Here is a 456,697-nt window from a genome sequence, read left to right on the forward strand (position 1 = left end):
TGCTGCGGCCGGACTCTCGAACAAGATTCTCGATGTACCCGACCAACGATGCGCCGACGCCACCCCTCCGGCCGATCGGATCCACGAAGACACGCGTCAATTCAGCGATGTCGTCGGAGATGAAACGTGCTCCACCGCAGCCGAAGACCGACTGCTCCGCATACGCCACTACGAACGTGCCCGAAAGGCCGGCAAGGTCGTCGCTTGGCTCGTCGACCATGACTCGGAGGACTTCCTCATCGGACGCCTCCCGGCCGTAGAAGCGCCCGATGATATCGACGTTGTAGCGACGCAGAATGTCGATCGCCGGTTCCGAGGCTGGGTGAACGACGGCGAATGTGGCGGCGAGAGCCACTACTTCGCGGCGGATCGCTTCGCGAGGACCTTCGAGATGCCCAGCTGCGCAGCGACGATGATACCGCCCACGATCGCACCGATGACCGCCGACGCGAGGGTGTTGACGATCCACGCCAGCACTCCGCCGACACCGGCGACCCCGCGGACAGCTTCTTCGCCGTGGTGCACGAGTTCGTAGATGGGATGGAAGCCGAGCTCGTCGATGCCGACGAGCAGGATGTGTCCACCGACCCACAGCATCGCTGCGGTGCCGACGACCGACAGCACCGACATCACGTGGGGCATGCCCCTGACCAGGCTGCGGCCGAACTTCTCGACGAATCCGGTGGAGCCGTCGGCCAGTTTCAGACCGATGTCGTCCATCTTCACGATCAGCGCGACGACTCCGTACACGACGATCGTGATGACCACGGCGACAACCGCCAGGATGATCAGCCGGCTCCAGAAGCCCTCTGCAGCAATGGTGTCCAGCGCGATGACCATGATTTCAGCGGACAGAATCAGATCGGTGCGCACTGCTCCGGAGACAACGGTGTCCTCGTCGCGTGGCTCGTCTTCGGCGGCGGCGTGATGGTCGCCGTGGCCGAACAGTGCGCCCCAGATCTTGTGCGCGGCCTCGTAGCTCAAGTAGCAGCCGCCGAGCATCAGAATGGGCGTCAACAGCCACGGCACGAACTGACTGAGCAGCAAGGCGATCGGCAGAATGATCAGCAACTTGTTACGCAGCGAGCCCACGGCAATGCGCTTGATGATGGGGAGTTCACGTTCGGCTGCGAGACCGCGAACGTACTGCGGCGTCACCGCTGCGTCGTCGATCACGACACCGGCCGCCTTCGCCGTCGCCTTACCGGTCGCCGCACCGACATCGTCGATGGATGCCGCGGCCAAGCGGGCCAATGCGGCCACGTCGTCGAGCAGGGCTACGAGTCCGCCGGCCATCACAGACCTCCGAGTGAAGACGTATGCACGGGCTGGCTCCTTGGGCTGGGTACGACGCCGAATCCCGACGATCTACGTGTCGGAACCTTACCGCCAGAGCCGCATCGGCGAACACATACGGCGCAGATGTATGGTTTCCTATACGTATAGTGGACTATACCCAGAAGAGGAGTTGCTCATGACACTCAGATGGCTGTCGGTCTGCGCTGTCGGCCTGGCCACCGCGTCGGCGACGGCGTTGCTCGCCTGGCTCGTCTCGCCGGTTGCGCCGGGCATTTCCGCGGTGGTCTTCGGATTCACCGCACTGCCCTTCGGAGCGACGCTGGGGTGGATCCTCTTCGTCGCCCCGAAGACGGTCGAGTCCTCGTACGCGTCGGGCGAGAGCATCGAATCGCACTGGACGTCGACCGCATCGAGCGGAATGGCCACCGACCTGGTGTGCATTCTGGGCCTGACCCTCGCCGTGATCTCGATCGCGCGTGCCGAGCCACCGGCCACGCTGCTCCTGATCGGCCTGCTTCTCGCAGCGTTCGCGTCGTTCACCGCGCGGTACGCCTTCGCACGGCGTCGCGCCCTGTCCGAGTGAAGAACAGTGTTCGACGGCGTCGCGCCGAGAAGGGCTGGTCGCAGAACGAACTGGCCGAACGCATCGACGTCACCCGCCTGACGATCATCTCCATCGAGAAGGAACGATTCGACCCGAGCCTGCCCGTCGCCTTCCGCCTCGCCGCGGCCTTCGACTGCTCGATCGAGGAACTGTTCGAGCCGGAACCCAGTTGATCGCTACTGCGTGTACGAGCTCATGAAGTTACCGAGCCGCTCCAGCGCCGTTGCCAGATCGTCCACGTTGGGCAGGGTGACGAGCCGGAAGTGATCGGGCACATCCCAATTGAAGGCACGGCCGTGACTGACGAGAATCTTCTCCGACTCGAGGAGGTCGAGTACGAATTTCTCGTCGTCGACGATGCCGAAACGTTCGGTGTCGAGTTTCGGGAACATGTACAGCGCACCCGCGGCCTGGACACAGCTGATTCCGTCGATCGAGTTGAGCATGCGATGCGCCAGGTCACGCTGCGCGGTCAGCCTGCCCGCCGGGAGCAGCAGATCCTCGATCGACTGCCTGCCGCCGAGCGCGGTCTGTATCGCGTGTTGCGCCGGCACATTCGCGCACATGCGCATGTTGGACAGCAGGGTGATGCCCTCGATGAAACTCGTCGCACGTCGACGCGGGCCCGTGATCGCCAGCCATCCGGCACGAAATCCGCACACCCGGTATGCCTTCGACAGACCCGAGTACGTCAGGCACAGAACATCTTTCCCGGTCAGAGTGGCAAGATTCGTCATCACTGCCCCGTCATAGACGATCTTCTCGTAGATCTCGTCGGCGAGCAGAATCAGATCGTGCTTGCGGGCCAGATCGACGAATCGCTCGAGCGCCTCGCGTGGGTACACCGCTCCAGTAGGGTTGTTGGGGTTGATCACCACGATCGCGCGGGTGCGGGGTGTGATCTTGGCATCGAGGTCCGCGAAGTCCGGGGCCCAGTCCTGGCTTTCGTCGGCCAGATAATGGACGGGTACGCCACCGGCCAGGGCCACCGAGCCGGTCCACAGCGGATAGTCGGGCGACGGGATCAGTATTTCGTCTTCCGGATTGCACAACGCCTGCATCGTCATGGTGATCAGTTCCGATACCCCGTTGCCGAGGTAGACGTCGCCGACGTCGAGATCGGTCAGGCCCCTGGTCTGGTAGTACTGGACCACAGCTGTGCGCGCGGAGAACAAGCCCCGGGAGTCCGAATAGCCCTGTGCGGTGGGAAGGTTGCGGATCATCGCCATCATGATCTCGTCCGGTGCCTCGAAACCGAACGGCGCAGGATTACCGACGTTGAGTCGCAGGATCGCGTGCCCCTGCTCCTCGAGTTCTTCGGTCTTGTCCAGGATGCGTCCACGAATGTCGTAGCGAACGTTCTCGAGCTTGCGCGCCTGATCGATCGATTTCATCATTTCGAACACTCCTCCTGCCGAACGGTCGGCGACATCCGGGTCCGGACCGCCACTGTTGCACACACGATGACGGCCGCTCCACCCACGAGCACCGGCCACGTCAAGCCCTCGCGCAGGATGATCGCGGCCCAGCAGATGGTCAGCACAGGTTGGATCAACTGGACCTGGCTGACGCTGGACATCGGACCGATCGCCAGTCCCCGGTACCAGGCGAAGAACCCGAGGTACATGCTCACCACCGCCAGGTAGCCGAAGGCGGCCCACTCGGATGCCCCTGCCGTCGACGGTTGCTGCCACCACGCGAGCGCGGCCAACGCTCCGGTGACCGGTACGGACACGACCAGCGCCCACGACACCGTCTGCCACGCACCGAGTTCTCGCGACAACAGGCCGCCCTCGGCGTATCCCACCGCTGCGGCGACCACTGCTCCGAGCAGCAACAGATCCGACCACTGCAACCCGGTCGACTGTCCGCCTTGCACGGCAGCGAACCCGACCGCGACGGCGGCGCCCACACCTGCGACCACCCAGAACATCGGCCGGACCGGTTGCCGTTCGCGAACGATCGCAGTGGCGGCGGTGGCGGCCGGAAGCAATGCGATGACGACTGCACTGTGACCCGCCGATGCTGTGGTGAGGGCGTACGAGGTGAGCACCGGGAAGCCGATGACAACACCGGCCGCGATCACCGCGAGCCGAATCCACTGCCGCCCCTGCGGGAGTCGTTGCCCGGTGGCGGCGAGCGCTAACCCGGCCAACGCGGCGGCGACCACAGCGCGACCGCAGCCGACGAAAAGCGGGGACAGGCCTCCGGTGACGGCGACGCGGGTCAGCGGCACCGTGAACGAGAACGCCGTGACGCCCGCCAGGCCCCAGAGCAGTCCGGCGCGGGATAGCAGACCTGCCCCAGACCGAGTAGCGCTACTATGCTGTGTCATGTCCGACGATAGCAGCTCCAGGATCGTGTTCGCACTGAGAACCTGGATTGCGACTGCGCCACCGGAAGCCCGGCTGCCGTCCACTCGCGCCCTGGTTGCCGAGCATTCGGCCAGTCCGGTCACGGTGCAGAAGGCTCTCCGCACACTCATCGCGCAGGGCGTCATCGAAAGTCGGCCTGGCGTCGGCACATTCGTCAGGACGGTGCGCACGGCCCGCCCCAACGATTACGGATGGCAGACTGCGGCGCTGGGGGCACCGGACAATCGACTGCAACTCCCGGCGGCCCTGCAGTCGACATCGAGCGATGTGATCGCCTTGCATTCGGGCTATCCGGCCCGAGAGTTGTTGCCGGAAAGGCTTGTTCATGCCGCCTTCACGCGCGCCTCCCGCACCGACTCTGTGATCGCCCGACCACCCACCGCGGGTCTGCCGGAACTGCGGGCCTGGTTCGCTGCCGAGTTGGGGGCGTCGACACCGTCGGGCATCACGCCACCGTCGGCCAGTGACGTCGTCATCATCCCCGGCAGCCAGACCGGACTCAGCACTGCATTTCGGGCGCTCGTCGGTGCCGGGCGGCCGTTGCTCATGGAGTCCCCGACGTACTGGGGCGCGATCCTTGCTGCCACGCAGGCAGGTGTCCGCGTCGTACCGATACCCAGCGGCGTCGACGGCCCGGACCCCGACGCGCTCGCACGGGCATTCGCGCACACCGGCGCTCGGGCGTTCTATGCCCAACCGACATTCGCCAGCCCCACTGGGGCACAGTGGTCGACCGCATTGTCCGAGCAGGTCCTCGCCACTGTTCGACGCCACGGCGCGTTTCTGATCGAGGACGACTCGGCCCACGATTTCGGCATCACGTCCGATCCGAATCCGCTGGCCGCACGAGACGATGCAGGGCATGTCGTTTACCTTCGCTCACTCACCAAGACGGTGTCACCCTCGGTTCGCCTGGCAGGCCTGATCGCTCGCGGGCCCGCGCACGAGCGCATCCTCGCCGATACGGGAGCCGAATCGATGTACGTCAGCGGGATTCTGCAATCCGTCGCCTTGGACGTCGTCACTCAACCTGCCTGGCGAACCCACCTGCGGCGGTTGCGCACTCAGCTGGCGTCACGTCGAGACTTGTTGGCGAACAGCCTCATCGAGTTCGCACCGCGTGGCCATCTCGACGCGGTGCCTCGCGGTGGACTCAATCTCTGGATGCGTCTGCGCGACGATGCTGATCTGGAACGCATTGTGCAGGAATGTAAGTCGGCGGGTGTGATCGTCGGGGCCGGAGACGACTACTTTCCCGCCGAACCCGCCGGAAAGTACCTTCGACTCAACTACGCGGGCCCCAACCCCGGCGAGTTCGCCGACGCGGCGCGCACCATCGGATCGATCATCTGAGACCGTGGGAGGCATCGGCCTGCACCGAGTTCACTGGACCGCATCGGATGTCCCACTCAGGTGGCGGAGCATATCGGCACGCGTGATGGCGAGCATCGCGTCGAGCATCGGTTGGTCGACGATGCGTCGTTGCCGCAGTGAGACAGCACCGTTCATCGCCGCCCACGCGTTCAAGACCAGAGTGCGAGGATCGACGTCGGACCCGGCGTCCGTCACTGCGTGCGTCACCGAATCGATGAGCCCACCGAGCGCCCTGTCGATCTTGGCCTTGGCCGCGCCGACCGTTTCGGACTCGGACTTGTCCACGTCGGTCAACCCCAGCAGTCGCAGCGCCAGCGGACTACCGCGATGGAATGCGATGTACCGATCGAGGAACTCGGCAACCACACGGACGGGGTCGACCGCGTCGACGGGTGCAGACATTTGCTCGACGTGAGTGAGCGCTGTTCGCCACGCCAGTGCCGCATAGACGTCGACCTTGCCTGCGCCGAAGTTGGCGTAGATCGAACTCACTGCCACATCTGCTGTTGCAGCGAGCATCTCGATTGTCGTGCCGCGATAGCCGTGCCTCAGGAAAAGCGTCCGACCGGCGTCGAGCACAGCATTGTGGGTTCGACGCTTCCGCTTGTCGGTGGGGGTTTCCAAGACCATGAACTTATCGTACTCTGATTCCGATATCGGAATCCAATTACGATAGAGGGGTAGCGATGACAGCCGACGAAGCACAGGCACCGGCCAGCGGAAGCGCGGCCATGGCCATGTTTCTCCCGCAATCACCGTTCGTGCAGCAACTGGGAATCGAGCTCATCGACATCGACGAGGGGGCAGCTCGACTGCGACTGCCGTACCGCGACGAGCTGTCCACCGTCGGCCAGATGCTGCACGGTGGCGTGATCGCCGGCTGCATCGATATCGGGATCATGACCGCCGCATGGGCCGGATCCGCAGTTCCCGAGAAACTTCGGGGCGTCACGGTCTCCATGTCTGTGCAGTTCATGGAGCCGGTGTACGCCGAGGGGATCGATATCGTCGGCACTCGAATGCACGCGGGCCGGAGCCTGAAGACGTGCCGAGTCGACATCGTCGGGACCGAATCCGGCCGCCTCGTCGCGACCGGAACCGGTACGTACAAAGTCGGCTGAACACTGCGACAGATGCTGCCGACCGTGTGACGATCGGTGCATGACACTCGACGACATCGTGAATCTGGTCGGCAGCTTCGAGGGCACGGTGACGCAGCGGCCCCGAGAGGGTGACGGAACTCCCGAACTCGCGTGGGGCGATGCGTTCTTCTACTACTCACCCGACGGGACGATCCCGACCACTCAGCCGTTCGCAACGATCGTGACCAAGAACTACCCGGGTGACGAGCTGTCCCAACTGAACAGGGCGGACGCGTTCCGCGTCAATATCGTTGCAGGAAAGCAGGAATTCGAGAAGTTCATGGGGGTGCCGCCCCGCGAGGCGGCCCACGCACCCCAGGCCGACAGCGACGACGTCATCGCCGCCCACCCCCAGTACGGCACCGCCGGTTGGCTCTCGGTGGTCAACCCGTCGTCGCAGACCGAGACACATGTTCGGGAACTACTGGACTCCGCCTACAAGGTTGCCAAGAGCAGATACGAGCGACGCCAAGGCTGATCAGTCGAAGAACTCGTCCATCGATCGGGACAGCCCATCGACATCCAGGCCGTTGGCCCGATCGTGTTCGGCCACTGTGCCGTACTTTCGACGCTCTCCCGCCTCGACCCCGATTCCCGACACTCGGTGACGCACATCGGCTAAGGCCCGATCGATCTGCGGCACTGACGTTCCCGCGAGATACGGCTCGACGATCATGACGTCGGGCTCGGTCAACGTCGCCCGCAGCGTTCGGCTGTCGAACGGCCTGATCGTCGACACATGCAGCACCGTCACGTCACGCCCCGAGGCTGCGGCCAGAACCCGGTCGGTCATCGGACCGACGGAGATCACCGTTCCCGAATTACCCTGCTGCAGAACGGTGAACGTACCATCGGGCCGACCGTGCGGACGTTCGTTGCACACCCCGTCGAGCCTGATGTACACGCGATCGTCGGTTGCCGCCGCGCTGTGCAGCATCCACTCGACCTCGTCTACGTGCCCGGGAACGTGGACTGTCCACCCGCTCAGGGTGTCGAGGAGTGCGACATCTCGTTGACCGAAGTGGGTCTCGCCGCCCTGCGGCCAACCGTAGGACCCGCCCGAGCTCACCAGGATTGCGCCGACGCCCTGATGCCCCAAATCGAGCTTGACCTGCTCGAAGGGCCGCTCGATCAGGAACGGCGGGAAGGTGTGCACGATCGGACGCATCCCGGCCAGGGCCAGACCACCGGCGACACCGATCATCGCCTGCTCTCGAATCCCGACGTTGATCACCCTCGACCGAATATCGGGGGTGAGGTGCGGTTCGAGATATCCGACTCCGATCTCCGCTAGCACCAACGCTGTTCGCTCGTTCTGCGCCAACAGTGGGGGCACCAGACGGTAGAAGCACTCACGTTGGTCCAGCGTTGCGCTCATCAGCTCTCCTTCTTTTCGACATGAGCGACCACCACGTGCGGCCGATCGGCATGATCGAGGCGAAACGCGCGCCTGAGAGCACTGTGATCTCGGCCGTCGACGTCGGATGTGGACCACCCCTCGACCGCGAACCGCAACGCGATACCGCCGGGCCACCCCAGACCGGCAGAGTCGTTGTCGATCACCACGGCAGTCAGATTGCTCAGATTCGACCGCGCAGCGAATTGAATGGCTTCCATATTGCTGCCCTCGTCGAGTTCCGCGTCGCCGATGAGCACGAAGACTCGGGCGATGCTCTTCTGAATCTGCAGCGCGACAGCAGTTCCGGCGGCCAGCGCCAGACCGTGTCCGAGCGATCCCGATCCGATGTCGGCCCCGGGAACCAACGTGCGATCCGGATGATTGCCCAGCGGAGAGTCGTAGCTGCCGAACGACGCGAGCTCGTTCGGCGTCAAGAATCCCCGTGCCGCAAGCACTGCGTAGTACGCCATGGGCCCGTGGCCCTTGGACAGGTAGAACCGATCACGCTCGGGGTCATCGGGATTCGCTGGGTCGAGCCTCAGGATGTCGGAGTACAACACCCACAGCACATCGAGTGTGGATGTGGAACTGGTGCTGTGCTTTTCGTCGCCCGTCATCAGTGTCATGAGTTGCGGCAACTCATCGAAAGTCATCTGCATGACCCCACCCTGCAACCTCGAGTGCACTCGAGGTCAAGCTGTCGGCTACACCCAACCCTCCGAGGAGCGGCCCGAGAAGTTCGCAAGACGCTCCAAAGGCGCTGCTTCCGGGCGCGACTCCACGATAGGTCCGAACGGCACTCCCGGAACCCGAGCCTCCGCCGGCAGCATCGTTCTGAATTCTTCGGCCACCGGATGGACGAGGGCGGGATCGACTTCGGCCGACTGGCCTGTTGCCACCGCGAGATCCCATCCGTGCAGCAACAGCTCTCGGGCGTACCCCCATACCGCAGATCGGCCCGGCACCGCGCCCCAGGGAACCACGACGGGGGCGTCGAGCCTTGCGTCGTCGGCCCACGCCGCGCGCGCCTCGACCAGAAGCCGATCGAACGCTGCCACATCGTGATCGGCGAAGTACGGCGACACCGAGTCCGGGCTACCCAGTTCGGCGATCGCGATCAGCCTGGCCACCGTCGCGACGAGGTGACCGGCCAGCGTTCGGACATCGAACTCGTCGCACGGAGTGGGAAGGTCCAGTTGGTCGGCGCGCACCGCACCGATCAGACCGCTCACCCATGCGGCGGACGTGAAGTACACCTCGCGCGGATCTGTCTGTTGCGTGGTCTCGATGGTGTTCATTGTTGAGCCTTCCGTTTCACGGCCGCCAGTTGTGGCCTCATGGATAGAAGTACATCGGATGAACATGACATCTTCTGTCATGTTTTGGTGAGAGACTTTTCGAGTGCGCGCAGACCGGTTGTTGTCCATCGTGATGCTGCTCCAACATCGGGGCAGACTGAATGCTGCCGACATCGCCGCAGAGCTCGAAGTGTCCATGCGCACCGTATTGCGCGACATCGAAGCGTTGTCCTCTGCGGGCGTCCCGGTCTACACCGATCGTGGTCGCGGTGGTGGCATCAGTCTGCTGCCCGGCTACCGGACCGAGCTGACCGGACTGACCGCAGAGGAGGCAACGGCATTGCTGGCCTCCGGCTCCGGACGAGTAGCGACCCCTGCGTTCGCACGCGCGATGCGCAAGGTCGCCGCCGCGATACCCGAGGCGCACCGAGCAGCGGCAAGCACTGCATCACAACGGATTCTGGTCCGACCCGACGGCTTCGCTTTTCCCCACGAACCCGAGGTCCATCTACCGGAATTGCAGCGTGTCGTCGTCGACGGTAAGCGGATACGAGTGTCGTATCGCAATCGCGTCGGTGCGGTAGCCGAGAGAATCCTGGACCCCATCGGGCTCGTGTACGCCGGTGATCATTGGTACCTGCTCGCCGCGCGCGACGGCACCGAACGTGTCTATCGAGTATCGCGTATCGACAGTCTGGACATGCTCGACGAGTCCGCTGACCGCAGTGATGTCGTGGATCTGGAAGCGGCGTTCACGGCACATTGGAAGTCCTTTCGCGCAAGTTTGGCCCACATCGAAATCACCTGCCTCGCGGAAGATTCGGTGTGGATCTCGTTGACGAAGAACGTAGTTCGAGTGATCAGCGACCACATGCAGGACGACGGACGGCACCTCGCAGTCATCGAGTTTTCCGGACACAATCACGCCACGGGAGCGCTATGGCACTGCGGGCCCGGCGTCACGGTGTTGCAGCCGACTTCACTTCGAGACGAATTGGCCCAACGCGCGAGGGCAACAGCGCAGTTGTACTGCTGACATTTCGCGGCCGACTTCTTCTCGGAAGGTGCGCGCAGTGTCCATGACCAAATCATTACCATTGCGAACCGCTTGGGGGTTTCGTAGGGTGAACGCGATTCCGAACAGTCAGGACGGCGCGATGGCACTCAATCCACCTCGAACATGGTTCGGCCCGAAGCGAATCGGCTGGGGAATCAGCCCGCGCACCTGGGAGGGGTGGATGATACTCGCCGTATCTGTGATCGTCATCGTCACACTCGGCGCGACAGTATTCTCATGACATGCCGCGAACACATCTCGCTGTAGCCGGGACGTCCATCGACTGCGACGATCCGGTGCAACTCGCGCACTTCTATCTCGCGCTTCTCGGCGGTGAGTTGTTGTGGGAGAACTCCGAGAGCGTGGGGATCAGGACGCAGTCGGGCCTGAACATCGTTGCGCAGAAGGTAGCGAACTACGTTCCGCCCGTGTGGCCATCGACTTCCATTGTGCACTTCGACATGGATGCGGGAGGGGACCTCGCCGGATCCGTCGCCTACGCAGTGGAATGCGGTGCCAGGGAGATAGCAGAGCAGCCGGATCCCCGATGGCGAGTTCTCCTCGACCCCGCCGGCCACCCCTTCTGCATCACCACGGAGGTGTACGACGGTTGACGGGGGCAATAGCCTGAAGCAGTGCGCAATCTCGTCATCGTTCTGCTGTTGTTCGGATTCATCGTCGGATTGGCCCCGCTGGGCTGGTACGCGATCGGTGAGATGACTACCAATACGAGTGGCGTCGTGTATTCGGGTAGTTATCAGCCCCTGAACGGTCTCACGATGAACGACGAATTCGTGGACTCCATGAACGATTCGTTCGACCGACGCACCCAAGGCCTGTCGAAGCTGTGGCTCTACCTGGTCCCCATTGCAAGCGCAACACTTGGCGCGCTGACCGGGGTGGTCATGTACAAGTGCGGATTCGTTCTCACACGCAGACGAACTCGAGAGACATGAAGTGCCCGGGCCTGCAGAAATCGAACTGAGCGTCGACGATATTCGACACGTGGCGGCCTTCGCAGCTACCTGCGCCCGACGGGCATTACCGACCTACGAGATGACCCACCCCGACGATGCGCGTCCACGCGCGGCGATCGACGGTGCCGAGGCGTTTGCCGAGACCGGCCACCGCACGGCAGCACTTCGCCAACTCGCCTGGGCAGCACACAAAGCTGCCCGCGAGGTGCCCGGATCTGCGGCCACGGACGCCGCACTGTCCGCAATGCACGCCGCCGGTGCAGCCTTTCTCCATCCGCTGTACAGCCCACATCAGGTCAAACACATTCTCGGTTCTGCCGTGCATCTGGTCCTCGCCGACCCGAAAGCGGCTGCGGAGCAGATCGAATGGATCGACGCGCAGTCCGATGCGACAATACGATCGGTCCTTCGCCGGTTTCCACCACCTACCGCCGGGCGTACAAGGTTCGCGGCAGCTTGTGTACATCTCGATACCGAATTGCGACGCTGAGCCGTTGCCCATATCGGGGTGCGGTGACAGCATGAAAGGCATGAAGGCCAAAGAACGCCCCTGGAAGCGTTACGGGCTTGCCGCGTTGCTGGCCGCGCTCGCGTTCCTGACAGTCAGCGACATCGTGTCCGATCCTTCTGCCTGGAACTGGTCGAAGCTGCTAGTGGTGGCTGTAGCCGGTCTGTTCATCTGGTACGGAGAGAGTCGGACCCGGACGTCTCCTGAAAAGATCGGGCCCGAGGCCGTACCCGACGAGGATGTCGAAGCGGTCGTCGCAGAATCCGGCAGAACCGTTTACGCCATCAAAGCGCTGCGAGAGATGCATCCCGGTCTCGGCCTACTCGATGCGAAAAGACTTGTTCAACCTGATAATTGACATTCCGAGGAGTCGGCTATGACCCTGGAAATCGGTACACATGACGTCAGAGATTCCGACGCCCTCCTCGCGGCCGCAACTCTGTTGATCGATTTCAATCGCGAGTACGACTACCCGGTGCCCGAGACTGATTGGCTTGCAGCACATCTCGATACCCTGGTGGAGTCCGGCGACACCAGCGTGCTGACATTCGGGACTCCCGCCATCGGTGTGGCGGTGCTGCGATTTCGGATCGGTACGCTGAGCGCTGACCTCGAGGCCTACCTCGCCGAGTTCTACGTCCAACCGGGGCTACGCGGAAAGGGCTACGGCACAACCTTTCTCGACGACGTCATCGAGCATGCACGCGGCAAGGGTGCCACCTACATGGACCTCAACACCTCCGAGGACGACGAGGCGGCGCGTCACGTGTACGAAAAGCGCGGCTTCGACTGCCACGAAGGCCACGGCGACGGGCCGAAGGCTCTGTACTACGAACTCGAGTTGGCCTGACTCCGACGATGTAGCCTGGATTTATGGTTAGCCGGGATAACAGCTCGACGTCGTTCGGGGCGGTCGCCGACGTGTACGAATCTGCTCGCCCCGAATACCCGTCGGCCGCAGTCGAATGGTTGCTGGAACCCGCACTCGGGGCCGGCAGGCGTCCTCTTGTCGCCGATGTCGGAGCCGGGACCGGCAAGCTCACCCGCATCATCACCGCCGCCGGGTGCGATGCCGTCGCCGTCGACCCTGATCCCGCGATGCTCGACGCCCTACGCGTCGCAGTGCCCGGCGTCCCCGCCCACGTCGGCACTGCCGAGTCTCTGCCGCTGGACGACGGGAGCGTCGATGCTGTTCTGCTCGGACAGGCCTGGCACTGGGTCGAGCCAGTGGCCGCGTCCCGGGAGATCGGCAGGGTTCTCCGCCCCGGTGGCACCCTTGGTCTGATCTGGAACATTCGCGACGAATCGGAGCCGTGGGTTCGGCGACTGAACTCGGTGGTCTCGCGCGGTGGAGCCCTGGCCATGTTCGACGACGGTCCGCCGCCGATCGCAGAACCGTTCCGTCAGCTCGACGAGGAGCGGTGGACGTGGACTCGCGTGGTGAACCGGTCCCAGCTGACCGACCTGGTTCGGTCGCGCAGCTTCTACATCACCGCGACAGCCGATGAGCGCAACTGCATCGATCGGGATCTCGCCACCTTGTTCGACGAGTTGGGGCTGCATAGGTCTACAACGATCGACCTGCCTTATGTGACCAGAGCTTTCCGCTCTACGACGACGACCCCATGATGTCCAAAATCGACTCGCTCGCAGTGCAACCAGGCGATTCGGTCGAGGGGATCGGCGCGCTGTTCATCCATGACGGATCGATTCGCTTCGCGCCCAACGCCCCCGACGAGCAGGCAGCGACCGAGAGCGCAGTGACCATCCCCGTGACGGGACGCGGCCCGGTCATCTCATCGGGTGGGTGGGTGTCGTTGAGCGGCACATTGTGCGACGGGGCCATCGAAGCCGACGTCATCGACGCTGTCGACCGGCCCGAATTTCCCGGTGAACCCACACTGCTCATCCGCGAACCTGCTGGAAGCGCCTGGACGAACGATGCCGTCCTGGAAGCTGTCGAGCGGAGCGGCTCCGATCTCCTCGATGCGTCCGGCGCGTACCGCGACAACACGGGAACACTGGTGCTCACGCTGCGCTATCTGTACCTCGACCGGAGGGCATGCGAGTGGTTGAGTAGGCCGCACCCCGGTCCCATAGACGTGTGGGTGGCGCACAGCCCGTGACTCGGAATCGAATCTGATCAGTAACGCGCGAATGCAAGGGCAATGTTGTGCCCGTCGAGGTCTATGAGGCCGCGGCTGACTGACACCGCGGACCCGAACGCCGAAGTCCGCTATTTTGCGTCGCGGAAGTACGGTTCGACCGTGCCCTTGAGCTTGACCAGCATGGGATTTCCGAAGCGATCCTTCGCGGTAGGGACTTCGACTCGCACCCAACCCTCGGCCACGTTGTACTCGCGAATACTGGTCTTCTCGACGCCATTGAAGCGAATACCCACGTCCCGGCGAAGAACGTCTTCGCTGTAGAAGGGGCTCCGCGGATCGATCGAGAGGTGATTCGGGGGAACGTCTGTGTTCTGGTCCTCGGGCATGATTACTTTCGTCGATTGCTGCGATAGGTGCTTGGTTGATTCAGGGAGAGAATACGCGACCCAGGGTTGTCGGCCCTAGCCCCGCGCCATATCCACGAATCTGGACAGGTGAAGCTGATGTGCCACAGTGATTGTCGCGGTCGGACCGTTACGGTGCTTGCCGAGAATCAAGTCGGCCTCACCGCCGCGCGGGTCGTCGCGCTCGATCGCGTCGGGGCGGTGCAGCAGAATCACCATGTCGGCGTCCTGCTCCAGTGAGCCGGACTCACGAAGGTCCGAGACCATCGGCTTCTTGTCGGTTCGCTGCTCAGGACCACGGTTGAGCTGGCAGACCGCGACCACCGGGCATTCGAGTTCCTTGGCGAGAAGCTTGAGCTGACGGGAGAAGTCCGAGACCTCCTGCTGACGGGATTCGACCTTCTTGCCCGACGACATCAGCTGAAGGTAGTCCACCACAATGAGTTTGAGTCCGTTGCGCTGCTTGAGGCGACGGGCCTTGGCGCGGATCTCCATCATCGTCAGGTTAGGAGAATCGTCGACGAACAGCGGTGCTTCGCTGATCTCACTCATGCGCCGGGCCAGCTTGGTCCAGTCGTCGTCGGTCATCTTTCCCGAACGCATGTCACCGAGCTTGATCTTCGCCTCGGCGGACAACAGTCGCATGACGATCTCGGTGCGACTCATCTCCAGAGAGAAGATGACACTGGGCATGCCGTGCTTGATCGAGCACGAACGCATGAAATCCATTGACAGCGTTGAATTGTGGGTCGGAATCATCGACTCGCTGGCGAGATACAGATGATCTGCGTTGTCGACCTCCACACAGCGAACCGGAACGGAGTCGACTCGGCGAACGTCTACGATGAACCGCGAACCCGATCGCACAACGGATCCCGCAGCGCGACGTTCCTTGTGCAGTATCTGCTTCCGGTGCAGACCGAACACGACATCGTCGGTCGCGAACGTCAACGTGAACGCCGTCGACGACGCCTCGCTTCGACCCCGCACACTCCTGGTCGACATCTGCACGCGATAGCCCAAACTGACGATCAGTTCGCGCACCCCGAGAACGAGCCGCTCGCTGGTCACCGCGAACTGAACCGAGCCGCCTCCGGTGACAGTGCCGTCTGTGTCGAGCAGACCCGCCAACAACGCACGTCGTTGACTCTCGGATCCGCGGAGGTAGTCGGTGGGTACGTGCTTGTCGCCCAGTACGCCGATCGTCCGTAAACGCGCCTGCACTGTCCCGATCGAGCTGCGGCATGCCTGGCAGCGGTGCAGACCAGTCGTCACCTTGCCGCAGTCGATGCACGTCGGTTCCGCGACCGGAGCGGACATGAAACGTGCCTTGCCGCCGCACGATTGGCCGCAGGTACGGACATTGAGTGGAAACGGAACAAACTGCGCGCCACAGACGACACACGCCTTCGCCTCGACCGTGTCGGAGGGCAGTTGGATCGAGTATCGAAGTGCGGCTTTCTCCGACGCCACCACGCGCAGTCCTTCGCCCTCTATTCGGGCGATGATTTCGGGGTCAGCACTGGTGATCTGCGCGCAGGCCGACGTTCCATCTCCCAGCCATGCGCCCATGGTGTACGGCGGCACCAGAAGCTCACGCTCGGGCAGCTGAACGGCCTCGGTGTTGGTGACGGAGTGATTGATGCGCGCATCCTTCGTCGCGCAGCGCACCGAGTTCGCGATTTCTTCGGTGGTGCGCACAGCAGCGAAGGTCTTCTGATTACGAGTCCGGTTGTAGTTGACAGCCGCAGCCTGCGCCGACTTTCGTGACGCCCTGGTCTCGGTCAACCATTGATGCTGTGCATCGGCGACAATGACTGTTCCGTCGGAGAATTCGACTTCGTAGCACGGTCGCTCGAGCATGACGTCCGTGGCCGCGACGACCCTGGTCGGCATGCCATGGGCGTCGATGAGGTGATCGCCCACGGCCACCTCGCCCATCGTGGTCCAGCCGTCGGGCGTCGGAAGTGGCGTGTCGAGGGCGAGCGCCTTACCAACGCCAGGCCTCGCCGCGACGATGATCATCTGTCCCGGGTGCAGTCCGTTGGTGATTTCGTCGAGTTCGGCGAATCCTGTCGGTACGCCGAGGGATATGCCGCCACGGCTGGCGATGGAGTCGATTTCGTCCATCGTGGGCTGCAGCAGTTCCTCGAGGGGGAGGAAGTCCTCGGAGGTGCGGCGTTCGGTGACCTCGTACACCTCGGCCTGCGCGCGGTCCACGACCTCGGCTACGTCCTGACCGTCGGCTCCGGCGTAACCGAACTGCACGATGCGGGTCCCGGCCTGTACGAGCCGGCGCAGAATCGATTTCTCCGCAACGATCTCGGCGTAGTACCCGGCATTGGCTGCCGTCGGCGTCGTCTGGGTGAGGGTGATCAAGTACGGAGGGCCGCCGATGCGCTTGAGCTCCCCGCGACGATCCAGCTCGGCCGATACGGTCACCGGGTCGGCAGGCTCACCGCGGCTGTAGAGGTCGAGGATCGCGTCGTACACGTTCTGGTGGGCCGGCCGATAGAAATCACCGGGACGAAGCACCTCGAGCACGTCGGCGATGGCGTCCTTGCTCAGCAGCATGCCGCCCAGTACGGACTGCTCAGCGGCCATGTCCTGTGGGGGCTGGCGACCGAAATCCTCGCCTGGTCCCTCGCTGGACGAGGGGCCGGAGTAGTCGGACTGTCCTCGATCGTCCACAACTGCCACGCGAACCGGCCGTCCTCTCCCCATTGTCGTCGGCATCGTCGGGTATCACCCGGCGGTGCTGTGTAGCAAGTTCTACCCCCGGGCACCGACAAGCTTTTTCGGCACCGGATTCGCACTGTCCCGGCGCCGCTGCACGGCATCGAGAGAGACGCTGCACGGACGTTAAGCGCTATCGACAGGAGTCACAACATGGCCTGGGGATGGATCTGTGCATGAAATGTGGATGGTGTTGAACAACCGTGTTGACCGTCTGGGGATAACCTGGGTATAACTTTCCGAGTTTTGGTCTTTTCGCCAGGTCAGAGCGTGTACATAAAGTTTTCTTCCTGTGCATCGATTCTGGATCGGCGTGTCGGCCGAATTGACAGCTCGGGCGTGTTGAGTAAATACCAGGTGAACCCAGGGGTGAACTAGGTCACAGTGACTGGGATGACTCACAGAAACAGACCAGGCTCCCGTTTCGACGCGAGGGGCCCGATTCCGCGCTTGGAATCGGGCCCCTCGACACTGCCGACAAAAGCTCAGCCGACGGTCTCCTGCGGGCACTTCGCCGGGTCCAACACGGTGACCTCCTTGGTACCGATCTGAAGCACTCGTGCCGTGGGAATGTCGAAGAACAGTCCGGTGATTCGCAACCGTCCCTCGGCGTTGGCTCGGCCTACGACGCGGTGACGAGTGAGCGTCTGCAACTGCACCGCCACGTTCACCATCGCGAGTTGATCCGCCTCACCGAAGCCGAGCTCCGCCGCCTGACGACCCACCACATGCCCGCTGCGGTACGCGTCGAGGCTTGCCATCCCGTAACCCAACCACTCCGCGACGGACGCGTCCGCGGCGTTCTCCGGCCCACTCAGCACCGCCTTCATGGCACCGCAACCCGAGTGTCCGCACACCACCACCGACGAGGTGCCCAGCTGATCGACGCCGAACGCCAGCGCCGCCTCCACCGAACAATCCTGCCCCTGGGCCGGCACGAGGTTGCCCATGTTTCGGACGGTGAACAGATCTCCCGGCCCGCTGCTGGTGATCGTGTTCGGCATGACTCGCGAATCCACACAGCAGAGAAAGAGGGTGTCCGGATCCTGGTTGTCGGTCAGACCCTCCAGGTGCGGACGTATGTTGGGCGCATGCGTGCGGTGGTACTCCGCCACCCCGCTCAACACCGGCCGCAGAGCAGCAGGCGAATCGTCCTGCGCCACATCGCTCTTGAGCTGCCAGGCGCGCCACGGTGCCAACGAGCTGCGTACCGTCGCAGATCCGCGCTTGGGCGGACCCTCGGCAGCGGCCGCCATCGAGGCGGTGCCCACTTCTTCGACCTTCACTGTGCCACCACCGAGTTCGTGCTGACGCATCCACTCGTTCAGGGCGTCGTGCACGGCGTGATCGAGAAAATCCACGCCCAGATGCACAGTGACGGCGGTGCCTGCGGGGACGGTGGACAGCACGTGCGTCAATCGAGGGAGCGCAAGGAAGCTCAACGAACCCTCGGTGGTGACGCGCCAGGTGCCGTCGACCGTTTCCTCGGCCCTGACCTTGGCCCACACCACACGACGCAACACGAGGATGATCGACAGCGCCAAACCGATCAACACACCCTCGAGCAGGTTGAGCGCCACCACTCCGACGACCGTGACCGCGTAGACCGCGATGTCTCCGGTCTTGTTGGCAATCTTGATGTCCGCCAGCTTGATCAGCTGCACGCCGATCATCACCAGCAGCCCGGCCAGAGCGGCGAACGGAACCAGTTCGACGATCGAGATGAACAGTACCGAGAAGATCAGAATCCACACGCCGTGCAGAATCGCCGATGCACGAGACTTGGCCCCGACCTTGACGTTGGTGGCACTGCGCACGATCACACCGGTGATCGGCAGACCGCCGATGGCACCGGAGGCCATATTGGCTGCGCCCTGCCCCATCAGTTCCCGGTCGAAATTGGTGCGCTCACCGCTGTGCATCTTGTCGACGGCCACCGCGGAGAGCAGACTCTCGACACTGGCGATCAGCGCGATGGTGATGACGCCGGTCGCGAAGGCACTCCACTGCCCGTCGGGCATGACGGGCAGGCTCAAGGACTCGATCAGGTTGCCGGGCAACTCGATTCGTTCGACATCGAGGGAGAAGAAGATCGAGACCGCGGTCGCGGTGACCACTGCGACCAGGGCGGCCGGCACCTTGGTGACCTTGGCCAGCACGCCGGACAACTGGCCCAACCGTGGCCAGGTGAACATCAGCACGACCACGATTACGCCGACGACGATCGACGGCCACTGGCCGTTCGCGACGGACGTGGGGATGGCCAGGACGTTCTGGACCGCGGAACTTTCGGATTCGCCTCCGAGGAGTACGTGAATCTGTTGCAGCGCAATGGTTATACCGATTCCGGCAAGCATCGCATGCACCACGACGGGCGAGATGGCCAGCGCACTGCGCGCAATCCGGCTCATTCCCAGCAGTACCTGCACGGCACCGGCCAGGACCGTGATGGCGCACGTGACGCCCCAACCGAATTGGTTGACCAACTCGGCAACCACGACGGTCAGGCCTGCTGCCGGGCCGCTGACCTGCAGCGGTGATCCGCCGAGTATCCCGGCGAGGATTCCGCCGACCACCGCGGCAATGAGACCGGCCATGATCGGCGCACCCGATGCGACGGCGATACCGATCGAAAGTGGCACTGCAACAAGGAAAACGACCAACGAGGCCGGTACGTCGTATTTCAGGATCGACCCGACGCGAGACTGCGGCTCGGGTCGGGTCTCGGGACTGGGGTCGGAATCGGGTTCCACGGTCGTGGTCACGGCAGCGTTCCTCCGGGCGTCTAGGCGTCAGGTCGGGTGGATCCAGTTGGTGTCGATGTTCGATGTCGCCCCGCCTAAAGAGTACGCAAAGCTTTGCTCACGAACGTCTCGAGAGAGATGCTTCACAAATCGGAACCCATTGCGACAGTTGATCTTTGTGAGAAGACACGAAAAAGCCCCACGAACCCTTGGTTCGTGGGGCTTTGTTCGACCGAAACGGGCCGAAAGCTGAAATCAGCTTCCGACGACCTCCAGCTTGAACTTGGCGGTCACGTCGGGGTGCAGGTTCACGACGATGTCGTGCTTGCCCGTGCTCTTGACGTGAGCCTTCGGCAGATCGATGCTGCGCTTGTCGACGACCGGGCCACCGGCAGCCTTCAGAGCAGAAGCGACGTCCGACGCGGTGACCGAGCCGAACAGCTTGCCCGTGTCGCCCGCGGTCTTCACGGACAGCGTGACGGCCTCGAGGCCTTCGATGGCCTGCTTGAGCTCGTTGGCGTGCTCGAGGCCGCGGACGGCACGAGCTTCCTGAGCGCGGCGGATGCCGTCGACCTGCTTCTGAGCTCCACGGGTGGCCTGGATGGCCAGTCCGCGGGGCAGCAGGAAGTTACGGCCGTAGCCGTCCTTGACCTCTACGGTGTCGCCAGGCGCACCGAGGTTGTCCACATCAGCGGTGAGGATCAGTTTCATACCAATCGCCCCTTTCTATCGAGCCGTCGCGGCGTAAGGCAGCAGTGCTACCTCACGCGAGTTCTTCACGGCAACGGCCACGTCACGCTGATGCTGGACGCAGTTGCCGGTGACACGGCGAGCACGGATCTTTCCGCGATCGCTGACGTACTTACGCAGCAACGTCGTGTCCTTGTAATCGATCGACGTGTTCTTTTCCTTGCAGAAGGAACACGCTTTCTTCTTGAGCACCTTGTCGCGCAATGGCGGTTTGGGCATGGGTCTTTCTCCGTTACATCTGGTTGTTCTCGATCGAAGGATCTAGAACGGTGGCTCTTCGTCTCCGCCACGTCCGCCGAAGGAGCCCGACGCCGCCGGGGCACTGCCCCAGGGATCGTCTCCACCGGAACCGGAGTTGGACGAGGAGTTCGAGCGGCCGCCGCTCGATCCGCCGGAGGAACCGGAGCCGGAGCCGGAGTTGAAGCCGCCTCCGCCGCCACCTCCACCGCGATTGGCCTTGTTGACCTTTGCGGTGGCGTAGCGGAGTGAAGGTCCGATCTCGTCGACTTCGAGCTCGACGACTGTCCGCTTCTCACCTTCACGCGTCTCGTACGAGCGCTGCCGCAGCCGTCCGCTCACGATCACTCGCGAGCCTCGGGTCAAGCTCTCGGCAACGTTTTCCGCTGCCTCGCGCCAGATGTTGCAGCGCATGAAGAGCGCGTCGCCGTCTTTCCACTCGTTCGTCTGACGATCGAATGTGCGCGGGGTTGATGCAACTGTGAAGTTGGCAACCGCCGCACCGGCGGGGGTGAATCGAAGTTCTGGATCAGCCGTCAAGTTTCCGATGACGGTGATGACGGTCTCGCCTGCCATGGTTCCTCTTTCAGTAGTAAGCGTTGTAGATGCCAGCCTAGAGGCGGGCAACGACAATTACTTGCCCTGTCGCAGGACCTTCGTACGCAGAACGGACTCGTTGAGTCCGAGCTGACGATCCAGCTCGCTGACGGTGGCAGGCTCGGCGTTGAGGTTCACAACGGCGTAGATGCCCTCGGCATGCTTGAGGATTTCGTAGGCCAGACGACGCTTGCCCCACACATCGACCTTGTCGACGGTGCCGCCATCCTTGCGAACGACGTTGAGGAACGTATCGAGCGACGGAGCGACAGTGCGCTCGTCCAGATTGGGGTCGAGAATGACCATCAATTCGTAATGACGCATAAGACCTCATCACCTCCTGTGGACTAGTGAAAACGGCCACGGACTATCCGTGGCAGGAGGGTCGTTGCGTCAGCAACCCCTCGAAGATACACGACAGGGCCCTGACCTGCTAATTCGCGTCGGGCGCACGGTCCGGCGTTCGCGCGTCATAGTCTTGCACCATGCGATCCGGGGTCCGCGCCAATCCGATGACGGTCGTCGTGGTCGTCGCGATGGCTGCGGTGGGATTGATTCTGGGATATCTGAACAAGGCCCGATGCGCGGTCGCGCCGTTCGACGCCTCCGGTCGCAGCACGGTGTTCGACGCCATCAAGGATTCCTCGGTCTGCTACTCCGACATTCAATTCCTGTGGCTCGGCCGAGACATCGACAATCACATCTTTCCGTACATCCACGGGGCCATCACCAGCGACGGAATCCTCACCGGCGGGACGGTGGAGTACCCGGTGCTGAGCGGATTGTTGATGTGGCTCGGTGCGATCCCGGCACACACCGACGCGCAGTTCCTGTTGACCTCGGCGTTGATTCTGGCGCCGTTCGGTCTGCTCACCGCCTGGATGCTCGGCCGGATGGCGGGCTGGTCCGCCTTGCTGTGGTCTGTCGGCCCGCCTCTGGTGATGTACGCCTTCCACAACTGGGAGCTTCCCGTCGTGGCCGCGGCCGTCGGCGCGATCTTCGTCATGACGCTGCCGATGCCGCTGCGGCGCAAAGCGATTCTCGCGTCGGTGCTGCTGGCCGTCGGCTTCTGCCTCAAGCTCTATCCGGGAGCATTCGTGTTGCCTCTGATCGCGTACGTGGTCACCGGCGGCATCGACGGGCGCGAGTCCGCCGACACCATGAAGGGTCGCTGGGACATCCGCGGCGGCCTGATGGTTGCAGGCGCTGCGATCGGCACGGTCGTCGCAGTGAATCTGCCGTTCGCAGTGCTCGGTTACGAGGGATGGCGTGCATCCTTCACGTTCCAGTCGCTGCGGCAGGCAGACCTGACGACCAACTCCATCTGGTACTGGGGACTGCGCCACGTCTACATCAGCGACCAGATGACTCCCGATGCCTACGCGGAGGCCGAGGCCTCCTTCCAGGATGTGGTCGACGTCGCGTCGCCGCTGCTGGTGTTCGCCGCGTTCGCTCTTGCGCTGTGGCTCGGCTTTCGTCGCGCAAAGATTCTCGGGACGTACCCGTGGGTCGCGGTGAGCGGATCGATGCTGTGCGGGTTCATGCTGCTGCACAAGGTGCACTCTCCGCAGTACACGCTGTGGCTGCTGCCCTTCCTGGTGCTGCTTCGAATCCCGTGGGGACTCGTCGCCGCGTACCTGCTCGTCGATCTGTCGATGGGAATCGGCGTCTTCAAGTACTTCGCCGCGTTGGCCTCGGGTGCCGATGCCAACGATGAGGAGTTCTTCGTTCTCGTCGGGGTGTGGGGACGGGCGCTGCTGCTGATCGTGCTGTTCGTGTTGTTCATCAGGTCCGAGTTGCGAGTGCCGGCCGGACGCGCATCTGCGTTGAACCCCGCGAAGCCGAGAACCCTGGTACAAAACAGGTAACACGGTACGCAACGGGTGGGGGCGGGGAGATGGCAGAGACGTCGCAGGCGCACGAAGAATCTGCTGCGGGGGCGCGGCGCATAGGCCTCGTCGAGGACCACGAATCGGTAGCGCTCGGACTCAAGGCCATGCTCGCAGACGAACCCGACCTGGAACTGGTGTCCACCGCCGCCACCGTCGCAGAGTTGCTCGCCCAACAGCAGACACTCGATCTGGTGGTACTCGATCTTCGTTTGGGTGACGGGTCGTCGCCCCGCTCGAACGTGGAGCAGTTGCACGCCGCCGGTGCGCGCGTCCTCGTCTACACCGGTGCCGAAAATGCCTTTCTGGTTCGCTCGGCCGCCCGTGCGGGCGTGCTGGGCGTGGTCCGAAAATCCGCACCTGCGGCGGCGATCGTCTCCGCGATCCGACGCGCAGCGAGCGGCGGGCAGGTCGTCACGACGGACTGGGCTGCCGCGATCGACGGCGATCCGCAGCTTCCCGATGTCGGACTCAGCCCACGCCAGCGCGAGGTACTCGCCCTCTACGCGTCGGGCGAGAAAGCCGGACGCGTCGCCCGCCTGGCCGGACTGTCCGAACAGACCGTCAACGACTACCTGGTGCGGATCCGCAACAAATACGCCGAGGCGGGGCGTCCGGCACCGACGAAAACCGACCTGTACAAGCGAGCGGTCGAGGACGGTTGGCTCCCGATGCCCGAGCTACCTCCGCAGGATTGATGCAGAGCGCTGGAATGCGCGTCGTTCTGCTCGACGACGGCGGGCTTGCTGTGGTTCATCCCACAGTCTCGACGCGAGTGAGTACCGCGGTTTCCGATGCGCTGAGGGGTTCCACAGACGGAGTGGTGACCGCTCGAATACTGCCGCCCGGCCGCGCGAAGATCGCATCCATCCTGGTCAGCGACTCGAGCGCCGACGTGAGGATCGAACTCGATGCCGACGGTCGGCAGTGTGTCGTAGCTCCGTGACACGCTGGCGGGACGGTTGACGGTTCAATGCCCCTAATAGTCAGGGCAGAAAACCTGCGAATTACCTGTGAGAATCGACCACATTGGTTTAGTCGGTCTCAACCCACTTCGGCGTCCGGGAGATTTGATGTCTGCACTGCTCGAACCCTTGCCCTCCGCGGACGACTCGGGAGTCCCGACGACGCGCCGTTCACGTGGGCCGATCAGCTTGGTTCCGCCTGCGATGCAGATACACCCCGTTCCCGCCGCCGCGAGCCCGTTCCCGCCGCGACCGGATCTGACCGGCCGCGAGATCGAGGTGCTGCTCTGCTGGATTCGACACGACTCGAAGACCGAAGTGGCGAAGGCACTGTTTCTCTCGCTCGGCACCGTCAACACACATCTCACCCGCATCCGGGCCAAGTACACCTCGGTCGGACGCCCGGCACCGACCAAGGCGGCCCTCGTCGCACGGGCCCTGCAGGACGGGCTCGTCGACATCTCGGAGCTGTGAATCTCGGAGCTGTGAGCCCGACGGTCAGACGCTGACTGCGGTCTCCACGCCTTCGTTCTCCAGACGCTTGTTGCGTCGGATGCTGCTCACCAGGGCGGCTCCGATGAACAGGATTCCCACGAAGCCGGTGATCAGCTCGTTGATGTGCACACCGATCGAGACCAGCAGGATGATCGCCAGAGCACCGATGGCCCAGTGCGCACCATGCTCGAGGTACACGTAATCGGACAACGTTCCCTTGCGAACGAGGAAGACCGTGATCGAGCGAACGAACATCGCACCGATGAAGCCGAGGCCGAGCGCGATGATGATCGGGTCCGCAGTGATGGCGAAGGCACCGATGACACCGTCGAACGAGAAGGACGCGTCGAGCACTTCGAGGTAGAGGAACAGGAAGAAGCCGGCCTTACCTGTCGCCTTCGCCAGTTCGCTGGGTCCACCCGAGGACTCTTCGCCTTCTTCTTCGACGTGGAACAACTCGCCGAGACCGTTCACCGCGATGTACGTGATCATGCCGAGCACGCCGGAGACCATGACCGTCGAGATCTTGTCGTCGTCGGCGAGGAATTCAGCGCTCAGGACCAGCAGCAAGCCTGCAACGACGACTGACAGCTGATCGAGGCGACCGATTCGGGCCAGAGGCTTCTCCAACCAGCTCAACCACGTGATCTCGCGATCCTCGAAGATGAAGCCGAGGAAGAGCATCAGCAGGAACATGCCGCCGAACGCTGCGATCTGCGGATGCGCGTCGGTGAGGAGCGTCTCGTAGCTGGGCGAACCGTCCGGGAAGGTCGCGGCACCGTCGGCGGGCGGGTTGAGCGCCAGGTCGATGGCGGCGACCGGACCGAGGCCCGACGCAGCCCAGACGATGACCAGCGGAAACAGCAGGCGCATGCCGAACACGGCGATGACGATGCCGATGGTGAGGAAGATCTTCTGCCAGAACTCGCTCATGCGTCGCAGCACGGTGGCGTTGATGACGGCGTTGTCGAACGAGAGTGACACCTCGAGCACGCCGAGGATGAGGACGAGGATCATCGCCTCGATCCCGCCGTACAGGAAGGCCACGATGACGGAGACGATGGTGACCGCGATCGACCATCCGAAGATCTTCACAACCACAGGCGTGGCCTTTCTCGAGACAGATACGGAAAAACCCCCGCCCATCATGAATGACGGAGCGGGGGTATCCCCAATCTTGGGAAGGCCTTGACTAGACGTTTACTCCGAAATCGCGGGCGATTCCCGCGAGTCCGGACGCGTAGCCCTGACCCACAGCACGGAACTTCCACTCCGCGCCGTTGCGGTACAGCTCACCGAATACCATCGCGGTCTCGGTCGAGGCATCCTCGCTGAGGTCGTAGCGAGCGAGCTCGGAGTTGTCGGCCTGGTTGATGACGCGGATGAACGCGTTGCGCACCTGACCGAACGACTGCGAGCGTGCGTCCGCATCGTAGATCGACACGGGGAAGGTGATCGTCTCGATCTCCGGCGGTACCGCGGCGAGATCGACTTTGATCTGCTCGTCGTCTCCGTCGCCCTCACCCGTGGTGTTGTCCCCGGTGTGCTCGATGGAGCCGTCGGGAGACTTCAGGTTGTTGAAGAACACGAAGTGCCCGTCGCTCAGGGCCTTCTTCGTCGAGTTGAGCGCGATGGCGCTGGCATCGAGGTCGAAGTCGGTACCGGTGGTCGTGCGGATGTCCCACCCGAGTCCGACGATGACCGCAGTCAGGTTCGGAGCTGCCTTGGTGAGCGAGACATTGCCACCCTTGCTGAGGCTGACGCCCATGGAGAGGTCCTTTCGCAAATGGTTTCCCGTTACGGGTACACCGTAGTGGGAATGTCCGGTTCTTGGACGTACTCCGCCAACGAGTACGACATCGCCAGGGTTCCCGTCGGTACTATCGAGCAGGTGACAAGTCGCTGGCCTGGGGTGTTCCGCCGAGGTGCCGAATCCGACGCCGCCGCGCGTCGTTCCCAGGACAACGCTGTCGCCGCATTTCTCGACATGGACAAGCGTCAGTCCGTCGCCTCGACAGGAGTCGAGGCCTCCACCGCACTTCGCCCCCAGGATCGACTCGCCGGCCGATGGGCCGACACCGAGAAGCAATGCTTCGACGCCGGTGCCGCCTATCTCGCCGCCGTCGATCAGTTCGACGGAATCACCACTGCCGCCGCACGATCTGCCTTCGACCGAGCAACCGGGCTGCTGCACGACGCAAGCGTGGCCGTCGATCGCTTCTACGACGCTCATCGAGGCACCCTCGAGCAGGCCTCCGCTCAGTTCGCAGCTACCCCGCGCCTGGTCCAGGACGCCTTGGCCGAGGCCGACGCGGCCCGATCCACCGTCGACGAGCAGTTTGCCGGCTACCCCTCACTCCGGCAGGCGTGGCGCGAACTCGATTCGGCAACAACGCAATTGCAGGCAGATCAGCGCGACCCTCTGCGCGCCCGAGAAAACGCCGCCCTGGTCCGCGACCGGGCCGCCGCACTGCGGGCCGCGGTGGACTCGGCCCCGGGACGCCTTCAGGAGGCCCGGACGGCACTGGCCTCCGTGCGCACCCGAATCGAAGCCGTGCGAACGAGATCCGAGGGTATTGCGCCTGCCTTCTCGGCCCTGCTTCGAGAGTTCAACGCCAAGAGCTCGGCAGATCTGTCTCGCAACGAACGATCGAGTGCGCGCCACATCGAGCAGGCGGACGAGGACCTGCGGGCGGCACGTTCGGCGCTCGACGCGGGCAATCCCGAGCAGGCACTGGATCTGGTGACCCAGGCCCGCAGCCACCTCAGCGATGCGGAGCATTTGGTGGACGCGGTCACCGACCGAGTTCGTCTGCTGCGCGCAGTGAAGGCAGATCCGAAAGAGACCGAGAACAAAGTGCGGTTCAAACTTCGTGATGCTCAACAACTCGCGATCAATCGTGGTCTGGTTGCCGAATGGGGCTCGGTGTTGGATGCTCAGCTCGCCCGGATCGACAGGGCGAGTACAGCGCTGACGGGTACCCACCCCGACTACTGGTCATATCTGCAGGATCTGGATACCATTTCGGACTTCATCGCAGGCGTGATCGAACGCATGCGCACCTCGCACTGATCACATTCACACGAAGGACAGTGGTGCAACACTTTCGCCATCTCGACGCAGAGACCCGTGAACGAGTGTTCTTCCTGCAACCGGAAGACATCGAGACGAGCGTCGGAAACGACGTCGTGGCAACAGCTCTCGGGGCAACGCTGTACATCCCGGCCACGCGTCCCGACCTGACTGCGACGGTGAACAAACGGACCGACGAGGGCGTCCGATCGATTGTCATCGATCTCGAAGACGCTGTTGCAGATCATGATCTGGACGAAGCTTTGGACAACACCGTCCGAACTCTGAACGAACTCTCGGGTTCGGAATCACTCGTGTTCGTCCGGGCTCGTACCCCCGCGCACATCCGCAGCATCTGTGCCGGCCTCGTCCACGGGGCCGCCGGTCTCGCCGGATTCGTCGTGCCGAAGTTCACGGCAGCGCGCGGAGCCGAGTTCCTCGACGAGATCGTCGCGGCATCGCAGGCACACGGCACCCGCCTGTTCGCGATGCCCGTTCTCGAATCGCCGGAGGTGGTGCACCGCGAGACCCGCGACGCAGAACTGGTTGCCATCCGCGAACTTCTGGGCAACTACCGCGACATCGTGCTGGCAGTGCGTGTCGGAGCGACCGACATGTGCGGCACCTTCGGCATCCGGCGCGACCGCGACCTGACCATCTACGACGTCCGCGTCGTCGCCGACGTCATCAGCGCCATCGTCAATCACCTCGGCCGCTACGACGGTTCCGGATTCGTCATCACCGGCCCCGTGTGGGAGTACTTCGCAGACCACGAACGCATGTTCCGCCCCTTGCTACGGCAGACGCCGTTCGTCGACCAGGACGCCGTGCGCTTCCGCCAGCAGTTGGTCAGCAGCGACCTCGACGCCCTCTTGCGCGAGGTGGCCCTCGACCGAGCCAACGGCATCCAGGGCAAGACAGTCATCCATCCCTCGCACGTGCCTGCCGTGCACGCGCTGTCCGCGGTGACGCACGAGGAATACCACGACGCACTCGACATTCTCTCCTCCGACCAGGGCGGCGTCCAGGCGTCCGGCTACCGCAACAAGATGAACGAACTGGGCCCGCACCGTAATTGGGCGAAGCAGACGGTGGTGCGCGCCAGGGCGTTCGGCGTCACCAACGAGGGGATCACGTTCGTGGATCTACTGACCGCACTGGCACAGCGATGAACGCCAATCCGGCCGACGGAATCGTGCTCACCGACACCGGTTCGTCGTCGTCCTGGACGGCCACGCAGTTGGTGCGGCCCGGTCTGCGTCGCAACCCCCGCCGCGCCCACCTGTTGGTCTCGACGGTGCTCGGCAAACACATACCCGTCGATCCGGACGTCGTCATCGCCGCCGGCAACGAACTGGCCGCCCTGGTGCACACCGCGGTGGGCGGTTCCGATGTCGACGTTCTCGGATTCGCAGAAACGGCAACGGGATTGGGCCATACGGTCGCAACGGCTCTGGGCGCGCACTGCTACCTGCACTCGACGCGTCGCCCCGTTCCCGGCATGACGGTGCACGGCGAGTTCGAGGAGGGTCACTCGCACGCCACCGACCACCTGCTGATGCCCACATCGGCCGATCTTCTCGCCGGCGACCTGCCGTTGATACTCGTCGACGACGAGATCTCGACCGGAGCGACCGCGTTGGATGCGTTGCGTCAGATCCACTCCTCGGCCGGGCGCGCGCATTACGTCATCGCGTCCCTGGTGGACATGCGCACCGCCGAGCATCTCGCTGCTGCTGCTGCGGTGGCAGCAGAACTCGGCGTTCGGATCGACAACGTGAGCCTGGCGCAGGGATCGGTGGAGCTGGAGCCGGGACTGGTGGAGACGGTGCTGGACCTACCCGATCCGGTATTCAATCCCACTGCTGCACAGCCCGGTTCCGTTCACCGAGTCGACGCACACTGGCCGGCGACCCTGCCCGACGGCGGCCGCCATGGATTCCTCGGGTCCGACGCGGCAGGTTTCGACTCCGCGATCGATGCTCTCGCAGCCACCGTCGATGCGTCACTCACCGAATCGGCACCGGTGGTCGTCATCGGCCACGAGGAGCTCATGTATCTGCCGCTCCGACTGGCGGCGGCGCTGCAGAAGCGGGGGCACCGGGCCCTGTTCCAGACCACAACCCGGTCACCGGCATACGTTCTCGACGTGCCCGACTACCCCTTGCGCCGCGGCTTCGAATTCGCTGCGCCCGAGGACGAATCGGGACTGCGCTACCTCTACAACGCGTCCGCCCCCCACGACGCCACACTGGTATTGGTCGCCGACGCCCCCGCCGACACCGATGCCCTTGCGGCCGCCGCCGAGACACTCGCCGCCTCGGGCACAGACGTACTCCTGTTGGTCGTGACCGGAGCCGACCCGGCGGCACTCGAATTCGCCCGGCGGGCACGCCCACTCCGCGGACCCGAATTCGGCTCCTACGCAGCGGACGAAGTCACCTGGCTGCTCAAAGACCTCTCGTCGGTCTCACTCGAAGCAGGAATCGAGGAGCGGGAGAAACGCATTCAGGCCGGCGAGGCCCACTACGCCGAATCGCTTCCGGTCGAGTACCAACCGGATCTCGCCTACCGCGAACTGTTCGAGAAAGTTCTGCAGGAGAGCGCATCACGGCTGGCGGTCGCGGTCGGAACCGTCACCGAGATCGTGCTGGCCGAGCGCGGACATAGCATCGCACTCGCATCCCTGGCTCGCGCGGGCACACCCGTCGGGATTCTGATGCGCCGCTGGGCATTCGCAGCCCACGGCATCGAGATTCCGCACTACGCAGTCTCGATCGTGCGCGATCGAGGCATCGACGCCGTGGCACTGCGCTACCTCGCCGAGCACCACGACTCGCGCTCGGTGGTGTTCGTCGACGGCTGGACCGGCAAGGGTGCGATCGCCCGCGAACTCACCGCCGCACTCCGCGACTTTCCCGGAGCCGAGTTCGACGACGACCTCGCTGTGCTCGCCGATCCGGGCAACTGCGCGCGCACGTACGGCACCCGCGACGACTTCCTCATCGCGTCGGCCTGCCTCAATTCGACTGTTTCGGGATTGGTTTCACGAACCGTACTCAACGACAGCCTGATTCGTCCCGGAGACTTCCACGGTGCGAAGTACTACGCCGATCTCGCCCCCGACGACGTCTCGCGCCACCTGCTCGACACCGTCGCTGCGCGTTTCGACGACGTGCGGGACGAGGTCGCCGCCTCGGTGACCGCCGTGCTGACCTCCGACCGAACCCCCACCTGGACGGGATGGGCATCGGTGGAGAAGGTCCGCGCGGGGTACGGCATCTCGCACGTCAATTTCGTCAAGCCCGGTGTCGGCGAGACCACGCGGGTACTGCTGCGTCGTGTCCCATGGCGGGTACTGGTGCGGGACGCCGATGCGCCCGAGCACGAACATATTCGGATGCTCGCCGCGGCCAGGGGAGTACCGGTGGACGTGGTTCCCGACCTCGCCTATTCATGCATGGGGCTGATCAAGAACGTCTCGAGCGGGGACGCGTCGTGAGCGCTCTCGTCGCGGTGGATCTCGACCGTACGATGATCTTCTCCGAGGGCGCACTGGGTGTGCCCCTGGACGATACGTTCGAGTGTGTGGAGATGTACGAGGGAAAACCACTGTCCTACATGAGCTCTCGCTCGGTGTCAGCCCTTCGTGAGTTGAGCGAGACCACCGTCGTGGTGCCGACCACCACGCGGACCATCGAACAGTTTCAGCGGATCTCGCTGCCCGGGGCGCCCTGGCGGTATGCGATCACCAGCAACGGCGGCAACATCCTCGTCGACGGTGAGCCGGATATGCACTGGCGCAACGGGTTCGAGTTGGATCTGGCAGGGATCGGTGCCGAGTTGAGATCGCGGGTCTCAGAGGACTGGGTCCTCAAGTACCGCGAGGCCGACGGCCTGTTCTGCTACCTGGTGGTGAACACGGCCGCCGTGCCCGAGGACTTCGTCGCGGAGTGGTCGCAGTGGTGCGCCGTTCGGGACTGGAACGTCTCGCAACAGGGTCGGAAGATCTACACGATGCCCAACGCGGTGTGCAAGAGATCTGCGGTGGCCGAGGTGCGGTCCAGGCTGATCCAGGACGGCACACTCAGCTCCGAAGCTCGACTCTTCGCCGCCGGTGACGGCGCACTCGACGCCGAGATGCTCATCGCCGCCGATGCTGCGATCCGACCCCGGCACGGCGAACTCGAACTGCTCGGATTCACCCGGCCGGGCTTGACGGTCACCGACTCCTCCGGCGTCCGGGCCAGCGAGGAAATTCTCGAGTGGCTGCGGAACCGAACTGCCGTGCGCCGCGTCTAACTGTTCGTCGGGGAGACAGACGTAGGGCAAGGGGTGGGCATGACGGATCCGTACGAGGAACTCGCAGCGACGATCGACAACTTGGTCACCAGTACATTCGTGACGCCTATGGGTCCCGAATTTCTCGACTCCGTTCTCGAAGCGGCATTCGAGAAGGCGAACGTGGCAATCGACTATCGCGGCGAGTTCGAGCCGACCGAAGTGGTCATCACCGAGGCGTTCGAGGTGATGCCGCACGAGCAGATCGCGGCCATGGTCGGATCGCTGGGAACCGCCACCATCGTGAACTCGTCCAAGAACTGGAACGACTTGTCCGCTGCCGCAACCACCGGATCCGACGGCTTCCGTTCCGGCATAGAGGCGGCCATGACGTCGGGCTGGTCGGGACCGACAGCCGACGCCGTCCGCGGCGGTGTGGGCAACTACGTCTCGTCTGCGACCGCGCTGTCCACCTCGATGAGCTTGATCAGCAACAAATTGCTCGAGGCGCACTCCGGTTTCACGCAGACGCAGTCGAGGATGCCACCGGTGGTTGCGGCCGGAAGCAGCATGATCGATGCCCTTCTGCCCATTCCCTTCGCCGCGAAGGATGCAGTGTCGGCCCGAGAGGAGCAGCAGGAAGAAGCACGCCGAATCATGCGCTCGGTCTACGTACCAGGGGTATTGCAGTCCGATTCTCAGGTACCGGTGCTACCGGCGGCGCACAACCCGATCGCTGATGGTGACGGTTCCAGCGGAGGCTGGGGACTCGGAAACTCCGCCGGGGGCGGAGGTGGCGGTGTCTGGTCGACCTCCGGCAACAGTGGAGCGGACGGGGCGGATTCGGCGGCCCGAACGGCTGCAACACAGGCGCAACCCGGCGGCCCCGAGGCTGCCGAAGCGGGTCGGACCGGTACTCCGGCGGAGCAGTCCGGGTCCGGCGGTCCGGGTTCCCTGCCTCCGGCCGACAACTCCGGTGAAACTCGTGCCGCATCGGCCACTGGGCCCGGCGCTTCCGGCGGTGGTGCGGGTCCCGGGGTCGGCGCAGGTCCCGGCGGCGGCTACGGCGGAACAGGACCGGGCAGCAGCGGCTTCACAGGATCCACTGGTTCGGGCTACGGCGGCGGTGCTGGATACGCAGGCGGTTCCGGTGCAGGATCGGGTTACGGCGGCTCGGTTCTCGGCCCTCCGATCGGCGGCGGGGCGGGCGGCGGCGGGGCGGGCGGTACCGGCGGTCCGGGCAGCGCAGCTGCGGCGTCGGCCGGCCGCGCGGGAGCGCACGGAATGCCGGGAATGGGTGCCATGGGCGGAGCAGGCGCACGGGGAGCCGGAGACAACGACCGCGAACACGCGACTCCCGGTTACCTGGTCGACGTGAGCAACGGCAGCGAACTGATCGGCGATCTGCCTCTGGTTGCACCTCCGGTACTCGGCGGCTGACGATGACGACCTGGACTATGCCCGGCCTCGATTTCATGATGCTGTGCAGTCGATTCGGACGCGATCGACTGCCGTACCCCCTGGCGGTCACCATCGACGTCGATACCGTGGACGAACTCCGACAACTGCGGCGGGAGGCGTCGGCGAGGATCGACGCGATGATGGACGAGAAGCTCGGCGCAGCTGTTCGGACCGTCGTCGACCCGATCGTTCGCATCGAATGCCGTGGCGAGACAACCGATTCCCGCTACGGAATCAAGCGCAGCCACGCAGCGATTCGCCACGACATCGCCGCGGTGCTCACCCAGCAACCGGGGCCCGACGCCTCCGCCGGCGGTGCCGTCACCATCGAACTGACCGGCCCGGCCCATGCCCCCGCCGTAGTTCTCGGATCCGTGCCGAATATCGCTGCAGGCCACCGACCGGCCGAGAGACTCGAACGCGCTGATGCTGCAGCGACATCGGGTGGCACGCATCTGTCCACCGCAACCCGAGGGGCTACGGCGGACGAGCAGTTTCGGTCGTACTTCGACCGCCCACGGTCTGCAGTCGGCGAGATCATCGTCGCGCGCGGGATGACCTACGACAACCGTCGCGACACCGATGCCGTCTCGTTCTTCTGGATGGACTTCGAACGGGACGGCCGGTACATCGTGCACTCCGCAGAGTCGATCCACATCGCGCCCGCCGATACTGCCGGCCTGGCGTCGGAGATCGGACGGCACGTGGCGGTCGCGCTGAGGCGGTGATGCCGGCCTGCCCTTGACACCGTATCGATTTTCGATAGGTTATCGATATTCGTTGTTATCGACTATCGATATGGAGGCGTCGACATGGCATACGGACTGGGCTCGGCACGGGCCAACAAATGGGCGATGGCGTTCTACGCGGCACTGGCCGTGGGATGGTCCGGATGGAAAATGTGGAAATACCACTCGTCGGACTACGTCCTCGCGCCTCTGGAACCGAGGCGTGGCACTCCACCCGCCGAACTGTTCGGCGGCCAGTTGCAGCCGGGCAACTCGATCGAGCTCAGCGTTCCCAAAGCCGACCTGAGCAGGCTATTGGGCCTCATCGACGTCCTGCGGTATAGCTCCATCGTTGTCGGGATGGTCATCATTCTGGTGGGGCTGCTGTTCGTCTACCGATTCTGCGACCGCGTCATCGTCGGCAACCCGTTCACCAACGCCGCCCGCACCGACGTGGTGATGATCAGCGTCTGCATCGCCGTCTACCCCGCCATCACCGGTTTCCTGAACTTGCTCGGGACCAACAGTGTCGTGGGAGCCCTCGACCTCAGCGAGATCGTAGATACCAGCCGATCCGCCAACGGCCTCTACGCAGCAGTGGTCATCGCAGTGTTCCTCCAGTTCGTCTACGCCACCATCACTCAAGGGACCAAGCTCGCTCGCGATTCCGAGGGCCTGGTCTGATGGCGGAAGAATCCGTCGACCACCTCGTCGTCTGCCATCTGGGCGAGATTCTCGACGCCCGCGGCATGACGCTCGCCGAGCTCTCGCGTCTCGCCGGGGTCAGTGTCGTCAATCTGTCGGTGCTCAAGAACGACCGCGCCAAGGCCATCCGATTCTCGACACTCACCGCCGTGTGCCGCGTCCTCGGCTGCACACCCGGCGACCTGTTCACCCTGCGCCAGATCTGACGGGTGCCGAATCGCAGACACACCAGTCGGACAAATCGAACAAGTACATTGGATGACGGTAACCAGCACTACGAGAGAGAGTCCATCACATTGTCTGCTCCGGCCGGTCAACCGTTGTCCAAGGGTCAGAACGGCCCCCTCACCGTCGGTGACGTCGTCGTCTCCATCGCATTGGCCGTACCCGCGGACCTGTCCGCGCTACTGGTCACCGACGCCGGAAAAGTCCGCACCGACGCCGATTTCGTGTTCTTCAACCAGCCCACCGGCCCCGGCGTACGCCTCGAGCCAGGCCAGGGCGGACCGGCGCGGCTCGCCGTGTCGCTCGCTGCAATTCCCGCCGATATCGAGCAGATCCGCGCTGTCATCACCCTCGACGACGCGTCGAGCAACTTCGGTCGATCCGCCGCTCCCGTCGCGCGAGTGAGCGACGCGACCGGAAATGTGTTGTACGAGTACACAATCGATGGCTTGAGCTCGGAGTCGATCGTGATCGCGCTGGAGATCTACCGCCGTCAGGGAAGTTGGAAGGTCCGAGCCGTCGGGCAGGGTTACGCGGGTGGGTTCGCCGCGCTGGTGACCGACCACGGTGTGTCCGTGGACGACGCCCCTGCTCCCGCACCGACACCTCCTCCCGCTCCCGCCACTTCGCCGCCGCCCGCTGCGCCGCCGGCACCACCCGCCGCCCCGGTCTCCACCGAGGCTCCGGAAGTCAGCCTCACCAAGGCCAAGCCCGTCAGCCTCACGAAGGGCCAGAAGGTCACCCTCCGCAAGGACGGCGGCGTGGCTCTGACGGTTATCCGCATGGGCCTCGGCTGGGACCCGGTGACCACTCCGAAGAAGGGCGGACTGTTCGGCGGCGGAGGCCGAGCCGCGAACATCGACCTGGACGCGTCGGCGATCATGCTCGCCGACCGCAACGTCAACGATGTCGTCTACTACGGGCAGCTCAAGGCCAAGGACGGCTCGATCGTGCACCAGGGCGACAACCTCACCGGCGAGGGCGAGGGCGACGACGAGGTGATCGTGGTCGACCTGACGCGCGTACCCAAGCACGTGACCGGCATCGTCTTCACCGTCACCTCGTACCGCGGTCAGACGTTCGAGCAGGTCGCGAATGCATTCTGCCGTCTGGTCGACAACACCACCAACACCGAACTGGCCCGCTTCACTCTCCAGGGCGGCATGCCGTTCACCGGTCTGGTGATGGCGAAGGTGTATCGCCAGGGCAGTGAATGGAAGCTCCAGGCCATCGGCGACGGTATCCAGGCCAAGCACGCCGGTGAAGCCGTCAAACAGCTCGGCCGCTATATGTGACCGGTCGCCGGGCGGTCCGATCCGACGCGGTCCGATCTGCAGCGCCGTCGAGCACGCCACCGAGCGGGTCGACGGCGCTGCCGTTTCGAATCAGGTCCTCTGCCGGGCGGTAGATCTGCCGAACGATCAACGCGCACAATCCGATCACGGCGACATCGCGCACCACGACGGTCGCGGTGAACCACTGCTCGGGTAGTCCCTTGTTTTCCACACCCAGGTAGTAGTACATCCGCGGGAACCAGACGAACGCGTCGATCGTCATCCACGCCAACAGAATTCGACGATGCGGCAGCGCCAGTACGGCCAACGGAACCAGCCACAGCGAATACTGCGGGCTCCACACCTTGTTGGTGAGCAGGAACCCGGCCACCACCAGGAAGACCAGTTGCGCGAGCCGCGGCCGCGTCGGTGCCGTCGTGCCGATATAGGCGATCAGCGCACACACGATGGCGAACAACACGAGCGTCACGGCATTGAGAACCAACGGTTTGTCGCCCGGGTAGAGGGGGCCGTCGAAGCCGGTCCAGCCGGTGAACGAGGTGACGACGTTGTACAGCGAATCCGGGTCGGCACCGCGCTCGGAATTGAGCCGGAAGAATTCGTACCACCCCGACGGATACAGCAGCGCGAGAGGAAGATTGACCGCCAGCCAGGCACCGATCGCCGCGCAGGCGGTGATGCCCCACTCACGCATCTTTCCGGTGCGCCAGCACAGCACCAGCAGTGGCCCGAGGAACAGCAGGGGATAGAGCTTGGTGGCACCGCCGAGACCGATCAGAACTCCGGCCAGAACCGGCCGCTTCTTGGCCCACGCCAGCAACCCGGTGAGCGCGAAAGCCGTTGCGAGAGCATCGAAATTGGTGAATCCATGCACGATCACCAGCGGCGAGGCCGCCACGAGGGCGGCATCCCAGATACGGCGTCCGGCAGCGATGGCGGTGGCCCACACGGTGACCAACCAGGCGACGGCCAATCCCAGGGCAACCACGTTGAAGTAGACGACGACCGGCAGCGCCTGCGGCAGGAAACTCAGCGAGTTCCAGGCCTTTCCGACGACCATCGAGCCGTACTGGTACAGCCCCGCGAGCACCGGGTACTCCATGTACCGAATCTGACTCGACCCGTCGGCCTTGGTTTCTTCCCAGGACTTCTTGTACGGGAACGCACCTTGGTCGAGTCGCTCCGCCCCGTAGAGCGGCACGGTGTCGGAATAGCACATCGCCACGTACTGGCGACTGCCACTCCAATCGAGTCCGAGCTCACCGCCCGGCCCCACCGGTGCCTGCTGGATACAGGCGGCCTTGGCGAACCAACCGAAGCTCAGGAAGATCACCGCCAGCAGCAGAACGACCCGTAGCGCGGTGAACCAGCGCTGCCGACCGATCAGCGCGTGCTTCCCGACCGGACCGCCGATGACCGAGGACAGTTCCTCGGTCATCGGATCGGTACGACTGGGTAAATCGCGGCCCGCTGCGCTCCTGGGTAAATCGCGGCCCGCAGCGCTCGCCGGGTCGAGGCGACCGGGGCTCGCCACTGCTCGACCCTTGCGGTCGGGTTCGGTCGTCACCGCTGGCGTCGTTACTGCCCGGGCGTTGCCGGTTCGGGCGCTGCCGGTTCGGGTGCCGCCGGTTCAGGTGCCGCGGGCTGCGCCGGTGCCAGTCCGGGCAGCGGGATGGTCACACCGGGCAGAATCTCGACCTGCCGCGGAGTGATGACGACCGGCGGCGAGATCTCCGTCGGAATCGGCAGGGTCACCTGCGGCGGGGCTGTCGACGGTGCGACCGTGGCTGTCGGCGCGGGTGCCGAGTACTGCGGCACCCCGGCCTGACCCGCAATGGCCTCGGGCGTCGGGAAGGTCTCGTTCGAGGTGCCGTCCAACGTGCCGTCCATCGTGTCTTTCCAGATGTCCGACGGTAAGCCCGATCCGTAGATCATTCCGCCGTAACTGTTCTCGAGCGGCAGACCCTGCTCGGTACCGACCCACACGGCCGTGGACAGTGACGGCGTGTAACCGACCATCCAGGCGTCCTTGTTCTGCCCGGTGTCTCCGAGCTGAGCGGTACCGGTCTTGGCCGCCGACTGGCGACCGCCGGCGAGGTTGTGACCGTTGGAGTAGCCGGCGATCGGACGCATCGCCGACGTCACGTTGTCCGCGACCGCGGCGGAGACGACCTGCTGGCCGGCCTCTGGTGCACGGTCCAGGAGCACGGTGCCGTCGGCAGTGACGACCTTCTGCACGAAGTGCGGAGTGTGATAAACCCCGGACGCCGCCAGTGTCGCGTTGGCCGAGGCCATGTCGATGACGCGAGATTGGTACTGGCCGAGCACGACGCCGTAGTTGGGGCCTGCGTTGTCGGGCTCGGTCAGGGTGGGCCCCACTCCCTCGATCTCCTGCGGGATGCCGAGCGTGTGTGCCATGTCGGCGATGGCCTGAGGGCCATTGTCCATGCTGAGCATCATCCGATAGAAGCTGGTGTTCAGTGAACGCTTCAGTGCCTCGGCGATGGTGCACGTTCCACAGGACGCGCCCTCGACGTTGCTGATCTCGATGCCGTTGACGTCGAGTTCGGAGCTGTCGTACATCTTCGAGAGCGGAATGCCCTGATCGAGCGCCGCGGCCAGACCGAACACCTTGAACGACGATCCGGTCTGCAACCCGGACTGGGCGAAGTCGAATCCTCGCCCGTCCGCACCGCCGTAATACGAGCGGACTGCGCCGGTGCGTGGATCGATCGACACCGAGGCCGTCCGCAGCTCGGACGGTTCACCCTCGAGGTTGCTGTTCGCGGCATCTACCGCAGCGGCCTGAGCCTTCGGATCGATGGTCGTCGTGATCTGCAGGCCCTCGGTGTTGAGGTCCTGATCACTGATACCCACAGCTGACAGCTCGCGCAGCACCTGGGCCTTGATCAAGCCGTCCGGCCCGGCATCCTGGGCGTCACCGGTATCGACCTGTGCGCTCGGGACCACTGCCGGGAGCATCATCGCCGCCCGCTGGGTCGCGTCGAGCTGCCCCTGGGAGACCATTCCGTCGAGCACGTAATCCCAACGAGCTTGCGCGCCGGTGGGGTTGAACTCAGGATCGAGGTTGGATGGCTGCTGGATGACCGCCGCCAGGACCGCACCCTCTTCGACGGAGAGCTGATCCACGGACTTGCCGAAATACGCCGTCGACGCGGCAGCGATGCCGTACGCACCGCGTCCGAAGTAGATGGTGTTGAGATACGCAGCGAGAATGTCGTCCTTGGACCACTGACGCGCCATCTTCGAGGAGATGACCAGCTCACGCATCTTGCGGGTCAGCGTCCGATCGTTACCGACCAACGCGTTCTTCACGTACTGCTGGGTGATGGTCGAACCGCCGCCGGCGCTGTCGCGTCCGAGCACGTTGTCACGGAGAGCTCGACCGAAGCCCGTCACCGAGAATCCGGGATTGGAGTAGAAATCGCGGTCCTCGGCCGAGAGCACAGCATTACGCACATGCTCCGGGATCTGGTCGACCGTCACGTCGGTGCGGTTGCCCTCGGGTGGCACCACCTTGCCGAGCACACTCGAGCCGTCGGCGGCGAAGATCGTGGCGACCTGGTTGGTTCTGATGTCGCCGGGACGCGGCACGTCCTCGACGGTGTACGCCACCATGAACGCCAGGATCGGCACGATCAGACCCAGGGCGATCAACGCATACATCGTGCGTCGAACGACCCGCCACTTGGACTTGGTCGTTCCGCCGGCTGCACTCCTGGACTTCTTCTTCGTTTTCGCGGCGGGACCTCTTTCGGGCGGCTCGGGCGGTTCGCTGCCCGAGGAGAGAACTGATGGATCGTTCGGTTCGTGGGGTGGTGGCACAGCGCCGGACCGAGTGACGCCCGTCGGGGCAGCGGAACGAACAGGAGGCGCGATGGGCGGCTCTCCGTACCGACGTTCGCCGTAGGGACGTTCGCCTGCGGGACGTCCACTCACCGGATCCACCGGCGACCTGCCCTGAACGGGTCGGCTCTGCGGCGGCATAGGAGGACGACCCTGCGGCGGCATCGGACGCTGACCGGGAGGAGGTCCCGGTCGCTGCCCCGGAGGAGGTCCGGGACGCTGGCCGGAAGGAGGCATCGGAGGACGACCCTGCGGAGGCATCTGACGCTGCCCTGGAGGCGGCCCGGGACGCTGACCGGGGGGAGGTCCGGGACGCTGACCGGGAGGAGGCATCGGGGGACGACCCTGCGGAGGCATCGGGCGCTGGCCTGGAGGGGGCACCGGGCGACGTCCGGGTGGATCGGAGTGTCGACTGCCGCGTGGCGGCCCGGGCACGTCGGGACGCCGTCCGGAGTCGCTACGGCCCGGTTCGTTGCTACCCGGGTTGTTGTCGTAGGGGGAACTCACGTACGAATCTCCAGTAATTTCGGCGGCCGCGTCGAATTCTCGGTTGATGGGATCAGCGGAGCGATTGTGTCACTCACTCGCTGTTCGACGGTTCGGTTGACGGGAACCCGATCGCGGACGACGGGGTTGTTTGGGCGCGGGGACGGCCCCGAGGACATAGGACTGGACGAGGTGGTTCCAACTGCACGACCTACACACCTCGACCACATGGACCGAGAACTCCTCCTCGGACGCCGCGAGGCGGACGAGTTCGTCCGCCGTTCTCGCCGACCCGGACAGTGCCCCGAGCTTCTCGCCGAACACCCAGGACACCAGCGTGAGCTGCTCCTTGCGGCAGATGGGGCACACCACATCGCTGCCACGTCCGTGGAACTTGGCAGCGCGAAGCAGGTACGGATCTGCATCACAGACCGCTGCGACACCCGTCCTTCCGGAGTAGACCTCGGCCAGCAGCGACCGACGCTGAAGGGCGTAGTCCACCACCTGTCGCTGAAGTCGCACGAGGACCAGAGTACGTGCGGCCCCTCCGATGCGGACCTGCGAACCCCGCCTGAGTCAGTACAAGACCCCATTTCGACGCCGAGAAACTATGCTCCACCTGTGCCGACACGGTCTGCCCCCTCCACGCGGGCGAGAGACGGAGATCGCACCGACGCGTGCGCCACTCTCGATCGGGCCCGCGACGACGGGCAGCTGACCGACGCCGAACACGCGGCGCGAGTGGCAGCAGCCATGAAAGCTGCCACTCTGGGAGATCTCCACCGACTGATCGAGGACCTGCAGGGCGAGACCGATCTCACGGAGATGGCGCCGTGGAAGAGCGTCACCGTGCCCGGCCGACGTGGACGCCAGCTGGGGCTGCTGACCGTGGTCGTACCGTTGATCGGTGCCGTCGTCGCCCTCGCTTTCGGCATCCGCTCCTGTGCCGTCCCCGACGATGCGCGGCACCAGTTCGGATCCGCGGGATACCTCGAACTCGACGGTCTCGAACGCGTCGTGTCGATTGCACGGGATCAGTTCGGTACGACGGTGCTCGACGACCTCAGTGTCTATCCGGACTACGCCATATACACGCGCGTCGACCCCGGGCGTCCGTTTCTCGGTGTCGACTCCATCTACCGTGACGGATCGGTGGAGGATTTCGGCAGTGCGACCGCCCGACCGGCGTCGACGCCCACAGTGGACATAGGTGCCTTGAATCTGCCTGTCGTTGCCGGTGTGATCGCCGGTGCGGGCGCGAGCCTGAACCTCACCCAGGTCGATACCATCTACCTCCTCGTGCGCGACTACGGCAGCGGCCCCGAGGTGTCGGTCTTCGCCAACAACGAGTTCGGTGAGAGCGGGCACCTCACACTCGATCTCGACGGCAACTTCACCTCCGTCAGACCATGGGATCCGGAAGGATAAGGGCCGATCATGTCGGGAAATGCGAGCAAGCGCGCGCGGGAAATCGATCGCGCCACGACGGCCACCGCGCTGGACAGGGCGTACTCCGACGGGCAGATGACGTACGAGGAACATCGACTTCGCATCGAAAGAGCGGGCGCTGCAGTCACACTCAGTGATCTTCGCGCTCTGACCGACGATCTGCAGACCGACGTCGACCTGCCCGAACCGCCGCCGCGGCACTACGAACCCAAACGTCGGTTGCTCTATGCACTTCTCGCCGTCATCGTCGTCGCCGTCGGATTGACCGTGTTTCTGCTCGACTCCCCGGCCGACGACGAGCCGATCCTGGCTGCTGTTCCCACATCGAGCCCCACATCGAGCCCGACATCTGTGGTCGAGGTTGCCGACGGTGTGACGCCGATTGTCGCGCGGCCCTTCGACTTCGATACCGCGGCCGGTCTCGACGACTTCCGACAGCAATACGTCGACCGGTACGAAACCTCGGAGGTCATCTCGGTCAGCATCCGCCTGGTCGATCAGCGGGCCGACATCTACCGCTTCGACGCCAACCGTGCCGTCGAAGACGTGAGTGTCGACGGCGGTTTCGACCCGCGGTTGTATTCGTCATCCAGCTTGGACGAGGCCGGAACATTCGAATGGATGTCCATCGACCACGCACTGGTGGCGAATCTGCTTGCCGGAGTGCCTGAGTCACTCGGTAACCCGGCGGCAGTGGTGGAGACCATCTCCATCGACAACCAGGAACGACCGGAAATCGAATTCCGCACCGCCGAAAGCGGACGCATCGTCTTCGACTTCGCCGGCAACGCGATTGCCGTCTACAAGTAACCGCCGCCGGCGTCACGATCGATCAGAGCGATGCTTCGTCGAGTTCCATGATTCGGGTTTCGGTGGATTCGATCAGGCGACGAGTTGTGTGCAGTGTCGGCAAGATCGTGGTGGCGAAGAAGTGTGCAGTGGCAACCTTGCCCTCGTAGAACGCTCGGTCGGAGTCGGACTTCGGTGTCTCGAGCGCATGCGCGGCCAAGTCTGCTTGTCGGAGCAGTTGCCAACCGATCAGGAGGTCGCCGACCGCCATCAGGAACGGGACCGAAGCGAGACCGATCTTGTACAGCGCCTCGGGGGAATCCTGAGCTGTCATCAGATATCCGGTGAGGGCACCCACCATGGCCTGCACATCCTCGAGCGCAGCTTTGAGTCGGGCGCGACCGACGTTGAGGTCCGGTCGTCCGTTCTCGTTCTCGATGAACGCGTCGATCCGGCCGGAGAGATGGGTGAGTGCGATGCCCTTGTCCCGAATGATCTTGCGGAAGAAGAAGTCCTGAGCCTGGATCGCAGTAGTGCCTTCGTACAGCGTGTCGATCTTCGCATCGCGGATGTACTGCTCGATGGGGTAGTCCCGCAGGTATCCGGAACCGCCGAAGGTCTGCAGGCTGTCGGTCAGGTATTGGTAGGCGCGTTCGGAGCCGACGCCTTTGACGATGGGCAGCAGTAGATCGTTGACGCGTGTGGCGGTGTCGGCGTCGGCACCGGATACCTGTGCGGCCAGGGTGTCGTCTTGATGAGCTGCGGTGTAGAGGTAGAGAGCACGCAAACCTTCGGTGTACGCCTTCTGTAGCATCAGTGACCGGCGGACGTCCGGGTGACGCGTGATCGGGACCCGTGGCGCGGTCTTGTCGCCGAGCGTGGCCATGTCCGAGCCCTGGACGCGCTGCTTGGCGTAGTCCAGCGCGTTGAGGTAGCCGGTCGAGAGTGTCGCAATTGCTTTGGTGCCGACGAACATTCGAGCGTACTCGATCATGTCGAACATCTGCGCAATCCCGTTGTGCACCTCGCCGACCAACCATCCTTTCGCCGGGGTTCCGTGCTGGCCGAAGGTGAGTTCGCATGTCGCCGAGGCCTTCAGCCCCATTTTGTCCTCGAGGTTGGTGACGAAGGCACCGTTGCGGTCGCCGAGTCGTTCGGTGTCGAAGTCGAAGTGGAATTTCGGCACGATGAACAACGACAGTCCCTTCGTTCCGGGTCCGCCGCCCTCCGGTCGAGCCAGAACGAGATGAACGATGTTCTCGAACAGGTCGTCGGAGTCGGCGGAGGTGATGAACCGCTTGACCCCGTCGATGTGCCAGCTGCCGTCGGGCTGCGGGTACGCGGTCGTGCGGGCCGAGCCGACGTCGGACCCTGCGTCCGGCTCGGTGAGAACCATGGTCGCGCCCCAGCCGCGCGACGCCATCGTTGTCGCCCACTTGCGTTGCTCCTCGGTAGCCAACTGGTAGAGGATGTGCGCCGAGGTGGGTCCGGCGGCGTACATGAATGCCGCCGGTTGCGCGGACAAAACCATCTCGGCCAGCGCCCACGACACGGCCCGGGGTGCGGGTGTTCCTCCGACCGCCGGATCGAGGGCGACGTAGGCCCACCCCGCATCCCAATATGCTCGGAACGACTTCTTGAATTCCTCGGGGATGGTCACCGAATGGGTGGCGGCATCGAACGTCGGCGGATTCCGGTCGGCGAAGGCGAAGGAGTCGGAAACCGGGCCGGCCGCGAGACGATGCACCTCGTCGATCATCGAACGCACCGTGTCCGTGTCCAGGTCGGACCAGACGCCCGAGTCGAACAGATCCTGCACCCTGAGGACCTCGAACAGGTTGAACTCGATGTCGCGGGGGTTGCTCTTGTAGTGGGTCATGGTCACCTTCGGTTCATGCGGACAGGCTCATGCGGATGGCTGATGGTTCGGGCTTGCCACCGGGGCAGCTCCTCGTTATTGTTTATCATACAAACAAGAAAGGGGCCACGGTGATGGATCCCAAGCCTGTGCCGGCTGCTCGCGCCACGCGCCGAGCCGGTAAGCACACTCGTCAGGTGCTGTTCGACGCCGCCACCGAGCTTTTCCTGGAGCACGGGGAGGCCGTGTCGATCGCCAGAATCTGCTCGGCCGCCGATGCCCATCCCAATCAGGTGACGTACTACTACGGCTCGAAAGAGAAGCTGTTCGTCGAGGTCGCGTGCGCTGCGATTCTGCGGGCCGGTAAGCAGGCCGAATTGGACGCGGCCGACGCCGCCACCATCGGCGACTACACGCACAAGCTGGTGGGGTCTCTTCTCGGCACGGCGTCGCCCAGCGTCGAGATCTTCGTCGAAGCCATGGTGATGACAGGCCGACGCGGCGAGCTGCGAGACCTCATCTCCACCACACTCCGAACACTCCACGCCTCAGGTGAGGCGGCCCTGCTCGGAACGTTGACGCGTACGGGCTGGCAACTTCGCGCAAGTATCGATGTCGAGGCGAAGGCGTTCTGGTCCGCGATCTTCGGGCTCGTCGTGCAGAAAACGGCCACCGGTGAGAGCTTCGGATACTCGCTCGAAGAGGCAGTGGCAGTCATTTTCGCCACGCTTCGGATTCCCGACGCGGTCCTCAACCAGTCGATGAACTGACGCTGCGCACCGCAACACCCACGGCTCTTCGGAGCGCCTCTTCTGCACCCGAAGGGAACTGACATGAGCAGAACCATCGAGGAGCCGGTCACCCACCCGGCTCCGCACCACACACATACCGTCAGCAATCAGCCGGCGCCGCGGACCGACATCAACGAATTTCTCGCGGACACCGCACTCGTCGAGGGAGTCCGACGCCATGACGCGGCCTGGGCCACCGACGAACTCACCGACGTCGGAGAGCTGGTCGGTAGCAACGATTTTCAGCACGACGCCGAACTTGCCAATACCATCGTCCCCGAGTTCCGCCCCTTCGATCGCTGGGGCAATCGCGTCGACGAGGTCGAATACCATCCCGCCTATCACCGCATCATCTCGGCGGCGGTAGCGCACGGAGCTCACACCTCGGCGTGGGCGGACCCGAAACCAGGGGCCAATGTGGCACGGGCCGCTGCGTTCATGCTGTTCTCACAAGTCGAACCCGGTCACGCCTGCCCGATCTCCATGACTCACGCCGTCATCCCGTCTCTGGAACTACAGCCGGACGTTGCGGCCCACTGGGTTCCCAGGGCACTGTCGCGCAGTTACAGCGGCACATTGGACCTACCCGGGAAAGGCTCCGCTCTGTTCGGTATGTCGATGACCGAAAAGCAAGGGGGGTCGGACGTTCGAGCCAACACCACCGTTGCCGCGCCCGCCGGACGCGGAGGTCCGGGTGCCGATTACCTGCTCACCGGCCACAAGTGGTTCTGTTCGGCACCGATGTCCGATGCGTTCCTCGTTCTGGCTCAGGCGGAAGGTGCTGCGGGAACCGGTCTTTCGTGCTTCTTGCTCCCTCGGATCCTGCCCGACGGTGAACGCAACACCTTCCGAATTCAACGGTTGAAGAACAAGCTCGGCAACAAGTCCAACGCGTCGTCGGAGATCGAGCTCGACGGCTCGGTCGCCGTGATGATCGGTGAACCCGGGCGCGGTGTGCGCACCATCATCGAGATGGTCTCGCAGACTCGCCTCGACTGCATCTTGGGCAGTGCAGCCGGGATGCGTCAGTCCGTGGCCGAAGCGCTCTGGCATGCCCGGCACCGAAGCGCATTCGGCACAGTCCTCGCCGACCAGCCGGCCATGAAGTCGGTGCTGACAGACCTGGCCCTCGAATCCGAGGCCGCGACGATCACCGCGCTGCGTCTCGCGCGCGCTCAGGACATCGATGCCGACGACCACGAGAAGTCGTTCCGACGGCTCGCCACCGCGGTCGCGAAGTACTGGATCTGCAAACGCGGGCCGCACCACGCCTACGAGGCTCTGGAATGCCTCGGGGCCAACGGATACACAGAGGATTTCCCGATGGCTCGTCGGTACCGCGAACAGCCGGTCATGGCCATCTGGGAAGGATCGGGCAATGTCATTGCGCTGGACGTGTTGCGAGCGATGACCCGTGAACCCGATTCCGTCGTCGCCTTCGACCACGAGGTGAATCTCGCACGCGGCGGCAACGCGCTTCTCGACCGGCACCTCGACGCGGTTCGGCAGCAGGTGAGCGAGATGGCCGCGTTGGATCCGGTGGATGTGCAGCTTCGTGCCCGCACCGTCGTCGAAGCCATGGCGCTCGCTCTGCAAGCGTCGCTGATGGTTCGTCACGCGCCCAGTGCGTCGTCGGATGCATTCATCGCCGGACGGCTCGGACGAGATCGCGGACACGAGTACGGAACTCTGCCCATCGGTACCGGATTCGACAAGATTCTCACCCGAGCGTGACGACTCCCTCGCCGAACGGGAAGTCCATGTCGTCACCACTGCTCACACGCGTCGCAGTAGCGTTCAGGGCGGTTTCGACGTTCCCGTCAGTACGGTGAACCGCGAGGACGATGCAGTGCCTTTCGTCTGGGCCTCACTCGACAACGCGATGGTGGCCGGTGTGCTGGCTGGAGTGCCGGAGACGATGGGCGTACCCGATGCCACGGGCGAGTACGTGGATTTCCGTGTATCCGGTGTACCGCAGATCGGCGTGTGGCAGGGAACGGTGAGAGTCACTGCGACGGTGTGGGTCAGAAGCGCTGGACGAACTGCCGCACGGTAGGACCCATCATCCGACCGCCCTACACTCGATCGCATGTTCGCCACATCGGGAATCCACGTGCGGCCCCGACGGGACGGCGACCTGAGCACCCTCCTACTCATCCTGCAACGTTCGCACGAAACACAGCGCTACCCCGTGCGCGCAGCGGCGGTGCGAGCCGACTGGCTTGCCGCACCGAACGAACTCGCAGCCTGGGTCGCCGAGCACGACGACGCCGTCGTCGGACATATCGCGCTGCATCCGACGGCATCAGCGGAACAGGACCCCGGTGCGGACGATGCGAGCGCGCAGTGGCAGCGAGCAACGGGGGTCGCTGCCGATCGACTCGCTGTCGTGTCGCGCTTGGTAACCGACGGCTCCGTACCGGGCAGCGGAACGACGTTGCTCGCACGCGCAGTGAATGCTGCACGGGACGCGGGCCGGGCACCGGTGCTGCTCGTCGATCCGAGTAGCGCCGCCCTCGGCTTCTACCGCAGGCGAGGCTGGCACCGAATCGGGACGGCTGCGCAGCAGTGGGGCGAGTACCGAGTGGACGCGGTGCTCATGGTGGCACCGGTTCGCTGAACCGATCATCCGTCTGCGTCGCGGTGCAGGCCCATCCACGTTTGCCCGCGCTCGATCACGCGAACAGAGCGAAGACGGCACACAACACTGCACCACAGAGACGTACGCGGTCTGCTGATCGCAGCCGACTCATCAAGTGTCCGTTTCGTCCCGTACGCCCTAGTTTGCCATGGACGGGAGCAGCCACGAATGCAGTCGCGAGCGCGGAGATCACTGCGCCGGCAACGCTGATCAGGACAACAAGGTGGGTTGAACCGGACGCCAATACCCACAGACACGCAGCAGCGAGCAGTCCATAGACCGGCCCGACGATGAGGGTGATCCGCCGCGAGTGGGCGTCGTGAGCACGCGGCCAGTCGTCGTCTGGCACCTCCGCCAGCGCCGGGTAGACGACGGCGGTCACCACCAGCTGAAAGCCCAGGTGGAGGGCGGCAGCGGCGGCGAGAGCGTCGACCGGGGTCATGCGTCGGAGGATACGTTCATGGATTTGTTTGCCGTCGATCGATGTCGTCACGCGGTCGTGGCGTCGACCGCCTGTGCTTACAGAACAACAACTCGTTCAGACGGATCCCGCCAACCGGTCTGCTCGGGATCGGTGACCGATACACGGCACCGAGTTGTCAGAATATGTATCGGCGCGATACATTCTTCGATAGTGCAGTGGATCGCATCGCCGTGTCGTGATTACTTGAATGGAGAAGGGAGACTTGCATGCTCGAGCTCGCAATTCTCGGTTTGCTTCTCCAATCGCCCATGCACGGCTACGAGCTCCGCAAGCGGCTGACCGGCCTACTCGGAGCTTTCAGAGCGTTTTCGTACGGATCGCTGTACCCGGCACTTCGGCGACTTCAAGCCGACGGCCTCATCGCTGAGGACGCCGGGCCCGAACTGCTCGTGAAGAGACGAGCAAAACGGGTGTACGAGCTCACCCCACTCGGCAGGGAGCGATTTGCCGAACTGGTGGCCGACACCGGACCGCAGAACTACACCGACGACGGATTCGGCGTACATCTTGCCTTCTTCAGTCGGACCCCCGCGGAAGCTCGAGTCCGCATTCTCGAAGGCAGACGTCGCCAGGTCGAGGAGCGCCGAGAAGGCCTCCGCGACGCTGTGGCCAAGGCGAACGGGACACTCGACCGCTACACCAGGCAGCTACACCAGCTCGGTCTCGAATCGAGCGAACGCGAGGTGCGCTGGCTCAACGAGGTCATCGCAGCCGAGCAGGCCGACCCCAACCCAGCACCGTCCAACACAGCATCAAACAGGACAGTCAAGACAGAAGGAGAACCCGACCATGGGTGAGAACAACAACGCAATCCGCGTGGCCATCGTGGGTGTGGGCAACTGCGCCTCATCCCTGGTCCAGGGTGTCGAGTACTACAAGGACGCGGACGAGAACGCCACCGTCCCCGGCCTCATGCACGTCATGTTCGGCAAGTACCACGTCCGCGACGTCGAGTTCGTCGCCGCGTTCGACGTGGACGCCAAGAAGGTCGGCTTCGATCTCTCCGAGGCCATCTTCTCCAGCGAGAACAACACCATCAAGATCGCCGACGTACCCCCGAAGGACGTCCACGTCCTGCGCGGACCGACCCTCGACGGCCTCGGCAAGTACTACCGCGAGACCATCACCGAAGCCGACGGCGAAGCAGTCGATGTGGCGCAGGCCCTGCGCGACGCCAAGGTGGACGTGCTCGTGTCCTACCTGCCCGTCGGATCCGAAGAAGCCGACAAGTTCTACGCACAGGCATCCATCGACGCAGGCGTCGCCTTCGTCAACGCGCTGCCCGTCTTCATCGCATCCGATCCCGTCTGGGCCAAGAAGTTCGAGGACGCAGGCGTCCCCATCGTCGGCGACGACATCAAGAGCCAGGTCGGTGCCACCATCACCCACCGCGTCATGGCGAAGCTCTTCGAAGACCGCGGCGTGCAGCTCGACCGCACCATGCAGCTCAACGTCGGCGGCAACATGGACTTCCTCAACATGCTCGAGCGCACCCGCCTCGAGTCGAAGAAGATCTCCAAGACCCAGGCCGTGACGTCGAACCTGCAGAAGGAATTCAACGCCAAGGACGTCCACATCGGACCGTCCGACCACGTCGGCTGGCTCGACGACCGCAAGTGGGCCTACGTCCGCCTCGAAGGCCGCGCCTTCGGTGACGTTCCCCTCAACCTCGAGTACAAGCTCGAAGTATGGGACTCGCCCAACTCCGCAGGCGTCATCATCGACGCAGTCCGCGCCGCCAAGATCGCGGCCGACCGCGGCATCGGTGGACCGGTCATCCCGGCTTCCGCCTACCTGATGAAGAGCCCGCCGAAGCAACTCGCAGACGACGTCGCTCGCGAACAACTCGAAGCGTTCATCATCGACGCATAGTGCCTGCGGCGGTGGTGCGAATGAATGCCCTCTGGGACTCGTCCGCACCACTGCACACGCCGCCCGCCGGTCCACTCGATGTGACATTGACCCCCCAAAAGGCCACTGAATGTCACATTGAGTACCGGCGGGCGTTCGTCTATCCCGCCGCGGTGATTTCTCGTGGATCGAATGTCACCCGTATTTCTCTGATCGATCCGTCCTCGATTCGCTGCCAGTTGGCGGTGCTCGCCGGGGATGCGATGGACGTGTGCAGATCGAACCACGTCAGTACGTTCGGGCCGTCCACGAAGACGTGGGCTATGTCGATGTCGGTGACGATCTCCCACATTCCTTTCAATCCCGCCACGCATTCCGCGCCGTTGGCCGCTGTGCCGAGTGGTCCGCGGAACGTCGCATCCTCGTGCAGGATCGACGCCAGAGTGTCGAAATCCTTGCTTTTCCAGGCCTCGAAGTAGGTCGCTGCAACTTCTTTCGGTGTCTGTGTCATGACATCGAGTCTCGAACGCACCGGGCCAGAAGTCCAACAGTTGATTGCGATGATCATCAGAAGTTTTCCTCATAGCCGCAGCTAGAGTTCACGCGCTATCGTGTGCTCGTGGCCATCGACCCCACTTCCCAGCATCCGGTCCTCGAACGCATCCGCGCACTGGCGTTCGCCTATCCCGAGGTGTCCGAGAAGATCTCCCACGGACGGCCGACCTTCCGCACCGCCTCGGTGTTCGTCTACTTCGGCGGTGGCGTCAAAGGCGGCGACCCATACGACCTGTCGATCCTGGTCAAATGCGAGAGCGCCGAGGAGCAGCGCGCCTGCGAACTCGAACCTCGCTACTTCCACCCCGCCTACCTCGGCCCGGCCGGCTGGGTGGGATTCGACCTCAGCGACGCCGACGACGACGTCTGGGCCGAGGCAGCCGAACTGATCGACTGCAGCTACCGCGTCACTGCCCCGAAGCGCAACATCGCCAGACTCGACGCCGGCGAGGGCCCGAATCTGGGAGTTCAGCAATGGAATTGAGACAGCTGGAGTACTTCGTCGCGGTGGCCGAGGAAGCGAACTTCACTCGCGCCGCAGCCCGAGTGCATATCAGCCAATCCGGCGTCAGCGCCCAGATCCGAGCGCTCGAACGCGAACTCGGTGCCGAACTGATCGACAGGTCAGGTGGCACAGCAACATTGACGACCGCAGGCGAGGCCGCGCTGACGCAAGCCCGTGCGACGCTGGCTGCCGCCGGCTCGGTCAGGCAATCCGTCGACGACGTTGCCGGACTTCTGCGCGGCTCGCTTCGCGTCGGGATGGTCACCGCCTGCACCGTCCCACAACTGTTCGACGCATTGGCCCGCTTCCATTCGGCGCACCCAGGCGTCGAACTTGCTCTCCACGAGGACACCTCGGACCGACTGGTGGACGATGTTCGCGCCGGAGAACTCGACTTCGCACTCGTCGGCGTCGCAGCTCGAGCCCCGGACGGATTGGCATCGATGGTGGTGATCGACGAGCGGATCGTTGCGGCCGTTCCACCGCAACATCCTCTGGCAGCACGGGACACGGCGACGTTGGCGCAGGTGTGCGAACACCCGATCATCGCCCTTCCGCCCGGCACCGGGATCCGTGCAGTGTTCGACCGCGACTGCTACGGAGTAGGCCTGGCACCGCAGATCACGTTGCAGGCCAGTGCCCCCGACGCCGTGGCCGACCTCGCTACCCGTGGCATGGGGGTGGCCATCCTCAGCGCATCTATGGCGGGGTTCTACGACGACACGCTCGTCGCCGTCGAGCTCACGGACTCGCACACCGCCGCGCTGCTGGCCCTGGTGTGGCGGCCAAAAATGGGCCCGGCGCTGACCGAATTGGTTGCGGTGGCGACGCGCAGCTTCAGCGAATCCTCTTGACGGTGAACCACAGTGCGATCAACAGACCCAGCAGCGCCACCGACGGCAGCACGCCAGGATCACCCCCGATGATCCCGGCGACTGCGACGATCAGAGCCACCAGCGCGAAGAACCCGAGGATCCCCGCGAGCAGCTGAAGGTGGTCTTGCGCCGTCACGACTTGACGCCGCCCGCCGTCAATCCGGAGATGATGCGGCGCTGGAACAGCAGCACCATGATCACCAGTGGAATCGCAACGATGGTGCCCGCGGCCATGATCGCGGCATACGGCACCACGAGCGGATCGTTGCCGGTGAACCGCGCGATGGCCACGGTCACCGGTTCGGTCTTGTCACTCGAGAGCTGACTGGCCAGCAGGTACTCGTTCACTGCTGCGATGAACGCGAGGATCGCGGTGGTGAACAAGGCAGGTGCGGCAAGTGGGAGCATCACCAGGCGGAATGCCTGGAAACGTCCGGCACCGTCGATCCGCGCGGCTTCTTCGAGTTCCCAGGGCAATTCGGCGAAGAACGCCGCCAGCGTATAGATCGTCAACGGCAGGACGAACGAGATATTCGGGATGATCATGGCCTGGTAGCTGCCGATCCAGCCGATGTTGGTGAAGAACTGGAACAGCGGTGTCACCAGCGCGACGACCGGGAACATCGAGGCGCCGAGGATGATGCCCGTCACCACATACTTGAAACGAAAGTCTATGCGGGAGAGCGCATAGGCGGTGAAGATGCCGATCACCAGCGCGATCAGCGTCGTTGCTCCGCCCACGATGAGGCTGTTGCCCACCGCCCGCAGGAAGTTGTTGCCGTTCGCGGTCGACAACGCGTTGTCGAAGTTCTCCCACGTGACGTGCGTCGGCCATGGCGTCGTGTCGAAGGTGTAGCGCGGGTCGCGGAATGCGGTAACGACCATCCAATAGAAGGGTGCCAGTCCCCAGACGAGAATGACGACGACACCGAGATAGATGCGAGCCTGCTTCATCGGCCGGGCCCCTTACGCTGATTGTCCTGAGTGGCAACGGCATTGGCACCGAGAAACTTCACCAGGATGAACGCCACAACGAAGATCATGATGAACGAGATGGTCGACAACGACGCAGCACTGTTGAATCCCTGCCGGATCTGATCCACCACCAGGATCGAGATGGTTCGCGTGGCGGGGTTGCCCTCCGTGAGGATGGCGGGCAAGTCGTACATGCGCAGCGCGTCCATGGTGCGGAACAGAATCGCGACCATCAGCGCTGGCTTGACCAAGGGCAGCGTGATCTTGGTGAAACGCTGCCACGCCGACGCCCCGTCGACGCGAGCAGCCTCGTAGACGTCGGCGGGAATCATCTGCAACCCGGCCAAGATCAGCAGCGCCATGAACGGCGTCGTCTTCCACACGTCGGCGATGATGACCGCAAAACGAGCGGGCCACGCGTCGCCGGTCCACAGAATGTTCGTTCCCAGAATGCGATTGGCGATGCCGTCGTACGCGAAGATGAAGTACCAGAGCTTGGCCGTGACCGCCGTAGGGATCGCCCAGGGGATCAAAATTGCGGCCCGCAGCAGGGCGCGTCCGGCGAAGGTCTTGCCCATGATGACGGCCATCGCGAAGCCGATGACCACTTCGATGGACACCGTCACGACCGTGAAGAACGCCGTGTTTCCGACCGCACCCCAGAACTGAGAACCGAGCGTTCCCGGCGGGCAGGGCACCGACGTGCCCGACGCCGAGGTGCACTGCTGCAGAATCCAATGCGTGTAGTTGTCGAAGCCGGCAGAACCGCCGGAGACGAACATGCCGGTAGCGGGATCGAGACCGGGATCCTTGGAGAAGGACATCACCAGAGCTCGGATCACCGGGTAGACGATGACGATCGCGAGGATCACCATCGTCGGTGCGATCAACAGCCAAGCCCGACCCGGCGTCAGGCCGAAGCGCTTGTTCTTGGACCGCACATGCCGACCGCGGCCGGGGGACGAGCCCCCGGCCGCGGTGGTAGCGGCGGCCCCACTGGTCACACCAGCAGGTACAGCCATTGGTTCTCCCGAAATCAGTTGGCGCCGGCGGTTTCGATACCGGCCTGCATGTCCGTGATCGCCTGGTCCACGCTCTTCTCACCCTTGATGGCGGCAGACACGTTGTCTTGCACAGCCTTCGAGACGGCCGGGTAGAACGGGGTGACGGGACGCGGAACTGCGTTCTCGATGGATGCCTTCAATGCAGGCAGGTACGGCATCGCGGCGATCAGTGCGGGATCGTCGTACAGCGACGAGAGCACGGGCGGCAAAGCGCCCTCGGCGATGATGCGCTGAGCCTTCTCGCCCTGCATGAATCGCAGGAAGTCGGCCGCAGTGGCCTTGTTCTCGGAGTACGCGCTGATTGCGGCGTTGTATCCGCCGAGCGTCGAGGTGCCCACTCCGGTGACTCCGGGAAGCGGTGCGACCGCGTACTTGCCGACCACAGCCGAACCTTCTTCTGCGGCGGTGCCATAGACGTACGGCCAGTTGCGCAGGAACAACGTCTGTCCGTCCTGGAACGCCTGCTGGCTCTCGGACTCCTTGAACGTGGTGTCCTGGGCCGGGATGACGCCGGTCTCGAACGCGGTGACGAGGGTCTGCAGTCCGGCCTTGGCCTCCGGGCTGTCGACGGTGGGGGTCTTGCCGTCTTCGGCGACGATCGATCCGCCGTGGGCGTTGATGATCTCCGACGCGTTGGCCGTCAGACCTTCGTACGGGGCGAATTGCCCTGCGTAGCAATCGATGTTGTTGTCCCGGGCGACCTGGCAATCCTCGGTGAGCTCGGCCCAGGTGGTGGGCGCCTCGGGGAGCAGGTCACTGCGGTAGTAGAGCAATCCGCCGTTGGTGTTCTTCGGTGCGGCGTACTGCGTGCCGTTGTATGTTGCGCTCGCGACGGTCGCGGGCAGAACCCCTGCGTTGTCGAGAGCGAATTCGCCCTCGAGCGGCACCAGCCAGCCCTTGGCCGCGAACTCGGCGGTCCAGACGACGTCGAGCGCCATCACGTCGTAGTCGCTCTGCTGTGCCTGCAGCTGCTGAACGAAGTCGTCGTGAGCCTGATCGGCGTCGGCGGACTGTTCCTTGAAGGTGACCTGCTCTTCGGGGTTGCTGGCGTTCCACTCCGAGATGATCTGCTGGACGACACCGGTCTCGGTGGTGTCCTGGCCCTCTACATAGGTGATAGGTCCACGGCCGTCGGCGTTTTCGGATGCAGCACCCGAATCGCCACTCGAACCGCTGTCGCTCGAACATCCGGTGAGCGTCAGCAGCGTGGCTGCCGTAGCAACCACCGCCACCTTCGTGATCAAAGACGCCATTGTTTTCTCCACTAACTTCTACATGGTGGTATGCGCCCGGAGATAGACCCGCAGAATCGTGCTGTGATGCTCCCCCGACACATATGTCGATGGGAACTGTGGCACACAATGCACCGAATGGTGGTCGTTATCGCATTCCTGAATCGGTCAACCCGGATGTGTCGGAGGAGGCCGGTAGCCTCTCGCTCATGAGTTCGGACAAGATGCTGACGCGTATCGGCGGGCTGCTGCGCCAGGCCGAGTCCACCGACAACCCACACGAGGCCGAGGCCTTCATGGAAGCCGCTCAGCGTTTGGCCACGTCGGCGTCGGTCGATCTGGCGGTGGCCCGCTCGCACAGCGCGTCCCGGGAGCGGCAGGCGACGCCGAGCCAGAAGGTCATCCCCATCGGTGAGCCGGGCAAGCGTGGACTCAAGACCTACGTGCAACTGTTCGTGGCCATCGCGCACGCCAACGACGTCCAATGCGATGTGTCCCGATCGTCGACGCAGGTGTTCGCCTACGGTTTCGACTCCGACATCGAGACCACCGAAGCCCTCTATTCCTCGCTGCTGATTCAGATGGTGCGAGCCTCGGACGCGTACATCAAGTCCGGTGCCTACAGGTCCGAGACATCCATCCGTACCGTCACCGAAATCAAGAATCGTCGACGCTACACCCGACGCGAGGAAGTGCCCGTCGCTGCCTTGACGGCGCGGCTGAACTTTCAGACCGCATTCGCGTCGCGCATCGGTCAACGGCTCGGCGAAGTGAAGAAGGACACGGAGGCCAAGGCCATCGAACAGGAGCAACAGGGCGCTGGGACGGCATTGGTCTTGCGCAACAAGGAGATCGAGCTCCGCGACTACTACCGACAGACATCGACCGCGCGCGGACACTGGCGAGGCCAGACCGCGAACGCCGGCTACTCCGAGGGCGCACGAAAGGCCGGGGACCGAGCGGGGCGAAACGCGAAGATCGGTGCGCACGCAGAAATCGACGGAGCAAGCAGGCAGTTGGGACGCTGACTACTGCGTTCGCGGCGATGCCGCGAACACCGGCCATCCGATGTGTGTGCGCCACATCGTCGAGTCATCGGTATCGCGCGGCCCGACGGGGTAGACCTCGCGAACGGGCCCCGCAATGGCCAGGCCGTTGGCCTCCACGTACACCCCCAGAGCGCCGTAGGTGACGTCGATATCGTCATGAGGGCCGTGATGGACCGTCACCGCGAGTTCGGTGGGGTGCAACGTCATCGGTCGAATCCTGTTGGCGGACGGCGCAGTTGCGGTAGGCACGTACACCGTCATGACACCACGGCCCTCGGTGAACAGCTCGTTGTCGTACAACCCACCCGCAGGACCCGTCGGCTCCACTCCGGCCGCATCGATCTCGGCCATTGCCGTGCTGTACCAGCCGAGCACCTCGGACGCGTCGACCACCTCGGAAACTGCTGCGACCGAACACTGTTCGGTGAGTATGCGTTGGACCTCGATGGTGGGCGGAGTCGGATCCAACAACCGGCGCAATGCCGTCACCGCTGATCGGGTGTCGTCCAACTGCCGCTCGAGCCGACTGAGGTGCTCGGTGATCAACCGGGCTCGGGCATCGGGATCCGGTGTGGTGACGATCGCCCGCACCTCTCGCTCCGGCATCTGCATGCTGCGGAACCGACTGATGATCTGCGCCGTGGCGACCTGATCCGTGGCGTAGTACCGGTAGCCCGAATAGTCGTCGACTGTATCGGGTTCGAGCAACCCGGACTCGTGGTAGCGCCGCAGAGTCTTGACCGACAAGTGCGTGATGCGAGAGAACTCGCCGATCGTCAGCAATCCGTTCATGTCGACATTCTGATCCCTCCCGGTGGGGGAGAGTGGACTCTCCCCATGGGGTAGGGCTCAGGTTGGGTTCATGACCGAATCACAGACCATCGACCGCTACTTCGAGCTCGCCACTCGAGCCGACTCGGAGCCCTACTTCGCCCTGTTCGCCCCCGACGCCGTGGTGGAAGACGAAGGCCAGGAGTACCACGGCATCGACGAGATCCGCCGTTGGCGAACCGAAGTGCCGCAGGTGCACTACGACATACTCTCCGTTGTCGAATCCGGCGCAGGCAGCACCACCACCGCACAGATTTCGGGTGACTTCCCGGGCAGCCCGGTGAACCTGTCGTACTGGTTCGAGCTTGCCCAGGACGGGAGAATCGCTGTGCTGCGGATTCGGGTGTAGCCCAGATCAGCCGCAAATGGAGGCGGTCAGTCGAGGCGCGCGAGCACCACGCGGAGTCCGATGACACTGGTGATGGGGAACAGGGCCGCAACCAGCCAGGGAATCGCTGCGCCCCAGCCGGTGTCGGGGGAGGCGTCGATCACCACGCCGAGTGCGGTCGATCCGATGAGCACCCCGATGCCCCCGAGCGAGGCCATGAAGCCGTAGTACGAACCCAGTCGACGTTCGGCGGCCATGCGCGGCACCAGATCCCTGGCCTGTGGCATGGCGATCATCTGACCCAGCGCCAGCAGCAGAACGAACAGGGCGGCCGGGACGAGACCGATCAGTCCCTGCAACTCGAGCGGGGAGGTGGCGGCAACGAGCGCGAACGATGCTGCCATGACGGCGAATCCGATCGGCAGCGTGATCCGCGGTGATACCCTGGCGACGCGTCGGGTGATGGGCAGTTGCGCCGTCACCACGAGTACTGCCGAGATCGCGAAGAACCAGCCCAGCACCGTCTGCGAACCCCAGGCGCGTTCGACCTCGAGTGGCAACAGCAGGTACAGCTGGTTGTAGGCCACCAACTGTGCGCTCATCGCCACCGCGAACAGCACGAAGGTCCGGTTGCGCACCACGTCGGTCCAACCCGAGAGCCATGGGTCGTCGCGATGTTCGCCGCGCTCACGCGGCAGCCACCGCACGTGAGCGGCAATGACCAGAACGAAGATCGCCGCAGCTACGAGGCACGCGATCCTGAAATTGACGACCAGCAGTACCGATCCGACGAGTGGGCCGGTGAACGAGCCGATCTGACTGCACACCGACAGCAGCGCGAAGCTCTCGACACGAGTGGGTCCGCCGTCGCGTTCGCTCTTGCCCGCCTCGATCGCCACTGCGGATTCGACTGCGGGAGAGAACAATGCGGCTGCGAATCCCACCAGCACCGTGGCGATCAACACGGCCTGCAGCGAATCGGCGAAGGCAAGACCCACGAATCCCACCACCCGCAACACACAGCCGACGAGAACGACCGGCTTGATGCCCCACCGATCGGCGAGGGTGCCCCCGACGAAGAACAGTCCTTGCTGCGAGAAGGTCCTGATCCCGAGCACCACGCCGACGAGTGCGGCACCGAGCCCGAGGTCGCCCGTCAGATGTACCGACAAGTACGGCAACACCATGAAAAAGCCGATGTTGAAAGTCATTTGGGTGAGGACGAGCAAGCGGACGGTGGCGGTGGCCCGCCGCAGATCGACCAGAAATGACCACCGCCACCGCGTCGGCGATCCGTCGGTCCTCGTGCTCACGTACTGCGCCCTTCTGCGTCGACTCTCTCGATGACGTTACCGGTCTTCCGCACGCGCCCCGAGGTGGCACCGGCGAGCGAGACTGCGAGAACGGCGAGTGCGATCAAGGACGCGAGCGGAGCGGCGGTGACCCACGGTGCTCGCTCGACGGCCGCAACCCCGTCGGACAGTATCAATCCCCAATCCGCAGTGGGGGGTTGCGGTCCGAGGCCGAGGAATCCGAGGGCCGCAAGCGCGAGAGCGACGCCGGGGAGCCGAATCATGGCGTGCCGCAGCACTACCGGAACGACGCTCGGCACGACGGAGCCGAACAGGATTCGCGCAGTGCCTGCCCCGAGTGTCGGCAGGATGGAGATGTACGGCCGAGCGCGGGTTTCCTCGACGAGGGCGGCAGTGTGCGCGGCGAGCGGAGCCCACGTGACGATCAGGACCGCGACGGCCGCGCCGCCTGCGCTCGGCCCCCAGATCGCCGCGATCAGAATTCCGGTGACCACCGGCGGTGCCGCGTTGGTGACTTCGACCAGGCCCCTGGACGCGTGCGGAACCAGACCCAACAGAACCCCGACCACCAGGGCCGCGAGCGTCACGGCAAGCGAGAGACCGATGGAGCGCAGTGCGCCGTCGGCGACGCGGGCCAACAGATCTCGACCCGACGCGTCCGTTCCGAACGGGTAGGCCGGTGACGGGGCTGCGAACTTCTCCCGCGTCGTCGCCTGGCCGTCGCGCGGGAGTCCGGCAAGGACCATGACCAGAAGGAACGACGCCGCAGCGATCGGCACCACCGCGCGCCGCGGTGACGGGTGGAAGACCCCGGACGGGATGGGCATCGCCTTCTCGTGCAGTGCGCTGCCGAGCAGCAGCCGCCGGGCCAGTTCGGCCGCGATACCGAGAGCCGCGCTGACGGCCAGGAGAAGGATGATGTCGATCTGCAGGGCGGGAAGATCCTGCGACTGCGCGTCGCCGAGGGTGGTGCGGCCCAATCCTGGTATGGCGAAAACCTTTTCGACGGCCACTGCGCCGCCGGTCATCGCGACCATGATCAGACCGATCTGCGACGCGAGGCCGGGTAGGGCGCGTCGCAAGACCGCACCGGCGATCTGGGGCCGCGAGAAGCCTGCGACCGTCCACGTGATGACCCACCCTTCGGTGAAGGTGACGGCGATCGCGTCGGCGAGCAGTCGCCCGATCAGCCCGCCCGCAGGCACCCCGAGAGCGAGCGCAGGCAGCACCGCGTACTCGGGGCCACTCCATCCGTAGGCCGGAAACGACAACCACACGGCACCGAGAACAACGAGTACAGACGCGAGCAGAAACTCCGGCATCGACGTGAGCGCTGCGGCGATGCCGCCCCCGGTACGTCTCGGTGTGCCCCGGAGCCCGGCCCGGACGCTGGGGATGACCACTAGGACGGCGATGGCTATCGCGACGACCATCGCGAAGCCCATCAGCGTCAGCGACACCAGCAGCGCATCGAGTGCCCTCGGCAGCACCGGTTCACCTGTGTTCCAGGATGTTCCGGGATTGCCCGACGCGATGCCGGTGAGCCAGTCCCAGAACATCCGCAGCGGCCCGGCATCGAGGCCGAGGTCACGGCGAATGGCCGCGAGGGCCTCGGGGGTTGCTTCCTGCTCGGCCGAGCGGGCCCGCAGAATGCTCAGTGCCGGATCGCGATTCGACAGCCACGGCAGCATTCCGACGAGAAGGACGACACCGGCGACGGCAACCAGACGCGAGGCGGTTGTTCTCACTACTTACTCGAAGGCGGTCTGATTGGTGATGAGCGTGCGTTCCCTTGGATCGCGGGCGACGCCGGTCAGGTCTTCGGATTCGCCCTGGATGACGCGTTCGTGCAGCATCGGCACGGCCGCGTCCTTCTCCAGAATCAGTTTCTCGGCGGCCAAGATCGCGGCGCGGCGGTCGTCTCCGGGTTCGGTGGCCGAGGCGTCTGCCAACGCCTCGTCGACCTGCGGGTCGCAGAACTGCGAGATGTTGAACGATCCCTCGCAGGCGAAGTCGGAGTACATGTAGGCCGCCGGATCTCCGGAATCGAGCACGGTGGCGCGGGAGAGGATGAAGGCATCGAATGCACCACTGAGCGCATCGGTTTCGATGAACTGGTATTCGCGCACCACCTGCTCGACGACGAAGCCCTTCGCCTCGAGTTCCTGTTGCAGCAGCACGGCGACCTCGGGAAGTTCGGCGCGGTCGGTGAAGGTGGCGAGGGTGATCTTCTTGCCGGTGGCATCGCCCGCCGGTGTCTCGGTGCGCGCGGGACGGTCCGCCGCCCACGGCAGCGCGGGGCCGAGCAATCCGTTCGCGGCGTCTGCGCGGCCTTCGTAGACCTGCTCGACGAGACGATCCTTGTCCACCGACTCCCGCGCGGCGGCGCGCATGGCCGGATCCACGAACACGCCGGACGACGTGTTCAGGTACAGGGTGTTGGTGCGCGGCATCGGAACCTCGTGCACCAGCGACGGGTCGATATTGGCGGCCTGCGACACCGGAATCGCCTCCACCACGTCGGCGGTGCCGTTGCGGAGCGCCGCTGCGCGGGCCGTACCGTCGGGCACGAAGTCGACGTCGATGCCGGCGAGCTTCGCGGGCTCACCCCAGTAGTTCTCGTTACGGTCCAGCGTGGCACTGGACGTGCCGTTCACTCCGGTCAGCACGAACGGTCCGGTACCGGTTCCGACGGGGTCGCTGCCGCCTGCGGAGTAGGCCGCGGGTGCCAGGACGGCGAGCTGCGGGCTCGAGAGTCGTTGCGGCACCAGTGGATCGCCGCCCTCGGTGGCCACCTCCACAGTGTCGTCGTCGGTGGCGGTCACCGTCAGCTCGACACCGTCGAGGATGCGCGGCTTCGGCGCGGCGGTAGTGGCAGCAGTCAGTGCGGTGACGACGGCGGCGGAGTCCAGAGGCGCACCGTTGTGGAACCTCACGTCGGGGCGGATGTCGACACTCCACGTGCGCTCGTCGACGCGGTTCCAGGCGGTGGCCAAACCGGGCTGCGCATCACCGAGATCGTCGAGGGTGATGAGGGTTTCGGCGGTGGACCAGCGCGAGAGCTTGAAGGCATCGTCGCTGAACTGCGACAGCCCCGAGCGTGGCGGTTGCAGCATCGCAACGCGGGCCCGATCTGCGGTGTCGTCGGCAGCACCTGAAGAAAAGCAGCCGGTGAGCGTGAGGGCACCTACCGCTGCCAGGGTGCCGATGCGGAACATACTGGTGGTCAATGGATCTCCTGTGATGGTCATGCAAGCCGGGGTACGGCGTCGATCAGGTCTCGGGTGCAGGCGTGCTGTGGGTCGGTGAGAATTTTTCGTACGCTGCCGGTTTCGACAATCCGGCCGTCGTGCATCACCGTTACGTCGCTGCAGAGTCGAGCGACCGCAGCCAGGTCGTGGCTCACGATCAGCAACGCGCTCGGCAGACCGGCCAGGACCGCGAGGACCTGCTCGCGCAGATCAGGGTCCAGTCCGCTGACCGGCTCGTCCGCCAGCAGGTACTGCGGTTCGCATGCCACCGCACGCGCAATGGCGACTCGTTGATTCTGACCACCGGACAGTTCCGTCGGTCGACGCTGCAGATAGCGCTCGTCCAGCCCGACGGCAGCGAGAGCGGCACCTGCTTTGGCTCGATGATCGCCGTCGACGCCGAGAAGTCGCAGCGGCGTCGCCACCAGATCCAGGACACTGCGGCGTGGGTCGAGGCTGGTCGCGGGATCCTGGGGTACGTACTGCACGAGTCTGCGAAACCACCGCAGCGAGCGCGCGGAGCCGGGACGTACTGTGCGGCCATCGAGTTGGACGGTTCCACTACTGGACGCGTCCAACGCCAGCAGCATGCGGAGCAGAGTCGTCTTGCCCGAACCCGATTCGCCGACCACGGCGACGCGGCCGGCCGGCGGCAGCGTGATCGAGACACCGTCCAGTGCGGTACGAGACGAGCCGTGCCGAACGTAGGTGCGCGTGATGTCCGTGGCCACCAAGCCCGCAGTCATCGCGCCACCAGCTGACGGAATGGATCAGCGGAGCGAGCTCGATCGAGCATGCGCACCACGAGATCGGACTCAGGACTGTCGATAATTGTTGCTATGGAACCGGATTCGACTATTCGCCCCGAGTCGAGAACCATCAGGTGATCGCACAACTGCGCGGCGACGGCGATGTCGTGCGTGATCATCAGCAGCGATGGCACCTCCCGCAGAGCGTCGAGAACCCGCGCCTGGCTCATCACGTCGAGCGCCGTCGTCGGTTCGTCCGCGATTACGAGCGGGCTCTCACGCGCCAATGCGACCGCGATACAGACGCGTTGACGCTGACCACCGGACAGCTCGAGCGGGTGCGAGGCCAGGATGCGTTCGGTGTCGCGCAGACCCACACGCTCGAGCAGCGCGGAGGCGTCGGGCGTGCGGAGTTGCCTGCCGACGATGACCATCGGGTTCAGTGCGGTGGCCGAATCCTGGAAGACCATCGCCGGGCGGGCCGTGCGCGGCCGGCGTGGCGTCGGAACTCCGGCGACGTCGTGGCCGTCGACGACGATGCGGCCGGTGCAGGTGATGCCAGGCGGCAGCGCTCCGACGAGGGCTGCGGCGATCAGCGACTTTCCCGATCCCGACGCGCCCAACAGGCCGAGGCGTCGACCCGCGGGGATCTCGAAGGACACGTGATCGACGATGCGGGTGCGTCCGGCGTCGATACAGAGGTCGTCGACGACGAGCACGGGTTCTCCTGAAGAGTAGACATGGGAATGACTTCGACAATCGTTGTCGATAGGACAGTAGGCGAGTCGGAAGGTCGACACAAATTAGGCTGGCCGGATGAGCAGGGCGAGGGACGCGCAACGAGCAGCCGTCTACGACGCAGAACAACTGGTCCGCACCATGTTCGATCGCGCCGAGGAGCGGGGCCTTCGCATGGTGCAGGTGATGGGTTCGCAGATCACGCTGCCGATCGAGCGCAAGTTCGCCTCCATCGACTCGGTGCAGGCATACGTCGATGCGGTGCTGGCGCTGGATTGGGTCGCGGCAACGTGGCCCGACGCGGGTCGCGTGATCACCGTCCGGGCTCGGTCGGGTTCGGGTGCGGCGCACTACGAATCGGACACCGCCACCATTGCCGTGCCCCTGCATCGGGGCAACAGGGCCTGGGCGTTGCGGGAACTGGTGGTGTTGCACGAGCTCGCGCACCACTTCGCCGACGAGAACGAGCAGCAGCACGGCGGCGCATTCGTCGACCGCTACATCACCCTCGTCGGCGAGATCGTCGGCTCCGAGGCCGGGTTCGTACTGCGCGCGATGATGGCCGAGAGCGGCGTCCGCATCGGCTGACGCCGTTCGGGTGCATCATGGGAGACGCAGCCCACACGACGAGGAGACGTACATGACCGTCAAGATCGGTGTTCAGCTTCAGCCCCAGCACGCTCCCGACTATCAGCTGATCCGCGACGCGGTGTTGCGCTCGGAGGATGCGGGCGTCGACATCGTCTTCAACTGGGACCACTTCTATCCGCTGTACGGCGACCTCGACGGCGCGCATTTCGAGTGCTGGACGATGCTCGGTGCCTGGGCCGAGCAGACGTCGAACGTCGAGATCGGCGCACTCGTCACCGGCGGCGGTTACCGCAATCCTGACCTGTTGGCCGACATGGCGCGCACCGTCGACCACATCAGCGGCGGACGGCTGATCCTCGGCATCGGCGCTGGGTGGAACGAGAAGGACTACGACAACTTCGGATACGAGTTCGGCACGGCCGGTTCGCGTCTGGCCTTGCTGAAAGAGAGCCTCGCCAGAATCCGCCACCGCCTCGATGTCGGCAATCCGGCCCCCACCCGCGACATCCCGATCCTCATCGGCGGCGGCGGGGAGAAGAAGACCCTGAAGATGGTGGCCGAATACGCGCACATCTGGCACAGTTTCGCCGACCTCGAGGCGCTGAAGCGCAAGTCCGAGATCCTCGCCGAGCACGGCACCACCGTCGGACGCGACGTCTCGGGAATCACCCGGTCGGTCTCGTGGCCGGGAGCGGAGACGGCTCAGGACTTCGTCGACGCCGGAGCCACCCTGTTCACCGTCGGCGTCAACGGACCCGAATACGACCTGGCCGAGCTGGGTCAGGCCATCGCGTGGCGGGACTCGCACAAGTAAGCCAGCCCACTTCAGTTCCTCGAGCGAAACCCTTGCGCGTGGCGCGTTTGGGTGAGTGGGCCCTGGTCCGCTTAGGGTTTTCATCATGGTTGCCGTACGCGCCTCACGCGCGCTCGTGGTTCTCGTTCTCGGACTGTTGATGGCCCTCACGCTCGCCGCGTGTGGAACGTCGAACTCCGATGATCAGGCGGCTGCAGGTCCGACCGACCTGTGCGCCCCTCCCGGAGTCGACAGTGCGTCGTCCACCCCGACGAACTTCGACGCTGCCGCAGCGGCCGCGACGGAGGACAGATACACGACGGCGAACGTCACTCCGCTGGACCGAGTGGACACGAACGCTCTGGGATTGGCGACGCCGGGAGTGCTGACCGTCGGCACCCTGTCCGACGCCCCGCCGAGCATCTGCCTGGACTCGGCCGGCCAGTACACCGGGTACGACAACGAGCTGTTGAAGGCCGTCGCCGCGAAACTAGGCCTGCAGATCAATTTCTCGGGCACCGAGTTCTCGGGCCTGCTCGCACAGGTTTCAGGTCGACGCTTCGACGTCGGATCGTCCTCCATCACGACGACGGACGAGCGACGCAACACCGTCGGGTTCACCAACGGCTACGACTTCGGCTACTTCTCCCTCGTTGCTCAGACCGGCGGCCCGATCAGCCGGTTCGAGGACCTGAACGCGGGCAGCAGGATCGGCGTCGTGCAGGGCACCGTGCAGGACGACTACGTGGTGAACACGCTCGGCCTCGATCCAGTGAAGTTCCCCGACTACAACACCGCCTACGCCAACCTCCGCACCGGGCAGATCGACGCCTGGGTGGCCCCGTCCCAGCAGGCGGAGGGCTTGGTCAAGCCCGAGGACGGCACGGCGATCACGCAGAACACGTTCTCGCTGAACAACTTCGTGGGCTGGGCTGTCGCTCGCGACAATCAACCGCTGATCGATGCCCTCAACTCCGGGCTCGACGCGGTGATCGCCGACGGCACCTGGGCCTCGCTCTACTCGAATTGGGTTCCTCGCGAGCTTCCCGACGGCTTCAAGCCCGGCAGCAAAGCCGCCCCCGAGCCGGAGCTACCCGACTTCGCCGCCATCGCGGCACAGAACGACGCGAATGCTCCCGAAGCCGTTGCCGTTCAACCCAAATCCACGCTGGCGCAACTGGGCGACACGTTCTTCGACTGGTCGCTGTACAAGTCCGCCATCCCCGACCTGTTCAAGGTGGGCCTGCCCAACACGCTGATTCTGGCGTTGGCGTCGGGCATCATCGGTACGGTGCTGGGCATGCTGCTGGCCCTGGCCGGGCTCTCGCGTACCCGCTGGCTGCGGTGGCCGGCGCGCGTCTACACCGACATCTTCCGCGGACTGCCCGCCGTGGTCATCATCTTGATCATCGGCCTCGGCATCGGCCCGGTGGTGCAGGGTGTGACCGGCGGCAATCCGTACTGGCTCGGCGCAGCGGCACTGTCGCTGCTCGCCGCGGCATACATCGGCGAGATCTTCCGGTCCGGCATCCAGAGCGTCGAGGCCGGTCAGATGGAAGCCGCACGGGCACTGGGCTTCAGCCGTCGTCGCTCGATGAACCTGGTGGTCGTCCCGCAGGGTGTCCGACGCGTCCTGCCTGCACTGATGAACCAGTTCATCTCACTGATCAAGGACTCGTCGCTGATCTACTTCCTCGGACTGCTCGCCACCCAACGCGAGCTGTTCGCAGTCGGCCGAGATCTCAACGCACAGACCGGAAATCTGTCCCCGCTCGTCGCCGCCGGATTGTTCTACCTGGTGCTGACAGTGCCGCTCACCCATCTCGTGAACTACATCGACAAGCGACTGCGCACCGGCAAGGCCGAGCAGACGCTGGACCCGGTCGAGCAGGCCGTCGTCGTGGAAAGAGGCTGACATGACTTCTGTTTCGCTCGTAGGCAGAGATATTCACCTGTCCTTCGGTACCAACAAGGTGCTGCGCGGGGTGAGTATCGACGTCCCGGCCGGCACGACCACCACGGTCATCGGCCCGTCGGGCTCGGGCAAGTCGACGCTGCTGCGTGCTCTCAATCGACTGCACGAACCCGAACAGGGCGACATCCTGCTCGACGGCAAATCGGTGCTGAAGGACAACCCCGACGAGCTGCGTCAGCGCATCGGCATGGTGTTCCAGCAGTTCAACCTGTTTCCGCACAAGACCGTTGCGGACAACATCGCTCTGGGCCCGCGCAAGCTGCTCGGCCTGTCCAAGGAGGCGGCTCGCGCGGCCGCGATGGATCAGCTCGAACTGGTGGGGCTGACCGACAAGGCGGATTCGCGTCCGGGCAATCTCTCCGGTGGCCAGCAGCAGCGCGTCGCCATCGCGCGAGCACTGGCCATGAAGCCCGAGGTGATGTTCTTCGACGAGGCCACCTCCGCTCTCGACCCCGAGTTGGTGAAAGGCGTGCTGGCGCTGATGGCCGACCTCGCGAAGGGCGGCATGACCATGGTGGTGGTGACCCACGAAATGGGCTTCGCGCGATCGGTGTCCAACAGGGTGCTGTTCATGGACCACGGCAGCGCCGTCGAAACCGGAACACCGGAGCAGTTGTTCGACGATCCGCACACCGATCGACTCAAGACGTTCCTCTCGCAGGTGCTGTGAGCGCAGGTACTAAGGGCATCCTCGTTGTCCGCGTCTTCACCTGAACGTTCCTTTACTTTCGCTTTTGGGTGACAGCGTGCCGTGTCATGAAGCCACTACCCTTGTTCGCGGTTCACGACGGAAGCTCCAAGCGATCAACATTGACGTGCAAGTACAAGTGCGCGGATGCGTGTTTCCACGAGGTTCCCAACACTTCGAAGGGTGAATACTTCGGCGACATCGTCAAGACCGCGATGTCGCGGCGCGGTGTGATCAAGGGCGGTGCCATGGCGGTGCTCGCCGTGGGCGCCGGTAGCGCTCTCGCGGCGTGCTCGACCGACGAGCCCGCCACCACCGGAAGCGGAACCTCGAGCACGTCGGGTGCCGATACCCCGCCCGTCGACGGCGTGGATTTCGTTGCGGTGGAACCGAACACCGAGGACGCCGTCGTGGTACCCGAGGGCCACGAGCAGGCCGTCGTGATCCGCTGGGGCGATCCGGTGGTCGAAGGCGCTCCGGCGTTCGACTTCGACAACCAGACCGCTGCCGCGCAGGCGATGCAGTTCGGCTTCAACAACGACTTCGCCGGCCTGCTTCCGGTGGAAGGCACGCCCAACGCCTTCCTGCTGGCGGTCAATCACGAGTACACCACCGAGCCGGCGATGTTCAAGGGCTACGACGCGGAGAAGCCGACGCGCGAGCAGTTCGACATTGCGCTCGCGGCACACGGCCTGACGGTGGTTCAGGTTCAGGGCGAGGGTAATTCGGGCAAGCTCACCCCAGCGATGGGCCGATACAACCGTCGCATCACCGGTACCACGGAGTTCGTCGTCACCGGCCCCGCCGCGGGCAGCGACTTCCTCAAGACCAGCGTCGACCCGACGGGCACCCGCGTGCTCGGCACCTTCAACAACTGCTCGGGCGGTCTGACGCCGTGGGGCACGGTGCTCTCCGGCGAAGAGAACTTCAACCAGTACTTCGGCAACGCGGAGACGGTCACCGAAACCGTCGCCGCCGAGCGGCTCGCCCGCTACGGCATAGAGGGTGCCGCCAGCGATCGCAAGTGGGAGACCTTCGACAAGCGCTTCGACCTCGCTCAGGAGCCCAACGAGGCCAACCGATTCGGGTACATCGTCGAGGTGAACCCGTGGGATCCGCAGTCGGCTCCGATCAAGCACACCGCGCTGGGACGCTTCAAGCACGAAGCCGCCACCATCTACGTCACCGACGACGGCACCGTCGTCGCCTACAGCGGTGACGACGAGCGCTTCGACTACATGTACAAGTTCGTCTCGAGCCGCAAGATGATGCCCGGCACCGGTGCGGCAGCGATGCGCAACAACCTGACGCTGCTGGACGCGGGCACGCTGTACGTCGCGACACTCACCGGCGACACTCCCGACGAGATCGACGGCTCGGGCACCCTGCCCGCCAACGGCGAGTTCCGCGGCACCGGAACGTGGATCCCGCTGCTCGAGACCGGCGAGGACGGCCGCGGCACGTCGCTGGTCGACGGCATGTCGGCCGAGGAGGTCGCGGTGTTCACCCGCCAGGCAGGCGACAAGGTGGGCGCGACCAAGATGGACCGCCCGGAGGACTTCGAGCCCAACCCGGTGACCGGCAAGGTCTACGTCGCGCTGACGAACAACACCAACCGAGGCACCGAAGGCAAGGCCGCGGCCGACGAGGCCAACCCCCGCAACACCAACAAGAACGGCCAGGTGCTCGAGATCGACGACGACCACGCGGGCACGTCGTTCACCTGGAACCTGCTGCTGGTGTGCGGTGACCCGAACGAGGCCGACACGTACTTCGGCGGCTTCGACAAGAGTCAGGTCAGCCCCATCTCGTGCCCCGACAACCTGGCGTTCGACTCGAAGGGCAACCTGTGGGTCTCCACCGACGGCAACGCCCTCGACTCCAACGACGGCCTGTTCGCCGTGGTGCTCGACGGCCCGCGCCGAGGTGAGACCCGCCAGTTCCTGACGGTTCCCGCGGGCGGTGAGACCTGCGGCCCCATCGTCTCCGACGAGCGGGTCGTGGTGTGCGTGCAGCACCCGGGCGAAAGCGACGACGCCACCGCCGACGCACCGATCTCGCATTGGCCCGACGGCGGCGACACCCAGCCGCGGCCCTCCGTCGTCGCAGTGTGGAAGTCGGCGTAGCAACTCAGGATCGGCAATGAACCGAAGGCGCCCGTAGTCGAAAGCAGTCGACTGCGGGCGCTTTTCCGTTCTCGGCTACCGGTGTGGTTGCGAGACTTACAGGTGGACAGGCGTCACCAACGAGCGAGGCCCCGCAGCGACTCCGGTGTGCCCGCATAGTGATTGATGTCGGTGCGCCCGTCGATTCCGGGAATCGTGCCGCGGTCGGTGAACTGCCAGAACAGCCAGTTGGTCCATCCTCCGGGCAGCGGCCCCAGCTCGTCGTCGTAGTCGGCAATCCACAGCGGATAGTTGTTGAACTCGTGGGTGTCGGCCATCGCCGTACGCCAGAAGTTCGGATAGGTGTAGATGGTCGGCTGACGGCCGGTCAGCGTCTGGACGGTATCTAGGTACCGGTGCGTCCAGTCGATCACCTCGGCAGGCGACCTCCCCTTCGCATCTTCGAGGTCGAGCACCGGCGGCAGATCACCCGGACCGTTGATCCCCAGCACCAGCGCCGAGTAGTACGCGCCCTGCAACTCGGGTGAGAGCGTCACATCGGCGTAGTGGTACGCCCCGCGCGCCACGTTCGCCGTGCGCATGACGATGGAATCCTCGACGAAATACGGGTTGACGTAATCCAGACCCTCGGTGGCCTTGACCATCGCGAATCCGTGGCCTGCAGCCTTGACGGCATGCCAATCGATCGCGGTACCGTCGATGTGTTGCCACGACGAGACGTCCGGGCCCTGCGGAACGGCGGACGCAATCCCTGGCGCAGCACAGGCGATGACACCGACCGAGAACAATCCGAACAGGGCACGCAACGTGCGGGAGAAGACCACCCGGGTGAGATTAAAGGCCCGGACCTGGGCACTCAATGGTGAACAGTCACTAGTGCGTTCTGTCCACAGACGTGGTTGAGTCGTCGGTAATGAGACGTGGGTAACACTCACGCTGCCGACAGCGACATACCCAGAGTCGGCACGAACAAACCAATGGAAACACGAACTACATCTCTTGGCTCGGAGGCGCACCCATGACTGTCGTGAACGATCTATCGCATCTGGCTCTCACGGAACTCGACCCGTCCGACTACGCGGTGCCGACCATCGCGCCGATCCGAACCACCGGACACCTCGACCCCGTGTTCTGCATCCACCCCCTGGTGGGTCTGGTCGATTGCTACGCGGGCCTGGCAGCTCACGTCGACGACGACCGCCCCATCTACGGCGTTCAGGTTCCCGCGTCCGGTGAGCGCGCCGAATCCTTCGCGGCACTGGCGGCGCAGTACGCCGACGACATCGCTCGCATCCAGACCGACGGCACCGTCCACCTTCTGGGCATGTCGTTCGGCGGAGTTCTCGCTCACGCCATCGCCGTCGAACTGCAGCACCGGGGCGTCACCGTCGGCGCACTGACACTGCTGGACAGCGACCCGGTCCGGGCCCGCGCCGAGGGCGCAGATCTCCTCGCAGCCATGGGCGACGAGATCGATCGCAGCCATGTCGAGGAACTGCTCGCCGTCGCGTCGCACAACGACGAACTCGTTCAGCGCCACCTGCCCGGCATCTACTTCGGTGACATCCTGGCCGTCTCGTCCCTGGGTACCGACTCCGGTTCCGCGTGGCATCCCTTCGTCTGCGGCACCGTCGCCAAATACCTCGTGCCCGACGCCACCTCGTTCGACGTCGTCGGTCCTCTCGTCGACAGCTACCTCGGCTGACGCTTCTCGCTACCCCAGCCAGTCCAGCACGGCCGCGGCCGTCCAGGATTGCTGCATGCTGCCGAGCGGCTTGCCGGTGAACGGCTCGTAGTACTCGGCGAAGCTGCCGTCGCTGGCTTGGCGCAAGCCTTCGTCGCGCAACGACAGTGACCGCTCCGACCAACCACGACGGGCGAACGCCCACGAGAACAACCACGTCATCACCGGCCATACCGGCCCGCGCCAGTACTCACGGGCACGGAAATCCTTCGACACCGGGGACGTGGACGGCGGAACCGCATATCGCAGATCCGGGTGCCCGCAGAACCGAGTGCCCTCGAAAATTCGAAGTAGGTTGCGCTCCTGCTCGCGGGGCAGTCCGCCGCACAGCAACGGCGCGAACATCGCGATGGTCTCGGTGCCGATCCACTGGCCCGTCCGCAGATCGAAGTCACGGGCCCCACCGGAGCGCGCGTCCGTCGTCGCGATGACTCCCTTGCGGAACTTCTCCGCCCACGACCGCAGCTCCCGAACATCGGAGTGGGGACGCGAATGGTCCTCGCCGATGGTCGCGAGCACATCGCATGCCACCGCGAAGATGGCGCTGACGAACACATCCTCGACAGCGAAGCTCATCTTCGTCTTCAACGCATCGTCGTCGTACCCGACCTGCTTCATCTCCTCCACCAGCCAGATGTAGCGGTCGTACTCGAGATTGCTGGGCCGCTGAGAGGCATCGGAGATCACCGCCTTGTCCTCCCGGAAGTACGGATCCATCTCTCCCGGAACCACATTCGCGTAGGCCGAATCCCACCGTGGCGAATTGTCCATCCCCGACTCCCAGCCGTGGAAGACCGCGATCCGCCCGTTGTCGTCGACATCGCGGGCCTGGGCGAGCCAGCGATGCCACCGCACCAGATCACCCCAGCGGCGATCGAGAAACTCCTCGGCGACGGCACGCGTCGTACGTCCGTGGCGTTTGGAGTGATCGAGGATGCGCTGCACCGCGATCGCGTGGACCGGCGGCTGGGTGATCCCCGAGGTCTGCGGGCTCATCGGTGCATGCGACGCGAGCGTGCCGGTTGCCCACCGCGCCGGCCCGGGGAAGTAGCCGTCGACACCGTTGGCGAAGACGATGTGCGGGATCATCCCGTTCTTCCACTGCGCGGAGAGCAAGGTGTCCATTTCCACCACGGCACGCTCCACGCTCAGCGGAGCCAGTCCGACGGAGACGAACGCCGCATCCCAACTCCACATGTGCGGGTAGAGCCGCGGGGCAGCGCTGGTCATGGTGCCCAGGTCGTTGCCCCTGAGCAGATATGCCGCGCGCGCCGCCAGCTGCGTGGAAGTGAAACCTCGATCGCCCATGCAGACAGTTTGCGTCCATACGCGGGATTCCGCTCGTTTCGATTGCGGACCGAACGTGTCCTCGATTGTTCCTAGTGTGGGTTTCACCAGCCCACCCAGGAGGAAACGATGACCACCGAGAACACCGACATCACCACGATGCTCGACGAACAGCGCGCGAACTTTCTCATCACCGTCCGCGGACTCACCGACGAGCAGGCGCGCACCCGCACCACCGCCAGCGAACTGACTCTCGGCGGGTTGCTGCATCACGTGATCAGCAACGAACGGCACTGGATGGCGGTGATCGCCGATCTCGACGAGACAGCCGAGTTCGACATGGCGTCCGCCGGAGGTGAATACCTCATGGCGGACGACGAGACTGTCGCAGGACTGATCACCGAATGGGAAGAGGTGGCGCGCTCGACTACCGACGCCCTCTCGACGTTGGATCTCGATGTGTCGGTCCCGGTCCCGACGGCACCCTGGGCACCCGAACGCATCTGGCAAAGCGCACGATTCACGGTGCTGCACATCCTGCGCGAGATCTCCCAGCACGCGGGTCATGCAGACATCATTCGCGAAGAACTCGACGGTGCGAGCACCACACAGACCTGGGCAGCCGCGGCGGGGATGAGCTTCTAGTTAATCTGGGGGTATGCCTACTGCACTGGTGACCGGAGCAAGCCGCGGCCTCGGGGCCCACATCGCCCGACTGCTCGCCCCGGATCACCACGTGTTGTTGGGGGGACGATCGGCCGAGTCTCTCGAGCCGATCGCGTCGGAACTGGCCGGATCCACCCCGTGGCCGGTGGAGCTGACCGATCCCGACGCGGTTGCGGCGGCCGCGTCGGGCATCGATTCCCTGGACGTGTTGGTGCACAACGCCGGAGTCGCGGCGCTGGGGACCGTCGAGGAGTCGACTGCGGAGGACTGGCGGCGACAGTACGAGGTGAACGTCATCGCCGTCGTCGAGCTGACCCGGCTGCTCCTACCGGCGCTGCGGAAAGCGAACGGTCATGTGGTGCTGATCAATTCGGGTGCCGGCATTCGCGCGAACCCCGGTTGGGGCGGCTACGCGGCGAGCAAGTTCGCGCTACGGGCCTTCGGGGATGCACTGCGACTGGAGGAGCCAAAGCTTCGCGTCACCTCGATTCATCCCGGACGTATCGACACCGAGATGCAGCAGGAGATTGTCGCGCACGAGGGTGGGGAGTACGACGGCTCGAAGTTCTTGCAGCCCAGCACCGTTGCCCGTGCAGTACGCAATGCCATCGACACGCCTGCCGATGCTCACCCCACCGAAGTGGTGCTTCGCACCAGGTGAGCGGAAGTTCGTAGCAGGGGTCGAGTTTCCGCTCACGACAGAGGGTTTGGCGTAAGTCTGGTAGTTCGTCGATTCGACGAACGTGCGAGGGTATCGGCTATGTAAATTGCGCCGGGCCGACTGACCTGTACCCCGGCAACGAAAAGACCGACGCCAAAGACGCCTTCATCATCGCTGATGCCGCCCGCACACCGCTCCGGAACGTCCGTCAAAGGCGAGCACCGACAACACAGTGGCAGCTCCAAACTCAAATGCGCCATCCACCTCTCGGCGTTTGCCGCACTGAAAGACCCCATCTCCCGGACCTACTACGACCGAAAGCGAGCCGAAGGCAAGAACCACCGCGCCGCCCTCATCTGCCTCGCTCGACGCCGCAGCAACGTCCTGCACGCCATGCTGACGAGCGGAACCGAGTACCGACCGGCGCAGCAACGTCACTGGGAAACGATCGCCGCTTACGGCAGACCCAGGGCGTGTTGGTAAATGCTGTCGAGGGCCGACGCGGGGGCGCTGTCAGACTGCTGACATGTCGATCGCACTTGTCCCGATAACCCCCCAACGGTTTCCCTCGTGGCTGGAACGGAGCCAGACCGAGTACAAGACGGACCTGGTCGCTACAGGTGAGACGCCACGCGCCGCTGAGGAGCACGCCAGGGATGCGTACAAGCGTGCTTTCCCAGCGGGTACTCCCACCCCGGGAAACACTGTGTTCGACCTCGTCAACGACACTGACCACATCGTCGGGTACCTCTGGATTGGCCGTGACAACTCGGACGACGACACCTCGTGGTGGGTTTGGGATGTCGTGGTCGAGCCAGAGCACCGAGGCAAAGGTTATGGGCGAACAGCGATGCAGCTCGCCGAAGGCCATGCGCGGGCAAAGGGTGCGCAGACGCTGGGACTCAGCGTGTTCGGTTTCAATGCGGTCGCGCGCGGGATGTACGAGTCAGCCGGATATGAAACCACAAGTGTGAAGATGCGCAAGAAGCTCTGACCCCCTCAATCCTTGTCTCTTGGGACGTCTTCCTTCGCGAAGTGCCGATGCTTCCCGAAGTCATTGGCGTCGTGCATTTTTCGTCGTGTTCAATATCATTGGGTACCCGGCGCGGCAGCGAATGCGGTTGGGTCGAGATGTTCTCGAGTTTTTTCGGTTGTTCTGTGACTGCGGTTCACTACCTGCTGAATTGGACCTTGATACCATGCGGCCGTCTGGTGCGACGGACCTCGAAGAGGCAATCGGCACGCTCGATAGTTCGAGCTATGGTCGCCGTAAAAGTCGCAACCAATTGATAGTTTGGCGACGATTCAAAACGGTGCAGTGACGGGCCAATGTGCTCCTACGACCACCCCATCCGTCGCTCAGAGATCGTCGAGTTTCACTATGCCGTCTTGCAGAGCCCTGGCGACGAGTGCCGCCTTCGTCGGCGCAGCCCGACCGACGCGGGAATATTTGTCCCGAATTCGTGTCAGGTGGGTATTGACGGTTCCCAGCGCGATGTGGAGGCGAGCACCGACTTCGACTTTGGAGTCGCAGTTCAACCAGACCTTCAGGACTACAACTTCACGCTCGGTCAGTCCGGGTGACGCGTACGTCGGCACTGGTCGTTGGCCATGGACTCGCCCCGGCGCAAGAGTGGAGCGGGTGACAGGCGGCCTCGGGCCGAGGGGGTTGCGCACTGTCCCGGGTGCCGAGACGCGCGTCTGGACTTGGGGTCGATGATCGATCAACACCATCTGATCCTCCTCGAGATACCGGCCTTGAGGCCGATGTGTATCGGACCACGGCCGGTGAACACCCTGCAACACAAACCAATTCGAGAAAATTGTCGATTTGAGTGTTTCGTCTACACAGGGATTTAGTCGAAACTAAACCAAGCAGGCTCGGTCACTGAATTGCTATAGTTCGTGATCCATTCAGGTGCTGTGAAGTCCAGTGAAGGCGGTTGACGTTGAACCCTAGGTCTGTCCCGCGTGAACAATTTCTGCACGCCGGATACCGACTCCTGAACGAAGTGGACATGACCGATCTGGCCCGGTCGCTGTCCATCTCGGCGGTAGTCGACGGTGCTGGGCTGTCGCATCAAACGTTCCACAACACCTACCCCGGCAACTCCCGCAGCGGAGGTTCCGGCGGCAAAGAGGCGTTTGTGGCGGATCTGCTCGACAACCTCACCGTGAGTTACAGCGGCACTGCACACACCGACCCGCCTGCCGGGCTTCGAGACGCGGCCGCACCGGTGTCCGCGCTATTCGAGGACCTGACCTCCGGCCTGATGCGGAGGCGCCTGGTCGCCACCCTGCTCGCTACCAACCACGACGGGGCGCGCAAAGCCGTCACCCCCGAATTCGAGCGACTGGATGCCGACCTGCGCACCAAGGTGGGTCAGGCTATCCAAGCTCAGGGCGGGTCCGTCCGCCAACCGATGTCACTGACCTCCCTCTCCACTGTCATCGGAGCTCTGCTCGACGGACTCGCACTACGAGAGATGCTGACTCCCGGTTCCTTCTCCGGGGACGACATCGCCGCAGCGACTACCTCGATCCTGCGGTGGGCGATCGATCCACTGCATTCCGATCGACAAGCATCCGACCCCGAACCGGCATATCCTTCCGACGACTCCGACGCTCTACGGCCAGACCTCGAGGCCGACGTGATCACCGCAACGGAAGCTCTGTTCGTCGACAACGGATACTTTCTCGTCACACTCGCTGACATCGCGGCAGCCGCACGCCTCCGAGTCGACGACCTTCGACGGCTGTTCCCGAGCAAAGTCGACATCATCGTCGCCGCGCTGAAACCGAAATTCGATCGAGTCCTGCGATTACGTCGAGCCGACGAGCGTCTCGGCATCGAACCCGCTGTCGCATTGCGCCGCACTCTGATCGAGGTAGGCGAATTCGTGATCGACAACCGAGCCATGAGTTCCGGGATGCTGCTCGCCTTGAGCTTCGAGCAGTTCCAGCAGCCCAACACCGTCACCACAGTTCTGGAAAACCTCTTCCTTCCCTCTGCTGTGGTCCCGATCCTCGAACGGGGACGCGAAACGGGCGTGTTCAGCGATGAAGCACCGACGATCGAGGCGGCAGTCATGCTGACCAACAACGTGCTGTTTCGATGCTTGACGCGGCCGAACGAAACGGCAATCGACGTTGCCGACGGCGTTCTCCGACTGCTCATGCCCGGCATCGCAACAAGGACCCCATAAGGGTGCCGCACCACCGCGCCCGTGCCTGCGGCGTGGCGAGGTGAGTGTGACCGAAGTGGATCCCACGCACTGGGGTCGATTGGCACGACTGTCGCAGCACCTGCTCAACGACATCGAAGTCGGATCCGGAGACGACGGCACCTGGTATGTGAGTCGCGATATCGAGGCCGCGTTGCTTCGACGCACGGTACTGGGATCCGAGCCGCAGATCGTCGTCGGTGAAGCCGGGCACGGAAAATCGACACTGCTGTGGTCGCTGCACCGAGCGCTACAGGGGCAGGGGCTCCATCCGGTACTGGTCTCGGCTACCTGGCTCCATCCTGGAGACGACGGCATCCGCACAGCCTCGACCGATGAGATTATCTCGGCCATCACCGGTCGAACGGGCGCAATACTGCTGCTCGACACCGCGGACCTGATGCTGCACAGCCGCTCTGCTCGTCACGACATCATCGACCTTGTCACAGTGCTCGCGCGGATGGCAGTCCCTGTAGTTCTGACGACCAGGCCGCTCGAAGGACAAAGCCTTCCCGCGAACCTGGGGCACAGGATCACCCTCGGGCCGTTCTCCTCGAACTCCGAACTTCCGACCGCGATCGAGGCATTGACCGTCGAATTCATCGCCGACGACTCGGTGATGCCTGCGAATCCGGTCTCGGCGGTCCAGTCCGCCCTGGACCGTGGTGCTCTCGTCGACGACGTGTGCACCAGCCCCTTGCTGCTCAGACTTCTGTTCTCGTTGTCGGCACCACATTTTCCTCAGCTCGAACTCGACGTCTCCGGCCTCTACAACCTGTTCTGGTCGCGCCGTATCGTCAGCGATCACCGCTCCGGACCGGAGGTACCGGCTGAGGACTCCGACGACCTCTCTGCCAGTGCCGGGTTTCTGGCGATCGCCATGCTCGCGTTGGGAACACCCGAACCACCCGTCGACGTCGTCGTTCGACGCGCGGCGCAGGTCGCCGCATCGGCGGACCATGCATACGACGACGTGGTCCTGCGCAGACATGTGCGGGCACTGACTCGGCGCGGCGTACTGATCACAACCGACAATCGTGCCCGGTTTCTCCATCAAACGTTCTTCGAGTTTGCCGCCGCCAATGGGCTCGCCAACAGGGGTGCCGAAGACGAACTGCCGAGATTGATCGCTCGTGTTGCACAGACGCCCGACGATCTGTTGGTCGGTGCCGTGGTCGAACAAACCTTGATCATCCTGGGAGCAGATCTGCTTGCCAGACCCGCCGTCCGTGCGAGTTGTCAGACGCTCATCCGCACCGGGCGTCCATATCCGATCTCGATTGCCATGACCGCGTGGGCGCATCATCCGGCAATACTCGAGCTCACCACCGACATGTTCGCTGCGATCGCCGACAACCAGCTGCGTCGATACCTTACGACCCTGCCGTTGCTGGACTCGCGGCAATTCGCCGAGCGCGCAAGAGATTTCGGCCACCGGCTGAACATCATTCCCCGGGGCATAGGAACAGGTACATTTCACGAAATACTGTCACCTCACGACCGCTCGATTCATCCGCCGAATGCGAGGGGACCTGAGGAACTCACCGCGTACCAAGAGCGCCTCGTTCGCGCTCTGCACCGCGTGGAGGCACGGCGGGGTGATCTCGAACGCGCCACAGACGAGGCCTACCGTGCGATTCGACGCGCCGCCGGCAGCAAAGACGACGATCATCTCGGCCGTATCTTGTTCAGCATTTCCCGATCTGCGTTCTATCGGTTGAAAGCCGGCTCGAGTTGGAGCGCACCTGGAAGAACGCTCTGCGCCGACATCGATGCCCACGGAGAAACCATCGGTGAGCGCTTCGACCTCACACGGTTGCACGACGCCTATGTTGCCGCGGCTCAGGAGGCCGACGATGCCCGCCATGCCAGGGATGGGCATGGCGGATCCGCAGGTCAGTGATGTTCGTCGCCAGTTCCGAGTTTCTCGAGACGTCGAACAGACACGCCACACGATCGAATCACACCGTTCCCCAACGTGATTCCCGTCCACCGCCTGGCCGGCGGTGGACATGATCGAAAGGTCAGGCCATGAACCCGGCAGATCGGCACGACCCAACACACACGGCTCTCCGGCTCGTCCAGTCCATCGCACTCGCTGTGCCCGCGTATCGCCGTCTCCTGGCCGAGCACGGAATCGAGATCGACGCGATCGCCACGATGACCGACCTCGCTCAATTGCCGACCACCTCGAAGGACACCTACCGACGAACCAACATCCTTGCCGATCTGCAGGCCGGCGGGCCCGAAGAAGTCGAGACCATCGCGAGCAGCGCCGGATCGTCGGGAACCCCGACCTTCTGGTCACGCGGACAGCGGAGCACCGATCACGGAGCAGCGATGTTCGGGCACGTGCTGCGGGAATGTGCACACACCGAACAGCGAACGACTCTCGCGCTCGTGACGTTCCCACTCGGTCCGTACATCGGAGGTGCCTTCATGTACGCCATGTTGCTCGAACTCCGAAAGCGTGGTCACCGGCTCTCGATAGCGACCCCCGGCATGGATCCCGACGTCATTGCGGAGGTGGTGTCGGAGGCCGCAGATGGATATCAGCAGATCGTCATCTTCGCGTATCCCCCGATCGCCCGAGACCTCCTCGACACTCACGGCGAACTGCTTCGACGGCACGACGTCGTGATCATCGTCGGCGGTGAACCCGTCAGCGAAGCATGGCGCTCCCTCGTCCACGGCATGCTAGGCGACCCCGACGGAGACCGGGTACGCGTGGTCTACGGAGCAACCGACGTTGGATTCGTCGGCTACGAAACGGCAGCCACGATTGCCATACGCTCAGCGGCAGCTGAGGATTCGGCATTGAACCGCGCGATGTTCGGTACCGAGTACACCGAAGGAGATGTCGTCCAGCAACCCGCATTCGTGCAGTATCGACCCGAGTTCACCTACATCGAAGTCGACCCCGACGGGTACCTACTCTTCACAGTCGGCGGCGTACTACCGCTGGTGCGCTATCGAGTGAACGACCGAGGAGAAGTCTTCGTCGGCAGCGCCGTCCGCGACCGACTCGTCGGCTCCGGATATCCCGCTCTCGCGCAGGACGTCGACCCGAATGCTCACTACCTGTCGGTGTTCGGACGAACCGACGTCGCCGCCATCTACAGTGCCGTCAACATCTATCCCGACTACTTCCGACCGGCCGTCGAACACATCTCTCTGGCAACACGATTGACGGGACGGTTCATCGCTCGCTGCGAGACCGACAGCGAACAGCGCCAGACATTGACGCTCGACGCTGAGCTTCGGCCCACACTGGAATCCGATCCCGATACTGCCGAACAACTCCGGCAGCTGTCCATCGCCAGCCTTCGACAATTGAGCGCGGAGTACCGCATCGTGCACGACCAGAAGGGTCACGACGCGGAACCCGTCGTGCGCCTACGGCCGTTCCGCTCCGCCGGCTTCGTCACCGGAGGAAAGCAGAAGTCGATCGACCAGCAACCGTAGTCGCCGTTTCAGCCACCTCGGTGATCGTCCACCCATTCCGGATGCTCGCGCTGGGCCCACTCTCGCGTGACGACACCCTCCGTCATGCCGCGCATGGCCTCGGTATCTCGCCATGCATACGTGATGTGACCGACCACCAGAAGGCCGAATCCCAGTGCGAACCAATCGTGCACGAATGTCGCGCCGATCCGCCAGTTCAGCGGGCTCCAGTTCTGGAAATACATCACCGCACCGGTCAACAGCAGCACTAGAATCGATCCACCGCTGAGCGCGCCGTTCAGCTTCTGGCCGGCGTTGAACTTACCGACCCCCACCGCGCCGAGGCGACGGGCCTTGGAACGCAACCACTTCCAGTCGTCGTCGACGAATCTGTTGAGGCGCTCCATGTCCCGTCGGTAGCCCTTCGATATCGCACCGGCGATCAACGGAACCGGAAGGAGGAAGCCCGACCACACGTGGACGAACTCCACGATCGGGCGGTGCCCGACGAGCACTGCGAGCGACCCGATGTACAGGATCGCGGCGGTGACGATGCAGACGATCACCAAGATCCCGACAGCCCAGTGCACGTATCGTTCGACCCGTCCGAATCGCGCGAGCTCAGCCCGTTGGGTCATCGCGACGCCCGTTCGATTCGCCGACGTATGCGTCGATGTCGTATCCACGATTCTCCCAATAGCCCGGCACCACGTTGTCGGTGAGCTCGATCCCGCCGAGCCACTTGATGCTCTTGTAGCCGTACATCGAGGCGACGAACAGCCGAACGGGCCCGCCGTGGTCGTGGGTCACCGGACCGTCCAACATCGTCAGCGCAATCAGGACGTCGTCCCGACGTGCCTGCTCGAGCGTCAGACTCTCCGTATAGGTCCCGTCGAACGAGGTGAAGCGAAGGGAGTTCGCCGACGCGGTGGGTCCGACGGCATCGATAATATCGGCCAAACGCACTCCGCTCCAGCCAACTTCGGGTACTCGCCATCCCGTGACGCACTGAAAGTCACGCACCAACGACGTCTGCGGCATCGAACGTAGGTCCTGCAGAGTGAACGTGCGCGGTGTGTCGACGGAACCGCCCACCGTCAGGGCGTAGGAGTTCTCGTCTTTACGCGGCGCGCCCTGCGTCACCGAGTAGAACCGAAAGTTGTTCCCGACGGGAATCAGTCCGATCAATCCCGTCGGATCGTGATTGCCGAGTGGGCCGAGAACGGACGCCAACCCCTTCTGCACTGCCCCGCCGCCCACGATGCCCGCGGCACCGGCTGCCAGCAGGCCGAGCACGACTCGACGACCCACGGGCCTGCCCGGAATCCCTCGCTCGTCGATCGACATCCCTCCACTGTCCACGCTCGACGCCGATCCGTCACCTGGCGATGCTCGAAGTCTGGAAGTTCGACGCCTGAAGTCATACCGTGGAGACATGGCACTGTCGAAGGCAGAACGCGAAGAATTTCTGGCCGAGTCTCACGTCGCCGCCCTGTCCGTCGCCGCGGGCCCGGATCGTGGTCCGTTGACCGTCCCCATCTGGTACGACTACACACCTGGTGGCCAGGCCTGGGTTCTCACCGGGAAGACGTCGAGGAAGGCCGAATTGATCAGGGCTGCAGGTCGATTCACTCTCATGATCGAGCAGTCGAATCCGACCATCAGATACGTCTCCGTCGAGGGTCCGGTCACTCGCGAGGAGCCGTGCACTCCGGACCTCCTGCGCGCCATGGCTGCGCGCTACCTGCCGCCGGAGAAGGTCGACGGCTATCTCGAGATGGCGAACAGCGAGCACGAGGAAAGCGTGGTGTTCTACCTGCAGCCGGAGCGTTGGCTGTCGGCCGATCTGGGCGCGATCTGACGCGTCGAACTCGAAACTGGGGACGAATTGTGGGCGATATCCGTCCATGACTTCGAGTTCGGCGGAGGATGTGCCCATGTTCGGACGACTGATGACCGCGATGCTCGTGCTGGTGGGTAGTGCCGCATTTGCGGTGGCCGCGCCTGGAACTGCGTCTGCATGTGACTGCGCCGTACCGATGAGCTACGAGAAGACCCCACAGGTCTTCGCCGAGCTGGCCGGAAAGGGAGCGGTGTTTCTCGGGACCCCGACCTCAATGACGACAGGCAGTGATGCCCAGGGTTACAGCGTCGACATCGTGGAATTCGACGTCTCCGGGATTCTCGACGGGCAAGTCCAACCCATCACCACTGTGTCCACCGCCACCGAAACGACTGCGTGTGGCGCGGGATTTACCGTCGGAACCGAGTACCTCGTAGTCGCACGAGCGGAAAACACGGACGGAGCTGCGTGGTCTGCAGGTTCCTGTGGCGGAACCAGTCTCGCCAGCGACCGCGTCTCGGTCGAGTCGGCGATATCGGTGTTCGGGCAACCTCGCCCGATCACCGAGCCCACGCCACCAGAAGTTGTTGCAGCCGAACAGAGTCCAGATCACACAAACTACGCACCCTGGGTAGTCGGCCTCATCGCTGCCGCTGCGGCGTCGGCTCTCGGGGTGTGGTCGGTACGACGGCGCACGCGCTGACCGCCATCCGCGAACTCGAAGCTATGGACGGAAATCGCGAGATTTTCATCCATGACTTCGAGTTCGGCGGGAGCTACTTCAGAACGATGTTCACCATTCGACCCGGGATCACGATGATCTTGGTCGGGGCCTTGCCGTCGAGCAGGGCGACGATTTTCTCGTCGGCCAGTGCCGTCTTCTCGACGTCGTCCTTCGTCGCATCGGCAGGCACCGTGATGCGGCTGCGGACCTTGCCGTTGACCTGGATGGGGTAGTCGACGGTATCGGCGACCAACCACTTCTTCTCCACGCGCGGGAATGGCCCGTGCGCCAACGACTTCTCGTGACCCAGCTTGCCCCAGAGTTCCTCGGACAGGTGCGGCGCCAGCGGAGCGAGCATCAGAATCAGTGGCTCGACGACCCCGCGCGGGGCACCGTCGGGGTAGGCCTTGGTGATGTGGTTGGTCAGCTCGATGAGCTTGGCACCGGCCGTATTGTCGCGCAGCGCAGCGTAATCCGCGTGCACGCCGTCGATCACCCGGTTCAGCACACGCAGGGTGTCCTCGGTCGGCTTGGCATCGGTGACCCGGACCTCGCCGGTCACCTCGTCGAGCACCAGTCGCCAGACACGCTGCAGGAACCGCTGCGCGCCGACGACGTCCTTCGTCGCCCACGGCCGTGAGGTGTCCAGCGGCCCCATCGACATCTCGTAGAAGCGCAGGGTGTCGGCACCGTACTCGGCGAAGATCTCGTCGGGGGAGACCGAGTTCTTCAGGGACTTACCCATTTTGCCGTATTCACGGTTCACGGGCTGGTCCTGATAGAAGTAGCCGCCGTCGCGCTCGATCACCTCGGCCGCGGGCACGTAGACGCCGCGAGCATCGGTGAACGCGAAAGCCTGGATGTAGCCCTGGTTGTACAGACGACGGTACGGCTCACTCGAGCTGACGTGACCCAGGTCGAACAGCACCTTGTGCCAGAAGCGCGAGTACAGCAGGTGCAGCACCGCATGCTCGACGCCACCGACGTAGAGATCGACCCCGCCCGGATCGTTGGGTCCGTGGATCTCCGGACGCGGTCCGACCCAGTACTTTTCGTTCTCCGGGTCCGCGAAAGCCTCGGAGTTGGTGGGGTCGATGTAGCGCAGCTGGTACCAGGAACTACCGGCCCACTGCGGCATGACGTTGGTGTCGCGGGTGTAGGTCTGCAACCCGTCGCCCAGATCCAGGTCGACCTTCACCCATTCGCTGGCCTTGGCCAGCGGCGGGGACGGCTCGGAGCCGGCGTCGTCGGGATCGAACGAGACCGGTGCGTAGTTCTCGACCTCCGGAAGTTCCACCGGCAGAGCAGAATCCGGCAGGCCGTGTGGGTTGCCCTCGGCGTCCCAGACGATCGGGAACGGCTCACCCCAGTAGCGCTGGCGAGCGAACAGCCAGTCGCGCAGCTTGTACTGAATGGTGCCGCGGCCGGTGCCGTCTGCTTCCAACCGCGCGATGACGGCGGCCTTGGCCTCGTCCACCGGCAGACCGTCCAGGAAGTCGGAGTTCACCAAGCCGCCGTCGCCGACGTATGCCGCCTCGGTGACGTCTCCGCCCGAAATAACCTCGTGCACAGGCAGACCGAACGCGGTGGCGAACTCCCAGTCGCGTGCATCGTGTCCGGGAACGGCCATGATCGCGCCGGTGCCGTAGCCCGTCAGAACGTAGTCGGCGATGAACACCGGCACCTGCTCACCGTTGACCGGGTTGCTCACGTACGCGCCGATGAAGACGCCGGTCTTCTCCTTGTTCTCCTGCCGCTCCAGATCCGACTTGGCGGCGATCGACGCGCGGTATGCAGCAACGGCTTCCGCGGGGGTGGCGGCTCCGCCGGTCCACTTGTCGGAAACGTCCGAAGGCCACTCGGGAGCAACCAACCCGTCGACCAGTTCGTGCTCGGGGGCGAGCACCACGTACGTCGCGCCGAACAGGGTGTCCGGGCGGGTGGTGAACACCTCGATGTTCGAGAACGAGACCTGCGCACCGCGGGATCGCCCGATCCAGTTGCGCTGCATGGTCTTGACCTTCTCGGGCCAATCCAGGTACTCGAGGTCGTCGACCAGGCGGTCGGAGTACGCGGTGATCCGCATCATCCACTGCCGCAGGTTCTTTCGGAACACCGGGAAGTTTCCGCGGTCGCTGCGTCCGTCGGCGGTGACCTCCTCGTTGGCGAGCACCGTCCCCAGGCCGGGGCACCAGTTGACCATCGAGTTGGACTCGTACACCAGACGGAAGCCGTCGATCACCTCGCGGCGTTCACCGACGGTCAGCGTCTCCCACGAGCGCCCGTCGTCCAGGGTCCGCTCACCGGAAGCAAAGGCCGCCTCCAGTTCCGCGATGGGCCGCGCTTTATTGAGGTCCGCGTCGAACCACGAGTTGAAGATCTGCAGGAAGATCCACTGCGTCCAGTGATAGAAGTCGACGTCCGTCGTCGCCAGGGACCGTCGGCGATCGTGCCCCAGACCCAGCCGACGCAATTGGCGTCGCATGTTGGTGATGTTGTCCTCGGTGGTGCTGCGCGGGTGCGTGCCCGTCTGCACGGCGTACTGCTCGGCCGGCAGACCGAACGCGTCGTAGCCCAGGGCGTGCAGCACGTTGCGACCCTGCATGCGGTGATACCGCGCGAAAACGTCGGTGGCGATGTAGCCGAGGGGGTGACCGACATGCAGCCCACTGCCCGAGGGGTACGGGAACATGTCCTGCACGAACAGCTTGTCCTTCGGGACGTCTCCGGCGAGGGTTCCGACCGGGTTGGGCGCGTCGAAAGTGCCCTGCGTCTCCCACAGGTCCTGCCACTGCTCCTCGAGGCGCCCGGCGAGTTCGGCTGTGTAGCGGTACTCGGGGGCGGACTCGGTGGGTGCTTCAACGGAATCGGTCACACCTACCAGCCTAAAGTGTGACGCGGCCCGCCTGGTACCAGGACCTCACTGCGCCGTATCCTGGCCAGGTGGTCATCGTCTCGGTTGTGTTGTTCGTGCTCGCCCTCGTCGTCGGCGCTGTCGCAGTCGCGTCGCTGCTGGGTCGGCTCCCACGCAACCGTTTCGCCGGTGTCCGCACCGCCGAGGCCATGCGTGACGACGAGACGTTCACCCTCGCCAATCGCGTCGCCGGTCCCACCACCGCCGCATCGGCGCTGGTGCTGGCCATCGGCGCAGTGGCCGCTCTCGCACTGAGCGGCATCGCCGCCGTCGTCGCAGTCGTCGTCGCCCTCGTGGCCGCGCTGTTCATCGCCGCAGCCGGCGGATCCATCGGAGCCCGCGCAGCAGCGGCCGTTCCGCCACCCGCCGAGGCGGACGGATGCGGAAGCTCGTGCATCTCGTGCAGCCTCAAGGACGCCTGCCAGCCGAGCTGAGCAGATGAAGGCGAAGGCACTACGCACGTTCGACCCGGCCGGGGTCGTCTTCGGCGTTGTCGTCCCCCTTGCGGTAGCCGCGCTCGGACTCGTCCTGGCGTACCTGTGGCAAGGCCGTCTGCCCGAGGAGGTCGCCACTCACTTCAGCGGCACCGAACCGGACGACTTCTCCAACCCGCTCTCCAACGCCTGGACTCTCGCGATCGTGATCGTGCTGGTGGGCGGCGGGTGCAGTGCCGTCGCGTCGTTGGCTCGGGTGCTGCTGATCATGCGTCGCACGATGCTGATCATCGGGCTGACAGTCGTCGGGACGATCGGTGTTCTGCAGATCGCGACACTTGTTCGCGAACTGGACATGGCGACCGCGCAGAGCGTCACCATCCCCGGTTGGGCCATGGCGGTGGGGACCGTCGTCGGCTTCGCGGTCGGGCTGTTCGGCGCATCGAGGCTGCGCGACCACCGCGAACGCGTCGTGGCCACGTCGCCGCCGCACTCCGATCTCCCACGGTGCAGTCCCGAATTGCCCCTGGTGGTCCACGTCGGTGCCAGTCGCATCGCCGGCATCACCGTCGTGGCAGTGTCCCTGGCCGGGGCCGCTCTGACGTGCTACCTGTCCAGTTCACTGTGGCCGATCTTCCTGTTCGCCCCACTGACGATTCTGATTCTGTCGCTGCTGCGCTTCACCGTGCACATCGACAGCGACGGCCTCTTCGTCTCGAGCCTGGGCATGGCGGCCTTCGACTACGACATCGACGAGATCACCGGCGCATCGGTTCGGGCGGTCGATCCCTCGAAGGAGTTCGGCGGTTGGGGTCTGCGGGCCAAGGGACGCGGCAACTACGCCGTCGCCACCGACGCCGGCCCAGCAGCCTTTGTCACGTTCGCCAACGGAGACCGGCTCACCATCGGTTCTGCCGACGCGAAGAAGATCGCAGGCACGCTCAACACCTTGACCGCCCGCACTCGCAGCGCCACGGTGGATTAAGTTAGCCGAGTGAAGTTGTTGCGGGACACCGTGCTGGATCCTTTCCTGTTGGGCATCTTCGCGGTCGCAGCGCTGGCGAGCCTCTTCCCGGCCACCGGCACAGCGGAGGACGTACTGGGCTGGGTCACGCGCATCGCCATCGCACTGCTGTTCCTCATCTACGGCGCGCGGCTCTCGCCCCGCGACGCCTGGAACGGCGTCAAACACTGGCGGCTGCACTCGGTGATTCTGGCGTGCACGTACCTGCTGTTCCCAGCGCTCGGGCTCGCCCTGCGGATCCTCGTGCCCGGCGTGATCAGTGACGACCTCTACACCGGAATGCTGTTTCTCTGCCTGGTCCCCTCGACCGTGCAGTCCTCGATCGCCTTCACGTCCATCGCCCGCGGCAACGTCGCCGGTGCGGTGGTGAGCGCCTCGTTCTCCAACATCATCGGCGTGTTCGTCACCCCGCTGCTGGTGATCGCGCTGATGACCACGACCGGTTCCGTGACCATCGATCCCGGCTCGATCCTCGACATCGTGGTCCAACTGTTGCTCCCGTTCGCCGTCGGTCAGCTGATCCGGCCCTGGGTGACGGGGTGGCTCACCCGGCACAGCGCGCCGACGAAACTCGTCGACCGGGGTTCGATCCTGCTGGTCGTCTTCGCCGCATTCAGCGAATCGATGAACCAGAACGTGTGGTCCTCGGTGGCGGTGTGGCGCATCGGCGTCGTCGTGGCGGTGTCCGCTGCGTTGCTCGCGCTGGTGCTGACGCTCACCTGGTACGGAGGCAAGTGGTTGGGCTTCACCTTCGAAGATCGGGTGGTGCTGCTGTTCTGCGGATCCAAGAAGAGCCTGGCCAGCGGGCTACCGATGGCAGCGGTGCTGTTCGTCGGCCAACCCGTCGGACTGATCGTGCTGCCGCTGTTGATCTTCCACCAGATTCAGCTGATGGTGTGCACCGTGATCGCCCAGCATTTCGCGCGCCGACCGGAATCGGAACAGACCCCGGTGGGCAGCGCCGCGGACTAGATTGGGTGTCACTCGAGCCGATCACGGGAGTAGACGATGACCAGGAAAATCCATGCCGACGGTATCGTCTCTGCGGCCTACACCGGCCGGCTCGCCACCAATCCTGTACCCGCACTGAGACTTCCCGAGGATCAGCTCGATCCCGAAGCCGCCTACCGCTACATCCACGACGAACTGATGCTCGACGGCAGCTCGCGCCTGAACCTGGCGACGTTCGTCACCACGTGGATGGATCCACAGGCCGAAAGACTCATGGCGGAGACATTCGACAAGAACATGATCGACAAGGACGAGTATCCGTCCACCGCCGCCATCGAGGAACGTTGCGTCAACATCGTCGCCGATCTGTTCCACGCGCCCGGACTCGACCGGGAGGACCCGTCGTCGGCCACGGGCGTGTCGACCATCGGATCCAGTGAAGCCGTCATGCTGGCCGGATTGGCACTCAAGTGGCGCTGGCGGGCCGGGGGAGCGGGTACCGGCACCCCGAACCTGGTGCTGGGCAGCAATGTTCAGGTGGTGTGGGAGAAGTTCTGCCGCTACTTCGACGTGGAGCCCAAATACCTACCCGTCGAACGCGGACGCTACGTCATCACCCCGGAACAGGTTCGGGATGCATTGGACGAGAACACCATCGGCGTCGTCGCCATCCTCGGCACCACGTTCACCGGAGAACTCGAACCGGTACAGGAGATCTGCGCAGAACTCGACCGGATCGCATCGAGCGGCGGGCCCGACGTACCGGTACACGTCGACGCGGCCAGTGGCGGATTCGTCGTACCGTTCCTGTACCCGGAACTCGAATGGGATTTCCGACTACCTCGCGTCAAGTCCATCAACGCCAGCGGGCACAAGTACGGACTGACCTATCCGGGAATAGGATTCGCCGTCTGGCGAAGCAAGGAAGACCTCCCCGAGGACCTCGTCTTCCGAGTCAACTACCTCGGCGGAGACATGCCCACCTTCACGTTGAACTTCTCCCGGCCGGGCAACCAGGTGATCGGGCAGTACTACAACTTCCTGCGCCTCGGTCGATCCGGCTACACCGAGATCATGAAAGCATTGCGCGACACGGCCGTACGCGTGAGCCGACACCTCGACAAGCATCCCGACATCGAGGTGATCACCGACGGATCGGCCATCCCGGTGCTGTCGTTCATGCTGAAAGCAGACTGCGGTTTCACCGTCTTCGACGTCTCCCACGAACTACGTGCGCGCGGATGGCAGGTGCCGGCATACACGATGCCCGACAACGCAACCGACGTCGCCGTACTCAGAATCGTCGTCCGAGAAGGCTTCAGCGCGGACCTGGGCCGCATGCTGTGCATCGCCATCGACGACGTGATCGCCGGACTCAAAGCGGGCGGGCATTCCCAGGCTCGACCCTTCGCGCATTAGTGCCTGCGGCAGTGGTGCGGTTGAGTGCCCTGGGCGGCACTTGACCACACCACTGCGGCGCAGCCGCACTCAGTTTCGGTCGACGTCGATCGGATGAGATGCCAGCAACGCCAACGGCATCGGCTGGCGACGAAGTACATGCGCCCACAGGTCGATCCGCGGCGGGCCGATCACGTCGGATGCCAAGGCCGACACCACCATCCAGTCGTCGCGGTCGAGTTCGCCTTCGAGTTGGCCGAACGTCCAGCCCGAATATCCGGCGAAGATACGCACACCCTCGACGAATGGACTGATATCGGCAGGATCGGAATCGAGATCGACCAACACCACTCGGCCGTCGACGCGTCGCAGACCGGGAACGCCGTCGATCGACACGCCGGTCCGCAGCGTCGCCAGGCACAGGGCCGAATCGCGCTTGACCGGGCCACCGACGTACAGCGCCTGCGGCTTGGCTGCCAGCTCGGACCAGTTGGGCAGTACGTTCTGCACCGCGGTCTCACTGGGACGGTTGATCACGACACCGAGGCTGCCCGCGTCGTTGTGTTCGATGATGTAGATGACGGTGCGCCGAAACGTGGGCTCCACGAGTTCGATGGACGACACCAACAGACTGCCGGGACGGACATCGCGCAAGGCCGACGCCGTCTGGTCCTCGGGTTCCTCCGCATGCGCTGCCACGCTAGTCATTGTGGCACCGCGCACCCGCGGATGTGGCGCAAGCGATGCGGCCAGTCCTCGTGGGTCGTTCCGCAGGCTCCACTCCCGCCTCATGGGTCGTTCCGCCGGCTCCACTCCCGCCCTGCCCCTAATCGAGCCCCGCGATCTTCGTCAACAATCCCAACTGGTACTCGAACAAGTCGTCCCTGCTGGCGAAGGTCGTAGCACCGTACTGATCGAACACATCGAAGCTGATGGCCCCGAACAGCGACGCCCACACCATGACTCCCAGTGCTATCAGTCCGTCGGGCAGATCCATCTCCATCTCCGCACGGATGTCCTCGAAGCTTCCGTGCAGTGACGACAGCTCGGACGGATCGGCCTCGACGTCCGGCCGACGGATCTGCCACGCCGAGTGGAGGACGGCCACCAACGTGGTGATCACCCGGGTGCCCGGCCCGGTGGTCTGCTCCGCGGGCGCGTGATAGCCGGGCACCGGGCTGCCGAACAGCAACGCGTAGCGCGCCGGCTCCCGCAATCCCCATTTCCGAACCGTCCGGCCGAGAGTCAGAAACTTCTCCTTGGGTCCGTCTGCCGCGGCCACCGCTGCGTCGACGGTGTCGCCGAGCTCGGTGTATCCGTCGACGACCAGCAGGGTCAACAGTTCGTCGCGGCTGGCGACGTAGCGGTAGACGGCGGAGGACACGACCCCGAGGTCCCGCGCGACAGCGCGCAACGACAGGGCCGCCGCGCCGTCGGCGGCCAGGTGCTCGCGTCCGATGCGCGTGATGTCGGCCAGGGTCTGCGCGCGGGCTCGGGTGCGGGGAGTGCTCGCCATGGCACTCACAGTAACTGCCGCTCTTGTGAGAGAGCACTGCTCTTGCATTCTTCGAGATAGGGGTGCACACTCGACATACCAGAGAGCACCGCTCTCGTTTCCATCGAATGGAGCGATCATGACCGAACTTCACGTCGTCACCGGAGCCGGCCCCGTCGGCTGGACAGTCGCCGAACAGCTTGCTGCGCATGGTCATTCGGTGCGGGTCCTCACTCGATCCGGCAGCGGGCCCGAGCACCCGATGATCGAACGCCGCGCCGTCGACATCGAATCCGACGATCTTCGACCCCACCTGAGCGGTGCCACGGCCGTCTACCACTGCACCCACGTCGCATACGAGAACTCGGTGTGGCGGAACAAGCTCGTCGCCATGGAGAACCGCGTGCTCGACGCGGCCGCGGGCACCGTCGTCGCGTTCCCCGAAAGTCTGTACGCCTACGGCTGGGTCGAGGGCCCGATCAGCGAGGACTCGCCCCGAGACGCAACCTTCCGGAAATTGGGAGTACGTACCGAACTCCTCGCTGCGCGTGATGCGCACGCAACCCCCACCGTCAGCGTCGCCGCCTCGGATTTCTACGGACCACGCGTGATGACCTCCCACATGGGTGAGCGGGTGGTCGCGCCCATTCTGGCCGGCAAGCCGATCCGCGTCATCGCCTCCGCCGATCTGCCCCACTCGTTCACCTACGTCCCGGATCTGGCAGCCGCGATGATCGCGGCCGCGGCGTCGCCCGCGCTGTGGAACACCGTCCTGCATGCACCCACCGCTCCTGCGGTGTCGCAGCGGGCGATGATCGAGATGTTCTCGGCTGCAGCAGGACTCCCCACACCGAAGGTCGGCGTCATACCGGCCTGGGCACTGCGAGTGCTGAGTGCGGTGCCCGGCCCGATGAAGGAACTCGGCGACACGCTGTACCAGTTTCGCTACCCCTACGTCCTCGACTCGAGCCGCAGCGCGGCGATCCTCGGGCAGCAGCCCACTTCACTCGTCGACGGCGCGGCCGCAACGATGGCGTGGTGGGCCGCGACGCCCGCCGTCTCCGTGTGACGGTCGGGGGCTAAAGTCCCGTCGGTGAGCGACGCTTCCTTCCGTACCCGACTGCGCGAATCTCCGGGGGTCGGCAAGCTGACCACCGTTCGGTTCGCCGGTCAGTTCGGCGACGGGTTGTTCCAAGCCGCGCTCAGCGGTGCCATTCTGTTCAACCCGGAGCGCGCGACGAATCCGGCCGAGATCGCGGCCGGCTTCGCGGTGCTGCTCGTCCCGTATTCGCTGGTGGGGCCGTTCGCCGGAGCGCTGCTCGACCGCTGGGATCGCCGGTCGGTCCTGCTGTGGGCCAACATCGTTCGCATCGTCCTGATCGTCACCACCGCGGTGCTGCTGTGCGCCGGGGTGGACGCCACACCGTTGTTGCTGTTGGCCTTGGCCACCGTGGGGCTCAGTAGGTTCGTGCTCGCCGGGGCGTCGGCGTCGCTGCCCCACGTGGTTCGACAATCGTGGCTGGTGCCGATGAACTCGGTGCTGGCGACCGTCGGATCCGGTGTCGCCGCCGCAGGTGCGGGCCTCGCCGTCGCGGTGATCGGTGTCGTCGGCGCAGGGGATCTCGGCTCGGGGGTCGCCGTGGGTCTCGCCGCCACCGGATCGGTCGTCGGGGCGCTCGCCGCCGCGCGGTTCCGCCCGCGATCTCTCGGACCGGGCGTCGAGAGACGCACCGACAGTCCCCTGAAAGATGTTGCTGCAGGCTTGAAATCGGGCGCGCAGGCCGTCTGGCGCTCCGCCGGTGTCACCACCGCGATGCTCGGCATCGGCGCACACCGCATCGTGTTCGGCATCAACACCCTGATCATGGTGTTGATTTTTCGCGGGAGCGGACCCGGCAGCAGCGACCCAGGGATACAGCCTACGTCCAGCACGCTGCCCGGCGGCCTCGCCGGCTTCGGCATCGCGGTCGGTGCCACCGCGATCGGCATGTTCCTCGCCGCCCTGATCACTCCCTTCGCCGTTCCTCGGGTCGGGCGCACCCGGACGATCGCCGCCGCTCTTGTGCTCGCCATCGTGGCGCAGCTCGGTGCCGTCTCGGGCCTGACGCAGACCAGCGTGCTGATCGGAGCCTTCCTCCTCGGCATCGCCGGGCAGACCGTCAAACTCAGCGGTGACGCTGCCATGCAGATCGAGATCGACGACGCCCATCGTGGACGTGTCTTCGCGTTGCAGGACACCGTGTTCAACGTGGCGTTCGTCGCTGCCCTCGCTGCTGCGGCCTTCGCTGTCGGCCCCGACACCACCGATCTCAGCCAGGACCCCACCGCGCACATCCTGGTGTTCGTCGGGGCAGGTATCTACGCCCTCGGCTTGGCCGCAGCGGTACTCAACACCAGGCGCACACGCCGCTGACGGGACAACGTCTTCGGCTTCTCCAAGTTCCAGGTCTCGACGATGGTCCCGGCGGGGGAGTACGTCTACATGTTCGGCACCGTCAACGGACGCGTCGGACAGGTCGGGCTCGCGCGCGTCCCAAAGCGGACGTGCTGCACAAAACTGCCTACCAGTACTGGGTGGACTGCACCTGGGCTCCCGTCGGATCGAACGAGACCGCCCCCATCGCCGACGGTATGGCCGGGGAACTGTCGGTCCATCACGACGAGGCCCGTGGCCTCTGGCGGATGACGTATCTCGATCCGCTGCGCGGCGATATCGTTCTGCGCGAGTCGAATTCGCCGCAGGGTCAGTGGACTGCACCGACCACTCTGATCGACACCGCCGAATACCCCAAGACCTCCGGCGGCTGCATCCACCCCTGGTCGACGTCGAACGAGCTGTACTCCACCGTCTCGGAGTGGGACAGCTACAACGTTTACCTGGTCAAGGCCGAGCTTCGCTCGCCGTGAGTGGAAGTTCGTAGTGGGCTACGAAGTTCCGCGCACGTGCGCGGGACGCGCCTAGTGCGTGGGCCACCACTCGAGCAGCGCGGCCTCGGCGTCCTCGCGGGAAAGCGGTCCCCGATCGAGGCGCAGTTCTTTCAGGAACTTCCATGCCTTGCCCACGTCGGGTCCGGCCGGGATGCTCAGCAACTCCATGATCGCGTTGCCGTCGAGGTCGGGCCGCACCCGCGCCAGGTCCTCCTGCTCGGCGATACGGGCGATGCGTTCTTCCAGGTCGTCGTAGGTGGCCTGGAGCGCCGCAGCACGGCGCTTGTTCCTCGTGGTCGAGTCGGCTCGAACCAGCTTGTGCAGCTTGGGAAGTAGCTCGCCGGCATCGGTGGCGTAGCGGCGGACGGCAGAGTCGGTCCACTGGCCCTTGCCGTAACCGTGGAAACGCAGATGCAGAAACACCAGATGCGAGACGTCCTCGATCATCTTCTTGGAATACTTCAAGGCGCGCATGCGCTTTCGCACCAACTTGGCACCGACGACCTCGTGGTGATGGAAACTCACTCCACCGCCCGGCTCGTTTCGCTTGGTATCGGGCTTGCCGATGTCGTGCAGCAGTGCAGCCCAACGCAATACGAGGTCGGGATCGCCGTCCTCGAGATCGATCGCCTGCTTCAGCACCGTCAACGAGTGCGAGTACACGTCCTTGTGCTGGTGATGCTCGTCGATCTCGAGCTTCATGTCGGGAACCTCGGGAATGATGCGCTGCGCCAGACCCGTCTCGCACATCACGTCGATGCCGTCGATCGGGTGCGCGCCGAGTATCAGCTTGTCCAGCTCCACCTGGATTCGCTCGGCGGTGATGCGGTCGATCTGCTCCGCCATGTCCTCGATGGCTCGGTGCACCCGAGGCATCAGCGTGAATCCCAACTGGGAGACGAACCGCGCGGCCCGCAGCATCCGCAGTGGATCGTCTCCGAACGACACCTCCGGTGCCGAGGGGGTATCGAGAACGCCCTCGAGCAATGCGTCCATGCCGCCGAGCGGATCGACGAACTCCTGGGCGCCGTCGGCTCCGAGACGTACCGCCATGGCGTTGACGGTGAAATCGCGTCGAACGAGATCTTCTTCGAGGCTGTTGCCGTACTGCACCTCGGGATTGCGGGAGACCTGATCGTAGGAGTCGGTGCGATAGGTGGTGATCTCGATCGTCTGGCCGTCCTTGGCCGCACTGATGGTCCCGAACGCTATGCCGGTGTCCCACTGATGGTCCGCCCAGCCCGACAGCAATGCCTGAACGTCCTCGGGCCTGGCGTCGGTGGTGAAATCCAGATCGGTTCCGAGTCGACCGAGAACTGCGTCGCGCACCGTGCCACCGACAAGAAAGAGCTCGTGCCCCGCCGCCGCGAACAGTGCGCCCAGCGGAGTCAACACCGGAGCGAGTTCGCGCAGCGTCACAGCAGCTCCCGCCAGCAACCTCTCCCGGCGGGCATCGGTGTGCTCGGCGGAAACGGAGGACAGGGACTGATCGGCCACGGTGGAAGAGCCTACTTGCGCCGAGCCGATCGATTGTCCCGGCCTTCACCCCGCGGTGCGGCACGGCAGAAGAGTGCGCACAGGCAACTAGTATGGATCGGGTGTCTGCTGCCGAACGTGCGAACAGGAGCCGCCGCAACCCGCGGCGGCGTCAGGCACGCGCCGACACCGAAGCACCCAAGCTGCGGACCGTCCGCGAAACCTCGGCAGGCGGACTGGTGGTCGACGGCCTCGACGGGCCGCCCGCCAAGCGCTGCGCCGCCCTGATCGGCCGCACCGACCGCCGCGGACGCCTCCTCTGGTCCCTGCCCAAGGGCCACATCGAGCAGGGCGAAACGGCCGAGCAGACGGCCATGCGCGAGGTCGCCGAGGAAACCGGCATCCGCGGTACCGTCCTGGCCTCGCTGGGCAGCATCGACTACTGGTTCGTCACCGAGGGCCGACGCGTCCACAAGACCGTCCACCACTACCTGCTCCGATTCCTGGGCGGCGAACTCTCGGACGAGGACCTCGAAGTGACCGAGGTCGCGTGGGTTCCGCTGACCGAACTACCGTCTCGACTCGCCTACGCCGACGAACGCAAACTCGCCGCCATCGCCACCCGCCTGATCGACGACATGAGCAGCGGCAACTCGGGCGCACCCATCCCCGGCGGGAAGTGATCGTGCGGGCCCGGAAGGTCGCTGCCGCCGCATTGACCACGTTCGTTCTTGCGGTGGCACCGTCGGTCGGCACCGCGCTGGTCCCCGCGCATCTTCCTGACGCCGAAGCCCAACCCGACTCCTCCGTCGGCGACGCGAACGGGACCACCAGCGCCGTTCCGGACACTCCGATGACGCAGGCCGGCAACCCCTTTCTGACGCTGAGCATCGAGACCGTCGCCCCGTCGACCGTCACCACCAGCAGTGACCCGTTCGTGACAGTGCGGGCCACGGTGACCAACACCGGAGACCGCCGCGTCGACGACGTCAGCGTCCGGATGCAGGCCGCTGCCGCCGTCGACACCACGGCCGGACTGCGGACCTCACTGACTCTCGACCAGGACCGATTCGAGCGGGTCGGCGATTTCGTCACGGTCGCCGAATCGCTGGAGAAGGACGAGAGCCGCCAGTTCGACATGTCGATGCAGCTGCGCAGCACCACCGAACCCTCGCTGGGAATCGAGGCCCCTGGCGTCTACCCGCTCCTGCTCAATGTCAACGGCACCCCCGAATACGGCGGAACCGCACGACTCGACGACGCCCGTTTCCTGCTCCCGGTCGTCGGACTGCCCCGCAACCCCGGTGAGATGGACCCCACCGCTCCCGGCGCGATGCCGCTGCCCCCCAACACCCGTAACCCCGTCGCGATGACGGTCCTGTGGCCGCTGGCCGACATTCCTCGCCTCGCTGCCGGAATCCCCGGTTCCGTCGACGAGCGCGTTCGGCTGATCGACGACGAGCTCGCCGGCGAACTGGCCGGTGGTGGGCGACTCGACACGCTGCTCAAAGCCGTCGAATTCGCGACGCAACCCGGCCTGGATCCCGACGGCAGACTGGCGTCGAGCCTGTGTATCGGCCTGGACCCCGACCTGCTCGTCACCGTTTCGAACATGACCCGCGGCTACCTCGTCGTCGACAACCCGGCCGATCCCGCAGGCGCCACCCGCGAGGGCACCGGAAGCGCAGCCGCAACCCAATGGCTGTCCCGACTCGAAACGATCGCGTCGAGCACCTGCGTGACGGCGATGCCGTTCGCCCAGACCGATCTGGGGGCAGTGGCCGACATCGGCGATCCCACGTTGCTCAGCAGTGCAGTCAGCGCCCCGGCAGACATCGTCGACGGCATCCTCGGCACCACCTCGACGCGCGGCTTCACCTGGAGCACCACCGGTGGGGTCGACGCGAACACCGCCGACGCCCTGCGGGCGGCAGGCACCGGCACCGTGCTGGTCGCCGACAACAGCATCAGCCCGCCGACCTCTGCCGCCACCTCCCTGCTGGTGACGACCGACAGTGCACCGACCGGAACCGAGCAGACCCAACCGCTGGCCGCCACCCACTACGACGCCGCCACCGCTGCGGCACTGGCCGGCGTCGGAGAGATCCCGTCCACGCCTGCACTGACCCCATCCGAGCAGCGCTTCGACCTCGCCACCGACTCACGTACCGCGCGCCTGCAGGACGCGCTGGGGGCCGTGAACTTCCATGCGCTCGTCGGCACCGATCGGCCCGGGCGCACCGTCACCGTCGCGCCCCCGCAGTACTGGACCGCGGGCGGAGACGAGCCGTCGGCGATTCTGTCGACGGTGTCCTCGCTGCTGCGTTCCGGGCTGGCGACGCCGCGGCCACTGGCCGAGTTGCTTGCCGAGCCCACGTCCGGAACCCAGGTGAGCAGCATCGACGCAGCCACCGAACTCGATACCGGCACCATCGGCCTGGTGCGATCGCAGAGCGCGCGGGTCGACACCCTGATGCAATCGCTCGTCGAGGATCCTCAGTCCGAGCTGACCCCCCGCCTCTACACCGCCCCGCTGCGCGAGGACATGCTCCGCGCGTTGTCGACGGCGGGTCGTGCCAGCGCTGCCAGTGAAGAAACTGGCACCATGGCGCGCGACCGACTCACAGCCATCCGCATCGGACTGGACACCATCTACGGATCGGTGACCGTGCTGGCCCCGGGCGGCGTCTACACCCTCGCCTCGGAACAGAGCCCGCTGCTGCTCGTCGCCCGCAACGACCTTCCGGTCCCGGTGAACGTGCTGCTTCGAGTCGACGCGCCGCCGGAGATGACGATCAGTGACGTCGGCGTCACCCAACTTCCGGCCCGTGGATCACGGACCATCACCGTCCCGGCCGAGGTGGACGACACCCGCAATCTGTCCGTCGACTTCTCCGTCACGACGCTCGACGGCTCCCGGCTCGGTGAAGTGTCGACGGTGTCCGTGCGATCGAACGCATACGGCCAGGCACTCGCGATAATTACCGCCTGCGCCGGTGCTCTCCTACTGTTACTTGCAGGTCGACGCCTCTGGCACCGATTCAGAGGTCAACCCGACCCGGCCGACGAAGGGTACGAGAGACCATGACAGGCAACGTCCCGTACGACGGCGACCTGCCGCGGTCCCGCCTGCCCGCATCGCAGGTGTTCCGACGCACGACGCCACCGCGGGCCGCGCCCTGGGAACGGCAGTCGCCGCCGGAGCTGCGCTCGTACCCGGCACCGCCGTCGCTCGACGGTCAGCCGGCTGCCGACGACGCAGTCACCCAGCTCATCCCACGGTTCCGGGAAGAGGACTATCCGCAACAACCGTCGAACAGGGTTCCGCCGACGAACATCCCGCCGGGCGGAAAAGACCCGGCACCGCAGCCCGAGCCGAGGCCGCAGAAGTCACTGCTGGCCGCATCGGGTTCGATCGCGGTAGCGACCCTGGTCAGCCGCATCACCGGATTCGCCAAGCAGGTCGCCATGACGGCTACCCTCGGTGCGGGGCTGGCCAGTGCGTTCACCGTCTCGACGATTCTGCCGAACATGATCTCCGAGCTCGTCCTCGGCGCAGTGCTGGGAGCCATCGTCGTTCCGGTGTTGGTTCGAGCCGAGCAGGAGGACGCCGACGGCGGACGTGCATTCGTTCGACGCCTCTTCACCATCGCAGTGGCGCTGCTCGGAACCGTAGCCCTCGCGGCGACGGTCGCAGCCCCGCTGCTGGCGCGGCTGATGCTCGACGGCGATCCCAAGGTCAACGAGGACCTGACCATCGCGTTCACCTATCTGGTGCTGCCCGCGCTGATGTTCTACGGACTGTCCGGCCTGCTCACGGCGGTGCTCAACACCCGGCAGAACTTCAAGCCCGGGGCCTGGGCCCCGGTATTCAACAACCTGATCGTGCTCGGCGTCTTCGCGCTGTACCCGTTCGTCCCGGGCGAGATCACCGTGAACACGATCGAGATGAGCAACCCCAAAATCCTCGTTCTCGGCCTCGGCGTCACCGTCGGTGTCATCACCCAGGTCGTTGCTCTGATCCCGGCCCTGCGCCGCGAACGCATCGATCTGCGCCCGCTCTGGGGATTCGACGAGCGACTCAAGAAGTTCGGCACGATGGCCGCGGCCATCGTGCTTTACGTCGTCGTCAGCCAGGTCGGCCTGGTCGTCGCCACCAGGATCGCGTCGGGCACCGACGATGCGAGCAACGTGATCTACTCGCAGGCCTGGATCGTGCTGCAGCTGCCCTACGGCATCCTCGGCGTGACGGTACTGACGGCCATCATGCCCAGACTCAGCCGCAACGCCGCCAACGGTGACACCCCGTCCGTCGTCGACGATCTCTCGGTCGCCACGCGGCTGACGATGGTCGCGCTGGTGCCGATCGTCGTGTTCCTGACATTCGCGGGACCGTGGGTGGGCGAGGCGCTGTACGGCTTCGGCCGGTTCGCCGATGTCGCACCCCGACTCGGCGAGGCCGTGAGCTGGTCGGCCTTCTCCCTCATCCCGTACGCCCTCGTCCTGATCCACCTGCGGGTCTTCTACGCCCGCGAGAAGGCGTGGACGCCGACGTGGATCATCCTCGGCATCACCGCCGTCAAGATCGGGCTGTCTCTGCTCGCCCCGGTCATCGCGTCCGAGCCGGATCAGGTGGTGCTGCTCCTCGGGACGGCCACCGGTCTCGGGTACACCGTCGGCGCGATCATCGGCGGATACCTGCTGCACAAGAGCCTGGGCAACCTGCGGATGGCGAACGTCGGCAAGACGATCTGGCTGGTCCTCATCGCCTCGCTGGCCGGTGGCGCTGCCATGCTCGCGATCGATCGGATCCTGGGTCTCGACGCCATGATGAACGGCTGGGTCGGCAACTTCGCCCGCGTCGCGATCGACGCCGTCATCATGCTCGGCATCACCTTCTCGATCCTCTGGTTCGGCAAGATTCCCGAAGTCCTGGCAGTCACCGTGGCCCTGAGCCGGGTGGTTCGGAAATTCCGCGGTACAGCCGATCGGACGGACGCCGATCCGGCCGCCGCAGAAACCAGCGTGATTCCGGTTATTCGATCCGAGCCCACATGGGACACTGCGCGGGATCGGCTCCCGTACCCTGGTCATCGGCACCCGGGGGCAGAAGCCAACGCAGGTCGACCTTTTGCAGAACAACACGGGGCATATTCGCCTGAAGGAGTGACAGTGACCGACGACGATGTTGCTGGGGGGCCGGCACAATCTCCAGCAAGCGAAGCCGACCGAACGAGCGGCGGCGTCGAGGTCGACACCCAGGACCGCACCGAGCCCGTGAAGGCCGAGGCTGCGTCTTCCTCCAAGACCCCGAAACCCGCCGAGTCACCGGCGAAGACTGCCGCTGAATCGAAGGCACCGGCCGAATCGAAGGCACCGAGCGCGGCCGCGACTCCCGAGCAGGACGTCGAGGAGCCCGCCGACGAGGCGACTCCCGTCGAGCCCGCTGTCGACGAGTCTGCCGTCAGCAAGCCTGCCGCCGACAAGCCTGCTCCGAAGCCGGTCGACAAGACCGTCTCCATCTCCAAGGCCGCTCTCGCAGCGCGTCCGACCGACAAGACCATCTCGATCTCCAAGGCCGATCTCCCGATCGAGACCCCGAGCGAGAAGAAGTCGACGCAGGAGTCGACGCCCGCGCCGGATGCGGATTCCGAGAAGGCCGCAGCGGCACCGGTTACACCCGGTACTGCCGCTTCGACCACCACGGACGAGGTCGTCACTGCATCGGCCCCGGCGAGCGCTCCCGAGCGCACGCTCCGTGGCCCGACGCTCATTCCCGGTGCCTCCGTTGCCGGTGGACGGTACCGACTGCTGGCACCGCACGGCGGCGCGCGTGGACTCAAGTTCTGGCAGGCCCACGACGTCAAGCTCGATCGCGAGGTCGCATTGACGTTCGTCGACGCCGATCAGCAATCCACCGCCTCGACCGACGACCGCACGCAGGGACCGCAGGCGATTCTCTCGCGCACGCTGCGCCTGGGTCGGATCAATTCGCCCGGCCTCGCCCGCGTGCTCGACGTGGTGCGTGGCAGCTCCGGCGGCATCGTCGTCGCGGAATGGACTCCGGGCCGGTCACTGCGCGAAATGGCCGACACCGTGCCTGCGCCCACCGGCGCCGCGCGCGCGATCAAGGTCCTGGCCGCAGCGGCCGAGGCAGCACACCGCAGCGGAGGTGCCCTGTCGATCGATCACCCCGATCGCGTGCGCATCAGCTCCAGCGGCAATGCCGTCCTCGCCTTCCCCGCGACACTGGCCGACGCCGATCCGAGTTCGGATGTCCGCGGACTCGGCGCGATGCTCTACGCCCTGATCACCGCCAGGTGGCCGCTGTCCGACACCACCGGCGGTGCCGTCGTATCCGGTGACGGCGCTCCCGCACGCAGCGTCGGTGGCATGCGCCCGGCCGATCGTGACGACAAGGGTGCCCCGCTCGAGCCGAGGCAGGTCCGTCCGGACGTTCCGTTCGAGATCTCCGCCGTCGCAGTGCGGGCACTGGAACAGAACAGCGGAATCCGCACCGCTGCCACCGTGCAGCACGTCCTCGATCAAGCAGCAGTGGTCAACGACAAGACGGATCTGATGCCGGCGCTGCGACTGGGCCAGCGAGCGCCCGGTGCCAGTGGGCACTCGCTCGCCGATCCCGAGGAGATCGCCGCCGAGAAGGCCAAGTCGATGCGCACCAACATCGCCATCGCGGTACTCGGTGCATTGACGGTCGTCGTGCTCGCATTCGCAGGCTTCTGGCTGTTCACCTCGATTGCAGGCGACAACACCGAGACTCCGCTCGACACCCAGGACTTCGGTCTCACCACTCCGGCTACGCCACCACCGGCGGGCGATGCGCCTGCTGCGCCCCCGGCCGAGACCGGTGGACAGGTAGCGATGAACGACGTCAGCGTGTTCTCACCCCAGGGTTCCGCCGACAACCCGAGTACCGCCTCCAACGTGATCGACAACGATCCCAGCACCGAGTGGACGACCGACTCGTACTTCCAGCAGTTCCCGGCCCTCAAGAACGGCGTCGGGCTGCTCGTGTCCATTCCGTCCTCGACACTGCAGAACGCATGGATCGAATCGACGTCTCCGGGAACCGTCGTCGAGATCCGGTCGGCCCCGAACGACTCACCCAGCCTGAGCGACACCACTCTGCTCGGTGAAGCCACGCTGCAGAACGGCCGAACCGACATCGCCCTCAGCGACACAGAGCCGACCGGGAACGTGCTCGTCTGGATCACCACGCTCGGTGAACAGGGCGGCCGCATTGCCACCTCGATCTCCGGGATCGGTTTCGACTCCTGAATCAGGCATTCGGTAACCAATAAGGGCTCGTTTCGTACTTCGTGGTCTCGATGGCCTAGGCTCCCCCCAATGCGTTAACACGGGGGGAGCCGTTTTCGTATGACCGAACGTTTCGATTCGGCGCCAGGGGAGCGCACGGATGCGGAGCTTCTGGCTGCCCATGCGGCCGGGGAGCCGAACGCCTTCGCCACGCTGATCTACCGACACCACGAACATCTGTGGCTGACGGCTCGACGCACCAGCTACACGCCCGAGGACGCCTCCGACGCTCTGCAGGAGGCGCTGCTCTCCGCCCATCGCACGGCCGGGTCGTTTCGCGCCGACGCCGCAGTCCGAAGCTGGTTGCACAAAATAGTCGTCAATGCCTGCCTCGACCGCATCCGCAGAAACAAAGCACGTCCCTCGGTTCCGTTGAGCGAGAACGAAAGTCACGAGCCCGTTTCGCCCAGGGACCGGATTTCCGAGACGGAGACGAGCATTCTCGTTCGGCAGGCTCTGATGACGTTGCCACCCGACCAACGCGCAGCCGTCGTCATCGTGGACATGGAGGGCTACTCGGTGGCCGACGCTGCCGCCTTGCTCGGCGTTCCCACCGGTACCGTCAAGAGTCGATGCGCCCGCGGTCGACTCAAGCTCTCGACTCAGCTCGCGTACCTGAAAGATGCAGGGAACCGAATCTGACCCCCTCGCGTCTATACCGTGTGAGAGGGAAAGCAGACTCGGCGAAGGGAGGCAGGAACGTGCCGTCGAGCACCGACGCTCTACAAGCCCCGTTCTCGCCGGAACTGCTCGCCGATCTGCATGCGGATGCACTTCCCGAGGACGTCAGTAGACGACTGTGGCCACTGGTTCGTCTCGACGAGGATTCGATGCGGATACTCGCCGGTCTCGACGCAGTCTCGGCTCGACTGCACGAGATGGGCGAGGATCCCACCGGGACGTTGTCCATTCCGCCCGACGTCGCCCGGCAGATCGATCGCACGATCCACACGGTCGAGCAATCGGCGTCCCCGGTGGGCGTCGTCGTTCCACTCCGTCCGCGAAGACGGCATATCGTTCTCGGAACTGCTGCTGCCGCAGTATTTCTGGTGACCGGATCGGTTGCTGTCGCCGCAGTCCTGTACACCCCGGACGAACCCGAGTCGATCGCTGCCGACCCGTCGCAGGCTCCGGATACGTCTCTGGTGCTCGATTCCGTCGACCTCGACTCCGGTTTCGCGTTCAGCATCATCGGCAAGCGCGATCCCGGAGCATTGGCCGATCCGGCCGACCTCGCTGCCTGTCTGCAGTCCAACGATGTGGATCCGGCCACCACCGTTCTCGGATCCAGTCGAGTGCGCGTCGACGGTCGAGACGGAACCCTGCTCGTCCTCGCCGGAGCACAGCCCTCACAGTTCATTGCCCTCGCGGTGGGCAACGACTGCGGCACCGCCAACCCCGACGTGCTGACGCGTCGCGATATCGGCTGACAGATCTCTCACCGGGGAACAACTGCCTCTAGGGTGGTGTTGACCAGATGTACGTCGACCGGCGTGTGCTGTGCGCACTCGGATCTCGACGGTAAGTTCACGCCGCACAAGATCGGAAGGTCTGCATTGAGTACCCCCAAGGTTCACGATCTCATCATCGTCGGCTCGGGACCGGCCGGTTACACCGCCGGCGTCTACGCCGCACGGGCGGAACTGGAACCCATCCTGTTCGAGGGAACGCAGTTCGGTGGTGCGCTGATGACCACGACCGAGGTCGAGAATTTTCCCGGGTTCCGCGAGGGCATCATGGGCCCCGATCTGATGGAACAGATGCGTGAACAAGCGAAGCGATTCGGTGCCGACATCCGAACCGAGGACGTCGAGGAGCTCGACCTGACGGGCCCGATCAAGACGGTCTCTGCCGGCGGCGAGACCTACCGGGCTCGCGCGATCATCCTCGCCATGGGCGCAGCAGCTCGCTACCTGTCCATCCCGGGTGAGGAGAAGCTGCTCGGCCGCGGCGTCAGCGCCTGTGCCACCTGTGACGGCTTCTTCTTCCGCGATCAGGACATCGCCGTCATCGGTGGTGGCGACTCGGCCATGGAGGAAGCGACCTTCCTCACTCGCTTCGCACGCAGTGTCACGATCGTGCACCGCCGCAGCGAGTTCCGGGCGTCGCGCATCATGCTCGAACGCGCCAAGAACAACGACAAGATTCGCTTCCTCACCGATACCAAGGTGCTCGAGGTCCTCGGCGACAGCAGCGTCACCGGACTGTCGCTCGAGCACGCCGAAACGGGCGAGAAGACCACCCTGGACGTGACCGGCATGTTCGTGGCGATCGGCCACGATCCCCGCAACGAGCTGGTCAAGGGTCAGGTCGAGCTCGACGACGCCGGCTACGTCACGGTCGCGTCGCCGTCCTCGGCCACCTCCGTCGAAGGCGTGTTCGCTGCCGGAGACCTCGTCGACCACGTTTACCAGCAGGCCATCACCGCTGCGGGTACGGGCTGTACCGCGTCGATCGACGCCGAGCGTTGGTTGGCAGAGCAAGGCGATATCACCACCAACACGCTCGAACACGCCGACCAACCGGTCGACGCCGTCAACGCCTGACAGGCACCGAGCTTCCAACATCGAGGAGATAGAAAATGTCCGACGACAAGAGCACTGTCACCATCACCGACGCGTCGTTCGTCGACGATGTGCTGACCAGTGAGAAGCCCGTTCTGGTCGACTTCTGGGCCACCTGGTGCGGCCCGTGCAAGATGGTCGCCCCGGTTCTCGAGGAGATCGCGGCCGAGCACAAGGACAAGCTCACCATCGCCAAGCTCGACATCGACGCCAACCCGCAGGCTGCTCGCGACTTCAAGGTCATGTCGATTCCGACCCTGATCCTCTTCCAGGGCGGCAAGCCGGTCAAGCAAATTGTGGGCGCAAAGGGCAAGGCCGCGCTGCTCAAGGACCTCGAAGGCGTTATCTGACTCACCTGCACACAGTGTGGATTGCAGCGGAAGCCAGTCTTTCTGCGACAATCATCTGATGTGCCGATGCTTCGGCATCGGCACATCAGTCGCAAGGTGTGAGTGCCGACGGAACGATCGAGAGGCTTTGTCGAGGATGCAGGAACTCAGTCACGGCGATTCCGGACCCGCCGTCGCCGAGGTCCGCGGCACGCTGTCGGCACTCGGCTTTCTTCACGAGGCGGTCGTTCCCCCAGGTCCGATGGCCGACGGCCACTGGACGGCTCCTGGTTCCGTGTTCGACGGTGCCCTCGGAGGTGCCGTGCGCGCCTTCCAACAACACCGCGGCCTCCTGGTCGACGGTGTGGTCGGCCCGGCCACGTATCGCGCGTTGAAAGAAGCGTCGTACCGCCTCGGCGCCCGAACCCTCATCTACCAGCTATCCGCTCCGCTGTACGGCGACGATGTCGCCTCGTTGCAAACGAGACTCCAGGATCTCGGCTTCTACAGCGAACGCGTCGACGGCTTCTTCGGTCCCCGCACACACGAGGGTCTGTCTTCGTTCCAGCGCGAGATCGGACTTTCCCCGGACGGCATCTGTGGGCCGGCGACTCTGCGCTCTCTCGACCTTCTCGGAACTCGCGTCACCGGTGGATCCCCTCACGCTATGAGCGAGGAGGAACTCGTTCGTAAGTCCGGACCGCAGTTGACCGGCAAGCGCATCGTCATCGATCCCGATCTCGGCGGAGCAGACACCGGACGCATCGTCGACGGGGCCTTCGGCCGCGTCTCCGAATCCGAGATTCTGTGGGATCTGGCCAGTCGACTCGAGGGCCGCATGGCCGCGACCGGCATGGAGACCTTCCTCTCCCGTGCTCGCGGGACCAATCCTTCGGTCGCCGACCGCGCCGAGACCGCCAATGCCTGGGGCGCCGATCTGATGATCTCGTTGCGCTGCGCATCGAGCACCAGCCCCGTGGCCAACGGCATCGCAAGTTTCCACTTCGGTAACTCGCACGGATCCACCTCGATGATCGGCCAGGTACTGACCAGCTACGTGCAGCGTGAAATCGTCGCCCGCACACCGCTTCTCGACTGCCGCAGCCATGGCCGCACGTGGGATCTGTTGCGCCTGACCAACATGCCGACCATCCAGATCGACCTCGGCTACCTCACCAACGAATCCGACGTCGAAGTGCTCAGCGACCCGCGGTTCCGCGACATCATCGCCGAAGCGATCCTGATCGCCGTCAAACGTCTGTACCTACTCGGTCAGGACGATCAGCCGACCGGAACGTTCACCTTCGCCGAGTTGCTCGCCGAAGAACTCGCTGCCTCCGATCGCCCCTGACCTACCGCGCGTGCGAACGCGTCGATCGGTGAGTGGTCAGCTCGCCCCGACCGTCGACTTCTGCTCGATGTCGACGACGGAGATGCTGGCCGCGATCAGGAGCTGCTCGAGTGCAGATTCGACGTCCTGCTTCCACCCGTGATCGCGATCGAGCTCGAGCCGTAGTCTCGGGAATCTGTGGTGGGGAGCAATGACTTCGAACCCGACCTTCTCGAGGAAATCCGCTTCGATCATGCACGTCGACGCCGAACACGTCAGTTGTGCCGTGGCGTTGGGAACCACCGGCGCAGCATCGTCGGCGTTGCGCCGAATGCCGAACACCTCCAGAGCACGAACTCCACGATTGACGAGATCGCCCACGACAGCCTGGATCAGCGTGGCCGAATGCATGTCGGCGTCGTTCGGCGAATCGATCCGGAGTTGGGTCAGTAGAACTGCATCGTGGCTGACGGGCGAAGTCGGGAACGTGGCCGCGCGTGGAACTGCCCGGGGTGGGCAGTAGAGCGCGCAGCCGATCGTCCTGCCGTCGACGGACAGCAACTGCCCACACGATCCCCATTCGAGCATGATGGTCGACAGCCATACTTCGTTCTCGAATTCGAGGTCGACCGAGGAACTCTCCGACGCAGGATCGAGTACCCAGAAGCTGCACCGCCGCGAATGCGTCGGCAAGTGCTCGAACGAACCGAGCGTCACTCCGGTCACCATCGCCGACACCGCTTACCTCAGCCTTCGTGCACTCGTTCACCACGAGAATTGTCGATCGGAGCCGATCCGCTCCTCGACCAGGATAGGCGATTCGATCACCTGACCCGACGGGTGGAGTAGATCATTCAAATGTGTTGTATCACAATACTATTCGGGTAGATTTTGAATTTTCGGAACCATCGACCACAGAGCTACGTCACAGTGACGTTTCGCCCGTGTATGTCTGGTCCTGAAAAATCACCGCTACTTTTTCTTCTGTGCTTCCATCATCTCGACGATCCTCTGGAGGTCATCAACCGAACCGAATTCGACCACGATCTTGCCTTTCCGCTTACCGAGACTGACCGTTACCCGTGTATCGAACGAATCGGAGAGGCGATCGGCGACGTCCTGCAGGCCCGGCATCTGAATCGGCTTGCGCCGGGGCGCCGGTTCCGGGCTCTTTCCGTCCTCCCGATTGGCGAGGGTGACGGCCTCTTCGGTCGCGCGGACGGAGAGCCCTTCGGCGACGATTCGCGCCGCCAACGACTCCTGCGCATCCGATCCAGCGTCCAGCGACAACAACGCGCGGGCGTGGCCGGCCGACAGAACTCCGGCCGCCACTCGTCGTTGCACGGGAATCGGCAGCTTCAACAGGCGAATCATGTTGGTGACGACGGGGCGTGACCGACCGATTTTCGCGGCCAGTTCTTCGTGCGTGACGTCGAATTCCTCGAGCAGCTGTTGGTACGCGGCCGCTTCTTCGAGCGGATTGAGCTGCACCCGATGGATGTTTTCGAGCAAAGCATCGCGCAGCATCGCATCGTCCGCGGTCTCCCGAACGATCGCCGGGATCGACTCGAGGCCGGCTTCCTGGCTTGCACGCCACCGACGCTCGCCCATGACGAGCTGATACTTTGCGTCACCGGCGGCAGCAGAACCCGATACGAGACGAACCACGATGGGCTGCATGAGGCCGAATTCACGGATCGAGTGGACCAGCTCGGCCAACGATTCGTCGTCGAAGACGTGTCTCGGTTGCTTCGGATTCGCTTCGATTCGATCCGGTGCGATCTCGCGATAGACGGCGCCGACGGGGGAGAGGTCGTCTCCACTCAGCACCGGAGGCGTCGGAGTGGGCGCCGTCGCAGTCTCGGTGAGTTCGTCTGCCGGTGCGGTTCGTTTCGGCTTGGTGGACGTATCCGGACGGTCCTTGGCGTTGCGATCCGCGCCGATGATCACGTCTGCCGCAGCGTTGCCGAGGCGTGGTCCGGCATCAGGTCCGGTGGGGATGAGTGAGGCCAGGCCGCGACCCAGACCACCCTTACGTGTTGAACTCATCTGGTTACTTCTTTCGTGCTTCGTCGATGCCGGCCGATCGGGCAGCGAGCTCTCGTCCGGCGTCCAGGTAGCTCATCGCACCTCGTGAACCGGGGTCGTAATCCAGCACCGTCATGCCGTACCCGGGAGCCTCGGATACCTTCACGCTGCGAGGAATGACGGCGCGCAGGACGGCGTCCCCGAAGTGCTTGCGTACCTCTTCCGCAACCTGGTCCGCCAACTTGGTGCGCCCGTCGTACATCGTCAGGATCACGGTGGAGACGTGGAGTTCGGGATTCAGATGCGACTGCACCAACTCGATATTGCGGAGAAGCTGACCCACACCTTCGAGCGCGTAGTACTCGCACTGAATGGGGATGAGTACCTCGGTCGCCGCGACGAGCGCGTTGACTGTCAGCAGACCGAGCGACGGTGGGCAGTCGATCAGGATGAAGTCCGCGTCGATGCCGGCGAGCTCTTCCACCGACAGCGCCGTCTTGAGGCGCCCTTCGCGGGCGACCATCGACACCAACTCGATCTCGGCTCCGGCGAGGTCGATGGTTGCCGGGATGCAGAACAGCCTGTCGCTGTGCGGACTCTTCTGCACTGCGTCCTTGGCTCTCACCTCACCGATGAGGACCTCGTAGCTCGACGGCACACCCGAGTGATGCTCGACGCCCAACGCGGTGCTGGCGTTGCCCTGGGGGTCGAGATCGACCACCAGAACCGTCAGACCTTGGAGTGCAAGCGCGGCAGCCAGGTTCACCGCGGTCGTCGTCTTCCCGACGCCACCCTTCTGATTAGCGATCGTCAGCATGCGTCGCTTCGCCGGCTTCGGCAGCGATACGGATCCGGGATGCAGAACCTGGCTGGCTCGATGTGCCGCAGCGCCGATGGGGGTGTCGTTCGGTGAGATCGCGCTGGTGTACTCGAACCCGGAGTTGGCCGTCACCCCCGACTTGTTCTCCGAGTTGCTCGACACGTTCTTCTTGGACGCTGTTTCACGTGAAACAGCGGGATCGGACCCACCCGACATATGTGCTCCTTAGTGCGGAACTGACTGTGTTCAATACGATCGATCGGATCGAGCGCGGGACGTGTGAGCCCACGATCGAAATCAGTGACGACTCAGTCTCCGCGGCTCACGCACCGCTCTGACGACAATGGTGGGAGTGGGCAGCAGACCCACTCCACACTCCACTACCTCCAGCTTGCCAGCACCCATCCGAGTGAGGGAAGTCCGGTCGCGTTCGATCTCTTCTCCGGCGCTCGAACCCTTCAAAGCCAGCATCCGGCCGTGCTCGTGAACCAGAGGGAGTGACCACTTGGCCAGCTTCTCCAATGGTGCCACCGCTCTCGACGTGACCACATCGGCACCGCCGGCTTCCTTCTTGACGCCGGGCTGTTCCGCGCGGCCACGCACGACCAAGATGTTCAGATCGTGTTCCTCGATGAATTCGGCGAGATACACGGTCCGGCGCAGAAGGGGCTCGACGAGGGTTACGCGCAGATCGGGTCGCGCGATCGCCAGCGGGATCCCGGGCAAGCCCGCGCCACTGCCGATGTCCACAACGGTCTCGCCTTCATCGATGAGCTCACCGATCGCCGCACAGTTGAGGATGTGTCGCTCCCAAAGCCGCGGCACTTCACGCGGTCCGATGAGGCCTCGCTCTACACCGGCCGTCGCCAACGAGTCGTGATACCTCCGTGCCAACTCGAGCCGATCACCGAAGATCTGCTCCGCCACGGCCATCACATGGTTGCTATCCGAGCCTTCTTGTTCCACGTGAAACATCTTCCCGTGCCCGGGCGCGGAACGCCAAACGACATCGCTGTAACTCAGTCGAATGCGACATCCCACGCCACAATTGCCCGTAGCGCGAGCACTACGCGATCGACATTCGGGCGCAGGCGTAGCAATTCACGATCAGCGGGCCATCCCATGTTCGGTCCAGTTGGACCAACCGGATCGAGCTGCCTCGGCTCTTGATGCGGTGGGTCTGTAGACCGACCCCCGGACTCATGTGCCGAATCCAGCTCCGCCAGAATCCGGTCCCGTCGGCGACGGGAGGTCACCGGTGCCCCATGCCATGTTTCACGTGAAACTGCGTTTCCGACGGTTCGCTGCCGACCCGTTGTCGCGCCACGACCTGATGAACCACGCGGTACCCAACCGCCTGACAGCTCGGAAGGAGACAGGCCAGTCAGCGTCGATCAGTTCCTCCGCCTCCGGCGGCAGACGGCAAAATTCGACGAACAGAACTGGCCGCAATACAGTCCGGCACCCGGGCCCGATACAGCGGGGATGGTGCAACTCGCCGTCGAGCGCATCGATGTCTGTGGCTGGATACCTCTGGGCCATTGATCGTCGACGACAATGTTTCACGTGAAACTCAGGGTCGGTCCAGCCCCTGCGCTACCCGCGCAGAGTAGATCGACATCCGGCATACAGTGCAGACAGACCTGTTGACCGCGAACGCAGTTCCAGGCACCGTCGAGCACCATGACGGTCACAGTCGGGGGGAGACTCAGACACGAGTTCGTTCTCGATTGCGTCACGATCGACTCGAACACTCACTCGCCTGATCCCAACTCCAACCGCATCCACAGTTCATACGGCTCGGCCCGGCGGGCACGACGGTCGTACACAGTCACGCGATGAGCGATCGGTACTTGTAAACCAGTCCCGGAGGCACATCGTCAGGTCGGCTTCTCTCCCCGAATCGAGACTGCGCGGATGTCCGACCGGCAACCAATGCGAGCAATTCGCCGCACACACGTGCTTGCCCCGTCGGGAAGCACACACCGCAGACTTCATGCGGGTGGCGTCATTCCTCCGCAGTCCGAACGTCACGGGTGTATCCATGCGATGCCGTCGATATCTCGTCGATCGGCACCCGACCACCGCAACGGTCGAAGCCGGTAGAGGGTCACTGCATCAGCGAGCGGCCCTGGCGTCGTAAGCGCTTGATAGTGCTTATAGCCGAATCCGACAACGCTGATCTGTACCAAGACCGGATCTCGCAGTGAACGCCGGATGGGATCTGACTGGCGTTGCCCCTCGGCCGGATCAACGGAACCGGTTCGCGATCGGTGCGTTCAACAATCTTTCGCAGGATCATCTCGAACTCGGTGTGCGCGGGCTAGGTCGAATTCGATTCCACACCAATCCGGCATCGCGCTGTTTCACGTGAAACCGCCGGGATTCTAGACCGTCACGTGCGCCTGCCGAGATTTAGAAACTCACCGGAACATCGAGCGTGTTCCACCCGAAAGTTTCCGATGGGTGTGGCGACAACGCTCGAAATGTCACAAAGCTGTCAGCGCGTCATCCGAGAACTCTCTCGCCTCGAGCGCCTCCTGTTTCACGTGAAACAGACCCGAACAATCCGCACACCAAGTCGATGAGTCGCCTCCGTCCTCGCCGTCACAGTGACGAAAGCGGAGTGCATGGCTGGATCTAGCGAATCCGGCGAGAGAACCGATCCCTCCGGCACTGCCGTCGGATAGTGATCAATCAAATTACATCGATGACATTCGATCAGAGGTCTACTACATCCGGATACGACGATGGCCCCCACCGAAGTGGGGGCCATCGTCTGTGAAGCTCTGTTACGCCTTGACGACCACTACTCGCCGAGCCGGCTCGACGCCGGTGCTTTCGCTCGCAACGCCGTCGATCTTGGCGACCGCGTCGTGCACGATCTTTCGCTCGAACGGTGTCATGGGGGTCAACTCTTCGCGCTCACCGGATTCGAGAACCCGACGAGCTGCTTCGCCACCGAGGTTGCCGAGTTCGGTCCGCCGATTCGCTCGCCAACCGGCGACGTCGAGCATCAGCTTGCTGCGCTCACCCGTCGACTGCTGAACGGCCAGCCGAGTCAGCTCCTGCAGTGCATCGAGAACTTCACCCTTGCGGCCGACGAGCTTGGCGAGATCATCGCCGCCGTCGATGCTGACGATGGCACGGTCACCCTCCACGTCGAGATCGATGTCGCCGTCGAAGTCCAGGACGTCCAGCAGTTGCTCGAGGTAGTCGCCGGCGATCTCGCCTTCCTCGACCAAGTAGTCCTCATCGTCCTCGTCGTCATCGTCCGACACATCCTCGGACTTGTCCTCGACGAGGCCCGAGTCCTCGACCACAGGAGTCTCGTCTGCCTCCACGTCGGCTGCACTCACCTGATCGGCCTCGACCACCACGTCACTTGCTCCATCCCCGGATACTGCATCGGCTGTCTGTACTTCGTCGTTCTGAGCTTCTTCTACGCCCGCTGCCATGTTCGTCCTTCTCTCGACGTGTCGGTCAGCGCCGCTTGCGCTTGGTCGACTTGTTCCGGTTCGCCTGCGGTCTCGGTTTGGCCGGCGTTGCGGCACCGGTCGTCGAACCGGAAATGGCCTCACCGGTCTCCACCGCGGATGGATCGTTCGTCGGCGTCATCTTCGAGAGCTTGGGGCGAGCACCGGGCTTCGGCTTGCTGATCGACACGGGCTTCACACCGGGCTTCGGCGCATTCTCGGAACGCTTCTCCACCGCAGCTGCGGTCTTCGCGGCTTCTTCCTTGTCGATCTTTCCGAACACCAGATGCTGCTGCGCGTAAGTCCACGTGTTGTTGCTGACCCAGTACAGCAGGATGGCGATCGGAAGCAGAGCGCCGAACACCAGAACGCCCAGCGGGAAGACATAGAGAGCGAGTTTGTTCATGATCGCGGACTGCGGGTTCGCCGCTGCCGCCTCGCTCTGACGTGCAACCGATGCACGCGAGTTCAAGTGCGTCATGATCGCCGCGATGATCATCAGCGGGACGGAGACAGCCACGATGACCCACGTCGACGGGATGGATGCACCAGGACCCACCGCGAATGCGTTGAGCTGATCCTGCGGCATCGTGATCCACGCCGAGATCGGAGCACCGAACAGTCGGGCGTCCAGGAAGGACTGCACATCGGCCACGTTGAACGCATAGTTCGACAGCTCCCGGTTCTCCTCGGGAGTCAACCCGAGCTGACCGAAGCCGGTACCGGTGCGGTTGAACGAGCGCAGCACGTGGAACAGGCCGATGAACACCGGTGCCTGCGCCAGAACTGGTAGGCAGCCCATCAGCGGATTGAAGCCGTGCTCCTTCTGGAGCTTCTGCATCTCGACGGCCATCTTCTGCTTGTCTTTGCCGTACTTCTTCTGCAGAGCCTTGATCTGCGGCTGTAGCTCCTGCATCTGCCGCGTCGTGCGGACCTGCTTGACGAAGGGCTTGTACAGAATCAGGCGGAGGGTGAAGACCAGGAAGACGACGGACAGTGCCCAGGCGAACCCATTGCTGGGATCCTGGAACACAAAGCCGAACACCTTGTGCCACACCCAGAGAATCCAGGCAACCGGGTAGTAAATGAAGTCGAGCACGGCTCTATGTACTCCTCTGTTCTTCCACTCGCGCGAGATCGTGGTGTTCTTCGGTTTCGGTCGGTTCGGTGACGGTCGGCCGCCACCTACCGGGTTCGGGTACCGGGTCCCAGCCTCCAGAGTGCCAGGGAGCACATTTGAGGAGGCGGACGACTGCCAGCAACGAGCCCTTCGTCATCCCATGCACCTGGAGCGCCTCGATGGCGTATTCACTGCAGGTGGGGGAGAAGCGACAGGTGGGAGGTCTCATCGGGGACACGTATGTCCGGTACAACCCGATGAAGTAGACGAGTGTTCGAGCAGGAATGGGACGAAGGTTGCCCATGAATGTCATGACGGCGGACCCTTCGGAGCTTCGAGAAGACCGAGCTTCTTCAATCCTGAACGCAGTTGAACCAGTAGATCTGCCGAGGACGCGCTCGCAGCTCCGGGCAGAGCGCGGATCACCACGTCGGTGGTCTCGGGGAGCTCACCGATGACGTCGGTACAGATATGCCGAAGCCGGCGCGCAACTCGATGACGAGTTACGGCCGGCCCGACTGCCTTGCTGACGATCAATCCGAATCGTGGCCCGCGAACGGTCGATGCGATGTCCTGTTCGTCACGCACGACGGCGTGAACCACAAGATTCGATCTACCCATTCGGCGTCCTCGACGCACCGCTACGGAGAAATCACGTGCTCGGTGTAGTCGATTCGGCTCAGGAAGCATCCCGAGCTCCAAGCTTCGGACGAACAGATATCAGGCTGTGAGTTCTTTACGGCCCTTGCCGCGACGTGCGGAAACGATTGCACGACCCGCACGGGTACGCATACGAAGACGGAAGCCATGAACGCGCGCGCGGCGGCGATTGTTCGGCTGGAACGTCCGCTTGCCCTTGGCCACGGTCAACACTCCTCGAGATTGAAACGCCGATCTGTCGGCGCCTGCTGGAAAGGTTCTCAGCGAGTCCGGATGGACTTGCTTGCCTCCCGAGCGAGAAATCCGAGTGAAGACAGACTGTAAGCAGCCAGCAAGCATCGGCCACCTCGCTATTGGGTGACTGTTCGAGAGTACTGATCGAGTCACCGCCGGTCAAACTCGCTCTCGAGCGGAGAGCGCCGTCATTCATACACAGGCAGTGCCGGTTTCCGGCCGCTGATGATGTGATGTGCGTCGACATCGCCGTCGAACGACCGCGCGCTGCGACACAAGTCGTCCGATCGCACTACAGACAGTCGGCATCGGTGCAGGTCAGACTGGCGCAACTGTCATAGCACGAGCCGGAACGCGTTCTGGGCTCACATCGGTGTCGTTTATCCACACCTGTGGATAATTGTGTGGAAACACAGTTCAGGTGGCATATTCGTACCTTGCGGGGTCCACCCACGGACCCTGGTCTCGGCCGCAGCGACGCACGAACGACGACGCTATCCGACGATGTTGCCGCGCGGGTACGAAACGGCGCGCGAATTCACGCGTCGAACACCGCCCGAGACCAATTGCTCGACGACGGAGGGCCCAACGTGAACGACGATCCGGATGCGCTCGCGCGCATCTGGCCCGAGGTGGTCGCGGAGCTCACATCCGACCGACACAGTGGGTCGCCGCTGACCAAAGGCCAGAAGGCCTGGCTCGCTCTGGTCAAACCACTGACCTTGACCCAGGGGTTCGCACTGCTCGCAGTTCCGTCGACCTTCGCGCAGGAAGCGATCGAACGAGATCTTCGCGAACCCATCCTCGGTGCCCTCGGGCGTCACCTGGGACAGGGCGTCGAGGGACTCGGAGTGCGTATCTCCGCTCCCGAGGACGAGAAGATCGACTCCGAGCGATCGCCGTACCCCGATGCCGCCAGTTCTCCTACCTACCGGCGCCGCATCCTGACCAGCAGAGACGACGAGCCGTCGGACTCCGAGACGGCCGATTACGAAGAGGTCGACGACGAACGCGAGGCTCTCGCCAGCGTCCAGAACTCGTGGCCGACGTATTTCACGAAACCTCCCGACTCGACACCGCCGTCCTCGGGTGCCAACAGCCTCAACTCGAAGTACACCTTCGACACGTTCGTCATCGGCGCCTCCAATCGGTTCGCACACGCAGCCGCGGTGGCGATCGCCGAAGCACCCGCTCGCGCCTACAACCCGCTGTTCGTGTGGGGGGCGTCGGGTCTGGGCAAAACGCACCTCCTGCACGCGGCCGGCCACTACGCGCAGCGCCTGTTCCCGGGCATGCGCGTCAAATACGTCTCGACCGAGGAATTCACCAACGACTTCATCAACAGTCTTCGTGACGACCGCAAAGTGGCGTTCAAGCGCCGCTACCGGGAGACCGACGTGCTGCTCGTCGACGACATCCAGTTCATCGAGGGCAAGGAAGGCATTCAGGAGGAGTTCTTCCACACCTTCAACACCTTGCACAACGCGAACAAACAGATCGTCGTCTCGTCCGACCGGCCACCGAAGCAGTTGGCCACGCTCGAGGAGCGGCTTCGGACCCGCTTCGAGTGGGGCCTGATCACCGATGTGCAGCCACCCGAGCTCGAGACGCGTATCGCCATCCTGAGCAAGAAGGCTCGGATGGACCGGCTCGATGTGCCGCACGACGTGCTCGAACTCATCGCCAGCCGAATCGAACGCAATATTCGTGAGCTCGAAGGCGCCCTCATTCGAGTGACGGCTTTCGCATCGCTCAACGGACAAGCACTCGACCTCACGCTGGCCGAGGTGGTTCTGCGCGATCTCATCCCCGATTCGTCGAGTCTGGAGATCAATGCGGCCACGATCATGGCCGTCACAGCGGAGTACTTCAACACCTCCATCGAGGACCTGTGCGGGCCGGGCAAGGCCAGAGCACTGGCTATGGCCAGGCAGATCGCGATGTATCTCTGCCGCGAGCTCACCGATCTGTCGTTGCCCAAGATCGGCCAGACGTTCGGTCGGGACCACACCACGGTGATGTACGCGGACAAGAAGATTCGCAAGGAGATGACCGAGCGTCGCAAGGTGTACGACCAGGTTCAGGAGCTGACCGCGCGGATCAAGCAGCGCTCGAAGCGGTAGACAACCGGTCACAGACGAACGCAGAAGACGGCACCGAATCCCATCGCGGGTTCGGTGCCGTCGCTGTTTCTCGTCGTTCGTCGGACCGATTCACGACGCGGATTCGGTGAGTTTTCGAAGCGTCGACCATTGATTCACACCTGTGGATAACCATGTGGACAACATCGAAGTTCTGGGGATGGAATGTGGGCGCCTGTGCACCGATGTGATTCGTCCACAGGCAGCCACTCGTCAACCACGTATTGGTCCCGAGTTCATCCCCACGACACCACGCTCGGCCACCAGCGGATCGAATGGTCCGTGCACAGATTCCACAGGACCTATTAATACTTCTGTTTTCTCCTTGAAAGAACTTCTTTGAAAACAGGTGTTGGGGAACGATTCGTTCACAGGCCCCTCGAGATCGCCCGAATCCCACGTTCGGCGTGAACCTCGCGCTTTCGTCTTCGGTTCGGAGGGCATACGGTGTGCTTGCGCTGGATGTGCCACACTCGTCGTTGCATCGGTTCGAGCCGCAACCATCGTGGTTGCACCGCCGGACCGTGACGACGAACGCCACCGAACGAGAGGAAATGCCGAGCGATGGAGCTTGGAAGTTTGAAGTTTCGCGTTGCTCGTGAAGATTTTTCCGATTCCGTCGCGTGGGTAGCCCGTAGCCTGCCGTCGCGGCCGCCCGTTCCCGTTCTCGGTGGAGTTCTTCTTGCCGCCGACGAGCAGGGTCTGACGGTCTCCGGATTCGACTACGAGGTCTCCGCTCAGGTCAAAGTGTCGGCCGAAGTTGCCACTGCCGGGCGAGTTCTGGTGTCAGGCAAGCTACTTGCCGACATCACGAAGTCGTTGCCGAACAAGCCGGTCGACGTCACGGTCGACGGAACCCGCGTTCTGGTCAACTGCGGAAGCGCCAAGTTCTCGCTGCCCACGATGCCGGTGGAGGACTACCCGCAGCTCCCCGAGTTGCCCAGCAACACCGGTTCGCTGGCCGGTGATGTTTTCTCCGAGGCGATTGCCCAGGTCGCCATTGCGGCGGGCAAGGACGACACGCTTCCCATGCTCACCGGTATCCGCGTCGAGATCGACGGCACCAACGTCGTTCTCGCGGCCACCGACCGTTTCCGGTTGGCGGTTCGCGAGGTGGAGTGGACTCCCGCCGGGGCCGACACCACCACCGCGGTGCTCATTCCGGCCAAGACTTTGTCCGAATCTGCGAAGACGCTCGGCGGCAACGCCGGCTCACCCGTCGAACTCGCTCTGGGATCCGGCTCGTCCATCGGTAGCGACGGCCTGCTCGGTATCGTCAGCGACGGGCGCCGCACCACGACCCGACTGCTCGACGCCGAATTCCCGAAGTTCCGTCAGCTACTGCCGGCCGAACACACTGCGGTGGCGACCCTCGAGATCGCGTCGCTGATCGAGGCCATCAAGCGTGTGGCTCTCGTTGCCGAGCGTGGCGCGCAGGTTCGCCTCGAATTCAACGCCGAGGGCGTGTTGCTGTCCGCAGGTGGCGACGATGCAGGCCGCGCCGAGGAGGCACTGCCGGCCGATTTCCAGGGTGAGGCTCTGACCATCGCCTTCAACCCGGGGTACCTCATCGACGGCCTGTCGTCGCTGCACAGCGAGAAGGTCACCTTCGGATTCACGACGCCGAGCCGGCCCGCAGTGCTGCGGCCGACCTCTGACGAGGAACTGGTGCCCGATGACGCAGGCAAGTTCGCGGCGCCGCAGTCCGAGTACACGTACTTGCTGATGCCGGTCAGGCTGCCGGGCTGATCCGGTCTGGTTACTGTTGAACCCGCGGACACTTTCGCACCTGACACAGACAAGGACGCCTCATCATGCAGCTGGGCTTGGTCGGTCTCGGAAAAATGGGATTCAACATGCGAGAGAGACTGCGTGAGCACGGTCACGAGGTCGTCGGCTACGACCCCCGACCCGAGGTGACCGATACTCCGTCACTGGCCGGTCTGGCGCAGTCGCTGACGGCGCCACGAGTGGTCTGGGTGATGGTTCCGTCGGGCAAGATCACCCGCGATACCGTCACTGGTCTTGCGGATGTGCTCGAGCCGGGCGATCTGGTGATCGATGGTGGCAACTCTCGATTCACCGACGACAAGCCCAATGCAGAGCTGTTGGACGCCAAGGGAATCGGTTACATCGATGCCGGAGTATCCGGTGGCGTCTGGGGCCTGAAGAACGGCTACGGTCTGATGGTCGGCGGCCAGGACGAGCATGTCGCCCGTGCGATGCCGATCTTCGACGCATTGCGTCCCGAGGGCGAGCGCGCGGACGGTTTCGTGCACGCCGGTCCGGTCGGTGCCGGTCACTACTCGAAGATGGTGCACAACGGCATCGAGTACGGGTTGATGCAGGCGTATGCCGAGGGTTACGAGATCCTCGAAGCCGAAGAACTCGTCCAGGATGTGCAGGGCGTGCTGCGGGCCTGGAGCAAGGGCACGGTCGTGCGGTCGTGGTTGCTCGATCTCCTGGTCGAAGCGCTCGGTCAGGATCCGGAGTTCAGTGAGATCTCCGGGTACACCGAGGATTCCGGTGAGGGCCGCTGGACCGTCGAGGAAGCCATTCGTCACGCTGTCCCTGCGCCGGTGATCTCTGCGGCGTTGTTCGCGAGATTTGCGTCGCGGCAAGAGGATTCGCCTGCAATGAAGGCTGTCTCTGCACTGCGGAACCAGTTCGGCGGACATGCGGTCAAGAAGGCCGATGCCGACGAGACCCTGCGCGCCCCGGCGCCGAAGAACACCGAGTAAGTGTTCGTCCGGTCTCTGCAGCTACACGATTTCCGATCCTGGGACGACCTCACCGTCGACCTCGGACCGGGCTCGACCGTGTTCGTGGGGCCGAACGGACACGGTAAGACCAATCTGCTCGAGTCGCTCAACTATCTGTCGACGTTGTCCTCCCATCGTGTGTCGTCGGACGCTCCCATGATCCGGGCAGGCGCTGCCAAGGCGTTCGTGGGCAGTGCCGTGGTCAATCACGGCCGCGAACTGATCATCGATGTGGAGCTCCTCGAGGGCAGGGCCAACAAGGCTCGGATGAACAGGTCACCGCTGCGGCGCCCACGCGAGATCCTGGGCGTTTTGCAGAGTGTGCTGTTCGCTCCGGAGGATCTCTCGCTCGTCCGCGGCGATCCCGGCGAGCGACGACGCTATCTCGACGAGCTGCTCACCACTCGCATTCCTCGAATGGCCACTGTCCGTGCCGATTACGACAAGGTTCTGCGGCAACGGTCGGCTCTGCTCAAGACGGCGAGTGGATCGTTGCGCCGCGGATCGTTGTCGGGCGACGGTGTGAGTGCCCTTGCCACCCTGGACGTCTGGGATGGTCATCTCGCGGCGCACGGAGCTCGATTGCTCGCTGCCAGAATAGCTTTGGTGCACGAGCTGATGCCTTTCGTGCAACAGGCCTACAGTTCGATCGCGCCGGAATCTCGCTTGGCTGCCGTCGCCTATCGCTGCAGTTTGGCCGATGCCCTCCCACCGGAATTCTCCGATGCCGATCGTGCACCCGAACCCGATGACACAGACGTTCTGGAAGCTGCTTTCCTGCACCAACTTTCGGTGATGAGACAGCGCGAGATCGAACGTGGGGTATGCCTGGTGGGACCGCACCGCGACGACCTGGAATTGATGCTCGGTGATCAACCGACCAAAGGCTTTGCCAGCCATGGTGAATCGTGGTCGTATGCACTGTCGTTGCGGCTCGGGTCTTTTGCATTGTTGCGGGAGGACGGTACGGACCCGGTTCTGATGCTCGACGACGTCTTCGCCGAGCTCGACCGCAAGAGGCGCGCAGCGTTGGCGACGGTGGCCGCAGGCGCGGAGCAGGTCCTCATCACGGCGGCGGTACCGGAGGACGTACCTCCCGAACTCGATGCTCGACGCTACGGGGTCGAGGCAACGCAGAGTGCCGATTCCGGTGCAGCAGGACGTATCTCGCGCATCTCGGACTTGTCGGACTTGTCGGACTTGTCGGACGATACCGGCATCGCACGTTCGGAAGGTGAGGACAGATGACCGACGACGAGGCGACTCCCACAGGCAACGGTGAGGTACCGGAATTGAAAGGCGTCGATCTGGCGCGTCGAGCACTCGAGGACGCGCGGGCCGCAGCCAAGGCCAGTGGCAAATCGGTGGGCCAGGGACGGTCGTCGCCCACCGGTGGAGTTCGAGCACTGCGGGGGCGTCGTAGACGCGGTTGGTCGGGAGCCGGGCCCGACGACCGCGATCCTCAGGCCTTCGGGGCGTTGGCGAACTCGATCGCGTCCAAGCGTGGGTGGTCGGCCAAGGTGTCCGAGGGCGCGGTGCTGGGCCGGTGGCCCAGCGTGGTCGGCGAGGACATCTCGGCTCATGCGGACCCCACCGGTCTCAAGGACGGAGTGTTGAGTATTTCGGCGGAGTCCACGGCGTGGGCGACGCAGTTGAGGCTGATGCAGTCGCAGATTCTGGCCAAGATCGCAGCGGCGGTCGGTCACGGCGTTGTGACGTCGTTGCGCATCACCGGTCCGACGACGCAGAGCTGGAGAAAGGGAGAACGTCACGTACGTGGACGTGGCCCGCGCGACACGTACGGATAGTGAGACGTCCCAACGATGGCTTTCCGAACAGCCTGGTCCAGGTGATCCTCAACAGATGTTGGGGCCAGTGTTGCTGTGACATGGTCGATGTGCGTAGCGTGATTCGCGACACTCAGCGGTCGGGGGATCGATGAAGATGTTCTACGCGGCCATCGGACGAGGAGAAGTTGTGTCTGCACCAACGAAGAAGGCATCGACGGCGGCCGTCGACGTGGACGGAACCCCCGAAGACCGTGTCGTTCTGCATGCCCGAAATGTCGAGTTCGATTGGAATTCCCTGCCGCTGCACTACATGGACGGCAACCCACTCGCGACTCACCTGATCAACGTGATGCACCTGCTCCTGCCCGAGGGTGAGGAGTGGTTCGTGCGCACGTTCAAGGAAGCGCTGCCGCTCATCCACGACGATCAGCTGCGCGACGACGTGATCGGATTCATCGGTCAGGAAGCCATGCACGCGCAGGCGCATACCGATGTCCACGATCAGCTCCGGGCGCACGGCATCGATGTCGATCCGTACGTCGATCAGATGAAGTTCCTGTTCGGCCGTGCCCTCGGAAACAGGTCCGGTCACGGCCAGAACAGTCTGGTCGAACGTCTCGCCCTCATCGCCGCCGCAGAGCACTTGACCGCCTTCCTCGGCGATTGGGTTCTCAATGCCACGGAGTTGGACGAGGCCGACGTCGATCCGATCATGCTGGACCTGCTGCGGTGGCACGGAGCCGAGGAGGTCGAGCATCGATCGGTGGCCTACGAGGTGATGCGATACTTCGACGTCCGCCCGGCCCGCCGGATTCGTACGTACGTCGTCATCGCGCCCACCCTCGTGTGGTTCTGGACCCGCGGTGTTCGTTATCTGATGAGCCAGGATCCGACGCTCGCGCACCTTCCACCCAAGCAGCGCACACCGTCGTTCCGAGAGTTTCGTCGAGTGGCCAACTCCGGTCTTTTCCCGACCCCGATGTCGATGGTGAAGGCGTCGCTGCGCTACTTCAAGCGCACGTACCACCCGTCCCAGGAAGGGTCGACGGCGCAGGCAGTGCAGTATCTGGCCACCTCACCGGCAGCTCGGTCCGCCGATCGATGACCAAACGCACGTTGCGGAGCAAGCTCGGCGCAATGGCACAGATGGTGGACTCGTTCCGAATGGGACGGACCATTCCGAAGAATCTGTACGGCCGCGACGAGCCCGATCAAACCGTGTCTCTTGTGACCGATGCGCTCGACAAATGGTTTGCTCTGCTCGACGGTGACGACTACGACGCGTCGTTCGCTGCGCCGCCCGTCGCCCGCACCCGAGTACTGACCTTGGCCTCACGCACGGTGCTGTGCGTGGACGAGCAAGTGGTCCAACTGACGTTCTCGGCCGCCGACGGCTCTGTGCTGCCTGCATGGGCACCGGGAATGCACCTGGACTTCTATCTCCCGTCCGGACGTCGTCGGCAGTACTCGCTGTGTGGGCGGACGGATGCCGACTCGTACTCCATCGCGGTGCGCCTGGTGCCCGACGGCGGCGGCGGGTCGCGCGAGATGCACGATCTCCCGGTCGGCACCGAGGTCGCAATTCGGGGGCCGCGCAACGGTTTTCCGTTCGTACGGTCCGAGCATGCAGTGTTCGTGGCCGGAGGAATCGGTATCACCGCCATCATCTCGATGGTGCGGCGCGCTCGTGAGACGGGGATGGACTGGCACCTGGTCTACTGCGGCCGCTCACGTGAATCGATGCCGTTCCTCGACGAGATCGCCGGCTGGGACGCCGATCGCGTGACGGTCCGGACCGACGATGTGGACGGCATGCCGTCGAGCATGGATCTGCTCGGTGCGGCGGCACCCGGCGGTTCGGTCTACGTGTGCGGACCTCCGCCGATGATCGATCTGGTTCGGGCCTCGTTCGACTCGTTGCCCGCTACACATCTGCACTTCGAGCGGTTCTCGCCTCCGCCGGTGAAGAACGGTGCCGAGTTCGAGGTGCAGCTCGTCGATTCTGGGCAAATCATTGCAGTTGGTTCGGACGAGACTGCGCTGCATGCCATTCGGCGTCTACGCCCGGATGTGGCGTATTCGTGCCAGCAGGGGTTCTGCGGAACGTGTCGCGTTCGGGTACTGAGCGGAACACCCCAGCATCGGGAGAATCGGCTCACGGCCGAGGAGCAGCAACACGAGATGTTGATCTGCGTGTCGCGTTCCGAGGGCGAACGGATCGTGCTCGATCTCTAGCGGAGCCGCTGGTTTCACCCTTCATCTTTGTCGTCCGGGACCGAGAAAATGCGCCTGCGGCGCAATCAGGGGCCTTTTAGGGGTGTCATCGTGCCCATGCTGTCGTAGGCAACCAGTACTATGGACCGGTACGACATCAAGCCCGGAACAAACGCATGGACCCGGGCGCGGCCGGAATCGACTGCGCCCGTCCCTGCGGTAGCACCCTGTGGGGTGTGAGCGGGGTAGTGGACGCGTAGAAGGAGAACCAGCTAACCGTGGCTGCCCAGAAGTCAGGTAACAACGAGAACAGCAAGGATTACGGCGCGTCTTCCATCACGGTCCTCGAGGGCCTGGAAGCGGTTCGTAAGAGGCCCGGTATGTACATCGGTTCCACCGGTGAACGAGGCCTGCATCACCTGATCTGGGAGGTCGTCGACAACTCCGTCGACGAGGCCATGGCCGGCTATGCCTCCACCGTCGACGTCACCATCCACGAGGACGGCAGCGTCGAGGTCAAGGACGACGGTCGAGGAATCCCCGTCGCCATGCACTCCTCCGGTGTTCCCACCGTCGAGGTCGTCATGACGCAGCTGCACGCAGGCGGCAAGTTCGACTCCGACTCATACGCGGTGTCCGGTGGACTGCACGGCGTCGGCATCTCGGTGGTGAACGCACTCTCCACCAAGGTCGAACTGCAGATCGCGCGTGACGGCCATCGCTACAAGCAGACCTACGACTACGCCAAGCCCGGACCGCTCGAAACCGTCGGCGACACCGACGAGACCGGCACCACCGTCCGTTTCTGGGCCGACGGTCAGATCTTCGAAACCCTCGACTACAGCTTCGAGACCGTGCACCGTCGTCTGCAGGAGATGGCGTTCCTGAACAAGGGAATGACCATCAACTTCACCGACGAGAGGGTGGCTCCGACCGACGCCACCGAGGAAGAACTCGGTGAGACGGCCGAGGCTCCCAAGACGGCGGAGGAAGAGCAGGCCGACGCCGCAGCAGCCAAGCCGGCCAAGGTGCGCAAGCGGTCCTACCACTACCCCGACGGTCTGGTCGACTTCGTCAAGCACATCAACAGGACCAAGACCGCGATCCACAACTCGGTCGTCGGCTTCACCGGCAAAGGTGAGGGCCACGAGGTCGAGATCGCCATGCAGTGGAACGCCGGATACTCCGAGTCGGTGCACACCTTCGCGAACACCATCAACACGCACGAGGGCGGTACCCACGAAGAGGGCTTTCGTACCGCGTTGACCTCGACGGTGAACAAGTACGCGCTCGAGAAGAAGCTCGTCAAGGAGAAAGACGTCAAGCTCACCGGCGACGACATCCGCGAGGGCCTTGCCGCAGTCATCTCGGTGCGGGTCGGTGAACCGCAGTTCGAGGGGCAGACCAAGACCAAGCTCGGCAACACCGAGATTCGGTCGTTCGTGCAGAAGGCGTGCAACGAACACCTGGCGCACTGGTTCGAATCGAACCCGGCCGACGCCAAGACCATCATCAACAAGGCGGTCTCCTCCGCGCAGGCGCGCATGGCTGCACGAAAGGCACGAGAGTTGGTGCGCCGCAAGAGCGCAACCGACATAGGTGGCCTTCCCGGCAAGCTCGCCGACTGCCGCTCGAACGATCCGAGCAAGTCCGAGATCTACATCGTGGAGGGCGACTCCGCAGGCGGCTCGGCCAAATCCGGACGCGATTCGATGTTCCAGGCGATTCTGCCGTTGCGCGGAAAGATCATCAACGTCGAGAAGGCCCGCATCGACCGCGTCCTCAAGAACAACGAGGTCCAGTCGATCATCACCGCCTTCGGCACCGGCATCCACGACGAATTCGATCTTGCCAAGCTGCGCTATCACAAGATCGTGCTGATGGCCGACGCCGATGTCGACGGCCAGCACATCTCCACGCTGCTGATGACGTTGCTCTTCCGGTTCATGCGTCCGTTGATCGAGAACGGTCACGTCTACCTCGCCATGCCGCCGCTGTACAAGCTGAAGTGGAGCCGCGGCGAACCGGATTTCGCCTACTCCGATCGCGAGCGTGACGGTCTGCTGGAGGCCGGCATCGCCAACAAGCGCAAGATCAACGTCGAGGACGGCGTCCAGCGCTACAAAGGCCTCGGCGAGATGAATGCCAAGGAACTGTGGGAAACCACCATGGATCCGGCAGTGCGAGTTCTGCGTCTGGTCACCCTCGACGACGCGGCCGCCGCAGACGAGCTGTTCAGCGTCCTGATGGGTGAGGACGTGTCCGCACGCCGAAGCTTCATTGCGCGCAACGCGAAAGATGTTCGCTTTCTTGACGTTTAGTCACTTCCCTTCACGCACCGATGTGTTCTCTCGGTGCGTGCAGGTGACCGTTTCTCGAGGAGATTTGCATGTCTGACATCACCGAACCGCCGGTAGGACCCCCGCCGGGGTCGACCACCAACGCCGAGGGCGGAGACCGGATCGATCCGGTCGACATCCAGCAGGAAATGCAGCGCAGCTACATCGATTACGCGATGAGCGTGATCGTCGGGCGTGCACTGCCCGAGGTGCGTGACGGACTCAAGCCCGTGCACCGCCGCGTGCTGTACGCGATGTACGACTCGGGCTTCCGCCCCGACCGCAGCTACGTCAAATCCGCACGCCCCGTTGCCGAAACGATGGGTAACTACCACCCCCACGGCGACACCTCGATCTACGACGCGCTGGTGCGTCTGGCACAGCCGTGGTCGATGCGCTACCCGCTGGTCGACGGTCAGGGCAACTTCGGTTCGCGCGGCAACGACGGTGCCGCAGCCATGCGTTACACCGAGGCGCGCCTGACCCCGCTCGCGATGGAGATGTTGCGCGACATCGACGAGGAAACCGTCGACTTCATCCCCAACTACGACGGCAAGACCCAAGAGCCGACGGTTCTTCCGTCGCGGGTGCCGAACCTGTTGATGAACGGCTCCAACGGCATCGCCGTCGGTATGGCCACCAACATTCCGCCCCACAACCTGCGTGAACTGGGCGACGCGGTGTTCTGGGCTCTCGACAACTTCGAGGCCGACGAGGAAGCCACGCTCGCGGCCTGCATGGAACGCGTCAAGGGCCCCGACTTCCCGACGCACGGACTCATCGTCGGTGGCCAGGGCATCCAGGATGCGTACTCCACCGGCCGCGGCTCGATCCGCATGCGCGGCGTCGTCGAGATCGAAGAAGATTCCAACGGTCGCACCACGATCGTCATCACCGAGCTGCCCTACCAGGTCAACCCGGACAACCTGATCACCTCGATCGCCGAGCAGGTTCGGGACGGCAAGCTCTCGGGCATCTCCAAGATCGACGACGAGTCCTCCGATCGCGTCGGTATGCGCATCGTGGTCACGATCAAGCGCGACGCGGTCGCGAAGGTGGTGCTCAACAACCTCTACAAGCATTCGCAGCTGCAGACGAGCTTCGGCGCGAACATGCTCTCGATCGTCGACGGCGTTCCGCGCACGTTGCGCCTCGACCAGATGATCCGCTTCTACGTCACTCACCAACTCGACGTGATCGTTCGACGTACGCGGTACCGGCTGCGCAAGGCCGAGGAACGCGCCCACATTCTGCGCGGGCTCGTCAAGGCTCTGGACGCGTTGGACGAGGTCATCGCCTTGATCCGTCGCTCGTCCGATGTGGACGTCGCCCGAACGGGCTTGATCGAGTTGCTCGATGTGGACACCATTCAGGCCGATGCCATCCTCGGCATGCAGCTGCGGCGTCTCGCAGCGCTGGAGCGTCAGAAGATCATCGACGAGTTGGCTGAGATCGAGCTCGAGATCGCCGAACTGCAGGACATTCTGGCCCGCCCGGAGCGGCAGCGACAGATCGTGCGAGACGAGCTCGCCGAGATCGTCGAGAAGTTCGGCGACGACCGTCGTACGCGCATCATCGCCGCAGACGGGGACGTCAACGACGAGGATCTCATCGCCCGGGAGAACGTGGTCGTCACGATCACCGAGACCGGATACGCCAAGCGCACCAAGACCGACCTCTACCGTTCGCAGAAGCGCGGTGGCAAGGGAGTGATGGGAGCGGGGCTCAAGCAGGACGACATCGTCAGCAAGTTCTTCGTCTGCTCGACGCACGACTGGATCCTGTTCTTCACCACCAAGGGTCGCGTCTACCGGGCCAAGGCCTACGAGCTGCCCGAGGCGAACCGAACCGCCCGCGGTCAGCACGTCGCGAACCTGCTCGCTTTCCAGCCGGACGAACGCATCGCCCAGGTCATCCAGATCAAGACCTACGAGGATGCGCCGTACCTTGTGCTCGCCACCAAGGGCGGTCTCGTCAAGAAGTCACGTCTGACGGACTTCGATTCCAACCGCAGCGGTGGCATCGTCGCGGTCAACCTGCGCGGCGACGACGAGTTGGTCGGTGCCGTGCTGTGCAGCAACGAGGACGATCTGTTGTTGGTCTCCGCGCTGGGTCAGTCGATCCGATTCTCCGCCACCGACGAGGTGTTGCGGCCGATGGGGCGCGCGACGTCCGGTGTGCAGGGCATGCGCTTCAACGGCGAGGACGAGTTGCTCTCGCTCAATGTCGTGGCCGAGAACAAGTTCTTGCTGGTCGCTACGTCGGGTGGCTACTCCAAGCGCACCGCGATGGAGGACTACCCCCAGCAGGGCCGCGGCGGAAAGGGAGTGCTGACAATTCAGTACGACCCGAAGCGTGGCACGCTGGTGGGAGCTCTCATCGTCGACGACGAGGACGAGCTGTACGCCATCACGTCCAGTGGTGGCGTAATCCGGACCGCTGCCAAGCAGGTTCGGAAGGCCGGCCGACAGACCAAGGGCGTGCGGTTGATGAATCTCGGTGAAGGCGACACACTGCTCGCGATCGCGCGCAACGCCGACGAGATCGAACCGGATGCTCTGGGCACCGAAGACGATGCAGCGAAGGAGTCGTAAGTGAGCACTCCCAACCGGCCTGGTAGCAGGCCCGGCCCTAGCGGTGGACCGGACAGCCGGGATGCCGCGCGGGCCGAGCAGCCCGCGCGTCCCGCGCCGCCCGAGGGAGCTCGCCCGGGCAACCGCCCGCAGCCGGCCAACCGTCCCGCGCCCGCCGCGGGGCGTGGCCCGGCCCCGCAGGGGGGTGCTCGCCCCCCGATGCGGCCGGCACCAGGTGCTCCGAACGGTCCGGCACGTCCCGCTCAGGGACCCCCGCCCCCGCAGCGACCGCCTGCACCTCAGGGACCACCGCCTCAGGCTCCGTCGGGGGCCACCACGCAGGGACCGCCTGCACCCCGGCAGGGACAGGCTCCTGCCGGTCCGCCGCAGGCCCAGCCGCCGCAGGCACCTGGCCGTCAGCCCGGCCCAGGTCAGCAGCCGACCGGCCGGCCCAACGGTGGTCCGCCGCCGAACGGCCAGCCACCGCAGCGGCAGGCACCCGGCGGTCAACCTCCACGGCAGGCAGCGCCGCAGTCTCCTGCTCCGCAGCCCTCGGCACAGCAGCCCTCGGTGTCGCCCAACGAGACCGTGCGCACTCCGGAGGTATCCGCCGCGTCGGCGGCTACCGGTGCAGCATCTCGTGCGCCGGAGCCCGCTCGGGGTCAGGATCAGGCCGGTCCGGCAGCGACCCAGGCGATGCCGGCGCAACAGAGCGACGGTCCGCACGGTGGCTCCGGAACGCCGCCCTGGCAGCGTGGAGCCGCTCAGCGTCCCGCACCGCAAGGAGCGGACGACCGGCAGCAACCGCAGAATCAGCCGCAGACCAACCTGTCGGGACGCGGAGCTGCGCTCCCTCCGAACGGTGAGTTCGATCGGTCCGCTCGTACGGCCGCCGAGCCGATCCAGCGCGAATCGACCGAGGACAAGACCGAACGGCGAGAAGCCGCCAGGTCGAAGGCGGCGGTCATCGATGGACCGACACGGCACATCGAACGCAAGGATCTGGCGAAGGACATGCCGGATCTGTCTGCCGTGAGGCACCCGGAGCCGTCCCTGTCCGAGCGCGCAGCACCAGCGGCCATCACAGCCGTGCCCAGTGCCGACGGCGATCCCCTGCGGGCGACCATCCAGATCCGCAAGATCGATCCGTGGTCGACGCTCAAGATCGCCCTCGTGATCGCAGTGTCACTGTTCTTCGTGTGGATGGTGTCCGTCGGCCTGCTGTACGCCGTGCTCGACGGCATGGGCGTCTGGGAACGTCTCAACAGTGCGTTCACCGAGATCGTCAACGAATCCGGCGACGGCGGACTCGTCAGTGCCGGGCAGGTATTCGGCTACGCAGCGGTGATCGGTGTGATCAATGTCGTACTCTTCACCGCTCTGACCACCATCGGCGCCTTCATCTACAACCTGTCGTCGGACCTGGTCGGTGGCGTCGAAGTGACATTGGCAGACCGCGACTGACCTGCACCATCGAGAGCCGTATCGGGCCGTTTTGGAAGACAGCGGCCCGATACGGTAATCTCATCCCTCGGTTCGAGGAGAGGTTTTCTTCGGCCCGAAGTAGTGATGAGGGCCTATAGCTCAGGCGGTTAGAGCGCTTCCCTGATAAGGAAGAGGTCGGAGGTTCAAGTCCTCCTAGGCCCACACCGAACGAACGAAAAGAGGCAGGACGTGAGAATCCTTCTTCTGGTCGCGTCGGCGGTGATCGCAGTGCTGACACTATCGAAGGTGCGCTCGCAGCGCAGCGCAGACGGCGTCTGGCACAGCATCCCCACCGCGTGACAATCGCTCGGAGTGGACGTGTAAGGTTTGTCTACGATTACCGGCAACACCCGGGGCCTTAGCTCAGTTGGTAGAGCGCTGCCTTTGCAAGGCAGATGTCAGGAGTTCGAATCTCCTAGGCTCCACAAGGAAAAGGACGTCCACTTCGGTGGGCGTCCTTTTTTGTCTCCGGCCGGGCCCCAAGTCCACTCGATGTGACATTGACCCCCGAAAAGTCCACTCGATGTGCCATTGAGTGCCCTGGGTGCCGCGAGGTCCGAAGCGGATTGGGCGGATCGGTTGTGATCGGGCCCAAGGCAGTCTGTGCTTCGGCGCCCACATATCCAGACAGTCGCCGGTTCTGTGTCGTATCGATGGTTCTGTCCTTAGCGTGGTCGGTGTGCAAGGACGTCGGTTCTCGGACCGACGTGAATGGTCGCGACGGCGCACCGCAGGGGGGTGTGCCGTCGTTCGATCTCGGCGGGCGGTGTTCGCCACTGTCTCGAATCGGTTGGCGATCCGGGCATTTCGAATCTCGAAGGAGCCCCGCAGATGACGCGTGTTCTCGATCATGAAGAGCTGTTGACGGAACTGGACGGCACTCTGGAAGCCAATTTGAATCGTCATCTGTCCATGGCGAAGGAATGGCATCCGCATGATTACGTTCCGTGGGATCTGGGTCGTAACTTTGCGGCGATGGGTGGGCAGGACTGGTCTCTCGAGCAGTCGTCGTTGTCGGAATTGGCTCGCACGGCGATGATCACCAATTTGCTCACCGAGGACAATTTGCCGTCGTATCACCGGGGGTTGGCAGACAACTTCTCGTTGGACGGTGCCTGGGGCACGTGGGTGGGGCGTTGGACTGCGGAAGAGAATCGTCACGGCATCGTCATGCGCGACTATCTGGTGGTGACCCGTGCGGTCGACCCCGTGGAGTTGGAGCGGGCTCGAATGCATCACATGACGGTGGGTATCGATGCGCCTATGGACGGTGCGAATTTTCTGCATTCGGTGGCGTACGTGACGTTTCAGGAGTTGGCGACGCGGGTGTCGCACCGAAACACGGGATTGGCGTGCGGAGATCCGGTTGCGGATCGAATGTTGGCTCGTGTTGCTGCGGACGAGAACCTACACATGATCTTCTATCGGAATCTCGGTGAGGCGTCGCTGGATCTGGTGCCCGACCAGATGGTCCGCGCCATCACCGATGTCGCGACCGACTTCCAGATGCCCGGCCTGAACATGCCCAATTTCCGCAAGAACGCGATGACCTTGGCCAAGCATGGGATCTACGATCTTCGGCAGCATCTGGACGAGGTGTTGATGCCTGTTCTACGCAAGTGGAATATCTTCGAGCGCAACGATTTCACGGGTGAGGGCGAGCGGGATCGCGATCGACTGGCAGCGTTCGTCGAGGACTTGGCGGAGAAGGCGACCAAGTTCGAGGAGTCCCGCGATCGACTGCTTGCCAGGGAGGCAGCGCGCGCCGAGAAGGCGTCCTGACCTGCTGCGCCTTCGCTGGCCAGAATCGTGATCACGTCGCGGGGGTGTTAGAGTCCGGGCATCGTTGGGTCATGTGAGGCGATGGCCGTAGTGCGTGGGGAGGGCCGATGGTGCCTGGGGGGTATCGGGTGAGTGGTGGTGTTTCTTTCGGTGATTGCTGCCTCCAGTCGGCCGAGTCGTTGTCGTGCACGGTTGGTGACGGCTGGTGAGCAGGCCTAGGTTCGACGAGTCCGGCCGCATGCTCGCCGTGTTCGCGGCGGTCACCACAGTTCTTTACGCTGCCAGCGCGATAGCGTCGTGGTCGAATCTGACCGGTGCGCAGCAGGTTCTGGCCGCGTTGGCTCTGCTATTGGGTCCGGCGGCGATCGTGGTGCTGGCGAGGGCGGGTGTGCCGAGCCCCAAACAGGCGGTGGGATTCGCGACCGCGTTGTCGGTGATGGCACTCGCCTGTGCGTTGGGGAGCAGCGACACCATGCCCGCGTTCTTGATCTGCGTCCAGGCGGCCATGTTCCTCGGTATGCATATCGGTGCGTTCTGGTCCGAACGCAGCGCGGGCATTTGGGTTGCAGTGCTTGCTGTTTCGGCGGTCATCGGAGCGGCGATCGCGCCGTACGGAACGCCGTTCATCAGTTACATCCTCGTGGCGCTCGGCATCGTCGGTGCGACGGAGGTGTTCGGAGTCTTCGCGCGTCGAATGCGCTATTCCGCGACGCACGACGCTCTGACCGGTCTGCTCAACAGATTCGGGTTCGAGTCCAAGATCGAGAAAATGCTGCCGGCGTGTGCTGCTCGCGGATTGTCGGTCAGCCTCGCCGTGCTCGACCTGGACAATTTCAAGGAGATCAACGACGAGTACGGCCACATTGCCGGTGACGTCCTGCTCACTCGGGTCTCGAAGGCCTGGAAGGGGCAGCTGACCAAACGGGACGTTCTCGGTCGGCTCGGCGGAGACGAGTTCGTGCTGTTCATGCCGGGTGTTCTCGAAAAGGAGGCCTGGCAGATCATCGAGCGACTGCGCCGCGCTCATCGTGCGGAATGGAGCGTCGGATTGGCCTGCATGCCCGCGGGTCGCCGCTGGGGTGAGATCTATCGGGCAGCCGATGCCGATCTGTACCGGGCGAAGCGAAGCAGGCCGCCGAGGACGAGTCGGCCGTCCGATCCCGACGCGGGTTACAGCGGTCCGATTCGCAGGATTGCGCAGTAGCGCTCTCTCGACGCATCGTTGATCCCCAGATTTCATCCACAGGCTGGGGATAGATTTCCCGGCGCGGTGTACTTCTCGCGTTGACTCGTCGACAACGACGATGCTGCGGGGGATACGCGATGGTCACTCTCGACGAGTTCAGGTCATGGGACAGCCGAGTGCTGGTAGCCGCGTCCGAAGCCCTGATGCGGCGGTGGCGTGAAGTGGCTGCCGTGCACGATTCGGTAGCGGACGAGGTTGTGGGCACAGGGTGGGACGGTCCCGCGGCCGAGGCGGCACGGGAGGCGATGAGACGCATCCGGTCCGATCTGGGAGACGCCGCAGCCGAGTTGCTTCGGATCGCGACATGCACCGCGGATGCCTCGATCGACATGGAGAGTCTGGTCGCTGCGCTCCGCTCGGTGGAGCGGACGGCGGCGGACGAGCTGTTCGCGGTCGGCTCCGACGGCTCGGTGTCCGACGCTGCAGCGTCGTATTCGGTTGCGCTCGTGGATCTGTGGTCGACGATGCGAGAGCGACGGCGGTGCCGGGAAGAGCTCGCCGAGCGCATCGCGCAGCTGATTCGTACGGCCACGGACTTCGACGACGTCCTTGCCCGACGCCTCGTCGGGGGAACCTCCGCAGCCTCCGTTGCGACGGCCGTTGCGGCTTCGGTGCCGCGCGACGTGTCACCGGCGGCCAATGCTGCCTTCTGGAGCGCGCTCTCGCCTGCGGCACGCACCAGACTGCTCGTCGAACAGCCGGCGCTGATCGGCAATCTCGACGGCCTGCCTGGACGGGTTCGAGACAGCGCCAACCGTCGAGTGTTGGCCGCCGAGCGTATCCGCCTCAGCGCCGTCGAGGCCGAACTGCAGAAAGAGTTGGCCGACAACGTGTTCGGCGGGATTTTCAGTGACGCCGATGCCGGACTCGAACAGACTCGCACGCGCCTGGCATCACTCGACGCGATCGACGCGACGCTGGCGCAGGGAGCTCGGCAGCTTCTGGTCCTCGACAATTCCTCGTACGAGGAGACGATGGCGGCCATAGCGGTGGGCGATGTCGACACGGCGACCCATATCGCCGTCTTCGTGCCCGGTCTCGGCTCGACCGTGCACGAAAACCTTGTCCGCTACGACGGCGACATGGAGAACGTCAAAGATGCTGTGCAGCAGCTTTTTTCGCAGGATCCACCGCAGTCTGCGGCCGCGGTGACCTGGCTGGACTACCAGGCACCTCAGCTCGGTTGGAGTGTGCTCGATCCGGACCGAACCGTGGCCTCGCGTGTGGCTGCGCAGGCGGGAGCGGATCGACTGGTTCCCTTTCTGGACGGCCTCGACGCCGCACGTGCGAGCGATCCGCATGTGTCGGTGTTGGCCCACTCGTACGGATCCCTGACCGCGGCATCTGCGCTGCGAGACGACACCGGGGTCGACGAGTTCGTGGCTCTCGGATCACCGGGATTCGGCACACACAGCGTCGCAGATCTCCAACTTCCCGTCGGACACGTCTTCGCAGCGGAGGCCGAGAGCGACATCGTCGCGGACTTGGGTGCATTCGGCCGCGATCCAGGTGCACTGGACGGAGTCACTCTGCTGTCCACCGAGCGTTCCGACGGGGCCGGCGGTTCGATCGGGCACAGCGACTATCTCACCGAGGGCTCCACCAGCGGACACAACACGGCATTGGTCGTCGCCGATCGCAGCGCGGAGGCCGTGATCAGAACGAGGCCGGGTCTGCTCGATCTGCTGCAGAAAGTTCTGTACCTATGACGACGTCTCGTCGTAGTCGGCCAACCTCGGCGGAACGTCGGCGGGCGGGGGCACCTCGTTACGACGGCGACCGAGGAAGAACACGACACCTCCTACGACGGCAGCAGCGGCACCGAACACCAGAATTCGCCGGGTCCGACGTGATCCCGAGTCGACCGTGACCAGCGCTCGGGTGCGATTCGCTTCGGCAATGCGTTCCGCGGTCACCGCCCGCCGCTGCGCAGCCTGCTTGCGGGCCAGCCCGTAACCCTGTTTGGCCAACAGCAGGCCGACTCCGGCCGGGCCTTTGGCTGCGGCGGATGCGGCGCCGAGCAGTGCGGACGCTGCGGTACCGGTGGTCGACCGAACCTGGTCGGACTTCGTTGTGCTCGTCATACCCTCACTGTTCCACAACACGCCCCCGCTGAACCCTCCCGATACGCCCGACTCGATGCCCGTTGTGAACTGCCCGAGCACCCGAGATGGCACGATGGAGGGCGTGACTTCACCAAACAAGACCCAAACGGCCACGCTGCACACCAACCGCGGCGATATCGTCATCGAACTGTTCGGCAATCACGCCCCCAAGACCGTCGCGAACTTCGTCGGTCTCGCGGACGGATCCAAGGAGTACACGACGCAGAACGCGTCGGGTGCCAAGACCGGACCGTTCTACGACGGCGCGGTCTTCCACCGCGTCATCGACGGCTTCATGATCCAGGGCGGCGACCCCACAGGCACCGGTGCAGGTGGACCGGGCTACAAGTTCGAGGACGAGTTCCACCCTGAGCTCTCCTTCGATCGCCCGTACCTGCTGGCCATGGCGAATGCCGGCCCCGGCACCAACGGCTCGCAGTTCTTCATCACCACAGGCAAGACCCCGCACCTCAACCGCAAGCACTCCATCTTCGGTGAGGTCACCGACGAGGCGTCGAAGAAGGTCGTCGACGCGATCTCCAGCACGCAGGTCGGCCGCGGAGATCGCCCGGTGGACGAGGTCGTCATCAACAACGTCACCATCGCCTGATCTGACCGAAGGACTTTCGACAAGATGACGAACCCCGGCTGGGGTGGCGCGTACGGCGACCAGCCCAACCCACCCCAGTCGGTGTGCGTCCGACATCCCGATCGCCCCACCGGCCTGGCTTGTTCGCGCTGCGGCCGGCCGGCATGCCCGCAGTGTCTACAGGCCGCCGCCGTCGGACAGCACTGCGTCGATTGCGTGCGCGAGGGCAACAAGAACGTCCGCACTGCGCAGACCGTCGCCGGTGCACCCATGGCACGATCCGCCAAGACCCCGCTGACCTACGCTCTCATCGCCGTCAACGTGATCGTCTATGCCATCACGGTGGCGCAGTCCGGCGATCCGATGAACAACACCTCCGGATCGGCGCTCGCCCGCAGCTGGACTCTCAACAGCCTGCTCGTCTCCGACGGTGATGTGTTCCGGCTGATCGGCAGCGGCTTCGTCCACTACGGGCCGATACACCTGCTCGTGAACATGTTCGCGCTGTACATCATCGGTCGTGACGTCGAACTCGTGCTCGGCCGTACCCGCTACCTGGTCGTCTACTTCCTCTCGCTCCTCGGAGGAAGCGCGTCGGTGATGCTGCTGGAGAACCCACTGACGCTCACCGTCGGCGCGTCCGGTGCCGTCTTCGGTCTCCTGGGTGCACAGGCCGTCATCCTGCTGCGGCTCAAGCGAAGCCCGGCACCGATCCTCATCGTCATTGCCGTGAACATCTTCATCAGCATCTCGATCCCCAGCATCTCGCTGTGGGGACACATGGGCGGACTCGTCGCCGGAGCCGCAGCCACCGCCGGTCTGGTCTTCTTGCCCCAGCGAACCCGAGACACGGGACAACAACGAACCATGGCCGGTGTGTCCATGGCATGGCTCTCGGTCATCGCCGTCGCCCTGGTGTCGCTCGGCATCATCGCGATCCGTGTACTCGACCTGCGCGCCCAGATGGGCCTCTAACAAGTCCACTCGATGTGACATCGACCCCCGAGCGGCGCTGATGGTCGTTCCGCAGGCTCCACTCCAGTCCACCGAATGTCACATTGAGTAACCCCACAAGGCCGGAAGCTCAGGTGTTGTCTGGCACCAGACCGTGGATGTCGAGTGCGTCGAATACGTCTCGAGGGTCGGTTCCGAGGTCCCATCTGCCGAAGATGATCAGTCGGTCGTCGTCTTCACCGGGTGGGCGGATGTCGAGTTCGAGCATCGGTACTCGGCGGCCCAGTCGGGGGTATTTCACGATTTTGACCCGGACGATGTCGGCGCGGCTATAGGTGCGTATGCCGCTGAGGCGTTTCATCACCAGTGATCCGTCGTGGGTGATGGCCAGTCGGGGGCGTTGTGCGGCGGCGAGTGCGGCGATGATCCACATTCCGACGGCTGCGAGCCCGACGAGGAAGGTTCCGGCTGCGTCGGTGGAAGAGAGTGCGGCACCGATTCCGAGGGCGATTCCGCCTGCGACCAGGGCTGCGACAGCGACGAGGGGCGTCGCCCACTGCTGTTCGTACACACCCTGTGGATCGTTCGTAGAGTTATCCACAGGGTTTATCCACATTGGGGATGAATGACATCGATGTAACTCGGTCGGCTCTCAGCGCCACCGCATGGTCATGACGAGTCCGACGACCATGAACCCGAAGCCGATCAGGAAGTTGTAGGCGCCGAGGTTTCCGATGAAGGCGATGTCCTCGGAAGCCAGGTAATAGACGATCAGCCACAGCAGCCCGACCAGCATGAATCCCAGCATCAGCACCACGTACCAGACCGGTGACGGCCCGGCGTTGACCTTGACCGGCGTGCGGTTCGCCGGGTTGGTCGTGTAGTCGTTCTTCTTCCGTACCTTCGACTTCGGCATTGCTTCCTCTTCGCGTTCGTGACGGCCTGCGGCACCGCGGCCGTACCTGTGGACAACTGACGATCGGAACCTGTGGATCGGCGGGTGCCGCTCATCCCCAGGCTAGTGTGACCTCGAGGACCGTGACGGTCACCGACCCGGTTGCTGTACACGCTAACGCAGGTGAGCCCAGCACCGACCCACCGGACAAATTGCGAGCACCCGTGACACGACGATCGACTGCTTCCGCCGACACCCGCTGGTGGGTGCTCGCCGTTGCAGTGTGTGCTGTCGTCGGTCTGCTGCTCGGCACCACCAGGCATGTCTCGGACGGCAACGAGTTGCGCGGTGGGGATACCACCCGGCTCGCAGATCTGGTCGACGCGGCCCAACGCAGCAGTGATGATGCCCAGCGGAGCCGGGCCACACTCGAGCAGCAGGTCGAGTCCATTCAGCAGCGCGCTGCGACGGGGGACACCGAGGTTGCCGGCGCGTTGGTGCGGATCGATTCCCTGGCCGACGCGGCGGGACGCGAGCCCGCGTCCGGCGGCGGTGTGACCGTCACGATGTCCGACGCCCCCCGTGGCCCGGACGGCTCGTATGCGTCCGACGCATCGGTCGACGATCTGGTGGTTCATCAGGTCGATGTTCAGAGCGTGCTCAACGCGTTGTGGGCCGGTGGCGCGGCGGCGATCGCGATGCAGGATCAACGGCTGGTGGCCTCGTCGGCTCCGCGCTGCATCGGGAACACCCTTCTTCTCGGCGGGCGTACATACAGTCCGCCGTACGTGATGACGGCGATCGGGGATTCGGATCGGCTGCGCGCGGCGCTGAAGAACGAGCCGGGTGTGCGGTTGTACGAGCAGTACGCGCTGCGATACGGCCTCCGCTACGACGTCGCAGCGTCCGAGGACCTCTCGGTGCCCGCGTACTCCGAATCGGTGCGCATGCGGTATGCACAGCCTCGCTGAGTACGCTGTCCGCATGCGTATTCTCGTCGTCGACAACTACGACAGCTTCGTCTTCAACCTCGTTCAGTACCTGGGCCAGTTGAATGCCGATGTCGAGGTCTGGCGCAACGACGACGAGCGCCTCACCGACCGTGATGCGGTCGCGGGCCGGTTCGACGGCATTCTGCTCAGCCCTGGACCGGGCACGCCGCAGCGCGCAGGTGCCACGATGGATCTCGTCTCGGCCAGCGCTCGCACGAAGACGCCCCTGCTCGGGGTATGTCTGGGCCATCAGGCGATCGGCGCAGCCTTCGGTGCCACGGTGGAGAAGGCCCCGGAACTGCTGCACGGTAAGACCAGTCTGGTCCACCATTCGGGCGTCGGAGTTCTCGAGGGGATGAACGAGCCCTTCACGGCCACTCGCTACCACTCGCTGACCGTCCGGGAAGACACGATCCCGGCCGAACTCGAGATCATCGGACGCACCGAATCCGGTCTGGTGATGGCGATGAGGCACACCGAACTACCGATTCACGGCGTCCAGTTCCACCCGGAGTCCATCCTCACCGAGGGCGGACACCGCATGCTGGCGAACTGGCTCACCGTCTGCGGGATGCCCACCGACCCCGGTCTCGTCGCCAAGCTCGAAGCTCAGGTCGCCGAAGCTTTCGCCTGAGCTCGACGCGAGGCGGCTAGCCGTTGGGGATACCCAGCACCCCGATGCTCACGGTGATGGTGTCGGTCTTGCTGATCTCCGAGCCCGCGGGCTGAGTCTGGTTGACGATTCGGCCGACCATCAGTGGGTCGAGCGTCGACTGGCTCGACGTCGACAGGTTCGAGACCGTTCCGGTCCATCCTGCCGATTCCAGTGCCGTCAACGCCTGGGTCTCGGTGAGGCCGGAGAGGTCCGGCATCGGGATCTTGTCTCCGTTCGAGACCCGCAACGTCACGACGGTGTTCTCGGCGACGTTGGCACCACCGGCGGGGTCCGTCGAGACGACTTGTCCCACCGGCTGACTGGAGTCGATGTTCTGTATCTCGACACGGAGCCCGGCACCCGCGACGTTCGGCTGCGCGACGTCGACGAGCTGGCCGACGACGTTGGGCATCCGCACCTGCGCCGGCCCCGAACCTAGCGTGATGCGAACTTGCGAGTCGGCGTTCATGCTCACGCCCGAGGACGGGTTCTGCTCGACGACCTTGTCGAGGTTCTCCGGCGTCGACGGCGCACGGGCGACGGTGGGATCGAGTTCGAGGCCCACCTCGTTCAAGGCGTCCGACGCCTCCTGTTGCGTTCGTCCGGTCAGCCGCGGCACCTGGACCTGCTGGGGGCCCGAGGAGACGTCGAGCTGGATGTCTCCGGGCAATTCGGTCTGTGACCCCGCGGCCGGATTGGTGCCGATCGCGGAACCCTCGGGAGCCGACGCATCCGGCTTCTCCTGCACGGTGACGCGCAGGCCGACATTCTCGAGTTCCCGCTGGGCCTCGTCTGCGACCAGTCCGACGACGGACGGCACGGTGACGGTCTTGGGGTCCGCTCCTGGACCGAGGGACCACAGAAATGCTCCGACGATCGCGACGACGATGATCGACGCCGCGGAGATCAGCGCGATCTTGAGGCCTCGACGGTTCCTGGGTTCGTCCTCGGGTTCGCCGTGCCTCGACTCACGGGGTGTGGCGGCGGCGACCGCGGCCGGTTTGTCCGTGCCGGAGAAGTCTGCCTGCCGGGAATCGACCGACCCGAGGATCGTGGTGCGGTCCTCGTCGTTCATGACCATCGGGGCGCTCGGGCGTTGACCTCCGAGGACACGGACCAGGTCGGTGCGCATCTCGGCGGCGCTCTGGTAGCGGTTGGCGGGGTTCTTGGCCATCGCCTTGAGGATGATCGAGTCGAGTTCGCGCGGCACCGTGTCGTTGACCAGAGACGGCAGCTGAGGATCCTCGCGCACGTGCTGGTAGGCGACGGCGACCGGTGAATCACCCTTGAACGGGGGCTCGCCGGTGAGAATCTCGAACAGCACACATCCGAGCGAGTAGACGTCCGATCGAGCGTCGACCTGTTCGCCGCGGGCCTGCTCGGGTGAGAGATATTGAGCGGTCCCGATGACGGCCGCGGTCTGGGTCATCGGCGACGAGGAATCGGCGATGGCGCGCGCGATGCCGAAGTCCATCACCTTCACCGCGCCCGCGTTGTTGATCATGATGTTCGCGGGTTTGACGTCGCGGTGCACGATTCCGTTGCGGTGGCTGAAATCGAGTGCAGCACAGACGTCGGCGATGACCTCCATGGCTCGACGCGGCGCCATGGGTCCTTCGGCGCGCACGATGTCACGCAGGGTGTCGCCGTCGACGTATTCCATGACGATGAACGGGAGCGGACCGGCTTCGGTCTCGGCTTCGCCGGTGTCGTACACGGCGACGATAGCGGGGTGGTTCAGGGCGGCCGCGTTCTGGGCTTCACGTCGGAAGCGCAGGTAGAACGTGGGGTCGCGAGCGAGATCGGCGCGCAGAACCTTGATGGCGACGTCGCGGTCCAACCGAGTGTCACGTGCCAGATGAACCTCGGACATGCCGCCGAAACCGAGTATCTCGCCCAGCTCGTAGCGAGAGGACAGCGTACGGGGAGTCGTCATGGTTGTCCTCGAGGATCTTGCTGGAATGGAATCTCGATCAGCGGCCGTCTCGTCGTCGTCTGCGTGGGCTCCTCCGAGGTCGTCGTGGTTTCCTCGGTGGTGGTCGGCTCCTGCGTGGTCGTCGTCGTGGTCGTGGTGGTTTCTTCGGTGGTGGTTTCTTCGGTGGTCGTCGTGGGTTCGGTCGTCGTGGTCGTGGTGGTGGTCGGCTGCGTGGTGGTTGTGGTCGGCGGCACGAACGGCGTCGGCGTGTCGTCCCTGCCCCCGGTCAGCAGCACATAACCGCCGATGAGGATGGCCAACAGCAGCAGTCCGGCACCGCCCCAGGCGAGGGCCTTCTGCGCCGACGACATTCCGGTGGCCTCGGGCACTGCGGCCGCAGCCGTTCCGGTGGCCGGTCCGCGGTACTCGCGCTGCGACGTCGGCATCATCTGGGTGCTCGACGGCGGCGGCGCAGGGCTGGGTACGACTCCCGGCATCATGACCCTGCCGGTGCCCGTACCGCGGGAGTTTCCGGGTGCAGGCGGGCGACGGCCGGCACGGACTGCGGCGACGGCGTCGGCGAATTCGCCACCGTTGGCGTAGCGCGCGGCCGGGTCCTTGACCATCGTGATCTCGATGAGTTCTCGTACGGCGGGGGGCAGGTCGAGCGGCATGGGGGCCGGCATTTCGCGGACGTGCTTCATGGCGACGGTCAGCGCTCCGTCGCCCACGAAGGGCCGCGTGCCTGCGAGTACTTCGTATCCGACGACTCCGAGCGAGTAGACGTCGGAAGCCGAGGTGGCCTCCTCGCCGAGTGCTTGCTCGGGGGCGATGTACTGCGCTGTGCCCATGACCATTCCGGTCTTGGTCACCGGGGACGCGTCGACGGCCTTGGCGATGCCGAAGTCGGTGATCTTGACCTGCCCGGTGGGGGTGATCAGGATGTTGCCCGGCTTGACGTCGCGGTGGACGACGCCTGCGGTGTGCGCGATCTGCAGGGAACGGCCGGTCTGCTCGAGCATGTCGAGGGCATGGCCGAGCGGTAACCGGGACATCCGACCCAACACGGCGTTCAGCGGCTCACCGTTGACCAGTTCCATCACCAGGTAGGCCAGTGATTCGCCCGCGCCGTCGCGGGTCTCGCCGTAGTCGTAGACCCCGGCGATTCCGGGGTAGTTCAGCTGCGCGGTGGTGCGTGCTTCGAACCGGAAGCGCTGCAGGAATTCCGGGTCCTCGGAGAACTCGGCCTTGAGTACCTTGACCGCGACACGGCGATCGAGGCGGTTGTCCATTGCCTCCCACACCTGTCCCATGCCGCCGGTGGCGATGAGGCGCAGAAGTCGATAGCGCTGCGCGATGACAGCCCCGTTGCTCAATGGCACGTTATGTCACCTCCCCTGCAATGCGGCTGCGATGACGGCGCGCCCGATGGGTGCGGCCACGGATCCACCGGTCGCGGCGAGGGCGCGGTCGCCGCCGTCTTCCACGATGACGGCGATGGCGACCTTGGGGTCGTCGGCAGGTGCGAATCCGATGTACCACGCGTGTGGCGGCGTGTTGCGTGGGTCGGAACCATGTTCTGCGGTACCGGTTTTCGATGCGATCTGTACCCCGGGGATCTTGCCCTCGCCGCTGGTGTTGTTCTCGGAGCCGATCATCAGGTCGGTCAGCGTCGCCGCGGTGGAAGGGCTGATCGCCTCGCCCATGGCCTTGGGCTGGTAGCTCGACAGGTCCGACAGGTCGGGAGACTGCAGCTGCTGCACCAGGTTCGGGGCCATTCGAACGCCGCCGTTGGCCACGGTGGCAGCGATGACGGCGTCCTGCAGCGGGGTCAGTGCCACGTCGCGCTGGCCGATGCTGGATTGGCCGAGGGCAGCGTCGTCGTCGATGGGTCCGATGGTGCTGTCGGCGACGGTCAGCGGAACGGTCGCGTCCTCACCGATGCCGAACGCCGCGGAGGTCTCACGCATCCTGTCGACCCCGGTGTCGATGCCGAGCTCGACGAAGGCGGTGTTGCACGAGCGTGCGAAAGCTTCACGCAGCGTTGCCGTCTGGCCGCCGCCGCACGTCGAACCGTTATAGTTCTCCAGCGTCGTCGAGGTTCCCGGCAACGTGATGTTCGACGCGGCCGTGAGTTGATCGTCCGGTGTCGCGCCCGCTTCGAGTGCGGCTGCGGTGGTGATCACCTTGAACGTCGATCCGGGTGGGTAGGTCTGCGAGATCGCACGGTTGACCATCGGCTTCTCGGGATCGTTGCTCAGGTTCTCCCACGCTGCGGTGGTGGTGCTGCCGTCGTGGCTGGCCAACAGGTTCGGGTCGTAGCTGGGGGTGCTGGCCATCGCCAGGATGTTGCCGGTGGCGGGGTCGAGGGCCACCACCGAGCCGGTGTATCCCTTGGCGGTCAGCTGGTCGTACGCGACCTGCTGGACAACGGGGTCGATGGTGGTGACGACGTTGCCGCCGCGGGGATCTCGGCCGGAGATGAGGTCGAACAGTCGTCCGCCGAAGAGCCGGTCGTCGGATCCGTTGAGTACGGGGTCCTCGGCGCGTTCGAGGCCGCTGCTCGAGTACAGCATCGAGTAGTAGCCGGTGATCGGCGCGTTGGCCTGCGGGCTGGCTGGGGAGATCGAATTCTGGGGGTAGGTGCGCAGGTACTTGTAGCGGTCTTCGGTGGGGACCGAGGATGCGAGAACCTGGCCGCCTGCCGAGATCTGACCGCGCTGGCGTGAGTACTCGTCGAGCAGCACTCGTGAGTTTCTCGGGTCGGTGCGCAGATCGTCGGCCTTGATGACCTGGAGGTAGGTGGCGTTGGCGAGCAAGGCCACGACCATGACCATCACGGCGATGGACACGCGGCGCAGGGGAGTGTTCATGCGCGCTTCACCATCTCGGTGGGTGCCTCCGCGATGGGCGCTGCGGGGGCGGGCTTCTTCTTGGGCTTTGCCGGCTCACGGGCTGCGTCGGAGATCTTGATCAGCAGCGCGAGGAGCAGGTAGTTGGCGAGAAGCGACGATCCTCCGTAGGACAGATACGGCGTGGTGAGGCCGGTGAGTGGAATGAGCTTGGTGACGCCACCGACGACGACGAACAGCTGGATGGCGATGGTGAAGGACAACCCCGCGGCCAGCAGTTTGCCGAAGCTGTCGCGGACGGCCAGCGCGGTACGCATGCCGCGAATGATGAACAGCAAGTACAGGATCAGGACCGCGGTCAGGCCGATGAGGCCGAGCTCTTCTCCGACCGTGGCGATGATGAAGTCCGTCTTGGCGAACGGAACCTGGGACGGGCGACCACTACCGAGCCCGGTGCCCGCCAACCCGCCCGTGGCGAAGCTGAACATGGACTGGACGATCTGGTAGCCGGTGTCGTTGTAGTCGTCGAACGGGCGCAGCCAGGTGTCGGTGCGGATCTTGACGTGGCCGAACACCTGATACGCGAACAGGAATCCGACGAGCAGCAGCCCGAACCCGATGATCAGCCAGCCGACGCGTTCGGTGGCGATGTAGATCATCACCAGGACGGTCCCGAAGATCAGCAGCGAGGTGCCGAGGTCCTTCTCGAACACCAGCACGCCGACGGAGACGATCCAGACGACCAGGATCGGACCGAGGTCGCGTGCCCGCGGGAAGTCCATTCCGAGGAAGTGCTTGCCGGCGACGGTGAACAGTTCGCGCTTGGCGACCAGCAACGATGCGAAGAAGATGAGCAACAGGATCTTTGCGAACTCGCCGGGCTGAATGCTGAAGCCGGGCAGTCGGATCCAGATCTTCGATCCGTTGACCTCGGAGAATGCCGACGGCAGCATCGCCGGGATGGCCAGGAGCACCAATCCGGCGAGTCCGACGGTGTAACCGTAGCGAGCCAGGGTGCGGTAATCACGCAGCAGCACCAGCAGAGCGACGAACCCGGCGATGGCCAGCGTCGTCCACAGCACCTGCTGGTTGGCATCGGGCGACGGAATGGGGTTGCCGAGATACTGGGCCTGCTGCTCGTCGGCCAGATCGAGGCGATGAATGAGCACCAGACCGAGTCCGTTGAGCAGCGCCACGATCGGCAGCAACAACGGATCCGCGTAGGGCGCGAAGCGTCGTACGGCGAGGTGCGCCACCGTCATCAGCGCGAGATATGCCACCGCGTACTTCGCCAGATCCCAGGTGATGGTCTGTTCCTGACTGGCTTCGACCAGTACCAGGGAGATCGTGGTGATCAGAACGGCAGCGCCGAGCAGCAGCAGCTCGACGCCGCGTCGGTTGGATTGAACCGGTGCGGGCGCGAACCCGCCGGGCGGACTCGGAAAGGACCCTCCCGCGGATGGATTGGAACTCATCGAGTACCGGTCCTGCAGTTCTGACCGGGAATCTGCGGAACCGTCGGTGTCGGTACCGCAGTGGTGGTCGGTGCTGCCTCCGGAGCGGGTGCGACCGTGGGCGGCAGCGGTGCAGCGGGCGGCGGGATGATCGACGTCGGAGTCGGCTCGACGGTCGTGGTGACGACCGGCTCGGTCTCGCACACCTGAAGCAGGTCACCGGAGGCCAACCGCTCGACCTGACCGCGCGCATCGTCGAGAGATCCCGACGGCAAACCGGCCGTGACCTGTTCACGTGCGGCAGGCAGAAGATCGTCGATCTCGAACGGGACGCAGTCCGCCGGGGCGGCATCCGGGGCGGTCAACGAGACGGCTCCGTCGTCGTCGAGGCAACCCACCAGTTCCACGCTCTGCAGCGAGTACCCGAGAACCGACCCGGGCAGGCCGCGCAGGACGGTCACCTTGCTGTTGTCGGCACCGACGTAGTAATTGCCTTTGATGATCGAATTGGCCACGAGCGCACCGATTCCCGCCAGCACCACCAGGGTCAGGGCGACCAACGTCCAGCGCAGTTTGTGCGACTTCTTCTCGGGCGTGACGACCGGTGTGGTGACGCGCTTGGGCGTCGTACGCGGGGGACGCATCGCTGCTGCGCGCCCCGCTGCGGTGTTGGGCGGAGGGGCATCCTCCTCGTCCTCGGTGCTGGCGGCACCGCCGAGGATGGGGTGGCTCTGTCCGTAGTCGAGGTCGATCACATCGGCGACGACGACCGTCACGTTGTCCGGACCGCCACTGCGAAGCGCGAGTTCGATGAGACGGTCGGCGCAGGGCCCCGTCTCGCCCTCGTTCATGGTGTTCTCGATGGTCTCGTCGCTGACGACGTCCGAGAGGCCGTCGGAGCACAGCAGGTATCGGTCGCCCGCACGCACTTCCCGAACGGTGAGCGTCGGCTCGATCTCGTTGCCGGTGAGGGCACGCATGATCAAGGAGCGTTGCGGGTGTGTGTGCGCCTGCTCGGCGGTGATGCGGCCTTCGTCGACGAGTGACTGAACGAAGGTGTCGTCTCGGGTGATCTGGGTGAGCGAGCTGTCGCGCAGCATGTACGCACGTGAGTCGCCGATGTGTACCAGTCCGATTCGCTTGCCCGCGAACAGGATTGCGGTCAGCGTGGTCCCCATGCCGTCGAGTTCGGGTTCGTCCTCGACCTGATCGGCGATGGACGCGTTGCCTTCGCGGGTGGCTGCTTCGAGCTTGCCCAGCAGATCCTCGCCGGGCTCGTCGTCGTCGAGATGAGCCAATGCGGCGATCATCAACTGCGAGGCCACTTCACCGGCGGCGTGACCGCCCATGCCGTCGGCCAGCGCCAGTAGGCGAGCCCCGGCGTACACGGAGTCCTCGTTGTTGGATCGAACCAGACCGCGATCACTGCGGGCGGCATAGCGAAGGACGAGGGTCACGGGCGCAACTCGATCACGGTCTTGCCGACGCGGACAGGGGTTCCCAGGGGGACGCGAACGGCGGTGGTCACCTTCGCGCGGTCGAGGTAGGTGCCGTTGGTCGAACCGAGGTCTTCGACGTACCAATCATCGCCGCGGGGCGAGATGCGCGCATGCCGAGTCGACGAGTAGTCGTCTGTCAGAACGAGAGTGGAGTCGTCCGCGCGCCCGATGAGGACGGGCTGCGTGCCGAGCGAAATGCGCGTTCCGGCGAGACCGCCCTGGGTCACCACGAGGTACTTGGCCACCTTCTGCTTGTTGAACGACGGGAGAACTCTCGAGCCGCCGGAGTAGCGAGCAGGCACTTTCATGCCTGCGGCCGCGTAGATGTCACTGCGCAAGGTGCGAAGGACGGCCCAGACGAAGAACCACAACAACAGCAGGAAGCCCGCCCTTGTCAGTTGCAGAATCAATCCCTGCACGACGATTCACCTCCTCCTTCGCAATCGACCTGCATCCCGCCCACGCGAAAAGCCGCGGCGCGGCAAACATGGTTGCCTCGCAGCATCATAGGGTGAAGCAGCTCGTGTGGACGACATACGGGTGGACGAGAGTGCGAGTCGAACCCCCACCCCAGCCCACGTCGATCGTCAGACGATCCGGACCAGAATTTCGGAGTGACCGGCCCGAATGACGTCGCCGTCGGCCAATTGCCAGTCCTGCACCGGAGCGCCGTTGACGGTGGTGCCGTTGGTGGAACCGAGATCGGAGAGCATGGCCACGCGGCCGTCCCACCGGATCTCGATGTGACGACGCGAGACACCGGTGTCGGGGAGTCGGAACTGTGCGTCCTGGCCACGGCCGATGATGTTCTGACCGTCACGGAGCTGGAAGTAGCGGCCGCTGCCGTCTTCGAGTTGCAGCGTCGCGGCGAGCGCCTGACTCTGACCTGCGTACGAGGCGGGCTGGTCGTAGCCGTACCCGTCGCCACGATCGCCCGCGCCCTGCGGGTAGCCACGGCCGTAGGCGGCCGGAGCAGGCGGGTAGTCGTAACCGGGCTGCTGGTGTCCGGGCTGCTGATACCCGGCGGCCTGGGGCTCGGCGTACCGCGCGGCCGGGTCGTTGTACGCCTGCTCCTGGTAGGGGGCCTCGGAGTACGCGGCACCCTGATCGCCGGCGTTGTAGTCGTAGCCCTGGCCGTTGTAGCCCTGCGCGTCGTATGCCTGGCCGTCGTACCCCTGCGCGTTGTAGCCCTGGGCGTCGTACCCCTGCTCCTGGCCGCTGGGCGCGCCGTAGGCGTGGGGGTCGTAGCCCTGTTCCTGGCCTGCTGCGCTGTAGGCCTGACCCTGCTCGGGGTACGCCTGCTCGTCGTAGCCGCCGTTGTACGGCTGCTGGTCGTAGCGCGGGTCGTGATCGGCGGGCGCGTAGGCCTGGGCGTCGTACCCGTTCTGCTCACGTGCGGGGTAGCGCGGATCCTGGCCACCGGCGTAACCGTTGCGCGCGCGCGGATCGGGACGATGACCGTCCGCGGGGTCGCGCTGCGGGTCGTAGCCTGGGTTCTGCGTCATGTGGCCGGCTCCTGGTATCGACATCGGTGGGGCAGACGGTCGCTGCGTAGCTGAAGGGACGGGACTGGGTGCTGGCGGAGCCGATACGTTCTGTTGGGCCGAGGCACCCTGCTGCGCGTTTCGGTCAGCAGTCGCCGATCGTCCCACATCGGGATCGACCGAGCCACTGGCACGGAACTGCCCGGTGTGAAGGGTGGGCGACGGCTCGAAGCGAACCACCACGTCGCCGTAGGTCTGCCAGCCTTGATCGCGGATGTAATCGTCGAGGTGACGTGAGAACGCCTTGACCGTGAGTTCTCGATCACCGGCGAGCTCGTCGTGGTCCGAGCTGTTGATGGTGATGACGTAGCTGTTGGGAGCCAGGAGGTGCCCGCCGTCCAGAGGCCGCACCAGATCCGACGCTTCCTGCTGGAGCGCTGCCTCCACCTCCGCCGGTACGACGCCTCCGCCGAACACGCGGGCGAAGACGTCGCCGACAGCGCCTTGGAGCTTGCGTTCGAAACGCTGAACGATGCCCATCGTGACCCCTCCTCTCACTGTGTTCTTCCACCGTGTGGTGCCTGCTGGTGTGCAGGACGCGACGGCCGCGTGTCATCACGAAGTCGCGCTCCAAGCATGATATACGGTGCCGCCGACGGGGACTGCCCGCCGCCGTCGGCTCCCGGCAGCGCGACGCGGCGATTTTCGAGCGCGGCATGGTGCGTGTTAGTGTTCTCGCCGTTACCCGGGCGGGTGGCGGAATGGCAGACGCGCTGGCTTCAGGTGCCAGTGTCCTTATGGACGTGGGGGTTCAAGTCCCCCTCCGCCCACCACACTGGCCGCAGCTGATTCGATCGCTGCGGCCAGTAGTTTCTTCCCAGGTCCTTTTCCTCGAATCGTCTTACAGGCGTGTGATTCTCGGCCGATGTCGGCGGGGTGAGTCGAATACCCGGCCCCGAGGACGTCTCGCATACGGAAATTCGCAGGTGAAAGCCCGTAATAGGCTTACCTTATTTGCGGGGGCACCCAGGTACTGACTTATCGTTCGTAGTTGGATAGGCCTCACCACGGCCGAATCCGCCCCGACCTCACTTTTCTACCACGAGCCCACCTGCTCGTGCAGAGGAAAGCGTCGACGATCGACAGGTGCAGCTTCAACGGCGAGGACGCACCGCAGGCCGTTCGTGCAGCCGGTTACACCACACCGTCGCCGACGAGTTTCAAGGCTGGACTTATCCGAAGGCTAGGTATGAAGCACACTCCGGGCCCGCAAGGCCTCTACGATCCCGCCAACGAACACGACTCCTGTGGTGTCGCGTTCGTGGTGGACATGCACGGTCGACGCAGTCGCGACATCGTCGAGAAGGCGATCACCGCACTGGTCAACCTCGAGCACCGCGGTGCTGCCGGCTCCGAACCGAACACCGGTGACGGTGCGGGCATTCTGATCCAGGTTCCGGACGCGTTCTTCCGCGCCGTCGTAGATTTCGAGCTCCCCGCGCCCGGCGCGTACGCAACCGGTGTCGCTTTTCTTCCGCAGGGCCGTAGCGACGCAGCACGTGCCTGCGAGGGTGTCGAGCGCATCGTCGAGAGCGAGGGCCTGACGGTTCTCGGTTGGCGTGAGGTTCCCACCGACGACTCCTCCCTCGGCGCTCTGGCGCGCGACGCGATGCCGACGTTCCGTCAGTTGTTCCTCGCTGCCCCCGACGCGTCGATCACCGACCTCGACCTGGAGCGTCGCGCGTTCGTCATTCGCAAGCGCGTCGAGCACGAGCTGGGCGAAGAGGGCGCAGGCAAGGACGGCCCCGGCCGCGAAACCGTGTACTTCCCGTCGCTGTCCTCCCAGACCTTCGTCTACAAGGGCATGCTGACCACCCCTCAGCTCAAGGGCTTCTACCTCGACCTGCAGGACGAGCGTGTGGAAAGCGCACTGGGACTTGTGCATTCGCGCTTCTCGACCAACACGTTCCCGTCGTGGCCGCTGGCGCATCCGTTCCGACGCGTCGCCCACAACGGCGAGATCAACACCGCCACCGGCAACGAGAACTGGATGCGTGCCCGCGAGGCACTCATCACCTCCGACGTGTTCGGCGGCTCCGACGCGCTCGAGAAGATCTTCCCCGTGGTCACCCACGGAGCAAGTGACACAGCACGTTTCGACGAGGTGCTCGAGCTGCTGCACCTCGGTGGACGCAGCCTGCCGCACGCCGTGCTCATGATGATTCCCGAGGCGTGGGAGCGGCACGAGTCCATGGACCCCGCACGTCGGGCGTTCTACAAGTACCACTCCTCGCTGATGGAGCCCTGGGACGGACCGGCTTCGGTGTGCTTCACCGACGGCACCGTCATCGGCGCGGTCCTGGACCGCAACGGCCTGCGCCCGAGCCGGCTGTGGGTCACCGACGACGGCTTGGTCGTCATGGCCTCCGAGGTCGGCGTTCTCGACATCGATCCATCGAAGGTCGTCCGCAAGGTTCGCCTGCAGCCGGGCCGCATGTTCCTGGTGGACACCGCGCAGGGCCGCATCGTCTCCGACGACGAGATCAAGGACGAGCTCGCCGCCGAGCATCCGTACCAGCAGTGGCTCGACGAGGGCCTGACCTCGATCGACGATCTGCCCGAGCGTCCGCACGTGCACATGCCGCACGACCGCGTGCTCATCCGTCAGCAGATCTTCGGGTACACCACCGAGGAACTGAACGTGCTGGTCTCGCCCATGGCGAAGGCCGGTGCCGAGGCCATCGGTTCCATGGGTACCGATACCCCGATCGCCGTGCTGTCGGCTCGTCCGCGAATGCTGTTCGACTACTTCTCGCAGCTGTTCGCACAGGTCACCAACCCGCCGCTCGACGCCATCCGCGAGGAGATCGTCACCAGCCTCGGCGGCACCATCGGGCCCGAGGGCGATCTGCTCAACCCCGGTGCCGACAGCTGCAAGCAGATCGTGCTTCCGCAGCCGATCCTGCACAACGACGATCTCGCCAAGCTCGTCCACATCAACGACGAGGGCACTCAGGAAGAGCTGCGCTCGGTGGTGGTGCGCGGTCTCTACCCGGTGTCCGAGGGCGGTGAGGGCCTCCGAAAGTCGTTGGAGGCCATCCGCGCTCAGGTTTCCGCTGCCATCTCCGGTGGCGCGCGGATCATCGTGCTCTCGGACCGTGAATCCAGCGAGAAGCTCGCTCCGATTCCGTCGCTGCTCCTCACCGCCGCCGTGCACCATCACCTGGTCCGTGAGCGGACCCGCACCAAGGTCGGCCTGATCATCGAGACCGGTGACGCCCGCGAGGTGCACCACATGGCTCTGCTCATCGGCTTCGGTGCGGCAGCGGTCAACCCGTACATGGCGTTCGAGTCGATCGAGGACATGATCGAGCGCGGTGCCCTCACCGACATCGAGTTCGACAAGGCCGTCGCCAACTACATCAAGGCCGCGGGCAAGGGTGTGCTGAAGGTGATGTCCAAGATGGGCATCTCGACTCTCGCGTCGTACACCGGAGCCCAGCTGTTCCAGGTCATCGGCCTCTCGCAAGAACTGGTCGACGAGTACTTCACCGGCCTCAACAGCCACCTCGGTGGAATCGATCTCGATCAGGTCGCCGACGACGTCGCAGCGCGGCATTCGGTGGCGTACCTGGACAACCGTCAGGAGCGCGCGCACCGCGAGCTCGAGACCGGTGGCGAATACCAGTGGCGTCGCGAAGGCGAGTACCACCTGTTCAACCCGGACACGGTGTTCAAGCTGCAGCACTCCACCCGCACCGGTCAGTACGACGTCTTCAAGGAATACACGAAGATGGTCGACGACCAGTCCGAGCGGCTCGCGTCGCTGCGCGGTCTGTTCCGCTTCAAGACCGAAGAGCGGCAAGCGATTTCGATCGACGAGGTCGAGCCGGCCAGCGAGATCGTCAAGCGTTTCTCGACGGGCGCGATGAGCTACGGCTCCATCTCGGCCGAGGCGCACGAGACCCTCGCCATCGCCATGAACCGTCTGGGCGGGCGCTCGAACTCCGGTGAGGGCGGCGAGGACGTCTCGCGGTTCACTCCGGACGAGAACGGCGACTGGCGACGGTCGGCCGTCAAGCAGGTCGCGTCGGGACGCTTCGGCGTCACCTCGCACTACCTGAGCAACTGCACCGACATTCAGATCAAGATGGCGCAGGGAGCCAAGCCCGGTGAGGGCGGCCAGCTTCCGGCACACAAGGTGTACCCGTGGGTCGCCGAGGTTCGGCACTCGACGCCCGGCGTCGGCCTGATCTCGCCGCCGCCGCACCACGACATCTACTCGATCGAGGATCTCGCGCAGCTGATCCACGACCTGAAGAACGCCAATCCTCAGGCCCGCATCCACGTGAAGCTGGTCTCCGAGGTCGGCGTCGGAACGGTCGCCGCCGGTGTGTCCAAGGCGCACGCTGACGTGGTGCTCATCTCGGGCCACGACGGCGGCACCGGCGCGACGCCGCTGACGTCGGTCAAGCACGCGGGTGGACCGTGGGAGCTCGGTTTGGCCGAGACCCAGCAGACGTTGCTGCTCAACGGACTTCGCGATCGCATCGTCGTGCAGGTGGACGGTCAGCTCAAGACCGGCCGCGACGTCATGGTTGCCGCTCTGCTCGGCGGCGAGGAGTTCGGTTTCGCTACCGCTCCGCTCGTCGTCTCGGGCTGCATCATGATGCGCGTCTGCCACCTCGACACCTGCCCCGTGGGTGTGGCGACCCAGAATCCGTTGCTGCGCAAGCGTTTCGCGGGCAAGCCGGAGTTCGTCGAGAACTTCTTCATGTTCATCGCCGAAGAGGTTCGCGAGCTCATGGCCGAGCTCGGATTCCGCACGCTCGACGAGGCCGTCGGTCAGGTGGGTCTGCTGGACACCACTGCGGCCAAGGAGCACTGGAAGGCGTCGAAGCTGGATCTGTCGCCCATCCTCGAAGAGGTCGAGTCGGCGTTCATGAACCAGAACCTCTACAACACCGGCGTGCAGGATCACGGTCTGGACAAGGCCCTCGATCAGCAGCTCATCTCGGCCAGCCGCAATGCGTTGGACAAGGGTGAGAAGGTCGCGTTCGAGTCCAAGATCACCAACGTCAACCGCACCGTCGGCACGATGCTCGGGCACGAGGTCACCAAGGCGTACGGCGGCGTCGGACTGCCGGACGACACCATCGAGATCACGTTCACCGGCTCGGCAGGCAACAGCTTCGGTGCCTTCGTGCCCTCCGGCATGACACTGCGTCTGCACGGTGACGCCAACGACTTCGTCGGCAAGGGTCTCTCCGGTGGGCATCTGATGTTGCGCCCCTCGCTGAATGCCCCCGAAGGATTCGTCGCCGAGGACAACATCATCGGCGGAAACGTGTTCCTGTTCGGTGCCACCAGCGGCGAGGCTCTCATCCGCGGCGTCGTCGGCGAGCGCTTCGCCGTTCGTAACTCCGGTGCTGTTGCCGTCGTCGAAGGCGTCGGCGATCACGGCTGCGAGTACATGACCGGCGGCAAGGTGGTCATCCTCGGCGCGACGGGCCGTAACTTCGGGGCCGGCATGTCCGGTGGCGTCGCGTTCGTCTTCGATCCGAACAAGACGTTCGAGGCCAACCTCAACACCGAGCTGGTCGATATCGAGGAGCTCGAGGGTGACGAGTTCACCTGGCTCCGCGGCATCGTCACTCGCCATCAGGAGCAGACCGGCTCCGAGGTGGCCGAGCGGATCCTCGCGGATTGGTCACAGCAGGTGAACCATTTCGTGAAGGTCATGCCTCGCGACTACAAGAAGGTACTGCTGGCCATCTCCGAAGCCGAGAAGAACGGCGCGGACGTGGACGAAGCGATCATGGAGGCAGCTCGTGGGTGACCCACAGGGATTTCTGAAGAACACGGTTCGCGAAGTGCCGAAGCGGCGGCCCGTCGACCTGCGCCTGATGGACTGGAAAGAGGTCTACGAAGACTTCTCGAAGGACACCCTGCGCACCCAGGCAAGTCGATGCATGGACTGCGGTATTCCGTTCTGCCACAACGGCTGCCCGCTGGGGAACCTGATTCCCGAGTGGAACGACCTGGTGTTCAAGGACCGCTGGCGCGACAGCATCGATCGGTTGCACGCCACCAACAACTTCCCGGAGTTCACCGGGCGGTTGTGCCCCGCTCCGTGCGAGGCGTCGTGTGTGCTGGGCATCAACCAGGATCCGGTCACCATCAAGCAGGTCGAGGTCGAGATCATCGACAAGGCCTTCGAGGAGGGCTGGGTCACGCCGGTCTACCCGACGCACCTCACCGGTAAGACCGTCGCCGTCGTCGGCTCGGGTCCCGCGGGACTTGCCGCAGCACAACAGCTCACCCGCGCCGGCCACACCGTCACGGTGTTCGAGCGTGCCGATCGCATCGGCGGACTGCTGCGCTACGGCATCCCCGAGTTCAAGATGGAAAAGCGCCACATCGATCGTCGGCTGGCGCAGATGGAGGCCGAGGGCACCGTCTTCCGCACCGGTGTCGATGTGGGCGTGGACATCTCGGCCGACGAACTGCGCGAGCAGTTCGATTCCGTGGTCCTGTCCGGCGGAGCCACCGCGTGGCGCGATCTGCCCATCGAGGGCCGCGAGCTCGACGGCATCTACCAGGCCATGGAGTTCCTGCCGCACGCCAATCGGGTACAGCAGGGCGACTTCGCTGCGCCGCCCGTCAGTGCCGAGGGCAAGAAGGTCGTCATCATCGGCGGCGGCGACACCGGTGCCGACTGCCTCGGCACCTCGCACCGTCAGGGCGCGGAAAGCGTCCACCAGTTCGAGATCATGGCCCGCCCACCCGAGGAGCGTGCGACGTCCACCCCGTGGCCGACGTACCCGCTGATGTACCGGGTGGCCTCCGCACACGAGGAGGGTGGCGAACGCGTCTTCTCGGTCAACACCGAGCGTTTCGTCGGCGAAGACGGCAAGGTCACCGCACTCGAAGCCTGCGAGGTCGAGTTCAAGGCAGGCAAGTTCGAGAAGGTCGAGGGCAGTGAATTCACCCTCGAAGCCGATCTGGTTCTGCTCGCCATGGGATTCGTCGGACCGGACAAGGGCGGCCTGCTGACCGACCTGGGTGTCGACTTCAACCAGCGCGGCAACGTCGAGCGCACCAACGAGTGGGTCACCAACGTCCCCGGCGTGTTCGTCGCCGGAGACATGGGTCGTGGCCAGTCGCTCATCGTGTGGGCCATCGCCGAGGGCCGCTCCTGCGCGGCCGCCGTCGACACCTTCCTGCAGGGAGCAACCGCATTGCCGTCGCCGATCGTGCCCACCCAGGCGCCGCAGCGGTAAGTCGCGTTTTTCCGCCGAGCTCGAAGTTATGGACGGATTGCAGTCCGATTCCGTCCACAACTTCGAGCTCGTCTGCGTTTCACGACCATCCGCCACACGGTTACGTCCGTTAACCATGTAGGCATCTGATGGTCACAGGCCGCTGTCATTGTGGTGATCGAACAACGAAGCGTTCGATCACCAGTGAGGCCCCCTCCCCATGAGTGTCAAGAAGATCTGCGCCGGTATCGGCGTCGCTGCAGCTGTTGCGTCCGGCCTGGTCGTCGGGGCGGCATCGCCCGCCGCCGCCGACCCAGCCGATTGCCCGACGATGTACGTCGTGGCCATTCCGGGAACCTGGGAGACCAGCTCGGGCGCGGCCCCCAAGCCGGGGATGCTCACCGATGTCACCGACCGTCTCGGTAGCGACATCCGTACCGACTACGTCTCGTATCCCGCCACCGCGTTCCCCTGGGAGGGCGAGGTGTACGGGCAGTCTCGTGCTGCGGCCGTCACCAACGCGGGCGGGATGCTGAAGGCCATGGCGGATCGTTGTGGGGCAACGAAACTCGGGATCATCGGATACAGCCAGGGGGCCGACGCGGCGGGCGATCTCGCCGCTGCCATCGGCACCGGAGTGGGCGTCGTGCCCGCCGACAAGGTGGTGGCGGTTGGCTTGATCTCCGACCCGAAGCGCTCCGATTCCGACGCTCTGGTGGGGCCGGCCGTGGTCGGAACCGGCGTCGGCGGACCGCGGGTCGGCGGATTCGGCTACGTCAGCCCCGTGGTGCGGACGTTCTGTGCCGTCGGCGATCTGTACTGCTCGACGCCCAAGGACGATTACGTCGCGCGGCTGGCCGGCTTCTTGGCCGTGTCGTCCAACCCCGCGCCGAACGTCGCCGATCAATACTCGCAGGAAGCGCAGTCCCTGATCGCGGACCTCGCAGCAGCCGGTGGTCTGCCGGTGCTGCAGGGCCAGCTGTCCGATCAGGCGAACGCTCAGCGTCAGCGTGAGATCGAGGCGTTCTACCGCTCCGGTATCCACCAGGAGTACCAGAGCTACGACGTCGAGAACGGCCAGTCAGCGACGCGGTGGTTGGCGCGCTACCTCGCCGACGCAGTCTGACGGCGTAGCAGCACGAAGACGGTCACTGCACTGACGGCCATCAGTCCGGCGCTCGCACCCGACGCAAGATTGAAGCCGTCGATGAAGGACGAATTCGCTACGGCTGTCAGTTGCGAGGCGAACGGCTCCGGCAGATAGTCGGCGACGGCGACGGCACCACCGATGGTCTCTCGTGCCGGATCGGCGATCTCGGCAGGTGTCTCCGCGGGGATGGCGTCGTCCATGCGGTGTCGGTAGACGGTGCTGCCGATCGTGCCGAGGATGGCGATGCCGACGGCGCCGCCCAATTCGGCTCCGGTTTCGGACAATGCCGATGCTGCACCGGCCTTTTCGGGAGCCGCGGCGGTGAGCACGATGTCGGAGTTCAGTGTCGAGGCCGCGCCTATTCCGAAGGTCAGTACGGCCATGCCGGTGAGCAGTAGCGGCAGTCCCGAGTCGGCGTTCACGAATGCCATTGCCGTGCAACCGATGGCGATGGACAGCAGGCCGCCCGCAATGATCGTGCCGGTCCGAATCTCCTTGCTGAGCGTCGGTGCGAGCACGGCACCGGCCGCGGCGGCGACGGCGGGAACGAGCAACCACAGACCGGCTTCGAGCGGTCCGAGACCGACGACGAGCTGCAGGTACTGGGAGGCGAAGAGGCTGAACCCGGTCATGGCGAAGATGACCAGGAACTGCACCACAACAGCTGCGCTGAAGGCACGTTCGGCGAACAGCGTGACGTCGATCAGCGGGTTCGCGGCCCTGCGCTGCCGGAGAACGAACACCGTGCCCAATGCCAGCCCGGCCAGAGCGCTCACGGCTGCTGCGGTGTCGATTCCCTCCTGCGCGCCGTGCTTGATGGCGAAGACGATCGAGAGCATCGAGGCGATCGCGAGGACCACGCTGATCGGGTCGAATCTGCCGGGGTCGGTGTCCTTGAACTCGGGGACCAGGAGTGGGGCCGCGACGAAGAGCACGATCATGATCGGAATGTTGATCAGGAACACCGAACCCCACCAGAAGTGCTCGAGCAGAACACCTCCGATGACAGGACCGACGGCGGCACCGCCCGCGAAACCGGCGGTCCACAGGCCGATGGCTTCCTTGCGTTGGGTCGGGTCGTGAAACATGTTGCGTATCAAAGACAATGTGCTCGGAGCGATGGTGGCTCCACCGATGCCCAGTAGTGCACGCGCCACGAGCAGCATCTCGGGGGACGTGGAGAACGTCGCGGCGAGTGATGCGGCACCGAACACGACGGCACCGATCATGAGCAGGGTGCGTCGGCCGATCCGATCGCCGAGTGAGCCCATGGTGATGAGGAGGCCGGCGAGCAGGAACCCGTAGATGTCGAGGATCCACAGCGTCTGGTTGCCGGTGGGTTCGAGATCGGCCGTCATGAACGGCAGGGCAAGGTACAGCACCGACATGTCCATCGACACGACGAGAATCGGCACCACCAACACTGCGAGGCCGAGCCAATCCTTCTTGGTGGCGCGCTGGTCGGTTGCCGTCTGGCTCACTGTGACTTCCCTTCCCGAATGGACACCTCAGCTTAGGCGGGTCGGGGGTACGTTCGGTGAAGAAATGTGTGCCTCGTCGAACGAAGGAAACATCACCTCATGACCATCGATCTGAAGGTCGTCGCGACGATCATCGCCAAGCCGGATGCTGTCGACGCCGTGCGCGACGGCCTCGCGGCCCTCGTCGCCGAATCACGGAAGGAAGACGGGAACGTCTCCTACGAACTGTTCGAGTCGGCGATAGAGCCGGGCACGTTCATCACCATCGAGGTGTGGAAGTCGCAGGAGGACCTCGACGGTCACATGCAGACCCCGCATCTGCAGCAGGCGCTAAGCGAGTTCGGTGCCCATCTCGCGGCTCCGCCCGCCATCCATCCGCTCCGACCCGTCGGCTGAGTCCCCGCGCGCGCTCGTGTAGACAAGCGCCGAGACGGCCAGCAGAGCCGCTGTTGCACCGATCGCGAGCCAGCCGGTCCCGCTCATCTCGCCCGACGCGATGATGCGGGCTCCGGCCGCGGTGTAACTCATCGGCATGAACGCCGCCAGATCGCCCCAGATCGGTGCAGTCGACGCGTACGCGAAGCCGCAGACGACAACCTGAACCACGAGGGCGACGACGTTGACGATCTGGCCGACTACGGCGCCGAGCACCCGTTGAATCGCTCCCGCTGCGGCGAGGTATGCCGCGGCGGAGACGATCAGGAAGACGCCTGCGCCGAGCACTGGCCCGAGGGCTGCGTCGGTGGCGAAGGCGAACGCAACGGCGGCGCTGATGCCCACCGCGGCAACGGCTGCAACCACCGAGAGCACTCGTGGGCTGCTGTCCTTGCCGAGTACTCGCACGAGGCTGACGCAGCCGAGAGCTCCGAGAGCCACCAGCGCCGCGATCAGATACGGAGTGGCACCGGTGCCGGTGGACGTCGTTGTGGCCGCGAGATTCTGGTCCGTGGTGGCGTCGTCGGTCGCGGACGCACCCGGCGGGAGTGCCGCGGAGGCGTCGCGCACGTTGGTGGCGATGCCGTTGACGATTCCCTCGACCGGCTTGACCGACGTCACCAGTTGATCGGTGCCGGCTTTGAGCTGCTGCCCGCCGTCGTCGAGCTGGCCGAGTCCGTCCCGCAGCTGGACCGTGGCGTCGCCGAGCTGTGCGGTGGCACCGAGGAACTGACTGTTGGGGTCGTTGAGTTCGGAGGACAGCTGCTGAGCACCGCCCTTGAGGGTCTGCAGCTGGGCGAGGGTGTCGGGCCCGAAAGCCTGGGTGTTCAGGGTGTTGATGACCCCGCGAATCTCGCCGGAGATGGCGTCGGATCCTGGGTGCGGGAAGCGATCGACCTGGTCTGCGGTGGCGGCGAGTTTCGCGGTGAAATCTGCCTGCAGAGCGCCGAAGCCGGTGAGTTGGTCGACAACCTGGTCGACGCCACCGCTGATCTGCGACGCGCCGTCCCCGAGCTGACCGATGCCGTCGCGGTACTGACCGAACCCGTCGGCGAGCTGAACGGTTCCGTCGTGCGCCTGGGTGATGCCGTCGGCGAGCTGCCCGACGCCGTCGTTGAGCTGCGTTCCGCCGTCGGTCAGCTGGCCGATACCGCTGGAGAGAAACGTGATGGGCAGCGATGCGCTGTTGAGGCTGCTCCTTGCCGCGGCCAGAGGATCCGCCGTCTGCTGGTCCGGTGCCGGTGCCTGCTCCGTGCCGGCGACGACGGTGGTGGTGGTGGCCGTGGATTCGCCACCGAGGTCGTAGCCGGTGCCCAGTGCAAAGGCACCTACCGCAACCAGAGGAAACGCCAGCGCAGTGAGAGCAACGGCAGGACGTCGAAAGATACGCAATTCACCCATGATGAGTTCGAGGCTAACTGCCAGGTGCGGCCTCGCCGACCACTCGATGGCCGTTGACGCCGCATTTCATGCCCTCTACCTGGGAGTTTAAGAGCTCTCTGTGGATTGCCGGTTGCGGGGCAGCAGGTCCCACACATGCTCGGTCTCGTTCACCGAGGAGACCGACCTCGCGCCACTGCGCGAGAACAGCACACGCGTCACCGAGCAGTAGTCGATCGGGAAGCCGAGCACCTTCGGGGTCTGCAGAATGTCCTGCAGCAGGATGTTGATCACGCCGCCGTGGGCGAACAGCGCCACGGTGTCGGTGTGAGCGCTGGCCGAGACGATATCGGCCACACCGGCCAGAACTCGCTGCCGAAACGCCTGCTCGTCGACCTGCTCGGGCAGATGCCCGGCCTTGATGCGATCGAAGGCCTCACGGAATTCGGTCTTGGCCGACTCGATCGGAACGTAGCCGCCGAAGTCGCGATCGTATTCGGTCAGGCGCTCGTCGGGTTCGACTGTCAGACCGAGCCGATCGGCCAACGGTTGCGCAGTCCGGACGGCCCGCAGCTGCGAACTCGAGACGACTCGGGAAATCGGGAACCGGGCCACGGCACCCGGCACTCGCTGAGACTGTTCGACGCCGAGTTCGGCGAGAGCGGGATCGGCCGAGGTCTCCGACCGTTGCGGAAGGGCATGCCGCACCAGAACCAGTTGCATCGACTCACCTAATCACGAGTGTTCGACCACTGCGCAGCACCATCGATCGAAAAGCCGCAACCTGACGCGGCGAATCGGCCCGTGGATCCCACACCATGCCGATTCGCCTACGTGCGGCCGGTTGGGTGAGTCCGATGTCCACCGTTCCGCCCTCGGCGCCATGCGCACGGATTCGCGGCAGGATGGCGATGCCGAGACCGGCCCCGACGAGTCCGCGCACCGTGTGGGTGTCCTGCCCCTCGAATGCGATGCGCGGAGTGAAACCGGCGTCCGCCCACAGCTCGTCGCAGATCGACCGCATCCCGAAACCGTGGCCCATCGCGATGTAGTTCTCTTCGGCGGTGTCGGCGAGATCGACCGATCTGCGTGAGGCGAGGCGATGATCGGCCGGAACCACGAGCATCAGCCTCTCGTCGTAGAGCTGGAACGAATTGTCGTCCGTGTGCTCGGCGCTGAGGGAGACGAACGCGAGGTCCGAGACCCCATCGTCGAGACGGTCGAGGCAGCGTGCGCGGGCACCCTGATCCAGATCGAACGTGACGGCCGGGTGGTCGATGCGGAACTGCCGGATCAGCGCCGGTACGACGTCCTCGCCCAGGGTGTTCTGAAACGCCACTGCGATACGGCCGCGGGCCCGGGCGTCGTGCTCGGTCATCGCGTCGATACCGGCGTCGATATCGCTCAACGCCCGCTGGAGATAAGGAATCAGCACTCGGCCGGTGCTGGTGAGCACGATGCCGCGGCCGCGTCGTTCGACGATGTCGACACCCAGAATCGCCGAGGCGCGGGCGACCTGCCGACTGACGGTGGGCTGTGGAACGCCCAGGACGTGGGCAGCGTCGGTGATGTGTTCGGTGTCGGCTACCGCGACGAGAGTCGGCAGCAGCGGCAGCAGTTCGATCGCTTCGCGACGCATCGTCGAATCATATCGCTGGCGTATCGGATTGCTACCTCTCATGCATTGGACGAATACCGTGAGCGCTTCTAACGTGATCTGCATGACTACGACGCAGCCCGAGGTCCTCGGATGGGAGGGACATCCCAGGGGATCGCGCGAATACCGCCGGCTCGTCCTGGCACTGCTGTTCGCCGGAGTAGCAACGTTCGCTCAGCTGTATTCGGTGCAGGGAATCCTGCCGCTCATCGCCGCCGATCTCGACATCACGCCGTCGCAGTCCTCGCTCGCCGTCGGACTCGCGACGGTCGGGGTCGCGGTGTCGGTCATTCCCTGGTCGGTTGCGGCCGACCGCATCGGCCGAGTTCGGGCCATGACGGCGTCGATCCTCACTGCCACGACGTTGGGACTGCTGGTACCGCTCGCGCCCTCGCTCGACGTGCTCCTGGTCGTTCGATTCTTCGAAGGTGCGGCACTGGGCGGTCTCCCGGCCATCGCGATCGCGTACCTCAGCGAAGAGGTACATCGCAATCACACGGCCCTTGCTGCAGCGACCTACGTCTCCGGCACAACGCTCGGCGGACTGCTCGGCCGAATCGTCGCGGGACCCGTTGCGGAATACACCAACTGGCGAATCGGTACCCTGACCGTCTCATTGATCGCCGCCCTCGCCGCCGCGCTGTTCGTGTGGCTCGCACCTCGGCCGCGAACGACGCTCGTGCACAGCCAGATTCGTGACCTGCCGGGACGACTCCGGGTGAACCTGCGCGAACCGGGGATGGCGGCACTCTACGGCCAGGGATTCCTGCTGATGGGCGGCTTCGTCGCGATCTACAACTACCTCGGATTCCGTTTGGAGGCGGTGCCTTTCGGTCTCCCACAGTCCCTGATCAGCTTGATCTTCGTGGCGTACCTCAGCGGTACCGTGTCCTCACGGGTAGCGGGCACGCTCGCGACGAAGCACGGCAGGTCGGTGGTGCTCGCCGGATCCACCGCGACGATGATCGCCGGAGTGGCACTGACGATGGCGTCGAACCTCGTCGTCATTCTGACCGGACTGGTGATCCTGACCATGGGATTCTTTGCCGCCCACGCCATTGCGTCGGGATGGACCGGACAACGCGCCGTCCACGGCCGCGCGCAGGCAACCTCGCTGTACAACCTCTTCTACTACGGCGGATCGTCCATCGTCGGATGGATCGGCGGCGTCGTGTTCCAGTCGCTGGGATGGGACGCGTTGGCGCTGTTCGTCATTGGGTTGGCGCTGATCGCAGGCGTGTGGGCTGCATGCCTGAACGGCCGATTGGCGCAGCCTGTATCAGTAGGTTGACGTGTTTGCGGCAGCGATGGCAAAAATGACGATCGCACCCACGATGACGACGAAGAGCGCGATCGATACGTATCCGATGATCAGCCCTGCCGTCGCGAACCCGGCCCCGCCTTCGCCGGTGCGCTTGATCTGACCGCGCGAAATGTGGCCACACACCACCGCGCACACCGACGCGAGCAACGGAATGAACGTCAGACCGAGAATGGCCAACACGAGCGACACGATCGCCAACGTGTTGGTGGACGCGGGAGCCTGATAACCGCCGGCATAGGGCGCATTTCCGTACTGCGGGTTGGGGTACTGCGGGTTGGGGTACTGGGGATTTTGGTATTGGGTGTTGGGGTATTGGGGGTTCTGGTGCTGCGCATTCGGATCCCGATACGGAGGATATTGCTGCTGACCCCCGTACGACTCGTCCTTCATGGATGCGTCGAACGAATCGCTGCCTTCACCCTGCGGATAGCCCATGGCGGGAGTGTGACACCTCGACACCGTCGCCGCAAGAGCGCGTGCAGTGGTTATGTCGCGAGCTTGCCCCAGCCCACATACGCGTCGACGGTCACGTAACCGGTCACCCGAGGCTGATCCCGAACCGGATACGGATTTCCGGTGTAATGCGTCGAAATGCGATCGATATCCACCAGATTCGGGTCGTCCTGCAACTCGATCGAGCCGTGCACCGTCACATGCGTGTACCAACTGGCCTCGTCCAACACCGAAATGGAGACCTTCGGATTGGCCCTGATGTGCTCGAGACGCTTCCGAGACGCGTCGAAATTGAGCACGATCTTCCCGTCCTCCCACAAATACCAGGTGGGTGCGGTGATCGGCGTTCCATCGGCACGAACCACAGCCATGACGGCGGGATTCGGCTTCTTCAACAATTCCACAGCAGCATCGGGCAACGGGGGCTTCGGCATACGACAACCTTACGACTCGACCCCCGCTCTGGTCCTGCTTCCGCCCACTCCCGCCCCCCCGAGTCCACTCGATGTGCCATTGACTGCCCAAAAGGCCACTGAATGTCACATCGAGTGCACTGGGGGATCGGGTGCACTCGGGAATCGGGTGCATCGGGGTGTGGATCGGCGACTACAGGTTGGGGAGTTTTACTACCTGTCCGGCGTAGGAGAGTCCGGCACCGAAGGCGAGCAGCAGTGCGGTGTCTCCTGCTTTTGCTTTGCCGGTACGCAGTAGTTCTTCCATGGCCAGTGGGATCGAGGCTGCCGAGGTGTTGCCGGTTTCGGCGATGTCGTTGGCGACCGGGGTGCCGTCGGCGAGGTTCAGGCTCTTGGCCAGTAGTTCGGTGATGCGGCTGTTGGCCTGGTGGGGGATGAAGGCGTGCAGTTCGTCGGTCTTGATGCCGGCGACGTCGAGGACTCGCTGCGCGGCTTTGCCCATTTCGAATGCGGCCCAGCGGAAGACGGAAATTCCGTTCATCCGGATCCAGGGGCGCTCGAGGCCTTCTTCGGTGATGTAGTCGTACCAGTCGGTTGTCTGGACGATGGCGTCGGATTGCGAGCCGTCGGAGCCCCAGACGGCGGGCCCGATCTCGGTTTCGTCGCTCTGTCCGACGACCACGGCACCGGCGCCGTCGGCGAAGATGAAGCGTGTGGTGCGGTCGTAGGGGTCGGTGGTGACGCTGAGCTGTTCTGCACCGATGACGAGGACGTACTTGGAGGTACCGGCCTTGACCAGGTCCGATGCGACGGTGAGGGAGTAGCAGAAGCCTGCGCAGCCGGCGCAGATGTCGAATGCGGCTGGCCCCTTGGTGCCGAGTCCGTGAGCTACTTTCGCGGCTGCTTGGGGTGTCAGTTCGAGATGCGTCGAGGTGGCGACGATGACGGTGTCGACTTGGTCGGCCGTGATTCCGCTGGCCTCGATGGCCTTACGACCTGCCGCGATGGACATCTCCACGACGTTTTCCTTGGGATCGGCGAAGCGCCGGTTCTTGATTCCCGAGCGCGTCTGGATCCACTCGTCGCTCGAGTCGATGAATTCACAGATCTCGTCGTTGGTCACGATTCGCTCGGGGCGGTGAACGCCTAGTCCGAGTAGTTTCGACTGTCGTCCCTGCGTCGTGCTGATCGCACCCATCTTCAATTTCCTCTCGTGCTACCGCGCCATCGCCGAGCTTCGGCTCGGGTCTTGGGCTGCGGGCTCGGTGACACACGTTACGTGCGTCGCCGCGAGGAGTTCACACCAGTTCGGCGATGAGGGCCGCGACCTCGGCGGGTTTGTCGATCATGGCGTGGTGATGGGCGGGCATGACGACGGTGAACTCCGCTTGCAGGTAGGCAGCGAGTTTGCGCTGTGTTCGTATCCATCTCTTGCCCCACGGCGACGGCCTGCCCGTGTGTGCGGCCGCCACGATGACGGGCACATCGAGTCGGAACTGCTTACGGATGCGGTTGAGTTCGACGGCGAGATCCGGGTAGACGACGTCTTCCACCAGCGCCGCTGCGAGGTAGGTGGGTCGGCGATAGATGTCGTCGACCCAGTCGAACGTCTCCTGCGGTGTGCCGTCGGGGGGTGTCGCCTGGTTGAGGACGCGGCGCACACGGGGTCCGACCAGCTGTTGCAGACCGGTCTTGGTGAGCATCGTCGTGATCAGGTGTGCGGTCTTGACGCGCACGGCTGCCGGGATGATGCGTCGGGGGTCGGATTCGGCGCTGGAATCGAGGAGCAGGACTCCGCGGATGCGCGACGGGTACAGGCGGGCGACGGCCTCTGCATAGAAGCCGGCGATCGAGTGGCCGGCGACGACGGCCGGTTCGGTCACACCGAGTGCGTCGAGGACGCCGGCGATCCTCTCTGCCTCCCCGCGGACGGTGGGCGTGGCACCGACGGGCAGGGGATCGCTGAGTCCGAAGCCGGGGCGGTCGAGAACGACCACGTGATGGTGGGCGCTCAAGATGTCGACGGTGTCGTTCCAGTCGAACCAATTGCTGCCGAGGCCTCCGCAGAGGACGACCGTGGGGCCGGTTCCGCGTACGAACAGATGCAGACGTTGTCCGTCCACCTCGACGTATCGACCGGGCGGATGTTTCACGGGAAACAACGCACTGCGTTCGGCTCGATTCCCGCTGTCCATATTTGGTTCCCCACGATGCTCTGCCGACCTGTCGTCTGTTTCACCCCCCAGTTTCCATCATTTTCCCGGTTTTGCACACTCGCCCTCGTGGAGCGGTTGTGGAGGACGTCATTGACGGGGCTTGGCCAGCGGGAACGCCAACGTTTCGCGGATGCTACCTCCGGTGATGAGCATGACGACCCTGTCGACGCCCATGCCGAGACCACCGGTCGGCGGCATCCCGTGCTCGAGTGCCTGCAGGAAGTCCTCGTCCAAGCTCATCGCCTCCTCGTCGCCCCCGGCCGCCAACAGAGACTGTTCGGTCAGGCGCTGCCGCTGATCGACAGGGTCGGTCAACTCGCTGTACGCGGTACCCAACTCCACGCCCCACGCGACGAGATCCCATTTCTCAGCGACGCCCGGAATGCTCCGATGCGGCCTCGTCAACGGCGACATCGACGTCGGGAAGTCCTTGTAGAAGGTGGGGAATTCGGTGTAGTCCTCGACGAGATGCTCGTACATTCCCTGGGCGACGGCCCCTGCATCCCAAGTCTTCTCGTACGGAATGTCGTTCTCGTCGCACAGGCGTTGCAGTTCGCCGAGTGGGGTCGACGGTTCGACGGGAACGCCCAACTTCTCGGCGACGGCACCGTGCAGCGTCTTGACGGGCCACTCGCCGGAGATGTCGATCTCGATCATCTCTCCGTTCGGGCCGTCGGGGCGCAAGATGATCTCGCGTCCGTGCGCCGCAACCGCAGCCCGCTGAATCAACTGGCGGCACAACACCATTGCGCGTTCGTAGTCGCTGTGGGCCTCGTACGCCTCGAGGATCGTGAACTCGGGATTGTGTTTGAAATCCGCTCCTTCGTTGCGGAACACACGCCCGATCTCGAACACCTTCTCCATGCCTGCGACGCACAGGCGCTTGAGATACAGCTCCGGGGCGATTCGCAGGTAGAGATCGAGGTTGTAGGCATTGATGTGGGTGACGAACGGCGCGGCGTTCGCACCGCCGTGCACCTGCTGCAGAATCGGTGTCTCGACTTCCATGTACCCGCGCTCTCCCAGCGAATCACGGAGGGATTTCACCACATTCGAGCGTGCGATCAGGAGAGCACGAGCATCCCGATTGATTGCCAGGTCCACATACCGCTGCCGCACCCGAGCCTCGGGGTCGGTGAGGCCGCGACACTTGTCCGGCAACGGATGCAGGCACTTGGCGTTCATTCGCCACTCGGTGGCCAGCAGCGAGAGCTCACCACGCCTGCTGTATCCGATGGTTCCGCTGACCTCGATGAGGTCGCCCAGGTCGAAGTCGGCATCGAATTCTTCGATTCTGTCGCCGACGCGTTCGCGGTCGAACAGCACCTGGATATCGGCCGACCAGTCACGGATGACGGCGAAGGACACGCTGCCGTAGTCACGGATACGCAGAATGCGGCCGGCGATTCGCACCGTTGTACCCTGCGGCGATGCAACCGCTGCCTCGACCGTATGAGTCGGGGGATAGGCGACGGGATAGCCCTCGGTGCCCTCGCGTTCGAGTCGATCGAGCTTCGACATGCGCACGCGCACCTGGTCGGGACGCTTACGGCCCGGTGTCGGCTCGTCCGGGACGCTGTCGGGTCCGCTGCCGTCGGGATGAATGTCGTCGGCGTCGGCCAGAGCTGCTGGCACCGCAACGTGGGAACCGGTGTGCTTCGAGGCGCGTCGGAAGGTCGGGAGGGTCAAAAAGCCCTCGGCGATGGCCGACGCGACGCCGACCTTGGGCAACACCCGATTGTCTGCGAAGCACAGGTAGCGCGGCTCCCATTCCGGAAGGTACTTCACGTTCGAGCGATACAGGGCCTCGAGCTGCCACCACCGGGAGAAGAACACCAGCACGCTGCGCCAGATTCGCAACACCGGCCCGGCACCGATCCGGCTGCCCTCCTCGAACGCCGCGCGGAACACCGCGAAGTTCAGCGAGATCTTGCTGATACCGAAATGGTCTGCGCCGGTGGCGAGCTCGGTCACCATCAGTTCGATCAACCCATTGGGCGACGCCGGGTCGCGGCGCATCAGATCCAGCGACGCACCGGTACGACCCCACGGCACCAACGAGAGAACACCGATCACCTTCTCACCCTGAACCGCCTGCACCAGAAGACAATCGCCGTCGAGCGGATCACCCAGCCGGCCCAACGCCATCGAGAAACCACGCTCGGTCTCGGTATCGCGCCACGCATCGGCGCAGGCAATGATCTCCGACATCTCCTCCGACGAAATATCTCGATGACGACGCACGGTGACCACGACACCCGCCTTGCGAGCCCGGTTGACCGCCTGACGCACGGGGCGCATCTCGCGTCCATTGAGGTTGAAATCTTTGGGTTTCAGGATTGCTTCGTCGCCGAGTTCGAGGACGCTCAGTCCGGCCCGCTTGTACGCGGTGGCCCCGATCTCGCTGGCTCCCATGACAGCTGGGGTCCAACCGTACTTCTCGGCCAGGTCCAACCATTCCGATATCGCATGCGGCCAGGCCTCGGGGTTGCCGATCGGGTCACCACTCGCCAGACACACACCGACCTCGACGCGATACGTCACCGCCGCCTTGCCGCTGGTGGCGAATATGACGCCCTTGTCGCGCCGGGTGGCGAAGTAGCCGAGGGAATCGTCGGCGCCCCACTTGTCGAGCAGGCCACGCAGAGCAGACTCGTCGCGACCGGTGAGCGCATTGCTCGACCGCTGAGAACGAAACAACGTGATGACTGCGCCCAGCAACGCCAACGCTCCGAACAGACCCAACGCCGTGTTCACGATTCCGTTCGGCCTGCCGTCGAACTGCTCGTTGTCCACCGTCGCCAACGCCGTCACGCGATTGAACGCCCACAGGAACGTCTGACTCTCCGGCAACGAACCGGGGAACAACGCAACGAGCGCCCACCCGATCACCGTTCCGATGGCAGCGCCCAGCACGAGCACCCCGAGCGCTTTCCACACCGCACCACGACGCACCCGCGTGTAGAACTCCTTGCGCGCAGCGATCAACAACCCCGTCACCACGACATGCAAGGCCAGCGCAATCCACGAATTGACGTTCTTGTCCGTGATGCCCTCGACGACATTGGTGATCGCCAACAACACCAGATAAATCGTCAGCAACCACCACGCAATGCGCTTACGGCTCGCCAACGCCGCCGCTAACAACCCGACCACCAGCGCCCACGACAAACTCGTATCGGGAGCATCGAAGTAATAGTTGTCCACGTACTCGCGAGGAACGTGAATCAGGAAACGAAGAGTGGGCGACAGACTCCACAGAAACAACAACACCGCGAACACGCCGAGCACCAAGCCCGCGATATGGGGCACCTCACTCAAACGACCGCGCGCGGGTGGCACGAACGACCGCGGAGCCATGGACCCGGACCGCTCCGAGGGAACTGCTGTCGCCGTCATATCTCACTCCCGAAGTCAGAATGCCCTTGCAACGTAGACGGTATCCCCGCCGACCCGAGTCAGTTGCCCATTGCCCGCACCCCCGCCCACTCAATGTGACGCTCAGTGGCCTTTTCGGCAGTCAATGTCACATCGAGTGGACTCAGGTCGGGTGCGGGCAGCGGATCTTCTTGTGCACTAAATGTTGGTACGGCGCTCGTGGGTTGGGAGTTTGTCCACAGGGCGTGAGTTATCCACAGGGCAATTCGTTTCCCGTCGTCGAGTCGGATTCGCAGTGTGCGGACTGTGCATCATCATGGGTATGAAGCGGGGTGGAGCACGAGTCGATGCGAAGGTGATCGCGGCTGCGTCGGATCGCGGCTTCATGCGGACAGCTCATCTGCTCGAGCTCGGGGTGGCGTCGAAGACCATTGTTCGACGCACCCAGCCGGACGGCAGATGGTCACGGGCGCTACCTGGGTTGGTGTTCTTGAAGAATCGCTCGCTGACGCCGATGGAACGCGCCACAGCGGTGGCGATCTACTGCGGCAAAGACGCTGTCATCAGCGGTCGGGCAGGGTTGGCGTTGCATGGATTGGGCCCGTCGGGCTCGTTGGAGGAGACTTTCGCACTGATTCCAGAGCCGCAACATCGCAAGTCCGTGAGCTTCGCAGTGGTGGAGCGAACGTGGCGAATGCCGACGGCGGAGACGAAGTCGGGACTTCGCGTCGCCCCGATCGTTCGGTGCTTGTGCGATGCAGTTCGGCGTATGAAGAATGCCGAGCAGTGCATGGCGTTGATTGCGAGTGTCGTGCAGAAAGGCGCGGCCACCGTGGATGCGATCATGAAGGAGCTCGACGCCGGTAGTACACGAGGGACGGCGATGCCGCGACGGGTGCTGCGGGAATTGGCGGCCGGCGCGCATTCCGTTGCAGAGGCCCAGGCCCAGAAGCTGTACGCGCGCAGCGGACTTCCGGCGATGCAACACAACGTTGTCGTCCACGACGAGCGGGGAAAGTTTCTGTTGATCGCTGACAATTGGCTCGATGACGTCGCATTGGATTGGGAGATCGACTCGCTGGAATACCACCTCTCGCCCGCGGCGCACAGGGCGACGGTGGCGCGTCGTGAGCGAGCGCAGAACGCGGGCCTCATCGTGGTGACACATCTGCCGAGCGATATTCGGGACGACCCGGAACGCGTACTGTCCGACCTTCGGGCGCGTTACGAGCAGGCCAAGGCGCGACCGCGACCGAATGTGACGGTCCGACCGCGAGCAGATCAGGCTTATCGTCGGTCGGGCTGATACACCCAGACCATGTGCTCGCCGGTCTCGGACGCAGCTGCGATCGGTTGATGCTCGATCCTGTCGAGAACGAAGCCAAGCCTCCTGGGTACAGCCTGACTTCTGAAATTCGCTGCATCACAATGAATTTCGACTCGAATGACTCCGTCCAGTTTCAAGGCCTCCTGTATGAGGGCAGCGACGGCCTCGCTGATCACCCCATGTCCCTCGGCTCGGGCGTCGAGCCAGTATCCCAATTCGATTCCATGCGGGCCGATTCGGCGATGCATCCCGATCTTGCCCAGAAACGCACCACCTTCGAGGTCGAAAATTCCGTAATCGAACATCTCCCCGGCACCCCACTGCTCGACGGCCTCGGCGATACGAGCGAGTTGAGTCGAAGGCTGTGCGGCTTCTTCGGTCGCCCACCCCATCCAGGGCGCAAGGCGAACGAGATTGCGGTCGATCACGTCGGCAATGGCAACGGCATCGTCGGCCGATTCGCGACGAATGTCGAGGCGTTCGGTGACAATCCGATCGGGAGGCACGTGGAGCATGGTCAGCAGTGTGTCAACTGTGCACTCGACGTGCCAACGAATTTTGCTGCATTTTCACCCACCCGCAGTCCACTCGATGTGCCATTGACGGGCGAAAAGGTCACTGAAGGTCACATTGAGTGGACAAAGGGGGCAGGGGGCGGGGTCAGGAAGCCGACCAGGATCGCCAGGACAGTTTGTCGATGATGATGACCGGACCCTCGGGTCTGTTGTTTTTGTATTGACTGTATTTCGCGACCAAGGCGTCGGTGGCCGATGTGCCTTCGGTGCTGGAGGTTTCGACGATGTGGGCGTTTCCGTCGGCGCGGATCCACCAGAGTTGGGACCAGTCGTCGGTGTAGTGGTCGACGATGAGGCTGACGGCGGGGTCCGCGCGGATGTTGTCGAGTCGCTGGAGTTTTTGCGTTGTTTTGGGTTTCCAGTCGATGGCGGTGAAGATGCGGTCGCCGGTGGGGGCGACGGCGAAGACGATCGGTACCAGGTGCGGTGTGCCGTCGGGGTTGATGGTGGAGAGTTGGGCTCGGGGTGCGTCGGTGAAGCGTTGGACTTCGTTGTCGATCTTCACGTTCGGTTCCTCGGGTTATGCGGATTCGCTGTGGGTGCTGTGTCGGGTGATGAATTGTTCGAGTGCCGCAACGGGCATGGGGCGTCCGAGTAGGTGTCCTTGGCCGAAGGTTACGCCCATGTCGGTGCAGATCTGGAGTTGTTCCGGTGTCTCGATTCCCTCGATGACGGTGTCTTTGCCGAGGGTGGTGGTGACGTCGACGAGGGCTGTGCAGAGTGTGGTCATGGCGCGGCGTCGGTGCAGGTTGTCGCTGTCGAGGTGTTGGGTGAGGGATTTGTCGATCTTGAGGGTGTCGACGGGGAGGGTGGCGAGTCGTTCGAGGGAGGAGAAGCCGGAGCCGAAGTCGTCGATGGCGATGAGGACGCCGTGGCGTTGGACGTCGCGGAGTTGGTAGTGGACGGCGTCGAGGTCGTGGAGTGTCTGAGATTCGGAGAGTTCGAGGGCGAGCCGTCCGGGTTCGATGCCGTAGGTGTCGACAGTGTCGATGACGTCGGTGGCGAGGGTTCCTGTTGCGAAGTGGGCTGGGCTGATGTTGACGCCCACTTGGAGGTGGATGTTGCGGGTCTGCCAGTCGGCGATCGTGTGCGCGACCTCGGCGAGGATCCACATGCTCAGTGGGACGATGAGGTCGGCGTCCTCGGCGAGGGGGATGAAGGTGTCGGGCATCAGCAGGCCGAGTTCGGGGTGGTGCCATCGGATGAGGGCTTCCGCACCGACGACCGTTCCTGTCGCGAGTTCGACGATGGGTTGGTAGACCATGGTCAGTTCGCGCTCGACCATGGCGATGCCGCGTAGTCGTTCGATGAGTTCGAGTCGGGTGCGGTTGGTGTGATGGAGCTCGTCGGTGAAGACGTGGTGTTCGTTGCGTCCGACGGCTTTGGCGGCGTGCATGGCTGCGGCAGCGTTGTGGACCAGTTGGGTAGCGCTGATGTCGGTGTCGGTGCTCGAGGCGACTCCGACGCTGGCTGTGAGGGTGAGCTGGCGGCCGTCGAGCTCGAAGGCGGGCTCGAAGATGCTCGCGAATCCGGCAGCCAAGGCGCGTGCGGCTATGGAGTGGCAGCCCCGTGCAATGACGACGAATTCGTCGCCCGTGAGGCGGCCGATGGTGTCGCCGGGGCGGGTGGAGGCGAGGAGTCGGTCGGCGATCATGCAGAGCAGTTCATCGCCCTGTGCTGGTCCGAGGGCGTCGTTGAATTCTCGGAAGCCGTCTATGTCGACCAGCAGGACGCTGAACCGGCGGTCCGGAGTGCGGCCGTCGAGCTCGACGGTGATGAGGGCAAGGATCTCGTCGCGGTTCGGCAGGCCGGTCAGCGCGTCGCGTTGGGCCGCGGTTCCAGGAATGCCAGCGGTTCCGGACACTGCGGGGACATGACGGGGCGGCGCGTCGTGCTCTCGGCTCACTGTTCCCCCTCATGGCCGGACAGCCATGGGTGATAGTAACCGAAGAGTCTGCTTCAGCGCTATAAACAGGGAACATCCCCTTTTTTAGGACTATTAGAACACGGTGTCCTTGGTTTGTGGGCCGTTTGTGCGTCCTGTCGATGCTCGTTCTTCGACGCTCCAGATCGCGTCGTCCACACTGTCGCTGAGTCCGAGCACCCACCGGGCCGACGACCGGCCCTGATCGAACAGCGACTGCGCAACGGTGGTCAATCCGGCTTCGGCTGCGGCGGGGGAGTCGTCCCACCCGGTGACGGCCAGTCGCCCCGGAACGTCGATTCCGGCTGCGGCCGCAGCGTCGAGTACCCCGAGGGCAAGTTCGTCGCTCATCACGAGCAATGTGTCGATGGTATTGTCCTGCAACAACAGTCGCGCTGCTCGGTCGCCTTCTGCGCGCGCGTTGTGGGTGGTGAACAGAGTCGGCACCGTCGACCAGTCGATCCCTGATTGCAGGCACGCGTCTCGGTAGCCCTCGAGTCGCGCTCGGGTCACCGGCATCGAGATGTCCGACGCGTCCGCGCCACTCACGATCGTCGATTCGCGTCGGGTATCGGGTCTGAGAGCGACGATGGCAGGTCGAGATCGGCTGTTCAACGCGGCGGCGGCCACCGCGTCGGCTGCCGCTCTGTCGTCGATGGCTATCCAGTTCAGGCCGGGGTGGTCGGGCCCACCCTGGATGCACGTGGGGCGGCCGGTGTCGACGAGCACGTCGAGCAGTGGGTCGTCGATCTCGGTGGTCCATACGACGTACCCGTCGACCTGTGCGTCTCGGATACGTGCGTTGTCGGTGTCGCGGTGCAGGTTCGGCAGCATCACCAGCGCGGTGTCGGCGTCGAGACACGCTTCGGCGATACCGGACAGAAAGCGTCGAGCCTGGGGATCCTCGAAGGCATAGGTGAGCTTCTCGCCGAGGACGACGCCGATGCTGTTGTGCCGGCCACTGCGCAGAGACCGCGCCGTGCGGTTGGGACCGGCGTATCCGAGGGTGGCTGCTGCCTCGTGCACGCGATCGCGTGTGGCCGCCGAAACCCGGCTCGGTCGGTTGTAGGTGTACGAGACGCTCATGGTGGACACGCCGGCGGACGCCGCGACATCAGCCATGGTCACCCGAGTGTTCACCGGCCCACTGTAGCGCGCGGCAGGCTTTTGTGTAACGATACACAGCATGTCCTCGCCGCTACCGAAGCTGCTGGTGCTCGCCGCAGCCGCATTCATCTACGTCACGGCGGAAACGCTGCCCGTGGGTTTGCTCCCCGAGATATCCGGGGACCTCGGTGTCGGCGAATCCGCCGTGGGTCTCCTGCTCACCTTCTACGCGTACGGCGTCGCCGTGATGACGATGCCGTTGATCCGGTTCGTGCGCGAGTGGCCCCGACGGCGCGTCGTCGTCATCACCGTTGCCGCACTGGCACTCTCGCAACTCCTCTCGGCGGTATCCGTCGGCTATCCGATGTTGGTGATCTCCCGAATGCTCTGCGCGGCAACGCATGGAGTCTTCTGGGCCGTCGTCGCGCCCGTCGCGGCGTCGCTCGCGCTACCCGGTAAGCAGGGCAAGTCCATCGCCACGGTGTACGCCGGTACCTCGCTGGCACTGGTCGCCGGCAATCCACTCACTTCCGCCATGGGCCAATGGTTCGGATGGCGCACGGCAGCAACGATTCTCGGCATCGTGGCCGCAGCAATCGCGGTGGCGCTGTACTTCATCCTCCCGGTACTACCGGTTACCCGGGCGGCGTCGGAGAAGAAAAAGACACCGCGAGTGCTCGACGGCACCCTGGCCGTTCTGTGTGGAGTGACGTTTCTGGCCGTCCTCGGTCATTTCGCCGCATACACATACTTCTCGGTGATCGTCGACCGTGCCATCGGATCGGCGGGCACCACTCTGACCCTGATGTTGATGTTGTACGGGCTGTTCGGAGTGATCGGCATCTGGGTGATCGGCAGAACCTACGACCGGTGGCCTCGGCACTCGACCGTCGCCGCTCTGGGCGCAGTGACCGCTGCGGTGGCAGTTCTCTGGTGCACTCTGAGCGGAGCGCCGGGTAGCTGGGCCGTGTTCGCCGTCGGTGCGATCGCCTTGTGGGGACTGGCATTCACCACCCTCCCGGTGTGTATCCAATCGGCAGTGGTCAGAGCGGCCCCAGCCGATGCGGACAAGGCGTCGGCGATCTATGTCGTTGCCTTCCAGTTGGCGATCGCGACGGGCGCCCTGGTGGGCGGTGTGGTGATCGACCTCAGCGGCATCGTGGCCGTCACCGCTGCTGCAACGGCGCTGGTCGCCGCAGCGCTGGCCGTAGTCGTGATGGCGCGCAAGACCTTTCCGCGCAGCTATGCACAGGAGCCGGTGACAGCAGCGGCACGCTGACCGTCGAGGTACCCCGCACGATAGGGTCAGCACGCGGCGAACGAGGGAATCCGGTGCAAATCCGGAGCTGGCGCGCAACGGTGACGAGTGAGAGCTCGAAGTCCGAATGCTCGGACGTCGCGATCCACCTCCATCCGCGGCTCCGCGACACGAGCCCTCAGCAGGAAGCTCTGACGATGCGCACCACTCTCGCCGTACTAGGCGCTGTTTCGATCCTTGTTCTCGCCGGCTGTTCGTCCACTGCGACGACCGACGCAGCCACCCCGACCACCGGAAACTACCCGCTGACCATCGAAAACTGTGGCCGCGACGTCGTCATCGACGCCCCACCTCGACGCGCGGTCTCGTTGAATCAGGGTTCGACGGAAATTCTTCTCTCACTCGGCCTCGCCGACCGCATGGTCGGCTCCGCCACCTGGACCGATCCCGTCCGCGCAAACCTCGAATCGGAGAACGCGAAGGTCCCCAGGTTGGCGGACAACAAACCTTCCCTGGAGGTGGTTTTGGACGCCGAGCCCGACTTCGTTTCCGCGTCGTTCGGCGGCACCCTCGGGCCGGGAGGCGTCGCCGACAGGGACCAGTTCGAGCAGCTCGTTGTGCCGAGCTACCTCTCTCCCACCGACTGCAACGGCAAGACCGACGACAGCGTCAACTCCGACGGTGCGCGTACATCACCCCTCGAGATCGAGACCGTCTACCAGGAGATTCGCGACCTCGCAGCCATCTTCGACGTGCGTGATCGCGGCGAACGCTTCGTCGGCGAGCTGAAGGATCGCTTCGCGACGGCATCAGGAGCCGTCGACGCCTCGGGTGTGACGCTGGCGTACTGGTTCGCCGACACCGACACCCCGTACATGGCCGGTTGCTGTGGATCGTCGGGCATCATCACCGGATCCGTCGGCGCCGAGAACATCTACTCCGACACCACCGACGAATGGCCTCAGGTCAATTGGGAGAGTGTTCTCGATCGCAATCCGACGGCGCTCGTGCTCGCGGATCTGAGCCGACGGAGCATCGCCGGTGATGCTCTCGACAGCAAGATCGCCTTCCTGGAATCGAATCCCGTCACGAGTCGGCTCACCGCCGTCGAGGACAAGCGGTACATCGTAGTGAACGGCGCCGACCTCAACCCGTCGATCCGCACGATCGACGGGGTCGAAAAAGTTGCTGCGGCTCTGCAGAATTGGGGACTGACCACCCCATGAGCCGGACCGATCGCGGGTTGCTGATCCCGCTTCTGCTCGGTGGCTTCGTGGTGTTGGTGCTCTCGATCGGCGTGGCCGTGACGATCGGCCCGGCCAGCGTGTCGGTGTCCGATGTGTATCGAGTGATACTGGGGCACATCGGGATCGGCACGGCCGGAGTGAGCCGCATCGACGACGGTATCGTCTGGCAGTTGCGGTTGCCCCGAACGCTGCTCGCTGCCATCTGCGGTGCAGGCCTCGCGCTCTGCGGAGCCATCATGCAATCGCTGCTGCGCAATCCTCTGGCCGACCCGTTCGTGCTGGGTATCTCGTCGGGCGCATCCACCGGTGCCGTCGTCGTCGCAGTGCTCGGCGTCGGCGGCGGCGCACTGTCGCTGTCCACCGGAGCATTCGCCGGAGCACTGCTGTCGTTCGTGCTGGTGATGCTGCTCGCCGCAGGTGCAGGCGGCGGCAACGACCGGGTCGTACTCGCGGGAGTGGCAGGTACACAACTGTTCTCGGCTCTGACCTCATTCATCGTCATCTCCTCGGCCGACGCAGAACAAACCCGGGGAGTGTTGTTCTGGCTGCTCGGCTCCCTGAGCGGCGCCGACTGGACAGACGTGGCACTGTGCGGCGCTGTGGCACTGCTGGGAATAGTGGTGTGCCTGTTCAACACCTCTGCCCTCGATGCCTTCACCTTCGGGCACGACGCGGCCGCATCCCTCGGGGTTCCAGTGAAATGTGTGCGAATCCTGTTGCTGGTCATCACCGCACTGATCACGGCCGCCCTCGTCAGTGCCGCCGGAGCCATCGGATTCGTAGGCCTGGTTCTTCCACATGCCGCCCGCTTCCTCGTGGGAGCGCGCCACCGAAGACTGCTCCCGACGACGGTGGTGATGGGCGCGATCTTCATGGTCTGGGTCGACACCATCGCCCGAACGGTGTTCGCACCACAGGAAATTCCTGTCGGAGTGGTCACGGCACTGATCGGCGTGCCTGCTTTCGCACTGATTCTCTTTCGGCTCAGGAGATCTCGATGACACTGCACGCCAAAGACCTTCGATGGACCCGCGGTGGACACCCGATCCTCGACGGCATCAGCTTCGAGCCGGAACCCGGCGAGACCATCGGCCTGATCGGCCCCAACGGCTCGGGTAAATCATCGCTACTGCGCATCCTCGCCGGCATCGTCGCCCCCGACAGCGGCGACGTATTGCTCGACGGAGACAACCTGCGAACACTACGTCGACGCCGCATCGCCAGACGCGTGGCAATTGTCGACCAACACTCCGACACCGACGTCGACATCAGCGTCCGTGACGTCGTCCGTCTCGGCCGCATCCCACATCACGGCATCCTCGGCGGCGACGCATCCGAAGACGATGCCGCCATCGCACGAGCACTCACCGACACCGCCATGGCATCGAAAGCCACCAGACGATGGCACACCCTTTCCGGCGGCGAACGCCAACGAGTCCAGATCGCCCGAGCTCTCGCCCAACAACCCACCGAACTACTGCTCGACGAGCCGACCAATCACCTCGACATCCAACACCAACTCGATATCCTCACCCTCGTCGCAGGCCTACCCCTGAGCAGCTACATCGCCCTCCACGACCTCAACCTCGCGGCGATGTTCTGCAACCGGATCGTCGTCCTGAACAACGGTGCCATCGTGGCATCGGGAACGCCGAACGAAGTGATCACCGAACACCTGGTGCGCACGGTATACAACGTGCACGCCAGCGTCACGAATGCCGACAACTACCCACAGGTGACCTACCGCCGCCCCGCACCGTCCGACCCTGGGGTCCACTCGATGTGACATTGACCCCCGAAAAGGCCACTAGATGTCACATTGAGTACCCGCGGATTGCACGCTGTCACGCCGGGCCGGGGATCTAGAGTTGCCGCAGTTTCTTCTCGAATGCGTCGATGCGTGTGGTGTCCTCGAAGAAGTCTTCTTGGGAGATGATTTTCCCCCAGCTCGTGCGGACCAGGAGCACTGTGCGGTTGCTGTAGATCTGGGTACCGTCGGCTGCGTGGGCTCGGTCGTCGAATCGCGCGAGAAGGGTCATTCGCCAGGGTGCGCCGCCGCTGTAGATTTCGGTGATCTGTCCTTTGATACCGGCTGCGACGAAGTCCTGGAAGAATTTTTCGATGGCTGCACGACCGCGGTGTGTGCCCGACCAGCGGCTGTCTCCATCGGCGAACTTGAGCACTGCGTCTCGGTGGAAGGACGACAGTAGCGGGCGGTAGTTGCCGTTGTTCAGTGCTTCGATGTCTCGCTGCAGCTTGAGTGTCAGCGCTCGCATCAGCAGGAGCTTGAATGCGAAGGCCGTCGAGATGCCGGCCAGAAATCTCAGTTGCATGCCCATACGTTTGCCTACCGTTCACCGACGTGTCAATCGAGTCGGCGGTACGTTCTGTCGATGATCGATCATGTGCAGGTCGCGTGTCCGGCGGGCGGCGAGGATCTCGAGCGTGCGTTCTACTCAGGAGCCTTGGGCTGGGAGGAGATCCCGAAGCCGCCGCTGTTGGCCGTACGCGGGGGCTGTTGGTTTCGGGTGCCGGGTGTGGGTGGTCCCGACGGCGAGTTGCATGTCGGGATCGACGACGACTTTCGTCCGGCAGTGAAGGCGCACCCGGCTCTTGTCGCCGATGTCGATGCAACCGCTGTGGCGTTGACGTCTGCGGGCTACCCGGTGAATTGGGCCGACCCTGAGGAGATCCCGGGTCGACGACGGTTCCATACCCGCGATGGCGTGGGCAATCGAATCGAATTCGTAGCAGCTCGATAGTTGTCGAGTGTCATCGCTAAGCCGGAGAATCGGCCTCCTGACTTCTCCGGATGACGATGCTCGAGATCGAAGCCGATGCATGTGCCGAAAGACGCAGCGGTGGCGGCAGGCCGGAGCATCGTGGACGATCGCTTCCATGCAGAGTTGGGACGAACGAATCGCGGAATTCTGGCGGGACGCAGACGACACAGACCCCGTTCGTATGCGGATTCAGATCGACCGATTGCTTTCCCTTGCACAGTGTTCCGATGCCCGTGGATTGTTCGAGCGAGCTTCCCTGGAAGACTTTCTGGGCGAAGAATCCGCGGCCGTCCCGCTGTACGAGGCATCGTTGTCCCGCGGGCTCGATGTCGACAGGGAGAACCAGGCTCGGATTCAACTGGCGAGCTCGCTCCGAAACGTGGGCCGACAGGACGACGCGTTGCGAGTGCTCGAGGAGTTCGAGTTCTCAACCGAATACTTGCCTGCGCGGGATGCATTCGTGGCACTCGCACTATGGGACAAGGGGGACGGGGCACAGGCTCTGCGGACCGCACTGCACGCAGCAGATCCGGCGCTGGGGAGATACCGTCGAGCAATCGGGGCCTACGCGGCGGAGTTGTTCGACGACGGACCACCGTGAGGTCGGAACGGAACAATGGCGTCGTCGACGGCGTTTTCTGTTGACGTTCGTGCACGCTTGTTTCGACGACCGAGGGGAATTCATGACCGGTAGTTCCTACGATCCACATGCGCTTCTCGAGCAGAGCCGAATCGGCGTGCTCGCCACCATCAAAGCCAGCGGAACACCGCAGCTGTCCCCGGTGACGCCGTTCTACGATCGGGCAGCCGGCACCATCACGATCTCGGTCACCGATGGGCGAGCGAAAACGGCGAATCTGCGCCGAGACCCTCGTGCCGCACTCGAAGTGACCAGCGCCGACGGCACCGCATGGGCAACGGCGGAAGGACCCGTCACCCTCACCGGCCCTGGATCGTCACCCGACAGCCCCGAAGTCGATGCCCTGGTGGACTACTTCCGCGCCGCTGCCGGCGAACACCCCGATTGGAACGAATACCGAGCAGTCATGGTCGCTGATCGGCGAGTACTGATAACCATCGCGGTGACACACGTCTACGGCCAATCGATCGCCTGACCGCCCTTGCAGGTCCACTCGATGTGACATTGACTGCCTAAAAGGCCACCGAAGGTCACATTGAGTGCAAGCCATCGCACCGGTCAAGTGACCTGGTACACGTCTAGCTCGACCGAGTTCGGCAAGCGTTCACCGGATCCGACGAACAATCGTTCGTTCATCCACGCGAGTCGGCTCGCGGCAGAGGACAGGCGCGGTTGGCTCCTGAAGTACACGCGGTCGGCGGCGACGTGTTCACCGTGGACAAGTGCGTCGATGTCTTCCTTGGTGCCGCTTCGGATGCCGACGTTGTGTACTGCGATTCGTTCGCCTGCATCGGTCTCGAGCGCGTATCTGGCGTCCAGTTCGGTGAGCGTAGCGGTTCGGAGAATCTGGTGGTCCGCTCCGCCGGGCAGTACCCGACCGTGCAGGAGCGGGCCATCGACGGTCCCGCCGAGGATCGGGACAAGCCTGCGGTGACCATCGCCCACCTCGCCGAGATCGATCGGAACGCCCACCGTCACCGACAGATGTGCGATGAATATCAGCCCGGGGCCCACCTCAGTTGGTTCGGTCGGCGAACCCGTCGGGCAGATCGGCCGGCGCGACCGACACGATCGTCTCGTCGTCGACGCCCACGTTCTCGAACAGCGTGATTCTTGCGAATTCGGGGACCACGTAGATGGGGTAGGTCGGTCCGGCATCACGGTAGGTGCGCATCTCGTCGAGGTGATCATTCTGGTAGAGAACGGTTCTCGTTCCGTCCAGTTCGATCCACTGCGGGAAGAAAATGGTTCCGTGCAGACGTCGCTTACCTGGTATGACGTTGACGACGACGGATGTTCCGGTGGGTTCGTTCCAGGAGATCTTGTAGACGTCGTCGTCGAGCTGAACGAGGTCGACTTCCTGGTCCTTGACCCACCGTCCTCCGACCATGCCGGTGTGAATTCGGTAGTCGATGGTCGTGGCGTTCTTGACGTACATCTCGTACTGCCAGTGGTTTGCGTAGGTGTAGATGAATCGGTGTCCGACGATTCCGCTCAGGTCTTGACTCGGAATCGGGTTCTGGACCGTGGTCTCTGAAGTCATGATCATATTTTGTCACAAAACTATGTTTGCGGCAAAACTAGCTGTGCGATCATCGGACGATGCACTCCACCGCCATCGAACTCGGTCGACAACTGGGACCCCTTCGGCGCTCGTTGCTTCGCGCGACCCGCGAAGCCGCGGACTTGCCGGACCTCCCGGACTCGCACGTCGAAGTGATGAGGGCCCTGGTCGACAAGCCGTCCATGAGCCCCGGAGTCCTCGCCGCACATCTCAACCTCGCCCGATCCACCGTCAGCAACCTGATCAAAGCAATGGTCGACGCGGGTCTCGTCGAACGATCGATCTCGTCGAACGACCTCCGGGGAGCGACCCTGACGGCGTCGCCGACGGCCCTGCGTCTCCTCGCCGAATATGACGCAGTCAGTTCGCAGGTGCTTTCCGACGCACTCGACGAGCTGACCGTGGACAGCCGTCGAGCACTCTCTGCGGCAATCCCCGCTTTGGCCGACATCACCGAAATCCTGTCTCGTCGACCGTCCTGAACTCTCGGCCCGGTCAACCGAAGTCCACTCGATGTGACATTGACCCCCGAAAAGGCCACTAAATGTCACATTGAGTGGTCACGGCAGGCCGCGACGGGAGGGAAGGGGTGTGGAATCGAAGCAATGGCTATCGGCTTCGTTGGACTGGAATCCAGAGTTCCCCGGCACCCGAGGACCAATCGGGGGAGTTTTCGGTGATGGTGAGCAGTTCCGGTCCCGGGATCACTTCGTAGGGGTTGGAGGGGAACCATTCGCTGAAGGCGTCGGCCCAGAGTTGTTGGAGTGCGGGGGCGAGTGCGGTGTCGCTGCGTGTTTCGAATACCGCCCAGGTCGATGCGGGCACGGCGAGGGTGTTCCAGTCGGGTGATGCGGGTGATGTGCTGGCGACGGCGAAGTAGTAGTCGAAGAGACTGCCGTCTTCGCGTTCCGGTTCGAAGCCGTCGCTGACGAAGAGGATGTCCGGGAGTTCGGGCAGGTCGGCGAGTTCGAGTAGCTTTTCGCCGGTTCCGGGGGCGAGGCTTCGGTGGAAATCGGTCATGGCGGTGTTCTCCCCGTGGAACCGGAGTGGGATTCGGGTGGTTTTGCCGACGATGTGGAATGCCGGCAGGTCGGTGATGCGGTATCGCATGGTGCTTCGTCCTTCGATGGTCAGGTGAAATGTCACGGCTTGTCTGGAACGAAGGATGGCTCCGGGTCGGCGTGCTCGAGATGGTGTGATGCCGTGCAGGTCTCGGAAGGCGCGGGTGAATGCGTCCGCGGTGTACCCGTATTTGGTCGCAACGTCGAGTACGCCCTGCCCGTCGAGAATGTCTGCTGCTGCCAGTGTCATTCGGCGTTGTCGGATGTAGTGCGACAGCGGTAGTCCAGCCAGTGCCGAGAACACGCGTCGAAAGTGGTACTCCGATGTGAGGGTGATCCGAGCGAGCTCGGTCGGATCGATCTCGCGGTCGAGATTGTTCTCGATGTAGTCGAGTGCTGCGTTCCATGGTTCGAGCATGTGCCGGTGACCTTCCTTTGTTCTGCCCGAAACGATAGGAGCACTGCACCGATGGAGTCTCGACTTTCCGTGCCGCGAAAGGTCGGATTCAGATCGTGCGCAGGTGCCGCTGTCTTCGATGAGAACGTGAACGGCCGAGTTCGTTTAGCGCAGAGCGAGATTGAGCATCGGCAGGCCGGTAGACGATCAACCGTAGGTCCGGGTCGCCGAGTGGCGTGAGGACATCGAATGTCACGGTCACCGGTCCGACGATCGGATGATGCATGGGTTTGTCCCCCCGGCTGCGAACCGACACTTCTCGGGACTGCCAATAGCGGGAGAATTCTGCGCTGCCTCGTTCGAGTTCGTCGATCAAGGCCGCGAGTTCGCCGTCGTGTGAATGATTCACCCAGGCGGCACGTAGGTCGGCGACTGCACCGCGGACGACGTCGTCGCGCGCATCGTAGAAGCCATCGAACCGGCTGTCCAGGAAACACATTCGTAGAACATTGCGCTCCGACGCCGGACGGTCGTCGATGTCGAGAAGCAGCGCGGCCATGATCTCGTTTGCGGCGAGGATGTCGAGTCGGTGGTTGAGCACCATCGCTGGCAGCGGGGCGACGTCGTCGAGCAGCTGCCGTATGCCGTCGGGCACCTGCTGTGCAGTAGACCTTTCGGGTGCGCGATGGCCGGCGAGGGTGAACAGGTAGCCGGTCTGATCAGCCGACAGCTTCAGTGCATGCGACAGTGACTGCACCACCTGGGCGGATGGCCGAACATCACGTGCCTGCTCGAGCCGTACCAAATAGTCGACGCTCACACCGGCCAGCGTTGCGACCTCCTCACGTCTCAAACCGGGCGTGCGTGACGCTCCTATCCGCGGTGGTAGACCGACGTCCGTCGGCGCGAGCGCCTCGCGTCGGGCACGCAGAAATGCCGCCAGCTCCTGCCGACCTCGCTGCGGCGGCGTCGTATTCACTCATTCAGGGTAGAGCAGTTCTGCGTAATCAGCCTGGTATCGCGCGTCCCAGGAAGAACAGATCCTTCCCGCTGCTCGACGCATCTGTGACCGTGATCGAGGTAGATGAATCGAGGAGAGGGACAAGACATGACGCGCATGGACGACTATCGATTGCTCGGACGCTCGGGACTGCGGGTATCACCATTGTCGTTGGGAACCATGACATTCGGCGACGCCTGGGGGTGGGGTGCCGACAAGACGGACTCGAAACGCATCTTCGACGCGTATCTCGATGCCGGGGGCAACATGGTCGATACCGCCAACATCTACACCGACGGCCAATCGGAACGATATCTCGGCGAGTTTCTCCGTGGGCGACGTGACTCGGTCGTCGTAGCGACCAAGTACGCGGCGACGCGTGATCCGTTGGATCCGAATGCCGGTGGGGGTGGCAGAAAGAGTCTGCGAGGGTCCGTCGAAGCGAGCCTGAAGAACCTCGGGACGGACTACATCGATCTGCTGTACTTGCACGCGTGGGACGGTATGACGCCGAGCGACGAGGTCATCGCATCGCTCGGCGACCTGGTGTGCTCGGGAAAGGTTCTCTATCTAGGCATTTCGGATACACCGGCATGGGAGGTCGCGCGCATGCAGACCCTTGCCGACGTCCGGGGCCGGCCGTCGTTCGCGGCGCTTCAGGTGGAATACAGCCTGATCGAACGAACCACCGAACGCGAATTGCTTCCCATGGCAGCAGGCCTTGGGATCGGCGTGATTCCCTGGGCACCGCTCGGCGGCGGAGTGCTGACAGGAAAGTACACCGCCGCGGACCTCGCGACTCCGGGTTCCGATGCGCCGGCCGGAACTCGACGTGACCATGCGAAGGCGAACGGAACGCTGACCACGCGGGGGCTCGCAATCGCGGACGCCGTCGTCGGGGTCGCTCGCCAACTCGACGTGACTCCTGCTCAGGTGGCTCTGGCGTGGACGCTTCGGCATCCGTCCGTCGTCAGCTCGTTGATCGGCGCGCGCACTCCGGAACAGTTGCAGCAGAACATCTCTGCCCTCGACGTCGCATTCGACGAAAACCAACTCGACACACTGCACGCGGCCAGCGATATCGACCTCGGGTTCCCGCACGAGTTCTTGATGCGACCTATGGTGCGAGGCGTCACCACCGGCCGCACGACGGTTCGGCCCCGTCCCATCAGGACCTGGTGAACCGTAGAATCGCTACGTCGGAGAGAATCGAAAGATCAAGGGATCACCGTCGTCGACGAGTGTGAACCCGGCACGCTCGAGCACCCGACGTGAGGCACTGTTCGCCGGATACACCTGCGCGGCCATCGGGAGACCATCCGTGTGATCCTGCGCAAGGTCGATCAGTTCGCCGGCGTAGCCACGACTCCATTGGGCCGGATGCACCCAGTACCCGACCTCGATGTGGTCTGATCGTCGAATCAGACTGAGCAAGCCGACGGGGTGTCGATCCTCCTCGGTGCCGATGAACCACCTCGGCACGTCCGGCGTTCGGGTGTCCTCCGCGTTCAGGGCGCGCGAGAACCGCCTATCGAAATAGCCTCTACTCCAGGGCTTTCCATCTCCGACCCATCGAACGACCTCTGGGTCCGAAGCCATCGAGAACAGGAAATCGGCATCGGACGGGACAGCAGAGCGCAGCTGTAGTCGCGTCACAACTCGTGGACCTGAGAAGTCATTTCTCCGCCCACATCCCCGGTGTTGACGGTGCCCGATCGCTCGAACAGTAGAGCCGAGACTTCCTCGACGGCTTTGGGGCAGTGTTCGACGCCCGCTGGGACCACGAACACGTCACCGGGGCCGAGCACGACATCGCGGTCGCGAAGCTGGATGGTGAGTTCTCCGCTGTGGACGAAGAACATCTCGTCGGTGTCGGGGTGCGTGTGCCAGACGAATTCGCCGAGCAGCTTGACGACTTTGACCTCGTAGTCGTTGATGCTGACGAGTCGGTGAGGCTGCCAGGACTTCTCGATGGCATTCAGCGCTTCGGCGACGTTGCGTACCTCGTCGTCCTTGCCCATATTCATGGGTTCTGCCTTTCATCGTCAGCTGATCGACTGTCGCGAAGAACTCTACCGTCGATCAGCTCGGATACAGGACCGATGTGAACAGCTCGATAGACTTTGTTGCGCAACCGGTTTGATTCCCGACCGGTCAGTGCCCGGTCCAGCGGTCGCGGCGACAGTCGGACGGTCGAGGGCAGACATGGGCAGTAGGCTGCTCATGACCTGAAGACGGTATCGGCACGAACAGTCGGCCGCCATCGAATTTTCGCAAGGAGGCCCGGCCGCATGAATCTCGCCGACTACGACGTCCTGAGCTTCGATTGCTACGGAACGCTGATCGATTGGGAAGCCGGCATCCTCGAGGTGCTCAGACCATGGGCGCAGCAGGCCGGTTCGCCGTTGTCCGACGACGAGCTACTTGCGGCGTACGGAGTCAACGAAGCTCAGGCGCAGCGGGATTCGCCCTCTGCTCTGTACCCACGGATACTTGCCGACGCCTTCGTGCGGACCGGTGGCACGTTGGGAATACCTGTCGCAGCCGAGTGGGCGGACAAACTCGGGGCTTCCGTTTCGGACTGGCCGGCATTCGAGGACTCGGCCGACGCGTTGTCGTCTCTCGGCGAGAGCTACAAGCTCGTCATCCTGTCCAATGTGCATCGCGACGGCTTCGCAGGGAGCAACCGTCGGCTCGGCGTGCGGTTCGATGCCATCGTCACCGCAGAGGACGTCAAGGCCTACAAACCGGCCGACAACCACTTCGACGCGCTCGACGGAGTCCTCGAGACGCTGGGTGTTCCACGATCACGACTACTCCATGTTGCACAGAGCCTGTTCCACGATCACGCGCCGGCGAACAGGCACGGCATCGCCTCGGTGTGGATCGATCGGCGGCACGATCGGCCCGGATGGGGAGCAACACCGGAGCCGTCCGAGGAATACAGTGTCGACATGAAGTTCCCGAGCATGGCCGCATTCGCAGCAGCGGCCCGCGAGGCCCGCTCGGATGCGTAAGGTCTCCACACTGATCGGCTTCTCACTCGGGCTCATCGCGTCGATCGGTATCGTCCTGTGGACCGGCGCGCCGCGTCGAGTGAATTACGCGTTCGTCGCAGGCCATCCGCAGTACTCGGAGTTCCTGGGTATGCCTGGGCCGTTTGCCGCCCTCGTAGTCGGTTTGCCTATTCTAGGCGCAGCACTCGGATTGGTTGTAGGCGTCGTGATTTCGAGAGCTCGACGGGCACGCTGACCGGAGGGTCCCTGAACGCGAACGGGATTCGACTGCGACGAGGAACGACGGTTACCGACAAGCTGCCGGCGCGACCGATGCGCGCGCGACGCACCTGATCGTCACCAATGCCAGGCGTCGCCTCCGACGTTGCGGATTGTTCGTTGCAGGACTTCGATGGTGGTGACGAAGTCGGCCTCACTGATGCCGCTCATACGTTCTTCCTGCAGCATGTTCTGGAGGTCGGCCGCGCGTCGGAACGTGTCGCGACCTTCCGGGGTGAAGTTCACGCGCGAATTCGATTCCACGACCAAACCTTTGGCACCCGCGGATTCGATGGCCTCGACAATTGCTTCCGGGGTGTCGTTGTGGCCGATCTTGTCGATCGTCTCGGCGCGATCGGCCCCCGCGGGATGCAGTGAGATCTGATGCAGGAGCCACCATTCGGGTTGTGTGACGCCGATGTCGTGGAGTGCACCGCGGGTCCGTGCTCGAATGGCTTCCCCGGCGCGCGCGGTCCAGAACCCGATCGGCTGACGCTCGGGCGGTTGCATGGGTCTGTTGGTTGTCATGATCTGGACCGTAGAACCTGAACCACGCTTCAGGTCAAGGGTAGAGTCCCGATCGTGGACAGCCCATCAGGGAAGAAGCTGGTCGCGGTGCTCGCCGCTGTCGGGGCCTCGACAGGCGCTGCCGCAGCGGTGGTCTGGCATGTCGGAGTTCCCGGTCCACCGGATGTGGACGTGACCTACATCCGCCCGAGTTGGTTCCCGGTGACGCTCTATCTCGTCGCAGCGGGACTGGCGGTCGGCTTGGTGGTGGCCTCGTTTCTGGTCGATTCGGGTCTGCGCATCGTCCAGGATCGTCAGCGCAGCCGCGTCCACCTGTTCGTGTTGTTGATCGTCGTCGGTGTCGCGCTGGGAGCGGGCAGTGCACTCGCCTGGATGCATTGGCCACCGCAACCAACCGAAGCCGCGTCGAATTGGTCGTGGGCGCATCCGTTCAGTATCGAGATCAACTCGCCCCGTGCAGCTGACTTCGGCTGGACGTCAATTGGTAGTTCAGTGTCTGACACCTACGTCTCCGACACTTATGCCTCGGACACGTCGTACATCACGCGGGTTGACGAAGAATCATCTTTCACCCCCACCATCGTCGCTCCGTGGTTGGTGTTTCCGATCGGTGCCGTGTTTGTTGCGGCGTTGGCGGCATTCACTCTGTCGCTGAGGGATTTTCGACTGGTCGTCGTGTCTCGTTCCGAGTCCGATTGAATCGGGGTGTAACGAGATCGTCGACCGAACCGACCACCTGGTGTGACCACATCGAAGCGTCTTCGTCGCCTGGCCTACATATCGACTGCTCTTGTCGCGCCCGCGTGTTGGGCTGCTCCGGCGGCGTCGGCGGAGGTCGTGAGCCTCGACATTCTGCCCGGGCTCAGTGCCGGTCCCACAACGCAGTTCGGGGTGGGGTGCACGTATCTCGTCGTGGCGCGAACCGAGGCACTGAGCGGCCCGCGGGTCGATATCCAGGACTACACGAACGAGTCGGTGATGTTCCCCGAGGAACTGGCGTGGAACGTCGATCCGTACTTCAGCACGCCGGTAGTTCTCGGCCACAAGGTCACGCTGTGGACCCCGACCGCCCCGGGCGAACACTCGTTGATGGCCTACGAAACGTCAGCGGGCGGCCCGATTCGCACCGTCACCGTCAACCCGGCAACTCCGCTCGGACCGGGCTGCATCGTCGCGCCCTGAGGCGCTACTCGTCGGTGCGTAGTTCGTCGACCAAGGTGAACAGCCGGCCAAGGTAGTCGCTGTGGAAGACCTCCGTCGCGCGGATCTTGGCGTCCCCGTCGAGACCGAATTGAAGGTTGACGAGTTCGACCCCGATGGCGACGCGTCGAGCATCGAGATTTTCGAGTTCGGCGGCGAGTGCGTCGACCTTGGCAACCGGAGACAGTTCGTTCGTCACCCCAGAATCGTAGTGCTCAGCCCACCGCAGCGAGGAATTCGCTGTAGAACAACCCGAGTCCCAGCGCCGACGCGATGGCCGCGAACAACCACAGTCGGATGATGACGGTGGTTTCCGCCCAGCCTGCCAGCTCGAAATGGTGGTGGATCGGTGCCATCCGGAACGGCCGCTTGCCGGTGCTCTTGAACGACGCGACCTGAATGACGACGGATGCACTCTCGGCGACGAACAGGGCTCCGAAGACGAGGGCGATCAGTTCGGTCTTGCTCACGATCGACAGGCCGGCGAGCAGTCCGCCGAGGGCGAGTGAGCCGGTGTCGCCCATGAAGATCTTGGCCGGAGCTGCGTTCCACCAGAGGAATCCGATACAGGAACCCGCGGCCGCAGCGCAGACGACGGCGAGGTCGAGCGGATCGCGCACCTGGTAGCACCCGGCTACGGAGTTGGTCGAGCAGGATTGCCGGTACTGCCAGAACGTCATCACCGTGTACGCGCCGAGGACGAGCGTCATCGACCCCGCCGCCAAACCGTCGAGACCGTCGGTGAGGTTGACCGCGTTGGACCACGCGACGACGAGGAAGACGCAGAACAGTACGAAGACGATCGGGGCCATGGTGAAGAACGTGGATTGGCGCACCAGCGACAATTCGACATTGCCCGGAGTCAGCCCGTTCCCATTGCGGAACTGCAGCGCCAGCACGGCGAAGATCACTGCCGCACTGATCTGCCCGACATACTTGCCGGTCGCCTTGAGACCGAGGCTGCGCTTCATGCGGAGCTTGATGTAGTCGTCGAGAAAGCCGACCACACCGAGTGCCGTCGCAAGAGCGAGTATCAACAGCGCCGAAGCCGACGGTCCATCGCCGCCCATCGTCACCAGGTGGGAGCCGAGGTAGCCGGCCCACAGGCCGACGATGATCGCGACGCCGCCCATCGTCGGCGTTCCTCGCTTGGCGTGGTGACTTGCCGGACCTTCGACGCGAATCTCCTGGCCGAAGCCCTGCCGAGTGAACAGCGCGATGAGAAATGGAGTCAACAGAATCGAGACCGCCAACGCGATTCCACCGGCGATGAGAATGTTGATCATGCGTCGAAGCCCACTCTTCCTCTGTGCTGCTGTTCCCCACCACGATGCTTGTCGAGCACCGCGGGATACTGTGCCAAACGAATCGGCAAAAGTCGCATTGCGTGACGAAGGCGTTACTCAGGGTTGGTACGCGCTCGGCGGCATTCCGACCAATTCGGTGAACTCCCGAGTGAAGTGAGCCTGGTCGAACCAGCCGTATCGCGCGGCCAGGTCTGCCAGTGGACCCGAGTAGCCGCTGTCCAGCTCGCTGAGGGCGTCGTGAATCCGATACCGACCGAGTACCCACTTGGGCGTCGCGCCGACATAACGCTCGAACAGCCGTTACAGTCGACGAGTGCCGATGCCGCACCGCTGTTCCACCTGTGCGACGCGAACCAGCGTCCGGTCCCGCAGCATCGCCGCGATGATGTCCAGGACGGTCTCGTACTCCGGTTCCACGTCACGGGCGTAGGGCGCGAGAACCGCATCGACGACGGTTCGGCAGTGGTCGGCATCCAGATGTCCACCCAACTCGGCCAGCGCAGCGACGGTCTCGGACCGGAACGGGGTCGGTGGCGCGACCGAGACGTCGCGCAGGGTTCGTGCCACGGTTCCGGTGAAACTCGCGTAGCCGCCGGGTCGGAACTTGACGCCGAAGACCCACCCGGACTCGGCGAGGACAACGTCGAAGCGGCGCGTGAGCACCCCCGTCACCACGACCGGCTCGACGACGCCCTCGCGGGTCCAACCATGTTCGACGCTCAACGTGCAGGCCGGGTGCGGGAGCGTCGAGCTGTGATGAGACGTGCCCGACGGCAGAGTCCACTGCAGCTGCCAGTAGTTCTCGACCCACGGTTCCAGGGACGTGGCACACGGCAGCCGTCGAAGGTCGACTAATTTCGCCAGCTGATCCGGCCGCAGGACGCCGGACTCGGTGGTTGTCGCGTTTTTCCTATCCGGCACGCGCGTCAGTGTAGGAGTCTGGTCCGACACAAGAAGGAGAACACCATGACCGAGACACCCGTTGCCACGCTCGAAATGGTCACCCTGGACTGCGCAGACCCCGAGGTCAGCGCCGCGTTCTGGTCGTCGCTGTTGGGTTGGAGCGTCGTCCACGCGGAGAAGGACTACGCGATGCTGCAGGGGCCCAGCAGTGCGCTCGGATTCGGTCGCATCGACGACTATCAGCCGCCGGCCTGGCCCAATGCCAACGGCAGCAAGCAGTTTCACTTCGATCTCGCGGTCGAGGACCTCGACGCCGCGGCGACGGAGGCCGTGAAGCTGGGTGCGACGCTGCCCGAGGACCAGCCGGGCGAGACGTGGCGCGTGCTACTGGACCCGGCCGGGCATCCGTTCTGTCTGACGAATGCCGCGAACTGGGGCTGACGGTCTAGTCTTTGCGTCATGAAACCGCGCCTCGCAGGAATCGAAATCGTCGTCGCCGACATGGCTTCGGCCTTGGCGTTCTACCGCGTTCTCGGACTGGACATTCCGGCAACTGCCGATGCCGAGCAGCATGTGGAAGTGGACCTCGGCGGCGTTCGCCTGTTGTTCGACCTGCCGTCGACCATCACCTCGTTCGATCCGACGTGGACGCCGCCCAGCGGGGGACACCGCGTTGCGCTCGCCTTCGACTGCGGAACGCCCGACGGTGTCGACGCCGCATGGGCAGCGGTGACCGCGGCGGGGTACACCGGCCACCTGCAGCCCTGGGATGCGTTCTGGGGACAACGTTATGCCGTCGTGCACGACCCCGATGGCACCACCGTCGATCTGTACGCGAACGTCTGAGGCGTCAGCTCTCGGCTTCTTCGCCGGTCGGCCCGCCGGCGAGTTCGACAGCGACGTCGAGATGACCGAGATGGCGGGCGTATTCCTGGAGCACGTGGAAGCAGATCCAGATCAGCGTCGGCTGCTCTTCGGTGAATCGACCACCCAGGCTTGCCAATTCGTCCATTCGATGGGAGCTCAGTACCTCGTCGGTGAGGCGGGCGCCGTCGTCGAGTCTGCGCATCAGGGTCTCGGCGTCCACATCGGAGGGCACATGCCAGGAGCCGTCCTTCTCATCACCCCACGGTGCGTCGACTGCCCTGCCGAGGAATCCCCAGACGAACCAGCGCTGCTCCATATGCACCAGATGGGTGAGCATCTGCAGTGGGGTCCACCCCGACGGCACTGTCGTGGTGGACAGGGCATCCTCGCTCAGCGCAGTGATGCGTCGAACGAGTTCGTTGCGGTAGAACGCCAGGTACTCGCGAACCAACTCGGCGGGATCGGAGAGCGCCGAGCTCGGTTCGGGAAAGACTGTCAGCTTGGTCATGGTCTCATTCGCTCTTGCGCTGCTCGCGGGCGATGCGGCGCTGTTCTTCGGCACGGGCGCGGCAACGGCGTAGGAATTCCTCGTCGCTCTCCTGCGATTGGGCAACGGCGCGTCCTGGTCTTGCGTCGTATTCGGGGTAGGCCGACGCGGTACGTGGTGCGCCGCTGCCACCCCAGATGCCGCCGTTCTCGGGCCTGCCGACGATGAGCCACGCAATCGACCCGGCGAGCGGCAGAACGATGACGAGCAGCAGCCAGACGATCTTCGGGAGGTGGCGGATCCCCGAATCGTCGGCGGTGATGACGTCGATCAAGCAGAAGATCGACAGCAGCATGATCAGCAGGCCGAGGTAGGGCACGGAAAATCCTCCAGGGTTGTCAGACCGTGCGGTCGGTCTTTCGCGACTATCAGATCACTCGTTGTACTGCGGATCAAGTGGCTGGAGTGGAGCCTGCGGAATGACCCAGAGTGTCGGGAGTGGAGCCTGCAGGAATGACCCAGAAGTCAGGTTCAGCCGAGCACCAGCAGCGCCGCCAGCGTCAGCATCATGACGCCGATGCCGAGGTCGAGAATCCGCCACGCCGCGGGCCTGGCGAACAGCGGACTGAGCACCCGCGAACCGTATCCCAGTGCGGTGAACCACAGCACGCTGCCCAGCATCGCGCCGGCGGCGAACCACCACCGCAGTTCACCCGGCTGGCGGTTCCCGATCGACCCGAGAAACACCACGGTGTCGAGGTAGACATGAGGGTTGAGCCAGGTCAGAGCCAGGCACGTGGCGAGGGCAGCGATCAGCGAACCGCCTCCGGTCATCTCGGCGGTCATGGCGGTGGGATTTCGTGCGCGGTTCAACGCCATCAGCCCGTAGACCAGCAGAAACAGAGCACCGAGGACGGTCACGACCCGCAGAACAACGGGGAATCGGTCGACGAGAACGCCGATTCCGGCCACCCCGGCCAGGATGAGAACCGCGTCGGACAGCGCGCACACTGCCACCACCGGCAGTACGTGGGCGCGTTGTAGGCCCTTACGCAGTACGAATGCGTTCTGCGCTCCGATGGCGACGATGAGGGAGAGTCCGACGCCTAATCCGGTGAGGGTCGATTGTGCGGCGGCAAGCGAGGTCATGACGGCAACGCTAGAAGCGAGTCGTGATTAGGTACAGCGAATGTATTTCAGGAATGATTAGCGTAGCTTCATCTGATGGAGATCGAGCAGCTCAGAGCTCTGCGTGCCGTGGTCGACGGCGGGACCTTCGAGGCCGCGGCACGCGCGCTGTACGTGACGCCGTCGGCGGTGAGTCAGCGCATCAAGTCACTGGAGCAATCGCTCGGTCGGACTCTGGTCCAGCGGAGCAAGCCGGTGGTGGCAACCCAGTCGGGCGTCGCAGTGCTGCGTTTGGCGCGCCAGATCGACACTCTCACCGAGCAGACTCGGGCAGAACTGAGTGACGACGGCATCGCTGCGCCCATTTCCCTTGCCGTCAATGCGGATTCGATGGCGACCTGGGTGCTGCCCGCGCTCGCTCCACTGGCGTCCCAGACGACCTTCGACCTGCATCGACAGGATCAGGACCGTACCGCCCAACTGCTGCACGACGGGATCGTCTCCGCCGCAATAACATCGGTGGCCGATCCGGTTCGTGGGTGCACCGTTCGACGCCTCGGTGCGATGCGCTACCGGCCGTCGGCTACCCCTGAATTCATCGAACGGTGGTTCACTGCAGGGGTGACGGCAGAGGCTTTGCGCTCCGCCCCGGTGGTGGTCTTCGATGCCGACGACCGGTTGCAGGACAACTACTTGCAGCGCTTCGGAATCGACCCGCACGAGCCGCCGCGTCACATGGTGCCGGCTTCTTCCGACTACGCGCGAGCCGTCGACCTCGGCTTCGGCTGGGGCATGATCCCCGATCTGCAGGCCCGCGACTCGCTGACGTGCTTCGACGACAACGGAATCGACGACGTGACGCTGTACTGGCAGCAATGGTCGCTGTCATCTCCGGCGCTGCAACGAGCCGCCGACGCCGTGGCGGCGGGTGCAGAGCGAATGCTGCTGTAGCTCAGGCCGGACTGTCGTTCGGCACGATCTCGGGCAGTCCATCTCCGACGGGATCGAGAATCGCCGCCGATCGGGCACCCCACCGTTCGTGCGCCGACTGCCGCGACATTCCGACGGCCATCCCGATCGTTGCCCACGTTGCGCCCTGAACCCTGAGCACCACAACGGTTTCGAGGCCGTCGAGTCCCGCTGCCAGTTGCACACGAAGACTCAACAGGTGCCACGCGACGCTGCGCCGTGCGGGCAGATCGGTCGATTGCTCGGCCTCCCATTCCGATGTGCCCGGCAGCGGACCGGTGCCGATGATCTCGTCGGCGATGCGACCGGCCTCGGTGGCCGCTGCCGTCACGACGGCCCGCGTCGCCGCGGTGATATCTGCCTCGGTTGCGAGGGTGATGGGATCCATGACCGACCTCCTGTGTCAGGTAAAGCCTGACAGCAGGAGGACGTGTTGTCAAGACTTCCCTGACAACATCAGAGCATGCTCAGTACCCGGTCGATGGAGTCGACTGCCTGGGTCAGTTCGGCTTCGGTGATCGTCAGTGCAGGCCGGAATCGCACGGCCGCGTCGCCGCAGCCGAGCGCCAGTACACACTCCTCGGTACGCAACAGCTCGATCACTCGGTCGCGGGTGGAGGCGTCGGGCAAGGAGAAGGCGCACATCAGGCCGCGTCCACGGACCTCGGAGACCACCGTGTGTCGAGTCGCCAACTCCTGCAGCTGCTTCAGCAGTACTGTGCCGAGTTCGCCGGCCCGGTCGATGAGCTTCTCGGATTCGACGACTTCCAGGATTCGACGCGACCGCACCATGTCGGTGAGGTTGCCACCCCACGTCGAGTTGATGCGGGAGCTGACAGCGAAGACGTTGTCGTCGATGTCGTCGACGCGACCGCCGGCCATGACGCCGCAGACCTGAACCTTCTTGCCGAAGGCGATGACATCCGGGACGACGTCGAGCTGTTGGAAAGCCCATGCGGTACCGGTCATTCCGGCTCCGGTCTGTACTTCGTCCATGACGAACAAGGCGTCGAACTCGTGGCAGAGCTCGCGCAACTTCTGCAGGAAGCGAGGCCGGAAATGGTGATCTCCACCCTCACCCTGGATGGGTTCGATGATGGCGCAGGCGATGTCGTGCGGGTTCGCTTCGAAGGCCAGGCGGGCCGCCGCCAATGAGGCATCTTCCACTTCGTCCATGTTCGCGTCGGATCTGATGAACGGAGAGGGGATTCGCGGCCAGTCGAACTTCGGGAAGCGCGCTACCTTGTTCGGGTCGGTGTTGGTCAGCGACATCGTGTAGCCCGAGCGTCCGTGGAACGCGTGCTCGAAGTGCATCACCTGGGTGCCAAGAGACGGATCGATGCCGTTGCGCTCGTTCCAGCGTGACTTCCAGTCGAACGCGACCTTCAACGCGTTCTCCACCGCCAATGCACCACCCTCGACGAAGAACAGGTGGGGCAGGCGAGCATCACCGAGGACCCGCGCGAACGTGTCGACGAACCGTGCCATCGGGACGGTGTAGATGTCGGAGTTGCTCGGCTTGTTCATCGCCGCCTGCATCAGATCGGCGCGAAACTCCGAGTCGTCGATCAGGGCGGGATGGTTCATGCCCAGCGCGTTGGACGCGAAGAACGTGAACAGGTCGAGGTAGCGGGTGCCGTCCCTGGCGTCGACCAGGGTGGATCCGGTCGAGGCGTCGAGGTCGAGAACCAGCTCGAAACCGTCGGCCAGCAGGTGTTCACCGATCACCTCGCGGACCGTCGAGGCGTCGATGGTCGCGCCTGCGCGCTGTAATACTTGCGTCATGAGGTCGAACATACGCGTTAAAATTCCGTAAGCAAGTCCATATGACAGGAAATTATACGGTTGTGACCGTCATCGGTAGGCTTATCTCCGACAGTTCGGTTCTCTTCACGGAAGGTGTACGCGCATGTCTGCATCCATCACCCACGACGAGTTGAGTGTGCGCACTCGCGCGATCCTCGACCGGCTGGGTGCCACGATCGCGCTCGACGCTCCCGCGGGACCCGACGCGATCATCGCGCGGTCGCCGATCACCGGAGGGAACCTGGCGTCGCTGGCGTCGGCCTCGGCGGACGATGTCGAGACCGTCGTCGCCGACGCGCGCACAGCGTTCGTGTCGTGGTCGCAGGTGCCGGCCCCCGTGCGGGGTCAGGTGATTCGCGAACTCGGTGAACTGCTGCGCGTACACAAGGAGGATCTGGGCGCGCTGGTATCCATCGAGGCCGGAAAGATCGTCTCCGAGGGGCTCGGCGAGGTGCAGGAGATGATCGACATCTGCGACTTCGCCGTCGGACTCTCCCGTCAGCTCTACGGCAACACGATCGCCACCGAACGGCCCGGGCATCGCATGATGGAGCAGTGGCATCCGCTCGGTGTCGTCGGCGTCATCACCGCGTTCAATTTCCCTGTCGCGGTGTGGAGTTGGAATACCGCTCTCGCTCTGGTCGCGGGAGACACGGTCATCTGGAAGCCGTCGGAGAAGACTCCGCTGACGGCCGTCGGGGTGCAGGCGCTGTTCGAGCGCGCCGCCGCCACAGCCGGAGTGGACCCCAAGATCGCGCAGCTGGTGATCGGTGATCGCGCGTCCGGCGAAGCGTTGGTGGACGATTCGCGGGTTGCGTTGGTCTCGGCAACCGGCTCGACGAGGATGGGCCGTGCCGTCGCACCTCGTGTCGCCGAGCGATTCGGCCGGGTATTGCTCGAACTCGGCGGAAACAACGCAGCGATCGTGACGCCGTCGGCCGATCTCGATCTGACGACGCGTGGGCTGGTGTTCTCGGCCGCCGGGACGGCCGGTCAGCGGTGCACCTCGCTGCGACGCGTCATCGTGCACTCCTCTGTTGCGGACGAGCTGGTCGGCAAGCTCGTCTCGGCCTACAAGACTCTTTCGATCGGATCTCCCTTGGCCACTGACACTTTGGTGGGTCCGCTAATCGATGCCGGTGCGTTCGCGGGGTACCAGAAGGCGCTGGAGGCAGCGGTGTCCGACGGCGGAACGGTCGTGGTCGGCGGGGAGCGGGTGAACGTGGTCGATGAGTACTCGTTCTACGTTCAGCCCGCGATCGTGACGATGCCCGCGCAGACCGACATCGTCAAGCACGAGACCTTCGCGCCCATCATGTACGTGCTGACGTACGAGACCCTCGACGAGGCACTCGCGTTGCACAACGATGTGCCGCAGGGTCTTTCGTCGTCGATCTTCACCACCGACCTCCGCGAGGCGGAGCGTTTCCTGTCCGCTGCCGGCTCGGACTGCGGCATTGCCAACGTCAACATCGGACCCTCCGGCGCAGAGATCGGCGGTGCCTTCGGCGGCGAGAAGGAGACCGGCGGCGGCCGCGAATCCGGTTCGGACGCATGGAAGGCCTACATGCGGCGAGCTACGAACACGGTCAACTACTCCAACGAACTGCCCCTGGCGCAGGGAGTGAAATTCGGCTGACGGCATGATCGGCAGTATGAAAGTACTGTCGATGATCCTCGCCGGCTTCGTCGTCGGCTATGCGATCAGTGATATCCGCCCGTCGTACTCCCTGTTGAGCAGGACTGCCGAATTCGGATCGTACTGGGCGATTGTCAACGGGCTGACCGTCGTTGCACTGGCCGCCTGCGCGGCGGCGGTTGCGCTGGCCCGTGTGAGCGCACGGGCCGTGCTCGTCGTTGCCATCGCAGCGGTGCTTGTCATCGTGTTCTACACCGTCGGAATGGTGACCGGAGTACTCGGCCAGTGGGTCGTGGCCGTCGGTGCTGGTGCATTGCTCGGTGCCGCAGCGGTACTGGCGGGACTGGACAGAGGTGCACAGTCATCGCTGGCCGTCGCGGTCCTCGGCGCCGGCCTGCTCGGCGGTGCGCTGGATGCGATGGTGCAGAAGAACGACGGACCCGTGTTCGTCTGGGATGTGGTCGGTGCCGAGGACGACGTGCGTCCGCAGCGGGCGATAGTGATGGTGATCGTCGCATCGGTTGCAGCGATCGCGCTGTTCCTGGCTCACCGCAACCAGGTGTTGCAGCCACACGAGCCCCGGAAAATTCTGCTCGTCGGTCTTCCGTTGCCCATCGCGGCCGGTGTCCTGAGTTGGGTTGCCGCAGGTCACGAAGCCCGGAGCGTCGAGTGGCTCGGTGCACTCGCCGGTATGACGGTTCTCGCGGTGCTGGCGGCGTTCGTTCTTCCCAGGCGGGACGGGCGCCTGCTACTGGCGCTCGTCGCAGTGTCGGCGGCTGCCCTCGGGTCGTTCGGCTTCGCCGCCGGCGATGGCGCGCAGCTGGCTCTGAGTGTGGGCCTGCTGATCGTCGGAGCAGGAATCGGCCACCGGTGGCCGCAGCTGTACATCGGACTGGGTGGGCTGCTCGTGATCGCCGTTGCGAGCGGGATCGAGGGATACTCCGATCTCCCCACGGGATCGAAGTTCGCGCTGCCGCTGGTTGCCGCCTACGTTCTGGTGTCCGTGCTGGCGACTTCACCCGGATCGTTGGCGCTTTCGTTGCCTGCTTTGTTCATGATGACACTGCCGGTGTCCGTGTTTTCCGCGAGCTACGAACCGTCGTTGTCCATGAACGAATCGGTCATCTCGCGCACAAGCGAGCCCGACCACCTGGTGCTCTCGGTGGCCGGGCTCGTGGTCGTGGCAGTGGTGACGGTTGCCTGCGCGGTGCTGATGCGCAGGCCTGCCGTCGTGAGCGGAACTTCGTAGCAGGCTACGAAGTTCCGTTCACCTAGGGAGTCGGAACTGCCGTCGTGGTCGGAACGACGGTCTCGGGTGCTGTCTCGGCAGCCGTTTCGGTCGCGGTGACGCAGATCGGCGGTGCGCCCTCGACCGGTGTCTCACCGTCGACGGGGATCGTGCACTCGGGGGTCGTCGTGACGATGGCGGGTGCCGGTGTCTCGGCGGTGGTGACGGGTGCAGGCGCAGCCGGAACTGTGGTGGTCACGACGGGCGTCGAGGTTGCCGGCGCGGTCGTGGTGGCCTTCGGAGTTGCCGTTGCCGACGTGGTCACAGGTGCGACGATCGTGTCGATCGCTGCACGTCCGGCTTTCTCCTGGACTGCCTTGGTCTTCACCGGCTCGCCCCGGTTGGCTTCTTCCGCCAGTTCGGTCAGCCATGCCGCGGCGTACTGCACCGAGGTCAGCGGCTTGCCGTTGGCGGCATCGGCGTCACGCCAGTAGTCGAAGTGGTGGCCTGTTCCGGGCCCGAGCGTCAGGCCGTACGGGTCGTTCATGATCACCGGAACGGTGTTCTGGTTGGACGAGATGAAGCCGGTGATCTCCCGGAAGATCTTCTGCGGCAGGTACACCAGGTCGATCATCTGACCGGTTTCGATCGGCTCCTGCTCGCCGTCGACCTTTGCCGAGACGGGGGTGGTCACTGCGCCGGGCTTGTAGTTGGGCTCGGACACCTTGATCAGCACATCGAGGAACGTCTCGTCGCTCTGCATCCAGTCGGGCTGCGAGGCGATGTCGTTGAAGGCGTTGACTGCGATGCGGCCCAATGCCAGTGCGAGATCGGCACCGGTGGCGGGGGTGAGCTGTTCGTTCTGCAGTGCGTCGGCATTGACCTGGCGGCCGACATTGGCGGCCAGATGAATCAGCGACGTGTTCTCGGGCAGTGCGCAGGTGAGGTCACCGTCGGAGCAGAAGGACGCCACTCGGCCGTCGAGTGCGCCGAACCCACCGGACGTACCGGGGAGTGCTCCCTGGCCGGAGACTGCGGTGTTGCCGTTCTGGTACTTGGTGTCGAAGCCGTCCGGGTTGCCGAACGGGTTCTCGGCGCCGGGGAACGGGCCTTCTCCCGAGACGCGGCCGGCGTCGGCGAAGATGACGACACCGACGACCTGCGAGGGGTCGACGATTCCGTAGGTGCCATCGGCTGCGGCGACCTGGTTGCCGACCTCCATCGCGGTGCGGCGGGCAACGTCTGCGCCCTCGCTGTAGCCGACGATGGCGAATCGGGTGTCGGGGCAGGACGCGGTGATCGTCCTCATGATGGTCTGCGAGTTGGTGACGCCGGTCTGCACGGCGTTCTCGTAGCTCGCCAGGTCGGCCGGGTACTCGACGTACACCGCAGCGTAGGAGTCCGGAACCACGTTGCCGTTGTTGGGGGCGCGCACGGCCTGGTCGATCCAGTCGCTGGAGTAGTCGCCGGACATCGCTGCGGGGAGCCGCTCGCCCTCAGGGGTGGTGAGCCACTTGACGCCCTCGCGCGGGGTGTCGCCGCGGCCGCCGATCGCGATGCTGACCATGTCGTAGCACGTGGCCGTCGAGACCAGTTCGATTGATGCTTCGGTGGTCGTGGACGGAGTCGACCACGGTGCGGCAACAACTACTCCGGCACCGAGGGCTCCGATCGCGAACGCGCTCAACGCAACGCGCGCACGCTTCGACTTGCCAACATTCATGTTTTCGATCCCCATCATGTCCGCCCGAACTGATCCCGACTGCAGTTGCCAGTGGGTTACCCGGGATTTCGTCGGTCGGGTCGTTCGCGTTACAAACCGCATCATTTACCGTCGTACGCATGACTTTTCATCCTCGAATGACATCGACGGGATTCGACCTGCCCGATGGGTCGACGTGCGTTGTGCGTGAGGCGGTGGCGTCGGACCTCGAAACGATCGTGGAATTGCTGGTCGACGACCCGCTGGGTGTCACGCGGGAGCGCGCCGATGACATGGATCGGTATCGCGCTGCGTTCGAGGACATCTCCTCGGACCCACGGAACCTGCAGGTAGTGGTGGTGCACGGTGACGCGGTGGTAGCAACGCTGCAGTTGACCGTCATTCCTGGACTTGCACGAGGGGGCGCATTGCGGGCGCAGATCGAAGCGGTTCGGGTGGACGCGCGGTGGCGCAGCAGGGGACTCGGCGGTGCGCTGATCAGGTGGGCGATCGCGGAGGCCGAGCGGCGTGGGTGCGCTCTGGTGCAGTTGACGTCCGACGCCAGTCGAACGGACGCACATCGCTTCTACACCCGTCTCGGCTTCGTCGACTCCCACGTCGGCTACAAGATGACACTCGGCACTACCGCCTAGATACCCTGGGGGGGTAGGGTAGTGCTGTGAACTCAGGACGGCAGGAACTCGACGCACCCACCACACTCGTCGGATTTGTCGTCGGGATCGCGTTCCTGTTCCTGGCGGCGCTGTTCGTCGGTGACAAGATCGGACCCGACGCCCAGGCGACCGCAGCCGCGTCACACACCGGCCACGACGCCCACGACGAGACCGCTGCCCCGGCCGCAACGCCTGCCGGGCTACAGGCCACCCAGGACGGCTACACACTGTCGCTCGATCGATCCGTCGTCGAGTCAGGACCGGACGTACCGGTCGCCTTCACGATCAGCGGACCGGACAGGGCGGCACTGATCGACTACGACGTCATGCACACCGAGGAACTGCACCTCATCGTCGTTCGGCGCGATCTGACCGACTTCCAGCACGTACATCCGACGCGAAACGCGTCGGGAACATGGTCGACGGCTCTCGATCTCACCCGGCCGGGGCCCTATCGTCTGTTCGCCGACTTCACCCCGGCCGGTGGGGAGAACATCACCCTGGGAGCAGAGCTGACCGTTCCCGGCGACTATCGACCGGAGCCCCCGAGTACACCGAATGTGACATCGAGGGTCGACGGCTACAACGTGACGCTCGCCGGTGCGGTGACCGCAGGCGAAGAATCCACGGTCGCATCGACCATCGAGCAGAACGGACGCGAAGTCACCGACCTGGAGCCGTACCTCGGCGCGTACGGACACCTGGTGGCCCTCCGCGCCGACGACCTCGCCTACCTGCACGTTCACCCCGAGGACGGGCCGCCGGGGCCGACGGTCGACTTCACCGTCGACGCGCCGACCGCGGGAACATATGCGCTCTATCTGGACTTCCAGCACGGGGGCGTCGTGCACACGGCCGAATTCACCATCGAGGTACAGGAGGGACAGGCATGAGCCAGGAAACGGAACTGATCCTCGGCGGCATGACCTGTGCGTCGTGCGCCAACCGCATCGAACGCAAGCTCAACAAGCTCGACGGGGTATCGGCGACGGTCAACTACGCCACCGAGAAGGCTCGCGTCACCAGTGACGGCGTGGCCACCGAGGACCTGATCGCGGCCGTCGAGGCCGCCGGCTACACCGCCACTCTGCCTGCGGCCGAACCAGCCGACGAGCTTCCCGCCGATCCGCTGAAGCAGCGATTGATCGTCTCGGCGGTGCTCAGCGTTCCGGTGATCGCGATGGCGATGATTCCGGCGTTGCAGTTCACCAACTGGCAGTGGCTGTCGTTGACTCTCGCCGCACCCGTGGTCGTGTGGGGCGCGTTGCCGTTCCACCGCGCCGCATGGACCAACCTGCGGCACGGCACCTCGACCATGGACACCCTCGTCAGCATGGGCACCCTCGCGGCTTTGGGGTGGTCGCTGTACGCACTGTTCTTCGGCACCGCAGGCACGCCCGGCATGACGCATCCGTTCGAGTTCACGATCGCGCGAACGGACGGGGCAAGCAACATCTACCTCGAGGCCGCGGCGGGCGTGACCACCTTCATCCTGGCCGGACGATGGTTCGAGAGCCGATCCAAGCGTCAGGCCGGTGCGGCGCTGCGCGCGCTGATGGATCTCGGTGCCAAGACGGTTGCCGTACTGAAAGACGGTAAGGAACAACAGATTCCGATCGAGCAGCTGGCCGTCGGCGATCTGTTCGTCGTTCGTCCGGGCGAGAAGGTGGCCACCGACGGCACTGTCGAGAGCGGATCCTCGGCCGTCGACCGATCGATGCTGACGGGCGAATCCGTGCCCGTGGAGGTCGGCGTCGGCGACGCCGTGGTCGGTGCAACGCTCAACGTGGGTGGCCGAATCACCGTGCGGGCACAGCGAATCGGTGCCGACACTCAGCTCGCACAGATGGCGAAGGCCGTCGAGGATGCGCAGACCGGCAAGGCGCAGGCGCAGCGATTGGCCGATCGTATCTCCGGGATCTTCGTGCCGATCGTCATCGCGATCTCCGTCGCGACGCTCGGATTCTGGCTCGGGGCAGGCAGTTCCGCAGCCGGTGCGTTCACCGCTGCGGTCGCAGTGCTCATCATCGCCTGCCCGTGCGCGCTCGGACTGGCCACACCCACCGCACTGATGGTCGGCACCGGCCGGGCCGCGCAGCTCGGCATCCTGATCAAGGGCCCGGAAATCCTCGAATCCACGCGTCGAGTCGACACCGTCGTACTCGACAAGACCGGAACCGTCACCACCGGGGAGATGACTCTGCAGTCGGTGCACGTGGCCGACGGCGAGGACGAGGACGTGGTCCGTGCCGTCGCGGCGGCATTGGAATCGGGTTCGGAGCACCCCATCGCCCGAGCCATCGCGGGTCCGACCCAGTCCATGACCGTCGAGGAATTCACCAGCCTCGACGGACTCGGGGTGCAGGGCGTCGTGGGCGGTCGAGCCGCGATCATCGGGCGTCGCTCGCTGTTGGCCGACTGGTCGATGCCGCTCCCGTCGGAGCTCGCCGACGCCTTCGAGACCGCCGAACGTCAGGGACGCACCGCCGTCGCGCTCGGCTGGGACGGCAGGGCCCGCGGAGTGCTGGTGGTCTCCGACTCGGTCAAGCCGACCTCGAAGCAGGCCGTCGCGGAACTGCGGGCACTCGGCCTGACTCCCGTCATGTTGACCGGCGACAACGAGGCCGCCGCGCGCACGATCGCCGCCGAGGTGGGAATCGACCAGGTCATCGCCGGTGTCCTGCCGACGGGCAAAGTCGATGCCATCACCGAACTGCAGGCGTCGGGAAAGGTCGTGGCTATGGTCGGCGACGGCATCAACGACGCGGCCGCGCTGGCCACGGCCGATCTAGGGCTTGCGATGGGTACGGGCACCGACGTGGCGATCGAGGCCAGCGACCTGACGTTGGTGCGCGGAGATCTGCGGGCCGTGGGCGACGCCATCAGGCTCTCGCGACGCACGCTGAGCACCATCAAGGGCAACCTGTTCTGGGCCTTCGCCTACAACGTCGCTGCTGTGCCGCTGGCCGCTGCGGGCCTGCTCAACCCGATGCTCGCGGGAGCTGCGATGGCGCTGTCCTCGGTGTTCGTGGTGAGCAACAGCCTTCGGTTGCGCCGGTTCCGTTCGTCGATGTGACTGGTTGGTAGCAGCGAACGGCTTGCTAGTACAGGATGGAGACATGTCCGACGCACACGATGTCCCCATCCGCGACGAATCGATCAGACTGGGTCAGTTCCTCAAGCTCGCCAACCTCATCGAATCCGGTGCCGAGGCGAAGGGCGTGATCGCCGACGGTTTGGTGAGCGTCAACGGGGACGTGGATGTGCGGCGCGGACGGCAGTTGCAGCACGGTGATGTCGTATCGGTCCAGGGTGGGCCCTCGGCCCGCGTGAGCAAGGAAGAGGCACTGTGAAGGTCGGTAAGAGCGGACTGCCGCGCAACGAAGTTCCCGGAGCATTCGACGTCGGTGCCAAGGCGTACGACCGACTCGTCGGAGCGAACCCCGGTTACCACGAACACCTGCTCAAGTCGGCCAAGCGGCTGCGGATCCCGAACCTGGGTGCCGGCCTGCGTCTGCTCGACATCGGTTGCGGCACCGGCGCATCCACTGCAGCGCTGCTCGAAGCCGCGCCGCATGCGGAGATCGTCGCCGCCGACGCATCCGCCGAGATGCTCGAGGTGGCACGGAGCAAGGACTGGCCGTCGAACGTGACGTTCGTGCACTCACGCGTCGAGGATCTGGCGATGAACGGGGTGGACGGCCCGTTCGACGCGATACTCGCCGCCTACCTCATCCGGAATGTGGACGACCCCGACACGGAGCTGAAATCGCTTCTGTCACTGCTGCGGCCGGGCTCGACCATCGCGTTCCACGAGTACTCGGTGCACGATTCGCTGCGGGCCAGGATTTCCTGGAACGTGGTGAGCTGGGGCATCATCATCCCGCTCGGCTGGCTGGCGACACGCGACGCCACCCTGTACCGGCACCTGTGGCGGAGCGTCGTGACCTTCGACGGCGCCTCGGCCTTCATGCGGCGGATGCAGCGAGCGGGCTACACCGGCGTAGCCAGAGAGACCATGACCGGTTGGCAGAACGATGTGGTGCACACGTTCCTCGGCTCTCGTCCCACGGAGGAAGAGCGTTGACCGATTCCAAAAAAGTCACCCATGCTGCGGCGCAGGGATATTCCGACGCCACACAGCTGGCGGACGTCCCGCACGTGGTGGTGGTCGGCGGTGGTATCGCGGGTCTGAGTGCTGCGACAGCACTGGCCGAGCGCGGGGTGAAAGTGCACGTGGTCGAACGCGAGAGCTACCTCGGCGGCCGTGTCGGCGGTTGGGACACGACGCTCGAGGACGGCTCACCCGCCACCATGAGCCGCGGCTTCCACGCGTTCTTCCGGCAGTACTACAACCTGCGAAACCTGCTCCGCCGCACCGACCCCGAGTTGGCTCGGCTGCGTCCGGTGGACGACTACCCCCTGATCGACGGCGACGGCCGGATCGACGGATTCAAGGGCCTGCCCGAAACGCCGCCACTCAACGCATTCGCGTTCGTCAAGCGTAGCCCGACGTTCCGGTGGAAGGACCTCACCGACCTCAACGGTATTGCGGCACTGCCGTTGATGACGGTGAGTGTGCCGAAGACCTTCGACGAGCTGGACACCACTCCCGCCGCAGAGTTTCTGCGCAACATCAACTTTCCCGAGGCAGCACGGCACCTGGCGTTCGGAGTGTTCTCTCGAAGCTTCTTCGCCGATCCCGAGAAGATGTCTGCCGCCGAGCTGGCCATGATGTTCCACATCTACTTCCTCGGCTCCTCCGAGGGCCTGATCTTCGACGTTCCACGTGACCCGTATCCGCAGGCTCTGTGGGACCCGCTGGGGGAGTACCTCACCGGACTCGGAGTCGACATCAGAACCTCCACTCCGTGCGGCGAGATCAGCCGCGGTGGGTTGCGAAAGTTCCGCGTCGACGCAGGCGGCATCATCGACGCCGACGCGGTGGTACTCGCCACCGACATCGCCGGATTGCAGCGAGTGCTCGAGCAGTCGCCCGAGCTGGGGACGCCCGATTGGCGCAAACAGGTTGCTGCGCTGCAGAACACACCGCCGTTCCTGGTGCACCGCGTGTGGTTGAGCAAGGCCGTCAACGCCGATCGCCCCGCCTTCATCGGCACCGGTGGCATGCCCCCGATCGACAACGTCAGCGTGCTCGAACGATTCGAGGACGAGGCCGCGCAGTGGGCTGCCCGCACCGGCGGCTCCGTCGTCGAACTGCACGCCTATGCCGCCGAGGAGTCCGAGGAGGTCACGCGGCAGCAGCTGATGGATCGGATGCACGAGATCTATCCGGAAACCGCTGATGCAGAGGTGATAGCGGAGCGATCCGAGTGGCGCGACGACTGCCCCATGTTCGGCCTCGGCGCGTTCGCCGAGCGCCCGACCGTCCGTACCCCCGAACCCGCACTGGTACTCGCGGGCGACGGCATCCGTATCGATCTGCCGGTGGCGCTGATGGAACGCGCGGCGACCACCGGACTGCAGGCGGCGAACACGCTGTTGGCGAGCTGGGGTATCACCGGTCACGACATCGAAACAGTGCCGACGAGTGGACGATTCAAGATGTTCGACGCGATCGAGAAACTCATCAACAGGTGAGGATCGAGGTCGACGATCTGACGCATCCGGCAGTGCATGCTCTGCTCGCCGAGCATCTCGCGGATATGCACGTCACCTCGCCTGCCGAGAGTGTGCATGCCCTCGATCCGACGGGTCTGAGCGGACCGGACGTCACCGTGTGGACCGCCTGGGAGGCGGACGCACTGCTGGGAATCGTTGCTTCGAAGGAACTTTCACCCGATCACGGTGAGGTTAAGTCGATGCGGACCACGGGGGCGGCGCGGGGCCGCGGGGTGGCGTCGAGTCTGCTCGTTCATGTTCTCGACGATGCGCGTCGACGCGGGTATGGGCGGGTGAGCTTGGAGACAGGAAGCCAGGACTACTTCGCTGCGGCCCGCAGGCTGTACGTCCGGCACGGATTCGCCGAATGCCCACCGTTCGCGGACTACGTGGTGGATCCATCGAGCACGTTCTTTTCGTTGTCCCTGTAGAGGTTCCGATGACGAGGGCCGGCACCGAGTGTTCGGTGCCGGCCCTTCTCGTCAGGCTGCGTGCATCACCCCCACTGCCGTGTCGTGGTCGGTTCGATTCAGGCCGTTTCGTGTGCGATGGACTTGTGCTCGCCGTGTGTGATGTCGACCTTGCGTGGTTTCGCGCGTTCGGCGAGGGGAATGGTGATGGACAGAACGCCGTTGTCGTACGCTGCGGAGATGCGCTCGGTGTCGACGCCGTCACCCAGCGAGACCTGGCGACGGAACGTGCCGGCGAATCGCTCCGAGGTAATCCATTGCACACCAGTGCTTTCCGGAGCCGATCGATGAGCGGTGAGCGTCAACGTACCGCGGTCGACGTCGACATCGATCGATCCGGGGTCGACGCCGGGCAGATCGGCACTGAGCACGTAGTGGTCGTCGACTTTGTAGAGGTCCATCGGCATGAATCGCGGGGCGCGGTCCGAACCGGAAGAGGCACCCAGCATTGCCGAGGTGAGGGAATCGACATCACGGAACGGATCGAAACGAAGCACAGCAACCACCTCCTGTACTCAGATGCGCTCACCCCTGTGGCGAGTCGCTCATCGACTGTGCAGAACAGAAATTAGCACTCTGCCCCTTGGAGTGCCAAGGGGTCTTGTAGAGGTTCTCAGAATTTTTTCAGGTCCAATAGTGCTGTGCCGCAGTGGGGGTCGCGGTCGAATAGGCCTGACCTCACACTTAGCCCTTGCACTAAGTATTGAAAGGACGATAGTGTGCCTTATGGCTCAGTATTCGACCGTTCTCGACGATGTGTTTCAGGCACTGGCCGACCCGACCCGGCGGGCAGTGTTGAGCCGGTTGGGATCCGGACCGGCCACGGTGGGCGAACTTGCCGAACCGTTCGACATGACTCTGCCGTCGTTCATGAAACACATTCATCTGCTCGAGCGCAGTGGCTGGATACGCACGCGCAAGGTCGGCCGCGTACGTGCGTGCACGATCGAGCGCTCCAACCTCGATGCGGCCGGCCACTGGCTGCAGGAACAGCGGGCGGTCTGGGAATCCCGGACGGATCGCCTCGAGCAGTTCGTCACTGACACCTCGAAAGAAGGTGAAGCGCAATGACATCGATCGATCCTTCCCTGGACTTGACCATTTCCCGCGTGATCAAGGCTCCACGCGCAACAGTGTGGAGTGCGTGGATCGACCCGTCGGAGTTCGAGAAGTGGTGGATTCCCGCGCCTGCGTTGTGTCGCGTGGACGGCTGGGACCCGCGACCCGGTGGAGCCTTCCGAACCTCGATCAGCGAATCCGGTGGCGACTTCGGGCCGCACATCGACGGCTGCTTCCTGGCCGTCGACGACGGTGAGCGCATCGTGTTCACGAACTCCCTCGTCGAAGGGTGGCGGCCGGCACCGCAGCTGTTCATGACCGCGGTGATCACCTTCTCCGACCACCCCGACGGAACCGAGTACCACGCCCATGTGATGCACCGCAACGAAGAAGACCGAAAGATGCACGAGGAGTACGGCTTCCAGGACGGCTGGGGCACCGTCATCGCACAACTCGCCGAGTTCGTCGAAGGCTAGATCAGGCCCGGCCCTGCGAACGCAGCTCGTAGCGTCGCTCGGCGTAGTCGAGATCGTCCTTCCACAACCGTGCAGCGGTGAAATTCATCGCCGGTCGCAGGAGACCGGATGCTTTGCGCGCCATCTGGAATCCCGGACGATCCGAACTCGCGATCGTGGCTTCGATGACGGCGGTACGCGGTGTGCCGTCGGCTGCGGGGGCCAGAGGCGTCGCATGCGTTTCGACGACACTTCCCGCTCCTTCACCGTCGAGGATGCGCATGACGATGGTGCGGGGACCGGGGCAGACGAACTCGGCCCGGACCGGCACTCCTATGCCGCGACTGACGCGGAAGGTCACGTCGACCAGAAAGCGATCGTCTTCCTCGGGTACATCGATCTCGGTGGGTGCGCTGACCACTTTCAGCCGCGCGAACGAGTACGGGTGGAACCACGCACCGTGCCAGGGGTCGAGTCGGTTGGCGATGATGTCGTCGGGCTCGCACTTGCCGACGAGAGTGACCACGCCGGCGATGGCAGTCGAGGCAGGCGGTCGGATCGGGACCACGGGGACGGGCGTCGGCTCCTCACCGCCGAGCTCGTCGAGCCGTACCCACACCAGAACGCCGTCGTCGAATGCCGGAACCGGACGCCAACCGGGCTTGCCCTTCGGCCCGAGCGCAAGACCGTGCCAGCGGCAGACCAATGTGTCGCAATCGATCTTCGCGGTGTCCAACGCTGCACCGAGATGCGGGCACGCACCCGGGCCGATGTGGACCTTGCCCGCAGAGTCACGCCACGCCACCAATTCGGTGGTACCCACGTAACGACCGAACGGCTTGTCGGCCTTGACGTCGCGACTGGCAGCGAACACGAACCAATTGCCGGAGGTCCGCGTCTTCGCACGCTTCAAAGCCGACTCGATGACCTGCGGATTCGCACCCTTCCAGGTGGGCTCCTGCTTGGCCCACGACTCCGACGGCAGCGGCTGCAACGGCATCGTCTTCGGCCAACGTCGTCGTACTGCATCCAGCGCGGTCATTGCTGCTCCCAAAGTCGACAATCGTTTCCCGTGTTCCTTCACCATTGTTCCCGTTGGTGGGTACTCAATGTGACATTCAGTGGCCTTTTCGGGGGTCAATGTCACATCGAGTGGACTTCGGGAGCGGGTGAACGGCAGCGGGGTTTGGAGAGTTGCGGGGTTGGGGAACTCGGCGTGGTTGTCGGTTCAGGGAATGGATCGACCTACTGACGCCACGGTCCACAATTCTGCTCGCGAAGCGGGATTCCGTGGTCGGAGGGAAATAGTGGACGCTCAGGTCACCAAGTCGGAGGTATCGACCACCTGGCGACGCCATTTGCCGAATGATCGCGGCGACGAGACCGCGAGCACGGCGACCGGGTGATCGCCGTTTCGGTAGAGCGCGACGAAGGGTCCGGTGGCGGGGTCGCCCTCGACGATGTCGGCGACACAGTCGGGTCCGTGATGTCCGGCGAATTGGATTCGTGCGGCGTATTGGTCCGACCACACGTACGGCAGCCCGGTGAACCTCTTGGACCCACCGGTCAGGAGCGCCTCGACGGCGACGGCAGGTCGGGTGGCGGCGGAGGTCCAGTGTTCGTCGCGCCGAATCACCCCGGTGGCGTCTCGCACTGCAGCGCAGTCACCGACGGCGACGACGGCCGGGTTCGAGGTGACACCACGCTGATCGGTCACCACTCCGCCGTGGACTTCCAAGCCGGATCCTTCGAGCCATCCGACGTTCGGCATCGAACCGACGCCCAGGACGACCACGTCGGACTCGATCATCGAACCGTCCGCCAATTCCACCGCACGCACCCGACCCGCCTCGACGACGAATCCGGCCACCGATACTCCGGTCAGTAGTGCCGCACCGGCGTTCCGATGCCACCCGGCGATGAGTGAGCCCAGCTCACTACCGAACACGCGGGCAAGCGGAGTCTTCGAGGCCTCGACCACCGTCACCGAAGCGCCGAGTCCCAGTGCAGTGGAGGCTACTTCGCTACCGATGAAGCCGGCTCCGACCACCGTGACTCGAACTCCTGACACCAGCGAAGACCGCAGCGCACGCGCATCGTCCAGGCTGCGGAGCACATGAATTCCGTCGATCCCGACGGTGCCGGGGAGGCGGCGGGCCGCAGCACCCGTTGCGATCACCACCGCATCGGCACTGATGTCCCCGGATGCGGTCGAGACCGTGGTCCCCGACAGGCCGGTCGCCGCGTGACCCAGACGCCAGTCGACGTCGAGGCCATCGATGTCGAGTGGCAGTCCTGATTCGTCACCGAGAAGGAAGCGTTTGGACAGCGGCGGCCGGTCGTACGGCAGGTGCACTTCGTCGCCGATCATCGTGATTCGTCCGTCGAAGCCCTGATCGCGCAATGCCCGCGCCGCGGCCACTCCCGCGAGCGAGGCTCCGACCACGGTCACCGATTTCACGGGGTGACCGCGATGCGGATGACCCCGTCCTCGACGTGCACGGCGTGCGTGCGTACGGGGATCTTCGCGGGCGCGCCCAGTGCGGCACCGGTGCGTAGATCGAAACATGCTGTGTGCAAGGGGCATTCGACGGCGCAGCCTTCCACCCAGCCTTCGGACAGTGATGCGTCCTGGTGGGTGCAGGTGTCGTCGATGGCGAAGAACTCACCCTCGACGTTGAAGATCGCGATCGGCGGTGCTCCGGCCGGGGTGATGCGCAGGGCCTCACCGTCGGGGAGATCCTCGGCGCGACCGACGTCGAGCAGGACGCGGGTGGAGAACGTTGCGGTCATGGTCGGGCCTCCGGGGACCTGAGGGTGTGCAGTGCTCGTGTTGTACCCAGCGTGAGATCACCCCGTTGCGGCGGTGGAACGCTCGAGTTTCGATCGTGTGAATCTGTTGCGCTATACGAAGTGCAGTTCGTATTGTGCAACTAAATCAACTCGACGTACACCCCTAGGAGCGTGTCATGTCCTCGAGCATCCCGAGGGTTGTGATCGTCGGTGCCGGAATCGTCGGCTGCAGCCTCGCCGACGAACTCACCGCACGCGGCTGGACAGACGTCACAGTCCTGGACAAGGGCCCGCTACCGCTCACCGGCGGCTCCACCTCGCATGCGCCGGGCCTGGTGTTCGCCACCAATTCCTCTCGATCGATGTCGCGCTTCGCGGCCTACACGGCCGCCAAGTTCAAGAGCCTCGACTGCTTTCTCGACGTCGGTGGCCTCGAGGTGGCGACGACGCCCGAGCGCGTCGACGAGCTACACCGACGCCATGGCTTCGCCACCTCCTGGGGACTGCGGTCGGAAGTGGTGGACGCCGAACGGTGCCTCGAGCTCTACCCCTTGCTCGACCGCAGCCGGATACTCGCCGGCCTCCACACCCAGGACGACGGACTGGCCAAGGCCGTGAAGGCCAGCGCGACGCAGGCCGAGCTGGCCGCCGCGCGCGGTGCGCGCTTCATCGGCGCCATGGACGTCACGTCGATCGACCAGAGCAATGGCCGAGTCACGGCCGTGCGGGCGGGCGAGCACACGTTCGAGGCCGACATCGTCGTCTGTTGCGCCGGATTCTGGGGGCCGGAGCTGGGCGAGCTTCTCGGGATGACGGTGCCGCTACAGCCACTGGCGCATCAGTACGCGCACACGACCGAGTTGGACCTGCCATCGCGTCGAGCAGGCACCGAAGCGATTCTGCCCATCCTCCGTCATCAGGACGAGCGGCTCTACTACCGCGAACACGGCGATCACCTGGGAATCGGCTCGTATCACCACCGTCCCATGCCCGTCGATTCCCGCGAACTCGGTTCCAGTGAGAATGTGACCGCACAGAACATGCCGTCGTCGATGCCGTTCACCGACGCCGATTTCGCCGACGCATGGCAGCGCAGCACCGAGCTCCTTCCCACTCTCGGAGAAGCGAAAATACAGCACGCGTTCAACGGCATCTTCTCGTTCACCCCGGACGGCGCACCGATCGTCGGAGAGTCACGAGAAGTGCAGGGACTGTGGGTCTCCGAGGCGATCTGGGTGACGCATTCTGCCGGCGTGGCGAAATCGCTTGCCGAACAGATGATCACCGGGCACAGCGAGATCGACATGCACGAGTGCGACCTGTACCGATTCGAGAAGACCGACCTGGTGCCGTCGAACGTGGCGCGCACCAGTGCCCAGAACTTCGTCGAGGTGTACGACATCATCCATCCACTCCAGCCGAAGGTGGAACCGCGGCCGCTGCGAGTGAGCCCGTTCTACGGCCGTCAGCAGGAACTCGGCGCGATGTTCCTCGACGGTGCGGGCTGGGAGCGACCGCACTGGTACGAATCGAACAGCATTCTGCTCGAACAACTTCCGGAACAGTGGCAGGCACCCAAACGGGAGCCGTGGTCCGCAAAATTCTGGTCACCGATCAGCGCCGTCGAGGCCTGGCGCACTCGCGAGGCGGTGGCGATGTACGACATGACGCCGCTGCGACGCCTCGAGGTCGGCGGACCCGGTGCGCTCGCGCTGCTGCAGAAGTTGACGACCAACCAGCTCGACAAGAAGGTCGGAAGCGTCACCTACGCACTGATGCTCGACGCGACCGGCGGTGTTCGCAGCGATGTGACCGTCGCGCGGGTGGCGGAGGATCGGTTCCAGGTGGGAGTGAACGGTCCGCTCGACGAAGACTGGATGCTTCGCCATGCCGGCAGTGATGTGTACGTTCGCGACATCACCGGTGCCACCGCCTGTATCGGGCTGTGGGGACCGTTGGCACGGGAGGTGCTGGCTCCGCTCACCTCGGCAGACATCTCGCATACCGGTCTGAAGTATTTCAACGGCAGGACCATTCACGTCGGCGGGGTCGACGTCTTGGCGCTGCGACTGTCGTACGTGGGCGAGCTCGGCTGGGAGCTGTACACCGATGCCGATACCGCACTGCGTCTGTGGGACACCCTCTGGGACGCCGGGCAGGCCCACGGCGTGGTCGCCGCGGGGCGCAGTGCGTTCAACAGCCTCCGGCTGGAGAAGGGTTACCGGTCGTGGGGCACCGACATGAACACCGAACACGATCCGTATCAGGCGGGACTCGGCTTCGCGGTGCGAAAAACCAAGGGCGACTTCGTCGGAGCCTCGGCGTTGCAGGAAGGAGGCAATGGCCCGGTGCTGACCTGCCTGACGTTGGACGACCCGTCACATGTGGTGATGGGTAAGGAGCCGGTGCTGCGGGACGACACCGTGGTCGGGTACGTGACCAGTGCCGCCTACGGATACACGATCGGCAAGACGGTGGCCTACGCCTGGCTACCGGCAGGGCTGCAACCCGGTGATCATGTTGCAGTGCAGTACTTCCGAGACCTACTCCCCGCGACGGTCATGGCCGAACCGCTGGTGGATCCCGACATGAACAAGATCAGGTGCTGACATGACGTACGACGTGATCGTCCTCGGTATCGGCGGCATGGGAAGTGCCGCTGCCTGTCACCTCGCCCGACGCGGACAGCGAGTGCTTGGTATCGACCAGTTCGGACCCGCGCATGCGCTGGGATCGAGTCACGGTGGCTCCCGCATCTATCGGCAGTCGTACTTCGAGGACCCGGCATACGTACCGTTGCTCCTGCGCGCATACGAGCTGTGGCACGACCTCGCCTCGGACAGTGGCCGGGACGTGTTCACCGAAACCGGTGGCCTCTATGTGGGAAGGCCGGATGGCCTCACGTTCGGCGGAAGTCTGCGGGCCTCGGAGAAGTGGGGCCTGAAGCACGACGTACTCGACCCTGCCGAGGCGCAGCGGCGCTTCCCGACGGTCCGGCTACGGCCCGACGAGTTCGCCCTCTTCGAGGAGAAGGCGGGCATCGCGCGACCGGAGACGACGGTCGCCGCACATCTCGATCTCGCCGAGGCTGCCGGTGCCGAACTGCACTACGACGAGAAGGTCCTCGGGTGGGAATCCACCGATTCCTCGGTGACCGTGACTACAGTGGCCGGCACGTACACCGCTGGAGCGCTGGTCATTTCACCGGGAGCATGGGCACCGAAGCTGCTGGCCGAGATCGGCGTGCCGATGGTGGTCGAACGGCAGGTGATGCATTGGATCACCCCGGAAGCGGGTGAAGCACCGTTCGACTCCTCGCATCACCCCGTCTACATCTGCGGTGACGGGCCGGATCAGATCTACGGCTTTCCGGCCATCGACGGGGAGGGCGGCGGAGTGAAGATCTCGTTCTTCCGTGCCGGAACGCCGTGCGATCCCGACACCGTCGATCGCACAGTGCATCCCGAGGAGATCGCGCGACTGCAGCAGCGCATCGTCACCACGTTCCCGGCGCTGTCCGGACCACATCAGGATGCGAAGACCTGCATGTACACCACGACGCCGGACGAGCACTTCGTTGTCGCGAAGCATCCGGACCACGCCAATGTCACGGTGGCGTGCGGCTTCTCGGGCCACGGCTTCAAGTTCGTCCCCGTCATCGGCGAGGTCCTGGCGGATCTCGCGATCGACGGCGCCACGACACATCCCATAGCGCTCTTCGACCCGGCGAGATGCGCGGTGTCGGCATGACCATGGTCGATCCCGAACTGCAGCCCACTCTGCTTCCGACGTTGGGCGGCGAAACCTACGTCGATCCCGCATATTTCGTCCGCGAGCAGGAACAGATCTTCGAGCAGATGTGGTTCTGTGCCATCAGATCGGACGACATCGGCGAACCCGGAAAGTTCCGCACGGTTCAGGTCGGTCGAGAGTCGATCCTGGTCAGCCGCAATCGGAAGGGCGGTGTGACCGCGTTCTTCAACATCTGCCGACACCGCGGCGCGACCCTGTGTACCGAGGCGTCGGGAACGGTGCGTCGAAACTTTCAATGTCCCTATCACGCATGGACGTACGATCTCGACGGCAAGCTGATCGCAGCTCCGAACCTGATCGACATGCCGATGATCGATCGAGTGGAGTACGGGCTCCGGAAGGTGCATGTCCGCGAATGGCTCGGCTACGTCTGGGTGTGCGTGGCCGAGGAGGCTCCGTCGTTCGAGGAGACGGTGCAGGGCGACGTTCGCGAACGGCTCGGGGGTGCGGGTGCCATCGATTCGTACGACATGGAATCACTCGCCCTCGGGCGTCGGATCGTCTACGATGTCAAGGCCAACTGGAAGCTCATCGTCGAGAACTTCATGGAGTGCTATCACTGCGCGACGATTCACCCCGAGCTCACCGAGGTGCTACCCGAGTTCGCCGACGGCATGGCAGCGCAGACGTACGTGGGCCACGGTGCCGAATTCGGCAGCGACATAGCCGGCTTCACCGTCGACGGCTCCCATGGCTTCGACGCCCTCGACGGGGTAGGCGAGGATCGGGATCGACGGTACTACGCCATCACGATCAGGCCGACGGTGTTCGTCAACCTGGTTCCCGATCACGTCATCATCCACCGCATGTTCCCGATGTCCGTGGACCGCACGGTCGTCGAATGCGATTGGCTCTATGCCCCTGCGGTGGTGGCGGATCCGCACAGTGCGGCGACGATGGAAAAGTCGATGGAGCTGTTCCATCGCGTCAACGAGCAGGATTTCGAGGCGTGCGAGCGGTGCCAGCCGGCGATGTCGTCACGGATGTATCGCGACGGAGGCGTGCTGGTCCCGGCCGAGCATCACATCAGGGCGTTCCACGACTGGGTCGGGTCACGCGTGGCCGGACCAACCCAATAGCGTCGAGACGCGCTGCGCAGCAGCGAGAACGGATACCCCTGCCACCGTCAGGCGGTCCTCGTCCAGGCGATAGGCGGGCCCCGAGACGGTGATCGCACCCACTGCGGAACCGTCGTAGCTGATGATGGTGGCCGCTGTCGCGTTGAGCCCGATCTCCAACTCCTCGCGCGCATAGGCGATTCCGGTGGCACGGACCGTCTCGATCTCGTCGAGCAGATCGGCCTTGGTGGTGATGGTGTTCGCGGTGAACAGTTCGAGATGACCGTCGACGCCGGCCTTGAGCAGCGAGTCGTCGTACGCCATCAGGGCTTTCCCACTCGACGTCGCATGCAGAGCCGACCTCTCACCGAGCCAGTTGTGACTGATGATCGACGAGCCGCCGCGTACCTGATCGATGTTGACGGTGACGTTGCCGTCGGGCACAGCGATGTTGACGGTCTCGCCGATGGTGTCGGCCAGTTCCTGCAGTATCGGTCGGGCGATGCGCGTGATGTCGAGTTGAGCGGATACGGATGTGGCGAGGCGAATCAAGCCGATGCCGAGGCGGTATTTGCCTCGCTCGCCGGGTTGTTCGACGAGTCTGCGGAATTCGAGTGCACTGAGCAGGCGAAACGCCGTGGACTTGTGCACTTCGAGGTGCGCCGCCACGTCCTGCACGCCGGATTCACCGTGGTCGGCAAGGTATTCGAGCACCTCGATCGCGCGGTCGACGGACTGGACAGGGGACTCGGGCACCAACCCAGTGTTGCAGACTCAGCTGAGGCCGACCCATCGAAGGCCCGCAGTAGTGGCAGCTGCGGCGAGAACGATGACGACGAACGGCGCTCGTCGCCAGGCGAGTACAGCGGCAACGGCGACTCCTGCGGGCAACGCGAATCCAGCGAAGTCCTTGCCCACGAGGAGGGTCGAGGTGGCGACCAGTGCCACGAAGATGACGGCGACGGTAGTGCTCATCACCTTGTCGATGCGAGGTGAGATGGTGACCCGGGTTCGAAGTGCAGGGCCGGCGATGCGGAGCGCGTAGGTGCCGCTGATCAATGCGAGTAGGGGAATCGTGAGGTTCATGCGGATTCCTTCTGTGCGACAGGGGCATTGGAGAGCATGGCCGGTACGACGGCGACCAGTGCCAGGAGCACGGGTAGTCCGCTGGGTAGGAACATCGACGCGACCAGCGCAATGCACGCTCCGACGAGGGCTGCGTTGCGGGTGGCCCGGTCTCGGAGTGCAGGCATGATCAGTCCCAGCAGGATCGCCGGGAATGCGGCATCGAGACCGAGTGCGGCGGTATCGGTGATCACGCCGCCGCCGAGCGTGCCGATGACGACGCCGATGTTCCAGGTGACGAACAGTCCGATCCCGCACAGCCAGAACGCTGTTCGACGGCTGCCCTCGTCCTTTTCGGCAACGCTGAAGGCCACTGCCTCGTCGGTGATGAGGTGAGTGCCGAGCAGCCGCTTGACCGGCGACAGGTTCTGAAAGACCTCACCGATGGAGAAGCCGAGCGGAACCAGTCGGGTATTGGCGAGCAACGCGCTGGCGACGGCGGCAATGGGATTGCCGCCGGCCGCCAGAATGCCGACGAAGATGAACTGGGAGGAGCCCGCGAAGACCACAACGGACATCACGACCGGCAGCCACAGGGGCAGGCCCGCGGCTACCGAGATGGCACCGAACGATGCCCCGACCAGGGCGTCGGCCAGGCAGACCAGCGCGATGTCGCGGATGTTGACCCCGCCGAAGCTCGTGAGCCAGCTGCTCGAACCGCGCAGGGTTCGCCATGTCGAACGCATGGTCGTTATAGTGGACGATGTTAAGCTGTTCGTCAAATCAAACAAACGTACCGATGGAGTGAACGAATGGCGGATACCGGTCCACCGATAGCGGCCATCGCTGCCGCTCTCCAGCAGGAGCGACGACGCGTCGGCCTGTCTCTCGCAGAGGTCTCCCGCCGAGCAGGTATCGCCAAATCGACTCTGTCGCAACTGGAATCGGGTACCGGAAATCCGAGTCTCGAGACTCTCTGGGCCCTCAGCGTCACCCTTGACGTGCCGTTCTCCAGACTGGTCGAGCCGGCGAAGCAGTCGGTCCGCCTGATCCGTGCGGGGGAGGGGCCGAGATTCGCGTCGGACAGGGCGGACTACACGGCGACACTGCTGGCGTCGTCTCCACCGAACGCTCGACGGGACATCTATCTGATCAGCGCGGACGTCGGTGAACCGAGGCGTTCCGACCCGCACTCGCCGGGGGTCGTCGAACACGTTGTGCTCAGTGCCGGACGAGCCATGGTGGGGCCGATGGGGGAGGCCGTCGAATTGGCTGCGGGCGACTACGTTGCCTACCCCGGCGATGTGCCGCACATTTTCGAGGCGCTGGAACCGAACACCATGGCGGTGATGATCACCGAACACAGCTGACCTGGGGGGAATAGTCGGCAGGCATGCCTCGTTGGACTCTTTCGACGGCGTTCGCTTGGCAAGCCCCGGGCCTCACCCCATTTGTCGCTTCGAGCGACCACTCGCCGAGAGGCGTTTGCAGCGGACGTCGTCCCCAACCTCCTGTTACAGCCAACCGTTTTCGCGGGCGGTTCGGATGGCCTCGAGTCGGCTGTTCGAGCCGAGCTTGGTGATCGTGCCCGAAAGATAGTTGCGGACTGTGCCGGGACTCAGAAACAGCCGTTCGCCGATCTGCTTCGTGGACAGGCCTTGATCGACGAGTCGAAGTACGTCGAGTTCGCGCTCTCTCAATGGATTCGGCCCCGCCCGCAACGCTTCGGCAGCCAGGGCCGGATCGATGACGGTGTGTTTCGAGAACACCGCCTTGATGCCGGCAAAGAGGTGCACCGCGTCCGTGCTCTTGAGGAGATACCCATTCGCTCCTGCGGCCAAGGCGTCGTGCACATGTCCGCTGCCGGGTAGGGCAGTCAGTAGCAGCACAGGGGTTCGATCATTCATCGCTCGAAGGGCGGCCGTGGCCGCGATGCCCGTCATCCCGGGCATGTCGATGTCCATCAGGACGAGGTCCGGGCGCAGGCGAGATACGGCGTCGCATACTTCGTCTCCACGCGACACTCGACCGACCACCTCTACGTCAGGGTCGGTGGACAACAACACCTCGAATGCGTCGGCGAGCAATGCGACATCCTCGGCGAGCAACACTGTGATCGTCATACGTCTGCCTCTGCCCGCGGGATGGTGGCCACGACTCGAAACTCGGTACCCGCTGCCGTCCTTCCGGCTGTGAATCTGCCTCCGACGTCGTCCACCTGACGGGTCAGTGCTGCGATCCCGGTTCCCGTACCTGCGTCGGTCTCCTCACGGGTGACTCCGTCGTTCGTGAACTCGATTATGTCGCAGTCCTTCTCTGCGGTGACTCGAACGGTGCACCTGCGTGGGTGAGCATGTTTGAGCATGTTGGTGGACGATTCGCGTACGACGGCGGCGAAGATGCGGTCCACGTCGCTGACCGGCGGGGCTTCCACCGAGGTAAGGCAGTCGATGCCCAGCCGGGCACACATCGCTTCGACGGCTGCCAGCTCCGACACGAAGTCGTCGAGGATGGGTCCGCTGGTAATCCTCCTGAGATCGGCCTGACCACTGTTGAGAACGTCGTGCACATGCCCGAGCTGCTCGCGGGCCTTCTCCGGTTGATTGTCGAACATCTGCAGTGCAGCCTGGTTGCGTAGCTGCGCGGTCACCAGAGTTCGGCCGATGACGTCGTGCAAATCGCGCGAAATCCTATGTCGCTCAGCATCTACGAGCAGCCGGGCCACCTGCTCCCGTGATGCATGCAGTGCATCGAGTGCGCGGGCAAGTTCGGTGAGTGCGATCAGCAGGATGGTCACGCCGAGGGTGAACAGCGTGATGATGAATGCTTGGAGAGGTTCAGCCCGGTCGACGTCGACGGTGACAACCGTCGCGACTGCGAACACCCCGCCGACGACCGCTGGCGCCCAGCGCCCACGCACCAGCGTCGACGAAATCGCCACCGACATGGCGCACATCTCCCACACCTCGGACATCGGGACCACGACCATTCCCAACGGAATCGCGATCCAGGCCGCGACGGTCAGCCGCGGATCGACGCGTCCGTAGACGAACATCCGCTGCGCCAGGATCATGACCACCGCGACGAAAACGACGATCGACGCCGACAGTGCGGCAAGCCCGAAGCCGATGATCTCCCGATGATCGAACACGGTGGTGAGAGCGATGAACGTGAACAACGCGACGACGAACCAACTCGCGGCGAAAGCGACCATCGCACTGGGGTACCGCTCGTCGCGTCGGGCATCGGTCTTCTGCGTGGTCACTGCCGTCACTTTCTCGCGTATCGAACCAACACTATCGACGACGTCGGTGCGCTGGGCAACCGTGACCTGTATGTCACTGTCGGCCGGTTGCCCCAGCGAATCGGCGGACTGCGGCGAAGGAGAAGCCGGCGAACCAGGCCGCGACGTTGATGAGCGCACCTGCGAGCGAGGCGTGGGATCCGTCGAGGTTGTAGCCGTCGGTCAATGCGTAGCGGGCCAACGTGGCGACGCCGTAGAGGGGTGTCACCTGTGCCACCGCGAGCATTCCGCCCGAGAGCGGGATGAAGATGTTGCCCAGAAATGCGAGTCCGGTCATCACGACGCCGGGAACGTGGGTGACCACCTCGGGGGGCAGCAGCATCCCCAGTACCAGGCCGAGCGCGGAGAAGATGGCCGAGCCGACCCAGGCCACGACGAGGCCGGTGATCCAGACGATCGCGTCGGCGCGAGCTCCGGTGATTGCTCCGAGGATTCCGACCACGATGACCGGGATCGCCGCGTACACCTGGCACGCGATGATGCGCGATGCCACGTAGCCGCCGGCACCGAGGGGCGAGAGTCGAATCGTCCGCAGCCAGCCGTTGGCCTTCTCGTTCGAGATGCCCGCGGCCCGCGAGATGGTGCCGATCGACGCGCCGTACACGGCGATGCCGATCATCATCCAGGCCTGAAAGTTGCCGTGCGGCAAATCGACTCCGGCGCTGGGCTCGACGACGCGGAACAGTGCGAGGTAGAGCACTGCTGGCAGCGCGACGGTGAAGATCAGATTCTGTGGGGTGATCTGCCTGCGGATATCGTGCAGCACGAAGGTGGGGTGCAGTCCGCGGCGCGGCCGCAACGAAGACGTGACGGGGGCAGTGGTGGTCATCGGAGGTCCTCAGTTCTGGTGTGTGCGGTCGGTCAGCGCGGAGAATGCTTCGTCCAGCGAGGCCGACACGATCGCGATGTCGGTCGCGGAGGTCGACGTGCTCAGTGCGCGGACCACGGGGTCGGTGTCGGTGCACACGAAGCGGAACCGACCGTTGGCGAGTTCCTCTAGACGCGAGCTAGTTTGCGCTGCAACAGCTTCGGCCTCAGCGCGAGGCAGATTGGCGTCGACGGTGCGGTTGGAGACGGTGGCCTTGATCTGGGCCACGGTGCCATCGGCGACGAGGGCACCGTCGACGATGACGACGATGCGATCGGCAAAGTTCTGTGCCTCTTCGAGGTAGTGGGTCGCGAACATCACCGTGGTGCCGTTCGTGGCCTGGGCGCGCATCGCCTGCCAGAACTGTTTGCGGGCAGTGACATCCATGCCGGCGGTCGGCTCGTCGAGTAGCAGCAGCTCTGGGTTCGACAGCAGTGCGAGGGCGAACCGCACCTTCTGCTGCTCGCCACCCGAGCACTTCGATACGCGTCGATTCACCAGATCGCCGAGTCCGGCGCGGGTGATCGCCGCGGCGGGATCGGCTCCGATGTACAGCGAGCCCATCATCGCGACGAGTGCGCCGACGGTGACGTCGGGCAGGAGCCCGCCGGACTGCAACACCGCGGCGCTGCGTCCCGTCGACGCTGCCGTCAGCGGATCGGTGCCGAGCACCTCGATGATGCCGCCGTCCGGCTCGGTCAGTCCGAGGACCATGTCGATCGTCGTGCTCTTGCCTGCGCCGTTCGGTCCGAGGAACGCTACGACCTGCCCGCGGGGAATCGACAGGTTCAACTCGCGAACGGCGCGGAACTTCGAACCCGACGAGTCGCTGAACGACTTGTGAACACCGGAGGCGTGCACCGCGAGTGCTGTCTGTGTGCCCACCGCCTCGGTGCGAGTTGAACTCTGCGTGATCATCTGTGATTCCCTTCGCTCTTCGTCATCGGATCTTCAGCCGTGTTCCTCGGCGACAGATCAGACTCTCCACCTCGGAGAAAGCGCAGGTCAACGCAAATTGCGACGTCGTTTTCGCCGTCATGGGGAACTGCTGACAACTGTCATGTGCAACTACGGACCAGGTGTCACGTAAGTGCCTCGATGCTGGAATTCACGCCCTCGGCGGTAATCCACACCGCGTGCGCGGGGCGTGAATGCCCGCGGGGGGCGTGGAGTGTGTCTGTCCGTCGAATCGTGGGCGCGTCGACTGGTGCAGCGTGAGCGCGAGGGGGAACCCTGGGGCATGATCGTCGACGCCTGCGAGGGCCACGATCGCGTGACCGAGCTCGAACTGGTTGGACCGAGGTGTTCGTGGGTCCGATGGTGCGCCGAACCGAACCATCGAACAGTGTTGCGCTAGCTTCCCGGAGCGAGTGCGGCGATGTTCGCGGATGTCCGGTCATCGGTAGCGTTCGTATCGTCGAAGTAGCGACGGAAGAGCATCCGCATCGATTCGATGACGTCGATGTGCTGCTGAAGAATGATGTCGAGAGAGCGATCGGTGCCGGTGGCGAGGCGCAGGAATCTGCCCTGCAGGTCCTTCGCAGACTTGAGGTCGCCCCAGGACTTGGTCTCGTTCAGGACGGATGCTTTGCGCTTCATGTCGTTGAGATGCGCGAGGTAGGCGACGCAGGCTGCATCGCATTTTGCCGCGACGTCAGGCGGAATGGTGATCGTGCCTGCGTCAGCCTGGGCGTTGAGTTCTTGCCAGTGTGCGATGAGGTTTGGCTGGGGATCGGTCACGGTTTCGAAGTCTCTCGATCGTGGGAACTAGATGGGAAGTTCGGAGTCGAGGTCGGCTACCACTCTGTTGAGTTCCGTGCACGGATCGTACGACGGGGTCCGGACCTGTCCATCGGTCAGCAGCGTCGCCCGTATTAATTGGGGGCCTGCGGTGAAGGCGACGCCGCAATTGAGTGATGCGTCGGACGCAAGCTGCTGATATTGGGTGGCATCGCGAGTCCCGACCCGCACTGGGCTGAGTCGGTCGAAGTTATTCGGATCGTTGATGAAGTCCAAGGTCTCGAGCCCGACAATCAACGACACGTAATACTTGTTGTTCGGCGGGCGGTCCTCCCATCCGCAGATCTTGAATCCGTTCTGATCCCGCCCGAAGATCCCCGACTCCTTGGTGTCGACGTTCAATCCCGCTCGCTCGATGGCCTCGTCGGGGATGGTGCAGGGGTCCCAGGGTGTCGGCGCGGAGGTCGTCGTACTGGCCACCGCGCTCGATGTGCCGCCTGCAAGGGCGTCGCCATCGGTGGTGCTCGAGCAGCCCGTGACCATCAGAACTACCGCTACCGCCGGCGTCCATCGTCGTGCCCTGCGCATTGCCTCACCCATTTCTCGTGAACGTCTACGTCCTTGGACGCGGCGGAGCTTGTGATGGTTCCACTATCTGCGCTTCGAACCTGGGCGTTCAGAAACGCAGTCGATCGGCGGGTAGTTGCGCGCGGTGGACGATAGTGAACCATCAGGGGCGGCCACGGTTCTCCGATGTCATGTGCGCAGTCGAATCGATCCTTCCGTGACGGTCCTGCCGGCAACGCGCTGACAGATCTGCCTCCCTTTGGCATGGTGGAGGGATGCAGCGGCGCGTGGGCGAGAGTTGGTCCGCGGGACCGGTCTCAGGGGTAACCCCTGGGTACATCACGAGAATCGAGCACTGCGTCCGAAGCTGGTCTGCACGCTCCGCGTGCTTGACAGCTCCGAGGACGAAAGATTTCGGTCGCCCCGCGCCGCTGCACCTGATCGGCAACCGCCTGTGACCGAGCGGGAGTTCACCCCGCGAGCAGCGGCGACTCTGGCGCGCCTGGCTGCTGACGCGGAATGGACGCGGTCCGGACTCGAGGAGGCGTTCGAACCCCTCGTCCCGGCCAAGGCGTCGTGGTTGGCGGATCGGGTCATCAATCTGTATCCGAGTCCGCCGTTCGACGAAGCGTCGATTTTCGTTCTGCTGCGCGACCTTCCGTTCATTCCGGAGCCGTCGGTGTCGTCACAGAGCCCTGCGCGTCACAGTGACAAGCCCTGGCGATTCGAGGTGCCGCGGTACGAGACCACCGGTCAGCTCGCGCGGTCGCTGGACGTGACGATCTCCGAAATCGAATGGTTCGCCGATTTGCAGGGCAGGCTGCGCACCACGCCGTTCCCGTTGCAGCACTATCGATCTGCACGGCTCGACAAGCGTCAGGGCATCCGATTGCTGGAGGTGCCGAAGCCGCGTCTACGGGAGATTCAGCGAAAGATACTGCGCCGCATCCTCGATCGCATTCCGCCTCACCCCGCCGCACATGGGTTCCGCACGTCGCGCAGTCCCAGGACATTCGCGATGCCGCATTCCGAACGCGACGTGGTGGTCTCGACAGATCTCCGACGCTTCTTCCCGTCCATCGGGTTCGATCGAGTGGTCGCGATCTTCGAGGCCGTGGGCTATCCGCGAACGGTCGCAGCCACTCTCGCCGCACTGTGCACGACGGTCACCCCGGCATCCGAATTGACCGGTATGGACCGGCCCACTGCGGCCAGGCTACGCGCCACACATCTTCCGCAGGGTGCGCCCACATCGCCTGCGTTGGCGAATCTTGCTGCGCGACAGCTCGACATCCGCGCCTCAGGCCTGGCGCGGTCGATGGGTGCCCGCTACAGCCGCTACGCGGACGATCTCGCGTTCTCCGGCGGCGCAGGTCTCGAGGTCGACACCCTCCTTTGGGTGGTGTCGCAGATCGCCCACGACGAGGGCTTCACGATTCATCCCGACAAGACTCGGGTCAGGCGTGCGCATCAGCGACAACAGCTCACCGGGCTCGTCGTCAACGCGTGGCCGGCAGTGCCCCGAGAGGAGTACGACACTCTCAGGGCACTGCTGCACAACTGCATCACCACCGGCGCAGCCCAGCAGAATCGTCACGACCACAACGACTTTCGAGCCCATGTCTACGGACGCATCGCGCGAATCGGCGAGACGAACGAAACGCGTCGAGCAAAGCTACTGAACATGGCGTCGCAGGTCGACTGGGACTGAGCCCCTCAGACGGCCCGCACCCGCAGCAACACTCCGGTTTGCGGGAACAACACCGGCAGGGCCACGCCCGCCTGCGCCAACATCGAACCCGACAGTTCGACCACTCCGCCGTCGGCGATCCACGGTGGTAGTTCGATGCCGTTGCCCGTGTCACTCAGTGCATGAACGAATTCGACGCGATACCGAACGGCCGGATCGAGGCCCGGGAGTCGGACCCGATCGGTGCGATCCTCGGGCGAGGTGTCCATCCGTACCACCGCATACGCGGACTCCGAGAAGTCCGCTGCGACGACGCCGTGCACCCACACACTCAGGTCCGGATGGTCGGCGCGTACCACGTCGCCGGTGTGGAGCAGTCCGCGCAATTCCTTGTACAGCGCAGTCCACGACCGGAGGTATTGGTGGTCCTCGGACGAGAGCTCGGTGACATCCATCTCCAGCCCGGCATGGCCGAACAGCGATGTCAAGCAACGGAACTGAAGAGTCGACCATCGGCCGGACGTGTGGGCGATCTGGGGGCCGACGTGCGACCCGATCAGCTCCGGCGGCAGCAACTGCGTCGTCCACCGTTGCAGGCGTTGACGTTCGAGTGGATCGTTGGTGTCCGACGCCCACACTCGATCGGTGTGCTCGAGGACCTCGAGGTCGATGCGCGCACCACCGGAGGCGCAGGACTCGAATTCGACGGCCGGATGCCGCGAACGCAGTTCGTCGAGCAGCCGGTAGTACGCCGATGTCTGTGCGTGCACCGCCGCGCGGCCGTCGGAGTCGATCGCCAGCATCAGGTCCCGGTTGTGATCCCACTTCACGTAGTCCGGTCGCTCGGTCGCCAACACCGCGTCGATGGCCGAGAGCAAGTAGCCGAACACCTCGTCGCGAGTCAGATCGAGGACATGCTGGTGACGCCATTCGAGGGGTACTCGACCGGGTGCCGCGAGCAACCAATCCGGATGAGCCCGAGCGATATCGGAGTCCAGGTTGACCATCTCGGGCTCGAACCACAGACCTGGACTCATACCGAGTCCGCGAACGTGATCGAACAGCGGTGCCAGCCCGTCGGGCCAGACGCCCTCGTCCACCTGCCAGTCGCCGAGGCCGGCGCGATCGTCGCGTCGGTGCCGGAACCAGCCGTCGTCGAGCACGAATCGTTCGACGCCCACGTGCGCAGCGACGTCGGCGATCCCGCGAAGTCGGGTGAGATCGTGATCGAAGTAGACGCCTTCCCACACGTTCAACACCACTGGCCGCGGCGAGGTGGGATGCGCGGGTCGTGATCGCATCCATCGGTGCAACGACTGCGCAGAACCGTCGAGTCCAGCAGCGGAATACACGAAGTGCACCCACGGGGTCGTGTAGGTGTCACCGCTGTGCAGTATTACCTCGCCGGGCGCGAGCAGCTCACCGCCACCCAGCACACCCGAGGCCTGACCGGCACGCTCGGGAAGACGCTCGGCCAGATGCAGGTGATCGCCGCTCCAGGCGACATGCGCTCCCCACACTTCACCGCCGCGGAAGCCGAAACCCTCGCTCCCGGCGGTGAGAACCAGGGTGGCGTCGTGCCCGGTTCTTCCGCGTCGTGAGGCGCGCACTGTCGAGCCGTGGTCGAACCGCCGACGCTGCGGGGTACGTTCGCGGCAATGCCGTCCCGTCAGGTCGAGCAGTTCGGTTGCAGTGTCCGGCAACGGCATCAGTGTCACGACACCATCGACGGTCAAAGGGCCGCCGGAGACGTTGCGCACACTCTGACGCACACGGAGCGAACCGCCGACCTCGAGTGACAACTCGATCGACCACGCAATTCCCAACTCGGAGTCGGACGCCTCCACCGCACAATCGAATTCACCGGAGCGAACAGTGACGTCGGCCCACCGCGGATACTGCACGGTGCCGGAGCGGTGCAATGCCAGAGCAGGTGTTCCCTGCCAGGCGTCGTCGCCGCCGGGTGCGAGGGTGAGCCACCGGGGCACATCCACACTCGAGTGCGGAACCGCCGGTATTGCGGCCCTGCGCAGCTCGGTGAGGTCGTTCTCGGACAGCTCGCCCAGATCGGTACCCCAATGCAACACAGCCGGAACAGCGGTGGACGACGGGCCGAGGATCACCATGACACCGTCACGGCGAAGGACGGAAAAGCTCACTTGTTGGCACCCATCGTCAGACCGGACACGAAATGGCGTTGCAGCGCAATGAATACGAGCACTGTCGGTAGAGCCACCAGCACCGAGCCCGCGGCGAGCAGATTGGTGTCGGTGAAGAAGCTACCCTGCAGATTCTGCAGCGCCGTCGTCACCGGGAGCTTGTCCCCGCTGACCATCAGAGCCAGAGCCCAGAAGAAGTCGTTGTAGATCCACGTCACCATCAGTGTGGCGAGAGCCGCCAGGGCCGGGCGGCACAGCGGCATCACCACCTGCCAGTACTGGCGGAACAGGCTCGCGCCGTCGACGGTGGCGGCCTCGAGCAGTTCGTGCGGAACGGTTTTCATGTAGTTGCTCAGTACGAACACGCAGAATCCGGTCTGGAAAGCGACGTGCACGATGATCAGGCCCCAGTAACTGTCGTACAGCGACCCGGACGAGCTCATCCAGTACGGAACGGGAATTGCGTTGTACAGGCGGAAGAGTGGCGTGAGCAGTGTCTGCTGGGGCAGCAGGTTGCCTGCGATGAACACCGCGAGCATGAAGATGTTGAACTTCCAGCTGAAGCGGGCCAGGATGAACGCCGCCATCGAGCCGAAGAACAGGATGAGCAGCACCGACGGCACGGTGATGATCAGTGAGTTGAAGAAGTAGTGCGGGATCCCGCCGATCTGCCACGAGTCGATGTAGTTGCTGAACGTGTATCCGCCGACGGACAGGTAGCCGTTCAGCAACACGTAGTCGTAGTCGCGGAACGAGTTGTACACCGCCCACACGAGTGGGAACAGCCAGACGAGCGCCATGACGGTCAGCAGCACGTAGATCGCGATCTGGGCGGTCCCTGCGCGCCGACGGTTGGCGACGGCGGCGCGATTGCGGGTCAGCGGATCGCGCTCGGGAGGTGCTGTGCGAGTGAGTGAAGTGGTCATCAGTCTTTGCTCCGAAGAACGATGGCGAGGTACAGGGCGATGAAGACGAGAGAGATGAGAAGCATGACGGTCGCGAGGGCCGAGCCGAAGCCGATGCGGCCTGCTTCACCGACGACGTTGGCCGTGACCAACGCCGATATCAGTTCCAATCCGTTTCTGCCCCTGTTGATCACCCATACCAGGTCGAAGGCGCGCAGCGCCTCGATGACGGTGATGACGACGATGAGCAGATTGGTGTTCTTCATCAGCGGGAAGATGACGCTGAAGAACGTCCGAACGGGTCCGGCCCCGTCCATCACCGCAGCTTCGCGGACGGATGGATCGATGGCCTTGAGGCCGGCCAAGTACAACAGCATGATGTAACCGGTATGACGCCACCCGGCTGCGACCATCACGGCCCAGATGTTGATGTCCGGGTCGCCGAGCCAGTCGACGTCGGTACCCAGCAGGCTGTTGAGGACGCCGCCCTCGGTGGAGTAGATGAGCTGCCAGATGAAGCCGATGAGGGCCATCGACAGCACCACGGGAATGTAGAAGATGCTCTGGTAGAGCCGAGATCCCTTGAGGTTCTTGTCCAGAAGGATCGCCAGCAGGATGCCGATGACGGTGGGGACGAGGAACAGGAACACCAGCCAGAGCACGTTGTTGTGCAGAGCCTGTTGGAACGGTGGGTACGCCTCGACGGCATCGACGTAGTTCCGAGTGCCGATCCATTCGATGCTCGACGTGCCGCCGATGCCGTCCCAGCGGGCGAACGACAGGATCACCGTGAAGATCGTCGGAATCCAGACGAGCCCGATGACGATCAGCGCGGGGACTCCGAGCATGAGCGCGATGGTCCACTTCTCGCGAACACTGCGCCGAACCTTCGGCGACTTGACCCGTTCGGGTGCGGTCATGGCATTACCTGATCTCGATGTCGAGTGGATGATGGGGGTCGAATCACACTGCGCACGATCATGTTCCGAACACCGCCGACTTCTGGCGCTCGATACTGCGTACCAGGCCGTCGACATCGTTGGGGTTGCCGATGAACTGCTGGAGGGCCGGGATCATGACGATGGACGCGAAATCAGGACGGGTATCGCGGTCGAAGAACTGGGTGATCTCCGATGCGTTCTGCACCAGGTCCGCCGATTTGCGTACCAGCGCAGGGAAACTCGACAGGTCGGCGTCACGGTGAGCGGGAATGGCCTGCGGATCCTGCTTCGCGTAGGCGACGGCAGGGTCAGGCCCGGTCATGTAGGTGAGGAAGTCCTCGGCTCCGGGCCGGTTGCGCGGGTCGGTGCGCATCATGAATCCGTCCATCGGTGCCTCGACCGTGGATGTTCCGACGGCGGAGTCGAGTTCGGGGAAGGTGAAGAAGTCCAGATCGTCGCGTTCGGCACCGGCGGGGAAGCTCTGGGCGACGAACATGCCGGCGACGAGCGACCCGACGCTCTTGTTCAGCAGTGCCATCTGTGCATCGGCGATTTTGCGGCCCAGTGGCTGTGGCTGGTGGAACGGCAGTAGTTCACGCCAGGTGTCGAACACGGAGCGCACGCGATTGTCGGTCCAGCTCACGTCGCCGGCGAGCAGGGTTCGGTGGAACTCGACGCCGTTGAGCCGCAGATTCAGATAGTCGAACGTTCCGAACGGCGGCCACCCGTCGCGAGCACCGAAACCGAGCGGGGTGAGGCCGTCGGCCTGCATCTGCTTGCTCAGCGCCACCCACTGGTCGTACGTCGCCGGGGGCTCGTACCCACGCTCGGCCCACAGGCTCGGCCGGTAGAACACCGCCCACGGGTAGTAGAAGAACGGGATCAGGTACTGCTTGCCGTCCATGCCGGTCGAGTTCTCGCGGAAGCTCTCGTTGAAGCCGCCGCCGTGGTTCGCCCAGATCGGCGACAGGTCCTCCACCAGACCCTTCTCGGCGAAGTACTTCACCCGGTACCCACCCATCCAGGTGACGACGTCGTCGGGCGTGCCCTGGAGGTAGTTGTTGACGTTTTCCTGGAACGACGTCGAGTCGACGGTGTTGACGGCGAGCTGTCGCCCGGTCTGCTGTCGGTACATCGCGACGAAGTCCTCGACACCCAGCTTGGAGTTGGGGTCGGACAAGCGTGACCCGAGCGTGGTGACGTTCGGGTCGACGCTGTTCGAGCACGACGACAGTGCGCCACCGGCGGTGATCGCACCCGCGGCGACGAGGGCTGACCTGAGGAAGTCGCGTCGGGACGGCTGCCACGTGCGCGGCCACTCGTGTGGGTTCATGGAAGTCCTTCGACGAGAAGTATCGATAACGATCAGAAGTGAACATCTCCGCGGTGCGTTCCGCGGTGTTCGGCCGACCATTCGGGGTGATGCAGGTTACAGAAACACGACGCTACGGCGTCTGTCAAGCCCTTCGAGGCCCGTTCACCTGCATCAGTAAGAAAATGTTCATTCATGTTGACATCTGAGAAAGCCTCGTTCATATTGTGAGCATGGACACAGCGCGACGCAGCACCTGGCCGACCCAGGGAATCTCCTTCGGCGGCGACTACAACCCCGAGCAGTGGCCCGAGGACGTCTGGCGACGCGACGTCGAGCTGATGCACGAGGCCGGCGTCGACTTCGTGACCGTCGGTGTCTTCTCCTGGGCGCGCCTGCAGCCGACCGCGTCGACGTGGGACTTCGAGTGGCTCGACCGCGTCATGGATCTGATGCACGAGGGCGACATTCGCGTCGACCTGGCCACGGCCACGGCGTCGCCCCCGCCGTGGCTGGCCACTGCGTACCCGCAGATGCGCCCGGTGGACGAGCGCGGCTACCGCTACGCCATCGGCAGCCGCCAGACGTGGAGCCCCAGTTCCGCTGTGTATCGCGAACATTCACTCGTGCTGGTCGAGAAGATGGCACTCCGCTACGGCGAGCATCCCGCGCTGGCCATGTGGCACGTGTCCAACGAGCTCGGCTGCCACAACGCGCTGTGCTACTCCGACGACAGCGCCCACGCATTCCGAGAGTGGCTGAGCACCAGGTACATCGACCTCGAGACCCTCAATACCGCGTGGGGCACGGACTTCTGGAGCCAGCGCTACAGCGACTGGGACGAGATCGTTCCGCCCTCGGTGAGCACCACGTTCGGCAACCCCACGCACCAGCTCGACTGGCGCCGCTTCTGCTCGGACGCCCTCCTCGAGCAGTACCGCGCCGAGAAGGCCGTGCTGAACCGGATCACCCCGGACGTCCCGGTCACCACGAACTTCATGGTGGGCATGGGCCAGGGCCCCGCGCTCGCAGGCAACATGGACTACGCGTCCTGGGCCCCGGAACAGGACATCGTCTCCACCGACCACTATCTCGTCGGCCCCGAGACCGGTGACGCCGCAGCGCATCACAAGCTCTCGTTCTCGGCCGACCTCACCCGTGGCGTTGCCGGCCGTCGACCATGGTTGTTGATGGAGCATTCCACCAGCGCCGTCAATTGGCAGCACATCAACCGCGCCAAGGTCCCCGGCGAGATGATGCGAAACTCACTGGCGCACATGGCTCGTGGAGCAGACGGTATCGCCTACTTCCAGTTCCGCGCCTCCAAGGCCGGAGCAGAGAAGTTCCATTCCGCACTGGTGCCGCACGCAGGCGAGGACTCCGCCCGCTGGCGAGAGGTAGTCGAGCTCGGCGCGGCTCTGCGTCGCATGGCCCCGGTGGCAGGAAGCACGGTCGATGCTCGGGTTGCCGTGCTCTTCGACTGGGCATCGCAATGGGCGTGCGAGCAGGAGGGCCATCCGTCGATGGCCATGCAGCCCATGGAGATTGCCCGACGCGCCCATCATGGATTCACCTCTGCGGGCGTGACCTGCGATGTCATTGCATCGTCGACGGACCTGAGTGGCTACGATGTCATCGTCGTGCCGGCTCTGTACCTGTGCAGCGACGAGACCGCCGCGCGGATAGCCGACGCGGCCGATGCCGGCGCGCAGGTACTCGTCACCGCATTCTCGGGAATCGCCGACGAGGACGACCACGTGCGACTCGGCGGCTACCCGGGCGCATTCCGTGACTTGCTCGGCGTGCGCGTCGAAGAGTTCTTCCCGCTCGCAGACGGAGAAGCCCTGACTCTCGACGACGAAACCGTCGGCGAGATTTGGAGCGAGTATCTCACCGCGTCGGGAGACGTCGACGTGCTGGCCCGCCACACCCAGGGGCATCTGCGCGGCGTCCCGGCGCTGACCAAGCGCACCGTCGGCAGCGGCGCTGCCTGGTACGCGGCCACCGTTCCCGACGCGACAGGCTGGGCCTCATTGGCCGACAAGCTCTGTGCTGCAGCCGAAATCGACACCCGGCGCGACCTCGGATCGGACGTGGAGATCGTTCGACGGTCGGCAGGGGAGCAGTCCTGGCTCTTCGTGCTCAACCACGGAACCGACAAGGTCAGCGTGCCTGCCTCGGGTGTGGACCTGGTCGGCGGCGCACAGATCGACGGCGAACTCATCGTGGCCGCAGGCGGCAGTTCTGTGATTGCCGAGAACCGCTGATGCTCGCCCACCAGCGTCAGCAGAAGATCCTGGACCAGGTGACGGCCGAGGGTGCGGTCAAGGTCGCAGATCTCGGTGCATCACTGTCGGTGTCGGACATGACCATTCGACGCGACGTCAACGAGCTTGTCGCCCGCGGTCTGGTCGAGCGGGTGCACGGCGGCGTGACGCTGCCGCGATCGGCCAGCGTGTTCGAGCCTGGGTTCTCGGCCAAGTCCGAACTCGATCGAGATGCCAAGGCCGCCATCGCCCGTGCCGCGGCACGGTTCGTGCGGCCCGGGACATCCATCGGCATCTCCGGTGGCACCACGACGCACGCACTCGCGCAAGAACTGCTCGACGTTCCGGACATCACCGTCGTCACCAACTCCCTGCCCGTCGCCGATGTCTTCCACACCGGTGGCCGGTCAGATCAGACGGTGTTGCTCACCGGTGGACAGCGCACTCCGTCCTACGCGCTCGTCGGACCGCTCACGGTCAGTGCACTGCAGAGTATCCACCTGGACATGCTGTTCCTCGGCACACATGGTGTGGACATCGAATCCGGGCTCACCTGCCCCAATCTCATGGAAGCGCAGACCAATCAGGCACTTGTCGCGTCGTCTCGACGCGTCATCGTGCTTGCCGACCACACCAAGTGGGGTGTTCGCGCGCTGGCCAACACCATCCCGCTCTCACGCGTCGACGTGTTCGTCACCGATGCCGGACTCGACCCCGGCGTCCACGAGGCGTTGTCCGAGACGGTCGACGACGTGGTGATCGCCGGAGAGCAATCCCCCGACACGAACGAGGAACGAGCACTCGATGACCGCGCATGACGCCACGACGCACTCGATGCGCAAGACGTCGACCACTCTGGCCGACGGCCGTGAGCTGATCTACTACGACGACACCGAGCCCTACGTCTCGGGCGGCGCCACCCGCGATCTGGTCGATACGCGAGCCCTCTCGCCGTCGATGTCGCAGTCGCAGATGCGATTCGACGTACTCACCGGTGAATGGATCGTCATCGCCGCACAGCGGATGGACCGCACGTTCCTGCCGCCGGCCGACGCGTCGCCGTTGGCACCGAGCCGACCGGACCGTCCGGCCACCGAGATTCCGGCGGCTGACTACGACGTGGTGGTGTTCGAGAACCGCTTCCCGTCTCTGTCCGAAACCGCAGCACAGCAATCACTTCCGAACGAGGTTGACGGTGAGGCACTGTGGTCGCTGGCACCCGGCACCGGGCGGTGCGAGGTGATCTGCTTCGCGAGTGACCCCGATGCGTCCTTCGTGTCGCTCGAGCTCTCTCGCGTCCGCACCATCATCGATGTCTGGGCCGATCGCACCACTGCCCTGTCCGCCATCCCCGGCGTTCAGCAGGTCTTCTGCTTCGAGAACCGCGGTAAGGAAATCGGCGTCACGTTGACCCATCCGCACGGTCAGATCTATGCCTACCCGTACCTTCCGCCGCGTACCGATGCGCTGATACGCCAGTCTCGCAAACACTTCGAGCAAACGGGCCGAGTGCTGTTGGCCGACGTGCTTGCCGCCGAGCTCCGTTCGGGTCGGCGCATCGTCGTCGATGCCGAGCACTGGGTTGCGTACGTGCCTGCAGCATCGCGCTGGCCGGTCGAGGTGCATCTCGCTCCCCGTCGCGACGTCTCGGACCTCGCCGAGTTGAACGGTGCCGAGCGGGACGAGCTGGCCGTGGTCTATCGGGATCTGTTGCGCGGAGTCGACGCATTCTTCGAGGGAGTCGACGAGGTGCCGTACATCGCGGCGTGGCACCAGGCACCCGTCGGAGCAGATCGCGAAGTGGGACGCCTGCATCTGCAACTGTTCTCGATGATGCGCTCACCCGGTCGGATGAAGTTCCTCGCCGGTTCGGAATCTGCGATGGGAGCCTGGATCAACGACACCACTCCCGAGCGGATCGCAGACCGGCTGCGCGAGGTACTGGCGTGAACTGGCTCGACGTGATCGCCGAGGAGGATCTCGCGGACGGTGCAGCGGCGTTGTTCCGCAGTGCATTCGGCGGTGATCCAGACGGAGTATGGATCGCTCCGGGTCGCGTCAACCTCATCGGTGAGCACATCGATTACGCAGGCGGACTGGTGTTGCCGTTCGCGCTGCCGTATGCCACCGCGGTGGCCGTGCGTCGCCGCGAGGACACGACCATGCGGGCCGTATCGACGCACACCGACGAGTCGTGGACCGGTGAGCTCGGCGAGATCGGTCCGGGCACACCCTCGGGCTGGGCCGCATACGTGGCCGGTGTGTCCTGGGCACTCGAGGAGCATGGAGTCGGCGGAGTCGATGTGGCCGTGCATTCCTCGGTGCCAGTGGGTTCCGGGCTGTCGAGCTCGGCCGCCCTCGAGTGCTCGTTCGCCCTCGCGCTCGACGACCTCTTCGACCTTCGGCTCGACCGAAAGGTACTGATCGACGCCAGTATTCGCGCCGAGAACGAAATCGCCGGTGCGTCGACGGGCGGTATGGACCAGAACATCGCGATGTCGGCCGAACCGGGACACGCGCTGCTGCTGGACTGTCTCGACGGTTCGACGCGTCAGATTCCCCTCGATCTGGCCGGGTCCGGCTCGCGGCTGCTGGTGATCGACACCAATGCGCCGCACCGCCTGGTCGACGGTCAGTACGGAGCCCGCCGCGCAGCCCTGGATACGGCGTATGCCGAACTGGGGGTGACGACCGTGCGTGGACTCGACCCCGAGCAGGCAATGGCCGCGCTCGACGACGACACACTGATCGCACGAGTTCGTCATGTCACCAGCGAGATTCGACGCGTCGAGTCGGCCGCTGCTCTCTTGGATCGCGGTGCCGCAGGAGCGGAGCTCGGTGAGTTGATGACCGCGTCGCACATGTCGTTGCGGGACGACTACGAGGTCAGCTCACCGGAACTCGACAGCGCTGTCGACTCGGCTCTGCGGGCAGGCGCATACGGAGCGCGGATGACGGGCGGCGGTTTCGGCGGCTCTGCCATCGCTCTGGTGCCGTCGGATCTCGTTCAGGCCGTAGCAGACGACATCGCCTCCAGTGCAGCGCGATCCGGATTGCCGGCACCCACCTTCCTCACCGCTGAGCCTGCCGGCTCTGCGCACAGATTCTTCTAACCCATACAAAGGAGCACTTCCATGGCACAGGTCACGTACGAAGGAGCCACCAAGCTCTACCCGGGATCGGACGTCGCGGCAGTCGAATCGCTTGACCTCGCCATCGAGGACGGCGAGTTCCTGGTGCTCGTCGGGCCTTCCGGCTGCGGCAAGTCCACCTCGCTGCGGATGCTCGCCGGTCTGGAGGACGTCGACTACGGTGCCATCAAGATCGGCGACAGTGATGTCACCTCACTGGCACCCAAGGAACGCGACATCGCGATGGTGTTTCAGAACTACGCGCTGTACCCGCACATGACCGTCGCCAAGAACATGGGCTTCGCACTGCAGATCTCCGGAATGGACAAGGCCGAGGTCGGCCGACGCGTCGAGGAGGCCGCGAAGATCCTGGACCTCACCGACTACCTGGGCCGTAAACCCAAGGCGCTCTCCGGAGGTCAGCGTCAGCGCGTGGCGATGGGACGCGCCATCGTGCGGAACCCGCAGGTGTTCCTCATGGACGAGCCGCTGTCGAACCTCGACGCCAAACTGCGCGTGCAGACTCGCACGCAGATCTCGCTGCTCCAGCGCAGGCTCGGTACCACCACCGTCTACGTCACCCACGACCAGGTGGAGGCGATGACGATGGGTGATCGCGTGGCGATCATGAAAGCCGGTGTGCTGCAGCAGTGCGCCAGCCCCAAGGAACTGTACGAGCGCCCGGTCAACGCCTTCGTCGCAGGGTTCATCGGCTCACCCGCGATGAACCTGTTCGACGTGGACGTCGTGGCAGGCACTGCGAAACTCGGATCGCTGTCGGTGCCCATCGAGCGTTCGATCGCCGACCGCATCGACGGCAGCCGAGTGACGATGGGTGTGCGCCCGGAAGCGTGGACGCTCTCCGATTCCGGTACCGACATCGTCGTCGACGTCGTCGAGGAACTCGGTGCGGACTCGTACATCTACGGCCGCACCGCCGAGGACGCGTCGAATCTGGGAACCGTCGGGGCGCAGATCGTCGCCCGCATCCCCGACATCGCGGCCCCGTCGCAGGGCGATGTCATCCGAATCGCCCCGCGTGCCGAGACCGTCCACTACTTCTCGACCGTGACGGGATTGAACCTGCGTCCCTGAGATCCGGTCAGCTACGTACTTGCGCCGCAGCGAACTGGGCACCGTCGGTGGTGGACCCGTTGGTCCCGTACTGAAGGTGCGCGAAAGTGTTGAAGCCGCCGATCTGGCACACCGGATCGCCGAAGTTGCAGAAGCTCCGTGTGCGCGGGCCGTACGTGGCGCTGGCCGTCTCGATCTTGCTGCCGCGCAGCCCGATCGGATTGCCGAACACCACTACTGCGTCGATGCGGTCGGCGATGTCGGCCGGAATGACGGCTCCGGTGATGCTGCTGGGGGTCCGCACACCCACAGCGTTGGTGACCACGGTGGCCCCTTGTGAGTATCCCGCGATCACGAACGTCGTCGACGGGCACGACGCTGCGACGGACGTGAGGTGTGCGACGAGGTCACGGGATCCAGGGCCTGCGCTTGCCTGGGTGAAGTCTGCGGCGTAGTTGACGGCGTAGGTGCTCACGGAGCGATCCGACAGCTGAGATTTCAGGCTGTTGACGAACGGTGTGCCGGTGATACCGAGTCCGGGGAATTCCCCGGTTCCGCGGGCGAACGACACATCGACGTCCGAGCACGGGGCAGCGTTCGCGACTCCGGAAGGTTGTGCCACGAAGAACGCGGAAACAGCTAGTGCTGCAACTGAATAAGAAGCCAAACGCTTGTTCATGGAACTACTCCTCTGTCGGTGACTGTGCGAGTCGAACCATAGCTGCGCAGACCGACCTGGCGCAGCCGTGTCGTAACGGCAGGTCGGAAATTTCTGTCCAAGTCTCATCTCCGATGCGATCTCCCAACGCTAGCTTCTCAACGTATGTTGCGCTACTCTGCTCGGCGGGGTGAGTCCGATCTGCACCAATCGCGGATCCATATTTTCCGGGGGATACGAAGTGTCGAAGAAGTGGTTGCGCGGCGTCGTGGTGTCTGCAGTGGCGGTCGCGTTGTGTCCGATTGCTACGGCCTCGGCGACATCCCGTACTCGACACCCGCGTCGGTCGCGTTCCGCGGGACGTCGCTGATCGTGTCCAACCACGGTCTGCTCGCCATCGACCCGCATCAGTGGGCAATCCTCGAACTCGGGGTGGGAGAGACGGGACTGCCATTGAACTACCCGAAGGGGCTGGCCTGAGGCCGGTGCTACCGTCTGCCGGTGGACCTCGTCGTTCCCTCCGATGATCTCGCCGCTGCGTGGCGGGATGCGCACGCCGAGTGGGGGCCGGGCTTCCACGAGGATGGTTTCGGATTGACGGCCGATGATGATGTCGAGTCCGCACAGGGCTTTTCGGACTGGGTCGAGCGGCTTCGTGTTGACGCCGAGTGCACGTACCGCTGGATCGTGGCGGGCGAACGAGTGTTGGGCGGGGTCGCACTCAGACACGACAGCCACGAGTTCGCCGAACGTCTCGGGCACATCGGCTACGGGGTTCGCCCGTCCGAACGAGGTCGGGGAGTTGCCTCTCGGGCAGTACGCGAGGTGCTGAGGCTCGCCGGTGACGTGGGCATGACCCGGGTGACGGCGGTGTGCGAAGCGAGCAACGTGGCCTCGATAGCGACCCTGACGAGAGCCGGAGGTGAACGTGTCGAGTGCATCGGGTCGGCGGTTCGCTTCCGGATTCCCGTGCACCCGATTTTCTGCGCTTGACCCTCACACTGTGTGAGACGAGATCCTCGGAGGGTCATGTTCAGCATTGGAGAGTTCGCATCGATCGGCCGGGTGTCGGTTCGCATGCTTCGGCATTACGACGAGATCGGGTTGTTGACGCCGGCACGGGTGGATCCGTTCACGGGCTATCGCTCGTACGACGGTTCGCAGTTCGAGGTTCTGGGACGCATTCTCATGTTCAAGGACCTCGGGTTCAGGCTCGACGAGGTGACGCAGATCGTGCATGGACAGGTCGATGGTGATCGGCTACGCGAGATGCTGGCCGCCAAGCGCGACGATGTCGCGCGGCGACTCGATCTCGACGCCGCTCGGCTGCGTCGCATCGATGCGCGACTCTCCCACACCGAAGGGATTTCGATGATCACCGTGGACACCACATCGTTGCCACCCACCCGTATTGCTCTCGTCACCGAGACCGCCGCCGGGTTCGGACCCGAGAACATCGGCCCGGTCATCGGCCCGATGTACGCCCGACTCGCCCAGACGCTCGCCGGGCACGGCGTGACGTTCGGGCCGTCGTCGATCGCCATGTACGAGGCCGTCGACGACGGGGACGGCACCGGCATCACCGTGCATGCCGCATTCGAGGTGGGGCCTGAGGTCGTGGCCGGTGAGGGCTACGAGGTTCGCGAGCTTCCGCCCGTCGAGCTCGCGGTGACCACCGTTCATCACGGTTCGATGGCAACGATCGGCGAAACCTGGAAGCAGTTCGCGGCGTGGATCGAGGCCAACGGATACGAACTTTCCGGCGTCTGCCGCGAGTACTACCTGGTGTCCGAGCCGGAGCCGCAGGAGAATTGGGTGACCGAACTGCAGCAGCCGGTGGTTCGACGTCAGGACGCCTGAGCGAACTCCACGAGTGCGGTGCACTGGCAACCGCCGGTGACCTCCTCGCATTCGAGCACCAGGAAGTGGCGAACGTACTCGAGATCCACACAGTCCGGCTCCGTGCACTCCGCACCGCCGACCGCGTGGATCACGAGTGTGCCGTTGCAGGTATCGAAGCGTGCGGACATGCGAATCCCTTTCTGTCGTCTCTCTCTACATCCTTGATATCACCGGGCTCCGACAAGTTCGGGAGAAGACGAGCGTGTTCGACGCCTGAGCTGGGTAGCGGCCATCACCGTCAGAGCCGGAATCCAGGCGTATCCCAGGGCGGTCCGAATGGCCGATCGGTCACCCAGCCATGCTCCGGCCGACACCAGCACACCTGCCCACACGACTGCGGCCAGCAGGCTGAGCACCGCGTATTCGCGGTGCCGCAGTGAGGAGGTCGCTACGAGTCGGGGCGTGATGGTGCGGATACCCCCGATGAGATGCCCGGCGGTGGCGACAGCGCGTGGTCGGGATCGCGCCTGTGTGGTCAGTCCGAGGACGACCCTCATCACCGCGGCCGGCAGCGCGGACTCCGCTCGCCCGAGACCCAACACGGTGTCGGTGTGGCGACTGTGCCAGAACGCCCATTGCGCACCCATGCTCGACGCCACCGCCGCGGTGACGACGGCAGGCAGCCACGGCACGACACCGATCGACGTCAGCACCCCGAGTGTGATCGGGACGCTGTTTCCCGGTGTGAAGAGACCGAGCAACGACGCGGACTCGAATGCCAGCAGTACGAAGACGACGGCGAAGACAACCAGTACGGGCACGGACGACAACCGGTCCACATCGAGGATGTTCAGGTTCATACCTGTCGAATCTCGTCGTCCGGGCCGCGGAAAACACCACGATCGACCCACGGACCGACGGTAGGGCTGGCCCTACCTCGGGCCGTGGGTTCACAGTGCGGACAAGCCGACGACACCCGACTTAGGCTGATCCGCATGAACGAGGCACTACCGATTCCCCTGAATCCGCTCAGGGCATGGATATCGCCGCACTGGTGGCTGGCGGTGGCGTCGTTGCTGGCGTCGACGATCGCCGGGCTGGGCGGCTGGATGATCCTGGGATTGCTGGTACTGGCGGTGTGCGCATTGCCGTTTGCGCTCAGCGGTGTGCTCGTCTTCGCGCTGACGATAGTGGCGCTGCGGTGGATGGACCGTGCAGCGCGAGCCGGAATCGGCTTCACCGGTGGAGTTCCCATCGAGGGCCCTGACGTGACCGTGTACCCGACCAGTTGGCGCAAGTTCGTCTGGTGCCTACGTGATATCGGGTTGTGGAAGTCATTGTGTTACTGGCTCGTTCGCATTCCGATCTCGGCTGTGCTGCTGTTCTTGCTGCCGGCGCTGTTCGTGGCCCTGCCTGTTCTCGCGGCGGCACCGGTCGCCTGGATAGTGACGAACCCGGTCGCCGATCAGCTCGAAATCGGTGAACGGGTTGGCTATCCGTTCGTCGCGTTGGTCGGCTTCGCCTCGCTGGTGACCTTCGTTGCGGGAGTGCCTCTGCTGCTCACGGCCCTGGCGCGACTCGACTGGTGGAGTGCCGCAGCCCTTCTCGGCCGCTCCGAATCCAGTAGGAGAGTGGACGAATTGACGGTGAGTCGTGCTCGCGTCGTCGACGCTGCGGATGCCGAACGCCGTCGCATCGAACGAGATCTGCACGACGGTGCTCAGCAGCGCTTGGTATCGGTGGCAATGTCTCTGGGGCAGGCGAAGTCGCGTGCCGTTGTGAGCGACGATGCGGTCCTGAAGGAATTGCTCGACGACGCCCACCGGGAGGCCAAGAACGCGATCGGCGAGATCCGCACCCTCACCCGCGGTCTGCATCCGCCGATCCTGACCGACCGCGGTCTCGACGCCGCACTGTCGTCCGTCGCGGCGTTGTGTGCAGTACCGGTCACTGTTCGGATCGACCCCGCCCTCTCCGGTGATCGACGCCCGGACGCCACCGTCGAGTCGACGGTCTACTTCGTCGTCTCGGAGGCCCTGACCAACGTGAGCAAGCACGCGAAGGCCGACCACGTCCGAGTCGACGTCTCGAGAATCGAGTCCGCAGTGCGTGTGACGGTGGTCGACGACGGGTGTGGCGGAGCGCATCCGGCACCGGGGGGCGGCCTGGCCGGGCTCGAGGACAGGCTCAGCGGAATCGACGGAACCCTGTCCATCACGTCGCCGTCCGGCGGCCCGACGCGGCTCGAGGTGAGTATCCCGTGCGAGTGATCATCGCCGACGATTCCGTTCTGTTGCGAGAGGGCGTCGCTCGCCTGCTGATCGATACCGGAGCAGACGTGATCGGGAAGGTGGCGGATGCTTCGGAACTGCTCGCGGCCATGTCCGCTGCCGATCCGCTTCCGGATGTCTGCGTGATCGACGTACGCATGCCGCCGACCTTCCTCGACGAAGGTCTACGCGCAGCGCTGGTCATTCGCCAACGATGGCCCGCCGTCGGTGTTCTCGTGCTCTCGCAGTACGTGGAGGAACGGTACGCAGCCGAGCTCATCCGGCAGAGCACGGACGGCGTGGGCTACCTGCTGAAGGATCGCGTCGCCGATGTGGACGAGTTCGCCGACGCCGTGCGCACGGTTGCGGGCGGTGGCACCGTCATCGATCCAGAAGTGGTGCAGCAGATCCTGGCTCGGGCCCCACGATCGGATCCCCTCGATTCGCTGACCCCGCGGGAACGAGACGTGTTGACCGCCATGGCCGAAGGCAAGTCGAACGCCGGAATTGCCTCTGCATTGGTGGTCGGTCAAGCAGCCGTGGAGAAGCACATCGGAAACATCTTCGCCAAGCTCGGGCTACTCGGAGACAGTGCCGATCACCGCCGCGTCATGGCCGTCCTACGATATCTGGGAGCGATCCAATGAAAAAGTCGATGTGGCGCAGTGTCGTTGCCGTTTCGATAGCTGTCGCGGTCATCGGCACCGCAGGGGCAGCCACGGCGGCCACCATCGCCGTCGGTTTCACCACGCCGAAGATGCAGTCCTTCGATTACTCCGCCGATACAGCAATCGTCGGGAAGAATCTGGCCGTCACAACCAGATTCGCCCATGTCTCGGTGTCGATGAGCCCCGACTCGGACCTGCACGTACGGGCCGACGGGTCCTACCGAGGAGATACTCCGACGGTCGACATCAGTGACGACGGCTCGAAGATCGCTGTGGAATGTTCCTACCGAAAGAATGGCAGCTGCGACATCGGTCTCGAACTACGGGTACCTGCAGGATTGCTGCTCGACATCGACGGAGCAGCAGGCGACGTGGTGCTCACCGACGTGGACGCACAGGCATCGGTGTCCACGTCGGCGGGCTCCGTGATCGCTCGGGGATCTGCCGGAACCCTGGACGTGACAACCAGATTCGGTGACGTCGACATCAGTGATGCGGCTGTGTCGGCAGTCGAGGTGGACACGACGTTCGGTCAGGTCGCCATGGATTCGAGGGTGTCACCGGACTTGGTCCGCGTGCAGAACATGCAGGGCGACAGCATGATCGAGCTCCCGGCGGCCGAGTTCTACGACGTCGAGGCGACGTCCGAGAAGGAAGATGTCGACATCGACGTCGTCGACGATCCGAGTTCCCCTAGGTCGGTATCGATCACCAGTGAAGAAGGCCAGATTTCGGTGCAGCGGAGATAGATCCGGTCAGTGACTGCTGTTCAATGATTCCGACGCCACGCACTGAACGAACGGACCGAGGACGTGGTGGGACGCACCAGCCAAGGCCACGGATGCAACTCGACCGGGGCTATGGCGTCGGCGATGCGGGAGAAGCCGGGAACGGGCGCCCAGGTGGTAGCCAAGTCGCGTCCGGAGAGTTCGTCGGCAACTCGACCGCGGCGCACCTCCAACGGGCGGGTCGATGCGATCTCACCGAGCGTCTCGGCGAGAAAGACGAGCCTCTTGCCGGAGAGCCTCAGTGTCCGCAGAAGCGGTTCGTCGAAGACGAACACCGCGGGCCGGTCGGTCTCGGCGGCCAGTGCTGGGTCTGTGGTGCCGAGCGACTCTGCTGTGATCCACACCTGTTCTGCACCAGTGCCTTCCACGTGGGCGGGGCCGGCGGGAATCGGACCCTTGTTCAGATCGGGACCGTCGACAGCCGGCCCGAGATCGTCGTCGGGCCAGTTCTCGATGGGGCACGCATCTTTCAGCGCGCAGTTGCGGCACAGCGACGGTGCTCTCTTGTTCACCTGCCACCGGCTGAATCCGTAGACCTTGCCGCTTCCGGTACCGACGGTCCACTGCCAGCCGAGGCGATTGGCGGCGCGGGAGCCGTCGAGCAGGTGGGCGAACATCTCGTCCTCCCCGTCGCGCCACGTCGCTCCGGCGCGAACCGCCCACTGGGACGCGAGCCACATGCGAGTTTGGTTGACGAGCCAACCGTCCTCGTGCAATTCGCCCACCACCGAGGACATGCAGTTCATCTCCTCGGGCCACGGCTGCGCGGTCCAACCCTGGGGTCGCGGCTGCTCACGGCGTAGCGAACGGCCGAGATCCGATCCGGTGCGCGCGTAGAGATGGCGGGCGTATTCCTGCCACATCAGTTCGTCGCGATAGCGGGAACGGTCGCGTGAAGGAGCGTCGGACACCGCGTCCCAGACTTCTCGCAGCATCAGCAGCCCGTGGCGAATGTACGGCGACATGCGGCTTGCGCCGCGGCGATTCACCGGAAGAACGGTGCTGCGATCGCGCGCATATCCGGTGATATCGAGCCCGGCCAGGGCGGCATCGGCAGCGGACTGCCCGCCGCGAATGCCACCCGCCGTGATGCCATCCGGTCCCTCGCGCGTCAGATCGCCCAGATGCTCGGCAACCCAGGCGACGACGTCCTCGGTGGTGGAGCCGTCGGCAATCGACGGGGGAGCTGGAAGCGTGGGCATAGCGTCGGACTTCCCTGTCGGCACGAAAGGGAAACGCCGAGTCGTCAGGGGCGCGGCAGGCGGCGATGGAGCGGGTTCGACGTCGTCCTGGTTGCGGATCGGCTCTGTTGTGGGAGGGACGAGACCACGGCAGGTGTGTCTGCGGTGGCGCGGGAGGCGTCGTGCGCCTTCATCGCGGCGCTGTTCCCTCGTCCGAGAGCAGGCGAGGAGATCTGTCGTGCGGCTACCTCTCCGCACTCCGGGCACGTCACCTGCGAGGGCGCGTCGGCCATGGAGAATCTCTGTTCGACGGGGGCGCAACGCTGTGCGCAGCGGAAGCTGTAGGTCGGCACACCTCCGAGAGTAGCGCGATGCGGTGCATCAGCAACGTTCCGGCGCAACGTCATACAAGTTTTACATGCATATCCGACCGGATGCACCACGACGGTGCAATGATCGAGGCAGGAGAATCCGCGCAACCGGAGGTGCCTCGTGCCCGAACTGCTGTTTCCGCTCGACTCGACGAAGAGTTTCACCGAGCAGGAGGTCGTCGGTCACAACCGATGGCATCCTGATATCCCGGCGGCGGTCACGGTCAAACCCGGCACATCCTTTCGAGCCCATTGCCGTGAATGGTTCGACGGGGCCATACACAACGACGATTCCGCCGAGGACATTCTGAATGCGCCGCTCAACAACGTGCACACGCTGTCCGGGCCGTTCCACATCGAGGGAGCCGAGCCCGGCGACCTGCTGATCGTCGACATCCTCGACGTGGGGCCGATCCCGCAAGAGGATTCGGGTCCGCTGGCCGGGCAGGGCTGGGGCTACACGGGAATTTTCGCCAAGGAGAACGGCGGCGGGTTCCTCACCGATCGGTTCCCCGACGCGTACAAGGCGATCTGGGACTTTCCGGGCAGACCACCACATCTCGCCACGTGCCGCACGTGAAGTACACCGGCATCACCCATCCTGGCCTCATGGGTACTGCGCCCTCGGCGCAGTTGTTGGCGAAGTGGAACGCCCGTGAAGGTGCCTTGATCGCAACGGACCCGAATCGTGTCCCGCCACTGGCTCTTGCACCCGAGCTCGACGGTGCAATCCTCGGATCACTGACCGGTGACGAATTCTCCCGCGTTGCAGGCGAAGCCGCGCGCACGGCACCGCCACGCGAGAACGGTGGCAATCAAGACATCAAGAACCTCACCAAGGGCACCCGCGTCTTCTATCCGGTGTTCGTTCCGGGCGCGAAGCTGTCCTTCGGCGACTTGCACTTCTCCCAGGGCGACGGGGAGATCACGTTCTGCGGTGCCATCGAAATGGGTGGCTTCATGGACTTGCACGTCGATCTGATCAAGGGCGGCATGGAAACGTACGGAGTGAGCGAAAACGCGATCTTCATGCCCGGAAACACCGCACCGCAGTACTCGGAATGGATTGCCTTCTCGGGTATTTCGGTGACCGTCGACGGTGAGCAGAAGTATCTGGACTCCGACCTGTCGTACCAGAACGCCTGCATGCATGCGATCGACTACCTCACCAAATTCGGCTACAGCCCCGAGCAGGCATATCTGCTACTGGGTTCGGCTCCGATCGAAGGACGCTTGTCCGGGGTGGTGGACATTCCGAACTCCTGTGCCACGGTGTACATCCCCACTGCGATCTTCGATTTCCCGATTGCGCCCTCGGCCAGCGGACCGTTCCAAATCGACCCGGGAATGGGAGCGCCGCGAGCGCAGTTCTGACTGCAGCGTCGGTGGTCGAGATCTATCGTCGGGTGGCTACTGCTTCTCGTCGTCGGCCGCAGTGATGATCTGGTCGACGCGAAGCGGCGAGGATTCGATCTCTGTGAGCGCGAGAAGGTCCGCAACGGTATCCGTGCTGCCTCCGAGATATGCACACGGGAAGTCGAAGTGCTGAGCCATGCACCATGCGTGGTCGGCGGGCCACCACAGGTTTGGTGACAGTCCTCCGAGGGTGTCCGCTGCGTGCGAGACCGGTCCCTTCAGCAGGAAGTAGTTGTAGCCGGCGATGTGTGCGGTCGGTGCCATCTCGCGAATGCCGTCGAGAGCGGTGTTGCCTTCCCAGAGTGCGAACCAGCACTCATCCGGTGTTGTCGTACTCCGAGTGAGTACTTCGAGGATGTCCGCCAGCTGATCAGGCCAGGGCGCAACGGGTTTCGCCGGAGTGGAATGAAGCGTGCTGTCACGGAGGGGATACAGGATGTGGGTATAGGCGTCGAACACTGTGGGGACCAGCGAGCCCACCGTCGTATCGGCCACGACGTTCAGGCTGTCGTTCACCCAGTACGCCTCCGAAACATCCTGTTGCAGAGAGTCTTCCGACCACTCGGTTCGATGGGGTCTCAATGGCTGTACGAGGGTTGTGGACGGGCAGGATCGTCGATGACAGTGTCGACTCGACGATCAGCGAGAATGTCCTCGATCGCTGCTGAACTGGCACCGATGGTGGCGAAGTGGGGGTCGACGTCGTTGGCAATGCACCACGAGCGGTCGGCGGGCCAGACGAAAGAGGGAATCGGCAGACCCTCGGGGCCCGGGGGATCGAGTGCCTGCTCCCAGTTCAGCAGGTCCAGCGCAGGTCCTCGGAACAGGAACGCTTCCCGTTCGGGAAGGTCGATTCGCGCGGCACCACGAGCCTCGAGACCTCCCCTTCCCTCCCACACGCAGAAGTAACAGTCCGCTGGTGTCGAAGTGTGCTTCGCCAGCATCGCGACGACTATTGCCAATTGATCTGTTTCTGAACGCTCGTCGTATGGAACGCCAACCTCGCCCTCACGTTGATCCGTGTGCGCCGGATCGGGAATGAACCGTAGCCGTGCGTAGCTTTCGTACCCCAGCGGGCCTCGGACGGCGAGGTCCCACCAATCACGATTGGCGTGGACGAGCCAGTCGGCGGCAGTTGGATCGCTGGACGGTCGCACGCTCATGGTGTGCCCTTTCTGGTGTCGATCGGTTCCAGCTCCCGCTCCTCGACCGATGTGATCCGTAAGCGTGACGCTACCTCTCCAAAAGGGGGCTTGGAACTACCTGTGCGGGCATATGAATCAAGTGCCAGTCGTCGCGGCGATCTGAGGTATCGCTGGTCGGATAGGAACGCATGTTCGAATACGTGTCGGTGGGTCGCGATAGATTCTGTTCATGCTTTCGGGGGACGGCGGATCAGGGGTGGACGGCATCGAGACGGTGCCGCCCGCCCCTGAGGTGTCCGATCCCGACTTGTCTGCACTGGTAGCCGCAGTGGAATCCGCGGTCGCCGAGTTGGCGGGTCAGGCGTCGGTGTCGTGGACGAATGCCGACCGGCGTGCGGTGATTCAGCGGATGGAGACGATGACCCGGTCGTTGGCCGCGTACTCGTACACCTGGCTCAATGAGCTGATCGCTCAACACGGTCTCGATGTGTATCCGGGGTCGGTGCCGTGCTCGGTGGCGTGGATGCTGCGGATCACCCCACGCGCCGCCGGTGCTCGGTTGCGTCTGGCTGCGGAGTTGGGTGACCGGACCGCATTGTCCGGTGAAGTCCTACCCGCATTACTGCCGCGCACCGCTGCAGCATTGCGGGCGGGGTTGCTCGATGCCAAGCATGTGCAGATGATTCGCGAGTTCTTTCGCCATCTGCCGTCGAGTGTGGATCCGCAGACGCGGGATCTCGCCGAAGAGCAATTGGTGGGCTACGCATCGACCAGACGGCCCGACGACTTCGCGCCGTTGGTGGCGCATCTGGACTCGATCCTCAACCCCGACGGCGATTACGACGACGACGAGGACGAGGACGAGGACGAGGACGAGGACGGGAAGCCGCCGAAGCCGTGTAAGCGACGGGATGCGTTCTTGTATCTCGGTGAGCAGGGTGCCGACGGTATGTCGGAAGGAAACTTCTGCGTCGACCCCGAGCTGCGCGCCTACCTCGAAGCCCTGTTCTCCAAAGCCGCGAAACCCGGAGTCAACAACCCCGCCGACCCGACATCGGTCGTCCACGACGAAACCAGCAGCGACGACGACAGCGGAAGCCGCGGGAGCGGCAGCGTCACTGCGCCGAAGCCCGAGCCCACTCCACACGATGCCGGGTCCAGTGACGCAGGCCTGTGGGATGGGACGGACTGCAACGGGAACGGCCAATGCGCGGATGATCACGACTGCGGTGACGACGACTGCGGTGACGACGACTGCGGTGACGACGACTGCGGAGGCGGTACCGACTGCGACTGCGAAGGTGGTCTCGACTGTAATTGCGGCACGGAGCCCGACGGCACGGCTCACTCCGGCGACACCCTCGGATCTGACACCCTCGGATCCGACACCGACACCGGCGTCGACGACGATGCCGCGGACAAGGCAGCAGCGCGGGACGCCGCCGCGCGCGATATCCGCACCCAACGCGAACGCCACCACGACGCCCTCAAGTTGGCACTGCGTCAGACACTCGCCTCCGGCACCCTCGGCACCCACCGAGGCCTGCCTGTCACCGCGATCGTCACCATGACCCTGAAAGATCTGGAAGCCGGCTGCGGATACGCCATGACCGCCACCGGATCACGAGTCTCGATCCGCGACGCCATCCGCATGGCCTCTCATGCCCACCACTATCTGACGATCTTCGACGACCACGGCAGAGCGCTCTACCTCGGTCGATCCAAACGCATCGCCTCCGCCGACCAACGGATCGTGCTCATCGCCCGCGACCGCGGCTGCAGCTTCCCCTCCTGCACCCGCCCCGCGACCTGGTGCCAAACCCACCACGTCACCGACTGGATCGACGGCGGCTACACCGACATCGACTCGCTCACCTTCGGCTGCGACATGCACCACGCACTCGTCGGCACCGGACCAGGCAAGTGGGCGACCACCAAAACCACAGCAGCCCATCGCTATCCGGGCCGCACCCTCTGGCATCCACCCACCGGAATGGACCCCAAGCGCCGTGGGCTGATCAATCACGCACACCACCCCGAGGAAGTGCTGTACCCACCCGACCAGCACAACGACACCGGCGACGAGGAACCACGACAACCCGCATGACGACCCACAACAACATCAGGGCACAGCTCTGCCCGTCGTCGGTACTGGCAGCCGCCCTACCGGTCGTGCGCGAAAATAGTGGGGCTCCTGAGTCGGTACCTGCGTACGGTAGGCGGATGATGGTTCTCGCGAGCAGGACTGCGGTGTTGTCGCCGCCTGTCTTCTTCGTCTGGAAGTCACTAATGCGCCCAGATGTGCATCCGAAGAATCAGGGGTTTGCCTGGCCGGTGATGTTCGAGGGTCAGCCGCTACCTCGCATTGTCGAGAGCAGCGAGTTCGACCGCGTTGTCTGGAGCTCGCCGTGGCCGAGCCATCCGGACGTCCTGGTGCAGTTCGACCTGACTCCTGAAACCCGGCTGCGCTGGACACTGTTGGCCCACACGCCCGCGCCCGATCAGCAGGCTGTCGAATGGCTCCGCGATCAGGTGAGCCACCTGGTGAACATCGACCTGCGCAACGCGACTGGATACTGAACCGTCATCGATGCGACTGGATACTGAACCGTCATCGATTGCCGCCGCTCGCTCCGTAGGGATAGCGCTTGCCGACGGCGAACCACAGGATCGGGCCGATGATGGGCAGAACGAATGCAACGAGAACCCATGCCAATGTGGCCACGAACCCCGTGCTCGGGTCACGGACGATCGAAACAACAGCCATAGCGAACAAAGCGAGGGCAATCGCGCCACCGGCAGAGATCATGTATCGGAAGCTACCTCACCCGGCGCTGCGGACCACCTCGATCAGCCTGTTCGCGAAACTGGTTGCGGTGATGACCAATCCGTTGTTCAGCTGTGGATCCAGCACCGCACTGCGACCCGCGGCGACGGCGGGAAGGTTCTGCCACGCGGCGATTCCGTCGATCTGGGTGGGATCAGTGGTCTGGTGGAAGATGAACTCCGCGTCGGCGATCTGGTTCAGATTCTCGACCGACAGTCGATAGTTTCCCTCCTCGTCCTCGGGGTTGTTGTGCAGCACAGTGAATCCCATATCCGCGGCGACCGCGTTGCCGAGGTAGTTGGTCCACACGATGACGTATCCCTTGGCAACCGGTTCGCTGGTGATGAGGGCGATTCTGCGACCATTCGTGACCGTGGCCGCGTCGTCGATGGTCCGCTGGTACTCGTCCAGACCCGGCTGCACAGTGTCGAGTAGCCCTATGGCCGAGAACTGGTCGACGGTGTACTGCTCGAAATTCGGTTCGTTGACTTCGACGGGGAGGACCGGTGCGATCTTGGTCAGCTGCTCGTTTCCGTACCAGTCGAGCCGCCATCCGTTGGCGCGCATCACGATGAGATCGGGAGACAGCGCAGCGATCTCCTCTGCCGCTGGGCCGTCGGGACCACCGATGACCTCCGTCTGCGCGTCCAGCAGTCCCTCGAACTGTCCCGAGGGACGCGCGCCGGGCTGGAAGGTGTTGCCGGTGGCAATGATGGGATATCCGGCCAACAGGGCGAATTCGAGATCCCCTCGCCCCTCCATCACGACCACGCGGGTGGGGCGCGTGGGAACGGTGACATCGAAGCCGTCGCCCGTCATCCGTACTGTCTGCGAGGTCGCGGCAGCCGCGTCCTGGGCCCGGGGTGAGCAGGCCGTGGCGAGTGCAACCGCCCCGGCGACCAGAAAGAACCCTCGGCGGTCGAGCGCGAGCGACGACATTATTCCAGGTGACATTTGGATAGGCTACCCTTTGTCAACGGTTCGTAGTCGGTCGGACGAGTGCGGTGCTGGCTCGAGGTGACGTCGGGTTCGATCCCCCGGGGGGCGGGTCGAGCAAGATCGATAGGCTGGCTATTCGAGGCGAAGGGAGTGGGAACCATGGACGGTAGCAATCCCACTGTGCCGTTGGCGTTCGATCTCGCGTGGATGGCTGCGATGGTTCTGTGGCTGGGTTTGGTCGCTAGTGCGTGGGTATCGATTCTTCGTAGCACCCACGCTCGTCGTGGATCCGCGTTCTGGTGGTGCCTGCTCGTCTTGCTCATGCCGATCACCGGTGCGCTGATCTGGTTCGCCGCTCGCCCGCGTAACTCCGATACCGATCAGCGGACGAGTTCGTAGCGGGCGAGCCACAGCCCGGGCAGTACCTGCCGGTCCTCGGTATGCACGAAGCCGACGGACTCGTACAACCTGCGTGCCGGTGAATTGTCTCGCCCGGTGGCCACGTGCACACGTCGTGCGACAATCGATTCCAACATCGCGTCGACCAACGCCCTGCCGATGCCTCGTCGATGCGCGTGTGGAGACACCACCAGACGGTCGATCTCGGAATTGGACCATGCTGCAGCACCGAGGATTTCGTCACCCTCCCGCGCGACGAGCCAATGGACCTGCGCAGCAGACAGATCGTCCACCGACTCGTGCAGCACCGGAATTCGGTCGTCGCCGATCAGTCCCGCTTCGACTGCATACGACCCCTTCTGAACCGCGAGAATCAGCTCGGCGAGGGCCTGATCAGCGGAGGGCTCGACGCGAACGATCTCAATAGCGACCACCGGCGGGCGCAGGCAGAGCGTCGAGGGCAGCGAGCTGATCGGCACTCAAGGTGAGCGAGGCTGCACCTGCGTTCTCGTCCAGACGCGAGGTGCGTCGGGTGCCGGGAATCGGAACCACATGCTCGCCCTGCGCCAGAACCCAGGCCAAGGCCACTTGCGCGGGCGTCGCGCCGAGTTCTTCGGCGACTGCTGCGATGGCGTCGACGATCACGAGGTTCGCATCGAGGTTGTCCTGGCTGAAACGTGGTAGTCGTGAACGGAAATCGTCTGCAGCAGGTGTGGTCCCACGAAAGTTGCCCGTCAGGAAGCCGCGGCCCAATGGAGAGAACGGGACAAATGCCGCAGCGTTGTCTTGGGTCCACTTCAGAGATGTGGCGAGGTGGTCGCGGGTCCACAGCGAGAGTTCCGACTGCACCGCAGAAATCGGATGCACCTGCTGGGCACGATCGAGTTGCTCGACGCTGAACTCCGAGACCCCGAGTGCCCGAACCTTTCCCGCCTGAACGGCCTCGGCCATCGCGCCGATGCTGTCCTCCACGTTCACTTCTGGGTCCGGACGGTGGAGGTAGTACAGATCGATGTGGTCGACGCCCAAGCGGCGGAGCGAATCGTCGATCGCCGAGCGCAGGTGCTCGGGCTTGCCGTTGGGGCCCGAGATGACAGGCTCTCCGGCGTCGCCGACGTGAGAGACGAGACCACCCTTGGTCGCGAGAGTTACCTCGGCGCGGCGGCTGCCGATGGCCTTGCCGACGACCTCCTCGTTGGTGAACGGGCCGTATACATCTGCGGTGTCGATGAAATTCACGCCCAGGTCCAGGGCGTGCCCGATGACGCGATCGGGGGTCTCCGTCTGGTCGTCGGCCTTGTACGCCCAGGTCATTCCCATGCAGCCCAGGCCGATAGCGCCCACCTCGGGGCCGTCGTTCCAGAGGGTGCGGGTCGGTATGGTGGGTGCGCTCATGTACTCGACCATAGAGAAGTAAAAGCGTTGTCGCTCGGACTCGTCGGGCGACTAGCATCGCGGGATGGCTCTTCCGCACTCGAAGGTGTATTTCGGCGATCGCTTGGTGGACGTGCAGGAGGCGACGCTCGGGGTCGCGACCTCGGCCGTCCTGTACGGGCTCAGTGTCTATACGGTGTTCCCCGTGCAGGTGGACGGTGAACGGCGTACCGCTTTCCGGTTGCTCGATCACTATCAGCGACTCGTCGAATCCTGCAAGATCATCGGCATCGACACTTTTGCGTCGCAGTGGACATTCGAGAGGTTCGTGCAGGCGACGCGCGACGTGGTCGCCGCCAACGCCCCGACGACCGAGGTCTATGTCCGGGCCACCGTCCACGTGGACGAGTCGATTCCCGGAACGCGGGTGCGTGGCCTGCACACCACGGTGTCCATCTTCCTGTACGACGCGAATCCCATTGTCCCGCAGAACGGTATGAGGCTCAAGACCAGTGTGTGGCGGCGAATCCCGGACAACGCGATTCCCTCTCGCGCCAAGGTGAACGGGGCGTACGTCAATTCTGTTCTGGCGAAACAGGATGCGATCGACAGTGGCTTCGACGACTGCATCTTCCTCGATATCAACGGCCACGTCTGCGAGCTCAGTGCCGCGAACATCTTTCTCGTCCGAAACGGAGTGCTGGTCACTCCCGACGTCACCAGCGACATTCTCGACGGCATCAACCGTCGGACCATTCTGACTCTGGCGCGCGAGGTGGGCCTGACGGTTCAGGAGCGCACCGTCGATCTCACCGAGCTGTACATCGCCGACGAGGTCTTCGTCTGCGGTACCTCGGCGGGAATTGCCCCGGTATACGAAATCGACGGCCGCGCAATAGGAACGAAGGAGTCGGGCCCGGTGACGCTCACTCTACGAAAGCGTCACCAGGCCGCGCTCACCAGCGACGAAGTACACGGCTGGGTGAGCGTCTTGTAGGTGTCATGCTGGGCAGGTCGACGCGAGCCCGGCGATCAGTGCTTCCGTTGCCGGCTGTTCGAGCGGATCCATCGCTGGGGTCGGTGCGGCCGTGGTCCAGGCGAGCGACACCTGACGCTCCCCGTCCGGACTCGACAATGCGAAGGTGCGGTAGCCGAACCCGTTGCCGCGCTGACCGAACACCAGCTCACCCGACCCCGGGTTGCACGCGTCAAGGCCGAGTAGCAGGCCGAGTCCGTAACCGGTCGGCGTGACGACCTGCATCTCGTCGATCAGGTTCTGCGGGATCAAGGTGCCGTCGAACAGTGCCCGGAAGAAGGTGTTCAGGTCGGCCACGCTGGAGACCACGGCGGCACTCGACGACCAGATGCTGGCATCGAAATCGGTGACGTCGGTGTAGGTTTCGTTCTCGACAACGTAACCGTGCAGGGCGTCGTCGGCGATGGCGGCATCGGTGGGGTAAGTGGTGTCGGTCATCTGCAGCGGGTCGAAAACCCTGTCCTGCAACGACTGTGCGATGGTCTTGCCGTCCAGTTCGGCGATGATACGTCCGAGCAGAACGTAGTTCGTGTTCGAGTAGCTGAACTCCTGACCGGGCTCAGTCGTCCAGGGCATTGCCAGGGCCTGGGAGATCAGTTCGTCGTCGGTGACGGAATCGGTGGAGCGTGAGGCAATCTGTTCGGCAGAGTCGAATCCCACCAGATAGTTGGGTATTCCGCTGGTGTGATCGAGCAGCTGACGGATTGTCACCGGCTTGGGGAGCAGACCGGGAAGCAATTCGTCGACCTGATGATCGAGTTGCACCTTTCCTTCGTCGACGAGCTGCAGCACCACGGCGGCGACCATCGACTTGGTGACGCTGGCGATACGGACCGGGTCGTCGGCGGACGCAGCCTCGGTGCCCCCGCGCTCGACGAGGCCGGCGGCTCCCGACCACGAATTCTCGCCGTCCCGTACCTGGGCGACAGCGGCTACGGACCCGGCGTCGACCATCGCGTCCAAGGCTGCCTGGACGTCGTCGGTCTTGATGCTCCCGCTCGAGGGCGCGGTGGCGGTCGGCTCGACGGCTGACGGCTCGTCCGTCGACGAGCACCCACTGACCAGCAGGGATGTCGCGACTGTGAGGGCGGCGAGGTTTCGTAGCTTGCTCATGTCTTCGACGCTATCGCCGTCGAGCGAGGGATTTCAGTGTCAAATGTCAGTGATTGTCGATGAGTGAGCGCACCGCATCGTTCAGAAGTGGGTCTCGGACGCGGAAAGCCGCGCACCGCGCACGATAGTGAACGGTGAGGTGCGCTTCTCAGCGATCGACCTGGCAGAAGCGGAGGGTGTTCGAGAACGGATCGGTGATCGTCATGGTCGGACCACCCGGTGCGTCGTGATCGATTCCGGGTCGGCTGCGAGGGTTGTTCTTCTGCAGCAGTTCGGCATTGAAGGACGTGACGTCCGGGATCGGTATCCATACCGATGTGCCTGGTGTGCCGTCGCCGTAGTGCTGAGAAAGATCCAGTACACACTTCCCGCGCGAAATACGAACGTACAGCGGCAGATCTGGCTCGAACCGATGCTCCCACTCGACAGTGAATCCCAGGTAGTCCACGTAGAACGCGCGCGCTTCGGCGTCGTCGAAGATGCGGAGAATCGGAATAGCCGGGCCGAATGCCTTCATGACGTCGAGTGTGGCATGCCCAGCAGAACTTTCGCCGCAGCTTGTGCTGCAGTGGCGGATTCGGCCAGTTCGGTGATGGCCGCTGTGGTTTGAGCACCTTCGGCGAGCAAGGCGATCTGCAGTCCGACGGTCGGCGCACATCCGGCCTCGACGGCCAATGCGGTGACGTAGTCGATGAAGTTCTTCTTGTGCTGATGCGCGGCGTCGGCGACCTCGGGCATGGTTGCGCCGAGTTCACCGAACGAGTTGATGAAGGCGCACCCGCGGAAGTCGTCCTCGCGAAACCAGTGGTCCAGGAAGTCGAAGATCGACAGCAGTTTTTCTCGAGGGGACTCGTGGGCGGCGGCTTCGGCGTGGATGCCGTCGTTCCATTGCTGGGTCCGACCCCGAAGCACCTCGGCGACGATGGCGGTTTTCGAGGGAAAGAGCGTGTAGAGGCGCTTGAGGGAGATGCCGGCCTTGGCGCGCAACTCGTCCATACCCACCGCCTGGATGCCCCGCGCATAGAACAACTCGTCCGCGGCGTTCACCACCTGTGCTCGTCCGATTTCCATACTGGTCATCGCCCACCCCTTGCCGAGAGAACCAACGTTCTCTACAGTAGTCCACATGTGGAGAGAACGACCGTTCTCCCGCTCGATATTCAGGACACAGGAAGGCAGGATCATGGCGTACATCAACGTCGGAACCGAGAACTCCACCCCCGTCGAGGTCTACTACGAGGATCACGGCACCGGCCAACCCGTCGTGCTCATCCACGGCTATCCACTCGACGGCAACTCCTGGGAACGTCAGTCGCGTGCGCTGCTCGACGCCGGCTACCGCGTCATCACCTACGACCGCCGCGGATTCGGCCAGTCCAGCAAGCCGACCGTCGGATACGACTACGACACCTTCGCCTCTGACCTGGACAAGGTGCTGACCGAGCTGGACCTACGCGATGTCATCCTGGTCGGATTCTCCATGGGCACAGGTGAACTCGCGCGGTACGCGGCGAAGTACGGCACGGATCGCGTCGCGAAGTTCGCATTCCTCGCCTCGCTCGAGCCGTTCCTGCTTCAGACCGACGACAACCCCACCGGCGTTCCGCAGTCGGTGTTCGACGGCATCGAGACCGCAGCCCGCGAAGACAGGTTCACCTGGTTCGAGAATTTCTACAAGGACTTCTACAACCTCGACGAGAACCTCGGGACCCGTATCAGCGAGGCCGCTGTACGTGCGAGCTGGAACACCGCGACCGGCAGCGCTCCCGTGGCCGCCTACGCCGTTGTGCCCACCTGGCTCGAAGATTTCCGCGGTGATGTGGAGAAGGTGCGTGAATCGGGCAAGCCGACGCTGATTCTGCACGGCACGGCCGACAACATCCTGCCGATCGATTCCACCGGCCGTCAGTTCCACAAGGTGTTCCCGGAGGCCACGTACGTCGAGGTCGACGGCGCACCGCACGGACTGCTGTGGACGCACTTCCAGGAAGTGAACGACGCGCTGCTCGCGTTCGTGAAGTAAAAGCAGACGGCGGCAGGCTTTCAGGCCTGCCGCCGTCGTGGGCTAGACCGCGACGACGCCGTCGTGGTCGCTGTAGACGATCTCGCCCGGGTTGAACGTGACGCCGCCGAAACTGATCGGCACGTTCTTCTCGCCCGATCCGGTCTGCGTGCTCTTGCGCGGGTTGGTGCCCAGTGCCTTGACGCCGATGTCGAGTGTCCGCAGGATCGCCGAGTCGCGTACTGCGCCGTTGACGATGACGCCGGCCCAACCGTTGCTGACGCCTCGGCCCGCGATGATGTCTCCGACGAGTGCGGTGTGCACACTGGCGTCTCCGTCGACCACCAGAACGCCACCGTTGCCCGGTTCGCTCAGAGTCTGCTTCACCAGCAGATTGTCCTGGAAGCAGCGGATGGTGGTGATGGGTCCCGCGAATTCGGTGTGCTTGCCGAACTGGATGAACTGGGTGTCGCAGCTGCGGATATCGGGACCGATCTCGTCGGCCAGATCAGCTGTTGCCTTGAATTCCACCGGTGCAGTCATGCGGCACAGACTATCGCTCGCTCATCAGCCCCGGCCGTGACGCCGCTCGTAGTCGTCGCGAGTGCGGTCGACGCGGCTCTGCGCCTTGGCGTTGATCAGTTGCGGGTCGAGGCCGTGGATAAGCAGACGATGCCGCCGATAGACGTTCATCAGGGCAATCGAGAAGTACACCAGCGGGATGAACAGCAGCGACATCATCGCCAAGGACATCCACAGTGGACCCGGAATCAGCAGGAACAGCAGCAGCAGCGGAATGATCGGAAGGATGAAGCGTGCGATGTAGCGGACCTGGGCTCCGTTGCCCACGAGATCCTTGCGAACCCAGTCCTGCATCGACTCGGGCAGCGTGCGTCCGAACGAATAGCCCAGAAACTGCAGCGGAGTGGGCGTCGTACGTTCGGTGGTCATCGCGCAATGCTAGTCCGATACCTCTTGGTAGATCTCACCGTTGACTGCGGTTTAACTCATATGTGACGATAGCGTCAGTTACGGATGCCGACAGAAAGACTTCGACTGTGATCGATCGCAGAACCCTGCTCGGAGCGCTGGGTGCCGCAACGATCTCCGGGGTTGCCCTCTCGACGTTGCCGTCTGCAAGGGCATCGGCATCGCCCACTCCGGGCGCCGGGGGAGTGATCGACGTCCACTCGCACATGGTTCCCGACTTCTACCTGCGGGAGGCCATCGCGTCGGGCATCGTCTTTCCCGACGGCATGCCGAAGTGGCCGTCCTGGTCGGTGGGCGAACACCTAAAGTTGATGGACGGCTGCGGCATCGACAGCGCGATCCTGTCCGTCTCGTCACCCGGGGTGCATTTCGGTGACGACGGCAAGGCCGCCGATCTCGCCCGACGCGTCAACGATTTCGGGGCCGGGGTGGTGGCAAGCGAGCCCCGACTCGGATTCTTCGCGTCGCTACCGCTGCCGAACGTCGTCGACTCGACGGTCGAGGCCATCCGTGCGCTCGATCAGCTGGGGGCCGACGGCGTGACGGTGATGTCGAACGCCGGCGGCATGTACCTGGGCAACGCCGTACTGACACCGTTGCTGGCCGCGCTCGATGCGCGATCGGCGGTCGTGTTCGTACATCCCACGTCACCGCCGAATTCGGGAGCAGTATCGCTCGGGCGTCCGGCACCGATGATCGAATTCCTTTTCGACACAGCACGAACCGTTGTCGACCTGATTCTGCTCGGCGTGGTCGACCGATTCCCGAACGTCCGCTGGGTGTTCACTCACGGCGGTGGAGTCCTGCCATTGCTGGCGGATCGGGTGGATTTCTTCCGTACCCAGGTCGGGGTGGGGACCCCGACGACGCCGGATGTGTTGCAGTGCTTGTGGTTCGACCTCGCCGGTACGCCGGTCCCGCGGCAGCTGCCCGCGTTGCTGTCCACTGTCGGACCCGATCGGCTGGTGTACGGCAGTGATTACTGCTTCACGCCGATCACCGGCGTACAGGAGCAACTGCGATCACTCGACGCCGGTGCCGCGGACGGCGGACTCGAGAACTGGCGCGCGGCCTCATCCGACAATGCCCGCCGACTGCTGAATCTCTGATCCGAAGGAAGCGGGCACTGCCGATGAAAGCGCAAGCACTGCAACCGATCTCCGAGCACTGGGATTGGCAGATGAATGCTGCCTGCCGCTCGATGCCGGTCTCGATGTTCTACCCGCCCCTGGGGCTGCGGGGATACTCGCTGAGAAACCTGGAACGACAGGCCAAGCTCGTGTGCAATCGATGCCCTGTGATCGTGCGCTGCCTGCAACACGCACTCGACACGGACGAAAGGCATGGAGTCTGGGGTGGATCGACCGCACACGAGCGGTCCGCGATGGTTCGCGTCAACCCTGACGAGCGGCGTTCGCGACAATGACGTCGCGAAGGTACTGCGCCAGTCCGGCGGCAATGTCGTTGTAGTGCTTGGCAAATCGCTCGTCGGCGATGTACATCTCCGCCAGGTTGACCTGCATCTCGTGGTTGCAGTCGTAGTGCCGCGCGATGGTCGCCCGGTGCCGCTCGGCCAGTATTCCGGCCTCGTCTGAATCCGGGTCGACTCCCCGCTGCATTGCGGCCGCGAAATCTGCTTCCAGAGCGTCGGCCTCGTCCTTGATGGTTTTCCAGTCGTCCCTGGTGAACGACGCCGTCCGTTCCTGCGACTGCTTCCACTCGTCGGTCTCGCCCCACCGCTGCTCGGCTTCCGCGGCGTACTCCTCGCCGGGCCAGTTGTCGCCGAAAATCTCGCGCTGCTCTTCGGGGGTCAGTTGCATACCCATCTTCTTCGCCTCCATCATCTTGTCCACGGCCGCAGCCATTGCGTGCAAGTGATCGATCCGCTCGTTCAACAACTCTCGCTGCCGACGCAGGTGCGCCATGGCATCGACCGCCGGGTCGTCGAGCAACGCCGCGATGGCGTCGAGCGCAAACCCGAGTTCGCGGTAGGTCAACACCTGATGCAGTCGTTCGACATCGGCCGACGAGTACGTCCGATAGCCCTTCGGGGTTCTACCCGACGGCACCACCAACTCGATCTCGTCGTAATGATGCAGTGTCCTGACGCTGACACCCACCAACCGTGCGACAGCCCCGACCTGCATGCTGTCTTGATCGCTGCCGAAGTTCTGGTTGCTGACGAAGGACGAATCACTCACGAAGGACACTGTGCTGCCTCCCGTGGCGTGAGGGTCAAGCGCTGTTAACGGGTCACACGTTCGCACCCGGAGGTGGACTCTCCGGCGAGCCGCTGCCCGAGCCAGTCGTATGCGCCGGGACGGCCGTTGGTCTGCGCCAGCGAATGATCCCCGGGGACCAATTCGAGGCGAACCGACGCACCCGCAGCGCACCACTGGTCCTGCACCGCCTCGGCACCCTCCTGGGGAATGAGGAAATCCTGCAGGCCCTGGTAGATGTAGATCGGTGCCTCGGGCTTCGTCTGGCCCATCCGGTTCTCTTCGACGACGGCCTTGGTGATCGGATGCTCGAAGACATCAGGGACGCTGGAGAGGTTTCGCTGGTCCAACAGCAGTAGTCCCGTGTAGGACAACACATCTACGCATTGATCCTTCTGCGCCAGAGCCAGTCGCTTGCCGTTGTCGTTGGCGAGCTGCCGCATCTCCGGGTACTCCCGGGACAGTCCGATCGTCGCCGCAGTGAACAAGCCCGATCCGATCTGGCCGTTCAGCGAGGTCTGCAGAATCTTGTAGTCGGTCGGCGGGCCACCGAACGCGACACCGGCGATGTTCAATTCGGGCGCGTACTCCGGAGCCAACTGCGCGGCCCAACCCGAGGCGATGGCCCCGCCGGAGTAACCGGTGATGCCGATCGGTGCGTCCGCGGTCACTCCTGCACTCTGGGATGCGCGTAAGCCGTCGAGCACGGTGTGTCCGGAGACGAGACCGGCCGAATAGGCCTGGCGCGGACCCTGGTAATCGGTGACGACCACCGTGTAGCCGCGGTCGAGCAGAATCCGGACCTGATCGATTTCCTTGTTGTTGCCCCGCGGAAGCGTGTACGACGGCGCGCACTGATTACCGAGCGAGTCGGTTGCCTCGTTGTACGCGATGACGGGACGATCTCCGGCCCCGGTCCAGGGCGGGGTGGGCGTCAGGACCGTCGTCGCCGCTGCGATGGGTCGATTCTTGGAGTCGGTCGAGCGGAAGAGCAACTGAACGGACGACGCCCCGGGTGTCACCGCGACATCTCGACGGTTCAGCACCGTGCCTGGCTGCAGGTTCTCGTACCCGGCCGGGGGATCGAACCACGGATCGCCCAGGGAGGTGGGCAGGTACGCAGCGGGGTCCAGCGGGGGAGCGACGAAGTCCTGAAGAGGATCGGCGTGAGCCGGCCCCGCCAACGACAGCATCAATGCCGCGGCTCCGGCCAGTACGAGTGCCTTGCGCATGTATTTCCCACCCTGTAGCTCCGTACGCCCCGACGTCCGGTAGACCACTGACCATCGTGCCATACGGTGGCGTAATTTCGGGTCTGTGAACTGAGCCAGCAAGCAGGTAGGTTGTCTGTTACTCAGAACACTACTCACCAGTAGGGACCCGTCCATGCCAGCACCGTCCGCCACGACCTTCTCCCGGCTCGCCGATCTCATCGCCATCCCCGACGCCGAATCGCGGCCGACGAAGACCATCACCGAGGTGTTCACCGGCAAGGAGCTGGCGACCATCCCGGTCGGCACCGCCGCCGACGCGACCGCCGCGATCGCGCGCGTTCGCGCAGCTCAGGTGGCATGGGCCAAGCGGCCCGTGTCCGAGCGCGCCGAGATCTTCCACCGCTACCGCGACCTGGTGCTCGCCCACCGCGACGAGCTGATGGACATGGCGCAGGCCGAGACCGGCAAGTCCCGCGCCGCCGCCCTCGAAGAGGTTCTCGACATCTCGATGACCGCACGGCACTACGCGCGCACCGCCGCGAAGCTGCTGGCTCCGAAGAAGGTCACCGGCATGCTGCCCGTGCTGACCAAGACTCGGGTCCGCTACCAGCCGAAGGGCGTCGTCGGAATCATCTCCCCGTGGAACTACCCGATGACCCTCGCGGTGTCCGACGCCATCCCGGCACTGCTGGCAGGCAACGGCGTCGTGCTCAAGCCGGACAGCCAGACGCCGTACTGCGCGCTCGCCTGCGTGGAACTGCTCTACAAGGCCGGTCTGCCCCGCGACCTGTTCGCCGTGGTTCCCGGCCCGGGTTCGGTGGTGGGAACGGCCATCGTCGAGAACACCGAGTACGTCATGTTCACCGGCTCCACCGCCACCGGCCAGCTCCTGGCCGAGCAGGCCGGGCGTCGACTCATCGGATTCTCCGCCGAGCTCGGCGGCAAGAACGCGATGATCGTCGCCAAGGGTGCCAACCTGCGGGAAGTGTCCGACGCAGCCGTGCGGGCCTGCTTCTCCAACTCCGGCCAGCTCTGTATCTCCATCGAACGTATCTACGTCGAGAAGTCGATCGCCGCGGAGTTCACCGAGAAGTTCGGTCAGCGGGTGCGCAACATGAGCCTCGGAGCCGACTACGAATTCGGCATCGAGATGGGCAGCCTCATCTCCGAGGACCAGATCAAGACCGTCTCGGCCCACGTCGACGACGCCAAGGTCAAGGGCGCGACTGTCGTCGCCGGCGGTAAGGCCCGCCCCGACATCGGCCCGCTGTTCTACGAGCCGACGCTGCTGACGAACGTCACCGAGGACATGGAATGCGCGGCCACCGAGACCTTCGGGCCGCTGGTGTCGATCTACCCCGTCGCCGACGTCGACGAGGCCATCGAGAAGGCCAACGACACCGAGTACGGACTCAACGCCAGCGTGTGGGCCAAGACCAAGGCGCAGGGCGAAGCCATTGCGGCGCGGCTGCATTCGGGCACCGTCAACGTCGACGAGGGCTACGCACCGACATGGGGCACCACCGGCGCTCCGATGGGCGGCATGGGTGTGTCCGGTGTCGGACGCAGGCACGGTACCGAGGGCCTGCTCAAGTACACGGAGTCGCAGACCATTGCGACGACGCGTCTGCTCAATCTCGGAGGGCCGCGCGGACTTCCGCCGAAGCTGTGGGCAAAGATCATGCCGCCCTTCGTCAAGGCGCTGAAGTACATTCCGGGTCGGTAGCACAGGGCCCGGTAGTGGCCGCGTCGACGACGGGGGAGGTTCTACGTCGCTCGTAGGACCGAGATGCTCAGTGCCCTGGTGTAGATCGAGTCAGCGTAAATGGAGTCGGTGTGACTCGAGTCGGCCTCGACTCGATCGAACATCGGCCACGACTGCCGATCTATTCCCTCGTCGTCGAACGTCGCCACGGGTATGTCCCACACGGTGGATCCAGTTCTGACGTCGATTCCGCGCAGCACTTCCGGTCCGAACAGCGTGGCCACGTCACCGTCGAGCGCGCCGACCTCCGCGAAAGTTCCCGATCCGCGACTCCACAGCGTGTTCCCGGTGTCGAGGTCGAGCGCGGATTCGGTGGCCGTGTCGTTGTTGCGCAGCAGTGCAACCGAACCCGTGACGGCGTACGCGAGTCCGTGCGTGGACAGGAACGCCGCGGCTGGGCCGGTGATGTCCGACGGGACAGCCCAGGCCAGACTTTCATCGGTCCACACGGGATCGGGATTCGACGGCCGATAGCCGCCCGTCCCGAGCACTAGCGGGCTCTTCTCGGAGGGTGCGTCGAACGTCGGCTGCTGCAGGGTCACGGAATCCGTTGCAGCGAGGACGGTTCCGTCCGTGTCGACGATCTCCGAACCCACGATCCTATGGGGGTCCGAGCAGTCGATCCGCACCACCCGCACTGCGCCGTCGCGCGAGGCGATACCCGACCGCGCGCAATCGGGAACCGTTCTGGACCACAGGTTGTCGCCGGTATCGAGGTCGAAGGCGAACACTCCTCGGCCGTCGTCGAACAGCCCGATTCCGTTCTCGGTGTGCAGCGTGGAAGCGAACTGTGCGTCGGCCGAGGGCGTGGAATCGAACTGCACCGACCAGTCCGCGTCGAGGACGTCCGCAGTGCCGCGAGACACCGTCGCCCTGGCACCCTCGCGCACCGCCCGGGAGGCGTACACGTGGCCGTCTGCGGTGGTCAGGCTCGTGATCGGAAAGGCTGTGTCCCGAGTGCTCGATTCCCCGGATTCAGCGTCGACAGTGAGTATTTCGGATGACGTGCCGGTGTTGCCGCGGTAGCAGACGACCTGTCCGTCGACGAATTCCTCACCGCAACCCACGACATTCTCCGCGGGGGTGCGCCATTCCACCGCGCCGTCCGCGATGCTCAATCCCACGAGGGTTGCGTCGACGAACTCTCTGCCGTCGAGACGGCCGACGAGCGTGACGACCGTCGACCCGTCGGAGATGGAACCGGATTCCATCGAGTCGGTGTCGCTGCCCAGGACGGGATCGCGAAATTGACCGCCTTCGATACCCACATCCGAGGGAGTGAGAGACCATCCGAGACCGGGAGCAGATGCTGTTGCACCGTCGACGGGGGTAGGGGCCGTCGGCTGCCGTTCCTCGGTTGCGCACGATGCGCAGACAAGCGCTGCGGCCAGGACCGCGACGGCGGAGATCTGGAGACGACGTGTCATGAAAGGTTCTCCCGCCTGTGCAGAACCGAAAGAAGGTGGCCGGTCCGTTCTTCGAGCATAGAGAACGAAAATTCCCCGCACTCCCGGTGGGGGTGCGGGGAACTGCCGTGACGCTGGGGCCTAGTTGACGCTCTGTCCGTTCAGTCCGGCGTGTGCATAGTGATTGCGACTATCGGGAATGTGGTTGTCTCCCAACACCCGAGCAATCTGCTGCTCACTGAGTCCGAGGCGACGAAGCCTCTCGCACACTGCATCGAAATCGAGCATCTTCGCGTCGAGTTCCTGCTGCAGTGCAATCACTTCGGCGCGGATGGTCTCGGCCTCGTCCAGTGCGGCCAACGTGTCCTTCGGCTCGGGTAACAGCAGAGCGAGCAGTCGATCACGAGCATCGGTGCTCAGGCCCTCGAAGGGACGCTGCCCCGGCTGAGCCTCGTGCCGACCCTCGTTTCGGTGAGTATCGGCGCGACGATCGGTGTCGTACTCGGCGGAGACGTAATCCTGGGTGGCACCGAAGGACGGAATCTCGGCGAGCTGGTCCTGCGGCTCGTCCTTCGGTCCCTGCGCAGGGGCCGACGCGATGTCGATCGTCTGGCGTAGTGGGCGATTCGGAATGAAGACGACTGCGATCAGCGTGACGATCGCGACGAAGCCGGCGATCATGAAGATGCGTCCGGTTGCGTCACCGTATGCGGTGCGGACGACTTCGAGGACCGGAGCAGGCAGTGAGGTGAGATCGAGTGATCCACCGCCGCCCGACGAGCTGTCGACGCCGAGCTGGGCCAGGCCGGCTGCGGACTTGTCGGCCACCCGTGTTGCCAGCAGCGAACCGAGAACCGAGACGCCGATCGCGCCGCCGAAGGTACGGAAGAACGCAACCGTCGACGATGCCGCTCCGACGTTCTGCACACTGACCGTGTTCTGCACTGCGAGAACGAGATTCTGCATCAGCATGCCGGTACCGAGACCGACGATGGTGATGAAGATGCCGACCGTCACCAGGCTGGTGGCGTGATCGATGGTGCCCAGGAGCAGGAATCCGACGACCAGCAGGACAGAGCCGGTGACGATGAACGGCTTCCACTGTCCGAACTTGGTGATCAGCTGACCCGAGCCGACAGAGGCGACGAGCATGCCGAACACCAGTGGGATGGAGAGCAATCCGGCTTCGGTGGGGGTGTAGCCGCGAGCGGTCTGGAAGTACTGGCCGAGGAAGGTGGTGGCTCCGAAGAGACCGACACCGACCGCGATGGAGGCGACGATGGCCAGGCCGGTCGTGCGCTCGGTGACGATCTTGAGCGGGATGATCGGCGACTTGTGCCGGGCCTCGACGATGATGGTCAGGACGAGCAGCAGAACTCCGCCGCCCACCAGGTAGGCAGTCTCACGGGAGAGCCAGGCGTAGTAGTCGGCCTTGCCTGCGAACGACACCCACACGAGGAGAACGGAAACGCCTGCGGTGAGCAGGAGTGCACCGAGCCAGTCGATGGAGACGTTGTCCTTGCGGACGGTCTTGATGTGCAGCGTCTTCTGCAGCAGTCCGAGAGCGACAACCGCCAGCGGCACGCAGACGAAGAAGCACCAGCGCCAGCCGAGGGGGCTGTCCACGATGACGCCACCGAGGATCGGACCACCGGACATCGACACGGCCATGACGGCACCGGTGTAGCCGGAGTAACGGCCGCGATCACGCGGCGAGACGATGGTGCCGATGATGGCGATGACGAGAGCCGTCAGGCCACCCATGCCGATGCCCTGCACCACGCGTGCGGCCAGCAGGACCGGCACGTTGTGTGCGAAGCCGGCGATCAAGGAGCCCGCGACGAAGATGACGATCGCGCTCTGGACCAGCACCTTCTTGTTGAACAGGTCGGCGAGCTTGCCCCAGATGGGAGTGGACGCGGCATTGGCCAGCAGGGCCGTGGTGATGACCCAGGCGTACGCGGTCTGCGAGCCCTGCAGATCACCGATGATGGTGGGCAGTGCCGTCGAGACGATGGTGGTGCTCAGCAGCGCGGTGAACAGCGCAGCCAGCAGGCCGGTGAGGGCTTCGAGGATCTGTCGATGCGACATCGCGTCGGGATCGACGACTACCGGATTGGGCGGATTTTCCGCTGATGTTGTCATGTCTTATCTCGCAATCAATTCAATGCGGGCCACGTCCTGGTGCTGAGCGTGGGCGTCTTCGGTGAAGGTGTCGTTCAGTTTGCGGATCGAGTCGAGTGCTTCGAGTGCCTCGGACTCGCTCCAGCCGCTCAACATCTCTGCTAAGCGACGTGCGCGTCTGTCCCAAATTTGTTTCAGTCGAGCCTGACCTTCGTCCGACACACAGACCCGAGACGCTCGTCTGTCGTCGGGATCGGGGTGGCGATCGATGTAGCCGAGGTCGACGAGGTCCGCGATCTGCCGGCTGAGGGCGGACTGGCTGACGCAGAGCCTGTTGGCCAGGTCGGTCTGTCTGCATTCACCCTCGGTCGCCAGGATGGTCAGGACTCCGGTCAGCGCCTGCGGGAGAGGTGAATCCTCGACTCCGGTGGTCACGGCCCGCTTCAGCGTTCGCCCGAAGAGGAATACCTCTTCGACCAGCGACTCCGCCGTCGTGGATTGAACTGCCATGAATGCTCCAACGATGAGTTCGATTTACTTGCTGTCTGCAACCATATATATACATACATGCGCTAAGCAAATAATATGCCTGTCTGGTGGGTCACAGGTTCGGTGCTGCCGGGGGCCGGGGTGGATCCGAACGGGGGATCGGCTCCCCGGATATGGATTCCGGACCCCGATCGCGGTCACAAATCCGAAACTGGGGAGCCGATCCCGGGCCCGGGGGAGCTAGCGGGGGTAGAAGAACGACCGCCGGACGGTCAACGCGACGGTGTCGCCCACCTGCGGACGCGGCCCGCGTACCGAGCAGCGGAAGTCCACATCGCCGGAGCGCACCAGCACATCGCTGGCATCACGTCCGAACAGCGAGGAGGTCACGGTTCCGCTGACCCCGCCGTCGGGCACGATCTCGATGTCGGTCGGCAGGATTGCGAGCGTCCCGGGTCCGGAGCCCTCCGCCGCGAGTGTGAGGGAGCCAGAAGTGAAGGTGCCGTGCGCGACGGTGCCGTCCACCAGGGTGGCGTCGGAGAGGAAGCGAGCAACGAACGCCGATGCCGGAGCGCGCACCACGTCCTCGGGCCTACCGATCTGCGCGATGCTGCCCTGATCGAGGACGACGACCCGGTCGGCGAGGGCCAGGGCCTCGGTGCGGTCGTGGGTCACGTGCAGGACGGTCAGGTTCGCGGCCCGCGTCAGCGCGCGCAGCTCGAGACGAAGGCGATCACGCAGGGGCTCGTCCAGCGCAGAAAGCGCCTCGTCGAGCAGCAGTGCCCGCGGCGACGAGACCAGAGCGCGAGCGAGTGCGACGCGTTGCCGCTGGCCACCGGACAGCGTCGACGGGTCCCGATTCTCCAGCCCGGGCAGCCCGACGAGCTCGAGCACATCGGCGACCTTCTTCTCTCGTTCGGTCTTGGCGACCTTGGCCAGTTCCAGTGGGTAGGAGACATTCCGCCCGACGCTGCGGTGCGGCCACAGCGCGTGCTGCTGAAACACCATGCCGAGCTTGCGCGACTCGGGAGGCGTCGAGAGTTGCTCGCTCGCAACCACATCCGGGCCGATGGCAATCGAACCGGCGGTCGGTGTCAGGAAGCCGGCGACGGTACGCAGCAGAGTGGTCTTGCCGGAGCCCGACGGTCCGACGAGCGCAACGAATTCGCCGTCGGCGATCTTCAGGTCGATGCCCTTCAAACCGATTGTGCCGTCGGGGTATCGGAGGCCGAGCTGCTCGATCGTGATGGCGGACATCGATTCCTTCTTCTCGGCGTCGGGCTACGGGCGTCCGACTCGGGTGGATGCGACGAGGCCGAGGCCTGCGAATCCCACGAGCGCGACGAGTAGGGACAGGGCGGAGGCGGCGTTGTAGTCCCCGGCCTGCTGCAGGTTGAAGATGGATACGCCGAGGGTCTGTGTGCCAGGAGCGACAAGGAGCACCGACATGGTCAGCTCGCGCACCGCAGTGAGGGCGACGAGTACCGCGCCGGTGATCGCAGCCGGGATCGCCATCTTCCACGGCACGTCCCACAACGATCGAAGATGAGATGCACCGGAGGATCTGGCGACTTCTTCGAGGGCTGTCGGAGTGGAACTCAGTGGTGCGCGGACTGCTTGGACGACGATCGCGAGGAACGCCATCACGTAGGCGCACAGGATGACCCACTTGGTGTCGAACAGGCCGGTGTAGCGGCCGATGATCAACCAGCCGACTGCGATGACGAGGCCGGGAATCGCCTGCGGCAGCATCGCTGCCAGATCCAGGCCGACGTTGTCGCGGGATCGGGTGCGGGTGGTGAGCACGCCGATGGCCAAGCCGAGAAATCCGCAGACAACTGCGGCCCCGAGAGCCAGGATCACCGAGTTCTGGATCCCGACCAGTGTTCCCGGTGCAGTGACCGCGCTCTCGATGCTCTGCAGGGTGAGGTTGCTCCAGGTGAGTGGCACGCCCGGAGCAGGCAGCAACGCCTGAGTGGCCAACGCCAGGATCGGCAGCACCGTCAGAATCAGGCCGATGAGCCAGGCCGCGACTCCTGCGGGAATTCGACTGTGACCCAGCGGAAGTAGCTGCGGAGCAGTGACCGCGCCGTCCAACTGAATCGATCGGCGGCCGAGAATGCGATCGATCGCTACTGCGACCACGGCGAGTGCGAGGAGTCCGATGCCGATGGTCGAGACCACCTCGAGGGGTCGATCGACGGTGCCCGACTGGATATACCGATACACCATGGTCGAGAGCGTGACGTAGCGCTCGGGCAATCCGATCAGGGCAGGAATGCCGAAATCCGCAAGATTGGACACGGCCGTCAACGTCAGTGACGCCAGTAGAGCCGGGCGCAGCAGTGGCAGCGTCACGTCGCGCATGGTTCGGAACGGAGATGCTCCGGCAATCCGGGCCGCCTGTTCCAGATCGCCCGGTACGCGTCGGAGCGCCGCCGAAATAATCAGGTACGCAAGCGGGTACGAATGGACCGTGAGCAAGAAGACCACCCCGTCGCCGCCGTAGATGTTCCACAGCGGACCGCCGCCGAACGTCTCGTTCCAGAACGAGTTGATCATTCCGCTCGGTCCCAGCAGGCCCGTCCAGGCGATCGCGCCGACGAACGGCGGAATCAGCAAGGGACTGAGCAGAATCAGGCGCAGCACCGACCGGCCCGGCAGATCGGTGCGATCGAGAACGAGGGCCATGACGGTCGCGATCGCCACCGCCGCGGCCGCCGACAGACCTGCCGACACGACGCTGTTGGCGGCGGCCGACGCGATTCTGCCGTCGAGCAGCTCCTGGATGTGGTTGCCGCCCAGACCGATCGAGACGACTGCGGCCAGTGGCGCGCCGATCAGGGCCAGTACGGCCAACCACAGGCAGGCGCGTACCCAGGTGACGCGGTCAGCCAAGAAGATCGTTGAACGTACGGACGGCATCGGGCTGCGAGGTGGTGATCGTGTCGAGGTCCGGGTTCAGCAGATCGATGTCGCCCAGCGCGGGTGCGCCCTCCGGCGTACCGACATCGGATCGAACCGGCAGGTACTGCTGCTCCACGGCAATCTCCTGACCGCGCTTGCTGACCAGGAAGTCCACGTACTTCTGTGCAGCCTCTTGGTTGGCCGAGTCCTTGAAGATTCCGGCGGGCTCCGAGATGTACGGGACGCCGTCGGTCGGGTACGACGCAGCGATGGGCGAGCCCTTCTCGGCCAGCTCGCGCACCAGGTAGTCCACGACGATCCCGACCGGCTGGGTGCCGGCCGCGACGGCCTGAGCGACCGGGCCGTTGCTCTCGGCAACCACGGGCTCGTTGGCGACGAGGTCGGTGAGCCAGGGAAGGCCGAGGTCGTCCTGACCCAGCCAGACGGCCGTATTGAAGGCGGCCGCACCGGACACGTCGGGATTGGGCAGCGTGATCCGGCCCTTGTACTGGGGATCCGCCAGGTCCTTCCACGACGTCGGGGGCTGCGACACCGTGCCGGTGTTGTATGCGATGACCGTCGGGATGATGCGGGTACCGACGTAGTAGCCGTCGGGATCGACGACGTTGGGATCGAGCGCGTCGACGTCGGCAGGGGTGTACTGCACGAGGAGGTCGTCGGCCTTGTACTTCTCGAACGTGGGGGCGTCCGCAGCGAGCAGCACGTCGGCACCGATGGAACCGGTCTGCCGCTCCGACGCGATGCGCGCGTTGAGATCGCCGGTGCCCGCGCGGAACACCTGCACATCGATGCCGGGATTCTCCGCGGTGAACTCGGCATTGAGAGCGTCGATCTTCGCCTGCGGCTCCGACGTGTACACCGTGAGGGTGCCGCTTGTGCCCTCGCCGCTTCCGCCGGCCTCGGGAGCCGCAGGCTCCGAGCAGGAGGCAAGGGTGAGAGCAGTTGCGAGACCGAGGATTCCACCGGTGGCAACGCGACGAACAGTGTTCACTTGGTACATCTCCTGGAAGCATCGAGCGCGGAAGTTGCTTATGCTTCCGACCCGAATCGACAGGCAGGCGTGTGTTGTGGGAACTGCACGTGTCGCCGGGGTGAACGACGCAGTCGGTCGGTGCCGAGTACGTACGTCCCCGCGGGGACGCTTTCGGCGATACAGTCCAGGCATGGATGTTGTGCGCGCGATGCCACTGCTCACGGTCACCGATCTCGATGCGGCACTGGACAAGTACGTCCAGGTCACCGGCATGGAGGTGGTGATGAATCACGGTTGGATCGCCACGCTCGCTCCATCGGGTGACAGTGCGGCGCAGCTCAGCCTGATCACCACCGATCCCACCGGGCCGGTCAATCCGTCCGCGTCGATCGAAGTCGACGACGTGGACGCGGCGTATCGGGCAGCGATGGACGCCGAACTCGAGATCGTCTACGAGATCAGCAACGAGGAGTGGGGCGTACGTCGATTCTTCTTTCGCGACTCCGGCGGCAACGTGGTGAACGTTCTTTCTCACCTGTGATCCGGATGGAGCAACTCTCCGCTCCGGATGCCGCGAAGAGTGCGGGTGGCCACGGTGATCCAGGCCGCGAGCAGTAGGAGGTACAGGGCAACGGCCAGAGCCTGCACCGCACCGAAGTTCAGCGCATGTCCCAAGGCGGTGGCTCCGGTGACGCACGTGCCGAGGGGAAACGTGAACGACCACCACGCCAGCGAGAACCCCAGGTTCCTGCGTGCGGCGTGCACGGTGAGAGCCGTCGCGAGCGCGAACATCAGCATTCCGAAGCCGCCCATGACCAACCCGTAGCCGATGCCGAACACATGAAATCCCACCGCGATCGACGACTGTGCACCGGTGAACACCATCGATGCGTCGGTGCCGAGCAGGTTCGCCGCAGTGATCGACTGGCCGATGAGTCCCAGCGTGATCCACACGGTGGGAGCCGCGTCGACAGGAGGCAGACCGCCGTGCAGCAGACGTCCGTAGATCAGAGTCAGCGTGATCATCCCGACTATCAGCGACAGACCGAACATCGCGTAGCAGGCGCACAGCAGCGCCAGCCGCCACTGGCCCTCGGGTAGGTGCGGAAGCAGCAACGCCCCGGTCGATGCCGAGACCATCGGCGGGACGACGGGCATCAGCCACGCGGGCAGTGCTGCGACCTCGCGATGATCGGACGCGGTGATCATTCGATACGGAACGACGACGCTGGTGAGCAGACCTGCGATCGTCCCCGTGATCCACAGCGTGGCGGACAGTGCGGTGGCCGCGGTGGATCCGAGCAGGTCCGCTCCGAGGAGACCTGCGCCCGCGCCGACGGTGAGCATCGCCATGGGCGGAGCACCGTAGAACTGCACCATCACCGGATGTCGCGCGTACTCGACGGCCCGGTCGCGATGCCCGGTCCAGTGCATCGCGAAGGCCGCACCGATCACGACCAGCGCCGCTGCGGCGCAGACCCAGACAGCGACCGCGAAGACGTGCAGAGCGGGGAACTGCACCGGCAACGTTGCGGCCGCGGTGGCCACGATGCCGGTCCCCATCACCGCGGCGAACCAGTTGGGGGTGATGTGCTCGAAGGGCTGGCGGCGCACCACGCGGGAAGGAGCTGTCACGGTCATGTCTTCAGCCTGCGCGGTGTCGTGCCTGCTCGGTAGGCGTCAGTTCGTCCACCAGTCATAACCCAGGGCTATGGCTGCAGGTGAGTCTTCGCGGCCACGGTGAGCAACTCCGCGGCCGGTCCACTCGGCGCGCGGCCGGACGGCCAGATCGCCCTCAACTCACGACGCAGAGTCAATCCTGGGATCGGTACGCGGACCAGGGTGCCGGCGGCCAACTCGGGGGCGACGGCCAGTGAGCTCAGCACGGCTCCGCCGATTCCTGCCCCGACAGCGGACTTGATCGCCGTCGTCGACGAGACCTCGAGGAGCGGCGACATCGGTTGCCCGAGACCCGCTGCAGCCAGAGCGCTTTCGTAGGCCGAGCGCGTCCCCGACCCCGCCTCCCGCGTCACCAGTGCGGTGCCGACGATCTCGACGGCCGACGGCGCAGTGACGGCCCAGGAGTGATCCGGTGCCACCACGAGCACCAGTTCGTCGGTGGCAACGGTCCGGTGTTCCAGAGCTGCAGGCACAAAGGGACTTTCGATGAATCCGAGGTCGGCAGTGCCCGCGAGCACTTTCTCGGCAACCACCGTCGAGTTACCCGAACTCAGCGCCGGAACGATGTGCGGGACAAGTGTGTGCAGCGTGACCAGCCAGCGCGGCAGAAGATACTCTGCGACAGTCTGACTCGCGGCAATCTGCACATGGCCGATGCGTTCGGCGTGCAACGTAGCGATGGCCGTGGCCAAATCCTCGGCGGACCGAACGACCGGTGCGGCCCAACTCGCGACGAGCTCACCGAATTCGGTCAGTACCGTTCCTCGTGCGCCCCGTGTCAGCAATGGAGCGCCGACACGCCTCTCCAGCGACCGGATACGTGCACTGGCCGCCGGCTGCGACATGCCGTGAGCCCGACCCGCCCGCCCGATGCTGCCGAGCTCGGCCACCGACAGCAGCAGGTCGATGCTGGTGAGATCGGCAACGTGAGGGGGAAGCGGCACAGGGCGAGCCTACTTTCGTCAGTACTCGCCGAACAGGTCCAGCTCGCCCTCGGGCTCGGTGGTGTCCGAGGACTCGATCACATCTTCCGTGTCTTCGGGATCGTCAGGATCGCTACGCTCGTGCAGCACCGAGCCCACCAGCGCGGTGACGTCGATGGCGGCGGGATCGGGGATGGGATGCCCCTCGACGAAGGCGAGTCGCTCGGCCGACAGGTAGGCCAGGCGCACGGCCTGGACCACGAGGACGCGTCGCAGACCTTCGGAGACCTCGCCGCGTTCACGAGTGACCGCTGCCAACCGTGAGATGGTTTCGGCGCGGCGTGCGATCCGGATATCGGGATGCCCGCGCTCGCGTCGGGTCTGCTCGGAGATCAGCGACCGACGCAGTGATGCGGGGAGTGCGATGGGCTGCGAGACCGGCGGAATCTTCTCGTTGAGGATCGCCTTGTGCCGCGACTTGTCGATGGCCTCGAGGTACGCCGTGTACTCGTGAGCATTCAGGTCACGCTCGGCCGCGCGGAAGTGTTCTGCGCCGTCGGACTTCTTGAGATCCTCGTACTGCCACAGCGGCCAGATCTCGATCTCCGCGACTTCGAAGACATCGAGCACCCGCATGGCGACGGCGTCGGTTCGCTGGTTCGTCAGATGACGCTGCACCCGAACGCTGAGCTTTTCCTTGGTCTGCCCCACGTAGATCGGCTCACCGTCGTAATCGTAGAACGCATACACGCCCCATTTGGCTGCCGACCACACCCGGCCCCGATCGTCTCTCTCGCCCAGCACTTCTCGCAGAGCGGTGCGAAAGGACTGTACGTCGTCCGCGGGAAGAGTGCTCTTGCGCGGCGCGACGGCAGACGACCGCAGCGAGGACTTACCGTGACTGGACATGCGCCGCAGTCGTATTAAACGCAGTCGAACTCAGTGTCCCGGTGACGAGTGGCATCAGGTAGTGCACGGCGAGCCAGGCGACCACGGGAACGCACACCGCATCACCGAAACCGAAGAGCGCCTGGTTGTTTCGCAGGCCGTCGAGTGTGTACTCGCCCGCACCCATCAGGCGGGCGTATTCGAGTGGCGTCATCCAGCGCACCTGTAACCGGCCGTTGCCCATCTTGACCACAGCCTGTTTCGAAGAACCGCCGCGGGCGGTACGGAGGCAACCGGAGATGTCGTCGGGGCGAGCCTCCCAGACGGCGACGCCGTTGCGGGTGCGACGGTAGGCGGTGCGGTAGCTGACCTTGCGAGCCTTCTTCAGAATCTCGATGCGCTGCAACTGAATCGGCGACAACGACTGCACGAACGCTGCGGTACGGGCCGCATCCCACCACCGCTCGTCGCGGTAGTCCATGCGCTCGACCACATCACCGAGACCGCTGGTCAACGGAATCGGCGGACTCGGCAGCGGAGCCCGATGCGTCAGCAACGTCGAATCGCCGTACACCGCCTGCAGCCAATCCGGTCGAAGCTCGCTGTTGGGATCGCGGGCATCCTCGGGGGGATTCTGCGCCCCGATCAGGAAGAGGCGTGGACGCGACTGTGGGACGAAGCGTCGAGCATCGATGGTGAGGACATCCACCGAATAGCCGAGCTCGTTGAGTTCCCGGACCGCTGCGGCCAGATCGTCTCCACCGTGACTGGTCGCCAGCCCGACGACGTTCTCCAGCGCCACGACCTCGGGTCGAGCATCACCGAGCTCGCTCAGGACCCGCGTGAAATGCCGAAAAGTAGACGAGTTCTTGCCCGCAAGCCCGGCCCGGCCGCCGGCCAACGACAAGTCGGTACACGGAAACGACGCCCACGCCAACGACAAATCCTCGGGCAAATCGTGACCGCGAGTGGCAGCGACATCGCCGAGTTGAAAATGGCCGGCATCGTCACCGAAGTGCTGGCGATACATGTGATGCTTGTCGCGCTCGATGTCGTTGGCCCACGAGACCTCGAAACCGGCCTGCTCCAAACCCATTCGGACGAGGCCGATACCGGCGAAGAACTCCGCGACCGTGTGGATCCGACCGAGCGCAGGTGCCGAAGAACCACCCGGCACCACAGTCAACTTCGGCATTCACTCAGGCTAGTACAGAGTGCCGACAGACTGTCCTTTCTGGTCATTCCGCAGGCTCTGACCCATTCTGTTGGTCGTTCTGTGGGGCGTCGAAACCCTTGTTCAGGGGATCAATCCCATACCCCCGACTGTGCTCAAGCACGACTATCGGCTGACGTTGTGCACATCGAAAAGACCCTCATCGGATCTGCGGTCAGTTCGCTCGAATTGAGCCTGCAGCGGACCCGCAGACCACTCCGAGACCTCGAAGTAGGGTTCGGACTGATCGACAACAGCAGGGTTCGGCCAAGCCCAGCTAACGCGGCTAATTACTCAAAGCCTTCAGCCGAAACGAGCAGTTCGGTCCGGTGCCACAAGCGATTGTTCAAGGCACCCAGGCAAGCGTGCTTCGGTAGCGCCCATCACTCTCGCATCTGTGGGACTAGCTGCACAGCGACACCGCGAGGATCGTTTGTGTCAGAGGCTGCTGCGACACTGGCAACATGAGCGCCGAGACACACGTAGGTGTCTGGATTCCATTCACAGGCAAGCGAGAGCTCCATGTATACGAGGACATGCTCCTCGACTATGTTTCAGCGGAACATCAGATGCGGCATGCCGTTCTGTTCCTGGGGCAACATGGCGGTGACCCGTACCGCCGCTTCGGGTCCGAACGGACGGTAACGCTCAGATCGGACCCGCTACCCCACGGTGGGCCGGTCTTCACGTACTACCCAGACGACCGCGTACTAGCCGCAGCTACTGCCCGTGCCCGCGGAACCGTACTGGCGGTGCTGTCCAGCAGTCGCCCTGAGGCGGACGGGTGGGCGGCAGCGGTACAAGCCCACAATTTGCTGACCGGAGAGCCGACGCCCGCCGTCGACGCCGAGACCGCGGGTCATCTCGACGATCTAGTGGATGCCGGCTACGGCGGCGGCTACAACAAGCGGGACAACTACATCATGTCCAAAGTCTGGCCCGCTCTCACTGCCCTCCTTGCGCAGGGGCGCAGCAGCGATTTCATCGTGACGTACTGCCTTGCAAAAGGATTGACAGCTACGCACGCGAAAGATCTTCGAGGGCTACTACCGGCCTGAGATCCTGCTGCCACGCCCCACACGCGTTGAGGGTGAACTTACTCGGGAACCTCGACCCAATCGCCGAACGGCGGCTTGGTCGCGTTGCGTACACGGATCGACTTTCCGTCACGAGGCCACTGGACGATCTTCTCGACGAGAATGCGCTGTGTATCAACGCCTTTCGCGCTATCGGGGGTCAGAAAGGCCCCTGCGCCGTTCTTCTCGTCCTCCTCTACGATGCGTGCGCGCTCAACCGGTCCGGGGTTCGGGCCGTAGTAGCCCGCGACGGACTTCTTGTAGCCGCAATCCGCGCGGCCGCCGTTGTCCGTGCGTTCCCAAATCGTCATGTGTGCCTTCCTGGTTGGATGTTTCGAAGGTCGGATCTCCGATGCCTGCGCAAGCGTAGAGGCGCTGTCGGACAAATGAATATTCCAACCAACAGTCGATGCCCGCCGATACCCTGACGGTCATGGATGATGACATCTCGGAATGGCAGCGACGCCTCGTCCCAGTTCGCGAACTGGCGGCAGCGTGGCAACGTCAACCAATGGGCGGGGCCGAAGGTCAGCCCATGGCCGGCAACTACATCGACGCCTTGGACCATTCGCCGTTCGGCGACCTGGTGTCCGACTTCGACCGATTATCCGCGACCACCACTGATCCGATCGTCCGAGCGATCGAACCCGCTGTCACCCAAGTTCGCGAACTCCTACGACCGAAAACCATGACCGGGCTAGACATGGTCGCCTACATGAAGCGCATCGAGGCAGAAATCGGAAGTTCGTTGTCTGCGCTCGATCTCGTTGTTCCTGATGTCGCCACTGTCGAAGAGTTGGTCGATCAGCTCGAACGCGACTACCTTCTCTCCCTCGCGGTTGCGTTGACCAGCCACGATGCCGTGGCCAGCGCGGTCAACGCGTGGCTAACGGCCGGCCGCGACGCCGCGTATCTGGACGTGCAGACGTTTCGCATCGTGGATTCTCCCGGGCTAGGACGGATCGACATGTACCACGTCGAGTCCGCCACGTCGGCAGGAGTGATGACGTTCGTCGCAGGTGAAGGACTACTGGAAATCGGCGCTTACCCTGAGTTGCAATCGATGGTGTACGGCCAATGGTTCACACACATCTTCGCAGTCTGGGAGGAACGCTACAGAGGACGACTGGCCCTGGCCCACGGACTCGCGCCTGATGGCGACCGCTGGCGACGAACGGACCTCCTGATCCCTCTGTTCGGAGACATCAGAACGATCCGGAACGACTTCGTACACAACCAGGGCGTAGCCGACGAATCCACACGAAACACGATCCTGGCGTGGGGATCCGACGACAAGCCCCTCGAGATCACGGTTCCGCAGATGCAGTCACTCGTCGAACTGTTTCCCCGGGCCGAGCTGTTGGCCACACCTACACGTGCCGCAGGGGCGAAGCCGGTGACCTTTCCGTGGCCGGTGAAGCCAGAGTTGGTGGAAGACATCCACAACAGGGCAGCGCTACTCAAGCTCACTCGAAGGAATCGACGAGAAATCGGAAACGAGGCCCTACAACTGTGGCTCGACGCCAACCCCGAACCGACCTGAACACCTGACGCCCACAGGCGGAGCGCACGCACGGATAATTCAGACCGTGGGCTATGACTCGGCTGTCCGGTCGGTGCTGACCTGGTCGAAGCAGAACGAGAATGTCAGGGCCGTCGTTCTCACCGGATCCCCCGCAACGCACGCAGAGCATCCGCTGTCGGACCGGGATATCGAACTGTACGTCCGCAACACAGAACCGCTTGAAAACGACGATTCCTGGTGGCTCGAACTCGGTGATGTGCTCGCCGTAGGACGGTTGGAGAACGGTGACGACCAGCCCACACGCCTGGTCTACTACGTCGGTGGAAAGCTCGACTTCACTCTGGTTGACGTGGCCGATGCGGCCGGCGAATACGATCGTCCGTTCCAGGTCCTCCTCGACAAGGACGGTCAGCCTGCGGGATCGAACTGCGGCACGTCGAAAGCCTGAAGAGAACTAGCCACATCAGTGGGAAGGTCAGCGGCGATCACTTCTAGTAACCGCTTAGTACGAAGCAGTTGGTTTACAGCCAGCTCGGCTAGACTCTGTGTATCGAAGTGCGCCACCAAGGTCGGACTGAGTTCTGCGGTTCTCGCCGCATCGATAATCTGCGGGTACCCGATTTTTCGCTCTAGAACGGCCCGACCGTCTTCTCGATGATGGTGCACGATTGTCACGCCAGCGGATTCGGCCCAGGCCTCGGCGAAAGTTGCGACTTGAGATGAAGCAGACACTGGGACAAGCGAACTCGCCTCTCGCAACATCTGTGCAACCAACCCGAAGTGTGTGAGGGTGAGATCGTCTTGCGTCAACCGGATGGAATCAGGGATCGGCTGGGAGTTCGACAATGTTTGCCAGAACAATTCGGGATAGGACGAGGCCACCGACAAGAGAGCCGCAACGTCGCACTTGTTCGGTGTCGGCGGCAACTCATGTTCAACGCCTGCAGCCGCCAGAACCTGTCGGCATGTGTCGAAGGACTGAGCGAGCAGGGCGCAGATCGAGACAAGCCACGGAAGTGCCTGCCTCTCGACTCGGCGGTTCTGCCACCGCGCTATAAGCAAATTCGAGAACACCAGGCCAGGACCGACAAGGAAGAGAGCAGCGCACACGCTGATCCAGAAACTTGCGCTGTTGGGCAGGGTCAGACCAGCGACCAGTGCGGCCAGGCTGAGAAGTATCCCGCCTACAGCAACCGTGCGCGGAACCGCCTCTTGGCGGGGACCGTCCCACCAATCCTTCACACCCATCTACCGATTTTGTCATTGATTCACACCACTGATTCAAGAGGGCACGCCGAATCGTTTCAGTTTGCAGGACAACTCCATCTCGAGGAAGTCGGCCTGACCGGCTTGCTGCGGTTTGGGTGCGCGTTTTGACCAGGATTGAAACGATCCGCCCTTTACAGCAACCTCACCCTGGCGCGGGAAGAACGAGCCGCTCTAGCGGTTGCGAGAAGTGATTAGTGCAGTCCACTTCTGAAACAGTGCAGTCGTCTTCTGAAACTGACAGCCGCCCACCCGCGCTCACTGTCACTAAGAAGCGGGAAGCTACCCGAATGCGCAACCAGGTCAATACAATCGGTGATATTGCGGATGCCCTCGGTGTCAGCAAACGCACCCTCTATCGCGACTTCGAGAAACTCGGTCGACAGTAGGAAGTCGGTTACGTGCTGCGTCGGCGGCCACCGAGCACGCACTGACAATCACGACCAGATCGGAAGCACTCGTATTCGTGGTAAGGCCATGGGGGCCTGCCCTTCTCGGGGTTACCCCGTCTCACCGCCGCAATGAACTCACGGCCCTCTTTGAGCATCCCGGAGACATCGCCGCTCACACGGATCTCGTAGCCAGGGAACTTGGCCATCAACTGGCGAAAGATCTCCATCCCGAGACCTGGCCGACGAAGATCCTCGTTGTCCTTGCCGAACCCGTGGTTTTGCAACATGAGGGTCTGCACGACCTTTTCGGACTCGTGAACTTCGAACGTGAAGCATCCGATCGGTACCCCGTCGTAGAAGCAGGTGATGTCACCGGGCGCAGACCCGCCACGTTCGTCGCGAATACTCAGCACGTACTGGAACTCGGGGCCGTCGTACATCTACGAAGTATGACCGCACACTGCACCCGAAACTGTCGGAATCGAAGGGCTCGCTGGAGCGAGCCAGTGGACACCAGCTGGGCACAGTACGCACTTCGTCTACCAAAGCTGCATTATGCGTGAGCTGCGCATCTGGACTCTGAGCAGGGGATTAATAGCCCGCGTGATTGTGAAGGTTCGAAACTCCGTCTACAGTTGGACTTAGGCAAACAGTGGACACAAGCCCACAAAGGGCGACTACCAAGGTGCTGGAACACCGAGATAGCCGCCCCTTGCCCGAGGTCTCCCTTTGTCAGCGCCGGCGCGAGAAGCTAGCAGCCAACTGGAGTCCTAGAGCCAGCAGCTCGATCACCAGTAATACGGTGGTCGAGCTGTTGCCGTATGCGAGCAACACTGCTGCTCCTCGCATACACATCGCGCCCTGCGTAAATGCAGCCGCAAAGCTCTCGGCCCGCGGAGGCCTCGGTTCTTCAGGTGGATCAGGCGTAGTAGCAGCCATCCCCGCCCCCTCTCTTTGTTGCTCCCGACGGACTCTCCGACGGGGGGGGCAGCCCCCATCGGAGGGGACTGCCGAAAGTGAAGGCGCGTTTCCGCGCCTAGGGGCAAGAGGGCGAGAAGTGCATCGCGCCGATCCACGCTCTATTCAGTTGGAACTTCAGATGGTGCCGACCACCGTGTACAGCAGGTCATATGTGGAGTCGAACCATCACGCACCCGATCTTACGTGTGAAATCGGGCACTACGAAGGACCTAGGAGCGTAGTCACAAAGTAATAACTCCCTTCGATTCGGATACCACACGGGGACTGCCTGATCAAGGTTGAGACCGACCTTTGGCGTCGTTGATGCTGCGAGCGCGTGCCAGCGCGGTCGCGTAGTTCGGCCGATACAACGTGGTCAACGTCAATTCGACGTGCTCGATCGCCTCGGCGACCTCCGTCAGCGTCACTTGGTCCTCGTGAGTTGCCACATTTCCCATCCACTTCGTCGCCAGCAGAAGCTCGCTCAGCTCGGGTTGATCGCGCTTGAACTCGGACAGCCGCTCATCGAGCGAAAGACGCCCCCTCTTACCTGTGTTCCGGTGAGTTGGCAGCCCCCGCTCGGTCAGCAGCTCCTCGACCCCCTTTCTCAGAGCGGTCATGGCAGCAGCGGGATCCAACCACATCAACGCGTTGACTCGCCTCAGCTCCTGATCCACCGATACCGGGTATTCCGTGTGGTGATCGAATACCTCCACCGGGGGGTAGAAGTGCTTGACCTTGAGGACGTCAACCTCGCTACCCCGGTAGTGGCCGTCATCGTCGACGCCGAACTGCACATCCACCGCCATGTCACCCACGGCGTGCACCACACCGAGACAATCCCCCTGGTTGCACTCCAATGCCACCGAAAAGATGCCTGTGACGTCGGCTGGGTTTATCTGCTGGTATTGAGCCTGACTAAAGGGATGGTCGTACCTGACGTCATCGTAAATTCGACCATTCTTCTCGGCCCTCGGCACTGTGAGGACACCCTGATTGCACACCGGACACTCGATCGATGGCCACGACGATGCGTTGAACCACCCGTTCGGCAGAAGCTGCGAGACAAATCGTTTCACGGACACATTCCCTTTGGTCGAGGACTGACCATCATAGGAAGCAGGCACGACAGCACGCAGGCCAGAACAGCCTCACCGCACCGCCGCTCCGTGGTCTGGGAACTGTCGATCCCCGCCGGCCGAGAAATACACCGCCAGTTGGTGCGAGCAGAAGCTGCGGTGCGGCCTCCCAAAGCAGCTCAGTCAGCAGCCTCAGTCTCGAAGCGACTGCCACAACTCCACATTGAGTAAATCGGTATAACCCATATCCACCAGCGCTCTCTGTATCTCATGGGTCGGCACGCCTGCGTAGAACGGCGACTCCAAGCTCTTGTCCATCCGCAGCTCTTGGGCGACGATGCCGACCACCCGCCCGTCGGCCGCGACAATCGGACCGCCACTGTTACCTGGCCGAGCAACCGCGGAAAACAGCAAGAGCTTGTTCCCCGAATAGTCCACAACCTCTGGATTCACTACCCCACCCGAATGGACCAACAGCGACAACTCACGTGTCATTGGTACGGATGGATAACCGAAAGTCCACACGGAGTCCGACCACTCAGGGTCGCGGAACGCAACTCCATCAGCCAGACCGCTCACGCCCTCCACTCCTGTGACTTCGATAATCGCTACGTCCAGATTCTTGTCCGGATCCCCGCCCATATCGTGAGCGTTGATATCTGTGACTTTCAGCCGAACGGGCGTCACCGAAGACGACTCCGCAGTCGGGGGTGCGGCAGACGACGTCTCCACGAATTCGACCGACATATCGCTCACCACATGCCGGTTGGTAAGCACGTGCCGATCGTCGAGCAACAGCCCGGTCCCCGCGGTTTCCCTGCCATCACACGTCCCGACAACAGCCACCGCGGCGGGCATGAAAGACCTGATCAGAAACTCCGGGCCCAGAGCGCGCGAAAGCCATAGATCGCCCCCGGCCTGGGCTTTCGTCACGCCGGCCGACATAGCGTAGAAGCAATCCCCAAACGGAGGCGGCATGGAGCCGGGCATACGGTTCAGCAAACCTGCGCGCGTCAAATCGTCGGCAACCGCCGCAATCTGGGTGCCAATGACCCACGGATCTTCGACCAGCTCGGTGTGCTTGAGGTACTCGATGAATTCGTGCAGCGCCAGGGGCAAAGAGTTGCCAGGCGGGTTCGGCTTACCCAGACCAGCTTTGATTTTGTCGGAATGGAGCGGGAAAAACGCGTTCGCCATGTGCTTCGCAATCTCGAGCCGCACATGCAGCGGCAACCTCGTGTGCGGAGTCATCTTCTGCACCGTCGAACACGTCCAATCGTCGGGCCCGACCCGACTCCAGTGTGCCTCAATCCGTTACATCTCAACCGCGCTACCGCGATACCGAGCGTGGCCGGTCTCCGTCGCTCCCGCACAATCACCTTCCATATCTTCGGCGCACTCGCCGGCCTCACACTTCAGTTGCTCCGCGAACGCACCCACGCCGGCCTCGCCGCAGCCCGCGAACGCGGGAAAGTCGGCGGACGATCACCCGCACTGACAGCCACCGGGAAATCTGGAGTGACCTGATGGGCAATCGAAGCGACACGATTGCAGATTTCGCCGACGTTCTGGAAGCGGTAAACGCACCTTGTAAGTAAGACCGGACCAAGAGGACCCCTGCCGGAGGTCAGGACCTACTACCTGACGTTGGAGCCCCGATCGCAGGCTCCACTCGTGCCTTCACGCAGTGGTCGCCAGCGCCGCAGCCAAGCCGAACGCCACCGCCAGCAGGCAGACGTGCGCAGCCGCGCGCCCCACCGAGTGCTCCACCGTGGATCGGTGTGCGGACACGGTCGGCAACCACGTCCCACGGATCCGGTGAGCCAACGCGACCAGGATCACCGTGACGAGGACCTTGGCGAGAACGATTCGGCCGTAACCGGTCTCGACCACGGCAGTGAGGCTCTCCAGCTTCAGGACCGCGTCCAGCGCCCCGGTGGTGGCAACCCCGAAGACGCACCAGAACGCGACTCGCGAATAGACCGGCAACAGCGTCGCCCATGCTGATTTGCTCCGCAGACTCAACGCCATCGCACCCAGTACACCGAGCCACACCGACGCGCACACCACATGCACGGCAACGGCGAACGACCCGAACGCGAACTGCGACATGTGCCCGGTGATCGGCCGAGCGACCAGTGCAAGGGACGCCAGCACGATCACCGGAATCGGAGACCAGCTCGCCCCCAAGCGATACCCGGCCACCCCGATGGCGCACAGAGCGAGCGCCAGGATCGCCGTCGCCGAACCCAGACGACCCACGGAGATCGAGGTGGCGAACGTGGTGAAAGCGCTCGGCGACAACGTCAGTGGCGTACGCCCGGCGGAATCGGCCGCCGCCGCGACCAGCAGAACGAACTCGGCCACCGCCCACAGTCCCGACAGATAGCCGATCGCGCGCCACATCACCAGCGAGTCGACGGCGGGGCGTCGGGACTCGGAATTGCCGTCCAGGACAGCGAGAACCCCGAACCCCAACACCACCGAGCCCGACGCCACCGCGATCACCCGTAGCCACGACGACCCACCGGGAAAGGTGGGAAACGCCAGCGCGAACGCTGCCGCGACTCCCAGCAACGCCGCAGCTGCGGCGGCGAGTACCAGCCGAACGCTTCTCTCGCCCACCGCAGCCACGTCGGTGCTACTTCCCGGTCTTCGTCGTGCCCAGGGCCTTCGGCTTACGCAGGGCGAACCCCAAAGCCCCGGCGAAGGCCAGAACCGCCACTGCGATCAGCGCGATGTTCCCGTAGCCGCCGAGGAACGAATTCTCGGACTCCTCGGTGCTGCTCGACGCGTCGGCCGGTGCCCCGGGAGTGCCGGATCCTTCCTGCGTCAGCGTGAATGTCGCAGTACCGCTCACGGGATGCCCGTCGGCCGAGGTGATGCGATACGCGAGCGTGTACTCGCCGATCGGTCCCAGTTCACCGACGTCGACGACGACGCTCTGACCCTCGACGCGTGCATCGCCCTCGGACCAGATGTTGCCGTCGGGCCCGACGACGTTGAGCGTGGCGAACTGCGACTGCGGCACCTCGTTGAACGACACGGACGCCGTCGCCGGAGACGAGTCCAGGGAGGAGCCATCGGCCGGGCTGTACCCGGTGACCTGGGAGTGCGCCGATGCGATCGGTGCCGCGATCAACAGCATCAGCAGTGCTGCGACCGAGACCATCAGCGCCTTCGTAGAAAAGACCAGCGACCTCATGAGCGCCGCGCCCGGATCGTCGCGCCGATGCCCAGACCTGCGCCGACGGCACCGAGCACGAGCCCGACGCCGGCAAGCCAGCGGGCGGTGTTGTCCTCCGAAGACGTCGTCGATGCCTCGGTGGTTGCGGTGGTCTCGGTGTTGGCGCTGCCGTGCGCATCACCGCTCGCCGCGGCGAGAGTCAGAGTGGGAGCGGGCAGTTCGGGCTCGCTCCCGTCCTCGGCCATCGGCTCGTTCCAGTCGACGACCTCACCGTCGGTGTAGGTCTGGGTGGCGGGGAACGAGACGCTCTCCTGCTCGGGCAGCGGGCCCGCGGAGAGCAGGAACTGCTGGAACTGGCCGGGACCGACCTCGGAACCGGGGTTCGCCGTCCACGTCACCGACACCGCGAGATCGGCAGAGTCCTTCTCGACGGTGGACGTCCAGCCCGGAATAGGCTGCGTACGAGCTGAATTGAGGCCGGGGAGGGTCACCTTGACCGAACTGGTCGAGGCGGTATCGGACTCGGTGGGCACACGGAACGTCAGCACCGAGTAGCCGCCTTGTTCGGCGTCGGGTGCCACAACGGCGACGTGTGCGGATGCTGCGCCTGCGCCGATCAGCAGTGCGCCGACGGTGGCTCCTGAGACGAACAGGGCACGGGAAAGAAAGCTCTTCATGGGTTGGGTCATTTCTGTGCAGAGATGTGCGGAAAAGGATGTCGGTCAGTACACCGATATCGGGGGCCCGCGACGAGAGATGACCCAGTCCAAAGCGGTGCCGTCGACCGACGGAACCGCGACGGACATGGACACGCGACCGACGGCGGAACCGTCGGGCAGGGGAGTGAGGAGCGCGAGAACCGCTCGGACGATGGACGTGATCGGGCCGTAGAGGCGCTCGGCCGCGGCGATCATCAGGCCGGCGACGACAGAGGCGGCCGCGTGGAAGGCAAGCATCGCTGTGCTGGGAAGAAGTGAGTGCGCGTGCATCTCCGCTGCACTACCGAGGCTCAGCGCGATGTGGGCGACGAGTTGGCCGGCCAGCAGAGCCGGGAGCAGCAGAACGGTCGAACGCCTGGGCAGGGCCGTCATGGCACCGACACCGATGCCGACGGCGATCAGCAGGGCCAGTGCGGAACCGTCGGGCCACTCGCCGCCGGCCATGCCGTGTGCGGCCACCGCGAGCGCCGCGGTGACGATGCCGACAGCTCCGCCGCGAAGCGGGGCGGCAGAGCTGTCGGTCATCGGTTGTTCAGGGGGTCAGCGCACGCCGAGACGGGCGAGCAGGTCGGCCTCGATGCCGTCGAGCTCTGCGGAGATGGCGGCGTGTGCGGTCTTGCGGCGAGCGGGCGGCATCTGCTCGGACGCGCGGACCGCGGTGGTCAGATCGTCCAGACGCTCGCTGATCGCGGCACCGAAGCTCTTGGTCTCGGGATCGGAGTGGCGCGCACCGATGGTGTCGAGCGACTTCTCGGCACCGGCGATGCGGGCACTGAGCTTGCCGCCGTGGCCGGTGTACTCGCTGAGCTGATCAGGAGTGACACCGAGCTGCTGCGCCTTGCGGCTGTCGAGCTGCGCGCGGACGACCGTCGCACCGCGGTAGAGGATGGGAGCCAACACCGGAATAAGCAGCCGAGCGATGCCGAGGTACTTGCGGATCTGAGCCACGCTGAGCGTTCCTTGCACCGCGGCCTTCTGCTGCGCCTTGAGAGCAGAGACCTGGGCCTTCTCGACGTTCTTCTGCGACTTCGCCTCCACCGCGCTGAGCTTGCGCTGCGCTTTGGCGATCGACTTCAACTGCTTGCGCTCGTTCTTCGCGCCCAGCTTCGCTTCGAGTGTTGCTTTGTGCTTGAGCGCCTTGGCCTCTGCCTTGCGAGTGGCTCGACCCTTACGCTTGCGGAACAAACCCATCGAAAAGGCTCCTGACGTGTGCTGCTAGGCGGAAATGGTGCGTTACCCCCACCCTAAGGCAGTCGACGGTCGCGGGCTGTCGGAGGGCTGACCTAGTGTCTAGCAGTGTGAACGGTCAACGAGAGGCAGCGCCCGTACTGCTCGATGCCGGATCGTTGACGCGCTGTCGGCATCGGCTCTATCTCGACACCGCATACGGGTCGTTGCTGCGCGGGGAACCCGAGAACCCAGGGGTACGGCAGCGCCGAGAAGCAGCTCAGGCTCACCGTGAGCACGTCCGCGCGCAGCTGGCTGTGGACGATCCGATGCTGTGGACCGAGATCGACGAACCCACCGCCCGAGACGCTGCCGACGCCACCGTCGCCGCCTGCCGGGCCGGAGTGGAACGCATCTGGAATGCGGTACTGCCCCTCGAACGCGACACCGGCCGACGCGGTCGCAGCGAACTGCTCGTCCGCGACGCGGCGGGCGGGTACATCCCGGTGATCGTCGTCAACCACAAGGTCACCGACCCCGGCCGCGGCGCGCGCACCACCCCGCTCGACCAGTGGTCTCCGTCGATCGACGAGACCCGCAAGGTGCGCAGTCAGCTACGCGACCAGCTCCGGCTCGCTCACCTGTACCGCATGCTGGCGCACGAGGGCCTGGCCACGGCCACACCCGTCGGCGGCGCAGTGGGCTACAAGGGCGAATGCATGCTGGTGCACGATCTCACCGCGGTCCTCGATGAATACGACACCCGGTTCGCGGACCGGCTCTCGGTTGCCCAGGGTGCCGCGTTCACCGTCCCCTCCCAGGTCAGCGAATGTCGGTCGTGTTCATGGTGGTTCGACTGCAAGCCGCAACTCGAAGCCGTTCGCGACGTCTCGCTGGTCGCCTCCGGGTCCCGTGCCGATGTGCTGCGCAGCGCCGGCGTACGCACCATCGACGAGTTGGCGCAGTGGACCGGCCCGGCTCCCGAGGAATGGCCCTTCGGAAACTTCGACGACGCCGTGTCCGCGGCGCTGGCCTGGCGAGCCGACGTGCCGTTGCTGCGGCGCTCGGAGACCGTGACGGTGCATCGCGCCGACGTCGAGGTGGACGTGGACATGGAGAGCTACCAGGAACACGGGGCGTATCTGTGGGGCACGCTGCTCACCGAGGCAGGCGGTCCGCCGCCGACGTATCGCGGTTTCGTCACCTGGGACCCGCTGCCGACCGTGGACGAGGGCCGCTCGTTCGCTGTGTTCTGGAACTGGTTGATGGATACCAGGGCCGATGCGGCCGCGCGCGGCAAAACCTTTGCGGCGTACTGCTATTCACGGCAGGCGGAGGACAAGTGGTTGCTCGATTCGGCCCGCCGTTTCGCCGACGTTCCCGGTGTTCCCACCGAGGCGCAGATTCGCGAGTTCATCGACAGCGAGCAGTGGGTGGACATCTACCAGGCCGTGAGCGATCAGTTCATCTGCCCGAACGGCAAGGGACTGAAGAAGATTGCGCCGGTCGCAGGATTCGCGTGGCGTGACGACGAAGCCGGCGGCGAGGCGTCGATGGGGTGGTATCGGGAAGCCGTCGGATACGACGCGGAGCCCGACCACACGCAGCGCGAGCGACTGCTCGTCTACAACGAAGACGATGTTCTGGCGACGAAAGTATTGCGCGAGTGGATGTCCGACCGCGCGGAGAAGGAGATCCCGACGGTGGCGGACCTCCGCGCTCGCGCGTGACCCCGCCTCGATCGGCGGGGCCACGCACCGGCTGAGCGAGTAACTCTAGCGAGGAGCCATACGGATTGCGCCGTCCATGCGGATGGTTTCGCCGTTGAGGTAATCGTGCTCGGCGATCATCTGGACCAGCTGCGCGTACTCGGTTGGCTGCGCCAGACGCGAGGGGAACGGTACCGACGCCTCGAGGCCCTGACGGTATTCCTCGGTGACGCCTGCCAGCATCGGGGTGTCGACGATGCCGGGTGCGATGGTGTTGACGCGGATGCCGACCTGGGCCAGGTCGCGCGCTGCGGTGATGGTCATCGCGTGCACGCCGCCCTTGGAAGCGGTGTAGGCGATCTGGCCGATCTGGCCCTCGAATGCGGCCACCGATGCGGTGTTGATGACGACGCCGCGCTGGCCTGCGTCGTCCACGGTCGACTGCGACTGCATCCGGTTCGCGGCCAGCCGCATCACGTTGAACGTACCGAGCAGGTTGATGGTGATGACGGTGCGGAACAGCTCGAGATCGTGCGGTCCCTTCTTGGACAGGATGCGACCCGCCCAGCCCACGCCCGCGCAGTTGACGACGATGCGCAGGGGCACACCGGATGCGACGATCGTGTCCAGTGCGGCCTCGACCTCTGCTTCGCTGGTGACGTCCGCGGGGAGCAGCGTCACCCCGGCCGGGACGCTGTCTCCGGCACGCTCGATGGACTGCGGCAGATCGAGCCCGAACACGGTGACGCCCGCGGCGGCCAGACGCGCTGCCGTTGCGGCACCCAGACCCGATGCCCCGCCGGTGACAAGTGCTGCTGTTCCTGAAATCTCCACGTCGTACGATCCCCTTCGCTCACAGTGACGGGCCGCGGCACAGGCAGCGACCTCGTGGTCGTTCTGCACCATAACCGGCGGGGAACCTCAGGTACCGCCGGGCACCGAACATCCATCACCGCCGGATGTGACCGGTGTGGTCGTACTCGACTCGGTGCGCACCGTCGCCCAGGTCGTCGAGCAGAATCGTCGCCGCCACGGGGCGGCCCGGAGGCAGGAGGCGGACCGTCACCGCGCCTGCCTCGGCGGCATCGAGTGCGCTCGACGTGGCGGCCACGATGCGTTCTCGTACATCGTCGTTCAGCTCGGCTGGGGCTCGGTCGTCGAGCATCATCACCTCGACCCCGCGGGCCCGGGCCGATCTCGCAGCGCGAGCGAGGTCGGGCCGAACCAGACCGCGGGCGCGCAGGGAGTCGCGAAGTTCGGCTTCGAGCAACACGCACGCGAGGATCTCCTCCTCGGTGAGGTCGGGACCGTCGGCGATGCGCTGCAACAGTGGACGGGCCAACGCGTCGAGACTGGCCAGGCGGGCGTCCCGTTCCTGGAGGACGGCGGCCGCTGCAGCCCGAGACGCGATGCGGACCGTCGACTGCTTGCGTAGCTCGAAGATGGCTGCGGCCAAAGGCCGAATGGTGAAGGCGAAGAACGTCGACATCAACAGCGGCGCGACGTTGATGGCGCTGAACGACAGCCCGTACAGCGGACCCTGACCCGTCAGCGTCGCCCACCCGATGGCGACGGAGATGCTGAGCGCCAGTCCGACCCACGCGGCCAGGGTGCGGCCGCGGACACACATGAAGGTGTAGATCACCACGGACATCCCCAGGGGCCAGGTCTGCAGGCTTCCGGTCAGTGGAACCGGCAGCACGGCGAAAACCAGCGCGGCTGCCACCGGGCCCGATGCGGTCATCAGTGCGGTCGACCGCGCGCTCGGTGGGTCACCCGGCGCTCGGAGTATCAGGATGACCGCGGCCGAGAGCACCAGCACCGCTGCGTATTCGGGCCACCCTGCGGACACCCCGGTCAGGGTCGCGGATGCACACACCAGGCACGCGAGGATGAAGAATCCGGCAACCGCATACGCCGCCGTCGACTTCATCGCCAGCAGGTCGCGAACGTCCTCGCCGTTCATCGCTTCCAGCCCAGACGAACGGAGGTTCCTCTACTCGACGATTCGATCTCGGCCGATCCGCCGTCGAGCTGACGCATTCTGCCTTCGATGCTGACGGCGACACCGAGCCGGTGCGGTGGCACCGAACGTCGATCGAAGCCGATACCGTCGTCCTTCACGGTGACCTGCATCGACGACGGCGCCAGCTCGACGGCGACCGATCGTTTCGATGCTCGCGCGTGAATCGAACTGTTACGCAGGGCTTCGGCGAGTGCGGCCGCGATGGCTCGTACCGCATCGGCCGGATATGTCTCGGTCTGTTCGACCGCGTCCTCGTGCACGGTGAATTCGATCGACTCGTCGACTGTCGTTGCGGCAGAACGCAGCTGAGCCAGAGTCTCGGCGGCCGAGAACGTCTCGGAGACGGTGCCGGTGGTCAGGTCGTCCAAATGCGACAGAGCCGAGCGCGCCTGACGCGCCAGGCTCGGCGTGCGGCCATGGCGCGCAACAGCGAGCAGCGACGACATGACCTCGTCGTGGATCAGTGCATCGAACCGTTCACGTTCGACCTCGCGAGCGGTGGCCGCAGCCGCCCGGGCTGCGTCGTCGTGTGTGGTCGAGATCGTGGCGTCGAGAATGCGTCCGGTGCGCACCGCGGCCAGCGTCGCGGCCACGAACACCGTGCAGAACATCATCGCGAAGGAGATCTCCGCTATCACGTTGCTACGGGGAAACGGTTCTCGCACAGCTTGATTGGCGAGCTGCACGATCACGACCGAAGTGGTCATGTGAACGAACGCCGGGACGGGGTGCCACACCGTTGCGGCGGCGAGTGCGGCCAGGCCGGGAAACACCGCGAGAAACGTCCCGGCCTGATCGAAAGTGGTGCCGTCCCAGGCCACCCACCACAGCAGGGCCATAATCGGGAACGTCGCTGCCGCGATCGAACCTGCGACTCTGATGGCGGTCATACTCGGGTGAAAAGTGATGGCCCCGAATGCGAAACCACTGCCGAACACGACCACAACGGTGACCGGAGTCCACCAACCGGGAACCACCTCGCTGCTCCGCGCGATATCCGGGATCAACAGCAGCAGATAGATGAGATAGCCGGTACCGACGAAACGGCCGAAAATTCTGATCAGCCGATCGGTCGAACGGTGCGCTGCGTCGGTCTTGCTCACCTGCTGGTCGTCGTTCATGCACCCCTCCCGGGAGAGGAGTGTAAACCAAGGTCAGGCGCGTTCGGTGGTGGTCTGCTTCTCCGATTCCCGCGCTGCCCTGGTGCGAGAGCGTCGAACGAACACGGCGACGACGACGGCGGAAATCACGACGACCGCTCCGGCAGCGATGTACGGGGCTGCGGTGCCGGGCATCAGGCCCTCGAAGAACAGGACAGCACCGAAGACGAAGAACAGGATGGCCGCGCCGTACTGGATCATGCGCTCCGGCAGGTGCTTTCCGAGCACCGCGCCGACCACGATGGCGAGAGCATCGGCCGCGACCATGCCGATGGTCGAGCCGATCCACACACCCACCCAGTCGTTGTCGGCGGCGAGAGTGACGGTGGCCAGCATCGTCTTGTCGCCGAGCTCGGCGAGGAAGAACGCCGACGCGATCGCGAGGAACGCGGATTTGGTGACCCGGGAGGCTTTCGCGCCTTCGTCGTCGGACAGCGAGTCGCCGCGCAGCGTCCAGAGTCCGAAGATGACGAACGCGATGCCGCCGACGATGGATATCGCCTCGGTGGGGATCGACACGCCGAGGAAGTGGCCGACCGCGACGGACACCAGGTGCACGACGGTGGTGGCAACCGTGATGCCGCCGATGACGACGTACCACTTGTAGCGCAGGGCGAACGTCATGGCCATGAGCTGGGACTTGTCACCCAGCTCGGCGACGAAAATGACAGCAAAACTCAACAACAATGCGGACAGCACAGAAGACTCCTCGGTCGTCGTACGGACCGAAGGTCTCGCCCACCGGAACTGGCCGGTTCAGGTGCCGGGTCGCAATGGGCGACCAGTATGTCGACACGTTGATTGGGGGCTACTCCCCTTCGCTGTGAACGACTTTAAGGGGCGAAAAGCGAATTGTCCAATGCGCCAATAAGTTTGGGATCCCGAAAAATCGTGTGCGGGAAGCGGTCAGGACGCCAAGAGCATTGCCAAAACTGCGGTGTCGGGATCGCTGATGGGGTCGAGACCCACCCGACTGACCATCGAGGTGACGGTGCCGTCGGACTCGGCCTCGACCCAGGCCGCCCGATGGTCGAGCCCGAGGTGGGGCAGGCCGGGAAGCAGAACGCAACCGGACGCCGCGCCCGCACACTCCGGGAGCGTCGGTGTCGTCTCCGACGGCGGATGCAGCATCAGCAATGCGGCAGGTTGATGCGCCGCGAACCGTCCGGGAGCCAACGCGAAATCGCCGATCACCGGACCCTCGGCGACGACCAATCCGACCGTCCCCGGCGCGGGGTCGTCGGGCAATTCCTCACGCACCCCGAACACAGTCGATGTGGCCAACAGGCCCGGCATCGAGGCGACCCGCACAGCGAGGGCCAGAAATTGCGCCCATTCCTTGGTGGTGTCCGGCCAGCGGCCGGAAATCACGAATCCGCGCAGCAGACCGGCGGCATGAAACGGTGAAACACCGATGAGATCTCGCTCGTCCATCTCGATCGTTCCTCCCAGACAGGTACAGGGCTCGAAGCCGGGTACACGACGTTGGGTAGGAAGAGAATGACGCGAAAACGGCTGGCACACAAGATGGGGAGAGTGCCAGCGGGCTCCCTTCGAAGCGTGAATGGACCACTGCACCCGTCTGAGCGGGGCAGTGGTCCATCGACGCTGTCGGTGAAGCGGGTGGTGCGAGGACCTACGGGAAAATGAGACCCGGGGTCTTCGACGTCGCGGCCTCGAAACGAGCCTGGACGTCGGCCCAGTTGACGACGTTCCAGAACGCCTTCACGTAATCGGCCTTGACGTTCTTGTACTGCAGGTAGAAGGCGTGCTCCCACATATCGACCTGGAGCAGCGGGATGATGCCCAGCGGCACGTTGGCCTGCTGGTCGTAGAGCTGGAAGGTGAGCAGCTTCTTGCCGAGCGAGTCGTAGCCCAGAACTGCCCAGCCGGAGCCCTGCAGGCCGTTGGCGGCAGCGGTGAACTGTGCGCGGAACTTGTCGAACGAACCGAACTGGTCGTCGATCGCGGCACCGAGCTCACCCTCGGGCTTGTCGCCACCGTTGGGCGAGAGGTTCTTCCACCAGATGGAGTGGTTGACGTGGCCGCCGAGGTGGAAAGCGAGGTTCTTCTCCAGCAGGAAAATGGCTGCATGATCGTCGTTGTCACGCGCTGCGGCGAGCTTTTCGACCGCGGTGTTCGCGCCTGCGACGTAGGTGGCGTGGTGCTTGGAATGGTGAAGCTCGTTGATCTCGCCCGAGATGTGCGGCTCGAGGGCGGAGTAATCGAAATCAAGGTCGGGCAAGGTGTACTCGGACACGTGGTTCCCTTCTCTAACGACGCCGTACCCATCGTGTGATGCGGGCACGTTCGTCCTACTGCGGATCTTTCGTAGGGTTCAACCCAATCTCATTCCTACCCCCAGTGCAACAGTTGTAACCGAGATGCTTTTCTCGGAATAAATTCGTGTGAACGAGACAGTCGAATTATTCGGCTGTGAATCCGCTCCGAATATCACGAAACAGTTGCGGAGCGGCTGCGGATTGGTCCAATAGATGAACGGAACCTAAACTCGCGGGTGTGAACGGGGACCGACCGAGCCAGAGCACGGTCGACGAGTCCGCCGCCACACAGCCCGTCGACGCGCCCCGAGTCCAGATGGACGGTGCCGACCTACTCCGCGTCATCGCCGTCCTCGCGGTGTTGTACTCACACATCTCGTTCTATCTGCTCGACGACATCGGCGGCGGCTGGTGGGTGATCGACATCGTCAACACCGTTCTCATCGAGGACGCAGGCCTCAACCTGCACCTGTCCTTCGTCGGCGTCAGCATCTTCATGCTGCTCACCGGCCTGCTGATCACCCGATCCGCCATGCGGCAATCGCGTCGGGACTTCATGGTCGCCCGCCTCGCCCGCCTCGTCCCGGCCCTCTGGTTCGCCGTCGCCACGGCCGTCATCCTCGTCAAGCTCGGCCTCAACGGAATGTTCAGCGGCCAGCCCGGCATCACCAACGGCGAGGCGTTTCTCAGCTTCTTCCTCGGCGGCTTCTTCCTCCGACCCGAAGTCGCCGTACTCGGCGTCACCTGGACCCTCGCCGTCCAGATCGTGTTCTATCTCTACTGCGTCGCCATGCGCTCGACTCTGCGCACCAGGCCCATCGTGGTACCGCTGATCGGAGCGGCACTGTGCGCACTGGTGATCGTCTACAACCTCTACCTGCCGCAGCCCTACACAATTCCGTTTCTGACCAAGGTTGCGGCCGTCCTGCCCACCCTGTTCATCGGCCAGATCATCTACCTCGGCTGGGCGAAACTCGTGACCTGGCGGTGGGTCGTGCTCGCAGTGATCGCCCAGATCGAAGTGATCCGACTCGGCATCGAAGTCCACACCTTCTGGATGGGCGACACCTACCTCTGGACATTGCTGGTCATCACCGGCACCGTCCTGATCCTCGCCCGATACGACGGACCCATCACCCGCTGGCCCGTCATCCGATGGATCGGCACCCGGAGCTACGCGATCTACCTGATCCACACCCTCGTGCTCTACCGCATCTACGCAACCGTCGAACCGCACCTGGGCCCCAGCGCCGCAGTCCTGGCATTCCTGGCCGGTACCGCCGCACTCGCCGAAATCATGTACCGATGGATCGAACTGCCCGCTGCACGACGCATCAGCGCGCACTACGCCCGCCTACGCGCCCGATCCGCCGCCTGACCGAGGCCCCCATGGGTACTCAATGTGACATTCAGTGGACCGGAGTGGAGCCTGCGTAACGACCGACAGCGCTTTGGGCAGTCAATGTCACGTTGAGTGGACTCTGTCGGGCCGGATTCGGTGAGGGTTACAGCTGCGGGAGAACCTCGGAGGCCACTAGTTCGAGGTGATCGAGATCGGTGAGGTCCATGGTCTGCAGGTACACGCGTGTCGCGCCGATGGCTCCGAAGCTGCCGATTTTGTCGACGAGTTCGGCGGGGCTTCCTGCGGCACCGTTCTCGCGTAGTTCGGATACCTCGCGGCCGATGGCGGCGGCGCGTCGCGCGATGTCTTCTTCGGTGCGGCCGCAGCAGAGGACGAGAGCGTTGGAGTAGACGAGGGAGTCGGGGTCGCGGTCGGCGGCTGTGCAGGCTGCGCGGACGCGCCCGAACTGGGTTTCGGTGTCGGCCAGCGAGGCGAAGGGGATGTTGAATTCGTCGGCGTATTTCGCGGCGAGCGCCGGGGTGCGCTTCTTGCCTCCGCCGCCGATGACGATGGGCGGGTGGGGTGACTGCACCGGCTTGGGGAGCGCAGGGGAGTCGGTGACGGGGTAGTGCGTGCCGGCGTGCGAGAAGGTCTCGCCGACGGGTGTGTTCCAGAGTCCGGTGACGACGGCCAGCTGCTCTTCGAGTCGGTCGAAGCGTTCGCCGAGCGGCGGGAAGGGAATGCCGTAGGCCTTGTGCTCGTCTTCGAACCAGCCGGCACCGAGGCCGAGATCCACGCGACCCCCGCTCATGGCGTCGACCTGGGCGACGCTGATGGCCAGCGGCCCCGGGTAGCGGAAGGTCGCGGAGGTGACGAGGGTGCCGAGTCGAATGGTCGAGGTCTCGCGGGCCAGCCCGGCCAGGGTGATCCACGCATCGGTGGGGCCGGGGCCGCCGTCGCCGCTCATCGCGAGGTAGTGGTCGGATCGGAAGAATGCGCCGTAGCCGAACTCCTCTGCAGCCTTCGCCACACGGAGGAGGTCGTCGTAGGTGGCGCCCTGTTGCGGTTCGGTGAAGACGCGCAGTTCGATGGAAGTCATGTTCGCCAGCCTAAACAGCAGATTCGTGAGACCGCAGACGGCGGCTGTGTCAAATCACCATCGATCCACAGCCTGAGTTGGTATTCGGTACACCGCGAGACCGACTCGACGCTTTGACCTGTGGATAGAAACCGGCACGAGCCCCGATTCTGTGGATCGATCTGTGGATACTGTGGATAACTTCTGTGACTCCAGTGACGTAGGTCATAGCGAGGCAGCGCTTCGGTCGCACGGACACGGGTGGCAGCCCCGCGCGGACGCGTGACAAGATCGAGGTGTGTCTCATCCCGATCAGTCGCCTGCCGTCACCGTCGATCGTCTCCCGGTGCCGTTCCCGCCGGCGGCCGTCCTGCTCGACGTGCGTGAGGACGACGAGTGGCAGGCCGGACACGCACCTGACGCCGTTCACATCTCGATGGGCGACATTCCGTCCCGCGCCGGTGAGATCGACAACCAATCCGAGGTGTACGTCGTCTGCAAAGCCGGTGGTCGCTCGGCTCGCGTCGTCGAATATCTCAATCGCGTGGGCTACGACGCGATCAACGTCGACGGTGGGATGCTCGCCTGGCACGCCGCTGGTCGACCGATCCAGCGCGACGACGACCACGAAGCGAGAATCATCTAGATGTCGGCACCGCAGGGACGCGCTCAGGCGTTCCAGGTCTGTGCCCGCTGCAGCACCCGCTGGGCTGTCGGCGCACGGCCGGGCACCTGGTGCCCCCGCTGCCACGGCGTCCTGCTCTCGCCGGTGTCCACCAGGGCGCCCGCGCAGGGTGCCCGAAACTTCCGATGGGTAGCCCGCCCGGCGACCTCGTCGAGGACAGCAGAGCGCCGCAGCCGATCCGCATCTCCCACCCCGACGCCGCACTACACCTCGACACCCACCTGGGGGTTGCGCGACATCCCGCGCGATCCCGAGGCCGATCGCCGCATCGGTCGCGTCGAGCGGTACGCCGCCAACGCTCAGAACCTGGTCCTCGTGACCGCGATGTTGCTGGTGCTCGCCGCGTTCGCCGAAGTGTTCCGGTACGGCATCCTGCTGCACAACCGCGTGCGGCTGGTCTCGCCGATCACCCTGGCCGTGTCCGACGCATTGGTGTATTTCGCCCAGGTCGGTGCGCTCGTCATCGGTCTGGCGGCGCTGATCACCTCGTCCTGTTGGCTGATCGACCAGCGCAGACACGCCTTCGCTGCCGCCGGCTCCACCGATCCGCGATCGGTGCGCCCGATGTTGCTGTTGTCGATGCTGCCTCTGGTCCGCATCGTGATGCCAGGGGTCTACCTCACCGAGGTGGTCCGTCTCCGCGGCGATGCCGATGCCGACGTACACCGCGAACTGACGCTGGTTCGCATCTGGTGGGCCGTCTGGGCAGCGAGCAACGCACTGGTCATCGTCCAACTGCTGTGGAACCTGCGTGATTCCCTCCAGGCCCGTGCCGACGGAGTTCTGCTGTCGGCATTCGTGGCACTGGTGGCCGCGGTCTCGGCCGTGCTGACCCTGGCCGTGATGCGCCGACTCGAAGGCCGCACGCTGCGCGGCTCCGCCATATCGCGTCCGACCCGCTGGGTGATCGCCACCGGCACCGCGCCGAAGCCGCAGCCCGAAACCGAGAACGCCGACAGCGACCGGACCGAACAGAAGCAACCCGAGCACGAACCCGAGGCGGTGACGGCGTCGTGAGTCCCGATCGCCGCGGGCCTCTGGTCGTCGCGCATCGAGGTGCGTCGGCGGCCAAGAAGGAACACACTCTCGCCGCCTACGATCTCGCTCTGCGCGAGGGAGCGGACGGCGTCGAATGCGATGTGCGGCTCACCAAGGACGGCCATATCGTGTGCGTGCACGATCGCCGCGTCGATCGAACCTCGAACGGCACCGGCATCGTCAGCGAGATGGACTTCGCCGATCTCGCTCGACTGAACTACGGCGACGCCGACGAACCTGCCGAACTCCTGACGTTGCACGACCTCATCTCGCTCGTCCTGGACTGGACCAGCAAGCCGGTCAAACTCTTCATCGAAACCAAGCATCCCGTGCGATACGGCTCGCTGATCGAAAGCAAGGTTCTCGCCGAGCTGCACACGTTCGGCATCGGTGCGCCCGCGTCGGCGGACCACTCGCGCGCGGTCATCATGTCGTTCGCGCCGTCGGCCGTCTGGCGCGTACGGCGGTCGGCTCCGATGCTTCCGACGGTGCTCCTCGGAGACAGCTCGCACTACCTCGGTGGGGGAGCGGCGACGACCGTCGGGGCCACCGCCGTCGGTCCGTCGATTCGAGCGCTACGCGAGCACCCGGCCATCATCGACCGCGCAGCAGCGTCCGGCCGGGCCAGCTACGTGTGGACCGTCGACGAGAAAGAGGACGTCGACCTGTGCCGCGAGCTCGGCGTCGGGTGGATCGCCACCAATCACCCCGGCCGAACGCGAGCCTGGCTCGAATCGAAGAACGTGTAGGTTTTCGGGCGTGGGTAAGAGCAAAAGAAACAGTGGACCGAAGCAGGACAGCAACCGAGCAGCGAAGCTGGCGCAGCGAGAAGCAGAACGCGCGAGCATCGAATCGGCGCCGACTCGCCCGTTCGAAGGCCTCGCCGCCGAATGCGACCTGGTAGCGATGCGCGAGTTCGTCCCGTCGGCGACGGCATCCGCGCCGATCACGGTGGACGGTCGCACCATCACGCTGGCAACGGTGCTGCCCGGTGCCGTCGCGGCATTGGTGCGCGAAGATGCGGGCACCGTCGAGGGATTCGTCGGCCTTCAGGTGCAGACGCAGTCGAAAGACGTTGCAGCAGATATCAGTAGCGCACTCGGCTGGGTGTCCACTGCTTCCGCGGGCGAGTCGCTCGAAGCCGCGAAGATCACCGACAGCACCCCCGCGTTGACCGAGGTGCTCGACGCGTCCGCGCTGCTCGAGATCACCGTTCATCAGGACTTCAACTGGTGGATTCCCGAAAATGCCACTCCCGCAGCCGATGTGACTGCCACCGTGGAGCGCGCGAATCAGGCGATCATGCCCTCGGCGCGGATCGAGGCCGACGGCGTCGTCGCGGCCTGGTGGGTGGATGCAGGCGACAAGGCGCACATCCGGTGGGTTCGCCCGGAGAGCGAGGACGACGTGATGCTGGCCCTCGCGCGCCTGCACGCTGCCGGCGATCTCAACTTGGGTGAGGGCTCGCGCTACGCCGGTTCGTTCCGTACACATGGGCTTCTGGTGCCGGTGTTCGATCTCGATCCCGAGATGCACCCCACCGAATGGGCAGCGCCCACAAAGGAATTCGGCGAGAAGCTGGGCGAGGCACTGGCTGTCGACGCTCCGCTCACGGCGGCGCAGTTGCGTTCGCGCGACGGCCTACGCGGACGCCAGGTCACTCTGCGCTAGAACGCGAGCGAAGGTGGCCGCCCGAACAAGGATTCTTGTTCGGGCGGCCACCCGTATGAGCGCGAGGGTTCGCGCGTTACTCGCGTAGTAGTGCGGTGCGAATCAGATCGATCCGCCGGCAACGGTGGGTGCGCCCGAGTCGGCGGTCACGCTGGTGTTCATCTCACGGGCAACGAACTGCTCGAGATCGAACAGGTTGTGGCCCGCGCGATCGGCGATGTTGAGCAGCGTCTTCATGCTGGCAACTTCCTCGACCTGCTCCTTGAGGAACCACTGCATGAACTGCTCGCCGAGGTAGTCGCCCTCTTCGCGTGCGGTGCTCGCCAGAGCGATGATCTGCTCGGTGACGGTCTCCTCCTGCGCCAGAGCCAGAGCGATGGCCTCGCGCGGATCGGTGAACACGGACTTCGATGCGTCGACGCCGGTCAGCTCGACCGTGATGTCACGATCGAGGAAGTACTGGACGATCATCATCGCGTGGTTGCGCTCTTCGACCGACTGCGCGTAGAAGTGCTTCGCCAGCTGCGGCAGATCGACATTCGCGAAGTAGACCGCGGTGGCGATGTACTGCTGCGAGGCGTTGAACTCGTTGCGAATCTGGTCGCGGAGAAGTGCGTGGAACTTGGTGTGGCTGGTTTCCTTGATGTCTGCGCTCATGCACAGGACGATATGCCTGGTCAGAGGGCATTGTCATCCAAGTCGATCCTTATTGAGGCGAACGTGGCCTAATACAGTCGATCCTAAATGTCTGCCCTGAGCAGGGCGCAACCTACGCTCTTCCGGCTTCTTTCGGGGCATTGGTGGCGCGGATCACCGTGGAGCCGATCTCGCGAGCGACGTACTGCTCGATGTCGAACAGGTTGGATCCGGCCCGGCGAACGACGTTGAGCAGACTCTGCATCGCCGCCACCTCCTCGACCTGCTCGGTGAGGAACCAGTGGGTGAACTGCTCGCCGATGTAGTCGCCCTCGGCCCGGGCAGCGCGCGCCAGCGCGGTGATCTGCTCGGTCACCGTCGACTCCTGAGTCAGCGCCAGTTCCACCGGTTCGACGACCGACTGGAATGCCGTCACCACGTCGTCGATGCCCGACGCGTCGACCTCGAGCCGATTGTCGATGAGGAAACGGATCATCATCATGGCGTGCCGACGTTCTTCGGCGGCCTGAGCGTAGAAACGTGTGGCCAGCTGTGGAAGATCGTTGCGGTCGAACCACACCGCGATGGCGACGTACTGCTGCGAAGCGGTGAACTCGTGCCGCACCTGGGCGCGCACAAGATCGTGGAACGACGTACCGGGGGTGGCGGCGGGCTGGGCAGACGGCAATGTCATGGTCCACAACCTACAACCCAGGGTCGTTCCGCAGGCTCCACTCCCGCCTACCGATGCAACCTGCGCTCAGGGGCCACCGGTCAACAGTTCCGGGGGGATCTCGCGATCCTGCGCGATGGCGTCGAAGAATGCCGGAGCGCGAGTGTCGTCCCACAGCAGCACGTTTCCGACGTCGGAGTCCTGGAATCCGCCGACGGGCACCGTCGTGGTCACCGGACCGCTGCGCATCGCCCAGGCCAACGCGGCGAGGTTCCAGATGTGATCTCCCTCGTCGACGCTCAACGACGACGCGGTGTCGGACACCAGCGGCCACAACCGCAGTGGGTTGAGGAAAGTCGAAGCGCTGGTTGCCTTTTCCAGGAGGGCAGACATGAACGCGCGCTGATTGTTCATCCGGTCGATATCGGCCAACGCCGTCGCGCGGGACCGCACAAATCCCAGCGCCTCGGCTCCGGTGAGATCCTGGCAGCCGGCGGCAATGTTGATGCCCGCCAACGGATCGTCGATCGCATTCTGCACGCACACGTTGACTCCACCGACCGCATCGACGATCCCGGCGAAGCCGCCGAATCCGATCTCTGCGTAATGATCGATGTGCACACCGGTTGCACCCTCGACCGTCTGTACCAGCAGCGGCGGCCCGCCGAATGCGAAGGCCGCGTTGAGCTTGTCCTGGCCGTTGCCCGGAATCGATACGTACGAATCGCGCGGCAGGCTCACCATCGTGGGCGCGCCGCTGCCCTCGGGGATGTGGATCAGGATGATCGTGTCGGTGCGGCTCGGGCCCACCTCGCCGCCGGTCGCGAGCGAGGCTTCCTGCTCCGGCGTCAGGCCGGCTCGCGAATCCGACCCGACGAGAAGCCAGTTGGTGCCGGGTGTGTCGCCGATGCGTCCGGGATACGAGGTGAGGGCATCCACGCGCGTCAACGAGCTGTCGGCGTAGTAGACGACGCCGCCGATTCCCAGCACGAGAACCAGCAACACGATCAGGAAGCGTCGACCCCAGCGTCTGCGCTTGCGCGGCTTCGCCACCTTCGGTGGACGTGAATCGCGTTGCGGCCGAACAGGTTCGGGACGGCGCAGAGCCCGCTGTGCTGGTGCTGCCGGTTGCCTGCGCTCCTCGGTGAACGGCTCCGGCTGCTGACGCGGCGCATACCCGGTGCGACCCGGTGGATCGTCCTGGGAACGTGAGTACTGACGCGTCGAATTCGGCGAATCCGACTGTGCCGGAGGTGACTGTGCCGATCGAGGTTCGGGTGCCTGCGACCACGCCTGCTGAGGGCTGTGGCGTGGGAGTGGTGCCGGCCGAGGTGGCCCTTCCGGCCTGGGAGTGGGGCGGCCGTCGCGTCGGATGAACTCGGTGCCCTCCGGTGGCGGGCCCGGACGGTACCCGCGTGGGGGCGGCTGTTGGCCGGGCGGCGGGCGATTGGGCCGTGGCTGGGGCGGCTGTTGGCCGAGCGGCTGCTGACGGGGTCGTGGTGGACCCGGTGGCTGCTGCGGGGGTGGACCTCCGGCGCGACCGGGTTGGGGCGCTGGACCTGGCCGGGGCGCGGGATCGGGACGACCGTGCCTACTGGGCATCGATCGGTCCGGTGGCGGCGTGCGGTTCGGTGGGGTGCGGTCCGGCGGGGTGCGGTCCGGCGGCGTTCGACCGGGAGGCGGCGTTCGCCGGTCTGGCGCGCCGTGCCGTCCGTAGCGATCGTCGTCGTTCACGGATCGACTGTACCTACCGCCGCGCGAACAACCGGGTTCCTCGACGCCGGATTCACGGGAGCCACGACAGATGTTCGCGCAGGAGGGCGTAGCCGACGAAGGCGACGATGTCGATCAGAGCGTGCGCGATCAGCAGTGGCCACAGTCTGCCGGTGCGCTGCCAGTAGCGGCCGAACACCAGACCCATGAGGAAGTTTCCGACACCACCGCCCACGCCTTGATAGAAGTGATAGCTGCCGCGCAGCAGTGACGAACACAGCAGGGACGCGTTCTCGCTCAGACCGAGCCTGCGCAGGCGAGAGATCAGGTACGCCACGACGGTGATCTCCTCGGCACCGGAGTTGGCCAGTGCGTACAGAATCAGTGCCGGGACGCGCCACCAGTGGTCGTCGAGGGCGCTGGGTACGACGTTCAGATTGAACCCGAGGGCATTGCCCACGAGATACAGCGCCAGGCCGGGCACACCGATCAGGGCGGCCAGTCCGACGCCGTGACCGAGGTCGATCTTCAGCCGCGGCCGGGCCAGCCCGATCGCTCGGGGTGCCAGATCGGCACGCCACAGCAGGTACAACCCCAGTGCGCCCCAGGCGCACAGACGCAGAATGCTCAGCAGCTGGAACAGCAGATCGATGAGGCTGAAACTCGACCGCGACGAGTTCAGCGCCACGGTCTGATCGGACAGGGAAGCGGTCTGCAGCGCGTCCTCGATGAGCGAGAGGATGCTGCTCATACCGCTCAGGCCGAACGTCACCAGCAGGACGATCGCGATCTCGACCTTGATGGTGGTGCGTTCGCGGGCATCGGGCGGGGGAGCCGTACTCGCGGGCGGTGGTGGCGTCAACCAGCTCTTGAAGTCGATCACCGCACGAGTCTGCCCTGTTTCTCGAAACGTCGGTCAGCCGCGGGCGCGTAGCCCGTTCAGAAACGGGCACCCGGCGAGAACGCGCAGCGCGCGACCGAGCGAGAGGACGTCCCGGGCGGGCTCGGCGAATCCCAGCCGGACGTCGTTGTCACCGCATTCGCCTTCGATGCGCAGCCGAATGCCGTAGCGATCGATGCCGAGCGGCCGGATTCGACCCTGCCGCAGCGACGGCGGGAGGCGACGGGCCAATTGGGTGAGCAGGTCCGGGTGGTCGGAGTCGAGGTGCTCGAGCCAGCTGGTCTCCATCTCCCAGAAGGGATCGGGTTCGGCTGCCAGCAGCGTGTCGACGTCGACCGGCTCGGCTCCGGTGCTGTCGGCGACCACGGCGGAGGTGACGATCAGCCGCATCAGCGAGGTGGTGTGGCCGACGTCGAGGAGGGCGGGATGCGGATGTTCGGCGGCCACTGCTCCGGCCATGGGTCGCATCAGCGATTCCGGGACCGGGCGTAGATCGCCGCGAAGCCACACCAACGATCGCACCGGTTCACGCAGGGCGAGCGGCGCGTGATCGGTGAGTTCGAGCACGGCGGGCGTTCCGGCACGGGAGGACTGCCAGGTGACCGCGCTGTCGAGGGAGTCGGTGGGGACGGCGAGGATCATTTCCCCGTTGGGTCGCAGGTGGTGCAGGGACGTGATCACCGGGTCGCTGCCGTCGATGGCCAGGGCTGCGCCCTCGGCGCGCATGCAGGCACTGCGCACGCGTTCGGCAGTGGTCGGTCCGGTGGTGGTGGTTGCGCCGAGCATGGGCTCCTCCGATGCGATCGGTCAGGCGAGTAGGTGAGGCAAACCTAAGTTAGCGTGGTGTGGCGAGGATCGCAAGGCCGTGCCCGGGAGTGGAGCCCGCGGAACGACCCAGACCACAGGAGTGGAGCCCGCGGAACGACCCAGATCCGGGAGTGGAGCCCGCGGAACGACCCAGACCCGGGTCTACCGTGAAGGCGTGCCGATTCCGCTGACCCTCGGTGTGCCACACCGACCCGACCCGAACGCACTCGTCCACGGACTGCTGCAGCCGATATGTGCCGACGCCCATTCGCTGGCCGCAGCCCCGCGTGGAGCCGAGTACGGACCGCCCGTCGTCCGGGCATCGACCCTGCTCGCACTGTCCGGATCGGACGATCTCGGGCGCATCGTGGTGCATCTCGACATCGATCCCGACGAGCTCCGAGCAGGTCGGACCGGCGGCTACGAGGCCGTCCGGTTCGACGTCGACGCCCCAGTCGAGCACCTCGCCGATGCGCTCACGCTGCGGTTGCCCTCGCCGCTGGTCGTCTTCCCGATGTTCGACGCGATCGACGTGGCCGAGACCGCGGAGGCCGTCGTCCTTGCCCACCGGACACCGGGCATCAGCGTCGGCGACACCCCGCGGCGCATCGCCGACGTGCTCGCCGTGGTCTCGCACGCCGATGTGGGTCTCGTCGCCCGCGCCGACTCCGGCGACGAGGTGCTCGCGATCCTTGCTGCGACGGTGGCGTCGCTCCGCGGAGACGACATCGCCGCGGCCCTTGCTGCTCCGAACGTCGCCGCACTGCGGGCCCTCATCCCCGAGGCCGCCGAGGCGGTGCGCGAGGTGCTGCTCGGAATCGAGATCGTCGACGCTGCCCGCGCCCGAGCCCGGCTCGTCGACGTCGGTTTGATCGCTTCGTGGACGTCGACAACGTAACCTCGAGGCGTGCCTCGCATCGCTTACTTCGGCCCATCGGGAACGTTCACGGAGATGGCGCTTGCGCAGTTCGAAAGGCTCGGAACCTTCGGCGCAGTCGGTCTGGAGGGCGCGGTCGAGCGGGTATCGGCCTCGAACCCGCCGGCAGCGCTCGAGGCCGTGCGATCGGGTGTGGCCGACGCGGCCGTGGTCCCCATCGAAAGCTCCATCGAGGGAGCGGTTCCACCGACGCTCGACGCGTTGTCTGAGGGCCGCCGGTTGCAGATCGTCGCCGAGACCGAGATCGAGGTGGCCTTCACCATTCTCGGCGGTCCCGGTGTCACGCTCGATTCGGCCCGCACGGTCAGCGCCTATCCGATCGCTCTCAACCAGGTGCGCCAGTGGCTGCAGGCCGCCATGCCCGACGCCGTGGTGCAGTCTGCGTCGTCCAATGCCGGTGCAGCAGAAGATGTTGCGGCCGGAATGGTCGATGCTGCGGTGTCGACGCGGCTCGCCGGTGAGCGCCTGAAGTTGCCACAGTTGGCCGACGGGATCATCGACGTGGAGGGCGCGCGGACTCGCTTCGTGCTGGTGACCGCGCCGCAATCGGTGCCTGCGCGCACCGGTGCCGACCGCACCTCGGTGGTACTCGAGCCGCCGAACGATCCGGGCACGCTGCCGGCAGCGTTGGCCGAGTTCGGAATTCGCAACATCGACCTGACCTTCATCGAATCACGGCCCACCCGTTCACGATTCGGAACGTACAGGTTCTTCATCGACTGCGCCGGGCACGTCGACGACCCGCTCGTCGCGGAGATGTTGGCTGCATTCCACCGCAAGATGCCCCTACGATTCCTCGGATCCTGGCCCACTGCAACGGGAACGGGCGGTTCGGTACCGCCGCCTATCGACGAACACGTGCAGTGGGTCGCCGACATTCGTGCCGGACGCGGTGATCTGTGATGGGCAAACTGATTCTGGTCCGGCACGGTCAGACGACAGCCAACGTCGCGAAGATACTGGACACCTCACCGCCGGGAGCCGAGCTCACCGAGCTGGGGCACCAGCAGGCCGACGCCTATGCGCAGACCTGGATCGGACGCCCACCCGCGGTACTGGTGTCCTCGGTTGCGTTGCGCGCCAAGCAGACTGCCGGTTACATCGAGCGGGCAACCGGGGTTCCCCTCGTGGTGACCGACGGAATCCAGGAGACCTTCGCGGGAGATCTGGAGGACCGCGACGATCCGGATGCGCACCGCGAGTTCACCGAGATCTTCAGTCGCTGGCACGCCGGTGATCTGGCGGCGACCGTGCCGGGAGGCGACAGCGGACATTCGGTGTTGGAGCGGTACGTCCCGGTGCTCGACACTCTCCGTGCGCAGTACCTGAGTGACGACACCGCAGGCGACGTCGTAGTCGTCAGCCACGGTGCCGCAATCCGACTGGTCGCTGCGGTACTGGCAGGCGTCGAGGGCACGTTCGCGGCCGACAACCATCTCGACAACACCCACACCGTCGAGCTGCTGCCGCTGCCCGACGGAGGATGGTCCTGCGCCAGGTGGGGCACGTTCCTGCCGCCGTTCGTGGGCAAGGGCAGCGACAAGGCGGACAACCCGATCAGCTAGCGAAGATGCTCACCGGCCGATGCGATCAGCTCGGTCAGGGCAGTAGTCACTCTTCGATCCGTTGCGCCGGTCAGTGAGCTCCACGACGTGCCGTCGGCGGCGAGGGTCGAGGTGGCGACGATGCGTCCGGCGCGGGTGTCGAACAGGGCGACGGGTCTGCCCGCCACGTGGCGGGTGCCGTGCCTGCGGGCGACGGCCGTGATCTCGGTTCTGCCGGCGTAGGTGGCCATCGCCGACGCCAGGGCCGCGGCGCGGTCGTCCGCTATGCCGATTCCGCGTAACCGAGACGCGGTTGCTCCGACGTCGGTCGGTGCCGCATCGAGTGCTTCGGCAAGCAGATCGGTTGGCGCGTTGATGCTGCCCGGGTCGAACGACGCAACCGAGCCGATCGACAACGCGAGGTCTCGGGCCGGATCACCGTAGACAGCGCGGATGGCGACCACGTCGGCCCGCCGCACCGCCGACACCGTCAGCCGATCGTCGGATGCAACGCAGATCCGAGTGCTCGGAACGGGCTCGGCGCTCTCGACGTCGAACACGCGGGCCGAGACGTACCAGTGAGGTTGTTCGAGGACCCGCAGCCACTGCCGAAGATCCTCGTGGACGCGGCCGCCGGTCAAGAGTCCGGCCGAGTCGAGTGCGCCGCGGCCACGTTCCAGCGCGGAATCCCGCGCAGCTACGTCGTCGAAGCGCGGGAACACGTCCAGGACGACGGGTAGTTCGGCGATCGACAGTTCGTCGGCGAGGAAGTCCATCTCGTCCACACCGAGTGAGGCGATCGGCAATGTGTGGCCCACCGGCACGGTTCCCAAGTCGATCAACGGCCGTTCCCGCTGGTGTCCGGCAGTGTGGTGGTGTGGGGCAGGGTCGTATCCGCGCCGATGACGGACGGCGCGACGGTGCGGCCGTCCGCGAAGTGCTCGAACTGCTTGAGGTAGTCCGGGGTCTCGTGTTCGTCGTCCTCGGCCTGCCCGCGCGTACCGGAGGCCGGAGCGCCGGCCGCGCCCGTTCCGCGCTGAGCGAGGCCGCCATCGGCCGATGCGGGTGCGCCGAACGCGGTCGGACCGCTCTGGCTTGCAGACGGCATCGAGCCACCTGCGGGACCCAACGCGGAACCGGGCATTCCGACGCCACCGCCGAGCCCTCCTGCGCCACCTGCCCCGCCGCCGAACGACACCGGACGCGTGGACGCCGGGCCGACGGCAGGAGATGCCGAACCACCGGATACGACACCGTGACCGCCGCTTGCTCCCGATCCGCCGGACAGTGCACTCGACCCGATGTTGGACGCGGCGGTGGCGACGGTCGAGACGCCGGTACTGGCGATGGAGGTGACAGCACTACCGATCTGACCTGCCGCCGCGGCCACACCGGGGTTCTGGGTTGCGGCCATCAAGCCGCCGATCGCGGCCTGAACCGGAGAGGTCATCAGCGCGCCGTTCGCGAATTTGCCGAGGCCGCTCCCGGAATCGGAGACGATGGCCGGCGGCTGATCGAAAGTGGTCTTGACGATGCGGTGCGAGGAGACCAGCTCGAAGCCCTCCATCACCATCGCGGCGCGGATGTCGAGCAGTCGGTCGGCCACCTCGGCTGCCTCGTAGCTGCCGTTCATCACGCCACCCGTCGAGGCTGCGGTGACCTTGGCGGCCTGCACGGCTCCGATTTCGACGAGCGAGGGCATGGTCGCCAACGCGACACCGTACGAGGTTCCTGCGGCCGGGGCCTCGACCGAGAGCGCTGCCGCTTTGACTGCCGTGGCGGCGGTCCAGGTTGCGAAACGGCCGAGCGCAGCCTGAGCGAGCAGCGCCGACTCGCCTTCCCAGCCTGCGGTCAGAGCCGCGGTGACGGCGGCGATACTCGCCGATGCCTCGGTGAACGCCGCGGCGACCGAACCCCACGCCCCACCGGCGACGTGCAACGGCACCGGTCCGGGCCCGAGCAATCGCGTCGAGTTTCCCGTCGCCGTGCGTGGCAGCCACACCACACCTGTCACTCCGAGCGTCATCCTCGTACCCCCATGATGTTCGAGCGTTGTGTCATTTCGAGCGTCGTGTCGAATTTTCTGTTGCGGTCGACTTCGGTGCGTCAGATGCCGGGTAGGCCGGGCAGGCCCCCAGCCGTGTCGTCGTCGGTGGCGACGTAGTCCGCGGCCTGTTTCCGCAGTTCCTCGGCCGCCCGGTGCAGCTCCGAAATGCCCTGCGCTGCAGCGGGTCCGAAGGTCTCGGCCGCGGTGCCGAAGAATCGTTCGGTCAGCAGCGACACCTCGTCGGTGCCGGGCGGCAGTGGCCGTACGGGGATTGCCGTCGCAGTGACAGCTGCCTGCAAGCGAGCGGCGACCGCATCGAGTTCGGAGGCAGCGAGCTGCAGTGCCACCGGATCCACCTTGATGACGGTCATGAGCCACGCTCCTTGATCGAAGAACTTTGCGCTGTCGGTAGGTAGGACGCCGCCGTGTTCGGTTTGGTTCCCTCGACGCGAGAAAAACTCAGATGAACTTCTGGGCCACCGAGCCGACAGTCCACGCGCCGCCTCGACGGTTGACGGATGTGCGCGTGAGCGGGGAGACGTCGATGCGCCAGAACGAGGACACCGGGGCCGCCAACACCAGCACCACCACGGCTCGAACGACGGCAGGAGAGGTCACCGCCAGCGTGCGGCCGGGCGTCGATCCGACAGCGCTCAGCCACGTCCCGACACGAGAGAACAACGCGTCGAGGGATTCGCCACCCGGTGGAACGAACGCCGGATCGCCGAGCCAGCCCATCGCGTCGGCGTCGGGCAGATCGGTCATCTCGAGGCCGGACCACCGGCCGTAGTCGATGTCGGCCAACGCGGGTTCGATCGAGATGTCCGGGCCGAAGATGCGGGCAGTGGAGATCGAGCGGATTTCCGGGCCGGACAGGACGCGGTCGACGCGGGGAAAGTCGGTGACCGCGGCGAGGTCGCGCAGCCCCGCGTCGTCGAGTGGTTCGTCGCCGGGAAAGCGGCCGGTGCGCATCGCGTCGGTTCGCGCGTGAGCGACCAACGTCAGTCGGGTCACGGGCGCAGTCACCCGGCCATTCTGGCATCGAGCCGCAGTCGCCCATGACAGCGATTGACACAGCGTCCAGAGCGATGCCACAGTTCGCTGGTAATACGCGATGTACGCAGGTAATCCGGTGAAAATCCGGAGCGGTTGCGCCACTGTGATCGACGTCGGCGAAATGCCCGAATTCGAGAGTCAGAAAACTCGTTCATCGCATGGCCGTCCGCGCTTTCGAGCGGGGACTACGGGACGCACAATCCCAGGAGGACACCATGGCAATCATTCACGCACCCAGTAATACGACGGAGTCGGCTGCGCTCGCCGTCATCGTCGCCGCAACGATCCTGCTCGCCTTCGTCGTGCTCTACCTCGTCGGTTTCGATCAGGGCGCGATCTCCCGCAGTGGCATGTACATGCACGAGTTGATGCACGACGGCCGCCACCTGCTGGGTCTGCCATGCCACTGACCGATACCCACGGCCCGACTCTGCAGGGCACATTCGTCCAACTATTGGTGCGAGGTCTGCTCGCCGGACTCGTCGCAGGGTTGCTCGCCGGAGCAGTCGCCTACGTCGTCGGTGAGCCGCACATCGACTCGGCCATCGCCATCGAAGAAGCAGCCGGTGCCGATGCCCATCACGCCGACGCAGCCCCTGCCGCGCACTCCCACGGCGACGAAGAGGCGCTGGTCAGCCGGGACGGACAACGCGTCGGACTGTTCCTCGCCACCGGACTCGCCGGCCTGGCACTCGGCGCGATCTTCGCCTCGGGACTGCACTACGGGCGACGCCTCAGCTCCCTACCGGGCTCGATACTCGCCCTCGTCGGTGCCGGTGCCGGATGGTTGGCCATCGAAGCGGTGCCGTTCTTCAAGTACCCGGCGAACCCACCGGCCGTCGGAGATCCGGAGACCATCACCCAGCGCACATGGCTGTGGTTGGCGTCGGTGATTCTGGGTCTGCTGGCTGTCGCAGTGGCCGTCTACGCGGCGAAGGCGGTGGCATCGCACACCTCGGTGGCGATTCGCGTCGGCGCGCCGTTGCTGGCGTTCCTGGTTGTGGTCGGCATCGGTTACGCACTGCTGCCCACCGTGAACGAGGTGGGCGCGGACTTCCCGGCAACCCTGCTCTGGGAATTCCGCCTGTCGTCACTGGCCACCCAGGCGACGCTGTGGCTGACACTGGGATTGGGATTCGCATTTCTCACCGACCGCGCGGTGCGCCCTGTTCGCCGAGAGGCAGTTGCGGCGTAGCCCGGTTCCGCGTCGCCCCCCATGTTGGGATGAATGCGCCATTCAGGCCATCTGAGTGACTGGATCTCACATTCATCCCAGCTGGGGGTGCGTTCGCGAGCGCGGCGGTTCGGGGTGAGTGCGGGCGGGGGTGAGTGCCGTCAGCCGAATCCGAGTTGATGCAGTCGTTCGTCGTCGATGCCGAAGTGATGTCCGATTTCGTGGGCGACGGTGATTGCGATTTCCCGTCGAGCCTCGTTTTCGTCGTCGACCATCTCGAGGATCGGTTTGCGGTAGATGGTGATGACGTCCGGTAGGTGCCCGCTGTACTCGTAGCGTTCGGTCAGTGCGATGCCCTCGTACAGCCCGAGGATGTCCTCGGTGGGGTGTTCCTCGTCGACGAGAACGACCACGTTGTCCATGAAGTCGGTGAGCTCACGCGGCAGGGTGTCGAGGGCGTCGGACACGGCTTCTTCGAAGTCGACGCGCGTCATGTGGGTGGGAATGTCACCCTCCGGTGGTGATCGGGGCGGCGCCGGGCAGCGGTGTCGGCAATGCGCGGCCGTCGGGTGCGGAGGGCGGCGGGACGGGAGCTGCACCGTTGATGAGGATGTCGCCCTTGGCGGTACCGACGATGGTCGCGAAGCCGCCGGAATCGAGTTCCTTACCCACCGAGCACGTCACCTGGCGACTTCCGGCGAGCCAGCTCGCGACGTCGATGGTGTCCCAGAACAGGGTGAGCGTCTTGTCTCGCAGTGCGGTGTCCGAGCCGAGGTAGCCGTTGACGGCGTCGGTGCACGTGCCTTCCAGGTACGCGTCCTGGTCGCCCTCGGGCGGGTGTCCGCCGGGGAACTGTTGCGTCAGGTTGATCACCGACGCCACCTCGTACGCGTGTGGTGCCGAGCAGTCCACCGGATCGGCCGGCACGTTCTGGTTGATGCCGACGCACGTGCCGGTCGGCCAGACCTTCGACTGGTCCTGGTCGAGAATCGAGCCGGTCATCTCCATCAGTGCACCGCTGTTCGACGGCATCTGCACACCGCAGCGCAGCGTCCGCTCACCCTTGGCCCACCCGGCCTGGCTGGGGAACATCAGCCCGACGCCGAAGCGTCCGTTGGGATCGAACTTGGCACCGACGTAGTCGTCGACGGCGGCCGCGCAGTGTTCGTCGCGCAACTCACCGAACCGGATGGAGCCGGGATACGGCGAGCCCGGGCCGAACTCGACGCCGGGGTAGACGCTCATGTCGATGTCGCGAGCCACCTCGAAGCGATGGGGATCGGCGCACGAGACCTCGGAAAGGTCCTGTCGATCGGTCTCCGGATCGTCGGTTGGCGTCCACTGCAGGCATGTTCCCGGAGCGGCAGCGCCGAAGGAGGACGCCGAGACGGGCCCATCGGTCGCAGGCCCACTGGCCGTTGCATTGGTAGTGATCTTCTCGGGTGCCGAGAACCCGTCGGACAGGAAAACCGTCGCTCCCGCGGCCAGCACCGCACCGACCGCAACCATGGCGAGCCCACGTCGAGCTGTGGTTGCAGACAGTGTTCGCCGAGACTTCTCGCTCGTCGGGGAGTCTGTTTCGTATCCGGACATCGCCCACCATCATGCCCGAGTATGTTCGGTCCTCATGAGCGACCCAACGGGTGACGACGACCTCAGCGAACTCGCCGGCCGACTCTTCGCGATGGCCCGCGCCGGTGACGCGGTCGCTCTGGCGAGTTACGTCGACGCGGGTGTTCCGGTGAATCTGCACAACGAATCAGGCGACACGCTTGTCATGCTCGCCGCCTACCACGGACATGCCGACGCGGTGCGTGTGCTGGTCGAGCGCGGTGCCGATGTGGACAAGCCCAACGACAAAGGGCAGACCCCACTCGCGGGCGCGGTCTTCAAAGGTGAGGACGACGTGGTGCGCGCGCTCGTCGACGGTGGAGCCGATCCGCACGGCGGCCACCCGTCGGCGATCGATGCCGCCACGATGTTCGGACGCGAGGACTACCTGGGGTTGCTCGGCAAGTAAGGTTCGTTCTCGTGATCGACCTGAAATTCCTTCGCGAGAATCCCGACGCAGTGCGCGCCTCGCAGCGCACCCGAGGCGAGGACCCCGCACTCGTCGACGCACTTCTGGATGCCGACGCATCTCGCCGGGCCGCGGTTCTGGCCGGCGATCAGCTGCGTGCAGAGCAGAAGGCACTGGGAAAGCAGGTCGGTAAGGCCTCCGCCGAGGACCGTCCAGGTCTGCTCGCCGGGGCATCGGAGCTGGCTGCCAGGGTGAAGGCCGCTCAGGCAGCCGAAGCCGAGGCCGACGCAGCCCTCGACACGGCCCACCGTGCGATCTCCAACATCGTCCAGGACGGCACGCCCGCAGGCGGCGAGGACGATTTTGTTCTGCTCGAGACCGTCGGGCAGATCCCGGAGTTCGATTTCGAGCCGAAGGATCACCTCGAGCTCGGTGAGTCGCTGAACCTGATCGACATGGAACGCGGAGCCAAGGTCTCGGGCTCGCGCTTCTACTTCATGACCGGCTACGGCGCGTTGCTCCAGCAGGGATTGCTCCAGCTCGCCGCGCAGAAAGCCGTCAAGAACGGGTTCACCATGGTGATCCCGCCGGTGCTGGTGCGGCCGGAGATCATGTCGGGAACCGGATTCCTCGGCGCACACGCAGACGAGATCTATCGCCTCGAAGCCGACGACCTCTACCTGGTCGGAACCTCTGAAGTCGCCCTCGCGGGCTACCACTCGGGCGAGATCATCGACCTCGCCGACGGCCCGAAGCGGTACGCCGGATGGTCGTCGTGCTTCCGCCGCGAAGCGGGCAGCTACGGCAAGGACACCCGCGGCATCATCCGAGTGCACCAGTTCGACAAAATCGAGATGTTCTCGTACATCAAGCCCGAGGATGCAGCCGCCGAACACCAGAAGCTGCTGGGGTTCGAGAAGGAAATGCTCGCAGCCGTCGAGTTGCCCTACCGCGTCATCGATACCGCAGGCGGCGACCTCGGCTCCTCTGCCGCTCGCAAATTCGACTGCGAGGCATGGGTTCCCACCCAGAACGCCTACCGCGAGCTGACCTCGACCTCGAACTGCACGACGTTCCAGGCCCGACGCCTCGGCGTGCGATACCGCGACGAGAACGGCAAGCCACAGACCGCGGCAACGCTCAACGGCACCCTCGCCACCACCCGCTGGATCGTCGCGATCCTCGAAAACCACCAGCAGGCCGACGGCACCGTCCGCGTCCCGGAAGCCCTGGTGCCTTTCGTCGGGACCGACGTCCTGAAGTAGAACAGGCTCAGGCGATGTCGCCGATGCAGTAGCCCTCGCCGCCGATGGCCAGCACGAACGTGCGGTTCTGATACGCCCCGGATGCGTCGATGATGTCTGCGTTGACCTGGGTGTAGATGCCGTTCTGCCCGGTGACGAACACGCTGTCGGGGTCGAACGAGGTGATGCCGGGCAGGATGTCGGGATTTTCCACCAGGGGCGGGGCAGTGGGAACGTCGGTTCCGAGGGCATCCCAGGTCTGACGGCCGTCGCACACGATCGGGTAAGTCTCTTCCACATCGCTGGGGTTCACCGGAATCCCGGCGAGACGTCCCAGGTAGCGATCGACGGTGTGGACCGCGTCTGCCGCGTCGAACACGGGGGCGGTACCGGTGGGGTAGACGGTGGGGCACGCATAGCCGGACGCGATCTCACTGCGCTTCACGCTGACCGTCGCGGTGGGCCCGGTCCAGGTGACGGCGTACTGGCCGTCGATGCCGGGGGCGGCAACGGCGGCGAGGATGGCCTCCGCGTCGACGTACATCGTCGGAATCTCGGTGGGCGGAACCGTCCAGCACCGTGCCGTGACGACGCCGATTCCTCCTCCGGTGAGGTCGTTGACGAACGGTCGCAGCGCCATCGCGGCGTCGGGGTTTCCGAGAACCTCGCCGACGGGTGGGCCGGGCGGGATCGGTGGGGGCGTTGTGGTGGTCGCGGAGGCCGTGGTCGGAGTTGTCGTCGACATCGTTGCCTCGGTGGTGTTGCTGGTCGCCCCGGACTGTTCGGACGGCAGTCCGACTGCGGAATCGCAGGCTCCGACCAGGGCGAGCGTTGCGATCAGCGGCAGCGCGGTTCGGACGACCCGGGCCAGCCGCGGTGGTGCCGCACTGTTCTTCACTTCGTTTCTCCCCCGTTGCTTTCGACCGGACCTGTCATCTCCCGGACCTTTTCTCCGGCATCGTCCACCGACTACGCTAACGGACTGTGGAACCCGTCTACCGATCAGTCATCGGCATCGCTCGTGCAGTGTTCGCGTTCGAGGGCCTGAAATTCGACGTCGAGGGCGAGGAACACATCCCTGCCACCGGCGGAGCCGTCATCGCCGTCAACCACACCGGATACATGGACTTCACCTACGCCGGGCTACCGCCGCGGCGGGTGAAGCGCTACATCCGGTTCATGGCGAAGAAGGAAGTCTTCGACAACAAGGTCTCCGGCCCGATCATGCGCGCACTGCGGCACATCCCCGTCGATCGAGGGGCAGGCGCTCAGTCGTACAAGTCGGCCGTGGAGAGCCTGCGTAACGGCGAGCTCGTGGGCGTGTACCCGGAGGCGACCATCAGCCGCAGCTTCGAGATCAAGGAATTCAAGTCGGGCGCAGCGCGCATGGCCATCGAGGCAGGCGTGCCGATCATCCCGACGGTCATCTGGGGTGCGCAGCGCGTGTGGACCAAGGGATACCCGAAGCGGTTGGGCCGCACCAACACTCCCATCTCGATCGCCGTCGGTGAGCCGTTGGCGCCGGTCGGTCCGCCGAACGAGCTGACCGAGAAACTGCGGACGGTGATGCAGAAGATGCTGCTGGAACTGCAGGAGAGCTACCATCACGAGCCGGGCGCGTACTGGGTTCCGGCACGATTGGGCGGCAGCGCACCGACCCTCGAAGAAGCAGACAAGCTCGACGCCCAGGACCTCGCGGCCCGTGCCGCCAAGCGGGCCGAGTAGAGCTCCGCGATGAACCTCCGCGGTGAACGGGTCGTGTTGCGGCCCGTCACCGCCGAGGATGTGCCGGAGCTACGCCGAATACTGCACACCCCCGAGGTGTACGCGCGGTGGGGCGACGAGGACGCCGACGAGAACTGGCCGTTCGACGATCCCGACGAGAAGCGTCTGGTCGTCGAATTGAACGGCGCAACAGCGGGATTGATCCAGTACGGCGAAGAGACCGATCCGATGTATCGGCATGCGTCGATCGATATCTTCTTGGACCCGGCAGTGCATGGCCGCGGTGTCGGAAAGGATGCCGTGGGCACGCTGGTGCGCTACCTGACAGTCGACCTGGGGCATCATCGGCTGGTGATCGACCCCGCTGCCGACAACGCTGTGGCCATAGCCTGTTACAGCGCAGTCGGTTTCGAGCCCGTCGGAATCATGCGCAAATACGAGAAGGGTCCGAGCGGTTGGCACGACAGCCTGCTGATGGACCTGATCGTCGAATAGCTATCGGTGATTCGACGGAGTGGAGCCCGCGGAACGACCCGTAAGGCTTGGAAGTGTCAGTAGGAATCGTGCGCCTGTAGGCCCTGCGGCACAGACGAGTTCGCCGCCGTGCGCACGGGCGAGCGTGCGTGCGATCGACAACCCGAGCCCGACACCGCCGGAAGAACGGTCACGCGCGGAGTTCAGTCGAACGAGCCGCTCGAAGATGCGCTCGCGGTCCGTCTCGTCGACCCCGGGACCGTCGTCGTCGACGGTGACGAATGCCTGTGAATCGGCACCTGTCGTCACTCGGACGCTGCCGCCGGGCGGCGTGAAGCGAGCGGCGTTGTCGAGGATGTTCGACAGAATTTGCTCGACGCGGCCCACGTCCATTCGGACCGGTATCGGTTGCGATCCGTCGATCTCGAACCGGATCTGCGGGGACAGCAGTGCCGCGCGATCGACGGTGCGTCGGACAACGTCGGCGAGGTCCGCATCGGCCAGCTCCAACTCCGAAGTGTTCTCTGCACGAACGGAATCGAGCATGTCGCCCACCAGGCGCGATGCCCTGGCGGATTCGCCGACCAACAGCTCGCTCCACCTCCCGACCCGATCCGGGCGGTGCTCGGCGTCGCGCTGCAAGGACTGAGCAAGCGCCGAGATCCCGGCTACCGGCGTACGCAATTCGTGTGCCGCGTCGGCCAGGAATCGGCGCATGTCTTCCTCTGCTCGACGCGCTGTCTGCGCTGCCGCAGCCTCCTTGCGCTCGGCGTCCTCGAGGGCGTCGAGCATCTCGTCGACGGCCGATGCGGTGCGCCCCAGATCGGTGTTGGGCTTGGTTGGAAGTAGCCGTCGGCCTCTGTCGCCGTTGGTGATTCGGCGTGCGACCGACGTCATCGAGTCCAGAGGCGACAGCGCGCGCCTCACCGCGTAGATCAGCGCGGCAGCGGCCAGCAGCAGAGTGACGGCACCGGCGACCACCATGAGAATGCGCAATTGTTGGCGAACATCGGCGATCGCGGTGGTGTCACCGAGTAGTGACAGCGTCGATCCGTCGGGCAGGGGCTTCGTGATCTCCAGCGAATCCGACCGCGGGGCAGGCGGATTGGGCGGTCCCGGGGGAGTGGGCGCATTCGACGGGCCGGACGGAGGGTTGGGTGCCGCGGGCCGATCGCCCTGCGCGGGAGGCCCGCCACCGGGCACACCGTAGACCGTTCCGTCGGCGGTGGTGATCCGAACTCGGATGGCGTCGCCCTGCAGGGCCTGCACCAAGTCCTGCGCACCGACCCCGCTGTCGACCAGTTCGACCGCTCGGTCGGCCCGATCGCTCAAGCGAGCATCGAGATCGCGTCGAAGCTGCTGGCCAAGAACCACATCCACCGATGCACCGACCACAAGCAGCAGCACCGCGAACAAGACGACGACGGTGGCGACCACCCGGGTGCGCAACGAGGGCGTGGGCGTGCGGTTCACTGCGGTGCCCGCAGGGCGTAGCCGAGGCCACGGACAGTGTGGATCAACCGCGGACCGTGCGCTTCCATCTTGCGACGCAACGCACTGACGTGCACTTCCACCAGATTGCCGTCGTACGCCCCGTAACCCCAGACCGATTCGAGGATAGATGTTTTCGAGACAGTGCGACCGCGCTGCGCGACGAGGAAGGTTGCCAACCGAAGTTCGGTCGCGGTCAGGTCGAGGACGTGGCCTGCGCGAGTGACGACCCCCGCGGACTCGTCCACCAGCAGATCGCCCACTTGAATTGCGTCCGAGGATCTCCCGCGTCTACGCAGCACCGATTTCGCTCGTGCTACCACCTCGTCGAGCTGAAACGGCTTGACCACGTAGTCGTCTGCGCCGTCGCTCAGACCGCGCAGTCGGTCTTCCAACCGGTCCTTCGCGGTGACCATGATGATTCCTGCATCGCTGCTCTGGCGGACGACGTCGATCAGCGCGAACCCGTCCCGCGCGCCGGGCAGCATGACGTCGAGAATCACGACATCCGGGCGAAAGCCTGCCATCGTGGTCTCGAAGTCGTCGCCGTCGGGCAAGGACGCGGCGGTGAATCCCGCGTCCTCGAATGCGGCCACCAACGCTTCTCGGATGGGCAGCGAGTCCTCCACCACCATCACCCGGGGAGCGGAACTGTATGTCATGCCTCGATTGTCACCCACCAGCTGAAGTGATCCTGAAGATGCGTCCAGCTTCAGGGTGACTTCAGCTGGCGGCGGCAGGGTCGGTGACAGACCGAAACGAACGAGACAGTCCGACCAAGGAGTGAACGTGAACGATCAGACACAGCCGATCCCCGCCGCATCGAACCCGGAGCCAGTCCCCGGCAACGAGGTTCGAGAGACCAGGCCGAAGCGGTGGAAGGGACGGGTGCCGATTGTGGCGACGGCGGCAGCGGGACTCGCTGTCGGTGCGCTGGTTGCGTCGGCAGTCTTCGCTGCCACGGGACCGGACGTCTCGCCCGGAGTGTCCACGGTGGCGTCGTCTTCGACACTGGGGCAGCGAACCGACGGTGGTGGCGGGTCGGATGCACCCAGTACACCGGGAGCCCCGGAGTCCACCGACGGTTCGACGGCCCCCGCACCGGCCGATGGTGCAACACCGCCGGCCCCGGGTGACGGCGCAACTCCGCCTGCTCCGCCCGCGGGTGGTCCGGGCAAGGGTGGCCCAGCTGAGGAAGGTCCGGGTAAGGGTGGACCGGGCCCGGAGGGTGCTGTGTGTGCACCGGAAGACGGTGCGACGCCGCCTGCTCCGCCGACTCCGGGTGCTGAGGGTGACGGTGCGACACCGCCCGCTCCTCCGGCTCCGGCTGACGGTTCAACTCCTCCCGCACCACCCGCAGCTCCGTCGGGTTCCTGAACCAACCTCTTCCAGCCCCGCACCGTGTTCTCGGTGCGGGGCTGGAGTCTTTCTTGGGGCTCAGGCGATGTGGGGGCCTGCTCGGGCGTGGGATGGTCTGGGTTGTCGGTACGGGTCGACGGTGGCCGGTGGGACGAACCAGGGGTGGCCATCGGTGGCGATGAACACTTCCCAGTCGGAGTGGTGCATAAGTCGGTGGTGGAATCCGCAGAGCAGAACGAGGTTGTTCATGTCGGTGGGGCCGCCGTCTGCCCAGTGCCAGATGTGGTGCGCTTCGGTCCAGGATGCGGGTTTCCCGCAGCCGGGGAACGCGCAGCCGTGATCGCGGGCGGTGAGGGCTTTGCGTTGTTTGGCGGTGACGGTGCGTGCGGTGCGGGCGAGGTTGATCGGGGAACCGTGTTCGTCCATGACGATGGCGGTGAGGACACAATCACACGCCAACTGCCGAGAAGTGTTGCGGGAGAGTGGTCCCATCCAGGGGAGCCAGCCGACGGTGGTGCCGTCGCCGAACAGGTCCCTGTATGCGCCGCGATCCGTGGAGGGGTGGTTGTCATCATCGGATTCGTCTGCAGTGCGAGTGTTCTCGTCGTCGGTGATGTCGTCGGCGTCGGCACTGTCTCGGAGGTCGGTGAGATCGCGCAGGGTGATGTGCAGGTTCAGGTGGGGGCGTTCACCGCCTTCGATGGGGCGATTGCTGGAGGCGAGGTATTGGTCGAGGATGTGTCCGAAGGCGTCGGCTCGGCGCCTGGCGGGACTCCGGTCGTCTTCGGTGCCGTCGGCGGCGGGTCGGGGTTCGGTCAGGGGTGAGAGTGCGGTGAGGAGTTTTTCTCCGGTGATCGCATCGAAGTCTCCTTTGAGTACCAGCCGCCCGTTCAAGGTCTTGGAGGCGAAGAGTTCGTTGCGGTCGGTGTCCTCTGGAGGTGGTTTGTTGCCGCCGAAGCTGTCTTCAAGTTTGGTGATCGCTTCGCGGATGCGGCCGGTACGCGCTTGGGGTCCGGTCGCAGCGGTGATCATGGCTTTACGGGCGATGTCTTGTCCGGCTTGGGGGAGGTTTTTCGGGGGTGTTTCGGCGAAGGTGAGGATCAGGGCGGCGTGGTCGATGGTCATGACGCCTGTGTTGACGGCGTCGGCGATGTCGGGGAAGTTCTTCATGCCGCGGCCCAGGGCGACGATCTTGTTCGCTGTGCTGGGAGAGAGCAGGGTGGTGGAGGTGAGCCAGCCGGCGGGTCCGGGGAAGCCGAGTTTTTCGCGGGAGACGCGGGTGTCGATCTCGCCGACGAGGGCGATCCGTCGGGCTTCGAGCAGTTGGATTTTGTGGGAGACCGCGGCAGCGTCGGCGAGGAGTTCGCTGTCGCTCAGTTGCCAGATCGCTGCGGTCATGGAAGCAAGTGTATCGAACGCACATTCGACTGGCAACCTTAGTGCAATCGAAAACTATTGCCCTGCATAACTATTCGCTATCCAGAACCTGTCGGTGGGGTGTGGTAGGGGTCGGTGGCACCTGACGTCAGGGGATGAGATCAATCATGAGGTCAATCAGATTCTCTGGCAACCGTTTCCAACTCGGCTCGATATGCGGCCCACCATGCTGCGTCGCCGTCGGCCATATTTTCGTTGCCCAATCGGAGTCCGACAGAGTCGTCGAGGAGCTCGCGCACGATGTCCGCATGCCCGGCATGGCGGTTGGTTTCGGCGACGAGGTGCACGAGCACGCGGTGCAGAGTTACTTCCTGCTTCTCGACGGGCCAGTGCAGGACGCGTCCGGCAGTGTCGAGGTCGTTCGATTCGATGGTCTTGTCGGAGTGCAACCAGGCCTCGCGGTACAGGTCGACGATGAACTCGGAGGATTCGTCGGCAGCGGCCCACATATCCGAATTCAGTTGCGCCTCGGCTGATTCGGTGAGTGCGGCAAATCGCGCCGGGAATTCTCGGCCGAAGGTGAGGCCGAAATAGCCGTATTCGACGATCGCCAGGTGCTTGATCAGCCCCAGGAGATTCGTTCCGGTCGGCGTCATCGGCCGTCGTTTTTGGTACTCGGTGAGGCCGTCGAGCTTCCACAGCATGTTCTCGCGTGCGATCCGCAGGTACTGGTGCAGCTCGTCTTTCATATCTTTCAGCTCACCGACGCGTGCCAGACCAGCGCGGCAGCCAGCGCGCCGAGTCCATTCAACGACCAGTGCAGGGCGATGGGCGCGATCAAACTTCCGCTACGGCTGCGCAGCCACGTGAACACCACGCCCGCCGCCGCAGTCGCCACCACGGCGAGCGCGATGCCGACGATCTGCCCGAACAGCCCGCCGCCGAGAAATCCGCTCAGCCCCACGTTGCCCGCCGTCAGTCCCAGCGAGGACGCGATGTGCCACAGACCGAACAACAGAGACCCTGCAGCGAACACCCCCCGAGCTCCGTAAATGCGACCCAGCGTGCCGTGCAGCACCCCGCGGAACGCGAGTTCTTCCGGGATGACGGTCTGCAGCGGAATGACGATCATCGATGCGACGATGGCTGCGGAGACGGTTGCGTATCTATCGGCCATGAAGAAGGGCCGAGTGAGTGGCAGCAACGCACCGATCGCGACGACGGTGAGGACGACCCCGACGGCTCCGAGTGCGTACAGAGATCCGGTCTTCCACTGCTTCGGAGACAGTCCCAGTTCGGCCCACCCCAGACCGCGACGGTTCGCCAGGACGACCAGCAGAACAGCGGCGATCGGAACCGTCGCGATACTGGCCCACACCGTGGTGAAGTGCGCGATGAGGTTGGTGCCCACGAGCACGAGGACGACGATGGCGACGTCGAGGTAAGCGTGGAAGGCGCGTCGGGGTGCCACGCTCCCGGCTGGATTCACAGCAAGCATTGGATCGAGTGTACTGGCGTCAGCTGTGAGCGCGGGATGAATCGAGGCCTCGGTCGAGGCCTTTGCCGTCGTAGATGCGCGTGAACACCACGCCGAACACGAGCCCGATGAGCAAGCCGAGAGACGTCATGCCCACCGAGTGCAGCAGGCCTGCGTCGAGTGAGGCGTTGAAGTACAGGATCGAGCGGGTGCCGAGGAAGATCTGGTGCATCGGCTCGAACTGCGCGAGCCAGGTGAAGAGCCGCGGGCTGGCTTCGAGGGGAATGGTGCCGCCCGACGACGGCAACGCCAGGATGACGAACACGATCAGATTGATCAGCAATCCTGCTGTGCCGAACGCCGACATCACCGCCAATGCCGTGATGCCGACCGCGGTGATCGCGAACGCGCCGTACATCCATAGGGTCCAGGCGTGGGTGATCGGCATACCGAGCAGATGGCTGATCAGCAGATAGAGGGCAGACACCAGCATGGCCAGGACGATCATCACGAGCCATTTCACGAGCAGCGTCTGGAAGCGGTTGATCAGGGTCGGTCCGCGATGGATGTACTTGGGGCCGATCTCTGTGGGCGTGAATCCGAGTAGGCCGTCGACGAGTGCGCTGACGATGGTCGCACCGGTGAAGCCCGCCAGGACGAGCAGGAGCGCGTAATAGAAGGCGGACAGGCCACCGCCGGTGCCGTCGGGCAGAGGATCGTATTGGGCGACGATCACATCGATCGGCTGCGCGAGGGTGAGTGCACTTGCACCGGCGAGCTGAGTTTCGCCGAGCTGCTGGCGCACCTGTTCGGAGATCTGCTGTCCCACAGTCTGATTGACCGATTCGAAGGCCGGTGTCGCCACCCCGGTCACGAGCGACATCCCGAAACTGCCGGCACGTGGGTTGGTGTAGACCGTGATGATCGGCTTCTCGACGTCCCCGGGAATCACGCTCGCCTGGGCGAGAATTCCCATCCTCTTGGTGAAATCGGTGGGGATGACGATGGAACCGTAGGCCTCGGCCGTCGACAGCAGCGATTGCGCCTGCGCCGGACCGACTTCCCGGAAATCGACCTTCTCCGAATCGACGTTCTGCAGCAGACCCGCGACGATGTCGTTGCCGATGTTGCGCTGCTCGCCCGCAAGCGTGTCGCCCTCGTCCTGGTTGACGATCGCGATGGGTAGGTCGTGCAGATTGCCCCTTGGGTCGAGCACACCGCCCAGATACAGCGCGGCGAGAAACGACATCAGTGCCGACACCACCAGAATGGGCGCGAGCCAGAAACGCGGCGAACGAAGGACGTCGGCCATCGACCGAGGGGTTCTGTCGGAGGTCACCGGATCAGTGTCGCAAGTTCGGCTCCCCTGTGCGCGGTAGTTCGACCCCTGCTACGAAGTTCCGCTCACATGCCCATGCAGAGAGCGGCAGAACGCCCGCCCGACGGTGGCGGCGAGGGCAGCTCTGCGTCGTTCGTGGTCGGCATCGGGTTCGCTGCGGTCGGCGGTGTGGATGATCGCTGCCTGAGCCCATGTCCCGGCCAGCGCGATGAGCATCGACCAGATGTCGGCGGCGTCCACGTCGTCCACCAGCAGGCCGGTGCGTTGGGCGTCGGCGATCAACTCGTACTTTTCGTCATCGTGTCCGGGTCTGCGGTCGAACAGCGGACCGGCCGGCGTTCGCTCGAGCCTTGCCCACGTCAGCAGTCGTACCAGCGTCGGGTCGTCGAGATACATGTCGTAGAGCTTCACCGCGTACCCGGGCAGGTCCTCGGGGGTGAAGACGATGTTCTCGATATCGGTATCGACTCGGGTGTCGAATGCGGCGTCGAACAGGGCGTCCTTGTTGCCGAAGTAGCTGTAGATCAGAGATTTGTTCGACTTCGCTCCCGCTGCGATGCGGTCCACGCGTGCGCCTGCGATGCCGTGTGTCGCGAACTCCTCGGTAGCCGCGGCCAGCAGGCGGGCGCGGGTGGCAGTGGAATCTCCCATGCTTCGACCCTACATTTCCAACTGGTTGGTTGAAAACGGTGGTTGCAGCGGCTACCGTTTCCAACCAGTTGGTTACTTTTCGAGAAAGAGTGCACATGCGAGCAACTACCGGTTACCGAGCGGTCGACGAGACGACGCCACTGGGGCGATGGAGCTTCGAGCGAAGGGAACTTCGCGGCGACGACGTGGCCCTGCGGGTGACCTACTGCGGGGGATGCCACACCGACCTGCATTCGACGCGAAATCCGGGGGACTTCCCGGTGTTACCCGGGCACGAGTTCGTCGGTGAAGTGACCGAGATCGGTGCCAGCGTGACGGAATTCGCCGTCGGCGACGCGGTGGCCGTGGGAAGCATCGTCGATTCGTGCGGCACATGCGACATGTGCGCAGCCGGGCAGGAGAACTTCTGTCGCGAATTCCCGACGCTCACCTACGGCGGTCACGATCGGCACGATGGATCCGTCACTCGCGGTGCATATTCCGACGAGTACCTGGTCCGCGACAAGTTCGTCTACCACCGCCCCGAGAACCTGGATCCGGCCGGTGTTGCGCCGCTGATGTGCGCAGGAATCACCGTGTGGGAGCCCTTGCGGCGATGGAACGTCGGCCCGGGCGTCAGGCTCGGTGTCGCGGGAATCGGCGGACTCGGCCACTTGGCGGTCAAGCTGGGACGCGCTCTCGGTGCCGAGGTCACCATATTCACCACCAGCGCAACCAAAGCCGCCGATACGACCAGGCTGGGCGCTCATCACGTCGTCGTCTCGACCGATGCGGACGACATGCAATCGCGGACGGGCACGCTGGACCTGATCATCGACTGCGTTCCGGTCGATCACGATCTCGCGCCGTACTTGCGCTGCCTCGCGCTCGACGGAACGCTGTGCACGGTCGGCTATCTCGGCTCCACCACCGTCGACTTCCTGGACCTGCTGATCGGCCGGAAAAGTCTGGCGTCGGCGGGCAGCGGCGGACGGAGATACACCCAGGAACTATTGGATTTCTGCTGCGAACACGGCATCGTCGCCGAGGTGGAGACGATGCCGTCCGCTCAGGTGAACGAGGCGTTGAATCGATTGACGGTCAACGACGTTCGATACAGATTCGTTCTGGATATGTCGGACCTGGACCCACAAACCATGTGAGTGGAACTTCGTAGCAGGCTACGAAGTTCCACTCACCTGCGGCGCAGCCGCTCTAGGCAGTTGCCCGACGCGGCAGCTTCCACTCCGGACGCACCCAGTGGCAGGTGTATCCCTCGGGGTACTTCTGCAGGTAGTCCTGGTGCTCGGGCTCGGCTTCCCAGAAATCTCCGGCCGCGGTTACCTCGGTGACGACCTTGCCCGGCCACAGTCCCGACGCTTCGACGTCGGCGATCGTGTCCTCGGCGACGCGCTTCTGCTCATCGCTGAGGTAGAAGATCGCCGAGCGGTAGCTGGCACCGATGTCGTTGCCCTGACGGTTCTTGGTGGTGGGGTCGTGGATCTGGAAGAAGAACTCGAGCAGATCTCGGTATGTCGTCTGGGTGGGGTCGTAGACGACCTCGAGGCCCTCGGCGTGATTGCCGTGGTTGCGGTACGTCGCGTTGGCGACCTCGCCGCCGGTGTAGCCGACGCGGGTGGAGATCACTCCCGGGAGCTTTCGGACGAGCTCTTCGGCTCCCCAGAAGCATCCTCCGGCGAGAATGGCGGTTTCGGTGGCTGCAGACATCGTTGCTCTCCTAGCTCTTTATCGGTCGATACGTGGGGTTCAACGAACAAGGCGTCGTCATAATTCCGAGTCGTGGGTGCGTTCTCCGACCTCGAGTACCAGCTTGCCGGTGTTGGCACCGTCGAACAGCAGGTTCAGCGTCGATCCGAAGGCGGTGACGCCGCCGATCTCGATCTGCTCGCGCGCCGTCATCTTGCCGCTGGTGAGCAGTTCGGACAATGCGTCGATGCCCTCCTGATAGCGGTCGAGGTAGTCGAAGATGATGAACCCCGTCATCGATGCCCGATTGACGAGCAGCGACAGGTAGTGCGCCGGGCCGGGCTGCGGATCCGTCGCGTTGTAGCCGGAGATGGCTCCGCACAACACCACTCGCGCTCCCTTGCGCAGCCGCGAGAGGGCCGCGTCGAGGATTTCACCGCCGACGTTGTCGAAATACACGTCGATGCCCTTGGGTGCAGCCGCCTTCAGACCCTTGTACACCGACTCGTTCTTGTAGTCGATCGCCGCGTCGAATCCCAGTTCTTCGGTGAGCCACGCGCACTTCTCGGGTCCACCGGCAATGCCGATCACAGTGGCTCCCTTGGCTTTCGCGATCTGACCTGCGATGCTGCCCACGGCTCCGGCGGCTCCGGAGATCACCACGGTGTCGCCCTCGGTGAGCTTGCCGACGTCTATCAGGCCGAAGTACGCCGTCATCCCGGGGAAGCCGAGCGCTCCGAGCCACGTGGGTGCCGGTGCGATGGATTCGTCGACCTTCTGCACCCCCGTGCCGTCCGACAGTGCATGCTCGGTGACGCCGAACGAGCCCGAAACGATCTCTCCGACAGCATAATCGGGATGGTGGGATTCCAGCACCCGTCCCACGGCGTGCGCCCGCATCACCTCGCCGATCCCGACGGGCGGCACGTACGAGCGAGCATCGTTGAGCCAGCCGCGCATCGCCGGGTCGAGAGAGACGTAGTCGACGGTGACGACGAACTCGCCGTCGCCCGGAGTGGGAATCGGCTCCTCGGTGAGGTTCCACGTCGATTCGTCGGGACGTCCCACCGGGCGCTGAGCCAATCGGATCTGACGGTTCGCAGTTGTCATCTACCGTTCCTTCCACGTCGAAGACAGTTCGCTTCGACACTAGGGCAGAATGACGTCACGATGACCAACGCGCCGAACACCACCCGCCTCGCCCCCCGACTCGTTGCCAGCGACGTCGACGGCACCCTGCTCGACCAGCACGAACGCGTCACCGAACGTACTCGGCGTGCCGTTTCGGCCGTCGTGGCCGACGGAGTGCCCTTCGTACTGTCCACCGGCAGGCCGCCGCGGTGGATCCACCCTGTCGTCGATCAGCTGGGATACGCGCCGATGTCGGTGTGCGCCAACGGTGCGGTCATCTACGACGCCGCCAACGATCGCGTGCTCAGTGCCGAGACCCTCTCGGTCGAGACGCTGCAGTGGTTGGCCGACGTCGCGTATCGCGCGCTCCCTGGCTGCGGACTTGCCGCCGAGCGAGTGGGCCGGACGGCACACGACTCGGCCACTCCGCAGTTCGTCAGCTCCCCGGGATACGAGCACGCCTGGCTGAACCCCGACAACGTCGAGATGACCGAGGACGACGTGGTCGACGTTCCGGCCGTCAAGCTGCTGATCCGGTTGTCCGGTTCCACCAGCGGACACATGGCCGACATCCTGTCCCCGCTGATCTCCGGTCGAGCCGACCTGACGTTCTCCACCGACAACGGACTCATCGAGCTGTCGGCACCGGGAATCACCAAGGCGTCGGGCTTGGCCAAGGTCGCCGAGACGCTGTCGGTGGACGTGAAGGACATCGTGGCCTTCGGGGACATGCCCAACGACGTGCCGATGCTGTCGATGGTGGGACTGGGCGTCGCGATGGGTAACGCGCATCCGGCTGCTGTCGCAGCGGCGAACGAAGTGACCGTCACCAACGCAGAAGACGGAGTGGCGCACGTCCTCGAACGCTGGTGGTGACGCGTCGGTCTTCGGGCGTCTCGAATACGACAAGGGCCGAGTCACCGTGGTGACTCGGCCCTTCTCGACTGTCCGAACTCAGCCCGCGGGTGCGGGCTCCGGTGCGGGAGCAGGCTCGGGTACAGGAGCCGGTTCAACCGGTGCTGCGACGGGGTTCTGCATTTCCGCGTTGTAGGTGTCGTTGTACGTCTTGATCACGGTGGTGACGATTCCGGTGAGCTCGTTGAAGATGAGCGAACCGTTCTCGAAGTCGGTCCGGAAGCCCTCCGGCACCCGGAACTCGTCGGTGATCGGTAGACCGAGGACGCCGTCGACGCCACCCTGCTGGAGGTACTGCTGGAAGATCTTGCCGATGACGGCCACAGCCTGGCCGGCCATGTTGGTGATGATCTCGCCGTTGGCGAACTGCGCCTTCTCACGGCCGCCGCTCACCTGCACCAGGCCGCTCACCGGCACACCGAGTGAGCCGGTCTCGCCGCCCGAGGCCAACCACTTCTGCGCGACGGGACTGGTCGCCGCCAAACGCTGCAACTCGGCAACCAGGGCCGGGATGTTATCGCCCAGAGTGGAACTGGCGTCGGTACCCGGACGTGACGGTGCCGCGTCGGTCACTGCGGTATCGGGAGCAGTGTCGGTCACGTCGGGCGAGACCGGAATGGCATCTCCGCCGCCGCCGAGGTTGGCCGCAGCGATGTCGCGGATCTCCCCGAGTCGTGCGTATCCGGCGTCACCGGGGCATTCGGTGTTGCCGACGTCGCGGTGACCGAAGATCACCGGCAGGTCGACGCTCTTGCCCTTGCCGACGAACGTGAAATCCGTTCCCTCCGAGGTCATCGTTGTGGTGCCCTCGGGGTCGAGACCGGCCTTGCCGAGTCGCCATCCGAGGAACTTGCCGACCGAATCGATGGTCTCCTGCGAGGGATCCTCGCTGGAGTAGTCGCCCATCATGGCGATGCCCATCGTGTTCTCGTTGAATCCGCCCGAGTGTGCGCCCTGAACCGGCTTGTCCAAGCCGCCTGCGCGACCCTCGAAGATCTGGCCGTACTTGTCGACGAGGACGTTGTAGCCGATGTCGCACCAGCCGAGCGTCTGCGCGTGGTACGCGTAGATGGCGCGGACGATCTCGGCCGATTCGGACTTGGAGTAGTCGTTGCTGCCTGCGGTGTGGTGCACCGTGGCACCGCCCAGGAAGTCGTCGATCGTCGGTGTGGCGCAACGGATCGACTCGTCGGCACCCCACTGAGCCCGGGTGATGACATTGGGGCCTGCGTCACCGGCGACGGGAGTGGCGATGTCGCTCAATGCCGAGTCGACCGGCGACGTGCCGGGGGTGATGAGTACGGCACTGATGTCGTTGACGGCCGCAGCCAACTGCTCCGCCGTGCCTTCCGGCGCGGCTTCGGGCTGGGGAGCGTCGACCGGTGGAGCCTCGACTGCAGGAGCCTCGACTACAGGTGCTTCGACTGCAGGCGCCGGGGCCGCGGGATCGACCGGGGCCGGATCCTGTTGGCGCAGTGGCTTGCTCGACGACGCCGGGGTGTAGCCCAACGGCTGTTCCTCGGCTACCGGCGGAGTGGCCGGCGCCGGCGCTTGACCAGCAGGCGCGTCGGCAGTGGGCAGCTCGACGACCGGAACCTCGGGAATCGGTGCGGCACTACCGGTCAGCGGCGTCAACAGAACCTGCACGGCGTTGGTCAGTCCGACGAAGATCGGCTCGGTGCCCTGCTTGGCAGGAGCGGGAGCCGCGTCGTCTGCCGTGCTGTCCACCGGAGCAGTCTCGAGCCACGGGCCCCAGGATCCGTCCTCGAGCTGGCGGCGAACCTGAGCGGTCGCACCGTCGAGCTGTTCGGAGGTCAGGGCCACCATGCTGAACGGGGTGTCCTGCTTGATCTCCTTGACGGCGGCACCGAGCGGCGGGCCGGTCGGATCGGCAGCCTCGGGGTTCACCGGTGCAGATGCGTCCACCCGGGGAATGGGTGCCTGTGCGGTCGCGTTGCCCGGCGCGGGCGTGGTGAGACCCGGGATGTCGGGAATTTCGATCGGCGGGATCACGATGGAATCCGGCAGCGGCAGGTACTTCAGATCGGAGAGCCGGAGATCGGGCAACGGCAGTCCGGTGAGCTCCTGCAACGGAATCACGATGTCCGGTGCAGCGCTCAGCGCGGTCTCGACGATCTTGGTCGGCACAGTGACGGGGGTTGTCTCGTTGGCCGGTCGAACTCCGGTTGTCGTGCTGTCGGTGAGGCCTGCGACCGCAAAGGGGGTCGCGACGGCCAGTAGTGCGACAGCACCGAGAACGATCGACGGCTTCGTTCGACGGTTCGGCAAGGCGGTACTCCCTGGTTGTTGGTAGGTACGCGTCGTAAGATCTTCAGCTGCTGAACAACATGAATCACATCAGCAACATGAGTCCCATCAGACACAAGAGTAAACCTTAGCTTGACGGTTAGCCATCGGCGGGAAGTTCCAGTGGCGCGGCGCGTCGGATGCGTCGCCTACGCTCATCAGCTGTGACTGTGCACTTCATCGGAGCCGGACCGGGCGCTGCCGACCTGCTCACGCTGCGGGCCGTCGAGTTCCTGAGATCGAGCCCGGTCTGCGTCTACGCGGGTACCTACATCGACGACGCGATCCTCGAACATTGTTCCGCAGGCACCCGACTGGTCGACACCGCGAAGCTCGACCTCGACGCCATCACCGAAGAGCTGGTCGCCGCCCACGAGCGCGGCGAGGACGTCGCTCGACTGTGCTCGGGGGATCCGTCCCTCTACTCCGCGCTGGCGGAGATGTCCGCTCGACTCGACGCCGCAGGCGTGCCATGGGATGTCACTCCCGGCGTTCCGGCCTATGCCGCTGCTGCCGCCGCGCTGGGCGTCGAGCTGACGGTTCCCGAGGTGACGCAGTCTGTGGTGCTCACCCGCGCGCAGGCTCGCTCGACGGCGATGCCCGATACCGAGGCGCTGAAAAACTTCGCCGCCACCCGCGCGACGCTGGCACTGCACCTGGCGATCACCCGCACGCGCATCCTGGCCGACGAACTGACGGAGTTCTACGGTCCCGAGTGCCCCGCCACCGTCGTCTTCCACGCCAGCAAGCCGGACGAGCTGATTCTGCGCGGCACCCTGGCCGACATCGCCGATCAGGTCGATGCCGCAGGTCTGCGGCAGGCGGCGGTGATTCTGGTGGGGCCCGCCCTGGCTCGACGCGTCGTCACCGAATCCCACCTGTACGACGCGTGTCGGGACCGCTCGTGAGGATCCATCTGATCGGCATCGGCGGCGGTCATCCGGATCAGGTGACCGTCCAGGCGATCGAGAAGCTGCGGGCCGTGGACGTTTTTGTCGTCGCGGACAAGGGCGCGTCGGTCGGCGATCTCGGCGTTGCTCGACGCCAGATCCTCGAGCGCCACCACGGTGGCAGCTACCGCGTGATCGAGGTACCCGACCCGCCACGCGACCGATCGCCGCGGCAGTACGAGACTGCGGTCCTCGATTGGCACGATGCACGCGCCCGCGCCTACGCCGATGTGCTCGACGGCCTCGCCGAAGGCATCGTCGTCGGGTTCCTCGTCTGGGGAGACCCCGCGCTTTACGACAGCACTATCCGCGTCGTCGAGCGGCTGGCCGCGTTGCGCGGAGACATCGAGTTCGATGTCACACCGGGCATCTCCAGCGTGTCGATGCTGGCGGCGAGTCATCGCCTCGTGCTCAACCGCATCGGCGGACCGATCGTCATCACCACCGGCAGGAACTTGGCGGGCGACGTCGCCGCAGGCCTCGACAACCTCGTGGTCATGCTCGACGGCAACCTGGCCTGCAGCGCGCTGACCGGCGCAGGATGGGGCATCCACTGGGGTGCAAACCTGGGGACGGCGGACGAGAAGCTGGTGGCGGGCCCACTCGACGACGCGCTGGGCGAGATCCGCCGCGCCCGCGAGGAGATCAAGTCCCAGCACGGCTGGGTGATGGACACCTACCTGCTCCGACGCTTACTCGATGACGCCGAGCCTGCGGCCGGACGCCGCACCGAATGACACCGGGCCCGCCGATGGGCGCCTGGCGGGGCAGAGCCGTCACGATCGTCGGATACCCTGGTTGCCCGTGACTGCTGTAAGCCCCGAGACCACCTCTTCCGACGCCTCCGTGACCGGCCGATACGACCTCATCGTCGTCGGATCCGGGTTCTTCGGACTGACTGTGGCGGAGCGGGCGGCGTCCCAGTTGGGCAAGCGTGTCCTCGTGCTGGATCGGCGGCACCACCTGGGTGGCAACGCGTACTCCGAGGCCGAGCCCGAGACGGGTATCGAGATCCACAAGTACGGCGCGCATCTTTTCCACACCTCGAACAAGCGGGTCTGGGAGTACGTCAACAAGTTCACCGACTTCACCAGCTACCAGCACCGTGTCTTCGCTCTGCACAAGGGCCAGTCGTATCAGTTCCCGATGGGCCTGGGCCTGATCTCGCAGTTCTTCGGCAAGTACTTCTCGCCTGCCGAGGCGCGGGCTCTCATCGACGAGCAGTCCAGTGAGTTCGACTCGAAGGACGCGCAGAACTTCGAGGAGAAGGCGATCTCGTTGATCGGGCGTCCGCTGTACGAGGCGTTCATCCGGGATTACACCGCAAAGCAGTGGCAGACCGATCCGAAGAATCTGCCCGCGGGCAACATCACCCGGCTGCCGGTGCGGTACACGTTCGACAACCGCTACTTCAACGACACCTACGAGGGCCTGCCGGTCGACGGCTACACCGCGTGGCTCGAGAAGATGGCCGCCGACGAGAAGATCGAGATCCGGTTGAACACGGACTGGTTCGACGTCAAGGCCGAGCTCGTGGCCGAGAGCCCCGACGCTCCGATCGTCTACACCGGCCCACTGGACCGCTACTTCGACTACTCCGAGGGCGAACTGGGCTGGCGGACAATCGATTTCGAGACCGAGGTACTTCCGACGGGTGACTTCCAGGGCACCCCGGTGATGAACTACAACGACGGCGACGTGCCGTTCATTCGGATTCACGAGTTCCGGCACTTCCACCCCGAGCGCGAGTACCCGACCGACAAGACGGTCATCATGCGCGAGTTCTCCCGCTTCGCGAAGAGCGGCGACGAGCCGTACTACCCGATCAACACTCCCGACGACCGGCAGAAGCTCGAGGCCTACCGCGACCGCGCCAAGGCCGAAGCAGCGTCCAACGGAGTGCTGTTCGGTGGTCGCCTCGGCACCTATCAGTACCTGGATATGCACATGGCCATCGCGAGTGCGCTGAACATGTACGAGAACACCCTGGTTCCGCACTTCGAGACCGGTGCTCCCCTGGCAGGCGACAAGTGACCGCCAAACACCTCCTCGAGGACGGTATCGCCGACGCCGCACCGGTTCTGGGCAAGTCGCTGCTGCAGCGAGTATTGCTGCCGCGCTCGGGCGAGCCGCTCGACGTGCGCACGCTGTACCTCGATGAGGCGCTCACCAATGCCAAACGGGCACATTCGCTCTCGCGGACCTCGGTCACGATCGGCTCCGAGTCCGAGGTGTCGTTCTGCACCTATTTCAACGCGTTCCCGGCGAGCTACTGGCGGCGTTACAGCGTCCTGAAGTCCGTGGTGCTGCGCGTCGAGGTCTCCGGACACTGCCGAATCGACGTCTACCGGTCCAAGGCCGACGCGTCGCGCATTCACGTCGAGGGCCGCGAGGCCGTGGATGGCGATGCAGCGCAAGAGTTTCTGATCGACCTCGGCCCGTTCGAAGACGGCGGCTGGATCTGGTTCGACATCACCTCCGACTCCGAGGTGGTGCTCGAGAGCGCGGGTTGGTACGCGCCGATCGACGCGCCCGGCGAGGCCACCGTCGCGGTCGGTATTCCTACGTTCAACCGCCCGACCGACGCCGTCAAAGCCCTTGTCGCCCTTGGCTCTGATCCACTGGTGCTCGACGTGATCAAGGCCGTCATCATGCCCGATCAGGGCACCCGCAAGGCGAAGGACGAGCCCGGATTCGACGAGGCCGCAGCGGCACTCGGCGGCCGACTCGCCATCCACGATCAGGCCAACCTCGGCGGGTCCGGCGGATACAGCCGTATCATGTACGAGGCACTGAACAACACTGCCTGCCAACACATCCTGTTCATGGACGACGACATCGAGATCGAGCCCGATTCGATCCTGCGGGCGCTGGCCATGTCTCGGTTCGCCAAGGTCCCCACGCTCGTCGGCGGCCAGATGCTCAACCTGCAGGCGCGCAGCCACCTGCACGTCATGGGCGAAGTGATCGATCGCACCAACTTCATGTGGACCGGCGCACAGAACGTCGAGTACGACCACGACTTCTCCGAGGACCCACTGCGCACCAGCAAGCTGCTGCATCGCCGGATCGACGTCGACTACAACGGCTGGTGGATGTGCATGATCCCGCGCGTCGTCGCCGAGGAACTGGGGCAGCCACTGCCGCTGTTCATCAAGTGGGACGACGCCGAATACGGCTTGCGGGCACGCGATGCCGGCTACCCGACGGTGACCTTGCCCGGTGCGGCGATCTGGCACATGGCGTGGAGCGACAAGGACGACGCCATCGACTGGCAGGCGTACTTCCATCTGCGCAACCGCCTCGTGGTCGCGTCGCTGCACATGCCGGGCGACGGCAAGGGCCTGGTGCTCGACACGATCAAGGCCACGGTCAAGCATCTGCTGTGCCTCGAGTACTCGACGGTCGCGATTCAGAACCTCGCGATCCGCGATTTCCTGGCCGGCCCCGAGCACATCCTCGACATCCTGCCTACCGCGCTGCCGACCGTGCACGCACTGCGCAAGGAATTCCCCGACGCCGTCGTCGTGGGCAGTTCCACCGAGCTGCCACTCGCGTCCGGCGAGGAGGTGGGAGCCGTCGGCTTGCCGACCAACCCACTGTCGAAGGTCCGCCGACTGGCAAAAGGCTTGCTGCACAACGTCAAGCCTGCGCACGAGCAGCACCACGAGCGCCCGCAGCTCAACGTCCCGACTCTCGACGCGCGTTGGTTCCTGCTGTCCCAGGTCGACGGCGTCACCGTCACCACCGCCGACGGTCGGGGCGTCGTCTACCGCAAGCGAGACCGCGCGCAGGCCGCGGCGCTGCTCAAGGAAGCCCTGTCGTTGCGCAAGCAGTTGGCAGCCGAATTCCCCGCCCTCAAGGCTCGGTACCGCGATGCCGTGCCGCACCTGACCAGTAAGGAAACGTGGGAACGTGTCTTTCGTTACCAGGCGTAAGGGCCAGACCGAGGCCCCGACGGAAGTCAGGATCCTCGAGAAAGTGCAGAGCACCGTCGGCAGTGCCCCCGGCGCGATCACCGTCGCCCGTGGCATGTCGCACTTCGGCGAACACGCACTCGGCTGGGTCGCGATCGCCGGTATCGGTGCTGCACTGGACAAGCCGCGTCGGCGCCAGTGGGCCTCGGTGGCCGTCGGGGCAGTCGGCTCCCACGCCGCGTCGATCGTCATCAAGCGCATCGTGCGCCGGCCACGCCCCCACGACCCGGCCGTGCGCATCAACGTCTCGACGCCCAGCAAGCTGAGCTTCCCGTCCTCGCATGCGACATCCACCACAGCCGCCGCGGTTCTCCTCGGCCGGGTGACCGGGCTACCGTTACCGGCGGTCCTCGTCCCACCCATGCTGCTCTCGCGCTTGGTGCTCGGAGTCCACTACCCCACCGATGTGCTGGCCGGATCGGCACTCGGCGCGTTGACGGCTGCGGCCGTCGTGAAGTTCGAAGGAGACAAATGAGCGAGGATGCCGCACCCGTAGGCGCGCCGCCGAAGAACCTGGCGGACGGCATCGTCAAGGCGCTTCGTCCGCGTCAGTGGGTCAAGAACGTACTGGTCCTGGCAGCACCACTGGCCGCGGGATCGGTCACCGAGTCCGACGTCCTGCTGTCGGTTGCGCTGGCCTTCGTGGTCTTCTGCTTCGCGGCCTCGGGCATCTATCTCGTCAACGATGCCCTCGATGTCGAGGCAGACCGCGCTCATCCGACCAAGCGTTTCCGGCCGATCGCTGCCGGTGTGTTGCCCGTCAACGTCGCGTACGGGATGGCAGTGGTGTCACTGGGCCTCGCCATCGGCCTGTCGTTCATCGCGAACTGGAAGCTCGCCTTGGTCATCGGCGTATACATCGCAGTTCAGCTGGCGTACTGCTTCGGCCTCAAGCACCAGGCCGTGCTCGACATCTGCATCGTCTCCTCGGGCTTCTTGCTCCGCGCGATCGCCGGTGGGGTTGCCGCCTCGATCCCGCTGTCGCAGTGGTTCCTGCTGATCATGGCGTTCGGATCGCTGTTCATGGCGGCCGGTAAGCGCTACGCGGAGCTGCAGCTGGCCGAACGCACCGGCGCGAAGATCCGCAAATCGCTCGAGAACTACACCACCACGTACCTTCGATTCGTCTGGACACTGTCCGCGACTGCCGTCGTCATCTGTTACGGCCTGTGGGCGTTCCAGGAAGATGCGGGCACGGGTGCCAACTGGTTCGCCATCTCGATGATTCCGTTTACTATCGCAATCCTGCGATATGCAGTGGATGTCGATGGCGGCGAGGCAGGCGAACCCGAAGAGATCGCGTTGGGAGACAGGGTGCTGCAGCTACTCGCCATAGCGTGGATCGGAGTGGTTGGTGTCGCTGTCTACCTCGCCTGACCAGCGAGACGCGCGAGACGAGAACTCCGCCCGGGCATCGATCACCAGGCCCGTCTTCTGGATCGGGACCGTGGTCACCGGGGCGTTGTTCCTCTGGGGTGCGTGGGAGCGCCGCTGGATCGCCGACGACGGCCTGATCGTTCTGCGTACCGTCCGCAACCTGCTGGCAGGCAACGGACCGGTGTTCAATGCGGGCGAACGGGTGGAAACCAATACCAGCACCATCTGGACCTACCTCGTCTACGCGGGCAGCTGGGTGAGCGAGGGCCGACTCGAGTACGTCGTCCTGACGATCGCGCTGGTCCTGTCCACGGCGGCCGTCGTTCTCGCGATGATGGGCACGTTCGCGCTACGTGGTCGCACCGCGTCGCAGACTCTGTTCCTGCCCGCCGGTGTACTGGTCTACATCGCTGTTCCGCCCGCCCGCGACTTCGCGACGTCCGGCCTCGAGACCTGCCTGGTCATCTTCTGGATGGCGATGCTGTGGCTGCTGATGGTTCGGTGGGGCCAGCGCCGCTCCGGGGGCGTCGAGCTGCTGCTGCTGGCCTTCTTCGCCGGGCTCGGCCCGCTGGTGCGTCCGGAACTGTCCATCGTGGCGGTGCTGGCGCTGGCGATGATCTTCCTGGCCCCGCAGAGTTGGTTGTCCAGGCTGCGAGTGTTCGCTTTCGCCGGAGCCGTGCCGGTGCTCTATCAGATCTGGCGTATGGGCTACTACGGCCTGCCGTACCCCAACACCGCGGTGTCGAAGGATGCGGGCGGAGCCAAGTGGTCGCAGGGGTTCGAGTACCTGTCCAACCTCGTGGGCCCGTACCTGCTGTGGCTGCCGCTCGTACTGCTCGTCGTCGGTGCCGTTCTGTCGGCCTCCCGAGTGCGGTTGACCCTGCCCCGTACCGTCGGCGGCTGGCTCGCAGCGCTACGGACGCCGACCGCCGTGGTCGTCTTCGTGTTGATCAGTGGCCTTCTGCTGGCTTTGTACGCGATTCGCGTCGGCGGCGATTTCATGCACGGTCGGACATTGTTGCCGGCATTGTTCACGCTTTTGTTGCCGATTTCGGTGTTGCCGGTCGCCCTCCCGAAACGCTGGTCTGCAGACCGCGCCGCAGCGGTTTTCGTCGCCGATCTTTTCGTCTGGGGTGGCATCGTGGTATGGGCCGTCGTGGCTGCCAATACGACGGGTATGCCGCTGGGCTCGATCGTCGGCCGGAGTGGCATCGTCGACGAGCGGGCGTTCTACTCGCTCAACACCGGGCACGCCCATCCGATTCTGGCCTCGGACTACCTCGACTACCCGCGGATGCGAGGGATGGTCGAGGCGATCGAGGACACTCCCGACGGCGGGTTGCTGTTGCCGTCGGCCCAGTTCACGTATTGGGATGTCGTGCCACCACCGCTTCCCATCCCCGAGGGTGGGTTCGGTCACACCGTTTTCTTCCTGAACCTCGGAATGACCAGCATGAACGTCGGCCTCGATGTGCGGGTCATCGACCAGATGGGGCTGGCATACCCGTTGGCGTCACACACCGAGCGGCTCGAGAACGGCCGGATCGGGCACGACAAGAACCTGTATCCGGACTGGGTGGTGGCCGATCTCGGACTCGTCGCCGTCCATCCGTACCTGCCCTGGTACATGGACGAGGACTGGGTCACCGAGGCTCAGGTGGCGCTGACCTGCCCCGACACCCAGGAGTTGCTCACCTCGTATCGGGCCCCGTTGACGACGGAATTGTTCGTCCGGAATTTCAAGCGTTCGCTCTTCTACGCCGGATATCGGTTCGATCGGGTGCCGAAGTACGAAATACAACGATGTGATCTTCCGGCCCCGATATTGAAGGCAGACAATTAGGTGTCCGAACACGAAAAGGTCACCGGGTTGCGCCGAATTGGTCTCGACGCCAAGATGAGCTATCTCGATCATGTAACGGGGGTCGTCCTTCGTGCGATAAGTGCGAAGGATGTGTATGCGAACGACCTATATGGTCGTACGACGACATGGTGAACTTGCGAGATCAAGCGTTGATTGCGTAACCGATGTGACGATGAAGCAGCTGAGAGGTCGAGTGCATGCTGGGTAGAGGGAAGAACCGGTCCGGGGACAAGCGAGCGGGGTCGTGGAGACGCCGCGTCGGCACGTCCATGCTGATGGCGGTGGTCCTCCCACTGGGATTGGCTGTGGCCGGCGGTGGCGCAACTGCCAATGCAGCCTTCGACCCCACTGCGATCGACGTCTGGACGGACTCGAGCATGGGCCCGATCAAGAGCCGCGTGTGGCGAGCTGCGGACGGTAACACCAACCGCGTCGTCTACCTGCTCGACGGTCTGCGCGCCACCACCGATATTTCCGGCTGGGAGCACGAGACCGACGCGGGTGCCGTGTTGGCCGCCGCCAACATCAATGTCGTCGAGCCTGTCGGCGGACAGTCGAGCTTCTACTCCGACTGGTACGCACCGTCGAACTTCAACGGGCAGACGACCACGTACAAGTGGGAGACCTTCCTGACGCAGAACCTGCGTGAGAACCTGCGCGCCAACTGGGGCTTCAACCCCAACCGCAACGGTGTCATCGGTATCTCGATGGGTGGATCGGCTGCTCTGACGCTTGCCGCCTACCACCCGGACCAGTTCAGCTACGCGGGCTCACTGTCCGGCTACCTGAACATCTCTGCTCCCGGCATGCGTGAAGCGATGCGTCTGGCGTTGCTCGACTCCGGTCGCTACAACATCGACGCGATGTGGGGACCGCCGTGGGATCCGGCGTGGCTGCGCAACGACCCGTTCGTCTTCGCGCCTCGTCTGCGCGACAACGGAACCCGCGTGTGGGTTTTCGCAGGTAGCGGTCTGCCCGGCGGACTCGATCGCCCGCGGAGCTTCATCGACTACTACAACACCGGCAACGGCATGGGCCTCGAGGCCATCGCGCTGGCGAACAGTCGGGCGTTCCAGATCCGGATGGCCAGCATCGGTGCCAACAACGTCACGTATGCGTTCCCGGCCGTCGGTACCCACCAGTGGGGTTACTGGGGCGAGCAGATCCGCATCATGGCACCGGACCTGAGCGCCAACATCGGTAACTGACCGGTCACGGATCATTTCGGTTGTTTCGCCCGTTCCTCCGCCCTTCGTGACACTTCACGACTTTTCAGGGCTGTTCAGCGGGGACCGAGCAGGATAGTCTCCTGTTTCAGGGAAACGTCGAGGTGAAACTGGGACGCTGATCACAGTTTTGCCTTGGAACCGCTCGATGGAATAACCTCCATCGAGCGGTTCGCCTTTTTTCACAGCAGAACCTCAGATTTTTCGGGACCACATCGTCCTTCGGCCTCGAGGGGCCACCAGGAAAGCCCTGTTCGATTGCCGGGGGCCGCATGTCGCGGAGACCGCGTAGATGAGAGAGAGCACGATTCATGCGATTTGCCGGCCTCAGCAGAACACCGAAGGCGTCTTCACGCTGGCGTCAGCGCCTGCTCGGCGTCGGTGCTGCAGCGCTCGTCCTTCCCATCGCAGCCGGTGTCGTCGGTGGAGCAGTCGCTGTCGCAGCGCCCGCTCCCGTCGCGCATCAGACCCCTGCCGGTGGCCGTGAAGACCTGATCGTCCCGTCCGAGATGGGCCCCATCAAGGTTCAGGTCCAGTGGGCGGCCCGCGGCGGCAACGCTGCTCTGTACCTACTCGACGGACTGCGCGCACGCGACGATCGCAACGCCTGGACGTTCGAGACCAACGCGCAGGATCAGTTCGCCAACGACAACGTGACCCTGGTCATGCCCGTCGGCGGTCAGTCGAGCTTCTACAGCGACTGGTACACCTCGTCGAACTTCAACGGCCAGGAAGTCACCTACAAGTGGGAGACGTTCCTGACCCAGGAGCTGCCCGCGTTCCTCGAGAACTACGGTGTCTCGCGCAGCAACAACGGTGTTCTCGGATTGTCGATGGGTGGTTCGGCAGCTCTGACGCTCGCCGCATACCACCGCGATCAGTTCAAGTTCGCCGGTTCTCTCTCGGGCTACCTCAACATCTCGGCACCCGGCATGCGTGAGGCCATTCGAGTCGCGATGCTCGACGCAGGTCGCTTCAACGTCGACTCCATGTGGGGACCGCCGTGGAACCCGGCATGGCTGCGCAACGACCCGTTCGTCTTCGCACCGAGGCTGCAGGGTCTGTCCCTGTACATCTCGGCAGCCAGTGGCCTGCCCGGTGAATTCGATCGGCCCGCAGCTCCGATCGATTTCTACAACACGGCAAACGGCATGGCCCTCGAGGCACTCTCGCTCGCCAACACTCGTGCATTCCAGATCCGCATGAACACGCTGGGCATTCCGGCCACCTACAGCTTCCCGTCCAACGGCATTCACGCATGGCCGTACTGGGGAGCCGAGCTGTGGAAGGCTCGCGGCCAGATCTTGGACGCGCTCAACGCCTGACACCGATCGAGAAGTTGTTCTTCGAGAAATGCCGCCCCGCGTCCGTGCGCCGGGCGGCATTTTTCGGTCTCGGCCGTGATCGCCACGATCGACCCAGTTCACAATTGCACCACCAGTCACAGCGCGTCTGCTGCTCGTCGGCATCGGGCACGTGTAGAAAGACATACGAAGCATGTCTCGATAGGAGACCTTCGAAAGTCACGTCGAAAGAGAGTCACCATCATGCGCACTGAGCTTGTTCGGTTCGGTCGGACTACATCGGCCGGCACACGGGCTCGACGAGCGGCAGCAGCGCTGACCGTCGCTTCCGCGCTGATGATCCCCTTCGCGACGACGACCGTTGCCTCCGCTGCCCCCGTCGCGCGGACGGCCCCTGTTGCACTTGCCGGGCCTGCCTATACCCAGACGTCCGGTGCCACGGTGACCTCGGTCGATTGGCTCTCCGACCGTCGCGTCGCCCTCTGGATCGAATCTCCGTCGATGGGCACGCCCATCCAGGTTCAGCTGCTGCTCGCGCGTGACTGGAACATCAATCCGCAGGCGACGTTCCCGCAGGTGTACATGCTCGACGGCCTGCGGGCGACCGATCAGGAGAACGGCTGGACGGCCGAGACCGACGCCGAGTCGTACTTCGCCGACAAGAACGTCAACGTGGTCCTCCCCATCGGCGGCCAGTCCAGCTTCTACTCCGACTGGGTCGATCAGGACAACGGCAAGAACTACCAGTGGGAGACGTTCCTGACCAAGGAGCTCCCGCCGATTCTCGAGCGGGACTGGCGGAGCACCGACACCCGCGGAGTCGTCGGGTTGTCGATGGGCGGCACGTCCGCGATGTTCCTCGCTGCGCGTAATCCCGGCTTCTTCAAGTTCGCCGGCTCGCTCTCGGGCATCCTGAGCACCACCTCGCTCGGCATGCCGCAGGCCATCCAATACGCGATGACCGACGCCGGCGGGTTCAACTCCAGTGCCATGTGGGGTCCGCCCTCGAATTCGCTTTGGGCACAGCATGATCCGTACATGTTGGCCGACAAGCTCGAAGGCGTCAGCCTCTACATCTCCAGCGGCAACGGCTCCGCCGGACCGTACGATCAGCCGTCGCCCATTCCCGGCGTGAGCACCAACTACGCCGGCATGGGTCTCGAGATTCTCTCGCGATTGACCTCGCAGACGTTCGCCACCAAGCTCAATCAGCTCGGCATTCCCGCTCAGGTCAACTACCGGCCGTCGGGCACGCACTCGTGGCCGTACTGGCAGTTCGAGCTGCATCAGCTGTGGCCGCAGCTCGCCACCGCACTCGGTGTCGAGGTCGACAAGCCCGCGTGCAGCGCGGCCGGCCTGATCGGCAATGCGAGCGGTGCCAATTCGTGGCTCGGCCCATGCTTGACCGCCGAGTACAACGTGGCCGGTGGTCGTGCTCAGGACTTCACCTTCGGCCGGGTCTTCTTCACCCCCGATACCGGTGCGCAGGTCGTCGCCGGTGCCATCGGTGGCATCTATCAGGGCAACAGGGGCCCCGAGGGCGCTCTCGGGTTCCCGACGACCGGCGAGATCGGTACCCCCGACGGTCGCGGACGGTTCAACGCTTTCCAGAACGGCATGGTCTACTTCACGCCGCAGACCGGCGCGCACGCGGTCAAGGGTGCTGTGCTCGACGAGTGGGCCGCCCAGGGCTACGAGGGTGGGCCGCTGGGCTACCCGGTGCTCGACGAGGTCGAGACGCCGAACAAGCCCGGATCGGTTCAGGGCTTCGAGATCGGTGCCATCTACACCTCGCCCGATGCCGGTGTGCACTCGGTGCAGGGCATGATTCTGGGCAAGTACGGCGAATTGGGTTGGGAAGGTGGAGCTCTCGGGTTCCCCAAGTCCAACGAGCTCGGCCCGATCAGGGACGGCGGACGCTTCAACCAGTTCGAGACGGGCAACATCTACTGGAGCCCTCTGAGCGGAGCCTGGTCCACCCCGTACGGTCCGATCTTCGACGCGTGGGGATCGGTCGGCTACGAGGGTGGCCGGCTGGGCTACCCCACCAGCGATCAGTTCGACATCGACGGTGGTGGCAAGCAGCAGAACTTCCAGTTCGGCATCATCACGCTGAAGGACGGCGTTGCCACGATCGCGCCGTAAAGCGTGCATGACTGTTCAGAGTCCTCTCAGAGCGTGGCGGTAGTGTCGCCTGCGAACCCGACGACCGAAGGATTTCGATCGATGACGCGTAATTCCCTGGCCAGAACTCTGTCGCTCGGTGTCATGGCCGTGGCGGCGAGTTCGATGCTGGTGGCCTGCGGGAGTGACGACTCGACGGCGACCGGAGCGCCGACGAGCACCACCTCGGCAGCTGCGACGACGACGACCGAGGCGAGTGCGACGACGTCGGCTGCCGAGAGCACCACCACTGCTGCGCCGACCACGAGTCCGGGTGAGGCGGCCACCGCGCCGCCCGAGCAGCCGCAGCCCGTCCCGGATGATTTCCCTGGGCCCACGGAGAGTCAGATCGACGACCGCGGTGAGAGTTTCCTGGACGAGTTGAGGAAGCAGGGCATCACCCCGGCGGGCAACGGCGACATCGCGGTGTCGACGGCCAATTACATCTGTGCCGCGCAGGCGCAGGGCGTCACGGCGGAGGAGATCTCGACCTTCGTCACTGCGAACGTCGGCGTCGAGGCCAGCGCCGCCGGAACTCAGGTGACCGAGTCGCAGGCTCAGCAAACAGCCCAGACCTACATCGCCGCCGCCCAGGCGACGTACTGCAGGCCGTAGATCCACGGTGATGGCCAAGCGTAAGCGCAGAGTTCTTCCGGTGATCGCCGTTGCGGCGATCATCGGTCTGATCATCGTCGCCCTGTGGTACCTGCTTGCCGGACGGCTGCCGAAGGAACCGGGCATCCCGGTTCCGCCGGGACCCGAGGAGCCGACGTCGCAGCCGGCCGATTGCCCCGACGTCCAGGTCATCGCCATCCCCGGTACCTGGGAATCGTCGGCTACCGACGATCCGTACAACCCGATGGCCAATCCGGCCTCGCTGATGCTCAACGTCACACGCCCGTTGCAGGAGCAGTTCCCCGGCTCGCGAGCCGACGTCTACACCGTGCCGTACGTGGCTCAGTTCTCGAATCCCATCGCTCTGCCGCCGGACGGCCAGCAGTCGTACAACAACAGTCGTACCGAAGGCAAAGCCGTCGCCGTGCAGAAGATGACGGATGTCAGTGCGCGTTGCGCGTTGACCAATTTCGTCCTCGCCGGTTTCTCGCAGGGCGCGGTGATCTCCGGTGACATCGCGGCGGACATCGGCTCGGGCAACGGTCCCATCTCCGCCGATCGCGTTCTCGGCGTCACCCTCATCGCCGACGGTCGACGCGACGGCGTCTCGGGTACCGACGTTCCGGCCCCGCTCGACGGCGTCGGTGCCGAGGTCGCTCTCGGCGGACTCGACCTGCCCGGTATCACGATGACGGGGCGTCGGGACGGTGGCTTCGGTGCCCTCGACGACCGGACCAACGAGATCTGCGCTCCCGGCGACCTGATCTGTTCGTCACCGTCGGATGGATTGTCGCTCCGCAACATTCCGCAGAGCATCCAGATTCTGATCGGTGCTGCAGGCAACCCCGTTCATGCGTCGTACAACAGTTTCGTCGTCGACGGATCCGGTACGACGGCTACTCAGTGGACCGCTGCGTGGGCCGCCGGACTGATCGAGAATGCCCCGACGCCCGCGCATTCGTGAGCGGTGACGGTTCATAACGGAAACATCACAACGCGATGTGTTGCGATCTGGTTCGGGCCACAAACCTGAGCCGTGAAGCCCCCAGCCGGTGGGATCGACTCGGTCCAGCGGCTAGAGTGACGCCTTGGACCTGCGCAGATCGGCCCCGGCCGGGCTGCTCTCGCCACCCGAAACAAGACCGCTGCACACTCCGAGGAGAGCAATAGATGAGTTCCGCCGAGGCCGCGACCGCAGGGCCGCGCAAATTCCGATTCGCTGCAGGCGGAGAGGGAAACGCCGAGGAGGGCGGGGCTCGGAAGTTCATCAAGCTGGCGCAACAGGCCGAGGAGCTGGGCTACGACAGCTTCATGATTCCCGACCACCTGGGCAACCAGGTCGGTCCCATCGCAGCACTCGGCGCACTCGCCGTCGCCACCGACAAGATCCGGCTCGGCACTGCGGTCTTGGCCAACGGCTTCCGGCATCCCGCGGTGCTGGCCAAGGATGCGGCCACCATCGATGTGCTGTCGGGCGGGCGGCTCGAACTCGGTTTGGGCGCCGGTTGGATGCGTGAGGAGTACGACAAGGCGGGAATCACGTACGACCGCCCGGGCGTGCGCATCGAGAAGCTGGAAGAGACCCTCGAAATTCTCGACGTCCTGTTGCGCGGTCAGGAATGCAACTTCGAGGGCAAGCACTACAAGATTGCCGGACTCAAGGGCAGTCCTCGGCCACGTCAGGGACCGCGTCCTCCCATCTGCATCGGCGGTGGCGGTCCGAAGATGCTCGCCCTGGCGGCCAAGCACGCCGACATCATCTCCGTGGTGCCGAGCACCTCGAAGGAGGGCAAGCTGTTGCTCTCGGGCATGACCATCGAGAAGACCATCGAGCGAGTCGAGCTCATTCGCGCCGCTGCGGGCGATCGGTTCGACGACATCGAACTGAACTGGGCCATCACCACGATCGTCGTCACCGACGACCGTGAGCAGATGGCCGAGATGGCGCTGGCGGCACTCGACAACGGCTACCCGCCGAACGTTGACGTCGATGTCAAGCTCACCGTCGAGGACATCCTGTCGTCTCCGTACCTCGCATTCGGGACATACGAGGAAATTGCCGATCAGATCCGTAACGTTCGCGCGCGGACGACGATGTCCTATGTCGGGGTTTTCCCTACTCAAATGGAAGCATTCGCGCCGGTTGTCGACTTGCTGAAAGGCGAGTGACGTAGGCGCGTGTCGGTACCATGTAGCTGGCCTCGAAACCAGGTGCCAAACCGACACCGTAAGAGCTACTAGTCAGTAACATAAAACGCTGTTCGGTGTCTGCATGCACATAGCCGGTCGTGCGGGCCCAGGTCACGCAGGCTGTGTGGCAGCGGATTCGTGTCGGAGGAGATTGAAGTAATGAGCCACACGTTCGATGATTTCATCGATGAGAACGGCCACATCACCATCGGCGAAGGGCAGACGCTCGTCCGCCACGTCGAGGTCAACGTGGAAGAGAATTCCGACACGCTCGCGTACCGGTTCGTCGACTACTCCCGGGAACGTGACGGCGAAGCTCACGAGCTGACCTGGGCCGAGTTCGGTACTCGCCTCAAAGCTGTCGCAGCTCGCCTGCAGCAGGTCACCCAGCCCGGTGATCGAGTGGCCATCCTGGCACCGCAGGGCCTCGAGTACGTCATCGCCTTCTTCGGAGCGATCTACGCGGGCACCATCGCGGTACCGCTGTTCGATCCCGACGAGCCCGGCCACACCGACCGCCTGCATGCCGTCCTCGGTGACTGCAAGCCGAGCGCCATCCTCACCGCGAGCAACTCGGCAGCAGGCGTGCGTGCGTTCTTCCGCGCGCTGCCCGCCGCTGAGCGTCCCCGCATCATCGCCGTCGACGCGGTCCCGGACAGCGTCGGTGAGACGTGGGTCGAGCCAAAGGCCGGGCTCGACGACATCGCTTACCTGCAGTACACGTCCGGTTCGACGCGGACCCCGGCCGGCGTCGAGATCACGCACCGCGCGGTCGGCGTCAACGCATTGCAGATGGTCGACAGCATGGAGATCAACCACGACTCCCGCGGCGTCACCTGGCTGCCGATGTTCCACGACATGGGCCTGCTCACGGTCATCCTCCCGGCGCTGGGCGGCAAGTACATCACCATCATGAGCCCGCGCGCCTTCGTGCAGCGGCCTTGGCGCTGGATCAAGGAACTCGCCGCAGTCTCGGACGGCGCAGGCACCTTCGCAGCAGCACCGAACTTCGCGTTCGAGCACGCCGCCCAGCGTGGTCTGCCGAAGAACGGCGAGAGCCTCGACCTGTCCAACGTCATCGGTCTGATCAACGGCAGCGAGCCCGTCACCACGTCGTCGATGAAGAAGTTCAACGAGGCGTTCGGTCCCTACGGTCTGCCGAAGTCCGCGATCAAGCCCTCCTACGGGATGGCGGAGGCGACCCTGTTCGTCTCGACCAGCAAGCACGCCGACGAGGCCAAGGTGGTCTACGTCGACCGCGTCGAGCTCAACGCAGGTAACTTCGTCGTCGTCGCCCCCGACGCCCCCGGTGCCATCCCGCAGGTGTCCACCGGAACCGTCGCCCGCAGCCAGTGGGCCGCCATCGTCGATTCCGAGACCGCCACCGAGGTTGCCGACGAGCACGTCGGCGAGATCTGGTTGCACGGCGAGAACATCGGCAAGGGCTACTGGGGCCGCGACACCGAGACCACGGAGACCTTCCACAACAAGCTCGTCCACCGCGTCCCCGAGGGCTCGCACGCAGAAGGCGCTCCCGAGGGTGGCAACTGGATGCGTACCGGCGACTTCGGCGTCTACCACGACGGCGAGCTCTACATCACCGGCCGCGTCAAGGACCTGGTCATCGTCGACGGCCGCAATCACTACCCGCAGGACATCGAGTTCTCGGCCCAGGAAGCCAGCAAGGCATTGCGTCCCGGCTTCGTCGCGGCCTTCGCCGTCCCGCTCAACCAGCTCCCGGACATCGTGTTCGAGTTCAGTGGCGCAGCGCTGACCAAGGACTCCGACGACAGTTCCGAGCAGCTCGTCATCGTCGCGGAGCGCGCACCCGGCTCCGGAAAGGCAGACCCGGCTCCGATCGCCGACGAGGTGCGTGCCGCAGTATCGGCACGGCACGGCGTCACCGTTCGCGACGTCCTCCTCGTCCCGGCCGGTTCCATTCCGCGTACGTCGAGCGGAAAGATCGCTCGACGCGCATGCAAGGCCGCGTACATCGAGGGCACGCTGCGCGGCGGTTACCAGCAGACGGCCTTCCCGGACGCAGAACTGCCCGACTGACGGATACATCCTCCGTTTTTCCTCCGACACGACTTGGTGAGTAATGGCTGAACTAGAGACAGACAAAATCGAGCGCGTGGACGGCGGAGACCTCACGGTTGCGCAGCTGAGGGACTGGCTGCGCAACTGGGTTGCGGACGCGACCGGGCAACCGGCGTCGGCCATCTCCGACGACCGCCCGATGGAGGAATTCGGTCTGTCCTCTCGCGATGCCGTTGCTTTGAGCGGCGAGATCGAGGAGCTGGTGGGGGTCACGCTGACCGCCACCGTCGTCTACCAGCACCCCACCATCGCCTCGCTGGCCAAGATCATCATCGAAGGCGAGCCGGACGAGCCGGTCGGCACCGTCGACGACGCGTTCTACACCAGCGGCGGGCAGTCGGGCGACGCGCACGACGTCGCGATCGTGGGTCTGTCCTCCCGCTTCCCGGGTACCGGACACACACCGGAAGAGATGTGGTCGCTGCTGATCGAGGGCCGCGACGGCATCACCGATCTGCCCGACGGCCGCTGGCAGGAATTCACCTCCGATCCCGTCATCGCTGCCGCGGTGGCCGCAACGGTGACCAAGGGTGGTTACCTCGACGACGTCAAGACCTTCGATGCCGAGTTCTTCGCGATGTCGCCCAACGAGGTCGTCAACGTCGATCCGCAGCAGCGGCTCGCGCTGGAGCTGACCTGGGAAGCGTTGGAGCACGCACACATTCCGGCCAGCTCGATCAAGGGCAGCCAGGTCGGCGTCTTCATCGGCAGCTCCTCCAACGACTACCAGCTCATCGCCGTCAGCGACCCGGCCGTGCACCCGTATGCCCTCACCGGCACGTCCACCGCCATCGTCGCCAACCGAGTGTCGTACTTCTACGACTTCCGCGGGCCGTCGATCGCCGTCGACACCGCGTGCTCGTCGTCGCTGGTCGCCGTACACCAGGCGGTGCGCAGTCTGCGTACCGGCGAATCCGATCTCGCCGTTGCCGGTGGCGTCAACATGCTGCTCGCGCCGCCCATCACGGTCGGATTCGGCCAGACCGGTGTGCTTGCGCCCGACGGCCGAATCAAGGCCTTCTCTTCCGACGCGAACGGCATGATCCGCTCCGAAGGCGGCGGGCTCGTCGTGCTCAAGCGACTCGAGGACGCCGAGCGAGACGGGGACGACATCCTCGCCGTCATCGCCGGATCCGCGATCAACCAGGACGGCCGCTCCAACGGTCTGCTCGCGCCGAACCCGGACGCACAGGCCGATGCGCTGCGGTTCGCATATCGTGACGCCGGTATCAACCCGTCGGGCGTGGACTACATCGAAGCGCACGGCACCGGCACCATTCTGGGCGACCCGATCGAGGCCGACGCTCTCGGTCGGGTGGTCGGCCGTGGCCGTGACGCAGACAAGCCGGCCCTGCTGGGATCGGCGAAGACCAACTTCGGACACCTCGAATCTGCCGCAGGCGCAGCAGGTTTGATCAAGGTCGTCCTCGCGATGCAGCAGAACAAGCTGCCCGCCTCGCTGAACTACGTGGGCCCCAACCCGTACATCGACTTCGACAAGGCGCACCTGAAGGTGATCCCGGAGGCCACCGACTGGCCGCGGTACACCGGCAAGGCCGTCGCAGGCGTGTCCGGCTTCGGATTCGGTGGCACCAACGCGCACGTCGTCGTGCGCGAGTACGTCCCCGGTGAGACCGACAGCGCATTCGACCCCTCGGCAGTGGACCCGGAAGCCGTTCTCGTCGAGGGCCTCACCGACGTGTCCGGTGCCGAGCTGCCGATCGTCGCCGACCCCGAGCCCATCGTGTCGGAGGTCGAGACCACGGATCCAGTTGCCGAGGCCGAGGCCATACTTTCCGACGCTGAAACAGGTTCGGAGACAGTGATTCTCGCTGTGTCCGCAGCTCTGCCGTCGCGCCGCAAGCGAGCCGCCGCAGAGTTGGCCGACTGGCTCGAAACCGAACAGGGCAGCACGACGCCTCTCGTCGACGTCGGCCGCACCTTGGCCCGCCGCAACCACGGACGTTCGCGCGCAGTGGTTCTCGCATCCACCACGGCCGAGGCCATCGCCGGACTGCGCGCCATCGCGGCAGGCAAGCCGGGCCCCGGTGTGTTCTCCGCGGATTCGCCCGCGTCGAACGGCGCAGTGTGGGTGTTCTCGGGCTTCGGTTCGCAGCACCGCAAGATGGCATCGCGGCTCTACCGCACCAACGCGGTGTTCGCCGCAGAGGTCGACAAGGTGGACGAGTTGCTGGTCGACGAGGCCGGCTACTCCATCCGCGAGATCATCCTCGACGACTCGCAGACCTACGAGTTCGAGAACTCCCAGGTGGGCATCTTCGTCATCCAGATCGCTTTGGCGGCAACGCTTCGCGCGCATGGTGCCGAGCCGTCGGCCGTCATCGGGCACTCGATGGGCGAGGTCGCGGCCGCATACGTCGCCGGCGGCCTGAACCTCGAAGACGCAGTGCGCATCATCTACGCCCGCTCGCGACTGCTGGCCGAGGGCCAGGAAGGACTCGGAGCCGCATCGCAGGGTGCCATGGCCCTCGTCGAGTACACCCCGGACGAGGTCAAGACCCTCACCGATCAATTCCCCAACGTCGAACCCTGCGTCTACGCAGCACCGACGCACACCACCGTCGGAGGACCACGCGCCGAGGTCGAGGCTCTCGTCGAGATGGCCGAAGCCGCAGGCAAGATGGCCCGCCTCCTCGACGTCAAGGGCGCCGGACACACCGCAGCAGTCGACGCGCTGCTCGGTGAGCTGGCCGCCGAACTCGCCGGAATCGAACCCAGCAAACTCAGTGCCGGGGTCTACTCGTCGGTCGATCGCGAGGCTCACTATCGCGTCGGGCATGCGGCGATCCACGGCGTCGACTACTGGACCAAGGGAATGCGTCATCCGGTCTGGTTCACTCAGGCCGTCAATGTCGCTGTGGGAGATGGACATACGACGTTCATCGAACTCGCGCCCAACCCGGTGGCGTTGATGTCCGTCGCCGCGACCGCATGGGCTGCGGGCGTCGCAGACTCGACGCTGATCCCGACTCTCAAGCGCAAAGAAGACGAGGCCGAGACGTTCCTGGCCGCGCTGGCGCAGCTGTACGTCCACGGGCACGCGCTGGAGGTGGCAACGCTGTTCGAGTCCGGCCCGTACGCCGCCATCCCGCGTACTGCATACCTACGCAAGGAGTTCTGGCTCAACTCGCAGGTCAGCTCGAGTGGCAACACGCGGGTGCCCGGCGCACGCGTCGCGCTGCCCGACGGCCGCCACGTCTGGGAAGTTCAGGCCTCGGCCGTCACCGGATTCGATGCACTCGTCACTGCTGCTGCGTCGCAGGTGTTCTCCGATGTGGCCCTTGGCGTTTCGGTCTCCCATGCCGACGTGCCCAAGGTGGGCACTGTCGTCACCACGTTGACCTCGCATCTCGGTGGCGCGTCGATTCAGGTGCACGCACACGAGGGCGCGACGTTCACGTTGCTGCACGAGGCCGTCGTCACCTCGGGCGATGCGCGTCCGGAACCCGTTGTCGCCGTCGAGCAGCAGAGTTCGTCGCCGATGGAAGAGCTGCCCGAGGTCGTCGAGACGTTCGGTGATCGCTGGGATCCCAACGGCAACCAGAAGCTCGAAGACCGCTTGGCGATCATCGTCGCAGAGTCCATGGGCTACGCGCCCGAGGATCTGCCGCCCGAGGTTCCGCTGATCGAGCTCGGTCTCGATTCGCTCAGCGCCGTGCGCATCAAGAATCGGGTGGAGTACGAATTCGACATTCCCACAGTGCAATTGCAGGCTGTGCGCGATGCGAACCTGCGTGAGGTGGAGAAGTACCTGCGCTACGCGATCGAGAACCGCGACGAGGTGCAGGCACTGGCAGACAAGCAGGCGGCGGAGAAGGCGGCCGAACAGGCTGCGATCGAGCAGGCTCCGGTCGCCGAGGCGGCTCCGGTCGTGGAGGTGCCAGAGGCCGCTGTCGTTGCACCGGCTGTTGCTGCCGCGGCGCAGACCGATCTGGGTGGCAAGGAAGCCTTCGCCGAGGCCGCTGGGTCCGACGTGCCTCCGCGCGACAATGCCGAGCGGATGACGTTCGCGACATGGGCCGTGGTGACGAAGGAATCGGCCAAGGGCATCTTCAACACCCTGCCGATCCTCGACGACGAGACGGCCGAAAAGCTGGCCGCTCGTCTGACCGAGCGGGCAGGCGGTGAGATCACCTTCGACGACGTCCTGGACTCGGAGACCATCGAGCAGCTCGCAGACAAGGTTCGCCCGCATCTCGAAGACGGTGAGATCGACGGCGTCGTACGCAATCTGCGTACCCGCCCCGAAGGTTCCACGGCCACACCGGTGTTCGCGTTCCACTCTGCCGGTAGCTCCACCGTCGCCTACGAGCCGCTGCTGCGGAAGCTGCCTGCCGGCACTCCGATGTACGGACTCGAGCGCGTCGAAGGACCCATCGCCGTACGAGCTGCGGAGTACGTGCCGCTGATCAAGGCGATCCAGCCCGAAGGACCGTACGTGTTCGTCGGCTGGTCGCTCGGCGGCATCCTCGCCTACGAGGTGGCGCGTCAGATGGAGGAAGAGGGCATCGAGGTCGCGTACGTGGGGCTGCTCGACACCGTCATGCCCGGTACGCAGATCCCGGACACCAAGGAAGAGGTGCGCAAGCGCTGGGAGCGGTACGCGGCGTTCGCGAAGAAGACCTACAACGTCGACTACCCGATTCCCTACGACAAACTGGTCGACTCGGACGACGAGGGACAGATCCGCATCATCACCGATCTGGTGAAGCTCAGCGGCGCGAAGATCCCCGGCGGCATCATCGAGCACCAGCGCACGTCGTGGCTCGACAACCGGGCGATCCAGACGGCTGAGCTCAAGAAATACGGCGGGCACGTGACGCTGTACCTGGCCGACAAATACCACGACGACGCGATCGCCCTCGAGCCCGCATACGCCACTCGCGAAGAGCACGGTGGCTGGGGACCGGTGGTCGAGGACCTCGAGATCGTCTACGTCGGAGGCGACCACCTCGCCGTCGTCGACGAGCCGTACATTGGAAAAATTGCGGCCCATTTGTCGAAGACGCTCGAGAACATCGAGTCTGCAAGAACCGGAGCGTAGATTTTGAGTGGCACCACTGCGGAGAAGCTGGCCGAACTACGGGCGAGGCTCGAACAGGCCAAGGAACCGGCCGGCGAGATCGGGATAGCGAAGCGCGCGAAGAAGGGCATCCCCAGTGCCCGCGATCGCGTCAACTCGTTGCTCGATCCCGGTAGCTTCGTCGAGATCGGCGCACTGGTGAAGGCGCCGAACGATCCGCGGGCTCTCTACAGTGACGGTGTCGTCACCGGTCACGGAACCGTCGACGGTCGTCCGATTGCCGTCTTCTCGCACGATCAGACCGTGTTCGGCGGAACCGTCGGCGAGATGTTCGGTCGCAAGGTCGCCGGCATCATGGACTTCGCGATCAAGATGGGGTGCCCGGTCGTGGGTATCAACGACTCGGGCGGTGCTCGTGTTCAGGACGCGGTGACGTCGCTGGCCTGGTACGCAGAATTGGGTCGACGACATGAAGCGCTGTCCGGACTGTGCCCGCAGATCTCGCTGATCCTCGGTAAATGCGCAGGCGGTGCGGTGTACGCGCCCATCAACACCGACATCGTCGTCGCCACCGAAGAGGCGTACATGTTCGTCACCGGGCCGGAGGTGATCAAGTCCGTCACCGGCGAGGACGTCAGCCTCGACGAACTGGGCAGTGCCCGCGTCCAGGCTGTCAACGGCAACGTGCACCACGTTGCGGCCGACGAGAAGGCCGCCTTCGAGTGGATCCGCAATTACCTGAGCTACCTGCCGTCGAGCTGCCAGGAAGAGTCGCCCGTGATCAACCCGGGGCTCGAGCCGGAGATCACCGATTCCGATCGCGTTCTCGACTCGTTCATGCCCGACGCCGACAACGCAGGCTACGACATGCACGACATCATCCTGCGCATCTTCGACGACGGTGAATTCCACGAGATCGCCGGTCAGACGGCGTCGAATGTCATCACCGGGTTCGCTCGAGTCGACGGCAGGCCGGTGGCGATCGTCGCCAACCAGCCGATGCACCTGTCCGGTGCACTCGACGCGAAGGCAGCGGACAAGGCTGCGCGCTTCATCCGTCTCAGCGACGCGTACAACATCCCCATCGTGTTCCTCGTCGACACACCTGGATTCCTTCCCGGTGTGGACCAGGAGAAGCAAGGCGTCATCCACCGCGGTGGGCGCTTCATCTTCGCCTTCGTCGAAGCGACGGTTCCGAAAGTGACGGTGGTGATCCGTAAGTCGTACGGCGGTGGTTACGCGGTGATGGGCTCGAAGCAACTCGGTGCCGACCTCAACCTGGCGTGGCCGACCGCCCGTATCGCCGTCATGGGTGCCGAGGGTGCCATCAACATCATGAGCCGTAAGCAACTCGCCGAGGCAGGGGAAAACGCACCGGCCCTGCGCAAGCAGCTCATCAACTTCTACAACGAGCACGTCGCAACGCCATGGATCGCGGCCGAGCGCGGCTACATCGACGCGGTCATCGAGCCGTCACACACGCGTCTCGAAATCCGAAATGCTTTGCGCATCCTGAAGGACAAGGAAGTCATCAAGAGTCCGCGCAAGCATTCGTTGGTCCCGATCTAGCCAGACTGAAATGGGGCGGTCCATCGCTCGCGGGGGTCGCTCCGCTCCCGTTCGCGTCAATGGACCACTGCACCGGTCAGACGTATGCAATGGTCCATTCACGCATCAGCCGGGCCGGTGTCAATGGACCACTGCACCGGGAAGACGTGTTCTATGGTCCATTCACGCGGTCGATTCGCGCGGAACCATCACGACGTCCGGTCGAGGTCTGGCGAGAGCATGTCGATAGTTCATCCGTAGGTCGGCGAGCACCTGTGTCGGCCGATCGCGGATGTCTTGCGGTGAATGGGATACGACGATCAGTCCGTGGGCCTGCATTCGGTTGCGCCGGGCTTGTGTCCGCTGGTAGTCGGCCGGTGACAGATGATGGGTCACGGAATCGATTTCACGTGCCAGTGCCACGGCGTCGATCCACCCGTCGGTATTGGCGATGAACTCTCCGCTGTGGGCGTAGATGTCGCAGTTGTGTGTCATCGTAGGCAGCCCGCTGGTTCGGTACAGGCGTTGGTCCTCGAGTTCTGCCACCGAGTGCGCGTTGTCCCGCAACTCGAGAAGTACACGGCGGGTGAGCGCGCTGTAGCGGCGCGGCCCTTCGGCCAATTCGGTGGCAATCTCGTCGATGGACACGCCGCCTCTTTGGAGCACCTCGGTCAGCAGGGCGACGCACCGTGCCTCGGATTTCGCGGCCCGCGTGGCGTCGACCAATGAACGCACCAGAGGAGCAACTCGGATGCTGCCCTTGGTGATCGGCTCGGGAAGCCGCCACGTCCGCTCTGCTCGGACGAAAGACACCGAGGCCCGACGCATCTCCGCGGGTAGCAGCAGATGAACCTCCCCGGCGGATCCGTTGGTTCCGTATCCGAACGAATCGAGTCCGACGCAGCCGGTGATCATGCTCGTCGGTCCGCCGTATGCGAGCGCCGCGGCTGAGCGCTCGAGCGTCGACGGATGACCGTTGCGCAGCAGTACGACACCCGGCAGCAACCGCTGCCACGGACCGCCGGCCGCGCATCTGCTGTCGATCGCTGCGTCGCTCACTCCCGCCTCGCGGAGCTGTCGGCGCGTCACTACGCCGGTCGAGCTCAGATCGAACAATGAACCTGCATTCCACAGTCGTCTTTTCATGCCCGAAGAGTGGAATTCGGCACCGACACGTTCGTCGCGTTTCGACGCTGTCGCCGATTGTCTGTTGATAGCCGACGAGTCTGTGGATGGATTGGCTGTTGTAGGTCGCGAGCCGGACGACGCTGTCGGGCTCGGATGCTAAGGCCGGCCGATGGAGTCTGAGGGCGTCCGCGGGCGTGGCCGCCCGGGAGAGGTGAATGGACCATCTACGCGCTCAGACGTATGCAATGGTCCATTGACCCACAACAGGCCGAGACGTGAATGGACCCTTGCACCGTCGAGACGTATGCAAGGGTCCATTGACGCGGACTGGGGGGCGGGCGGGTGTCAGTCCTCGAATACCCGCAGTTGTCCGTCTTTGTACCAACCGGATCGGGTGACGTCGGCGGTCTCGAGTTCAGCGGGCACGGCGCTGGGGTAGTACTGCTCGTAGCGCTCCAGAGAACCCCAGTCCCTGGCCCAGTCGTTTTCGAGGTAGGTGGGGACGGTGACGGGCTTGGCGAGTAGTTCGGACCAGCCCAGGGGGCCGCCGTTCTCGCCGGATTGCCAGGTGTCGGTGGAGCTGACGGCGAGTGGGCGGTCGGGGAGGATGCGGTATCCGGGTACCTCGGCGACGCCGTTTCGGTGGTCGAAGGGGCGTTGGCACGGGAACTGCAGTCCGACGGCCCAGTCGAGCAGTACGGGTTGTTCGCTGCCGATCATGGTGTTGAGGTTTTCCATCACGGGCACTCGCGGCGGGGTGAATGCGAGCCACTGATCGCCGGTGAGGTTGGGGTCGTTGGCGACGATGCGGACGGCGTCGGCGTCGGGTGCAATGTCCGCCAACGGGATTCGGAGGTTACGCCACGAAGGTGCGGGTCCGATGTCGCGCGGCAGGTAGGTGCCCTGGGCCTGGACGCTGCCGTCGGGCTGACGCTTGCCGTATTCGAGCAGTAGCGACTGTCCGTAGGTGAGGGCTCCGGTGTCGTCGTAGGACCAGATGCGTCCGGCGGCGGAGAAGACGACGAGGGGTGCGTCGTCGCTGCGAGCAGGTAGTTGGTACCAGCTCGACGTGGCCGACGCGGGCTCCTGGACGCCTTCCTGGTAAGAGCCGAGGACTGGTGTGGTGGCCGGGTCGAGTCCGAAGGGCAGGGCGGCGGAGGAGCCGTTGACGCCCACTTCGCCGGTGCCGCCTGCGGTTCCGGAGCTCTGGCCTTCCTCGAAGGCGGGTCCGACGGCCTGTTGGTCGGTATTGCCTTGTCCTGGTTTGACTTCCACGGCGTCGGCGCTGAGGTCGCTGGGAACTCCGTTGGCGGTGAAGTTGCGCAGTGCGCTGCTCAATCCGCCGAGGGGTCCTGCGACGGGGTCGAACTCCTCGGGCAGCGGGCTCAGCACACCTGCGTTGGGGTTCGATTCGACGAGGACGTCGTTGGCGAGTCCGCACGAATTGCCCAGCACCGATTGCACATTCGAGCGGGCCAGCGAGTAGCCGGGGTACTGCGAGACGGCTCCCTTGACGAGCGAGAGTACCTCGAAGAGCACCATGATTCCGGCGATGACGGTCAGCGGTGCGGCAGCGAACTTACGGATGCGTTTGCCGCGCGCAGATGTCGGTTTCGGTTGTGGGGGAGCGTATCCCTCGCGTAGGTACTGGAACGCGGCGACGGCGAGGACGAGTCCGAAGAGGATGAGGAACAGGGTTCCCGATTCGTTGCCACCCAGCGACACCGTCTTGTCGAACCACGGCACGCCGTAGCTCGAGACGTACCAGTAGCCGTTGATGCCCGAGAACGACAGTGCGAGAACGAACATCAGTCCGGCGGCGAACAGCGATCGGTTTCGCCGCGAGCGCAGGGCACTGGCCGAAACCGCGACGGCCGTCAGCGCGGCCAGGCCACCGGCGATGCCGGCGTAGGAACCGAAGTGGTGAGTCCACTTGGTGGGGTTGAACATCATGAAGAAGATGGTGCCGAGCACGACGCCGAGGAGCCGCCAGGCCGGCCCGTTCGCGATGCCGGGGATGCGTCGGCGACGCAGCAGCACGAACAGTGTGGTGAACAGGCACAGGATCATCGTCAGGAACGCGAAGCGGCGTGCGACCGAGCCGTCGACGGTCTGGACGAAGAGGTAGTAGTAGCGCAGGAAGTCCTGGTACCACGCCTCGTTGGGGCCGATGATGGTGCGGACTCGGGTGGACTCGATGACCGTCGCGTACGTCTGGTCGGCGAACACGACCACGAGAACCAGTACGCCGGCTGCGGCCAACGGTGCCACCATCGCGAGGGTGCCGACCTGGCGGTGGCGTCGGACGACGATGCGCGCGATGGGCCGGGCCCCGGCGAGAAGCGCTGCCACACACATCAATCCGGTCGGCGCTGCGGCGAGGGTGAAGGCTCCGATGAGACATGCTGCGGCTGCGGGGAGCAGTCGTCCGGTGGCGATGGATCGTTCCACCGAGCACCAGGTGAGCAGTGCGCCGAGGGCGACGATCGGCTCGGGACGCAGTCCGTTGTTGTACGGCAGCCAGAACGCGAGGAACACCAGTCCGCCGGTCCACAGGGCGACGTTGGATTTGCGCACGGCGCGGCCGAGGCGTGGCACCACCTCACGGCTGATCACCATCCAGCACAGGACGCCTGCGATGAGAGCGGGTAGGCGCATCCAAGGGCTGGCGGTCGAGATCTTGGCGAAGACGGCGAGTACGTCGTAGTACCAGCCGAACGGGGCCTCGGGGACGCCGAACCAGCGGAAGTAGTTGGCCATGTAGCCGGAGTGATCGGCGGCGCGGGCCATCGTGAGCAGGTAGCCGTCGTCGGAGGTGTTCGCGCCGACGAAGTGCCAACCGACCAGAACACCGAGGACGGTGACGTCGACGCCGGTGAACTTCCACCAGTGGGAGGGGAAGAAGCGGCGGTGCGCGCGACCGTCGGTGCCGTCGAGCCGGCCGAGTGCGCCGATGGCCAACAAGGTGCAGGCGATCGCGAGGATCATGATCAGAGATTTGAGCAACGTCGGCGACGACGAGAACCGCGAGTCGACGTCGACGGTGACGGACATGTCGGCCGGGGCTGCGCCGCTGAGGTCACTGAAGATGCCGACGACCTGGGGGCGCAGATCGCCGTCGAGCCGGCCTTGCAGAGGCTGGCCGTCATCATCGGTCAGGCCGGTGAAGGCTGCGGAGGTGTATTCGTCGTTCGAGGTGATCTCGATGGCTGCGCAGCGACTGCTCTGGACGTCGGCGCGAGGTGCCGTCGCGACGACTACGTTGCGGTCGAGAACGTCGACGTTCGTTTCGCCGACGCGAACGAACAGACTGTTCAGTGCCGCGCCTTCACCCTGCGGGGGCGCCGTCGCCAGCAGCAGCCCGCCCGACGCGGGGAGTGCTGCGACGGCAGAGCACGGGAGGGTCGCAGTGAGGCTCAGGGGTGCCTGGGACACCAGCGGGGCGTCCACGTCCTGCAGGAGGCCGTTCTGCGGCCATGCGATGGTGGCGGTGGTCTGAGTGACGGGTGCGAACGGAGTGATCAGCGCGAACAGCACACCGAGCACGCCGGCCACCATGGCGATCAGCCGGGGAACTCGTACCTGAGCACGAAGTTCGTCCGAGGCTCGCAGCGGAGCGGGAACGGGTGGACCAGCTGATGAATCTGTCACGACGTCGGGCACGAGAGTCGATGTTATGCGAGCGTGACGAAGAGGTCACACAGGCACCGTCCCCGGAATAAATGCAGAACCAGGGGATCAGTCTGTTTTCATCGGTCCGTCGCTGGCCAATCCGGACCGAGACTGCTGCTCGACGGCGATCTCGGCCGCCGCCGCGTCAGGATCGAGTGGCATGTATCTCTCGATCGATCCCCAGTCTCGGGAGTAGTCGTCGGCGAGGTACGACGGCAGTGTCTGCGCACCGAGAAGCAGTTCGGTCCAGCCGAGCGGGCCGCCGCCGATCGAGTCCTGCCAGGCATTGGTGGATTCGGCACCGGTGCGGTCGGGCAGGATGCGGTACTTCGGTACCTCGGCGACGCCGTCACGGTGATCGAACGGTCGCTGGCAGGGAAACGCGAGTCCGACGGCCCAGTCCAACAACACCGGATCGGTCGAGCCGACCAGCGAGTTCAACGTCTGGGTCTTCGGGACGCGCGGCGGGGTGACGGCGAGCCATTGATCGCCGGCCAGGTCGTTGTCCTCGGCGACGATGCGCACGACGTCCGCGTCGGCAGGCAGGTCGTTCATCGGGACCCGCAGGTTGCGCCATGACGGTGACGGACCGATGTCGAGTGGGGTGACCCGTCCGAGCGCGAGCACGTCATCGCCGTCGCGGCGTCCGTATTCCAGTTCGACGCGTTGGCCCGGGGTGACGATGCCGTCCCTGTCCGCCGAGCGGATGCGGCCCGCGGCGGCGATGGCGATCAGGTCGCCGCGGTCGGTGTCGGAGAGCTGGTACCAGCCGGACGTAAGCGATGCGGGTTCGGTTGCCCCGAAGCTGCCGAGTACCGGTGTGGTGCTCGGATCGAGTCCGAACGGCAGAGCGACTGTGCTGCCGTTGATTCCGACGTTCTCGTTGGTTCCGCCGGAGGTGCCCGCTGAGTTCGACGAGGTGGCCGCCGCGCTCTGTTCGGAGTCCTCGGGGCGGATGGAGTTGGCGCTGCCCTGCGCGGTGTCCTCCGAGTCGGCCGTCAGGTCTTGGGCGACGCCGTCGGGGGTGAATCCGGTACTCCCACCGGCTCCCAGTGCGTCGGCGGCGGGATCGATCGGTTGCAGGACCGACCCGTTGACGTCGGTTTCCACCTGCACGTCACCGGCGAGTCCACACGAATTTCCGGCGAGGGCAGAGAAGTTCGATCGAGCGATGGAGTACGCCGGGTACTGCGCCACAGCACCTTTGACGAACGAGAGCACCTCGAATGCGACGACCCCGCCGGCGACGATGGTCAGCGCGGACGGCGCGAAGCGTCGACGCGTGGTGGGTTCTTTTCTGCGATAAGGCAATCGGACGTGCTGATAGGCCGCGTAGAGCAGCGTCAGAACCGTCAAGCCGAGCAGGATCGTCGAAAAGCCCTTGCCGGCAATGGACGGCGGCTTGTCGAACCACGGTATGCCGTAGCTCGAGACGTACCACCACCCGTTGGAGCTGGTGAATGCCACCGCCGTCAGGAACAGTACGGCGGCGGTGAAGAGCGTTCTGTTGCGCGGAGATCGGACGGTCGCAGCGGTGACGGCCACCGCCGCCAGCGCAGCCAGGGACGCAGCGAGACCGGCGTACACACCGAAGTGGTGGGTCCACTTGGTGGGCGTGAACATCATCAGAGCCAGTGCGCCCAGAATGATTCCGAGGATCCGACGCGATGGTCCGGTGGCCGTGCCCGGGATGCGTCCGTTCTTGCGGAGCATCACCGCGATGCACACGACGATGCACAGCAGCATCGCGAACATGCCGAATCGTCGGGCGAGCGAACCGTCGGGCGAGATGGTCATCAGCGCGTCCCAGCGGACGCGTTCTTCGAACCACGGCACGTTCGGTCCGATGGCCGAGCGCACCCGGGTCGCCTCGAGGACGGTGCTCAGAGTCTGGTCGGCGAAGATCGCGATCAGCACCGCCAGTCCCGACGCGACCAGCGGCGCGAGAACGGCGAGCAGTCCCACCTGGCGAGCACGCTTGACCACGATCATCACCAGCGGGCGCAAGCCGGCGAGCAGGGCGGCGACGGCGATCAACCCGGTGGGTCCGGCGGCGAGGGAGAACGCGGCGATCAGGGTGCCGATGGCGGCGGGCAGCAGTCGTCCGGTGGCGATGGCGCGTTCGATCGAGCACCACGTGAGCAGTGCGCCGAGGGCGATGATCGGCTCGGGGCGCAGTCCGTTGTCGTACGGGAGCCAGAAGGCGAGGAACACGAATCCGGCGGTCCACAGTGCGACACGGTTGGTGAGGACTGCGCGACCGAGGCGGGGGATCACCTCGCGGCTGATCACCAGCCAGCACAGCAGTGCCGCGATGGTGGCGGGCAGGCGCATCCAGATGCTGGCGGTGCTGACCTTGGCGAGGGCGGCGAGCATGTCGTAGTACGGCATGCCGAACGGCGCTTCCGGGACGCCGAACCAGCGGAAGTAGTTGGCCATGTAGCCGGCGTTCTCGGAGACGCGGGCCATGTTGAGCAGGTAGCCGTCGTCGGAGGTGTTCGCGCCGATGAAGTGCCACAACATAAGCACGCCCACCACGACGGCATCGACGCCGGTGATCGACTTCCAACGCGAGGGGAGGAATCGGCGGTGGCGTCGACCGTCCATGCTGTCGAGGCGATGCAGCGCGAACAGAGATGCGATCACAGCGAGTGCGCCGAAAATCATGGCCAGCAACTTGAACGTGGTGGGGCTCGAGGAGTAGCGCGAGTCGATGTCCGCGCGCACGCTCAGGCCGTCGACCGGTGCGGTGAGGTCGGTGTAGATGCCGACGACCTGTGGCCGGATGTCGCCATCCACCGTGCTCGGCTCGCCGTCGAGGTCGACGACCGTGCTGGTGGCGTTCGAGGACACCGTCAGTGCGCAGTCTTCGGACAGCTCGGACACGGGAGCCTCGGCGAGAACGCGATCACGCAACAGGACCTGCAGTCGGCCGTCGTCGACCCGCACGATCAGTGCCTTCTGCTCGGTCTTCGCAGCCGCGATGGGTGCGGTGGAGACCAGCGTGCCGCCGTCGGCGAGAGCAGTGGCCGCGCGGCACGGAACGGTTGCCTCGACATCGACGGGCGAGTAGCTCACCAGCGGGGCGTTGACGCTGCCGAACGAGCTCTGCGGCCACGAGAGGGTGGCGACGTCCTGCTGAACCGGCAGCAGTGGAGTCGCGATGGCGAGAACCGCACCGATGATGCCGGTGACGATCGCTATCAGCCGGGCGGTCTTGAGGTTCGGAGCGGTCTCGGGCACGCCGACGATGCTATGGGACGAGCGTCCGCACGTCCCACACCCACACGCCACCGGTGTATCGAGGCTCGACGCCGACGAGATCGGTGACGGTCGTGCGCAGGGCTATGGTGTTCTTGCTCGGCGGCAGCACCACGACGTCGGCCTCCCAGAAGGCCATGTCCTGCGCTGCCTGACTGCGCTGATCGTCGGTGATCTCGGGGACGGTGCCCGAGTCGTAGACCGAGCCGAGCAGCAGCGCCGTCGGTCGGTCGACGGCTCCGTACTTGGCGACCTTCTCTTCCTGATCGCTCGGTCCGACGAAGTATCCGGCGGCCAGCGTGAAGCCCATGTCGGCGTCCATCTGCCAGCGCAGCGGGCGCGCGTCCTCGGGCCGTGGGAGGGGAACGGTGACGATGGAACCGTCGTCGACGTAGTTCTCCCACTCGCCGTCGGCGAAGAACTCCGGGGTCGGAGACTTGTCGACGGCGACCAACGGCGTCGGGATCAGGGGTACGAGCGCGAGGGCGAGTCCGGCGATCCAGAACGCGGGCAGCGGCCGCAATCCGTTGCGGAACGTGCGATCGGTGGCCAGCACGAGCAGCAGGGCCAGGGCAGGCACCGCGCCCAACGCGAAGCGGGTCTCGAGCACGGATTCGACGAGGGGGTACTCGGCGAGCTTCGTCCACGGCAGCGTGATGCCGGTGTCGTTCTTGCCGATCACCAGCGTCGCGCCGAGCGAGAGCACGCTCATGACGATCGCGGTCGCGGCGGCAGCGCGGGCGCATGCGACGCGCCACATCCACACCGCTGCCACGAGGCACAGCACCAGCAGCGGCCAGCCGAAGTACGCGTTCTCCTCGGTGGCGTTGATGCGGACGTTCTGCCCCGGTGTCGCCTCTCCGCCGAGGGACTGCGTCGGGAATTGGAACAGTGCCTTGGCGTCGTTGCCCATCGCGCCGTGTTCGAGGAACGAGTACGACTGCGGGCCGAAGAACTGCCACCACAGCGGAAACGCCACGAGGGTCAACGCGATGCCGGCGGACACCGCGAGTCGGGGCACGGCATTGCGGACGGCGGGCCACAGTGATCGCGGCCGGGACAGGTAGTAGACGACGGCGAAGATCGCGAACGACATCGCGAAGATCAGCAGCGGCTCTTCACCGAGCAGGATCTGCAGCGCGACGATCAACCCGAGTCCGACGGTGTTCTTCTTGGTCCCGCCGCCACGTGCGATGCGGGTGACCAGCATGGCGATGACCGGAAGCAGGAACAGCACCACGAAGTTGGGGTGGCCGTTGGCGTGTGAAATCGCGCCGGGCGCAAAGCCGCACAGGGCACCGCCCACTGCAGCGGCACCCTTGGATGCGTTGAGCTGGCGGGAGAACAGCCAGAACCACGCGAACGCGGTGCCGGCGAGGCCTGCGGTGAGGGCAATGGACCAGGTCACCGTCGGTCCGAAGAGCAGCGTGATCGGCGCAAGCGGGATGGAGATGCCGAACATCGCCGTGTTGGCCATCAGATTCACCCCGAGCGGGTAATTCTGCAGGTCACTCGCCAACGGGTTGTTCAGTGAAGCAACCGAATGCGCGGCGACGGAAAAGAACCATTCCCACATCGTTTGGTCCTGGCCGCTGTTGTAGAGGTAGCCGCCGCTCAGATTGCGCCATTGACCCTGCAGGACGTACACGGCTGCGATCAGAAATCCGACCGCCGCGACGACGTCACCGCGCCCGACGCCGGAGTGTCGAGCCGGTGCCGTTGTCGGCTGCCGCTCGAGAACTCTCTGGTCGTGGGTGGTCATCGCGTCGAGGTTACAGAAAGATCACGGTGGGCGAAAACTCGAACGACCTGGGTCACATGATCAAGCCGTGCGCACCACCAGCGCGAAGGGTCCGATATCGGTCACGGTGAACCGTGGATCCTCGAACAGCGACTGGGGGAAGGTGACGGTGTAGCGACGCACGTTCGGGTCGTTCGGGTAGACGTCCTCGGCCAGGCGCAGGGTGTAGCCGTCGGCACCGCGTCGGAACAGGAACGCATCCGGCGCGCGCCACTGGCTGGTGTTCAACGCGTCGATCAACTGATCGGGTGTCTCGAGCTCGGTCCACTGCTCGATGGCCTTGGCCCGCTGGTCGAACTGCGCCAAAGGGTTGGCGTAGTGCGAGGTCAGTCCTTGGAAGCCGAAGTACGGGTAGTAGCTGAGGAACGACGTATCTGCGGTCAGTACGACGGTCTCGTCGCGCGGACGCTGGGTCTGCTCGGTGAGTGCGTCGTCGACCTCGCGGTAGTAGGAGACCGCGCTCGGCGGACGCATGTCGGCGCGCGTGCCGTCGCCGTCGGTGTCGGAGTACGCGACGGTGATCTCGGTCTGCAGTACCTGGGGGATGTTCTGCGCGTAGGTCATGGCACCGATGGCCGCTACGACGACAGCGGCGATACGGAACTTCGGTGGCTCGTTGATGGCTTGGTAGATCGCGTGGCTGCCTTCGAGGAACCCGAAAACACCTGCGCTGCCGAGCAATACGATCAGTACAGCTTCGAGGCGGAACGAGAGCAGGGTGGTGCCCGCGGCCGTGGCGGCCATGGACAGCAGCGTCCACAGGTAGATGGAGACGACGCCGACACCGAGTGCTTGTGCCCGACGTGAGGACGAGAACCGCACCGCGACCCACACCGTGCCGATGAGGCACAGCGCGCCCATCAGGGAGAACTCGAACATCGGGAAGGGAAGTGTTGCACCGGCTTCCGGTAGATAGTGCAATGCCGTGCCGGATGTGGACGGTGCGCCGCGTAGGAAGTCGATCAGGTACGGCAGCCACACCGTTGCGGCGATGAGGCCCGAGATCGCGGCGATCGCGGCGACCTTGATTGCTATGGGAACCAGTACGTTCCAGGACTTCCGCTCGCGATAGGCGAGGACGGCGGCGAACAGCGCCATGAGTACGACGGTGAACGCCGCCAAACCGAGGTACAGGGTGTAGAACGTCGCGGCCAGGCCGAGGAAGAGTCCGGTGCCGACCACCGCTCCCCACCCGCCCGATGCGGTGCGGTGCAGCGCGCCCCAGGCGAGGACCAGCGCGGGAGCGAAGAGCATCACGATCACGGCGCTGTATGCCTCGGGGGAGGCGTGGGCGACGACGAGTGCAGTGGTGACGGCGCTGACGGCGACGGCCCAGTCGGCTCGGATCAGCGCCTTCCACAGCACGAACGATACGACGGCGGTGACGGCGAGCAGCCCGATTGCGTAGGGCTTGAACACTTCCCAGCCGTCCATGCCCAGGATGTTGCCGACGCGTCCGCCGAGCCAGAACCAGCCGGCGGGGTAGAACGGCGGGATGTCGGCGTACGTCATATCGCGCAACGACGCCGAATCCGTCAATCGCGTCAGGTATTCGGTGCGAAACTCCTGGTCGACTGAGATGCCGAACAGGTAGAGCTTGGTTGCCGCCAGTGGCATCCCGAGGGTGACGGTGACGAATCCGCTCAGCCCGACCCATGCTGCGAGTCGAGCAATCCACGGCCACTTGTGAATCCGATACAGGTAGATCGACGCGGCAAACAGCGCTGCGGCGACGACCTGGCCCAGGGTTGTCAGAGCGCGAGTGACGTTGGACGAATTGAACGCCGGCCACTGAACCAGTGAAAAGGCGTACAACCCGACCGTCGCCACGACGACTGCGACGAGGATTCCGGCAACTATTTCTCCGACGGCAGAAGCAGTTCTGCGCGCTGGTGCAACCCCTACAGTCATGTAGTTAGATGGGCAGCTTGCGGAAGATCGGCCGCGGTACGTGCCGCAGCACCATCATCACCAGACGCCAGGGCGCGGGAGTCCAGATGAGCTCCTTGCCCTTCTGTGACGCATTCACCGCGAGCTTCGCGATGACCTCCTTGTCGACGGTCATCGGCGCTTCCTTGACGTGCGCGCTGAACTTCGTACGCACCATGCCCGGGCGAACGACGGTGACCCGAGGTCCGAACTCGCGCAATGCTTCTCCGAGTCCGAGGTAGAAGCCGTCGAGGCCGGCCTTGGTGGAGCCGTAGACGAAGTTGGAGCGACGCACCCGCTCGCCTGCCACCGAGGACATGACGATGATGCGGCCGTAGGCCTGCGCCTTCATCTTCTCGCCCAGCAGAACGCCGACCGACACCGAAGCGGTGTAGTTGATGTTCGCGGCGAGGACGGCCTTGCGCTGGTCCTGCCAGAGCTGCTCGGCATCGAAGTCGACGGCGAAGGCGACGATGGCGACGTCGACGTCACCCTTGGCCCAGGCCGCGTCGATGACCTTCGGGTGCGACGCGGTGTCGAGTGCATCGAAGTCGATGACGTCGACGGACTTCGCGCCCTTGGCGTTCAGTTGTGCGACGGCACTCTCGCGCAGCGGGTCGTTCGGCAGCGCGGCGAGAATGACACGTGCCGGCGACTTCGACAGGTACTCCTCGGTGATCGCGAGACCGATCTCGCTGGTGCCACCCAGAACGAGAATCGTCTGGGGGTTACCTACGGCGTCTATCGTCACAGCAGTTCCAGCCTTCTAGCCATATCGGAGGCGAAAACGCCTGTGGGGTCTACAGATCGACGGACCTTGATCCACTCGTCGATCCGCGGGTACATCGAATGGAAGGTCTCGGCGTCGGTGCGCGAATCCTTCGCGGTGTACAGGCGACCACCGAATTCGAGAACACGCTTGTCGAGCTCGCGGACGAACTCGTTCAAGCCCGGTTTGATCGGGAAGTCGACGCAGATGTTCCACCCTGGAATCGGAAAGCTCAGCGGCGCTTTGTTTCCGGGCCCGAACAGCTTGAACACGTTGAGGAACGAGTAGTGCCCGGACTTCTGGATGTCGACGATGATCTTCTTGAATTCGTCGACGGCCTCCGGCGGCACCACGAACTGGTACTGCAGGAATCCCTTGGAGCCGTAGGCGCGGTTCCACTCGCTGAACATGTCGAGGGGGTGGTAGAACGCGGTGAGGTTCTGCACTTTGTCTCGGTAGTTGCCCGACTTGCGGTACCAGACCTCGCCGACCGCGGAAAACGTGTACTTGTTCGCGAGACCATTCGGAAAGATGTCGGGGAACGTCACGAGCGGCTTCGCGTTGAAGCGCAGCGGATCCTTCTGCAACTTTTCCGGGAGCTGGTCGAGGCGTGCCAACGATCCGCGCGACACTGCCGCTCGGCCGAGCTTGGGGGGCGGAGCAACCGCGTCGAACCACGCGCTCGAGTAGTCGTAGTTGTTCTCGCTGCCATCGCTGTGCAGGGCGATGGTTTCGTCGAGGGTGCTGGTGACGTCGCCGTCGGCGATGAAGTACGCAGTTTCCGTCGGCGTCATCTCGATCGTCGCGCGCAGGATGATGCCGGTCAGACCGTTGCCGCCGACCGTCGCCCAGAAGAGCTTGGCGTTCTTGCCCGACGGCGTCAGGTGACGGATCTGACCGTCCGCGGTGAGCAGTTCCATCGAGCGAACGTGGTTGCCGAAGCTACCCGCGCTGTGATGGTTCTTACCGTGGATGTCCGTGCCGATGGCCCCGCCGATCGTGACCTGACGCGTACCCGGCAGCACCGGTACCCACAGGCCGAACGGCAGCGCGGCGCGCATCAGCTGGTCGAGGTTGACGCCACCGTCGACGTCGACGATGCGCGTCGAGGCGTCGATGCTGTGAATGCCGTTCAAGGCATTCATGTCGATGACCAGGCCGCCGGAGTTCTGCGCGTTGTCACCGTAGGAGCGGCCGAGGCCGCGGGCGATGACGCCGCGTCGGAGGTAGGCCGGCTTGGAGTCGTTCTGCTCGGCGACCTGTTTGACCGCGTTCGCGATGAGCTCGGGGTCGGAGGTCGAGAGCACCTCTCCAGTGGAGGGCGCAGTGCGGCCCCAACCGGTGAGTGTGCGGGTCTGCGTGGGTAGCGGCGCAGTGTTCCCGGCCTGTGGTTCCAGGGGGAAGAGTGCGTCGTCGGCTGTCGTGGACATCGCTCAAGAGGGTACCCGCACCGCAGCAGCGGCTAGTGTCAGTCCTCGTGTCCACCCCCGACCGCTCCGCAGAAGAAGGCTCGACGGACGACGACTGGTCGCCCGAGAACGAAGAGTTGCAGCATCACGTCCCGCTACCGGTCGAGCTGCCGCTGACCGAGAACATCGCCGACGCGGCCCTAGATCTCAAGACGCAGGTGCTGCGTTTCTTGGCGACGGGTGTGCTGTCGGCGATCGTCGATCAGGGCGTCAACCTGATCCTGCATTTTGTGTTCGGCGTCGGTGTGACGCTGGCCAAGGCCATCGGCTTCGTACTCGGAACGACGACGGCCTACCTGATCAACCGTCGCTGGACGTTCAACGCAGCTCCGTCACGGGCCAGGTTCTTCGCCGTCGTCGCGCTGTACGGCGTCACCTTTGCGGTCCAGGTGGGCATCTACACCTGGCTCTACCAGGCCCTTCCCGACGGCTTCTGGTACGCGAACGTGGCCTTCGTCGTCGCGCAGGGCACGGCGACGGTCATCAACTTCCTCGTCCAGCGATTCGTGATCTTCAAGATCCGCTGAGCCTCCGGGCTCGCCCCGCGGGGGTTCGCAAACGCGCGCGCACTTGCCAGACGCGCGCATTCTCGCTCGCGGTCACGGGCAATTCTCCGCGCGCCTGACGAACGCGAGCGCGTTTGCCCGATCTGGCGTCGCCGCCTCGTCCCGCCGCTCACGACAAGTTCGGGAGGTTCCCTGCTTCGAGGGCTTCGGCGAGGGTGGGGGCGGCTGTGTCCTTGTCGGAGAGCTCGTAGGTCAGGGGTGATCCGTCGCGGGCGGTGGTGGGCCAGTCGATGCCAAGCGCCGGGTCGAGTGGGTTGATGTCGCGGTCAAAGGCCGGGGTGTACTCCAGGGAGCACAGGTACATGACGGTCGAGTTGTCCTCCAACGACAAGATGGCGTGGCCGAGGCCTTCGGACAGGAACACCGCTTTGCGGTCGATGTCGTCGATCAGGACCGAATCCCACTGCCCGAACGTCGGTGATCCGACCCGCAGATCGACGATCACATCCAGGAAGGCTCCGCGGGCGCAGGTGACGTATTTCGCCTGCCCGGGCGGGTTGGTGGTGAAGTGGATCCCGCGCAGGACTCCGGCGGCGGAGACCGAGCAGTTCGCCTGCAGCAGGTCCAACGCCCGCCCGGTCGTCTCCTCGAAGAGGCTGGCTTTGAACCATTCGAAGAACACGCCGCGGTCGTCGCCGAACTGGCGTGGGGTGTATTCGTAGGCACCGGATATTTTCAGTTCGCGAAAGGTCATCGGTTCCCTCGGTCGATCAGATCCAGCAGGTAGCGGCCGTACCCGGATTTGACGAGTGTCTCTGCCCGGACGCGCAGTTCGTCGTCGGTGATGAATCCGCGTCGCCACGCTACTTCTTCGGGGGATCCGATCTTCAATCCTTGGCGTTGTTCGATGGTGCGGACATAGTTCGACGCGTCGAGGAGGGAGTCGAAGGTGCCGGTGTCGAGCCAGGCCGTACCGCGCGGGAGTACCTCGACCTGGAGGCGGCCGGCGTCGAGGTAGTGACGGTTGACGTCGGTGATCTCGTACTCACCACGCGCGGACGGCTGCAGGTCGCGGGCGATGGCGATGACGTCGTTGTCGTAGAAGTACAGGCCCGGGACGGCGTAGTTCGATTTCGGGGTGGCCGGCTTCTCCTCGAGGGAGATGGCTTTGCGGTTGTCATCGAATTCGATGACGCCGTAGGCGGTGGGGTCGGACACCTCGTACGCGAACACTGCTCCGCCGTCGATGGTGTCGAAGCGCGAGAGTTGGGTGCCCAGGCCGGGGCCGTAGAAGATGTTGTCGCCCAACACCAATGCTGCGGAGTCAGTGCCGATGTGCTCGGCACCCAACACGAACGCTTGGGCGAGGCCGTTCGGTTCGTGTTGGACTTTGTAGGTCAGGGAGATGCCGAATTGGGAGCCGTCGCCGAGGAGGCGGGTGAACTGGTCGGCGTCCTGGGGGGTGGTGATGATGAGGATGTCGCGGATTCCGGCGAGGATCAGTGTCGAGAGCGGGTAGTAGATCATCGGTTTGTCGTAGACCGGGACCAGCTGCTTGCTGACGCCCATCGTGATCGGATGAAGACGCGAGCCCGTGCCGCCCGCCAGAATGATTCCCCGCATGACCGCGAAGTCTTCCAGACCCTCCGATCACCCGCTCGGTTGTGCCGACGTTCACTCCCACAGGATTCGATAGGGCTGGGCTCCGGCGTCGGACTCGGCGATCGGCATCGGCCAGTCGTCCGGCCACTCGACTCGGGGGTCGGCTTTGAGCTCGTCGACTTCCGGCGGCACCGGGTCCGCGTCCACCTCGATGCGTTCCCAACTGCATTCACCCGACGCGACCCGGCCTGGAGCAGGTCATAGTTTCGCTGATCCTGATCGGCATACAGCCATGCCGCCTTGTTGAGTTCGGCACCCATTTCTCCGCTGTTGGCGGACAGGTGAACCTGCCGAGTGCGTGTCATCTCCTGAAAGCGTGTGAGATACGGCTGGAGTCGCTGCAGAATCTGCCCGATCACGTTCTCGCTCAGGCCCGCATGATCGAGCAGATAACGATGACTTGCCAGAGTATCGCCGCCGATGCGATCGAGAAGAACACCGAAGCCGGCGATTTCGGATGATCGCGCCGTGAGCCGTTCGGTCATTGCATCGTGCTTTTCCGTAGTGAGGAGATGAGGCTTTCGATGTCCTCGTCGGTGAGTGCGTTCTCGACATCACGGTCGGCAAGCACGACGAAGACTGCGACCTCTGCGGTGGCGAAACCTCTAGTGGTGACTACGTCGAATGTCGTGCGAGGAGGAGGGCAGTACGGCGAATCCGGTATGTCTTCCACCAGGGCTGTGTAGCGGACGGCCGGGGCTCCGTCGATCTGCAGGTACTCGGGGGCCTCGATCCGAACGGTAGGTTCCAGATACCCGTCTTCGTTGGAGAAGATCATCGACGCTTTCTGCGCCTCTTGATAGGCGAGGACCGTCAAGTCACCGGCACGGCGACCGGTCATTCCGCTGATCGCCGAAGACTCGAACTCACCACCTTCGCAATCGAATCGACCGTGGAGACCCATTGCGCCGTATGTTGCGGTCGACCCGTCCTCGCCCACCCATTCGGAGAATCCGTCATTCCAATTCTCCCAGTCCGCAGGAATGTCGTAGGTCCAGCCGAATTTGGTGGCGATGGGCTGCGGCTGGCCGTCGGGCACCTCGATTTTCGGTGGCGGTCGGTTCATCGACGGAAATCCCGGTGGCAGGGGAGCCTGCGGCGTGGTCGAGCCCACGGGTTCCGGCGACATCGGCGGCAGAACCTGCACACCCTCGTACGGTTCCGGCACCTGCGGTGCCAGCTGCGGGATTGCCCACATGATCCCGAACAGCAGCGCCACCGATGCCGCGAGACGTATCGCTATCTTCCCCAGACCCATTGACGTACTCCCCCCGAAGTCGAACAGAAGCTAGCACGCGTGGCAGACATGATCGGCCCGCACAAGCCTCCACCGGTAAAGTGCCGGTACATGAGAATTCTCGTCACGGGTGGGGCCGGGTTCATCGGCGCGAACTTCGTACATCAGACCCTCGCGCAACGTCCCGACTCCCAGGTCACCGTGCTCGACAAGCTCACCTACGCCGGCAACAAGGCATCCCTCGAGCCGGTGGCCGACCGCATCGACTTCGTGCACGGCGACATCGCCGACGCCGACCTCGTCGACCGCCTCGTTCGAGAGACGGATCTGGTCGTCCACTTCGCCGCCGAGTCCCACAACGACAACTCGTTGACCGACCCGTGGCCGTTCGTGCACACCAACGTCATAGGCACCACCACCTTGCTCAATGCGGTCCGCGAACACGACGTCCGCTACCACCACATCTCCACCGACGAGGTCTACGGCGATCTCGAACTCGACGACCCGGCGCGGTTCACCGAATCGACCCCGTACAACCCGTCGAGCCCGTACTCGTCCACCAAGGCCTCGAGCGATCTGCTGGTGCGCGCCTGGACCCGCTCGTTCGGCGTTCGCTCCACCATCTCCAACTGCTCCAACAACTACGGCCCGTACCAGCACGTGGAGAAGTTCATCCCACGCCAGATCACCAACATCCTCAGCGGCTCTCGGCCCAAGCTCTACGGGGCAGGGCAGAACGTGCGCGACTGGATCCACGTCGACGACCACAACAGCGCCGTCTGGGCCATCATCGACGGCGGCCGCATCGGCGAGACCTACCTCATCGGAGCCGACGGCGAAGCGAACAACCGCACCGTCCTCGAAGCAATCCTCGAAGAAACCGGCAACCCGGCCGACGCCTTCGATTTCGTCACCGACCGCCCCGGCCACGACCTGCGCTATGCCATCGACTCGACCAAGCTCCGCACCGAATTGGGTTGGACACCAACCTACGTCGACTTCCGCGCCGGTCTGAAGGCGACCGTCGACTGGTACCGCGACAACGAGCAGTGGTGGCGACCGCAGAAAGACGCCACCGAAGCCGTCTACGCGACGAAAGAATCCGTACTGCCCTGAAACAGGGCCTAGCTGCTGCGCGACATCCGGTGGCGCAGTAGCAAGTACACCGCGCGACGCATGAACGACGTCATCAGCGCCTTGGCGTTACCGACTCGAACATCGTTGTCGGACAACAGGTTCGGGTCACTGTTCTGCAGTGAGCGATGGAAGTCAGCGGCCTGACGTGCCTGCTGTGTCGCCAGTTCCACGCTCCACTGCCCCGAGTTGATGCGGAACGACGCCAGTGGCTGCGGAATGGCCACGATGTCGCCGCGAAGGGCGACTGCGATGAAGGTAGCCTGGTCGATCAGATACGGGTGGCTGTTGTCCCACAGTCCGATCTCGCGGAGTTCCGCGAGCTTCATCATGACGCCGCCGGGTTCACCGAAGATGTTGGCACCGGCCCGAACTGCGGTTCGGGCGGCGACTCGGCCCGAGACCGTTCCGTGCAGTCCGCCGAGCCCGCGGGCGGCGATGACGGTCTTGCCGTAGGCGTCGATCAGCGTCCGCTGCGACGCGACCAGAACGGCGGAGGGGTTGTCGTCGAATGCCTGCACCTGAATGGCCAACGCGGTGGGAGCGATAGTGTCGTCGCCGCAGACGAGTTTGATCAATTCTCCCGTGGCCTCGGCGGTCACGCGATTCCAGTTGGCTTGCGCGCCGCCACCGGCCGGGGTGGTCATGAGGTGAATCCGTGGATCGTCGTACTTCTGTGCGACGGCGAGGGTTCCGTCGGTCGACGAATGATCGGCGATGACCAGCTCGAAGTCCGTGAACGTCTGGGCGAGAATCGAATCGATGGTCTCGGCCAGATATTCGGCGTTGTTGTACGCCGGGACGACGACGGAAACACGAGGTGTCATGGTGTGGGGGCCTGGCTCTTTCTGCGGAACGAGAAGTCGCGGTAGCCGAAGAAGCTGACGACTGCCATCACTGCTGTGACGACCAATTGCGACGGGATGGGCGGGAAGTGGAAGACGGACACGGCGATCGTCATCAGGGAGATGTTGGCGACGAACGCGCCGAAGTTCACGACGAAGAACCGCAGCAGATCACGTAGGAAGTGACCCCGCACGCGGAACACCAGGTAGCGGTACATCGCGAACGCGCACAGCACGTTGCAGAGATAACCGAGCACGATCGCGGCGTGGTATCCGTACTGCTCACCGATCAGCAACTGCCACAGGATGAACCACGCAGTACCCAATGCAGTGTTGACACCGCCGACGAGCAGGAACGCGATCTTCTGATTCTTGACGATCCGCATCAGCGGCCCCGGCGCGCCGTTCATGCCGGCCGGGGGAGCCGGGGTCTGTGGTTCGGTCATCGACCGACCCCCAATGCTTGACGCGTCGCGAACAGGGTCGACGCGATGCCTGCGGGCAACGTTCGGTGCGTTCGGCGATCGATCTGCGGCCAGACCGTCGACCGCAGCCGCAGATCGCGACCTTGGAACACCGCGAGCGGGGACGCCGCCAGCACCACGTTCGGTCGACGGCGGAACACCGTCCGGCACGCTCCGAGGATCGAGCCGATGGTGACGGCCTCACCGGAGGCGAAGATCTTGATCGTCGGCGAGAGTCGTTGCGTCGCCGACATAGCGAGAGTGTCGGCGACCATCTCGGCCGCGTCGGACACGTAGAGGTAGTCGCGCAACGTGTCCATCGGCACGTAGATGGATACGGGCGAGGCCATGAGGTATCCGCGACACAGGTGCGAGATGAGACCCTGCGGTTTCGCGAGGTTCTGCCCCGGCCCGTAGAGGTTCGCGAACCGACCGATGGCCACGTTGATGCCGGTGCGCTCACCGAACTCGGTCGCGATGGCCTCGGACTGCAGCTTCGCGAAGCCGTAGTCGCCCAACGGAACCGGGTTCGTTCCCTCGTGATGCGGGGCTCCGGTCGCGCCGGCGTAGACACCTCCGGCGGACGAGGCGAGGAACACGGTTCCGGTGCCCGCGCGGTCGGCGGCGACAGCCTCGATGCGCGCCAGGACGGTTCGGATCAGGCCGTTCTCTTCGGAGAATTGCGCTGCGCTGGTTCCGTTCACACCCGCGCCCGCGGCCCAGATCACGTTCCAGGTACCGTCGGCGAAGGAATCGAAGAATTCCGAACAGCGCTGCAGCAGAGCCTGTTCGGCGGACACTGTGTCCGACCACGGGATGGTGCTCGTGTGCACCCGATGCCCGCGACGACCGGCCTCGCGGGTCACTGCAGCGCCGAGCAGCCCGCCGCTGCCGACGATCCACGTGTGCGTCGCGGTCACGCCGGCGGTGCAGGTTCGGTCGATGGCGCAGTACGTCCGAGCGGGCCGTTTCCGGGATCGGTGACGATCAGGTACGGCGGCTTGCCCATGGCGGTCTTGACGTTGACGCCCACGTACTCGGCCACCACACCGAGGGAGAACAGTGTTGCTCCGAAGCCGAACAACAGAATCACCATCGTCGACGCCCAGCCTCGCACCTCGGCACCCGAATCGAAGATGAAATACGACACCAGTACGTAGGCCACCAGAATCAGGCCGAGTACCGCGAAGGCGATGCCGATGAAGCTGACCAGCCGCAGGCCCTTGGTGCCGCTCGAGAGCACCATCCGCCAGAAGTGCGAGAGCAAGGTGCGCAGTCGGTAGCCCGATCGACGGTCCACCTCTTCGCGCAACGCCACCGGGCTGGTCGTGACGTCGCCTGCGATCCACCCGAGTGCGATGTCCAGGTACGCCTCGGAACCGGCGTAGGCGGCGACGGAGCGACCGACCTCACCGAGCACCAAGCGGTAGCTCTGATAGTCGACGGTGTTGTCCCCGGCCAGAGCCTTGGCGATCAGCCATTTGGCGCCGCGGGAGGCGGTATTGCGCCACAGTCCGTGCGGTGCGACGTTGGTCGGCTTCGCGTAGACGACGGTGGACTGCTGGTCGAGGGCGGTGTCGAGCATTCCGCCGATGGCCGCCGGGTCGTGCTGGCCGTCCTCGTCCATCGTGACGATCCATTCGCCGCCGCTGGACGCCATGCCTGCGAGAGTGGCGGGATGCTGACCGAAATTGCGGCTGAGCCACACACCGCGAACGAACGTGTGCGCAGAGGTCAGCCGCCGAATCACCGCAGCGGAATCGTCGGGTCCGTGATCGAAAACGAGCAGAACTTCCTCGACGATCATCGGACGCCCGACGGGGGTATGCGTCACCTGAGTCAACGGAAGGATCTCGTCCATCAGCGCGCTGAGGGTCCGTTCGCCCTGGTAGACCGGCACCACGATGGAAATGCGGTGCGGATCAGCAGCAGAATCGTCGGACATCACGAGGTCTGAGCCTAACCGCTCTTGGCGTCACCATCGAACTCCGGCGCGGCAGGGCTTCTGCGTCGTCGCACATCGAGCACCACCAGACCGATCAGCAGCATCACTCCGCCCGCCATCGCGGCCAGTCCGAGTCGTTCTCCCGGCGGCCGGAAGGTGAGTTCCAGGTCTGCGTTCTCGGTGCCGGGCGGCAGGTCGACGTACAGGAAGATGTCGGCCAACCCCTTCGTCTGCAGCTCTTCACCGTTCAGTGTGGCGGTGTAGCCGGGCCAGGCCAGACGCGAGAACACGACGCTGCCGCCGTTCGGTGCGCTGACGTCGACGTGCTCCGAGTCTGCATCGGAGGATCGGGGTTCGGCCGTGGCGTTCACGGTCGCGACGACGCGTCCCGACGACGCGGGAATCAACCCGTCGCCGCGTTCGAGGACGTAGATCTGGCGAGCGGACTCGGGCGTGGAAGCGGTCACCCACATCCAGCCTGCGGGTGCGGGCCGGGAGTTCGCGAGCGGGTACTGGTTCTTCTGCAGCACGATGCGGTCGAGTTGCATCAGGTCGGCGTAGGTCTTGCCGGTGTACGGCTCGATCTCGAACACCCGCCGGAAGGCGTCCTTGCAGGTAGATCCTTCGTGCTCGAAGCACAGCAGATTGGCGAAATCGAGATATCCGACGGGGGTGTACGCGTTGACGTAGTCCAGGCCCATGATCTTGGCGGAGTTGCCGTAGACCTGGGAGTGCCAGGGCAGCTGGGGGTCGTCGGGTCCCTCGGCTGCGGTCTCGGTGAGTGCGCGGCTACCGAGTTGCAGGGTCGCTCCCTGCCACTGCGGGAACTCGGCCTTGGCCTCGGACTGCGATGCGGGCAGCCACCATTTGGCGAACGGTGGGTCGTAGGTGGCCACCTGGTACATCGCGACCGGCGCGATGGTCGCCAATAGCAGTGCCGCCGTCGCCCGCGCCGAGAATCGGTGAGCCAGCAGCAGAGCGAGCGCGCCGACGAGCAGAATCACCAGCGCAGCGAGGACATGGCGGCCGAAGAACTCCGGGCCCGAGGAACCAGCGCGCAGCAGCAGCACCAGTGTCAACAGGCCGGCTGCGAGCAGCCGTGGCCGCAGCTTGTCGAGCGTTCCGTACCGGCTGATCAGAGTGACCACGAGAATCAGCGCGACGAGGGCGACGAACGGCAGAATGCGGGCGGGCCAGCGGATCGGCCCGATGTCACTGGGCCCTGCGGTGAAGATCAAGGCGAACGCCAGCATGATCAGCGGGGCTGCCAGCTCGCGCAGAGCCGCTGGCACCCGACGCCATGCGATGAACGCCAGCGCGGGCACTACGAACCAGGCGATGTAGGTGACCGGCGATTCGGTGGTCTCGCCCGCCCAGGATTCGATGCTCGTCACAGCCGTCGGGATGCTCGCGGTGAGAGATTCCGACCACGGTGCCGTCAGGAAGTTGTCGTTGAACGTGCCCTCGTCGCCGCTGCGCCAGGTGACCGCGGACGTGAGCACTCCCGGAAGGAAGGTGACGGCCCCGCAGGCCGCCGCTGCGATGCCCACGGCGCACACCTTCAGTGCCGGACGCCACAGGCGCTGGAACAGCCGCTCGCCGATCGCGACGGATCCGATCATCACTCCGGCCATCACCGCAGCGTGGACGTATCCGACGCTGATGGCGAGGTAGAGGAACACGAACGGGACGATCGGGCCGCTGCGTCTGCGGGCGTAGGACACCGAGCTCGCCCACGCGTTCATGATCCACGCGGTGCCCATCAGCGCGGTCACCCACGAGGTGTTCTCGAAGAACAGCGTGAAACCGACGAACGGTGCGCTCGCGCCTGCTACTGCAGCCCAGTTCGCTCGCGCGCCGTAGGCAAGTGCGACGCGGTAGATGCCCCAGGCCAGCAGAATCGAGAAGCCGAGCTTGACGGCCGTCGCGAGCAGTACCAGGTTGTCGATCGACGGCGAGATGTAGTTGATCGCCATCTGCACGGGGTTCCACAGCCCGCCCTGCCCCTCGACCGGGTAGTTGCCGGCCATCCACTGATCGAGCACCAGCGAGGGGAATTGCCCGTCGCGCATGATGCGTCCGAGCTGGAGCCAGTTGGGTACGGCACCCGATTCGGTGTCGTCGATGTAGAAGAAGCGCGGGTCGACACTGAGTATTAGCAGATACCCCAAGACGACGACTACGGCGACAGCTGCTCCCCACACGAGGCGCTCTCTCCTGCTGTCGGGCAGGGCGCCGTGCGCGATCTGGGTATCCGTGGGGGGCAAGGGTCAACTCCGTGAGTTCGGGCAAAGACACCCGACTGTAGCTCTCGAGGTACCCGGGAACCGAAACGTCGAGGCGTGCAACACGCAGGTATTCGCCGGAAGTTCGACTCCTCGGGGCTATTGCGAGTGATCACTCTCTAAGTTAGAGTTTAGTCATCCTATGACGGAGGTCACATTGAACTCGAACATTCCTTTCGACGTCGTCATCACCGGTGGCACCGTCTACGACGGGTCCGGCGGTCCAGGAGTGCGAGCCGATGTGGGCATCGTCGACGGTGTCGTGCGGGCCGTATCCTCCACACCGCTGGAGCCTGGCGCGACGACCGAGGTGGTCGACGCCACCGGCAAGTGGGTCACGCCGGGCTTCGTGGACGTACATACCCATTACGACGCGGAGGTGCTTGTCGGCCCGGGCCTCGAAGAGTCCGTTCGGCACGGGGTCACGACTGTTCTGCTGGGGAACTGTTCGTTGTCGACGCTCTACTCCACTCCGGTCGACATCGCGGATCTGTTCAGTCGGGTCGAGGCGCTGCCGCGCGATCATGTGCTCAAAGCCGTCGATACGCACAAGACGTGGAACAGCCCCGACGAGTACATCGCTGCGCTCGAGCGCCTGCCCCTCGGCCCCAATATCGCTGCTCTGGTAGGGCATTCGGATCTACGTGCGCATGTGATGGGCCTGGACCGATCGACCGATCGCAGTCAGAGGCCCACCCGCGAGGAATGGCGTGCCATGTCGGACGCGCTCGAGGAGGCGCTCGATGCCGGACTGCTCGGAATGTCGACCATGACGAACCCGTGGGACAAGTTGGACGGCGATCGGTACCGGTCTCGTTCGTTGCCCTCCTCGTACGCGCGGTGGAGCGAATTCCGCGCTCTGCACAAGATCCTGCGTAAGCGCGGCCGTCTGCTGCAGAGCATTCCGAACTTGAACACCAAATACGACATGCTGTTCTTCCTCGCCTCGGCCACCGGCATCGGCCGCACTCCGCTCAAGATCTCGCTGTTGGCGGCAGCGGATGCCAAGGCGTCGCCCTGGATTCATCGCGTCTTCGGTCCGCTCGCTCGCATGGTCAACGGACCGGGCAAGGGTCAGTTCCGCTGGCAGCACCTGCCGACTACGTTCGACGTGTATTCCGACGGCATCGACCTCGTGGTGTTCGAGGAGTTCGGCTCGGGCCGAGCAGCTCTCCATCTGCGAGAAGAGTTGGGACGCAACGAGTTGCTCTCGGACGAGGCGTACCGCCGCTGGTTCCGCGCCGATTTCGAGAAGAAGTTCAGCTCGCGCGTCTGGCATCGAGACTTCGCCGACGCCGAGATCACCGAGTGTCCCGACGCGTCGGTCGTCGGAAAGAATGTCGCGGAGGTCGCGGCCGAACGCGGTGTGCACGTGGTGGACGCATTTCTCGATCTGGTGGTCGAGCACGGCCGGAAACTACGCTGGCACACGACGGTGGCCAATCATCGCAAGCGTCAGATGGACAAGCTGATCAACCAGCCCGGGGTCACCGTGGGGTTTTCCGACGCCGGTGCTCATCTGCGCAACATGGCGTTCTACAACTTCGGCATTCGATTGCTGCACCGCGTGCACGACGCGCGCCACGATCGCCGACCGTTCATGACCGTGGAGAAGGCCGTGCACAAGCTCAGCGGTGAGTTGGCCGACTTCTACGGCGTCGACGCCGGACACGTGCGGGTGGGTGATCGTGCCGACATCGTGGTGATCGATCCGGAGGGCCTGGACGAGGAGGTCCTGGCCTACCGGGAGGAGACCATGCCGGAGTTCGGTGGCCTGAGCCGAATGGTCAACCGCAACGACCGCGCCGTGACGGCGACCCTGGTCGCGGGCCGAGTGGTGTTTTCCGGCGGCACCTTTGCGCCCTGGTTCGGTGTGTCGGAGCGTGCAGGTAGCTTCCTGCGGGCCGGTACCCCCACGGCTCCGCGTCGCCGGGAGCGTGTGTGAGCCCGAGTCAACAACAGCGTCGGACCGAGACGATCGGAAAGCTGCTCGACGCGACGATCGCGTCGTTGTGCGAGAAGGGCTACGCCGCAACCAGTGTCAGCGAGATCGTCAGCCGCGCAGGGGTGTCGTCCGGTGCCATGTTCCGGCATTTCGACACCAGGCTCGACCTGATCGTCGCCGCCGCCGACGAGGTTCGCCGACGCCAGTTCGTCGAGTTTCGTCATGGCCTGTCCGGTTTCGGGAGCGCGTCGGTCGAACACTGTCTCGAATTGCTCAGGGCTGCGTGCCGCGCCCCGATCAACGGCGCGTGGTACGAGCTCCTGACCGCAGCCCGCAGTGACGAGGAGCTACGAGAGAGGCTGCAGCCCTTCACTGTTCGCTATCACGAGCAGATCGCCGAACTGGCTCGCACGCTACCGGTCGCCGGCGTGATAGATCCACGGCATCTGGAGACGGTGATCTTCAGCGTGGTGCATCTGCTCGACGGCGAGGCGTTGGCAGCCGTGGTGCATCCGCAACCCGAGCAGGAGGCCATGCGGCTGAACATGATTGCTCACCTGTTGCGCGGTGGCACTCTGCACGCCCTGATCGACGCGGGATGACCCGCTGGACAGTGCGTACGCCCGGCGCCGCACTTCCCGTCGTCGAGTACGGGAACCCGGCGGCGCGTTCGACGGTGCTGCTGGTGCACGGTTATCCCGACAACCGTCACGTGTTCGATCCGCTGATCGCCGAGCTCGGCGACCAGGTCCGGGTGATCGCCTACGACACGAGAGGCAGTGGAGCGTCCGCGCTCGAGCCCGCGGCGGACGTGTCCATCGAGCAGCTGGCGCGGGATGCCTTCGCGGTGGTGGAGTCGATTCCGGGGCTCACCGGAAAGGTCCACGTCTTCGCCCACGACTGGGGGTCGGTCCAGATGTGGGAGGCGATGGCCTCGCCTCGCGCCTCCACCGCCTTCGCGTCGTACACATCGGTATCCGGGCCCAGTCTGGATCACCTACGGCAGGTGGCGCGATCGCGGCTGGTGCGACCGCATCGATGGCCGTCACTCTTGGGGCAGTTGGCGCGGTCCTGGTACGTCTTCGGGTTCCACGTACCCGTCCTGGGCAGACGGGTTCCTGGGTTGCTGGCGCGACTGTGCGCCGTGGGCGAGCCGACCCCGACGGTGGCCGACCAGCAGCGCGGCATCGCCCTGTACCGCGCCAACGTGCTGAGGCGTCTCCTCGGCGGACCCGCCCCGCGGTGCGCCGTCCCGACCACCGTGGTCGTACCGACACACGACCGCATGCTGTCGCCGAACCTCACCGACGGTCTGGATCGATGGATCCCCGACCTGCGCGTCGTTCAGGTGGATGCGGGCCATTGGTGGCCGTTCACGCACCCGGCCGACGCCGCCCGCGTGCTGTTGGCGAGGGTGCAGGAAGCGGAGTAGACGGCGAGCGTCGGACGGATCGGTCGGGGGCTGTGCAACCATGGTCAGTGGTCTTCTTCTCTCCACGGCCGCACAGAGCCACTACTCGAACTGGATGGGGTACTTCTCGGTATGGACGGCACTGCTCTCGATCGTCTCGGCTCCGCATCGGATGTGTCGGCTGTTGCCGGCGGTGACGGTGAGCCCGAACTGACAGTCCAGAGACTGCTGTTCGACGGTCCGTCGCCCCTGGTCAGTGCCGATATGTACAGCTCTGTCGGCAAGGGCAATGCCGAGCGCACCCGCACGGGCGTTCGTATCGCCAAGCGCAGCGTGCTGCACACCAACAGCTACTTCGGACGGTTCCCGGCCAGCTACTGGCAGCGGTGGACCACCGTCACCGAGGTGGTGTTCCGGGCGACTGTCGCCGGTGCCGGTCGGATCGATCTGGTGGCCACGGATTACAAGGGACACGAGCGCACGATGGCCAGTACAACGGTCGATTCCGCGAACGCGTCGACTCAGTTGGCCGTTCCTGTCGCCACGACGCAGTTCCTCGACGGCGGCGCGCTGTACGTCCGCTTCATCACCACATCGAGCGAGTTGTCGGTGCAGGACGCGGAATGGACCGTCGCCGCGCCGGAGAAGTTGCGTCCCACCTCGGTGGTGATCTGCACGTTCAACCGCGCCGACGACTGCGCCAACACCGTCGCCGCCATGGCCGACGATCCCATCGCTCTGCTCGGGGTCGACAACGTCTACGTCGTCGATCAGGGCACCGACCAGGTGCAGACGCGTGAGAAGTTCCAGCGCGTCGCGGCCGAGCTCGGCGACAAGCTCGTCTACATCACGCAGCCCAACCTCGGCGGCGCAGGTGGTTTCACTCGCGGGCTCTACGAGGTGCAGGGCAAGGGCGGCGATCCGGCCAACGTGATCTTCATGGACGACGACGTGCTGTGCGAGCCCGAGGCGATCGTGCGCATGAATTCGTTCGCCAACATGACCGTCGAGCCGGCGATCATCGGCGCGCAGATGCTGTACCTGTTGCACCCCGATCGCGTGCACGTCGGTGCCGAGGTGGCGAACCTGCAGAAGCTCGAAGCCGGAGTGCACGTCAAGAATGCGATCTCGGACAAGAGTGCGTTGAAGCGCAAGCGGCAGCAGGACGTCCGGGTCGACGCCGGCTACAACGGTTGGTGGTCGTGCCTCATCCCGTCCGAGATCGTCGGGCAGGTCGGCTACCCGCTGCCGCTGTTCTTCCAGTGGGACGACATCGAGTACGGATACCGTTCTCGTGCAAACGGATTCGCTACCGTGACGCTTCCGGGCGCAGCGGTGTGGCATGCCGACTTCGCGTGGAAGGACTGGGACGAGTGGCACCGCTACTTCAACCTGCGCAACGGCATGATCACCGCGGCCCTGCACATCGAACTCGACGGACGCGCGCTCGCCAAGCAGCTGTTCACCGATCTGCTGCGGTACCTGGTGTCGATGCAGTACGGCATGGCATACACGCTGATCAAGGCCGTCGAGGACTTCCTGGCCGGCCCCGATCATCTGCTCGACGGCGGAATGGACGCTGCCGGTTCCATCCGGCGTGAACGTGCTGCTTACGGAGAAACCAAGCGCCACAACGCGAACGACGTCCCCGGGGTGCGTCCGGCCGACATGTTCATCACTCCGGCAGGCCCGCCGCCGAAGAAGACCATGGAATTCGCAGTGCTGGCCAAGCGGATGCTCAATCAGTGGCGCGGCACGGTGAATCCCGGCCCGGTTGCGATCTCGGCCGACGACGCGCACTGGTGGCACGTCTCGCTGTTCTCCCACGCCATCGTCACCGATCGTTCACAGGAAGGCGTTCGAGTTCGCACGCGCAACAAGGCACATGCGGTCGAGCTGCTCAAGCGTGGCGTCACCGCGCTCAAGCGTCTGCGCACCGAGACGCCGACGGTTGCCGCGTCCTACCGCGCCGCCGTGCCGAAGCTGACGAGCCGAGAGAACTGGGCTCGCCTCTACGGCCAGTAGCTAATTGGCGCGAACCACCGGAGCCGTGCGAATGCGTACGACAACCTGTTCGTTGTCGGCGGTGTAGCCCAGGTAGTCGAACTCGGTACCGGTGCGTGCGACGAATTCCGTCCACGCCCGGTACTCGTGGTTGCGCCAGCCGGGGAAGTTGAAGTACTCGTCGAACACGATCACGGTGCCCGCGGCGAGTCGGTCTGCCACCAGATCCAGCACGGTGACCGTCGACGAGTACAGATCTGCGTCCAGATGCAGGAACGCCAACTTCTCGTGGTGACCCTTCAGGAAGCCCGGCAGTGAATCCTCGAACAATCCCGGCACAATCTGTGCGCCCGGCACTTCGGGGATGGTGTCCTGCTCGAACAGGCCTTTCGGAAAGCCCGTACGCCAGGTCTCGGGTAGGCCGGAGAAAACGTCGAATCCGGCGACGACGGTGATGTCCTTGCGCGAGGTCAATTCCTCGGCGATGATCTCGAGCGTCGTGCCGCTGGCGACTCCGAATTCGAGTGCCATGCCGCGGATGGAGACCTCTCCGAGGGCGAATCGCAGCGTCGCGTGCGGCCGCAGGAACGTCGGTGCCAGCGGCATCATCTCTTCGGCGAATTCGGCACTCTGGGCGGCTGCTTCGACGTCGGACGCGTACGGGATGTCACGACGCATCCGCATCTCGAGGCCGCGGATGAATGCGTGCAGATCGTCGATCTCACGCCGTTGGCGTTCGAGGACGTCGAGCAATTTCGCCTGCTGATCGCTGGTCTGCTCGGCCAGCTGGGCGGTCTGCTGAGCCAGAACCTCGCCGATCGCTCGTTGAAGCTTCTCCCGTGCCGACGACTTGATGCGATCAGCGAGCTTCCGAGGTTCCGTCATGGGCACACGGTAGCGGTATCACGCGGGTCGGCGCACCCCTTGGCGGACGGCGCTGTGTCGATGTTTGCCGGGGCTAGGGCCTACGGAAGTGTTCCCGACGCCCCAGCCCGCGCAGCCGGAACCACTCGGCCAGACCCTTCGGGTTGCGGGTGGTGATCAGGAAGAACCAGGTGAAGCGAATCCACTCCTGCGGCAGCAGCTTTCGCATGCCCGGCTGCGACATCAGGTAGCCGCGATTGCGGTACGTGAAGTAGCGCTTGGTCGCGTCCTCCGGGTACTGCGTGTGCATCCGGCCACCGAGGATCGGCTTGAACTCCTCGGCCCCGTTGGGATGGACGTAGGCGGTCGTGAGGCAGGTGCCGAACTTCAGGCCCGAGCGCTGCAACCGACGATGCACTTCCACCTCGTCGCCGCGGACGAACAGGCGCAGATCGGGCACGCCGACCGCATCGATCGTCGACGCCTTGAACAGTGCTCCGTTGAACAGTGAGGCGATGCCTTCGAGTAGGTCGTCGTCCGGGTTCGCCGGGTCGATCAATTCGGACCGCAGCCGGCGCCACTCGACGCCGCGGCGCAATGGAAACGCCAGTCGGTCCGGATCCTCGATGTCGCAGACGACGGGGGAGACCTCGTCGAGTCCGTGGGTGAGGGCGCAGTCGTAGAGGGTCTCGAGCACCTTCGGGCCCTCGGGGCGACCGTCGTCGTCGGCGAGGAACACCCAATCGGCACCGAGGGAGAGCGCGTACAGAATCCCGAGCGCGAAACCGCCCGCGCCGCCCAGATTGTGCTGCGAGCCGAGATACGTCGTCGGCAGGTCGATCGATTCCACCAGTTCGCGTACGGCGGGCTCATCGGCATTGTCGACGACGACCAGATGATCGAGCGGACGCGTCTGCCTACCGATCACGTCGAGCGAGAGAGCCAACAACTCACGCCGCTTGTGCGTGACGATGACGCCGACAATCTTGTCGGTCACGTTCTCGATCCCCTATTCGTTCCGCAGGCTCCACTCACTGCTGGTCTTCCCGTTCGATTTCCTTCAGGATCTGCGCGACGTGGTCGCCCGCGTCGTTGCCCTCGTATGCCCGCACCACGTCCTCGATCCCGCCCTGCTGCCGGATCTGTCCGTGATCGATCCACATCGCCGTGTCGCACAGCTGAGCCAGGAATTCGTTGGAGTGGCTGGCGAACACCAGGATTCCCGAGCGCTTCACCAACTCCTGCAGTCGCAGCCGAGCCTTCTTCATGAATTCCGCGTCGACGGCTCCGATGCCCTCGTCGAGCAGCAGGATCTCCGGGTCGATGCTGGTGACCACACCCATCGCGACACGCACGCGCATGCCCGTCGAGTAGGTACGCAGCGGCATGTCGAGGTAGTCGCCGAGTTCGGTGAAGTCGGCGATCTCGTCCATCTTCGCGAGCATCTGCTTGCGGGTCTGCCCGAGGAACAGTCCGCGGATGATGATGTTCTCGTAGCCGGATATCTCCGGGTCCATACCGACGCCCAGATCGAACACCGGCGCGACGCGTCCGCGGATCGTCGCGCTGCCCCGCGTCGGCTCGTAGATACCCGAGAGCAGACGCAGCAGCGTCGACTTGCCCGCACCGTTGTGTCCCACCAGTCCGACGCGATCGCCGTCCTTCAGGTTCATCGTGATGTTCTTGAGAGCTTCCACGACGACGACGTCGGAGGAGTTGCGGTCGATGGCCCCGCCTGCCTTGCCGAGGAACGCCTTCTTCAGTGACCGCGTCTTGGCGTCGAAGATCGGGAAGTCGACGCAGGCGTCGTGGGTGCTGATGCTGATGGACAACTCGAATACCCCTAAACCCAGTAGGGCACGCGGGCCCGGTACTTCTTGAGTGCGACGATGGCCAGCGCCCATCCGACGACGGTGAAGCCGAGCACGATGTACCAGTGGTACGCCTGCTGATCCTCGCCGATCAGTGGGGCACGGATGATGTCGAGGTAATGGAAGAGCGGGTTGATCTCGACGAGCTTGGCGCGGTTCGCGGCCTCACCGCCCATCGACTCGAGTCCCGAGGTGGTCCACACGATCGGCGTCATGAAGAACATCAGCGTGACGAAGCTGCCGAGGATCGGGGCGATGTCGCGGTAGCGGGTGGCGATGATTCCGAACAGGATGGACACCCACACCGCGTTCAGCAGGATCAGAACCAGCGCGGGGATCGCGAAGACCACGGTCCAGTGCAGCCCGCCCTCGGGCCAGAAGATCGCAATGATGATCACGTAGATCAGCATGTTGTGGCCGAGCAGCAGTAGCTGGCGCCACACCAGGCGATAGACATGCACGCTCAGCGCGCTGGGCAGCTGTTTGATCAGACCCTCGTTGGCGACGAAGACGTCTCCGCCTTCGAGAATCGCAGCACTGATGAGGTTCCAGATGATCAGACCGACGGTGACGTGCGGCAGAAACGATCGCAGGTCGATGTCCAGGAGTACCGAATACAGCAGACCCATGGCGATCGCCTGGACGCCGGTGGCGATGGTGATCCAGAACGGACCGATCACCGACCTGCGATACCGCTGCTTGATGTCCTGCCAGCCGAGATGCAGCCACAGCTCGCGCTGGTTGAAACCGGTTCTGAGGTCGCCGAAAGCCCGCCGATAAGTCTGTGAGTCCGAAACCGGAGCAGGCATCTGATCTCCTGCCTCGCTCTCGGGATCCTTCGCTGGTGCCGACACGACGATCGACACTACCTCTTCACAGGTGTCGACTCTTTACAAGTACTGGCCGGTACCGCTACCACCGTGACCCGCGCCACCAGGAGCGCCCATCACACCGGGAGGCAACGCACCCTGCCGCATCTGCTCGAGTTGAGCCCGCGCGGCCATCTGCTGAGCGAACAGGGCCGTCTGGATGCCGTGGAACAGGCCTTCGAGCCAGCCGACGAGCTGAGCCTGCGCGATGCGCAGTTCCGCGTCGGTAGGGACCACGTCGTCGCCGAAGGGCAGTACCAGGCGTTCGAGCTCGTCGCGCAGTTCCGGTGCGAGGCCCTGTTCGAGTTCGTGGATGGACGACTTGTGGATTTCCTTCAGCCGCGTTCGGCTCGCGTCGTCGAGTGGTGCGGCGCGCACCTCCTCGAGAAGCTGCTTGATCATCGTGCCGATGCGCATCACCTTCGCGGGCTGCTCGACCATCTCCGACAGGCCAGATCCATCGTCCGATCCGTCGTTCGCGGAGGATCCGGCGGCGCGAGCCGCGGCGGCCGTCGCTTCCTCGCGGCTCAGGGCGAGCGGTTCTCCATTGGGGCCGATCACAACAACATGGTCGTCGGATGCGCTGTTCGGCTCGGATTGAGTCATATATCCATCTTTACGCCTCGCTCGCCGTTGCGCGATCGTCCGGGGCGATTATCCTGGTTCGGTCGTCGGGAACAGTGGAGGCCGGGAGGATCGAGCGTGCGAGGTGGGCAACCGTTCCCTGGGGAAACAGGACGTGGAACACATGCTTCACCGGTCGGCGCTTAGAGTGTCCGGCATGGGGTACGACGTTGCGCGGGTGAGAGGGTCCATTCCCTCGCTCGGTGACGGGTGGATTCACCTCGACCCTCAGCTGGGCATGCTGATCCCGGACCGCGTGTCCACCGCTGTATCCACCGCATTCCGGCACAGTGCCTCCAATCATTCGGCCGGCAACACCTCGGCCAAGCGCAGTGCAGCTCTGCTGGAATCCGCTCGCGTCGCGATCGCCGATCTGGTCGGTGCCTATCCGTCCGGTGTGGTCATCGGTCCTGACCGCGCGACGCTGCTGTCCTGGCTCGCGGATTCGATGAGCTCGCGGCTGGGGCTGGGAACCGGTCTGGTGCTCTCGCGTCTGGACGAGGAAGCGAACGTGGCACCGTGGCTGCGAGTGGCCGGTCGAACCGGCGCACACGTGCGGTGGGCCGAAGTCGAGATCGACACGTGTGAACTTCCGACGTGGCAGTTCGCCGACCTGATCACCTCCACCACTCGGCTCGTGGCGGTCACTGCGGCGTCGCCGATCGTCGGTAGTGCGCCCGATGTTCGGGTCGCGGCGGATCTGGTGCACGAGGTCGGTGGGCTCATCGTGGTCGACGCGGCCGGAGCTACCCCCTACGCCCACGTCGACATCAAGGAACTCGGGGCGGACATCGTCGCGATCGACACGGCCGCATGGGGTGGGCCGTCGGTCGGTGCGCTGATCTTCCGCGATCCGACGCTGTTGGAACAGTTGCCGTCGATGTCGCTGAACCCGTCGGCCAAGGGGCCTCAGCGGCTCGAGGTCAGCGCGCATCAGTACGCCTTGTTGGCGGGCGTGGTCTCGTCCATCGACTACCTGGCCAATCTCGACGACGCAGCGACCGGGACGCGTCGCGAGCGCCTCGAGCTGTCCATCGGATCGTTGCAGCATTACCACGACGGTCTCTTCGACTACCTGATGAAGGCGCTCGATTCCCTGGACCACGTCATGGTGCTGGGCAACGCACCGACGCGCATTCCCACTCTGAGTTTCACCGTCGAGGGCATGCCCGCGGTGAAGGTGTCCGAGCAACTCGCGCAAGCCAGAATCGGCAGTGTCAGCGGAGTCCACGGTGGCAGTCGGTTGCTCGACGCATTGGGCGTCAACGACGAGGGTGGTGCCGTCAGCATCGGTCTGGCTCCGTACACCACCCGCTACGAGATCGATCAGCTGAAGTCCGCTCTCGCCGCGCTCGCTCTCTAGAGCGGCTCCGCCGCACGTGCGCGGAACTTCGACCCCTGCTACGAAGTTCCACTCACGACCGCTGAACTGCGCTACTGGACTCGCAGGATCACTTTCCCGATGGTCTCGGCCTCGTCGAGCATCCGATGTCCTCGTGCCGCTTCGGTTATCGGGATCTCGGCGTGCACGACGGCGGTGACGCGGCCCTCGGAGATCAACGGCCACAGGTGTGCGGTCATGTCTGCAACGATGTTCGCTTTGCTCGACGGCCCGGTTTCGGGTCGGCCACGCAACCCGGCTGCGTGCACCGAGCCACGCTTGGCGAGGAGTTTGCCGAAGTTCAGCTCGCCCTTCACTCCGCCCTGCATGCCGATGGTGACGACGGTGCCGTCCATGGCCAACGCGTCGAGGTTGCGGTCGAGGTACTTCGCTCCCATGTTGTCCAGGATCAGATCGGCACCGTGATCCTGTGTCTGTGAACGTATCTCGGTGACGAAGTCCTGGTTCTTGTAGTCGATCAGGATGTCTGCACCGAGATCGGCGCACATGTCCAGCTTGTACTTCGATCCGGCGGTGACGGCGACGGTGACGCCCATCTGCTTGGCAAGTTGGATTGCGTGCGTGCCGATTCCGCTGCCGCCGCCGTGGATGAGCAATACCTGCCCCGAACGCATGTGTGCGTCCATCACCAGATTGGACCACACAGTCGAGGCCACTTCCGGAAGTGCCGCTGCCACATGCAGATCGAGGCCCTGCGGAATGGGAAAGAGCTGGGTGGCGGGTACGGCGACCTGCTCGGCGTAGCCACCGCCTGCCAACAGGGCACACACCCTGTCGCCGACGTTCCAACCGCTGACACCATCGCCGAGTTCGGAAATGATGCCCGAGCACTCGAGCCCGAGAATCTCGCTGGCACCCGGGGGAGGCGGGTAATTGCCCTGACGCTGCATCAGATCGGCGCGGTTGACGGCGGTGGCCGAGACATCGACGATCACCTGCCCGCAGCTCGGACGGGGGTCGGGGACCTCTGTCCATTCCATGACGTCGGGATCGCCGAACTCTTTCAGTGTGATGGCACGCATGTCTCCATAGTGCGCCTCCGGCGCAGTGGCGCGGCTAAGTGCCCCAGGGGGCACTCAACCACTCCACTGCCGCAGGCACCTACAGGTCCCAGAGATTGATTCCGAAGTCCTCGGCGTGCGTGTCGATCTCGGCGAGTTCTGCGTCGGTGAAGTCCAGGTTCTTCAGCGCCGCCACGTTGTTCTCGAGCTGTTCGACGCTCGATGCGCCGATCAGTACCGAGGTCACGCGCGGGTCGCGCAGGGCCCAGCTCAGGGCGAGTTGCGCGAGGGATTGGCCGCGAGTCGAGGCGATCTCGTTCAACGCCAGGAGATGCCCGATGTGGTCGTCGGTGAGCCAGTCCGGATTCAGCGATTTACCCTGCGCTGCCCGCGAATTCGACGGGACGCCATCGAGGTACTTGTCGGTGAGCATGCCCTGGGCCAGAGGTGAGAACGCGATGACGCCCGCGCCCACCGCGTCGAGGGTGCCGAGCAGTTCGGGTTCGATCCACCGATTGACCATCGAGTAGCTCGGCTGGTGGATCAACAGGGGAACACCCGCGTCGGCGAGCAGCTCCGCCATCTTCTGCGTCCCCTCGGGCTTGTACGAGCTGATGCCGGCGTACAGCGCTTTGCCCTGCTGGACAGCGCTGATCAGTGCGCCTGCAGTCTCTTCGATCGGGGTGTCGTGGTCGGGCCGGTGGCTGTAGAAGATGTCGACGTGGTCGAGTCGCATCCGCGTCAACGACTGCTCTAGCGAGGACAGCAGGTATTTGCGAGAGCCACCGAAGCCGTAGGGGCCGGGCCACATGTCCCAGCCGGCTTTGCTGGAAATGATCAGCTCGTCGCGATATCCGGCGAAATCCTCGGAGAAGATGCGGCCGAAGTTCTTCTCCGCACTGCCGTACGGCGGGCCGTAATTGTTGGCCAGATCGAAGTGCGTGATACCGAGATCGAATGCGCGACGCAGGATCGCGCGCTGGTTCATCAACGGTACGTCGTCTCCGAAGTTGTGCCACAGTCCCAACGACACCGCCGGAAGTCGGGGGCCACGCGAGCCCACTCGGCGGAAGAGCATGGACTCGTAGCGATCGGCGGTGGCAACGTACGGCGGGTCGATGTTGGGATCGGTCATACCTCGACCATAGGGCGCTGCACCCAACAGGGCCTCGAACCGCGTCAACCTACTCGCGGGTAGATTTCCTGCCTAAGATGACACGCGTGACGGCCGAATTAGCCATTGGTCCCGGGGGGGACCCGCAGTGGCTCGACACTGCGGAAATGAAAGCATGGCGCGCCTATATGGACGGCGGGCAACGATTGATGGGGGTATTGAACAAGGATCTGCAGGATCGCCACGATCTGTCGATGGCCGAATACCGCATCCTGGTGATGTTGTCGGAATCGATCGACGGCTCCATCAGAATGAGTGAGCTGGCCGACGGTGTCCTGTCCTCTAGAAGTCGCCTGACGCATCAGATCAGGCGAATGGAACTCCAGGACATGGTGTCTCGCAGTACCTGCGTCAACGACGGTAGGAGCGTGCTCGCGGTGATCACCGACGAAGGCCGTCGACGATTGGCGGAGGCGGCACCCACTCACGTCCGCAGCGTCCGCCAGCACCTCGTCGACATCCTCTCGCCCCACGAACTCGAGGTGCTGGGCGACATCTTCGAGAAGGTCGACGCCGCGATGGACGCGTCCGGCTCCGCACCGCGACGATGAGGGGCGATTGGGCCTCGGTGCGCCCGGCCGTTTAAGATCGCACACGGAAGCGTGGCAGAGCGGCCCAATGCACTCGCCTTGAAAGCGAGAGACGTGTAAAAGCGTCCGGGGGTTCAAATCCCTCCGCTTCCGCCACATGTTCGTCGTCGAAGCCGGTCCACCCGCAAGGGTGGGCCGAGCTCGTTTGCTTCGGTCGACGCTGGGCCAGCGTCGCAAGCGCGCGTGCTCGAACCTTTCGGGCCAGTGTCATTGCTGACCGGTTCGGCAGGTTCTCCGTCGCCGTTCGTTGGGGTTCGATGACTCGTTCCCCGAGGATGTGCCACGGGTACCGGAATCGCTTTCGGTAGGTTCGGTAGATGCGCTGCCCGTGGATGTCAGTAGCGCCATCGCAGGTTTCAGCACGAATCGAACCCTGTTCACCCCCTCTGTCGAATGCCACATTTATTACCTCAAAACATACCGACCGGGCATCTGTGAAGCGGCTACGTGATTGGCAACGGCCGGTGTGGGGGGCAGGTCGGCAGCATCTGGACTAGAAGCTGGGAGGTGGGCTGCGGTTCGACCGCTGCTGCCGATACAACCTCAAACCGGTTGCTGTACAGGCATAATTGCTTTGTGTACTGGAGGCGAAACTGCGGGTTCCGGCAAGGTTCGAACGGCGTCTCGCATGACAACAAATCCGATCGTCGGCAGTTGATGGATTATGGTTAAATTCTGGCCAGTTGGTTTCTTCGACCTGGATGGTGCCCATGAAACTGAGCTATGCGTCTACCGTCCCCCGGCAACTCGTGCACCGGCAGTCGGTCGGCGAGGTCTTGCTCACCGACTACCGGCTGAGAAACGATGCAGCCGACCAGATCGCTGTGCAGCTCCCGGCGTCGCATCGAATCCTCCGGCCGACGCGGCAGCGACACGACCCGCTCATCGTCGCGGAAGCCTTCCGGCAGGCCGTGATGATGCTGTCCCACACCAAATACGCAGTGCCACCGCATTACAAGTTCCTCATGGAACAGTTCGGATTCGGTATCCTCGACGAGCTGGAAATCCGCTCAGCCCCGATGCCGTTGATCCTCGACATGACTACCAACCACGTCGAAACACGAGACGGGACCGTGTCCCGTGTCGACATCGTCGGGGTGCTGCGCGAAGGTCCGCGGGTGCTCGCCCACTGCAGTGCCGTCGCGCGGTGCGTGACGCCGGCCTCGTACAGCCATATCAGGGCGGGCCGCGACATGTACATCGCACACTTCCGTGCGAAACCTCCCGGCAGCGTGGTGATCCCCGCACCGTGTGCAGGCCGCGCCGAAGAACAGGACGTTCTCATCGCCGCCAACCTCCCGGCGGGCGAGCTCTACTGCGCACCGGATCCGAGGAACTACGCACTGTTCGACCGCCCGCTCGACCACATCCCCGGCATGGTCCTCTTCGACGCCGCAATTCAAGCCGTGCGATATCGCGCCAACGATCCGTCTCTGCAACTGGCACGGCTGGCAGCGACGTTCCCGATCTTCACCGAATGGGACGACCCGTGCGACGTCATGGTCTCCGAAGCCCCAGCCCACGGAAGCTTCGGGCGGTCGTGCGTGACATTTCGGCAATCGAATCGCATGACAGCGCAACTGGAGATCACGACGGCAACTTCGTACTGATGCACCTGCCGCACTGCACCAACCTTGCGTCGATTCGGTCAGTGCGACGGGTCGTTCCAGTTCCGAGGAGGCAGACCCGCCAGACGCATCATGTATGGAAGCTTCGGTTTGGTGACGATCGTCGGAAGCACCAGCTCCCACATCTGCCGCAACCGAACGTACAGATCCGCGCGGCCGGTCAGCATCTCGGACAAAATCTGGACGCCGGTGAACGACCCCACCACGAACGTCGCCAGCGCATCGATGTCGGTACCTTTGACCATGTCGCCGTCCGCAGCGGCTTGGGTCGCGAGCTGCCGGATCGACTCGATCCAATCACGGTACGGTTGCTCGATCGGGCCCTGAATGCTGCCGATCTCCATTGTCAGCCTCATGCCACCACGAGCAATTGGTTCCGTCACGAGCTGTCGCGCCATCTCCTGACTTACCAGAACCAGAGACTCGATCGCAGAGTCACTATGGGCAGCAACGACTTTCGTGCCTTCCATGGCCATGTCGTGCTGTGCCGCGATGACTGCGTGTGCGAGGTCTTCCTTCGACTTGAAATGGAAGTACATCGCGCCCTTGGTCACGCTGCAGTACTGCAAGACGGTATTCAGACTCGCTGCGTATCCGAACTTCTCGAAGCTCTTCGCCGCCCCCAGAATCACTGCGTGACGAGTGAGTTCCGCGCGCTCCTGCATCGACTACCTGGCTTCCCGCTCGTGTTCCCAGTATCGGAAACGGTTCGATCCCAAACGAAACTACCCAACAGTCCGCTGCATCGAGAACTCGTGCGACCACACTAGTTCTGGGAGCTATGGAGTTCATCGGATCTGCAATGACCCTGAGCCTCGATCTTCTCTCGTGGGAAAACCTCGACGGTGGACCTGTCATCCAAGGCGGGTGGCATCCGCCTGACAGCGGGTATGGCGTTCGAGAAATGCATATCCGGAGGGAGCGACGGCCTGACGCCTCACGGTCCCGCGCGTCATCGTGTACGTGTCAGCGCCGCGGGAAGGAGCCGAAACTGCGACCTCGTACTGGACGCCGATGAACCAACTTTCCATTCAGGCTCCGATGGGAACGTCGGCATAGGCGTCAGGGCGCAGCGCCCCGGCCGCCCCGGCCGAGTCATGCTCCACCGCGTCTCGAATCGGCTGACGTGGTCGGACTGTCCGACGAAGTGCCGACAGTGCGGTATCAATACCGGTTCAGCGGGTACTACCTGCGAATGAGCGAAGAAGCGCGGCGCAACGACGGTGAAAACGACGGGCCTCTCGAAGAGGAACTCGAGGAGAGTTTCGATGCGGTTGTCTCCGAAGGGGCCGAGCGACTGCATCGCACCGTACGAACCGTGCTGATCACCGGATTCTTCGGCGGCCTCGAAGTCTCCCTGGGCGTGATGGCGTACCTCGCGGTGCTGGACGAGACGGACAGTCATCTCTTGGCGGGTCTGGCGTTCGGCATCGGCCTGGTAGCAATCTATCTCGCCCACGGCGAACTGTTCACCGAGGATTTCCTGATGCCGATCGCGGCGGTGGTGGCCCGCGACGGCACACCTCTGCAGCTCGCGAAGCTGTGGGTCGGGACGCTGTTGGCGAACTTGCTGGGCGGGTGGCTGGTGATGTGGTTGATCGCGCACGCCTTTCCGCAGTGGCTCGAGGTGTTGTCCGAGGCGGCACATCATTTCGTCGACGCACCGCTCCGTCTTCAGTCGATCTGCCTGGCAGTTCTCGGAGGCAGCACGATGACGCTGCTGACCCGCATGCAGCAGGGGACAACCTCCGATGTCGCGCGGATCATCGCCGCCATGGGAGCAGGTTTCCTACTGGCCGGACTGCAGCTTTTCCACTCGATTCTCGATTCCTTGCTGATCTTCGGAGCCATCCACGCGGGCGCGGATGTGGGCTACCGCGACTGGATCGAATGGTTCGGCTACACGGTGGTCTTCAACATCATCGGAGGCGTCGTGTTGGTCACCGCGCTGCGCTTGGTGCGCACGAAGGAGCTTGTGAAGTCCGAGCGTGATCGACATCCCGAGTAGCCGAGCGGAGTCGGGAGTCACGGTCTGCCATCCGATTCCCACCGCTCCAAGCTCAATCCCGTCTCGAAGCGTCGTGCTGCTTTCGAGATCGGGTCCGTGAATTCCATTGCACTGGCGAGCAATTGGAGTGGGTCGGTGAAGTCGTCGACGGCTCGGCCGGTTGCCGTCGGGTAGAGGTCGTCGCCGAGAATGGAAACACCGAGTGAATTCATGTGCAATCGCAGTTGATGGGTGCGACCGGTCAATGGTGTCAGTCGATAGCGACCGAGTCCGTCTCGATGCTCCAGCAGTTCGACGGTGGTGTGCGCGTTGGGTTCACCGGCCACCTCGTGGGCAGTGAAGTCTCCCTTCTCCGTGACGATTCGACTGCGGACGACGGTCGGCAGTACGAGCGACGGGTCGTACGAAGCGATCGCCTCATACTCCTTGTGGACCTTTCGATCCTGGAAGAGCGTTTGATACGCGCCACGAAGTGTCGGATCGACGACGAACAGGACCAGACCCGCGGTGACGCGATCGAGTCGGTGAGCGGGCACCAGTTGCGGCAGATCGAGTTCGAGACGCAATCGCACGAGCGCGGTCTGCAGGATGTGCCCGCCGCGGGGGATGGTCGACAGAAAGTGGGGCTTGTCGATCACCAGCAACGCGTCGTCCCGGTGGACGATCGAGATATCTAACGGCACAACGGTTTCCATCGGAAGATCGCGGTGGAACCAGACTGCCTCACCGGGAACGTACGGTGCGTCCATTGCAAGGGGGCCGGCCATGTCGACGATGTCTCCCGCGTCGAGCATGGCGTCGATCCGGTGCGGGGGAATCCGGAACTCGGTCGCGGCGAGGAAGTCACGAACAGTGCGCCACGTGCCGTCCTCAGGCATCCGGATTCGAGCGGGATCGAGACCGTGCCGCTTCGCCAGGGGCGGTTGCTGGCGACGTCTCACCGGATGAGCGTATCCGCCCGGCGAGATCGCACTTGTGCAGACAAATCAGTGCCATCTGCCTGCACAAGTGCGAATTCGCTACTCGCAGCCGATGCCGTCGTCGTCGCGGTCGAGATGCGGCCCGTAGCCGTACTCGTCCCGATAGACCGGAGCGGCACCGGCGTCACGCGCCGCATCACAGTTCTCGTACTGGAATGCGCCGCCCTGACGGGGTGCGGGGGCTGGAGCGCCCTGTGGCTGCGGCGCAGGAGCAGGCGCCGCCAGTGGGGCCGGAGGTGGTGGAAGGAGCACCGGGCAGAACTGGGCCGAACCGCTGTTGCAGAGGAAATCGGTGATCGGATCGGCCGAGGCGACGGCCGGGGCGGTGACGAGAGCGGCCGCAGCGATTGCGCCGCTGATGCCGATCTTGACCAGCAGGTTCTTCGTCTTCATGGAACTCCAATCGAGGGGATGTGTTGTGGAGCATCCTCGACCACTTGTTGAACTGTCAATCAAGTCATTCGGGTGATCTACGTTCGCAACTCCGTGGAAGGCCACTGTGTTTGGAACCCGTCGATTCGGCGTATTTACGAACGTATGAGCGAAAATGAGCAGGTCAACCAGAACCCCGAGAAGGATCCCGAGGATTGGGTCACCGGCGACGAGCCGATGACCGGCCCACAGAAGAGCTACCTGAGCACTCTTGCGCAGGAAGCGGGCGAGGAAGTTCCCGAGGGTCTCAACAAGGCGCAGGCGTCGGAAATGATCGACAAGCTGCAGGGCGAAACCGGCCGCGGCTGAGCCTCGCTGCGCAGGGCCACTCGATGTGACAACGGCGTTCGGAAGTCCCCTCGAATGTCACATCGAGTGCCCTCGCGGCATCTGTGTCCGCGAGGACATCCGACCAGGTAGACCGTTATGTCTCGAGTACATGTAACAAAGGATCACGCGGACTTTTGTACCTGCCTGTGCGCGGCTATTGTGAGCGAACCCACAGCTTTGGCGTGCGCGCAGATCGGTGGGTACGTTGAGTGACGGATGTTGTTTGTGTTGCGCCCCGTGAGGGTGCGCCGGGGGAGGATGGGCAATCAGATGCACCGTCGAGTGTTGGCAGTAGCGGGAACTGCTCTGGCAGTGTCGCTGCTGGGGTCGGGTCTCGCGGGGGCGCAGCCGCTCCCCGGTACCGGCAGTTCCGATGGTGGCGGTGTGGCTCCTGGAATCGCAGCTCAGTCCCTGCCTCTGGCGTCGGCACGTATCGATCGTGTGGACATGCTGACCGACCGCCGCGCAGCGGTGTGGGTGGAGTCGCCGGCCATGGGCCGCGCCATTCAGGTCCAGGTTCTTCTCCCGGCCGCGCAGGCGGTGTCTCGTCCGACGCTGTACATGCTCGACGGTGTGAGCGCCGGCAAGGAATCCGAGTACAAGGAAAGCACCTGGACGCAGAAGACCGACATCGTCGACTTCTTCGCGGACAAGCAGGTCAACGTCGTGCTCCCGGTCGGTGGATCGAGCAGCTACTACACGGACTGGAACATGCCGGACCCGGTGCTGGGCGTCAACAAGTGGGAGACCTTCCTGACGTCGGAGCTGCCGCCGCTGATCGATGCGCGCTTCTCCGGTAACGGCACCAACGCGATCTCGGGTGTCTCGATGGGTGCCCAGGCCGCAATGGACCTCATCACACGTCACCCCAGCCTCTACACCGGCGTCGCCGGCCTGAGCGGTTGCTACGACAACTCGCAGACCAACTTCAAGGATGCGGTGCGTGCCACCGTCGCCACCAACGGCGGCAATGCAACCAATATGTGGGGCGAGAACACCGATCCCCAGTGGGTCGAGCACGATCCGTCACGTAATGCCGAAGCACTGCGCGGCAAGGACGTCTACCTGTCCGTCGGCACCGGTCTGCCCGGTCCGTACGAGCTCGGCCCCGGTGGTACCGGAGTCGAGAGTGCGCTGATGGGCGGACCGCTCGAGGCGGCCGCGCTGTACTGCACCACCGTGTTCGATACTCGACTCCGGTCGCTGGACATCCCCGCGACCGTTGTCTACCGCCCCTACGGCATCCATCAGTGGCCGTACTGGCAGGACGACCTGCGCGAATCCTGGCCGACGCTCGAACGCTCGCTAGGCCTGTAGAGCAAACTTCAGAAATGCGTCGTTCTCGTGCGGGTCGCCGATGGTGACCCGCACTCCGTCGTTTCCGTAGGCGCGCAGCAGTACGCCCTGTTCGGCTGCAGCAGCGGCGAATTCACCCGAGCGTTCGGCCAGCGGCAGCCAGACGAAGTTGGACTGCGATGCGCCGACGTCATAGCCGCCCGCCACGAGAGCGTCGCGCACACGATCCCGTTCCGCGATGAGGGCATCGGTGCGAGACAGCAGCTCTGCCGACGCCTCCAACGACGCCACCGCCGCTTGCTGCGCAACGGTGCTGACAGCGAATGCGATCCGCACCTTCGACAGTGCCGTGATCACCTCGGGATCGGCCACTGCATAGCCCACCCGTAAGCCGGCGAGTCCGTAGGCCTTAGAGAACGTCCGCAGCACGATCACGTTGCGTCGTCCGCGTGCCAGCTCCACTCCGTCGGTGTGGTTGCCTGCGTCGGGGCGGGTGTACTCGAAGTAGGCCTCGTCGAGAACCACGAGAATGTTCGACGGCACCGCGTCGAGAAACGTGTCGAGCTTGTCGCGTTGGACGACGGTTCCGGTCGGGTTGTTCGGGTTGCAGACGAAGATGAGCCGGGTGCGGTCGGTGATGGCGGCGAGCATCGCGTCGAGATCGTGCACGTGGTCGGCGGTCAACGGAACCAGCACGGGTGTCGCGCCTGCGACGCTGGTGACGATGGGGTACGCCTCGAACGAGCGCCAGGCGAACAACACTTCGTCGCCGGGGCCGCAGGTGATCTGAACGACCTCCTGGCACAGCGAGACGGAACCACTTCCGACGGCCACGTTCTCCGTGGCAACGCCGAGCTTCTTCGCCAGTGATTCGACGAGCGCGGTCGCTCGATTGTCGGGGTAGCGGTTGACGCCACCGACGGCCTCCGCGATCGCGTCGCGCACGCTCGGCAGCGGGCCCTGCGTCGTTTCGTTGCTCGCCAGTTTGATCGCACCCGGAAAGGTGCGTCCGGGAACGTAGGCGGGGATGGCGTCGAGGTCGGGGCGGATGCGCGCGGTCACGGCTGCCATTATGCGCCCAGGTTCGGGGTTGACTTCTGCGCGTCCGTGATATTGCTGTGCACGACCGGACAGATCGTCCTATCTTCGATAAGTATGTCGGGAATATTGAGCGACGTCGCAGTTCTTCGGTCCGCCTCCGCGCCCACGGTCGGCGCGGACGACGTGGTGGACACGACCGCGCACGAATCACCCCCGCGAGAGAAAGTGCCGTTGACGGCCGTCGAACCCGACGGTCCACCTCGCGGCGGAATCGTCGTGCTGCACGAGGCGCGTGAGGTGCCCGAGTCTCTGCTCGACCTACTGCGCGCACTCGCGCTGGAAGGCTGGCTCGCCGTCGCGCCGAACCTGTTCCATCGAGGCCACGGCGACGACAAGGAAGTATTCGGCGACGACCTCTTCGCGGACTTCGACGCCACCTCCGACTGGCTCGTGCAGCGAGGCGTCTATCCCGATTGTGTCGGAGTGATCGGATTCGACGACGCCGGTACCGCAGCGTTCATCGTGGCCACCAGTCGTCCGGTCGGGGCAGCGGTGAGTGTCGCCGCAGCCGGCATCGTCGAACCGCTCAACTCCGACGCAGTCGCGTTGGTCGAGGCTGCACCCAAACTGCAGGCCCCCTGGCTCGGTCTCTACGGCGAGGACGACCCCCACACCCCACCCGATCACATCGAAGCCCTTCGCGACGCCGCCACGCGCGCCTCAGTGGCCACGAACGTCGTCAGCTATTCGGGGCTGAGCCACCGAGCCGACCATCCTCGCGAACAACCCGGCAGTTCCGATCACAGCGACCCCGCAGCGGCCGCGCTCGTCGACGCGCAGACCCGAATCTTCGATTGGTTCGACAGCTTCATGCGTTGAAAGCAACAAGCATCTTTTACGCAAACGCCGCGCGAACCAGAGGCGTCGACCAGCCGTTTTGCCTTCTGGCCTTTGCCGTGTGTAATCTCTTTCCTCGGCGGTCCGAGAGGGCCGGCAGCCTAGGAGGCGTGCCAGAGCGGCCGAATGGGAGTCACTGCTAATGACTTGTCCTTTCACCGGGACCGGAGGTTCAAATCCTCTCGCCTCCGCCACGGACAGTAGGACAACTACCGTCCAGCTTCACCAGTACGACAACTGAACATGCGCCCGTAGCTCAACGGATAGAGCACCTGACTACGGATCAGGAGGTTAGGGGTTCGAATCCCTTCGGGCGCACAGAAGAAAGAGCCCCGAACTGCAGCGATGCGGTTCGGGGCTCTTTCGATGTCCATCCGAATTGCGGCCGGCTCAACACTTGCTCAACATATCCGTCGTATTCGTTGGTCTGCGAAACGAGTCGTCGGTTTCGGGCGCGACAGGGGTGCCGAGTTGCCAACAGCCGGAATACGGCGTTACCTGGACATCTATGACTTCCCGAACTCACATCCCGGTTGGCTCCTCCGACCCTGACCGTCACGAGGTCGACGCCGGGCAGAGCGGGACGTCGACCTCCGCCGTCCACCCGCCTCGGCTCGACAGAGTGGTTTTCGGTGTAGCGGCCGTGGTCGTGGTCGCCATCATCGTCTGGGGACTGGTGGTACCCGACAATCTCGAGTCCATCTCGTCCTCGACGCTGAACTGGCTGGTGACCAATCTCGGCTGGCTCTTCATCCTCGCCGCGACCGGGTTCGTGATCTTCTCGCTGTACCTGGCGGTGTCCAAGTTCGGGCGGATCCCGCTCGGTGCCGACGGTGAGAAGCCCGAGTTCAAGACCGTCAGCTGGATCGCCATGATGTTCAGCGCCGGAATGGGCATCGGCCTGATGTTCTACGGCGTTTCCGAGCCACTGACACACTTCGTCACACCGCCTCCGGGAACGGATGGTGGCGTCGGAACCGCCATGGCCACCACCATGTTCCATTGGAGCTTGCACCCGTGGTCCATCTACGCAGTGATGGGCCTGGCCATCGCGTACGGCACGTATCGCCGCGGTCGCAAGCAACTCATCAGCTCCGCGTTCATACCCTTGATAGGTCGCCGCGCGGAAGGTCCGATCGGCAAGATCATCGACATTTTGGCCATCTTCGCGACGCTGTTCGGTACTGCAGCATCGCTGGGACTCGGTGCGCTGCAAATCGGTTCGGGCTTCGAGGTGGTCGGCTGGATCGGTCAGAGCGGCACACTGTTGCTCGTCGCCATCGTCGCGCTGTTGACGCTGGCGTTCGTCGCATCGGCGGTGTCCGGTGTCTCCAAGGGTATTCAGTGGCTCTCCAACACCAACATGGTGCTCGCGTTGGTCCTTGCCATCTTCGTGTTCGTCGTCGGCCCGACGGTGTTCATTCTCAACATCATTCCGACCAGCATCGGCGACTACGCGTCCCAACTGTTCGACATGTCCGCTCGGTCGGCAGCGAACTCGGATCCCGAGACGGCCTCGTGGCTCTCGTCGTGGACGATCTTCTATTGGGCGTGGTGGATCTCCTGGACCCCGTTCGTCGGAATGTTCTTGGCACGCATCAGCCGTGGCCGCACCATTCGTGAATTCATCGTCGGTGTCATCCTGATCCCGAGTGCTGTATCGCTGGTGTGGTTCGCGATCTTCGGCGGCGCCGGTATCGGTGAACAGCAAGACGGCATCGACCTCGCGACCCGCGACAGCACCGAGTCGCAGCTGTTCGGAATGCTCGAAAACCTACCCCTGTTCGGCATTTCGACCGTTCTCGTGATGGTGCTCGTCGGTATCTTCTTCGTCTCCGGTGCGGACGCCGCGTCGATGGTGATGGGATCGCTGTCGCAGCGCGGAACACTCGAGCCGAGCAAGTGGGTCGTGGTGTTCTGGGGCACGCTGACCGGCGCAACAGCGGCGATCATCCTGTGGACGGGCGGCTCCGAAGCACTCAATGGCCTCCAAACGATGACCATCATCGCCGCAGCACCCTTCGTGGTCGTCATGATCGGATTGTGTGTGTCGTTGTATCGGGACCTCAGCAACGATCCGATGATCCTGCACCCGGCACCTCGCCGCAAGAAAGACAAGGTCACGTAGGGCCCGTTCGAGACTCGAATCCCTTCGGGCGCATAGACAGAAAAGCCCCGAACTGCAGTGATGCGGTTCGGGGCTTTTCGTCGTCGCCGCCGCCGGCGCGCTGATTGCCGCGTTCACCGTGCGACGCAGTGATTGTCGCTAGTCCTGAGGAGAGCGGTCACGGTCGAACACCGCCCAGAACAGTTCGTACAACCCGTATGCGGCGAGGCTGGCCAGAGCACCCCACCAGAAGTCGACGTCGAAGACGTTGAAGGCGATCAACTGACTGATCACCAGGCATACGAAAAACACTCGCCAACGACGCTTCTTGCGTCGAGCGGCCGGAGAGGGTCCCCGTTCCACATAATCGACCGGGCGCATGGGTTCCACCACCTCACGCTCTCACATGCCGTTCGCTGAGTCAGCCGATCGGGCTCAACCCAGAACGACGTCGACGACGAGTGCGCCGGCGAAGATCAGCAGCAAAACGCATACTCCGAGTTCGAGGTTGGCCAGTCCCTGCGGGCCGAGATTGCGAAAAGCCCTGACGCCGAACAGGACCAGTATCGGCAGATAGACGATTCCGACGAGGACGTCCGCAGCACCGAGAATTCCGAGTTGCACGGCAACGGGCGACGAGTACGATCGGTCGACGAACTGCGGCAACACGGCGACGAAGAACAGGATCACTTTCGGGTTCGTCAGGTTGGTGACGAAGGTGCTTCGGAAGGCGCGTCGACGGGCATGGCTACCGGATACCGGCTCGGTGCCGACGGTGAGGGGCTTTCGCCCCGGACGCCTCGTGCGGCCGCTCTCCATCAGCGCGCGAATGCCGAGGTAGGCGAGGTACACGGCACCGAGGATTGCGAGAACGGTGAGGCTGCCGGGAAGCGCGACGATCAAGGCCGACAGCCCCACTGCACTGACGAGCATGTGCACGGTCAAGCTGCACGATGCGCCGGCAGCTGCTGCCATCGCAACGAGCCGGCCGCCGACGCTCGAACGCAGGATCATCACGGTGTCGGGCCCGGGGGAGATGTAGCTGGCCAACGACAAGAAGACGGCCCACTGCACACTCGCCGGTGCTCGGTCTCCTGTCTTTCGTCGTCGGGTGATGGAACCCTAGAGTCTGTCGGACGCGCCGGTGACGGGAGTCCCGTGCATCGCGACACTGTGCGCAACGTCGTGGTTCTTGTAGTGCTCAGGCGTCTCGGGAATCGTCACTGCTGCATGGAAATGGACTGTTCCACGTCGGGGTCGTCTGGCATCATGACGCCGTGAAGATCGTATCGATCAATGCCTGGGGCGGCGCGATGTTCGACGAGCTCGTTGCCTGGCTCGAAACCGTTGACGCGGATGTCATTTGCCTTCAAGAGGTCACGCGCACCGCACATCGGTCGGGATGGTCGACGTTCGCCGACGGCGAGCGCACACTGCCGCAGCGGTTGAGTCTGTACGACGACGTCTCGGCGGTGCTCACCGGCTATACGCCGTACTTCGTCGTGAACGACGCCGGGCCCGTCACCGATGGCGAGGGTGCCGAATTGCGTCAGGACTTCGGGATAGCGACGTGGGTGCGTGACGAGTTTCCGGTGGTCGGACTCGATGCGCAGTTCGTTCATTCACGGTTCGTCGATCACACGGTCTGGGATGTGGGCGACCGTCCACGAGCTGCTTTGACGGTCACCGTCCGCGATCGTGTCGCGGGCAGGTTCGTCTCCGTCATCCAAGTACACGGATTGCGTGATCCAGCAGGCAAGGGAGACAGCCCGATTCGGGTCGAGCAGGCCCGAAAGTTGGTGAACGTCGTGGAGCACGTTCACACGACGAGCGATGTCACCGTACTGTGCGGCGATCTGAACCTGCTGCCGTCGAGTGAGACGTTCACACTGCTGGCCGAACACGGGATGACCGACCTCGTGGGAGACGCCGACACTCGAACATCGATCTACACCAAAGCGATTCGCAGTGCCGGCTATCTGCTGGTGTCGTCACCGACCGCCGTGCGAAAATTCGAGATCGTCACCGAGCCCGAAGTGTCCGATCACCGAGCGCTGATGCTCGATCTCGTGTGACACTCGGCGACATGAACCGTGTACTTCGGAGTGCTCTCGTCGTTGTTCTCGCCGCACCGCTGACGGTCGCGTTGACGTTCGCTCGGCCGGGCGTCGCTCATGCCTGCTCGTGTGTCTACAACACAGACGGAACGCAAGCCGAACAGCAGCTCGAGGACTTCGCCTCGGGGGACAATGCGGTGTTCACCGGAACGGCGGTCGCCGAGCGTCGAGAAGGCTTCACCGTCTACTACGACTTCGATGTCCGTGAGATATTTCGCGGCGACGTCGGCGCGAAGACGACGTTGTCCACCGCGGGCGACAGCGCAGCGTGTGGAACCGGCTTCGAGCTGAAGGAGGAGTACCTCGTCTTCGCCGGCACCTACGACACGCAGGACGCACCGTGGTCGGTCAGTATGTGCTCGGCAACAACACAGTCCACCAACGAACTCACACGGGCCGCGACGCTGAAGCAGTTCGGAGAACCCCGAGCCGTGACGGCTGACGAGCGTGCCGCTGCGGACTACCCGCAGGGCCTATCGATCGTTCAGTGGGTGGGTATCGGTGTCGCCGCCGGCCTGTTCGCCGCCGGAACAGTGTGGATACTCCGAAGGGCACGTCACTGATCGACGAGGCCCGTATCGTTCGCCTGCGTCGCAGGGGTTCGTGCCTCGATGCGGTCGCCCCACTCCGCGATGGGATCGAGTAGTGCGTTCAGCTCGGCACCGTCCGCACTGAGTCCGTAGTCGACCCGCAGAGGGAAGCCATCACCGGCAGTGCGCACGACGAGCCCGTCGCGTACCAGTTCCCGTAGCTGTTCCGCTAATACCTTTTCCGAGATCGGCCCGATCGACCGTCGCAGATCGGCGAACCGTCGGTCGCCTTCGCTCAGCCGCCACAGAATTGTCGGCTTCCACTTGGACCCGATGAGGTCGAAGACCACGTTGACGCCACATTTCTGTCGATCGTTCATCGTTGCCTCGCTTACCGTCGGGTTCGTACTCACTTCATTGTGCGTACTCGACGAACCTGATGCTCGCGCCCATCATTTCAGTCATGACGGAAATCATCGACCGACCGACCATCACAGTTCTCGGGCTCGGTGCAATGGGCACAGCGATCGCAGGCGCAGCAGCAGCGAAAGGGTTCGAGGTTCTGGCGTGGAATCGGACCCCGAGATCGCGCGACGAACTCCGATCGAATGGAATCGAGGTCGTCGAGTCGCTCACGGATTCTGTGGATGGGACCGATCTAGTAGTCATGTGCGTGCGCGATCACGATGCAAGTCGGGTGTTGCTGGAACGGGTGGCTTCGGCACTGGCGGGCTGTGTGGTTGTCAACGTATCGACGGGCACTCCTGCCCAGGCCACCGAATCTGCCGATCACGCTGCCGAACTCGGCGTTCGATACGTGTCCGGTGCGGTGATGGTGCCGACCCCGATGGTGGGAACCGACGCTAGTTTTGTCATCTACGCGGGGTCCGAGGCTGATCTTGCGGAGCTGGGGCCGATGTCAGACGCGATGGGCGGCGTGAGCGACATTGTCGGACAGAATCATTCAGTGCCGGCTGTGCTCGACCTCGCGATGCTCGACATCTATTTCGCCGGGATGTACGCGCACCTGCACGCGACCGCACTCGCCGCTGCACACGGTATCGACCCGTCGCGGTTTCTGCCCTATTCCCAGGGCATCGTGCAGACGCTCGGTGCATCGCTCGCTGGGTTGACGTCGTCTGCTGAGCGGCGGACCTACGACGGGGGAGACGCTCGTGTGGACATGTGTCTGTCGTTCCTGGAACACATCGTGTCCGCGAGCCGCGAGATCGGAATCGATCCGGCGTTGGCCGAGGTCGTTCGGGCGGCCTCCGCGCGGGCGATGACGCGATGGCCTGGCGGTACCGACTGGGACGTCGTCGGCGAGGATTTCCTCGTGGCCAGGCATGACATGCGTTGTTGACGCCCGATCGTCGATGCAGCCTGTCATCGGTGTGTTGCCGGCTACGGTGATCGGCGCACGGCTGTGACTGCGATACGCGCGGCCGTGCCGATCGCTCGATCGACAAGGGGGAGAAACAGATCCATGCGCGCTGCCCTGGTGAACACCGAAACCGCTACCGGGTGCTCGCCCGGGAACGAGACCACCGCTACCTCGTTGCGGATGGGTCCGATCGTCCCGGTTTTTCCCGCCACCTGAACGTCGGGAAACGGAAGGCCGCTTCGGATTCTGTGCGGCCACACCTGCTGAGACAGAACGCGCTTCATGTAGTCGCACTGCTCTGGAGATGCTGCGGTACCCAGCCAGATCGCTCGCAGTACCGTATTGCTGTCACGGGGTGTTGTCGACGAGGTGTACGCGGGATCGAAACCGGCACTGTCGATCACCGTGTAGTTGCTCGCCAGCAGACCCAACGCCTCGTCTGCACTCAGCCGACCCGTGTCGCGAACGATCTGAGCGCCCAAAGTCTTCGTGCCGCCGACGATCCGGGTGTTCTCCAGTCCGAGAAAGTCGATCACATCCGCGATCGCGTCGAGTCCTACAGCACCGAGCAACGCGTCGGCAGCTGCGTTGTCGGACACGGTGATCATCGATCGAGCCACATCGCGCCAACTCATCGTCACCGGATCGGAGCAGCTCGAAATTCCGGTAGGTCCAGGACTGCACTGGGATGGAACCAGCCGCACGGGATCCATTGCAGTCAAGTCACCCTCGTCGAATGCCCGAGCCGTTGCAACCAGCAGGACCAGCTTCCACACCGACGCGGCAACGACTGGGTCGTCACCCTCGAGGTCGACGATCGAACCCGCGCCGTCGATGCGCTCGGCCCGCACCCAACCCCGGCAGCCGGCGTCGGCGAACACTGCGTGCAATTGCTCTTCGATCGGATTCATCTGCTGGCCTGTAACAGGATTCGATCGATCATGTGCGTGAGCGATCCCACCTCTCCGTCGCGACGGACGATACGCACGCGCAGCGCGACGTCCTCGGCCGCGAGGTCGAGGTGGGCGGTGCCGGGCAGCGCCGGGCCCGCTGTCGGCACGAGGCCGAAGCTCCGACCGGATGCCACGGCGGTGTTCAAGTCGCGAAAAGTTGCCGCAACGTGCACGTCCGGATCGAGTGCATGACGGCGGAAGACGTCGAGCATCAGATCGTGCGCGGGTGGGTTCGCGATGCGCGGCGTGGTGGCGAAGGCGAGATCGGACAACATCGTCAGGCGTGGACGCGCGGCACGCGCCGATCGGTGCGCGACGGGAACGCAGACGCGTCGAGGCAAGGCAATCACCGGACCTGCTGCGAGCCGATCGAGCACCATCGGATGGTCGATCACCGCAACGTCGAGTTCGTGCGCGCGCAACCGGTCGAGCAAAGACACCGCGGTAGCGGTCTCCACACGCGCCGACGCGCCGACGGCGGCGGCGACGCGCGCGGCTATCGAGTCGTCGAGCTGGGGTATCAGGCCGATTCGGATAGTCCCGGATGTGGTGAGCGAATGTGCCGCAGAGGTCAGTAGGCGGGAGTCCTCGACGATCAGCCTGGCTCGGGGCAGCAGCGCCGCACCGTGTTCGGTGATGGTGGCACCATCGGGTGTTCGCTCGACGAGAGTGAGCCCGAGGTGCTTCTCGAGGGCCTTGATCGCCCGGGAGACGGGCGGCTGTGTCACCCCGAGAGTGGCGGCAGCTCGACCGAAATGGCGCTCCTCGGCGACAGCGACGAAGTATTCGAGATGGCGAAGCAGATCCACCGACCTATTGAAACACGCCTACCTGCTCCGATACCGAAGAGGAATGACGGAGTAGGGTCACGCGACTTGGCTCGAGCGCGACTGTGTGTGATCGGCTGTCGGCATGCGTACCTCGACATCCACCCGACTGGTCACCGTGATCGCGGCAGCGATGCTGACCGCAGGCGTTGCCTGTTCCTCGCCGACCACCACCTCCGAACTGCCGAGAACGGACTCGAGCACAGCCCAATCCAGTACCGAGCAATCCAGTACCGAGCAGTCCAGTACCGAGCAGGCCTATCTCGATCTCGAGGCCGGAGACATCGCCCGACTCGGCGTCAGTGCCGTCGATCTCTCTACCGGGGCCTCCGAAAGTCATCGCGGCGACGAACGTTTCGCGTTCTGCTCCACCTTCAAGGTGTACGCCGTCGGTGCCGTACTTGCGGCCGTCGATGCGGGGACCCTGCAGCTGTCCGACACCAGAACGGTGACCGCGGAGGACAAGGTGCCCGACTCCGCAGTCGATTGGGCACCCGGGTCGGTCGTCACGATCGCAGACTTGGCCGCAGCCGCATTGACCAAGAGCGACAACACCTCCGGCAATCTTCTGATTCGTGAGGCAGGTGGAACGGCAGCCCTCACCGAGTTCGCGCGTTCTCTCGGTGACACCGAATTCCGGCTCGATCGCACCGAACCGGAACTCAACACCGCCATCCCCGGCGATCCACGGGACACCACGACACCGAACTCGATGGCCGCCGGCTACCGAACCCTGCTCGACGGCGACGTACTGACTCCGGCCTCGCGCTATCAGCTACTGGCGTGGATGGCCGACACCCAGACTTCTGACGCCCGGTTCCGGGCTGCGCTCCCGGTGGGGTGGACCTCGGCCGACAAGACCGGCACCGGCAGCTACGGCGTCTCGAACGACGCCGGACTGCTGCTCGGCTCCGACGGGCAGAAGATTCTGGTCGTCGTCCTCAGCACGACGACCTCGGGTGTCGAGGATTCACCTGCTATGAACACCCTGGTTGCCGACGCGACCCGAACGGTCGTCGACGAACTGCAGTGATGTCAGCCCTCGGAGCGGCGGACGGCGTCCACCAGTGGGACGAGATCCGGCTCGGTCGACGCCTCGTCGAGAGCCTCGCGCAACGCCGCTTCGTTGGTCGGTCGGGCTGCCTCGAGTAGGGCCAGGCCTTCTTCGCTGACGTCGGTGTAGATACCGCGGCGATCGGTGGGGCACAGGTACCGAGTGAGCAGCCCGCGATCCTCGAGGCGAGTGACCAGGCGGGTCGTGGCGCTCTGGCTCAACACGACGGCGTCGGCCACCTGCTTCATCTGCAGGTGACCGCCGACCCCGTCGTGCGGCCTGCCCAGGACGTCGAGCAGCCAGTACTCGCGCGCGCTGAGATTGTGGTTGGTCTGCAGCGCCCGCTCGATGCGGCTTTCGATACGCCCGTGCAGGACCGCAAGCGCAAGCCAATTCTGCGCAAGGGCAGTCAGGGCGGGGTCGTGTGCGCTCATGTCGTGCCTCTCGATGCCTGTACTCGTGACCACCCACCATACCGCGCCGACAATTAACGGCGCGTGCAAGTACTCGGCTAGGAGAGGGAACTGCGCGCGACGATGCGTCGGGCGTGCGCGAGCACCGGGGCATCGACCATCTGGCCACGGAAGGTGAAGACGCCGCGATTGTGCGACACGGCGTCGAGCACGGCGGTCGCCCACTCGATTTCCTCGGCAGTGGGCGCATAGGCCTGGCGTATGACGGGGATGTGGCTCGGGTGAATGGCCACCTTGCCGTCGAAGCCGACGGCCACAGCATCGTCGGCTTCCGCGCGGACACCGTCGAGATCGGGGATGTCGAGGAACACCGAGTCCAATGCGAACACCCCGCGTGCCTTGGCTGCGAGCAAGGTCTGCGACCGAACATGCTGCGCCACTGCACGATACTGGCCGTTGGAAAGCCTGCTCGAGTTGCCACCCATGGCGGCCACCAGATCCTCGGCACCCCACATGGCACCGATCGCATTGTCGGCGGCGAGGGCGTCGAACACCGTCATCGCGCCGAGCGGGGACTCGATCAGCGCGACGACATTCAGCGGAGCCAGAGCCGCGATCTGTTCTGCCGATTCGCATTTGGGGAGCATGACGGTCGTGTACTGGGTTTGCTCCAACGCCTCGAGGTCCGCAGCCCGATCGTCGGTGCCGTGCGCGTTGACCCGGACGATAGTGCGCGACGGATCCAGCGGGGTAGTGGCCACGGACTCACGAGCACCCGCTTTGTCCGCGGCACCGACGGCATCCTCGAGATCGAGAATGACCACATCCGCTCGTGCTGCGGCCTTGTCGTAGCGCTCGGGCCGGTCTGCCGGGCAGAACAGCCACGCCGGCCCCGGCGGAACCCAACATTGCGACCGGCCTCCGGCCTGCCCGGGGTTCACGACGCCTCCTCCGGTGGTTGCATCTGGACGAGCGTCTTGCGCACGGCGATCGCGACGACGTCCCCGTGCTGATTTCGACCGGTGTGCGTGAACGTGACGATGCCCTCGCCGGGGCGAGATTTCGATTCGCGTTTGTCCGAGATCACCGTCTCGGCGTAGAGCGTGTCGCCGTGGAACAGCGGCTTGGGGAACGACACCTCCGAAAAGCCGAGATTCGCCACGATGGTGCCCTGGGTCAACTGCGTCACCGACAGTCCGACGAGCGTGGACACGGTGAACATCGAGTTCACCAGTCGCTGGCCGAAAGGTGTTGTCTCGCTGTAGGCCGCGTCGAGGTGCAGGGCCTGGGTGTTCATCGTCTGGGTGGTGAACAGCGTGTTGTCGGCCTCGGTGATGGTGCGGCCGGGTCGGTGCTCGTAGACGGTGCCGAGTTCCATCTCCTCGAACCACAGGCCGCGTTGGCGAATTCGCTTGTTGCTCACAGTCCCAGGCTCCGGGCGATGAGCATCAACTGAACCTCTGTTGTGCCTTCACCGATTTCGAGGATCTTGCTGTCGCGGTAGTGCCGAGCGACCACGTACTCGTTCATGAAGCCGTAGCCGCCGTGAATCTGCGTCGCATCGCGCGCATTGTCCATGGCGGCCTCGGAGGCGACGAGCTTGGCGATGGACGCCGCCTTCTTGAACGGCTTGCCCGCCAACATCAATGCCGCTGCGTCGTAGTACGCGGTTCGCGCGGTGTGGGCGCGGGCCTCCATGCGGGCGATCTTGAACGAGATCGCTTGATTGCGTGCGATCGGGGCACCGAAGGCCTCGCGCTCCTTGGCGTACTTGACGCTCTCGTCGACGCAGCCTTGCGCGGCACCGACCGATACCGCGGCGATCGCGATGCGGCCCTCGTCGAGGATGTGCAGGAAGTTCGCGTACCCGCGGCCTTCCTCTCCGAGCAGATTCTCCTGCGGTACACGCACATCGGTGAAGCTCAGTGGGTGTGTGTCGGACGCATTCCAGCCGACCTTGTTGTACGCAGCCTCTGCGACGAAGCCCGGGGTGTCGGTGGGGACGAGGATCGAGGAGATCTGCTTGCGTCCGGTCGCCTCGTCGACGCCGGTCACCGCGGTGACGGTGACCAGTTCGGTGATGTCCGTGCCGGAGTTGGTGATGAACTGCTTGCTGCCGTTGATGATCCAGTCGTTGCCGTCGCGCTTGGCGGTGGTCTTGGTGCCGCCCGCGTCGCTACCGGCACCGGGCTCGGTCAGGCCGAACGCGGCGAGGGCCTTGCCTGCGGTGAGCTTGGGCAGCCACTGCTGCTTCTGCTCGTCGTTGCCGAAGCGGTAGACGGGCATTGCGCCGAGCGAGACGCCGGCTTCGAGGGTCATGGCAACGCTCTGATCGACCTTGCCGAGCTCCTCGAGCGCCAGGCACAACGCGAAGTAATCGCCGCCCATGCCGCCGAACTCCTCGGGAAACGGCAGGCCGAACAGGCCCATCTCGGCCATGCCTGCGACTACCTCGTACGGAAAGGAATGCTCGGCATCGTGTTTCGCCGAGACCGGTGCTACGACCGTCCGGGTGAAGTCGGCAACGGATTTGACCAGCTGCTGGTACTCGTCGGGCAGATTAGACGACGACAGGTGATCGGTCATGGCTGGTCCTCTTCGGTGTGTGTGGGAACGATTCGGGCGAGGATCTGATCGACGCGGACCTGATCCCCCACTGCGACAGTCAGTTCGACCGTGCCGTCGATCGGGGTGGTCAGGGTGTGTTCCATCTTCATCGCCTCGACGACGACGATGGCCGTGCCTGCGGTGACGGCGCTGCCGGTGGTTGTTCCGATCGCGATGATCGAACCCGGCATCGGCGAGAGGATCTCGGCGTCACCGGAGTGGTCATCGTCTTCGCGGACGCTCGCCTCGGCAATCCGATCGATGCGCCAGGTGCCGCGGGAGCTGTGAATCCAGGTGGCCGAGCCGCTTCGGGCGAAGGTCATCGACTCGCGTAGACCATCGATCGCCAGATCCACAGAATCCTCGGTGGCCGTTGCCCGGAGGGTCCGCGGCGATGCCTCGTCGACGACGACCGTTGCCGCAGTCGCGGTACCGGTGATGGCCACATGCGCCGTCCGACCTCCGGACGCGAGGCGACGATGGAACGACGCTTTCGCGCCGACACGCCACCCCGATGGTGCCGCCCAGATGTCCTGTCCCGCGGCCTGCCACGCGTCGAGCCACGCCACCGCAGTCGCGGCGATCAGTGCCTCGTCGGTTGCCTCGGTGGGGGAGAAGTGCTCGACGCGACGATCGAGCAGGCCGGTGTCGAGATTGCCGGCACGAACATCGTTGTCGGCGAGCAGGAATCGTGCGAACTCGATGTTGGTGACGACCCCGAGTACCGCGGTGTCGGCCAGTGCACGATCGAGGCTGCGCAGTGCGGTCGCGCGATCGGGTCCGTGCGCGATGACCTTCGAGAGCATGGGGTCGTAGTTGCTGCCCACCTCCGTTCCGACGGCTAGGCCGGAGTCGACGCGGATTCCCGGTGCAGATGGCTCGCGCAATCCGACGACGGCACCGCCGGTGGGGAGAAATCCGCGGCCGGGATCCTCGGCGTAGACGCGGGCCTCGATCGCATGTCCGGTGAGCGCGATATCGTCCTGCGCGAGAGTCAGGGGTTCGCCCGATGCCACCCGCACCTGCCACTCGACGAGGTCGAGTCCGGTGACCATCTCGGTGACCGGGTGCTCGACCTGCAGGCGGGTGTTCATCTCCATGAAGAAGAACTCGTCGGGGCGCTCGGCCGAGACGATGAATTCGACTGTGCCGGCACCGGAGTAGTCCACGCTGCGGGCAGTGTTGCAGGCGGCCTCGCCGATGTGTGCGCGGGTTGCGTCGTCGAGCAGCGGTGACGGTGCTTCCTCGATGACCTTCTGATGGCGTCGTTGCAGGCTGCATTCGCGTTCGCCGAGGTGGATGACATTGCCGTGTCCGTCGGCGAGGATCTGTACTTCGATGTGCCGAGGGCGCAACACGAATCGCTCGAGGAAGAGGGTGTCGTCTCCGAACGACGAGGCCGCCTCGCGGCGTGCGCTCGTCAACGCTGCAGGGAGGTCCTCGGCGCGCTCGACCAGACGCATACCCTTTCCGCCGCCACCGGCGGAGGGTTTGACCAGCACCGGGAATCCGACGTCCGGCGCGCCGGCGATGAGGTCGGCGTCGGTGAGGCCGGCGCGAGAAATTCCCGGGACGACGGGCACGCCGAATGCGCTGACAGCGGCCTTCGCGGCGATCTTGTCGCCCATCACTTCGATGGCTTTCGCGGGAGGGCCCAGAAATGCGATTCCGGCTTCGGCACAGGCGGATGCGAACTCGGAGTTCTCGGAGAGAAATCCGTATCCGGGATGAATGCCCTGCGCTCCTGTGGCTTTCGCAGCCGCGATCACCTTGGCGATGTCGAGGTAGCTCTCGCGAGCGTTGGCGGGACCTAGGCGTACGGCGGTGTCGGCCTCGTGGACGTGGCGGGCGTCGGCATCGGCGTCGCTGTAGACGGCAACGGTGCGAATCCCCATGCGGCGCAGGGTTCGTGCCACCCGCACGGCGATCTCGCCTCGGTTGGCGATCAGAATGGTGTCTATTGTGGTCATATCTGTCACATCCTGAAAACGCCGTAGGAGACCGGCTCGAGCGGCGCATTGGTGCACGCCGAGAGGGCCAGTCCGAGAACCTGGCGGGTATCGGCCGGGTCGATGATGCCGTCGTCCCACAAGCGGGCCGTCGAATAGTAAGGGTTGCCCTGGCTTTCGTACTGCTCGCGGATCGGAGCCTTGAACGATTCCTGGTCCTCGTCACCCCACGGCTGACCCGCTGCATCGAGCTGGTCGCTGCGCACCGTAGCGAGCACCGAGGCCGCCTGCTCGCCGCCCATCACCGAGATTCGCGCGTTGGGCCACATGAACAAGAAACGTGGTGAATACGCTCTGCCGCACATCGAGTAGTTGCCTGCGCCGTAGGAACCGCCGATGACGACGGTGATCTTGGGTACGCGGGCACACGCCACCGCGGTGACCATCTTCGCGCCGTGTTTGGCGATGCCGCCTGCCTCGTAGTCGCGGCCGACCATGAAGCCGGAGATGTTCTGCAGGAAGACGAGCGGGATGCTGCGCTTGTCGCACAGTTCGATGAAATGTGCGCCCTTCATGGCAGATTCGGCGAACAGCACGCCGTTGTTGGCGACGATTCCGACGGGATGACCGTGGAGGTGCGCGAATCCGGTGACGAGCGTCCTGCCGTATTCGGCTTTGAACTCGTCGAATTCGCCTGCATCGACCACCCGGGTGATCACCTCACGCACGTCGTACGGGGTGCGGGGATCGGTGGGGACGACGTCGTAGAGCTCGGTTTGGTCGGCCAGGGGTGCGCGTGTGGGGAGGAGGTCCCACGGCCGCGCCGTGCGGGGTCCGAGGGTGGAGACGATGCGGCGGACGCGGTGCAGTGCGTCGCGGTCGTCGTCGGCGAGATGGTCGGTGACGCCGGAGATCTTGGAGTGCAGATCACCACCGCCGAGTTCTTCTGCGGTGACGACCTCGCCGGTCGCGGCCTTCACCAGCGGTGGGCCGCCGAGGAAGATGGTGCCCTGGTTCTTGACGATGATGGCTTCGTCGCTCATCGCAGGCACGTAGGCGCCGCCCGCGGTGCACGAACCCATGACGGCGGCGATCTGCGCAATTCCCTTGGCGCTCATGGTCGCCTGATTGAAGAAGATGCGACCGAAGTGGTCGCGGTCGGGAAACACCTCGTCCTGTCGGGGTAGGAATGCGCCGCCCGAGTCGACGAGGTAGATACACGGCAGGGTGTTCTGCAGTGCGATCTCCTGCGCGCGCAGATGCTTCTTCACCGTCATCGGGTAGTACGTACCGCCCTTGACCGTGGCGTCGTTGGCGACGATGACGCATTCGCGACCGGAAACGCGGCCGATGCCGGCGATCACTCCTGCGCCGGGGCACTCGTCGTCGTAGAGACCGTTGGCAGCCAGCGGTGCGATTTCCAGGAAGGGGCTGCCTGGATCCAGTAGCTCGTCGACGCGGTCGCGGGGGAGGAGTTTGCCTCGCGCGATGTGGCGTTCCCGGGACTTTTCGCTACCGCCGAGCGCCGCCGCGGCGAGCCGTTCGGCCAGCTCGCTGGTGAGGAGCTCGTGATCTGCCCGGTTGGCAGCAATATCGATTGCCATGAGGTGCACGCCTTAGGGGTTGGACGCCGGTGTCACAGGAGTTCAGTTAATGGTTGATAACTGACATCATAGTAAACTACGATTAACTGAGAGTCCAGGGTCGAGGGGGAGCCAATGCAGGAGTTGGAGGCAAAACCGACGACGGTGCGAGAGCAGCGCAAGGCCGAGCGTCGACAGCAGTTGCTCGATGCCGCAGCATCGCTGTTCGCCGAACGCGGATTCACCTCGGTGCGCCTCGAGGATCTGGGCGCGGCCGTCGGTGTCAGCGGACCGGCCGTCTACCGGCACTTCCCGAACAAGGAGGCAGTGCTCGTCGAGCTGATGGTCGGGATCTCGGAGTATCTGCTCGACGGTGGCCGTGCGGTGGTCGATCGTGGTGGGGCTGCCGTGGATACGTTGTCTGCGTTGGTCGAGTTCCACCTCGACTTTGCTTTCGACACACCGGCATTCATCAGAATCCAGGATCGCGACCTGCAGAGCCTTCCCGAGGGCGCTCGACGCAAGGTGCGCCGGATGCAGCGTGAGTACGTGGAACTGTGGGTCGGGGTGCTCTGTGCCGTCGGCCCGGAACTGAGCGAGGCCGACGCGCGAACTACGGCACACGCGGTCTTCGGCCTGATCAACTCCACGCCCAACAGTGCGGGGCGTACTCCGTCGAAGAATGCTCGTCCCGTGTTGCGCGCAATGGCACTGGGAGCCCTGGGGATAGCGCACTGACCTCAGCGCCCACAATCCGAATCGAGGATCGCGATCCCGTCTGCGGGACCGAATAGTGGGCGCTGAGGTCACCTACACCGACGCGTGCTCGGCTTCGTCTGCATGTCGGTGGGTGGGCTCGGGCGAACGCGCGCGGCGGGATCCGATCACCCCGGCGGCAACGGCACCGACGAGGCAGGCTCCACCGATCGCGTATCCCAGGAGTGGTCCGCGAGAAGTCAACCAGGCCAACTTGTTCGCCGCGTCGCGTGCCGAGGCCACCTGCTCCAGCCGACCTGTTTCGTCCAGAGCGAGTGACGCCTTGAAGATCGTGACCTCGGGGACTTTCGGGTCTCGCGCGAAGTACTGGTACGGCGTTTCCTGTCCCCACACCAGGCTCCCGCTCGCGGGTTCGACGTAGATGTCGCGAACGTTCGAGTACCAGCGCTTCATCGTGATCGGCTCGTCCCCGTCGCCCAGTCCCCACTTCGATGCCGGGAGGGTCACGGAGTTGATCGGCGACTGCGTCGTGGTCGAGAGGTCGGCTTCGGTCACGATCGACCGGAAGTGATAGATCGGCAGCCCCTCCATGGTGATCTCCTCGACGAAGTTCGCCTCGAAGCTCGTCCATGCCGTCGCGTCGTAGACCGTGTACGTGATCGGCTGGGTATCGAAGGGGAAGCGATGCTGTAACCCCATGCGCGGCAGAGCAATAGCGGGCGAGTCGACTGTGGTCTGCAGGGATCCGGCGGGCTCGACGGGCAGGCCGGTGCGCCGGTCGCTCGTCACTCGATCCACCGAGGCGGTCAGCAGGCTCGCATCCCCGTCGCGGTCGGCGCGTCGCACCGTGGCTCCGACCTGGAAGGTGACGCGGTCTGCGTCGGAAGGGTCTTCCACGGTGATGTACCGCTGGAGAACGAGTGGGACATCCGTCGCGATCGACAGGGGGCCGGGGCCGGTGATCGTCTTCGAGTCGAGGACCTCGCCGCCCGCGCCTTCTGCCGTGGTGGCCACCGTGGTGGCGGCGATGTCGAGGGGAGTTACCGCCAGACGGTCGTAGACGAGGGTGGGCAGCAGTAGCGCAACGGCGATCGCGAAGGATCCCAGACCTGCGAGCGCACACATCGCGATTCTCACCCGTGACATAAACACCGTCCCAACTCATTTCGTTTCCGGCCATCTCATCCTGCCGTGACGGAAGCACCGAATGTCCGCTTCCGCGTTGTGACCTGTCAGCATGTTCGGCGGAAATCACAGAGACATCAACCGATGTTGAGATTTCCCCGAAAGGGGCACACTGGGATCGATCGCGAAGTGGCCCAGGAGTGGAGCCTGCAGGAACGACGCATTGTTGGCCCGCGAGTGGAGGCTGCCAGTGACGCTGAATCGGGGGACGACGCATGGCGACCGGTATCGATCGAGGCACAGTGGTCGATCGTGGCAGTCGCTGGCGAACCATCGGGACCTTGCGAACCGGGCCCGGTTCTGCAGTCCTTCCTTTCGGCTGGGGACCGGCGATCGTGTTGGTCCTCGTGGCCTTCGTGGACCGTATCGAATTCAGCCTCGTGGCCGCGGTTCTTCCTCAGCTGCAGGCCGAATGGGGTTTCGGCGACGCGGTGGCGGGATCGCTGCCCAGTGCGTCCGCGATCGCCGCGGGAGTCCTGGCGATACCGGCTGCATACTTCGCCGACCGTCACGATCGCGGCAGGATCGTGACGTGGGTCGTCGTTCTGTGGTCGCTGGCGACGTTGGGTTCCGCGCTTGCGCCCACCTTCCTGATCTTCTACCTCGTGCGGGTCGGTCTAGCCGCTGCGGAGGCCGTGGACAACCCGGCGAGCGCGAGTCTTCTTGCCGACTTCTACCCGCCTGCAACGCGATCCACCGCGTTCGGTTGGTGGCGAACCTCGGCATACCTGGGCGGCGCGGGCATTGTCCTGGGTGGTGTACTGGCGGACTGGCTGGGCTGGCGCGGGGCGTTCATGGTCATGACGATCCCGGGACTGCTTGTCGCAGTGCTCGTCTCACGTCTGAAAGAACCCGAACGTGGATACGCAGACAGGTTGGCGGCCCGCGCAGACCTGAGCCTGCAGGCCCGCACACCGTCCGGACCGCTTGCCGCCCAGCTCCGCCGACTGCTGCCCATCCGAACGCTGTGGTTCACCGGTGCGGCTCTGACGGTCATGAGTCTGTCGATCGGTGGCCTGACCTTCTGGCTACCGAGTCTGCTCCAACGCCGGTACGGCCTGTCCGAATCTGCCGCCGCGACGTCGGGCGGAGGAATGACGCTGCTCGGAATCGTCGTCGGCACGCTCGTCGCAGCGATGGCAACCCGTCGCGCCGTGGTCGGCACCAGCCTCGCGCAGTGGCGAGTACTGCTGGGCGGTAGCGGAATTCTGGTGGGAAGTGTGTTCATGTCGATTGCGCTCGGGATGAACTCCACGGTGGTGTTCGTCGTCCTCCTCACCGTGTTCGCCTTCTTCTCGGCCTTCGCCCTACCCACGCTCACCGCTTGCGTCGCCGACGTCGTTCCGGCACACGATCGGGGTCTCGGATTCGGCATGCTGCAGATCGCCGCGACCGCGGGCGGTGCCGTCGGCCCACTTATGGTCGGTGTGGTGTCCGACGCGGCGGATTCACTCACCGTCGGCCTGATTCCGCTCCTTCCGCTGCTGGCCGTCGGCGGAGTATTCGCCCTCCTGGCCTACTGGTCCGTGGAACGCGATTCGAGGCGCGTCCTGGCTGCGGCTGCGCGGGAAGAGTAATTCGTTGTCGTCGGCCACAATGTCTCCATGACGATTGAGCTATCGCGCGCCGAGATCGGCCGACGGCAGAGTCGATTCACTCTCGACGAGATCCCCCGACTGCTGGCGATGGCCGGCTTCGTGGCCGCCCTGCACGTGATCGGGTGGGGGTTGTTCACGCACTACGACTCCATCCCGAGCATCCACGGACTCACCGGGGCCGACGGCACCCTCGTGTACGCCGGGGCAGGCGTGTTGGCGTACACCCTCGGGCTCAGGCACGCCTTCGACGCCGATCACATCGCTGCCATCGACGACACCACCCGCTTTCTGCTGCAGAAGGGCAAGCGGCCGTTGGCCGTCGGGCTCTTCTTCTCACTCGGTCACTCGACGGTCGTGTTCGTCTTCGTCGCCGCGATCGCCTTCGTCGCGTCGCAGGCGACGGCGTTCCAGGACGCGTTCGCCGGAGTCGGCGGCATCATCGGCACGCTGGTGTCCGGCACGTTCCTGTATCTCATCGCGGCGTTGAACATCGCAGTGCTCGCGGGAATCGTCGGAGTCTGGCGACGCGCGAAACGAGGTGAGTTCACCGAAGCCGGCCTCGACGAGTTGCTGGCCAAGCGTGGGCTGATGAATCGACTGTTCCGGGGCCGCTACGACAAGCTGATCAACCACTCGTGGCAGATGTACCCGCTGGGTCTGCTGTTCGGGCTGGGATTCGATACCGCCACGCAGGTCGGTCTGCTTGCGATCGCAGGCACGACGGCCATGGCGGGCGGACTTCCGCCGATGGCGATCATCGCGCTGCCGGTTCTGTTCGCCGCGGGCATGACCACCATGGACACCATCGACGGCATCTTCATGTCCAAGGCGTACGGCTGGGCATTCGTGACGCCGGTGCGCAAGATCTACTACAACATGACGATGACGGGACTGTCCGTCTTCGTGGCACTGGTGATCGGCACGGTGCAGCTGTTGACCCTGCTCGCCGAGCAGTTCGAGTTGACCGGCGGACTGTGGGACGCGTTGGCCGTCATCGATCTCAATCTGGCCGGCCAACTCGTCGTCGGCACGTTCTTCGTCGTGTGGATCGGAGCGGTCGTGTACTACAAAGTGGCGCGCATCGACGAACGCGGCGGCTTCGCACACTCGAATGGAATGGAGACCCAGTGACCTCTCGTCGTCGGATCGGTGCCCTCGCAGTTGCCGCGACTGTCGCGTCGAGCATGGTGACGGCGCTGCTGGCCGTACCTGCTTCGGCTGCACCGGCGATCACCGAGGAGATCGGTGACGTCTTCTCGACTCGCGATCTGGACCGAAACCTCTGGATTCCCGGCGCGGCCTCGGCCGAGGTGCTCACCTACGTCACCACCGACACCTTCGGTGAGAAGGCTCTGAGCACCGGCACCGTCTTCCTACCGCCGGGCGCTGCGCCGGAGGGCGGCTGGCCGGTGATCTCGTGGGCCCACGGCACATCCGGGCTCGGCGACGCGTGTGCGCCGTCGCTGATCGGTCCGACCTACGCCGAGCGTGATCTGCCGTACCTGGCGAACTGGCTCGCGCAGGGCTACGCCATCGTCGCCAGTGACTATGCCGGCCTCGGAACGCCCGGATTGCCGACCTATCTCGACGGTCGAACCACGGCTCACAACGTGGTCGATATGGTCAAGGCGGGCCGCAACTACAGCGAGGACCTCTCGCGATCATGGGTGGCCGTCGGCCAATCCCAGGGCGGTGGCGCAGCGATCTACACCGCCCGCTACGCAACCGAATTCGGCGGCCCCGATCTCGACTACCGCGGTGCGGTCGGTACCGGAACTCCCGCGTACATCGAGAAGTTGGTCTCGATCGGTGGACCGGGCGTTCCGCCGGTGGAACTACCGTCGGGCCTGACCGCCTATGTCGCGTACATCGGCGCGTCACTGCGCTACGCGCATCCCGAGCTCGGGCTGGACGACATCCTGACCCCGCTCGGGAAGAAGTACGCCGACCTGGCCGAGACGACGTGCGTCTCGGATTTCGAGGCACAACTCGACGGCGTTACGATCGGCGACTTCTTCTCCGCGCCGTTGGTCGGCCTGCCCAATTTCACCGCCGTGCTCGACGACTACATGGCGATGCCCGAAACAGGTTTCGACAAGCCCTTCTTCATGGGCAACGGCGTGCAGGACATCGACGTTCCGTTCCCGACCACCGCCGCCTACGTCGCCCGTCTGACGGCCAACGGTCAGCCGGTGACGTTCAGCGCCTACAACACCGACCACAGTGGAGCCTTCGTCGCGTCGCAGGCCGATACGATTCCGTTCGTCGCGAACCTGTTCCGCTAGTTCACCGGCCGCTTGCTCGGCAGTCCGTAGGCGCGGGCCGTGAACAATTCGAGCACCGTACGCGGCAGCAATCGCTGGGCGAAGAACACCGCCGGAGCATTGCTGCCGACCGCGTAGATGGGCAGCGTCTTCTTGTCCTCGACGGCTTTGAGGACGGTGAGGGCTACGGTCTCGGCCGTGATGCCCTCGGCCTCTTTGGCGTCGAGCTGCGAGATCACCGTGGTGAAGTCGCGTAGGTACGGCGAATGCGGGCCGCAGTACTTGGTGCGACGGGCCGAGAGCCCGGTGGCGATTGAGCCGGGTTCGACTGTGGTGATGTCGATTCCGAAGGGCTTGAGCTCGTAGCGCGCGGCGGTGGCGAACCCCTTGATCGCAGCCTTGGTGGCGGCGTACGACGAACGGTAGGCCAGCGGAAAGCTCGCGAGCATCGACCCGATGTTGACGATCTTTCCGCTGCCACGATCTCGCATGCCCGGCAGCACGGCCTGGGTCAACTCGATCGCTCCGAAGACGTTGAGTTGGAAGAGCCGGGTGATCGCTCCGATGGGCAGCTCCTCGAGTGGGCCGCACTGGCTTTCACCCGCGTTGTTGATGAGCACATCCACCGTGGTGTCGGCGATGCCGTCCACGAACCCGCGGATCGATGCCGGATCCGTCAGGTCCAGGTCGCGGTAGTCGACGCCGGGTATCGGGTCGGCCACCGAGGAACTGTCGCGGCTCGTTCCGATGACGTGGTAGCCGCGAGCGATCAGAACCTCGGCGACGGCCTCGCCGATTCCGGACGTCGCTCCGGTGACTATTGCAGTGTTCATCTACGCCTCTTGTTCACGGTGCGGGTAGGTGCAGGCTTCGTCGCAACGGGTGCCGGGCCCGGCAGGAGTGGAGCCTGCGGAACCACCGTTCGATCGCTCGTCCGAAAAGCAGTGGTCGGCACTTTGGTGTGCAGGGACGGCACCGAGGTGCCCGACGCCATGACCGTGCGGTCCGGTCGTACGATGGCGGCGACAGCGTGCCCGCTGCGCAGCCAGACCCCCAGCTCCGACGACGCCGCCACCTCGACGACGACGGCTCCGCGACGTTCGATCTCTCGTCGGTGCCCGATGGCCAACGGCGTCGACGAGACGAACAGGAACCGGCCAGGCGCGAGTTCGTCCAGACGCGCTCCGTTGTCCAACGGGCTGTTGGGGCACAGCTTTCCGGCCAGTGTGCGAACCGGCACGGGCGAACGCAACACGTACTGCGATCGACCGAGTGACGGTGTGGTGCTGGCGGTGACCTTCGCGCCGATGAACGGCAGATAGCCCAGGGCGGGTGCGATGTTCGTGCGCATGATGCCAGTGAGCCGGCTGCCGCCGGTCATGGCCCATCCGATCGCAACTGCCAACTCGATCATCTGCTTGGCGTGCGTCTTTCGTTCTGTCTCGTAGCTGTCGAGCGAGGTCTCCTTCAGATGCCCGTCGAGCACGCCGACGATCTTCCAGACCAGATTGCGCGCATCTCGGAGCCCTGCGCCCATCCCCTGCCCGATGAAGGGCGGCGTCAGATGCGCGCAATCGCCGAGCAGGAACACCCGGCGATCACGCCACCGGTCGACCACCTGTGCACGAAAGGTGTACTCCGCGCTGCGAATCAGCTTCATGTCCGGGATCTCGCCGGAAACGAACCACGGTGCGATGAAAGGGTGGATGGCCGAGAGATCGGTGAACTCGTCGAGGGTCTCGCCGTCGAGCATCTGGAACTCCCAGCGGTAGCGGGTGGGGCCGATGCGCATGTACGTCGCCGATCGCTCGGAATCGCACACCTGGTGCACACCATCCCACTGCTCGAGATCGACGTCGGTCTCGATATCCACGACCAACCATCGCTGCACGAAACCGAGATCCTCCATTTTCGAGCCGATGGACCTGCGCACCACACTGTTGGCACCGTCGCAACCGAGGACATAGTCGGCGGTCACCCAATGTGGCGTTCCGTCCTCGGTCGAGTCGTACCGGACCCGAACCGAATCCTTCAGGTTCTGCACATCGGTGATCTCGCATCCGCCACGCATCTGCACGGATTCGTAACGCGCGATGTGAGAACGCATCAGACGCTCGAGTTCGGGTTGATCGAACATATTGGCCTGTGGGTAGCCGTGCGGTCGGTCGTCCGGGTCACGCTCGAACTCGGCAAGGGTTCTGATGTCCTTGGTGCACAACCGTAGTCCGCGACCCGGACGGGAGATGGCCGCGAAGTCCTCGGCCAGGCCCAGATCGCCGAGGATGCGGTACACCTCGTCGTCGAGGTGGACCGCCCGCGGCTGAGGGTAGACGTCCTCCCACCTGTCCAGCACGAGGCAAGGCACGCCGTACCGAGCGAACAGCAGCGCAGCGGTCATGCCGGTCGGACCGGTACCGACGATCACCACCGGATAGTGCTTGCCGTCGGACTCGGTACCGGTCATCGGTAGGAGACCCGGGTGCGCTGGACCCCCAGATCGAGGGTGCCGTCGGGAGTCGAGCTGGTGAGCTCGAGGACGTCGCCGTCCTTGAGGAACGCGGGATTCTTGGCCTGCTTCTTGAAGAAGATCTTCCATTTCGTTGCCGGCGGAATGAGCGCACCGACGATCTCGATCGGCTTGGCCGGGGCTTTGAGAGCGGTACCGCCGGGAGTGCCGGTGAGCAGTAGATCGCCCGCGTCGAGGCGCTGGAACTTGCTCAGAGCCTCGAGTGACTCGACCGGCCGGTAGATCATATCGGCGACCGTACTGTCCTGTCGCACAGAGCCGTTGACCCGCAAGGTCAGTGCGAGTTCGCCGAACCGGTCGAACTCGCCGGGCTCCAGAAGTACCAGGCGCGGCCCGACCGGAGTGAAGGTGGGATACGACTTGCCCTCGTAGAACTGGGTTTTCGGCAGCTGTACGTCACGTGCGGAGACGTCGTTGGTGAGTACCAGTCCGGCGACGTACTCGGCCACGTTGGAGGCGTCGATCTTGGTCCCGACGGTGAGCGTCTTGCCGAATACCAGCCCGATCTCGATCTCGTAGTCGAGCAGCTTCACATGCGGCGGCTTGACGATGTCATCGGTCGGGCCGCTGATCGATCCCGAGGTCTTGCGGAAGAACGTCAGCGGCACAGTGTCGGGGTTCATGCCCGAATCTTTGACGTGCGAAACGAAATTGGTCATGTTCGCCATGACGCGACAGGGTGCGGTGACCGGGGAGATCAATGACAACGTTTCCACGGCAACGACATCGGTGCCGGACCGAGCTGCCTCGACGGCTGGGCGGTCGGCGAGAAGCTCGGCGGTGGTGGTCGCGGAGGTATCGATGCGCGACGCGCCGGCCGGAGTCTCGACCCACCAGGCGTCGGCGGTGCGGAGTACAGCGATGCTCATGAGGATGCCACTTTCATCAGGCCACGAAGGCGTTCGGTGTCGAACTCGTTGTCGTTACGCAGGGAGGAGAGGATCGATTTCAATTCGTGTATTGACGCTCTGCTGGGGGCGATTCCGAGGAAGTCCTTGGACGCGGGCGGCCCCCACTGGGCCAGTCCGGACGCCGTCATCGGGGCCCAACCGGGTTCGAGGGAGTTGTCGAACATGTCGCCGTCGCTGAAGTGCTCCACCAGGAAACCGTCGGGATCACGCCAGTAGTCGAAGATCTGGCTGCCCTGGATGTGCCTGCCGATACCCCAGGAATGCTTGTATCCACGCGCGGTGAGGAATTCGCCGCCAGCAGCGATGGCGTCGATGTCGGTCACCTGATAGGCCGAGTGCACGTACCGATCCGACGGGCCGAGAGTCATGGCGAGCGTGTGATGATCGGACGGGATGCTGCCGCGATCGCAGCGGATGAAACTCATCACCGGGCCCCGGTCGCGTTGGCCGTCGTAGTAGAGGAAATCGCTGACGATCAGTCCCAGGTGGTGCAGATACCAGTTCAGGTTTTCCAGATAGTCCACTCGCTGCAGCACCACATGCCCGAGTCGTTGTACTCGTGCAGGCTGATGCGGTGGACGCTGAGTGGCGTTCACCCGGTTGCGGGGATCGCCGAAGTTGTAGGTGTGTGCGTCCTGGCCTGGAAGCTCCGGGTGTTCGGTGTATCCCGAGACGACCTGAACGGGCTGACCGCCCGGATCGGTCAGAGTGACGGCGATACCGCCCAGGGTGTCGGGCAGTCGCTGGACCCGCTGACCGGTGGCCTCGGCGAGTCGGACGACGTCGGCATCCTCGGCGGCGGCGAACGCTGCACCGACGAAACGCGTTCGCTTACCGCGTCGGATGATCACGCACGGCGAGCCGATAAGAGTGCCGCGGAGGTGAATCTCCTCGGACGTGCGCAGTGAGACGGTGAATCCGAACGCCACGGCGAACGCCTCGGCCTTGGCCAGATCAGGTTTGCGGAACTCGAGCCACGCGATGTCGCGCACCTTGATGATCGGATCTTTCGCGCGACCGGGGTGCTCGCCGGGGAGCGCGCCTTGGTCCACGTGCATGTCCTTGTGGCCGTCGACGTCGTGTCCCATGAAGCCCTCCCTCGTTGGTGACAATATCGTCACCTATGAGTAGGCCGTCAGTCAAGGATATTGACAAAATCGTCAGCGGTGAGGAAGAGTCAGGGCGTCGACCAGCGCAGACAGAAGTAGGGAACATGACAGAGACCCCGAATCGGCTCGAGCGGCGCAAAGCACGCACTCGCGGCGCGCTGATCGCGGCGGCGCAAGGATTCATCGCCCGCGGCGAGCTGAATGCTCCGATCGCGGAGATCACTCAGGCTGCCGACGTCGGGATGGGGTCCTTCTACAACCACTTCGAGAGCAGGGAACAGCTGTTCCAGGCCGCGGTCGACGGCGCGCTCGAGCTGTTGGGTATCTACCTCGACTCGCTGACCGATGTTGCCGCCGATCCTGCCGAGGCGTTCACTCGATCTTTCCGAATCGCCGGTCGCCTGTTTCGGTTGCAGCCGGAGCTGAGTCGGGTACTTATCCACTCCGGCCCCGAATTGATCACCTCACCGCACGGTCTCGGTCCGCGCGCCGCGCGAGACATCGAGGCCGGAGTCGTGGCCGGATACTTCCGCGTCCCGGACATCCAGCTGTCGCTGGCGTTGGTCGCGGGCGCACTGCTGGGCATGGGGCAGCTACTGCTCGAGCAACCCGAACGGAGCGACGTCGAGACCGTCGACCAGATGGCCTACGGCGTTCTGCTCGCCCTCGGAGTACCCGACACCGATGCGCGGGACCTGTGCGCGCGATCGCTTCCGCCCATGAGTGACGTACCCAGCGTGGACGGGGACAGCGAGTAGCAACCCCGCCCACGCCGGCGAGACTCAGCGGGCGTGCGTCTTCTCCAGATCCCGGATGATCTCGGCGATCGCGCGGTCCCTGACGAGTCTGCGTTCCAGAATCGGGTTGAGAACTCCGCGGAACCAGAAGTACGGCGTCCAGGTCGACGGCGCGATGAGTCGGGCCCGACGCGTGCGGACCGAGTGCACGAGCAACTCCGCGGCGCGCTGCGAGGGCAGACGCCGGTTCAACGGCCACGGTAGAAACCTGCCGATTCGCCGGCCCATCGGATCGCTGTCGAGGGTGTTGCGGGCCAGATCGGTATCCACCACACCGAAGTACGCGAGACCCGCTGTTGCGCCCACGGCGGCGAGTTCGATTCTCAGGGCGCGGCCGAGCTGTTCGACGGCCGCTTTGCTGACCATGTAGGCAGACCCGCCCATGCCAGGAGTGAAGGCGGCGCACGACGACACCAGCAGAATGTGGCCGCCGCTCGCGACGATCTCGTCGGCCGCAGCGCGCACGATGTTGAGCACACCGCCGAAGTTCACGGCCATCACCGAGTCGAAGACTGCGCGGTCGATGGTCCTGATGGTGGCGGGCGGGGGCGTGATGCCGGCGTTGGCTATCACGATGTCGAGACCGCCGAACGTGCTCACCGTCGCGGCAACGCAGTCTGCCATCGCATTGGGATCGGTGACGTCGCCGGTGAGCAGCAGGGTTCGTCCGGAACTCGCGGCGTCCGCCGGGAAGTCTCGATCGACCACAGCCACGGAGGCTCCCGCGGATACCAGTTCCGCGACCGTCGCGGCTCCGATTCCACGTGCTCCACCCGTCACCAGCGCCACTTTTCCGGACAGCTCGATGCGGTTCTTCATGTGAGGTCCCTCGTCGTCACGAGCTCGGTATCGGGTCGGAAATCTGCACTGCGCCAGTGATAATGGCCGAGTTCGATCGTGGCCATCCGCTGGGTGAAGTTACGCACCGAACCGGGCCAGTACGTCACGTTTCGGCCCGACGGGCTCAGGTAGTAGCTGCTGCACCCGCCCGAGTTCCACACCGATCCCGCGAGCGTGCGGTCGGTGTGTTCGGCGAACGTCGACTGCGCCCGCATGCTCACCTCGAGCGCCGTGATCGCGTTGGAGTCCATGGCGCGCAACGCTGCGAGGATGTAGTTCACCTGAGCTTCGATGGTGACCACCTGCGAGGTGTACACCACCGAGTTGGGGCCGAGCAGCATGAAGAAGTTCGGGAAGCCGTGCACCGTGGTACCTCGGTACGACGACATCTCACCGTCGGGCCACTTGTCCGCCAACGACTTTCCGTCGCGGCCGATGATGCGTCGGAAGCCGGTGTGGCCGGACACGGTGAATCCCGTCCCGAGGACGATCGTGTCCACCTCGTGCACGGTCCCGTCGGTGGTGACGATGCCCTCGGGCACGATCCGAGCGATACCGGTGGTCTCGACGGTGACGTTCTCTCGGCACAGTGCGGGATAGAACTGGTTCGAGAAGGTGGGTCGCTTGCAGCCGAATTCGTAACCGGGCGTCAGCTTTTCGCGAAGAACGGGATCCTTCACCTGACGATGCAGGTGGGCGCGCCCCACCGCCGTGAGCGGTGCCAACAACGAGCGATGGCTGATGAGTCCGGGGACCAACGCTTCCTGGAACAGATCGAACACGCGGCGCATGGCCCGCTGGGCCCTGGGGTACTTCCTGAGCACGGACCTGCCGGATTCGGAGATCGGTCGGTCGGGGTGCGGAAGAATCCATGTCGGCGTCCGCTGGAACAGCGTCAGGTGTGCGGCCTCGGGGGCCAGACGCGGGACGAACTGCACCGCAGATGCTCCGGTGCCGATGACGGCGATGCGTCGACCCTCGGCGGAGTGCGCGTGGTCCCACTTCGCCGAATGGAACACAGTGCCCAAGAACGATTCCAGGCCGTCGATAGTGGGTGTGGCCGGCTCGCTGAACGGCCCGAGGGCTCCGATCAGGATGCGCGCCGACCACGTTCCTGCACTCGTCCGCACCACCCACCGGTCCTGCTCGTCGTTCCAGGTTGCGTCCAGTACCTCGTGACCGAAGCGGATCCGATCCCGGATCCCGAACTTGTCGGTGCAGTCGTTGAGGTACGCCTCGATCTCGGGCTGCAGCGGGTACAGCCGCGTCCAGTCCGGGTTGGGTGCGAACGAGAACGAATACAGGGCGGACGGGATGTCGCACTGCGCACCGGGATAGGTGTTCACGTGCCACGTTCCACCGACCGCGTTGTCGCGCTCGAAGATCAGAAAGTCGCCGCGTCCTTCCTGCTCGAGTCGGATCGCGGCACCGAGACCGCCGAAACCCGCGCCGATGATCGCGACGTCGATCTGCGGCACAGTCGTTTCGGTGTCGTTCGTCAATGTTTCGGTCATGAGGTTCGGCTCCTTCTACAGATCGAGGACGACGACTTCGCCGTCGACGGCACCACGCGAGACGCACAGGGTGAGCGAGTTCTCGCGTTCGGAGGCATCGAGAACGCGGTCGCGGTGATCGACACGTCCGCCGACGAGACCGACCACGCACGCTCCGCAGAAGCCCTGGCGGCAGGAATAGGGCTGGTCCGGCCTCGATCGACGGAGGGCGTCGAGAGCGGTCTCCTGGGCACCGACCTCGACGGTCTCGCCCGAACGCTCGAGCTGCAACACGAACGGCGTGCCGTCGACCACCGCTGCGGGCGCGAACAATTCGGTGTGGAATTCGCGGACGGCCGTACTGTCGAGGGCCTCGGCGCGAAGCCTGCTCGACAGTGCCGCGGGCCCGCAGACGTACATCGCGGAGTTGCCCATCCCGAGATCGACGATGTCCGTCGGAATCGGAAATCCGTCGACATCGTCGGTTTTGACGATCACATGACCGCGCGAGGTCAGAGCCAACTGCTGCAGTAGGGCAACGAACGGCAGACTCGCCCGAGAGCGACCGTGGTAGTACAGGGTCCACCGCGCCCCGTCATGAACGGCGCGTTCGATCATCGCCCGGATGGGTGTGATGCCGATTCCGGCGGCCACGAACAGGTAGTGCTCGGCCTCGGCCATCGGAAAGGCGTTGCGGGGTCCGCGAACTCGTAGCACAGCGCCGCGGGAGAGGGTGTGGATCTCGGTGGACGCCGTGCCGCCGGGGATCTTGCGGACACTGATGCGGTAGCGATCACCTGCGCCGGGGCGACCGGCGAGCGAGTACTGCCGCACCGAGCCGGACGGGGTGGTGACGTCGATGTGTGCACCGGGCAACCACGTCGGAAGCGGTGCACCGTCTTTGCGAGACAACAACAGTGAGCGAACGTCCTCGGCCTCGTCGATCGTGTCGTCGACGACGGTCTCGAATTCGTATCCGACGCTTCGCCGTGGTCGCGCCGGGGACAGGGCCGTCACGATCGACGAATCGGTGACGAGTCTGGCGTAGACGCGGGACGCGGCACCGACGGCCCGCAGTCCGAGGCCGGGCGCGGTCACGGTGACCTCGCCCAGATGGCTGTGGGTGGGAGTGGTCACCGCGGGAGTGCCTGTCATTGCTGGGCTGCCAGGGCTGCGGGGGAGACGGCGAGATACTGCACTGCTTTGTCGATGTCGCCCATCGTCGAGGGGTGGAAACCCGGACGGATGTAGAGGGCGAGCTGCACGAACAGGAACGACAGACCTGGAATGAGGTTCTTACGTGACGCGCGTGCGAACGCGAGAGGCCAGGGGGTGCGCATTCGGCGCTGTCCGGTGCGCGGCGTGGCAACCGAGTTCTTGTACAGGTACGCGGCGGTGGTGAACCACAGCACGGCCAATCCGGCACTGGCGACGACTGCCGTTCGGGCCCGGCGGAATCCGCCACCGTCGACGTATTGGAACGCGTCGAATGCGACGTTGCGGTGCTCTAACTCTTCCGCGCCGTGCCAGCGGAGCAGGTCCAGCATCGTGGGGTCGACGCCGATGCGGTCGAATTCGGTGTTGTCGAGCAGCCATTCGCCCACCACGGCAGTGAAGTGCTCTGCCGCTGCGTAGATTCCGAGGCGCTCGTTCCGCCATGCCTTGCCTGCGCGGCCGGTGAGGCCGTGGTCGCCGAACACCACACCCACGGCGAAGCGAATGCGCTGCAGAATCGGTTCGATGTCCACTCCGTGCGCAACGAGGTAATTGCGGAAGCTCTCCTGGGAGGACGCGTGCGTTGCTTCCTGGCCGACGAATCCCACGACTTCCTCGTGCAACCGGCGGTCGTCGATGAACGGCAGTGCGCGGGCGAACACGTCCGCCATCGCGCGTTCTCCCTCGGGCAGGACGAGGTGCATCACGTTCCAGAAGTGGGTGGCGTACCACTCGTGGGGGATGTACTGGAGTGGAACGCCGGACCAGTCGAATGTCACCGCGCGCGCCACTATCGCGTAGGACTCGTCCGTGTACTGCTCGTTCGAGTCGACCGCCTTGTTCCGAGACATTCGAAACTCCGTTTCTTCGAGATCGTGCTGCTACTGACGGCGATGCTACATAGCAACAATGTGTGTTGCAATGTTGCATGACAGTGATCGGACGACCGATAGGATCGAACGATGCATCCAGATGGGGACGACGGGCCGATTCTCGATGCCGCTCTGGAGCTGTTCGGTGAGGTCGGAATACCTCGAAGCACCATCGGCGACGTCGCCAAGCGCGCCAGGATCAACCGAGTGACCGTCTACCGCCGGATCGGGTCCAAGGACGACCTGGTGCGGGCCGTCATGGCGCGGGAGTCCTCGCGGCTGTTCGTGGCGGTGGCGGCAGCGGCCTCGAATCAGACGTCACGAGCAGATCGGGCGGCGCACGGATTCGCCACGACCATCGACTCGGTGCGGACGAACCCGGTGCTGTTGAAGATGTTCGATTCCGAGAGTTCGCTGGTGCTCGAGCAATTGACCACGAATGCATCGGCATTGCTCGTGCCCGCGATCAACGCTGCCGCGCACATCGCCAGGGATGAACTGGAATCCGACACCTTCGCCGTGCCGGATGCGCCGGAAATTGTTGTGCGCGTTGTTCATTCGATCCTGCTGACTCCGTCGGCCGCCGCCCCGCTCGATACCTACGACGATCTGCTCGCGTTCGCGCACCGCAACATCGTGCCGCTGCTCGTCGGTGCCACCTAGCGCGCTCCGACCTCAGGCGCGCGGCACGTACGAGTCGAGCACGCGCAGCAGGGCATCCCTCAGTTCGGCCCGATTGCCACTCGGTGTCGGCCTGGCGATCTCGCGCAGGGTGTAGCCGTCGATCAGGGCCAGGAAATGCCGAGCCGGTAGTTGCGGTTCCGCGATTCCGAATGCCCCCAGCGCCGCCTCGGCCGCCTCCTCGATCATCCGCATGATTCGGTGCACCGAATCCGCCAGCTCGGGTCGCCTACGCACGGCGAGGTACGCCTCGAACTGGACGAGGGAGTCGTCGTCCTCGGGGGAGGACAGCAGCGAGACCAGGTCCATGATCGCGTCGGCGAGATCGTCGCGAGTGAGCCCGCCTCTGTGCGCGACGTCGAGTAGAGCCGTGACTTTCGCCGTCACGTTCTCGGCAATTCGGGTGATCGCGGCATCGATGAGTTCGCCGACCGAGCCGAAGAAGTAGCTGGTGGTCGACGGCGGGAAGCCGGCGGCGTCGGCCACGGACCGAAACGAGACGCGTTCGAGTCCGCGTGTTCCGATCACGCGAATAGCGGCGTCGACCAGGGCGTCGCGGCGTTCCTGGCCACGCGCGTATCGCGTCTTCCGGCGCTCTTCGGTCATGGCTACAACGTAGCCGGGGTGCTGTCTTCGACCCCCATCGCAGTGCTCTTCAGCAGGCGATTTTTCCTCAATCCTGGTCTAGTGACCAATATTTAGCTACTGTCGCCGATAGATCGAACAGCCCGGAAGGGAGCACCGATGGCCGAGATTTCGGACGCCTCACGGGTGGACGTAGTAATTGCGCGACGGTGCCGTGGATGTCAACCAACGGTGTTCCCCAGTTCGGTGGGGACCGCTTCCGGACTTCTCTAGCCGTCGACCGAGCGCAGCAGCGCCACGTCCGAGACGAGTCGGATGTGGTCGGCCATTGCCCGTCCAGCCTCGGCTGGATCCTGTTGTCGCACAGCCTCGGCGATGCGGCGATGGCCTTCGAGGGATGCTTGCGGACGGTTGGACTGCGACAGGGACTCGATGCGCGTCTCTCGAATCAGCCCGGCGATTTCGCCCATCAGGCGGGCGAGCAACGGTGAGTGAGCCGCGTCGGTGATGGCGTGATGGAACAGCTCGTCTCCGGAGTCTCCGCGATCTCCGTCGGTGATCTCGGAGGCCATGACGGACAGGGCGTGGTCGATCGCGGCCATTTCACTGTCGCTACGACGAGCGGCGGCGAGCTCGGCGAGTTTGACCTCGAGTGCCTCGCGGGCCTCGATCACCTCGGGGAGGCGGTTCGCGTGTTCACGTAGGGCACGAATTGCCATGTCTCCCACGGGTCGTCGCACGAGCACTGCACCGTCGCCGTGCCGGACCGACAGGATGCCCTGTACTTCGAGGGCGACGAGGGCCTGGCTCAGCGATGCTCGGCTCACCCCGAGGTGGCCGGCCAGCTCACGCTCCGGCGGAAGTCGATCGCCAGGGTTCATCTCGCGGTCGGCGATGTGCTTGCACAACTGTTCGACGATGACCTCGTACAGTCGCGGTCGGGTCACGGGGCGAATTTGCTCAGCCACTGTGTCACTCGCTCTCTGTTCCTCTGGGCCTTCACCCTAGCCGTCGAGGTCAAGGTAACAGCGGACACATTAGGTCTTGACAAGTGATCCACTTCACTGGTTGAGTCCCTATTGACTCAGTGGTCAGTCCAATCAGCCACTGAAGATCTCGGGCAACCGCTCGAGTGATATTCGAGACGGACCGGAGACCTTCGATGTCGACCGAGCTGATACCCATTCTTGCGCTCGTCGTCATGTTCCTCGCCGCAACCGTGTTCCCCGTGAACATGGGCGCGTTGGGGTTCGTGGCGGCGTTCTTCGTCGGAACACTTGCCGTGGGCATGGGTGCCGACGACATCATTGCCGGCTTCCCGAGCAGTCTCTTCCTCACACTGGTCGGCATCACCTACCTGTTCGCCATCGCGCAGAACAACGGCACGGTCGACCTCCTGGTCCGCGGATCCGTTCGACTCGTCGGAGGCCGGGTGGCACTCATCCCCTGGGTGATGTTCGGTATCACCGGTGTCCTGACCTCGATCGGTGCGCTCGGGCCGGCCGCGGTGGCCATCGTTGCCCCGATCGCCCTCGGCTTCGCCGCGCGCTACAAGATCAACGCCCTGCTCATGGGCATGATGGTCATTCACGGTGCGCAAGCAGGCGGCTTCTCGCCCATCAGCATCTACGGCGTCACGGTCAACAACATCGCCGCCGAAGCCGGACTCGTCAACAGTCCGCTCACGCTCTTCCTCGGCAGCTTGTTCTTCAATGCGGCGATCGGCGCGCTGCTGTTCATGTTCCTCGGTGGCCGCTCCCTCATCGGACGCAGCGTGCACGACGAGGACGGCACGCGTCCCGACGGTGACACCGGCGGAGTCGGTGGTTCGGGTTCGCGAACGGTCATGCGAGGCTTCGGGGCGTCGACGCCTCGTCCGTCCGGTCAGACGGTCACCGTCGAGAACGCACCGCCCCTGGCCACCGCGGTCAAGGCCATCACCTTCGATCAGATTCTCACGCTCGTCGGCCTGGCCTCGCTGGCACTGTTCGCCCTCGTGCTCGATCTCGACGTCGGATTCATCGCGATGACGGTGGCCGTGATCCTCGCTCTCGCATCGCCCAAGGCCCAGAAGGGCGCGATCAACCAGATCAGCTGGTCGACGGTGCTGCTCATCGGTGGTGTGCTCACGTTCGTCGGGGTGCTGCAGGAAGCCGGAACCGTCGAATACGTCGGCGATTCGGTCGCCAACATCGGCATCCCGCTTCTCGTGGCGCTGCTGCTCTGCTACATCGGTGCCATCGTCTCGGCCTTCGCGTCGTCCACCGCGATCCTCGGCGTCACCATCCCGCTGGCCGTTCCGTTCCTGCTCGCCGGTGAAGTAGGAGCCATCGGAGTCATCGTGGCTCTGTCCATCGCTTCGACCATCGTCGACGTCAGCCCGTTCTCCACCAACGGAGCCCTGGTGCTCGCCAATGCTCAGGACATCGACCGCGATGTCTTCTACAAGCAGATCCTGAAATACAGCGCCCTGGTCGTGGTCATCGGCCCGCTGATCGCCTGGGGATTGCTGGTGGTACCCGGCTGGTTGTAGCCGTACTGCAGCTGGAAACAGGCGCTCGATGATGGCGGCACGTGTGTTCGACGTGCCGCCATCACGCGTCTGAGCTGGGCAAAGGCACCTGAATCGGTACTTGACTTCTCTGTGGTTCGCTGGTCCAATTGAATTGGCTAGGCCACTGGCCCAGTAATCCAATCGGACTTCGGGTCCGGCTCCCACCTCGCTTCGACGTAAGGATCAATTCGATGCCCCTCAACACGACAGGCAGAACCGGACCGCTCGAAGGCACCGTGGTGGTCGATCTGACCCGCGCCCTGGCCGGCCCGCACGCGGCGATGATGCTCGGCGATCTCGGAGCGGACATCATCAAGGTCGAGACCCCGAAGGGCGGCGACGACACCCGAGTGTGGGGTCCCCCCTTCGTCACTCCGCGTGACGCCGAGCGCGAGTCGACGTACTTCCTCTCGGCCAACCGCAACAAGCGGTCCATCGCACTCGACCTCAAGACCGACGAGGGCCGAGAAGCGTTGGAGCACATGATCGAACGAGCAGACGTACTGCTAGAGAACTTTCGCACCGGTGTTCTCGACCGACTCGGCTTCTCGCCCGAGCGCATCGCGGAGATCAACCCGCGCACGGTCGTGTTGTCGATCAGTGGATTCGGCCACGACGGACCCGAGGGCGGCCGCTCCGGCTACGACCAGATCGCCCAGGGAGAGGCCGGGCTGATGTCGTTCACCGGCTCGAGTCCCGACGACGTCCAGCGCGTCGGCGTTCCCATCGCAGACCTGCTGGCCGGAATGTACGGAGCCTTCGGAGTTCTCGCTGCTCTGCGCGAGCGGGACCGCACCGGCCGCGGCAAGGTGGTGCGGACGTCGTTGCTCGCCAGCGTCGTCGGAGTACACGCATTCCAGGGCACCAAATGGACGGTCGCCGGCGAGATCGGTAAGGCTCAGGGCAACCACCATCCGTCGATCTGCCCCTACGGCCTGTTCCCGACCTCGGATGGCGCCGTGCAGATCTCGGTCGGTAGCGAGGGACTGTGGCACCGGTTCTGCGAGGGCTTCGGCATCGACCCCGACCTCGAAGGCATGGCCACCAATCCCCAGCGCGTAGACAGCCGCGAAGACGTCATCGAACTCGTCTCGAAGATCTTCCGCACCTACGAGACCGAGCCACTACTGACTCTGTTGGACGAAATCGGCGTTCCCGCAGGCAAAGTGCGCAACATTCAGGAGGTCTACGAGTGGGAGCAGACCAAATCCCAGGGTCTGCTCGTCGACGTCGAGCATGCGACGCTCGGCAAGGTCACTCTTCCCGGGCCGCCCCTGCGATTCTTCGAATCCGACGGCACCGAGGTCACCGAAACCAATCACCTGGCACCACCGGTACTGGGTGCCGACGACGAACTCGTCCGCGACTGGCTGAAAGAAGCGATCCGATGACCAGAATGACCGCACTCGAACTCCTTGACCTGGTGATCGATCCCGGCAGCTTCGACTCCTGGGACACCCCGACGGCCGATTACGTCATCGACGACGAGTACGCCAGCGAACTGGCGGCAGCCCGTGAGAAGACCGGTCTGGACGAGTCCGTCCTCACCGGTTCCGCGACCATTCGGGGCCGCAAGGTCGCCATCCTGCTCGGCGAGTTCGCATTCCTGGCCGGCTCGATCGGTGTTGCGGCGGGCGAACGGCTCGTCACTGCCGTGCACCGTTCGACCGACGAGCGACTACCGCTGTTGGCGCTGCCGACCTCCGGCGGAACCCGCATGCAGGAGGGCACGGTCGCGTTTCTGCAGATGGTCAAGATCACCGCGGCGATCACTGCACACAAGGCGGCGAACCTGCCGTACATCGTCTACCTGCGCCACCCCACCACCGGCGGGGTCTTCGCGTCCTGGGGATCGCTCGGTCACGTCACCGTCGCCGAGCCGGGTGCCCTCGTCGGATTCCTCGGCCCCCGCGTCTACGAGGCGCTGTACGACGCGAAGTTCCCCACGGGCGTACAGACGTCGGAGAACCTCCAGGCCCACGGGCTCATCGACGCGATCCGCCCGCCCGAGCAACTCGGCGAAATCGTCGATCGCGCGCTGCGCATCATGACCGACATCCCGTCGTGCCGGCCACGCACCGTCGAAGCGCTGGAGTGGAAGATCGAGGACGTGCCCGCGTGGACCTCGATTCTGGCCTCACGCAGGAGCGACCGTCCAGGCGTCCGTGAGTTGCTGTTCAGTACCGCAGCAGATGTGTTGCCCCTCAACGGAACCGGCCAGGGTGAATCGGATCCGGGCCTGATTCTGGCCCTCGTCCGGTTCGGCGACATGCCCTGTGTTCTGCTCGGGCAGGACCGACGCGGTCAGACGACCAAGACCCCGCTCGGTCCGGCGGCGCTTCGGGAAGCCCGACGCGGAATGCGTCTGGCCCAGGATCTGAAGCTCCCGCTCGTCACCGTCATCGATACCGCAGGCGCGGCGCTGTCCAAGGAGGCCGAGGAAGGTGGCCTGGCCGGCGAGATCGCTCGATGCATCGCAGACATGGTCGACCTCGAAACCCCCACGCTGTCATTGCTGTTGGGTCAGGGAACCGGCGGCGGCGCGCTCGCACTGGTGCCGGCGGACCGTGTTCTCGCCGCTCAGCATGCGTGGTTGTCTCCGTTACCACCCGAGGGCGCGTCGGCGATCGTGCATCGGGATACGACTCACGCAGCCGAGATGGCCACCAAGCAGGGAGTGCGTTCCCTCGATCTCTACCGCGCCGGCGTTGTCGACATCATCATTCCCGAATTGCCCGACGCGGCAGACGAATCGCAACAGTTCTGCGATCGAGTTGGTGCGGTGCTGCACCGTGAGCTCGCCGACCTGATCGCCCAGGATCCGTCGATGCGGATGATCGCCCGGGAGAAGCGGTTCAACAGAATCGGCTTCGCGGCTGCCGCGGTGTGATTCCCGCCGAACTCGAAGTTATGGACGATTCTCGGCTCAAATGTGTCCACAACTTCGAGTTCGGCGGTGATCGGGGAGGCTATCGTCGTTCGGATGGCAGGCAATGCGCGGGATCCCGGGGTGTCGGTTGCCTCGCGACTGTTCGCTTTGCTGGCCGTGTTCGACGAGAAAGCACCCGCGCTGACGCTGTCGGAACTGGCCGACGGTGCAGGCCTCCCCATCGCCACCGCACATCGACTGGTGCGTGAACTGGTCGACTGGGGCGCACTGGTCCGCGCAGACGACGGCCGCTACGTGGTGGGACGCCGACTGTGGAAGTTGGGACTGCTGGCACCGGACCAGTCCGATCTGCGAGAGATCGCCTCGCCGTTCCTGCACGACATCTACGGCGCGACGCTCGCCACGGTGCACTTGGCCATTCGCGACGGCGACGAGGTGCTCTACCTCGACCGGCTGGCCGGGCATGCGTCCGTTCCGGCGGTCAGCCGGGTCGGAGCCCGCCTGCCTCTGTATGCGACCGGAGTCGGCAAAGTGTTGTTGGCCCACGCCCCGCGCGAGGTGCACGATCGCGTGCTGAGGAACTTGGTCCGCATCACCCCGTACACGGTGACTCGCCCGGCGCAGTTGGAGAACGAACTGCGCCGAGTCCATCGGGAGGGCTTCGCGCAGACGGCCGAGGAAATGACGCTCGGAGCATGTTCGGTGGCCGTGCCGATCCGCAGCATCGGCGAGGATGTGGTGGCTGCGTTGGGAATCGTCGTTCCCAGTATCGGCCGAGATCGAGCGAGACTGGTTGCAGCGCTTCAGGTTGCGGCCCAGGGGATCGCTCGTAGTCTGCGGACCCGGTAGCTACTCTTCCACTCAGCGGAAGCGGTAGCTTGTAGAGGCGTGGATCACCGAGGTGTACTCGACTCATGCGTACACAGGTTGCCATCATCGGTGCAGGGCCCGCGGGTTTGCTGCTGTCCCACCTGCTCGGGGAGCAGGGAATCGACTCCATTCTGATCGAGTCGCGCACGCAGGAGTACGTGCTCTCGCGAATTCGCGCGGGCATCCTCGAACATTCGACGGTTCAGCTCCTCGAAAACCACGGCCTGGGTGAGCGTTTGCATCGCGAAGGCCACGAGCATCGCGGAATCTATCTGCAGTGGCCGGAAGAGCGGCACCACATCGACTTTCGCGACCTGGTGGACCGAAGCGTGTGGGTGTACGGGCAGACCGAGGTGACCAAGGACCTCGTCGCGGCCCGGGAGAAAGCGGGCCAACAGATCTACTACGACGTCTCCGGCACCGCGTTGCACGACGTCGAGTCCGACGCACCGTTCGTCACGTTCACCGACGCGTCGGGCACATCGATGCGGATCGACGCCGACGTCATTGCCGGATGCGACGGTTCCTTCGGGCCGAGTCGCGCTGCGATGCCCGACGCCGTCCGGAACACGTGGGAACGGGTCTACCCGTACTCCTGGCTCGGCGTGCTCGCCGACGTCGCGCCATCGACCGACGAGCTCATCTACGCCTGGCATCACGACGGATTCGCCATGCACTCGATGCGGTCGTCGACGGTCAGCCGGCTGTATCTACAAGTGCCGAACGGTACCGACATCGACACGTGGTCCGACGACAGAATCTGGGATGCGTTGGCTACCAGACTCGGTCATGGCCAGGACGGGTGGACGCTGAACCCGGGGCCGATCACCGAGAAGAGCGTGCTGCCGATGCGCAGTTACGTGCAGACTCCGATGCGACACGGCAATCTGTTCCTCGCCGGAGATGCCGCGCACATCGTTCCGCCCACGGGCGCAAAGGGTCTGAACCTCGCGGTGGCGGATGTGGCTCTACTGGCACCGGCTCTGGCGCAGTTGCTGCAAGGGAAGGGAACCGAGGCAGCGGAGACCTACAGTGACACCGCACTCCGACGCGTCTGGCGCTGCACCCACTTCTCCTGGTGGATGACCACGATGCTGCACACCGGAGACGATCCGTTCGACACTCAGTTGCAACTCTCGCAACTGAAATGGGTGGTCTTCAGCGAGGCAGGGGCAATGGGACTGGCCGAGAACTACGCCGGCTTGCCGATCGGATTCTGAGCCCTGCCGAACTCGAAGTTATGGATGGAACCTGCCCGGAATCCATCCATAACTTCGAGTTCGGCAAGGACTCCTACTTGCGACGATCCAACACATAGGTGACCGCGACACCGGCGACCAATCCCCAGAACGGAGCGCCGAGGCCTCCGACATCGGTGCCGGAGATGGTGACCAGCAGGGTGATCAGGGGCGCGAGCACCGGGCGACCGGTCGAGTCGGAGAACGCGGCCGTGAATGCACCGCGCAGTGCCTCGAGCATGGCCAGGCCTGCGAGAGCGGCGATGAATGTTGCGGGTACCACGGCCAGGCCACGCACCAGCAGCGGAGCAAGCACACCGACCACGATGGCCAAAGCGCCGCAGGTGATTCCGGCGATGTACTGCCGCGACCGTTCGCCGACGGTAACGAGCAGCGCGTTGGTCGGGCCGGCAAGACATGTCGACACCGCGCCCAGCGGAGCCACCAGAAGTGACCAGACGCCGCAGGCGATGGTGACGACGGTCATCGGTGGTCGGTGGCCCGCGGAATTCAGTACGGCAGCACCCTGACCGTTCTGCACGGCCACCACCGTGACGGCGAGCGGTATCACCAACTGCGCCATCGCCGCCCCACTGAACGAGGGCGCAACGAGTTCGGGCAGCCCGAACAGAGGCAGACCTGCTGCAGGCCCGCTCACTCGGGTGTAGCCGCCGGTGACCGCAAGAGCAGCGAGACCGGCGACCAATGCCGCGAGTACCGGGGGTATACGTCTCGACCACGTATCGGATCGCGTCAGGGCCAACCACGCCACGACCATGCTGCCTGCGACGAGCACGTTGGACGAAACAGACTGGACGAGTCCGGTTCCGAACGACAGGAACGCGCCGGCGACCATCGCCATCACCACGCTGTGCGGGAGGAACGCCATCAGTGTCGAGACGGCACCGGTGGCTCCGAGCACGATGATGAGCACACCCGTGGCGAGATAGGCCCCGACAACTTCCGGCCAGGTCAACGACGCCAGTGACTGACCGACCAGAACGGTGCCCGGAATGGTCCAGAAAAAGCTCAGCGGCGTCCGGTACACCCAGCTCGCCACCACAGTGAGGATGCCGTTGAGCACGAACACCCCGAAGACCCACGACGCCGTCTGCGCGGCGGTGAGCGAACCGGCTGCCGCGGCACCGATGATGACCGCAACAGGTCCGGTCGCGCTGAACAGCACACCGGTTGCACCCGCCCCGACGTACTGCCCGCCGAAGTCGGCGCGCAGAGCACGCAGACCAGGCGGGCGACGGTCGGGCAGTTCGTCCGCGAGAGGTTTCTCGAAAATCCGGTTCATTCAGCCACTTTCACCGGTTCATCGAGTAGTCGATCGGACCGGCGAAGCACCCGAACCGCGGGAACGGCGGTGGTGACCAGAGCTCCGAGCACGGCCACGACAGCAAAGATATGGAACGCCGTGGACGACGCGATGCCTGCACCGAGCAAGATGCCGCCGAGCAGGGGCCCGAGGATGCCGCCGAGACGCCCGAATCCGGCGCACCACGCAACACCTGCGGCGCGGGCGGTGGTGGGGTAGTAGTTCGAGACGAATCCGTAGATCAACACCTGGGTACCGATGGCACCGATGCCTGCACCTGCCACCGCGACGAGCAGGACTCCGAGTGGGAAGTTCAGCGTCAGCAGAATCAACGACAGCGCGGCGAGACAGAACGTGACCACGATGACGCGTTGCGGTCCGGTGCGGTCGGCGACGCGGGATGCGATCAGACCGCCGACGATGGCACCGCCGTTGAGGACCAACAGGAACGACAGTGAGCCCTTGGCGTTGTATCCGGCCTCGGACATGATCTGCGGCAGCCAGGTGTTGAGGCCATAGGTCAGCAGCAGACCGGAGAAGCTCATCAGTCCGAGGAGGGCCGTCGGGCGTAGCAACGGCTTGCGGGCCAGTGCGGCGAACCCGACGCGATCGCCGGCGATGGCGGGTTCGGCCTCGGGCATCGGAATGCCCGTCCGGGCACAGACCTGCTGCGCGTCGTCGACGCGTCCGTGTGCCAGGAGCCACCGTGGGGACTCCGGCATCCGCAGCAGGGCGAGCGGGAGCAGTACGACCAACGGGAGTGCGCCGATCCAGAACAGTCCGCGCCACCCGATCGAATCCTGCAGGGTGATCGCAGCCAGTGATGCCAGCACGCCGCCGGCCGGAATTCCGCTGTAGACGATGGCGTTGAACAGGTTTCGCCGTCCGGGAGGTGCGAACTCGGCAATCATGGCTCCGACGGTGGCCACCAGTCCGCCGACTCCGATGCCGGTCAGGAACCGGAGAATGCCGAACGTCGTGATGTTCTGCGCCAGTGCGGTTGCCCCCATCCCGACCGAGAACCACACGATGCACGTCAACATCGTTCTGCGGCGTCCGATCCGATCGCCGAAGGCACCGGCAGTCAAAGCGCCGACCATGACTCCGATCAGGGCATAGGAGCCGAGCGCGCCTGCGGTTTCTGGATTCAGCGCGCCCAGCTGGGCGGAATCGGCGAGCAGGGTCGGCAGTACGGTGCCGTAGACGACGAGGTCGTAGCCATCGAAAACAATTGCTGCAGTGGACAGTGCGACGATCCACAGCACGCTTCGGCGGTGACGGTCGCTGGCCCAACTATTGTTGGCTGGCGTGCCGGTTTTCGTGGAGTCCGGTGCAGTCATCGGGGATCCTTTTCGGTCAGGGAGTACCGCGTGGAAGCTGAATCGGCGCTGACGGCCGAGCGGGTTGCATCACTGTCCCAAATTGTGGGCTCAGTCACACCAGGGCTTTGCCTAGTGCTTACCTCGGCATTGCGAAACTTGTTGTGCTCCAATCATGTTGTCAAGGTTGCATCGGTCGACCGGGCAGCGGCCAATTCGGCTCTCGAACGGATGCCCATTTTGGAGTACACCCTGGTCAGGTGAAACTGAACGGTCTTGACCGACAGGAACAACTCGGCTGCTACCTCACGATTGGTCATTCCTGTGGCGACCAAGCCGGAGACAGCGTCCTCCTGCGGGGTCAGCGCGTCGTGTGCTCGGTTCTTCAGAACGGCGTGCACGCCACCCGCTTTGAGTTCACGGTCGCACCGCCGAACGTAAGTGGTGGCACCCAGTGCGAGATAGCCCTCACGTGCCGCGTTGACGACGGCATCGGCCTCGCGCCTCTTGCCGGCCCTACGCAGGGTCTGCCCGTAGGCGTAGTTGATTCGAGTACGGTCGTACGTCAGGGGGAGCGGTGCCAACGAGGCCAGTGCGTCCTCGAATGATGCTCGGGCAGAATCGAGATCGCCCATCGCGCCGTGCAGCCGTCCACGAGCGCAGGCAAGACGTGCGTGCGCCGAGCGATGACCACGATCGCGCACTCTTGCCTCGTGTGGAATCAAGAACTCGTCGGCCTGCTCGAGTCGGCCCTCGACTATCAGCGCATTGGCGTACACGTCGGGCCACGCCCAGAAGCCGGGTTCGGACACGTCGGCGTGAGCCCACTGCTCGGTCAATGGGGCAAGGGCACGTAGAACACCGGCATAGTCGGCTTGTGCCTCGGCGATGGCAGCACGGCCGAGAGCCGCTGGCACGCGCATGATCTCGTAGTCGCGCGCGCCGGAATCGCCGCGGTGTGCGCTGGTCGCAGCGGCCTCCCAGTCTCCGCGGAGCGCGTGGATCTGCGTGGCGGTCCACTGGAGCAGAGGGACGATCAACGCGGCACCCGAGCGGTCGGCCAGGTCGGAACCGGCTCCGACCAACCGCAGCGCAGCATCCCACTCGCCGGTGACGAAGTAGGTGCGAGCCAGCCAACCGTGCGCCCACAACGAGATTCGGGTCGAACCACCGAGAAAGTCGGTCGGTGCTGCGGCTTCGAGTTCGGAGCGAGCGAGATCGATCTCGTCCGTCGCGAAGTGCAGCCAGCCTGCGCCCATCTGCACCCGTTGTCCCACGGCCCCGGTGCTCGCGTGGCCCCACAGGTCGCGATAGCTGCTCAGTGCTTCCGCGACCCGGCCGGTGCCCGCCAGGCCGAGACCTCGAATGGACTGCGCCTCAACCGCAGTCGCGTGGTCGGCTCCGACGAGTTCGACTGCGCGATCGGCCCACAGCACAAGGTTGGCACCGTCGCAGCGCGCCAGATTGTGCAGCACCTGCCGATGGCAGATCACGGCAGCGACCTCGGGGTCGTGCCTCGCCCGTACCAGCTGCCAGGCCCGGGTGAGTCGAGCCTCGGCCTCGTTGGGGCGGCCGCGCAGGATTGCCAGATAGCCGAGAACGGCATTGCGAGTGGGGGTCTCGCGCAGACTTTCGATCTCGGCGAGGTAATCCGAGGCAGTGCGCATGTCCCCGGCACCGATCAATGCATCCACCGCGCGAACCAGACGATCCTCGCGCGCATGTGGTTCCTGGGTCGATCGACTTGACAGTAGGTAAAGCCTTGCAGCCGTTGCCCATTCGCCGATTCCGGCGCGTGTCGCAGCGAGTGTGGCCAAACGGTCCGAGACCAGTGGATCGGGCAGTGGCGACGCGTGAACCAGGTGCGCCAGCTGATCGGCCGGGTCGGTCTCGGCTGCTGCAGCGGCTCGATGCACCTGCGCGCGCTCGACTCTGCTCATCGTCGAGAGCACCGCGGCGCGCACCGTGAGATCGGGAACCTCGAGGATGGTCGCCGCGGAGCTCCGCCGGACGGTCACCAGTGCGAATTGTTCAGCGAGATCGACAGCAGGCCAGGGATCGTCGATGCCGGCGACCTCGCACACCGTGGTCAACGGTCGACCGTCTTCGAGAACGGCGACGGCCGACACCAGACGCCGAGCCTCGTCCGTGCAGAGAGCGAGAGTGGCCCGAACGTCTGCCTCGACGAAGGCGGGCGCAGGTAGGTCGGGGCGAACACCCTTCCAGGTCTCGCGCGGCACCTCGTTCAGTAGCGCCAAGGCGTGCCGAGGACGTCCACCGGTGTGACGTGTCAGGTGGGCCGCCGAGGACGGGGAAAGAATGATCCCCTGCAGTGCGGCGAGCTCGGCAACGACCGACACCGTCATTGCCGGTACGGCCAACGAGAGGTCGGCGGCGCGATCGAGAACCCGATGGGCCTCGATGTTGCCCTCGGGCAGTGACTTTCGGATACACACCACCGCCAGGCCCGCCGCTCGGTGGTGTCGAACGGCGGAGGCGAGCGCACGGAGCGAGTCCGCGTCGGCGTCGTGCGCATCGTCGATCAACAGAAGTGTCGGACGATCCGGCGGCAACGCGTCGGCGATCCGATCGCCCCACTCGACCGGGTCGGAACCGTCGGCCTGGGTTCCAGGGACGAGTTGGGTGACGAGACCGAACGGCACATGTGCTTCCCACGGCACCGCACCGGTGCGCTGCACTTCGGTGTCGACTGTCCGCTCGAGCTCGCGCAGAATCGACGATGCGCCGATGCCTGCGGGGCCGGTCAGCACCACGAAATTCGACGTCGTCGCCGAGCCGTCGACCGCCCGAATCAGGACGTCCAGCAGTTCACCGCGACCGATCAACGGTGAAGGGGACATGACGTCACCGTATCCGCGGCGCACGAGTGCGTCCGGCGATCGAGCCAACACGGTCATGGCTCAGCCCGGGTCTCCGCCGGCCACCGGGAGCACGGTGCCGGTGATGTACGACGCCTCGTCGGAGGCGAGGAAGCAGATCGCTGCGGCTTGCTCGTCGAGTGTTCCGTAGCGTTTGAGCAACGAAGAGTCCACGGTCTGGTCGACGATCGCCTGGTACCAATCCTTCTCCTGCTCCGTCGAGGGCGCGGGCCCACGAGCGACGCGTCGGGGCGGTGCGGCGGTACCACCGGGCGCCGTGGCAACCACTCGAACGCCGTGGGGTGCTGCCTCGAGGGCCAGAGTTGTGGTGATGGCGTTGACGCCACCCTTCGCGGCTGCGTAGGGGACCCGGTGGATACCGCGGGTGGCGACCGAGGAGACGTTGACGATGGTGCCGCTGCCGCGTTCGATCATGTGCGGGATCACGGCGCGGCAGGACCACAGCGTCGGGAAAAGCGACCGGGAGATTTCCTTCTCGATCTGCTCGGGCGGGTACTCGGCGTACGGTTTGGCCCAGATGGTGCCGCCGACGACGTGAATGGACACGTCGACGCGGCCGTGCGCGGCGAGTGCGGCGTCCACCACCGACGAAGCGCCTTCCCAGGTTTCGAGGTCGGCCATCACTGGAATGGCCTCGACACCGTCTCGTCGAAATTCCTCGGCGAGAGACTCGACCAACTCGGACCGGTCGGCCAGGATCAGTGATCCGCCTTCGGCTCCGATCCGTCGGGCCACGAATTCTCCGATACCCTGGGCCGCGCCGGTGACCAGCACTATCTTGCCTGCGAATCGACCTGGGCTGACGAACTTGGGGCGTTTGTTCGACCGGGATTCGTGCATGGCACGTTTCATCGTCGCTTTCGAGCGGTCGGCGTGATCGGCGATCAGCGTTCGTGCGCGCTCACGGTCCCCCGCCTCGAACGCGTCGACGATGTCGAGGTGATCCTGGGCGCAGAGCGGATCGCACCAGGTCGCGTTGCGCAACACGTCCTCCATCGCGGCCTTGACGCCGAGAGCCCGATAGGCCTGCAGCAGATGCTCGTTGCCCGTCTGGGTGAAGAGGTAGTCGTGAAAGGCGGCATTGGTCTCGGTGTACGCGGCGGCATCGACGAACCGATCTCCGTCGACGTAGCGAGTGGTGGTCTCGGCCAACAGCCGGTATCCGGAGATCTGCTGCGAGGACAGTCGGCCGATCACGAGTTCGAGGGCACCGAGTTCGAGGGCGCGCCTGGCCTCGAACACCGCGTCCGACTCGTGCACGGAGGGATGTTCCTCGCCGATCTCGTACCCCGAACTCGAAGCCGGGGCAGGTTCGGGACCGCGTGCGACGAGCGGCTGGATATCTCGCGCAGGCCAGATGCGCTGCGCTGCAACGGAGTGTGCCTCTGGCGTCTGGAGTAGATCGGAGTTCTCGTCCAATCCGACGCGACCGGCCGTCGAACCGGCCACGGCGACGCGCTGACCCGCGATCGCGCGCATGGTTGCCGCCTCGTCGGACGCCGAGAAGCCCGTGCTCTGCGTGTGCAGAGGTTCCGCTCCGCGACTGCCGAACACCGCTCGTCCGAAGATGCTCCTGCCATCGAGAGCGGGTTCCACATCGGCCGACGCCGCAGGTACGACGTCGGCGTCGGCCGTGGCAACTGCCGCGTCGACGGTCGATGTCCGGTCGCCGGTCGCCAGAACCTCTGTCGCAGAATCGGTGTCGTCGTCGATGCTCTCCTTCACAGCTGCCGACGACGGCGCGAATTTCTCGTAGTAGAAGCCGGTGGGCTCGATGCCGGCCTCGGTGAAGTGCGTTCGGACGGACTCGACCATGGGAGGCGGACCACAGAGGTAGACCGCGACATCGCCGCCGTTGAGGTGCTCATCGGTCAGCAGCGCAGTGACGTACCCCTTGTTGGCGGCGGTGGTCGAGGGGTCCGAAACACAGTGATCCCACGTGAATGCGTCCAATGTCGAGGCCAAGAGAGCAAGCTCGTCCAGCTGGACGACGTCGTCGTCGGTGCTGGCTCCGTACACGAGATGCACGGAACGAGTGCTGGATTCGGCCGCCATCGTGCGCAGGATCGACAGGATCGGAGCCAATCCGGTTCCACCCGCCAGCAGTAGCGCAGGGCGTTGAGCTTCACGGAGAAAGAAGCTGCCGTGCGGGCCGGTGAACGAGATCTTGTCGCCCGCGGCCGCCGTGTCGCTCAGGTACGTGGACATCAGTCCGCCCGGGGTGAGCTTGACCAGGAATTCCAACTCGTCCGATCCGGAGACGCAACTGAAGGAATAGGACCTGGTTTCCTCGGACCCGGGAACGGTGATGTTGACGTACTGGCCGGGAAGGAAGGCGAGTGTGCCGCCCGCCGGTGCCTCGACCGCAAGCCGCACCGTCGTGGGAGAGAGCTGCTCCACGGCGGTCACGACCGTGTCATGGCTTGCCGCTTGGGTTTTCGCCACCGCCGAGGTGCTGGCGATCTGCAGCACCAGATCGGACGTGGGCTTCATGCTGCAGGGCAGACAGTAGCCCTCGTCCGATTCCGACTGCGAGAGCGCGTCGTCGAGGTAGGTACCGCCGTCGTACTCACCCGATTCGCACAGAGCCTTGCAGGTTCCGCACGCGCCGTCCCGGCAGTCGAGAGGGATGTTGATCCGCGAGCGGTACGCGGCGTCGGCGACGGTCTGTTCGTCCTCGCAGGTGATGAAGCGGGTGACGCCGTCCTCGAAGGACAGTGCGACGGAATGACTCACGATGGAACTCCTCGGGATTACGGCAGGTCGATCAGAAGTGATAGATGTCGACGACGTGGTGGATGTAGTCGTTCTTCAGCACCACGGTCTTGCGCCGGATGAGCGGCGAGTCGCCGGAGAAGTCGATCGTGTAGAACGAGGTTCCGTAATACGGATCGATGGTCTTGTAGCGGAAATACATGGTGTGCCAGTTGAATCGGACGTCGACGATATCTCCCCGACGCTCGATGACCTCGACGTTGCTGATGTTGTGACTGGTACGCGGTTCGGGTATCGACGTGGCACTGGACCGTTCGGTTCGGATGCGGAACACGCGGTCTTCCAGTCCGCCCTTGTTCTCGTAGTAGATCAGCGAGATGTCGGTCTGGGGATCCTCGGTGAGCAGGTCGTTGTCGTCCCAGCACGGCATCCAGTATTCGACGTCGTCCGCGTAGCACGTGAGCCACTTCTCGAACTCGCGATCGTCGAGGTAGCGCGCTTCGCGGTAGAGGAACTGTTCGATGGATGACTGGGTGATCAGCCGAGACGGGGCGGTCTGCCGGCTATCGGTGTTGTCGACGGTGGCAGTCATGTCAGACCTCCTGTGCTGCAGCGGGCGCGGAGTCGGCTGCGCGCTGCTTGTCGAGGGCAGCGAGCAGGGTCCTGCGCCAGTAGCCGTGTTGAACGGGGAACAGCCCCTCGTCTTCGTTCTTGACACCCGCCGAGATGACACCGGGCATATCGAGTGCCTCGGCCACCGGATCGGGTCCGTTGAGCCAGTGCTCCGCGCCGCGGCTCATGTCGTTCCACGGCGCATTGGTTGCCTGGAACGTCAGCTGGCACGAGCGGAACTCCTCCAGGTCGTCGGGTGTCGCCATGCCGGAGGCGTTGAAGAAGTCCTCGTACTGCCGGATCCGATGTGCGCGAGCCTCTTTGCTCTCGCCCTTGGGTGCGATGCAGTAGATGGTGACCTCGGTCTTGTTGGGCGCGATCGGCCGGAAGTGCCGGATCTGCGTGCTGAACTGATCCATCAGGTAGACGTTCGGGTACAGGCACAGGTTGCGTGAACCCTTCACCATGAACTCGCCCTTGGCGTCGCCGAACTTCTCCTTCAGTGCGTCCATCTGGTCCCACAGTGGGCGGTCCTGGGGGTTGGCCGCCCAGGTCCACAGGCAGAGATGGCCGTTGGGGTAGGACCAGTAGCCGCCGCCGGACTTGCCCCAGCCCCCGGCGTCGAGTGCCTTGGTCGTGTTCTTGGATTCGCCGTTGCTTCGGCGCGAGGTGGTCGCGGCGTAGTTCCAGTGCACGGCGCTGACGTGATAGCCGTCGGCCCCGTTCTCCGCCTGCACTTTCCAGTTTCCGTCGAAGGTGTACGACGAGGATCCCCGCAGAACTTCGAGACCGTCGGGAGACTGGTCGACGAGCATGTCGATGACCTTCGTCGTGTCACCGAGATGCTCGGCGAGGGTCGAGACATCGTCGTTCAGGCTCGCGAAGAGGAATCCGCGGTAGCTCTCGAAGCGAGGGACGTTGGTGAGGTTGTGCGATCCGTCGACGTCGAATGTGTCGGGGTAGCCGGCACCGTCGGGATCCTTGACCTTGAGAAGCGTGCCGTCGTTTCGGAACGTCCAGCCGTGGAAGGGGCAGGTGAGCGTGGTGCGGTTGTCCGTCTTGCGTCGGCACAGCATCGCACCGCGGTGAGCGCAGGCGTTGATGAGGCAATGCAGCTCGCCGTCCTTGTCACGGGTGATGACAACGGGCTGTCGACCCATGTGCACCGTGAAGTAATCGCCGTTGTTCGGGAGCTGACTTTCGTGGGCCAGGTAGATCCAATTGCCCTCGAAGATGTGCTTCATCTCGAGCTCGAAGACCTCCTCGTCGGTGAAAATGCTCCGGTTGGCGCGGTAGATGCCCGCCGCGACATCGTCGATCACCGCTCTGTCGATCGTGTTCTGTACGTGATCCAGCATGTCGGTCATATCGGGTTCCTCCGGGCGCTTCGAGTTCGATTACAAGCGACTGTGTCAGGGAGTGGCCGGCGTCACACCAGGGCTTTGCCTAGGCCCAACCTGGGTGATCATTGATCGCTGATGCTTATCAATCGACGCAAAATAGGTCTTTGTCAACGATGGATTCCATCCCTACTGTGGTCAGGGTCACCCATCACGTACAGAGAGGCTCGGTCATGGAACTTCGGCACCTGTACCACTTCGTGGCCGTAGCCGAGACTCGGCACTTCGGACAAGCCGCTACGCGGCTGCACCTGGCTCAGCCGGCGTTGTCGCAATCGGTTCGCCAGTTGGAGGCCGAGCTGGGCGTGACGCTGCTGGCCAGGACGACCCGTCAGGTGAGCCTGACTCCGGCGGGGGAGTTCTTCTATCGAGAGACGCTGCGCAACCTGGACAATCTCGAGCAGAGTGCGCTGGGAGTACGAAGAATCGCCGACGGCCGATACGGATTGGTACGCATCGGCTTCACCGGTACTGCGGCCTTCGATCAACTGCCGCCGATCGCGCGTGCGATCAAGCAGAGACTGCCCGGTATTGCACTGGAGATCCACGGGGACCTACTCACCCCCGCGCAGGTGGACGGTCTGCGCTCGGAACATCTGGACGTTGCGGTGCTGCGGCCACCTGTTGCGGGCGACGATCTGGCGTTACGGAAGATCACGACGGAATCGTTGGTGCTCGCGTTGCCCGTCGATCACCGGTTCTCCACCGAACCGGCGCTCGACGTCGCCGATCTCGCGTACGAGGACTTCGTCATGTATGCAGACACGCATTCGGTCGTCAACGAAGCTGTGGTGACGAGCTGTCGCGCCGCGGGCTTCAGCCCGAGGCGCGAACACGAGGCCCCGGACACCTCGGTGCTGCTCGCGCTCGTCGCGGCCGGGTTGGGCGTTGCGTTGGTCCCCGAATCCGTCCGCGCCCTGCAGTTGAACGGCGTCGTGTTCCGCGACATCGCCGGCGCAAGCACTATCGATCTGGCGTTGGCCTGGTGCCGAGATCGGCCGTCGGCGCTCGTCGATGCGCTCGTCGGTGCCCTCGAGGACGCGGGAGTGCTCCCTCGACCCGAACCATCCGTACCGTCTGCTCAGCTGAAGGGTATGTCGTGAAAATCGTTGCAGTCGAGACTGTTCCGTACTCGATTCCGTACCGAAAGCCGTTGAGGTTCGCCAGTGGTGAGGTCTGCGCGGCCGAGCATGTACTCGTTCGGGTACATACCGACGACGGCGTCGTCGGTATCGCAGACGCTCCGCCCCGGCCCTTCACCTACGGCGAGACGCAGCGCGGCGTGGCTGCGGTGATCGAGACCATCTTCGCCCCCGCGATCATCGGCCTCACCCTCGTCGAGCGCGAGGTGGTGCACGCGAAACTGGCTCGTACCGTGGGCA

The 456,697-nt window shown here is 64.5% G+C and carries 441 protein-coding genes, 6 tRNA genes, 4 pseudogenes and 2 riboswitches (2 of these 453 only partly in view); of the genes and pseudogenes, 220 read left to right on the forward strand and 231 right to left on the reverse strand.

The genetic code is table 11. The features are described from left to right. Window positions 1-355, reverse strand: partial view of a GNAT family N-acetyltransferase gene (locus tag R4P57_RS05090; protein WP_317801785.1) — the 5' portion only. Its footprint begins 131 nt before the window's first position; the window shows 355 of its 486 coding nt (coding positions 1-355); it begins with the start codon at window positions 353-355; the stop codon falls past the left edge of the window. Further along, window positions 355-1,296 carry a DUF808 domain-containing protein gene (locus R4P57_RS05095; RefSeq protein ID WP_317801786.1) on the reverse strand — a complete coding sequence of 314 codons (942 nt, stop codon included), beginning with the start codon at window positions 1,294-1,296 and terminating at the stop codon, window positions 355-357. Before R4P57_RS05095 ends, R4P57_RS05090 begins: the two co-directional genes overlap by 1 nt. A 178-nt stretch (window positions 1,297-1,474) precedes the next feature. Between R4P57_RS05095 and R4P57_RS05100 the strand changes: the two genes are divergently transcribed. Next, window positions 1,475-1,882, forward strand: a complete 408-nt coding sequence (locus R4P57_RS05100) for a hypothetical protein (protein WP_317801787.1) — start codon at window positions 1,475-1,477, stop codon at window positions 1,880-1,882. Then, entirely contained in the window at window positions 1,879-2,076 is a 198-nt protein-coding gene (locus R4P57_RS05105; protein WP_317801788.1) for a helix-turn-helix transcriptional regulator, read from the forward strand. Before R4P57_RS05100 ends, R4P57_RS05105 begins: the two co-directional genes overlap by 4 nt. A 3-nt stretch (window positions 2,077-2,079) precedes the next feature. On the opposite strand, the gene R4P57_RS05110 is transcribed toward R4P57_RS05105, so the two are convergent. Further along, entirely contained in the window at window positions 2,080-3,300 is a 1,221-nt protein-coding gene (locus R4P57_RS05110) for a pyridoxal phosphate-dependent aminotransferase (RefSeq protein WP_317801789.1), read from the reverse strand. Next, on the reverse strand, window positions 3,297-4,238 hold the full coding sequence (locus tag R4P57_RS05115; RefSeq protein WP_317801790.1) for a DMT family transporter: 942 nt from the start codon (window positions 4,236-4,238) through the stop codon (window positions 3,297-3,299). The genes R4P57_RS05110 and R4P57_RS05115 overlap by 4 nt, the downstream gene beginning before the upstream one ends. Between R4P57_RS05115 and R4P57_RS05120 the strand changes: the two genes are divergently transcribed. Further along, entirely contained in the window at window positions 4,237-5,631 is a 1,395-nt protein-coding gene (locus R4P57_RS05120; protein WP_317801791.1) for a PLP-dependent aminotransferase family protein, read from the forward strand. The genes R4P57_RS05115 and R4P57_RS05120 overlap by 2 nt on opposite strands. A 30-nt stretch (window positions 5,632-5,661) precedes the next feature. Here R4P57_RS05120 and R4P57_RS05125 read toward each other — a convergent pair whose 3' ends face one another. Continuing rightward, a complete protein-coding gene (locus R4P57_RS05125) occupies window positions 5,662-6,282 on the reverse strand; it encodes a TetR/AcrR family transcriptional regulator (protein WP_317801792.1) in 621 nt (206 codons plus the stop codon). A 56-nt stretch (window positions 6,283-6,338) separates the two neighbouring features. On the opposite strand from R4P57_RS05125, the gene R4P57_RS05130 reads away from it, so the two are divergent. Both R4P57_RS05130 and R4P57_RS05135 read left to right on the forward strand, forming a co-directional pair. Further along, window positions 6,339-6,773 (forward strand): PaaI family thioesterase, encoded by a 435-nt coding sequence (locus tag R4P57_RS05130; RefSeq protein ID WP_317801793.1) that lies wholly within the window; start codon window positions 6,339-6,341, stop codon window positions 6,771-6,773. Window positions 6,774-6,813: 40 nt separating this feature from the next. Beyond that, window positions 6,814-7,272, forward strand: coding sequence for a DUF6194 family protein (locus R4P57_RS05135; protein WP_317801794.1), 459 nt, complete (start codon window positions 6,814-6,816; stop codon window positions 7,270-7,272). Here R4P57_RS05135 and R4P57_RS05140 read toward each other — a convergent pair whose 3' ends face one another. The 3 genes from R4P57_RS05140 to R4P57_RS05150 are packed head-to-tail and all read right to left on the reverse strand — an operon-like array spanning window position 7,273 to window position 9,491. Next, entirely contained in the window at window positions 7,273-8,172 is a 900-nt protein-coding gene (locus R4P57_RS05140; RefSeq protein ID WP_317801795.1) for a transketolase, read from the reverse strand. Further along, window positions 8,172-8,846: a thiamine pyrophosphate-dependent enzyme gene (locus R4P57_RS05145; protein ID WP_317801796.1), complete on the reverse strand. Its 675-nt coding sequence runs from the start codon at window positions 8,844-8,846 to the stop codon at window positions 8,172-8,174. The genes R4P57_RS05140 and R4P57_RS05145 overlap by 1 nt, the downstream gene beginning before the upstream one ends. A 51-nt stretch (window positions 8,847-8,897) precedes the next feature. Next, complete coding sequence (locus R4P57_RS05150) at window positions 8,898-9,491, reverse strand: TIGR03086 family metal-binding protein (RefSeq protein WP_317801797.1); 594 nt, start codon at window positions 9,489-9,491, stop codon at window positions 8,898-8,900. Between the two features lie 103 nt (window positions 9,492-9,594). Between R4P57_RS05150 and R4P57_RS05155 the strand changes: the two genes are divergently transcribed. The 8 genes from R4P57_RS05155 (at window position 9,595) to R4P57_RS05190 (ending at window position 14,159) form a co-directional block, all read left to right on the forward strand. After that, window positions 9,595-10,527 (forward strand): YafY family protein, encoded by a 933-nt coding sequence (locus R4P57_RS05155; protein WP_317801798.1) that lies wholly within the window; start codon window positions 9,595-9,597, stop codon window positions 10,525-10,527. 263 nt (window positions 10,528-10,790) lie between these two features. Next, window positions 10,791-11,162, forward strand: a complete 372-nt coding sequence (locus R4P57_RS05160; protein WP_317801799.1) for a VOC family protein — start codon at window positions 10,791-10,793, stop codon at window positions 11,160-11,162. 21 nt (window positions 11,163-11,183) lie between these two features. Further along, window positions 11,184-11,504, forward strand: a complete 321-nt coding sequence (locus tag R4P57_RS05165; RefSeq protein WP_317801800.1) for a hypothetical protein — start codon at window positions 11,184-11,186, stop codon at window positions 11,502-11,504. A 1-nt stretch (window position 11,505) separates the two neighbouring features. Next, the gene (locus R4P57_RS05170; protein WP_411742305.1) at window positions 11,506-12,015 is read left to right on the forward strand and encodes a putative immunity protein; all 510 of its coding nucleotides are present in this window, start codon (window positions 11,506-11,508) and stop codon (window positions 12,013-12,015) included. A 40-nt stretch (window positions 12,016-12,055) separates the two neighbouring features. Then, on the forward strand, window positions 12,056-12,391 hold the full coding sequence (locus R4P57_RS05175; RefSeq protein WP_317801802.1) for a hypothetical protein: 336 nt from the start codon (window positions 12,056-12,058) through the stop codon (window positions 12,389-12,391). A gap of 18 nt (window positions 12,392-12,409) precedes the next feature. Next, window positions 12,410-12,883 carry a GNAT family N-acetyltransferase gene (locus tag R4P57_RS05180; protein ID WP_317801803.1) on the forward strand — a complete coding sequence of 158 codons (474 nt, stop codon included), beginning with the start codon at window positions 12,410-12,412 and terminating at the stop codon, window positions 12,881-12,883. 23 nt (window positions 12,884-12,906) lie between these two features. Further along, the gene (locus R4P57_RS05185; RefSeq protein ID WP_317801804.1) at window positions 12,907-13,662 is read left to right on the forward strand and encodes a class I SAM-dependent methyltransferase; all 756 of its coding nucleotides are present in this window, start codon (window positions 12,907-12,909) and stop codon (window positions 13,660-13,662) included. Continuing rightward, window positions 13,659-14,159, forward strand: coding sequence for a hypothetical protein (locus R4P57_RS05190; protein WP_317801805.1), 501 nt, complete (start codon window positions 13,659-13,661; stop codon window positions 14,157-14,159). Before R4P57_RS05185 ends, R4P57_RS05190 begins: the two co-directional genes overlap by 4 nt. 110 nt (window positions 14,160-14,269) lie before the next feature. Here R4P57_RS05190 and R4P57_RS05195 read toward each other — a convergent pair whose 3' ends face one another. The 7 genes from R4P57_RS05195 to rpsF all read right to left on the reverse strand — a co-directional run bounded on the left by R4P57_RS05195 (window position 14,270) and on the right by rpsF (window position 21,933). Beyond that, window positions 14,270-14,527 (reverse strand): DUF3297 family protein, encoded by a 258-nt coding sequence (locus R4P57_RS05195; RefSeq protein ID WP_317801806.1) that lies wholly within the window; start codon window positions 14,525-14,527, stop codon window positions 14,270-14,272. Window positions 14,528-14,602: 75 nt separating this feature from the next. Beyond that, window positions 14,603-17,245: a replicative DNA helicase gene (dnaB, locus tag R4P57_RS05200; RefSeq protein ID WP_317801807.1), complete on the reverse strand. Its 2,643-nt coding sequence runs from the start codon at window positions 17,243-17,245 to the stop codon at window positions 14,603-14,605. 521 nt (window positions 17,246-17,766) lie between these two features. Further along, the gene (locus R4P57_RS05205; RefSeq protein ID WP_317801808.1) at window positions 17,767-20,046 is read right to left on the reverse strand and encodes a bifunctional SulP family inorganic anion transporter/carbonic anhydrase; all 2,280 of its coding nucleotides are present in this window, start codon (window positions 20,044-20,046) and stop codon (window positions 17,767-17,769) included. 234 nt (window positions 20,047-20,280) lie between these two features. Then, window positions 20,281-20,736, reverse strand: coding sequence for a 50S ribosomal protein L9 (gene rplI, locus R4P57_RS05210; RefSeq protein ID WP_314143710.1), 456 nt, complete (start codon window positions 20,734-20,736; stop codon window positions 20,281-20,283). A gap of 15 nt (window positions 20,737-20,751) precedes the next feature. After that, entirely contained in the window at window positions 20,752-20,994 is a 243-nt protein-coding gene (gene rpsR / locus R4P57_RS05215) for a 30S ribosomal protein S18 (RefSeq protein WP_032396926.1), read from the reverse strand. Between the two features lie 42 nt (window positions 20,995-21,036). Continuing rightward, on the reverse strand, window positions 21,037-21,588 hold the full coding sequence (locus R4P57_RS05220; RefSeq protein WP_032378699.1) for a single-stranded DNA-binding protein: 552 nt from the start codon (window positions 21,586-21,588) through the stop codon (window positions 21,037-21,039). 57 nt (window positions 21,589-21,645) lie between these two features. Beyond that, window positions 21,646-21,933 carry a 30S ribosomal protein S6 gene (gene rpsF / locus R4P57_RS05225; RefSeq protein WP_008711385.1) on the reverse strand — a complete coding sequence of 96 codons (288 nt, stop codon included), beginning with the start codon at window positions 21,931-21,933 and terminating at the stop codon, window positions 21,646-21,648. Window positions 21,934-22,094: 161 nt separating this feature from the next. Between rpsF and R4P57_RS05230 the strand changes: the two genes are divergently transcribed. From R4P57_RS05230 to R4P57_RS05245, 4 genes are all read left to right on the forward strand, one after another. Then, complete coding sequence (locus R4P57_RS05230) at window positions 22,095-23,477, forward strand: hypothetical protein (RefSeq protein WP_317801809.1); 1,383 nt, start codon at window positions 22,095-22,097, stop codon at window positions 23,475-23,477. Window positions 23,478-23,506: 29 nt separating this feature from the next. Continuing rightward, a complete protein-coding gene (locus tag R4P57_RS05235) occupies window positions 23,507-24,196 on the forward strand; it encodes a response regulator transcription factor (RefSeq protein WP_317801810.1) in 690 nt (229 codons plus the stop codon). After that, complete coding sequence (locus tag R4P57_RS05240) at window positions 24,196-24,444, forward strand: hypothetical protein (protein ID WP_317801811.1); 249 nt, start codon at window positions 24,196-24,198, stop codon at window positions 24,442-24,444. The genes R4P57_RS05235 and R4P57_RS05240 overlap by 1 nt, the downstream gene beginning before the upstream one ends. Window positions 24,445-24,571: 127 nt before the next feature. Continuing rightward, window positions 24,572-24,937, forward strand: a complete 366-nt coding sequence (locus R4P57_RS05245) for a helix-turn-helix transcriptional regulator (RefSeq protein ID WP_317801812.1) — start codon at window positions 24,572-24,574, stop codon at window positions 24,935-24,937. A gap of 24 nt (window positions 24,938-24,961) precedes the next feature. Here the strand turns inward: R4P57_RS05245 and R4P57_RS05250 are convergent, their stop codons facing one another. Further along, window positions 24,962-26,059: a DUF475 domain-containing protein gene (locus tag R4P57_RS05250; protein ID WP_317801813.1), complete on the reverse strand. Its 1,098-nt coding sequence runs from the start codon at window positions 26,057-26,059 to the stop codon at window positions 24,962-24,964. A gap of 91 nt (window positions 26,060-26,150) precedes the next feature. Continuing rightward, window positions 26,151-26,726, reverse strand: coding sequence for a TerD family protein (locus tag R4P57_RS05255; protein ID WP_317801814.1), 576 nt, complete (start codon window positions 26,724-26,726; stop codon window positions 26,151-26,153). A gap of 219 nt (window positions 26,727-26,945) precedes the next feature. On the opposite strand from R4P57_RS05255, the gene R4P57_RS05260 reads away from it, so the two are divergent. The 9 genes from R4P57_RS05260 (at window position 26,946) to R4P57_RS05300 (ending at window position 36,726) form a co-directional block, all read left to right on the forward strand. After that, window positions 26,946-28,031, forward strand: coding sequence for a hypothetical protein (locus R4P57_RS05260; RefSeq protein ID WP_317802302.1), 1,086 nt, complete (start codon window positions 26,946-26,948; stop codon window positions 28,029-28,031). Between the two features lie 23 nt (window positions 28,032-28,054). After that, the gene (locus R4P57_RS05265; protein WP_317801815.1) at window positions 28,055-29,203 is read left to right on the forward strand and encodes an HpcH/HpaI aldolase/citrate lyase family protein; all 1,149 of its coding nucleotides are present in this window, start codon (window positions 28,055-28,057) and stop codon (window positions 29,201-29,203) included. Next, the gene (locus R4P57_RS05270) at window positions 29,200-31,533 is read left to right on the forward strand and encodes a phosphoribosyltransferase (protein ID WP_317801816.1); all 2,334 of its coding nucleotides are present in this window, start codon (window positions 29,200-29,202) and stop codon (window positions 31,531-31,533) included. The genes R4P57_RS05265 and R4P57_RS05270 overlap by 4 nt, the downstream gene beginning before the upstream one ends. Further along, window positions 31,530-32,333 carry an HAD family hydrolase gene (locus R4P57_RS05275; protein WP_317801817.1) on the forward strand — a complete coding sequence of 268 codons (804 nt, stop codon included), beginning with the start codon at window positions 31,530-31,532 and terminating at the stop codon, window positions 32,331-32,333. Before R4P57_RS05270 ends, R4P57_RS05275 begins: the two co-directional genes overlap by 4 nt. Before the next feature lie 39 nt (window positions 32,334-32,372). Further along, window positions 32,373-33,752: a PPE domain-containing protein gene (locus tag R4P57_RS05280; RefSeq protein ID WP_317801818.1), complete on the forward strand. Its 1,380-nt coding sequence runs from the start codon at window positions 32,373-32,375 to the stop codon at window positions 33,750-33,752. Window positions 33,753-33,754: 2 nt separating this feature from the next. Then, window positions 33,755-34,501, forward strand: a complete 747-nt coding sequence (locus R4P57_RS05285; RefSeq protein ID WP_317801819.1) for an ESX secretion-associated protein EspG — start codon at window positions 33,755-33,757, stop codon at window positions 34,499-34,501. 84 nt (window positions 34,502-34,585) lie between these two features. Then, entirely contained in the window at window positions 34,586-35,185 is a 600-nt protein-coding gene (locus R4P57_RS05290) for a hypothetical protein (protein WP_317801820.1), read from the forward strand. Next, entirely contained in the window at window positions 35,185-35,412 is a 228-nt protein-coding gene (locus R4P57_RS05295; protein ID WP_317801821.1) for a helix-turn-helix transcriptional regulator, read from the forward strand. The genes R4P57_RS05290 and R4P57_RS05295 overlap by 1 nt, the downstream gene beginning before the upstream one ends. 90 nt (window positions 35,413-35,502) lie before the next feature. After that, the gene (locus tag R4P57_RS05300) at window positions 35,503-36,726 is read left to right on the forward strand and encodes a TerD family protein (RefSeq protein ID WP_317801822.1); all 1,224 of its coding nucleotides are present in this window, start codon (window positions 35,503-35,505) and stop codon (window positions 36,724-36,726) included. On the opposite strand, the gene R4P57_RS05305 is transcribed toward R4P57_RS05300, so the two are convergent. From R4P57_RS05305 to R4P57_RS05315, 3 genes are all read right to left on the reverse strand, one after another. Then, window positions 36,701-38,164: a glycosyltransferase family 87 protein gene (locus tag R4P57_RS05305; RefSeq protein ID WP_317802304.1), complete on the reverse strand. Its 1,464-nt coding sequence runs from the start codon at window positions 38,162-38,164 to the stop codon at window positions 36,701-36,703. The two genes, R4P57_RS05300 and R4P57_RS05305, sit on opposite strands and share 26 nt — an antisense overlap. Before the next feature lie 140 nt (window positions 38,165-38,304). After that, complete coding sequence (locus R4P57_RS05310; RefSeq protein WP_411742306.1) at window positions 38,305-40,854, reverse strand: transglycosylase domain-containing protein; 2,550 nt, start codon at window positions 40,852-40,854, stop codon at window positions 38,305-38,307. A gap of 315 nt (window positions 40,855-41,169) precedes the next feature. Next, window positions 41,170-41,601 carry a DUF5318 domain-containing protein gene (locus tag R4P57_RS05315; RefSeq protein ID WP_317801823.1) on the reverse strand — a complete coding sequence of 144 codons (432 nt, stop codon included), beginning with the start codon at window positions 41,599-41,601 and terminating at the stop codon, window positions 41,170-41,172. A 99-nt stretch (window positions 41,602-41,700) separates the two neighbouring features. Between R4P57_RS05315 and R4P57_RS05320 the strand changes: the two genes are divergently transcribed. Then, window positions 41,701-42,507 (forward strand): DUF1707 domain-containing protein, encoded by an 807-nt coding sequence (locus R4P57_RS05320; protein WP_317801824.1) that lies wholly within the window; start codon window positions 41,701-41,703, stop codon window positions 42,505-42,507. Between the two features lie 9 nt (window positions 42,508-42,516). Further along, complete coding sequence (locus R4P57_RS05325; protein ID WP_317801825.1) at window positions 42,517-43,338, forward strand: DUF1707 domain-containing protein; 822 nt, start codon at window positions 42,517-42,519, stop codon at window positions 43,336-43,338. 22 nt (window positions 43,339-43,360) lie between these two features. On the opposite strand, the gene R4P57_RS05330 is transcribed toward R4P57_RS05325, so the two are convergent. After that, window positions 43,361-45,196 (reverse strand): acyl-CoA dehydrogenase, encoded by a 1,836-nt coding sequence (locus R4P57_RS05330; RefSeq protein ID WP_317801826.1) that lies wholly within the window; start codon window positions 45,194-45,196, stop codon window positions 43,361-43,363. 113 nt (window positions 45,197-45,309) lie between these two features. Between R4P57_RS05330 and R4P57_RS05335 the strand changes: the two genes are divergently transcribed. The 4 genes from R4P57_RS05335 to R4P57_RS05350 all read left to right on the forward strand — a co-directional run bounded on the left by R4P57_RS05335 (window position 45,310) and on the right by R4P57_RS05350 (window position 48,586). Beyond that, window positions 45,310-45,945, forward strand: coding sequence for a TetR/AcrR family transcriptional regulator C-terminal domain-containing protein (locus R4P57_RS05335; RefSeq protein WP_283273675.1), 636 nt, complete (start codon window positions 45,310-45,312; stop codon window positions 45,943-45,945). A gap of 63 nt (window positions 45,946-46,008) precedes the next feature. After that, on the forward strand, window positions 46,009-47,700 hold the full coding sequence (locus R4P57_RS05340) for an acyl-CoA dehydrogenase family protein (protein WP_317801827.1): 1,692 nt from the start codon (window positions 46,009-46,011) through the stop codon (window positions 47,698-47,700). Between the two features lie 94 nt (window positions 47,701-47,794). Next, the gene (locus R4P57_RS05345; RefSeq protein ID WP_317801828.1) at window positions 47,795-48,022 is read left to right on the forward strand and encodes a hypothetical protein; all 228 of its coding nucleotides are present in this window, start codon (window positions 47,795-47,797) and stop codon (window positions 48,020-48,022) included. Between the two features lie 33 nt (window positions 48,023-48,055). Beyond that, entirely contained in the window at window positions 48,056-48,586 is a 531-nt protein-coding gene (locus tag R4P57_RS05350; RefSeq protein WP_317801829.1) for a GNAT family N-acetyltransferase, read from the forward strand. Window positions 48,587-48,641: 55 nt separating this feature from the next. On the opposite strand, the gene R4P57_RS05355 is transcribed toward R4P57_RS05350, so the two are convergent. Next, the gene (locus R4P57_RS05355; protein WP_317801830.1) at window positions 48,642-49,049 is read right to left on the reverse strand and encodes a hypothetical protein; all 408 of its coding nucleotides are present in this window, start codon (window positions 49,047-49,049) and stop codon (window positions 48,642-48,644) included. A gap of 248 nt (window positions 49,050-49,297) precedes the next feature. Between R4P57_RS05355 and R4P57_RS05360 the strand changes: the two genes are divergently transcribed. Together R4P57_RS05360 and R4P57_RS05365 are read left to right on the forward strand one after the other, a co-directional pair. After that, the gene (locus tag R4P57_RS05360) at window positions 49,298-49,888 is read left to right on the forward strand and encodes a PadR family transcriptional regulator (protein ID WP_317801831.1); all 591 of its coding nucleotides are present in this window, start codon (window positions 49,298-49,300) and stop codon (window positions 49,886-49,888) included. Beyond that, the gene (locus tag R4P57_RS05365) at window positions 49,881-50,963 is read left to right on the forward strand and encodes an inositol-3-phosphate synthase (RefSeq protein WP_317801832.1); all 1,083 of its coding nucleotides are present in this window, start codon (window positions 49,881-49,883) and stop codon (window positions 50,961-50,963) included. The genes R4P57_RS05360 and R4P57_RS05365 overlap by 8 nt, the downstream gene beginning before the upstream one ends. Before the next feature lie 139 nt (window positions 50,964-51,102). Here the strand turns inward: R4P57_RS05365 and R4P57_RS05370 are convergent, their stop codons facing one another. Continuing rightward, complete coding sequence (locus R4P57_RS05370; RefSeq protein WP_317801833.1) at window positions 51,103-51,453, reverse strand: nuclear transport factor 2 family protein; 351 nt, start codon at window positions 51,451-51,453, stop codon at window positions 51,103-51,105. 108 nt (window positions 51,454-51,561) lie between these two features. Here R4P57_RS05370 and R4P57_RS05375 point away from each other — a divergent pair, with 108 nt between their 5' ends. Beyond that, complete coding sequence (locus tag R4P57_RS05375; RefSeq protein ID WP_411742307.1) at window positions 51,562-51,981, forward strand: MmcQ/YjbR family DNA-binding protein; 420 nt, start codon at window positions 51,562-51,564, stop codon at window positions 51,979-51,981. Next, on the forward strand, window positions 51,972-52,856 hold the full coding sequence (locus tag R4P57_RS05380) for a LysR family transcriptional regulator (protein WP_317801835.1): 885 nt from the start codon (window positions 51,972-51,974) through the stop codon (window positions 52,854-52,856). The genes R4P57_RS05375 and R4P57_RS05380 overlap by 10 nt, the downstream gene beginning before the upstream one ends. Here the strand turns inward: R4P57_RS05380 and R4P57_RS05385 are convergent. Genes R4P57_RS05385 through R4P57_RS05400 form a run of 4 tightly spaced genes read right to left on the reverse strand, consistent with a single transcriptional unit; the run spans window position 52,840 to window position 56,169 of the window. After that, the gene (locus tag R4P57_RS05385; RefSeq protein ID WP_317801836.1) at window positions 52,840-53,013 is read right to left on the reverse strand and encodes a hypothetical protein; all 174 of its coding nucleotides are present in this window, start codon (window positions 53,011-53,013) and stop codon (window positions 52,840-52,842) included. The genes R4P57_RS05380 and R4P57_RS05385 overlap by 17 nt on opposite strands. After that, complete coding sequence (locus R4P57_RS05390; RefSeq protein ID WP_008711457.1) at window positions 53,010-53,831, reverse strand: carbohydrate ABC transporter permease; 822 nt, start codon at window positions 53,829-53,831, stop codon at window positions 53,010-53,012. The genes R4P57_RS05385 and R4P57_RS05390 overlap by 4 nt, the downstream gene beginning before the upstream one ends. Continuing rightward, window positions 53,828-54,874: a sugar ABC transporter permease gene (locus tag R4P57_RS05395; protein ID WP_317801837.1), complete on the reverse strand. Its 1,047-nt coding sequence runs from the start codon at window positions 54,872-54,874 to the stop codon at window positions 53,828-53,830. Before R4P57_RS05395 ends, R4P57_RS05390 begins: the two co-directional genes overlap by 4 nt. Before the next feature lie 14 nt (window positions 54,875-54,888). Then, window positions 54,889-56,169, reverse strand: a complete 1,281-nt coding sequence (locus tag R4P57_RS05400) for an ABC transporter substrate-binding protein (RefSeq protein ID WP_317801838.1) — start codon at window positions 56,167-56,169, stop codon at window positions 54,889-54,891. A 188-nt stretch (window positions 56,170-56,357) separates the two neighbouring features. Between R4P57_RS05400 and R4P57_RS05405 the strand changes: the two genes are divergently transcribed. After that, complete coding sequence (locus R4P57_RS05405) at window positions 56,358-57,176, forward strand: DUF2786 domain-containing protein (protein ID WP_317801839.1); 819 nt, start codon at window positions 56,358-56,360, stop codon at window positions 57,174-57,176. On the opposite strand, the gene R4P57_RS05410 is transcribed toward R4P57_RS05405, so the two are convergent. Beyond that, the gene (locus R4P57_RS05410; RefSeq protein ID WP_317801840.1) at window positions 57,177-57,989 is read right to left on the reverse strand and encodes a MerR family transcriptional regulator; all 813 of its coding nucleotides are present in this window, start codon (window positions 57,987-57,989) and stop codon (window positions 57,177-57,179) included. 70 nt (window positions 57,990-58,059) lie between these two features. Between R4P57_RS05410 and R4P57_RS05415 the strand changes: the two genes are divergently transcribed. Then, window positions 58,060-58,377: a nuclear transport factor 2 family protein gene (locus R4P57_RS05415; protein ID WP_317801841.1), complete on the forward strand. Its 318-nt coding sequence runs from the start codon at window positions 58,060-58,062 to the stop codon at window positions 58,375-58,377. 26 nt (window positions 58,378-58,403) lie between these two features. On the opposite strand, the gene R4P57_RS05420 is transcribed toward R4P57_RS05415, so the two are convergent. From R4P57_RS05420 to R4P57_RS05440, 5 genes are read right to left on the reverse strand one after another with little or no spacing between them, the layout of a single operon-like run. Further along, window positions 58,404-59,669 (reverse strand): MFS transporter, encoded by a 1,266-nt coding sequence (locus R4P57_RS05420; protein WP_317801842.1) that lies wholly within the window; start codon window positions 59,667-59,669, stop codon window positions 58,404-58,406. After that, window positions 59,666-61,417 (reverse strand): ABC transporter permease subunit, encoded by a 1,752-nt coding sequence (locus tag R4P57_RS05425; protein ID WP_317801843.1) that lies wholly within the window; start codon window positions 61,415-61,417, stop codon window positions 59,666-59,668. Before R4P57_RS05425 ends, R4P57_RS05420 begins: the two co-directional genes overlap by 4 nt. Window positions 61,418-61,420: 3 nt before the next feature. After that, window positions 61,421-62,920 carry an ABC transporter substrate-binding protein gene (locus tag R4P57_RS05430; protein WP_317801844.1) on the reverse strand — a complete coding sequence of 500 codons (1,500 nt, stop codon included), beginning with the start codon at window positions 62,918-62,920 and terminating at the stop codon, window positions 61,421-61,423. Beyond that, window positions 62,917-63,666, reverse strand: a complete 750-nt coding sequence (locus tag R4P57_RS05435; protein WP_317801845.1) for an ABC transporter ATP-binding protein — start codon at window positions 63,664-63,666, stop codon at window positions 62,917-62,919. Before R4P57_RS05435 ends, R4P57_RS05430 begins: the two co-directional genes overlap by 4 nt. Beyond that, window positions 63,663-64,388 (reverse strand): ATP-binding cassette domain-containing protein, encoded by a 726-nt coding sequence (locus R4P57_RS05440; RefSeq protein WP_317801846.1) that lies wholly within the window; start codon window positions 64,386-64,388, stop codon window positions 63,663-63,665. The genes R4P57_RS05435 and R4P57_RS05440 overlap by 4 nt, the downstream gene beginning before the upstream one ends. 97 nt (window positions 64,389-64,485) lie before the next feature. On the opposite strand from R4P57_RS05440, the gene R4P57_RS05445 reads away from it, so the two are divergent. From R4P57_RS05445 to R4P57_RS05465, 5 genes are all read left to right on the forward strand, one after another. After that, window positions 64,486-64,995 (forward strand): TIGR04338 family metallohydrolase, encoded by a 510-nt coding sequence (locus tag R4P57_RS05445; RefSeq protein ID WP_317801847.1) that lies wholly within the window; start codon window positions 64,486-64,488, stop codon window positions 64,993-64,995. A 52-nt stretch (window positions 64,996-65,047) separates the two neighbouring features. Continuing rightward, window positions 65,048-65,812: an LLM class F420-dependent oxidoreductase gene (locus R4P57_RS05450; RefSeq protein WP_317801848.1), complete on the forward strand. Its 765-nt coding sequence runs from the start codon at window positions 65,048-65,050 to the stop codon at window positions 65,810-65,812. Window positions 65,813-65,897: 85 nt separating this feature from the next. After that, a complete protein-coding gene (locus R4P57_RS05455; protein WP_317801849.1) occupies window positions 65,898-67,706 on the forward strand; it encodes an ABC transporter substrate-binding protein/permease in 1,809 nt (602 codons plus the stop codon). Between the two features lies 1 nt (window position 67,707). Then, the gene (locus R4P57_RS05460; RefSeq protein ID WP_317801850.1) at window positions 67,708-68,436 is read left to right on the forward strand and encodes an amino acid ABC transporter ATP-binding protein; all 729 of its coding nucleotides are present in this window, start codon (window positions 67,708-67,710) and stop codon (window positions 68,434-68,436) included. 86 nt (window positions 68,437-68,522) lie between these two features. Beyond that, window positions 68,523-70,580, forward strand: a complete 2,058-nt coding sequence (locus tag R4P57_RS05465; RefSeq protein ID WP_317801851.1) for a PhoX family phosphatase — start codon at window positions 68,523-68,525, stop codon at window positions 70,578-70,580. 113 nt (window positions 70,581-70,693) lie between these two features. Here the strand turns inward: R4P57_RS05465 and R4P57_RS05470 are convergent, their stop codons facing one another. Next, complete coding sequence (locus R4P57_RS05470) at window positions 70,694-71,404, reverse strand: glycoside hydrolase family 25 protein (RefSeq protein ID WP_411742321.1); 711 nt, start codon at window positions 71,402-71,404, stop codon at window positions 70,694-70,696. Between the two features lie 194 nt (window positions 71,405-71,598). Here R4P57_RS05470 and R4P57_RS05475 point away from each other — a divergent pair, with 194 nt between their 5' ends. Continuing rightward, a complete protein-coding gene (locus R4P57_RS05475; protein WP_317801852.1) occupies window positions 71,599-72,285 on the forward strand; it encodes a thioesterase domain-containing protein in 687 nt (228 codons plus the stop codon). Between the two features lie 9 nt (window positions 72,286-72,294). Here the strand turns inward: R4P57_RS05475 and ggh are convergent, their stop codons facing one another. Then, window positions 72,295-73,632 carry a glucosylglycerate hydrolase gene (gene ggh / locus R4P57_RS05480; protein ID WP_094638385.1) on the reverse strand — a complete coding sequence of 446 codons (1,338 nt, stop codon included), beginning with the start codon at window positions 73,630-73,632 and terminating at the stop codon, window positions 72,295-72,297. A 108-nt stretch (window positions 73,633-73,740) separates the two neighbouring features. Between ggh and R4P57_RS05485 the strand changes: the two genes are divergently transcribed. The 5 genes and pseudogenes from R4P57_RS05485 (at window position 73,741) to R4P57_RS05500 (ending at window position 75,932) form a co-directional block, all read left to right on the forward strand. Continuing rightward, entirely contained in the window at window positions 73,741-74,256 is a 516-nt protein-coding gene (locus tag R4P57_RS05485; RefSeq protein WP_317801853.1) for a DinB family protein, read from the forward strand. 13 nt (window positions 74,257-74,269) lie between these two features. Next, the gene (locus R4P57_RS05490) at window positions 74,270-74,938 is read left to right on the forward strand and encodes an SDR family oxidoreductase (protein WP_317801854.1); all 669 of its coding nucleotides are present in this window, start codon (window positions 74,270-74,272) and stop codon (window positions 74,936-74,938) included. A 122-nt stretch (window positions 74,939-75,060) separates the two neighbouring features. Beyond that, window positions 75,061-75,147 (forward strand): annotated as a pseudogene (locus tag R4P57_RS26790) (IS110 family transposase); the annotation flags it as partial. After that, window positions 75,107-75,421: pseudogene (locus R4P57_RS05495) on the forward strand (IS110 family transposase); the annotation flags it as partial. The pseudogenes R4P57_RS26790 and R4P57_RS05495, both read left to right, overlap by 41 nt. Window positions 75,422-75,464: 43 nt before the next feature. After that, entirely contained in the window at window positions 75,465-75,932 is a 468-nt protein-coding gene (locus R4P57_RS05500; protein ID WP_317801855.1) for a GNAT family N-acetyltransferase, read from the forward strand. A 365-nt stretch (window positions 75,933-76,297) separates the two neighbouring features. Here R4P57_RS05500 and R4P57_RS05505 read toward each other — a convergent pair whose 3' ends face one another. Next, entirely contained in the window at window positions 76,298-76,672 is a 375-nt protein-coding gene (locus R4P57_RS05505) for a helix-turn-helix transcriptional regulator (protein ID WP_317801856.1), read from the reverse strand. Window positions 76,673-76,956: 284 nt separating this feature from the next. On the opposite strand from R4P57_RS05505, the gene R4P57_RS05510 reads away from it, so the two are divergent. From R4P57_RS05510 to R4P57_RS05520, 3 genes are all read left to right on the forward strand, one after another. Continuing rightward, a complete protein-coding gene (locus R4P57_RS05510) occupies window positions 76,957-78,144 on the forward strand; it encodes a TetR/AcrR family transcriptional regulator (protein WP_317801857.1) in 1,188 nt (395 codons plus the stop codon). A 46-nt stretch (window positions 78,145-78,190) separates the two neighbouring features. Beyond that, window positions 78,191-80,065, forward strand: a complete 1,875-nt coding sequence (locus R4P57_RS05515; protein WP_317801858.1) for an ATP-binding protein — start codon at window positions 78,191-78,193, stop codon at window positions 80,063-80,065. Window positions 80,066-80,193: 128 nt separating this feature from the next. Beyond that, complete coding sequence (locus tag R4P57_RS05520) at window positions 80,194-81,627, forward strand: hypothetical protein (protein ID WP_317801859.1); 1,434 nt, start codon at window positions 80,194-80,196, stop codon at window positions 81,625-81,627. Between the two features lie 8 nt (window positions 81,628-81,635). On the opposite strand, the gene R4P57_RS05525 is transcribed toward R4P57_RS05520, so the two are convergent. Both R4P57_RS05525 and R4P57_RS05530 read right to left on the reverse strand, forming a co-directional pair. After that, on the reverse strand, window positions 81,636-82,244 hold the full coding sequence (locus R4P57_RS05525) for a cytochrome b/b6 domain-containing protein (RefSeq protein WP_317801860.1): 609 nt from the start codon (window positions 82,242-82,244) through the stop codon (window positions 81,636-81,638). Further along, window positions 82,228-82,953 carry a molybdopterin-dependent oxidoreductase gene (locus R4P57_RS05530; protein ID WP_317801861.1) on the reverse strand — a complete coding sequence of 242 codons (726 nt, stop codon included), beginning with the start codon at window positions 82,951-82,953 and terminating at the stop codon, window positions 82,228-82,230. The genes R4P57_RS05525 and R4P57_RS05530 overlap by 17 nt, the downstream gene beginning before the upstream one ends. 88 nt (window positions 82,954-83,041) lie before the next feature. Between R4P57_RS05530 and R4P57_RS05535 the strand changes: the two genes are divergently transcribed. Continuing rightward, window positions 83,042-83,467, forward strand: a complete 426-nt coding sequence (locus R4P57_RS05535) for a pyridoxamine 5'-phosphate oxidase family protein (RefSeq protein WP_317801862.1) — start codon at window positions 83,042-83,044, stop codon at window positions 83,465-83,467. A 76-nt stretch (window positions 83,468-83,543) separates the two neighbouring features. Continuing rightward, window positions 83,544-84,152 (forward strand): hypothetical protein, encoded by a 609-nt coding sequence (locus R4P57_RS05540; protein WP_317801863.1) that lies wholly within the window; start codon window positions 83,544-83,546, stop codon window positions 84,150-84,152. Between the two features lie 73 nt (window positions 84,153-84,225). Here the strand turns inward: R4P57_RS05540 and leuS are convergent, their stop codons facing one another. Beyond that, window positions 84,226-87,048 (reverse strand): leucine--tRNA ligase, encoded by a 2,823-nt coding sequence (leuS, locus tag R4P57_RS05545; protein ID WP_317801864.1) that lies wholly within the window; start codon window positions 87,046-87,048, stop codon window positions 84,226-84,228. 68 nt (window positions 87,049-87,116) lie between these two features. Between leuS and R4P57_RS05550 the strand changes: the two genes are divergently transcribed. The 4 genes from R4P57_RS05550 to R4P57_RS05565 are packed head-to-tail and all read left to right on the forward strand — an operon-like array spanning window position 87,117 to window position 90,915. Next, a complete protein-coding gene (locus R4P57_RS05550) occupies window positions 87,117-87,521 on the forward strand; it encodes an SdpI family protein (protein WP_317802307.1) in 405 nt (134 codons plus the stop codon). Between the two features lie 4 nt (window positions 87,522-87,525). Then, the gene (locus tag R4P57_RS05555) at window positions 87,526-88,506 is read left to right on the forward strand and encodes a DUF1648 domain-containing protein (protein ID WP_317801865.1); all 981 of its coding nucleotides are present in this window, start codon (window positions 87,526-87,528) and stop codon (window positions 88,504-88,506) included. A 9-nt stretch (window positions 88,507-88,515) separates the two neighbouring features. Continuing rightward, window positions 88,516-89,517, forward strand: a complete 1,002-nt coding sequence (locus tag R4P57_RS05560) for a bile acid:sodium symporter family protein (RefSeq protein WP_317801866.1) — start codon at window positions 88,516-88,518, stop codon at window positions 89,515-89,517. A 36-nt stretch (window positions 89,518-89,553) separates the two neighbouring features. Continuing rightward, complete coding sequence (locus R4P57_RS05565) at window positions 89,554-90,915, forward strand: glutamate decarboxylase (RefSeq protein ID WP_317801867.1); 1,362 nt, start codon at window positions 89,554-89,556, stop codon at window positions 90,913-90,915. Window positions 90,916-90,984: 69 nt separating this feature from the next. Here R4P57_RS05565 and R4P57_RS05570 read toward each other — a convergent pair whose 3' ends face one another. Both R4P57_RS05570 and R4P57_RS05575 read right to left on the reverse strand, forming a co-directional pair. Continuing rightward, window positions 90,985-91,602: a YqgE/AlgH family protein gene (locus tag R4P57_RS05570; protein ID WP_317801868.1), complete on the reverse strand. Its 618-nt coding sequence runs from the start codon at window positions 91,600-91,602 to the stop codon at window positions 90,985-90,987. 118 nt (window positions 91,603-91,720) lie between these two features. Continuing rightward, entirely contained in the window at window positions 91,721-92,410 is a 690-nt protein-coding gene (locus R4P57_RS05575) for a TetR/AcrR family transcriptional regulator (protein WP_317801869.1), read from the reverse strand. Between the two features lie 118 nt (window positions 92,411-92,528). On the opposite strand from R4P57_RS05575, the gene R4P57_RS05580 reads away from it, so the two are divergent. The 3 genes and pseudogenes from R4P57_RS05580 to R4P57_RS05590 form a co-directional block, all read left to right on the forward strand. Beyond that, entirely contained in the window at window positions 92,529-93,458 is a 930-nt protein-coding gene (locus R4P57_RS05580) for an NAD-dependent epimerase/dehydratase family protein (protein ID WP_317801870.1), read from the forward strand. 24 nt (window positions 93,459-93,482) lie between these two features. After that, complete coding sequence (locus tag R4P57_RS05585) at window positions 93,483-94,802, forward strand: MFS transporter (protein ID WP_317801871.1); 1,320 nt, start codon at window positions 93,483-93,485, stop codon at window positions 94,800-94,802. 3 nt (window positions 94,803-94,805) lie between these two features. After that, window positions 94,806-95,296: pseudogene (locus tag R4P57_RS05590) on the forward strand (DUF4185 domain-containing protein); the annotation flags it as partial. Window positions 95,297-95,347: 51 nt separating this feature from the next. Here R4P57_RS05590 and R4P57_RS05595 read toward each other — a convergent pair. After that, window positions 95,348-96,814, reverse strand: coding sequence for a CCA tRNA nucleotidyltransferase (locus R4P57_RS05595; protein WP_317801872.1), 1,467 nt, complete (start codon window positions 96,812-96,814; stop codon window positions 95,348-95,350). Between the two features lie 101 nt (window positions 96,815-96,915). On the opposite strand from R4P57_RS05595, the gene R4P57_RS05600 reads away from it, so the two are divergent. From R4P57_RS05600 to R4P57_RS05635, 8 genes are all read left to right on the forward strand, one after another. Next, a complete protein-coding gene (locus R4P57_RS05600) occupies window positions 96,916-97,476 on the forward strand; it encodes an NUDIX hydrolase (protein WP_032396972.1) in 561 nt (186 codons plus the stop codon). Between the two features lie 2 nt (window positions 97,477-97,478). Beyond that, entirely contained in the window at window positions 97,479-99,881 is a 2,403-nt protein-coding gene (locus R4P57_RS05605; RefSeq protein ID WP_411742308.1) for a glycoprotein, read from the forward strand. After that, a complete protein-coding gene (locus tag R4P57_RS05610) occupies window positions 99,878-104,092 on the forward strand; it encodes a lipid II flippase MurJ (protein WP_317801874.1) in 4,215 nt (1,404 codons plus the stop codon). Before R4P57_RS05605 ends, R4P57_RS05610 begins: the two co-directional genes overlap by 4 nt. 99 nt (window positions 104,093-104,191) lie before the next feature. Then, entirely contained in the window at window positions 104,192-104,773 is a 582-nt protein-coding gene (gene sigM / locus R4P57_RS05615; protein WP_037195284.1) for an RNA polymerase sigma factor SigM, read from the forward strand. Window positions 104,774-104,832: 59 nt separating this feature from the next. Beyond that, the gene (locus tag R4P57_RS05620) at window positions 104,833-105,561 is read left to right on the forward strand and encodes a hypothetical protein (RefSeq protein WP_317801875.1); all 729 of its coding nucleotides are present in this window, start codon (window positions 104,833-104,835) and stop codon (window positions 105,559-105,561) included. A gap of 126 nt (window positions 105,562-105,687) precedes the next feature. Then, a complete protein-coding gene (trxB, locus tag R4P57_RS05625; protein WP_317801876.1) occupies window positions 105,688-106,677 on the forward strand; it encodes a thioredoxin-disulfide reductase in 990 nt (329 codons plus the stop codon). Between the two features lie 35 nt (window positions 106,678-106,712). After that, the gene (gene trxA / locus R4P57_RS05630; RefSeq protein ID WP_008711582.1) at window positions 106,713-107,045 is read left to right on the forward strand and encodes a thioredoxin; all 333 of its coding nucleotides are present in this window, start codon (window positions 106,713-106,715) and stop codon (window positions 107,043-107,045) included. A gap of 136 nt (window positions 107,046-107,181) precedes the next feature. Then, window positions 107,182-108,375: an N-acetylmuramoyl-L-alanine amidase gene (locus tag R4P57_RS05635; RefSeq protein WP_317801877.1), complete on the forward strand. Its 1,194-nt coding sequence runs from the start codon at window positions 107,182-107,184 to the stop codon at window positions 108,373-108,375. A gap of 36 nt (window positions 108,376-108,411) precedes the next feature. Here the strand turns inward: R4P57_RS05635 and R4P57_RS05640 are convergent, their stop codons facing one another. The 9 genes from R4P57_RS05640 to rpmH all read right to left on the reverse strand — a co-directional run bounded on the left by R4P57_RS05640 (window position 108,412) and on the right by rpmH (window position 116,662). Next, on the reverse strand, window positions 108,412-109,092 hold the full coding sequence (locus R4P57_RS05640) for a GNAT family N-acetyltransferase (protein WP_317801878.1): 681 nt from the start codon (window positions 109,090-109,092) through the stop codon (window positions 108,412-108,414). 234 nt (window positions 109,093-109,326) lie between these two features. Continuing rightward, window positions 109,327-110,403, reverse strand: a complete 1,077-nt coding sequence (locus tag R4P57_RS05645) for a ParB/RepB/Spo0J family partition protein (protein ID WP_317801879.1) — start codon at window positions 110,401-110,403, stop codon at window positions 109,327-109,329. A 4-nt stretch (window positions 110,404-110,407) separates the two neighbouring features. After that, a complete protein-coding gene (locus R4P57_RS05650) occupies window positions 110,408-111,418 on the reverse strand; it encodes a ParA family protein (protein ID WP_317801880.1) in 1,011 nt (336 codons plus the stop codon). Between the two features lie 81 nt (window positions 111,419-111,499). Then, a complete protein-coding gene (gene rsmG, locus R4P57_RS05655; RefSeq protein WP_317801881.1) occupies window positions 111,500-112,177 on the reverse strand; it encodes a 16S rRNA (guanine(527)-N(7))-methyltransferase RsmG in 678 nt (225 codons plus the stop codon). A gap of 1,817 nt (window positions 112,178-113,994) precedes the next feature. Next, window positions 113,995-114,660, reverse strand: coding sequence for a protein jag (locus R4P57_RS05660; RefSeq protein WP_317801882.1), 666 nt, complete (start codon window positions 114,658-114,660; stop codon window positions 113,995-113,997). Between the two features lie 25 nt (window positions 114,661-114,685). Beyond that, complete coding sequence (gene yidC, locus R4P57_RS05665; protein WP_317801883.1) at window positions 114,686-115,777, reverse strand: membrane protein insertase YidC; 1,092 nt, start codon at window positions 115,775-115,777, stop codon at window positions 114,686-114,688. Window positions 115,778-115,781: 4 nt separating this feature from the next. Then, window positions 115,782-116,111 carry a membrane protein insertion efficiency factor YidD gene (gene yidD / locus R4P57_RS05670; RefSeq protein WP_317801884.1) on the reverse strand — a complete coding sequence of 110 codons (330 nt, stop codon included), beginning with the start codon at window positions 116,109-116,111 and terminating at the stop codon, window positions 115,782-115,784. Then, the gene (gene rnpA / locus R4P57_RS05675; protein WP_317801885.1) at window positions 116,108-116,488 is read right to left on the reverse strand and encodes a ribonuclease P protein component; all 381 of its coding nucleotides are present in this window, start codon (window positions 116,486-116,488) and stop codon (window positions 116,108-116,110) included. The genes yidD and rnpA overlap by 4 nt, the downstream gene beginning before the upstream one ends. A gap of 30 nt (window positions 116,489-116,518) precedes the next feature. Further along, a complete protein-coding gene (gene rpmH / locus R4P57_RS05680; RefSeq protein ID WP_026347786.1) occupies window positions 116,519-116,662 on the reverse strand; it encodes a 50S ribosomal protein L34 in 144 nt (47 codons plus the stop codon). Window positions 116,663-117,282: 620 nt separating this feature from the next. On the opposite strand from rpmH, the gene dnaA reads away from it, so the two are divergent. The 15 genes from dnaA (at window position 117,283) to R4P57_RS05755 (ending at window position 136,733) form a co-directional block, all read left to right on the forward strand. Further along, a complete protein-coding gene (gene dnaA, locus R4P57_RS05685; protein WP_317801886.1) occupies window positions 117,283-118,815 on the forward strand; it encodes a chromosomal replication initiator protein DnaA in 1,533 nt (510 codons plus the stop codon). Between the two features lie 582 nt (window positions 118,816-119,397). Further along, a complete protein-coding gene (dnaN, locus tag R4P57_RS05690) occupies window positions 119,398-120,582 on the forward strand; it encodes a DNA polymerase III subunit beta (RefSeq protein ID WP_317801887.1) in 1,185 nt (394 codons plus the stop codon). Between the two features lie 65 nt (window positions 120,583-120,647). Next, window positions 120,648-121,574 (forward strand): phosphogluconate dehydrogenase (NAD(+)-dependent, decarboxylating), encoded by a 927-nt coding sequence (gene gnd, locus R4P57_RS05695; RefSeq protein ID WP_317801888.1) that lies wholly within the window; start codon window positions 120,648-120,650, stop codon window positions 121,572-121,574. Then, entirely contained in the window at window positions 121,575-122,843 is a 1,269-nt protein-coding gene (gene recF / locus R4P57_RS05700; protein ID WP_317801889.1) for a DNA replication/repair protein RecF, read from the forward strand. Next, window positions 122,840-123,403 carry a DUF721 family protein gene (locus R4P57_RS05705; protein WP_317801890.1) on the forward strand — a complete coding sequence of 188 codons (564 nt, stop codon included), beginning with the start codon at window positions 122,840-122,842 and terminating at the stop codon, window positions 123,401-123,403. The genes recF and R4P57_RS05705 overlap by 4 nt, the downstream gene beginning before the upstream one ends. Before the next feature lie 169 nt (window positions 123,404-123,572). Beyond that, window positions 123,573-124,490, forward strand: a complete 918-nt coding sequence (locus R4P57_RS05710; protein WP_317801891.1) for a metal-dependent hydrolase — start codon at window positions 123,573-123,575, stop codon at window positions 124,488-124,490. Beyond that, entirely contained in the window at window positions 124,487-125,620 is a 1,134-nt protein-coding gene (locus R4P57_RS05715) for a PDR/VanB family oxidoreductase (protein WP_317801892.1), read from the forward strand. The genes R4P57_RS05710 and R4P57_RS05715 overlap by 4 nt, the downstream gene beginning before the upstream one ends. A 257-nt stretch (window positions 125,621-125,877) precedes the next feature. Next, entirely contained in the window at window positions 125,878-127,920 is a 2,043-nt protein-coding gene (gyrB, locus tag R4P57_RS05720) for a DNA topoisomerase (ATP-hydrolyzing) subunit B (RefSeq protein WP_317801893.1), read from the forward strand. 68 nt (window positions 127,921-127,988) lie between these two features. Then, window positions 127,989-130,532, forward strand: coding sequence for a DNA gyrase subunit A (gyrA, locus tag R4P57_RS05725; RefSeq protein WP_317801894.1), 2,544 nt, complete (start codon window positions 127,989-127,991; stop codon window positions 130,530-130,532). Next, window positions 130,533-131,975: a DUF3566 domain-containing protein gene (locus R4P57_RS05730; protein ID WP_317801895.1), complete on the forward strand. Its 1,443-nt coding sequence runs from the start codon at window positions 130,533-130,535 to the stop codon at window positions 131,973-131,975. A 109-nt stretch (window positions 131,976-132,084) separates the two neighbouring features. Beyond that, a tRNA-Ile gene (locus R4P57_RS05735) sits at window positions 132,085-132,158 on the forward strand. A 190-nt stretch (window positions 132,159-132,348) separates the two neighbouring features. Then, window positions 132,349-132,421, forward strand: a tRNA-Ala gene (locus tag R4P57_RS05740). Between the two features lie 406 nt (window positions 132,422-132,827). After that, window positions 132,828-133,778 (forward strand): acyl-ACP desaturase, encoded by a 951-nt coding sequence (locus tag R4P57_RS05745; RefSeq protein WP_317801896.1) that lies wholly within the window; start codon window positions 132,828-132,830, stop codon window positions 133,776-133,778. A 205-nt stretch (window positions 133,779-133,983) separates the two neighbouring features. Then, entirely contained in the window at window positions 133,984-134,982 is a 999-nt protein-coding gene (locus R4P57_RS05750; protein ID WP_317801897.1) for a GGDEF domain-containing protein, read from the forward strand. A gap of 119 nt (window positions 134,983-135,101) precedes the next feature. Beyond that, window positions 135,102-136,733 (forward strand): alpha/beta hydrolase, encoded by a 1,632-nt coding sequence (locus R4P57_RS05755; protein WP_317801898.1) that lies wholly within the window; start codon window positions 135,102-135,104, stop codon window positions 136,731-136,733. On the opposite strand, the gene R4P57_RS05760 is transcribed toward R4P57_RS05755, so the two are convergent. Then, window positions 136,728-137,108, reverse strand: coding sequence for a hypothetical protein (locus tag R4P57_RS05760; RefSeq protein WP_317801899.1), 381 nt, complete (start codon window positions 137,106-137,108; stop codon window positions 136,728-136,730). The two genes, R4P57_RS05755 and R4P57_RS05760, sit on opposite strands and share 6 nt — an antisense overlap. A 94-nt stretch (window positions 137,109-137,202) precedes the next feature. Between R4P57_RS05760 and R4P57_RS05765 the strand changes: the two genes are divergently transcribed. Together R4P57_RS05765 and R4P57_RS05770 are read left to right on the forward strand one after the other, a co-directional pair. Then, on the forward strand, window positions 137,203-137,739 hold the full coding sequence (locus R4P57_RS05765) for a peptidylprolyl isomerase (RefSeq protein ID WP_317802308.1): 537 nt from the start codon (window positions 137,203-137,205) through the stop codon (window positions 137,737-137,739). Window positions 137,740-137,763: 24 nt separating this feature from the next. Continuing rightward, window positions 137,764-138,693 (forward strand): rhomboid family intramembrane serine protease, encoded by a 930-nt coding sequence (locus tag R4P57_RS05770; protein WP_317801900.1) that lies wholly within the window; start codon window positions 137,764-137,766, stop codon window positions 138,691-138,693. A 109-nt stretch (window positions 138,694-138,802) separates the two neighbouring features. Here R4P57_RS05770 and R4P57_RS05775 read toward each other — a convergent pair whose 3' ends face one another. Further along, window positions 138,803-139,288 (reverse strand): PH domain-containing protein, encoded by a 486-nt coding sequence (locus R4P57_RS05775; protein WP_317801901.1) that lies wholly within the window; start codon window positions 139,286-139,288, stop codon window positions 138,803-138,805. A gap of 36 nt (window positions 139,289-139,324) precedes the next feature. Further along, window positions 139,325-139,588, reverse strand: coding sequence for a cell division protein CrgA (gene crgA, locus R4P57_RS05780; RefSeq protein ID WP_317801902.1), 264 nt, complete (start codon window positions 139,586-139,588; stop codon window positions 139,325-139,327). A 203-nt stretch (window positions 139,589-139,791) separates the two neighbouring features. On the opposite strand from crgA, the gene R4P57_RS05785 reads away from it, so the two are divergent. Both R4P57_RS05785 and R4P57_RS05790 read left to right on the forward strand, forming a co-directional pair. Beyond that, window positions 139,792-140,538: a DUF881 domain-containing protein gene (locus R4P57_RS05785; protein WP_317801903.1), complete on the forward strand. Its 747-nt coding sequence runs from the start codon at window positions 139,792-139,794 to the stop codon at window positions 140,536-140,538. A gap of 13 nt (window positions 140,539-140,551) precedes the next feature. Continuing rightward, window positions 140,552-141,193 carry an aminodeoxychorismate/anthranilate synthase component II gene (locus tag R4P57_RS05790; protein WP_094632255.1) on the forward strand — a complete coding sequence of 214 codons (642 nt, stop codon included), beginning with the start codon at window positions 140,552-140,554 and terminating at the stop codon, window positions 141,191-141,193. Window positions 141,194-141,209: 16 nt separating this feature from the next. On the opposite strand, the gene pknB is transcribed toward R4P57_RS05790, so the two are convergent. The 7 genes from pknB to R4P57_RS05825 all read right to left on the reverse strand — a co-directional run bounded on the left by pknB (window position 141,210) and on the right by R4P57_RS05825 (window position 150,958). Beyond that, on the reverse strand, window positions 141,210-143,150 hold the full coding sequence (gene pknB / locus R4P57_RS05795) for a Stk1 family PASTA domain-containing Ser/Thr kinase (protein ID WP_317801904.1): 1,941 nt from the start codon (window positions 143,148-143,150) through the stop codon (window positions 141,210-141,212). After that, window positions 143,147-144,511, reverse strand: coding sequence for a serine/threonine-protein kinase (locus R4P57_RS05800; RefSeq protein ID WP_317801905.1), 1,365 nt, complete (start codon window positions 144,509-144,511; stop codon window positions 143,147-143,149). Before R4P57_RS05800 ends, pknB begins: the two co-directional genes overlap by 4 nt. Window positions 144,512-144,517: 6 nt before the next feature. Further along, window positions 144,518-146,002, reverse strand: a complete 1,485-nt coding sequence (locus tag R4P57_RS05805; protein ID WP_317801906.1) for a penicillin-binding protein 2 — start codon at window positions 146,000-146,002, stop codon at window positions 144,518-144,520. Further along, window positions 145,999-147,456, reverse strand: a complete 1,458-nt coding sequence (locus R4P57_RS05810) for an FtsW/RodA/SpoVE family cell cycle protein (RefSeq protein ID WP_317801907.1) — start codon at window positions 147,454-147,456, stop codon at window positions 145,999-146,001. Before R4P57_RS05810 ends, R4P57_RS05805 begins: the two co-directional genes overlap by 4 nt. Then, window positions 147,453-148,892, reverse strand: a complete 1,440-nt coding sequence (locus tag R4P57_RS05815; protein ID WP_317801908.1) for a PP2C family serine/threonine-protein phosphatase — start codon at window positions 148,890-148,892, stop codon at window positions 147,453-147,455. Before R4P57_RS05815 ends, R4P57_RS05810 begins: the two co-directional genes overlap by 4 nt. Then, window positions 148,889-149,353 (reverse strand): FHA domain-containing protein FhaB, encoded by a 465-nt coding sequence (locus R4P57_RS05820; RefSeq protein ID WP_317801909.1) that lies wholly within the window; start codon window positions 149,351-149,353, stop codon window positions 148,889-148,891. The genes R4P57_RS05815 and R4P57_RS05820 overlap by 4 nt, the downstream gene beginning before the upstream one ends. A gap of 168 nt (window positions 149,354-149,521) precedes the next feature. Then, window positions 149,522-150,958: a DUF3662 and FHA domain-containing protein gene (locus R4P57_RS05825; protein WP_317801910.1), complete on the reverse strand. Its 1,437-nt coding sequence runs from the start codon at window positions 150,956-150,958 to the stop codon at window positions 149,522-149,524. A gap of 207 nt (window positions 150,959-151,165) precedes the next feature. On the opposite strand from R4P57_RS05825, the gene R4P57_RS05830 reads away from it, so the two are divergent. From R4P57_RS05830 to R4P57_RS05845, 4 genes are all read left to right on the forward strand, one after another. Next, window positions 151,166-151,251, forward strand: a tRNA-Leu gene (locus tag R4P57_RS05830). Between the two features lie 416 nt (window positions 151,252-151,667). Further along, window positions 151,668-156,257, forward strand: coding sequence for a glutamate synthase large subunit (gltB, locus tag R4P57_RS05835; RefSeq protein ID WP_317801911.1), 4,590 nt, complete (start codon window positions 151,668-151,670; stop codon window positions 156,255-156,257). Continuing rightward, the gene (locus tag R4P57_RS05840) at window positions 156,250-157,701 is read left to right on the forward strand and encodes a glutamate synthase subunit beta (protein WP_317801912.1); all 1,452 of its coding nucleotides are present in this window, start codon (window positions 156,250-156,252) and stop codon (window positions 157,699-157,701) included. The genes gltB and R4P57_RS05840 overlap by 8 nt, the downstream gene beginning before the upstream one ends. A 199-nt stretch (window positions 157,702-157,900) precedes the next feature. Beyond that, on the forward strand, window positions 157,901-158,806 hold the full coding sequence (locus R4P57_RS05845; protein ID WP_317801913.1) for a cutinase family protein: 906 nt from the start codon (window positions 157,901-157,903) through the stop codon (window positions 158,804-158,806). On the opposite strand, the gene R4P57_RS05850 is transcribed toward R4P57_RS05845, so the two are convergent. Further along, entirely contained in the window at window positions 158,785-160,311 is a 1,527-nt protein-coding gene (locus tag R4P57_RS05850) for an MFS transporter (RefSeq protein ID WP_317801914.1), read from the reverse strand. The two genes, R4P57_RS05845 and R4P57_RS05850, sit on opposite strands and share 22 nt — an antisense overlap. A gap of 99 nt (window positions 160,312-160,410) precedes the next feature. On the opposite strand from R4P57_RS05850, the gene R4P57_RS05855 reads away from it, so the two are divergent. Continuing rightward, window positions 160,411-160,707, forward strand: a complete 297-nt coding sequence (locus R4P57_RS05855) for a putative quinol monooxygenase (RefSeq protein WP_317801915.1) — start codon at window positions 160,411-160,413, stop codon at window positions 160,705-160,707. Here R4P57_RS05855 and R4P57_RS05860 read toward each other — a convergent pair. The 3 genes from R4P57_RS05860 to R4P57_RS05870 all read right to left on the reverse strand — a co-directional run bounded on the left by R4P57_RS05860 (window position 160,642) and on the right by R4P57_RS05870 (window position 163,765). Continuing rightward, window positions 160,642-162,147, reverse strand: coding sequence for a phage infection protein (locus R4P57_RS05860; RefSeq protein ID WP_317801916.1), 1,506 nt, complete (start codon window positions 162,145-162,147; stop codon window positions 160,642-160,644). The two genes, R4P57_RS05855 and R4P57_RS05860, sit on opposite strands and share 66 nt — an antisense overlap. Window positions 162,148-162,234: 87 nt before the next feature. Then, entirely contained in the window at window positions 162,235-162,849 is a 615-nt protein-coding gene (locus tag R4P57_RS05865) for a histidine phosphatase family protein (RefSeq protein ID WP_317801917.1), read from the reverse strand. A 4-nt stretch (window positions 162,850-162,853) separates the two neighbouring features. Beyond that, the gene (locus tag R4P57_RS05870) at window positions 162,854-163,765 is read right to left on the reverse strand and encodes a LysR family transcriptional regulator (protein ID WP_317801918.1); all 912 of its coding nucleotides are present in this window, start codon (window positions 163,763-163,765) and stop codon (window positions 162,854-162,856) included. Between the two features lie 82 nt (window positions 163,766-163,847). Here R4P57_RS05870 and R4P57_RS05875 point away from each other — a divergent pair, with 82 nt between their 5' ends. Continuing rightward, window positions 163,848-165,074 (forward strand): MFS transporter, encoded by a 1,227-nt coding sequence (locus R4P57_RS05875; protein WP_317801919.1) that lies wholly within the window; start codon window positions 163,848-163,850, stop codon window positions 165,072-165,074. Here R4P57_RS05875 and R4P57_RS05880 read toward each other — a convergent pair. From R4P57_RS05880 to lysX, 5 genes are all read right to left on the reverse strand, one after another. Next, window positions 165,063-165,542, reverse strand: a complete 480-nt coding sequence (locus tag R4P57_RS05880) for a DUF4190 domain-containing protein (protein ID WP_317801920.1) — start codon at window positions 165,540-165,542, stop codon at window positions 165,063-165,065. The genes R4P57_RS05875 and R4P57_RS05880 overlap by 12 nt on opposite strands. Before the next feature lie 50 nt (window positions 165,543-165,592). Continuing rightward, the gene (locus R4P57_RS05885; RefSeq protein WP_317801921.1) at window positions 165,593-165,994 is read right to left on the reverse strand and encodes a PPOX class F420-dependent oxidoreductase; all 402 of its coding nucleotides are present in this window, start codon (window positions 165,992-165,994) and stop codon (window positions 165,593-165,595) included. A 172-nt stretch (window positions 165,995-166,166) separates the two neighbouring features. Next, complete coding sequence (locus tag R4P57_RS05890; RefSeq protein WP_317801922.1) at window positions 166,167-167,171, reverse strand: beta-ketoacyl-ACP synthase III; 1,005 nt, start codon at window positions 167,169-167,171, stop codon at window positions 166,167-166,169. A 100-nt stretch (window positions 167,172-167,271) separates the two neighbouring features. After that, window positions 167,272-168,168, reverse strand: a complete 897-nt coding sequence (locus R4P57_RS05895) for an alpha/beta hydrolase (protein WP_317801923.1) — start codon at window positions 168,166-168,168, stop codon at window positions 167,272-167,274. 108 nt (window positions 168,169-168,276) lie between these two features. Beyond that, window positions 168,277-171,588: a bifunctional lysylphosphatidylglycerol synthetase/lysine--tRNA ligase LysX gene (gene lysX, locus R4P57_RS05900; RefSeq protein ID WP_317801924.1), complete on the reverse strand. Its 3,312-nt coding sequence runs from the start codon at window positions 171,586-171,588 to the stop codon at window positions 168,277-168,279. Window positions 171,589-171,883: 295 nt separating this feature from the next. On the opposite strand from lysX, the gene R4P57_RS05905 reads away from it, so the two are divergent. Further along, window positions 171,884-172,873: a hypothetical protein gene (locus tag R4P57_RS05905; RefSeq protein ID WP_317801925.1), complete on the forward strand. Its 990-nt coding sequence runs from the start codon at window positions 171,884-171,886 to the stop codon at window positions 172,871-172,873. Here R4P57_RS05905 and R4P57_RS05910 read toward each other — a convergent pair. From R4P57_RS05910 to R4P57_RS05925, 4 genes are all read right to left on the reverse strand, one after another. After that, window positions 172,855-173,409: a GNAT family protein gene (locus R4P57_RS05910; protein WP_317801926.1), complete on the reverse strand. Its 555-nt coding sequence runs from the start codon at window positions 173,407-173,409 to the stop codon at window positions 172,855-172,857. The genes R4P57_RS05905 and R4P57_RS05910 overlap by 19 nt on opposite strands. Before the next feature lie 145 nt (window positions 173,410-173,554). After that, window positions 173,555-173,974, reverse strand: coding sequence for a TIGR03668 family PPOX class F420-dependent oxidoreductase (locus R4P57_RS05915; RefSeq protein ID WP_317801927.1), 420 nt, complete (start codon window positions 173,972-173,974; stop codon window positions 173,555-173,557). Window positions 173,975-173,989: 15 nt separating this feature from the next. Beyond that, window positions 173,990-175,333 (reverse strand): bifunctional diguanylate cyclase/phosphodiesterase, encoded by a 1,344-nt coding sequence (locus R4P57_RS05920; RefSeq protein WP_317801928.1) that lies wholly within the window; start codon window positions 175,331-175,333, stop codon window positions 173,990-173,992. Window positions 175,334-175,468: 135 nt separating this feature from the next. Beyond that, complete coding sequence (locus R4P57_RS05925; RefSeq protein ID WP_317801929.1) at window positions 175,469-176,533, reverse strand: substrate-binding domain-containing protein; 1,065 nt, start codon at window positions 176,531-176,533, stop codon at window positions 175,469-175,471. 46 nt (window positions 176,534-176,579) lie between these two features. On the opposite strand from R4P57_RS05925, the gene R4P57_RS05930 reads away from it, so the two are divergent. From R4P57_RS05930 to R4P57_RS05945, 4 genes are all read left to right on the forward strand, one after another. Next, window positions 176,580-177,779, forward strand: coding sequence for an MFS transporter (locus R4P57_RS05930; RefSeq protein WP_317801930.1), 1,200 nt, complete (start codon window positions 176,580-176,582; stop codon window positions 177,777-177,779). Next, window positions 177,775-177,909: riboswitch (cobalamin riboswitch) on the forward strand. It overlaps the preceding gene by 5 nt. 46 nt (window positions 177,910-177,955) lie before the next feature. Next, window positions 177,956-178,984, forward strand: coding sequence for an ABC transporter substrate-binding protein (locus R4P57_RS05935; protein ID WP_317801931.1), 1,029 nt, complete (start codon window positions 177,956-177,958; stop codon window positions 178,982-178,984). After that, window positions 178,981-180,006: a FecCD family ABC transporter permease gene (locus R4P57_RS05940; protein WP_317801932.1), complete on the forward strand. Its 1,026-nt coding sequence runs from the start codon at window positions 178,981-178,983 to the stop codon at window positions 180,004-180,006. Before R4P57_RS05935 ends, R4P57_RS05940 begins: the two co-directional genes overlap by 4 nt. Beyond that, a complete protein-coding gene (locus R4P57_RS05945; protein ID WP_317801933.1) occupies window positions 180,003-180,791 on the forward strand; it encodes an ABC transporter ATP-binding protein in 789 nt (262 codons plus the stop codon). Before R4P57_RS05940 ends, R4P57_RS05945 begins: the two co-directional genes overlap by 4 nt. A 76-nt stretch (window positions 180,792-180,867) precedes the next feature. On the opposite strand, the gene R4P57_RS05950 is transcribed toward R4P57_RS05945, so the two are convergent. Further along, the gene (locus R4P57_RS05950) at window positions 180,868-181,338 is read right to left on the reverse strand and encodes a nuclear transport factor 2 family protein (protein ID WP_317801934.1); all 471 of its coding nucleotides are present in this window, start codon (window positions 181,336-181,338) and stop codon (window positions 180,868-180,870) included. A 60-nt stretch (window positions 181,339-181,398) separates the two neighbouring features. On the opposite strand from R4P57_RS05950, the gene R4P57_RS05955 reads away from it, so the two are divergent. From R4P57_RS05955 to R4P57_RS05965, 3 genes are all read left to right on the forward strand, one after another. Next, complete coding sequence (locus tag R4P57_RS05955; protein ID WP_317801935.1) at window positions 181,399-181,767, forward strand: glyoxalase; 369 nt, start codon at window positions 181,399-181,401, stop codon at window positions 181,765-181,767. Between the two features lie 136 nt (window positions 181,768-181,903). Further along, window positions 181,904-182,389: a tetratricopeptide repeat protein gene (locus tag R4P57_RS05960; RefSeq protein WP_317801936.1), complete on the forward strand. Its 486-nt coding sequence runs from the start codon at window positions 181,904-181,906 to the stop codon at window positions 182,387-182,389. Between the two features lie 82 nt (window positions 182,390-182,471). Then, complete coding sequence (locus R4P57_RS05965; protein WP_317801937.1) at window positions 182,472-182,903, forward strand: PPOX class F420-dependent oxidoreductase; 432 nt, start codon at window positions 182,472-182,474, stop codon at window positions 182,901-182,903. Between the two features lie 83 nt (window positions 182,904-182,986). Here R4P57_RS05965 and R4P57_RS05970 read toward each other — a convergent pair whose 3' ends face one another. After that, window positions 182,987-183,442: a DUF3237 domain-containing protein gene (locus R4P57_RS05970; RefSeq protein ID WP_317801938.1), complete on the reverse strand. Its 456-nt coding sequence runs from the start codon at window positions 183,440-183,442 to the stop codon at window positions 182,987-182,989. A 1-nt stretch (window position 183,443) separates the two neighbouring features. Next, a complete protein-coding gene (locus R4P57_RS05975) occupies window positions 183,444-183,971 on the reverse strand; it encodes a phenolic acid decarboxylase (RefSeq protein ID WP_317801939.1) in 528 nt (175 codons plus the stop codon). Between the two features lie 59 nt (window positions 183,972-184,030). Between R4P57_RS05975 and R4P57_RS05980 the strand changes: the two genes are divergently transcribed. Beyond that, complete coding sequence (locus R4P57_RS05980) at window positions 184,031-184,474, forward strand: MarR family winged helix-turn-helix transcriptional regulator (protein WP_317801940.1); 444 nt, start codon at window positions 184,031-184,033, stop codon at window positions 184,472-184,474. A 127-nt stretch (window positions 184,475-184,601) separates the two neighbouring features. Here the strand turns inward: R4P57_RS05980 and R4P57_RS05985 are convergent, their stop codons facing one another. Together R4P57_RS05985 and R4P57_RS05990 are read right to left on the reverse strand one after the other, a co-directional pair. After that, entirely contained in the window at window positions 184,602-185,471 is an 870-nt protein-coding gene (locus R4P57_RS05985) for an AraC family transcriptional regulator (RefSeq protein ID WP_317801941.1), read from the reverse strand. Between the two features lie 88 nt (window positions 185,472-185,559). Next, complete coding sequence (locus R4P57_RS05990; protein WP_317801942.1) at window positions 185,560-186,429, reverse strand: helix-turn-helix transcriptional regulator; 870 nt, start codon at window positions 186,427-186,429, stop codon at window positions 185,560-185,562. Between the two features lie 129 nt (window positions 186,430-186,558). Between R4P57_RS05990 and R4P57_RS05995 the strand changes: the two genes are divergently transcribed. Next, window positions 186,559-187,632 (forward strand): aldo/keto reductase, encoded by a 1,074-nt coding sequence (locus R4P57_RS05995; RefSeq protein ID WP_317801943.1) that lies wholly within the window; start codon window positions 186,559-186,561, stop codon window positions 187,630-187,632. Between the two features lie 12 nt (window positions 187,633-187,644). Here R4P57_RS05995 and R4P57_RS06000 read toward each other — a convergent pair whose 3' ends face one another. Together R4P57_RS06000 and R4P57_RS06005 are read right to left on the reverse strand one after the other, a co-directional pair. Then, window positions 187,645-188,106: a GNAT family N-acetyltransferase gene (locus R4P57_RS06000; protein ID WP_317801944.1), complete on the reverse strand. Its 462-nt coding sequence runs from the start codon at window positions 188,104-188,106 to the stop codon at window positions 187,645-187,647. Beyond that, on the reverse strand, window positions 188,103-188,477 hold the full coding sequence (locus R4P57_RS06005) for a cupin domain-containing protein (RefSeq protein WP_317801945.1): 375 nt from the start codon (window positions 188,475-188,477) through the stop codon (window positions 188,103-188,105). The genes R4P57_RS06000 and R4P57_RS06005 overlap by 4 nt, the downstream gene beginning before the upstream one ends. 264 nt (window positions 188,478-188,741) lie before the next feature. Here R4P57_RS06005 and R4P57_RS06010 point away from each other — a divergent pair, with 264 nt between their 5' ends. Both R4P57_RS06010 and R4P57_RS06015 read left to right on the forward strand, forming a co-directional pair. Then, window positions 188,742-189,467, forward strand: a complete 726-nt coding sequence (locus R4P57_RS06010) for a haloacid dehalogenase type II (RefSeq protein WP_317801946.1) — start codon at window positions 188,742-188,744, stop codon at window positions 189,465-189,467. After that, on the forward strand, window positions 189,460-189,702 hold the full coding sequence (locus tag R4P57_RS06015; protein WP_317801947.1) for a hypothetical protein: 243 nt from the start codon (window positions 189,460-189,462) through the stop codon (window positions 189,700-189,702). Before R4P57_RS06010 ends, R4P57_RS06015 begins: the two co-directional genes overlap by 8 nt. A gap of 101 nt (window positions 189,703-189,803) precedes the next feature. Here the strand turns inward: R4P57_RS06015 and R4P57_RS06020 are convergent, their stop codons facing one another. Continuing rightward, the gene (locus R4P57_RS06020) at window positions 189,804-190,253 is read right to left on the reverse strand and encodes a MarR family winged helix-turn-helix transcriptional regulator (RefSeq protein WP_317801948.1); all 450 of its coding nucleotides are present in this window, start codon (window positions 190,251-190,253) and stop codon (window positions 189,804-189,806) included. A gap of 54 nt (window positions 190,254-190,307) precedes the next feature. Between R4P57_RS06020 and R4P57_RS06025 the strand changes: the two genes are divergently transcribed. Further along, window positions 190,308-190,952, forward strand: coding sequence for a hypothetical protein (locus R4P57_RS06025; protein ID WP_317801949.1), 645 nt, complete (start codon window positions 190,308-190,310; stop codon window positions 190,950-190,952). A gap of 42 nt (window positions 190,953-190,994) precedes the next feature. Next, entirely contained in the window at window positions 190,995-191,435 is a 441-nt protein-coding gene (locus R4P57_RS06030; RefSeq protein WP_317801950.1) for a hypothetical protein, read from the forward strand. 4 nt (window positions 191,436-191,439) lie between these two features. On the opposite strand, the gene R4P57_RS06035 is transcribed toward R4P57_RS06030, so the two are convergent. The 4 genes from R4P57_RS06035 to R4P57_RS06045 form a co-directional block, all read right to left on the reverse strand. After that, complete coding sequence (locus R4P57_RS06035) at window positions 191,440-191,652, reverse strand: oxidoreductase (RefSeq protein ID WP_317801951.1); 213 nt, start codon at window positions 191,650-191,652, stop codon at window positions 191,440-191,442. Window positions 191,653-191,668: 16 nt separating this feature from the next. Next, a complete protein-coding gene (gene mraY, locus R4P57_RS06040; RefSeq protein WP_317801952.1) occupies window positions 191,669-192,739 on the reverse strand; it encodes a phospho-N-acetylmuramoyl-pentapeptide-transferase in 1,071 nt (356 codons plus the stop codon). Between the two features lie 117 nt (window positions 192,740-192,856). After that, window positions 192,857-193,057 (reverse strand): helix-turn-helix domain-containing protein, encoded by a 201-nt coding sequence (locus R4P57_RS26795; RefSeq protein WP_411742322.1) that lies wholly within the window; start codon window positions 193,055-193,057, stop codon window positions 192,857-192,859. A 3-nt stretch (window positions 193,058-193,060) separates the two neighbouring features. Then, window positions 193,061-193,681 (reverse strand): DUF6597 domain-containing transcriptional factor, encoded by a 621-nt coding sequence (locus tag R4P57_RS06045; protein WP_317801953.1) that lies wholly within the window; start codon window positions 193,679-193,681, stop codon window positions 193,061-193,063. 45 nt (window positions 193,682-193,726) lie between these two features. Between R4P57_RS06045 and R4P57_RS06050 the strand changes: the two genes are divergently transcribed. Beyond that, window positions 193,727-194,104 (forward strand): VOC family protein, encoded by a 378-nt coding sequence (locus R4P57_RS06050; protein WP_317801954.1) that lies wholly within the window; start codon window positions 193,727-193,729, stop codon window positions 194,102-194,104. Window positions 194,105-194,122: 18 nt separating this feature from the next. After that, window positions 194,123-194,509 carry a VOC family protein gene (locus R4P57_RS06055; protein ID WP_317801955.1) on the forward strand — a complete coding sequence of 129 codons (387 nt, stop codon included), beginning with the start codon at window positions 194,123-194,125 and terminating at the stop codon, window positions 194,507-194,509. 4 nt (window positions 194,510-194,513) lie between these two features. Here R4P57_RS06055 and R4P57_RS06060 read toward each other — a convergent pair whose 3' ends face one another. The 3 genes from R4P57_RS06060 to R4P57_RS06070 form a co-directional block, all read right to left on the reverse strand. Continuing rightward, window positions 194,514-195,038, reverse strand: coding sequence for a DUF664 domain-containing protein (locus R4P57_RS06060; protein ID WP_317801956.1), 525 nt, complete (start codon window positions 195,036-195,038; stop codon window positions 194,514-194,516). 4 nt (window positions 195,039-195,042) lie between these two features. Then, window positions 195,043-195,396: a PLD nuclease N-terminal domain-containing protein gene (locus R4P57_RS06065; RefSeq protein WP_094646295.1), complete on the reverse strand. Its 354-nt coding sequence runs from the start codon at window positions 195,394-195,396 to the stop codon at window positions 195,043-195,045. A 152-nt stretch (window positions 195,397-195,548) separates the two neighbouring features. Then, on the reverse strand, window positions 195,549-196,166 hold the full coding sequence (locus R4P57_RS06070) for a LysE/ArgO family amino acid transporter (RefSeq protein WP_317801957.1): 618 nt from the start codon (window positions 196,164-196,166) through the stop codon (window positions 195,549-195,551). Between the two features lie 75 nt (window positions 196,167-196,241). On the opposite strand from R4P57_RS06070, the gene R4P57_RS06075 reads away from it, so the two are divergent. Next, a complete protein-coding gene (locus tag R4P57_RS06075) occupies window positions 196,242-197,096 on the forward strand; it encodes a LysR family transcriptional regulator ArgP (protein WP_317801958.1) in 855 nt (284 codons plus the stop codon). A gap of 1 nt (window position 197,097) precedes the next feature. Here the strand turns inward: R4P57_RS06075 and R4P57_RS06080 are convergent, their stop codons facing one another. Both R4P57_RS06080 and lat read right to left on the reverse strand, forming a co-directional pair. After that, window positions 197,098-197,502: a hypothetical protein gene (locus tag R4P57_RS06080; RefSeq protein ID WP_317801959.1), complete on the reverse strand. Its 405-nt coding sequence runs from the start codon at window positions 197,500-197,502 to the stop codon at window positions 197,098-197,100. 68 nt (window positions 197,503-197,570) lie between these two features. Beyond that, a complete protein-coding gene (gene lat / locus R4P57_RS06085) occupies window positions 197,571-198,899 on the reverse strand; it encodes an L-lysine 6-transaminase (RefSeq protein WP_317801960.1) in 1,329 nt (442 codons plus the stop codon). Window positions 198,900-199,023: 124 nt separating this feature from the next. On the opposite strand from lat, the gene R4P57_RS06090 reads away from it, so the two are divergent. Next, window positions 199,024-200,559: an aldehyde dehydrogenase family protein gene (locus tag R4P57_RS06090; protein ID WP_317801961.1), complete on the forward strand. Its 1,536-nt coding sequence runs from the start codon at window positions 199,024-199,026 to the stop codon at window positions 200,557-200,559. A 16-nt stretch (window positions 200,560-200,575) separates the two neighbouring features. Further along, window positions 200,576-201,808, forward strand: coding sequence for a hypothetical protein (locus R4P57_RS06095; RefSeq protein ID WP_317801962.1), 1,233 nt, complete (start codon window positions 200,576-200,578; stop codon window positions 201,806-201,808). Between the two features lie 22 nt (window positions 201,809-201,830). Here the strand turns inward: R4P57_RS06095 and R4P57_RS06100 are convergent, their stop codons facing one another. Continuing rightward, window positions 201,831-203,525 carry a cutinase family protein gene (locus R4P57_RS06100; protein ID WP_411742323.1) on the reverse strand — a complete coding sequence of 565 codons (1,695 nt, stop codon included), beginning with the start codon at window positions 203,523-203,525 and terminating at the stop codon, window positions 201,831-201,833. A gap of 104 nt (window positions 203,526-203,629) precedes the next feature. On the opposite strand from R4P57_RS06100, the gene R4P57_RS06105 reads away from it, so the two are divergent. Genes R4P57_RS06105 through R4P57_RS06135 form a run of 7 tightly spaced genes read left to right on the forward strand, consistent with a single transcriptional unit; the run spans window position 203,630 to window position 210,216 of the window. Further along, a complete protein-coding gene (locus R4P57_RS06105) occupies window positions 203,630-204,142 on the forward strand; it encodes a GNAT family N-acetyltransferase (protein WP_317801964.1) in 513 nt (170 codons plus the stop codon). Window positions 204,143-204,168: 26 nt separating this feature from the next. Beyond that, window positions 204,169-205,056, forward strand: a complete 888-nt coding sequence (locus R4P57_RS06110) for a hypothetical protein (RefSeq protein WP_317801965.1) — start codon at window positions 204,169-204,171, stop codon at window positions 205,054-205,056. Next, complete coding sequence (locus tag R4P57_RS06115) at window positions 205,053-207,239, forward strand: heavy metal translocating P-type ATPase (RefSeq protein WP_317801966.1); 2,187 nt, start codon at window positions 205,053-205,055, stop codon at window positions 207,237-207,239. The genes R4P57_RS06110 and R4P57_RS06115 overlap by 4 nt, the downstream gene beginning before the upstream one ends. A gap of 43 nt (window positions 207,240-207,282) precedes the next feature. Further along, entirely contained in the window at window positions 207,283-207,516 is a 234-nt protein-coding gene (locus R4P57_RS06120) for an RNA-binding S4 domain-containing protein (protein ID WP_032397061.1), read from the forward strand. Next, on the forward strand, window positions 207,513-208,250 hold the full coding sequence (locus R4P57_RS06125) for a class I SAM-dependent methyltransferase (RefSeq protein ID WP_317801967.1): 738 nt from the start codon (window positions 207,513-207,515) through the stop codon (window positions 208,248-208,250). The genes R4P57_RS06120 and R4P57_RS06125 overlap by 4 nt, the downstream gene beginning before the upstream one ends. Further along, window positions 208,247-209,764: an NAD(P)/FAD-dependent oxidoreductase gene (locus R4P57_RS06130; protein WP_317801968.1), complete on the forward strand. Its 1,518-nt coding sequence runs from the start codon at window positions 208,247-208,249 to the stop codon at window positions 209,762-209,764. Before R4P57_RS06125 ends, R4P57_RS06130 begins: the two co-directional genes overlap by 4 nt. Continuing rightward, on the forward strand, window positions 209,761-210,216 hold the full coding sequence (locus R4P57_RS06135) for a GNAT family N-acetyltransferase (protein ID WP_317801969.1): 456 nt from the start codon (window positions 209,761-209,763) through the stop codon (window positions 210,214-210,216). Before R4P57_RS06130 ends, R4P57_RS06135 begins: the two co-directional genes overlap by 4 nt. Before the next feature lie 98 nt (window positions 210,217-210,314). Here the strand turns inward: R4P57_RS06135 and R4P57_RS06140 are convergent, their stop codons facing one another. Then, on the reverse strand, window positions 210,315-210,752 hold the full coding sequence (locus R4P57_RS06140) for an Hsp20/alpha crystallin family protein (RefSeq protein WP_317801970.1): 438 nt from the start codon (window positions 210,750-210,752) through the stop codon (window positions 210,315-210,317). 229 nt (window positions 210,753-210,981) lie between these two features. Between R4P57_RS06140 and R4P57_RS06145 the strand changes: the two genes are divergently transcribed. Together R4P57_RS06145 and R4P57_RS06150 are read left to right on the forward strand one after the other, a co-directional pair. Next, on the forward strand, window positions 210,982-211,326 hold the full coding sequence (locus tag R4P57_RS06145; RefSeq protein WP_317801971.1) for a metalloregulator ArsR/SmtB family transcription factor: 345 nt from the start codon (window positions 210,982-210,984) through the stop codon (window positions 211,324-211,326). Next, on the forward strand, window positions 211,323-211,790 hold the full coding sequence (locus R4P57_RS06150) for an SRPBCC family protein (protein WP_317801972.1): 468 nt from the start codon (window positions 211,323-211,325) through the stop codon (window positions 211,788-211,790). Before R4P57_RS06145 ends, R4P57_RS06150 begins: the two co-directional genes overlap by 4 nt. A gap of 1 nt (window position 211,791) precedes the next feature. Here R4P57_RS06150 and R4P57_RS06155 read toward each other — a convergent pair whose 3' ends face one another. The 3 genes from R4P57_RS06155 to R4P57_RS06165 all read right to left on the reverse strand — a co-directional run bounded on the left by R4P57_RS06155 (window position 211,792) and on the right by R4P57_RS06165 (window position 214,562). Beyond that, on the reverse strand, window positions 211,792-212,811 hold the full coding sequence (locus R4P57_RS06155; protein ID WP_317801973.1) for a DUF5914 domain-containing protein: 1,020 nt from the start codon (window positions 212,809-212,811) through the stop codon (window positions 211,792-211,794). A 273-nt stretch (window positions 212,812-213,084) separates the two neighbouring features. After that, window positions 213,085-214,230, reverse strand: coding sequence for an NAD(P)/FAD-dependent oxidoreductase (locus R4P57_RS06160; RefSeq protein WP_317801974.1), 1,146 nt, complete (start codon window positions 214,228-214,230; stop codon window positions 213,085-213,087). Then, the gene (locus R4P57_RS06165; protein ID WP_317801975.1) at window positions 214,227-214,562 is read right to left on the reverse strand and encodes a bifunctional 3-phenylpropionate/cinnamic acid dioxygenase ferredoxin subunit; all 336 of its coding nucleotides are present in this window, start codon (window positions 214,560-214,562) and stop codon (window positions 214,227-214,229) included. Before R4P57_RS06165 ends, R4P57_RS06160 begins: the two co-directional genes overlap by 4 nt. A gap of 176 nt (window positions 214,563-214,738) precedes the next feature. On the opposite strand from R4P57_RS06165, the gene R4P57_RS06170 reads away from it, so the two are divergent. The 3 genes from R4P57_RS06170 to R4P57_RS06180 are packed head-to-tail and all read left to right on the forward strand — an operon-like array spanning window position 214,739 to window position 219,454. Next, window positions 214,739-217,171 carry an FAD-dependent oxidoreductase gene (locus R4P57_RS06170; protein WP_317801976.1) on the forward strand — a complete coding sequence of 811 codons (2,433 nt, stop codon included), beginning with the start codon at window positions 214,739-214,741 and terminating at the stop codon, window positions 217,169-217,171. Between the two features lies 1 nt (window position 217,172). Beyond that, complete coding sequence (solA, locus tag R4P57_RS06175) at window positions 217,173-218,312, forward strand: N-methyl-L-tryptophan oxidase (RefSeq protein WP_317801977.1); 1,140 nt, start codon at window positions 217,173-217,175, stop codon at window positions 218,310-218,312. Continuing rightward, entirely contained in the window at window positions 218,309-219,454 is a 1,146-nt protein-coding gene (locus R4P57_RS06180; protein WP_317801978.1) for an aromatic ring-hydroxylating dioxygenase subunit alpha, read from the forward strand. The genes solA and R4P57_RS06180 overlap by 4 nt, the downstream gene beginning before the upstream one ends. On the opposite strand, the gene R4P57_RS06185 is transcribed toward R4P57_RS06180, so the two are convergent. From R4P57_RS06185 to R4P57_RS06195, 3 genes are read right to left on the reverse strand one after another with little or no spacing between them, the layout of a single operon-like run. Further along, window positions 219,428-220,189: an IclR family transcriptional regulator gene (locus R4P57_RS06185; RefSeq protein ID WP_317801979.1), complete on the reverse strand. Its 762-nt coding sequence runs from the start codon at window positions 220,187-220,189 to the stop codon at window positions 219,428-219,430. The genes R4P57_RS06180 and R4P57_RS06185 overlap by 27 nt on opposite strands. 18 nt (window positions 220,190-220,207) lie before the next feature. After that, window positions 220,208-220,519: an AzlD domain-containing protein gene (locus tag R4P57_RS06190; protein WP_317801980.1), complete on the reverse strand. Its 312-nt coding sequence runs from the start codon at window positions 220,517-220,519 to the stop codon at window positions 220,208-220,210. Next, the gene (locus R4P57_RS06195) at window positions 220,516-221,244 is read right to left on the reverse strand and encodes an AzlC family ABC transporter permease (protein WP_317801981.1); all 729 of its coding nucleotides are present in this window, start codon (window positions 221,242-221,244) and stop codon (window positions 220,516-220,518) included. Before R4P57_RS06195 ends, R4P57_RS06190 begins: the two co-directional genes overlap by 4 nt. A gap of 66 nt (window positions 221,245-221,310) precedes the next feature. On the opposite strand from R4P57_RS06195, the gene R4P57_RS06200 reads away from it, so the two are divergent. Further along, a complete protein-coding gene (locus R4P57_RS06200) occupies window positions 221,311-221,868 on the forward strand; it encodes an XRE family transcriptional regulator (RefSeq protein WP_317801982.1) in 558 nt (185 codons plus the stop codon). 144 nt (window positions 221,869-222,012) lie between these two features. Here the strand turns inward: R4P57_RS06200 and R4P57_RS06205 are convergent, their stop codons facing one another. The 6 genes from R4P57_RS06205 to R4P57_RS06230 form a co-directional block, all read right to left on the reverse strand. Further along, window positions 222,013-222,621: a response regulator transcription factor gene (locus tag R4P57_RS06205; protein WP_317801983.1), complete on the reverse strand. Its 609-nt coding sequence runs from the start codon at window positions 222,619-222,621 to the stop codon at window positions 222,013-222,015. Next, the gene (locus R4P57_RS06210) at window positions 222,618-223,763 is read right to left on the reverse strand and encodes a sensor histidine kinase (protein WP_317801984.1); all 1,146 of its coding nucleotides are present in this window, start codon (window positions 223,761-223,763) and stop codon (window positions 222,618-222,620) included. The genes R4P57_RS06205 and R4P57_RS06210 overlap by 4 nt, the downstream gene beginning before the upstream one ends. 73 nt (window positions 223,764-223,836) lie before the next feature. Next, window positions 223,837-224,631: an ABC transporter permease gene (locus R4P57_RS06215; RefSeq protein WP_317801985.1), complete on the reverse strand. Its 795-nt coding sequence runs from the start codon at window positions 224,629-224,631 to the stop codon at window positions 223,837-223,839. A gap of 9 nt (window positions 224,632-224,640) precedes the next feature. Next, window positions 224,641-225,588, reverse strand: a complete 948-nt coding sequence (locus R4P57_RS06220; protein ID WP_317801986.1) for an ABC transporter ATP-binding protein — start codon at window positions 225,586-225,588, stop codon at window positions 224,641-224,643. 435 nt (window positions 225,589-226,023) lie between these two features. After that, a complete protein-coding gene (locus tag R4P57_RS06225) occupies window positions 226,024-226,410 on the reverse strand; it encodes a hypothetical protein (RefSeq protein ID WP_317801987.1) in 387 nt (128 codons plus the stop codon). Between the two features lie 27 nt (window positions 226,411-226,437). Next, entirely contained in the window at window positions 226,438-226,998 is a 561-nt protein-coding gene (locus R4P57_RS06230; RefSeq protein ID WP_317801988.1) for a DUF3558 domain-containing protein, read from the reverse strand. Window positions 226,999-227,431: 433 nt separating this feature from the next. Between R4P57_RS06230 and R4P57_RS06235 the strand changes: the two genes are divergently transcribed. After that, window positions 227,432-228,688, forward strand: coding sequence for a reverse transcriptase family protein (locus R4P57_RS06235; protein ID WP_317801989.1), 1,257 nt, complete (start codon window positions 227,432-227,434; stop codon window positions 228,686-228,688). 5 nt (window positions 228,689-228,693) lie between these two features. Here R4P57_RS06235 and R4P57_RS06240 read toward each other — a convergent pair whose 3' ends face one another. The 4 genes from R4P57_RS06240 to R4P57_RS06255 are packed head-to-tail and all read right to left on the reverse strand — an operon-like array spanning window position 228,694 to window position 234,005. Further along, window positions 228,694-230,826 (reverse strand): alpha-galactosidase, encoded by a 2,133-nt coding sequence (locus R4P57_RS06240; RefSeq protein WP_317801990.1) that lies wholly within the window; start codon window positions 230,824-230,826, stop codon window positions 228,694-228,696. Next, window positions 230,823-231,752 carry a carbohydrate ABC transporter permease gene (locus R4P57_RS06245; protein WP_317801991.1) on the reverse strand — a complete coding sequence of 310 codons (930 nt, stop codon included), beginning with the start codon at window positions 231,750-231,752 and terminating at the stop codon, window positions 230,823-230,825. The genes R4P57_RS06240 and R4P57_RS06245 overlap by 4 nt, the downstream gene beginning before the upstream one ends. Beyond that, entirely contained in the window at window positions 231,752-232,651 is a 900-nt protein-coding gene (locus tag R4P57_RS06250) for a sugar ABC transporter permease (protein ID WP_317801992.1), read from the reverse strand. Before R4P57_RS06250 ends, R4P57_RS06245 begins: the two co-directional genes overlap by 1 nt. 58 nt (window positions 232,652-232,709) lie before the next feature. Beyond that, window positions 232,710-234,005, reverse strand: coding sequence for an ABC transporter substrate-binding protein (locus R4P57_RS06255; RefSeq protein WP_317801993.1), 1,296 nt, complete (start codon window positions 234,003-234,005; stop codon window positions 232,710-232,712). 212 nt (window positions 234,006-234,217) lie between these two features. Between R4P57_RS06255 and R4P57_RS06260 the strand changes: the two genes are divergently transcribed. From R4P57_RS06260 to R4P57_RS06280, 5 genes are read left to right on the forward strand one after another with little or no spacing between them, the layout of a single operon-like run. Further along, a complete protein-coding gene (locus R4P57_RS06260) occupies window positions 234,218-236,251 on the forward strand; it encodes a beta-galactosidase (RefSeq protein ID WP_317801994.1) in 2,034 nt (677 codons plus the stop codon). Next, window positions 236,251-237,069 carry a DeoR/GlpR family DNA-binding transcription regulator gene (locus R4P57_RS06265; protein WP_317801995.1) on the forward strand — a complete coding sequence of 273 codons (819 nt, stop codon included), beginning with the start codon at window positions 236,251-236,253 and terminating at the stop codon, window positions 237,067-237,069. Before R4P57_RS06260 ends, R4P57_RS06265 begins: the two co-directional genes overlap by 1 nt. A gap of 16 nt (window positions 237,070-237,085) precedes the next feature. After that, complete coding sequence (gene galT / locus R4P57_RS06270) at window positions 237,086-238,201, forward strand: galactose-1-phosphate uridylyltransferase (RefSeq protein ID WP_317802309.1); 1,116 nt, start codon at window positions 237,086-237,088, stop codon at window positions 238,199-238,201. Next, window positions 238,198-239,364: a galactokinase gene (gene galK, locus R4P57_RS06275; protein WP_317801996.1), complete on the forward strand. Its 1,167-nt coding sequence runs from the start codon at window positions 238,198-238,200 to the stop codon at window positions 239,362-239,364. The genes galT and galK overlap by 4 nt, the downstream gene beginning before the upstream one ends. A 21-nt stretch (window positions 239,365-239,385) precedes the next feature. After that, window positions 239,386-240,477 (forward strand): sn-glycerol-3-phosphate ABC transporter ATP-binding protein UgpC, encoded by a 1,092-nt coding sequence (locus tag R4P57_RS06280; RefSeq protein WP_317801997.1) that lies wholly within the window; start codon window positions 239,386-239,388, stop codon window positions 240,475-240,477. A 7-nt stretch (window positions 240,478-240,484) separates the two neighbouring features. Here the strand turns inward: R4P57_RS06280 and R4P57_RS06285 are convergent, their stop codons facing one another. After that, window positions 240,485-241,135, reverse strand: coding sequence for a cutinase family protein (locus tag R4P57_RS06285; RefSeq protein WP_317801998.1), 651 nt, complete (start codon window positions 241,133-241,135; stop codon window positions 240,485-240,487). A 273-nt stretch (window positions 241,136-241,408) separates the two neighbouring features. On the opposite strand from R4P57_RS06285, the gene R4P57_RS06290 reads away from it, so the two are divergent. From R4P57_RS06290 to R4P57_RS06300, 3 genes are read left to right on the forward strand one after another with little or no spacing between them, the layout of a single operon-like run. After that, on the forward strand, window positions 241,409-241,594 hold the full coding sequence (locus tag R4P57_RS06290) for a hypothetical protein (RefSeq protein WP_317801999.1): 186 nt from the start codon (window positions 241,409-241,411) through the stop codon (window positions 241,592-241,594). Between the two features lie 21 nt (window positions 241,595-241,615). Next, complete coding sequence (locus R4P57_RS06295) at window positions 241,616-242,107, forward strand: GNAT family N-acetyltransferase (RefSeq protein ID WP_317802000.1); 492 nt, start codon at window positions 241,616-241,618, stop codon at window positions 242,105-242,107. 36 nt (window positions 242,108-242,143) lie between these two features. Continuing rightward, window positions 242,144-242,974: a MerR family transcriptional regulator gene (locus tag R4P57_RS06300; RefSeq protein ID WP_317802001.1), complete on the forward strand. Its 831-nt coding sequence runs from the start codon at window positions 242,144-242,146 to the stop codon at window positions 242,972-242,974. Here R4P57_RS06300 and R4P57_RS06305 read toward each other — a convergent pair. Further along, the gene (locus tag R4P57_RS06305) at window positions 242,962-243,144 is read right to left on the reverse strand and encodes a hypothetical protein (protein ID WP_032397091.1); all 183 of its coding nucleotides are present in this window, start codon (window positions 243,142-243,144) and stop codon (window positions 242,962-242,964) included. The genes R4P57_RS06300 and R4P57_RS06305 overlap by 13 nt on opposite strands. A 39-nt stretch (window positions 243,145-243,183) precedes the next feature. After that, window positions 243,184-243,816: a hypothetical protein gene (locus R4P57_RS06310; protein ID WP_317802002.1), complete on the reverse strand. Its 633-nt coding sequence runs from the start codon at window positions 243,814-243,816 to the stop codon at window positions 243,184-243,186. 135 nt (window positions 243,817-243,951) lie between these two features. Between R4P57_RS06310 and R4P57_RS06315 the strand changes: the two genes are divergently transcribed. From R4P57_RS06315 to R4P57_RS06325, 3 genes are read left to right on the forward strand one after another with little or no spacing between them, the layout of a single operon-like run. Further along, the gene (locus R4P57_RS06315) at window positions 243,952-245,226 is read left to right on the forward strand and encodes a sensor histidine kinase (protein WP_317802003.1); all 1,275 of its coding nucleotides are present in this window, start codon (window positions 243,952-243,954) and stop codon (window positions 245,224-245,226) included. After that, complete coding sequence (locus R4P57_RS06320) at window positions 245,217-245,873, forward strand: response regulator transcription factor (protein WP_317802004.1); 657 nt, start codon at window positions 245,217-245,219, stop codon at window positions 245,871-245,873. Before R4P57_RS06315 ends, R4P57_RS06320 begins: the two co-directional genes overlap by 10 nt. Next, entirely contained in the window at window positions 245,870-246,643 is a 774-nt protein-coding gene (locus R4P57_RS06325; RefSeq protein WP_317802005.1) for a DUF4097 family beta strand repeat-containing protein, read from the forward strand. Before R4P57_RS06320 ends, R4P57_RS06325 begins: the two co-directional genes overlap by 4 nt. A gap of 20 nt (window positions 246,644-246,663) precedes the next feature. Here R4P57_RS06325 and R4P57_RS06330 read toward each other — a convergent pair whose 3' ends face one another. Both R4P57_RS06330 and R4P57_RS06335 read right to left on the reverse strand, forming a co-directional pair. Then, window positions 246,664-247,884, reverse strand: a complete 1,221-nt coding sequence (locus R4P57_RS06330) for an FAD-binding domain-containing protein (protein ID WP_317802006.1) — start codon at window positions 247,882-247,884, stop codon at window positions 246,664-246,666. A 44-nt stretch (window positions 247,885-247,928) separates the two neighbouring features. Then, window positions 247,929-248,216, reverse strand: a complete 288-nt coding sequence (locus tag R4P57_RS06335) for an FmdB family zinc ribbon protein (protein ID WP_317802007.1) — start codon at window positions 248,214-248,216, stop codon at window positions 247,929-247,931. Window positions 248,217-248,355: 139 nt separating this feature from the next. Here R4P57_RS06335 and fmdA point away from each other — a divergent pair. Then, window positions 248,356-249,608, forward strand: a pseudogene (gene fmdA / locus R4P57_RS06340) (formamidase). A 36-nt stretch (window positions 249,609-249,644) separates the two neighbouring features. Here fmdA and R4P57_RS06345 read toward each other — a convergent pair. Together R4P57_RS06345 and R4P57_RS06350 are read right to left on the reverse strand one after the other, a co-directional pair. Beyond that, window positions 249,645-250,166, reverse strand: a complete 522-nt coding sequence (locus R4P57_RS06345) for a hypothetical protein (RefSeq protein ID WP_317802008.1) — start codon at window positions 250,164-250,166, stop codon at window positions 249,645-249,647. Window positions 250,167-250,228: 62 nt separating this feature from the next. Next, on the reverse strand, window positions 250,229-250,813 hold the full coding sequence (locus R4P57_RS06350) for a hypothetical protein (RefSeq protein ID WP_317802009.1): 585 nt from the start codon (window positions 250,811-250,813) through the stop codon (window positions 250,229-250,231). Window positions 250,814-251,024: 211 nt separating this feature from the next. On the opposite strand from R4P57_RS06350, the gene R4P57_RS06355 reads away from it, so the two are divergent. After that, entirely contained in the window at window positions 251,025-252,902 is a 1,878-nt protein-coding gene (locus tag R4P57_RS06355) for an HNH endonuclease signature motif containing protein (RefSeq protein ID WP_317802010.1), read from the forward strand. Between the two features lie 116 nt (window positions 252,903-253,018). Continuing rightward, complete coding sequence (locus R4P57_RS06360; RefSeq protein ID WP_317802011.1) at window positions 253,019-253,375, forward strand: hypothetical protein; 357 nt, start codon at window positions 253,019-253,021, stop codon at window positions 253,373-253,375. Window positions 253,376-253,406: 31 nt separating this feature from the next. Here the strand turns inward: R4P57_RS06360 and R4P57_RS06365 are convergent, their stop codons facing one another. After that, window positions 253,407-253,604 (reverse strand): PLD nuclease N-terminal domain-containing protein, encoded by a 198-nt coding sequence (locus tag R4P57_RS06365; protein ID WP_317802012.1) that lies wholly within the window; start codon window positions 253,602-253,604, stop codon window positions 253,407-253,409. A 15-nt stretch (window positions 253,605-253,619) separates the two neighbouring features. Beyond that, window positions 253,620-254,576, reverse strand: coding sequence for an ABC transporter substrate-binding protein (locus R4P57_RS06370; protein WP_317802013.1), 957 nt, complete (start codon window positions 254,574-254,576; stop codon window positions 253,620-253,622). Window positions 254,577-254,720: 144 nt separating this feature from the next. On the opposite strand from R4P57_RS06370, the gene R4P57_RS06375 reads away from it, so the two are divergent. Next, window positions 254,721-254,960, forward strand: a complete 240-nt coding sequence (locus R4P57_RS06375; protein WP_317802014.1) for a PLDc N-terminal domain-containing protein — start codon at window positions 254,721-254,723, stop codon at window positions 254,958-254,960. On the opposite strand, the gene R4P57_RS06380 is transcribed toward R4P57_RS06375, so the two are convergent. Together R4P57_RS06380 and R4P57_RS06385 are read right to left on the reverse strand one after the other, a co-directional pair. Next, window positions 254,942-255,394, reverse strand: coding sequence for a GNAT family N-acetyltransferase (locus R4P57_RS06380; RefSeq protein WP_317802015.1), 453 nt, complete (start codon window positions 255,392-255,394; stop codon window positions 254,942-254,944). The genes R4P57_RS06375 and R4P57_RS06380 overlap by 19 nt on opposite strands. Continuing rightward, entirely contained in the window at window positions 255,381-256,355 is a 975-nt protein-coding gene (locus tag R4P57_RS06385; protein WP_317802016.1) for an aldo/keto reductase, read from the reverse strand. Before R4P57_RS06385 ends, R4P57_RS06380 begins: the two co-directional genes overlap by 14 nt. Window positions 256,356-256,419: 64 nt before the next feature. On the opposite strand from R4P57_RS06385, the gene R4P57_RS06390 reads away from it, so the two are divergent. Further along, complete coding sequence (locus R4P57_RS06390) at window positions 256,420-257,331, forward strand: aminotransferase class IV (RefSeq protein WP_317802017.1); 912 nt, start codon at window positions 256,420-256,422, stop codon at window positions 257,329-257,331. 3 nt (window positions 257,332-257,334) lie between these two features. On the opposite strand, the gene R4P57_RS06395 is transcribed toward R4P57_RS06390, so the two are convergent. The 3 genes from R4P57_RS06395 to R4P57_RS06405 form a co-directional block, all read right to left on the reverse strand. Continuing rightward, a complete protein-coding gene (locus tag R4P57_RS06395; protein ID WP_317802018.1) occupies window positions 257,335-258,483 on the reverse strand; it encodes a serine hydrolase domain-containing protein in 1,149 nt (382 codons plus the stop codon). A gap of 148 nt (window positions 258,484-258,631) precedes the next feature. After that, window positions 258,632-259,000: a glyoxalase superfamily protein gene (locus tag R4P57_RS06400; RefSeq protein ID WP_317802019.1), complete on the reverse strand. Its 369-nt coding sequence runs from the start codon at window positions 258,998-259,000 to the stop codon at window positions 258,632-258,634. After that, window positions 258,997-259,563, reverse strand: a complete 567-nt coding sequence (locus tag R4P57_RS06405; protein ID WP_317802020.1) for a TetR/AcrR family transcriptional regulator — start codon at window positions 259,561-259,563, stop codon at window positions 258,997-258,999. Before R4P57_RS06405 ends, R4P57_RS06400 begins: the two co-directional genes overlap by 4 nt. 103 nt (window positions 259,564-259,666) lie before the next feature. On the opposite strand from R4P57_RS06405, the gene R4P57_RS06410 reads away from it, so the two are divergent. Continuing rightward, window positions 259,667-260,506, forward strand: coding sequence for an alpha/beta hydrolase (locus tag R4P57_RS06410; RefSeq protein WP_317802310.1), 840 nt, complete (start codon window positions 259,667-259,669; stop codon window positions 260,504-260,506). A gap of 42 nt (window positions 260,507-260,548) precedes the next feature. Here R4P57_RS06410 and rraA read toward each other — a convergent pair whose 3' ends face one another. After that, complete coding sequence (gene rraA / locus R4P57_RS06415; RefSeq protein WP_317802021.1) at window positions 260,549-261,028, reverse strand: ribonuclease E activity regulator RraA; 480 nt, start codon at window positions 261,026-261,028, stop codon at window positions 260,549-260,551. Window positions 261,029-261,052: 24 nt separating this feature from the next. After that, window positions 261,053-261,436, reverse strand: coding sequence for a DUF5313 family protein (locus R4P57_RS06420; RefSeq protein WP_317802022.1), 384 nt, complete (start codon window positions 261,434-261,436; stop codon window positions 261,053-261,055). 107 nt (window positions 261,437-261,543) lie between these two features. On the opposite strand from R4P57_RS06420, the gene R4P57_RS06425 reads away from it, so the two are divergent. Both R4P57_RS06425 and R4P57_RS06430 read left to right on the forward strand, forming a co-directional pair. Beyond that, window positions 261,544-262,584, forward strand: coding sequence for an amidohydrolase family protein (locus tag R4P57_RS06425; protein ID WP_317802023.1), 1,041 nt, complete (start codon window positions 261,544-261,546; stop codon window positions 262,582-262,584). A 71-nt stretch (window positions 262,585-262,655) separates the two neighbouring features. Next, window positions 262,656-262,901, forward strand: a complete 246-nt coding sequence (locus R4P57_RS06430; RefSeq protein WP_317802311.1) for a WhiB family transcriptional regulator — start codon at window positions 262,656-262,658, stop codon at window positions 262,899-262,901. Here R4P57_RS06430 and R4P57_RS06435 read toward each other — a convergent pair. Then, window positions 262,870-263,622 carry a MerR family transcriptional regulator gene (locus R4P57_RS06435; protein ID WP_317802312.1) on the reverse strand — a complete coding sequence of 251 codons (753 nt, stop codon included), beginning with the start codon at window positions 263,620-263,622 and terminating at the stop codon, window positions 262,870-262,872. The two genes, R4P57_RS06430 and R4P57_RS06435, sit on opposite strands and share 32 nt — an antisense overlap. A 98-nt stretch (window positions 263,623-263,720) precedes the next feature. After that, a complete protein-coding gene (locus R4P57_RS06440; RefSeq protein WP_317802024.1) occupies window positions 263,721-264,926 on the reverse strand; it encodes a lipase family protein in 1,206 nt (401 codons plus the stop codon). Between the two features lie 154 nt (window positions 264,927-265,080). On the opposite strand from R4P57_RS06440, the gene R4P57_RS06445 reads away from it, so the two are divergent. Continuing rightward, complete coding sequence (locus R4P57_RS06445) at window positions 265,081-266,634, forward strand: succinic semialdehyde dehydrogenase (RefSeq protein WP_317802025.1); 1,554 nt, start codon at window positions 265,081-265,083, stop codon at window positions 266,632-266,634. Window positions 266,635-266,675: 41 nt separating this feature from the next. On the opposite strand, the gene R4P57_RS06450 is transcribed toward R4P57_RS06445, so the two are convergent. From R4P57_RS06450 to R4P57_RS06475, 6 genes are all read right to left on the reverse strand, one after another. Continuing rightward, the gene (locus tag R4P57_RS06450) at window positions 266,676-268,100 is read right to left on the reverse strand and encodes a PQQ-binding-like beta-propeller repeat protein (RefSeq protein ID WP_317802026.1); all 1,425 of its coding nucleotides are present in this window, start codon (window positions 268,098-268,100) and stop codon (window positions 266,676-266,678) included. A gap of 120 nt (window positions 268,101-268,220) precedes the next feature. After that, window positions 268,221-270,224: an MDR family MFS transporter gene (locus R4P57_RS06455; RefSeq protein ID WP_317802027.1), complete on the reverse strand. Its 2,004-nt coding sequence runs from the start codon at window positions 270,222-270,224 to the stop codon at window positions 268,221-268,223. Between the two features lie 3 nt (window positions 270,225-270,227). Next, window positions 270,228-270,713: a MarR family transcriptional regulator gene (locus R4P57_RS06460; protein WP_317802028.1), complete on the reverse strand. Its 486-nt coding sequence runs from the start codon at window positions 270,711-270,713 to the stop codon at window positions 270,228-270,230. A 219-nt stretch (window positions 270,714-270,932) separates the two neighbouring features. Next, a complete protein-coding gene (locus R4P57_RS06465; RefSeq protein ID WP_317802029.1) occupies window positions 270,933-271,949 on the reverse strand; it encodes an ABC transporter ATP-binding protein in 1,017 nt (338 codons plus the stop codon). A 24-nt stretch (window positions 271,950-271,973) separates the two neighbouring features. Beyond that, window positions 271,974-273,590 (reverse strand): iron ABC transporter permease, encoded by a 1,617-nt coding sequence (locus R4P57_RS06470; protein ID WP_317802030.1) that lies wholly within the window; start codon window positions 273,588-273,590, stop codon window positions 271,974-271,976. Beyond that, window positions 273,583-274,620, reverse strand: a complete 1,038-nt coding sequence (locus tag R4P57_RS06475) for an ABC transporter substrate-binding protein (RefSeq protein WP_317802031.1) — start codon at window positions 274,618-274,620, stop codon at window positions 273,583-273,585. The genes R4P57_RS06470 and R4P57_RS06475 overlap by 8 nt, the downstream gene beginning before the upstream one ends. Before the next feature lie 163 nt (window positions 274,621-274,783). Here R4P57_RS06475 and R4P57_RS06480 point away from each other — a divergent pair, with 163 nt between their 5' ends. Next, window positions 274,784-275,134 carry a VOC family protein gene (locus R4P57_RS06480; protein ID WP_317802032.1) on the forward strand — a complete coding sequence of 117 codons (351 nt, stop codon included), beginning with the start codon at window positions 274,784-274,786 and terminating at the stop codon, window positions 275,132-275,134. On the opposite strand, the gene R4P57_RS06485 is transcribed toward R4P57_RS06480, so the two are convergent. The 4 genes from R4P57_RS06485 to R4P57_RS06500 form a co-directional block, all read right to left on the reverse strand. Beyond that, complete coding sequence (locus tag R4P57_RS06485; RefSeq protein ID WP_317802033.1) at window positions 275,125-276,234, reverse strand: TDT family transporter; 1,110 nt, start codon at window positions 276,232-276,234, stop codon at window positions 275,125-275,127. The genes R4P57_RS06480 and R4P57_RS06485 overlap by 10 nt on opposite strands. Before the next feature lie 68 nt (window positions 276,235-276,302). Then, window positions 276,303-277,217 (reverse strand): LysR family transcriptional regulator, encoded by a 915-nt coding sequence (locus R4P57_RS06490; RefSeq protein WP_317802034.1) that lies wholly within the window; start codon window positions 277,215-277,217, stop codon window positions 276,303-276,305. Between the two features lie 18 nt (window positions 277,218-277,235). Then, the gene (locus tag R4P57_RS06495; RefSeq protein ID WP_317802035.1) at window positions 277,236-278,105 is read right to left on the reverse strand and encodes a GIY-YIG nuclease family protein; all 870 of its coding nucleotides are present in this window, start codon (window positions 278,103-278,105) and stop codon (window positions 277,236-277,238) included. After that, window positions 278,089-279,279, reverse strand: coding sequence for a DNA cytosine methyltransferase (locus R4P57_RS06500; protein WP_317802036.1), 1,191 nt, complete (start codon window positions 279,277-279,279; stop codon window positions 278,089-278,091). The genes R4P57_RS06495 and R4P57_RS06500 overlap by 17 nt, the downstream gene beginning before the upstream one ends. A 482-nt stretch (window positions 279,280-279,761) precedes the next feature. Here R4P57_RS06500 and R4P57_RS06505 point away from each other — a divergent pair, with 482 nt between their 5' ends. Further along, entirely contained in the window at window positions 279,762-280,355 is a 594-nt protein-coding gene (locus R4P57_RS06505) for a hypothetical protein (protein WP_317802037.1), read from the forward strand. Between the two features lie 38 nt (window positions 280,356-280,393). Here R4P57_RS06505 and R4P57_RS06510 read toward each other — a convergent pair whose 3' ends face one another. Then, a complete protein-coding gene (locus R4P57_RS06510) occupies window positions 280,394-280,684 on the reverse strand; it encodes a hypothetical protein (RefSeq protein ID WP_317802038.1) in 291 nt (96 codons plus the stop codon). A gap of 122 nt (window positions 280,685-280,806) precedes the next feature. Between R4P57_RS06510 and R4P57_RS06515 the strand changes: the two genes are divergently transcribed. Both R4P57_RS06515 and R4P57_RS06520 read left to right on the forward strand, forming a co-directional pair. After that, complete coding sequence (locus R4P57_RS06515; RefSeq protein WP_317802039.1) at window positions 280,807-281,916, forward strand: hypothetical protein; 1,110 nt, start codon at window positions 280,807-280,809, stop codon at window positions 281,914-281,916. A 46-nt stretch (window positions 281,917-281,962) separates the two neighbouring features. After that, complete coding sequence (locus R4P57_RS06520) at window positions 281,963-282,346, forward strand: aminoglycoside 6-adenylyltransferase (RefSeq protein WP_317802040.1); 384 nt, start codon at window positions 281,963-281,965, stop codon at window positions 282,344-282,346. Here R4P57_RS06520 and R4P57_RS06525 read toward each other — a convergent pair. Continuing rightward, entirely contained in the window at window positions 282,307-283,146 is an 840-nt protein-coding gene (locus R4P57_RS06525) for a hypothetical protein (RefSeq protein WP_317802041.1), read from the reverse strand. The genes R4P57_RS06520 and R4P57_RS06525 overlap by 40 nt on opposite strands. Window positions 283,147-283,382: 236 nt before the next feature. Between R4P57_RS06525 and R4P57_RS06530 the strand changes: the two genes are divergently transcribed. Then, window positions 283,383-283,553, forward strand: a complete 171-nt coding sequence (locus tag R4P57_RS06530) for a helix-turn-helix domain-containing protein (protein WP_317802313.1) — start codon at window positions 283,383-283,385, stop codon at window positions 283,551-283,553. 8 nt (window positions 283,554-283,561) lie between these two features. Here the strand turns inward: R4P57_RS06530 and R4P57_RS06535 are convergent, their stop codons facing one another. From R4P57_RS06535 to R4P57_RS06570, 8 genes are all read right to left on the reverse strand, one after another. Next, window positions 283,562-283,996, reverse strand: coding sequence for a hypothetical protein (locus tag R4P57_RS06535; RefSeq protein WP_317802042.1), 435 nt, complete (start codon window positions 283,994-283,996; stop codon window positions 283,562-283,564). Window positions 283,997-284,809: 813 nt separating this feature from the next. Continuing rightward, window positions 284,810-285,643, reverse strand: a complete 834-nt coding sequence (locus tag R4P57_RS06540; protein ID WP_317802043.1) for a DUF4145 domain-containing protein — start codon at window positions 285,641-285,643, stop codon at window positions 284,810-284,812. A gap of 144 nt (window positions 285,644-285,787) precedes the next feature. After that, entirely contained in the window at window positions 285,788-286,846 is a 1,059-nt protein-coding gene (locus R4P57_RS06545; protein ID WP_317802044.1) for a serine protease, read from the reverse strand. Between the two features lie 429 nt (window positions 286,847-287,275). Continuing rightward, window positions 287,276-288,229 carry a CopD family protein gene (locus tag R4P57_RS06550; protein WP_317802045.1) on the reverse strand — a complete coding sequence of 318 codons (954 nt, stop codon included), beginning with the start codon at window positions 288,227-288,229 and terminating at the stop codon, window positions 287,276-287,278. A gap of 7 nt (window positions 288,230-288,236) precedes the next feature. Beyond that, window positions 288,237-288,767 (reverse strand): MprA protease, GlyGly-CTERM protein-sorting domain-containing form, encoded by a 531-nt coding sequence (mprA, locus tag R4P57_RS06555; protein ID WP_317802046.1) that lies wholly within the window; start codon window positions 288,765-288,767, stop codon window positions 288,237-288,239. Window positions 288,768-288,796: 29 nt separating this feature from the next. Further along, window positions 288,797-289,459 (reverse strand): YcnI family protein, encoded by a 663-nt coding sequence (locus R4P57_RS06560; RefSeq protein WP_317802047.1) that lies wholly within the window; start codon window positions 289,457-289,459, stop codon window positions 288,797-288,799. Between the two features lie 45 nt (window positions 289,460-289,504). Continuing rightward, complete coding sequence (locus R4P57_RS06565) at window positions 289,505-290,026, reverse strand: hypothetical protein (RefSeq protein ID WP_317802048.1); 522 nt, start codon at window positions 290,024-290,026, stop codon at window positions 289,505-289,507. A 15-nt stretch (window positions 290,027-290,041) separates the two neighbouring features. Further along, window positions 290,042-290,692, reverse strand: a complete 651-nt coding sequence (locus tag R4P57_RS06570; protein WP_317802049.1) for a DUF6474 family protein — start codon at window positions 290,690-290,692, stop codon at window positions 290,042-290,044. Window positions 290,693-290,799: 107 nt separating this feature from the next. Here R4P57_RS06570 and R4P57_RS06575 point away from each other — a divergent pair, with 107 nt between their 5' ends. After that, window positions 290,800-292,398: a TM0106 family RecB-like putative nuclease gene (locus R4P57_RS06575; RefSeq protein ID WP_411742309.1), complete on the forward strand. Its 1,599-nt coding sequence runs from the start codon at window positions 290,800-290,802 to the stop codon at window positions 292,396-292,398. Between the two features lie 45 nt (window positions 292,399-292,443). Here the strand turns inward: R4P57_RS06575 and R4P57_RS06580 are convergent, their stop codons facing one another. From R4P57_RS06580 to R4P57_RS06605, 6 genes are all read right to left on the reverse strand, one after another. Beyond that, on the reverse strand, window positions 292,444-293,211 hold the full coding sequence (locus tag R4P57_RS06580) for an SDR family NAD(P)-dependent oxidoreductase (RefSeq protein ID WP_032397116.1): 768 nt from the start codon (window positions 293,209-293,211) through the stop codon (window positions 292,444-292,446). 115 nt (window positions 293,212-293,326) lie between these two features. Further along, entirely contained in the window at window positions 293,327-294,343 is a 1,017-nt protein-coding gene (locus R4P57_RS06585; RefSeq protein WP_317802050.1) for a hypothetical protein, read from the reverse strand. Then, on the reverse strand, window positions 294,340-295,524 hold the full coding sequence (locus R4P57_RS06590; RefSeq protein ID WP_317802051.1) for an ATP-binding protein: 1,185 nt from the start codon (window positions 295,522-295,524) through the stop codon (window positions 294,340-294,342). The genes R4P57_RS06585 and R4P57_RS06590 overlap by 4 nt, the downstream gene beginning before the upstream one ends. A 33-nt stretch (window positions 295,525-295,557) precedes the next feature. Beyond that, a complete protein-coding gene (locus R4P57_RS06595) occupies window positions 295,558-296,262 on the reverse strand; it encodes a TMEM165/GDT1 family protein (protein WP_317802052.1) in 705 nt (234 codons plus the stop codon). A gap of 207 nt (window positions 296,263-296,469) precedes the next feature. After that, complete coding sequence (locus R4P57_RS06600; protein ID WP_037186605.1) at window positions 296,470-296,997, reverse strand: hypothetical protein; 528 nt, start codon at window positions 296,995-296,997, stop codon at window positions 296,470-296,472. A 202-nt stretch (window positions 296,998-297,199) separates the two neighbouring features. Beyond that, window positions 297,200-297,823 carry a superoxide dismutase gene (locus R4P57_RS06605; RefSeq protein WP_037186603.1) on the reverse strand — a complete coding sequence of 208 codons (624 nt, stop codon included), beginning with the start codon at window positions 297,821-297,823 and terminating at the stop codon, window positions 297,200-297,202. Between the two features lie 338 nt (window positions 297,824-298,161). Here R4P57_RS06605 and R4P57_RS06610 point away from each other — a divergent pair, with 338 nt between their 5' ends. After that, a complete protein-coding gene (locus R4P57_RS06610) occupies window positions 298,162-299,223 on the forward strand; it encodes an acyltransferase (RefSeq protein ID WP_317802315.1) in 1,062 nt (353 codons plus the stop codon). A 127-nt stretch (window positions 299,224-299,350) separates the two neighbouring features. Here R4P57_RS06610 and R4P57_RS06615 read toward each other — a convergent pair whose 3' ends face one another. Next, window positions 299,351-300,277: an LLM class F420-dependent oxidoreductase gene (locus tag R4P57_RS06615; RefSeq protein ID WP_317802316.1), complete on the reverse strand. Its 927-nt coding sequence runs from the start codon at window positions 300,275-300,277 to the stop codon at window positions 299,351-299,353. A 286-nt stretch (window positions 300,278-300,563) separates the two neighbouring features. Between R4P57_RS06615 and R4P57_RS06620 the strand changes: the two genes are divergently transcribed. Genes R4P57_RS06620 through R4P57_RS06635 form a run of 4 tightly spaced genes read left to right on the forward strand, consistent with a single transcriptional unit; the run spans window position 300,564 to window position 303,659 of the window. Further along, entirely contained in the window at window positions 300,564-300,911 is a 348-nt protein-coding gene (locus R4P57_RS06620; protein WP_411742310.1) for a rhodanese-like domain-containing protein, read from the forward strand. Further along, window positions 300,912-301,967 (forward strand): DUF4328 domain-containing protein, encoded by a 1,056-nt coding sequence (locus R4P57_RS06625; protein WP_317802053.1) that lies wholly within the window; start codon window positions 300,912-300,914, stop codon window positions 301,965-301,967. It abuts the gene before it with no gap. Next, window positions 301,964-302,737 (forward strand): glycerophosphodiester phosphodiesterase, encoded by a 774-nt coding sequence (locus R4P57_RS06630; protein WP_121871780.1) that lies wholly within the window; start codon window positions 301,964-301,966, stop codon window positions 302,735-302,737. The genes R4P57_RS06625 and R4P57_RS06630 overlap by 4 nt, the downstream gene beginning before the upstream one ends. A 10-nt stretch (window positions 302,738-302,747) precedes the next feature. Then, entirely contained in the window at window positions 302,748-303,659 is a 912-nt protein-coding gene (locus R4P57_RS06635; protein ID WP_317802054.1) for a DUF5926 family protein, read from the forward strand. Window positions 303,660-303,761: 102 nt separating this feature from the next. On the opposite strand, the gene R4P57_RS06640 is transcribed toward R4P57_RS06635, so the two are convergent. The 5 genes from R4P57_RS06640 to R4P57_RS06660 all read right to left on the reverse strand — a co-directional run bounded on the left by R4P57_RS06640 (window position 303,762) and on the right by R4P57_RS06660 (window position 308,368). Beyond that, the gene (locus R4P57_RS06640; protein WP_317802055.1) at window positions 303,762-304,316 is read right to left on the reverse strand and encodes a ferritin; all 555 of its coding nucleotides are present in this window, start codon (window positions 304,314-304,316) and stop codon (window positions 303,762-303,764) included. Between the two features lie 112 nt (window positions 304,317-304,428). After that, on the reverse strand, window positions 304,429-304,989 hold the full coding sequence (locus tag R4P57_RS06645; RefSeq protein ID WP_317802056.1) for a ferritin: 561 nt from the start codon (window positions 304,987-304,989) through the stop codon (window positions 304,429-304,431). Window positions 304,990-305,055: 66 nt separating this feature from the next. Further along, entirely contained in the window at window positions 305,056-306,342 is a 1,287-nt protein-coding gene (locus R4P57_RS06650) for an LCP family protein (protein ID WP_317802318.1), read from the reverse strand. Window positions 306,343-306,754: 412 nt separating this feature from the next. Continuing rightward, window positions 306,755-307,564 carry a CPBP family intramembrane glutamic endopeptidase gene (locus R4P57_RS06655; protein ID WP_411742311.1) on the reverse strand — a complete coding sequence of 270 codons (810 nt, stop codon included), beginning with the start codon at window positions 307,562-307,564 and terminating at the stop codon, window positions 306,755-306,757. A 33-nt stretch (window positions 307,565-307,597) separates the two neighbouring features. Next, window positions 307,598-308,368 (reverse strand): DUF2470 domain-containing protein, encoded by a 771-nt coding sequence (locus R4P57_RS06660; protein ID WP_317802057.1) that lies wholly within the window; start codon window positions 308,366-308,368, stop codon window positions 307,598-307,600. Between the two features lie 196 nt (window positions 308,369-308,564). On the opposite strand from R4P57_RS06660, the gene R4P57_RS06665 reads away from it, so the two are divergent. The 3 genes from R4P57_RS06665 to R4P57_RS06675 are packed head-to-tail and all read left to right on the forward strand — an operon-like array spanning window position 308,565 to window position 310,891. Beyond that, window positions 308,565-309,287, forward strand: coding sequence for a hypothetical protein (locus R4P57_RS06665; RefSeq protein WP_317802058.1), 723 nt, complete (start codon window positions 308,565-308,567; stop codon window positions 309,285-309,287). 9 nt (window positions 309,288-309,296) lie between these two features. Then, window positions 309,297-310,229, forward strand: coding sequence for a prephenate dehydratase (gene pheA, locus R4P57_RS06670; protein WP_317802059.1), 933 nt, complete (start codon window positions 309,297-309,299; stop codon window positions 310,227-310,229). Beyond that, window positions 310,226-310,891 (forward strand): histidine phosphatase family protein, encoded by a 666-nt coding sequence (locus R4P57_RS06675; protein ID WP_317802060.1) that lies wholly within the window; start codon window positions 310,226-310,228, stop codon window positions 310,889-310,891. The genes pheA and R4P57_RS06675 overlap by 4 nt, the downstream gene beginning before the upstream one ends. Here the strand turns inward: R4P57_RS06675 and R4P57_RS06680 are convergent. The 4 genes from R4P57_RS06680 to R4P57_RS06695 all read right to left on the reverse strand — a co-directional run bounded on the left by R4P57_RS06680 (window position 310,888) and on the right by R4P57_RS06695 (window position 313,943). After that, a complete protein-coding gene (locus R4P57_RS06680; RefSeq protein ID WP_317802061.1) occupies window positions 310,888-311,712 on the reverse strand; it encodes an ESX secretion-associated protein EspG in 825 nt (274 codons plus the stop codon). The genes R4P57_RS06675 and R4P57_RS06680 overlap by 4 nt on opposite strands. Continuing rightward, window positions 311,709-312,896, reverse strand: a complete 1,188-nt coding sequence (locus R4P57_RS06685; protein ID WP_317802062.1) for a PPE domain-containing protein — start codon at window positions 312,894-312,896, stop codon at window positions 311,709-311,711. The genes R4P57_RS06680 and R4P57_RS06685 overlap by 4 nt, the downstream gene beginning before the upstream one ends. An 80-nt stretch (window positions 312,897-312,976) precedes the next feature. Continuing rightward, window positions 312,977-313,288 (reverse strand): PE family protein, encoded by a 312-nt coding sequence (locus tag R4P57_RS06690; RefSeq protein WP_037186570.1) that lies wholly within the window; start codon window positions 313,286-313,288, stop codon window positions 312,977-312,979. Window positions 313,289-313,376: 88 nt separating this feature from the next. Beyond that, the gene (locus tag R4P57_RS06695; RefSeq protein ID WP_317802063.1) at window positions 313,377-313,943 is read right to left on the reverse strand and encodes a histidine phosphatase family protein; all 567 of its coding nucleotides are present in this window, start codon (window positions 313,941-313,943) and stop codon (window positions 313,377-313,379) included. A 100-nt stretch (window positions 313,944-314,043) separates the two neighbouring features. Beyond that, window positions 314,044-314,119: riboswitch (cobalamin riboswitch) on the forward strand. 69 nt (window positions 314,120-314,188) lie between these two features. Here R4P57_RS06695 and R4P57_RS06700 point away from each other — a divergent pair. Further along, complete coding sequence (locus R4P57_RS06700; protein WP_032396459.1) at window positions 314,189-314,383, forward strand: CbtB domain-containing protein; 195 nt, start codon at window positions 314,189-314,191, stop codon at window positions 314,381-314,383. Further along, window positions 314,374-315,168 carry a CbtA family protein gene (locus R4P57_RS06705; protein WP_317802064.1) on the forward strand — a complete coding sequence of 265 codons (795 nt, stop codon included), beginning with the start codon at window positions 314,374-314,376 and terminating at the stop codon, window positions 315,166-315,168. The genes R4P57_RS06700 and R4P57_RS06705 overlap by 10 nt, the downstream gene beginning before the upstream one ends. Before the next feature lie 140 nt (window positions 315,169-315,308). Here the strand turns inward: R4P57_RS06705 and R4P57_RS06710 are convergent, their stop codons facing one another. Together R4P57_RS06710 and R4P57_RS06715 are read right to left on the reverse strand one after the other, a co-directional pair. Continuing rightward, on the reverse strand, window positions 315,309-315,641 hold the full coding sequence (locus R4P57_RS06710) for a metallopeptidase family protein (protein WP_037186562.1): 333 nt from the start codon (window positions 315,639-315,641) through the stop codon (window positions 315,309-315,311). A gap of 13 nt (window positions 315,642-315,654) precedes the next feature. Further along, window positions 315,655-316,740, reverse strand: coding sequence for a septum formation family protein (locus R4P57_RS06715; protein ID WP_317802065.1), 1,086 nt, complete (start codon window positions 316,738-316,740; stop codon window positions 315,655-315,657). Between the two features lie 34 nt (window positions 316,741-316,774). On the opposite strand from R4P57_RS06715, the gene R4P57_RS06720 reads away from it, so the two are divergent. Beyond that, entirely contained in the window at window positions 316,775-317,167 is a 393-nt protein-coding gene (locus tag R4P57_RS06720) for an ankyrin repeat domain-containing protein (RefSeq protein WP_317802066.1), read from the forward strand. Window positions 317,168-317,178: 11 nt separating this feature from the next. Beyond that, window positions 317,179-318,432, forward strand: coding sequence for a serine--tRNA ligase (serS, locus tag R4P57_RS06725; RefSeq protein WP_317802067.1), 1,254 nt, complete (start codon window positions 317,179-317,181; stop codon window positions 318,430-318,432). A 7-nt stretch (window positions 318,433-318,439) separates the two neighbouring features. On the opposite strand, the gene R4P57_RS06730 is transcribed toward serS, so the two are convergent. Then, window positions 318,440-319,309 (reverse strand): hypothetical protein, encoded by an 870-nt coding sequence (locus R4P57_RS06730; RefSeq protein WP_317802068.1) that lies wholly within the window; start codon window positions 319,307-319,309, stop codon window positions 318,440-318,442. A gap of 86 nt (window positions 319,310-319,395) precedes the next feature. Between R4P57_RS06730 and R4P57_RS06735 the strand changes: the two genes are divergently transcribed. Together R4P57_RS06735 and R4P57_RS06740 are read left to right on the forward strand one after the other, a co-directional pair. Next, window positions 319,396-320,136: a lysophospholipid acyltransferase family protein gene (locus R4P57_RS06735; protein WP_317802069.1), complete on the forward strand. Its 741-nt coding sequence runs from the start codon at window positions 319,396-319,398 to the stop codon at window positions 320,134-320,136. Between the two features lie 9 nt (window positions 320,137-320,145). After that, the gene (locus R4P57_RS06740) at window positions 320,146-320,631 is read left to right on the forward strand and encodes a GNAT family protein (protein ID WP_317802070.1); all 486 of its coding nucleotides are present in this window, start codon (window positions 320,146-320,148) and stop codon (window positions 320,629-320,631) included. Here R4P57_RS06740 and R4P57_RS06745 read toward each other — a convergent pair whose 3' ends face one another. Beyond that, the gene (locus R4P57_RS06745; protein ID WP_317802071.1) at window positions 320,632-322,083 is read right to left on the reverse strand and encodes a HAMP domain-containing sensor histidine kinase; all 1,452 of its coding nucleotides are present in this window, start codon (window positions 322,081-322,083) and stop codon (window positions 320,632-320,634) included. Next, entirely contained in the window at window positions 322,080-322,763 is a 684-nt protein-coding gene (locus R4P57_RS06750; protein ID WP_317802072.1) for a response regulator transcription factor, read from the reverse strand. The genes R4P57_RS06745 and R4P57_RS06750 overlap by 4 nt, the downstream gene beginning before the upstream one ends. Before the next feature lie 127 nt (window positions 322,764-322,890). On the opposite strand from R4P57_RS06750, the gene R4P57_RS06755 reads away from it, so the two are divergent. Next, window positions 322,891-323,478 (forward strand): hypothetical protein, encoded by a 588-nt coding sequence (locus tag R4P57_RS06755; protein WP_317802073.1) that lies wholly within the window; start codon window positions 322,891-322,893, stop codon window positions 323,476-323,478. Between the two features lie 60 nt (window positions 323,479-323,538). Here R4P57_RS06755 and R4P57_RS06760 read toward each other — a convergent pair whose 3' ends face one another. From R4P57_RS06760 to R4P57_RS06780, 5 genes are all read right to left on the reverse strand, one after another. Next, the gene (locus tag R4P57_RS06760) at window positions 323,539-324,858 is read right to left on the reverse strand and encodes an HNH endonuclease signature motif containing protein (protein ID WP_317802074.1); all 1,320 of its coding nucleotides are present in this window, start codon (window positions 324,856-324,858) and stop codon (window positions 323,539-323,541) included. A 152-nt stretch (window positions 324,859-325,010) separates the two neighbouring features. After that, entirely contained in the window at window positions 325,011-325,586 is a 576-nt protein-coding gene (locus R4P57_RS06765) for a DinB family protein (protein WP_317802075.1), read from the reverse strand. Between the two features lie 5 nt (window positions 325,587-325,591). Beyond that, window positions 325,592-326,335: a CPBP family intramembrane glutamic endopeptidase gene (locus tag R4P57_RS06770; protein WP_037187130.1), complete on the reverse strand. Its 744-nt coding sequence runs from the start codon at window positions 326,333-326,335 to the stop codon at window positions 325,592-325,594. Window positions 326,336-326,354: 19 nt separating this feature from the next. Further along, window positions 326,355-327,653, reverse strand: coding sequence for a YhgE/Pip domain-containing protein (locus R4P57_RS06775; protein ID WP_411742312.1), 1,299 nt, complete (start codon window positions 327,651-327,653; stop codon window positions 326,355-326,357). Window positions 327,654-327,704: 51 nt separating this feature from the next. After that, the gene (locus R4P57_RS06780; protein ID WP_317802076.1) at window positions 327,705-328,304 is read right to left on the reverse strand and encodes a TetR family transcriptional regulator; all 600 of its coding nucleotides are present in this window, start codon (window positions 328,302-328,304) and stop codon (window positions 327,705-327,707) included. A 95-nt stretch (window positions 328,305-328,399) separates the two neighbouring features. On the opposite strand from R4P57_RS06780, the gene R4P57_RS06785 reads away from it, so the two are divergent. After that, the gene (locus tag R4P57_RS06785; RefSeq protein WP_317802077.1) at window positions 328,400-329,446 is read left to right on the forward strand and encodes an NAD(P)-dependent alcohol dehydrogenase; all 1,047 of its coding nucleotides are present in this window, start codon (window positions 328,400-328,402) and stop codon (window positions 329,444-329,446) included. 52 nt (window positions 329,447-329,498) lie between these two features. Here R4P57_RS06785 and msrA read toward each other — a convergent pair whose 3' ends face one another. Both msrA and R4P57_RS06795 read right to left on the reverse strand, forming a co-directional pair. Continuing rightward, window positions 329,499-330,011 (reverse strand): peptide-methionine (S)-S-oxide reductase MsrA, encoded by a 513-nt coding sequence (gene msrA / locus R4P57_RS06790; RefSeq protein ID WP_317802078.1) that lies wholly within the window; start codon window positions 330,009-330,011, stop codon window positions 329,499-329,501. Window positions 330,012-330,068: 57 nt separating this feature from the next. After that, the gene (locus tag R4P57_RS06795) at window positions 330,069-331,100 is read right to left on the reverse strand and encodes an NADP-dependent oxidoreductase (protein ID WP_317802079.1); all 1,032 of its coding nucleotides are present in this window, start codon (window positions 331,098-331,100) and stop codon (window positions 330,069-330,071) included. Between the two features lie 60 nt (window positions 331,101-331,160). Between R4P57_RS06795 and R4P57_RS06800 the strand changes: the two genes are divergently transcribed. Further along, window positions 331,161-331,997: an HAD family hydrolase gene (locus tag R4P57_RS06800; protein ID WP_317802080.1), complete on the forward strand. Its 837-nt coding sequence runs from the start codon at window positions 331,161-331,163 to the stop codon at window positions 331,995-331,997. Window positions 331,998-332,075: 78 nt separating this feature from the next. Here the strand turns inward: R4P57_RS06800 and R4P57_RS06805 are convergent, their stop codons facing one another. After that, window positions 332,076-334,325, reverse strand: coding sequence for an N-acetylmuramoyl-L-alanine amidase (locus R4P57_RS06805; protein WP_317802081.1), 2,250 nt, complete (start codon window positions 334,323-334,325; stop codon window positions 332,076-332,078). A 182-nt stretch (window positions 334,326-334,507) separates the two neighbouring features. Between R4P57_RS06805 and cobM the strand changes: the two genes are divergently transcribed. The 16 genes from cobM to R4P57_RS06885 all read left to right on the forward strand — a co-directional run bounded on the left by cobM (window position 334,508) and on the right by R4P57_RS06885 (window position 358,722). After that, window positions 334,508-335,251, forward strand: a complete 744-nt coding sequence (gene cobM, locus R4P57_RS06810; protein WP_317802082.1) for a precorrin-4 C(11)-methyltransferase — start codon at window positions 334,508-334,510, stop codon at window positions 335,249-335,251. Continuing rightward, a complete protein-coding gene (gene cobF, locus R4P57_RS06815) occupies window positions 335,248-336,030 on the forward strand; it encodes a precorrin-6A synthase (deacetylating) (protein WP_317802083.1) in 783 nt (260 codons plus the stop codon). The genes cobM and cobF overlap by 4 nt, the downstream gene beginning before the upstream one ends. A gap of 67 nt (window positions 336,031-336,097) precedes the next feature. Further along, entirely contained in the window at window positions 336,098-337,327 is a 1,230-nt protein-coding gene (glf, locus tag R4P57_RS06820; RefSeq protein WP_317802084.1) for a UDP-galactopyranose mutase, read from the forward strand. Further along, window positions 337,324-339,231, forward strand: a complete 1,908-nt coding sequence (locus R4P57_RS06825) for a glycosyltransferase (RefSeq protein WP_317802085.1) — start codon at window positions 337,324-337,326, stop codon at window positions 339,229-339,231. Before glf ends, R4P57_RS06825 begins: the two co-directional genes overlap by 4 nt. After that, the gene (locus R4P57_RS06830) at window positions 339,209-339,745 is read left to right on the forward strand and encodes a phosphatase PAP2 family protein (protein WP_052047296.1); all 537 of its coding nucleotides are present in this window, start codon (window positions 339,209-339,211) and stop codon (window positions 339,743-339,745) included. Before R4P57_RS06825 ends, R4P57_RS06830 begins: the two co-directional genes overlap by 23 nt. Further along, the gene (locus R4P57_RS06835; protein WP_317802086.1) at window positions 339,742-340,647 is read left to right on the forward strand and encodes a decaprenyl-phosphate phosphoribosyltransferase; all 906 of its coding nucleotides are present in this window, start codon (window positions 339,742-339,744) and stop codon (window positions 340,645-340,647) included. The genes R4P57_RS06830 and R4P57_RS06835 overlap by 4 nt, the downstream gene beginning before the upstream one ends. Beyond that, window positions 340,625-342,490, forward strand: coding sequence for a flagellar motor control protein ZomB (gene zomB / locus R4P57_RS06840; protein ID WP_317802087.1), 1,866 nt, complete (start codon window positions 340,625-340,627; stop codon window positions 342,488-342,490). The genes R4P57_RS06835 and zomB overlap by 23 nt, the downstream gene beginning before the upstream one ends. 218 nt (window positions 342,491-342,708) lie before the next feature. Then, on the forward strand, window positions 342,709-343,719 hold the full coding sequence (locus R4P57_RS06845) for an alpha/beta hydrolase family protein (RefSeq protein WP_317802088.1): 1,011 nt from the start codon (window positions 342,709-342,711) through the stop codon (window positions 343,717-343,719). 329 nt (window positions 343,720-344,048) lie between these two features. Beyond that, window positions 344,049-345,062: an alpha/beta hydrolase family protein gene (locus R4P57_RS06850; protein ID WP_317802089.1), complete on the forward strand. Its 1,014-nt coding sequence runs from the start codon at window positions 344,049-344,051 to the stop codon at window positions 345,060-345,062. A 222-nt stretch (window positions 345,063-345,284) separates the two neighbouring features. After that, window positions 345,285-347,186, forward strand: a complete 1,902-nt coding sequence (locus tag R4P57_RS06855; RefSeq protein ID WP_317802090.1) for an alpha/beta hydrolase-fold protein — start codon at window positions 345,285-345,287, stop codon at window positions 347,184-347,186. Between the two features lie 81 nt (window positions 347,187-347,267). Then, window positions 347,268-347,819 carry a DUF732 domain-containing protein gene (locus tag R4P57_RS06860; RefSeq protein ID WP_317802091.1) on the forward strand — a complete coding sequence of 184 codons (552 nt, stop codon included), beginning with the start codon at window positions 347,268-347,270 and terminating at the stop codon, window positions 347,817-347,819. Window positions 347,820-347,829: 10 nt separating this feature from the next. Next, window positions 347,830-348,783, forward strand: a complete 954-nt coding sequence (locus tag R4P57_RS06865) for a cutinase family protein (RefSeq protein WP_317802092.1) — start codon at window positions 347,830-347,832, stop codon at window positions 348,781-348,783. A gap of 206 nt (window positions 348,784-348,989) precedes the next feature. Further along, a complete protein-coding gene (locus R4P57_RS06870) occupies window positions 348,990-349,988 on the forward strand; it encodes an LLM class F420-dependent oxidoreductase (RefSeq protein ID WP_317802093.1) in 999 nt (332 codons plus the stop codon). Window positions 349,989-350,168: 180 nt separating this feature from the next. Next, on the forward strand, window positions 350,169-352,067 hold the full coding sequence (gene fadD32 / locus R4P57_RS06875; protein WP_317802094.1) for a long-chain-fatty-acid--AMP ligase FadD32: 1,899 nt from the start codon (window positions 350,169-350,171) through the stop codon (window positions 352,065-352,067). A 43-nt stretch (window positions 352,068-352,110) separates the two neighbouring features. After that, window positions 352,111-357,174 carry a polyketide synthase Pks13 gene (gene pks13 / locus R4P57_RS06880; RefSeq protein WP_317802095.1) on the forward strand — a complete coding sequence of 1,688 codons (5,064 nt, stop codon included), beginning with the start codon at window positions 352,111-352,113 and terminating at the stop codon, window positions 357,172-357,174. 3 nt (window positions 357,175-357,177) lie between these two features. Further along, window positions 357,178-358,722, forward strand: coding sequence for an acyl-CoA carboxylase subunit beta (locus R4P57_RS06885; protein WP_317802096.1), 1,545 nt, complete (start codon window positions 357,178-357,180; stop codon window positions 358,720-358,722). 162 nt (window positions 358,723-358,884) lie between these two features. On the opposite strand, the gene R4P57_RS06890 is transcribed toward R4P57_RS06885, so the two are convergent. The 7 genes from R4P57_RS06890 to R4P57_RS06920 all read right to left on the reverse strand — a co-directional run bounded on the left by R4P57_RS06890 (window position 358,885) and on the right by R4P57_RS06920 (window position 372,691). Beyond that, window positions 358,885-359,847: a hypothetical protein gene (locus R4P57_RS06890; protein WP_317802097.1), complete on the reverse strand. Its 963-nt coding sequence runs from the start codon at window positions 359,845-359,847 to the stop codon at window positions 358,885-358,887. A 327-nt stretch (window positions 359,848-360,174) separates the two neighbouring features. Continuing rightward, a complete protein-coding gene (locus R4P57_RS06895) occupies window positions 360,175-363,492 on the reverse strand; it encodes an arabinosyltransferase domain-containing protein (protein ID WP_411742313.1) in 3,318 nt (1,105 codons plus the stop codon). 75 nt (window positions 363,493-363,567) lie between these two features. Further along, entirely contained in the window at window positions 363,568-366,744 is a 3,177-nt protein-coding gene (locus tag R4P57_RS06900; protein WP_317802098.1) for an arabinosyltransferase domain-containing protein, read from the reverse strand. 10 nt (window positions 366,745-366,754) lie between these two features. Further along, a complete protein-coding gene (locus R4P57_RS06905) occupies window positions 366,755-368,524 on the reverse strand; it encodes a glycosyl transferase (protein WP_317802099.1) in 1,770 nt (589 codons plus the stop codon). Between the two features lie 60 nt (window positions 368,525-368,584). Next, entirely contained in the window at window positions 368,585-370,474 is a 1,890-nt protein-coding gene (locus tag R4P57_RS06910) for a galactan 5-O-arabinofuranosyltransferase (protein ID WP_317802100.1), read from the reverse strand. Between the two features lie 4 nt (window positions 370,475-370,478). Next, a complete protein-coding gene (locus R4P57_RS06915; RefSeq protein ID WP_317802101.1) occupies window positions 370,479-371,243 on the reverse strand; it encodes a decaprenylphospho-beta-D-erythro-pentofuranosid-2-ulose 2-reductase in 765 nt (254 codons plus the stop codon). After that, window positions 371,240-372,691: an FAD-binding oxidoreductase gene (locus R4P57_RS06920; protein ID WP_317802102.1), complete on the reverse strand. Its 1,452-nt coding sequence runs from the start codon at window positions 372,689-372,691 to the stop codon at window positions 371,240-371,242. Before R4P57_RS06920 ends, R4P57_RS06915 begins: the two co-directional genes overlap by 4 nt. Before the next feature lie 47 nt (window positions 372,692-372,738). Here R4P57_RS06920 and R4P57_RS06925 point away from each other — a divergent pair, with 47 nt between their 5' ends. Next, window positions 372,739-373,257, forward strand: coding sequence for a GtrA family protein (locus R4P57_RS06925; RefSeq protein ID WP_317802103.1), 519 nt, complete (start codon window positions 372,739-372,741; stop codon window positions 373,255-373,257). A gap of 148 nt (window positions 373,258-373,405) precedes the next feature. On the opposite strand, the gene R4P57_RS06930 is transcribed toward R4P57_RS06925, so the two are convergent. The 4 genes from R4P57_RS06930 to R4P57_RS06945 form a co-directional block, all read right to left on the reverse strand. Further along, window positions 373,406-373,990: a dTDP-4-dehydrorhamnose 3,5-epimerase gene (locus R4P57_RS06930; RefSeq protein ID WP_317802104.1), complete on the reverse strand. Its 585-nt coding sequence runs from the start codon at window positions 373,988-373,990 to the stop codon at window positions 373,406-373,408. Then, window positions 373,987-374,859 (reverse strand): glucose-1-phosphate thymidylyltransferase RfbA, encoded by an 873-nt coding sequence (rfbA, locus tag R4P57_RS06935; protein WP_317802105.1) that lies wholly within the window; start codon window positions 374,857-374,859, stop codon window positions 373,987-373,989. Before rfbA ends, R4P57_RS06930 begins: the two co-directional genes overlap by 4 nt. A gap of 51 nt (window positions 374,860-374,910) precedes the next feature. Next, the gene (locus R4P57_RS06940) at window positions 374,911-375,045 is read right to left on the reverse strand and encodes a hypothetical protein (RefSeq protein WP_317802106.1); all 135 of its coding nucleotides are present in this window, start codon (window positions 375,043-375,045) and stop codon (window positions 374,911-374,913) included. Window positions 375,046-375,379: 334 nt separating this feature from the next. Continuing rightward, window positions 375,380-376,156 carry a hypothetical protein gene (locus tag R4P57_RS06945; RefSeq protein ID WP_317802107.1) on the reverse strand — a complete coding sequence of 259 codons (777 nt, stop codon included), beginning with the start codon at window positions 376,154-376,156 and terminating at the stop codon, window positions 375,380-375,382. Between the two features lie 90 nt (window positions 376,157-376,246). Between R4P57_RS06945 and rfbB the strand changes: the two genes are divergently transcribed. Continuing rightward, a complete protein-coding gene (gene rfbB, locus R4P57_RS06950) occupies window positions 376,247-377,251 on the forward strand; it encodes a dTDP-glucose 4,6-dehydratase (protein WP_317802108.1) in 1,005 nt (334 codons plus the stop codon). A gap of 8 nt (window positions 377,252-377,259) precedes the next feature. Here rfbB and R4P57_RS06955 read toward each other — a convergent pair whose 3' ends face one another. Genes R4P57_RS06955 through R4P57_RS06975 form a run of 5 tightly spaced genes read right to left on the reverse strand, consistent with a single transcriptional unit; the run spans window position 377,260 to window position 382,790 of the window. Further along, a complete protein-coding gene (locus R4P57_RS06955; RefSeq protein WP_317802109.1) occupies window positions 377,260-378,096 on the reverse strand; it encodes a glycosyltransferase family A protein in 837 nt (278 codons plus the stop codon). After that, the gene (locus tag R4P57_RS06960) at window positions 378,093-378,560 is read right to left on the reverse strand and encodes a GtrA family protein (RefSeq protein WP_037187241.1); all 468 of its coding nucleotides are present in this window, start codon (window positions 378,558-378,560) and stop codon (window positions 378,093-378,095) included. The genes R4P57_RS06955 and R4P57_RS06960 overlap by 4 nt, the downstream gene beginning before the upstream one ends. Further along, window positions 378,557-379,498: an NAD(P)-dependent oxidoreductase gene (locus R4P57_RS06965; protein ID WP_317802110.1), complete on the reverse strand. Its 942-nt coding sequence runs from the start codon at window positions 379,496-379,498 to the stop codon at window positions 378,557-378,559. Before R4P57_RS06965 ends, R4P57_RS06960 begins: the two co-directional genes overlap by 4 nt. Next, on the reverse strand, window positions 379,495-380,523 hold the full coding sequence (locus tag R4P57_RS06970) for a glycosyltransferase (RefSeq protein ID WP_317802322.1): 1,029 nt from the start codon (window positions 380,521-380,523) through the stop codon (window positions 379,495-379,497). The genes R4P57_RS06965 and R4P57_RS06970 overlap by 4 nt, the downstream gene beginning before the upstream one ends. A 14-nt stretch (window positions 380,524-380,537) precedes the next feature. After that, complete coding sequence (locus R4P57_RS06975) at window positions 380,538-382,790, reverse strand: hypothetical protein (protein WP_317802111.1); 2,253 nt, start codon at window positions 382,788-382,790, stop codon at window positions 380,538-380,540. Between the two features lie 160 nt (window positions 382,791-382,950). On the opposite strand from R4P57_RS06975, the gene R4P57_RS06980 reads away from it, so the two are divergent. From R4P57_RS06980 to R4P57_RS06995, 4 genes are all read left to right on the forward strand, one after another. Next, on the forward strand, window positions 382,951-384,753 hold the full coding sequence (locus R4P57_RS06980; RefSeq protein ID WP_317802112.1) for an N-acyl-D-amino-acid deacylase family protein: 1,803 nt from the start codon (window positions 382,951-382,953) through the stop codon (window positions 384,751-384,753). Continuing rightward, window positions 384,750-385,355, forward strand: a complete 606-nt coding sequence (locus R4P57_RS06985; RefSeq protein ID WP_317802113.1) for a TetR/AcrR family transcriptional regulator — start codon at window positions 384,750-384,752, stop codon at window positions 385,353-385,355. The genes R4P57_RS06980 and R4P57_RS06985 overlap by 4 nt, the downstream gene beginning before the upstream one ends. Next, window positions 385,352-386,185 (forward strand): alpha/beta fold hydrolase, encoded by an 834-nt coding sequence (locus R4P57_RS06990; RefSeq protein ID WP_317802114.1) that lies wholly within the window; start codon window positions 385,352-385,354, stop codon window positions 386,183-386,185. Before R4P57_RS06985 ends, R4P57_RS06990 begins: the two co-directional genes overlap by 4 nt. A 111-nt stretch (window positions 386,186-386,296) precedes the next feature. Then, entirely contained in the window at window positions 386,297-388,189 is a 1,893-nt protein-coding gene (locus tag R4P57_RS06995; protein WP_317802115.1) for a glycosyltransferase, read from the forward strand. Here the strand turns inward: R4P57_RS06995 and R4P57_RS07000 are convergent, their stop codons facing one another. From R4P57_RS07000 to R4P57_RS07020, 5 genes are all read right to left on the reverse strand, one after another. Continuing rightward, complete coding sequence (locus R4P57_RS07000) at window positions 388,190-389,053, reverse strand: TylF/MycF/NovP-related O-methyltransferase (protein WP_317802116.1); 864 nt, start codon at window positions 389,051-389,053, stop codon at window positions 388,190-388,192. It abuts the gene before it with no gap. Window positions 389,054-389,126: 73 nt separating this feature from the next. Then, window positions 389,127-390,029, reverse strand: coding sequence for a glycosyltransferase family 2 protein (locus tag R4P57_RS07005; RefSeq protein WP_317802117.1), 903 nt, complete (start codon window positions 390,027-390,029; stop codon window positions 389,127-389,129). Window positions 390,030-390,063: 34 nt separating this feature from the next. Further along, complete coding sequence (locus R4P57_RS07010; RefSeq protein WP_317802118.1) at window positions 390,064-390,864, reverse strand: ABC transporter ATP-binding protein; 801 nt, start codon at window positions 390,862-390,864, stop codon at window positions 390,064-390,066. An 11-nt stretch (window positions 390,865-390,875) separates the two neighbouring features. Then, a complete protein-coding gene (locus R4P57_RS07015) occupies window positions 390,876-391,712 on the reverse strand; it encodes an ABC transporter permease (RefSeq protein WP_317802323.1) in 837 nt (278 codons plus the stop codon). A gap of 81 nt (window positions 391,713-391,793) precedes the next feature. Further along, window positions 391,794-392,378, reverse strand: coding sequence for a bacterial proteasome activator family protein (locus R4P57_RS07020; RefSeq protein WP_317802119.1), 585 nt, complete (start codon window positions 392,376-392,378; stop codon window positions 391,794-391,796). Between the two features lie 175 nt (window positions 392,379-392,553). Between R4P57_RS07020 and R4P57_RS07025 the strand changes: the two genes are divergently transcribed. Next, a complete protein-coding gene (locus R4P57_RS07025) occupies window positions 392,554-393,759 on the forward strand; it encodes a cysteine desulfurase-like protein (protein ID WP_317802120.1) in 1,206 nt (401 codons plus the stop codon). Between the two features lie 71 nt (window positions 393,760-393,830). On the opposite strand, the gene R4P57_RS07030 is transcribed toward R4P57_RS07025, so the two are convergent. Both R4P57_RS07030 and mgrA read right to left on the reverse strand, forming a co-directional pair. Then, window positions 393,831-394,820, reverse strand: coding sequence for an NAD(P)H-quinone oxidoreductase (locus R4P57_RS07030; protein WP_317802121.1), 990 nt, complete (start codon window positions 394,818-394,820; stop codon window positions 393,831-393,833). A 79-nt stretch (window positions 394,821-394,899) separates the two neighbouring features. Further along, a complete protein-coding gene (gene mgrA / locus R4P57_RS07035) occupies window positions 394,900-395,934 on the reverse strand; it encodes an L-glyceraldehyde 3-phosphate reductase (protein WP_317802122.1) in 1,035 nt (344 codons plus the stop codon). Between the two features lie 77 nt (window positions 395,935-396,011). Between mgrA and R4P57_RS07040 the strand changes: the two genes are divergently transcribed. The 3 genes from R4P57_RS07040 (at window position 396,012) to R4P57_RS07050 (ending at window position 398,173) form a co-directional block, all read left to right on the forward strand. After that, window positions 396,012-396,524 carry a MarR family winged helix-turn-helix transcriptional regulator gene (locus tag R4P57_RS07040; RefSeq protein WP_411742314.1) on the forward strand — a complete coding sequence of 171 codons (513 nt, stop codon included), beginning with the start codon at window positions 396,012-396,014 and terminating at the stop codon, window positions 396,522-396,524. 45 nt (window positions 396,525-396,569) lie between these two features. Beyond that, window positions 396,570-396,659: transfer RNA gene (locus R4P57_RS07045), tRNA-Ser, on the forward strand. Between the two features lie 614 nt (window positions 396,660-397,273). Further along, complete coding sequence (locus R4P57_RS07050; protein ID WP_317802124.1) at window positions 397,274-398,173, forward strand: ScbA/BarX family gamma-butyrolactone biosynthesis protein; 900 nt, start codon at window positions 397,274-397,276, stop codon at window positions 398,171-398,173. Window positions 398,174-398,211: 38 nt separating this feature from the next. Here the strand turns inward: R4P57_RS07050 and R4P57_RS07055 are convergent, their stop codons facing one another. Then, the gene (locus tag R4P57_RS07055) at window positions 398,212-398,856 is read right to left on the reverse strand and encodes a ScbR family autoregulator-binding transcription factor (RefSeq protein WP_317802125.1); all 645 of its coding nucleotides are present in this window, start codon (window positions 398,854-398,856) and stop codon (window positions 398,212-398,214) included. Between the two features lie 530 nt (window positions 398,857-399,386). Here R4P57_RS07055 and R4P57_RS07060 point away from each other — a divergent pair. Continuing rightward, on the forward strand, window positions 399,387-400,199 hold the full coding sequence (locus R4P57_RS07060) for a formate/nitrite transporter family protein (protein WP_317802126.1): 813 nt from the start codon (window positions 399,387-399,389) through the stop codon (window positions 400,197-400,199). Window positions 400,200-400,216: 17 nt separating this feature from the next. On the opposite strand, the gene R4P57_RS07065 is transcribed toward R4P57_RS07060, so the two are convergent. Beyond that, entirely contained in the window at window positions 400,217-401,140 is a 924-nt protein-coding gene (locus R4P57_RS07065; protein ID WP_317802127.1) for a pseudouridine synthase, read from the reverse strand. A 78-nt stretch (window positions 401,141-401,218) separates the two neighbouring features. Beyond that, complete coding sequence (locus R4P57_RS07070) at window positions 401,219-401,572, reverse strand: excalibur calcium-binding domain-containing protein (protein ID WP_317802128.1); 354 nt, start codon at window positions 401,570-401,572, stop codon at window positions 401,219-401,221. A 144-nt stretch (window positions 401,573-401,716) separates the two neighbouring features. Between R4P57_RS07070 and R4P57_RS07075 the strand changes: the two genes are divergently transcribed. Continuing rightward, the gene (locus R4P57_RS07075; RefSeq protein ID WP_317802129.1) at window positions 401,717-401,920 is read left to right on the forward strand and encodes a DUF3072 domain-containing protein; all 204 of its coding nucleotides are present in this window, start codon (window positions 401,717-401,719) and stop codon (window positions 401,918-401,920) included. Window positions 401,921-402,211: 291 nt separating this feature from the next. Beyond that, window positions 402,212-403,258: an alpha/beta hydrolase family protein gene (locus R4P57_RS07080; protein WP_317802324.1), complete on the forward strand. Its 1,047-nt coding sequence runs from the start codon at window positions 402,212-402,214 to the stop codon at window positions 403,256-403,258. Here R4P57_RS07080 and hisC read toward each other — a convergent pair. Continuing rightward, on the reverse strand, window positions 403,247-404,299 hold the full coding sequence (gene hisC, locus R4P57_RS07085; protein ID WP_317802130.1) for a histidinol-phosphate transaminase: 1,053 nt from the start codon (window positions 404,297-404,299) through the stop codon (window positions 403,247-403,249). The genes R4P57_RS07080 and hisC overlap by 12 nt on opposite strands. Window positions 404,300-404,392: 93 nt before the next feature. Here hisC and R4P57_RS07090 point away from each other — a divergent pair, with 93 nt between their 5' ends. The 4 genes from R4P57_RS07090 (at window position 404,393) to R4P57_RS07105 (ending at window position 407,303) form a co-directional block, all read left to right on the forward strand. Further along, complete coding sequence (locus R4P57_RS07090) at window positions 404,393-405,157, forward strand: dienelactone hydrolase family protein (protein ID WP_317802131.1); 765 nt, start codon at window positions 404,393-404,395, stop codon at window positions 405,155-405,157. A 122-nt stretch (window positions 405,158-405,279) separates the two neighbouring features. Next, window positions 405,280-405,369: transfer RNA gene (locus R4P57_RS07095), tRNA-Ser, on the forward strand. Window positions 405,370-405,420: 51 nt separating this feature from the next. Then, window positions 405,421-405,493: transfer RNA gene (locus tag R4P57_RS07100), tRNA-Arg, on the forward strand. A 190-nt stretch (window positions 405,494-405,683) separates the two neighbouring features. After that, entirely contained in the window at window positions 405,684-407,303 is a 1,620-nt protein-coding gene (locus tag R4P57_RS07105; protein ID WP_411742315.1) for a BCCT family transporter, read from the forward strand. 138 nt (window positions 407,304-407,441) lie between these two features. On the opposite strand, the gene R4P57_RS07110 is transcribed toward R4P57_RS07105, so the two are convergent. Together R4P57_RS07110 and R4P57_RS07115 are read right to left on the reverse strand one after the other, a co-directional pair. Continuing rightward, window positions 407,442-407,663 (reverse strand): hypothetical protein, encoded by a 222-nt coding sequence (locus tag R4P57_RS07110; RefSeq protein WP_317802133.1) that lies wholly within the window; start codon window positions 407,661-407,663, stop codon window positions 407,442-407,444. Window positions 407,664-407,717: 54 nt separating this feature from the next. Then, window positions 407,718-408,356, reverse strand: a complete 639-nt coding sequence (locus R4P57_RS07115; RefSeq protein WP_317802134.1) for a LysE family translocator — start codon at window positions 408,354-408,356, stop codon at window positions 407,718-407,720. Window positions 408,357-408,559: 203 nt separating this feature from the next. On the opposite strand from R4P57_RS07115, the gene R4P57_RS07120 reads away from it, so the two are divergent. Both R4P57_RS07120 and R4P57_RS07125 read left to right on the forward strand, forming a co-directional pair. Next, window positions 408,560-409,357 carry an endonuclease/exonuclease/phosphatase family protein gene (locus R4P57_RS07120; RefSeq protein WP_317802135.1) on the forward strand — a complete coding sequence of 266 codons (798 nt, stop codon included), beginning with the start codon at window positions 408,560-408,562 and terminating at the stop codon, window positions 409,355-409,357. 11 nt (window positions 409,358-409,368) lie between these two features. Beyond that, complete coding sequence (locus R4P57_RS07125) at window positions 409,369-409,962, forward strand: hypothetical protein (RefSeq protein WP_317802136.1); 594 nt, start codon at window positions 409,369-409,371, stop codon at window positions 409,960-409,962. On the opposite strand, the gene R4P57_RS07130 is transcribed toward R4P57_RS07125, so the two are convergent. Continuing rightward, window positions 409,956-410,309 carry a helix-turn-helix domain-containing protein gene (locus tag R4P57_RS07130; RefSeq protein WP_317802137.1) on the reverse strand — a complete coding sequence of 118 codons (354 nt, stop codon included), beginning with the start codon at window positions 410,307-410,309 and terminating at the stop codon, window positions 409,956-409,958. The genes R4P57_RS07125 and R4P57_RS07130 overlap by 7 nt on opposite strands. Before the next feature lie 83 nt (window positions 410,310-410,392). Between R4P57_RS07130 and R4P57_RS07135 the strand changes: the two genes are divergently transcribed. Continuing rightward, complete coding sequence (locus tag R4P57_RS07135) at window positions 410,393-411,292, forward strand: NAD(P)-binding domain-containing protein (protein ID WP_317802138.1); 900 nt, start codon at window positions 410,393-410,395, stop codon at window positions 411,290-411,292. 41 nt (window positions 411,293-411,333) lie between these two features. Here the strand turns inward: R4P57_RS07135 and R4P57_RS07140 are convergent, their stop codons facing one another. Continuing rightward, window positions 411,334-412,224 carry a serine hydrolase gene (locus tag R4P57_RS07140; RefSeq protein WP_317802139.1) on the reverse strand — a complete coding sequence of 297 codons (891 nt, stop codon included), beginning with the start codon at window positions 412,222-412,224 and terminating at the stop codon, window positions 411,334-411,336. Beyond that, window positions 412,221-413,075 (reverse strand): LysR family transcriptional regulator, encoded by an 855-nt coding sequence (locus R4P57_RS07145; protein ID WP_317802140.1) that lies wholly within the window; start codon window positions 413,073-413,075, stop codon window positions 412,221-412,223. The genes R4P57_RS07140 and R4P57_RS07145 overlap by 4 nt, the downstream gene beginning before the upstream one ends. Before the next feature lie 103 nt (window positions 413,076-413,178). On the opposite strand from R4P57_RS07145, the gene bla reads away from it, so the two are divergent. Beyond that, the gene (gene bla / locus R4P57_RS07150) at window positions 413,179-414,126 is read left to right on the forward strand and encodes a class A beta-lactamase (RefSeq protein ID WP_317802141.1); all 948 of its coding nucleotides are present in this window, start codon (window positions 413,179-413,181) and stop codon (window positions 414,124-414,126) included. Window positions 414,127-414,128: 2 nt separating this feature from the next. On the opposite strand, the gene R4P57_RS07155 is transcribed toward bla, so the two are convergent. The 6 genes from R4P57_RS07155 to R4P57_RS07180 all read right to left on the reverse strand — a co-directional run bounded on the left by R4P57_RS07155 (window position 414,129) and on the right by R4P57_RS07180 (window position 420,720). Then, window positions 414,129-414,581: a MarR family winged helix-turn-helix transcriptional regulator gene (locus R4P57_RS07155; protein ID WP_317802142.1), complete on the reverse strand. Its 453-nt coding sequence runs from the start codon at window positions 414,579-414,581 to the stop codon at window positions 414,129-414,131. Between the two features lie 77 nt (window positions 414,582-414,658). After that, complete coding sequence (locus R4P57_RS07160) at window positions 414,659-415,501, reverse strand: CoA ester lyase (protein ID WP_317802143.1); 843 nt, start codon at window positions 415,499-415,501, stop codon at window positions 414,659-414,661. Next, window positions 415,498-415,983: a MaoC family dehydratase gene (locus R4P57_RS07165; protein ID WP_411742316.1), complete on the reverse strand. Its 486-nt coding sequence runs from the start codon at window positions 415,981-415,983 to the stop codon at window positions 415,498-415,500. Before R4P57_RS07165 ends, R4P57_RS07160 begins: the two co-directional genes overlap by 4 nt. Next, window positions 415,980-417,146 (reverse strand): acyl-CoA dehydrogenase family protein, encoded by a 1,167-nt coding sequence (locus tag R4P57_RS07170; RefSeq protein ID WP_317802144.1) that lies wholly within the window; start codon window positions 417,144-417,146, stop codon window positions 415,980-415,982. The genes R4P57_RS07165 and R4P57_RS07170 overlap by 4 nt, the downstream gene beginning before the upstream one ends. Then, window positions 417,143-419,137, reverse strand: a complete 1,995-nt coding sequence (locus R4P57_RS07175) for an acetyl/propionyl/methylcrotonyl-CoA carboxylase subunit alpha (protein WP_317802145.1) — start codon at window positions 419,135-419,137, stop codon at window positions 417,143-417,145. Before R4P57_RS07175 ends, R4P57_RS07170 begins: the two co-directional genes overlap by 4 nt. A gap of 5 nt (window positions 419,138-419,142) precedes the next feature. Then, window positions 419,143-420,720: a carboxyl transferase domain-containing protein gene (locus tag R4P57_RS07180; RefSeq protein WP_317802146.1), complete on the reverse strand. Its 1,578-nt coding sequence runs from the start codon at window positions 420,718-420,720 to the stop codon at window positions 419,143-419,145. A 114-nt stretch (window positions 420,721-420,834) separates the two neighbouring features. Here R4P57_RS07180 and R4P57_RS07185 point away from each other — a divergent pair, with 114 nt between their 5' ends. Continuing rightward, window positions 420,835-421,437: a TetR/AcrR family transcriptional regulator gene (locus tag R4P57_RS07185; protein ID WP_317802147.1), complete on the forward strand. Its 603-nt coding sequence runs from the start codon at window positions 420,835-420,837 to the stop codon at window positions 421,435-421,437. A gap of 72 nt (window positions 421,438-421,509) precedes the next feature. Here R4P57_RS07185 and R4P57_RS07190 read toward each other — a convergent pair whose 3' ends face one another. Continuing rightward, window positions 421,510-422,562, reverse strand: a complete 1,053-nt coding sequence (locus tag R4P57_RS07190; protein ID WP_317802148.1) for a DUF3068 domain-containing protein — start codon at window positions 422,560-422,562, stop codon at window positions 421,510-421,512. Window positions 422,563-422,816: 254 nt separating this feature from the next. Between R4P57_RS07190 and R4P57_RS07195 the strand changes: the two genes are divergently transcribed. Genes R4P57_RS07195 through R4P57_RS07205 form a run of 3 tightly spaced genes read left to right on the forward strand, consistent with a single transcriptional unit; the run spans window position 422,817 to window position 426,484 of the window. Further along, window positions 422,817-424,178: an MFS transporter gene (locus R4P57_RS07195; RefSeq protein WP_317802149.1), complete on the forward strand. Its 1,362-nt coding sequence runs from the start codon at window positions 422,817-422,819 to the stop codon at window positions 424,176-424,178. A gap of 27 nt (window positions 424,179-424,205) precedes the next feature. Beyond that, window positions 424,206-425,330: a HoxN/HupN/NixA family nickel/cobalt transporter gene (locus R4P57_RS07200; RefSeq protein ID WP_317802150.1), complete on the forward strand. Its 1,125-nt coding sequence runs from the start codon at window positions 424,206-424,208 to the stop codon at window positions 425,328-425,330. Between the two features lie 53 nt (window positions 425,331-425,383). Further along, window positions 425,384-426,484, forward strand: coding sequence for a lipase family protein (locus R4P57_RS07205; RefSeq protein WP_317802326.1), 1,101 nt, complete (start codon window positions 425,384-425,386; stop codon window positions 426,482-426,484). Here the strand turns inward: R4P57_RS07205 and R4P57_RS07210 are convergent. Genes R4P57_RS07210 through R4P57_RS07225 form a run of 4 tightly spaced genes read right to left on the reverse strand, consistent with a single transcriptional unit; the run spans window position 426,481 to window position 430,989 of the window. Beyond that, entirely contained in the window at window positions 426,481-427,296 is an 816-nt protein-coding gene (locus R4P57_RS07210) for an SDR family oxidoreductase (protein WP_317802151.1), read from the reverse strand. The two genes, R4P57_RS07205 and R4P57_RS07210, sit on opposite strands and share 4 nt — an antisense overlap. Then, on the reverse strand, window positions 427,293-428,927 hold the full coding sequence (locus R4P57_RS07215) for a bifunctional 3-(3-hydroxy-phenyl)propionate/3-hydroxycinnamic acid hydroxylase (RefSeq protein ID WP_317802152.1): 1,635 nt from the start codon (window positions 428,925-428,927) through the stop codon (window positions 427,293-427,295). The genes R4P57_RS07210 and R4P57_RS07215 overlap by 4 nt, the downstream gene beginning before the upstream one ends. Continuing rightward, entirely contained in the window at window positions 428,924-429,859 is a 936-nt protein-coding gene (locus R4P57_RS07220) for a fumarylacetoacetate hydrolase family protein (protein ID WP_317802153.1), read from the reverse strand. Before R4P57_RS07220 ends, R4P57_RS07215 begins: the two co-directional genes overlap by 4 nt. Further along, window positions 429,856-430,989: a VOC family protein gene (locus R4P57_RS07225; protein ID WP_317802154.1), complete on the reverse strand. Its 1,134-nt coding sequence runs from the start codon at window positions 430,987-430,989 to the stop codon at window positions 429,856-429,858. The genes R4P57_RS07220 and R4P57_RS07225 overlap by 4 nt, the downstream gene beginning before the upstream one ends. 125 nt (window positions 430,990-431,114) lie before the next feature. Here R4P57_RS07225 and R4P57_RS07230 point away from each other — a divergent pair, with 125 nt between their 5' ends. Then, complete coding sequence (locus tag R4P57_RS07230; protein WP_317802155.1) at window positions 431,115-431,768, forward strand: TetR/AcrR family transcriptional regulator; 654 nt, start codon at window positions 431,115-431,117, stop codon at window positions 431,766-431,768. Between the two features lie 24 nt (window positions 431,769-431,792). Here the strand turns inward: R4P57_RS07230 and R4P57_RS07235 are convergent, their stop codons facing one another. Genes R4P57_RS07235 through R4P57_RS07250 form a run of 4 tightly spaced genes read right to left on the reverse strand, consistent with a single transcriptional unit; the run spans window position 431,793 to window position 436,206 of the window. Continuing rightward, the gene (locus R4P57_RS07235; RefSeq protein ID WP_317802156.1) at window positions 431,793-432,626 is read right to left on the reverse strand and encodes an SDR family NAD(P)-dependent oxidoreductase; all 834 of its coding nucleotides are present in this window, start codon (window positions 432,624-432,626) and stop codon (window positions 431,793-431,795) included. After that, on the reverse strand, window positions 432,623-434,161 hold the full coding sequence (locus R4P57_RS07240; protein WP_317802157.1) for an NAD(P)/FAD-dependent oxidoreductase: 1,539 nt from the start codon (window positions 434,159-434,161) through the stop codon (window positions 432,623-432,625). Before R4P57_RS07240 ends, R4P57_RS07235 begins: the two co-directional genes overlap by 4 nt. A gap of 15 nt (window positions 434,162-434,176) precedes the next feature. Then, window positions 434,177-435,295: a PDR/VanB family oxidoreductase gene (locus R4P57_RS07245; RefSeq protein ID WP_317802158.1), complete on the reverse strand. Its 1,119-nt coding sequence runs from the start codon at window positions 435,293-435,295 to the stop codon at window positions 434,177-434,179. Next, complete coding sequence (locus R4P57_RS07250; protein WP_317802159.1) at window positions 435,292-436,206, reverse strand: metal-dependent hydrolase; 915 nt, start codon at window positions 436,204-436,206, stop codon at window positions 435,292-435,294. Before R4P57_RS07250 ends, R4P57_RS07245 begins: the two co-directional genes overlap by 4 nt. 111 nt (window positions 436,207-436,317) lie before the next feature. On the opposite strand from R4P57_RS07250, the gene R4P57_RS07255 reads away from it, so the two are divergent. Then, the gene (locus R4P57_RS07255; protein ID WP_317802160.1) at window positions 436,318-436,890 is read left to right on the forward strand and encodes a helix-turn-helix domain-containing protein; all 573 of its coding nucleotides are present in this window, start codon (window positions 436,318-436,320) and stop codon (window positions 436,888-436,890) included. A 12-nt stretch (window positions 436,891-436,902) separates the two neighbouring features. Here the strand turns inward: R4P57_RS07255 and R4P57_RS07260 are convergent, their stop codons facing one another. Both R4P57_RS07260 and R4P57_RS07265 read right to left on the reverse strand, forming a co-directional pair. Next, on the reverse strand, window positions 436,903-437,514 hold the full coding sequence (locus R4P57_RS07260) for a TetR/AcrR family transcriptional regulator (protein ID WP_317802161.1): 612 nt from the start codon (window positions 437,512-437,514) through the stop codon (window positions 436,903-436,905). A gap of 248 nt (window positions 437,515-437,762) precedes the next feature. Further along, window positions 437,763-438,461, reverse strand: coding sequence for a FadR/GntR family transcriptional regulator (locus R4P57_RS07265; protein WP_317802162.1), 699 nt, complete (start codon window positions 438,459-438,461; stop codon window positions 437,763-437,765). A 194-nt stretch (window positions 438,462-438,655) separates the two neighbouring features. Here R4P57_RS07265 and R4P57_RS07270 point away from each other — a divergent pair, with 194 nt between their 5' ends. The 5 genes from R4P57_RS07270 to R4P57_RS07290 all read left to right on the forward strand — a co-directional run bounded on the left by R4P57_RS07270 (window position 438,656) and on the right by R4P57_RS07290 (window position 445,027). After that, entirely contained in the window at window positions 438,656-440,026 is a 1,371-nt protein-coding gene (locus R4P57_RS07270) for an SLC13 family permease (protein WP_317802163.1), read from the forward strand. Between the two features lie 212 nt (window positions 440,027-440,238). Continuing rightward, entirely contained in the window at window positions 440,239-441,438 is a 1,200-nt protein-coding gene (locus R4P57_RS07275; RefSeq protein WP_317802164.1) for a CoA transferase, read from the forward strand. Next, window positions 441,435-442,937: a carboxyl transferase domain-containing protein gene (locus tag R4P57_RS07280; protein ID WP_317802165.1), complete on the forward strand. Its 1,503-nt coding sequence runs from the start codon at window positions 441,435-441,437 to the stop codon at window positions 442,935-442,937. The genes R4P57_RS07275 and R4P57_RS07280 overlap by 4 nt, the downstream gene beginning before the upstream one ends. A 93-nt stretch (window positions 442,938-443,030) precedes the next feature. Continuing rightward, window positions 443,031-443,786, forward strand: coding sequence for an IclR family transcriptional regulator (locus R4P57_RS07285; protein WP_317802166.1), 756 nt, complete (start codon window positions 443,031-443,033; stop codon window positions 443,784-443,786). A 65-nt stretch (window positions 443,787-443,851) separates the two neighbouring features. Continuing rightward, window positions 443,852-445,027: a 4-hydroxybenzoate 3-monooxygenase gene (locus R4P57_RS07290; RefSeq protein WP_317802167.1), complete on the forward strand. Its 1,176-nt coding sequence runs from the start codon at window positions 443,852-443,854 to the stop codon at window positions 445,025-445,027. Window positions 445,028-445,100: 73 nt separating this feature from the next. On the opposite strand, the gene R4P57_RS07295 is transcribed toward R4P57_RS07290, so the two are convergent. From R4P57_RS07295 to benA, 6 genes are all read right to left on the reverse strand, one after another. Beyond that, window positions 445,101-446,348 (reverse strand): benzoate/H(+) symporter BenE family transporter, encoded by a 1,248-nt coding sequence (locus R4P57_RS07295; protein WP_317802168.1) that lies wholly within the window; start codon window positions 446,346-446,348, stop codon window positions 445,101-445,103. After that, window positions 446,345-447,709 (reverse strand): aromatic acid/H+ symport family MFS transporter, encoded by a 1,365-nt coding sequence (locus R4P57_RS07300; RefSeq protein ID WP_317802169.1) that lies wholly within the window; start codon window positions 447,707-447,709, stop codon window positions 446,345-446,347. Before R4P57_RS07300 ends, R4P57_RS07295 begins: the two co-directional genes overlap by 4 nt. 152 nt (window positions 447,710-447,861) lie before the next feature. Then, entirely contained in the window at window positions 447,862-450,549 is a 2,688-nt protein-coding gene (locus tag R4P57_RS07305) for a LuxR family transcriptional regulator (RefSeq protein ID WP_317802170.1), read from the reverse strand. A 60-nt stretch (window positions 450,550-450,609) separates the two neighbouring features. Then, a complete protein-coding gene (gene benC / locus R4P57_RS07310) occupies window positions 450,610-453,324 on the reverse strand; it encodes a benzoate 1,2-dioxygenase electron transfer component BenC (RefSeq protein WP_317802171.1) in 2,715 nt (904 codons plus the stop codon). Between the two features lie 31 nt (window positions 453,325-453,355). Further along, window positions 453,356-453,895 carry a benzoate 1,2-dioxygenase small subunit gene (benB, locus tag R4P57_RS07315; protein ID WP_037154920.1) on the reverse strand — a complete coding sequence of 180 codons (540 nt, stop codon included), beginning with the start codon at window positions 453,893-453,895 and terminating at the stop codon, window positions 453,356-453,358. 1 nt (window position 453,896) lies between these two features. Further along, window positions 453,897-455,282, reverse strand: coding sequence for a benzoate 1,2-dioxygenase large subunit (gene benA / locus R4P57_RS07320; RefSeq protein ID WP_317802172.1), 1,386 nt, complete (start codon window positions 455,280-455,282; stop codon window positions 453,897-453,899). Between the two features lie 206 nt (window positions 455,283-455,488). Here benA and R4P57_RS07325 point away from each other — a divergent pair, with 206 nt between their 5' ends. Together R4P57_RS07325 and R4P57_RS07330 are read left to right on the forward strand one after the other, a co-directional pair. Further along, on the forward strand, window positions 455,489-456,418 hold the full coding sequence (locus tag R4P57_RS07325) for a LysR family transcriptional regulator (protein ID WP_317802173.1): 930 nt from the start codon (window positions 455,489-455,491) through the stop codon (window positions 456,416-456,418). Beyond that, window positions 456,415-456,697, forward strand: the 5' end (the start) of a protein-coding gene (locus R4P57_RS07330; protein WP_317802174.1) for a mandelate racemase/muconate lactonizing enzyme family protein. Its footprint extends 821 nt past the window's final position; the window shows 283 of its 1,104 coding nt (coding positions 1-283); it begins with the start codon at window positions 456,415-456,417; its stop codon lies off the right edge, out of view. Before R4P57_RS07325 ends, R4P57_RS07330 begins: the two co-directional genes overlap by 4 nt.

Source organism: Rhodococcus sp. IEGM 1330 (assembly GCF_033142445.1).
Classification (GTDB): domain Bacteria; phylum Actinomycetota; class Actinomycetes; order Mycobacteriales; family Mycobacteriaceae; genus Rhodococcoides.

Bases quoted from the DNA above. Each gene is read 5' to 3' on its own strand.
- R4P57_RS05095 (WP_317801786.1), bottom strand. From the start codon at position 1,296: ATGGCCGGCGGACTCGTAGCCCTGCTCGACGACGTGGCCGCATTGGCC.
- R4P57_RS05100 (WP_317801787.1), top strand. From the start codon at position 1,475: ATGACACTCAGATGGCTGTCGGTCTGCGCTGTCGGCCTGGCCACCGCG.
- R4P57_RS05110 (WP_317801789.1), bottom strand. From the start codon at position 3,300: ATGATGAAATCGATCGATCAGGCGCGCAAGCTCGAGAACGTTCGCTAC.
- R4P57_RS05120 (WP_317801791.1), top strand. From the start codon at position 4,237: ATGTCCGACGATAGCAGCTCCAGGATCGTGTTCGCACTGAGAACCTGG.
- R4P57_RS05115 (WP_317801790.1), bottom strand. From the start codon at position 4,238: ATGACACAGCATAGTAGCGCTACTCGGTCTGGGGCAGGTCTGCTATCC.
- R4P57_RS05125 (WP_317801792.1), bottom strand. From the start codon at position 6,282: ATGGTCTTGGAAACCCCCACCGACAAGCGGAAGCGTCGAACCCACAAT.
- R4P57_RS05130 (WP_317801793.1), top strand. From the start codon at position 6,339: ATGACAGCCGACGAAGCACAGGCACCGGCCAGCGGAAGCGCGGCCATG.
- R4P57_RS05135 (WP_317801794.1), top strand. From the start codon at position 6,814: ATGACACTCGACGACATCGTGAATCTGGTCGGCAGCTTCGAGGGCACG.
- R4P57_RS05140 (WP_317801795.1), bottom strand. From the start codon at position 8,172: ATGAGCGCAACGCTGGACCAACGTGAGTGCTTCTACCGTCTGGTGCCC.
- R4P57_RS05145 (WP_317801796.1), bottom strand. From the start codon at position 8,846: ATGACTTTCGATGAGTTGCCGCAACTCATGACACTGATGACGGGCGAC.
- R4P57_RS05150 (WP_317801797.1), bottom strand. From the start codon at position 9,491: ATGAACACCATCGAGACCACGCAACAGACAGATCCGCGCGAGGTGTAC.
- R4P57_RS05160 (WP_317801799.1), top strand. From the start codon at position 10,791: ATGCCGCGAACACATCTCGCTGTAGCCGGGACGTCCATCGACTGCGAC.
- R4P57_RS05175 (WP_317801802.1), top strand. From the start codon at position 12,056: ATGAAGGCCAAAGAACGCCCCTGGAAGCGTTACGGGCTTGCCGCGTTG.
- R4P57_RS05180 (WP_317801803.1), top strand. From the start codon at position 12,410: ATGACCCTGGAAATCGGTACACATGACGTCAGAGATTCCGACGCCCTC.
- R4P57_RS05185 (WP_317801804.1), top strand. From the start codon at position 12,907: ATGGTTAGCCGGGATAACAGCTCGACGTCGTTCGGGGCGGTCGCCGAC.
- R4P57_RS05190 (WP_317801805.1), top strand. From the start codon at position 13,659: ATGATGTCCAAAATCGACTCGCTCGCAGTGCAACCAGGCGATTCGGTC.
- R4P57_RS05195 (WP_317801806.1), bottom strand. From the start codon at position 14,527: ATGCCCGAGGACCAGAACACAGACGTTCCCCCGAATCACCTCTCGATC.
- rplI (WP_314143710.1), bottom strand. From the start codon at position 20,736: ATGAAACTGATCCTCACCGCTGATGTGGACAACCTCGGTGCGCCTGGC.
- rpsR (WP_032396926.1), bottom strand. From the start codon at position 20,994: ATGCCCAAACCGCCATTGCGCGACAAGGTGCTCAAGAAGAAAGCGTGT.
- R4P57_RS05220 (WP_032378699.1), bottom strand. From the start codon at position 21,588: ATGGCAGGCGAGACCGTCATCACCGTCATCGGAAACTTGACGGCTGAT.
- rpsF (WP_008711385.1), bottom strand. From the start codon at position 21,933: ATGCGTCATTACGAATTGATGGTCATTCTCGACCCCAATCTGGACGAG.
- R4P57_RS05230 (WP_317801809.1), top strand. From the start codon at position 22,095: ATGCGATCCGGGGTCCGCGCCAATCCGATGACGGTCGTCGTGGTCGTC.
- R4P57_RS05235 (WP_317801810.1), top strand. From the start codon at position 23,507: ATGGCAGAGACGTCGCAGGCGCACGAAGAATCTGCTGCGGGGGCGCGG.
- R4P57_RS05240 (WP_317801811.1), top strand. From the start codon at position 24,196: ATGCAGAGCGCTGGAATGCGCGTCGTTCTGCTCGACGACGGCGGGCTT.
- R4P57_RS05245 (WP_317801812.1), top strand. From the start codon at position 24,572: ATGTCTGCACTGCTCGAACCCTTGCCCTCCGCGGACGACTCGGGAGTC.
- R4P57_RS05255 (WP_317801814.1), bottom strand. From the start codon at position 26,726: ATGGGCGTCAGCCTCAGCAAGGGTGGCAATGTCTCGCTCACCAAGGCA.
- R4P57_RS05260 (WP_317802302.1), top strand. From the start codon at position 26,946: ATGGACAAGCGTCAGTCCGTCGCCTCGACAGGAGTCGAGGCCTCCACC.
- R4P57_RS05270 (WP_317801816.1), top strand. From the start codon at position 29,200: ATGAACGCCAATCCGGCCGACGGAATCGTGCTCACCGACACCGGTTCG.
- R4P57_RS05280 (WP_317801818.1), top strand. From the start codon at position 32,373: ATGACGGATCCGTACGAGGAACTCGCAGCGACGATCGACAACTTGGTC.
- R4P57_RS05285 (WP_317801819.1), top strand. From the start codon at position 33,755: ATGACGACCTGGACTATGCCCGGCCTCGATTTCATGATGCTGTGCAGT.
- R4P57_RS05290 (WP_317801820.1), top strand. From the start codon at position 34,586: ATGGCATACGGACTGGGCTCGGCACGGGCCAACAAATGGGCGATGGCG.
- R4P57_RS05295 (WP_317801821.1), top strand. From the start codon at position 35,185: ATGGCGGAAGAATCCGTCGACCACCTCGTCGTCTGCCATCTGGGCGAG.
- R4P57_RS05305 (WP_317802304.1), bottom strand. From the start codon at position 38,164: ATGACCGAGGAACTGTCCTCGGTCATCGGCGGTCCGGTCGGGAAGCAC.
- R4P57_RS05310 (WP_411742306.1), bottom strand. From the start codon at position 40,854: ATGCCTCCGCAGGGTCGTCCTCCGATGCCTCCTTCCGGCCAGCGTCCC.
- R4P57_RS05325 (WP_317801825.1), top strand. From the start codon at position 42,517: ATGTCGGGAAATGCGAGCAAGCGCGCGCGGGAAATCGATCGCGCCACG.
- R4P57_RS05330 (WP_317801826.1), bottom strand. From the start codon at position 45,196: ATGACCCACTACAAGAGCAACCCCCGCGACATCGAGTTCAACCTGTTC.
- R4P57_RS05335 (WP_283273675.1), top strand. From the start codon at position 45,310: ATGGATCCCAAGCCTGTGCCGGCTGCTCGCGCCACGCGCCGAGCCGGT.
- R4P57_RS05340 (WP_317801827.1), top strand. From the start codon at position 46,009: ATGAGCAGAACCATCGAGGAGCCGGTCACCCACCCGGCTCCGCACCAC.
- R4P57_RS05350 (WP_317801829.1), top strand. From the start codon at position 48,056: ATGTTCGCCACATCGGGAATCCACGTGCGGCCCCGACGGGACGGCGAC.
- R4P57_RS05355 (WP_317801830.1), bottom strand. From the start codon at position 49,049: ATGACCCCGGTCGACGCTCTCGCCGCCGCTGCCGCCCTCCACCTGGGC.
- R4P57_RS05360 (WP_317801831.1), top strand. From the start codon at position 49,298: ATGCTCGAGCTCGCAATTCTCGGTTTGCTTCTCCAATCGCCCATGCAC.
- R4P57_RS05365 (WP_317801832.1), top strand. From the start codon at position 49,881: ATGGGTGAGAACAACAACGCAATCCGCGTGGCCATCGTGGGTGTGGGC.
- R4P57_RS05370 (WP_317801833.1), bottom strand. From the start codon at position 51,453: ATGACACAGACACCGAAAGAAGTTGCAGCGACCTACTTCGAGGCCTGG.
- R4P57_RS05380 (WP_317801835.1), top strand. From the start codon at position 51,972: ATGGAATTGAGACAGCTGGAGTACTTCGTCGCGGTGGCCGAGGAAGCG.
- R4P57_RS05390 (WP_008711457.1), bottom strand. From the start codon at position 53,831: ATGAAGCAGGCTCGCATCTATCTCGGTGTCGTCGTCATTCTCGTCTGG.
- R4P57_RS05395 (WP_317801837.1), bottom strand. From the start codon at position 54,874: ATGGCTGTACCTGCTGGTGTGACCAGTGGGGCCGCCGCTACCACCGCG.
- R4P57_RS05400 (WP_317801838.1), bottom strand. From the start codon at position 56,169: ATGGCGTCTTTGATCACGAAGGTGGCGGTGGTTGCTACGGCAGCCACG.
- R4P57_RS05405 (WP_317801839.1), top strand. From the start codon at position 56,358: ATGAGTTCGGACAAGATGCTGACGCGTATCGGCGGGCTGCTGCGCCAG.
- R4P57_RS05410 (WP_317801840.1), bottom strand. From the start codon at position 57,989: ATGAACGGATTGCTGACGATCGGCGAGTTCTCTCGCATCACGCACTTG.
- R4P57_RS05415 (WP_317801841.1), top strand. From the start codon at position 58,060: ATGACCGAATCACAGACCATCGACCGCTACTTCGAGCTCGCCACTCGA.
- R4P57_RS05430 (WP_317801844.1), bottom strand. From the start codon at position 62,920: ATGACCATCACAGGAGATCCATTGACCACCAGTATGTTCCGCATCGGC.
- R4P57_RS05435 (WP_317801845.1), bottom strand. From the start codon at position 63,666: ATGACTGCGGGCTTGGTGGCCACGGACATCACGCGCACCTACGTTCGG.
- R4P57_RS05445 (WP_317801847.1), top strand. From the start codon at position 64,486: ATGAGCAGGGCGAGGGACGCGCAACGAGCAGCCGTCTACGACGCAGAA.
- R4P57_RS05450 (WP_317801848.1), top strand. From the start codon at position 65,048: ATGACCGTCAAGATCGGTGTTCAGCTTCAGCCCCAGCACGCTCCCGAC.
- R4P57_RS05455 (WP_317801849.1), top strand. From the start codon at position 65,898: ATGGTTGCCGTACGCGCCTCACGCGCGCTCGTGGTTCTCGTTCTCGGA.
- R4P57_RS05460 (WP_317801850.1), top strand. From the start codon at position 67,708: ATGACTTCTGTTTCGCTCGTAGGCAGAGATATTCACCTGTCCTTCGGT.
- R4P57_RS05465 (WP_317801851.1), top strand. From the start codon at position 68,523: ATGAAGCCACTACCCTTGTTCGCGGTTCACGACGGAAGCTCCAAGCGA.
- R4P57_RS05475 (WP_317801852.1), top strand. From the start codon at position 71,599: ATGACTGTCGTGAACGATCTATCGCATCTGGCTCTCACGGAACTCGAC.
- ggh (WP_094638385.1), bottom strand. From the start codon at position 73,632: ATGGGCGATCGAGGTTTCACTTCCACGCAGCTGGCGGCGCGCGCGGCA.
- R4P57_RS05485 (WP_317801853.1), top strand. From the start codon at position 73,741: ATGACCACCGAGAACACCGACATCACCACGATGCTCGACGAACAGCGC.
- R4P57_RS05490 (WP_317801854.1), top strand. From the start codon at position 74,270: ATGCCTACTGCACTGGTGACCGGAGCAAGCCGCGGCCTCGGGGCCCAC.
- R4P57_RS05500 (WP_317801855.1), top strand. From the start codon at position 75,465: ATGTCGATCGCACTTGTCCCGATAACCCCCCAACGGTTTCCCTCGTGG.
- R4P57_RS05505 (WP_317801856.1), bottom strand. From the start codon at position 76,672: ATGGTGTTGATCGATCATCGACCCCAAGTCCAGACGCGCGTCTCGGCA.
- R4P57_RS05510 (WP_317801857.1), top strand. From the start codon at position 76,957: ATGACCGATCTGGCCCGGTCGCTGTCCATCTCGGCGGTAGTCGACGGT.
- R4P57_RS05520 (WP_317801859.1), top strand. From the start codon at position 80,194: ATGAACCCGGCAGATCGGCACGACCCAACACACACGGCTCTCCGGCTC.
- R4P57_RS05525 (WP_317801860.1), bottom strand. From the start codon at position 82,244: ATGACCCAACGGGCTGAGCTCGCGCGATTCGGACGGGTCGAACGATAC.
- R4P57_RS05530 (WP_317801861.1), bottom strand. From the start codon at position 82,953: ATGTCGATCGACGAGCGAGGGATTCCGGGCAGGCCCGTGGGTCGTCGA.
- R4P57_RS05535 (WP_317801862.1), top strand. From the start codon at position 83,042: ATGGCACTGTCGAAGGCAGAACGCGAAGAATTTCTGGCCGAGTCTCAC.
- R4P57_RS05540 (WP_317801863.1), top strand. From the start codon at position 83,544: ATGTTCGGACGACTGATGACCGCGATGCTCGTGCTGGTGGGTAGTGCC.
- R4P57_RS05555 (WP_317801865.1), top strand. From the start codon at position 87,526: ATGAAGGCGAAGGCACTACGCACGTTCGACCCGGCCGGGGTCGTCTTC.
- R4P57_RS05565 (WP_317801867.1), top strand. From the start codon at position 89,554: ATGACCAGGAAAATCCATGCCGACGGTATCGTCTCTGCGGCCTACACC.
- R4P57_RS05570 (WP_317801868.1), bottom strand. From the start codon at position 91,602: ATGACTAGCGTGGCAGCGCATGCGGAGGAACCCGAGGACCAGACGGCG.
- R4P57_RS05575 (WP_317801869.1), bottom strand. From the start codon at position 92,410: ATGGCGAGCACTCCCCGCACCCGAGCCCGCGCGCAGACCCTGGCCGAC.
- R4P57_RS05580 (WP_317801870.1), top strand. From the start codon at position 92,529: ATGACCGAACTTCACGTCGTCACCGGAGCCGGCCCCGTCGGCTGGACA.
- R4P57_RS05610 (WP_317801874.1), top strand. From the start codon at position 99,878: ATGACAGGCAACGTCCCGTACGACGGCGACCTGCCGCGGTCCCGCCTG.
- sigM (WP_037195284.1), top strand. From the start codon at position 104,192: ATGACCGAACGTTTCGATTCGGCGCCAGGGGAGCGCACGGATGCGGAG.
- trxA (WP_008711582.1), top strand. From the start codon at position 106,713: ATGTCCGACGACAAGAGCACTGTCACCATCACCGACGCGTCGTTCGTC.
- R4P57_RS05635 (WP_317801877.1), top strand. From the start codon at position 107,182: ATGCAGGAACTCAGTCACGGCGATTCCGGACCCGCCGTCGCCGAGGTC.
- R4P57_RS05645 (WP_317801879.1), bottom strand. From the start codon at position 110,403: ATGAGTTCAACACGTAAGGGTGGTCTGGGTCGCGGCCTGGCCTCACTC.
- R4P57_RS05650 (WP_317801880.1), bottom strand. From the start codon at position 111,418: ATGTCGGGTGGGTCCGATCCCGCTGTTTCACGTGAAACAGCGTCCAAG.
- rsmG (WP_317801881.1), bottom strand. From the start codon at position 112,177: ATGTTTCACGTGGAACAAGAAGGCTCGGATAGCAACCATGTGATGGCC.
- R4P57_RS05660 (WP_317801882.1), bottom strand. From the start codon at position 114,660: ATGGCAGCGGGCGTAGAAGAAGCTCAGAACGACGAAGTACAGACAGCC.
- yidD (WP_317801884.1), bottom strand. From the start codon at position 116,111: ATGACATTCATGGGCAACCTTCGTCCCATTCCTGCTCGAACACTCGTC.
- rnpA (WP_317801885.1), bottom strand. From the start codon at position 116,488: ATGCTTCCTGAGCCGAATCGACTACACCGAGCACGTGATTTCTCCGTA.
- dnaN (WP_317801887.1), top strand. From the start codon at position 119,398: ATGGAGCTTGGAAGTTTGAAGTTTCGCGTTGCTCGTGAAGATTTTTCC.
- gnd (WP_317801888.1), top strand. From the start codon at position 120,648: ATGCAGCTGGGCTTGGTCGGTCTCGGAAAAATGGGATTCAACATGCGA.
- R4P57_RS05705 (WP_317801890.1), top strand. From the start codon at position 122,840: ATGACCGACGACGAGGCGACTCCCACAGGCAACGGTGAGGTACCGGAA.
- R4P57_RS05715 (WP_317801892.1), top strand. From the start codon at position 124,487: ATGACCAAACGCACGTTGCGGAGCAAGCTCGGCGCAATGGCACAGATG.
- gyrA (WP_317801894.1), top strand. From the start codon at position 127,989: ATGTCTGACATCACCGAACCGCCGGTAGGACCCCCGCCGGGGTCGACC.
- R4P57_RS05745 (WP_317801896.1), top strand. From the start codon at position 132,828: ATGACGCGTGTTCTCGATCATGAAGAGCTGTTGACGGAACTGGACGGC.
- R4P57_RS05755 (WP_317801898.1), top strand. From the start codon at position 135,102: ATGGTCACTCTCGACGAGTTCAGGTCATGGGACAGCCGAGTGCTGGTA.
- R4P57_RS05760 (WP_317801899.1), bottom strand. From the start codon at position 137,108: ATGACGAGCACAACGAAGTCCGACCAGGTTCGGTCGACCACCGGTACC.
- R4P57_RS05765 (WP_317802308.1), top strand. From the start codon at position 137,203: ATGGAGGGCGTGACTTCACCAAACAAGACCCAAACGGCCACGCTGCAC.
- R4P57_RS05770 (WP_317801900.1), top strand. From the start codon at position 137,764: ATGACGAACCCCGGCTGGGGTGGCGCGTACGGCGACCAGCCCAACCCA.
- R4P57_RS05775 (WP_317801901.1), bottom strand. From the start codon at position 139,288: ATGTGGATAAACCCTGTGGATAACTCTACGAACGATCCACAGGGTGTG.
- crgA (WP_317801902.1), bottom strand. From the start codon at position 139,588: ATGCCGAAGTCGAAGGTACGGAAGAAGAACGACTACACGACCAACCCG.
- R4P57_RS05790 (WP_094632255.1), top strand. From the start codon at position 140,552: ATGCGTATTCTCGTCGTCGACAACTACGACAGCTTCGTCTTCAACCTC.
- pknB (WP_317801904.1), bottom strand. From the start codon at position 143,150: ATGACGACTCCCCGTACGCTGTCCTCTCGCTACGAGCTGGGCGAGATA.
- R4P57_RS05805 (WP_317801906.1), bottom strand. From the start codon at position 146,002: ATGAACACTCCCCTGCGCCGCGTGTCCATCGCCGTGATGGTCATGGTC.
- R4P57_RS05810 (WP_317801907.1), bottom strand. From the start codon at position 147,456: ATGAGTTCCAATCCATCCGCGGGAGGGTCCTTTCCGAGTCCGCCCGGC.
- R4P57_RS05825 (WP_317801910.1), bottom strand. From the start codon at position 150,958: ATGGGCATCGTTCAGCGTTTCGAACGCAAGCTCCAAGGCGCTGTCGGC.
- gltB (WP_317801911.1), top strand. From the start codon at position 151,668: ATGAAGCACACTCCGGGCCCGCAAGGCCTCTACGATCCCGCCAACGAA.
- R4P57_RS05845 (WP_317801913.1), top strand. From the start codon at position 157,901: ATGAGTGTCAAGAAGATCTGCGCCGGTATCGGCGTCGCTGCAGCTGTT.
- R4P57_RS05855 (WP_317801915.1), top strand. From the start codon at position 160,411: ATGACCATCGATCTGAAGGTCGTCGCGACGATCATCGCCAAGCCGGAT.
- R4P57_RS05860 (WP_317801916.1), bottom strand. From the start codon at position 162,147: ATGGGTGAATTGCGTATCTTTCGACGTCCTGCCGTTGCTCTCACTGCG.
- R4P57_RS05865 (WP_317801917.1), bottom strand. From the start codon at position 162,849: ATGCAACTGGTTCTGGTGCGGCATGCCCTTCCGCAACGGTCGGAGACC.
- R4P57_RS05870 (WP_317801918.1), bottom strand. From the start codon at position 163,765: ATGCGTCGCGAAGCGATCGAACTGCTGCCGCTGCTGCCGACTCTCGTC.
- R4P57_RS05875 (WP_317801919.1), top strand. From the start codon at position 163,848: ATGACTACGACGCAGCCCGAGGTCCTCGGATGGGAGGGACATCCCAGG.
- R4P57_RS05880 (WP_317801920.1), bottom strand. From the start codon at position 165,542: ATGGGCTATCCGCAGGGTGAAGGCAGCGATTCGTTCGACGCATCCATG.
- R4P57_RS05885 (WP_317801921.1), bottom strand. From the start codon at position 165,994: ATGCCGAAGCCCCCGTTGCCCGATGCTGCTGTGGAATTGTTGAAGAAG.
- R4P57_RS05890 (WP_317801922.1), bottom strand. From the start codon at position 167,171: ATGGGTGCGATCAGCACGACGCAGGGACGACAGTCGAAACTACTCGGA.
- R4P57_RS05895 (WP_317801923.1), bottom strand. From the start codon at position 168,168: ATGGACAGCGGGAATCGAGCCGAACGCAGTGCGTTGTTTCCCGTGAAA.
- lysX (WP_317801924.1), bottom strand. From the start codon at position 171,588: ATGACGGCGACAGCAGTTCCCTCGGAGCGGTCCGGGTCCATGGCTCCG.
- R4P57_RS05905 (WP_317801925.1), top strand. From the start codon at position 171,884: ATGGGTATGAAGCGGGGTGGAGCACGAGTCGATGCGAAGGTGATCGCG.
- R4P57_RS05910 (WP_317801926.1), bottom strand. From the start codon at position 173,409: ATGCTCCACGTGCCTCCCGATCGGATTGTCACCGAACGCCTCGACATT.
- R4P57_RS05930 (WP_317801930.1), top strand. From the start codon at position 176,580: ATGTCCTCGCCGCTACCGAAGCTGCTGGTGCTCGCCGCAGCCGCATTC.
- R4P57_RS05935 (WP_317801931.1), top strand. From the start codon at position 177,956: ATGCGCACCACTCTCGCCGTACTAGGCGCTGTTTCGATCCTTGTTCTC.
- R4P57_RS05940 (WP_317801932.1), top strand. From the start codon at position 178,981: ATGAGCCGGACCGATCGCGGGTTGCTGATCCCGCTTCTGCTCGGTGGC.
- R4P57_RS05945 (WP_317801933.1), top strand. From the start codon at position 180,003: ATGACACTGCACGCCAAAGACCTTCGATGGACCCGCGGTGGACACCCG.
- R4P57_RS05950 (WP_317801934.1), bottom strand. From the start codon at position 181,338: ATGCAACTGAGATTTCTGGCCGGCATCTCGACGGCCTTCGCATTCAAG.
- R4P57_RS05955 (WP_317801935.1), top strand. From the start codon at position 181,399: ATGATCGATCATGTGCAGGTCGCGTGTCCGGCGGGCGGCGAGGATCTC.
- R4P57_RS05960 (WP_317801936.1), top strand. From the start codon at position 181,904: ATGCAGAGTTGGGACGAACGAATCGCGGAATTCTGGCGGGACGCAGAC.
- R4P57_RS05965 (WP_317801937.1), top strand. From the start codon at position 182,472: ATGACCGGTAGTTCCTACGATCCACATGCGCTTCTCGAGCAGAGCCGA.
- R4P57_RS05975 (WP_317801939.1), bottom strand. From the start codon at position 183,971: ATGACTTCAGAGACCACGGTCCAGAACCCGATTCCGAGTCAAGACCTG.
- R4P57_RS05980 (WP_317801940.1), top strand. From the start codon at position 184,031: ATGCACTCCACCGCCATCGAACTCGGTCGACAACTGGGACCCCTTCGG.
- R4P57_RS05985 (WP_317801941.1), bottom strand. From the start codon at position 185,471: ATGCTCGAACCATGGAACGCAGCACTCGACTACATCGAGAACAATCTC.
- R4P57_RS05995 (WP_317801943.1), top strand. From the start codon at position 186,559: ATGACGCGCATGGACGACTATCGATTGCTCGGACGCTCGGGACTGCGG.
- R4P57_RS06005 (WP_317801945.1), bottom strand. From the start codon at position 188,477: ATGAATATGGGCAAGGACGACGAGGTACGCAACGTCGCCGAAGCGCTG.
- R4P57_RS06010 (WP_317801946.1), top strand. From the start codon at position 188,742: ATGAATCTCGCCGACTACGACGTCCTGAGCTTCGATTGCTACGGAACG.
- R4P57_RS06015 (WP_317801947.1), top strand. From the start codon at position 189,460: ATGCGTAAGGTCTCCACACTGATCGGCTTCTCACTCGGGCTCATCGCG.
- R4P57_RS06020 (WP_317801948.1), bottom strand. From the start codon at position 190,253: ATGACAACCAACAGACCCATGCAACCGCCCGAGCGTCAGCCGATCGGG.
- mraY (WP_317801952.1), bottom strand. From the start codon at position 192,739: ATGATCAACATTCTCATCGCCGGTGGAATCGCGTTGGCGGTCTCGATT.
- R4P57_RS06050 (WP_317801954.1), top strand. From the start codon at position 193,727: ATGACCGAGACACCCGTTGCCACGCTCGAAATGGTCACCCTGGACTGC.
- R4P57_RS06055 (WP_317801955.1), top strand. From the start codon at position 194,123: ATGAAACCGCGCCTCGCAGGAATCGAAATCGTCGTCGCCGACATGGCT.
- R4P57_RS06060 (WP_317801956.1), bottom strand. From the start codon at position 195,038: ATGACCAAGCTGACAGTCTTTCCCGAACCGAGCTCGGCGCTCTCCGAT.
- R4P57_RS06070 (WP_317801957.1), bottom strand. From the start codon at position 196,166: ATGACCTCGCTTGCCGCCGCACAATCGACCCTCACCGGATTAGGCGTC.
- R4P57_RS06075 (WP_317801958.1), top strand. From the start codon at position 196,242: ATGGAGATCGAGCAGCTCAGAGCTCTGCGTGCCGTGGTCGACGGCGGG.
- R4P57_RS06080 (WP_317801959.1), bottom strand. From the start codon at position 197,502: ATGGATCCCATCACCCTCGCAACCGAGGCAGATATCACCGCGGCGACG.
- lat (WP_317801960.1), bottom strand. From the start codon at position 198,899: ATGACGCAAGTATTACAGCGCGCAGGCGCGACCATCGACGCCTCGACG.
- R4P57_RS06090 (WP_317801961.1), top strand. From the start codon at position 199,024: ATGTCTGCATCCATCACCCACGACGAGTTGAGTGTGCGCACTCGCGCG.
- R4P57_RS06095 (WP_317801962.1), top strand. From the start codon at position 200,576: ATGAAAGTACTGTCGATGATCCTCGCCGGCTTCGTCGTCGGCTATGCG.
- R4P57_RS06100 (WP_411742323.1), bottom strand. From the start codon at position 203,525: ATGGGGATCGAAAACATGAATGTTGGCAAGTCGAAGCGTGCGCGCGTT.
- R4P57_RS06105 (WP_317801964.1), top strand. From the start codon at position 203,630: ATGACTTTTCATCCTCGAATGACATCGACGGGATTCGACCTGCCCGAT.
- R4P57_RS06115 (WP_317801966.1), top strand. From the start codon at position 205,053: ATGAGCCAGGAAACGGAACTGATCCTCGGCGGCATGACCTGTGCGTCG.
- R4P57_RS06120 (WP_032397061.1), top strand. From the start codon at position 207,283: ATGTCCGACGCACACGATGTCCCCATCCGCGACGAATCGATCAGACTG.
- R4P57_RS06145 (WP_317801971.1), top strand. From the start codon at position 210,982: ATGGCTCAGTATTCGACCGTTCTCGACGATGTGTTTCAGGCACTGGCC.
- R4P57_RS06150 (WP_317801972.1), top strand. From the start codon at position 211,323: ATGACATCGATCGATCCTTCCCTGGACTTGACCATTTCCCGCGTGATC.
- R4P57_RS06155 (WP_317801973.1), bottom strand. From the start codon at position 212,811: ATGACCGCGCTGGATGCAGTACGACGACGTTGGCCGAAGACGATGCCG.
- R4P57_RS06165 (WP_317801975.1), bottom strand. From the start codon at position 214,562: ATGACCGCAACGTTCTCCACCCGCGTCCTGCTCGACGTCGGTCGCGCC.
- R4P57_RS06170 (WP_317801976.1), top strand. From the start codon at position 214,739: ATGTCCTCGAGCATCCCGAGGGTTGTGATCGTCGGTGCCGGAATCGTC.
- solA (WP_317801977.1), top strand. From the start codon at position 217,173: ATGACGTACGACGTGATCGTCCTCGGTATCGGCGGCATGGGAAGTGCC.
- R4P57_RS06180 (WP_317801978.1), top strand. From the start codon at position 218,309: ATGACCATGGTCGATCCCGAACTGCAGCCCACTCTGCTTCCGACGTTG.
- R4P57_RS06190 (WP_317801980.1), bottom strand. From the start codon at position 220,519: ATGAACCTCACGATTCCCCTACTCGCATTGATCAGCGGCACCTACGCG.
- R4P57_RS06195 (WP_317801981.1), bottom strand. From the start codon at position 221,244: ATGCGTTCGACATGGCGAACCCTGCGCGGTTCGAGCAGCTGGCTCACG.
- R4P57_RS06200 (WP_317801982.1), top strand. From the start codon at position 221,311: ATGGCGGATACCGGTCCACCGATAGCGGCCATCGCTGCCGCTCTCCAG.
- R4P57_RS06205 (WP_317801983.1), bottom strand. From the start codon at position 222,621: ATGACGATCACAGTGTTGCTCGCCGAGGATGTCGCATTGCTCGCCGAC.
- R4P57_RS06215 (WP_317801985.1), bottom strand. From the start codon at position 224,631: ATGACCACCACTGCCCCCGTCACGTCTTCGTTGCGGCCGCGCCGCGGA.
- R4P57_RS06220 (WP_317801986.1), bottom strand. From the start codon at position 225,588: ATGATCACGCAGAGTTCAACTCGCACCGAGGCGGTGGGCACACAGACA.
- R4P57_RS06230 (WP_317801988.1), bottom strand. From the start codon at position 226,998: ATGCGCAGGGCACGACGATGGACGCCGGCGGTAGCGGTAGTTCTGATG.
- R4P57_RS06245 (WP_317801991.1), bottom strand. From the start codon at position 231,752: ATGACCACTTCACTCACTCGCACAGCACCTCCCGAGCGCGATCCGCTG.
- R4P57_RS06250 (WP_317801992.1), bottom strand. From the start codon at position 232,651: ATGACCGCACCCGAACGGGTCAAGTCGCCGAAGGTTCGGCGCAGTGTT.
- R4P57_RS06255 (WP_317801993.1), bottom strand. From the start codon at position 234,005: ATGAACCCACACGAGTGGCCGCGCACGTGGCAGCCGTCCCGACGCGAC.
- R4P57_RS06260 (WP_317801994.1), top strand. From the start codon at position 234,218: ATGGACACAGCGCGACGCAGCACCTGGCCGACCCAGGGAATCTCCTTC.
- R4P57_RS06265 (WP_317801995.1), top strand. From the start codon at position 236,251: ATGCTCGCCCACCAGCGTCAGCAGAAGATCCTGGACCAGGTGACGGCC.
- galT (WP_317802309.1), top strand. From the start codon at position 237,086: ATGCGCAAGACGTCGACCACTCTGGCCGACGGCCGTGAGCTGATCTAC.
- R4P57_RS06280 (WP_317801997.1), top strand. From the start codon at position 239,386: ATGGCACAGGTCACGTACGAAGGAGCCACCAAGCTCTACCCGGGATCG.
- R4P57_RS06285 (WP_317801998.1), bottom strand. From the start codon at position 241,135: ATGAACAAGCGTTTGGCTTCTTATTCAGTTGCAGCACTAGCTGTTTCC.
- R4P57_RS06300 (WP_317802001.1), top strand. From the start codon at position 242,144: ATGTTCAGCATTGGAGAGTTCGCATCGATCGGCCGGGTGTCGGTTCGC.
- R4P57_RS06305 (WP_032397091.1), bottom strand. From the start codon at position 243,144: ATGTCCGCACGCTTCGATACCTGCAACGGCACACTCGTGATCCACGCG.
- R4P57_RS06310 (WP_317802002.1), bottom strand. From the start codon at position 243,816: ATGAACCTGAACATCCTCGATGTGGACCGGTTGTCGTCCGTGCCCGTA.
- R4P57_RS06315 (WP_317802003.1), top strand. From the start codon at position 243,952: ATGAACGAGGCACTACCGATTCCCCTGAATCCGCTCAGGGCATGGATA.
- R4P57_RS06325 (WP_317802005.1), top strand. From the start codon at position 245,870: ATGAAAAAGTCGATGTGGCGCAGTGTCGTTGCCGTTTCGATAGCTGTC.
- R4P57_RS06330 (WP_317802006.1), bottom strand. From the start codon at position 247,884: ATGCCCACGCTTCCAGCTCCCCCGTCGATTGCCGACGGCTCCACCACC.
- R4P57_RS06350 (WP_317802009.1), bottom strand. From the start codon at position 250,813: ATGAGCGTGCGACCGTCCAGCGATCCAACTGCCGCCGACTGGCTCGTC.
- R4P57_RS06355 (WP_317802010.1), top strand. From the start codon at position 251,025: ATGCTTTCGGGGGACGGCGGATCAGGGGTGGACGGCATCGAGACGGTG.
- R4P57_RS06360 (WP_317802011.1), top strand. From the start codon at position 253,019: ATGATGGTTCTCGCGAGCAGGACTGCGGTGTTGTCGCCGCCTGTCTTC.
- R4P57_RS06365 (WP_317802012.1), bottom strand. From the start codon at position 253,604: ATGATCTCTGCCGGTGGCGCGATTGCCCTCGCTTTGTTCGCTATGGCT.
- R4P57_RS06370 (WP_317802013.1), bottom strand. From the start codon at position 254,576: ATGTCACCTGGAATAATGTCGTCGCTCGCGCTCGACCGCCGAGGGTTC.
- R4P57_RS06375 (WP_317802014.1), top strand. From the start codon at position 254,721: ATGGACGGTAGCAATCCCACTGTGCCGTTGGCGTTCGATCTCGCGTGG.
- R4P57_RS06385 (WP_317802016.1), bottom strand. From the start codon at position 256,355: ATGAGCGCACCCACCATACCGACCCGCACCCTCTGGAACGACGGCCCC.
- R4P57_RS06390 (WP_317802017.1), top strand. From the start codon at position 256,420: ATGGCTCTTCCGCACTCGAAGGTGTATTTCGGCGATCGCTTGGTGGAC.
- R4P57_RS06395 (WP_317802018.1), bottom strand. From the start codon at position 258,483: ATGAGCAAGCTACGAAACCTCGCCGCCCTCACAGTCGCGACATCCCTG.
- R4P57_RS06400 (WP_317802019.1), bottom strand. From the start codon at position 259,000: ATGAAGGCATTCGGCCCGGCTATTCCGATTCTCCGCATCTTCGACGAC.
- R4P57_RS06405 (WP_317802020.1), bottom strand. From the start codon at position 259,563: ATGACCAGTATGGAAATCGGACGAGCACAGGTGGTGAACGCCGCGGAC.
- R4P57_RS06410 (WP_317802310.1), top strand. From the start codon at position 259,667: ATGGCGTACATCAACGTCGGAACCGAGAACTCCACCCCCGTCGAGGTC.
- rraA (WP_317802021.1), bottom strand. From the start codon at position 261,028: ATGACTGCACCGGTGGAATTCAAGGCAACAGCTGATCTGGCCGACGAG.
- R4P57_RS06420 (WP_317802022.1), bottom strand. From the start codon at position 261,436: ATGACCACCGAACGTACGACGCCCACTCCGCTGCAGTTTCTGGGCTAT.
- R4P57_RS06430 (WP_317802311.1), top strand. From the start codon at position 262,656: ATGAATGCTGCCTGCCGCTCGATGCCGGTCTCGATGTTCTACCCGCCC.
- R4P57_RS06435 (WP_317802312.1), bottom strand. From the start codon at position 263,622: ATGCAGGTCGGGGCTGTCGCACGGTTGGTGGGTGTCAGCGTCAGGACA.
- R4P57_RS06440 (WP_317802024.1), bottom strand. From the start codon at position 264,926: ATGCGCAAGGCACTCGTACTGGCCGGAGCCGCGGCATTGATGCTGTCG.
- R4P57_RS06445 (WP_317802025.1), top strand. From the start codon at position 265,081: ATGCCAGCACCGTCCGCCACGACCTTCTCCCGGCTCGCCGATCTCATC.
- R4P57_RS06450 (WP_317802026.1), bottom strand. From the start codon at position 268,100: ATGACACGTCGTCTCCAGATCTCCGCCGTCGCGGTCCTGGCCGCAGCG.
- R4P57_RS06455 (WP_317802027.1), bottom strand. From the start codon at position 270,224: ATGACAACATCAGCGGAAAATCCGCCCAATCCGGTAGTCGTCGATCCC.
- R4P57_RS06460 (WP_317802028.1), bottom strand. From the start codon at position 270,713: ATGGCAGTTCAATCCACGACGGCGGAGTCGCTGGTCGAAGAGGTATTC.
- R4P57_RS06465 (WP_317802029.1), bottom strand. From the start codon at position 271,949: ATGTCCGCCATCACGATCGAGCAGCTCGGCCTCCGATACCCCGACGGC.
- R4P57_RS06475 (WP_317802031.1), bottom strand. From the start codon at position 274,620: ATGTACCAAGTGAACACTGTTCGTCGCGTTGCCACCGGTGGAATCCTC.
- R4P57_RS06480 (WP_317802032.1), top strand. From the start codon at position 274,784: ATGGATGTTGTGCGCGCGATGCCACTGCTCACGGTCACCGATCTCGAT.
- R4P57_RS06485 (WP_317802033.1), bottom strand. From the start codon at position 276,234: ATGACCGTGACAGCTCCTTCCCGCGTGGTGCGCCGCCAGCCCTTCGAG.
- R4P57_RS06495 (WP_317802035.1), bottom strand. From the start codon at position 278,105: ATGTCCAGTCACGGTAAGTCCTCGCTGCGGTCGTCTGCCGTCGCGCCG.
- R4P57_RS06500 (WP_317802036.1), bottom strand. From the start codon at position 279,279: ATGCCGAAGTTGACTGTGGTGCCGGGTGGTTCTTCGGCACCTGCGCTC.
- R4P57_RS06505 (WP_317802037.1), top strand. From the start codon at position 279,762: ATGAGCGCCGAGACACACGTAGGTGTCTGGATTCCATTCACAGGCAAG.
- R4P57_RS06510 (WP_317802038.1), bottom strand. From the start codon at position 280,684: ATGACGATTTGGGAACGCACGGACAACGGCGGCCGCGCGGATTGCGGC.
- R4P57_RS06515 (WP_317802039.1), top strand. From the start codon at position 280,807: ATGGATGATGACATCTCGGAATGGCAGCGACGCCTCGTCCCAGTTCGC.
- R4P57_RS06525 (WP_317802041.1), bottom strand. From the start codon at position 283,146: ATGGGTGTGAAGGATTGGTGGGACGGTCCCCGCCAAGAGGCGGTTCCG.
- R4P57_RS06535 (WP_317802042.1), bottom strand. From the start codon at position 283,996: ATGTACGACGGCCCCGAGTTCCAGTACGTGCTGAGTATTCGCGACGAA.
- R4P57_RS06545 (WP_317802044.1), bottom strand. From the start codon at position 286,846: ATGACTCCGCACACGAGGTTGCCGCTGCATGTGCGGCTCGAGATTGCG.
- mprA (WP_317802046.1), bottom strand. From the start codon at position 288,767: ATGGTCTCGGTCGCAGCACTGCTGATGCTGTTGATCGCGGCACCGATC.
- R4P57_RS06560 (WP_317802047.1), bottom strand. From the start codon at position 289,459: ATGAAGAGCTTTCTTTCCCGTGCCCTGTTCGTCTCAGGAGCCACCGTC.
- R4P57_RS06565 (WP_317802048.1), bottom strand. From the start codon at position 290,026: ATGACCGACAGCTCTGCCGCCCCGCTTCGCGGCGGAGCTGTCGGCATC.
- R4P57_RS06570 (WP_317802049.1), bottom strand. From the start codon at position 290,692: ATGGGTTTGTTCCGCAAGCGTAAGGGTCGAGCCACTCGCAAGGCAGAG.
- R4P57_RS06585 (WP_317802050.1), bottom strand. From the start codon at position 294,343: ATGAACGGCGAGGACGTTCGCGACCTGCTGGCGATGAAGTCGACGGCG.
- R4P57_RS06590 (WP_317802051.1), bottom strand. From the start codon at position 295,524: ATGAACGACGACCAGCAGGTGAGCAAGACCGACGCAGCGCACCGTTCG.
- R4P57_RS06600 (WP_037186605.1), bottom strand. From the start codon at position 296,997: ATGGACGAGCGAGATCTCATCGGTGTTTCACCGTTTCATGCCGCCGGT.
- R4P57_RS06610 (WP_317802315.1), top strand. From the start codon at position 298,162: ATGGACGGTGCCGACCTACTCCGCGTCATCGCCGTCCTCGCGGTGTTG.
- R4P57_RS06625 (WP_317802053.1), top strand. From the start codon at position 300,912: ATGTCGGCACCGCAGGGACGCGCTCAGGCGTTCCAGGTCTGTGCCCGC.
- R4P57_RS06640 (WP_317802055.1), bottom strand. From the start codon at position 304,316: ATGAGCGCAGACATCAAGGAAACCAGCCACACCAAGTTCCACGCACTT.
- R4P57_RS06645 (WP_317802056.1), bottom strand. From the start codon at position 304,989: ATGACATTGCCGTCTGCCCAGCCCGCCGCCACCCCCGGTACGTCGTTC.
- R4P57_RS06660 (WP_317802057.1), bottom strand. From the start codon at position 308,368: ATGCTCGGCGCAACCACCACCACCGGACCGACCACTGCCGAACGCGTG.
- R4P57_RS06685 (WP_317802062.1), bottom strand. From the start codon at position 312,896: ATGACGCTCGGAGTGACAGGTGTGGTGTGGCTGCCACGCACGGCGACG.
- R4P57_RS06690 (WP_037186570.1), bottom strand. From the start codon at position 313,288: ATGACCGTCATCAAGGTGGATCCGGTGGCACTGCAGCTCGCTGCCTCC.
- R4P57_RS06700 (WP_032396459.1), top strand. From the start codon at position 314,189: ATGGCAATCATTCACGCACCCAGTAATACGACGGAGTCGGCTGCGCTC.
- R4P57_RS06705 (WP_317802064.1), top strand. From the start codon at position 314,374: ATGCCACTGACCGATACCCACGGCCCGACTCTGCAGGGCACATTCGTC.
- R4P57_RS06710 (WP_037186562.1), bottom strand. From the start codon at position 315,641: ATGACGCGCGTCGACTTCGAAGAAGCCGTGTCCGACGCCCTCGACACC.
- R4P57_RS06715 (WP_317802065.1), bottom strand. From the start codon at position 316,740: ATGTCCGGATACGAAACAGACTCCCCGACGAGCGAGAAGTCTCGGCGA.
- R4P57_RS06720 (WP_317802066.1), top strand. From the start codon at position 316,775: ATGAGCGACCCAACGGGTGACGACGACCTCAGCGAACTCGCCGGCCGA.
- R4P57_RS06740 (WP_317802070.1), top strand. From the start codon at position 320,146: ATGAACCTCCGCGGTGAACGGGTCGTGTTGCGGCCCGTCACCGCCGAG.
- R4P57_RS06750 (WP_317802072.1), bottom strand. From the start codon at position 322,763: ATGACATACAGTTCCGCTCCCCGGGTGATGGTGGTGGAGGACTCGCTG.
- R4P57_RS06760 (WP_317802074.1), bottom strand. From the start codon at position 324,858: ATGACCGCAGCGATCTGGCAACTGAGCGACAGCGAACTCCTCGCCGAC.
- R4P57_RS06765 (WP_317802075.1), bottom strand. From the start codon at position 325,586: ATGAAAGACGAGCTGCACCAGTACCTGCGGATCGCACGCGAGAACATG.
- R4P57_RS06770 (WP_037187130.1), bottom strand. From the start codon at position 326,335: ATGCTTGCTGTGAATCCAGCCGGGAGCGTGGCACCCCGACGCGCCTTC.
- R4P57_RS06780 (WP_317802076.1), bottom strand. From the start codon at position 328,304: ATGGGAGATTCCACTGCCACCCGCGCCCGCCTGCTGGCCGCGGCTACC.
- R4P57_RS06785 (WP_317802077.1), top strand. From the start codon at position 328,400: ATGCGAGCAACTACCGGTTACCGAGCGGTCGACGAGACGACGCCACTG.
- msrA (WP_317802078.1), bottom strand. From the start codon at position 330,011: ATGTCTGCAGCCACCGAAACCGCCATTCTCGCCGGAGGATGCTTCTGG.
- R4P57_RS06795 (WP_317802079.1), bottom strand. From the start codon at position 331,100: ATGACAACTGCGAACCGTCAGATCCGATTGGCTCAGCGCCCGGTGGGA.
- R4P57_RS06800 (WP_317802080.1), top strand. From the start codon at position 331,161: ATGACCAACGCGCCGAACACCACCCGCCTCGCCCCCCGACTCGTTGCC.
- R4P57_RS06835 (WP_317802086.1), top strand. From the start codon at position 339,742: ATGAGCGAGGATGCCGCACCCGTAGGCGCGCCGCCGAAGAACCTGGCG.
- R4P57_RS06845 (WP_317802088.1), top strand. From the start codon at position 342,709: ATGCTGGGTAGAGGGAAGAACCGGTCCGGGGACAAGCGAGCGGGGTCG.
- R4P57_RS06850 (WP_317802089.1), top strand. From the start codon at position 344,049: ATGCGATTTGCCGGCCTCAGCAGAACACCGAAGGCGTCTTCACGCTGG.
- R4P57_RS06855 (WP_317802090.1), top strand. From the start codon at position 345,285: ATGCGCACTGAGCTTGTTCGGTTCGGTCGGACTACATCGGCCGGCACA.
- R4P57_RS06860 (WP_317802091.1), top strand. From the start codon at position 347,268: ATGACGCGTAATTCCCTGGCCAGAACTCTGTCGCTCGGTGTCATGGCC.
- R4P57_RS06865 (WP_317802092.1), top strand. From the start codon at position 347,830: ATGGCCAAGCGTAAGCGCAGAGTTCTTCCGGTGATCGCCGTTGCGGCG.
- R4P57_RS06870 (WP_317802093.1), top strand. From the start codon at position 348,990: ATGAGTTCCGCCGAGGCCGCGACCGCAGGGCCGCGCAAATTCCGATTC.
- fadD32 (WP_317802094.1), top strand. From the start codon at position 350,169: ATGAGCCACACGTTCGATGATTTCATCGATGAGAACGGCCACATCACC.
- pks13 (WP_317802095.1), top strand. From the start codon at position 352,111: ATGGCTGAACTAGAGACAGACAAAATCGAGCGCGTGGACGGCGGAGAC.
- R4P57_RS06890 (WP_317802097.1), bottom strand. From the start codon at position 359,847: ATGAAAAGACGACTGTGGAATGCAGGTTCATTGTTCGATCTGAGCTCG.
- R4P57_RS06905 (WP_317802099.1), bottom strand. From the start codon at position 368,524: ATGACCACCCACGACCAGAGAGTTCTCGAGCGGCAGCCGACAACGGCA.
- R4P57_RS06910 (WP_317802100.1), bottom strand. From the start codon at position 370,474: ATGACTGTAGGGGTTGCACCAGCGCGCAGAACTGCTTCTGCCGTCGGA.
- R4P57_RS06920 (WP_317802102.1), bottom strand. From the start codon at position 372,691: ATGTCCACGACAGCCGACGACGCACTCTTCCCCCTGGAACCACAGGCC.
- R4P57_RS06930 (WP_317802104.1), bottom strand. From the start codon at position 373,990: ATGACCTTTCGCGAACTGAAAATATCCGGTGCCTACGAATACACCCCA.
- rfbA (WP_317802105.1), bottom strand. From the start codon at position 374,859: ATGCGGGGAATCATTCTGGCGGGCGGCACGGGCTCGCGTCTTCATCCG.
- R4P57_RS06945 (WP_317802107.1), bottom strand. From the start codon at position 376,156: ATGGGTCTGGGGAAGATAGCGATACGTCTCGCGGCATCGGTGGCGCTG.
- rfbB (WP_317802108.1), top strand. From the start codon at position 376,247: ATGAGAATTCTCGTCACGGGTGGGGCCGGGTTCATCGGCGCGAACTTC.
- R4P57_RS06955 (WP_317802109.1), bottom strand. From the start codon at position 378,096: ATGACACCTCGTGTTTCCGTCGTCGTCCCGGCGTACAACAACGCCGAA.
- R4P57_RS06960 (WP_037187241.1), bottom strand. From the start codon at position 378,560: ATGACCGAACCACAGACCCCGGCTCCCCCGGCCGGCATGAACGGCGCG.
- R4P57_RS06970 (WP_317802322.1), bottom strand. From the start codon at position 380,523: ATGTCCGACGATTCTGCTGCTGATCCGCACCGCATTTCCATCGTGGTG.
- R4P57_RS06980 (WP_317802112.1), top strand. From the start codon at position 382,951: ATGACGGAGGTCACATTGAACTCGAACATTCCTTTCGACGTCGTCATC.
- R4P57_RS06990 (WP_317802114.1), top strand. From the start codon at position 385,352: ATGACCCGCTGGACAGTGCGTACGCCCGGCGCCGCACTTCCCGTCGTC.
- R4P57_RS06995 (WP_317802115.1), top strand. From the start codon at position 386,297: ATGGACGGCACTGCTCTCGATCGTCTCGGCTCCGCATCGGATGTGTCG.
- R4P57_RS07000 (WP_317802116.1), bottom strand. From the start codon at position 389,053: ATGACGGAACCTCGGAAGCTCGCTGATCGCATCAAGTCGTCGGCACGG.
- R4P57_RS07015 (WP_317802323.1), bottom strand. From the start codon at position 391,712: ATGCCTGCTCCGGTTTCGGACTCACAGACTTATCGGCGGGCTTTCGGC.
- R4P57_RS07020 (WP_317802119.1), bottom strand. From the start codon at position 392,378: ATGACTCAATCCGAGCCGAACAGCGCATCCGACGACCATGTTGTTGTG.
- R4P57_RS07025 (WP_317802120.1), top strand. From the start codon at position 392,554: ATGGGGTACGACGTTGCGCGGGTGAGAGGGTCCATTCCCTCGCTCGGT.
- R4P57_RS07030 (WP_317802121.1), bottom strand. From the start codon at position 394,820: ATGCGTGCCATCACACTGAAAGAGTTCGGCGATCCCGACGTCATGGAA.
- mgrA (WP_317802122.1), bottom strand. From the start codon at position 395,934: ATGACCGATCCCAACATCGACCCGCCGTACGTTGCCACCGCCGATCGC.
- R4P57_RS07040 (WP_411742314.1), top strand. From the start codon at position 396,012: ATGACACGCGTGACGGCCGAATTAGCCATTGGTCCCGGGGGGGACCCG.
- R4P57_RS07050 (WP_317802124.1), top strand. From the start codon at position 397,274: ATGAAACTGAGCTATGCGTCTACCGTCCCCCGGCAACTCGTGCACCGG.
- R4P57_RS07055 (WP_317802125.1), bottom strand. From the start codon at position 398,856: ATGCAGGAGCGCGCGGAACTCACTCGTCACGCAGTGATTCTGGGGGCG.
- R4P57_RS07060 (WP_317802126.1), top strand. From the start codon at position 399,387: ATGAGCGAAGAAGCGCGGCGCAACGACGGTGAAAACGACGGGCCTCTC.
- R4P57_RS07070 (WP_317802128.1), bottom strand. From the start codon at position 401,572: ATGAAGACGAAGAACCTGCTGGTCAAGATCGGCATCAGCGGCGCAATC.
- R4P57_RS07075 (WP_317802129.1), top strand. From the start codon at position 401,717: ATGAGCGAAAATGAGCAGGTCAACCAGAACCCCGAGAAGGATCCCGAG.
- R4P57_RS07080 (WP_317802324.1), top strand. From the start codon at position 402,212: ATGCACCGTCGAGTGTTGGCAGTAGCGGGAACTGCTCTGGCAGTGTCG.
- R4P57_RS07090 (WP_317802131.1), top strand. From the start codon at position 404,393: ATGTCGGGAATATTGAGCGACGTCGCAGTTCTTCGGTCCGCCTCCGCG.
- R4P57_RS07105 (WP_411742315.1), top strand. From the start codon at position 405,684: ATGACTTCCCGAACTCACATCCCGGTTGGCTCCTCCGACCCTGACCGT.
- R4P57_RS07110 (WP_317802133.1), bottom strand. From the start codon at position 407,663: ATGCGCCCGGTCGATTATGTGGAACGGGGACCCTCTCCGGCCGCTCGA.
- R4P57_RS07125 (WP_317802136.1), top strand. From the start codon at position 409,369: ATGAACCGTGTACTTCGGAGTGCTCTCGTCGTTGTTCTCGCCGCACCG.
- R4P57_RS07130 (WP_317802137.1), bottom strand. From the start codon at position 410,309: ATGAACGATCGACAGAAATGTGGCGTCAACGTGGTCTTCGACCTCATC.
- R4P57_RS07135 (WP_317802138.1), top strand. From the start codon at position 410,393: ATGACGGAAATCATCGACCGACCGACCATCACAGTTCTCGGGCTCGGT.
- R4P57_RS07140 (WP_317802139.1), bottom strand. From the start codon at position 412,224: ATGAATCCGATCGAAGAGCAATTGCACGCAGTGTTCGCCGACGCCGGC.
- bla (WP_317802141.1), top strand. From the start codon at position 413,179: ATGCGTACCTCGACATCCACCCGACTGGTCACCGTGATCGCGGCAGCG.
- R4P57_RS07155 (WP_317802142.1), bottom strand. From the start codon at position 414,581: ATGAGCGCACACGACCCCGCCCTGACTGCCCTTGCGCAGAATTGGCTT.
- R4P57_RS07170 (WP_317802144.1), bottom strand. From the start codon at position 417,146: ATGACCGATCACCTGTCGTCGTCTAATCTGCCCGACGAGTACCAGCAG.
- R4P57_RS07175 (WP_317802145.1), bottom strand. From the start codon at position 419,137: ATGACCACAATAGACACCATTCTGATCGCCAACCGAGGCGAGATCGCC.
- R4P57_RS07180 (WP_317802146.1), bottom strand. From the start codon at position 420,720: ATGGCAATCGATATTGCTGCCAACCGGGCAGATCACGAGCTCCTCACC.
- R4P57_RS07185 (WP_317802147.1), top strand. From the start codon at position 420,835: ATGCAGGAGTTGGAGGCAAAACCGACGACGGTGCGAGAGCAGCGCAAG.
- R4P57_RS07190 (WP_317802148.1), bottom strand. From the start codon at position 422,562: ATGTCACGGGTGAGAATCGCGATGTGTGCGCTCGCAGGTCTGGGATCC.
- R4P57_RS07195 (WP_317802149.1), top strand. From the start codon at position 422,817: ATGGCGACCGGTATCGATCGAGGCACAGTGGTCGATCGTGGCAGTCGC.
- R4P57_RS07200 (WP_317802150.1), top strand. From the start codon at position 424,206: ATGACGATTGAGCTATCGCGCGCCGAGATCGGCCGACGGCAGAGTCGA.
- R4P57_RS07205 (WP_317802326.1), top strand. From the start codon at position 425,384: ATGGTGACGGCGCTGCTGGCCGTACCTGCTTCGGCTGCACCGGCGATC.
- R4P57_RS07210 (WP_317802151.1), bottom strand. From the start codon at position 427,296: ATGAACACTGCAATAGTCACCGGAGCGACGTCCGGAATCGGCGAGGCC.
- R4P57_RS07215 (WP_317802152.1), bottom strand. From the start codon at position 428,927: ATGACCGGTACCGAGTCCGACGGCAAGCACTATCCGGTGGTGATCGTC.
- R4P57_RS07220 (WP_317802153.1), bottom strand. From the start codon at position 429,859: ATGAGCATCGCTGTACTCCGCACCGCCGACGCCTGGTGGGTCGAGACT.
- R4P57_RS07225 (WP_317802154.1), bottom strand. From the start codon at position 430,989: ATGGGACACGACGTCGACGGCCACAAGGACATGCACGTGGACCAAGGC.
- R4P57_RS07230 (WP_317802155.1), top strand. From the start codon at position 431,115: ATGACAGAGACCCCGAATCGGCTCGAGCGGCGCAAAGCACGCACTCGC.
- R4P57_RS07235 (WP_317802156.1), bottom strand. From the start codon at position 432,626: ATGAAGAACCGCATCGAGCTGTCCGGAAAAGTGGCGCTGGTGACGGGT.
- R4P57_RS07240 (WP_317802157.1), bottom strand. From the start codon at position 434,161: ATGACCGAAACATTGACGAACGACACCGAAACGACTGTGCCGCAGATC.
- R4P57_RS07245 (WP_317802158.1), bottom strand. From the start codon at position 435,295: ATGACAGGCACTCCCGCGGTGACCACTCCCACCCACAGCCATCTGGGC.
- R4P57_RS07250 (WP_317802159.1), bottom strand. From the start codon at position 436,206: ATGTCTCGGAACAAGGCGGTCGACTCGAACGAGCAGTACACGGACGAG.
- R4P57_RS07255 (WP_317802160.1), top strand. From the start codon at position 436,318: ATGCATCCAGATGGGGACGACGGGCCGATTCTCGATGCCGCTCTGGAG.
- R4P57_RS07260 (WP_317802161.1), bottom strand. From the start codon at position 437,514: ATGACCGAAGAGCGCCGGAAGACGCGATACGCGCGTGGCCAGGAACGC.
- R4P57_RS07270 (WP_317802163.1), top strand. From the start codon at position 438,656: ATGTCGACCGAGCTGATACCCATTCTTGCGCTCGTCGTCATGTTCCTC.
- R4P57_RS07275 (WP_317802164.1), top strand. From the start codon at position 440,239: ATGCCCCTCAACACGACAGGCAGAACCGGACCGCTCGAAGGCACCGTG.
- R4P57_RS07280 (WP_317802165.1), top strand. From the start codon at position 441,435: ATGACCAGAATGACCGCACTCGAACTCCTTGACCTGGTGATCGATCCC.
- R4P57_RS07285 (WP_317802166.1), top strand. From the start codon at position 443,031: ATGGCAGGCAATGCGCGGGATCCCGGGGTGTCGGTTGCCTCGCGACTG.
- R4P57_RS07290 (WP_317802167.1), top strand. From the start codon at position 443,852: ATGCGTACACAGGTTGCCATCATCGGTGCAGGGCCCGCGGGTTTGCTG.
- R4P57_RS07295 (WP_317802168.1), bottom strand. From the start codon at position 446,348: ATGAACCGGATTTTCGAGAAACCTCTCGCGGACGAACTGCCCGACCGT.
- R4P57_RS07300 (WP_317802169.1), bottom strand. From the start codon at position 447,709: ATGACTGCACCGGACTCCACGAAAACCGGCACGCCAGCCAACAATAGT.
- R4P57_RS07305 (WP_317802170.1), bottom strand. From the start codon at position 450,549: ATGTCCCCTTCACCGTTGATCGGTCGCGGTGAACTGCTGGACGTCCTG.
- benB (WP_037154920.1), bottom strand. From the start codon at position 453,895: ATGACTGCCACCGTCGACAACACCGATAGCCGGCAGACCGCCCCGTCT.
- benA (WP_317802172.1), bottom strand. From the start codon at position 455,282: ATGACCGACATGCTGGATCACGTACAGAACACGATCGACAGAGCGGTG.
- R4P57_RS07325 (WP_317802173.1), top strand. From the start codon at position 455,489: ATGGAACTTCGGCACCTGTACCACTTCGTGGCCGTAGCCGAGACTCGG.